Origin of the sequence: Microbacterium sp. zg-Y1090 (genome assembly GCF_030246945.1) — a bacterium.
GTDB classification, from domain to species: domain Bacteria; phylum Actinomycetota; class Actinomycetes; order Actinomycetales; family Microbacteriaceae; genus Microbacterium; species Microbacterium wangruii.
Window position 1 is genome coordinate 787197 of record NZ_CP126742.1, and the last position, 454387, is coordinate 1241583.

Here is a 454387-nt window from a genome sequence, read left to right on the forward strand (position 1 = left end):
GTCGATGACGTCTTGCGGGTGGGCGTGCTCGATCGTGACGACCACGTCGCCGCTTCGGCCTTCTCCCATCAGCGGCGCCGCCTGCAGCAGCAGCCACACCCCATCGCCGCGGCGGATCCGAAGGCGCGGCATCCGTTCAGCGTCGCCCCGGGCCACCCGGCGCACCGCCGTCACCAGCGCCTGCACCGATACGAGCGGGTCGCCCGATGCGCTGTCGGCGGCGACCCGCTGCAGCGCCTCCGCTGCAGCATCGCTGCATTGCACGATGTGGTCGCGCGTGTCGACGACGATGACGGCAGGGCCGACCGCTGCGGCCTCGTCGTGCCGTACGGCACCGGCGAGAAGTCCCGTGCGGATGCCGCGGGCGAGCGCCGGGGCGAGAGTGCCGAGAAAGCCCGCCTCGGCGGGCGAGAAGGGGCGGTCATCGGCGCCGCGGAACAGCGCCAGCCCACCCCAGGGTCCGGTGCGGTCGGCCAGCAGCACGCGTGCCTCGTCGTGGAACCCGAAGAGGGGGACCATCAGCTCGCTCATCCGCGGGGAGCGCTCGATCACCCCGGAGGTGGCCGTATGCGCGGTCGCCACCACCTCCCGCCTGGCCAGCAGTGCCCGGTACGCGGTGGGGTCGTCGCGGCCGTACTCGATCTGCGCCCAGTCCCTGTCGCCGTCGTCGCGACCGGCCAGTGCTCCCGTCTTCAGCGCGCCGGCGACCATCGCGGTGGTGGGGTCGATGGTCGACAGGCACGATGCCGCGAACCCCAGCACCCTGCCGAGCGCGTCGATGGCATGCTCTGCGAAAGCAGGCAGGGCGAACCCCGCGCGGGACATCAGATCGATCTCGTCGCGGGCACGACGGTATGCAGGCGCATGGGCCATGCACGACAGTGTCCCGCTGGCGCAGGGCCGGCGCCAGACCCCCACCCTTCTGGGAGTGACAGCGCGGGTGGGCTCTGCGAGGGTGGCCTGGTTCGCACCGGGCGCGTCGTCGCCCTCCTGATCGATCCGGATGCACCCGAGATGACTCTTCCCGCCCCGCTCCTCGACGGACCCGCTGCCCTGCGCAGCGCGCTGGCCGAGCGTGTCGTGCTCGCCGACGATGTCGAGTACGACACTGCTCGGCTCTCGTGGAACCGTTCCGTCGACCGGCATCCACTCGCCGTCGCGCGTCCGGAGAGCGCCGAGGACGTCGTGGCCGTCGTGCGCGCCGCCGGGTCGGCAGGGTTGCGCCTGATGCCGCAGTCCACCGGGCACGCCGCCGCCGCTCTGCGGGGGGCGGACCTGTCGGACACCGTCATCGTCGACCTCTCCCGGCTGCGCGGCGTGAGCGTCGACCCCGAGGCCCGGTCGGCACGCGTACTCGGCGGCTCGACCTGGAACGACGTGCTGGCCGCCGTCGCCCCGCACGGGCTGACGGCGCTTCACGGCAGCGCGGGCGACGTCTCGGTGGTCGGCTACGCGCTCAGCGGCGGGGTGTCCTTCTACGCCCGCGCCCACGGCCTGGCCGTCGGGAGTGTGACGGAGGCCCAGGTGGTCACCGCGGACGGGGCGCTCGTGCGGGCCGCGGCCGACGAGAACCCCGAGTTGTTCTGGGCGTTGCGCGGCGGTGCCGGGGCGATCGGCGTCGTCGTCTCGGTGCGTCTGGAGCTGCTGCCCTATGCCGACGTGTTCGCCGGGATGCTGCTGTGGGATGCCGTCCACGCCGCCGAGGTCACCCATGCGTGGGCGCGGTGGACGGCCACGGCGCCGGAGTCGGCGACGACGGCGCTGCGGGTGCTGCACCTGCCGCCGCTGCCGGGACTGCCGCCTTTCCTGAGCGGCCGCTCGGTGGTCGTGGTCGACGGGGCGATCCTCGAGACGGATGCCGTGGCATCCGCGCTGCTCGAGCCGCTGCGTGCGCTGTCGCCGGAAGTCGACACGTTCGCCCGCATCCCCGCGCCGGCGCTCGTCGGGGTGCACATGGACCCGCCCGATCCGACACCGTCGGTGTCGGCCGCGTCGATGCTGGCGGCGCTCCCGCCGGAGGCCGCCGACGCGTTCGTGGCAGCGAGCGGGATGCCGGGGATGTTCATCACCGAGCTGCGCCATCTGGGGGGAGCTGCGGCGCGGCCGGTGGAGGGCGGCGGGGCGGTCTCGGCGGTGACGGGGGAGTACGTCGCCCACGCCGTCGCTGTGGCCCCGGTTGCCGACGCGGTGCCGGGTGCGGAGGCGGCGGTGCGCGCCGGCCTGGCGCAGCTCGCGCCGTGGCGGTCGACGGGGGTGGCGCTCACCTTCGTCGATGAGCCGGACAGTGACCGGGCACCGGCCTTCGGTGATGGACTCGTCCGACTGCGGGAACTCAAGCGGGCGATCGACCCGAACGGAATGCTTCGGGGGGCGCATCCGATCTGATCGCAGCGCGGGTCTCGTGGGGACGGGCTGGGGGACGGGCGGAGGTGCGGGCCGGAGGGCGGCCCCGCCTCCGTCCGGCGTCGGGGGACAATGGACCCATGTCCCCTGCGCTGAGCGAGATCGCCGATTCCGAGTACGTGCTGCTCACCACCTTCCGCAAGACCGGTGTCGCCGTCTCGACGCCGGTGTGGGCGGCACCCGACGGCGACGAGCTGCTCGTGACGACGGGCGGCGCTTCGGGCAAGGTCAAGCGGCTGCGTCACACCGAACGGGTGACGCTGACCCCGTGCGACGTGCGCGGCAACGTCGTCGACGGGGCAGTCGCGGTCGAGGCCACCGCCACCGTGCACGACGACGATGCGACGATGGCGCGCCTGGACAAGGCTCTGAACGCCAAGTACGGCATCAAGTACAAGATGATCCGCGCCGGCCAGAAGCTGCGTCGCGGTCAGAGCGATTCGGTCGCGCTCGTCATTCGCTGACGGCTCCACCGGCAGGGATGCTCGGACGGCGATGTCGGCCGTCACCCCCGCGAACTAACATCGAATCACCGCCCGCCATCTGAGGAGTCCCGCCGTGCCTGCAGCCGCTGACGCACTCGCCCACGCCGACGATCTCGCCGCTTTCGTCGCGGCGTCCCCGTCGAGCTTCCACGCCGCGACAGAAGTGGCGGAACGGCTCGTCGATGCCGGTTTCACCCGGCTCGATGAAACCGCGGCCTGGCCGGCGGTCGCGGGCGGGCGCTTTCTGGTCGTGCGTGACGGCGCGGTGATCGCGTGGGTCGTCCCGGCCGGAGCGACCGGCGCGACCCCCGTGCGGGTGTTCGGGGCGCACAGCGATTCGCCGGCGTTCAAGCTCAAGCCGCAGCCGACCACGGGGTCGCTGGGCTGGCTGCAGGCGGGCGTGGAGGTCTACGGCGGCCCGCTGCTGAACTCGTGGCTCGACCGCGAGCTGCGCCTGGCGGGACGGCTCGTGCTCGACGACGGGTCGTCGGTGCTGACGGCGACCGGCCCCCTGCTGCGGCTGCCGCAGCTGGCGATCCACCTCGACCGTGAGGCGAACGACCACCTGGCGCTGGACAAGCAGACCCAGACCCAGCCGGTGTGGGGCCTCGGCGAGGCGGACTCGGCGGACCTGCTGGGTGAGCTCGCGCGCGCGGCAGGGGTGGATGCCGCTCGCATCCGCGGCTACGACATCGTCACCGCCGACGCCGCCCGGGGCGAGGTCTTCGGGCGCGACGACGTGTTCTTCGCCTCCGGGCGGCTCGACGACCTCGCATCCGTGCACGCCGGGGTCGTCGCGCTGGAGCGCGCGGCCGACGGGTTCGACGCCGACCACATCGCGATGCTCGCGGTGTTCGACCACGAGGAGGTCGGGTCGGGCACGCGTTCGGGTGCGGCAGGACCCTTCCTCTCCGACGTGCTGGAGCGGGTATGGCTCGGGCTCGGCGCCGATCGTGACGCGCAGCTGCGTGCGATGGCCGCCAGCTGGTGCGTCTCGAGCGACGTCGGCCACGCCGTGCACCCGAACTACCCGCAGAAGCACGACCCGGTGGTGCGTCCCACGTTGGGACAGGGCCCCATCCTCAAGATCAACGCGAACCAGCGGTACGCGACGGATGCCGTGGGCGCGGCGGCCTGGAACGGCTGGTGCGCCGATGCCGGGGTCGCGTCGCAGGAGTTCGTCTCCAACAATGCGGTGCCGTGCGGGTCGACGATCGGCCCCATCACGGCGACGCGGCTCGGCATGCGCACGGTGGACGTCGGCATCCCGATCCTGTCGATGCACTCCGCACGCGAGCTCGCCGGCGTCAGCGATCTGTGGGACCTGCAGCGCGTCGCCGAGGTCTTCTTCCGCGGCTGAGTCGTTTCGCGACGGCGCGCGGGGCGACCGTCAGTCGGTGAGCGCCGCGGCGTAGCCGCGCACCGAGCGGTTGTAGATCGGGAGCGTCGGTTCGACCGCTTCGATCGCCACGCGCAGCGCCTCATCGTGCCGCCCCGCGCTGTGCAGGGCCAGGGCGAGGAACACCGCCGGCGCGGCCCCCACCGACGGATGCGACGGCGCGGCGCGCAGCAGGGCGATGGCCTCGTCGACCCGGCCGAGGTTGCGCAGCGTCGAGGCGTGCTGCACCGCGAGGCGGGCAGCGCGCGCCGGGTCTATGTCGCAGAGGCCCGCCGCCGTGGCCGCGGAGTACTGCGTGTCGGCATCCGCTTCGTCACCGGCGGAATCCATGGCGCCGCCGAGCTCGAAGGCGCCGAGCGCCGGATGCGGCGCCGCGGCCGCCAGTGAGCGCATGAGGTCGATACGCTCCCGGTCGTCGATGGTGTCGTCGGCCCAGAGGGCGGCGACCTGCTGCTCCCACTGATGTGCGGTCATCCGGCCAGCGTATGTCGGGCGAGCGCCGTGTTCGGAATGCGCAGGTCAGGCGTCGGCGTAGAACCGCCAGGCCAGACCCGGGTAGTCCACGACCATGCCGTCGTGGTCGACGGACAGGTCGGCCGAGAAGCTGCGGTCCTCGTTGGCATAGGTGACGGTGCGCTTGCCGGTGCGATCGTGGGAGCCGTAGTGCTGGCGTTCGCGGCGCACCTGCAGTGACGGCACGTCGACCCAGGCCGCCGTCAGCTGCTCCTCATCCCGGTCGCGGCGGTGCAGGTCGAGCCGGCGGATCGGCATGACGTTCGTCACGGGGCACAGGCCCAGATCGCAGTCGAGGGCGTCGCTGAGGTCGGTGTCGTCATCGAGACCGGGGTCGGCCCAGCGCTGGATCGCGCCGGTCTGCGTGACGGTCGCCCGCCAGGCGGCATCGCCGCCGCGGCGCAGGTCGAGCGAGCGGGACCAGCCCTTGCCGAGGGAACGCACGCGCAGGTGGTTGGTGACCCACCCGTCGCCGACATCGAGCGTCCACGACAGGGTGTACTGCTGCGTCACTGAGGATCCGTGGGCCCGCAGTCCGCTATTGCGGAACCGCACATACGCGGTGTCGACACGGGAGGGATCGTCCTCCCCGCGCCACTGATATCGCTCGCTGTCCATCCTTCCGGTCTACTCCCGGGCATCGGGCGGGGCAATGCCCTTGTGCCTGAGCGCCGTCTCGGTCAGCGCGGTGCACCGGCGGCGCCGGTGCCCGTGGGCATCCGCCGCGTGCAGCCGGCGCTCCCGCATCGCCAGGAACAGCGGGAAGGTGAACGCGAACGCCGTCACCGCCGACAGCACGATGTACAGCCACGCCCGCCGCATGCCCAGCCGACGGGCTTCGGTCACGATCAGCACGCACCCGGCGATCGCGACGACGAGCAGGTCGACGCCGAGGGAGCCGACGGCCGGACCACCGTCGAAGATGTCGCCGAGGAAGTCGCGCCCCATCACGACGGTCGACGCGTTGAGCGCGAAGGTGACGACGAGCCCGATGAGGGCGAGGGCCAGGTATACGAGCGACAGGGGCGTCCAGTGCGGCTTCTGTGAAGGCGTCATGAGGCATTGTCGCCTGGGAATGCCGTGGGAGCGCCGTCGCACCCCTGTTGACCTCGACGTCAGCGATATATCGTCGAGTATCGGTGAGACACGCCGATCAGACGAGGGGGACCACAATGAACGGTTCATTCGACAGCGGTTTCGGCTCCGGTTCCGGGGGGCGCGGCGGCGGTTTCGGCGCGGGCGGCGGCTTCGGCGGCAGCGGGGGCGGTGGCTCGCACGGGTTCGGCATCGGCGATATCGGACAGGGCATGTGGGATGCCGTGGACCAGCTGCGTCGCGCCTTCGAACCGCGCCCGAGCGGCACGAGCCGGATGGGGCGCGGCGACGTGCGCGTGGCGGTGCTCAGCCTGCTGGCCGAGCGGCCGATGCACGGCTACCAGATCATCCAGGAGATCGAGGATCGCAGCGGCGGATCGTGGAAGCCCAGCGCCGGCAGCGTCTACCCGACGCTGCAGCTGCTGGCCGATGAAGGCCTGATCACCGCGGAAGAGGCCAACGGTCGCAAGACCTACGCGCTCACCGAGGCAGGCCGCATCGAGGCGGACGCCGTCGCGGGCAAGTCGGCGCCGTGGGAGGGCGCCTCGAAGGAGAACGCGCGCATGACCGCGCTGCCCAAGGCGGGCATGGAGCTCGCTCAGGCCGCCGCGCAGGTGGGCCGGTCGGGCTCGCCCGAGCAGGTGCACGAGGCGGTCGAGATCCTCAACGACGCGCGCCGCCGGCTCTACGCGCTTCTCGCCCAGGACTGAGCAGCGTGACGGAGGAGCGCCGGGGGCGGCAGATGTCCGTTCCCGGCGTGGGGGACACGCGCGCTCGTTCCCGCCGCATCCTGCGCTTCGCTGCGCGTTACCTCGTGCAGTCGTGGTGGTACGAGTTGTTCCTTCCGCGCTTCGGCCTCGGGCGCTTCGTCGCCCGGGGCCGTGCGGCGCGGATGACGCGCATCGCGCAGCGCTTCCACGTGCTGGCCGTCGATCTCGGCGGGCTCATGATCAAGGTCGGGCAGTTCATGTCGTCGCGGCTCGACGTGCTGCCGCCCGAGATCACGAAGGAACTCGAAGGGCTGCAGGACGAGGTGCCGCCTGTGCCGTTCCCCGCGATCCGCGCGGCTGCCGAGGCCGAGCTGGGCATCGCGCTCGACGTCGCCTACGCCGCGTTCGACGAGGTGCCGGTGGCTGCGGCATCCCTCGGCCAGGCCCACCGAGCCCGCCTCGCGGCGCTCGACGAGGAACTCACCGGGTTCGCCGATGTGATCGTGAAGGTGCAGCGTCCCGGCATCCAGGAGATCGTCGACGTCGACCTTGCTGCGCTGCGCCGAGTGGGGCGGTGGCTCAGCCGCGTGCAGGTGGTCGCCCGTCGGGTGGACATGCCGGCCCTCGTGGAGGAGTTCGCCGCGACGAGCAGGGCCGAGATCGACTACCTGCTCGAAGCGGGCAACGCGGAGCGGTTCGCCGAGAACGCCGCCGACGACCGGCGGGTGAGCGTGCCCGAGGTGGTGTGGGAGCGCACCACGCGGCGGGTGCTGACCCTGTCGGATGTCACGGCGATCAAGGTCACCGACGTCGACGCGCTGCGGGCGGCGGGCATCGACCCGGCCGAGGTCGCGCACACGTTCGCATCCGTCATGTTCGGGCAGCTGTTCGGCGACGGGTTCTTCCATGCCGACCCGCACCCCGGGAACATCTTCGTCACCCCGCTCGCGACGCCCGACGGCGGGCGCGGTGCGGATGCCGGGGGATCGCCCCCCTGGGTGCTGACGTTCATCGACTTCGGGATGATGGGCGAGGTCACCCCGACGCTGCGCCGAGGGTTGCGCAGGCTCGTGATCGCTGTTGCCGCACGCGATGGGAAAGGCCTCGTCGACGGCATCCGGGATGTGGGGGTGCTGCTGCCCTCGGCCGACACCCGTGAGCTGGAGCGGGCGATGACGCAGCTGTTCGCGCGCTTCGGCGGGATGGGCTTCGCTGAGCTGCAGCAGGTCGATCCCCAGGAGTTCCGGGACTTCGCGGTGGAGTTCGGTGACGTGGTGCGGGCGATGCCGTTCCAGTTGCCCGAGAACTTCTTGCTGATCATCCGGTCGATGTCGCTGGTGTCCGGCGTATGCAGCTCGCTGCAGGCGGACTTCAACCTGTGGGACGCGGTCGAGCCGTACGCCGGCCAGCTGCTGCGCGACGAGCGGGGCAATGTGCTGCAGGACGCTGTCACGCAGGCGGCGTCGACGGCGTCGATCGCGGCAGGGCTGCCGCGGCGGATCAACGACGTCATCGAGCGGATCGACGAGGGCGCGATCGCCGTCGAGACGCCGCGGCTCGACCGGCGGCTGGCGCGGCTCGAGCGGGCGGCGCGGCGGGTCGTGTCGGCCATCCTCTTCGGCGGTCTGCTGGTGGGAGGGGTGCTGCTGCGTCCCGCCGAGGAGGCGTTCGGCACTGTGCTCATGGTCGCCTCGGTGCCGCCCCTGCTGCACGCCCTGTTCGCAGGGATGGTGGGCCCGCGCGGTCCCGCCTGAGGCGCCGCGGGGCGGTGGAACGGCGGAGCCGCGGGGAACGGTGGAGCGGCCGGCTCAGGTGGTACCCGGCTCGGCACGCTCCCGGCACCACTCGACGAACTTCTTCGCGCGACCATCGGGAGCGAAGTGCACCTCCCAGAGGTTCACCCAGTTGGTGTCGCCCGGGTAGTCGATCGTGCCGCGGATGATGCCGAGATCATCGTTCTCGATCAGTACGTCGAGATCGTGCTGCGGGTCGGCGCCCTCGGATTCCGGCCATGCAGCGAGGATCGCGTCGATCCCCCGCGCGGGATCGGGGTCGTCGGGCCGGAACCAGTATTCGGCATCGTCGGCGAAGATGGCGCGGACGTCGTCGGGGTTCTCGGTCTGCCAGGCGGTGATGTAGCCGTCCAGCCAGGTGCGTGTTCTGCTCATGGCGATGGTCTACTCCGGGGTGCGGACACTGCGCAGTGGGATTGACAGGCGGTCGGGCGGTTCGGTCGGGCGGTTCGGTCGGGCGGTTCGGTCGGGCGGTTCGGTCGGGCGGTTCGCCTCAGAAAGGCGCCGGATCGAACTCGGGTTCGGTGGCGAAGGCGACCTCGCTGACCGGGCGGTCGATGTACACCCGACCGGTCGGGGAGGTCCACCTCAGCACGCCACCGGCGTCTTGCTGGACGCGCCAGGGAGAGTGGTGCTTGCCGCTGTGATGTCGTCTGCAGAAGTGGGCGAGATTCGCGATCGCGGTCGGTCCGCCGTGCGCGTGATCGATGGTGTGATCGATGTCGCACAGACGCGCCGGTATCCGGCAGGCGGGGAACCGGCAGTGCTGATCGCGCGTGCGCAGATGCCGGCGCATCTCTTCGGAGGGACGGTAGCGGTCGACGGCGAGAACGGCGCCCGAGACCGGGTGGGTGAGGATGCGGTCCCATCCGGGTGCCCCGGCCGCCAGGGTGCGCGCTGTCACAGCGTCGATCGGCCCGTGCCCGACGAGGGTGGTCGGCTCGAATGGGTCGGCGACATGATCGCCGATGAGCGTGAGTACCGGCACCGTGACCTGGATGTTCGCGCGGATCGCCTCACGTCCGCCCGGGATCGATACCGAGGAGGGCATGCCGGTGAGCAGCAGATCGCTCAAGGCGTCGGCCCGCAGCTCATTCAGGGTGCGGGTGTCGGGGGTGGCATCCGACGGGACGTCGTCGACCGGGAGGAGCGCGTCGTCATCGTCCGAGGCGCTGCGTGCGGTCTGGGCGATGCGGGCGATCTGCGAGATACGGTCGTACGCGCCGTGGGCGAGTGCGGCGGGGAGGATGGCGACGAGTTCGGCCATGCCGTCGTCGAGGTCGGTGAGGGAGACGCTGCGCCGCAGCCGTGCCTGCCGGTGGCGCTCGTCGAAGGTGGTCTCGGCGAACCACTGGGCGCGCAGCCGCGCGATCGGCGCCACCCGCGTGGCCGCTTCGGATTCGGCGTAGGGCAGGATGGCGGCTTCGTACTTGGCACGCAGTTCAGGACGCGCGATGATCGCGCCGTTGCCGACGATGACCCGCACGTGGGCGCTGGAGATGCGGCCCGCCTCGAGCGACGCGAGGGTGGCCGGGTAGTCGTTGACGAGGGTGGCGGCATCAGCCATCTGGCGCTGCACGGTGCGGTCGCTGACCCGCCAGGCGGCGGCGATCTCGGATGCCGCGATGCGGTGCGGCATCTCGGCTTCGGAGCGGTGCTGCAAGCCGGCATCCATCACCCAGTCGTCGACGATGGCACCGCTCGCGGCGAGCAGCCGGGCCTCGTGCGCCTGCAGGCGTGCCATCTGCTGCCGCACCCCGACGAGGTCGGGAAGCACCTCGCCGAGCCGGTCGACAGCACGCGCAGCGGCTTCGTCGGCGGGGAGGTACCTGGTTCTCGGCATGCATCCATTGTCGCGCAACCCTAGGACATTTGTTCGAGTAACAGCAGTGCCTGTGGATAACGTGCAACGACGAGCGGGGCGCCCAGCCAGCGGTGCGGCCGCTCGGGGGGAGTCAGGCGCGAATCTCACGGGGGCGGCGCAGGAGCGCACGGAGCCCCAGTCCGATCGCCGCCACGACGATCGCCGTCAGGATCGGTCGCATCGCCAGTGCCGGCTCGAACAGCGCCATGCGGAAGACCCCGAGCCCGTAGTCGAGCATGTCGGCGGGGCTTTCCGCCAGCACGCGTGAGCCGACTGCATTGGTCAGGCCGGTGACGACGGCCGGGGTCACCCACACGATGACGATGGCGGCGATGGCCGCGATGACCCTTCCCGCCGTCGACACTCCCGTCCACGTGATCGCCGCGCCCACCAGCACGGCGGGCACCCACTGCACAAGCCACAGGGCAGCGGGGAACTCCGGGGGAAAGGAGCCGAAGGGCACGATGATCGCAGACAGCCACCCGCCCGCGGCGGCCGAGCCCACCGCGAGACCGATCAGCGCGCCGGCCTGCGGCGCGGTCGCGATGAGTGTGGTCGCTGCCAGGCCGATGGCGATCGTGAGCACGCTGCCGAGGGTCAGCCCCGTCACATAGATCGCCGATTCTGTGCGCTCCTGCAGCGTTGCGGCCACCGTGGCGGCGGTCTGCGCGACGGCACCCAGCTGGACGAGGCCCACACCCGCAAGCAGAAAGCCGGTTGCCCGCCGTCTCGAGCGGGCGCCGAGCGCGCGGCCGCCGATGCCGGCGAGGGCAGCACCCACGACGATCACGGAGAGGATCAGCCCCACGGCGTATTGACTGAACGGCAACAGGATGATCGGCGGGACGCCGGGCGTGAACGCCCACAGGTTCTGCGTCGGCATCCGCGCTCCGGTGAGGAGCCAGGGGAGGAGCCCGACCAGCGCGGCCGTCGCCCCGGTGAGCGGAAAGAGCCAGAGCGGACGGGTGCGCTGCGGGACCCTCTTCACCGACCCGGACGTGATGGGCTCGGGATTCATGGCTTCTTCGATGGGCTCGACGCGGACCGGCGGCGCCAGCCTACGTGCGGGTGAGCGGTGTCAGGGAGCATCACCACGGAGCCGCCCCGCCGGATCTTCCGCTGGGCTCCCCGTCGAGCGGGCAGGTGACGCAAGACGAAGGCGCCGGTGGCGGGCTGAACCCGCGCACCGGCGCCTTTCGTCGAAGCTCAGTACCAGCCGACGGACTGCGAGTGGCCCCAAGCGCCGCACGGAGATCCGTAGCGCCCGGAGATGTATCCCAGGCCCCACGCGATCTGCGTCGCGGGGTTGGTCTGCCAGTCGGCGCCGGCGCTGGCCATCTTGCTGCCGGGGAGCGCCTGCGGAATGCCGAAGGCACCGCTGCCGGCGTTGTACGCCTGGTAGTTCCAGCCCGATTCCTTGTTCCACAGCGACACGAGGCATCCGAACTGGTCGTCGCCCCAGCCGTACCCGGCGAGCATCGAGTGCGCGGTGGCCTGGGCATCGGCCGGGCTTGTGCCGCCCACGGCGCCGCCGGAGGCATAGACGGGGCTCGGGCTCGCGGGAGCGGACGAGCCGCCGGAGCTGCTCGGGCGCGCAGCGGCCTCGGCCGCCTCTGCCTCCGCGGCAGCGGCGGCCGCAGCGGCCTCCGCCTCGAGTCGGGCCTGCTCGGCAGCAACGCGCTCGGCTTCGGCGGCGACGGCGGCATCCAGTCGGCCGCGCAGGCCGGCGGTCGCCTCGTTCACCGTGCCGGTCTCGGCGGCGACCTCGTCGGTCGTCTCATCCAGGTCCGCGAAGGGAAGTGCCTGTGCCCTCTCGAGCTGCTGCACAGCCGTCGAGAGCCCTGCGGTGTCGACGGTGGTGTCGGGCGCGCCGATGTCGAGGCCCGACGCGGCGATGTCGGCGGCGACGGCCGTGGCCGCGGCGACAGCGGCCTGCGCCGCGGCGAGCGCCTGGTCGGCCTCCGAGGCGGGGTCGTCGGCCGTCTTCACCTGCGCGGCGGCCTCGGCGTGCAGGGGCGTCGTGGACGACGCCAGCTCGAAGACGGGCGGCTGTGCAGCCCACGCGAGCGAGGCGGCGGGGGTGCTCGCGGTGGAGCACGCTGCCGCCACGATCCCGACCGCGAGCGTCGCGACGGCCAGCAGCGGGCGGCGGCGCAGACGGCGTTCGGTGTGACGCGTGCTGCGGCGGGTGGGGTTCGTGGTGGTGTCAGAAAGCAAGAGTCAGGACCGGTTCCGTAGTCGAGGGCGCACCGAATGCCGGCGCGTCGAATCCGTTCGGGCGGATCAGGTGGCCCACTCTTGGGGAGGTTTCTGGACGCTTCCGGTGCGTTACCTGACCGTTACCTGGGCGCGACTGAAGGAAAAGGCGTGGTCAGACCGCTGTTTTTCCGGTGGGTCACTGGGATCTAGGCGAACCGCACCCAGTTCGCGCCTGCGCCGGTTTCTGCGCGTTCCAACAGGTGCAATCCCTCATCCTCGACGGCGTAGAGCGACACTGTGGTCGATCGCTCGCCTGCCGCGACGAGGTATGCGCCGTCGGGGCTGACGGCGAATCCGCGCGGCTGCGGCTCGGTCACAGTGAAGCGCTCGGGAGCCGAGACCGTGCCGTCGGCGGCGACTGCCACGGCGCCCAGGGTGCTCTCAGTGCGCTCCGAGCACCACAGTCGCCGGCCGCCGTCGGAGAAGTGCAGGTCGGCGCCCCAGATGTAGTGATTCGCCATGGGGTCGGCGCCGAATTCGCTGTGGCCGAGACCCTTCGTCGTGTCGTACGCCGTCGTGGTGTCCTGCAGCGTCAGCACCCCTGTTTCGGTGTCCCTGGCGTAGTGCAGCACCTCACCGGAGAACTCGGTGAGGACGTAGACGGCATCCTCGGCATCGTTCAGCACGAGATGGCGCGGGCCGCTGCCGGCGGGGGCGGCGACCGTCTCGGGGCCCAACGGGGTGAGGGACAGTTCGTCCTCGAGGGCGTACTGCGCGACGAGGTCGGCGCCCAGCGACACGAAGTAGGCGAAGCGCCCGTCAGTGCTGGGGAGCACCGAGTGCAGGTTCGGGAAGTCGATGCGCGAGATCGGCGCGCTCACCACACCGTCAGCGATCCCGCAGGTGATGCCGAGGCCGCCGCTGTAGGAAGCGCCCAGCAGTCCGGTGCCGCCTCGGGTGAGGGCGAGGTAGTTCATGCTCCCCGGCACATCACGGCGCGACTGCGGGGTGAGCCGCCCGCTTTCCCGGTCGAGGGACAGAGTCAGGATGCCGGCGGCGTCACCCTCGGCATCGCCCTTGACTCCGGCGTAGACGAGGTTGCGTTCGGTGTCGACGGCGAAGGTCGAGCACCCCTTCACGCCGTCGGTGACGGCCAGTCGCTCCAGCTCACCGTCGGCGAGGCGGAACGTGCTGAGGGAGCCGTCGCCGGCGTTGGCGACGAGGACGAGGCGCGAGTCGGTCATGTCTCGATCGTAGGAGGCCACGCGGATCGACGCGGAGGGGTTGCGCTGGCGTTTCATTCGGCTCCCCGTGTGGGCCGGTCGTTGAGCGAGGGAGCGCAGCGACCGGTGAGACGTGGTCGTTGAGCGAGGGAGCGCAGCGACCGAGACGAAGCGCGGTTCGGCCGGTGGGCGGGGCGTTTCGTCTCGCTGCGCTCGCTCAACGACCACGGGGCGGGGGCGTTTCGTCTCGCTGCGCTCGCTCAACGACCGGAGGGTGCGCGCTCGCTCGACGACCGGGGCGGCGTAGCCTGAACGGATGCCAGCTTCGGATGCCCCTCGGACCGCGCGGGCGCAGCTGGCCGCGCTGGCCGACGCCGTGGAACGCCGCCGGCGCAGCGAGCCGGGCGTGACACCCTCGTTCGGACCGCTGATCGACCTGCCCGTCGCACCCGGCTCGCGTCCCGCGGCGGTGCTCATCCTCTTCGGCGTGCTGGATGCCACGCCCAGCGGGCGCCCCGCCGCCGACACAGCCGTCTCGCGCGACCTCGACGTGCTGCTTCTCGCGCGGGCGGCGACCCTGCGCTCGCACCCCGGACAGGTGGCGTTCCCCGGCGGGCGGGTGGATCCCGGCGACGACGGACCCATCGCCGCGGCGCTGCGCGAGGCGCAGGAGGAGACGGGTCTCGACCCCTCCGGTGTGGAGGTGCTCGGGGCCCTCGAAACAATCCCGCTGGCGTTCTCGCGGCACCTCGTCACTCCGGTGCTCGGGTGGTGGCGGCATCCGTCGCGCGTGCGCGTCGTGGACGAAGGCGAGTCCGCGGCGGTCTTCCGTGCGCCCGTGGCCGACTTGCTGAATCCGGCCAACCGCGGCGTCACCGTGCTTCGCGACGGCGCACGCGAGATGCGCGGACCGGCCTTCTCCGTCGGAGAGGGGCCGGGGGCCCACCTCGTGTGGGGATTCACCGCGATGGTGCTCGACGTGCTGTTCGATCGGCTCGGCTGGACCGAGCCGTGGGATGCCACCCGCGAGATGCCGCTGGAGCTGCCGCCCGATCGGTGACCGACGGCCGGCGTGGCGGATCAGCCGATGTCGTCGGAGGGAGGGCGCGTCAGCAGCGGCAGGCCGGTGCATCCTCTTGCGTCTGGGCTGCGCGGTGTTCCGCTGTGCCGTGCGAGGGCACCCCGTCGGTCGCGCAACATCCGGCGCTGTCTCCGGTCACGTCCGCGTGCGCGCGCATCGGGGCCGGAACGTCCAGTGTCGGGTTTCGGTCGAAGAAGCCGTGCGGCACCAGGCTGAAGCCGGCGCTGTCCACGGGCATGATCGGCCAGTCTTCCGTTCGCGGGAAGTGCGTCAGCCCGAACGTGTGCCACAGCACGAGGTCCTGACCGTCGATGTCGGCATCCCGCTCGATCCACCGATCGATCGTGCCGAAGCCATCGTTCTGGTTCACCAGTTCGCCGGACGGGAAGCGCTCGTCGGGGGAGTACCGCGTCACCCACAGATCGTGCGTCGTGAAGGCCGCGCGCCGGGCGATGGACGATGAGGGATCGGCGAGGAGGCTCGGCTGCCCCTCGGCCCGCAGAATGTAGCCCACCGGCTTGCCGACGATGTTGGTGACCTCCGGGTTCACCACGTGCCACACGCGGCCGCGCTTGCCGTCGGCATCCCGCACGCCCACCCGTTCGGTGCGGAGCCGCGTGGTCGAGAGGGTGAAGGCGTTGCCGTAGGGGTTCGCCTCGCCCACCGGCACGCGCTGCGCCTCCAGCTCGTCGACGGCGTTGTTCACGCCATCGACCATCATGTCGAGTCGGGCGGAGAAGAGGTGCTGGTGATACGGCGCTCCGATTCCCGGCGCGATCTGGGACGCCCACGGGTAGTCACTGCCATCCGGCTGGGTACCGGGGTAGGCCGAGGCGAACACCACGCCGGTCGCCTTGCATTCCAGCTCGATGCGGCCGTCGAGGTAGAGGTGCCAGTAGAACCCGTAGTCGTAGTTCCCGACGGTGATGAAGGACGAGATGACCAAGCGCCGGTTTCGGCGGACATCGCCCGAACGGTAGTACTCGTCGGTGTGCTTCCAGAGGATGGAGGCGTCCTCCTCGTGCATGCAGATGGCGTTGCGGATCGTGCGCGGCATGCCGTCGGTCGCGGCGATCGTCGCGTCGAAGTAATGGATCTCGCCGAGGCAGTCGCAGCCGAGCTCCAGCGAGTTCGCGCACTTGCCCAGCGAATACTCCCCGGCATCGAAGTAGTTCTGCCAGAACCGCACGGGGCTCGGGTCGCCGTAGGGCACGACCATCTCCGCGATCGACGCGCGATAGAGGATCGGCCGCAGTCGCTCGCCGTCGGTGAAGGACAGCTCGTGCAGCGTCAGCCCTTCCACCTGGTTGAATCCGATGCGGAAACGCCACTTCTCCCACTCCACGATGTCCCCGTCGACAGTGAAGCTGGGGCCCTCCGGCTGGGTGATCACGATCGGTTTCTGCGTCGTCCGCGGCGCCGGCAATTCAGCCGGCAGATGGAAGTTGTGGCGCTCCTGCGGCACGTCGAAGTGCCGATCTTCGATCAGCCGCATCATCTCGCCGGTGATCAGATCGACGTACGCCACCACCCCGTCGATCGGGTGGGCCCAGGCGTTGTCGTCCTCGTCGAGCTGCAGGAACGACAGGCACCGCACGATGCGCCGGCCGTCCTCGTCGGGCAGCCCGAAGCGACCAGCCGACAGGGCGGAGATGCGCACCAGAGAGACATCCTCGATGCCCCGTCGGGCCATCGCCGCGACCCACTGAGGCTCCGCGCGCAGCAGGTGCTCGACGCGCTCGAACTCGTCCTCGACGATCGGCGGCTGACCCTCCGCGATCACGTCGACCTCCCGCTGCCCGACCACTGCGCGCGCGACGAGATCGACCGTCACCTCGTGCACCGCTCCGGTGACGCGATCCATTACGACGTTCCCGACACGACGGTCGTGCGCGCTGCCCTCGAGCACGGCGGCCTTGTCCGGCTCGATGAGGTTCACGAGCATGAACGCGGTCGTGGCGTCGTCGAAGCCGGCGCCGAGGACGATGTCGCGGTTGGCCTGGATCTCGGAAGAGGTGAGTCGGTCGAGCGGGTGGGACATGGGGGCTCCGAGGGGTGAGGGGCGGCAGGGGGTCAGCGGCCGGCGAACCAGGTCGTCTTGAGGGAGGTGAACTTGTCGAGGGCGTGCAGGGAGAGATCGCGGCCGAACCCGGATTGCTTGACGCCCCCGAACGGGGTGGTCACATCCAGGGCGTCCACGGTGTTGACCGAGACGGTGCCCACGCGCAGCGCCCGGGATACCCGGAGGGCGCGATGGATGTCGTCGGTGAACACGGATGCCGCGAGTCCATATTCGCTGTCGTTGGCCAGTCGCACGGCCTCGTCCTCGTCGTCGAACACGGAGACGGCCAGGACAGGGCCGAAAATCTCCTCGCGCCACAGCGCGCTGTCCACGGGCGTGTCGGCGAACACGGTCGGCGCCAGGAAGAACCCGCCGGAGTCGGCGTGCAGCTGCTCTCCGCCGGTGACCAGGCGTGCGTCCTCCTTCGCGGCGGCCACGTGGGCGAGCACCCTCGACAGCTGACCGGCGCTGACGAGCGGGCCCATCGCGCTCGCGGGATCCATCGGATCCCCCACGGCGAGGGCCTGTGCGCGGGCGGCGATGCGCTCGATGAGCGCGTCGGCGATCGATCGGTGCACCAGCAGTCGGGAGTTGGCCGAGCACACCTGTCCGCTGCACGAGAAGATCCCCGCCACGGCGCGATCCGCGACCAGGTCGAGGTCGGCGGCATCGGGGAAGACGATGTTGGCGCTCTTGCCGCCGCACTCCAGCCAGACCGCCTTCATGTTCGAGCGGCCGGCGTACTCGAGGAAGAGCTTCCCGACCGTCGTCGAGCCGGTGAAGGCGATCACGTCGACATCGGGGTGCAGCCCCAAGGCCTGCCCGGCTTCCGTGCCGTGCCCGGGCACCACGTTGAGGACGCCCGCGGGCAGCCCGGCCGCGACGGCGAGTTCCGCAAGGCGCAGGGCTGACAGAGGCGATTCCTCGGCCGGCTTCAGGATGACGCTGTTCCCCGCAGCCAGCGCAGGTGCCAGCTTCCAGATCGCCATCTCGAGCGGGTAGTTCCACGGCACGACTGCGCCCACGACGCCCACCGGCTCCCGGGTCACGATCGCCAGGTCGGGAGCCGCCACCGGTGCGACCTCGCCGTACAGCTTGTCGATCGCCTCCGCGTACCACTGCAGGATGGCGGCGCTGCCCGGCACGTCGATCGTGGAGGTGTCGGAGATCAGCTTGCCGCCGTCGAGGGTGTCGAGTACGGCGAGGTCATCGCCCGCCGCGCGGATCGCGTCGGCCAGGGCCAGCAGAACCGTCTTGCGCTCTGCGGGGGACGCCTGCGACCATGCCCCGTCGTCGAATGCCCGTCGAGCGGAGACCACGGCGCGATCGACATCGGCCGCGCGACACCGGGCCACCCTGGCCAGAACCTGTCCGGTGGCGGGATTCACCGTGTCGAAGGTGCCGCCGTCGGCGGCGTCGACGAAGACGCCGTCGATGAACGCCTGCGTGCGGAAGGGGACGGTCTCGGCCAGCGCGGACCACTCAGCGTGTGTGGGCATGGGTGTGCTCCTTTTCGGGACAGGGCAGGGGGGAGTCGTGGTGCCGGGCGGCGTCGATGACGGTCTGTGCCATCAGGATCGCACCCTCGACGGCGGCCTCCTCCGCGGCGGGGGTGCCGGCGGCGTCGGCGAACGCCTCCTGGTGATTGACGGCGGGGAGGGACCCGATGGAGAGGTAGGGGTGGATGGCCCGGACCACCCGCGACACGTTGCCCATGTCGGTCGACGCGGTGTTCATCCCGCCCGGCCGCACCTCGTCGAGATCCATGTCGCGGCCGCGGGCGGCGGCGTTGCGGGCGAAGGCCGCGACGAGGTCCTCGTCGTTGTGGAACTCCGAGTACCGATGGCTCGTCTCCTGGAGGTCCACCGTGCACCCCGTCGCGAGGGCGCCGGCCTCGAAGCACGCCATCACGCGGGGGTAGACCTCCTCGAGCTCCTCGAGCGTCGCGGCCCGCACGTACCAGCTGCCCAGCGCCGACCCCGGGATCGCGTTGGGGGCGCTGCCGGCCTCCCGCACGATGCCGTGGACGCGGACGCTCGGCGGAAGCTGCTGACGCAGAAGGCCGATGGCGACCTGGGCGACAGTGAAGGCATCGGCGGCGTTGATGCCCAGCGTCGGGTAGGCGGCGGCGTGCGTCTCGCGGCCGCGGTACGCGACGTCGAGGTGCGCCACGGCCAGCGGGCGGGCATAGACCGAGTCCGCCGGCCCGGGGTGCACCATCATGGCGATGTCCACGCCGTCGAACACGCCGGCCTCGAGCAGCATCACCTTGCCGCCGCCGCCCTCCTCCGCCGGGGCGCCGACCACGGTGAGCGTGAGCCCGAGCTCGTCCGCGAGCGGCGCCAGCGCGGATGCCGCGCCGACGGCGGCCGCGGCGATCACGTTGTGACCGCATGCGTGACCGAGTCCGGCGAGCGCGTCGTACTCGGCCACGATCGCCACGTGCAGCGAACCCGTCCCGGTCGTCGCGGTGAAGGCCGTCGGCAGGCCGCCCGCACCGCGGCTCACGGTCATGCCGAGCTCCGCCAGCGCGTCCGTCAGCAGGGCGGCAGCCCGGTGCTCGTCGAACGCGGTCTCGGGGTCGGCATGGAGCGCGCGGCTGATGCCGACGACGAGTCCGCGACGGTCCTCCACCGCGTCGGCCGCCCACCGTTTGAGCTCCACCGCTGACGTGCTCATTCGTCGCCCGGCACGCCGTACGACGGTGCCGCCGAGGGATCGATCGCGCGGATGAGGTAGTCGCTCTTCTGGGGGAGCCAGAGGCCGACGAGGCGGCGCAGCTCCGCCACCGGCTCGGCGTGGTCGTCCACCCGCAGGTCGGTCACCCGCCACGAGGCCGCATCCGACACGACGGCCAGTCCGGCCGAACGCAGCGGTCCGGCCTCGCCGCCGGCGGCCTGCGCCGCTTCGAGCCCGGCCAGCAGCCGCTCCTCGAACGACCCGGCCGCGGCGGTGAACCCGGCCACCATCTGCTCGAGCACGTCGTCGCCCGCGAGCATGTTGCCGGCGGCGACGCATCCCTCGCCCAGCCGGTGCCCGTGGATGCCGAGCGCACGCGACCCCGAGTGCACGGCGACGCGCCCAGCGGCATCCACCACGGTCAGCTGCCGGTAGTCGCCGTGGGTGTCGGACGCGAGGGCCGCAGTGAGCGCATCGGAGGCGGGCGCACCGTCGGCGAGCGCACGCAGCGCCGCCGGGCCGAGGGCCGGGTTCGTGACGTTCTGCGACGCGACAGCGCCCACCCCCGAAGCCAGGTGCAGGCAGCGTGAAGCGACGGCGGGGCTCGAGGAGGCGATCACCATGCCGAACGCGCCGTCGGCGTCGCGGGCTGCGAGCGAGAGCGTCACAGCGTCACCGTGTGGTCGTCGGCCGGGTCGCTGATCACGGCGGTCGCGTCGATCTCGACGAGCCACTCCGGACGGGCGAGGGCTTCGACGACCAGGCCCGTCGAGACGGGGTGGACGCCCTTGAGCCAGCGGCCCATCGTGCGGTACACCGTCTCCCGGTAGCGGATGTCCGTGAGGTACACGACGACCTTCACGATGTCCTCCAGCCGGGACCCGGCCTCGCGCAGCAGCAGGTCGATATTGGCCATCGCCTTCTCGGTCTGAGCTTCGACGTCGCCGATGCCCACGCTCTCGCGAGTGTCGAGGTCCTGTCCGATCTGACCGCGCAGGTAAACGACGCCCCCGGCCACAACGGCCTGGCACAGGTCGTTGTCGAGGTCCTGCTCGGGGTAGGTGACCTTCGTGTTGAACGGGCGGATGCGGGTGTGAGCGGTCATCGCGTGATCTCCATCTCTGCGGCGGCGGATTCCAGGGGCACGGCAGCCGCCGTGGCGGGGGCGGCGTCGTGGCCGGCGTCGGGTCCGGGGTACGCGAGGTAGCTGCGCTGGATCTGGATGTGATCGCACACGTGCTTGGCGTCGTGCCAGACGCCCCAGATGAAGCTGGAGCCGCGGCGCGACTGCCACGGCAGCCCGAGGAAGTAGACGCCGGCCTCGCGGGAGACGCCGCGACGGTGAGCGGGCCTGCCGTCGGCATCCAGCGCGCCCTCCGGCAGCCAGCTGTAGTCGGCCGCGAAGCCGGTCGCCCACACCACGGCCGAGATCCCGGCGCACTCGAGATCCAGGTCCTCGAGGGGATGGGTGACGCAGGACGGATCGGAGCCGATGACGCGGGCCTCGGGCTCCTCCGGCAGGTCCAGCCCGTTGCGTGCGATGTACGCATCGGCCTCGTCGAGCAGGGCGAGGTACGACGCGTCGCCGGCGGCGATGTTGGCGGCCAGATCCGGCGCGAAGGTCACCAGCCCGTCCTGGTGGGCGATGGTGCGCCCCACGAGGGTGACGCCGTCGTCGGCCAGGCGACGGAAGTCGACGGTGTGCCCGCCGTCGGCGCCGGAGACGGCGATCGTGACGTGCTTGGCGCCCTGCGGCGGGGTCGCCGCGTCCCACTTGTCCAGGACGCCGAGCCACCACACGAAGTCGCGGCCGCGGTAGCTGCGGGGCGGCCGGTCGTGAGGGCCCACCGACAGATACGTGGGCCGACCGGATCGCTGCAGCTCTGCGGCGATCTGCACACCCGACGAGCCGGCGCCGACCACCAGGACCGCTCCGGGGGGAAGCTGCGCGGGGTTGCGGTAGGCGCTCGAGTGCAACTGCACGACAGCGGGATTCTCGGGGATGAGGGCGGGGATGACCGGCTGCTGGAACGCGCCGGTCGCCGCCACGACGTAGCGTGCCTCGACGGTCCCCGCCGAGGTCTCGACCCGGAAGCCCGGCTGTCCGGTGAGCCTGCGCACCGCCCGCACCTCCACCCCGCACTGGATGGGGGCGTCGAACCGGGCCGCGTACTCGGTGAAGTAGTCGGCGACCTGGTCCTTGGTCGCGAACGCGTCGGGGGCGAGCCCGGCGAAGCTCAGGCCCGGGAAGCGGTCGTGCCACACTGGCCCGTTGGTCACCAGGGAGTCCCAGCGCTCCGAGCGCCACCGCTCCGCGATGCGGCCGCGCTCGAGGACGATGTGGGTCACTCCGGCGCGAGTGAGGTGCTCGCTCATCGCCACGCCGGCCTGCCCGGCCCCGACGACGACGACCTCCACGTTCTCGATCACCGCGCGCACCCCCGTTCGCGAGTGGGGAGCAGCGGGAGAGGACGGGTTGCGACGGGGCCGCGATCCGGGACGAGCGCCATGGTGGGGAGCCTTCGGTGGGAGCAACGGGGGACGGTATGAGTTTGGGAACAGCGGTTCCGGCAAAGCAAATAGCCCGGCGCGCGCTTTTGCATCTAGTATTCGTATGCAAAGGCTTGGCAATATCGCTGAAACCTATCGGAAATACGAGGTCCCCATGCGACAGCCCGCTCGAGCAGACGTCTCCCTGACCCAGCTCCGCTACTTCGTCGCCGCCGCTGAGCTCGGCAGCATGACGTGGGCGGCAGACGAGCTGTTCGTCGCCCAGTCCGCGGTGTCGACATCGATCGCGAACCTCGAGGCCGCGGTCGGGGTGCAGCTGCTGATCCGTCGCAGGGCGAAAGGGCTGCAGCTGACGCCGCAGGGCGCGCAGTTCCTGCAGCGGGCGCGCGGCATCCTCGCCGCCGTCGACGACGCCGTGATGGCGCTCAAACCGGAGAACACCGCCGGGCGCATCGTCATCGGCTGCTTCCAGACCCTCGCGCCGTTCTACCTGCCGCCGATCATCAGCGGCCTCGAGGACGCCTACCCCGAGTTGCAGGTGGACGTGTCGGAGCTCACCGCAGACCGCATCGAGGAGGCGCTGCTGGACCAGTCCATCGAGATCGCGCTCACGTACGACCTCGGCCTCGGACCCGACATCGACCGTGAGGTGCTCTCGCAGGTCCCGCTGTACGCCGCCGTGAGCAGCGACCATCCGCTCGCCGGGCAGGAGACGGTCAGCCTCTCGCAGCTCGTCGACGAGCCCATGGTGCTGCTGGACCTTCCGGCCAGCCGCGACTACTTCCTGCAGGCCTTCGCCGATCAGGGCCTGCGACCGTCGGTGCGCTACCGGTTCACCAATTTCGAGGCGGTGCGAGCCATGGTCGCCAGCGGCCACGGCTTCACGCTGCTCAACCAGCAGCCCAAGCTCGGGCACACGTACGCCGGCACGGAGCTGCACCGGCTCGGCATCCGCGAGTCCACGCGTCCGCTGGACCTCGTGCTGGCGCGCCGCAGCGCCGGGACCCGTGTGACCCGCAAGGCCGAGATCTTCGCCGAGGAATGCAGGCGGGCGGTGGCGGCGCTTGCGGGCCCGCCCGTCGACGTGGCCGCTCAGTCGGCGCGGTAGACGAGCTTCCCGCCCACGACGGTGCGCATGACGGCCGCCGAGCCGAGCTCGTCGACGTGGCGCAGGTCGCGGTCGACCCAGACGAGATCGGCCGCCGCGCCCACACGCAGCGTGCCGGTCTCGCCGTCGAGCCGATTGATGAACGCCGCCTCGGCGAGGTAGGCGTCGAGCGCGACGCCCAGCGGGATCGCCTCGTCCGGCAGCAGCGGCACCGTGAGCACCTCGTTTCCGATCGCGTGGGGGTCCTCCGCGACGCCCGTGCGGGTCACGGCGGTCTTGACCGCCCACAGCGGATCGGGCGCGGTGACCGGCCAGTCGCTGCCGCCGACGATGCGGGCGCCGTGGCGCCGCAGCGTGCCGAAGGGGAAGTGGTGCCCCGCCCGGTCGTCGCCCAGCAGCGGGAGCTTGCGGGTGATGATCTCCTTGTCCCTGCGCGCCCACAGTGCGGTGACGTTCGCCGTGGCGTCGAGCTCGCGGAAGCGCGGTGCATCCGACGGGTGCACCAGGTCGAGGTGTGCGATGTGGTGGCGGTTGCCGGACCGCCCGTTGTGCAGCCGCGCCGCCTCCAGCGCGTCCAGCGCGTCGCGCACAGCGGCGTCGCCGACGGCGTGGAAGTGGATCTGGAACCCGGCTGCGTCGAGGGCGACCGTCAGCGCGGCCAGCGCGGCCGGCTCGATGAAGCGGATGCCGCGGTCGTCGGGGTGCCCGGTGAAGGGCTCGAGCATGGCGGCGGTGTGGTTCTCGACCATCCCGTCGATCATGACCTTGACGGTGCCGGCGTCCAGCCGTGCGCTCGCGCGCAGGCGTTCGCGGGTCGTGATCAGCTCGGCGATCTGCTCCACGCCGCGCTCGCGATCCCACCACAGCGCGAGGACGACGCGGCCGGTGAGCAAGCCCTCGCGGTCGAGATGCTCGTACACCGGCAGCGCGTCGGGGCCGAGGTCGGAGGGCCCGACGGCGGCATCCTGCCATGCCGTGATCCCGGCGGCGTGGAGCCGCTGCTGCGCGGCGCGGAGGGCGAGGGCGAGCATCGGCAGGTCGGGTTCGGCCAGGAGCGCCGTCACCGGCGCGGTGGCCGCCTCGAGCAGCATGCCCGTCGGCGCCCCGTCGGCGTCGCGGAGAATGCGTCCGCCGACCGGGTCGGGGGTGCCTGCATCGATCCCCGCCGCCCGCAGCGCGGCGGTGTTCACCCACGCGCCGTGCGCGTCATGGCTGTGCAGGACCACCGGGCGGTCCGGCACCACCGCGTCCAGCTCGGCGGCCGTGGGGAAGCCGCCGGGAAAGACGTCGCCGAACCAGCCCCCGCCGCTGAGCACGGGGAGCTCAGGGTGCGCTGCGGCGTAGTCGCCGATGAGACGGAGGTACCCGCCGCGGTCGTGGACGGTGTGCAGATCGATCGAGAGCAGCTGGAGCCCGGCGAGCAGGGGGTGCACATGCGCATCCTGGAACCCCGGCAACAGCGTCCCGCCGGCGAGGTCCACGGTCTCGTCGGCGGCGGGAAGCGGATCGCCCGCTGCGAGCACGGCCGCGATCCGGTCACCGCGGGTGAGGACGGCGCCCTCGCTGAAGCGGCCCTCGCCGAGGTAGAGCAGGCCGTTGGTGTAGAGCGTCGTGTGCATGGGACTCCGATCGGTCGCGGCCGCCGTCGGCGACGGCCCCACCTTCCGGCGCTCATATTTCGCATTTGTTACGTCGATATTGCGCAGGAATTGCATCACAAAAGATGATTTAAACTCTCGCCCACGGCTATTTGCTTGGGCGCTCACGGGGTCACGATGCTGGTCCCACTTCACCCGACGAGCGCCACCCACCGGAAGGACCCCCCATGTCCCGCAGAACCCCCGCCCTCCGTGCAGCAGCAGCCTTGGTGATCGGCGCCGGCCTGTTCGCCACCACCGCCTGCTCCGCCGGCGCCGACGCAGCGTCGGACACCCCCACCGTCGGCATGGGCATCCAGCCGTGGCTGGGCTACGGACCCTGGTACATCGCGCAGGAGAAGGGGTACTTCGAGGAGGCGGGGGTCGACGTCAAGATCACCAACTTCATGAACGACGCCGATATGAGCGCCGCCTTGGCCTCCGACCGCATCCAGGTCGCCAACATGGCGAGCCACTCCGCCCTGCAGCTGGTCGAGCAGGGTCTGGACATCACGATCGTGCTGCTGCTGGACGCCTCGCTGGCCGCGGACGCCATCCTCACCGACGGCTCCGTCACCGAGGTGTCGGAGCTCGCGGGCAAGAGCATCGCGTTCGAGGAGGGATCGGTCAGCAACCTGCTGCTCGGCTACGCGCTCCAGGAGAGCGGACTCAGCCTCGACGACATCTCGCCGGTTCCGATGGACCCGTCCGAGGCGGCGACGGCACTCATCGGCGGCAGCGTGCCCGTGGCCGTGACGTACGAGCCGTACATCTCGGAGGCGCAGAAGGCGAGCGAGGGCTTCGAGACCATCTTCACCGCGGCCGAGAAGGAGGGCCTCATCAGCGACGTGCTCGCGGTGGACAACGACTTCCTCGCCGAGAACCCCGAGGCGGTCCAGCGGATCGTCGACGCGTGGGCGCCGGCGATCTCGTTCTACGAGTCCGACACCGACGAGGCGCGCGCCATCATCGCCGGGAGCGTCGGCAGCGACGTGGACGCCCTCGCCACCGCGTTCGACGGCGTGAAGTTCTTCACCCTCGCGCAGAACAAGACGATGCTCTCCGGTGAATACCTCACCTCCGTGCTGCCCGCCGTGCAGGACGTCGCCGCAGCGATCGGCTTGGTGCAAGGGGGCCTCGACCTGGCATCCCTCATCGACCCGACGTTCGTCGAAGACGCGCCGTGAGCCGCATCGACACCACACGGAGTGCCACGATGACCATCACCCCTGACGCCCCCGCCGCGCGCCGACCACGCGCGGCGGGGCGCGCCCGCCCCGCCACCGGGCCGCTGACCCGCCGGCAGTACCTGACCACGGCGATCGTCGCCTTCATCGTGCTGCTCGCGGCGTGGGCTGCGGTGAGTCTGTCCGGGATCGTCAACCCGCTGTTCCTGCCGTCGCCGTTCGCGGTCGTGGCGAAGCTCGGCGAGCAGGCCGGCAACGGCGAGCTGTGGTCCGACATGGGCATCAGCACCTACCGGGTGATGGTGGGCTTCCTGGCCTCGAGCCTGCTCGCCATCCCGATCGGCGTGCTGTGCGGCGCACTGGTGCGCGTCGAGGCGGCGGTCGAGCCGATCATGGACTTCATCCGCTACATGCCGGTAGTGGCCTTCGTGCCTCTGACGATCCTCTGGGTCGGCACCGACGACATGCAGAAGTTCCTCATCATCTTCCTCGGCACGTTCTTCCAGCAGGTGCTCATGTTCGCCGACGCGGTGCGGCGGGTGCCGGTGTCCTACCGCAATCTCGGGGCGACCCTCGGGCTGTCGTCACGGCAGATCCTCACACGCATCGTCTTCCCTTCCGCGCTGCCGCGCATCTGGGACGCGCTGCGGATCAGCCTGGGGTGGGCATGGACCTGGCTGGTCGTCGCCGAGCTGGTCGCGGCCACGTCGGGCATGGGCTACCGCATCACCCAGGCCCAGCGGTTCCTCGAGACCGATCTCATCATCGGCTACGTCATCGTGCTCGGCCTGCTCGGGCTCGTCTTCGACCAGATCATGCGCGCGCTCGGTCGCCGCTTCTTCCGCTACCTGAAGGGACGGTCGTGATGACCACTCCGGTTCTGCTGCGCACGCCCAAGGTTCAGGTGGAGGGCGTCACCAAGACGTTCGGAGAGGTGCAGGCACTCAGCGACGTCACCCTCACCCTCGGCGACCGCGAGTTCGTCTCCGTCGTCGGCGCATCCGGGTGCGGAAAGAGCACCCTGCTGTCGATCATCGCCGGGCTGGAAGCCCCGACCGCCGGGTCCGCTTCGCTCGGTGGCGAGCTCATCACGGGTCCCGGCCGCGATCGCGGCGTCGTCTTCCAGTCCGCGACTCTGCTGCCCTGGCTCAGCGCGCTGGACAACGTCGTGTTCGCGCTCAAGGGCGAACAGGGGATGAGCCGCCGACAGCGTGTCGACCGCGCCCGTGAGGTGCTGTCGCAGGTGGGACTGACCGGGTTCGAGGACTCCTACCCCGCGCAGCTCTCCGGAGGGATGCAGCAGCGCGTGGCACTGGCGCGCTCGCTGGCCTACGGCCCGGAGGTTCTGCTGATGGACGAGCCGTTCGGGGCGCTCGACGCCCTCACCCGTCGCACGATGCAGGAGCTGCTCACCGAGGTGTGGGAGCTGAACCGCATGACGGTCATGCTCATCACGCACGACATCGAGGAAGCGGTCTTCCTTTCGGATCGCGTCATCGCGATGACGCCGCGCCCGGGGAAGGTCAGCGCGGAGTACGTGATCGATCTGCCGCGTCCGCGCGATGCCGAGGTGATCGGGAGCCCGGAGTTCCACGGGTACTACTCCGAGATCCTCCATCTCATCCACCACGGCTGAGAGCCGGGCGTGGCGACCATGGACGAGCAGCTCTGGGACTACGTCGTCGTCGGCGGCGGCACCGCCGGGTGCATCGTGGCGGCGCGGCTGAGCGAGGACCCCGCCGCGACGGTGTGCCTCGTGGAGGCGGGCCCGAACGACGAGTCCGAGGAGCGAGCTGGCCAGATCCGTCGGTGGGCGGAGATGCTCGAGGGCGAGTACGACCTCGACTATCGCAGCGTGCCGCAGGCGCGCGGGAACTCCTTCATACGACAGGCGCGGCTGCGCATCCTGGGCGGGTGCTCCACGGCGAACACCATGATCAGCTGGCGGCCATTGCGCGGCGACCTGGACGAGTGGGCCGCGGCGGGGGTGGACGGCTGGGGTTACGACCTGATCGCCCCGTACTTCGACCGGCTGGAGGCAGGCATCGTGCCGGTGGACCCGGCCGACCGCAACCCTTACGTCGCAGACGCCGTGCAAGCGGCATCGACCGCACTCGGGCTGACCGCGCGCGAGACCTGGAACGACACCGAGTTCGTCGAGGGCGCCGGTTTCTTCGAGATCGGCTACGAACCGCGCACGAACCTGCGTTCGTCTGCTTCGCGGGCATATCTGCACGGCGTGCAGCGGGCGAACCTCCACCTGCAGCTGGAGTCGGTGGCCGAGACGCTGCTGATCGAGGAAGGCCGCGCGGTGGGGGTGCGCGTGCGCACGCCGCAGGGGACGCGTGAGCTGCGGGCACGGCGGGAGGTCATCGTCTGCTGCGGTGCCATCGATAGCCCGGCGCTGCTGATGCGTTCGGGAATCGGGCCGGCCGCGGTCCTGAAAGAGGCGGGTGTGCCGGTCGTCGTCGATCTCCCCGGCGTCGGCGAGAACCTGCAGGATCATGCCGAGGGGCTGATCGTGTGGGAAGGGCGCACACCGCGCGACGATGTCTCCGCCACGGGCTGGGACGCCGGCTATGTCGTGCGCATCGATCCCGACAGCGCGGTGCCCGATATTTCCACGCATATCCCCCTGCACTCGTGGACGGTGCATGCCGAACGATTCGGCGTGCACATCCCCGCGGACAACGTCTCCTTCGCCCCGAACGTCGCCAAGCCCCGCAGCCGTGGGCGCGTGTGGATCACCAGCGGCGACGTCGATGAGGCACCGAGCATCGACTATCGCTACTTCACCGACCACGAGGGACGCGATGAGCGGATGCTGGTGGAGGGCGTCAAGCTCGCCCGCCGGGTCGCCGCCGAGGCGCCTTTCGCGCAGCACATCGGGCGCGAAGTCTTCCCCGGCGCCCACATCAGCACGGATGAGGAGCTGTCGGCCGTGCTGCGGGCGACGCATCAGACCGTCTACCACGTGTCCTGCACCTGCCCGATGGGCGCGGACGACGACCCCGCCGCCGTACTCGATCATCGACTGCGGGTGCGCGGAGTCGCGGGACTTCGCGTCGTGGACGCGTCGGTGTTCCCCACCATTCCCGCATTGAACCCGGTGGGATCGATCATGGTCGTCGCCGAGCGGGCAGCGGATCTCATCCGTGAGGCGGCATCGGAGAACGCGACGGCCGGCGTGGCGGATCAGCCGATGTCGTCGGCGGGAGGGCGGGTCAGCAGCGGCTCGATGTCGAGGGTCAGGTCGATGATCTGACGCAGCAGGCCCCCCAGCGTCGTGGCCTGCAGCAGGGTGAAGCGGTCCAGCTCACCCAGCGGAGCGATGGCCGCCAGCTGCCATGAGGACTCGACGGGATCGGGGGAGAGCTCCGTCTCGGCATCCCACCGCACGTTCTCGTCGTCGGCTGCGCGGGCGAGCACCCGCCGCACGATGTGCTCGGCTTCGTCGCGCAGCGGCGTGAGCGCGTCGGACCATTCCAGCGGAGGCACCTCTGACACGTCGGCGACGGGATACGGGTCATCCGGCAGCCACCGCTCGACGCGGATGCGCTCCGCGCCGATCGCCACCACCTGCAGGTCGGTGGCGGTGGGGGCGACACGCACCAGGCGCGCGAGGGTGCCGATGTCGCTGCGCTGATCGCCGCCGCCGGCTTCGGGGCCGCGCTCGATGAGCACGACGCCGAACTGCGGGTCCTCCTCGTCGAGGAGCCGGCCGATCAGGGTGAGATAGCGCGGTTCGAAGATGCGCAGCGGCAGCGGGGTGTACGGGAGCAGCACGCTGCCCAGCGGGAACATGGGCATGCCGGTCATGGCGACAGTCAACCACCCGTGCGGGTCACGCAACCCCTCGCGCCGCATCTCACCGCATTCCTACAGTGAGGCCATGACCCACCCGCGTCCCGACCCCATCGGCCCCGGCCAGGAATCCGTCTGGGACTACCCGCGCCCGCCCCGCATCGAGCGTGTCGACACCCCCGTGACGATCGACCTCGGCGGCGTCCGCATCGTCGACACGGCCGACGTCGTGCGGGTGCTCGAGACCAGTCACCCGCCGGTGTACTACCTGCCGATCGCGGCGTTCGCGCCGGGCTCGCTCGTCCCGGCGGAGGGCAGCTCGTACTGCGAGTTCAAGGGTGCGGCTCGCTATCTCGACGTGCGCGGCGGCGACCGCGTCGCGCCGCGCGCCGCCTGGAACTATCCGCATCCCTCGCCCGGCTACGAACTGCTGGCCGACCGCGTCGCGGTGTACGTCGACCCGATGGACCAGTGCGCGGTCGACGGCGAGACGGTGACGCCGCAGCCCGGCCTCTTCTACGGCGGCTGGGTGACGTCGTGGGTACGGGGCCCGTTCAAGGGCGGGCCGGGCTCGATGGGGTGGTGAACCGGGGTGTGGGTGCCGGCCCCCCAGCCGGCACCCGTCGCCGATCCCCCCGAACCGGCATCGCACACGCTAGGGCACCCCTCCGACATCGGCCCCGTGGCCAGCGATGACACCCGGTGGCATCATCGGGCCATGACCCGCTACGCCATCGACGCGCCGACGGCGCTGCGGCTGATCGAGGAGGACGCGGTGCTCGGCCCCGGGCACTCCCTGGTCGCGCCGAGCGTGCTGCGCACGCACGCGCTCTCGCTGCTCTACCAGCAGGTGCGTGCCGGCGCGCTCGAGGAACGCGTCGCCCTCGCGCGGCTCGAACGCCTCGCCGAGCTGAAGATCCGCCTTCTCGGTGACCGCGTCTCCCGCGCCACGGCGTGGAAGCTGGCCCTGCGGCTCGGCTGGCCCGACACACCCCCGGCGGAGTACCTCGCCGTCGCCATGCTGCAGGCGGACCTGCTGGTCACGGACGATCCGCACCTGCGCAGCGGTGCCGAAGACCACGTGGCTCTGGCTCCCTACGAGGCGCTCCTGCGCTGACCCCGGCTGCCCGTCGTGCTCAGTCGGGGGCACCGAAGCGGGCGAGCAGGCGCACGAGCGTCGGCAGCCCGCGGGAGGTCGCGGGCTCGCCGGTCACATCCTCGATCGTGGGGGTGGCATTGCCCTCACCCGCCCGCTCGTTGACGGAGACGACCCAGCCTTCACCGGCATCCACCACCCGGCACCGGCGGTGCGCGGCGACGCGCGCCAACTCTGCATCGTCGGGGTCGATGCGGCCATCGGCGTGGAACGACACCTCTCGCCGCGCGGCATCCGGCTGCTCGGCGTGCGCATCCACGATGCGCGAGATCTCCGACAGCGGCAGCGCGCAGGCATCGCGACGCAGGCCGGTGCGGGCTTCCAACGCACGCACCGCGTCGGCCACCGCGCCGGCGGGATCGTCCGCCCGGAAGACCACGGTGCCGTTGCTCTGGAACGTCACCGCGTCGGGCACGCCCGCATCGGCGAACGCGGCGAGGATGTCCGCCGTGGACGGATGCCCGCGCTGGCCCTGATTGACGTTGCGCAGAAACCCGACCCACTCGTCCACGGTCGCGATGCTACGACGACTCCGCCTCGCTTGTCATGAAACGCTCGCCGAGAGGCGTCGCCGGTGACAGGGGAGGCGAAGGGGGAGTGACGGTCAGCGCGCGACGGCGGCCGCGACGGCATCGGCGACCTGCGCGTAGGTGGCCGGGTCGAACGCCACGATGCGCACCTCTGCCACCGCCGTGTCGGCGGCGGCGAGCGTCTCGACGGCGGCGCCGATGGCATCCGCCTTCGGCCAGGCATACACGCCGGCGCTGATGAGGGGGAACGCCACCGACCGGACGCCCAGCTCGTCTGCCACCTGCAGCGACCCGCGGTAGCACGACACCAGCAGCGAGCGGTCGCGCTCGCCGGCGGCGAAGTTCGGGCCGACGGTGTGGATGACCCACCGCGCCGGCAGGTCGCCGGCGGTCGTCCAGCCGGCATCCCCCGTCGCCAGCCCGTCGGGGAACCGTGCGATGCACTCGCGCAGGATCTCGGGGCCCCCGGCGCGGTGGATCGCGCCGTCGACGCCTCCGCCCCCGCGCATGGCGTTGTTCGCCGCGTTCACGATCGCGTCCACCTGCTGCTCGGTGATGTCCCCGCGCACCGCGATGATCCTCGTCATGACGCCAGTGTCGCCCACCGCGTCGCCGCTTGGCGAGCACCCGTCTGCGGGATCGGCGCACAGCATGCGCGGCGCGGCCGGAAGTGGTATCCGTTGAGAGACGGAAGGGACGCCATGCCCGCGACGACCAGCGCCGACCTTCCCGGCCTCGCCGGTCGCACCGCTCTCGTCACCGGTGCGAGCGACGGAGTCGGTCTCGAGGTGGCTCGCGCGCTCGCCGCTGCCGGTGCCCACGTCATCATGCCGGTGCGCAACCGCGACAAGGGCACCCGTGCGATCGAGAGCATCCGGGGCGGCGTCCCCGACGCGAGCCTCGAGCTGCGCGACCTCGACCTCGCCCGCCTCGACTCGGTGCGGGCGCTCGTCGCGGGACTCGCCGCCGAGCACACCCCGATACACCTCCTGCTGGCCAACGCCGGTGTCGTGCTCCTCGGCGACCGCAGACGCCACCTCACCGCAGACGGCTTCGAGCTGCACTTCCAGACCAACTTCCTCGGCCACTTCGCCCTGATCATCGGCCTGCTTCCCGCGCTGCGAACGGAGCGATCCCGCATCGTCATGCAGACCAGCGTCGCCGTGGCGTTCAGTCGCCTCGACTGGTCGGACCTGCAGCTGGAGCGTCGCTACGCGGCCCTGCGCGCCTATGCCAGGTCGAAGCTCGCTCTCGCACTCTTCTGTGCCGAGCTTGCACGGCGCAGCGCGGTGACGGGCGGCGCAGCCGTCACCGTCGCCCAGTCCCACCCCGGCGTCGTCCCCGCGACGGCGATCGCGCCGGACATACGCCGCCGGACACCGCCACCCGTGGCTCGACTGACCGCCCGCCTCGGCAATCCGCTGCCGCTCGCGGCGCTCCCCGCCCTGCAGGCCCTGACGGCGGATGCCGACGAGGGCGCCTTCTTCGCCCCCTCCGGGATGCTGCAGCTCGCGGGTGCGCCGCGGGCGCGGCATCCGTTTCACCGCGCCATGAACAAGCAGGATGCCGAGCGCCTGTGGCGGGTCGCCGAGGACCTGCTGCAACAGTCCGGCCGCGGTGGGGTGCGCCTGCAGTAGCGTCGAGCCCGTGACCACCCGGCTCACGCTCGACCAGGCTTACCGCCCCAGATCCCCGACACCGCCCAGGCGGCACGGGCACCCGACGGGTGGTCCGGAGCCAACGGAGCGAGGGAGACGAAACGGGGGTTCGGGTGGGGGCGTTTCGTCTCGCTGCGCTCGCTCAACGACCGGCCCGCGGGTCGTTGAGCGAGGGAGCGGAGCGAGCGAGACGAAACGGGGTGCGGCGCGGGGGCGTTTCGTCTCGCTGCGCTCGCTCAACGACCGGGTCGGGGGTCGTTGAGCGAGGGAGCGGAGCGACCGAGACGAAACGGGGTGCGGCGCGGGGGCGTTTCGTCTCGCTGCGCTCGCTCAACGACCGGGGAGTGCGCTCGCTCAACGACCGGGGAGTGCGCTCGCTCAACGACCGGGGAGTGGGCTCGCTCAACGACCGGGGGCCCACGGGTCGTAGTCGACCTCGAGGGGCTCCTGGGGCGGGCGCTCGTCCTCGGGCACGTGCTGCAGATTCACCCGGATGCGGTACCACAGCGAACTCGACCCGCGCATGCCGTCGACGAGCACGTCAGCGGGGGAGAGGTGCGCCACGACAGCCGGATGCCGCGCCTTCCAGTCATCCAGCCCCGCCAGGGCCTCGTCCTTCGTCGCGGCGCGCGCGATCTCGATGAGCGGCATCGCCGAGACGCGCCGGCCCGCTCCGCCGCCCGCGCCCCGCGGCGCGCGCTCCGCCGGACCGAGCCGGTCGGCGAGCGCCAGCAGCGCGTCGAGTGACCCCGCGGCGGCATCGATCCCGGCATGGGGGTCGCCGATCTCGGCGAACCGGCGGCGCACCGTCGGCACGGTGAACTCCTCGGGACGACGCACCCGCAGCTCGTCCCACCCCAGCGGCGTCGAAACGCGGGCATCGGGAAGGGCGCGCACCGAATAGGCCGACGCGACCGTGCGGTCCTTGGCGTTCTGGTTGAAGTCGACGAAGACGCTCTCGCCGCGCTCCTCCTTCCACCACTGCGCGCTGGCGAGCCCCGGCGCCCGGTCGGCGACCTCCCGTGCCAGCGCCTGCGCCGCCAGGCGCACCGCCGCGAAGTCCCACGCCGGCTCGATGCGCACCAGGATGTGGATGCCGCGCGACCCGGAGGTCTTCGGCCAGCCGACGAGGCCGTGGTCCTCGAGCACGTCGCGCACGACGAACGCGACGTCGACGATCTGCTGCCAGTCGACGCCCGGCATGGGGTCGAGATCGATGCGCAGTTCGTCGGGGTGATCGAGGTTCCCGGCGCGCACCGCGTGCGGATTGAGGTCGAGGCACCCGAGGTTCACGACCCACGCCAGCCCCGCGGCATCCCGGATCACCGCTTCTTCGGCGCTCGTTCCCGAGGCGTACCGCAGCGTCGCCGTCCCGACCCACTCGGGGTGGTTCTCGGGCACGCGCTTCTGGAAGAACGGCTCCTTGTCGATGCCCTTCACGAAGCGCTTCAGCACCATCGGGCGGTCGCCGGCGCCGCGCAGGGCCCCCTCGGCGACGGAGAGGTAGTACTGCACGAGGTCGAGCTTCGTCAGGCCCGGCTGCGGGAAGACCACCTTGCCGGGGTGACTCACCCGCACCTCGTGCCCGTCGGCGTCGACGGTGACGGCGTCGTCTTTCGCGGATGCCATGGCGGTCACGATACGCCCGTCGCGCCGCCGCGGCGTCGGCGATCACGCGGACGGGTGGCGCCGCGCCGACGGATGCCTACGATGGGGCGTGAACAGCGTCCGATCGGATGCCGGGAGGAGGGCAGCACCATGGTCCAGGTGCGCGTGGCCGGCGTCGCTCTCGATCCCGAGGGACAGCGGGTCGTGCTGCTCAAGCCCATCGACGCACTTCCGGGCGAAGGTGCGATCCTGCCGATCTGGATCGGGGCGCAGGAGGCGACGTCGATACTCATCGCGGTCGAGGGGGCCGTCACTCCGCGTCCGCTCGCGCACGACCTGATGCGCTCGATGATCGCGGCGCTCGACGCCGAGGTCGACCGGGTGGAGGTCGCCCGCATCGACGACGGCACGTTCTACGCCGAGGTCACCCTGTCGTCGACGCGGGGGACGCAGGTCGTCGACGCCCGCCCGTCGGATGCCATCGCGCTGGCGTCGCGCACGTCGGCGCCGGTGTTCGTCGCCGATGACGTGCTGCTCGAAGCGGGGATTCCCGACGTGCTGGCGACCGCAGACGCGGAGGAGAACATCGAGGAGTTCAAGCACTTCATCGACGATGTCGAGCCGGAGGACTTCCGGGAGTGAGCAGAGGGCGCCCCCGGTCACGGCTGCTGACGGGCAGCCGCTTCCAGCAGCTGCCGCAATCCCGCCTCGGGGAGTGCGGACCCGAAGGCGGGCGAGCCTGGCTCGATCAGCCGCCCCGCCGCCAGGGGGCCGATGACGACGGGTGCGAAGCCCAGACGTCGCACCAGCGCGGCCACGGCATCCGTCGCCGGCCCGTCGTCGCCGGCGATCGCGATCGCCGTGCGATGCGGGTCGTCTTCGGGCAGCCGGCGCGGGGCGAGGTCGCGGTAGGCGATGTGGTTGAAGGCCTTCACCACGCGAGAGTCCGCCAGCACGGACTGCACCATCTCGCTGGTGGAGCGTGCGGGTTCGACCCAGTCGTCGCGATCGCCGTCGACCTCCCGCCAGTGGTTCATCGCGTCGATCACGGTCTTCCCCGCCAGCGCCGCCACCGGAAGGTCGTGGACGGCGCTCAGCGGGAGGGCGAGGATCACGAGGTCCGAGGTGGCGGCCACCTCGTCCGCCCAGCCCAGCTGCACGGCCGGCAGCAGCGCGTCGCGCATCATCCGCAGCCGCACGGGCTGCGCCGAACCCGCCGCCTTCACCGTCAGCCCGGCCCGATCGGCGAGACCGGCGAGGGTGCGGCCGAGCTTGCCGAAACCCAGGATCCCGAGCGTCGGGGGCGAGGTGTCGGAGATCATCGGTCCATCCTCGCGCGCATACGGGCAGTCGGGGGGATGCCGCAGCCGGGGAGCGCCCGGCGCGGGGGGATGAAGAAGTGGCGGAGGATAGGGGATTCGAACCCCTGAGAGCTTTCACTCAACACGCTTTCCAAGCGTGCGCCATAGGCCACTAGGCGAATCCTCCATGGCCCCGGAGGGCCGCGGGACAGTCTACCGGGTGCGAGGGGGTGCTGTTGTCGCAGGCCAGCGGGGGCGGCGCGGGCGGGGCGTCCGCAGCGCCGCGGTCAGGTTGTCACGCGGTCTGTGGCGTACGTGCTGCCGGGTCGCACGATGAGCGAGCGCGGCGCGACCACGGCCAGCGCCCGCCGCCGGCGCGCGGCCGAACGCGCCAGCGCAGAGTGGACGGATGCCGCGGCCGCCGCAAGCCCGCGGCCATCGGCACCGCCCGCCGCGTCGCCCCGCCCACCGCTCACGACGGCGGAGGCGGCCGGCGCGTACGCCTGACGTTCGATCGCCGCCACGAGCACGTCCATCGCGTCTTCCGGCGCGTCGTGCTCGGCGACGAGACGGGCGCCGAAAGCGCGCGGGGACTCCGACGCGGGCACCGCGATCCCGAGGTCCACCGCGGCTTCCCGCACGCTCAGCCAGGCGGCCGCGGCATCCCCGCCCGCCGCTGCGGCGAGGCGGCGGCGGCGCCTGACCTCACGGGCGACCGCCGGGATGGACAGCAGCACGAGCAGCCCGAGCAGCGTCAGCACCACGATCAGCGAGAGGCCCTGCGGGGTCGCCGCGCCGGAGGCGCCCGGATCGGCGGCGTCGGGCGCAAGGTCGGGATTGATCGGCTCGACAGGGCGGGCCGGCGCGGCAGTCGGTTCCAGCCCTTCGGTGATGTCCTCGCCGCCGTCCTCGGGTGTCCCCACCCGCTCGGGCAGGAAGGACGTGGGCGTGCCCAGGCTCTTGGTCGGCTCGAACGGCACCCAGCCGATGCCGTCGAAGTGGACTTCCGGCCACGCGTGCAACTGGTCGCTGTTGACCTGATACTCCGTCTGGCCTTCGACGATCCTGCCGTTGCCGGTGCCGGGGAGGTAGCCGACGACGATGCGCGACGGCATGCCCAGGGTGCGGGCCATGACCGCGAACGCCGACGCGAAATGCACGCAGTACCCGCCGCGTTCGGCCAGGAACCCCTCGATCGCGTCGATGCCCGACCCGTCGAAGCCGTACCTCACCGGTGCGCGCAGCGAGTAGGTGAAGTCCGGTCCCCGGAACCAGCTCTGCAGCGCGATCAGCCGGTCGTAGTCGTTCTCGGCGCCTGCGGTGACCTCCTGGGCGGTGCGGGTGATGACGTCCAGCGGCTGGTCGTCGGGGAGGACGGACGTCGCATCGCGCAGCGCGGTGCCGCCCGCCTCGGTCGCGCGGATCTGCTCCCTCGTCGGGCGGGGCAGGTGGGTCACCACCTCGTAGGACTGACCCTGCGAGCTGGTCGTCTGGCTGACCACGGTGCGGTTGTACGGCATCCACTGCCACTCGCCTTCCAGCCCGGCCACCTCCACAGCCGGGAACGAGACCGGCAGCCAGGCCGACGCGAGGTTCGTGACCTCGATCGTCGTACGGTAGGCGGTCACCCGCAGCGCGGGATCCACCTCGATCTCATCGATCTCGGTGCCGTCCTCGAAGGGCAGTGCGCCGATGCGGTCGGGCTGCCACTGCTCGCCGTCGAAACTCGACAGCGTCGTCACGCGCAGATACGGCGGGACCGGTGCGTTGGTGCGCACGTTGAGGACGGGCTCGCTCGCCGGCTGCCGCAGGTCCGATCCCAGGTTGAGCGACGGGTCGATGGTGTTCGCCGGTCCGATGCCGGCGGCGGTGGATCGGGGGGCGGGCGTCGGCAGCAGCGGGGTGACCGTCAGCGCGACGACCACCGCGATGGCCCCGATCCCCAGCGCCGTCGCGCCCACGCCCGCCGGCTGCGGGGGCGTCTGCATCCTGCCCGGTGCCGCCCGGGCCGCCGGCACCTCGCGGGTGCGGGTCTCAGCGCGCAGCAGGAAGAGCAGCGTCACCGCCAGCAGCGCGAACGCCGCCAGGTCCACGCCCCGGGGAACGGCGATCGCCGGCACCAGCCACACCGCCACCACCCCGACGGCGGCCAGCAGCGGAAGCCGCGCCGTGACCACGACATGGTCGAGCACGACCGTGAGCAGCCCCGCTGCGGCGATCAGCAGGAAGGTCAGCGCCCGCCCGGCATCCAGCGGGGCGGCGCCGACGAAGATCTCGTTCATGCCCGCCGAGACGACCACCGGAACCTCTCGCACGGTCTCCGGGGTGGGGATGACCCCCAGCAGGGCGGTGTCGCTGAAGAACACCGCTGTCAGCGCGAGCGCCCAGAGCCCCGCCTGCAGGCCGGTGACCGCCACCGCCGGCACGCGTCGCGTGCGGGCGAGGTAGCCGGCGGCGAGCAGCGCCGTCGCCAGCAGCACGGCCCCCAGCAGCCAAGGGCCGGGCTCGATCACCCGCACGAGCGGCGCGATGGCCGCCACCACCACTCCCAGAACCGCGACCGTGAGCCGCAGGTCGGCGCGGCGATGCACGCGGCGGGTGACGTCAGGAGAGGACACGGCCCACCCCCCGGTCCACGGCGTCCTGCCAGGCGGCCGCGAGGTCGTCGTCCGGGCCGATGGCGGCGGGATGCCAGCCGTGCTCCGCCGCGTGCGCGAGCGCCTCTCCCACGGGAGCGACCGACAGCAGCACCGGCAGGGAGGAGTGGTGGGCGACGGGGGCGAGCGTCGCCGCATCCGCCGCGTCGAAGCGCCCGACGATGACCACCAGCGGGCCGCCGATCGCGCCGACGAACCGGGAGACCAGGTCGCCGAGATGGTCGTCGCGGCGGGTGATGAGCGTGGCGAACCCGGTGCCGAGGGTCTCGACGGCGGTGAGGTCGCCGCCCTCGATCGGGTCGGCGAGCGGGTGACCGTCGGCATCGGTCACAGAGACGGTGTACCCCTCGCGCACCAGGCGCGACACCACCGAGACGCAGGCGCTGAGGGCGCGCTCGAATCCCGGATCCAGTCCCGCACCCCGCATCGCGTCGGTGCTGAATCGCCCGGTCGACAGATCGAGCACGACGGTCGCGGCGGGCGTCGACTCCTGCTCCTCCTGGCGCACCATCAGCTCGTCGCGGTGCGCGCTGGCACGCCAGTGGATGCGGCGCATCGAGTCGCCGGCGACGTAGACGCGGGGGATGAGGTTGTCGGCGCCCTGACCGAGCTCGTTCGACGCCGTGTGCCGAGTGCCGCCCGCCTCGCCGGGCAGGTCCGAAAGGGCAGGGAGATCGACGACCTCGGGAGCGACCACGACCTGGGTGACCAGCGGCAGCGTGTGGCTGCGCAGCACCAGGCCGAACGGGTCGGTCGACGACACCGCGAGGGGGCCGAGGGTGTGCACGCCTCGCCGCGTCCCCTCGATGCGGTAGTCCACGTCCACGGTGTGCGGCTCGCCGCGCAGGCTCGATCCGAGTGCCGGGAACACCCCGCGCGCCCCGCCGGCGACGACCGTCGTCCCGCCGCGTCCGCCGGCATCCGGTGCGGCGTCCCCGGCGGGCGGGCGCACCCACCCGAGCCCGGGAGAGAGCGTGTCGTGCCACGTGCCCGGACTCGACGCCATCGCCGAGCGCAGCGACACCCGCGCCGTCACGCGGGCCTGCCCGCCGACGGTGAGCACCTCGGGCGTCACGGTCCGCGTCATTCCATCCGCCCGGCGTACCGCATACAGACTCAGCAGGGCCGCCGCCACGACGGCCAGCAGCAGCACCGCGACGTACAGCAGCTCGGGCACCCCCTGGTCGGAGGCGAGGAGCAGGCATCCCAGCCCCAGCAGCACGGCACCGGTGCCCCGGATCGTCAACGGCCACGGGCGCTGCATGATCGCCTCAGGCGCGGGCGGTCAGCGGCACGCGCACGGATGCCGCGATCTGAGCCAGCGCGGCCACCACGGCGTCGCCGGTCGAGCGGGCCCGTGCTGTGCCGGCGTTGCGGCTCGGGATCAGCCGGTGGGCGAACACCGGCTCGAGCAGCGCGGCGATGTCGTCGGGGATGACGAAGTCGCGCCCGTCCAGCGCTGCGCGCACCTTCGCCGCACGCACCAGCTGCAGCGTTGCGCGTGGGCTGGCGCCCAGGCGCAGATCGGCGTGGACGCGGGTCGCCTGCGCGAGGGCGACGGCGTACTCCTCGACCGCGGGGGACAGATGCACCGAGCGCGCCCAGCCGATGAGCCTGCGCACCCCGTCCGCGTCGACGACGGGCGAAATGGCCGACAGGGGATTGGTCGCGTCGCGCTGGCGCAGCATCAGCCGCTCGCTGGCGGCGTCGGGGTACCCCATGGAGATGCGCATCATGAAGCGGTCCCGCTGCGCTTCCGGGAGCGCGTAAGTGCCCTCCATCTCCAACGGGTTCTGCGTCGCCACGACCAGGAACGGCTCGGGCAGCGCGTGCGACTCGCCGTCGACGGTGACCTGGTGCTCCTCCATCGCCTCCAGCAGCGCCGACTGCGTCTTGGGGGAGGAGCGGTTGATCTCGTCGGCGATGACGATGTGCGCGAAGATCGCGCCCCGCTTGAACTCGAACTCGCGGTCGACCGGGTTGAACACCGACACGCCCGTGACGTCGCCGGGCAGCAGATCGGGCGTGAACTGGATGCGGCGCACGGTGGCGTGCACGGATGCCGCGAGCGCGCGGGCCAGCATGGTCTTGCCGACGCCCGGCACGTCCTCGATGAGGAGATGCCCCTCGGCCAGCAGGCAGGTGAGCGCGGAGCGCACCGCTTCGGGCTTTCCATCGATGACGCGGGTGACCGAATCGATGATCTCACCGGTCCTGCGGGCGAACTCCTCCGCGGTGACGGGTTCCCCGGACTGCTCGCTCATGCGTTCCCCTCGACCGCTGGCAGAAGCGCGCAGCGTCGTCGCCGCGCCCGTCGATCGTAACCCGCGCGAACGAGGGGCGGGTCGAGTCGGGCTACACTGGTGTCAGCTCTCCGCGAGGCGGCATCCAGGCCAACTCCCCCAGGACGGAAACGTAGCAAGGGTAACCAGGCTCTGCCGGGTTCGCGGAGAGTCTTACTTTTTCCGCCGGGCGATGCGGCCACGGCGATTAGTCACGGACCGGCGGTCTGTCGGGCATCCCAGCCCCCGCCTAGGCTGAGCGGGTGGCTCAGAGCATCTACATCACCTCGGTCGAAGGTCATTCCGGCAAGTCCACGATCGCGCTCGGCGTGCTCGACGCGCTGAGTCGAGCGACGCCGCGGGTGGGGGTGTTCCGCACCATCGCCCGCTCCACCGCGGAGCGCGACTACGTGCTCGAGATGCTGCTGGACCACGACGGCGTCGACCTCGCCTACGAGGAGTGCGTCGGTGTCACCTACGACGACGTGCGCGCCGACCCCGAGGCATCCCTCGCCCGCATCGTGGAGCGCTACAAGGCGGTCGAGCGTCAGTGCGACGCGGTCGTCGTCGTCGGCAGCGACTTCACCGATGTGGGAAGCCCCGCCGAACTGGCCTACAACGCCCGCATCGCGGCCAACCTCGGCACACCGGTGCTGCTGGTCGTCGGCGGCCGTGCGATGCAGGGGCAGAGCGAGCAGTTGGGCACCGCCCCGGCACGCACGGCCGAGCAGATGGGCCAGATCGCGGCGCTCGCCGTGCCCGAGCTGATCTCCGGTCGCGCCGACCTGTTCGCCGTCGTCGCCAACCGCGCCGACCCCGAGCGTCTCGACGAGATCGTCGAGGCCGTCTCGGCTGCCGTGGCGGCGGTGCTGCCGGGGCGCGACATCCCCGTGCGGGCCCTGCCGGAGGACCGCTACCTCGTCGCCCCGTCGGTGCGCGGCATCCTGCGCGCTGTGGAAGGCACCCTGGTCAAGGGCGACCCGGAACTGATGACCCGCGAGGTGCTGAGCATCGTCGTCGCCGGCATGTCGATGGTCAATGTGCTGCCGCGGCTGACCGAATCCGCCGTCGTGGTGATCCCGGCCGATCGCACCGAGGTGCTGCTGGCGACCCTGCTCGCCCACGCGTCGGGCACGTTCCCGTCACTGGCCGCGGTGGTGCTCAACGGCCCGTTCCCGCTGCCCGACACGATCGACAGCCTCATCGACGGCCTCGGCTCGACGCTGCCGATCATCGCGACCGACCTCGGCACCTACGACACCGCGGTGCGGGTCATGACCGCGCGCGGGCGCCTGGCCGCCGACTCGCAGCGCCGGTACGACACGGCGCTGGCGCTGTTCGAGAAGCACGTCGACACCGAGGCGCTCACCCAGGCGCTGGGCGTCGCCCACACGACGGTGGTGACACCGCTCATGTTCGAGTACGCACTGATGGAGCGGGCCCGCAACGACCGCCGCCGCATCGTGCTGCCCGAGGGTGACGACGACCGCGTGCTGCGCGCCGCCGCCACGGTGCTCGCCCGCGGCATCGCCGACGTCACGATCCTCGGCGAGGAGATCGAGGTGCGCAGTCGCGCGCTGGAGCTGGGCATCGACCTGTCCGGGGCGCAGGTCATCAGCCCCTTCGACGCCGTGCTGGTGGACAGGTTCGCCCAGGAGTACACCCGCCTGCGCTCCCACAAGGGCATGACGCTGGAGCGCGCAGCCGACACGGTCACCGACGCGTCCTACTTCGGCACGCTCATGGTGCACCTGGGGCTGGCGGACGGCATGGTGTCGGGTGCGATGCACACGACCGCGCACACGATCCGTCCCGCCTTCGAGATCATCAAGACCCGTCCCGGGGTCTCCGTCGTGTCGAGCGTGTTCCTGATGGCGCTCGCCGACCGGGTGCTCGTCTACGGCGACTGCGCCGTCATCCCCGACCCCACCAGCGAGCAGCTCGCCGACATCGCGGTGTCGTCGGCAGCGACGGCGGCTCAGTTCGGCATCGAGCCGCGCGTGGCGATGCTGTCGTACTCGACGGGGGAGTCGGGCAAGGGCGCCGACGTCGAGAAGGTGCGCGCGGCCACGGCGCTCGTGCGCGAGCGCTCGCCGCAGCTGCCCGTGGAGGGGCCCATCCAGTACGACGCGGCCGCCGACGCCGCCGTGGCATCCCAGAAGATGCCGGGCTCCGACGTGGCCGGCCGGGCGACGGTGTTCGTCTTCCCCGACCTCAACACCGGCAACAACACATACAAGGCCGTGCAGCGCTCGGCCGGCGCCGTGGCCATCGGCCCGGTGCTGCAGGGACTGAACAAGCCGATCAACGACCTCTCGCGCGGCGCGCTGGTGGACGACATCGTCAACACGATCGCCATCACGGCGATCCAGGCACAGGGTGAGGTGGGCGCATGAGCGTCGTACTGGTCGTCAACAGCGGATCGTCGTCGTTCAAGTACCAGCTGGTCGAACCCGAGGACGGCCACGTCCTGGCCTCGGGTGTCGTCGAGCGCATCGGCCAGGCCATGGGCGCCACCAAGCACACAGTGAACTTCCCGTCGTCGTCGGCGGGCGGGGAGGCGGTGACCGCGACGGATGCCACCTATCGCCGGGAGCTCCCCATCCCCGACCACACCGCCGGGTTCGCCGTCATGCTCGAGGCGTTTCGCGAGTGGGGGCCGTCGCTGGAGACGTCGCCGCCGGTGGCGGTGGGTCACCGGGTGGTCCATGGCGGGGCGCGCTTCTTCGAGCCGACCCTCATCACCTCGCTGGTGGAGATCAACATCGACGACCTGTCGGTGCTCGCGCCGCTGCACAACCCCGGCGCGCTCCAGGGCATCCGGGCGGCGAAGTCGGCCTTCCCCGACCTCGCCCACGTCGCGGTGTTCGACACCGCCTTCCACCAGACGCTGCCGCCGGCGGCGTACACCTACGCCATCGACCGGGACCTCGCCGCGGCTCACCGCATCCGCCGCTACGGGTTCCACGGCACGTCGCACAAGTTCGTCAGCCGCGCGGCGGCGGAGTTCCTCGGCCGCCCGCTGGGCGAGCTGCGCCAGATCGTCTTCCACCTCGGCAACGGCGCATCCGTCACCGCGGTCGACCGCGGCCGCTCGGTGGAGACATCGATGGGGCTCACCCCGCTCGAGGGCCTGGTCATGGGCACCCGCTCGGGCGACCTCGACCCGGCCGTGCTGTTCCAGCTCGCCCGGCGCGCGTCGATGTCGATCGACGACCTTGACGACCTGCTGAACAAGCGCAGCGGCGTGCTCGGGCTCGCCGGCGTCGCCGACATGCGCGACCTCGAGGAGCGCGTGGACGCCGGCGACGAGGACGCCATCCTGGCGTTCGAGGTGTACCTGCACCGGCTGCGCGCGTACGCGGGGGCGTACCTCGCTCAGCTCGGCGGCGTCGACGTGATCACGTTCACCGCCGGGGTGGGGGAGAACTCCCCGAGCGTGCGCGAGGGGGCGCTGGCCACCCTCGGATTCGCGGGTGTGAAGGTGGATCGCGAGCGCAACGAGACCCGCGCGCGCGGCATCCGCGTGATCTCCACCGACGACTCCCCGGTGACGGTGCTGGTGGTGCCCACGAACGAGGAACTGGAGATCGCGCGCCAGGCCCTCGACGTCGCATCGTCCCTCTGACGGCACCCCGGACCCCGAGCATGCCGCAACCTCCGGCGTCGACGTGACCGTGCACAGTTCGCGCGACTACGCTGGCGACGTGGCTTCCCGAAATCTGCCCGACCTGACGGCGTACGACGCCGTGCTCTTCGACCTGGACGGCGTCCTCACGCCGACCGCCGAGGTGCACATGCACGCGTGGCAGACCATGTTCACCGAGCTGTTCGCGGCCTGGGGGATCACCCCGCCGTACACCGAGCAGGACTACTTCCTGCACCTCGACGGCAAGAAGCGGTACGACGGCGTGGCGGCGCTGCTGCGCAGCCGCGACGTCGAGGTGCCGTGGGGCGAGCCGAGCGATCCGCCGAGCGCCGACACGGTGTGCGGCATCGGCAACCGCAAGAACCTCGTGTTCGAGCGGGTGCTGCGCCAAGACGGCATCGCCGCCTACCCGGGGTCGCTGCGGCTGCTGGACAAGCTGCAGGCGGCGGGCACGCCCATCGCGGTGGTCTCCAGCTCGAAGAACGCCCGCGAGGTGCTCACCGTGGCGGGGCTGATCGATCGCTTCCCCGTCATCATGGACGGCCTCGTCGCCGAGCGCGACCACCTGCCCAGCAAGCCCGCCCCCGACGTCTTCGTCGTCGCCGCGCGCATGCTCGGGGTGGACCCCGCGCGCAGCGTCGCCATCGAAGACGCGCACAGCGGGGTGCAGTCCGCCGCCGCCGGCGGCTTCGGCCTCGTCATCGGCGTCGACCGCGGTGTGGGCGCGCAGGTGCTGCGCGATGCCGGCGCAGACGTCGTCGTCGACGACCTCGACGCTTTCCTCCCCTGACCGGTGCCCGACCGGCAGCAACCCTCGAAAAAACCTGGAAGGCCCGCATGATCGACCGTGATCGCTTCCCCGTCGACCCCTGGCGGCTCGTGGAGAAGAGCTTCTCGCTGGAGGATCTCGGCGTCACCGAGACCTTGTTCGCGCTCGGCAACGGCTACCTCGGCATGCGCGGAAACCCGCCCGAGGGACTGCAGGGTCACGAGCACGGCACCTTCATCAACGGCTTCCACGAGACCTTCGCGATCCGTCACGCCGAGCAGGCCTACGGCTTCGCCGAGGTGGGCCAGACGATCATCAACGCTCCGGATGCCAAGGTCATGCGGGTCTACGTCGAGGACGAGCCGCTGTCGCTGGACATCGCCGACGTGCGCGAGTACGAGCGCGTGCTCGACATGCGTGACGGCGTGCTGCGCCGTCACGTGCTGTGGGTGACGCCCAGCGGCAAGGAGGTGCAGATCGACTTCGAGCGCATGGTGTCGTTCGAGGAGAAGCACCTCGCGGTGATGAAGATCACGGTGACCGTGCTCAACGCCGACGCGCCGGTGACGATCAACTGCCAGCTGGTGAACCGCCAGGACGGCGAAGACGTCTACGGCGGCAGCTCGGCGGTGCGTGCGCCCCGCGCCGGGTTCGACCCGCGCAAGACCGACCGCATCCACGAGCGGGTGCTGCAGCCGCAGGACTACTGGCAGGACGGCTCGCGCACCGCGCTGTCGTACCGCGTCAACCAGTCGGGCATGACACTCGCCGTCGCCGCCGATCACATCATCGAGACCGAGAACGAGTACGACGTGCGCGGGCTCATCGAGCCCGACATCGCCAAGAACCTTTACCGCGTGCAGGCCAAGGCGGGGGTGCCGATCACGGTCACGAAGCTGGTGACCTACCACACGTCCCGTGGCGTGCCCGCCCGCGAGCTCGTCGACCGGTGCCGCCGCACGCTCGACCGCGCCTACACCACCGGCGTCCCCGCGCTGTTCGCGCAGCAGCGCAAGTGGCTGGACGAATTCTGGGACCGCTCCGACGTGCGCATCGGCGGACACGACGATCTGCAGCAGGCCACCCGCTGGTGTCTGTACCAGCTCGCGCAGGCCGCCGCGCGTGCCGACGGCCGCGGTGTGCCGGCCAAGGGCGTCACCGGCTCGGGGTACAGCGGACATTACTTCTGGGACACCGAGATCTACGTGCTGCCGTTCCTGGCGTACACGACGCCGCTGTGGGCACGCAACGCCCTGCGCATGCGGTACCTGATGCTGCCGGCGGCCCGCAAGCGTGCCGCGCAGCTCAACGAGGCGGGCGCCCTCTTCCCCTGGCGCACGATCAACGGCGAGGAGGCCTCGGCCTACTACGCCGCGGGCACCGCGCAGTACCACATCAACGCCGACGTCTGCTTCGCCCTGGCGAAGTACGTGCGGGCGACCGGCGACGTGGACTTCCTCTACACCGAGGGCATCGACATCGCCGTGGAGACCGCGCGCCTGTGGGCGACGCTCGGTTTCTGGCGCACGAGCGACGGCATCCACGACGATGACGACGACGCCGACGGCGACATGTTCCATATCCACGGTGTGACCGGTCCCGACGAGTACACGACCGTCGTCAACGACAACCTGTTCACGAATGTGATGGCGCGCTTCAACCTGCGCTTCGCCGCGCGCACCGTGCGGGAGATGGAGCAGGACGCGCCGGAGGAGTACCGGCGCGCGATGGACCGGCTGGGCATCGAGCCCGGCGAGGCGGAGTCGTGGGACCGTGCCGCGGATGCGATGCACATCCCCTTCAGCGAAGCACTCGGCATCCACCCCCAGGATCACGTCTTCCTGGAGAAGGAGGTGTGGGACCTCGAGAACACGCCGCCCGAGAGTCGTCCGCTGCTGCTGCACTTCCACCCGCTGGTCATCTACCGGTATCAGGTGCTCAAGCAGGCAGACGTGGTGCTCGCGCTGTTCCTGCAGGGGAACCACTTCAGCGATGCCGAGAAGCTCGCCGACTTCAACTACTACGACCCGCTCACGACGGGCGACTCGACCCTGTCGGCGGTCGTGCAGGCGATCCTCGCCGCTGAGGTCGGCTACCAGGAGCTGGCACTGGAGTACTTCCTCGAGTCGATCTACGTCGACCTCGGCGATCTGCACCACAACGCCGCCGATGGGGTGCACGTCGCGTCGGCGGGAGGGGTGTGGACGGCGCTCGTGTCCGGCTTCGGCGGCATGCGCGACCACTTCGGCGACCTGTCGTTCGACCCGCGGCTGCCCGAGGGCTGGCCGTCGCTGGAGTACGCGCTGCACTGGCACGGCACACGCATCGATGTGCGGGTGACCCCCGACGCGATCTCCTTCGACGTCGGCCCCGGCGGGCCCGTCGTGCTGTCGGTGCGCGGAGCGGGCTACGTCATCGCTGGCGACGAGACCCTCGTGGTGCCGCTCGACGGCCAGGGCACGCGTCGGCCCGGACGTCCGTCGCTGCGCCACATCGAGGATGCCCGTCGCGACGACGGCACCTTCCTGTCGGCGTCGATCCCCACGCTCACGAGCTCCATCCCGGTCATCTCCGACGACGAGCTGCTCGGCGACGACGCGAACGTCGGGGCGGACAGCTGAGCCGGGCGCTCAGCCCGCGGGGGCGACGGTGACGACCGCGACGGCGACGACGGCCTGACCCGGCTCGACCCCGAGCCGTCGCAGGTCGCGCGCGGCGGACCACGCCTGCACGACCGCCTGGTCGGCCACGGTGCTGCCGTCGCCGCTCAGCAGGCGCACGGCGGCGTCGGTGCGGCCCTGCCCTCCGGCGGGGACGTACCCGGCGGCCTCCAGTGCGCGCAGCAGGGCGTCGACGTGCGGATCGGCCGCCGCCTCGCCGGGCAGCACCCAGACGCGCACGTCGGAGGTCGCCTCGAGCTCCTCGATGTCGGTGAAGGAACGCTGCGTCCCGGTGAACGCGCACCCCGGCTCGCCCAGTCCGGCGAGGTCGACCTGCGGATCCGCGGAGACGGGAGCGGCGACGCGCTCGTCGGCGAGGAGTCGGGAGCCGCCCACGATCCACCAGGCGACGCCCGCCGGGCACGGCAGCGAGGCGTCGGCATCCGCATCCGCGCCGGCATCCGCACCCGCGCCGGCTCCCGCACCCGCACCCGCGCCGTCGCCGCGCTCGGGCGTCTCGGGGATCGTGGCGTCGGGCAGCGGGTGCAGGGGCGAGGGACCGGGCGTCGTCGACGCCGTGGGACTCGGGCTCGGAGTGGGGGTGGGCGTCTCGGAGGGGAGGCGAGGCGCGCACCCCGCCACCAGGAGGACGCCGACGACGATTCCGGCGGCGGCGCCGCACAGCGCCCCTCGCCGCGATCGACCGCTCCTGATGCCCATACCGGCAGTCTCGCGCAGGCGGTGCGGAGGCGACACCCCGCAGCCGGATCGCCGGCTGGATACCCGCCGGACGTGATGTCGCGGGCACGCCGTAGGCTAGGAACGTGACCACCGCCCTCTACCGCCGTTACCGTCCCGAGGCGTTCGGCGAGATGATCGGCCAGTCCCAGGTCACCGACCCGCTGATGACAGCGCTGCGCGGAGACCGGGTCGGGCATGCCTACCTCTTCTCCGGACCGCGCGGATGCGGCAAGACCACGTCGGCCCGCATCCTCGCCCGCTGTCTCAACTGCGCCGAGGGGCCGACCGACACCCCGTGCGGCACGTGCCCCAGCTGCGTGGAACTGGGCCGCAACGGCGGCGGCTCTCTCGACGTGGTCGAGATCGACGCGGCATCCCACAACGGCGTCGACGACGCCCGCGATCTGCGTGAGCGCGCCATCTTCGCGCCGGCCCGAGACCGGTTCAAGATCTTCATCCTCGACGAGGCGCACATGGTCACCCCGCAGGGCTTCAACGCCCTGCTGAAGCTCGTCGAAGAGCCGCCCGACCACGTCAAGTTCATCTTCGCCACAACCGAGCCCGACAAGGTCATCGGCACCATCCGCTCGCGCACGCACCACTACCCGTTCCGGCTGGTGGCACCCGCGGCCATGCTCGAGTACGTGCAGGAGCTGTGCACGCAGGAGGGCGTCGAGGTCGAGACCGGCGTGCTGCCCCTCGTCGTGCGCGCCGGGGGCGGGTCACCGCGTGACACGCTGTCGCTGCTCGACCAGCTGATCGCCGGCTCCGATGTCGCCGAGGGCGGCGCGGTGCGTGTGAAGTACGAGCGCGCCGTCGCGCTGCTCGGCTACACCCACGCCGAGCTGCTCGACGAGGTCGTCGAGGCGTTCGGCTCGGGGGACGCCGCAGGCGCCTTCGCCGCGGTCGACCGGGTGGTGCAGACCGGGCAGGACCCGCGCCGGTTCGTCGACGACCTGCTGGAGCGGCTGCGCGACCTCATCATCGTGGCGGCCACCGGCGACGGCGCCGCCGCGGTGCTGCGCGGCGTGCCCGAGGACGAGCTCGAGCGCATGGGTCGCCAGGCGGTGATCTTCGGCACCGAGCGTCTCTCGCGCACCGCCGACCTCGTCGTGACGGCTCTCGACGACATGACCGGTGCGACCTCCCCGCGCCTGCAGCTGGAGCTGATGGTCGCGCGGGTGCTCGCCCAGACCTCGCCCGCCGCGTCGGCCCCGGTCGCGCCTCCCGTGCAGGCCGAGCCCGTGCGCACACCGGCCCCGGCAGCCGTCGCGCCGCCGGTTCCGGCCCCTGCGCCCCGTGCGCCGGAGCCCCAGGCACCCGCGTCGCCCCCCGCGTCCGCGCCCGCCGCATCGGCGCCCGTCGCGCAGCCCGCCTCGGCGCCCGTCGCCTCGGCGCCCGTCGCGCAGCCGGCCTCGACACCTGTCACGGAGCCGGCAGCAGCGCCCGCGGAGCCCGTCCAGGAGCCGCAGGCCGCACCGGCCGAGCCGGTCGTGCCCGCCGGGCCGATCACGTTCGCGCACGTCCGCGACGCGTGGCCGGAGATCCTCAAGCGTCTCGAGGCCGTCAGCCGCACCTCGTGGCTGCTCGCGACCGTCGCACGGGTCGCGGCGTTCGACGACGACGTGCTGACCCTGGCGTTCCAGAGCCAGGCCGACGTCGCCGCGTTCAAGAAGCTGCAGGGCGGTCAGGGCCCGAGCGAAGACCTGCGCGGCGTGATCCAGCAGGTGCTCGGCATCCGCGTGAAGTACATCGCCCGTCACGACACCGATCCGACGCCGCCGCCGCCCGGTGCGGCACCGGCAGGCCCGGCCCCGGCCGGCCCCACTCCGAGCGACCCGGCACCCGGCGGTGCGCCCTCAGGCTCCGGCGACGGACGTCCGGCGCCCGGCGGCTCCCGCACTCCCTCGCCGGTCGGCGGCCCGTCGTCATCGCCGGCCGCCGCCGCGCCGGTGACGCAGTGGGCGGTCGCGCCGATCCCGGCCGACGACCCCACCGTGCCGGCCGCGCAGGCGCAGTTCGCCGTCGACGACGAGCCAGAAGACGCAGCGGCGTCCCGCGCCCGCGTCGCGACCCTCGCGCGCTCGCAGGAGGGCGAGGTGCTGCCCGCCGACGCGGTCGCGCCGTCGATGCCGGACGACGAGCCCGATCTCGACGATGTCCCGCCGCCGCCCGACGACCTGCCGGTGCCGCCGGTCGTGGTCACCAGCCGCCCGATCGCCACGCGTCCCGGGGTCGAGCGTTACGGCGAGCCGGTCATCCGTCAGATGCTCGGCGCCACCTTCGTGCGCGAAGAGCCCTACTCCCCGCCGACGAGGTTCAACTAAGCCATGTACGACGGCATCGTCCAGGACCTGATCGACGAGTTCGGCCGGCTGCCCGGCATCGGACCGAAGTCGGCGCAGCGCATCACGTTCCACATCCTGCAGACCCCCAACTTCGACGTGCAGCGCCTCTCGGTGCTGCTCAGCGACATCCGCGACAAGGTGCGCTTCTGCGAGATCTGCGGCAACGTGTCGGAGCAGGACCGCTGCGGCATCTGCCGTGACCCCCGCCGCGATCCCAGCGTCATCTGCGTCGTCGAGGATGCCAAGGACGTCGCCGCCATCGAGCGCACGCGCGAGTTCAAGGGGCTCTACCACGTGCTCGGCGGGTCGATCAGCCCGATCGCCGGCATCGGGCCCGACGACCTGCGCATCACGCAGCTCATGCAGCGCCTCGCCGACGGCACGGTGCAGGAGGTCATCCTCGCCACGAACCCCAACCTCGAGGGCGAGGCGACGGCCACCTACCTCAGCCGACTGCTGCACTCCCTCGAGATCCGCGTCACCCGGCTGGCCTCGGGCCTGCCCGTCGGCGGCGACCTCGAGTACGCCGACGAAGTGACCCTGGGACGCGCGTTCGAGGGCCGCCGCTCGGTCTGACCGAGGTCAGCGGCGCAGGCGAGCCCGCGCGCGCGCCACGCCCGTCAGCGATGCCCGCAGCGGCTGCCCGAGGTAGATGCCCAGAGATGCTCCCACCGCGAGGCTGATGCCCACGGTCGCCGCCGCGGCGAGGGTGCCGAACCCGGTGAGCAGCATCGCCGGCTCCGGGCCGGACTCGACGATCGACAGCAGGCCGCGGAACACTGCCGCTCCAGGGACGAGCGGCAGGATCGCGGCGGTCGTGATGGCCACCGACGGCACGTGCAGCCGGTAGGCGATGACGATGCCGAGAAGGCTGCCGCCGAAGGCGCCCATCCCCGCCGCAGCGGCGGCGTCGAAGCCGACGGCGGATGCGGCGACGAACCCGAGCCACGCGACCGTGCTCAACAGCGTGCTGATCACGACGATGCGCGCGCCGGCGCCGTTGAAGACCGCGACAGCCACGGCGATGAGGGCCGCGCCGAGGAACTGCAGCGGCAGGGGGCCGAAGGGCACCGCCTCGCTCGGGGGCTCCATGCCCAGGCCGATGACGCGCGCCGTCTCGAGGCCCGCGAGGATCCCGAGAACGACGCCGAGGGTCTGCGTCATGAGCTCCAGGATGCGTCCGGTGGCCGTCAGCGCGAACCCGTCGATGGCATCCTGCGCCGCCCCCACGACGGTCAGCCCCGCGAGCATCAGCACGATGCCGGAGGCGACGATCACCGACGGGCGCACCGTCGCCGCCGCCTCCCAGCCGGTGGCGGCGAGGAGAGGACTCAGCGCCGCGACCATCGTCAGCACGAACGCACCGGCGATCTGGCTGAAGAAGTAGGGCACGCGCGCCTTGGCGAGGGCGAACTGGGTGAGGGCGGCGAGGGCGGCCGCGATGAAGGCCAGCGCGATGACGAGCCAGTTGCCGCCGAACATCACCGCCACTCCCACCGCCAGCAGCGCCTGCGCCGCGATGACGATCGCCGGACGGTAGCGGAACGGGGCGCGCCGGATGGCGCGGAACCGCGCGGTTGCGGCATCCAGCGGGAGCCCGCCGACGACGTCGGTGACGAGACTCTGCAGCTTCTGCAGCCGGTCGTGGTCGGGCGCGGGTCCCCGCACGACCCGCAGCAGCGTGATCGGGCGGGCATCGTCGCCGCGGTGATGGGCGACGGTGATGGCGTTGTACGTGATGTCCACGTGCACCGGTTTCAGCCCGTAGGCTCCCGACACCCGCACGATCGTGAGTGCCACGTCGCTGGCGCTGGCGCCGGCGACGAGCATCGTCTCGCCGATGCGCACCGACAGGTCGAGCATCCGCGCCGCAAGGGTGTCGTCGATGATCGGAAGGGCCTCGGTCAGTGCGGGGGCCGTGTCGCTGCCCCGCAGAAGAGTGCCGAGGGATCGGGCCATCCGCTCTCTTCGATGCATCGTCCGCCCGTCTCCACCCGTACCGCTGCATCGATCGTACCGAGCCGGCCGGAGGCCACCGTCACATGGCTGACCCGGAACGTGGCGATCCCTAGAATGGGGCGTTGGGCGGCATCGGCCCATAATCCCCAGGAGTTCCCCCATGGCGTTGATCGTGCAGAAGTACGGCGGGTCGTCCGTCGCCGACGCGGAGAGCATCAAGCGGGTCGCGAAGCGCATCGTGGATGCCCGCCGCGCAGGCAACGAAGTGGTCGTCGCCGTCAGCGCGATGGGCGACACCACCGATGAGCTGCTCGACCTCGCCCACGAGGTGGCCCCCATCCCCGCGCCGCGCGAACTGGACATGCTGCTGTCCAGCGGCGAGCGCATCTCGATGGCGCTGCTGGCGATGGCGATCCACTCGATGGGCTTCGAGGCGCGCTCGTTCACCGGCAGCCAGGCCGGCATGATCACCGATGCCACGCACGGCGCGGCCCGCATCGTCGACGTCACGCCGGTGCGGCTGCGCGAAGCGCTCGACGAGGGCGCCATCGTCATCGTCGCCGGCTTCCAGGGCTTCAACCGCGACACGCGCGACATCACCACGCTCGGCCGCGGCGGCTCCGACACCACCGCCGTCGCCCTGGCCGCCGCCCTCGACGCCGACGTCTGCGAGATCTACAGCGACGTCGACGGCATCTTCACCGCCGACCCGCGGGTCGTGCCGAGGGCGCGCAAGCTCTCCGTCGTCAGCAGCGAGGAGATGCTGGAGATGGCGGCCAACGGCGCCAAGGTCCTCTACATCCGTGCGGTGGAATACGCCCGCCGTCATGGGGTCACGATCCACGCCCGGTCGACGTTCTCCTCCGCGGTGGGCACCTACGTGCTCGCCCCGGGGATGACCGCGCCCGACAGCGAAGAAGGAGCAGAGATGGAAGAGCCGATCGTCGCGGGAGTCGCGACCGACCTGAGCCAGGCCAAGGTCACCGTCACGGGCGTTCCCGACGTGCCGGGCAAGGCCGCGGAGATCTTCACCGTCGTGGCGCAGTCCGGCGCCAACGTCGACATGATCGTGCAGAACGTCTCGGCGGCGACCACCGGCCGCACCGACATCTCTTTCACGCTGCCCAAGAGCGACGCCGGCACGGCCCTGCGCGCGCTGTCGGTGCGTCAGGGTGACATCGGGTACGAGGGACTCGTGCACGACGACCAGATCGGCAAGCTCTCGGTCGTGGGGGCCGGCATGCGCACCCACTCCGGGGTCTCGGCGACGCTCTTCGAGGCGCTGAGCACCGCGGGGATCAACATCGAGATGATCTCGACCTCCGAGATCCGCATCTCGGTCGTGGTCCGCGGCGACGACCTCGCCGCCGCCGCCCGCGTCGTGCACACCGCGTACGGCCTCGACGGCGATGCGGAAGCCGTCGTGCACGCCGGCACCGGGCGCTGACCCACGCCACGCGCCGGCAGCCGCTGCGCCGGCAGCCGCTGCGCCGCCAGCCGCTGCGCCGGCGGCCTCGCCGCTAGACTCGCGGCATCCGCCCGCTCGGACCCCCACCCGCATCGCCGCAAGGAACTTCAATGACTCGCATCTCCGATTCCGGACTCTCCGTCGCCGTCGTGGGCGCCACCGGCCAGGTCGGCACGGTCATGCTCGAGATCCTGGCGGAACGTGCGTTCCCGATCCGCGAGCTGCGTCTGCTGGCCACGTCGCGCTCGGCCGGCACCGCCGTCGACTTCGGTGGGCACACCGTCATCGTCGAGGACGTCGCGACGGCGGACCCCGCCGGCATCGACATCGCGCTGTTCTCCGCCGGCGCCACCGGCTCGCGCGCGCACGCGCCGCGGTTCGCCGAAGCCGGCGCCGTGGTCATCGACAACTCCAGCGCCTGGCGCATGGACCCCGAGGTGCCGCTGGTGGTGAGCGAGGTCAACCCGCATGCCACCGTCGATCCGCCCAAGGGCATCATCGCCAACCCCAACTGCACCACGATGGCCGCCATGCCCGTGCTGAAGGTGCTCCATGAGGATGCCGGGCTCGAGCGTCTCATCGTCAGCACCTACCAGGCCGTGTCCGGCTCCGGCCTCGCCGGCGCCGAAGAGCTGCTGGGCCAGGTCGAGGGCGTGCTCGCTCAGGGCGACACGCTGCGCCTCGTGCACGACGGCTCGGCGGTGGACTTCCCGACGCCGGAGAAGTACGTCGCCCCGATCGCGTTCGACGTGATCCCGCTGGCCGGCTCGATCGTCGACGACGGCGAGGGGGAGACCGACGAGGAGAAGAAGCTCCGCAACGAGAGCCGCAAGATCCTCGAGCTGCCCGACCTGCGGGTGGCGGGGACCTGCGTGCGCGTCCCGGTGTTCACCGGTCACTCGCTGTCGATCCACGCCGAGTTCGCCCGCGACATCACGCCCGAGCGGGCGCGCGAGTTGCTGGCATCCGCCCCGGGCGTCGAGTTCGACGAGGTGCCGACCCCGCTGCAGGCCGCAGGCAAGGATGCCGCCTTCGTCGGGCGCATCCGCGCGGATCAGTCCGCCCCCGAGGGCAAGGGCCTCGTGCTGTTCATCAGCAACGACAACCTGCGCAAGGGTGCGGCGCTGAACGCCGTGCAGATCGCCGAGATCGTGGCCGGCCGCCTCGGGGCCGCCTGACCCCGGCAGGGCCCGGCCCACCTGGATGCCGGCGGTCGGGGCGCCCAGCCGCGCCCAGTAGGATGGACCATCGTGATCAAGACGTACGATGCCGTTCTCATCGGTGGCGGTATCATGAGCGCCACCCTCGGTACGCTGCTGAAGGAACTTCAGCCTGACTGGGACATCCTCGTCTGCGAGCGACTGGGCGACGTCGCGCTGGAAAGCTCCAACGCCTGGAACAACGCCGGCACCGGCCACGCCGCCCTCTGCGAGCTGAACTACATGCCCGAGGGCAAGGACGGCTCCGTCGATCCCGCGAAGGCCGTCGCCATCAACGAGCAGTTCCAGCAGAGCCGACAGCTGTGGTCGTCTCTGGTCGAGCGTGGCATCCTCGACGAGCCGTCGACCTTCATCAACGCCACCCCGCACATGACCTTCGTGCGCGGCGAGAAGGACGTCGCCTACCTCAAGCGCCGCTACGAGACGCTCAGGGAGCAGCCGCTGTTCGAGGGCATCGAGTACAGCGAGGACTCCCGCGTCATCAACCAGTGGGCGCCGCTGCTGATGCAGCGTCGTCTCAAGGGCGAGCCGTTCGCGGCCACCCGCGTGCCGGCCGGCACCGACATCGAGTTCGGCGCGCTGACGCGCCAGCTGTTCGCCCACCTGACCGAGCAGGGAACCGACGTCGTCGTCAACTGCGAGGTGCGCAAGCTCAAGAAGCAGAAGGACGGGACGTGGAAGGTCTCGTTCCGCAACACCGTCGGTCGCACCCCGGGCGCCGTCAACGCGCGCTTCGTCTTCGTCGGCGCGGGCGGCTGGGCGCTGAAGCTGCTGCAGCGCTCGGGCATCCCCGAGATCAAGGGGTACGGCGTCTTCCCGATCGGCGGCCAGTTCCTCAAGACCACGACGCCCGAGGTCGTCGCCCAGCACAAGGCCAAGGTCTACTCGCAGGCCTCGGTGGGCGCGCCTCCCATGTCGGTGCCCCACCTCGACACCCGCGTCGTCGACGGCGAGACCTCGCTGCTGTTCGGCCCGTTCGCGACCTTCAGCCCGAAGTTCCTCAAGAACGGCTCGGTGCTCGACCTCGTCACCCAGGTGCGCCCGCACAATCTGCTCCCGATGCTGAAGGTGGCCATCGACAACCCGTCGCTGATCTCCTACCTCGTCGGCGAGCTGCTCAAGAACAAGGCGAAGAAAGTCGACAGCCTGCGGGAGTTCGTCCCGACCGCCAAGGATGACGACTGGGAGCTCATCCAGGCCGGCCAGCGTGCCCAGGTCATGAAGAAGGACCCCGAGAAGGGCGGCATCCTGCAGTTCGGCACGGAGGTCGTCGCGGCGGAGGACGGCACCATCGCCGGACTCCTCGGTGCATCGCCGGGCGCGTCCACGGGTGCGTCGATCATGCTCGGCCTGCTCAAGCGCTGCTTCCCCGAGCGCCACGACGAGTGGGAGCCGCGCCTGCGCGAGCTCATCCCGAGCTACGGCGAGACGCTGAACCCGCGTCCGGAAGCGGCACGGGAATCGATGGATGCCACGGCCGCCGTCCTCGGCATCCAGCCGTAGGCGCCCGCGTGCGCCTGTGGTCGCTGCACCCTGCGGTGCTCGACCGCGCGGCGCTGGTCGCCTGCTGGCGTGAGGGCCTGCTGGCGCAGGCGGTGCTCGCGGGCGCGACCCGCGGGTACACGCGGCATCCGCAGCTCGAACGGTTCCGCGCCTGCGCCGACCCCCAGGACGCCATCGGGCACTTCCTCGCGGCGGTGCAGGCGGAGGCCACCGCACGCGGATACCGCTTCGATGCGACGCGCATCCGGCGAGCGGGCGCCGCGAACCCCGCCATCCCCGTGACCGACGGGCAGCTCGCCTTCGAACTCGAGCACCTTCGGCGCAAGGTCGCCGAGCGGTCGCCGGAGTGGCTGCTGCGCCTGCCCATCGCGGGCGCCGCGGTGCCTGCCGGGCCGTCGTTCGTCGCGGTGCCCGGGCCCGTCGCCACGTGGGAGCGGCCCTAGCCCGGCGGCGGAGCCGCGGCCGGCCTGCGGGGGCGCGCGGCGCGGCGCGCGCGGCGCGGGCCGCGCGGCGCGGGTTTGGGTCGCGTATCGGTTCCCGAGCCGGGTGTTGCGGGGGTTTGGGTCGTGTATCGGTTCCCGAACGTGGGGTGGCCGTGGCGGCGGGGGTTCGGGTCGCGTATCGGTTCCCGACCCGGGTGTTGCGGGGGTTTGGGTCGCGTGTCGGTTCCCGAGCCGGGTGTTGCGGGGGTTCGGGGCGCGTATCGGTTCCCGACCCGGGTGTTGCGCGGGTTTGGGTCGCGTATCGGGTTCCCGAACGTGGGGTGGCCGTGGCCGCAGGGGTTCGGGGCGCGTATCGGTTCCCGAGCCGGGTGTTGCGGGGGTTTGGGTCGCGTATCGGTTCCCGAACGTGGGGTGGCCGTGGCCGCGGGGGTTCGGGTCGCGTGTCGGTTCCCGAGCCGGGTGTTGCGGGGGTTTGGGTCGTGTATCGGTTCCCGAACGTGGGGTGGCCGTGGCGGCGGGGGTTTGGGGCGCGTATCGGTTCCCGAACCGCCTGGTCGGTGGTCGCGGTACTCGTTCTCGCGCTCACGGTCGCGGTCACGGCGCTGATCTGGCTGGCGTGGGCGGCGAAGCGGATGCCGGCGGGGCAGGTCCTGGGCCGGACGCTGCTCGTGATCTTCGTGCCGGCCGTCGGCGCGATCGCCTGGCTCGTGGGCGACCTGCGCGCAGGGGCAGCGGCCCGCAGACGAAGCGAGCTTGCCGTCGCTCCGCCTGACCGGGGTCAGAGCGCAGCGGCCTTGCCGCGCAGCACTGCAGCCTCGCGCTCATTCGCAGTGAGCTTCGCCGCTGCCAGCAGCTCGGTTCGCGCTTCGTCGGCGCGACCCAGTCGTGCCAGCAGCTCGCCGCGCACGCTCGGCAGCAGGTGCGAACCGCGCAGGGCGCCCTCGGACCGCAGCTCGTCGACGATCCGCAGTGCCGTCGCCGGCCCGGTGGCCATCGACACCGCCACCGCGCGGTTGAGCGCGACGACCGGACTCGGGGCGACCCGCCCGAGGGCTTCGTAGAGCAGCACGATCCGCTCCCAGTCGGTCTCAGCGACGCTCGGCGCGACGGCGTGACACAGGGCGATCGCCGCCTGCAGCGCGTACGGGCCGCGGCCGCGGCCGGCGGCATCCGCCCGAGCCAGCGCCGCCGCGCCGCGGATGATCTGCGCGCGGTCCCACCGTGAGCGGTCCTGATCGGTGAGCAGCACCGGTGAGCCGTCACGGGCGGTGCGCGCGGCGAACCGCGACGACTGCAGCTCCATCAGCGCGACGAGGGCGTGGGCCTCCGGCTCGCGGGGGACCAGGCCCGCCAGCACCCGGCCGAGCCGCAGCGCCTCTGCCGCGAGCTCCTCACGCACCCACCGGTCGCCGCCGGTGGCCGCGTAGCCCTCGGTGTAGACGAGGTACACGACGCCGAGCACGCCGCGCAGGCGCTCGCGCCACTCGGAGGGTTCGGGTGTCTCGAACGGCACCCGTGCCGCAGCGAGCGTCTTCTTCGCCCTCGTGATGCGCGCCTGCACCGTCGGCACCGGCACCAGCAGCATCCGCGCGATCTCCTGCGTCGACAGCCCGCCCACGACGCGCAGAGTGAGCGCGATCTGCGAAGTGGGGGAGAGCACCGGGTGGCACGCGGTGAACACCAGTCGCAGCACGTCGTCGTCGATCGGCTCATCGGCCTCCGCGGGGGGTACGGCGAGAGCGGCTGTCGGGTCCGCGGCGATCGCACGGTAGCGCTCGTCGCGGGCGCTCCGCCGCCGCCAGGCGTCGATCACACGCCGACGGGCGACGGCGGTCAGCCACGCGCCGGGACGGCGCGGGATGCCGGCATCCGGCCATGTCTGCAGCGCCTCGACGAGCGCCTCCTGAGCGGCATCCTCCGCCAGTCCGATGTCGCCGGTGGTCTTGGCGAGCACCGCGATGATACGCGGTCCCTCGATGCGCCAGACGGCGTCGATCTCGCGCGCCGTGCGGTCCGTCATCATCTCACTCCCGGCCGCTCACGGCCCGTCGGCACCGGAGGGGATGCCCTCGCCGGCGGCGGTGTCCAGTTCACGGCGCCACTGCTTCTCCTTCTGGATGTACTCGTTGTCCTCGTAGGCGGCGAAGTCGGAGTCGTCGGTCATCCGCCGCACCTCGATCTTGTTGCCAGGGCCGAGCGGTGCGCGGCTGGCCCACTCCACGGCCTCCTCCTGCGTGCCGACCTGGATCGTCCAGAACCCGTTGAACAGCTCGTGGGTCTCTCCGTACGGGCCATCGGTGATGATCGGCTCGTCGGCGGTGAACTCCACGACGGCACCCTGCGCGGCATCCGTCAGACCATCGCCTCCGAGCAGCACACCGGCCTTCATCATGGACTCGTTGTAGGCGCCCATCGCGTTGATGACGGCCTCGAAGTCCATGTCCTCGTAACTCTGCTCAGAGCCGCTGTTGCGCATGATGAGCATGTACTTCGCCATGATGTTCCCCTTTTGTCTCGGCGGGAGCCCGAGCGGCCCCTCCACTATCGCGTCGAACGGGCGCGGGCGGAATCGACATCCTGCGTAGACTTCCGTGGTGGCCAAACTGTACTTCCGCTACGGGGCGATGAACTCCGGCAAGTCGACGGCTCTGCTGCAGGCGGCGTACAACTACGAGGAGCGCGGTCAGCACGTCCTGCTCGCGAAGCCCGCCATCGACACGAAGGGCGCGGGGGAGATCTCGAGCCGGCTGGGCATGACCCGGCCCGTGGACTTCCTCATCTCCCCGGATGCCGACCTGCGTGCGCTCTTCTCCGAGCACCGGGCGCGCGTGCGGGCGGAGGCGGCCGCGGCGCTCGTGCCGGACGGCCCCACCGACGTGGCGTGCCTGCTGGTGGACGAAGCGCAGTTCCTCACCCGCGAGCAGGTCGACGACCTGCTGCGGATCACGGTGGAGGAGGGGGTGCCGGTGCTGGCATATGGCATCCGCACCGACTTCCAGACGCGCGCGTTCCCCGGTTCGGCGAGACTCATGGAGCTGTCCCACTCGCTGGAGGAGCTCAAGACCATCTGCCGCTGCGGTCGCAAGGCGCTGTTCAACGCGCGCCTGGTGGGTGGGCGCTTCGTCTTCGACGGCGACCAGGTCGCCATCGACGAGCTCTCAGCCGACCGGGTCACCTACGAGTCGATGTGCGCGGAGTGCTATCTGCGTGCCTCCGGCGGTCGGCTCGACGGCTGACCTCGCGCAGTGCGTGGGGTTGCATGGTCTGACCACTGCGACTATCGTGGTCGGGCCACGAAGGGGAGGACCTGCGCCGATGACGGACACCACGACGCCGCCCGCGCGCGCCTGGAAGACCGTGCTCGACAAGATCGAGACGGATCTGCTGGAGGGCCGGCTCGGCCCCGGCGATCGCCTTCCCTCGGAGCGCGACCTCGTCGCCCAGCTGGGCGTGGGGCGCTCCAGCGTCCGCGAGGCCTTGCGGGTCCTCGAGGTCATGGGGCTCATCCGCACGGGCACCGGCTCCGGACCGTCCGCCGGGGCGATCGTGATCTCCTCGCCCACCGGCGGCATGTCTGCCTTCCTGCGGCTGCAGGTGGCTGCGCAGGGCTTCCCCATCGATGACGTCGTCGCCACGCGCCTGTTCGTCGAGGAATGGGTGGTGGGGACCCTCGCCCACGCTGCCTCACCGGATCTCGCCACGGCACGTGCCACCGTCGAAGCGATGGATGCCGCACCCCTGCCGCCGACGGAGTTCCTGGCGCTCGACGCCCAGTTCCACTACGCCCTGGCCGCAGCATCGGGCAACACGGTGGTGGCGGCCACCATGGCAGGGCTGCGCTCGGCCATCGAGGGCTACACCGCAGAGGTCGCCGGCCGCGTAGCCGACTGGGATGCCGCCTCGGAGCGCCTGCGACACGAGCACCATGAGATCCTCGCCGCCATCGACGCCGGCGACGCCGAACGCGCACGCGCCCTCATCCCCCAGCACATCTCCGGGTACTACGTACCCTGATCGGAAGGACTCCCATGGTCCAGCGCCAGTTGCCCAAGCCCGCCGAACTGCTCGAGCTGATGCAGTTCAAGAAGCCCGAGTTCAACGCCACCAAGCGCCGCCTTGACAGTGCCCTGACCATCGGTGACCTGCGCAAGATCGCCAAGCGTCGCACGCCGAAGGCGGCGTTCGACTACACCGATGGCGCGGCCGAGGGTGAGCTGTCCCTGGCCCGAGCCCGTCAGGCCTTCGAGGACATCGAGTTCCACCCGGATGTGCTGCGTCCCGCCGAGCACGTCGACACGTCCGTCGAGATCCTGGGCGGACGCTCGGCGCTGCCCTTCGGTATCGCGCCCACCGGATTCACTCGACTGATGCAGACCGAGGGGGAGACCGCCGGCGCGGGTGCGGCGGCTGCCGCCGGCATCCCGTTCACGCTCTCCACGCTCGGGACGACGTCTATCGAGGACGTCAAGTCCACCAACCCGCACGGGCGCAACTGGTTCCAGCTCTACGTGATGCGCGACCGCGACATCTCGTACGGGCTGGCGAAGCGCGCGGCCGAAGCCGGATTCGACACGCTGATGTTCACCGTCGACACACCCATCGCCGGGGCGCGCCTGCGCGACAAGCGCAACGGGTTCTCGATCCCGCCGCAGCTGACGCTGGGTACGATCCTCAACGCGATTCCGCGGCCGTGGTGGTGGATCGACTTCCTCACCACCCCGAAGCTCGAGTTCGCGTCGCTGTCGACCACCGGCGGCACGGTCGGCGAGCTGCTGAACGCGGCGATGGACCCCACCATCAGCTACGACGATCTCGAGATCATCCGCGGCATCTGGCCCGGCAAGATCGTCATCAAGGGCGTGCAGAACGTCGCGGACAGCAAGCGGCTGATCGACCTCGGCGTCGACGGCATCATCCTCTCCAACCACGGCGGCCGTCAGCTGGACCGTGCCCCGATCCCGTTCCACCTGCTGCCGCAGGTCGTGCGCGAGGTCGGCAAGGATGCCACCGTGATGGTCGACACGGGCATCATGAACGGTGCCGACATCGTGGCGTCGATGGCGCTCGGGGCGAAGTTCACCCTTATCGGCCGCGCCTACCTGTACGGCCTGATGGCGGGCGGCCGGGCGGGTGTCGACCGGACTATCGAGATCCTCCGCACCGAGATCGAGCGGACGATGGCGCTGCTGGGCGTCTCGAGCATCGAGGAACTCGAGCCGCGTCACGTCACGCAGCTGCAGCGGCTCACGCCGGTGGGCCAGCCGACGCGTGCGGTGCGCCCGCAGCAGGTGCCCGCGCGGGGCTGACGCGCCGTTCGTCGCCCGCGCCGGGGCTTCCGCGCGTGCGCGGCCGCCGCGCGCGCCGCGCGCGCACCTCGTCGCGCGCTTCGACGCGCGCTTCGACGCGCGCTTCGAGTGTCGCGAACGGTGGGTTGCGGTGCGGGGTACCCGCCCTTTGCGACACCGGAGCGGCGCGGGCGAGCGTGGCGTGGGCGCGCGGCGGGGAGCGCGCGGGGTCGTCGCGCGCTTCGAGTGTCGCGAACGGTGGGTTTGCGGTGCGGGATACCCGCCCTTTGCGACACCGGAGCGGCGCGGGGGAGCGTGGCGTGGGCGCGCGGGGCATCGCGCGCTTCGAGTGTCGCGAACGGTGGGTCGAGGCGCGGGGAACCCGCCCTTCGTGACACCGGAGCGGCGCGGGGGGCCGCGAGGCGGCGCGGGGGAGCGGCGCGGGAGGCCGCGAGGCGGGCGCGGCGCCCGCGGCGGGGGAACTAAACCCGGACGGGAAGGGTGGGGATGAGGCCCTCGAGGTACGTGGCGGTGTCCTCCCAGCCCTCGACGGCGTGGCAGGCGACGCCCATGGCCAGCACGGGGTAGTCGTTGCCGTCCGGGTCGAGGCGGTCGCCCACGAAGAGCATGTCGTCCAGGTCGATGCCGGTCTGCTCCGACAGCTGTCGCATGCCGTACGCCTTGTCGATGCCGCGGTGGGTGATGTCCACGGAGGTGGACCCGCCCGAGCGCACCTCGAGGTCGGGAACGCGGGCAGCGACCGCCTCGCGCAGGGCGTTCTTCTTCTCGCCGGTGGGGTCCCACGCGACCTTGGCATCCAGGGGCGCGGTCTGACCGAGGGCGGAGAAGGTGATCTGCGAGCCGCGGTCCTCGAGGATGTCTCCCCAGGTCTCGGTCTCCCACAGGCCCAGACGCCGCGCCTCTTCCTCCACCGCAGCCATCGCGCGAGTCTTCTCGTCGTCGGTGAGGCTGTGCGCATAGACGGTCTCGATGCCGGCCGCGGACAGGCGGTAGTACTGCGTGCCGCAGGTGGGCATGAGGTGCAGAGACCCCAGCACCTCGGCAGATGCCGGCGGGAGGTTCTCCACGACCTGCGAGCGGAACTGCTGCAGCTGACCGCCGGAGATGATGGCCACCTCGACGCGGCGCGCGAGCTCGACGAGCAGTTCGCCGATGCGGGGGTCGATCGCGCTCTTGGAGGGCGCCAGGGTGTCGTCGAGATCGAACGCGACGAGGCGGGGGATCGGCATGATGGCTCCTCGGTGTTGCGTGGCCGTTCTACACGAAGGGCCCCACCTCGCGGTGGAGCCCTTCTGCTGTCGGGGTGACAGGATTTGAACCTGCGGCCTCGTCGTCCCGAACGACGCGCGCTACCAAGCTGCGCCACACCCCGTGGCAACCCTCCTAGCCTACCCGATCAGAGGCGATGCTCCGAACCGGTGTGCATCGCGGGCGCGCCGCGCACACGGCATTCCGGCGGTCATGCCCGCGGGACGAGCGTGAGCAGCGACGCCTCCGGCCGGCATCCGAAGCGCACGGGGGCGTAGATCGAGTGGCCGATGCCCGCGCTCACGTTCAGCGGCACGGTGCGCGCGGCAGCGGTCCAGGAGCTGAGCCCGCGTGCCTGTCGCAGCGGGATGTCGCAGTTGGCCACCAGCGCGGCGGGCGAGCCGGGGATGCGCACCTGCCCGCCGTGGGTGTGCCCGGCGATGAGCAGGTCCGCCCCGTGGGCGGTGAAATCGTCGAGGACGCGCCGGTAGGGGGCGTGGGTGACCCCGAGGTCGAGGTCGGCCCGCGGCATCCCCACGAGCGCGGCATCGACCGCGTCGAGGTCGTCCCAGTCGCGGTGTGCGTCGCTCACGCCGAAGGCGCGGATGCCGATGCCCCCGGCATCCAGCGTCGTCGCGGTGTTGTTGAGGTCCGCCCAGCCGAGCTCGTCGGTGAAGAACGCGTCGAGCGCGTCGGTGTCGAGGCGCTCGGGGCTGCGCGGCTTGTCGGACGGCCCCATGAAATAGCGCAGCGGGTTGCGTGGGCTCGGGGCGGCCAGGTCGTTGGAGCCGTGCACGAAGACACCCGGGATGCCGGCGAAGGGAGCAAAGGCTTCGCGGACGCCGCGCAGCCCGTCGATGTGACCCAGGTTGTCACCGGTGTTGACCACGAGGTCCGGCTGCAGGTCGATCAGCGACGCGATCCAGCGCTGCTTGCGCCGCTGCCAGGGCGCCATGTGCGCGTCGGAGACGTGCAGCACGCGCAGTGGGCGGGTTCCCGGGGGGAGCACAGCGAGCTCGTGCCGCCGCACCGTGTACAGGTGCCGTTCGATGCCGATGCCCCACACGGCTGCGGCGGCGCCCAGCGCCCCCACCGCCGCGAAGGCGGTGAGGGCGCTGCGCGGGGCGCTGCCCCGGTCAGCCACAGATCAGAGTGATCTGCGCGGAGCGACCGGTGACCGTTCCCGCCGCCGGGTCGGTGCCGGTGACCTTGGGCTGGCTGGGCGGACGCGCGTCTTCGTCGTCGTCATCGTCGCCGGGCGGAGTCGGCGCGGGACAGGGCGTGATGGCCGTGAACCCGGCGCTGCGCAGGGCGTCGCGGGCCTTGTCCGCGCTCATCCCCGCCACGGTCGGCACGGCGATCCCCTGACCATTGCTGGGGCGGATCGTCACGGTCGTGCCACCGGGAACCCGGCCGGGGCCGGGATCCTGCACGGTGACGGTGCCGGCGGGCTCGACGCCGTCGACAGGGTCGCCGACGATGACGCTGAACCCGGCATCCTGGATGACGTCGGTGGCCTGCTCAACCGTGAGACCGACGACATTCGGCAGGTCGGCGTACACGCGCCGGGACAGGTTCGCGTCGGGACCGGGGAACTGGTCGCCGCCGTACTTGGCGTTCGCTGCGCGCTGCAGCTCCGGCCAGATCGCGTGACGCATGCGCCACAGCGGGTACCCGTTGGCCCACAGCCTGTTCAGCTCGGACTCGCCGATGACGTTGCCGACCCACACGGCGCTGGCGACCTTCGTCGAGCTGCCGATCATCCACGTCTGGAACTGCTGGTGGATACCGGTCTTGCCGATGAGGGGCACGCCGTCGAAGGTGCGCGACGGTGTCGCGGAGCCGTTCGCCAGCACGTTCTGCAGGACGTAGGCGGCGGTGTTCGCCACCGACTCATCGAGCACGCGCGAGCAGGTGGTTTCCGGCAGCGGAAGCTCCTCGCCCTTGGAGTTGGTGATCCTGTCGATGACCTTCGGCTGGCAGTAGATGCCGCCCGAGGCGATGGTCGCGTACACGCCGGCCATGTCGATCGGGGCGATGTTCATCGAGCCGAGGATCGAGTACGGCGCGTTGAGGTCAGGGTAGGAGGCGTCGGCCTCATACGTCTTGTGGCCGTCGGCGAGCGTCACTCCGAGGCGGTCCGCCACCTTGTTCACGTCGCAGACCGTCAGCTTCTCGGCCATGGCGAAGAATCCGCTGTTGAGGGAGTCCGCGGTGAACTGGAAGGGGGTAGCGGTGTAGCCGCGCGAGTCTTCGAAGTTGCCGATCCGCACGCCGTCGACCGGCTGCACGCCCTGGCCGCACCCGCGGTCGATGTTGAACGTGCGCACACGGCCGTTGAGGACCTCGTTGATCGAGTGGCCCTTCTCGAGCCAGTCCAGCAGCGTGAACACCTTGTAGGTGGATCCGACGTTGAAGCCGTTGGATCCACCGTTGGCCTTGCGGGTGTTGAAGTTGATCGACGAGAACGACCGGTCGGCCTCCAGCTGCGCGGCCGACTGCGAATAGCGCGTGTTCTGCACCATCGAGAGCACGCGCCCGGTGCCCACCTCGATCTGCACACCGGTCGAGCCGAGCTCGATGCCCTCCATCGTGGCGGGGACGATCGAGATCGCCTCCTCGGCGGGAATCTGCAGCCCGAGGTCCAGAGTCGTATAGATGCGGTAGCCGCCGCGCCGCAGGTTCTGCTTGCGCTCGTCGGGCGTCTCACCGAAGACGGGGTCGTTCTCGACCGTGGTGCGCACCAGGTCGCAGAAGTAGGCCGAGCCGCCGGCCATCTGGCAACCCTGGTCGGTGGGGGTGATGTTCGGCGTGATCGGCTCCGCGGAGGCAGCCGCGTGCTCTTCCTTGGTGATCTTGCCGTCGGCCAGCATGCGGTCGAGGACGTAATCGCGACGATTCAGCGTCTTGGCGTAGCCGTTCGCCTCACCGTTCGTCTCGCTGTCCGGACGATCGATGCGGTAGCCGTTGGGTTCCTGCACCATCCCGGCGAGGGTCGCAGCCTGGCTCAGCGAGAGGTTCGCGGCATCCACGCCGAAGTAGTACTTCGCCGCGGCGCCGATGCCGTAGTTCTGGCCGCCGAAGTTGACGATGTTGAGGTAGCCGAGAAGGATCTCGTCCTTCGTGTAGCTCTTCTCGAGCTGGATCGCGTAGCGCATCTCCTGGAGCTTGCGCTGCAGGCCGCCCTCGGAGACGTCGGAGTTGGTCGCCTCCCAGTAGCAGGCGTCACGTTCCTCGTCGGATGCCGCATCCTCTTCGCAACGCTGCACGAGGATGTTCTTGACGTACTGCTGGCTGATCGACGAGCCACCGCGGCTCGAGGTGCCGCGGACGTTGGCGAGCACCGCGCTCATCGTGCCGGCGAGGTCGACCCCGCCGTGGCGGTAGAAGTTCTTGTCCTCACTGGACAGCACCGCGTCATAGACGAGGGGGCTGATCTGGTCGAACTCGAGCGGCACGCGGTTCTGGTCGTAGAAACGCGCGAGCAGCTGCGGCTGGTCGTTCACCGTGGCGTAGATCTCCGTGGCCTCCATGAGGTCGTCGATCTCGAGATAGCTCGGCATGTTGTCGAACATCGAGATCGCGTTGCTCGCGGCGTAACCGGAGACGGCGATCGCGGGGGTGACCGTGGCGGTGACGAGGATGCCTGCGACGGTGCTGAGTCCGACCAGTCCCAGGAGTCCGCCGAGCACGCCGCTGGCTGTCCGTTTCTTGTGGGGCATAGGCTTGATGCTAGGCCAGAACCCTGGGGAAAGTCCCGACAGGACACCCGTGCGTCGTGACGCCCGGACGAGTGAGGGACCGCCCCACGACCGAGACACGGAGCCCCGATGACCACGTGGGAATACCTCACCACCCCCCTGCTGATCCACAACACCGCCGCCATCCTCAACAACTGGGGCAAGCAGGGGTGGGAGCTGGTGCAGGTGGTGACCGGGCCCGAAGGCGGGCTCGTCGCCTATCTGAAGCGGCCCGTCGGCGGCGGGTCCGACAACGCCGGGCTGGGCGCCGCAGCGCAGGCAGCCCGACAGTTCGAAGGAGAGGGCGCATGAGCGTCTCCGCGCGTCTGAGTGAACTCGGCATCGAGCTTCCCTCGGTGGTGCCCCCGGTCGCGGCATACGTCCCCGCGAAGGTTCACGGAGACCTGGTGTACACGGCAGGGCAGCTCCCGATGGTGTCGGGCGCTCTGCCGGCGACCGGAAAGGTCGGCGACGGCCACGGCCTGGTGCCGGCAGCGGATGCCGCCGCCTACGCGCGGCAGTGCGCGCTCAACGCGGTGGCGGCCGCCGCGGCCGCCGCGGGCGGTGTGGACCGGCTCACGGGAGTGCTGAAGGTCACCGCGTTCGTGGCATCCGTGCCGGAGTTCACCGGTCAGCCCGGCGTCGTCAACGGCGCCAGCGAGGTGCTCGGCGAGATCTTCGGCGACGCCGGACGGCACGCCCGCTCCGCTGTCGGGGTTCCGGTGCTGCCGCTGGACAGCCCGGTCGAGGTCGAGGTCGTCTTCACCCTCGCCTGAGGGGCGCCGGGTGGCCCTGCTGCGGGCGGGTGGGTACGCCGCCCCCGGGCGCAGGCAGAATCCCCGGGACAGGACGTTTCGGCATGAATTGTCCTGTCCCGGGGATTTCTCCTGTGTGCGGAAGGTCGTCGCTCAGACCGCCATGGGGGTGCGACGGCGCAGCACGGATGCCACGGTGAAGAGGACCGCGCCGCCGACCAGCAGGCCGAGGCCGGCTGCCGCCGGCGGGGTGACCGCACCGCCGGTCACCGCGAGCTGGTCGCGCTGCGCGGTCACCGCGAGCTCGTCGCGCTGCACGGTGACGTCCGAGATCAGCACGATGCCCAGGTCGCGGTAGTCGAGGATGAGGTGGTGCGCGCCGCTGGGCACAGCACCCAGGTCGAACGAGCCGGTGACGGTGCCGCGGTCCCACTGCACTGTTCCGATCGCCACCGGTGTGGAGCGCATGTTGCCGATGATGTTCGAGCGGGAATCCTGCATCTTCTTGACGAAGTTCGTCATGACGTCGAAGGCCTCGTTGCGCCTGTTGCTGAGGCTCTGCAGGCGGAGCATGTCCATCTGCTGGCTGTTGGCGGCGGAGTCCATCTCGGTCATCAGCACCACGCGGAGGGCCTCCGCGTGCGGCCGTGCGTTCGCGGCGGTCGCATCGATGAACGGATGCACGGCGCCGCTGGCTTTCGCGGCGGCGACGGCGGCGGCGAAGGCGCGGTCGGTCGGTGAGGCCAGATATGCGTTCAGGGCGTTCAGGGCCTCGTTCATCAGGCCGATCCTCTGGTTGCGTGCCTGCACGTCCGTGATCTGTGCGGCCAGCTGCTGTTCGAGTTGCGTGGCGCGCTGCGACTGCACCATCATCAGTGCCGTCTCGAGATCGATCGACGCGATGTTGATCCCGGCGAGCGAGACCGAACCGGCGCCCGACCCCATCGCGGCGAGCACGGGGGCCTGTGCCTGGCGGAGCGCGGGCGCCTGCGCCGCCGCCACCTGCCAGGCGAGGCCGAGGACCTGGCCCACATCGTTGACCAGCGGCACGGTGTCGTTGGGTGTTGCGGTCTGGGCGAGCAGTTGGTCCAGGCCGCCTTCGGAGATGTCGCTGAGCGCCGGCCCGAGCGCAGAGGCGCCGCCCAGAGCCAGTGGCGCGGGGGACGACGGCGGATCAGGCGTGGGGGCGGGAGCAGGGGCGGGCGCGGGCGCCGGAGCCGGGGCGGGCGCGGGCGCCGGAGCCGGAGCCGGGGCGGGCGTCGGATCCGGCGTCGGAGCCGGGGTGGGCGTCGGACTCGGGTCGGGCGTCGGTGTGGGCACCGGCGTCGGGGTCGGGGTCGGGGCCGGGCCCTGTGCTGCCAGCGCGAAGGTGCGATCGACGGTCAGCGCAGCGGGGCCGGAGTCGCCGCGCGGCAGTGCGAACGGCGGGTTCGCGGCGGGCTGGTCCGGCGCGAGGGCGTAACCGTGCGGGGGGATCAGCGAGACGCTGTAGTCGTCGGCCGAGGACGTCGGCAGGGTGCCGCCGGTGAACGAGCCGTCAGCGGCGAGCGGGATCCGCTGCACCGTGATGCCGCCGCTGGAGACGACCAGCACTGCGCCGCTGAGATCGCTCATCGGCTCGCCGTCCGCCGTGGCGGCGGCGGTCCCGGCGATCGTCCCGTAGTCGCCGCGGAAGGTGACGGCGACCGGATCCGGTGCGGCCAGCGCGAACTCTGTGCGCATCTTCGTCTGCTCGAGGTCGCCGGCGGCGCCGGGCCAGACGGCATCCACCACAGCCTGCGACGCGTCGCTCTCGACCTCGAGCAGCACCGCGCCGTCGGGGCCGGTCGTACCCTCGGCGAGGCCGGGGCCGTCGCCGTACGGGTCCCGCACGGTGACCTGCACGCCTGCGAGCGGAGCGGGGGAGGCTCCGTCGTCGATGCTGACGACGACGGTGACCGGATACGTGGTGCCGACGTCGGCGTGGGCCGCCGTCGGCACGGTCATCAGGACCAGCCCTGCGACGCTGATGATCGCCCCGGTGACTCGGGCTCGGGTGGCGAGGGGATGGGGGCGCGTCCGCGGTGACATGCACGGCCTTTCTGTGGTTTTAGGCCAAGTATGGACTCCGTACAAAGTTGAGCACAAATCAGCCCGGCGTACAGTGGATGCTCGAACCGAGGAGGCCGGATGCCCGAGGGATTGCGGGAGCGCAAGAGGCGCGCGTCGAGGCGCGCGATGGAACGCGCAGCAGTGGACATCGCCTACGCGGAGGGGGTGGCCGCGGTCACCGTGGAACGCGTCTGCGAAGCGGCGATGGTCTCGCGCAGCACGTTCTTCAACTACTTCTCCTCGCTGGAGCAGGCCATCTTCGGGTCGGCGCTCGATTACGATCCCGAACTCACGGAGCGCATCCTCGACCGGTACCCGGATGATCTCGTCCGTGCGGCGAGCCTCATCGTCATGGAGTCGGTACTCGGCCAGGCCGACGACGAGGTGACCAGTCGCCGATTCGCACTCTTCGCACGCGAACCGGGCACGACGAGCAGGGTCTCGTGGTCCAGCCATGAGAGCCGCGAGCGCCTCATCGCCGTCGTCGCGGACTGGCTCGACCGGCATCCGGAGCGTGCACGGCTCGCCGACGCCGACCATCAGACCGAGGCGCGTCTCACCGTGTCGTTCTCCATCATGCTCGGCGACGAGGTGCAGCGCTTCGCTCGGGAGGTCGACGGGGTCGTGCAGATCGACCCCGAGGCGTTCCGTACGGCACGGCACCGGATGGCGGCGATCAGCGCTCCGATCGACTGAGCGCCGCCGTCCGGCTCACTTCACCTGTGCGGAGATGACGCTCATGACCATGGTGTCGGCGAGCGTCGTGGTGTCGCCCACCTCGCGTCCTTCGGCGACGTCACGCAGCAGGCGACGCATGATCTTGCCGGAGCGGGTCTTCGGCAGTTCGCCCACGATGTAGACGTCGCGGGGGCGGGCGATCGGGCCGATCTGCTCACCCACCCAGGCACGCAGGCTTCCGGCGAGGCCCTCGGGCGAATGCGCGGAGAGGTAGCTCTGCTTGATGATGACGAACGCGACCACCGCCTGGCCCGTGGTCTCGTCGGAGGCCCCGACGACGGCGGATTCGGCGACCGCCTCGTTGGCGACCAGCGCCGATTCGATCTCCGTCGTCGACAGGCGGTGCCCTGAGATGTTCATGACGTCGTCGACGCGGCCCATCAGCCACACGTCGCCGTCGTCGTCCAGGCGCGCGCCATCGCCGGCGAAGTAGTAGCCCTGCTTGCGGAACTTGTCCCAGTAGGTCTCCACGAACCGGTCCGGGTCGCCCCAGATGCCGCGCAGCATGCTCGGCCAGGGCTCGGTCACGACGAGCAGCCCCCCGTTGCCGTTGCCGACGTGGGCGCCGTCCTCGTCCACGACGTCGATGGAGATGCCCGGGAGGGCCACCTGCGCCGACCCCGGCTTGGTCTCGGTGACGCCCGGGAGGGCGGAGATCATGATCGCGCCGGTCTCGGTCTGCCACCAGGTGTCGACGATGGGGGCGGTCTTCCCACCGATCACCTTGCGGTACCACATCCACGCCTCGGGGTTGATGGGTTCGCCGACCGATCCCAGCAGCCGCAAAGACGAGAGATCGAACTGCTGGGGCACCGCACGCCCGATCTTCATGAACGACCGGATCGCCGTCGGCGCGGTGTAGAGGATGCTGACCTTGTACTTCTCCACCAGCTCCCACCACCGGCCGGGGTGCGGTGTGTCGGGGGTGCCTTCATAGAGCACCTGGGTCGTGCCATTGGCCAGCGGGCCGTATGCCACGTACGAGTGGCCGGTGACCCAGCCGATGTCGGCGGTGCACCAGAAGACGTCCTTCTCGGGGTGGATGTCGTGTACGACCCGGTGCGTGAAGGTGGCCTGCGTCAGGTAGCCGGCCGAGGTGTGGAGGATCCCCTTCGGCTTTCCGGTCGTGCCGGAGGTGTAGAGGATGAACAGCGGGTTCTCGGCGGGGAAGGGCTGCGCCTCGTGCTCGGCGGAGGCGCCGGCGACGACGTCGTGCCACCACAGGTCGCGTCCTTCGGTCCACTCCACGTCGTTGCCGCCGCGACGCACCACGAGCACGTGCTCGACGGTCTCCTGACGGCCCGAGCCGTTGCGGTCGGCCAGCGCCATGTCGACGGCGGGCTTGAGGGGCGAGACCTTGCCCTTGCGGTAGCCGCCGTCGGCGGTGATGACGAGCTTCGCACCCGCGTCGTCGATGCGGGCGCGAAGGCTGTCGGCGGAGAAACCGCCGAACACGACGGAGTGGATCGCGCCGACACGGGCGACGGCGAGCATGGCGGCGATGGCCTCGGGGATCATCGGCATGTAGATGGCGACACGGTCGCCGGCCTCGATGCCCAGCCCGGTCAGCACGTTGGCGAGGCGCTTGACCTCGTCGGTCAGTTCGCCGTAGGTCACACGGCGCTCGTCGCCGGGCTCACCCTCCCACAGCAGGGCGACGCGGTCGCCGTTGCCGGCCTCGACGTGCCGGTCGAGGCAGTTGTAGGCGACGTTCAGCTCGCCGTCGCCGAACCACCGTGCGAAGGGCGGATTGGTCCAGTCCAGCACCTCGGTGAAGGGGGTGTGCCAGTGCAGCAGCTCGCGGGCCTGGTCGGCCCAGAACCCCTCGCGGTCGGCGGCGGCCTGCCGGTACAGCTCGGCGGTCGCCACCGCGTCGGCGGCGAAGTCCGCCGGCGGGGCGAACCGCCGCGTCTCGTTCAGCAGGTGGTCGATCTGGCTGCTCATCTCGGCGCGCTCCTTTGCGGGTCGGCGTGACGGTTCGACCGTCATCCCGCGTCACTCTATTGACCGTCTCCGACAGGCGACTACCGCCGATAGTGGGTGCCGGTGCACGGAGGCGACAAACCGCCGCGCCCGGGTACGTGCCCTTTTGGTGACGCTCGATCGGCCGCGTAGAGTCGGGAACGGCCGAATTTCTGATTCTGGCGAATGCAACGCCCGTCCATTCCCCCCCCCCGGACGGGTTCGTTGTCCGGCGGCATCCCATCCCCCCCATGGGATGCCGCCACCTCTTTCACCCGGCCTCTCCCCAACCGCGGGGGATCGGCGTGTCTTCCACCGATCGCCCGATGAGACGATGCGGAGCGCGTGACGCGACTTAGCGTCGGGCCATGACCAGCGCGTTCGTCGTCCGATCCCGCCGCCCCGAGGCGGCAGTGGTCGAGGAGCGCGCCCCGCTGCCACTGCGAGCGCTGCCGGACGCCGCACGTCCCGTCCTCGCGGCGCCGATCGTGCCGAGCGTGCCGATCGCGCCGTTGTCGGCGTCCCCGGTCGGGGGAGGCGCCGGTGCGAATGCCGTCGTCCCGCCACCGCCGCCGGTCGCCGGCGTTCCCCGGCCGCGCCGGTCGACAGCGTCGCAGCCGCAGGTGACCCGAGCCGTGGCATCGCCGGCCCGTCGCCGGCTCCCCGCCGATGCCGCGCTGGCACCGCTCGTGCCCCACCTGGCAGACCCGGCCGTCACCGACCTGTTCGTCAACGGTGCGCACGGGCTGTTCGTCGACCGCGGTCGGGGCGCGGAGCGGGTGGCGGACTGGAGCGCCGAGGAACCCGAGGTGCGGGCGCTGGCGGTCGACCTCATCGCGCTCGGCGGACGTCATCTCGACGATGCGACGCCCTGCGTCGACGTCCGGCTCGACGGCGGGCTGCGGGTGCACGCCGTCCTCCCCCCGGTGTCGCGCGGCGGCACGATCATCTCGGTGCGCGCGCCCGCGGCCACGGTTCCCGACCTCGACGCGCTGCAGCAGCGGGGCATGTTCGATGCGCGCATGCGCGAACTGCTCGACGCGGTGGTCGACGAGCGGGTGAACGTGCTCATCACCGGCGCGACCGGCGCAGGCAAGACCACCCTGCTGGCAGCGATGCTCGACCGGGTGCCGCACGCGGAGCGCATCGTGACGATCGAGGACGTCGCGGAGCTCCGGTTGCGCCACCCGCACCACGTTCGGCTGGAAGCGCGCCAGCCCAACCTCGAAGGCGCCGGCGGGGTATCGCTGGCGCGCCTCGTGCGCGAAGCGCTGCGCATGCGGCCGGACCGGCTGGTGGTGGGGGAGTGCCGTGGCCAGGAGGTGCGTGAGTTGCTGACCGCGCTGAACACCGGCCATCACGGGGGAGCGGGAACGCTCCACGCCGGCAGCATGGGCGACGTCCCCGCCCGCCTCGAGGCCCTGGGCGCCCTGGCGGGGATGGACGAGCGCGCGATCGCGCGGCAGGCGGTCAGCGCACTCGGCTGCATCGTGCACGTCGGTCGCGGGCGCGACGGGGTGCGCAAGGTCACCGCGATAGCGCGTCCGGTGCTGGCCGGCAACGGGCTGTCGCTCGAGGCGGTGCCGCGATGATCTGGCGTCGTCGTCGTCGACCGACCATCGCCGATGAGGATGCCGCCGCGGCGACCGTGCTCCAGCTGGCGGTGCTGCTGCAGGCGGGCATCACCCCGCAACGCGCGTGGCAGCACCTCGCGGCAGCCGGCGACCGGGTCGCGGCCGATGTCTGCGCACGGGTGGACGACGGTGCCGCACTTCCTGCGGCGATCGCTTCGGCGGGTGCGACCTGGCGGCATGTGGCCGATGCGTGGTCGGTGGCGACCACCGTCGGTGCGCCGCTGGCAGTGAGCCTGCGGGCGGTCGCCGAGGCGCTGCGCGACGCGCAATCGGCTGCGGACGACGTGCGCGTCGCGCTCGCGGAGCCTGTCGCCACTGCGCGTCTCATCGCCTGGCTGCCTCTGGTCGCCGTCGCCCTCGGCGCCGCCCTCGGCTTCGACGCCGTCGGGGTCGTCTTCACGCAGCCGCTCGGGGCGGCCGCCGTCGTGGCGGGCTTGCTGCTCATGCTCGCGGCGCATCGGTGGACCGCACGGCTGGTCTCCCGTGCACAGGCGCCGCCCGGTGTCCCCGGCCTCGATGCGGAGCTGTTCGCCGTCGCACTCGCCGGCGGGGCATCGATCCCGCGCGCCCGGGAGCTGGTCACCGCCACCGGGATCGCCGCAGAGCCGGGGACCCACGCCGTGCTGGCCCTGTCGCGCACCGCGGGCGCTCCGGCGGTGGAACTGCTGCGCGCGGCCGCCGCGCATGCCCGCCACCGGTCCCGCGTCGACGGACGACTGCGGGCCGCGCGACTGTCGGCCCGGCTGCTGCTGCCGCTCGGCATCTGCACCCTGCCGGCCTTCCTGCTGCTCGGGGTCGCCCCGATGATCCTCGGCGTGCTGGCCGCCACGCCGCTCTCGCTCTGACCCGTGCCCGACCGACACCACATGACAAGGAGCATCATGACCCGAAGAACATCCGCCCCGATCCCCGTCCTCACACGCGGCCGCGCGGCGCGGCTGCTCGCCGACGAGACCGGCGCCGCGACAGCGGAGTACGCCGTCGCCACCATGGCCGCTGTCGCTTTCGCGGGCCTGCTGGTGGTGATCATGCGCTCCGACGAGGTGCGCGGCATCCTCACCGATCTCGTGCGCCGCGCACTCACGGTGGCCTGATGAACCGCCGCCGGTGGGACGACCGAGGCTCGGCCTCCGCCGAGCTCGCGGTCGCCCTGCCTGCGGTGGTCGTCGTCTGCGCTCTTCTGCTCGGAGCGCTCACGGCCGCGTCGCGTCAGGTTCGCCTCGAGCAGGGCGCGGCGCAGGGCGCACGGCTGGCGGCGCGGGGTGAGGGTGACGCACGCGTGCAGGATGCCGTGTCCCGCGCGGTCACCGGTGCCGCCGCGGCCATCGGCTCCGATGGCGACCTCGTATGCGTTACCGCCACCGCGCCGGCGGGCCTGCCCCTGCCGCTCGGTGAGCTGCGTGCGACCGCGTGCGCCGTGGGCGAGGCCCGCTGATGCCCGGGACGGTCGCCGTCGTCGGCGTGCTCGCATCCAGCATGCTGCTGGGCGCCTCGCTGCTGGCCGTCGGATCGGCCGCGGTGTGGAGTCAGCGACTGTCGGGCGCCGCCGACGCCGCCGCGCTCGCGGCCGCCGACGCGGCATCCGGTGCCGTCGCAGGCGTGCCGTGCGAGCGCGCCGCGCAGGTCGCCGCGACCGTGGGGGCACAGGTGCTCGCGTGCGAGCTCGACGGCCTCGTGGCCACCGTCACCCTGGGGGCGACGTACGGGGCCATGCCCGTTGCGGTGGCCGCTCGTGCAGGTCCGCCGCCGGCTCCGCCTCCCGTCGCGCCCTGACGCGCCGCGACCCCGCGGAGCAGGCGCGAGCGGAAGCGGTGGACCCGGCGGATCGACGTGACAGAGGGGTCGACGGGTGCTCTCGGCTTTCTCCAAGGGAGTGAAAAGCAGCGGTGCTTATCCTTTCGCACCGTTGAGTGAAGGCGCCGACCGTCCGCTGCGTCCGGTCGGCCTCGGGCGGTGCGGCGTGGGATGTCCGCCGCACTGCCACGCACGTTGGAAGGCAGTGATGAACCCGAACTTCTCTTTCCTTCGCGGCTTCCGCCGCCGCAAGCATGCCCTTCGCGCGTCCCTCGGCACGCTCGTCGCGGCCGCACTGGTCGTTGCGCCCGTGATCGCCGACCCCGCGCACGCGAAGGTGGATGACGCGGCCCCGGTGGGCGAGGCGCTGGCCGGCCCGAACACCGAGGTCACCTACATCGGCCACGGGGCGGGTCTGGACCTCAAGGGGTACCTGCCTCCGACGGACATCGTGCCCGACCCGCTGGCCGCGTATCCCGCTGGTCGGCCGGCAGGGTATGTCGACGAGTCGGCGTTCGCCGGTGTCCGCAAGGTCGCGTCCATCGACGACGAGTCGCTCATCGGCGAGACGTTCTGCATCAACCTGCGCATCATGACCGCGGTGGGCACCGGCTACGCGTCGGGGGCCTGGACGGAATCCAACGTCCCGAATCTCGGCTACGTCACCTACGTGCTCAACAACTATTACCCGTCGGTCGATGCGCCGGCCGGACTGACCCGCGACCAGCAGGCTGCGGCCGTGCAGTCGGCGATCTGGTACTTCACCGACGGCTTCGTGATGGGCACCAGCCCGTCCAAGGTGCGCGCGGCCACCGCGGCGATCGTCGAGGCCGCTCAGGCCAACGGCCCGGTGGTCGAGCCGCCGGCGCCCGACGTGGAGATCACTCCGGCGTCCGCATCGGCGGCTGAAGGGGCCTCGGCGGGTCCCTACGTGGTCACCGCCGAGGGCGTCGAGGCGGTCGACGCCGAGGGTGCCGCGATGGTCACCGTCAGCGTGCCGACCGGCTACACGATGTACGCCGACCCCGACGCCACCCTGTCGTTGGGGAGCTCGAACGAGGTTCCCTCTGGCACCTCCGTGTGGATCACGGGACCCGGTGTCACCGCCGCCGAAACCGTGCTGACCGCCCGGGCCGCCGTCGACGTGCAGTCGGGGGTCGCCTATCTCTACGACGGCAACAGCCCCAATCGCGACGACGCCCAGCCTCTGATCCTCGGCAAGACGACCGAGCTCGAGGCCATCGCGACCGCGACCGCGGAGTACTTCGCTGCAGGCGACCTCACGGTCAACAAGCAGTACGCCGGCACCGCGGTGGGTCAGCAGGGCGCGGCCGAGCTGGTGATCGACTGCGGCGAGGGGTACGTCTTCACCCAGCAGATCCCCGCGGGCACCAGCACCAGGCAGACCTACACCTTCACCGGCATCCCGGTCGGCAACACCTGCACGGTGACCGAGCCCATCACCGGGGCGACCACCGAGGTGGGCGTCACCTCCGACGCTCCGCAGACGGGCACGATGCTGCCCGAGGGCCTGGCGCTGACGGTCACCAACACGGTCGACCTCAACCCGGGCTCGCTCGACCTCGTGAAGGTCATCGCGGGCGGCGCAGCCGGCTCGCAGGACGAGGTGTCGGTGAGCATCATGTGCACCAGCGGCCTGCAGGACACCTTTGCGATTCCCGCGGGATCGGCGGCGGGTGAGTACGTGCGGTCGTACACGGACCTTCCCGCCGGGGACGAGTGCACCGTGACCGAGCCGGCGACGGGGTCGAACACCGTCGTGGAGGTGACCACGGACGCCCCGGTGACCGTGGGCATCGCGCCCGGTGCCGCCGTCGAGGCGCGCGTGACCAACACGGTCGAGTTCCGCCCCGGGGCTCTCACGCTGACCAAGACCGTGGCCGGTGACGCGGCCGGCTCGCAGTCGGAGATCCAGGTCGGCGTCATGTGCGACAGCGGGCTGGATGAGACCTTCACCATCCCCGCCGGCGCGGCGGCCGGTGACTACACGCAGAGGTACGAGCCGATCCCGGCCGGGTCGGAGTGCGTCATCACCGAGCTGGCATCGGGCTCCACCACCGAGGTGGAGGTCGTGCCCGGCGACCCGGTCACCGTGACGATCGAGCCGGGAGTGACTGCTGACGTCGAGCTCACCAACACGGTGACCTTCCGGCCGGGCTCGCTCCGCGTGGTCAAGGTCATCGACGGCACGGGAGCCGGCCTGCAGTCCGCCATCTCCCTGTCGGTGATGTGCGACAACGGGTGGGCGGAGACCTTCGACATCCCCGCCGGCTCGGCCGCCGGGGAGTACAAGAAGACGTTCAGCGGACTGCCTGCCGGCACGGAGTGCACCGTTGCCGAGCGGGAGACGGGCGTCAACGACGCGGTGCGCATCGCCGCCGACGACCCCGTCACGGTGACGATCGCGCCGGGTGCCGAGACGGATGCCACGCTGACCAACACCGTGATGCGGCTGCAGAGCATCGCCGGCGGCGGGCTCGCCATGTCGGGTGCCGACGCTCCGATGCCGCTGCTGGCGGCAGCGGCCGGTGTGATCGGCCTGGGAGTGCTGCTGATCGTGGCTGTGCGGGCGAACCGTCGCCAGGCATCCGGCGAGGAGTGATGCGACCGGATCGGGTGGGGGTGTGCACCGCGCGCCTCCACCCGACGGCGGGTCAGGGCTGACCGGGGAGCGCGGAGAGGAGAGAGTCCTCACCGCTGAGCGTACTCAGGTTCTGCTCTGCTCGCCGGTGTGTATGGTGTGCACGGATAGAAAGGCGGCCACCGTGGCACAGGGCAAGAAGCTCGTCATCGTCGAGTCCCCGACGAAGATGAAGTCGATCCAGGGATACCTGGGCGATGGCTACGAGGTGCTGAGCTCGGTGGGACACATCCGCGACCTCGCGGACAAAAAGGACATCCCGGCCGAGAAGAAGAAGGCCTACGGCAAGTACTCGATCGACGTCGAGAACGACTTCGACCCGCTCTATGTCGTCAACGACCGCAAGACGAAGACGGTCGCGGAACTGAAGCGCGCGCTGAAGGGCGCCGACGAGGTCCTGCTCGCCACCGATGAAGACCGCGAAGGCGAGGCCATCGCGTGGCACCTGCTCGAGGTGCTCAAGCCCAAGGTGCCCGTCAAGCGCATGGTGTTCCACGAGATCACCAAGGACGCGATCCAGGCTGCCGCACAGAACACCCGCGAACTCGACCACGCCCTCGTCGACGCGCAGGAGACCCGCCGCGTGCTCGACCGCCTCTACGGCTGGGACGTCTCGCCGGTGCTGTGGCGCAAGATCGGCAGCGGCCGCGAAGGGCAGGCCCTCAGCGCCGGCCGCGTGCAGTCCGCCGCCACCCGCATGGTCGTCGAGCGCGAGCGCGAGCGCATGGCGTTCGTCTCGGCGTCGTACTGGGACGTGGATGCCACGGCCGCCAAAGACGGTGAGAGCTTCGGCACGCGCCTGGCACGCGTCGACGGTCTGCCGCTGGCCCGCGGCACCGACTTCGACGACAAGGGCGAGCTGAAGAAGGCCGTCATCGTCTTCGACGAGCAGCAGGCGCGGGAACTGGCCGAAGCCATCGCGGCGAAGGCCACGGCATCCGTCACGTCCGTCGAGGCCAAGCCCGGCACCCGCAGCCCCAAGGCCCCGTTCACGACGTCGACGATGCAGCAGGAAGCGGGCCGCAAGCTCTCGATGAGCGCCAAGCACGCCATGAGCGTCGCCCAGCGTCTCTACGAGAAGGGCTACATCACCTATATGCGCACCGACTCGACGGCCCTGAGCACTCAGGCCGTCGAAGCCGCCCGCGCGCAGGCGGTGTCGCTGTACGGCGCGGCCGCCGTGCCCGACAAGCCCCGCGTCTACCGCAGCAAGAGCCGCAACGCCCAGGAGGCGCACGAGGCCATCCGCCCGTCGGGCGAGCAGTTCCGCACGCCGTCGTCGGTGGCATCCGACCTCGACCGCGACGAGGCGCGCCTGTACGACCTCATCTGGAAGCGCACCGTCGCCAGCCAGATGTCCGATGCCAAGTACGAGACCACGACGGTCATCCTCACCGCCACCGCGGCCGGACGCAGCGCCGAGTTCACCGCGTCGGGCACGGTCTACACCTTCAAGGGCTTCCTCGAGGCCTACGAAGAGGGTCGTGACGAGAAGCGCGGTGACGCCGACAAGGATGCCGACCAGTCGCTGCCCGCGCTCACCGTCGGCGACACGCTCAGCCTGCGCGACGTCGAGCCCAAGGGCCACGCCACGAGCCCCAAGCCCCGCTACACCGAGGCGAGCCTGGTCAAGGCGCTCGAGGAGAGGGGCATCGGACGCCCGTCGACCTTCGCCAGCATCATCGACGTCATCCTCGACCGCGGCTATGTCACCAAGCGCGGCCAGGCGCTCGTGCCCAGCTGGCTGTCCTTCAGCGTCGTGCGCCTGCTCGAAGAGCACTTCGCTGATCTGGTCGACTACGACTTCACCGCCGCTCTCGAAGACGACCTCGATGCCATCGCCCGCGGCGAGCAGCAGCGTGTGGCGTGGCTGAAGGACTTCTACTACGGCTCGAAGGACCACGTGGGCCTGCGCCACATCGTCGACAACCTCGGCGATATCGACGCGCGCGAGCTCAACTCCACCCGCATCGGCGACGTGGCGACGCTGCGCTTCGGCAAGTACGGCCCCTACCTCGAGGTCCCCGACGCCAGCGGTGACCCCGAGGCCAAGCCCCGCATCGTCAACGTGCCCGACGACCTGGCGCCCGACGAGCTCACTCCGCAGAAGGCCCAGGAGCTGATCGACGCTCCCGTCGCCGGCGACCGGGTGCTCGGGGAGAACCCCGACAACGGCAAGCTGATCGTCGTCAAGGACGGCCGCTTCGGCCCGTACGTGCAGGAAGTCGAGCCGGTCGACCCGGATGCCGTCGACACCGAGACCGGTGAGGTGGCGGAGGAGCCGAAGAAGAAGACCACGCGCAAGAAGGCGGAGGCCGCACCCAAGCCCCGCACCGCGTCGCTGTTCAAGAGCATGTCGGTGGAGACCATCGATCTCGACACCGCGCTGAAGCTGCTGTCGCTGCCGCGCGTCGTGGGTGTCGACCCCGAGAGCGGCGTCGAGATCACCGCCCAGAACGGCCGGTACGGTCCCTACCTGAAAAAGGGCACGGACTCTCGCACGCTGCAGAGCGAGGACCAGCTGTTCGACATCACCCTCGACGAGGCGCTCGCCGTCTATGCGCAGCCGAAGTACGGTGCGCGCAGCGCATCCAGCGCGCTCAAGGAGTTCGAGGCCGACCCCGTCAGCGGCAAGCCGATCAAGCTGAAGGACGGCCGCTTCGGGCCCTACGTGACCGACGGCGAGACAAACGCGACGATCCCGCGCGGCGAGAACGTCGAAGAGGTCACGTTCGAGCGCGCCGTGCAGCTGCTGGCCGACAAGCGTGCCAAGGGGCCTGCGCCCAAGAAGCGCGCCGCGGCCCGCAAGACGACCACGACCCGCAAGCCCGCGGCCAAGAAGAAGTGACCACGCCCGAGTCCCGCACCGGCCTCTGGGTCACCTTCGAAGGCGGCGACGGAGCGGGCAAGACGACGCAGGCCGCGCTGCTCGAGCAGTGGCTGCAGCAGCAGGGGCGCACCGTGCTGCGCACCCGCGAGCCCGGCGGGAGCGACGTCGGGGTGCTGATCCGCGACATCGTGCTGCATCACCGTGGCGACATCGCTCCGCGTGCCGAGGCGCTGCTGTACGCCGCCGACCGCGCGCACCACGTGGCGACGATCGTGCGCCCCGCCCTCGCCCGCGGCGAGGTCGTGATCCAGGACCGCTACCTCGACTCGTCGGTCGCCTACCAGGGTGCCGGCCGGGTGCTCGACGCCGACGAGGTGCGGCAGCTGTCGCTGTGGGCAACCGAAGGTGCCCTTCCCGATGTCACCGTGCTGCTCGACCTCGACCCGGCGGACGCCCGCCGGCGGCTGGATGCCGACGACAAGCCGTTCGACCGGCTCGAGGCCGAGCGGTCCGACTTCCACCAGCGCGTGCGCGATGCGTTCCTCGCGCTGGCGTCGGCGGAGCCCGGCCGGTTCCTCGTCGTCGACGCGGGTCTGCCGGTCGACGAGATCGCCGCCCGGGTGCAGCGGCGCGTCGCTGCTGCGCTCTCGGCCGACGCCGCCGGCTAGCGGCACGCGCCCGGTGCCCGCGCCGGGCGGGCGCCCCTCCGCCGCTGTCAGTGTCAGCGCCCCCGGATAGGCTGGAGTCCATGGATACCGCCCCGATCGTGCATGAGCTGCCGTGGGGCGAGGTCTGGGGGCAGGACGACGCGGTCGCGCAGCTGCGGGCCGCGGCGACCGACCCGGCATCCATGACCCACGCGTGGCTGCTCACCGGGCCGCCCGGTTCGGGTCGGTCGGTGCTCGCACGCGCGTTCGCCGCCCAGCTCATCGCGGGCGAGGGCGAGGAGCACGTGATGCGGCAGGTGCTCGCCGGCACCCACCCCGACCTGACCACGCTGCGCACCGAGGGCGTCATCATCTCGATCAGGGAGGCGCGCGCCCTCGTCGAGCGCTCCTACTTCTCGCCGTCGCTGGGGCGCTATCGCGTGATCGTCGTCGAAGACGCCGACCGCATGACCGAGCGCACCTCGAACGTGCTGCTGAAGGCCCTTGAAGAGCCGCCCGAGCGCACCGTGTGGGTGCTGTGCGCACCGAGCGACGCCGACCTGCTGCCGACGATCCGCTCGCGGGTGCGCACCCTGCGCCTGCGCGACCCCGAGGTCGCCGACGTCGCCCGCCTGATCGTGCAGCGCACCGGCGTCGACCCGGCCGTCGCCGAGCAGTCGGCCCGCCTCGCGCAGCGGCACATCGGCATGGCGCAGCGGTTGGCGACGGATGCCGCCTCCCGCGCCCGCCGCGAGCAGACGCTGCGTGCGGTGCTGGGCGTGCGCGGCGTGGGTGACGCCGTCGAAGTCGCCGGGCGCATCGTGCAGGCCGCGACAGAAGACGCCAAGGCGCTCACCGCCGAACGCGATGCCGGCGAACGCGCTGCGCTGCTGCGCACGCTCGGTGTCGCGGAGGGCGCCGCCGTGCCGCCGTCCGTCCGCGGTCAGGTCAACGCGCTCGAAGACGAGCAGAAGCGCCGTGCCACCCGCAGTCTGCGCGATGGCATCGACCGGGTGCTCACCGACCTGCAGTCGCTGTACCGCGACACCCTCATGCTGCAGTTCGGGCGCGAGACCGACCTCATCAACCTCGAGCTCGCCGACGACCTGCGCGCCTTGGCGTCGGCGTGGACGATGCAGCGCACCCTGACCGTGCTCGATCAGATCTCCGTCACCCGCAGCAATCTCGAGCTCAACGCCGCCCCGGCACTGGCGCTGGAGAGCATGCTCGTGACCGTCGCCAGCGGAAGGACCCCGTGAGCATTCGCCGCCGTCTCCTCCTCGTCGTCTCCGGCCTCGCCGCGATGACGCTCGCCCTCACCGGCTGCGTCGCCGCGATGATCCCCGATGACACCCGGCCCACGCCCGGCCCGAGCAAGGCGCCCGTCACCGATGGCGTGCCCGCCGATCTCCTGCCGTTCTACGAGCAGACCGTCGACTGGCAGGAGTGCGACGGTGCCGACAGCGGGCTCTACGACTGTGCGACCGTCGTCGCGCCGCTGGACTGGGACGACCCCGACGCCGGTGAGATCGAGCTGGCCGTCATCCGCCGGCACGCCGACTCGGGCGAGCCGATCGGCTCGCTGCTGACCAACCCGGGCGGCCCCGGCTCCAGTGGTGTGGAACTCATCCGCGACTCCGCGGCCTACGCGACCGGCGCCGCGCTGCGCGACGCCTACGACGTCATCGGGTTCGACCCGCGCGGGGTGGGGGAGTCCACGCCGGTGCGGTGCCTGGACGCCGAGGAGATGGACGCCTACCTCTACGACCTGCCGCAGAATCCGCGCGGCAGCGCCGAGTGGGAGGCCGAGCTCGACGAGCGCAACGCGGCGTTCGCCGAGGCGTGCGAGGCCAACAGCGACGGCATCCTGCCTTACATCACCACCGATCAGGCCGCCCGTGATCTCGACCTGCTGCGCGCGGTGCTGGGAGACGAGAAGCTCAACTACCTCGGCTACTCGTACGGCACGTTCCTCGGCGCCACGTACGCCAAGCTCTTCCCCGAGCGCGTCGGTCGACTGGTGCTCGACGGCGCGATCGACCCGGCGGTGTCGGGGCTCGAGGTGGGCACGACGCAGGGCGTCGGTTTCGAGTCGGCTCTCCGCGCGTTCATGGCCGAGTGCCTCGCCGGCAGCGACTGCCCGTTCCGCGGCACCGTCGACGACGCCATGGCCGACCTCGGCACGCTGCTGGCCAGCGTCGACGCGCGCCCGCTGCAGGCTTCCGACGGTCGCCAGGTGGGCGCCGACACCCTGATGACCGGCATCATCGCCGCGCTCTACTCCGAGGACAGCTGGCCGTACCTCACCGCGGCGCTCGCCGACGCGCTGCAGGGCGACCCCGAGCTCGCGCTGCAGCTGGCCGACTTCTACAACGGCCGCGAGGGCGGGGTCTACCTCGACAACTCCACGGAGGCCTTCCGCGCGTACAACTGCATGGATTACCCGGTGGCCGACCCCGCCGAGGACGCGGCATCCGAGGCGCTGCTCGCGGAGCAGGCACCGACCGTCGCCCCGTACTGGAGCGGTCCCGATTCGTGCGCCGTGTGGCCGTACGAGCCCACCGGCGTGCGTGAGCCGATCACGGCCGAGGGCGCCGCCCCGATCGTCGTGGTGGGCACCACCAATGACCCCGCCACGCCGTACGAGTGGTCGGTGTCGCTGGCCGATCAGCTCGCGTCGGGGGTGCTCGTCACGCGCGTGGGCGAGGGGCACACGGGCTATAACAAGGGAGACGCCTGCGTCGACGACGCGGTGGAGCAGTATCTCATCGACGGGGTCGTGCCCGACGACGGACTGACCTGCGGCTGAGCGGGCGCCGGTTCGCGGCGGCTCTTTCCGCCATGTAAGATCGATGATCGTGCACCGCGCAAGCGGAGTACGCCACCTTAGCTCAGACGGCAGAGCGATTCACTCGTAATGAATAGGTCAAGGGTTCGATTCCCTTAGGTGGCTCCAAGAAAAACCCCCGGTAAATCAAGGATCTCCGGGGGTTTTTGCTTTGTCTCCTTCCGACTGAGACCCTCACGTGTAGCAAACCGTGTAGCAGGGCAGCTCGTCCCATGGGTGGCCTCGACCGCTGACCGCATGCGTGGGTTCGTGGCAGTATCGCAGCGATCGCACACAAAAACCGCTGATGAACCGGCAGTTCGTGATCATCGGTGGGTTTGCTGGGTGGGCAGATCGGCGAATCATCGGGGGAATGGCAACCGACGAAGTTTAGGCGCGGCTAGGGCATGCTAGACCCCTACCGAGCCATCTTCGGCGTGTGTTGAGCCTGTCCCGTCATGTGCTGTCTGACGAGATATGGGCGGTCATCGGTCTGCTGTATCCGACGGCAACAGTAACGAGGGGCGACCTCTGCTGGATGGGGCGTAGTGGTCGAAGCGACGGCGTGGCTCTAGGTGGTGCTAGTTGGATGCTTCGGTTGAAGGCTGGCGGTGAGGGTGATCACGTTGGCTCTCCCTGACGCGGGCCCGACGATCCGGTTCAGGGCGCATTCCCTCGCCTCTGGCGGGCGGAGATCCTGGGCAAGAGTGTCATCTTGGTCAGCCTGGTCGTGTTGGTTTTCGCGATGCTGGGCGCGGCGTGGCGGGCCGATGGGTACACGGGTGTCGAGTTCGCGCCGGTGATCCTGATGGCGGTTCTCAGGGCTTTGGAGGCGGAGTGTGTATCCGTTGGGGTGTTCATGTGGATCACGATGGGCCGGGTGCCTCTAGATCACAAACCCTTGAAACAGAACCGCGAGGGTACGTTGCTCTGCATGGAAACAACTCGGTGGTCCGCCGAGGACGCCGCCTACGCCAAAGCGCTAGGGGCCGTACTCGCAGGACACAAGGACGCCAGCGGGCTCAGCTTCAGCGACCTCGCGCAGATGACCGGTTTGTCACGCGCCCACTTAACGCGTGTGGTCTACGGGACCATCGATGCCCGCATTCAGGATCTTGAGCGCCTGTGCAAGGTGCTTGAGGTGGATTTGGTGCATGTGATCTCTGACCCGAGGCTTCGCCTGAAGCGCACGTGACGGGAAAGCGCGCCGGGGTCCAGGCCTCACACGCTGGCTGCCGAGGGGGCGTCTACGACTGCCCTTGCTGGACCCATTCAGTGTGCTTCTTCATGGCGTGAGTGACGGCGAGCCGAATGACCCAATACGCGATGAGCAAACTGATGATGATGGCGAGGGTCCCGCCGGCTACGTACATGATGAGGTAGAGGCGGGCGCTGTCCATTCGCCGAGGGTATCGTGCGCTCGCCGAGCGTCCGTGTCGTAAGCGCACGGAGACGCGCGGTGAGCTGCGCCCGGCGCGGCGTCCGCGAAGGTCGCGTCCCATGGCTCCGGTAGACTCGGGACGCCACGTGCCGCCCGCCGGGGTCTGAATCCCGAGGGCGATCCATGCCGTGGTGGTGCTCATCGCAGCCCCGCCGTATTAGCCGCTCGAGCGCTGGGAGACCCATGAACGTCGCGCTCGACGCCATCCTCGAGATCTTCACCTGGGTCGGTCTCGGCGCGGGCGCGCTGGTGGGCCTGATCGCTCTGGGCCTCTGGGCCGCCGACGGATCATGGCTGCCCGCCCAGGCGGTCGTCGACCACGAGGACGGCCGCACCGTCGTGCGCTGGTTCGACGATGCCGGCGGCGTGGGCGCGGCCGACGCCGGCCACGCCGAGGCGGAGACGCTGGCGGGAGTCTCGACGGCCGACATCTGGTACCGACTGGGCGCCCGCGACCGGTTCCGGCTCACGCGCCGATCGCCTGCCGTGCGGGCCGCGGCCTGGCTGGCCGCAGGGCTCGCCGCCGTGGGGATCGCCGCGTTCGCGGCATCCTGGATCGTCCTCTTCGCCGCCTGAGCGGTACTCCGGCGGGCCGACTCCGCCTCCTCGCCTGTCGCCGACTGGCGTTTCCGGAGATTGCTAGATAAGCTAGCAATATGGCAAATGAGCGAAAAGTGCCGCGCTGGCTCCGCGTCTTCATCCCCGTCGTGCTGGTGCTGGTGTGGTTGGGTGCCGGCGCCATCGGCGGCCCTTACTTCGGCAAGGTCGACGAGGTCGCCGTCAACGACCGGTCGGCGTTCCTCCCGTCGAGCGCCGACGCCACCCAGGTCAACGAATTGCTGCCCGGGTTCCTCGGCGATGACAGCGTCCCGGCACTGGTGGTCATGTCGACCGACGACGGCGAGCTCAGTGAGGAGCAGCTCACCGAGGTCAACGACCTGGCCGCCGGCATCGTCGATCTCGAGGGCGTCGTGGGCGATGTGTCGCCTGCGGTGCCGTCGGAAGACGGCGAAGCCGTGCAGGTCTTCGTGCCGCTGGACGCCTCGGCCGACATCGCCGAGGTCGTCACCGAACTGCGCGACTATCTCGCCGACGGCGCACCGCCGGGGGTCGAGACCTTCGTCACCGGGCCCGCCGGATTCTCCGCCGACCTCGTCGAGGGGTTCCTGGGCATCGACGGGCTGCTGCTCGGCGTCGCGCTCATCGCCGTCTTCATCATCCTCGTCGTGGTCTACCGCTCGCCGCTCTTGCCGATCCTCGTGCTCATGACCTCGGTGCTGGCGCTCTGCGTGGCCGTACTGACGGTCTGGTGGCTCGCCAAGGCCGACATCGTCGTGCTGAACGGCCAAGTGCAGGGCATCCTGTTCATCCTCGTCATCGGCGCCGCAACCGACTATGCACTGCTGTACGTCGCGCGCTTCCGTGAGGCCATCGCGATGGGCAAGAAGCGGTGGGATGCCACCATCTCGGCATGGCGGGGAGCGTTCGAGCCCATCCTCGCCTCCGGCGGCACGGTCATCGCGGGTCTGCTCTGCCTGCTGCTGAGCGATCTGGCCACCAACCGCGCGCTCGGCCCGATCGCCTCCATCGGCATCGCGTTCGCCATGCTGTCGGCACTGACGTTCCTCCCCGCCCTGCTGGGCCTTGCCGGGCGGGCCGCCTTCTGGCCCTTCGCCCCGAAGCCCGATGCCCTCGGCATCCCCGAAGACTTCTCCCGTCCGCTCAAGGGCATCTGGCCGCGTCAGGCACGCCTGGTCGGGCGGCACCCGCGTGCCGTGTGGATCGTGTCGACCGTCGTGCTGCTGGCCGCCTGCGTCGGCGTGACCCAGCTGAAGGCCGACGGCGTGCCCTCCAGCGAATTGGTGCTCGGCACCTCGCAGGCGCGTGACGGCCAGGTGGAGCTCGCCGAGCACTTCCCGGCCGGCTCCGGCAGCCCCGTGTACGTCGTGGCCCCCGAGGGCGACCTGACCGCGGCGGTCGAGGTGCTCACCGACGCCGACGGCATCGACTCGCTCGCCGTCGCGACCGAGGATTCGCCCAACGGTCAGGCCGGCGTCGAGCTGGAAGGCGGGGAGGCCGTGTTCACGACCTTCGGCCCTCCCGGAACCCCGGCGCCCGAGCCCACCGTCGTCGATGGCGACGTGCTGCTCTTCGCAACGCTGACCGACGCGGCCGACTCGCTCGCCGCCGAGGATGTGGTGCGCGATCTCCGCCAGGCGATGAACGACGAGATCGGTTCGTCCGTGCTGGTCGGCGGCGAGACGGCCACCGACATCGACACCAACGACACCTCGATCCGCGACCGCACGCTGATCATCCCGATCATCCTCGTGGTGATCCTGCTGATCCTCATCGTGCTGCTGCGGTCGGTGCTGGCACCGGTGCTGCTGATCATCACCACGATCATCTCGTTCGGGTCGGCGCTGGGCGTCAGCGCGTGGGTGTTCAACGGGATCTTCGACTTCCCGGGTGCCGACCCCTCGGTGCCGCTGTACGGGTTCGTGTTCCTGGTGGCCCTGGGCATCGACTACAACATCTTCTTGATGACCCGCGTGCGGGAGGAGTCTCTCAAGCACGGCACGCGCCTCGGCATCCTGCGGGGACTCGTGGCCACCGGTGGGGTGATCACGTCGGCCGGCCTCGTGCTGGCGGCCACGTTCGCCGCGCTGGGTGTGATCCCGATTCTGTTCCTGGCGCAGCTGGCGTTCATCGTGGCGTTCGGTGTGCTGCTGGACACCTTCGTGGTGCGCTCGCTGCTGGTGCCCGCGCTGGCGTTCGATATCGGCCGCGCCATCTGGTGGCCGTCGAAGCTGTGGCGCAACTACCCGGGCGGCTCGCGCTACCTCGCGCGGACGTCGGCCGAGGGCGGCCCCGTGGTGGCGGTCCGTGCGGATCAGGTCGGTGACGGCCAGCGCCGTGGGGACGGCGACACGGTCGCAGCCGTTGCGGCTACCGGCACCGGCGCGCAGAACGTCGCCGAATCGACGCGGCGACCGGTGACACGGCGGTCGCTGCGCCGGCGCTGAGCCGGAAGAGCGACGTTGTGCACGAGGGCCGCGGCTGATGCCGCGGCCCCTCGTGCGTCTGGCCGGCGCGCGCCGCGGCCCCTCGCGCGTCCCGCCGCCGTGCACAACGTCGTCGAAACGTTCCGAGGCGGCGCCGGCGCGGGCACACACCCCCGTCGGTGACCGGGTTGGCGACGCTGTGCACACCCGGGCGGCGTAGGCTCGCCACATGGGCAAGGCGCTGTTCATCGTCGACGTGCAGAACGACTTCACCGAGGGTGGGGCCCTCGGGGTGCCCGGGGGGGACGCCGTCGCGGCCGCGATCAGTCGTCACCTGGCCGATCACGCCGGCGAGTACGCCCTGATCGTGGCCTCCCGCGACTGGCACGCACCCGACGGTGACAACGGCGGCCACTTCGCCGCCGGCGAGCCCGACTTCGTCGACACCTGGCCGGTGCACTGCGTCGCGGGAACGCCGGGCGCCGAGTACGACCCGGCGCTCGTCACCGAGGCGGTGACCCACCACGTGAAGAAGGGCCAGGGCGCCCCGGCCTACTCACTGTTCGAGGGGACCACCGACGACGGCGGCACGGTGGCCGAGCTGCTCACCGCGCACGGCATCGTCGAGGCGGACGTGGCCGGCATCGCGACCGACTACTGCGTGCGGGCCTCGGCTCTGGATGCCATCGAGCACGGCGTGCGCGTGCGGGTGCTGACCGACCTGATCGCGGGTGTCGCTCCCGCCAGCAGCGATGCGGCCCTGGCCGAGCTCGCGCACGCCGGGGCCGAGCTCGCGACGTCGGGAGTCTGACGACCGCGCCCCGAGCTGCCCGCGCTAGCGGGTGCCGCCGCCCTCGCGGCGGAGGTGGTGACGGGAGACGCTGTTCACCCAGCCGACGAACTGCCGCGCCTGAAGCCCGAACGCGGGGTCGACGGGCGCGACCCAGACCTGCTCCGGGCCGTCGATCGAGATGTAGAACTCCCTCCGGTCGACCTTCTTCCTGAGCATGGCGCCGGTGATCATGCCGGCGGGCCCGAACAGCAGTCCGCCCGCCGCCGCGCGTGTCAGGGTGGAGCGTTCGCTGATCTCGCCGGCCGTCTCGAACGACGCGATGGCGCCGGCGACGGGCTGGCTGAGATCACCGCAGAAGATCCACTCACCCGACACGGTGAGACCGGCGAACGTATGCGGTTCCGCCAGAAACTGGGTCAGCGGCGTCCATGCCTCGCCGTCCCACCAGCGCAGACGGCCGCGCCCGTCGTCGTACCAGCCCATCGACTGCGTGCGGGAGAGCGGCGTGGGGGCGTGCAGCTCGACGGTGGTTCCGCTCATATCGGCGAAGTACTCGGTCCACGCCTCGCCGTCCCACCAGCGCTGGTAGCCCGCCCCGTCGTCGTACCATCCCGCTTCCGCGTTCCCCATGCGCAGATCGTAGCCAGTGCGCAGGCGTGCGGCAGGGGGTGCGCTGAAAGAGCGGCGGATGCCGGTGGCCCCGGCCGTCGCGGCATCCGCGCCCGCAGATACAGCAGCGCCGCGAGAGCCGGTAGATCGGCCCTCGCGGCGCCGTGCTGAACGAGCGGTCAGCGTCCGGTCGGAGGCAGCTTGTCGACGCCGTGCCGATCGGGCTTGCCCGGCTCGGCTGCGGTCGCCGGTGACACGTCGTCCGTCGGGGCGGACCCGGTGTCGGGGTACTGCGGTTCGTCGATCTCGATCGCCGTGTCCCGCTCATCGGTCGGCGGAAGATGGTCAAGGGGCTGCTTGATGTCATCTCGGTCGCTCATGGTCCCATCCTGCGTCGGCGGATGCCGTCTGCGCACGGGGTTGCGATCGGCACCCCATCCGTGGCACGGGGCGGGGATTCCGCTGCCGGCACGCACCCTGCGCCGGGCCCCGGGGCGATGCGCCGGCCGATGCCGGTGTGAGGGAACCGTAAGGATCCGCGGCTGCCCCGCATGGGTTGTGTGAGGACGGTCATCGCGCAGTCGCCGCGGGCGTTGGATCGGAATGCGCCCGCGAGTGAGGGCGTGCGATCAGCGCCCGCGCTGTCGCCGTCTCTGAGATGGAGCCCGCTGTGCTTGACCTCGTCTACGTGCTGGGCACGGTCGCCGTGTTCGTCGTCGTCGGACTGCTGGGGAAGGCGGTGGAGAAGCTGTGATCGTGTTCCAGCTGCTCGCCGGCATCCTCGGTGTCGCGGCGATCGTGTACCTCGTGTTCGCCCTCGTGAAACCGGAGCGGTTCTGATGGCGTGGGTGTCGGCGCTGCTGTCGCTCGCCACCGTCGCGGTCATCCTCGGTGTGCTGTACCGGCCCTTCGGCGACTACATGGCCTGGGTGTACACCTCACCGAAGGACACCAGGGTCGAAGCCGGCGTCTACCGGGTGATCGGCATCGACGCGAAAGCCGCGCAGACGTGGCCGGCGTACCTGCGAGCGGTGCTGGCCTTCTCGGCCGTCGGGCTGCTCCTCGTCTACGGGCTGCAGCGGCTGCAGCAGTGGCTCCCGTACTCGCTGGGCCTTGACGCCCCCAGCGAGCACCTGTCGTTCAACACCGCGGCGTCGTTCGTCGGCAACACGAACTGGCAGTCGTACTCGCCCGAGCTCACCCTCGGCTACACCGTGCAGGCGCTGGGCCTGGTGGTGCAGAACTTCGTGTCGGCGGGCGTGGGCATGGCGGTCGCCATCGCCCTGGTGCGCGGCTTCGCGGCACGCCGGTCGGGCACGCTCGGCAACTTCTGGGTGGACCTCACCCGCGGCACCCTGCGCATCCTGCTGCCGATCGCCGCGCTCGCCGCGGTCGTGCTGCTGATCGGCGGGGTGGTGCAGAACATCAACGGTTTCACCGACGTCACCACGCTCACCGGCGCGACGCAGTCGATCCCCGGCGGCCCGGTGGCCTCGCAGGAGGCCATCAAGCTGCTCGGCACCAACGGCGGCGGATTCTTCAACGCCAACTCGTCGCATCCGTTCGAGAACCCGAACGCGTGGACCAACGTCTTCGAGGTGCTCCTCATGCTCGTCATCCCGTTCGCGCTGCCGCGCACGTTCGGCCGCATGGTCGGCGACAACCGCCAGGGGTACGCGATCCTCGGCGTCATGGCGACGCTGTATCTGGCATCGTTCGCGCTGCTGACCGCGTTCGAGACCGCCGGCAACGGCACCGCGCCGCAGCTGGCGGGGGCCGCGATGGAGGGCAAGGAGCAGCGCTTCGGCATCATCGGCTCGACGCTCTTCGCCACCACGAGCACCGGCACCTCCACCGGCGCGGTCAACTCCATGCACGACTCGTACACGGCGCTGGGCGGCATGATGCCGATGCTCAACATGATGCTCGGCGAGGTCTCGCCCGGCGGAGTGGGGTCGGGGCTCTACGCGATCCTCGTGCTCGCGATCATCGGCGTCTTCATCGCCGGTCTGCTGATCGGCCGCACCCCGGAGTACCTCGGCAAGAAGATCGGGCCGCGCGAGATCAAGCTCGCCGCCCTGACGATCCTCGTCATGCCGACCCTCGTGCTCACCGGCACCGCGCTGAGCTTCGCCCTCCCCGGCATCCGCGAAGAGGTGGCATCCACGTCGATCTGGAATCCCGGCATCCACGGCATGAGCGAGGTGCTCTACGCCTTCACCTCGGCAGCCAACAACAACGGCTCGGCGTTCGCCGGGCTCACCGCGAACACCCCGTGGCTGAACACGGCGCTGGGCGTCGTCATCCTGCTCGGTCGTTTCGTGCCGATCGTCTTCGTGCTCGCCCTCGCCGGCTCGCTCGCGGCGCAGGACTCCGTGCCGACGACCGCGGGCACGCTCCCCACCCACCGCCCGCTGTTCGTCGGGCTCCTCAGCACCGTCACGGTGCTGGTCACCGCGTTGACCTTCTTTCCCGTACTCGCGCTGGGTCCCCTGGCGGAAGGGCTGATGTGATGTCCACACTGACCACCGCGCGTCCCGAGGCCGCGCCGAAGGCTGCTCCGCAGGGCGGGTTCTCGCCGGCACAGGTGCGCGCCGCCGTGCCCGGTGCGGTGCGCAAGCTCGACCCGCGCCTGCAGTGGCACAACCCCGTCATGTTCCTGGTGTGGGTGGGCGCCGCGCTCACCACCGTGCTGGCCGTGGCGGAGCCGTTCATCGGGGGACCGGCGCCCTCGGGCGGCACCCCCGTGCCGTGGTCGTTCACCGGCGCGATCGCGATCTGGCTGTGGCTCACGGTGCTCTTCGCCAACCTCGCCGAGTCCGTCGCCGAAGGCCGAGGCAAGGCGCAGGCCGAGACGCTGCGCAAGACCCGCACCAGCACGACGGCGCGGCGGGTGGATGCCTACGATCCGCTCACCGATCCCGCGGCCGAGCGAGCCGGCACGACCGATGTGGCATCGGCCGACCTGCGCCTCGGCGACATCGTCGTGGTGTCGCCGCCAGAGCTCATCCCCGGCGACGGCGACGTCATCTGGGGCATCGCCTCGGTCGACGAGTCCGCGATCACGGGAGAGTCGGCTCCCGTCGTGCGGGAGTCCGGCGGGGACCGTTCGGCCGTCACCGGAGGCACCCGTGTGCTGTCGGACCGCATCGTGGTGAAGATCACCTCGAAGCCCGGAGAGACCTTCGTCGACCGCATGATCGCGCTCGTCGAGGGCGCCGCGCGGCAGAAGACGCCGAACGAGATCGCGCTGAACATCCTGCTGGCGAGCCTGTCGATCATCTTCGTCGTCGTCGCGCTGACGCTGAACCCCATCGCCTCGTACGCCGCCGCCCCGGTGAGCGTGCCGGTGCTGGTGGCTCTGCTGGTGTGCCTCATCCCGACGACCATCGGGGCGCTCCTCAGCGCGATCGGCATCGCGGGCATGGACCGGCTGGTGCAGCGGAACGTGCTCGCCATGTCGGGCCGCGCGGTCGAGGCCGCGGGGGATGTGACCACCCTGCTGCTCGACAAGACCGGCACCATCACCTACGGCAACCGCCGCGCCAGCGCCTTCGTGCCGGTCGGCGATGTGCCGGCGCCCGATCTCATCCGCACCGCCGCCCTGTCGTCGCTGGCCGACCCGACGCCCGAGGGCGCGTCGATCGTCGAGCTCGCCCGGGCGGAGGGCATCGACGTCGGACGGGCGGCGCCGGGAGACATCGTGCCGTTCACGGCGCAGACCCGCATGTCGGGCCTGGACACCCCCGACGGCACGAGCATCCGCAAGGGCGCCGCCTCGGCGGTCATCGCCTGGCTCGAGCAGCAGGGGCAGCCGCCGACGGCGCCGGTGCTGGCGGAGGTGACCGCCGCCGTCGAGAGGATCTCGCAGACCGGCGGCACCCCGCTGGTGGTCGCCACGAGCACCCCGGATGCCGGTTCGCGCCTGCTCGGCGTCGTGCACCTGAAAGACGTGGTCAAGGAGGGACTGCCGGCGAAGTTCGCAGAACTCCGCTCGATGGGGATCCGCACCGTGATGATCACCGGCGACAACCCGCTGACCGCCGCGGCGATCGCGGCAGAGGCGGGGGTCGACGACTTTCTCGCGGAGGCGACCCCCGAGGACAAGCTGGCCTACATCCGTGCCGAGCAGCAGGGCGGCAACCTCGTCGCGATGACCGGCGACGGCACCAATGACGCCCCTGCGCTCGCGCAGGCTGACGTGGGCGTGGCGATGAACTCCGGCACGTCGGCGGCGAAGGAGGCCGGCAACATGGTCGACCTCGACTCCGACCCGTCGAAGCTCATCGACATCGTGCGCATCGGCAAGCAGCTGCTCATCACCCGTGGCGCGCTGACGACGTTCTCCATCGCCAACGACATCGCCAAGTACTTCGCGATCATCCCGGCGATGTTCCTCGGGGTGTTCCCGCAGCTGGCGGCGCTGAACATCATGGGCCTGCACTCACCGGCATCCGCCGTGCTCTCGGCGATCATCTTCAACGCGATCGTCATCGTGGTGCTCATTCCGCTCGCCCTGCGCGGCGTCTCCTACCACCCCGGCGGTGCATCGCAGACCCTCGGACGCAACCTCGCGATCTACGGCCTCGGCGGCATCGTCGCACCCTTCATCGGCATCTGGCTCATCGACCTCGTCGTGCGCCTCATCCCTGGCTTCTGATTGCAGAGGAAGAACCCACATGAACACCTCCACCCGCAGCACCGCCCGCACCGTCGGGGTCGCCGTGCGCGCCATGGCGCTCTTCACGGTGCTGTTCGGCCTCGGCTACACCGCCGTGCTCACCGTCGTCGGCCAGCTGGCCCTGCCCGCCCAGGCGAACGGCTCGCTGCTGACCGACAGCGAAGGCGCGCCAGTCGGGTCGTCGCTCATCGGCCAGGGCTTCACCGATGCCGATGGGGTGCCGCTGCCGCACTACTTCCAGTCCCGGCCCTCCGCCGCCGGTGACGGCTATGACGCGGGGGCGTCGTCGGGGTCGAACCTCGGCCCCGAGAACGACGACCTCATCGCGGCGATCGCGGAGCGCCGGGACCAGGTGGCGGCGTTCAATGGCGTGGCCCCCGACGACGTCCCGGCCGACGCGGTGACCGCGTCGTCGTCGGGCCTGGATCCCCACATCAGCCCGGCGTACGCCGAGATCCAGATCGAACGGGTGGCCGCGGAGCGCGGCATCCCCGTCGCCGAACTCAGGGCGCTGGTGGGGGAGCACACAGACGGGCCGCAACTCGGGTACCTCGGTGACGCCACGGTGAACGTGCTGGAGCTTAACGTTGCCCTTGACCAACGATGACGACGAGCGAGAAGGACGACCATGACCAGACGGGGGCGGCTGCGGGTGCTGCTGGGCGCCGCCCCGGGCGTGGGCAAGACGGTCACGATGCTCGAGGAGGGCCGGCGCCTCCGGGACGAGGGGCGCGACGTCGTCATCGGCATCGTCGAGACCCACGGGCGCGCCGCGACGGCGGCGATGACCGAGGGGATGCCGGCGGTGCCCCGCGCCCGCGTCATTCACCGCGGCGTCGCCCTCGAGGAGATGGATCTGGATGCGGTGCTGCAGCGGATGCCGCAGGTCGCCCTTGTCGATGAGCTCGCCCACACCAACGCCCCCGGCTCCCGCAACGCCAAGCGCTGGCAGGACGTCGAAGAGCTGCTGGCTCGGGGGATCGACGTCATCTCCACGCTGAACATCCAGCACATCGAGTCGCTCAACGACGTGGTCGAGCAGATCACGGGCGTGCCGCAGCGCGAGACGATCCCCGACAGCTTTCTGCGCAGCGCCGACCAGATCGAGGTCGTCGACCTCGCCCCGCAGGCGCTGCGCGATCGGCTCGCCGTCGGCGCGGTGTACCCCGCCGAGCGCATCGACGCCGCGCTGTCGAACTACTTCCGCCTCGGCAACCTCACCGCGCTCCGGGAACTCGCCCTGCTCTGGCTGGCCGACGAGGTCGACCAGGCGCTGCAGGGCTACCGGCAGGCGCACGGCATCGACAGCCGGTGGGAGGCCCGGGAGCGGGTGGTCGTCGCGCTCACCGGCGGGCCGGAGGGCGAGACGCTGCTGCGGCGGGGTGCCCGCATCGCAGCCCGCTCGGCAGGTGGCGAACTGCTCGCCGTGCACGTGACCAGCCAGGACGGTCTGCGTTCAGGCAGCCCTGCCGCGCTCGCCGCCCAGCGCGCCCTCGTCGAGAAGCTCAACGGCACGTATCACCAGGTGGTGGGGGAGGATGTCCCGACCGCGCTGGTCGAGTTCGCCCGCTCGGTCAACGCCACCCAGCTGGTGCTCGGCGCGAGCAGGCGCGGTCGGCTCGCCGCTCTGCTCACCGGTCCCGGCATCGGCGCGACGGTGGTGCGGGAATCCGGCGACATCGACGTGCACATGGTCAACCACGCCGCCGCGGGTCGCAGTCCCGCGCTGCCGCCGCTGACCGGCGCGCTCACCGCGAAGCGTCGCCTCCTCGGCTTCGTGGTGGCGCTCGTGGCCGGGCCGCTGCTCAGCGCCCTGCTGTCGCTCTTCCGCAGCGTCGACTCGATCACCACCGACGTGCTGAGCTTCCAGCTGCTGGTGGTGGTCGTCGCACTGGTGGGCGGACTGTGGCCTGCCCTGTTCGCGGCGGTGCTCTCGGGAATCACCCTCGACTTCCTCTTCATCGAGCCGCTGTACACGGTGCACATCCACGAGCCGCACCATCTGCTCGCCCTCGTGCTCTACGTCGTCATCGCGAGCCTTGTGAGCTTCATCGTCGACCGGGCCGCCCGGTACACCCGGGCCGCGCGACGCTCGGCCGCCGAATCCGAGCTCATCCAGACCATTGCCGGCAGCGTGCTACGCGGCGAGAACGCGATCCAGGCGCTCGTCGACCGCATCCGCGAGGCGTTCCAGCTGCCCGGTGTGCGTCTCGTCGTCGACGGCGAGGTCGTGGCGCGGGCGGGGGAGCCGCTGCCCGACGGGCGGTTCACCGGCATCCCCCTCTCCGACGACGCGATGCTCGAATTGCACGGCGCCGACCTCGCGGCATCCGAGCGGCGTCTGCTCGCCGTCGTCACCGCGCAGCTGAGCGCAGCGCTGCAGACCGAGCGCCTGGAGAAGACCGCGCAGCAGATCGAGCCGATCGCGGCATCCGATCGGGTGCGCGGGGCCCTGTTGTCGGCGCTCAGCCACGATCTGCGCCGTCCGCTCGCGGCGGCGTCGGCTGCCGTCGGAGGCCTGCGGGCGGCGGGTCCGGAGCTCGCCGCCGACGACCGGCAGGAGCTGCTCGACACGGCCGACGAGAGCCTCACCGCCCTCGGCACGCTGCTGACCGACCTGCTCGACGTCAGCCGACTGCAGACCGGCGTGCTCACCATCGCCGACCTCGCCACCGACCCGGCCGAGGCGATCGCGCCCGCGCTCGACGAGCTGCAACTCGGCCCCGCCGACGTCACGCTGGCGCTGCAGCACGGCGACGCCGTCGCCCACGCCGACCCGGTGCTGCTGCAGCGGGTGCTCGTGAACCTGCTGGCCAACGCGCACCGCTACGCGCCCGCGGGCGTGCCGGTGCACGTCAGCACCAGTACCTTCGGTGACAGGCTCGAGATCCGCATCGTCGATCGCGGGCCCGGCGTGCCGGCCGAGAAGAAGGACGACATCTTCGTGCCGTTCCAGCGTCTGGGTGACACCGACAACTCCAGCGGGCTGGGGCTCGGTCTTGCGCTCTCGCGCGGGTTCGTCGAGGCGATGCGCGGCACGCTGACCTCGGAGGACACCCCCGGCGGCGGACTGACGATGGTGATCTCGCTGCGCGCGGCGAGCGAAGCGAATGCCGCGGCGAACGTCGCCGCCCACGAGAGGGAGCGCACGTGAGGATCCTCATCGCCGACGACGACCCGCAGATCCTGCGGGCGCTGCGCATCACGCTCACCGCGAAGGGGTACGACGTCACGACCGCCCTCGACGGCAGGCAGGCCATCGCCGCCGCCGTCGACCACCGGCCGGACATCCTGATCCTCGATCTCGGGATGCCGCAGCTCGACGGCATCGAGGTGATCCACGCCGTGCGGGGGTGGTCGGCCGCGCCGATCCTCGTCGTCTCGGGGCGCGCGGGCGCCGCCGACAAGGTCGAAGCGCTGGATGCCGGTGCCGACGACTACATCACCAAGCCCTTCGCCGTGGAGGAGTTGCTCGCCCGCATCCGCGCGCTCACGCGCCGGGTGCCGCACGACGACGCGTCACCCGTGGTGCGCCTGGGCGACGTGACGATCGACCTCGCCGCGCACAGCGTGGTGCGCACCACGCCCGACGGAGACCGGCAGATCCGGCTGACGCCCACGGAGTGGCAGTTCATCGAGATCCTCATCCGCAACGCCGGCAAGCTCGTGACGCGGCAGACGGTGCTGCGCACGATCTGGGGCACCGACCACGCCGAAGACACCGGCTACCTGCGGTTGTACGTCTCGCAGCTGCGCAAGAAGCTGGAGCCCGACCCGAGCGCGCCGCGGTACCTGCTCACCGAGCCGGGCATGGGGTACCGCCTCGACGGGGTGGGGTAGCGCCGCAGCCCGGCTCAGGCCGCGGGATCCTGCAGCCCCGCGTCGCGCCCGTGCGCGTCTTCGAACGCGCCGAGCTCTCGCCGGTAGGTGACGATGTTGAAGATGCCCAGCGGCACCAGAAGGAGGGGAGTCACTGCCGACAGCCAGCCGCCGATGCTCTGCGGGTCGCCGATCAGAACGGCAAGGCTCACCGCGGCCATGATGCCGCCGAGCACGCAGAACAAGACACCGGTCCTGCGTTTGGCGTCGATCTGAAGGCGCTGCTCGTGGAGGCTCACCCCACGAGTCTGGCACGAGACGGCGCTGGGCCATCCGGTTCGTACGGCGCCCACGCCGGCTCCCGCAGGGCGGGGCAGTGCTCCGGCGTCGGGTCGTTCGCGATCGTGATGAGGCGATCGAGAGCGTCGCGGGCCGCGGCGAGTTCCACCATGGCGGTGGTGATGCGCTCGCGCTCCTGCGCCATCAGCTCGAACACGTCGGGCGACGCCTGTCCTGCCTCGATGCAGGGCATGAGCCGCAGGATGGTGCGGCTCGGCAGCCCCGCGGTGAACAGCTGCTGGATCAGCCGGACGCGCTCGACGGCTGACGCAGGGTAGATCCGCTGGCCGCTGTCGGTGCGCTCGGAGGAGAGCAGCCCCTGCTCCTCGTAGTACCGCAGTGCCCGCGCGCTGACCCCGGCCTGACGCGCGACTTCTCCGATGCGCACCGGCATCCTCCGCTCCTGTTGCACCCGCGTGAACGCGGACTTGACGTTGACGTTGACGTCAGGTCTTAGCGTAGCCGTCGGCGAGCCGAACCCGGCCGTCACCGCAGAAGCAGACGGAAGAAAACACGCAATGAACGTCACACAGCAGATCGCCCTCGTCTCCGGAGCGAACCGCGGCATCGGTCGGCAGTTCGTCCTCGAACTTCTGGAGCGCGGCGTCGGCAAGGTCTATGCCACGGCCCGCCGACCCGAGACCCTCGACTTCGACGACGCGCGAGTGGTGCCCCTGCACCTCGATCTCCTGGACCACGCGTCCGTCATCGCCGCCGCGGAAGCCGCGCCGGACGTGACGCTGCTGATCAACAGCGCCGGAATCTCCAGCGGCGCACAGCTCGTCACGAGTGATCTCGCCGAGATCCGCCGCGAGATGGACACCCACTTCTGGGGCACGCTCGACGTGATCCGCGCGTTCAGTCCTGTGCTCGCTACCAACGGCGGGGGAGCGATCGTGAACGTGCTGTCGGCACTGTCGTGGTTCGCAAGCCCCGGTGCTGGCGCATACGCGGCGGCGAAGGCCGCGGAGTGGAACATGACCAACGGCGTGCGTCTCGAGCTCGCCTCGCAGGGCACCCTCGTGCAGGGCGTGCTGCTCGGCGCGGCGGACACCGACATGATGGACGGCTACGACGGCCCCAAGATCGATGCGCGTGAGGTGCCGCGCGCCGCGTTCGACGGCCTGGCCCGTGGGGAGATCGAGGTGATCGTCGATGACTGGACCGCGATGGTGAAGGCATCGGCGTCGGGCGACCCGGCCCCGTTCTACGAGAAGATCACCGCGCTGCTCGGCTGATAGGGCTGCTGCGGCGATCGGGACCGGTGGCTCCGCGCGAGCGGAGGTTGCCGGTCCCGGCCGCCGCGACCAGTCCGGCCGCCGCGACCAGTCCGGCCGCCGCGACCAGTCCGGCCGCCGCGACCAGTCCGGCCGCCGCGACCAGTCCGGCCGCGACGAGGGATGCCACGATGCCGGGCTGCGGAATCGTGCCGACGACGATCAGCCCCAGCGCGGCCCACAGCGCTATGGGCGACCAGCCGCTCTGCGTCGTGGCGTCGACAGCGCCGAGCACCAGCCCGAGTGCGCACGGACGATCCTCATCGTGTGGCGACAGTAGTGCGGCACGACGCTGGGCCTATGGATGGAATACAGATTGGATACGCCAGGGTCTCGACCACGGATCAGGACCTCACCGCTCAACGCGACGCACTGCTGCGTTTGGGCGTCCACGACACGCACATCTACGTCGACCACGGCATGACCGGCGCGAATCGCGCCCGACCGGGATTACGGGAGGCGCTTGCCGCGGTGCGAAGCGGTGACACTCTCGTCGTGACGAAACTCGACCGGCTCGCCCGGTCGCTGAGAGATGCGCGCGAGATCGCGGATGAGCTGACGTCGAAAGACGTCGCACTCAGCCTCGGCGGGAACCGGTACGATCCCACCGATCCCGTTGGTCGACTGCTGTTCAACGTGCTCGCCATGGTGGCGGAGTTCGAGCGCGACCTGATCAGCATGCGCACCCGGGAGGGGATGGCGGTGGCGCGCGCGAAAGGGAGGCTGAAGGGAAAACAGCCGAAGCTGTCGAAGACGCAGCGGGCCCTGCTGTTCGAGGTGCACGATCGAGGCGACTACACCCAGAGCGAGATCGCGGAACTGTTCAGCGTCTCGCGCGCCACCGTTTACCGCGAGCTTCAACATCGCCGTGAGAAGTTCCTCGCATCCTGCGAAGCACACATCTTCTAGCGCCCTTGGAGCCGCGTCGCTCAATTCGGGCGTCCGACCCGACACGGCCGCGGCCCGCTGGGATCGCTTTCCGGGCTACGCCCGGGGCACCGCTGCAGACATCCGCTAGCTCGCTGGGCCCGCCAACGGCCGCGCTACAGCAGCGGGAAGCCGGCGGGGACGGCTTGCATGTGCATGCCCTGTCGGCGCGAAGCGGGTCGGCTTGAAGTGGTGCAAGGATCGTGCCATGAAAGGATTTCGTAGCGGTGAGCAGCGCATTCGGATCGCTAGCGAGGCTTTTGACGTCATCGAGTCCGAAGTTCGGCCGCTCCTTGCCGGAGGAAGTCGGTTGTGGTCGAAGGGATCCGGAGGCTACCCGACTCGCCTCCGACAGATGCTCAGCGGGCTTGACGATGCCCACGATGTGACGTTCGCCACGAATGCTGCGATGCAGTCGCCGCGGCGCCAGCGCGTTGTGGAGCATGTCATCCCGATGAAGCGGATCGTCATCGAGATTGTCGACCCAAGGCAAGCGGATCCTCGTTCGAACACCCGCAATGACCCGATCGCAGGTGGCCCGGCGACGTCGCCGGAACACTTGATCTTGATCTACGACCGGCTTCTGCAGAAGTGTTGGGTTACTCGTGAGGAGCACGATCGTCTGAATCGTGCCGGTGCCAGTCTTCAGTGGGACGCACCAGATGGTGACGGGTGGGCCCGCTATCGACGCGCGGAGGTTGTCGCCTATCGCCTCCCGCAGGGCGATCACGCCGTCCGCGATTGACCACCGTCATGCCGGATCCCTATCCGTGCGAAGCACGTTGATGGGGCGGTACCGTGCAGTCGAAACCCGTCGGAGACGTCGAACTCCCGCGACTGCAGAGCATCGCTGGGCTTTCCTGAGATGGTGATGGCTGCGAGGCCGATCTGCTGGCGCGGTCAGCCCTCGATGCCCGGGGGCGGCTCGCCGGTTACGCCGTCGATCACATGGCGATTGCCGAGGTCCCGGTCCAGCGCGATCTGAAGGCTGTCCTGGCACGCGTCGCCGGGTGAGCGCAGCGTGGAAGTGACGGTGATGATCGCCGTTTCGTCGTCCTCTTCAACCGTCGCGACGGGATTTCCGTGACACGTGCCGATCACGACAGACTGCACATCGCCGCCGTTCGACCATCCGATGATCGGCTGTGGTCCACGCTTTTCGCTCGGCTCGGCAGATTCGCATCCGGTCACGAGCGCGAGCAGAGCAACGTTCGCCAGGACTATCCCGGCTCGACTCAAGGAGTTCGCCCGCAGCGCCACGCGAAACACAATGCCACATCAGCGCCACAGGGAGAGCGACTGATGACCGCGCTTGCTGGCGCCACCGGTGCCGCATCGATCCACAATCGGGCACTGCGCGAAGCAGGAACGAGGCGTACAGGCCAGGAGTAGCGCGATTGACGCTACCTTGCGTGCGACGACTGGGCGGCTAACTGCTAATTGGGGATGCCGTTGATCGTGATGCGGCGGACGGGCTCGGTCGACATGGTCTGGGCGTAGGGGCTGGCCGCGCTCGACTCGAGGCGGCACGGGCTCAACCGGAACTGACCCCGCGCCGCCGCTGCCTGACCCTACGCGACGGCGGGAACTGCGCGCTCGAACCTATCGAGGATCTTCTCGAGCCGCTTGAGAGCATGCTCGCCCTTTCGCTGCGCAGCGAACTCGATGACGATCGCACGGTCGTACTCACCGAGTTCGGCGAGGTCCTTGAGGTGCTTCGTGGTCATCATCTCTGCGATGGAGTCGTGCCAGCCGTTGTAGCCCTCCCAAACCACACCGTCGAGCGCCTTCGTACCGGCCTCGGAGAGTCTTGCGGACATCACCTTCCGCGTCAGCACGTTGTAGGCGCCGACCAATCGGGCCCAGGCCTCGAACCGCTCGGACGGATCCTCGACCATGATGACGATGCTCTTCGAGAGCCGGTGCACTTTGGCCATGACCTTCTGCGTCGGCACGAAGGCCAAGACCACGCCACCGTCCGCGACGGTGCCGGTACGTTCCGTGACGATCGGCAGCTTGGCGAGCTCCGCGTGATACTCCGCGTTCGACTTCTGAGGACAGACGACGGTGAGCCGTGCGCGGAAGTGATCCTTCACGTAGCGCGCGAGGGCCTTGCCGAGGGCGAAGCTGTCGAACTGGTCTGTCCACGGGACGTAGAGGTACTGGTGCTTGACGTACTCGGGATCGCTCTCGCTCATCGCCGACGTCACCGAATCCTTCCGGGCTTCATCTCGATGCGGGTGCCGTCGCTAATGAGCTGCGCCCATTCGCTCAGCTCGGGATCGGTGACCTTGCCGTCGTAGCGCGCGAACAGGCGCTGCAGTGCGGGCTTGATCTCCGCGACCGGATGCCCGGTGTACTGCTGGCGCAGGCGGTCGAGGTCACGCGTCTGCTCACGCGCGACGCGGTCGACTCCCGCCTGGATTTCACGCCGCAGTGCGGCCTGGTCGATCTTCACGTTGATCTTCATTGTGCTGGAACTGCCTTCTCGCCCGTTCGGGTCTATACCTGCGGAGCAGGAGCACTCTGGCGGATGCCGTCAGGCTGGCGAGGAGGGAAGGCCGGCCGATTTCGGGTCGATCGGCCTCCCCCGCTCACTAGCCCTTGCCGAGCGTCGAGCCAGCCTTCGACTTGGCCGGCTTGCTCGACGAGTTGGACGCGAGCGTCCGTCCCGCCTTGCTCAGCGAGGCCTTCGAGGGCTTTCCAGACGACCGCGACGACGACTTCGCCATGGTGCGCTCCTTCCGCAGTGGAGGACGCAGATACACCCGAGCGGACAACGTGTCCAACTCGCGTAGAGGCCATTGAGCCTCTAGAGTCGAGAGGTCCTACCAAGACACCTCGAGCCCTGATCTGCTGCAGGAGAGCCCTTCGCTCCCTCTCGGCAGATCGGGGCTCGCTTGCATTCGGAGTCTAGACGACACCACCGACATCGCGCACGCTATACGCCCGCCTGAGCGCTCGAAAGCTGAGTTATACACAAAGGGCCCCCCTGATTGCGTTTAAACGCGTCACAGGCGCGTACAGGCGCGATTCCGGGCCATTTCCTGCGTGAGATAGACAACCCGAACTACAACCGTGTCATTATCCACAGGCGAAGGCGTTGTCAAGATTTAGTTATCCACAGGCAGATTCCTGTGGTCGGTGATGTCCTCGAAGTAGCCCTCGAGGTCGTCGGTGACAATCTCGGCTCCGATGCGCGTGATTAGTTGCTACGAGAAGCTCGCAACGTACCGCCGACGGCGCTCTTTCCTCTCGGCGCCGCCAGCCAATGCTCGCTATGCCCTCGTGCGATGCAAATGCAGGCGAGGTTTTTCCGAGAGATGTCGGCGGGCGAGTCCAGAATGGGTTCGATGACATCGAAGGGATCCGGATGCACCTCCATCTGCGCGCAGAGAACGTCAACCTGAGCGAGAGCCACGCCAAGGCCCTCGACGACGAGTTCTTTCTCTCGCAGCCCGCCGCCTACTTTTCCTCGCGGATCGCATCGCTCCTAGCCGCAGAGCGCAGCTCCGCGGCTCCGACACCTGCCGATGCACCGGAGTTCTTTGCCGCACTCGGACTGACGAAGACCGACACGCTGCTGTCATTCGAGGACCAAGACAGGAAGCTGCAGGTAGCGGTCGAGGCGCTTAGCCTGCGCCACCACGCCGCCGAGGCACTGCTGCGGTTCATGTACGCCGTAGCGGCGGCGAAGCCGAAGGCCGGCGATGCCCCGAGCACCTGGCTTGGTATCGCGGATAGCCCTACCGCCCTCATCGACTTGGTGCAGAAGACCATGGCCGCAGTGAACAGCGACGAGGAGCTGTTCCTGCGCTGCCTGTTCACCCCCGGCACACGCGTTGACGAGAATGCAGCCGCGGCAGCAGAAACCGCCGTGGCCTGGGTGAACCACGCAAGCTCCCTGCTCACCGGCGACGAGCTGTCGGTCAACGCTGCGCATAACAAGGTCAAGCACGGGCTTGCGGTGAGCGCTCGAGGAGACGTGCGCGTGGAGTTCATCACGACGCCGCCGGATGACCTCGGCCAGATTCCACTCAGCGCGTTCGGCGAAGGCAAGTCGCTACCCATCTTCGATCGGCCCATGCTCACCTACCTCAGCCGCCCTCACGTGAAGCCGAAGCAAGGTGTGGAGGCGGTCTCGCTGCGGGTGGATGTGCCGGTCGTGCTCGCCGAAGCCTGGATGATCGCGAACGTGTATGCCGCGATGTTCCACGCCCGCGCCCGCCGCCACTTCGGCGAGGTAATGCCGGACGGAGTGGCTCAATACCCCACACTCGTCATTGGGCGGCTCCCCGAGCACGTGATTGGTGGGCGCCCGCTTGGCTACCGGTCGGCCGTGACGCTCCCGCCCGATGGCACCACGGCGCCCCGCGAGTCCGGCCTGTTCTTCCACGGCAGCTTCATCCCGATGGACGTCGACTACGGCAGCAAGATCGAAGGCGTGGTCGTCGACGGATAGACACCAATCCGTGTTCAGCCTGGGGCCTCCGTTCGCGTAGAGCTTGGGCTGCGCGAATGCCGGTCCTTCGGCGGGCGTCAGGCTCAATGCGCCTGACATCCGCGCCCATGTGCGGACAGGGGTGCGAATGGCCGGCACGATGACATGCGCGCGAGCGGGTCCCCGATCGCGCGATCTGATGCCGTGGGCGGTCGTCGGCCACTTCGTATTTGTCCCGTTCAGAAAGTGACTGGCGAGTTGCCGGTTCGCCCTCAACTGCGCGTCGCACGGTCAACTGGGCAATTGTCCATGGCGCCCGTCGCGCGGGGCCTCCTGGTCGGGTCGAACGGGAGAGGTGCTAGTGCTAGCTCGCAGCCGCCACCGTGCACCCGCCGGTCAGACCGCGGGATACCAGCTCAGCCGCGGTGTCGAGAAGGCGGTTGTTCGCCTGGGTTTCGGCGATTGTGGCGCGCAGACCCTCGCCGGCGAAGCCCCGTACCGACAGTCCGTGAGCCTCGAAGACCTCAAGAGCGGCGGTCGTGTCGTCGCCGAGGGGGAACCACAGGAAGTTTGTCTCGGTCTCCGGCAGCTGCCAGCCCTGAGCCGAGAGTGCAGCGACGATGCGCTCCCGCTCGCCGATGAGCGCATCGACACGCACCTGCAGCTCGTCCTCCGCCTCGAGCGAGGCAAGCGCGGCGATCTGCGCGGGGGTTGTCACACCGAAGGGGATTGCCATCTTGCGCATCGCTGCGACGAGTAGGGCGGGCGCGATGGCGTAGCCGACGCGCATGCCGGCGAGGCCGTAGGCCTTGGAGAAGGTGTGGGCGACCACGACGTTCGGGTGCGCGCGGAACGCGGCGATGCCGACTGCCGTGTCCGGGCGGCGGTTGAAGTGCACGTAGGCCTCGTCGAGGAGCACCGTAACGTGCGCGGGGACGGCGTCGAGGAACGCGGTCAGCTCTTCGGCGCCGACGGTCGTGCCGGTCGGGTTGTTCGGGTTACACACCATGATCAGGCTCGTGCGCTCGGTGACGGCGGTGAGCATGGCGTCCAGGTCGTGTCCGTGGTCCGCGTTCAGGGGCACTTCCACAGGTACGGCGCCGGCGGTGCGGACGAGCATGGGGTACGCCTCGAATGACCGCCATGCGAACACGACCTCATTGCCGGGCGCCGAGGTTGCGCGGATGAGCTGCGAGACCACCTCGACCGATCCGGCACCGAAGACGATGTTCTCGGGGGCGACGTCGAACCGCGCCGCGACGCGGGCTGTGAGGGCCGTTGCTGCGAACTCGGGGTAGCGGTTCATTCCGGTCAGCGTGGCAGCGACCGCGTCGACGACCGCGGGCAGCGGCGGGTACGGGTTCTCGTTGGAGGAGATCTTGAAGCTCTCCTCCCCCTCCAGAACGGACGCCGGTCGGCCCTGCTTGTAGGCGGGAACGTCATCCAGTCCCTTGCGCATGCGTAGTGCTCCGCTCATCCGGGGCTCTCTCCTCTTCTGCGCATTTGACGCGCGGTAACGACCAATTGATAATAACCATTGTTGCGAATTGCGGGAACGCATGCTGCATAGGAGGAGAAGCGATGGGGCCTGCAAGCACCGACGAGAGCATCGATCTGATCGTGCGCGACATGCGCTGGGAGGCGGATGACGTCCTCCGCCTGGGACTGGAGCGCCTCGACGGATCGTCCCTCCCGTCATGGGAGGCGGGCGCCCACATCGACCTCGTCCTCCCCGTGGGCGTCGAGCGTCAGTACTCACTCTCCTCTGACCCGTCGGACTCCTCGCGGTGGGAGGTTGCTGTTCTCCGGGAGGCTGTCAGCCGCGGCGGATCCCGCTTTATCCACTCAGAGCTGCGACCTGGCGCACGCGTCCAGGCCCGCGGGCCCGTAAACACGTTCCCGCTGACGGATGCCCAGGAGTACCTCTTCGTCGCCGGCGGGATCGGCATCACTGCCCTGCTGCCGATGATCGAGGCGGTCGCCCGGGCCGGCAAGCCCTTCCGCGTCGCCTACCTCGGGCGGCAGCGCGCGCGGATGGCCTACCTCGCGGACCCGCTTCTGCAGGGGCCACGTGTGACCGTCGTCGCCGCCGACGAGCACGAGCGCCTCGACCTGGACGCGTGGCTCGCGGCCCCCGCATCCGGTACCACCGTGTACGCCTGCGGCCCGGCGCGCCTGCTCGACACGCTCGAAGCGGCCAGCGCCAAGTGGCCCGGCGGGCTGCTGCGCGTGGAGCGGTTCCAGCCGAAGGTGTTCGCGGATGTCGCCGACGACTCGTTGTTCGAGGTGGAGGCCCGCCGCTCCGGCCTGCGGGTCACGGTCGAATCCACGTGCACGATCCTCGAGATGCTCGAGCAGGCTGGTGTTCCCGTGCCGAGCTCGTGCCTCGAAGGCGTCTGTGGCACATGCGAGACGACGATCCTCGACGGCGAGGCCGAGCACCGCGACAGCATCCTCGCCCCCGACGAACGCGCCGCTAACGAGACCATGATGATCTGCGTCTCCCGGTCGAAGCTTCCCACCCTCGTCCTCGACATCTGATACCGGAGGCACAACCATGGACACTGGAACCGCGTACGGGCTTCGTCCCGGCTCGCCACTCAACGACCTCGCCCAGGTGGGCCCCGGAACGCCCTACGGCGAGGTGCTACGCCGCTACTGGCAGCCCATCGCGAAGGCCGAGGATGCGACGACCCGGCCCATCAATGTGAAGGTGCTGGGCGAGGAGCTCGTCCTGTTCCGCACACGCAGAGGCGTGCCGGGGCTCCTGCACCCCCGCTGCATCCACCGCGGAGCCTCGCTGTTCTACGGCGGCGTCGAAGACGAGGGCATCCGCTGCTGCTACCACGGCTGGGTGTTCGACACCGAGGGGCACTGCCTGGAGCAGCCGTGCGAGCCGGAACTCGGTCTCCACCGCGACCGCGTGCGCCAGCCCTGGCACCCCGTGCAGGAGCAGTACGGCCTCATCTGGGCATACATGGGCCCGCCCGAGAAGAAGCCGATGCTGCCGCGCTACGACACGTTCGAGCACCTCGCCGACGACGAGGTGCTCATCGTCAACGACAAGGGCGTGGGCGGAGGCGGTCCTGAGATCCTCGATTTCAACTGGCTGCAGCACTGGGAGAACGTGATGGACCCGTTCCACGTGCCGATCCTGCATGCCCGCTTCAGCGGCAACCAGTTCACCCCCGAGATGGCCCTCATCCCCGAGGTGAGCTACGAGTACACGCCCACCGGCGTCCGCTCAATCCAGATGCGCGAGCTCGGCGACGGCCGGCAGTTGCGCCGCGTGACGGAGGTCATGTTCCCGAACCTGCGCGTCGTCGCGTCGCCGAAGCTGGCATCGGGGCAGACGAACATGATCGGATGGGTCGTGCCGATGGATGACACGAACTTCCGCATCTTCACGGTGGCGCGCGACACCGACCCCGAGTTCCTTCAGAAGCTGCGCTCGACCCACGAGGGTAAGCCCTGGAAGGACCTCGCCGACCTCGAGCACCAGCGTCTCCCCGGCGACTACGAGGCCCAGAAGTCGCAGGGCGACATCTCGCTGCACACCGAGGACCACTTGACGACCACCGACCAGGGCATCGCGATGATCCGCCGCATGATGGCCAAGCAGATCCGCGCCGTCGCGGGCGGGGGAGACCCGGTGGGCGTCGTGTTCGACGAGGCCGACCGCGTCGTGCGCATCGAGGGCGGCAACTACTTCGAGGGTGCCGCCGAGGCGCCGCTGCTGGCCGACGCCGTCGAGGACTGACCCATGCTGCCCAACTACCTGCCGCGCCCTCCCCGAGGAGACCGACCCCTCGTCGTCCTCGGCATCAGCGACGTCGTCGTGATCGAAGGTTCCGCCTCGGTGCCGGTGACGACGCACCGTGTGAGCGCGTGGGGCCGGTGGGTGCGCGATGTCGCGATCCCCGACGACGCGGCGGCGCGCATCGCCCGCCTCGCCGACCGCTACGAGGTCGTGTGGGCGTCGGAATGGGGTCACAACGCGCACACGGCGTTCGCCGCGGCGCTGCAGCTCCCCGACGAGCCCTGGCCGTTCCTGCCGGTGCAGTTCGACAAGATCGACCGCATCCGCGCCTACGCGAAGGGCCTCCCGTGGGCGTGGATCGACGGCCCCGTCGTGGACCTGCACGCGACGGACGGCGTGGACGACGGCATCGTCATCCGCGTCGACCCGGCGTCGGGCATCAGCGGCGTCGACCTCGAAGCCCTTGACGCGCAGCTCGCGGAGCTCGCCCGATGAGCGCCGACTACGCCGGCCACGCCGGCCTCGGCGGACTCCGTGCCGACGCGGCGGGCATGCTGTCCGAGCTCGTGGCGCTGCGCCGCGATCTGCACCGGCATCCGGAGGTCGGCTTCGACCTGCCCCGCACGCAGGCCGCCGTGCTCCACGCCCTCGACGGGCTCGGGCTCGACATCACGACCGGGATGTCGCTCGGATCGGTGACGGCGGTGCTGCGCGGTGGCCGCCCGGGACCGTCGGTGCTGCTGCGCGCCGACATGGACGCCCTCCCCGTCGTGGAGGAGACCGGCCTCGACTTCGCGTCCCACAAGGACGCGATGCACGCCTGCGGACACGATCTGCATGTGGCGGGCCTCGTCGGTGCGGCGCGGCTGCTCAGCGCGCGCCGTGACCGCATCGACGGGTCGGTCGTGTTTATGTTCCAGCCGGGCGAGGAGGCCGGCGGAGGTGCGCCGCGCATGATCGCCGAGGGCGTGCTGGATGCCGCGGGCGACCGTGTCGAGGCCGCCTACGGCATCCACGTGCTGCCGGGCCGGGCGGGGGAGTTCTTCACGAAGTCCGGTCCGCTCATGGGCGGCGCGAACATGCTGCGCGTGCGGGTCGTCGGTCGCGGCGGCCACGGATCGCGCCCGCACCAGGCCGTCGATCCGGTGCCCGTGCTGGCGCAGATCATCCTCGCGCTGCAGACCTACGTCACCCGCCGCGTATCGGTCGAGGATCCCGTCGTCGTGTCGGTCACGAAGCTGCGCGCGAGCGACGCCGTCAATGTCATCCCGGATACCGCCGAGTGCGCCGCGACCGTCCGCACCCTGTCGCCGGCGACCCTCGCGCAGCTGCGGGTGGAGCTACCGAAGCTGGCCGAAGACATCGCCGCCGCCCACGGTTGCGTCGCCGAGGCCGAGTTCGAGGTCGCCTACCCCGTGACGGTCAACGACGCGGATGCCACCGCCGCCGCCCTCGGCGTGCTACGCGACGCGTTCGGCGCGGAGCGGGTGCGGGTGCTCGATGCGCCGATCATGGCATCAGAGGACTTCTCGTTCGTGCTGCAGGAGGTGCCGGGAGCGTTCGTGTTCCTCGGGGCGACTCCCGCGACGATCGCGCCCGAGGACGCTGAAATGAACCATTCGCCGCGCGCCGTGTTCGACGACGGCATCCTGGGAGATCAGGCCGCCGCGCTCGCGGCGCTCGCCTTGCGCCACGTCGCGCGCCGCTGAGCCCGGTCACGCGGTCTGCCCACGCGTCGCGCAGGGTGCGCCACCTGAGCGGACCTCGCACGCGCGCCGCCGGCGGTCAGCGGCCGAGGGTGCGGTGCCGGACGATCGCGTCGCGCTGGATGTCGATGTTGCGGCTGCGGATTGCTTCGACGAGGTCGCGGTGGATCTGCAGGCGCTCGTCGGTATCCGGGTGGAAGCCGAGCACATCGAAGGTGCGCGATTCGCCGACGCTCTCGGACTCGATGTAGTCGACGAGATTGAGGTAGAACGTGCGCAGCACGGCGTTGGGCGTGATCTGCGCGATGCGGCGGTGAAGGCGCCAGTTGCCGTGGAGCCCCGCGATTGGGTCGTGCCAGGTCTCGACCACCTCGACGAGCAGCGCGTCGAGTTCGGCGAGGTCGGCGTCGGTGCGGTGCTCGGCGGCATCCCGCAGCACGGCCTCGTCGAGCGCGTCGAGCACTTCGACGATGTCGTTCACGGTCGCGCCCTGCTGGCGCAGCGACAGCACGTCGTGAGCGAGGCGCAGTAACGGCGACTGCTCGGCGACGAAGATGCCGCCGCCGGGGCCAGGGCGCACCTCTATGACCCCACGGGCACGCAGCACGCGGAGCGCCTCGCCGAGGGTCGCGGAGGCCACGCCGTAGCGTTCGCACAGTTCGTGCTTCGTTCCGATGCGGTAACCCGGTTGCCGGTTTTCGCGCGCAATGAGGTCCTCGATCTCGCGAACGACGCCATCGGCAACCGATTGGCTGATCCGCGCTCTTCCGCCATGGAATGCGTGCTGCTCCGACGCGATCTCGCGGGAGAGGGATGACATTTTCGCCTCCGGATCAGGCGCCTGTGACAGGCGCAGGGTGAGACACATCCTAGGGATTCTCGGGGGAGGGGCGTAGGGGAACGCGCCGCATCGAGACCTATTTGCGTAATTGATTGTAACCAATAGGATGATCTCGATTGACCCCGAAAGGACCTCATGACAGCCACCACGGGAGGCGACCTCCTCGCCGACGCGCTCATCGCCCAGGGAATCGACACCGTCTTCGGCATCCCCGGGGTCCAGCTCGACGGCGCGGCCGACGCGCTCTACCATCGGGCCGACAGAATCGACTTCGTCTGCGCGCGGAACGAACAGGCCACCACGTACATGGCCGACGGATACGCGCGTTCGACAGGCAAGGTCGGCGTCGCGATGGTCGTCCCGGGCCCAGGTGTGCTGAACGCCCTCGCGGGCGTCGCGACGGGCTACTCGGCCAACTCGCAGACCCTCCTCATCGCGGGGCAGATTGACTCGCACGCGATCGGCAAAGGGCTCGGTGCCCTGCACGAGATCCCTGACCAGACCGGCATCCTCGAACGCCTTACGAAGTGGACCGGCACCGCCCGGTCGGCCGCCGAGGTTCCCGGCCTCGTCGCCGAGGCCTTCCGCCAGCTGAAGAGCGGCCGTCCGCGCCCCGTCGCGCTGGAGGTCCCGCCGGACGTGCTTACCGCGACGGCGGAAGCCGCAATCGCGGGCCTCGTCACACCGGCGCCCATCGTGCCCGACCAGCGCGACGTGGCCCGTGCCGCCGAACTGCTGCGCGCCTCGCGTCGCCCCATGATTGTCGTCGGTGGCGGTGTCATCGCGGCAGGCGCTTCGGCGGTGCTTCGCGAACTCGCCGAGTTGCTCGAAGCCCCGGTGCTCATGACCGAGAACGGCCGCGGCGCGCTCGACGCGCGTCACCGCCTTTCGTTCGACAGCCTCGCGTTGCGCACGCTCCGTGAGGACGCCGACCTCGTGCTCGCCGTCGGCACGCGCTTTGTGTCGACATTCGGCACGCAGGTCGATACCAACGGCGCCCCCGTGATTCTCATGAACGCCGAGTGCGCTGATCTGGAAGGCCCGCGCGCCTCGGCCCTCGCGATCCTCTCCGACGCGCGTGTCGGTCTCGAAGCGCTCGTCGCCGAGATTGGCGCAGTGAGCCGCGAAGACCGCAGTGCGGAGTTCGCGGCGGTTCGGGCCTGGCTGGAGGAGCAGCTCGCCGACATCGCGCCGCAGCGCGAGTATCTTGGCGCGATCCGCCTGGCGCTGCCCGAAGACGGCGTCTTCGTGAGCGAGTTCACGCAGGTGGGCTACGCCGCGAGCATGTGCTACCCCGCCTACCAACCGCGCACGTACGTCGGCCCCGGCTACCAGGGCACGCTTGGCTACGGGTTTGCCACGGCGCTCGGGGTCAAGGCCGCCGACCCGTCGCGCGCGGTCGTGTCGGTCAACGGTGACGGCGGGTTCTCCTGGACCCTGCAGGAACTCTCGACGATGAAGCGCTACGGCCTCGGGCTCACGACCATCGTGTTCCACGACGGGTTCTACGGCAATGTCCGCCGCATCCAGAAGAACCGCTATGGCGCCCGCTTCTTCGCGAGTGACCTCACGAACCCCGACTACCCGGCCCTCGCTGGTGCGTTCGGCATCGCCTCGGTGACCGCGCACGACCCGGCGTCTCTCGCGGGCGTACTGGCGGATGCCGTGACCGCCAACGAGCCGATCCTCATCGACGTGCCCGTCGGTGAGTTCCCCTCGCCGTGGCACCTCATCCACGAGGGCGTGCCGCGCCCCGCGCCACTTCCGGCGGGCTCTCACCTCGCCCCGGCCCTGCAGGGACAGGGGGTCACCTCCGCATGACCGGCGTACGCGGGCACTATATCGACGGCGCATGGACCGATCCTGTCGGCCGCGAGGTCATTGCCGTCGACAACCCGGCCGACGGGTCGATGGTCGGGGCGGTCGTCGCCGGGGACGCCGGCGACGTCGAGCGCGCCGTGACCGCCGCCCGTCGTGCGTTCAACCCGTGGGCTGCGCGCCCGATGGCGGAGCGCATCACATTTGTCGAGGCGCTAGCCGGGGGGCTCGAACGGCACCGCGACCGTCTCGCCGAGACGCTGACCGCCGAGATGGGAGCGCCGATCGCCTTCGCCCGCACGGCGCAGGTGGGGGTCGCGATCGGCGACCTCCTGCACCTCATCGCCGCAGCGAAGGCGCACATCGACCGTGAATCGGTGTCGAACAGCCTCGTCGTGACGGAGCCGGTGGGTGTCGTGGCGGCGATTACCCCGTGGAATTTCCCTCTGCATCAGATCATGCTCAAGATCGGTGCGGCGATGCTCGCCGGGTGTACGACCGTGCTGAAGCCCAGTGAGATGGCCCCGCTCAACGCCGCGATCGTCGGCGAGATCCTCGATGAGATCGCCCTTCCCGCCGGTGTCGTGTCGATCGTTTTCGGCGACGGCCCGCGGGTCGGATCGTCTCTCGTGGAGCATCCCGACGTCGACATGGTGACCTTCACCGGCTCGCGCGGGGTCGGGGAGTACATCGCGCGCGCCGCCGCGGCGACAATCAAGAAGGTTGCTCTGGAGCTCGGTGGCAAGTCGGCTGCGGTCATCCTCGACGACGCGCCCGTCCACGACTCGGTCGCCGGAGTGCTGCGCTCGTGCTTCGCGAACACCGGGCAAACGTGCGCGGCGCTCACGCGCGTGCTCGTCCCTGAGTCGCTGCGCGACGAGTGGGAGCGGGCGGCGGTCACCGAGGCGGCGCGCTGGCAGCCGGGCGATCCCAGTGCGTCCGGCACCGCGATGGGTCCGCTCGCGTCGTCGTTGCAGCGCGCCCGCGTGCTGACGCACATGGCCGCAGCGCAGGAGGACGGCGCGCGCCTGCTTGTCGGCGGTCCAGAGCCGCTCAATCTGCCGGGCGCGTACGTGCGCCCGACCATCTACTCGGACGTTACGCCGGAAATGCGGATCTTCCACGAGGAGGTCTTCGGCCCGGTGCTCACGATCACGGGCTACGACGTGCTGGAGGATGCGATCACCCTCGCGAACAACAGCATCTACGGTCTCTCCGGCGGGGTGTGGTCGGCTGACCGTCGCCGCGCCCTCGACGTGGCGCTCCGTCTGCGCACGGGGACCGTGGGAATCAACGGCGCCGGTCTCGACGTCGGCGCCCCGTTCGGCGGCTACAAGCAGTCCGGATTGGGCCGAGAAGCAGGAAGCCGCGGGTTCGAGGAGTTCCTCGAAGTGAAGGCCGTCATGGGAGCAGCGGAGCTTCTCGACGACGGACGGGCTGAGAAGACTCGGTCCGTCAGATGACGTCAATACGTAATACCCGCGAAACATCCATATCCACATAATTGATACCAATCAATTAGCCCGTAGGGTGTGCCTCGACGCACCCAGAGAAAGGACCCTCCATGCGAAGAGGACCTATCGCGCTGGCCGGGATGCTGGGCGTCAGCGCTCTCGCGCTTTCCGCCTGCAGCACCGCCGGCGAGCCCGCCGCGAACGACGACACGCCAAAGGTGATCACCGTCGCTCTCGCGGCTGACCCGGGCGAACTGAACCCAATTACCAACGCCACCGAGGCCGGCCAGATCGTCAGCGCGTACGCTTACGAGACGCTCGTCGACTTCACCTCCGGCAAGGATGCCGCTGGGGCTCTCGCCGAAAGCTGGACCGAATCGACCACCGAGGTGTCCTTCACGCTGAAGGACGGCATCCTCTGCGCCGACGGCACCCCTCTCACCGCCTCCGACGTCAAGGCGAGCTTCGAGTACGCCGCCGCCGAAGAGACCGGCTCCCCGTTCAAGGGCGTCTACTTCCCGGCCTCCGGTCTCACGATCGAGGCCGACGACGACGCCCGCACCGTGACCTTCACGAGCGAGCAGGCCCAGTCTTTCCTCCTCGGCACGATCGGCCTCATGCCCGTCGTCTGCGCCGCCGCGGTCGAAGACCCGTCGGCGCTCGCGACCACGTCGCTCGGCACCGGGCCTTACGCCCTCGCCGACTCGGCGCCGGGCCAGAGCTACACGTTCGAGCTGCGCGACGACTACACGTGGGGCCCCCGCGGCGTCACGAGCGAGACCGAGGGCCTTCCCGCCACGGTCACGATCGAGATCGTCGAGAACGAGACCACGATCGCGAACATGCTGCAGTCGGGTGACGTGCAGGTGGGCACCGTCGCCGGCGCCGACCGCGACCGCCTCGACGCGCTCGACCTGAACGCGCTGCAGGTGCCCGACCGTCCGGGTCTGGTGTTCTTCAACCAGAACGACGGCCGTCCCACGGGCGACCCGGCCGTGCGCCAGGCGCTCGCGTCGGCGATCGACCGCGACGCCGTCGGCAAGGTCTCCACGGGCGGCCGTGGCACCGAGCTGAAGACGCTCGTCAGCTCGTTCTCGTCGGTGTGCACCACGGCCGACGCGACCGCCGTCATCCCGGCGTTCGACGCCGCTGCCGCCGGCGCCGCGCTCGACGCCGCGGGCTGGACCCTCTCGGGCGACGTCCGCCGCAAGGACGGCAAGAACCTCGAGCTCGTCCTCCTCTACCCGGGCAACGTCGACGAGTCGGTCGTCTCGGGCATCGAGCTCATCCAGCAGCAGCTCGCCGAGGTCGGCGTCACGGCGACCCCGACCCCGTCGCCCGCCTACACCGACGTCATCTTCGGCGGCGGCGACTGGGACCTGATCTGGGCCCCGATCGCCACGACCCTCCCCAACACCTGGGCGGGCATCATGTCGGGTGAGTTCCCGCCCAACGGCGGCAACTGGACCTTCAACACGAACGAGGAGTTCTTCGCGCTGACCGCCCAGGCCCAGGCCCTGGCCGGCGAGGAGAGCTGCGACGCGTGGACCGCCGCTCAGGAGTCGCTCATCGCGGATGCCGCGGTGCTGCCCTTCTACGAGTCGACCGGCACCTTCTACGGCGACGGGGTCACCTTCGACCTCTCGTCGACGGGTCTGATCGTCCCGACGAGCCTGCGAGGCTGAGTAGTTCCGCATGACAACCGACACGACCGTGTCCTCGGCGCCCGCCGTGGCGGCTCCTTCGCGGAGCCGCCACGGCGGCCCTTGGGTCGTCTTCCTCGTCCGACGGCTGATCCGGTCGCTCGTGGCGATGTGGGTCATCGTCACGGCGGCGTTCCTCGTGCTGCGTGCCGCCGGGGGCGACCCCGTGCGCGCCGCGCTGGGCGCCACGGCCGACGAATCCGTCGTGCAGGCCCGTCGTGAGCAGCTGGGGCTCGACCAGCCCCTCATTGTCCAGTACGTCGACTACCTCCTCGGCCTCCTGCGCGGCGACCTCGGCGCGTCGCTGATCACGGGCCGCGAAGTGACCGACCTGGTCGCCCAGCGCATGCCCGCCACCCTCGAGCTCGCCGCGCTGTCGTTCGTCGTCATCCTCCTCGTGGCCGTGCCGCTCGGCCTGTTCGTCGCGATCCTCACGCAGGGCGGACGCCGCCGCGGCGCCGAAGTCGCCTTCACCGGCGTCACCGCGTTCATCGCCGCAATCCCCGAATACCTCCTCGGCGTCGTGCTCATCATCGTGTTCGGCATCACGGCGCACCTGCTGCCGGTGGCCGGCCGCGGCGGCCCCGAGTCGTACATCCTCCCCGTCGCGGCGATGTCGATCGCGGCCTCGGCATCCATCGCCCGCATCGCCCGCATCGAGGCGCTCGCGACCCTGGGGGACGACTACGTGCGCACGGCGCGCTCCAAGCGCCTGCCGGCCGCGCTGGTCTACTTCAGGCATGCGCTCCCGAACATGCTGACCGCGACGCTCACGATCGGCGGCACCATGCTCGGCACGATGGTCGCCAGCGGCGTGCTCGTCGAGCAGGTCTTCAACTGGCCGGGCCTCGGCACCGCGTTCGTCGGGGCCATCACGGCCAAGGACTACGGCATCGTGCAGGGTCTCGCCCTCGTCTACGCCGCGATCATCCTGACGATCAACCTCATCGTCGACATCGTCCTGTCGCTCCTCGACCGACGCACCACCCTCATGGAGACGTCATGACCCCTCGTCGACGCCGCCTCGCCGTCCAGCCGATGGCCGTCATCACCGCCCTCATGCTGGCTTTCATCGTCTTCTTCGCCGTCTTCGCCCCCATCTGGTGGGGCGAAGAGGCCGTGCTGGCCAACCCCGACGCCATCGCGCTGCCGCCCTCGGATTCGCATCCGCTCGGCACCGACAACCTGGGCCGCGACATCCTCGTTCGCACGCTCGTCGCGACGCGCCTGTCGCTCCTGATGGCCCTCGCCGCCACCGCCCTCGGCGCCGTCGCCGGACTCCTGGTGGGCGCGCTGCCGGCCGTCATGGGGCCTCGGGCGCAGCGCGCCTTCTCGAACATCATCGCGACGTGGCTCGCGTTCCCCGTGCTGCTGGTCGCGATGCTCACCGTGATCCTGCTCGGCCCGGGCTCGGCGACCGCCGTGCTCGCCCTCGCGCTCACGATGACGCCGTCGTTCGCGCGTCTCGCGCAGACGCTGTCGGCGCGGGTCGCGGGCTCCGAGTACCTCGCGGCGGCGCGGATGCTGGGGGTCTCGCGTGGCCGCCAGTTCACGCACTACATCCTCCCGAACATCGCCGAGCCCGTCATCGTCAACGTGACGACGTCGATCGGCGGCGGCCTGCTCGCGCTGTCGAGCCTCAGCTTCCTCGGGATCGGCGTGCAGCCGCCCGAGTTCGACTGGGGTCGCATGTTGTCGGAGGGCTTCGCGCAGGTGTACGTGTCGCCTGTCGCGGCGATCGGACCGGGTGTCGCGGTCGTGTTCTCGGGCCTCGCATTCAGCATGCTCGGCGAGTCGCTCGCGGCGCACATGCGTCACCGCAGCGGCCGCACGGTGCGCTCGCCCCGTCGCCTGGGGGCCGCACCCCGTACGCTCGTGCCGGCCGCGCCGGCGCCCGCCGAGCAGCCGCTCCTGGACGTGCAGGGCCTGTGCATCTCGTTCCCCGGCGAAGACGGCTGGATCCGCACGGTGCAGGACGTGTCGTTCCGCGTGGGTCGCGGCGAGCTCGTCGGCGTCGTCGGCGAGTCGGGCAGCGGCAAGAGCGTCACGATGATGTCGATCGCGCAGCTTCCTCCCGCCGGTGCCATCGTCACAGCCGAGCGCATCACGTTCGAGGGCGACGAGCTGGCAGGGCTCTCGCCCGAGCGGGCGGGCAGAGCGCTGGGCACCCGCATCGGCGTCGTCTTCCAGGACTCGCTCACCGCGCTCAACCCCGCCCTCCGGGTCGGCACGCAGCTCGGCGAAGTGCCGCGCGTGCACGGCGGCGCGAGCCGCGCCGAGGCGCGCGCCGCCGCCGTCGCCGCGCTCGACGCGGTCGACATCCCGGATGCCGAGCACCGTGCGGGCCAGTTCCCGCACGAGTTCTCCGGCGGGATGCGCCAGCGCGCGCTCATCGCGATGTCGCAGATTGGCGCACCCGCCCTCGTGATCGCCGACGAGCCGACGACCGCTCTCGACGTGACGGTGCAGCGCCGCGTGCTGCAGCTGTTGCGGCGCCAGTGCGAAGACAACGGCTCGGCGGCGCTCGTCGTCTCGCACGACATCGCGGTGCTCGGCGAACTGTGCCGCCGCATCCTCGTGATGTACGCCGGACGCATCGTCGAAGACGTTGATGCCACTCTGCTGGCATCCCCCGAGAAGCTCGCGCACCCGTACACGCGGGCACTCGCGGCGTCGCTGCCCGACCTTGACACCGACCGCACGAAGCCGCTCGCGACGATCGCCGGCGAGCCGCCGGACCTGTCCAGGCCGATCGCGGGCTGCGCCTTCGCAGCGCGCTGCCTGTTCGCGACCGAACGCTGCCGCACGGAGGCGCCCGTCCTGCGCGAGCATCCGCACGGCGGCCGCGTGGCCTGCTGGCACCCGCAAGACGGCGTCTCGGTGCCGCTCACGACCCGCGCGGAGGTGGCTTCCTGATGGCAGAGCTCGTCATCGATGACCTGACGGTCACGTTCGGGCACGGCGCCAAGGCGATCAACGCCGTCGACGGCGTGTCACTCACCGTGCCCAGCGGCACCATCGTGGGCCTCGTCGGCGAGTCGGGGTCGGGTAAGTCGACCGTCGCGCGCACCGTCGCCGGCCTCCAGAAGGCCACTGCCGGACGCATCTCGCTCGACGGCAGTGACCTGCTCGACGCCAAGGCGTCGCGCCGCGAGCGCGCCCGTGACGTGCAGATGATCTTCCAAGACCCGTACTCGTCGCTCAACCCCCGCATGACCGTGGGCGAGACGATCGGCGAAGCGCTCGCCATCCACTCGGGCCGTTCGGCGGCAGGACGCAAGGCCTCGGTGCGCGAACTGCTGGAGCTCGTGCGCCTGAAAGCGTCGGCGGCCGACCAGTACCCCTCGCAGCTGTCGGGCGGCATGCGCCAGCGTGTCGCGATCGCGCGGTGCCTGGCCGTCAAGCCCCGCCTGATCGTCGCCGACGAGATTACGTCGGCACTCGACGCCTCCGTGCAGGGGGCGGTGCTGAACCTCATCCGCGACCTGCAGCGCGACCTCGGCCTATCGATGCTCTTCATCACCCACAACCTCGCTGCCGTCCGCTACATCGCCGACACCACTGCCGTCATGCGGACGGGAAGGATCGTCGAGGTCGCGGGAGCCGAAATGATCGTGTCGGCGCCCACCCACCCGTACACCCGGAGCCTCGTCGCGGCCATCCCCCGCATCGAGCACGCCGGCACCGACCACCTGCTCACCTCTGGAGAGGACTGATCCATGACCCTCGTCGACGACGCGCGCGCGCTGCTCCCCGACCTCGTGCGGCTGCGCCGCGAGATCCACGCCGACCCCGAGCTCGGACTCACGTTGCCACGCACGCAGGCCCGCGTCGTCGCGGCCCTCGAAGGTCTCGGCCTGGAGATCACGCTCGGCACGGGCCTCGACTCGGTCGTCGCGGTGCTGCGCGGTGCGCACCCCGGGCCGTCGGTGCTGCTGCGGGGCGACATGGACGCCCTCCCCATCGTCGAGCAGACCGACCTCGACTTCCGTTCGGAGAACGGCGCGATGCACGCGTGCGGCCATGACTTGCACGCCGCGGGCCTCGTGGGCGCTGCGCGCCTGCTCGCCGCGCGACGCGACGAGCTGCATGGCGATGTCGTGTTCATGTTCCAGCCCGGCGAGGAGCTGGGAAACGGCGCCGAGATCATGGTCGACGAAGGGGTGCTCGATGCCACGGGCACCCGGGTGAGCGCCGCGTACGGCCTGCACGTCGTTCCCGGTATCAAGGGCGTCTTCTCGACGCGGCCCGGTCCCATCATGGCGGGCGCTCTCGAACTCGAGGCGACGATCATCGGCAAGCCCGGCCACGCGTCGCAGCCGCACTTCGCGGTCGACCCGGTGCCTGCCGCCGCCGAGATCGTCACGGCCCTCCAGAGCTACGTCACGCGCCGTCACTCGGTGAGCGACCCCGCCGTCGTCACCGTCACGAAGCTCGCCGCCGGGGGCGATGCCTTCAACGTCATCGAGGGCACCGCGTACCTCGGCGGGTCGGTGCGCGTCGTGTCGGAAGACGCCCTCGCGCGCGTGAAGACGGAGATCCCCGCCCTGATCGCCGCGATCGCCCAGGCGCACGGGTGCACGGCGGAGGTCAGGCTCGATCTGCTGTGCCCTCCGACGACGAACGACGTCGCCCTCGGCGAAGCGGCGCTCGGAGAACTCGCCCGCGTCTTCGGGCAGGAACGCGTCTGGACCACTCCCGCTCCCGTCATGGGCTCAGAGGACTTCAGCTACGTGTCGCGCGAAGTGCCGGCCGTGTACTTCTACCTGCGGTCGACGCCCGACCACCTCGATCCCGAGACGTCGGCGCCCAACCACACGCCCTTCGCGCTGTTCGACGACAGTGTGCTCGGCGACCAGGCGGCCGCGCTCGCCGCGCTCGCGCTCAGCCACCTGCAGCGGTGAGTACTCTCACGCGGCACCGCCTGGGCGACCGGGAGTACGCGTGCCACGTCGAGTCGTGGAACCTCGAGATCGATGACCGTGTCGTCGCCGACGCGTGGACCTTCGGCTACGTCACGGAGCCCATCGACCGCGCACGGCCGGTGCTGTTCCTGTTCAATGGCGGCCCGGGCGTCGCATCGATGTGGCTGCACCTGAGCGGGCTCGGCCCGTTCAAGGCCGACACCCCGGTCGATCTTGACGCCCCGGCGTCCGCCACGTCGCCCCTCGTGCCGAGTGCGCACACGCTGCTCGATGAGGTCGACCTCGTGTTCGTCGACCCTGCGAACACCGGATTCTCGCGCTTGGCCGACGGCGCCGAGCCGTCGGAGGCCACCGGCGTCGACCGCGACGCCGCGCTCACCGCCCAGGTGATCCGCCGCTGGCTGCGCCGCCACGGGCGCTTCGCCTCTCCCGTAGCACTGCTCGGCGAGAGCTACGGCACCGTGCGCGCGCCGCTCACGGCCACCGCCCTGCGGCAAGACGGCATCATCGTCACCCGCATCGCCCTGCTCGGACAGTGCCTCAACACCCAGGAGGTCAACCAGCGGGCGGGGAACGCCGCCGGCTACGTCGCCGCCCTCCCGTTCCTGGCCGCCACCGCCTGGTTCCACGGGCGGAGCGCCCACGCCGACCTGACGCTCGACGAGGTGACCCGCACCGCTCACGCCTTCGCCGTGCGCGACTACGCGCTCGCGCTGGGCGAGGCCGAGCCCGCAGGCGCCGTCGTCGACACGCTCGCCGGGTTCACGGGGCTCACGCCCGCGCAGCTGCGCTGCCGGCGCCTGCGCGTCGACAAGGAGGAGTTCCGCCGCATCCTCCTCGCTGACGCCGGCCGCACGGTCGGCCTCACCGACACCCGGTACACGATCGCCGCCGGCGACGAGCGCGAGCCGTACCTGGATGCCGCCGACGTGCGACTCGCCCCCGTGTTCACCGCCGCGCTGCACGAGCTGTTCACGGGGCCGCTCGGGCTGTCGGTCGAGCGGGATTACCGCCCCGCCGTCTCGTCGCACCGGTACTGGAACTACCTCGAGGCGTCGGCCCTCCACCGATTCGACGCGAGCCCCACGCCGTCGCCGTTCGCCGTGTTCGACTATCCCGCGCACCTGAGCGCCCTCTTCCGCGCCGACCCGCGCACCCGCGTGTTCATCGGCACGGGGCACTTCGACGCCCTGACGACCGTCGGCGCCGTCGAGCACCTGAAGGCCCAGTACGGCCTCCCCGCCGACCGCATCAGCGAAGGCCGCTACCCCGCGGGTCACATGATGTACTCCGACCCGGCGAGCCTCGCCGCGCTGTCGGCCGATCTGCGCGCGTTCCTGCGCGACTGACGCCCTCCCCGCCGGTCTCGTGCGCCACCGCACGAGGAAGGGCCCGGACGCCGCGGCGTCCGGGCCCCCGTGGCCGAGGTCTGTTCGGGTTAGACCTCGACGGGGGTGTGGTCGGTCGCGTCCGCGTAGAATGCGTGCAGGTCGGTCACCATCTGGGCGATGACGACCTCGTCGACGAACGTCATGTGCCCCGACTCGTAGAAGCGGAAGCGGATGTTCTCGCGCAGGTCGGGCGCCAGGTACAGGCGCGAGATGTCGACCTCCGACGAGAAGAACGGGGTCGCGAGGTCGTACACGCCGCCCATGACCGCGACCTTCAGGTTCGGGTTGCGACGGATCGCGGCCGACAGGTCGAGGCTCACATCGGGCACGAACTGGGGAGCGTCGATGCCGGGGGCCTTGTGCTTCCAGTCCCACGCGCGAGAGATGGGCATGTTGTAGAGGTGGCGGTAGTGCAGCTCGCTCGTGTAGCCGAGGTCGCCGGCGACGTGCTCACGGAACGTCGACAGGTGCGCGCTGTTCACGCCGGCGGTGGCGGCGTCGTCGGTCGCCGGGTCGTGCGAGCCGTTGCCCACGACGTACTGGTGCTCGGCGACGAAGCGGGTGTCGAAGCGGCCGACGACACGGCCCTGATCCTTCAGCAGCGCGTAGCGGAACGGCTCCATGCCGATTCGGAAGTGCGCCGCCAGCACGGCGTCGACCTCGAGGCCCGTGAACGCGGCGTACCGCTCGGCGACGGTGCGCTCGAAGTCTGTGTCGATGCGGTCGCCCAGCTGCAGTGCGCGGGCGTAGTCGCCCTGCGCGAAGTCGCGCGCGTCGGCCAGTAGCGTCTCGAGCGACGCTGCCTCCACGCGGCAGCGGCCGTGATGCCAGGCGGTCGCCGCGAACGAAGGCACCAGGTTGATGTACTCCTGATCGAAGCCCAGGTTGTTGAGGCCCCAGTTGAGCACGGTCGACAGCAGCACGACGCCGTTGAAGTCGAGTCCCTGGTTCTGGAGCTTGTGCACGAGCGCCGCCGAGCGGGTCGTGCCGTACGATTCGCCGAACAGGAACCGCGGGGTGTTCCAGTTGTTCGTGATCGTCAGGTAGCGCGTGATGGCGCGCGCGAACGCATCAACATCCTGGTCGACGCCGTACAGCTGCGCCGCCGTCGTGTCACCGAGCAGACGCGAGTACCCGGTGCCCGGCGCATCGAGGAACACCATGTCGGTCTCGGCGAGCAGCGTATGCGGGTTCGGTCCGACCGTGTACGGAGCGGGAGGCGTGGCCGTGGGGGTCGCGGTGGGCGCGCGCATCGGGCCAAACCCTCCGATGTTGAGCCACAGGCTCGCAGAGCCGGGACCGCCGTTGAAGAAGAAGGTCAGCGGGCGCCGTGGTGCGCCGGCAAGGCGGTCGGCAGCGTACGCAAGGTAGAACATGCTCGCGAGCGGCGTGCCCTCGTCGTCGCGAACGATTATGGTGCCCGCCGTTGCGGTGTAATCGATACTTCCGGCCGCCAGGGTTATCGAGTGCCGGCTCGAGACGGCTTCCTCTGTGTGCGTGGCGGGCTCATAGTCGGTCATGCGCGCTCCAATGATCCAAACGATTACTATGAATAGGCTAGCGGGTCAACCTAGTTGGGTTGGACGTCGAAAGCCCGTAGAGAGCCCCGAGCTCGGCTCACCTCGGCGCACTCGCTGCGAGCGCACCCCATACAAATCGCCCGCCAAAGAGCTCGTACGCGAGTTTCATCGGCCGGCGACCGAAACGACGATGCACGCAGGCACCAATCGGTGGCCCACAACCCCTCTTGCGGAAAAACAATGATCGCGTGTAAACCCGGTTACGTGGGCAAGAACGCCACCGACCGACGGAAGGCTCGTCGCAGAGAAGCTGCGGCGAAGGCTGCCGCGGCCGTTAAGGAACAGGTGCTCGTCGATCGATGGGGGAGTCGGCTCGGTGCTCTCGACCGCGTGAGTGCGATCTCGCGCAGACTCGACGAGATGAGGGCGGAGGAGCTGCGCCTGCTGCTCGAGCGCGACGATCTCGTCGTCGCGCTCCGCGATGTCGACGTCCCCTGGACGCACCTCGCCGCGCGCACGGGCCTCAGTCGCCAGGCGCTCATTAAGCGCCTCGTCGTCTCAGCGGACCGGGTCTGAGTCATGGGCAGCATCCACTCGTATACGACCGCCGCCGGACGGCGATACCGGATCAGCTACCGCAAGCCGAACGGGCAGCAAGCGACGTTGCGCGGGTTCCGGACGAAGCACGAGGCGGAGATCCGACTCGCCGAGGTGGAGATCTCGAAGAACCGCGGTGAGTTCGTCGATCCCTCGGACTCGAGAACCCCGCTCGGATTGCTGGGGACCGAGTGGCTCGCGTCGCGACAGGCGGATCTCAAGCCGTCGACGTTCCGCAGCGTCGACTCAGCCTGGCGCATCCATGTGCGTCCGAAATGGGAGCGGCGCGCGGTCGGCGGCATCCGCCACTCGGAGGTCCAGGCGTGGGCCTCGGAGCTCGCCAAGACGCACAGCCCGACGACGGTGCGCCGCGCGCACGAAGTGCTCGCCGGCATCCTCGACGTCGCCCTCCGCGACCGGCGCATCGCTTCGAACCCCGCCCGCGGCATCAAGCTGCCACGGAAGGTCGCGAAGTCGCGCGCGTACCTCACTCATCAGCAGGTCGCCGACCTTGCGCGCGAGTCGTCGCAACCCGAGCTGGTCGTGTTCCTCGCCTACACGGGCCTTCGCTGGGGTGAGGCGACCGGGCTGCGCGTCAAGCACGTCGACCTTCGGCGGCGGCGGGTGAGCGTCGAAGAGAACGCGGTGGAGGTGGGAAGCGCCATCCAGGTCGGCACGCCGAAGACCCACGAGAAGCGCCAGGTGCCCTACCCGCCGTTCCTGGCCGGCACGATGGAGCGGCTCGTCACCGGCCGCGGACGCGACGAGCTGGTGTTCGGGGACGGAAAGAGTCACCTCCGGCGGCCGAAGTCCACGAGTGGCTGGTTCCACGGCGCGGTGACGCGCGCGCAAGCCTCCGCCGACCAGGCGATCGCGGACGCGCTCGTAGCCGGCCGACAGCCGCCATCATCGTTCCCGCGTGTGACTCCGCATGACCTCCGCCACACTGCCGCATCGCTCGCCATCTCGGCGGGTGCGCACGTGAAGGCGGTGCAGCGGATGCTGGGTCACGCATCGGCGGTGATGACACTCGACACCTACGCCGACCTTTTCGACGACGACCTCGATACCGTGTCGGAAGCGCTGGGGTCAGCGGCCGCTGCATCCGACGTGCCCGCGATCCTGTCCGAGGCGATGGCGCGTGACAACGCCCTGACAAGGGCGTCTGACAACGCCCCTGACAACGCCTCTGACAACGGCGCGTGACAACAAGCGACAGCCTTCCGCGCCGAGAAACCGCGTACGGATGTTGTCAAATTGTTGTCACGGGGTGATTTCCGAGACCTTCGACGGGCCGCGATCCCAGTGTTTACAAGGGATCGGAGGGTATGATATGCAGTGGGCCCCGTGGGGCTCGAACCCACGACCCGCGGATTAAAAGTCCGATGCTCTACCGACTGAGCTAGAGGCCCTCGACTCCCAGCCTAGTAGGCCGTCAGCGGTTGCCGTGCCCGTTGCCGCTGTTGTTGCCGGGGCCCCGGTTGGGGTTGGCGTTGCCGCTGTTATTGCCGGGGCCCGCGTTCGGGTTCGCCTGCGCGGGGCCACTCGGCCGCTCGGCGGGTGCGTCCACAGGCGTCACGACGACGGGCTCGGAATCGACGGCCGAGACGGGAGCAGGCGCCTCCACCTCTTCGGCGACGATGGCGGGGTCGATCGGTGCGGGCTCAACAGGTGCCGGGTCCTGCTGCACGATGGGCGCCGGGTCGGGCGAGACATTGGCGGCGCCGAACACGGCGGAGATCAGAGAGACCGACATCACCGCGAGCACGGCGACCGCGGCGGCAGCCGCATAGACGCGGCGCGGGTAGCGGGCGGCCGGCCGCGCGATCGGCACGAGGCCGGGCACGGAGAGGACCGCGTCGTCGGCGCGCCGTGCCGACACGGCCCACGACGCCCGCCGGGGCGCGGGGGTGGTCGGCAGCTGCAGGGCAGCGGTCGTGACGTTCGCGGCCGCCGCGCGGGCGCGGTCGCGACGTGTCGCCGCGGGAGTCGCGGACGCGGCGGCTTGCATCGGCATGGTGATGGCCGGCGGGGTCAGGACGCCCGTTCCGGGCGCGTCGGGCACCGTCAGGCGGGCGGCCGCGCAGGCCACCTCCAGGGCGCTCGGGCGGTCCTCGGGACGCATCGCCGTCATCGCCTGCAGCAGGTCACGCCACGGCGCCGGGAGCGATGCCGGAATCGCGGGCGGGTCGATGAGGCGAGCCGTGAGCGCACCGATCCCGGAGGCGTCGGAGTAAGGGCGCCGGCCCGTGAGTGCCTCGATGAGAAGGATGCCGAGGGCGTAGATGTCGGCCGCCGGGGTGGGCGTCTCGCCGCGGGCCTGCTCCGGCGCGAGATATGCGGCCGTGCCGATCACCAGTCCCGGGTCGGTCGCCCGCGTCGTCTGCTCGAGATAGGCGATGCCGAAGTCGGCGACCTTGGCGCGCCACCGTCCGTTCGACAGCGGCGAGCGCCACAGCAGCACGTTGGAGGGCTTCACATCGCGGTGGACGACGCCCGAGGCGTGGGCGACGTGCAGGCCCTCCGCGATGTCGAGCGCGATGCCCGCGAGCTCCCGGGCATCCAGGTCGCCCTGGTCGAGCCTCCCGCGCAGGGTGAGACCGGGCACGTACTCCATGACCAGGTAGGCGACATCGTCTTCGGTGTGGCCGATGCGCGCGTCGAACAGGGTGACGAGGCACGGGTGGTTGAGCGAGGCCAGCAGCAGCATCTCGGCGCGGGCGCGCTCCACCGAGCCCAGCCCGTCGACCTGACGGTGCATCACCTTGACGGCGACGGTGCGCTGCAGGTGCACGTCGTCGGCACGGAAGACGCGCCCCGCCCCGCCGGCGCCGATCTCCTCGCGCAGCCGGTAGCGGCGCTCCAGCACCGTGCCCTCGGCGATCTCGGTCGCGCTTGCGTGGATCATGGCCCTCCAGCCCATCGTCGGCGGCCTATCCCGCGGTTCGATCTTTACGACGCTAACGAAGTCGATTCCGGCGCATCGATGCTTGACGAATCCGCCGAAACATGAGATAGCCCCCGGTGACATCGCTGCACCGGGGGCCTCACCGTTCCTCACAGGCCGCGGATTCCCCGCCGCGACCCGTTCGACTCACTGTGCCGGAGGCATCAGGACCGTGTCGATGAGATAAACGGTGGCATTGGAGGTCTGCACGCCGCCGCAGATGACCATCGCGTCGTTGACCATCCACTCGTCGCCCGACCCGGTCACTTCCAGCTCCTCGCCCTGCAGCGTGGTGTGGGTGCCGGCGATGTCCGCCGGGTCCACCTGGCCCTCGACCACGTGGTAGGTCAGGATCGACGTCAGCGTGTCGGAGTCGGTCTTGAGGGAGTCGAGCGTCGCCTGGTCGATCTTCGCGAACGCGTCGTCGACGGGGGCGAACACGGTGTACTCGCCGTTGTTGAGCGTCTCGACGAGGTCGACATCGGGGTTGAGCTCACCGCTGACCGCGGCGGTCAGCGTGGTCAGCAGCGGGTTGTTGGATGCCGCGACAGCCACCGGCTCCTGCGACATGCCCTCGATCGAGCCGGCGCCGTCCGGAACGGTCTCGGCGTAGTCCTCGCAGCCGGCGCCGACGAGCATGGCACCGGCATCCATCGCCTCGGGCGTGGTGGTCTCCGACGACTCCGGTGCCATCGACGCCGTGTCGTCGCTCTCGGTGTCGCTGCCCATCGAGCATGCCGACAGTGCGAAAGCGCCGGCGACCATGAGAGTCAGAGCTGCGGTGGTCTTCTTCTTGGTGCTGAGCATGATGTCCTCCGGTTTTGGGGAGCCGCCAGGACTGCGGCCATGACTGCTGTTCGGAGCGGTGCGCCGATCGGATGGAAAAAAATCCGATCCCTCTGTCGAGCCGAAGAACCCCCCGACGGAAACGGGGACACATGGAGCTCATCATCATCGGCCTGCTGGGAGGGCTGATCACCGGGATCTCGCCGTGCATCCTCCCGGTGCTGCCGGTCATCTTCCTCACCGGCGGCGCGCAGTCCGCGCGGTTCGAGGGGGACCCCACGACCATCCCCGCGCGGCGCAGCCGTCCGTACCTCGTCATCGCGGGCCTGGTGACCAGCTTCACCCTGGTCACCCTCGCCGGATCGCTGATCCTCGGGGCGCTCAACCTGCCGCAGGACGTCATCCGGTGGGTGGGGATCGCGGTGCTCGTGCTCATCGGCGTCGGCCTGCTCGTGCCACGGTTCGAGCAGGTGCTCGAGAAGCCGTTCCAGAGGCTGCCCCGCCGCGAAGTCGCCAACAGGGGGAGCGGCTTCGCGGTGGGGCTCGCGCTGGGCGCGGTGTTCGTGCCCTGCGCCGGTCCCGTGCTGGCGGCCATCATCGTCGCCGGGGCGACCGGGCAGATCGGCGTGGACACCGTCGCCCTCACGGCATCCTTCGCCATCGGCGTCGCCCTGCCCCTGCTGGTGTTCGCCCTCGCCGGGCGCGGCCTCATCGAGCGCATCAAGGCGTTCCGCACCCGCGAGCGCGGCCTGCGCATCGCCGCCGGGGTCGCCATGCTCGCCCTCGCCGTCGGCCTCGTCTTCAACGTGCCGCAGCTGCTGCAGCGCCTCGTGCCCGACTACACCGCCGACCTGCAGCGAGACCTCACCGAGAACGAGGATGCCGCGCGCGCCCTGAACCTGGGAGGCATCGTCACCGACGAGAACCGTGAGCTCGACAACTGCACCAACGGCGCCACCGAGCTCGAGTCGTGCGGCACCGCCCCCGGCATCCGGGGGATCGAGTCGTGGCTGAACACCCCTGACGGCGGTGGCATCGACCTGGCAGACCTGCGCGGGCAGGTCGTGCTCATCGACTTCTGGGCGTACTCGTGCATCAACTGTCAGCGCTCGATCCCGCACGTCGTGGCCTGGGACGACGCCTACCGCGACGCGGGCCTGCAGGTCATCGGCATCCATTCGCCCGAGTACGCCTTCGAGAAGGATGCCGGCAACGTCGCCGCCGGTGCGGCCGACTTCGGCATCGAGTACCCGGTCGCGCTCGACAACGCCCTGTCGACCTGGACCAACTATCGCAACCGGTACTGGCCGGCCCACTACCTGATCGACGCCGAGGGCACCGTGCGGCACATCTCGTTCGGCGAGGGCAACTACACCGCGACCGAGGCGATGATCCGCGAGCTGCTGAAGGACGCCGATGCGGATGCCGCTCTGCCGGCGCCCACCGACGTCGCCGACCTCACCCCCGAGGCGGGGTCGACGACGCCCGAGACGTTCCTCGGGTCGGCGAAGGACGTCAACTACGGCGGGGACGAGCGCTACCGAGCCGGCACGCGCCCGTTCGCCTACCCCGGCGACCAGCCGGCCGACTCGTTCGCCCTGTCGGGGGAGTGGGACGTGCAGACGCAGTTCGCCACCCCGGCCGGCGACGAGGGCGGCATCCGTCTGCGCTTCACCGCCGAGGAGGTGCGGGTGGTGCTCGCCGGCGAGGGGCGGGTGCAGGTGCGCGTCGACGGTGAGGCGGCAGACGCCATCGAGGTCGGCGGCACGCCCCGGTCGTATGCGCTGATCGAGGCGGCGCCGACCCGTGACGGCGTCATCGAGATCACCGTGCCGGCGGGGGTGCAGGCGTATTCGTTCACATTCGGGTGATCAATGCAAGCCAGGCGCGGACGAGGGGATGTGGTGCATGCTGGACGAGATGGTCATCGACGGCGTGGATGTGCCGGAGGACGGGCCGGCGCGGGACCACGCCGCCGAACTCCTCGTTCGTGTTGCCGCCGGCGACCAATCCGCCTTCGCGCGGCTCTACGACATGCTGGCGCCGCGGGTGTTCGGTCTGATCGTGCGGGTGCTGGTCGACCGGTCGCAGAGCGAAGAGGTGCTGCAGGAGGTCTTTCTCGAAGTGTGGCAATCCGCTGCGCGCTTCGCTCCGAACAAGGGGCAGGGGAGGGCATGGGTCCTCACCATGGCCCACCGCCGAGCGGTGGACCGGGTGCGGGCATCCCAGTCCAGCGCAGACCGCGACCTGAAAGCGGGCCTGCGTGATCTCGACGTCGCACACGACGACGTCGCCGAGCAGGTCGAGCTGAAGGTGGAGGGGCAGAAGGTGGCAGGTGCGCTGTCGGCTCTTCCCGCACCTCAGCGCGAAGCGATCGAGCTGGCGTACTACGGCGGTTACAGTCAGAGCGAAATCGCCGTGCTGGTGGGCGCGCCGCTCGGAACGATCAAGACCCGGATGCGTGACGGACTGTCGCGACTGCGCGCCGCGATGGGGGTGACCGCATGACCGAGCAGGACTTCGCCGAACTCGCCGCCGGTCACGCCCTCCATGCCCTCTCGCACGACGACGAGGCCGCCTACTGGGAAGCGCTCGCCGCCAACCCGGCGTGGGAGCAGATCGCGCAGGCGGATGCCGCTGCCGCCGCCGCCCTCGCCGACGCCGTGCGCCCGGTCGCGCCGCCGCTGACCGCGCGCTCGGTGCTGCTCGCTCGGGTCACCGCACTGGCACGGGAGCAGGCCCACCCCGCGCCGGCGGCGGCCGCGTTCGACGCCGCGGATGACGACGTCGACGACAGCGGGCCCGTCACCCACGTGGTCGGGGTCGTGCCGCCGCCCCCCGCGGCACTGCGACCGCCGGCCGACCCGGTGGCGGCTGCGCCGCCGGTGCCGCCGGTACCGCCGCTTCCGCCGGTGCCGCCCGTGCCGCCCCTGCCGCCTGCCGCGGCAGCGTCGGGGGACGACGTCCCCGCCGCGCCGTCTCGGCGCCGCGATCGTGCCGCGGGCGAGACGACGGATGCCGCCGGTGCCGAACCCGAGACGCAGTTGCTGCCCGCGGCTGACCCGGCAGCGGCTGCCGTCGACGACGAGCCCGCGGCGGAGCCGGCATCCGGTGCCGTCGACGACGAGCCCGTGACCGACCCGGCATCCGGTGCCGTCGACGATGTGCCCGTGACCGACCCGGCATCCGGTGCCGTCGACGACGAGCCCGTGACCGACCCGGCATCCGGTGCCGTCGACGATCTGCCCGCGCCCGACCACGCCTCCGAGGATGGGCAGGCCGAGGCGACCGGCCCATCGCCGATCACCGGACCGAATCCGATGACGGGCCTCACGCGGCTGTTCGGGTTGCAGGCGGCCGCCACGTCACCGATATCCGTGCCGCCGGCATCCGGCGATGGCGCCGAGCCGCCGACGACGACCACGGCGATGCAGGCCGTCGTGCGGCAACGCTGGACGCGCGGGCTCATCGCGCTCGCCGCCTGCCTGACGCTGCTCGTGGGCGTGGGGTTCGGTGCGGGCGCCGTGCACAACTGGCTCAACCGCCCGGCATCCGTCGTGGCGCTCGACGAGGTCAGGGACGCCCCCGACGCGCAGTCGGCCACCGTCGTCATGGAGGGCGGCCTGACGATGACGGCGTACTGGTCGGCCGAGCAGGGCAAGGCGGTGCTGGTGACCGACGGGCTGCCGCCGATCCCCACCGACGAGACGTTCGAGATGTGGCTGATCCGCGACGACGAGCCCACCTCGGCGGGAACCTTCACCCCGCAGTCTGGCAGCCGTGCCACCTCGGTGATCGACAGCGAGGTGCAGCCGGGCGACGTCTTCGCCATCACCGTCGAACCGGCCGGTGGGTCTCCGAACGGCGCGCCCACGAGTGATCCGATCGTCGCCGTCCCCACCGCCTGACCGGCTCCGGCGCGGTGGTCGCGGCGCCCTCACGGGGAGCCGCGGGTAGCCTGGATTGATGACCGACGACGCCGGCAACCCGTTCCACAAGCCCGTCCGGCGGCCCTCCGACACGTTCGACCGGTTCTTCGCCGCCCAGGATCCGGCCGAGGTGTCGCGCGTCGCGCACGCCACCGCACAGGCGCTGCTCACCCGCGTGCGCGCGGAGCAGGACGACGAGGTGGTGGAGCGCCTGGTGGGGTTCACCGATCGTCACGGCATCCACGACATCGCCGAGCTGTGGTCGCAGGCTCCCGCCCGGTCGCTGCCGGGCGCGCTGTGGCGGCTGTACCTGCTGCAGCTGATGATCCACGACGACCCTCAGACCGCGGCGCTGCTGTACGACCGGGGGCGGGTCGCCACCGCCACCGTCGACCCCGTGGTGGCCGGGGCGCCCACGCCCGCCGGGCCGGAGGAGCTCGTGACCCTGGTCGACACCATCATGCGCGGGCTCTTCACCGGCGACTTCGCGGTGGCGCTGGAGCGCGCGGCGGCATTCTGCCGTGTGGAGGCGACGGGCGCCACGCACCTCGCCGACGACTACGAGACGACCGAGTCCGACCGGGCGAGCGCGCTGACCACCCGCGCCCTGCGGCTGTCGACCTATGCCGGCGACCTGGCGTCGTGCGCCGCGCTCTGGCGCCGCGACACCCTGACGTAGGCCGCGGGGCGGCTCCCCCGTCGCTGAGACGAATTCTGGCGGACGAGACCGTGGGTAATGCCCGTCGTCTCGTCCGCCAGAATTCGTCTCACGGAGTCTCGCGGATCGGACGCCGCCGCCGGGGCATGAAAGTGCCGGGCCGCAGAACGCCTCTCGGCGCGAGGCCGCTCGCAGCGGCAGAAGATGGAGCCCGGGGTTACTGCGGCCCGGCTGCTCCAGTGTAACGGAGGCCCGCCGCCGGGCATTCCCGAATCGGGCGGATTGCACCGGATGCCAGGTCTGCGTACCCTGGCGCCCCGCGCGGCCTAGGCTCGCGTCATGGCCTGGATCTTCGCCCTCACGATCGACCCCGTCGCTGCGGATTCCGCCGACGCCGACTTCGCCGACACGTTCGCCGTCATCGATCCCGCAGCGCCCGCACTGAGTGTCGGCGAGCTGAGCACGCAGCGCGGCGACGGCATCTTCGAATCGATCGGCGTCGTCGACGGACATGCCCAGGAGGTCACCGCGCACCTCGAGCGGCTCGCCCACTCCGCACGCATCTGCGACCTCCCCGCGCCGCACCTGGGCCAATGGCGCCAGGCCGTCGAGATGGCCGCCGCCGCCAGCGGGCCGGGGGAGTCGGTCATCAAGCTCATCCTCAGCCGCGGCGTCGAGCACGGCCCCGCCCCGACGGCGTGGGTCACGGTGGCCACGGCGTCCGATTTCACCGCGGTACGGCGCGACGGCATCCGCGTGGTCACCCTCGACCGCGGCTACGCCCTCGACGTGCCGGCCCGCGCGCCCTGGCTGCTGCTGGGCGCGAAGACGCTGTCGTACGCGGTGAACATGGCCGCCATCCGCGAGGCCAAGCGTCGCGGCGCCGACGACGCGATCTTCACCACGTCCGACGGGTTCGTGCTCGAAGCCCCCACGGCGTCGCTGATCCTGCGCCGCGGCGACACGTTCGTCACGCCCGCGCCGAACGGCGGCATCCTGCACGGCACCACGCAGCTGAGCCTGTTCGCCCACCTCGAGCAGCAGGGATTCGCCACCGCCTACGAGACGGTGCCGGTGGCCGACCTGTCGACGGCGGATGCCGCCTGGCTCGTCTCGAGCGTGCGGCTCGCCGCGCCGATCACCGCGGTCGACGGGGCGGCGCTGCCGACGGATGCCGAGTTCACGGCATCCGTCAACGAGTACCTGCTGAGCCCTCGGGACTGAGCGCCGCTCCGCCCCGCGCCGCGCGCCGGCCCGCCGAGCGGGCGCTGAGACCTCATCTGACGGATGAGACGTCGGTAATCACCCGCTGTCTCGGCCCTCAGATGAGGTCTCACGGCGGCGGCGGGAGCTCACGGCGGCGGCGGAGGCCACGGCAGCGGAGGTCACGGAGACGACAGCCACGCCGCCTCCGGCCGCGCTCACCCGAAGCGGCCGGAGACGTAGTCCTCGGTGGCCTTGACGGCGGGCGTCGTGAAGATGGTGTTCGTGTCGTCGTACTCGATGAGCTTGCCCGGCTTGCCGGTGCCGGCGATGTTGAAGAACGCGGTCTTGTCCGACACGCGCGATGCCTGCTGCATGTTGTGCGTGACGATGACCACCGTGTAGTCGTTCTTCAGCTCGGCGATGAGCTCCTCGATCGCGTAGGTCGAGATCGGGTCCAGGGCCGAGCAGGGCTCGTCCATGAGGATCACCTGCGGCGACACGGCGATCGCGCGCGCGATGCACAGACGCTGCTGCTGGCCGCCGGACAGACCCGAACCGGGCTTGTCGAGGCGGTCCTTGACCTCGTTCCACAGGTTCGCGCCGCGCAGCGACCGCTCGACGAGGTCGTCGGCGTCGGACTTGGAGATGCGCTTGTTGTTGAGCTTGACCCCCGCCAGCACGTTCTCCTTGATCGACATCGTGGGGAACGGGTTGGGCCGCTGGAACACCATGCCCACCTGGCGGCGCACCAGCACCGGGTCGACGCTCGGCCCGTAGAGGTCGTCGCCGTCCAGCAGCACCTTGCCCTCGACGCGCGCGCCCGGGATGACCTCGTGCATGCGGTTGAGCGTGCGCAGGAACGTGGACTTGCCGCAGCCCGACGGGCCGATGAAGGCCGTCACGCTGCGCGGTTCGATCTCGAGGGAGACGCCCTCGACGGCGAGGAAGTCGCCGTAGTAGACGTTCAGATCGCTGACTTCGATGCTCTTGGACAACTGGTTTCCTTCGGGTGGGAGCGTTCGGGGATGCCGCGTCAGCGGCCCATCTTGGGGGCGAAGATCCGCGCGATGAGGCGCGCGAAGAGGTTCAGCGCCATGACGATGACGATGAGCACCAGCGCACCCGCCCAGGCGCGGTCGACATATGCCCAGCCGGGGATGCCCTGGTTCATGTACTGGGTGTAGACGAAGACCGGCAGCGACGCCATGCGGCCGTCGAAGAGGTTGTAGTTCATCGACGTCGCCATGCCGGCGGTGATCAGCAGCGGAGCCGTCTCGCCGATGACGCGCGAGATCGACAGCATGATGCCGGTGGTGATGCCCGCCAGCGACGTCGGCAGCACGACCTTGACGATCGTGAGCCACTTCGGCACGCCCAGGGCGTACGACGCCTCGCGCAGCTCGTTCGGCACGAGTCGCAGCATCTCCTCGGTGGAGCGCACGACCACGGGGATCATCAGCACCGACAGTGCGACGGCGCCCATGATGCCCATGCGGATGCCGGGACCGAAGAACAGCGCGAACAGCGCGAAGGCGAACAGGCCCGCGACGATCGAGGGGATGCCGGTCATGACGTCGACGAGGAACGTGATGCCGCGGGCGAGGCGCCGCCCGGCGCCGTACTCGATGAGGTAGATCGCGGTGAACAGGCCGATCGGGATCGAGATGACCGCAGCGGCCAGCGTGATCTGCAGCGTGCCCATGATGGCGTGCAGGGCGCCGCCGCCTTCGCCGACGACGTTGCGCATCGAGTGGGTGAAGAACTCCGCCGACAGACCCGCGATGCCGTTGGTGATGACCGTGATGGCCACCGAGATCAGCGGCACCATGGCGATGAGGAACGCGGCGGTCACGACACCGGTGACGAACCGGTCCATGCCCTTGCGGCGGCCCTCGATGAGCGAGGAGATCGTGGTGATGAGCGCCAGGTAGACCAGCGCCGAGACGATGGCCCACCCGGCGACGTTGAATGGGGAGCCGCCGGCGAGGGCGATCACGCCGAACAGCAGCGCCATGAGGGCGGCGGCACCGACCAGGATCGCCCACGGCGCCCAGCGGGGCAGGCGTCCACTGGTCAGGCGCAGCGGGGCGCCGGCCGATACGGGGCGCGCCGACGGGGCGGGGGGAGCGGTGGTCACGGTCATCAGTTCGCTCCCGAGAATTCCTTGCGGCGGCTGACGACCCAGCGCGCCACCGCGTTGACGGCGAACGTGACCACGAACAGGATCAGGCCTGTCGCGATCAGCACGTTGATGTTGGTGCCGTAGGCCTCGGGGAAGGTCAGGGCGATGTTGGCGGGGATCGTGCTCGGGTTGGACGGCGTGAACAGTCGGAGCGTGACGACGCCGGTGGCCGAGAGCACCATGGCGACGGCCATGGTCTCGCCCAGCGCGCGGCCGAGACCCAGCATGGATGCCGAGACGATGCCGGAGCGGCCGAAGGGGAACACCGCCATGCGGATCATCTCCCAGCGGGTGGCGCCGAGGGCGAGCGCGGCCTCTTCGTGCAGACGCGGCGTCTGCAGGAAGATCTCGCGGCAGATCGCCGTGATGATCGGGACGACCATGACCGCCAGCACGATCGCCGCCGTGAAGATGGTGCGGCCCGTCTGCGAGACGGGGCCGGCGAAGAGCGGGAACCACCCCGCGTTGACCACCAGCCAGCTGTAGACCGGCTGCACGGCGGGGGCGAGGACGAGGATGCCCCACAGGCCGAAGACCACCGACGGCACCGCCGCGAGCAGGTCGACCACGTAGCCGAGCGCCTGCGACAGCCGGCGAGGGGCGTAGTGCGAGATGAACAGCGCCACCGACACCGACAGCGGAACGGCCATCAGCAGCGCCAGGAACGAGGCCCACACGGTGCCGAACGCGAGCGGCCAGACGTAGTCCCAGAAGTCGGACTTCAGCAGCGACGCGGTCTCGCTCGTCGCCGTCAGACCGGGGAGGGACTGGACGATGAGGAAGATCGCGACCGCGGCGAGGGTCGCGAGGATCATTGTTCCGGCGAACAGCGCGGTTCCCGAGAACCAGCGATCGCCCACGCGCTGCGGGGGACGGCCGGTGCGGGTCTTCGCGACCGCGGCGGGGGTGGTGGTCATGGGTTCCTGTTCTCGGGTATGGGGAACGCGGTGCTGCCCGGCCCGACCGGAGTCGGGCCGGGCAGCCGGTGTCACTCGGTGACGATCAGGTCGATCGCGGCGTTGACCTTCTCGCGCAGCGAGTCGGAGATGGGGGCGTTGCCGGCGGCGGCGGCCGCGGCATCCTGGCCCTCGGGGCTCGCGACGTACTCGAGGTAGCCCTTGACGACCGGGGCGAGGGCGGGGTCGACGTAGTCCTGGCAGGCGATCATGTAGCTGATCAGCACGATCGGGTAGACGCCGGCGGCGTCGGTGGTGCGGTCCAGTGCGATGGCGAGGTCGCCGTCGGCGCGGCCCTCCTCGAACGGCGACGCGTCGACGACGGCCGCCGCGGCCTCGGGGGAGTACTCCACGAACTCGTCGCCCACCTTGATGGCGACCGTCGACAGCCCCTCCTCGGCGGCCCGGGAGGCGTCGGCGTAGCCGATGGTGCCGTTGCCGCCGGAGATGGCCGACACGACACCGGAGGTGCCCTGGGCGGCCTCGTTGGTGCCGGGGGTCGACGGCCACACGCCGTCGGGCTCCCACGTCCACGTGTCGGGGGCGGCCTGGAAGAGGTAGTCGGTGAAGTTCTCGGTGGTGCCGGAGTCATCGGCGCGGTGCACGACCGTCACCTGCAGGTCGGGGAGCGTGACGCCGGGGTTCAGGGCGGCGATCGCCGGGTCGTTCCAGTTCTCGATCGCGCCGGAGAACAGGCCGGCGAGCGTGGCGGCATCCAGGTTGAGCGTGTCGACGCCCTCGAGGTTGAAGATGACCGCGATGGGGGAGATGTAGGTGGGCAGTTCGATGATGCCGCTGCCGTCGACGCAGCCGTCGAAGGAGCCGGTGAGCTCGTCGGTCTTGAAGGGGCGGTCCGAGCCGGCGAAGGCGACGGCGCCGGCCTGGAACGACTCGCGGCCCGCGCCGGAGCCCGAGGCGTCGTAGGTGACCTCGACGTCGGGGTTGGCGGTCTGGAAGCCGGCGGTCCAGGCCTGGACCGCGACCTCCTGCGAGGAGGCGCCGGCGCCGGCGATGGTGCCCGAGAGCGTGGCGTCCTCGCCGCTGGCGGCAGGGGTCTGCTCGTTGACGGCGCAAGCGGTGAGGGTCAGTGCGGCGACGGCGGTGACGGCGCCGAACTGGGCGAAACGGGAGAGCTTCACTGTGTGTCCTTCGGGTTCGGAGTGGGCGCCCGGTGCAGGGCCCGCCCCGACGGTAGAGAGCAACTCTTACGAGAGTGCGCTTCCCGGGTGAACGAAAGGTGAACGGCTCCCGACCGCGAGCGGGTGCCCGCTCCCCACTCAGCGCGGCAGCTTGGGGGAGTGCGTCTCGATCGCCACGATCCCCGACCCCGGATTCGTCGCCGACAGGTGCACGACCGAGAACGCCGCGACCTCCAGGGCCGACGCACTGCCGAGGTACGACCCGCGCATCGTGCCGGTGGCCAGCGCGATCTCGGTGAGGATGTCCGGCAGCACCGGCCCGTGGCTGCACAGCACCGTCGGTTTGCGCGCCCGCACCCGCTCTCCCACCACGGCCCGCGCGTCGGAACGGCCCTCCTCCCAGGCATCCTGGCTGATCAGGGCGGTGCGCTCGATGCGCCGGTCGAGGGCTGCCGCCAGGGGCGTGACCGTCGCGACGCACCGCTCCGCCGGGCTCGTCACGATGCGACGCACTCCGAACGCCGACAGCGGCCCCACCAGCGCCGCCGCCTGCCGCGCGCCCTTGGGCGACAGCGGGCGCTTGGCGTCGGCCTTGTGCCAGTCCTCCCGCGCCACAGCCTTGGCGTGGCGCAGCACGATGAGCGGAAACGTCTCGAGCACGCCGTCGTCGACCAGCCGCGCGAACCCGTCGAGGATCTCGATGTCGACCGGGTAGCTCAGCATCGACCGTGCCTTCTTGACGCTCACCCACTCCAGTGCCGCGATCTCCTTGTTCGGCACGAACTCCGACGCGCGGATCGCCGGCTCGGTCGCCTGCGCCGACCAGTAGTGCACGATCTTCTGCTTCTTGCTGGGCAGCACGTAGCGGGACACGCCCAGCGCGACGCCGAGGGACACCCGGATGCCGGTCTCCTCGTGGATCTCGCGCACCGCCGTCTCGGCAAGCGCCTCGCCGGGATCGACCTTGCCCTTGGGCAGGGTGACGTCGCGGTACCGCGTGCGGTGGATCAGCAGGACGCGCAGCTTGCCGTCGACGACACGCCACACGACACCTCCGGCGGCGTAGACCGCGGTGTCGGTCATCGCACCGCCCGCACGCGCCGGCGGCGCTGCACCAACGCCATCGTCTTGTCCTGCAGGTCGGCCAGCGGCCGCCCCTCGGCATCGAGATGGTGGCGCACCCACTCGCCGTCGGCCCTCAGATGCCACGAACTGGTGCGGTCGCTCATCGCGACGTCGAAGAGCGAGATGAGCTCCTTCGCGTGCGCCGGCTCCGTGACGCGCACGAGCGCCTCGACCCGGCGGTCGAGGTTGCGGTGCATCATGTCGGCGCTGCCGATGTACACCTGCGGCTCGCCGCCGGCTTCGAACGCGAAGATGCGGGAGTGCTCGAGGTAGCGGCCGAGGATGCTGCGCACCGTGATGTTGTCGCTGACCCCGTCGAGCCCGACCTTGAGCGAGCAGATGCCGCGCACCCAGACGTCGACCTTCACCCCCGCCTGGCTGGCGCGGTACAGCGCATCGATGATCTGCTCGTCGACCATCGAGTTGACCTTGATGCGCACCGACGCCGGCTTGCCGTCGAGGGCGTTGCGGCGCTCCGCGTCGATCAGTCGCAGCAGCCCCTTGCGCAGGTGCAGCGGCGCGACCAGCAGCCGCTTGAACTTCTTCTCGATCGCGTAGCCCGACAGCTCGTTGAACAGACGTGTGAGGTCGCGCCCGACCTGCTCGTCGGTGGTGAAGAGCCCGAAATCCTCGTACAGGCGGCTGGTCTTGGGGTTGTAGTTGCCGGTGCCGATGTGGCTGTAGCTGCGCAGCGACCCGTCTTCCTCGCGGATGACGTGCAGCAGCTTGCAGTGGGTCTTGAGCCCCACGAGGCCGTAGACCACGTGCACGCCGGCCTTCTCGAGCTTGCGCGCCCAGACGATGTTGGCGGCCTCGTCGAAACGGGCCTTAACCTCGACCAGCACGAGCACCTGCTTGCCGGCCTCGGCGGCGTCGATGAGCGCCTTCACGATGGGACTGTCCCCCGACGTGCGGTACAGCGTCTGCTTGATCGCGAGGACGTGCGGGTCTTTCGCGGCCTGCTCGAGGAACGCCTGCACGCTCGTGGTGAACGACTCGTACGGATGGTGCACCAGCACGTCGCCCTTGCGGATGGCGGCGAACAGGTCGGCACGGCCGTTCTGCTCGGCCGGCTGGAACGGCAGCGCAGTCACCGGCACGTGCGGCGGGAAGTGCAGGTCGGGCCGGTCGATGCGGGCGAGGTCGAACAATCCGCGCAGATCGAGCGGGCCGGGGAGGCGGTAGACCTCCTGCTGCGTGATGTCGAGCTCGTTGATCAGCAGGTCGAGGGTGAGGTCGTCCATGTCGTCGCCGACCTCGAGTCGGATCGGCGGCCCGAAACGGCGGCGCAGCAGCTCGGCCTCGAGCGCCTGGATGAGGTTCTCCGTCTCGTCCTCTTCGATCACGACGTCTTCGTTGCGGGTGAGGCGGAAGGCGTGGTGGTCGAGGATCTCCATTCCGGGGAAGAGGTCCTTGAGATTGTGCGCGATGAGGTCTTCCAAGGGCAGATAGCGCACGGTGCGCCCGTCGGCGCGCACCTGCACGAACCGCGGCAGCATCGGCGGCACCTTCAGTCGCGCGAACTCCTGGCGCCCGGTGCGGGCGTTGCGGATGCGGATGGCCAGGTTCAGCGACAGCCCCGAGATGTAGGGGAAGGGGTGGGCCGGGTCCACCGCCAGCGGCATGAGAACGGGGAACACCTGTCCCTGGAAATAGTCGTAGAGCTGCGTGCGCTCCCCGTCGCTGAGCTCGTGCCACGACACGATGTCGATGCCGGCGTCGGCGAGGGCGGGGCGCACCAGCGTCGTCCACGCGTCGGCGTGCCGCAGCTGCAGCGCATGGGCCTCGGCGGAGATGTCGGCGAGCACGTCCTGCGGGGCGCGGCCGACGTTGGTCGGCACGGCGAGGCCGGTGATGATGCGGCGTTTGAGGCCGGCGACGCGCACCATGAAGAACTCGTCGAGGTTGCTGGCGAAGATCGCGAGGAAGTTGGCGCGCTCCAGCACGGGCAGCGACGGATCCTCCGCGAGCTCGAGGACCCGCCGGTTGAACGCGAGCCAGCTGATCTCGCGGTCCTGGTAGCGGTTCTCGGGCAGTTGCGCGTCGTGCGTCTCGACGACCTGGTCGAAGTCGTCGTCGTCGGCGTCGCCCAGACCGGTGTCGAGTGCCTCGGTGTGGATCATCTGCCCATCATTGCAGGGCTGACGCAGCAGGGGAGAGCGGATGCCGCGGCGGGTCAGGCCTGCGAGCGCTCGCGCGGTGCGGGCACCTGGTCGTCCTCGTACACGTTGAAGCGGTAGCCCACGTTGCGCACGGTGCCGATGAGCTGCTCGAGGTCGCCGAGCTTGGCGCGCAGGCGTCGCACGTGCACGTCGACCGTGCGCGTGCCGCCGAAGTAGTCGTAGCCCCAGACCTCGCTCAACAGCTGCTCTCGCGTGAACACCCGAGAGGGGTGCGTGGCGAAGAAGTGCAGCAGCTGGAACTCCTTGTAGGTGAGGTCGAGCGGCTTGCCGTGCACCTTCGCCGAATACGACGACTCGTCGATCGTGATGCCGGAGGTCTGGATGCGGGTGGACGTCTGCTCCGCCGACTGGCGGCCGACGGCCAGTCGCACGCGGGCGTCGACCTCGGCGGGGCCCGCGTTGACGAGGATGACGTCGTCGATGCCCCAGTCGGTCGAGACCGCGGTAAGGCCGCCCTCGGTGACGACCAGCACCAGCGGCGCGTCGAGGCCGGTGGTCGTGAGGATCTTGCACAGCGACTTCGCGCCCACCAGGTCGGTGCGCGCATCGATGAAGATCACGTCGGCGCTGGGAGCGTTGACGAGCTGGGCGGGTTCGGCCGGGATCTGTCGCACACGATGGCTCAGCAGTTCGAGCGCGGGCAGTACCGGAACGCCGCCTGGCGCGGAGCTCAGAACGAGAAGCTGGGCCACGTGAGGATCCTCCCCGAGCGCGGCGGGCCGCGTCGTGTCCCCCATCCTAGAGCGCACGCGGAGCGGTCTTGGCACCGCTCCCGCCGTTGTTGCGACAGTGCGTCACAATAGAGACATGACCATTCCCGAGCTCGCACCCCGGCGCACGTTCGGCGGCATCATCGCCGTGTGGGTCGTCGCGGCCCTCGCCGCGGTGGCCATCGGGATCTTCGCCCCGGCGGAGTGGCGGGCACCCTGGGTGACGGTGGCGCTGGGGGGATGCCTCGTCCTCTCGTTCGCCGTGCAGCTGGCATCCGGACGCTCGCAGCGGTTCACCGAGCGCATGGCGGCGAGCATCCTGGGGTCGCTCCTGGTGATGGGTGTCATCGGGTTCGGATTCGGGCTGGCGAGCCTCGTTCCGGCGTAGAGTGAGGGTCATGGATCTTTTCGCCCTCGAGATGTTCTTCATCGGCCTGCTGGGGCTGGCCGGACTCTCCATCGCGTTCATCTCCGCCGTCGTGGTCAAGAACCTCTACCGCGGCCAGCGCTGACGGCACTGACGTGATCGAGCTGCCGACCGATCTGCCCGCCGACCTGGTGCCGCTGTCGTGGCTGCTGGGGGTCTGGGAGGGCACCGGCGTCATCGATTACGAAGACGGCGAGGGGCGCCGCTTCGAGGGTGAGTTCGCGCACCGCGTGAGCTTCAGCCACGACGGGGGCGACTACCTCAACTACACCGGGCACGCGCACATGCTGGCCGATCCGCAGACCCCACTCGTCGCCGAGACCGGATTCTGGCGGCTGGCCCGTGCCGCCACCGATGTCGACGCCGGTCCGGGGCTGCTCCCCGCCGTCGCCGAGCCGGTGAACCGCACCGCCGACGACGTCGAGGCGCTGCGCACCGCCGAGGGCGGCTTCGAGATCGAGGTCGCACTCGTGCACTCCGACGGGGTCAGCGAGATCTACGTGGGTCAGGTGCGGGGGCCGCGCATCGACATCGCGACCGACGCCGTGATGCGCTCCGCATCCGCCAAGCCGTACGCCGCCGCGACCCGCATGTACGGTCTCGTCGACAACCACCTGCTGTGGGCCTGGGACATCGCCGCCCTCGGGGCACCGCTCGCCTCGCACGCGTCGGCGCGACTGGCGCGGGTGCAGTGATGACCGACCGCACCCCGATCGACTCCGGCACGACCGACGCCACGGCGACCACCACGTCCGCCGCCGACCCCTTCGCCGCCGTGCCCGCCGCGGTCGTCGACGACGGGATGCTGCTGCACCTCGGCGCCCCGTCGGCCGAGCAGCGCGCCCTCGCCACCGGCACCGCCGTCGCCCCGCTCGGCGACCGCACCGTGCTCGCCGTCACCGGCGAGGACCGCCTGTCGTGGCTGGACTCGCTGTCGTCGCAGGCGCTGAAGGGCCTGGCCGCCGGCGCGAGCACCGAGCTGCTGATCCTCGACCCTCGGGGGCATGTCGAGCACGCCGCGGCCGTCGTCGATGACGGTGAGACGACGTGGCTGATCGTCGACCGCACCGGAGCGGAGTCGCTGCTGACCTGGCTCACCCGCATGCGCTTCCGCCTGCGGGTCGCGCCGCGCGACGCCTCGGACGAGGTCGCCGTGGTCGGCGGAACCGCCGAGGCCATCGCACGCGAGGTCCCCGAGGCCACCGCGGTGTGGACGGACCCGTGGCCCGCCGTCGCCGTCGGCGGCTGGGGCTACGCCCCCGCCGACCCGCACCCCGGCTTCGACCGCGACTGGAGCGAGGCGATCGTGCCGCGCGCCAGCCTCGACCGGCTCGCCACCGCTGCCCGCGACGGCTCGCTGTCGCTGGCCGGCACGCTCGCCGCCGATGCGCTGCGCATCGCCGCCTGGCGCCCGCGCGCCTCCGCCGAGGGCGGGGAGCGCACCCTGCCGCACGAGGCCGACTGGCTGCGCACGGCGGTGCACCTCGACAAGGGCTGCTACCGCGGTCAGGAGACCGTCGCCAAGGTGCACAACCTCGGCCACCCGCCGCGACGCCTCGTGGCGCTGCAGCTCGACGGCAGCGACGCGCTGCTGCCGTCGCCGGGTGCGGTCGTACGCCGCGACGGCGACGCGGTCGGCGAAGTGACCTCGGTCGCGCGCCACTTCGAGGAGGGGCCCATCGCCTTGGCGTTCCTCAAGCGGTCGGTTCCGCTCGACGCCGCCCTCACCGTCGACACCGATGAGGGGGCGGTCGCCGCCGCGCAGGAGACGATCGTGCCGCCGGATGCCGGAGCCACCGCCGCCATCCCGCGTCTGCCGCGCCTGTCGCGTCGGCGCTGAGGGAGCCGAGCGACCGTCAGCGCGGGGCGACCGCGGCCCACGGCACGGTGAGCTCGCCCAGGCGCCAGCGTGCCGAGGGGCCGAGCGACCAGCCGGCATCCGTCATCGCCGCCATCGTCGTGCGCCAGCGGTGCACGGCGCCGAACGGTGACACGACCGCGGCCTGGTGCCACCGCGCGTCGAGCTCGCTCAGCAGGGCGTGCACGCCCTCACCGGGGACGTTGCGGTGGATGAGGGCCTTCGGCAGTCGCTCCGCCGCGATCGACGGCTGCTGCAGCGAGGCCAGGTGCAGCGACACCGTGAGCGAGCGGGGCGCGGCATCCGCCCCCACCTCGACCCACGTCGAGACGCGGCCGATCTCGTCGCACGTGCCCTCGACGAGGATGCCGCCGGGGGCGAGCCTGCTCGCCATGCGGTCCCATGCCGCCGGGACGTCGGACTCGCCGTACTGCCGCAGCACGTTGAACGCCCGCACCACGGTCGGCCGGCGCGGGGCGGGCACCTCGAAGCCGCCGCGGGCGAAAGAGACGCGGGCATCCGGGGAGAAACCGGTGCGGCCCTCGCGCACGTCGGCCAGCTGCGCGGTCGCGCGGGCCACGCGGGCCGGGTCGATCTCGAGGCCGAGCACCGTCACGTCGGGGCGCAGGCGGGCGAGGCGGGCGTGCAGCTCGAGGGCGGTCACGCCGCTCGCGCCGTAGCCCAGGTCGACCACGAGCGGGTCGACGGGGGCGGTGCGCAGCGCGCGATGCCGGGCGATCCAGCGGTCGACGCGGCGCAGCCGATTGGTGTTGGTCGTGCCGCGGGTGATCTGCCCGACCGGGGAGGTCGCCATACGAACCATGATGCCAGGAGTGGGGTGGGAGCCCGCCGAGTAGGATCGGAGCATGACCGAGCCGCACACGCTGATCCTCCTCCGCCACGGGCAGAGCGAGTGGAACGAGTTGAATCTCTTCACCGGGTGGGTCGATGTCCGCCTGACCGACCAGGGCAAGGCCGAGGCCGAGCGCGGCGGTCGGCTGATGGCCGAGGCGAACCTGCTTCCCGACGTGCTGCACACCTCCGTGCTCAGCCGCGCCATTCAGACCGCGAACATCGCCCTCGACGCCGCCGACCGCCTCTGGATTCCGGTGAAGCGCTCCTGGCGCCTCAACGAGCGCCACTACGGCGCGCTGCAGGGCAAGGACAAGGCGCAGACGCTCGCCGAGTTCGGCCAGGAGCAGTTCATGCTGTGGCGCCGCTCGTTCGACGTGCCGCCGCCGCCCCTGCCCGCCGATGACGAGTTCAGCCAGGCCGGCGACCCGCGCTACGTCGGCATCGACGGCGAGGTCCCCGCGACCGAGTCGCTCAAGCTCGTGATCGACCGCATGCTGCCGTACTGGCACAGCGACATCATCCCCGACCTGCAGCAGGGCAAGACGGTGCTGGTGACCGCCCACGGCAACTCGCTGCGCGGCCTGGTGAAGCACCTCGAGGGCATCAGCGACGACGACATCGCGCAGCTGAACATCCCCACCGGCATCCCGCTGGTGTACCGCCTCAACGCCGACATGACGCCGGTCGGCCCGGGTGAGTACCTCGACCCCGAGGCCGCCGCCGCCGGCGCCGCCGCCGTGGCCGCACAGGGCAAGAAGTAACCGACAGCAGCAACGACGAGGGGTGGATGCCATGTGGCATCCACCCCTCGTGTCGTTGCGGGATCAGCTGTTCGGCTGCGTGCGCAGGAGGCCCAGCATCTCGGGGTCGGCGGTCCAGTCGCCGGTCGCGAGGTAGAGCACCTTCTTCGCCACCGACTCGGCGTGGTCGGCGAAGCGCTCGTGGTAGCGGCTGGCGAGCGTGGCATCCACGGTCGCTGCGGCCTCACCCTGCCAGTTGTCGCTGAGCACCTTCTCGAACACCGAGATGTGCAGGTCGTCGAGCTTGTCCTCGGCGACGCGGATCTTCTCCGTCAGAGCCAGGTCCTCGGTGCGCAGCAGCTCGGTGAGCAGGCGCGCGACCTCGACGTCGAGCTCACCCATCTTGGTGAACGTGTTCTTCAGTCCGCGGGGGATGGCGCGCTCGGGGAAACGCATGCGGGTGAGCTGGGCGATGTGCTCGGCGATGTCGCCCATGCGCTCGAGCGACGCCGACACGCGCAGCGCGGCGACCACGATGCGCAGGTCGCGGGCCACCGGCTGCTGGCGGGCGAGGATCTGGATGGCGAGCTCGTCGAGCTCGATGGCCTTGTCATCGATGACCTGGTCGGCTTCGATGACCTCTTCGGCCAGAGCGACGTCGCTGGTGCCGAAGGCACGGGTGGCCTTGTCGATGGCGATCGTGACGAGCTCGGCGATCTCGACGAGCCGCCCCTGCACGTCTTCGAGGGACTGGTGGAACACTTCGCGCATGGGGGTACCTTCCTTCCGCGGGCACAGCACCGCTTCGACCTCGCGGCGGGGCGTGCGTTCGCGAGCTTGGCGATTCTCGTCGGCGAAGGTTAACGAACGGTGCCGCCGGAGTGAATAGTATCCCGCGGGGCGCCGTGGCGGCCGGATTCCGAGCATGTGCGCGGCTGCGCCCCGTCTACGCTGGACACATGGATTCGCTGCAGCTGGCGCTGCTGTCCTTGCTGGTCGGGATGTTCGTCGGCGTCTCCGTGGCGCTGCTGATCACCCTCGCACTGCGCGCCCGCGACCGTGCCCTCGCCGCGGATTCCTCGCACCTGCCCGACGGCCTGCACGCGGTGCTCGGCGGCATGGACGATGCGGCCGTCGTCGTCGATGCGTCGTCGACCGTGGTGGCGTCGTCGTCGGCGGCGGAGCTGTTCGGCATGCACGAGGGAGAGGTGCTCCCGAGCGTCGAGCTGCGCACGCTGGCGCGCACGGCGCGCACGAACGGCCGGCCCGCGACCGACACGCTGCGGCTGGGACGCACCACCACCCTCGCCCCCACCCGTCTGGTCACCGCCCGCGCGAGCGCCGTCACGCCGCGCCTGGTGCTGCTGGTGGTGCGCGACATCACCGAGCGCGAGCGGGTCGAGGAGATGCGCCGCGACTTCGTCACCAACACCAGCCATGAGCTGAAGACCCCTGTGGGCGCGGTCATGTTGCTGTCGGAGGCGATCGAGTCCGCCGCCGACGACCCCGCCCAGGTGCGCTCCTTCGCCGGCAGACTGCATGCCGAGGCGGCGCGGCTCGGCCAGCTGACCGGTCGCATCATGAGCCTGTCGCGCCTGCAGGCCGCCGACGAGCTGAGCGAGGTGCGCGACCTCTCCGTCGACCAGATCGTCGCGGCCGCCATCGAGGCGCACCTGACGCAGGCGGATGCCGCGGCGGTCGAGGTCGTGCGCGGCGGCGACCGCGGGCTGCACGTGCGCGGCGACATGCAGATCCTCAGCGAGGCGGTCGGCAACCTGGTCTCGAACGCCATCGCCTACTCCCCGTCGGGGTCGCGGGTGGGGGTGGGGGTCAAGCGCGTCGGCGACGTGGTGGAGATCGCCGTCACCGACCGTGGCATCGGCATTCCCGAGGGGGAGCAGCAGCGCGTGTTCGAGCGGTTCTACCGTGCCGACCAGGCGCGGTCACGCAGCACCGGCGGCACGGGGCTGGGGCTGGCGATCGTGAAGCACGCCGTGCAGCGCCACGGCGGCGAGGTGCGGCTGTGGTCCCAGCCGGGGCGCGGATCGACGTTCACCGTGCGGCTGCCGCTGGCCGCCACTCCCGCCGCCGAGGGGCAGCCGCGCAAGAAGAAGGCCCGCACCCAGAGCGGACGCCCCGCCACCGCCCTCTCGAACGGAGACCCCCGATGACCCGCGTGCTGATCGTCGAGGACGAGCCCGATCTCGCAGACCCGCTGGCCTACCTGCTGCGCCGGGAGGGGTTCGAGGTGCAGATCGCCGAGGACGGCCCCACGGCGCTGCGGATGTTCGATTCGGCCGGCGCCGACATCATCCTGCTCGACCTCATGCTGCCGGGGATGCAGGGCACCGAGGTGTGCCGCCAGATCCGGATGACGTCATCGGTGCCGATCATCATGCTGACCGCGAAGGACTCCGAGGTCGACATCGTCGTGGGGCTCGAGCTCGGGGCGGACGACTACGTCACCAAGCCCTATTCATCCCGCCAGCTGCTCGCCCGCATGCGCGCGGTGCTGCGTCGCAGCGCGCCCGCGGGGGACGACCTCGAGGAGCGCGTGCTCACCGGTGGCCGGGTGACCCTCGACATCGATCGGCACGCCGTGGCGGTCGACGGCACCGAGATCAACATGCCGCTGAAGGAGTTCGAGCTGCTCGAGCTGCTGATGCGCAACGCCGGGCGCGTGCTCACCCGCGGGCAGCTCATCGACCGCGTGTGGGGCAGCGACTATTTCGGCGACACGAAGACCCTCGACGTGCACATCAAGCGCATCCGCTCCCGCATCGAGGAGAACCCGAGCGAGCCGGTCATGCTGGTGACGGTACGCGGCCTCGGCTACCGCTTCGAAGGCTGAACGCGCCGCACACGCCGAAGCCCGGCCGAGGGACGATCCTCGGCCGGGCTTCGGCGTGTCTCGGGGAGTGCGTCAGTCGAGGATGAACTCGTCCTCGACGGGCACGAACTCGGAGTAGTAGGGCAGTGCGCCGTCGAGCACGGGCACGTCCACCAGAGCGCCGGTGGCGTCGCCGGACTGGAAGGCCATCGGCACGGTCGCGCCCGCGGGCACGCCCAGGTCGGTGAAGAGGATGGGGTCCACGTCCACGCCGAGGCTCACGGCCTCACCGGCGGGGAGGACGAAGGTCTCCGCCTCGCCGTTCTCGATGGCGATGGTGATCTCCTGCGCCTCGAGCGAGGTGTTCACCAGCGCGCCGATGAAGTTGCCCAGCGTGCCGTCCTCGTTGGCGATGACCATCGCGTTGCGCACCTCGACGGGGCCCGACGGCGGAATGTTCACCCCGTCAGAGGGGGAGTAGGAGATGGTGGTCGCCTGAGGGGCGATCATGTTGCAACCGGTCGCCCCCACGACGACGGCGGCACCCAGAGCGAGCGACGCGAGCAGGCGCGATTTCACGGTTCCTCCCGGAGAAGCAGACAGCATTCTGAGCATTCTATGCGGAAGGCCCCGAACTGCCGGGACCACCGCCCCCGGCCCGAGCCGGCAAACCTTACCCTATGACCGCTGTGGTATCCTTAAGGTTGCCGAAAGGACATTGCTGCATGCTTTTTGAGGTTGGCGAAACGGTTGTCTACCCGCACCACGGGGCCGCTACGATCATCGAGGTCAAAGAACGGGTCATCAAGGGCGAGACCAAGAAGTATCTCAAACTCAACGTCACTCAGGGAGACCTCATCATCGAGGTCCCGGCGGACAACGTCGATCTCGTGGGCGTTCGCGATGTGATCGGTCAGGAAGGTCTCGACCGCGTGTTCGAGGTGCTGCGCGCGCCGTTCACCGAGGAGCCGACCAACTGGTCGCGCCGGTACAAGGCCAACCTCGAGAAGCTCGCTTCGGGCGACGTGATCAAGGTCAGCGAGGTCGTCCGCGACCTGTGGCGCCGCGATCAGGACCGCGGCCTGTCGGCCGGTGAGAAGCGCATGCTCGCCAAGGCGCGTCAGATCCTCATCTCCGAGCTGGCGCTGGCTGAGAAGACCGACGAGGAGCGCGCAGGCGTCGTCCTCGACGAGGTGCTCGCCAGCTGACTCGCCCGTCCGGGTAGGTTCGAGGCGTGAACATCACGCCTGTGCCGCGCATCGCGGTGATCGTCGTCGCCGCCGGATCCGGCACCCGTCTGGGAGCGGACGCACCCAAGGCCTTCGTGGGGCTCGATCGTCATACGATCCTGCGCCACTGCCTGCAGGGGGTGTTCGTCGCGCCCGAGGCGCAGGTGATCGTGGTCGCCCCGTCGGGGCGTGAGGGCGACGCCCTCACCGACGCGCTGGAGGCCGCCGGCGACCGCCGTGACCTCGTGCAGGTCGTGGTCGGCGGGCAGACGCGTCAGGCCTCGGTCGCCGCCGGACTGCACGCGGTGTGGCCCGACGTGCAGGTCGTGCTCGTGCACGACGCCGCACGCGCGCTCACTCCGCCCGAGGTGTTCGAGCGCGTCATCGCGGCGGTCGACGCGGGGGCCGCGGGCGCGATCCCCGTGCTGCCGGTGGTCGACACTCTGAAGCGGGTGGAGGGCGAACGCATCGCCGCCGCGGTGGACCGTGCCGAGCTGGCCGCCGCGCAGACCCCGCAGGGGTTCCGCCGCGACGTGATCGATGCCGCGTACCGCGCGGCGGCGGAGGAGTTCACCGACGACGCCGCGCTCGTGGCATCCGCCGGTCATGACGTCGCCACGGTCGCCGGATCGGAACGAAGCTTCAAGATCACCACGCCGGCCGACCTCGAGCGTGCCCGCGCGCTCGTCGCGCCCGTGCCTCCCGCCGCCGCGCCGATCGACGCGGCGCCCCGCGCACCGCGGGTGGGCGTGGGCACCGACGTGCACGCCGTCGGCGGCACCGGCACGCTGTGGCTGGCCGGACTGGAATGGCCGGGGGAGCAGCCGCTGTCGGGACACTCCGACGGGGATGCCGTCGCCCACGCCATCGTCGATGCGCTGCTGGCCGCTGCCGGTCTGGGCGATATCGGCACGCACTTCGGCACCGACCGGCCCGAGTACGCCGGCGCCCACGCCGATGCGTTCCTCGCCCGCACGCGCGCGCTGCTGGGTGAGGCGGGCTGGGCGGTGGGCAACGTCTCGGTGCAGGTGCAGGCCAGACGTCCCCGGTTCGCCGACCGCCGCGTCGAGGCCGAGCAGGTGCTGTCCGCGGCCCTCGGCGGGGCGGCGGTGTCGGTGTCGGCCACCACGACCGACGGACTGGGTTTCACCGGCACCGGTGAGGGCGTGGCGGCGTTCGCCGTAGCGATGATCGTCCCCGCCTGACCGCCGGCGATCGCGCCGTCGGCGCCGTCAGCCGCTGAGCTCGCGGACGAAGAACATCGACAGCGGGTCGTCGGTGTAGTCGGCGAACGGTCCGCAGGGCGTGAACCCCTCGCTGAGGTAGAGCGTGCGCGCGGCCGTGAACTCCGGCCCGGAGCCGGTCTCCAGCTGCAGCCGCTCCAGGCCCCTGCCCGTCGCCTCGGCCGTGATGTGGCGCAGCAGGGCGCGGCCGACGCCGCGGCGCAGGTGACCCGGCGCCACGCGCATCGACTTCACCTCGCCGTGCGCGGCATCCCGCTGCAGGAGGGCGCCGACCCCGGCGATGTCGTCCCCGTCCCAGGCCGACCACACCGTGATGAGCGGATGCCGCAGCTGCGCGACGCCCAGCGCGTGAACGCTCTCAGCGGGACACTGCGCATGCATGGCGTCGAGGTGCGCGGCGATGAGCGCGCACGTCGCCGTGCCGGTGAGGTCGTCGACGATGATCTGCAGGGTCATGGCGGCCTCCTCAGCCTTCCAGTGCGTAGGGAGCGGGATCCCGGGGTGTGCGGGAGCCGGCGGCGAGCAGCACGAGACCCGCCACGAGCACGGCCAGCCCGATCAGCGCCGCGACGCTGAGTCGTTCGCCGAGCACGCCGATGCCGAGCAGCGTCGCCGTGAGCGGCTCGGCGAGAGTGAGGGTCGCCGCCGTCGCGGCCGTCAGCCGCAGCAGCCCCACGGTGAACAGCGTGTAGGCGATGCCGACGGTTGCGAGGCCGAGCCACAGCGTCATCGCGATGCCGTCGGGCGAGGCCAGCCACGCCAGGTCGGCGAAGAACAGCATCACGACGCCCCACGCCGCCCCGCCGAGCCCCATCGCGCCGCCGATGGTGAAGGGATCCCAGCCGGCATCCATCAGCCGCCGCTGCACGTTGGCCTGCACGGCGAACGCGGTGCCCGCTGCGAGCGAGGCCAGCAGGCCCAGCGGGTCGCTGCCGCCGCCGCCGCCCGCGGCCGTCGTGCCTCCCACGCCCAGCAGCACCACGCCCGCCGTCGCGAGCGTCGTCGCCGTCAGCCACGTGCGCGAAGGGACGCGCCGGGTCAGCGCCCACTCCACCAGGCCGGCGATGACCGGCGCCGATCCCAGCGCGATCACCGTGCCGACGGCCACGCCGTTGCGCTCGGCACCCAGGAAGAACAGCGGCTGGTACAGCGCCAGGCACGTGCCGGTGGTCGCCATCAGCAGCACGGCGCGACGGTCGAGCACCGGCCGGGGAGCGGGGGCGGCGCCGGACGCCGCAGCGGCCCGACGTCGCTGACGCGCCCCCAGGGTGAACGCCAGGGCAGCCAGCGCCGCGCCGCCGAGGGTCAGGCGCACCGCGCCGACCGCCCAGGGCGTGCTGTCGGCCGGACCGAGCGCCTGCGCGGTGCCCGTCGTGCCGAACAGCACCGCGGCGGCGAGGACGGCGAGCACGGGGAACATGCTTCCGTTGTAGCGGACCCGTGTGTCCGGCTCGTGACGCGCGCCCAGGAACCGGGCGCCGCCGCCGGTAGGCTGGTGCAGTGAACACCGGCGGTACGGGCGTGAAGCTCTATGACACGAAGGCGCAGCAGCTGCGCGACTTCGTCCCCGCCGACCCCCGCAACGTCACCGTCTACGTCTGCGGTCCGACCGTGCAGTCGGGGCCGCACATCGGCCACCTGCGCGGCGCGCTGAGCTTCGACATCCTGCGCCGCTGGCTCGCCCACCGGTTCGGACGCGTCACCTTCGTGCGCAACGTCACCGACATCGACGACAAGGTGCTCGCCAACGCGACCGCCGACGAGCCCTGGTGGGCGCTGGCCTACCGCATGGAGCAGGCGTTCTCGCGCGCCTACGCGACCATCGGCATCCTGCCGCCGACCTACGAGCCCCGGGCCACCGCGTCGATCCCGCAGATGCTCGAGCTCATCGACCGGCTCATCGACGCCGGTCACGCCTACCCCGCGGGCGAGGGCGACGTGTACTTCGATGTGCGCTCCTGGCCGTCGTACGGCGAGCTGACGCGCCAGTCGCTCGACGCCATGGAGCCGGCCGCCGACGCCGACCCGCGCGGCAAGCGCGACCCCCGCGACTTCGCGCTGTGGAAGGGCGCGAAGGCCGACGAACCGGCGGATGCCGTGTGGGAGTCGCCGTGGGGCCGTGGCCGCCCCGGCTGGCACATCGAGTGCTCCGCCATGTCGCGGCGCTACCTCGGGCCGTCGTTCGACATCCACGGCGGCGGGCTCGACCTGCGCTTCCCGCACCACGAGAACGAGCTCGCCCAGTCCACCGCCGCCGGCGACGCGTTCGCGGCGTACTGGGTGCACAACGGACTGGTCACCGTCGGCGACCAGAAGATGTCGAAGTCGCTCGGCAACTTCCTGCTCGCCGACGAGGTGCTCGCGCAGTACGACCCGCTGGTCGTGCGGTACGCGCTCGCGGCGGCGCACTACCGCTCGAACCTCGACATCACGGCGGCGTCGTTCGACGAGGCTGCGGCGGCGCTCGATCGCATCCGCACCTTCCAGGTGCGTGCGGCGCGGGTGCTGGGCGCGGGCAGCTGGCTCACCGTCGCCGACCTGCCCGCCGCCTTCGCTGCCGCGATGGACGACGACCTCGGCGTGCCGCAGGCCCTCGCCGTCGTGCACGAGACCGTCCGGGCGGGTAACGCCGCTCTGGACGGCGACGACCGGGATGCCGCGGCGCGCGCGGCCGTGCAGGTGGGCCGGATGACCGGCCTGCTGGGCCTGAACCCCGAGGACCCGCAGTGGCGCACCAGCGATGGGGGAGCTGCGGCATCCGCGCTCGACGCGCTCGTGCAGACGATGATCACCCAGCGCGCGCAGGCGCGCATCGACAAGGACTGGCCGGCGGCCGACCGCATCAGAGATGCGATCGCGGCCGCCGGCATCACTCTGGAGGACACTCCGGACGGAACACATTGGAGTCTGAACAATGGCTAAGCCAGGGCGCCCCGGCGCAAGCAAGAGCAGCAAGAAGGGCCCGACCAAGGGCACCGGCGGCAAGAACAAGCGGTCCCTCGAGGGGCGCGGTCCGACACCGAAGGCGGAGGAGCGCGCCTGGCACCCGGCCGGCAAGCGCAAGGCTGCGGCCGAGCGCTACGCCGCCGCCGGCGGCAAGGGCGCGCCCGGGCAGAAGCCCGCGCCGCAGCGCCGCGCGAAGAAGGACGACGACACCGAGATCGTCACCGGCCGCAACTCCGTGCTCGAGGCGCTGCGGGCGAAGATCCCCGCCACCGCGTTCTACATCGCGCAGCGCGTGGAGATGGACGACCGTGTCAAGGAGATGCTGTCGATCGCGACCCACCGCGGCATCCCGGTGCTCGAGGTGACCCGCCCGGAGCTCGACCGCATGGCCGGCTTCGACGGTGTGCACCAGGGCGTCGCGATCAAGGTGCCGCCGTACGAGTACGCCCACCCGCAGGATCTGCTGGAGCAGATCATCGACCGCGACCAGGTGCCGCTGCTGGTCGCCCTCGACGGCGTGACCGACCCCCGCAACCTGGGTGCCATCATCCGCTCCACGGCAGCGTTCGGCGGGCACGGCGTGATCCTCCCGCAGCGTCGCAGCGCGAGCGTCAACGCCGCCGCCTGGAAGACCAGCGCCGGAGCGGCCGCCCGCATCCCCGTGGCCATTGCGCCGAACCTCACCACGACGCTCAAGGAGTTCAAGAAGCAGGGCGTGTTCGTGCTGGGTCTGGATGGCGGGGGCGACGTGTCGCTGCCCGAGCTCCAGCTCGCCGATCGGCCCGTGGTGATCGTCGTCGGCTCGGAGGGCAAGGGCCTGTCGCGTCTGGTCACCGAGACGTGCGACCAGATCGTGTCCATCCCGATCTCGGCGGCGACGGAGTCGCTGAACGCCGGCATCGCGGCATCCGTCGCGCTGTACCAGGTGTCGACGATGCGCTCCACGGAGGTCTGAGACCCATGACCCGCATCGCCGTCATCGGGGGGACCGGATACGCCGGCCGCCACATCGTCACCGAGGCTCTGGACCGCGGCCACACCGTGATCTCGGTCGCACGCACCCTCCCCGGCGACCGCATCGAGGGCGCGACCTACCTCGTCGGCACGATTCTGGACGTGCCCACCCTCATCGCCCAGCTCGACGGTGTCGAAGCCGTCGTCGTCGCCACGTCGCCGCGCGGCGACATGGAGGGCAAGATGCGCGGCGCCATCGCCGAACTGGTCGCGGCGCTCCCCGAAGAGGTGCGCGTCGGCGTCATCGGCGGCGCGGGCGGCAGCCTCGTGGCCCCGGGCGGTCCGCGGCTGATCGACACCGACTTCCCCGAGGAGTTCAAGCCCGAGGCGTTCGAGGCGATCGGCGTGCTCGAGGATCTTCAGGCGACGGATGCCGCGCGCGACTGGTTCTTCGTGCACCCGGCCGCCGCCTTCGGCGCGTTCAACCCGGGGGAGCGCACCGGGCGCTACCGCGACGGCGGCGACGTGATGGTCACCGACGAGGCGGGGGAGTCGCACCTTTCGGGGGCGGACCTCGCCGTCGCGGTGCTCGACGAGATCGAGTCGCCGCGGCACCACCGGGAGCGCTTCACCGTCGGCTACTGACGCCGACGCAACGCGCCGGCCGGTCAGACCAGGTCGCGCCAGTCGACGTCGTCGTCCTCGTCCTCTGACACGGGGACCGCTCCGGTGGGCAGCGACATCGCCAGCGACAGCGTCTCGGTCTGCGGGCCGACGACCGTCGCCTCATCCCGGCGGTGGCGCAGCACGTTCTCGATGTACGAGGTCAGGGTCTCCGCGAGCGGCACGGAACGGCCGCGGGCCTGAGACATGTACCAGCGGTGCTCCAGCACCTGGTGGAACACCTCGGCGGGTTCGAGCTTGGCCCGCAGGTCCCAGGGAATGGCCTTCACCACCGGCTCGAACACGCGCGTCAGCCACTCGTGGGCGACCATCTCCTCGTCGGTCCCCAGGCGCGAGACGCGGGCGGCGAATTCGTCGAGGTCGTTGAGCAGCCGGCGCGCCTGGTTCTCCTCGACATCGAGGCCCGTCAGGCGCAGCAGCCGTCGCTGGTGGTGCCCGGCATCCACCACCTTCGGCTGGATGGACACCCGGGTGCCGTCCGCCGTGGAGTCGATCGACATCTCGTCGATGTCGAAGCCCAGGTCGTTGAGGCGCTTGACCCGCTCGGTGATGCGCCACGACTCGTTGGCAGCGAACGTCTCCTGGTCGGTCAGCGCGCCCCACAGTGAGTGGTACGACGACACGATGCCGTCGGCGATCGCCACGGCATCCACCCCGCCCTCGAGCCGGCCGCCCGCCTCGAGGTCCATGATCTCGCCCGCGATGTTGGTGCGGGCCACGTCGAGGTCGTGCAGGCGCTGGCCGCGGGTGAGGCCGGATTCGTGCAGCTCGCCGGTCTCTGCGTCGACGAGGTACGCGGCGTACGCGCCGGCATCCCGTCGGAAGAGGGTGTTCGACAGCGACACGTCGCCCCAGAAGAATCCCACGTTGTGCAGCCGCACGAGCAGCACCGCGAGTGCATCGACGAGCCGGGCTGCCGTGTCGGGCCGCAGCACCTGGGTGAACAGCGCCCGGTAGGGGAGGGAGAACTTCAGGTGCGCGGTGACCAGAGCAGCCGGCAGCGGCTCTCCGTCGTCATCGGTGCGGCCGGCGATGACCGCCACCCTGCTGACGCAGGGGATGTCCAGGCGCGACAGATTGCCGAGCATGTCGTACTCGCGCCGGGCCATCTGCTCGGTCGTCTCCTTGATGGCGACGACCTTGTCGGACAGGTTGGCGAAGCGCACCAGGTGGCGGGACAGGCCCTTGGGCAGGAAGACGATGTGCTGCGACGGCCACTCGGCCAGCGACGTGGACCACGGCAGCGACAGCAGTGCGGGGTCGATCGTGCTGGCGGTGATGCGGAGGGCTGAAGACACGGGTACTCCTCGCAAAACGACACGGCGCGGGCAGCCTCAAGGCTACCCGCGCCGCGCGGTGACTTCGTTCGATCAGGCCGAGACGACGGGCTTGTCGTTCAGACGCTCGCCCGACTCGATGTCGAAGGCGTGCACGTGACCGGCGGATGCCGCCAGGGTGACCGTCTCGCCCGCGTTCGGGTGGTTGCGGCCGTCGACGCGAGCGACGAGGTCGGCGCGCTTGCCGTTGATCTCGGTGTGGCCGTAGAGGTAGCCGTCGGCGCCGAGCTCCTCGACGAGGTCCACCATGACCGAGAGGCCGCGACCGTCGGCGGGGCCGACGACGATGTCCTCGGGGCGGACGCCCACCGTGACCTGGCTGCCGTTGGCACGGCCGACGGTGTCGCGGTCCAGCGGAACGACCTCGTCGCCGAAGCGCACGCCGCCCTCGGCGAGGTCCGCGGCGAAGAGGTTCATCGCGGGCGAGCCGATGAAGCCGGCGACGAACACGTTGTTCGGCTTCTCGTAGAGGTCGCGCGGGGTGCCGACCTGCTGCAGCAGACCGTCCTTGAGCACCGCGATGCGGTCACCCATGGTGAGGGCCTCGGTCTGGTCGTGCGTGACGTAGACCGTGGTGACGCCCAGGCGGCGCTGGAGCGAGGCGATCTGGGTGCGGGTCTGCACGCGCAGCTTGGCGTCGAGGTTCGACAGCGGCTCGTCCATGAGGAACACCTGGGGCTGACGCACGATGGCGCGGCCCATGGCGACACGCTGACGCTGACCACCCGAGAGGGCCTTCGGCTTGCGGGTCAGGTACTCCTCGAGGTCGAGCAGCTTGGCGGCCTCGAGCACGCGGGCGGCGCGCTCTTCCTTGCCGACGCCGGCGATCTTCAGTGCGAAGCCCATGTTCTCGGCGACGGTCATGTGCGGGTACAGCGCGTAGTTCTGGAACACCATCGCGATGTCGCGGTCCTTCGGCGGGACGTCGGTGACGTCGCGGTCGCCGATGAGGATGCGGCCGGAGTTGACCTCTTCGAGGCCGGCCAGCATGCGCAGCGACGTGGACTTGCCACAGCCGGAGGGGCCGACCAGCACCAGGAACTCGCCGTCGGCGACCTCGAGGTTGAGCTTGTCGACCGCAGGGCGCGTGCCCCCGGGGTACAGACGCGTTGCGTTGTCGAATGTGACGGACGCCATGGTCTCTTCTCCTTCACCGGCAGGTACGTGCCGGACGATCCGTAGTGAATGAGCGGGGGGTTGCCCGCGCGCCCGTCATCGGGCGTGCGTTCAGTATGCCATGCCCGGACACCGTGTCTGGGCATTTCCCAGCGACCCTGACTAGCATCGAGAAGGCCGCCACACCCGAGCGGCAACAGTCGGGAAACCGGCCGCACGACTTCCAGAAGGTTCAATGTCCAGCCACGACCCCTCGAACGCACCGGTCAAGCGCGACGCCCGCGAGGCGCTGCGTGCGAAGGCCCAGCAGGTGCAGGCCCAGCAGTCGCGCCGGCGTCTGGTTCAGCGATCCCTGATGGCGGTCGCGGGCCTTGCGGTCATCGCCGTGATCGCGGGGTCGCTGGTGTGGGTGTTCTCGAACAACGCCTCCCAGCCGCAGCTCGCGCCCACCAACGTGACCGACAACGGCTTCGCGATCTCGTCGGTTTCTGGTGTGGCCGGCGCGGGCGCCGCAGCCACCTTGGATGCCACGGCGACGCCGGAGGTCGCGGCGACGGAGCCGGATGCCGAGGCTGATGCAACCGCTGCCGCGGGCGAGTCCGCGGCCGTCGACATCCGGGTGTACGTGGACTACCTTTCCGAGGGCTCCCGCACGTTCCAGATGGCGAACATGTCGCAGCTGGCCAGCTGGGTCGAGGATGGCTCGGCGACGCTGACCTACCACCCGGTCGCGATGCTCAGCGCGAAGTCCAACGGGACCAAGTACTCGCTGCGCGCGGCCAGTGCCGCAGCGTGCGTGGCGACCCACTCGAGCGACGCGTTCTTCGCGTACACGAACGAGCTGCTCACCCGCCAGCCCGCGGTCGACGCCGACGGCATGTCCGACAAGGAGCTCGCCGACCTGGCGCAGGCATCCGGTGTGGAAGCGCCGAAGGAGGTGCGCGCGTGCATCGAAGAGGGGCGCTTCGCCGCCTGGGCGCGCACCGCGACCGACAACGCGCTCGAGGGCATTCCGGGCACCGATGACCTCGCATTGACGGGCACGCCGACCGTGCTCGTGAACGGTGAGCCCTACGTGGGAGCCCTGGACGACCCGGCCGAGTTCGCGCAGTTCGTGATGACGCTCGCCAGCGACGCGTACTTCAGGGAATCGTCCACCCCGAGTCCCACGCCGACGCCCGCGTCGTGACGCGCGATCGCCCCGATAGACTGGGCGATCTGCCGGCTTGGCGCAATTGGTAGCGCACCGTACTTGTAATACGGGGGTTGCAGGTTCAAGTCCTGTAGCCGGCACCAGACTCTGTCGCCGCGCACCTACGCGCCTGGCTATCGTTGTGCAGCGAGGGAATCGTCGAGCAGGATCGCCGCCTGCTCGAACCCGGCCGGATCGGGTCCCGCGAAGTTGAGTCGCAGGTACCGTCCGGCGGGTTCGGCGGGGAACCACTCATCACCGCCCGCGATCGCGAGCCCTCTCGCTTCGGCGTCTTGCACGAGTCGATCGAGGTCGACGGTGTCGGGCAAGCGAACCCAGAGGTTGAGTCCTCCTGGCGGCACGGATGCGATGGTCGCGTCGGAGACTCGTGAGGTGAGCGCGTCGACGAGGAGGTCTCGACGATGGCGCAGCTGCTTTCGCAGGGCGCGTCGGTGCGTCTGCCAGCCTGGCTGGGAGACGACATCCAATGCGGCGGCCTGAAGGAGGCCGCTGACGTACATCGACTGCGCCTGCAACTCGGAGAGGAGCCGCGTGCGGATCGGGCCGCGGGCGATCACCGCAGCGACGCGGATCGCCGGCGAGATGCTCTTGGTCAGGGAACGCAGGTAGACGACGTGCCCGCTGTCATCTCGAGCGGCCAACGGGACCGCGTCCGTGGTGATCCCGAAATCGTGCGCCCAGTCGTCCTCGATGAGGAACGCACGATGAGACCGCACGATCTTCAGGACCGTGTCGCCCGTCAATCGGCTCCACTGTGCGCCAGTCGGATTCGCGTAGTTCGGCTGCGCGTAGAAACCCCGCGCCCCGGTCTCGCTGAACGCCCTGTCCAGCGCATCCAGGTCGGGCCCGTCTGTGCCCGTCGGGATGGGAATGAGTGTGACGCCGACCTGCCGAGCGGCGAGGATCGCGCCCCAATACGTGGGGGACTCGATGAGCATTGTGTTGCGGGAACCCGCGATGCTGCGGAAAAGCGCCCCGAGGCCGAGCTGGCTGCCGGGAAGCACGATCACGTCCTGCGCACTCGGCGGCGTGATCTGCGCCGGCGTCTGCGCGGCCAACTCCGACGCGAACCACACGCGCAATCCTGTCGATCCGGCTGAGTCACTCCGTTGCAACGCTGCATCGCTTCTGGTGGCGCGGGTCACCGCGGCGCGCACCAGACGCTCGGGGAGGAGTTCTCGATCGGGATACCCCGAGTGCAGGGCAATCGCGTCAGGACGTGTTGCGCGCAGCGCCGCAGACGTTGTCGGCAGCGCCTGCCCGGCAGCCCCCAGCGAGCCGGTCTGCCAGGAGTAGTCCTGCGGTCGCGCTCTGCGTGCCGCAGCGACGAAGGTGCCGACCCCGGGTCGTGTCTCGATGAGGCCGCGAGCGGTCAGCGATCTCAAGGCCGACTGCACCGTGACAGGACTCGCTGCGTGTCGCGCAGCGAGTTCCCGCGTCGACGGCAACCGAGCACCGGGTGGCGCGGAAGCCAACCACGCTGCGAGGTCAGCCGCGATGCGCGCACTGCTACTGTCATTCATGAACGCACATAGTAGCGCTACTGAATTGATGGCTCGCCCGCTACCGGTTCCCCGAAACGGAATCGCCTGGGGCTTCGCCGGCGTCGTGGCTTTCTCCCTCACCGTCCCGATGACTCGTCTCGCTGTCGAGTCGGGCCACATGTCCGCCCTTTTCGTCGGCAGCGCGCGCGGTGTCGTCGCGGCATCCATCGCGGCCATCGCCCTGATGATCACTCGGTCGCTCCGCCCACGCGGACGTCAGTGGGTCAGCGTCGGCATCGTGGCGATGGGAGCTGTGCTCGGCTTCCCGTTGTTGACCTCGCTGGCCCTGACGCAGACGCAAGCGAGCCACGGAGCCGTCGTCATCGCATTGCTGCCCGCGACGACCGCGGTGGTCTCGGTGCTCCGCACCGGAGAGCGCCCAACCGCGATGTTCTGGGTGGCTGCAGGCGCCGGTGCCGTCGCGGCTGTGACCTTCGCGGCCGTTCATGCCGGCGGCCTCGGTCAGATGGGTCCCGCTGACGGCCTGCTCTTCGCGGCCGTCATCGTCTGTGCCATCGCGTACGCCGAGGGGGGTGTGCTCTCGCGCGAACTCGGCGCGTGGCAGACGATCTCTTGGGCACTCGTCGTCGCTGCACCTGTGATGGCGGTCTTGACGGTGGTGGCGGTGGTCTCTCATGCACCGACGGGAACCCCGGTCGAGTGGCTCGGGTTCGTGTACCTCTGCGTCGTCAGCATGTTCCTCGGATTCGTCGCCTGGTACCGCGGACTCGCGATCGGCCCGCTCGCCCAGGTCAGCCAGGTTCAGCTGGCCCAGCCTGTGATGAGCATCGGGTGGGCGGCGCTCCTCCTCCACGAACACCTCACCGCGCCGACGCTGATCGGCGGAGCTGTCGTCATCGCCTGCGCACTCGTCGCCGTTCGCACTCGACGCCGGGTCCGACAGTCAGCCCGCGTCAACTCGCGGTTGCCAGCGCATGTTCGGCTGCGACGTGGACGACCCGCGAGACGACGTCGGCCTGGGTCATGAAGACGGCGTGGCTGGCGGAGACGTAGGTGATCTCTGCGCCCGCCCGCTCCGCCATGTGCCTCAGCATCGCCTGGTCGAACGACTGGTCTTCGGTGGCGATGACCGCCCACGCCGGCTTGTCGTGCCACGCAGCGTGCGCCACGGGTGTCGCGAAGGCCGACATGTTGATCGGCACCTGTGAGTCACGCAGGAACGCGGCATCCTCATCGCTGGCGTCCGCCGCGAACCCGATCTTGAAGGTGTCGTGGTTGAGGAAACCGAACCCGTCGTCCCCCACGTCGATGGTGAAGTTCGGGGTGGGCGCGAAGCCCTCGTACTGTCCCGCAGTGTTCTCGCCGCTGTCCGGGGCCAGCGCCGAAACATACACCAAGCCCGCGACCGCGGGGTGGTTGCCAGCCTCGGTGATCACGGTGCCACCCCAGGAGTGGCCGACGAGAATGGTCGGACCATCCTGCATATCGAGCACCCTCAGGGTGGCAGCGATATCGTCCTGCAACGAGGTGAGCGGGTTCTGCACGATCGTGACGCGGTGCCCCTCCGCTGTGAGCTTCTCGTAGACCTTCCGCCAGCCGGAACCGTCCGCGAATGCGCCGTGCACCAGCACCACGTTCTTGATGGACTTCTCCGAAGCCGGGGGCGTCGCATGTGGGGTGGCCCGTCCGACGTTCTCGAGCGTGTGCTCGCTCATGGCATCTCCTGTCGATGATCCGCGTACGGGCACGGTTGCGCCCGTACGTCGATGTTCCGCCGCCGACGGCGCGCGGGTAAGCGTCGACCGACTGGCTCAGGTCGTCGGCGGGTCGTGGCAGGTCACGCGAGTCGCGAGCGGACACGGAGCTGGCGGCGTTGATAGCGCCATAAAGGGTGCAGGTCAGAGTCTGTTTCCATACAATGAACCATGGTGACCCGACCACCGCCTGCAACGGATGCACCTGGTCCCTCCGCGCTCGTCCTTCGCCACATCGAGGAGGTTTTCGGTCCGAGGGGGGCGCCTCAAGCGGTGGTTGCGCGACTATCGCGCCAAGATCGTTGGCCGGAAGCGCTTCCCCGACTCAGCGATCTGGCAGCAGACGGAATGGATGCCGTCGCCGACTTCCGAGCGCTTTCCTCCGAGCTTCGCGGTCATCTTCTTGCGCTGGCTCTCCACGGGGAGGCGGGCGTCGTGCCGCTGGACCTCGCCGCAGCCTCGGCCACCGGGTTCGTCGACGTGGAGCGCGGAGGGCTCATAACCTGGAAATCCGACGTGCACCGCGTAGCCGTCCTCGCCGGCGGTGACCAGGACGATCATCGACTTTCCGGTCACCTCTGCTTCTCCGGGCCCTCCGCCCTGCATGGCGGCGCGCTCCACCTGCTGCTCGCCGGAGAGCCGGTCGAGAGCGCCGACCTCGTCGTTGCCGCCGGGTTCTTCGAGCGAGCGGATCGACCGTCATGGGCGATGTTCTGCCTGGTCAGCGCTGCCTTCGCAGCGGCCACCCCCGCGGCCGCTGCATCCTGCGCGGCGGCTGCAGCGAACCTCGCCGCGTTCGAGGGCGACTTCTCCGAGGCGGAGCGCGTGGTGAAGCACTTCACCCCCAGCGACAGCGGGGTGCTCCTCCGCGAAAGCGCGCCGGCCAGAGCGCTGAGACAAGCGGTCTGCGACAGCAACACCGTCGCCGCGCGGGCCACGGTGCTGGCCCGCCTGCAAGAGCCCGGGCTCACAGCGGACGCAGCCGGACAAGCCCTCGCCGTCTACGCGCTGGCCAGCATCATCGACGGCGAGCCGACCGCCTGGGAAGGGTTCGTCCGCGCGTTCTCCGAGGCGCCTGGCCCCGCGCACCCGGCGATCGCGGCCATCGTGCACACGATCGGCGCACCGGACACGGCATTCGAGCCGCACCTGGATCCGCCTGTGGCCGACGGGCGGGGATGGTCGCAGCTGGTCGGGTGCATCTCCTCGCTCCTTGACGCATTCCGCGATATGCGCCTGGGATTCTCTTCCCTTCCCGCCCTGGGGACGCGTGCGGCGAACCGGCTCGTCCGGGCAGTCGCTGCGACGTGGGGTTCGGTGATGCTCGCACACGACCACCACTGGGCCGTGCTCGAGTCGGAAGTGGAGATCGCTTTGGACACGACGCGAATCGTGCCCGCACCGCTGATGCGGCTCAACGCCGAGACGCTAGCGGCATTGTTCGAGGCCTTCCGCGGAGAACGCGCTGCGGCGCGCGAGCGCCTGGATCGTATCCGCTCCGAGCCGGTGCTGCGTCGCGCATATCGGCTTCGGCTGGTGCTGGACTCGGTCAACGTCATGATCGAGGGGCCGCAGGGGAACTATGAGCACGCCCTGGCTTTGCTGTCCACCCGGGAACCAGACATCCTCGATCTCATCGTCGGCCCGTGCGGCCCTGTGGAGCTTTTCGACTTCGTCGACTACGCGCTCTTGCTCCACCAATACGAGGAGGCGGTCGCCCGTGTCGAGTGGGCCCGGGGGAGCTTGCGCCCACATCAATCGGAGCGGGCGGCCTTCGTGCTGGCGGCCTGCGACGCCGCGATCGCTGCGCGCACCACGTTGACACCCGCGGAAGACCTCCTCGCCCGCGCCCAGACGCTTCCGTATGTGTACGAATCTGCTCGGCTGCGCCTCGTCTACGCCGAAAGGCTGAGGAAGCGGAACCGAATCGCCGACGCTCGCCGCCAGCTGCTTCGTGTCGAGGTGGAATTCAAGGCGGTGCAGTCCGGCGCCTGGATGGGCCGGGTGCAGAGTGAACTCCGCGCATGTCGGCGCGGAGCGGCGATGGGCATCGCCGACCTCACCGAGCAGGAATGGCGAATCGCGGAGCTCGCCGCAGGCGGGCTGTCCAACAAGGAGATCGGTCTCCGACTGCATCTTTCCCCGCGCACGATCGGCGGCCACCTCTACAGGGTCTTCCCGAAACTCGGGGTCACCAGCCGGGCTCAGCTGCGCGACGCCCTGGCCATCGCCCAGCGCGACAAAGTCTCGGGAGCGTAGTGCGGCGTCGCCCGGCCGAACCGCAGCCGTGATGACGCCGATCACAGCCTGCGGGGATTCTTCGCGTGCGGAATGTCGATGCCCCTGCTCATGATTCGACGTACAAGGGGTACGCCACGTCTTGGAGGTCAATCGATGAGCGGCGAAAGAGCACCCACGATCGAGGATGTCGCGACGGCAGCCCACGTGTCGCGATCGACCGTTTCGCGTGTGATCAATCACGATCCGCGCGTGAGCTTCGCGGTGTGGGAGGCGGTGACCCGCGCCATCCAGGAGCTCGCCTACATTCCCGACCCGTCGGCCCAGGCGCTTGCGCGCAGGCGGGGCGCGGCGCCGGGTGCGGAGCCGGACGCGGGTCCCGTGTGACCCGCCGATGACTCCCGGTGCGGCGCCATGCCGGGGAAGCGGGGGCGATGGAAGGTGGCCGGTGCGGGCATCCGGGCCTGCGTCGAGGTGGTCATGGCACGCCCTGGCTGCGGGCGTCGTGGCGGCGCCACGCTCGGCATCCTCTCCGACGACTACAGGTACTCGGTGCGCGCCGCGTAGGCGATCGAGCGTTCCCGGATGTCGGCCCAGTCGAGCACGACGACCCCGTGCAGTCCGGCGGGGTCATCGCAGCGGTCGAGGAGGCGCTCGGTCAGGCCCGGCACGTCGGTGCAGTCGCTCACGTCGAGGAACGTGACTTCGACGTCCCGCCCTCTGTCCCGTTCGAGGTCGGAGTGCAGGCGTGCCCCGAGCGCGGATGCGATGCGGTCGAATCGACCCGCATGGCGCGGCGCGAGCATCACGGCGAAGATGAGATGCCGCACCGAGGGCTGTCGGGCCGCTGCCGTGAGGGAGAGCGCCGCCAATGTGCGGAGACGCTCGGGTCCGGACCGTCGCGTATCGTCGCGTAGATCCGCGAACGCGAGCACGGCACGGGGCGCTGAGAGGGCGGCGGCGCCGGACGAGCGCCGGGCGGTGTCGAGCGCTGTCATGCCGCGGGCGAGCGGCGTCTCGGTGTCTCCGAGGAGCAGGGTGTGGTGGCTCATGGGTGCGCCTTCTATCAAAGAAACGGTCGAGGACCGTTGCCGACCAGACTTCCCGGCTCACCCTGCGTTGCTCGGAGACCTTACTCCCTTTCGGCGTCCGGGGTCGGAGGCGCGTCCTGGTACACGTCGGGGATGCCGTCGCCGTCGGCGTCGACTTGCTCTGCGGCCGCGATCTGACGATAGCGGCGGTTACGGACCAGCAGGATGGCGGCGGCGATCAGCGATGCCAGGACCGACGCGATCATGATGGCGATCTTCGCGTCGTCGCCCGCCGTGGAGCCGACGGGAAAGCTGAGCTCTGCGATCAGGAGGGAGACCGTGAACCCGATGCCGGCGAGGAGGGCGACGCCGAGCATGTCCACCCAGCGCAGGGCCGGGTCGAGTCGCACCCGCGTCACGAGGGTGAGCAGCCGCACGGAGAGCAGGATGCCGATGGGCTTGCCGAGCACCAGGCCCGCCACGATGCCGATCGCGACGGGGTCCGTGGCGGCGCGGACGATCCCCTCGGTGCCGCCGACGGCGACACCGGCGGCGAAGAACGCGAACACGGGGACCGCGAAGCCCGCGGACAGCGGCCGGAAGCGATGCTCGAACTCGCCCGCGAGATCCTGGGGCTGACCCTGGATAGGCAGGGTGCGCGCCGCCTTGACCGGGACGGTGAAGGCGAGCGCGACGCCGGCGATGGTGGCGTGCACGCCGGATGCGTGGAGGAACGCCCAGGCGGCGAAGCCGATCGGGAGGAGCACCGCCCAGGCCGCGAAGGGGCGACCGAGGAACAGGGTGCGGTAGCGCTGCGCGATCACGCCGTAGACGGCGATGATGGCGACCGCGATGAGCAGCGGAACGACCTGGATCTGCTCGGTGTAGAAGACGGCGATGATGCCGATGGCGATCAGGTCGTCGACGACGGCGAGGGTGAGGAGGAAGATGCGCAGCGGGCTCGGCAGGTGCGAGCCGACCAGCGCCAGCACGGCGACGGCGAAAGCGATATCGGTCGCCGTGGGAATGGCCCAGCCTTGCGCCAGGCCCTCCTGCCCCCGCGTGATCAGCACGTAGATCAGCGCGGGGACGGCCACTCCGCCCAGCGCCGCCGTGACCGGGACGATCGCCGTGCGGAACCGGCGCAGGTCTCCGCTGACGATCTCCCGCTTCAGCTCCAGGCCGACGAGGAAGAAGAAGATGGCGAGCAGTCCGTCGGCGGCCCACGCGCCCAGGCTCAGCTCGAGGTGCCACGGCTCGTATCCGATGCGGAAGTCACGCAGTGCGAAGTACACGTCGGCAGCGGGCGAGTTGGCCCAGACGATCGCGACGACGGCCGCCACCACGAGGAGCGCGCCGCCGACGGCTTCTTTCCGCAGGATGGCGGAGACGCGCTGTGCTTCCGCGTAGCCGGGCCAGCGGGGTGCACGCAGCGTCGAGGGGGTCTTGGCGGGTGCGGCCACGGGGGAGTCCTCCGGAAGGGTCGACGATGGTGTGTGTCGACCAGGCTTCCCGACTCCCCGCATCCATCCTACCGGCAGTGCGGTGGGACGGTGCAGGTCACGCGCGCAGCGCGGCGTCCAGCCGGTCCAGCCCATAGTCGAAGGCGGCGTCGATGTCGCCGCCGAGCCGGAAGGCTCCGGCGAGCTCCATGCTGACGAAGCCGGTGGCCCACGCCGTCAGCAGCCGCGCGGCGTCGAGCGCCCGCTCGTCGCCGACGGCCGCGTGCGCCGCCCGCAGCACAGGCTCGCTGGCCCGCTCGAGCGAGAGCTGATCCGGCGACGACGCGTACATGAGGCGGAACGCCTCGGGGCGCGCGTGCCCGAAGGCGCGATACGCGCGCGCCAAGCCGGCGAGCGTGCCATCGGATGCCGCGAGGTGCGAGCCCAGGTCCGCCACGGTCGCCTCGACGACGAGGCGCATCAGCGCGTCGCGGTCCCGCACCCGCTTGTAGAGCGACGGCGCCCGCACGCCCACCCGCTCGGCGACCGCCTGCATGCTGACCCGGGCCGTGCCGCCCTCTTCCAACAGGTCGCGCGCGGCCGCGACGATGGCGGGGAGGGTCGTACGTTCAGGAGCGGGCATGCGGCGTCCTCCGGCGATGGCTACGGGTCTAAGTTATGATGGCTACGAAGAATAGCCTACCTCTCAAAGAAGGAGTCCTCGTGCGACTCGCCCCCAACCTCCACCGCATCGGCAACGACATCGTCGCCGCCTACCTGATCACCGCGCCGGACGGGATCACGCTCGTCGACGCGGGGCTGCCCGGGCACTGGAACGACCTGCGCGCCGAGCTCGCCGCCCTCGGCCGTCCGATGTCGGACATCAAGGGCATCGTGCTCACGCATGGTGACAGCGACCACATCGGTTTCGCCGAGCGCTTGCGCCGTGAGCTCGGCATCCCCGTCTACGTGCACGCCGACGACGCCGATCGCGCCCGCGGCGGTGACAAGCCGAAGACGCCGATGGGGCCGCTGCGGCTCGGGGCGCTGGCCGGGTTCTTCGCCTACGCGCTGCGGAAGAACGGCATGCGCACCCGCTATCTCACCGAGGTCGTCCCGGTGTCCGACGGCGCTGTCCTCGACCTGCCGGGCTCACCGCGCGTCATCGGGATGCCAGGGCACTCGCCGGGAAGCATCGTCGTGCACGTCCCCGAGGTCGGTGCGGTGTTCGTCGGCGACGCGCTGACGACGAGGCACGTGCTCACCGGCCGGACCGGCGCTCAGCCGGCGCCCTTCACAGACGAGCCCGAGCGCGCGCTGGCATCGCTCGACCGGCTCGCCGCGCTGGATGCCGACTGGGTGCTGCCCGGCCACGGCACCCCGTGGCGTGGCTCGCCGGCCGACATCGTCGCCCAGGTGCGGCAAGCCGCGGCACGCTGACGCTGCGCCGTTCGCGCAGCTCCGGTGTCGCGAAAGGCGGGTTGCAGTGGCGGGCATCGACCATTCGTGACACTCGAGCGGCGCGGGCGGCGGCAGCGCGGGCGAGCGGCGCGCCGCTCCGGTGTCGCGAAAGGCGTGTTCCCGCCGCGCGCATCCACGATTCGTGACACTCGAGCGGCGCGGGTGCGGCAGCGCGCATCTCCGGTGTCGCGAACGGCGGGTTGCAGTGGCGGGCATCCACCATTCGTGACACTCGAGCGGCGCGGGCGAGCGGCGCCGGCGAGCGGCCCCGGCGCGGGGGCGGGTCCGGCGCGGCGCCGGCCCGGCGCGGGGCCACGCCCGGCCCTCAGTCGGCCGTGGCGACGCCGTCGGCGTGGGCGACGAGCGCGTCGAAGGCGGCATCCAGCTTCTCGTCGACACGCTGACGGTCGGGGTGCGCGTCGTAGAACGCGAGGATGCGGCGTGCTCCCTCGTCGAACGTCACGGTCGTGCGGAAGTCGGGGGCGAGTCGGGTGACCTTGGCATTGTCGAAGACCATCGAGTGCGCCTTGTCTCCGACGAGGGACGGCCCGACGTCGGGGAGGGCGGCGGCGATCGTGTCGCTGGCGACGTGCACGAAGCGCGGGTCGGTGACGCCGGCGGCATCCGCCAGCCAGCCGTAGATCTGGTTCCAGGTCGGGGCGTGGGTGCCGGTGATGGTGAAGGCGTCGCCCACGGCGGCCGGGTTGCCGAGCAGCCCGGTGAAGGCGACGGCGAAGTCGTCGGAGTGGGTGATCGTCCACAGGCTCGTGCCGTCGCCGTGGATGACGACCGGCTTGCCGGCGCGCAGGCGCGCGATGTCGGTCCAGCCGCCCGTCGTCGGGATCATGGTCTCGTCGTAGGTGTGCGACGGGCGCACGATCGTCACCGGCAGCGCCCGCTCGCGATGGGCCGCGACCAGCAGGTCCTCGCAGGCGATCTTGTCGCGGGAGTACTGCCAGAACGGGTTGCGCAGCGGCGTCGACTCCGTCACCGGCAGGTAGCGCGGGGGCTTCTCGTAAGCGGATGCCGAGCTGATGTAGATGTACTGCCGGGTGCGGCCCTCGGCGGCGGCGAGCACCGTTTCGACGTGCTCGGGGACGAAGGAGAGGAAGTCGGCGACGACGTCGACGCCGTCGCCGACCGCAGCGCGGATGTCGTCGGCGTTGCGCACATCGCCGGTGACGTGCTGCACCTGCTCGGGCAGGTCGCGATCGCGGTTGCCGCGGTTGAACACGGTGACGTGGTGACCGGCCGCGACGGCCGCCCGCACGCACGCGGTGCTGATGGTGCCGGTGCCGCCGAGAAAGAGGACGCGCAGAGAAGTCATGCCCCGACGATAGTCACGCGCGAGGGGTAGCCGGGTCACCGGCGCATGATCGCGGCGCACGTTCTTGATCCGGCACCCCAACGGTGGTTGTCTGCTGGCACGACCCGAGCGGAGGTCTGGTGAGCGGACATTCCACCATCCCTGTGAGTTCTGAGGAGCGGCGCACGCGTTCCCCGCGCCCTCGCACGGACTCCATCGCAGACAAGGTGCGCGCCATGCGTCGAGACCGGGGAGCTCGAGATCGTGCGCGACGCGCTGGCGTGGGTCGACGAGGCGGTGATCACCGTCGTCGGGCCGCGCTCCTTCGCGGGTGAACTGGGCCTGCTCAACGGCCAGCGCGCGTTCCTCTCGGCGCGCGCCACCGGCCCGGCCGCATGCGCCGGCTGTCGCGCGGCAATCTGCGCCGGCTGCTGACCGAGGACGACGACCTGGGCGACGTGATCCTGCACGCCCTGTGGGCGCGGCGGGAATCGCTGCGGCGGGGGCCCGCGGCCATGACGCTGAAGTTCGTCGGCACCGAGAGCTCGGCGGACTTCCTGGCGCTGCGGCGGTTCGCCGAACGGCTGGATCTCGTGCACGCCGCCGTCGCCCTGCCGCCGGGGGAGGCGGTCACCCATCCCGCGCACACCTACTCCGCCGACGACCTGCCGATCGCGTTCATCCAGGGCGAGCCGCTCGTGCGGGCGACGCCCGGCCTCGTCGCCGACCAGCTCGGCCTCAGCTACGAGCCCACGCAGGAGGGCGACGCCGACGTGGTGGTGATCGGGGGAGGGCCGGCAGGCCTCGCCGCCGCGATCTACGCCGCCTCCGAGGGGCTCAGCACCGTGCTGCTGGAATCCGTCGCCCCGGCGGGCAGGCCGCGTCCACCGCCCGCATCGAGAACTTCCTGGGGTTCCCGTTCTGTGTGAGCGGCGGCGACCTCATCGGACAGGCATCGTTGCAGGCGATCAAGTTCGGCGTCCGCGTGTGCGCGCCCTGCGAGGCGGTCGGGCTCACCCCCACCGCGACCGGTGTGCGGGTGGAGCTGGCCGACGGCCGCGCGATCGACGGGCGGGCGGCCATCGTGACCTCCGGCGCGGCGTACCGGCGGCTGCACCTGGACCGGTGGGAGGACTTCGAGCGCAGCGCCATCCACTACGCGGCCACGCCGCTCGAGCTCAAACAGGTCGCCGGGTCGCCGGTGGTCGTGGTGGGTGGCGCGAACTCGGCGGGACAGGCGGCGCTGTATCTGGCATCCAGCGGGTCGCCGGTGCACCTCGTGGTGCGGGGCGACGACCTCGGCGCGCGGATGTCGTCGTACCTCGTCGAGCGCATCGCCGAGGACCCCCGCATCCAGGTGCACACCCGCTCGCACCTGGTCGGGCTCGAGGGGGAGGAATCGCTGGAGGCCGTGCAGATCGACACCGTCGGCGACGTCGTCGCGCGCGGGGTCTTCTGCTTCATCGGAGCCGACCCGGCCACGGCGTGGCTGCCGCGCATCGCCCGCGACGAGGCGGGGTTCATCCGCACGGGGACGGACGTCACGTCGCCGGCGCGCCGGATCTGGGGCCCGCTCGGGCGGGAGCCGCTGCCGTTCGAGACATCGATTCCACGGGTCTTCGCCGCCGGCGACGTGCGCCGCGGGTCGATGAAGCGGGTCGCCGCTGCCGTGGGAGAGGGCTCCAGCGCCGTCGCGTCCGTGCACCGCGTGCTCGCCGGGTGAAGGAAGGGCGCCGGATGAGGGGAGTGCGGCGAGGGCTCACGCCCCCGCCGCACCCGCTATCAGTCCCCGAAGCGGGCGACGAGGCGCCCGGTGACCTGGTTGTTCTTGAGCCGCTCGAGGCCCGCGCCGATCTCGTCGAACGCGATCTCGCTGTAGACCGGCTCGATCTCCTTCGACAGCAGGAGCGCGAAGACCTCCTCGATGTCGGTCACGCTGCCGCCCAGCGACCCGAGCAGGTTCTTGCCGAGGATCGCGTTGGTGGGCACGGTGAAGGTCGGCTTGCCCAGCCCCACCTGCACGGCCGTGCCGCCACGGCGCACGGCTGCGAGTGCCTTGGCGGTGGTGTCGAACCCGGCGTAGTCCACGACGAGGTCGAAGCCCTGTCGCGCCCACTCGTCGGCATCCTTCACGACGGCGGTGACACCGGCGGCCAGCGCGAGCGGCCACACGTCTTCCTTCACCTCGGCGACGTGCACTTCGGCGCCGGCGAGCACCGCGGCGCGCGTGCCGATCTGCCCGAGTCCGCCGTAGCCGATGACGCCCACCTTCATGCCGGCCTTCGCCCCGCCGGTCTTCATCATCGCGTGATACGAGGTCATGCCGGCGTCGGTGGCGAGTGCGGCGAGCGACAGGTCGAGGCCTTCGGGCACGCGAGCGAGGTCGGCGGCGGTCGCGACGAGCTGGTCGGCGAAGCCCCCGTGGGCGAACATGCCCAGCGGCGGACGCACACCGGACGAGCACACGCCGACGACGTCGCCGACGCTCCAGCCGGTGACGCCTTCGCCGATGGCGCTGATGACGCCGGCGTTCTCATGGCCCTGCGTCATCGGCAGGAACGGCATGACGGCCTCGCCCATCTCCATGTACATGATGTCGCTGTGGCACAGCCCCGCCGCCTTGACGTCGATGACGACTTCGCCGGGTCCTGCCGTCGCCTCGGGAACCTCGTTGAGCGCGATCGGCTTGCGGCCGCCCTCGTACTGCCATGCCTTCATCTGATGCTCCTTCTGTCTTGGCGGCGCGCCGGAGGCGCACCCGATTTCAGGCTAGGCACTTAATCGGTTAAGTGATAACTTCTGCGCATGCGGGATGAGCGCCGGCCGACCATCCGTGACGTCGCGCGCGAGGCGGGCGTCTCCACGGCGACGGTGAGCTACGTGCTCAACGAGACGCCGGGCCAGACCATCCGCGAGACCACCCGCGAGCGGGTGCGCGAGGCCGCGACGACGCTCGGATACCTGCCGCACGCCGTGGCGCGCACCCTGCGGGAGGGGACGGCGCGGGTCGTCATCTTCAACACCGGCCCCGTCGTCATCGGGGAGAGCCTCAACGGATTCATCCGGGGGATGGCCGATGAGCTCCGCTCGCTCGGTCATGCGCTCATCGTCACCACCCCGACCGAGTCGGCCGGGGGTGCCGTGCCGCGCGAGGTGCTCGACGCGGTCGCTCCCCGGGCGGTCCTCGATCTCGCCTCGCTCATGTCGGACAGCATCGAGGACGACCGCGTCTCGGGTGAGCGGGGTGGCGCCCATGTGGGGTTCGCCTTCCAGTCCAGCCAGCAGCTGCGCTATCTGGCCGACCGTGGGCACCGCCGCATCGCCTTCGCCTCGCTCACTCCGGCCACCGAACTCACCCGCGTGCGCGAGGCGCAGGCGAGGCGCGCGGCCCGCACCCTGGGCCTCGACCTGTCGGTCGTGCGCCTCGACGTCGACGACGACCACGACGCGTGGTGTCGCGAGGTCGACCGGCTCGCCCGGCATACGGCGGTGACGGCGGTCGCCGCCTACGACGACGACGTCGCGATCGCGGTGCTCGCCGCGATGGCCGCGACCGGTCTGCAGGCGCCGACAGACCTCGCGGTCATCGGATTCGACGAGGGAAAGCTCGCGCGGCTGTGGCGGCCCGCCCTGACCACCTTCCGCATCGACGCGGAGAGTTACGGCAGGCGCGCGGCGCGCGTCGCGCTGGGGCTGGATCCCGGGCAGTGGCACCACAACCCGTCGCGGGTCGTCGTGCGGGAGACGGCGTGACGAGCCGGCATCCCCCCGCCAGTAGACTGCCGCGAGTGCCCACTGAGTCCCGTCGCCTGCCCGTCTGGGTGGCGTTGGGCGGCGCCGCACTCATCGGTGTGATGACGGCGGTGCAGGCGCGGGTGAACGGCCAGCTGGGCGTGCGGCTGCAAGACGGACTCGTCGCCGCCTTCATCTCCTTCGGCTCCGGCCTGCTGATCCTCACCGTCGCGTCGCTGGCGCTTCCGGCCGGCCGCCGCGGATTCGGCCGACTGGCATCCGGCGTGCGCGAGCGGCGCATCCCCTTCTGGATGCTGTGCGGCGGTGCGGCCGGCGCCCTGACGGTCGCGACACAGGGCCTCGCCGTCGGACTGATCGGCGTGGCCCTGTTCACCGTCGGCATCGTCGCGGGCCAGACCGTCTGCGGTCTCGTGCTCGACCGCCTCGGCTACGGGCCTTCCGGAGTCGTCGCCGTCACCACCGGGCGGGTGCTCGGCGGCGTGCTCGCGCTGGCTGCGGTCGCGATCGCGCTCACGGGCGGTCGGGTCGACGCCCCGATGTGGATGCTGCTGCTGCCGTTCGCCGCCGGCGTCGGCATCGCGTGGCAGCAGGCCACCAACGGGCGGCTGCGCCAGCGCGTCGGGACTCCCTTGACCGCCACGCTCGTGAACTTCATCGGCGGATCGCTGTGCCTGCTCGTCGCCGCCGGCGTGGGCGTCGCCGTGACCGGTCCGCCCGCGGCGCTGCCGACCGAGCTCTGGCTCTATGTCGGCGGAGCGCTCGGAGTCGTCTACATCTTCCTGTCGGCCGCGCTGGTGGTCCACACCGGCGTGCTGCTGCTGGGCCTCGCCTCGGTGGCCGGGCAGCTGGCGGCATCCGTCGCGCTCGACCTCGTGTGGCCGGCTCCGGCGGGCCCGAGCGTCGGCACGGCACTGACCATGGCGACCGTCGCCCTCGCGTCGGTCGTGGTCGCGGCGGTGCCGTGGCGCCGACGCCGCGCCCGCTGAAGGCTACGAGAGCGGCTTCTTCGGAGCCGGCATCCTGCTCACGAACCGCTCGGCGTCGATGACCTTCTCGCGGGCGTCGCGGGAGCGTTCGGGCCTGCCACCGACGTAGAGCCAGCCGAGAAGCCGCTCGTGCTTCTTCAGCCCGTGCGCCTTCGCCACGGCCTTGGCGCGGGTGTAGTGACCGGTGCGCCAGATGACGCCCCACCCGGCCTCGTCCAGCAGCAGGCTCAGCGCATGGGCGACACCGGATGCCACCGCCTCCTGCTCCCAGTACGGCACCTTCTCGCTCTTGCGCGGGCTGGCGACCACCGCGATCAGCAGCGGTGCACGCAGCGGCTTCGACGACGCACCCTTCTCGCCCTCGGCCTTGTTGATGGCGCGGCCGAGGGTGAGGCGATCGTCGCCGCGCAGCTCGATGAGCCGCCACGGCTTCAGCTCGGAATGGTCGGCCACCCGCCCCGCCGCCGCCACCAGCTCGAGCAGCTGCTCGTGCGTGGGGGCGTCGTCGGTCACCTTCGACAGCGAGCGGCGCCGCCGCATCGCGTCGAGGGCGCTCACTCGGGCTGTTCCGGCGTGAACTGCAGGGCGACGGAGTTCATGCAGTAGCGGTCGCCGGTGGGCGTGCCGAATCCGTCGGGGAACACGTGCCCCAGGTGCGAGCCGCAGTTCGCGCAGCGCACCTCGGTGCGCACCATGCCGTGGCTGGTGTCGTCGATCAGCTGCACCGCTTCGGGGCGCACCGACTCGTAGAAGCTCGGCCACCCGCAGTGCGAGTCGAACTTGGTCCCGCTCTGGAACAGCTCCGCGCCGCACGCGGCACACGCGTACAGGCCGGCCCGGCTCTCATCCAGCAGTTCGCCGGTCCACGGGCGCTCGGTGGCCGCCTGGCGCAGCACCGCGTACTGCTCGGCTCCCAGCTCCTGGCGCCACTCGTCTTCGCTCTTGTTCACCGCGTAAGTCATGTCTCTCCTTCGTCACTCCATTCAACCCGACGGCAGGGCAGCGTGTTCCGTCTGCGCACAATGAGAGGGTGACGATTCCCGAGGATGCCGCCGGAGCGGTGCGCGAACGCTACGCCCGCTTCGCCCGCGACGAGGCGCCCGGCCGCTCCGAGCTCTACCGCGCCTGGGCGCAGGGCGTGGCCACGGACGGATCCGTGCAGCAGCTGCTCGCGCGCATCCCTCCCGAGCGGCGCCAGCCGCCCCTCGTCTTCGCCGTCACCCGGCTGCTCGGCGCGCCCGAGACCGATTACCCCTCGTGGGCGTCGTGGCTGGCCCAGCACGCCGATGCCGTCGTGACCGAATGCGGTCGGCGCAGCGTGCAGACCAATGAGCCGCTGCGCTGTGCGGCGCTTCTGCCGGCCCTCGCGCTCGTGCCCGGCCCGATCGCGCTGCTCGAGGTCGGCGCCAGCGCCGGACTGTGCCTCTACCCCGACCGCTACTCGTACCGGTACCGCCGCCCCGACGGCGAGGTCATCGCGCTCGATCCGCCCGACGGTCCGTCTGCGGTCACCCTCGAGAGCGACCTGCGGGGCGAGGCCGTGCCGCCGCTGCGTCTGCCCGAGGTGGTGTGGCGGGCGGGTATCGACCTCGCGCCACTGGACCCCGCCCTGCCCGACACCGAGGCGTGGCTCACCGGTCTGGTGTGGCCGGGGGAGACCGGGCGGGCCGAGCGCGTGCGCCAGGCCCTGCGCATCGCGGCATCCGACCCGCCCCTGCTCGTCGCCGGCGACGGGGCCGCGCTCATCGCCGAGGTGGCGCGGCAGGCGCCGGCGGATGCCACGCTCGTCGTCACCACGCCCGGCGTGCTCGCCTTCGTGCCGTGGGCCGGGCGGCGGGCGATGATCGACGCCGCGCGTGCCGCCGGCCGCTGGATCACCCTCGACGCCCCGACCCTGCACGACGGGTGGACGCAGCCGGTCGACCCGCAGACCTGGCCAGGCGGCTTCGCCCTCGCCCTCGACGGCGAGGTGCTCGCCGCCGTCGATCCGCTCGGCTCGTACGTGGAGTGGCGCGCAGAGGATGCCGCCCGGCCGCGTTAGCGTGGAAGGGTGCCGCTGACCCCCCGCGATCGCGCGATCCTCGACTTCGAATCGGGCTGGTCGCGTCACGGTCCGCGCAAGGAAGAGGCGATCCACGCCCACCTGGGATTGTCGCCGGCGCGGTACTACCAGCTGCTGGGCCGGCTGATCGACACCCCCGAAGCGCTGGAGTACGACCCGATGATGGTGTCGCGGCTGCGGCGCATCCGGGACGCGCGGGAGCAGGCCCGCCGAGCCCGCGTCGCGATGAGCCCGCGCGTGGCCAGGTAGCATTTCACAGTGCCGAGAACGACCTACCCGAAGGATCGCTTCGATCAGCTGCCCCCTGGCAGCGGTCGTGTGGGCGCGCACCGCGCGGAGAATCCGCGCATGCGAGGCTGGGTCGTGCTGCTGTGGGCCGCCGTCGCAACAGTCGTGCTGGTCGCCGTCGGCATCTTCGGCACGCTGGTGCTCACGGGCCGCGTGAGCCTCGATCCCGAGGTCGCGCCGACGGCCGTCCCGGCGCCCGTGGTGACCCCGGAGCTCGACACCGAGTACAACGTGCTCGTGCTCAACGCCACGCCCGAAGCCGGACTGGCCACGCGCGCCCGCGACCAGATCGTCGCTGCCGGCTGGTCGCCGGATCTCGTGCTGGCCGGCGATGCCGGGTCGCGGGACTTCGCCACCACCACGGTGTACTACCCCTTCGCCACCGATGAGGCCGCGGCCCTCGCCCTCGCCGAGGTCATCGGCGGCGCCGAGGTCGTGCAGAGCGACGTGTATCAGCCGGTCGACGACCCTGAATCGCGGCAGCTGGCGGTCGTGCTCGGCGTGGACCGCATCGGGTCCGGCATGGACACGCCTGCTCCCTGAGCCGCACCGAGCGCCACCTCCGGCGTGCTGTGTTTCGCCGATGTGAAGACTTCGGGGCGCCCGCGTCAACAGTGCCCGCTGCGGCCGTGACGCGAGGCGGCCGCTGGCTACGCTGGCGTCGTCACATCCAGCAACAGGAGATTCACATGGCCCAGGGCACCGTCAAATGGTTCAACGCTGAGAAGGGCTTCGGGTTCATCACCGTCGCCGACGGCCAGGACGTCTTCGTTCACTACTCGAGCATCGAGATGAGCGGCTTCCGCGTGCTCGAAGAGGGCCAGCAGGTCGAGTTCACCCTCGGCACCGGCGCGAAGGGCCCGCAGGCGGAGGCTGTTCGGCCGCTCTGAGGCGTCCGCGGATGCCGGCGCCTCGCGTGGCCGCGGCATCCGACCCTCTCGACGTGTGTCGACGTGTGTCCCGACGCGCCCGGCGTGGCTTGCACTCCCCAGGGGCGAGTGCCAGAATGGCTTAGCACTCACTCCTGTTGAGTGCTAAAGACATTCCGACGTCCGGGAGGGACGAACACACACATGGCAAAGATCATCGCTTTCGACGAAGAGGCCCGTCGTGGTCTCGAGCGCGGCCTGAACATCCTCGCCGACGCCGTCAAGGTGACGCTCGGCCCGCGCGGTCGCAACGTCGTGCTCGAAAAGAAGTGGGGCGCCCCCACGATCACGAACGACGGCGTCTCGATCGCCAAGGAGATCGAGCTCGACGACCCGTTCGAGAAGATCGGTGCGGAGCTGGTGAAGGAGGTCGCCAAGAAGACCGACGACGTCGCCGGTGACGGCACCACCACCGCCACTGTCCTCGCCCAGGCGCTCGTCCGCGAGGGCCTGCGCAACGTCGCAGCCGGCGCCGACCCGATCTCGCTCAAGCGCGGCATCGAGAAGGCCGTCGAGGCCATCACCGCCGAGCTGCTGTCGTCGGCCAAGGAGGTCGAGTCGAAGGAGCAGATCGCTGCCACCGCGTCGATCTCGGCCGCTGACGCCTCCATCGGCGAGCTCATCGCCGAGGCGATCGACAAGGTCGGCAAGGAGGGTGTGGTCACCGTCGAGGAGTCCAACACCTTCGGCACCGAGCTCGAGCTCACCGAGGGCATGCGCTTCGACAAGGGCTACATCAACCCCTACTTCGTCACGGACCCGGAGCGCCAGGAGGCTGTCTTCGAGGACCCGTACATCCTCATCGCGAACCAGAAGATCTCGAACATCAAGGACCTTCTGCCCATCGTCGACAAGGTGATCCAGGAGGGCAAGGAGCTCCTCATCATCGCCGAGGACGTCGAGGGCGAGGCTCTCGCGACGCTGGTGCTCAACAAGATCCGCGGCATCTTCAAGTCGGTCGCCGTCAAGGCCCCCGGCTTCGGCGACCGTCGCAAGGCGCAGCTGCAGGACATCGCGATCCTCACCGGCGGCCAGGTCATCACCGAAGAGGTCGGCCTCAAGCTCGAGAACGCCACGGTCGACCTGCTCGGCCGCGCGCGCAAGGTCATCATCACCAAGGACGAGACGACCATCGTCGAAGGTGCGGGCGACTCGGCTCAGATCGAGGGTCGCGTGACCCAGATCCGCCGCGAGATCGAGAACACCGACAGCGACTACGACCGCGAGAAGCTCCAGGAGCGTCTCGCCAAGCTCGCCGGCGGCGTGGCCGTCATCAAGGCGGGTGCGGCCACCGAGGTCGAGCTGAAGGAGCGCAAGCACCGCATCGAGGACGCCGTTCGCAACGCGAAGGCCGCCGTCGAAGAGGGTGTCGTCGCCGGTGGCGGCGTCGCGCTCATCCAGGCCGGCAAGAAGGCGCTCGACGCCCTCGAGCTGACCGGTGACGAGGCGACCGGTGCGAACATCGTTCGCGTCGCGATCCAGGCGCCGCTGAAGCAGATCGCCCTCAACGCGGGCATGGAGCCCGGCGTCGTCGCCAACAAGGTCGCCGAGCTGCCGCTCGGCCACGGCCTCAACGCCGCGACCGGCGAGTACGGTGACCTGTTCGCACAGGGCATCATCGACCCGGCCAAGGTGACGCGCTCGGCTCTGCAGAACGCGGCATCCATCGCCGGTCTGTTCCTCACGACCGAGGCCGTCGTCGCCGACAAGCCCGAGAAGGCCGCGGCTCCGGCCGGCGACCCGACGGGTGGCATGGACTTCTGATCTGATCAGAACCCGATGAACGAAGGGCCCCTCCCCACGGAGGGGCCCTTCGCCGTTCCGGCGGGGGTCACCGGAACAGTCCGGCCGTCGTCGCCTCGGTCTGCGCGTACTGCTGCCCGGCGGTGCCGAGTGCCGCGCTGATGTCGGCGAGCGAGGCCTCCACCTCCCGCTGTGTCGCCCGCCACCGGTCGATGACCGACTGGAAGCCGAGCGCCGCGGTGCCGGTCCACGAGGACTGCAGCGCGGTGAGCTGCGCGAGCATGGCGGAGGTCTCGCCGGCCAAGCGGTCGGCGGTGCCGCGGACGGCGGCGGTGGCGGACAGGACGGCGTCGCTGTCGACGGAGAAGACGGCCATGGTGTGCTCCCTTCGAGCGTTTCCGCCACGGTAGGGCGCGGCGGCAGGGCCGTGGATGCCGCATCAGCCCGATCGGGGAGGGATCGGCCCTCTTCGTGCCTGGGGAGAAGTCGCAGCGACCCGGGGGTCAGCCGTCGGACGTGCTCAGGGCCGGTGACGTCGCCTCGGACGGAGCCGTGTCTGAGGGGCCGCCGGTGCCGACGAGGGGGAAGGCGACGGTGAAGGTCGCTCCGCCGCCGGGGGTGTCGGTGACCTTGATCGACCCGTGCAGGGTCTCCACGATCGCCGCCACGATCGACAGCCCCAGGCCGGAGCCGCCGGTCTCGCGGGTGCGCGAGGTGTCTGCGCGCCAGAACCGCTGGAAGATCTTGTCGCGGATCTGCGGCGGAACGCCCTCGCCGTGGTCGCTGACGGCGATCCAGCCTGTGCCGGCGGCGGCGTCCACACCCACGCTGATCTCGATGGGGGAGTCCTCGGGGCTGTACCGGCGCGCGTTGCCCAGCAGGTTCGTCACCACCTGGCGGATGCGGTCCTCATCGCCGGTCACGATCGGGGCCGCGGGCGGGCGGGCGGGCGGCTGCGCCGCCGGGGGCGGAGTCGGGCGCGGCCGCGCCGGTTCGGCCGGCGGCTGCTGCTTCGGGCGGCGTCGAAACCGCGACAGCGTCGCGCCGGCCAGGCCGATCGCCGTCGTGGGGCTGGGGCGCTTGCGGGCGGGTTCGCTCGGCGGGTGCTCTGGGGCGTCGGCCTCGGGCGCGGGTGCGGGCTGCGGGAGCGGCACGGGTGCGCTGATGGTGGTGGTGTCTCGCACGATGACGGTGCGCAGCGGCGCGGCCGCGCGGGCGTCGAGCGCGGCATCACGGGCGATCGGGCGCAGATCCACCGGGGCGAGGGTGATCCCGCGGCGCTCGTCGAGGCGCGCCAGGGCGAGCAGATCCTCCACCAGCACGCCCATGCGGATCGCCTCCTTCTCGATGCGCTCCATCGACTGGTCGATCTGCTCCTCGCCGGAGATGGCGCCCATGCGGTACAGCTCGGCGTACCCGCGCACGGTCACCAGAGGGGTGCGCAGCTCATGGCTGGCATCTCCGATGAAGCGGCGCATCTGCCGCACCGTGGCATCCCGCTCGGACAGCGCCGCGTCGATGCGGCCGAGCATCGCGTTGATCGCCGCCTTGAGCCTGCCGACCTCGGTGGTCGCCGGCTCGATGTCGGTCATGCGCAGGCTGAAGTCGCCCGCGGCGATGGCATCGGCGGTCGCCTCCACCTGCCCGAGGCTGCGGAAGGTGAGGGTGACGATCCAGCGCACCAGGAACGCGCTCGCGATGACGGTGATGATGGCCAGGAAGCTGTAGATGCCGAGGAACGCGGCGAGGAACCGTTCGTTCGGCGCCGTGGGGAGGGCCACCAGCTGCGTGTAGAAGACGCCCGACGGGGTGTCCTCGACTCCGACCGCCGCCCGGTAGCCGGCCCCGCCGTCGCGGGCATTGAGGTCGAAGACGGTGGACGTGCCGAAGATCGTCGCCTGGGCGAGGGTGAACGTCTGGGGGAACTCCGGCTCGGGAGCGGAGTTGCCGCCGCCGCTGGTGAGGAAGCGCCCGTCGGGCCCGTACACGGCCACGAAGTACGCCGTGGCATCCGATCGCACCTCGAAGTCGTCACCGGACTCGGTGACCCAGCCGGTGAAGACGCTGCTGACGGCATCCGTCTCGGCCAACTGCTGCACCTGGGCGTCGAGGTTCATGGCCAAGGTGTTGCGCAGGAAGGCGAGGGTGCCGACGCCCGCGGAGACGAGACCGATCGCGAGCACGGCGACGGTGACGCCGGTGACCTTGGCGCGCAGGCTGACGCCGCGCCACCACGAGGTCAGCGCGTCGTTCTTGCCCGCGTGGGCGGCTAGAGCCACCGGTTCACGCGGACTTGCCGGCCTTCAGCATGTAGCCGAAACCGCGCTTGGTCTGGATGAGGGGCTCGGAGGAGTGCGGGTCGATCTTGCGCCGCAGATACGAGATGTAGCTCTCGACGATGCCGGCATCCCCGTTGAAGTCGTACTCCCACACGTGATCGAGGATCTGCGCCTTGCTGAGCACCCGGTTCGGGTTGAGCATGAGGTAGCGCAGCAGCTTGAACTCGGTGGGGGAGAGATCGATCGACACGTCGCCGACGAGCACGTCGTGGGTGTCCTGGTCCATCGTCAGCTCTCCCGCGCGGATGATCGAGTCTTCGTCGGCCTGCATCGTGCGGCGCAGGATCGCCTGGATGCGCGCGACGATCTCGTCGAGGCTGAAGGGCTTGGTGACGTAGTCGTCGCCGCCGGCGTTGAGGCCCGTGATCTTGTCCTCGGTCTCGTCCTTGGCGGTGAGGAAGAGGATCGGGGCGGTGTAGCCCGCGCCGCGGAGGCGCTTGGTGACGCTGAAGCCGTTCATGTCCGGCAGCATCACGTCGAGGACGATCAGGTCGGGCTCCTCCTCGAGGACGGCGGAGATCGTCTGCGCGCCGTTGGACACGGCACGCACCTGGAAACCTGCGAAGCGCAGGCTCGTGATGAGCAGGTCGCGGATGTTCGGCTCATCGTCGACGACAAGGATGCGAGGCGCGGTCATGGCCCCATTATGGCCACGGAACCCATGCGCTGTCTGGACATCGGTCGGAGCGGCTGTCATGCGGTATAGGGGCCGGGCGCGTCCGGAGCAAGCGGATGCCGTCATCGCGCCGGCCCGGAGCCGCGCGGGCGCCGCGCGGGGGCCGCGCGGGGGGCGTCGTCGCACGCCTGCCGGATGCCGGGCCGCAGACCGTCGACCGAGATGCGGAGATCTGCCGGAATGCGGATGCCTGCGGCTCAGGGGTCCGCATCCGGGCGGATCCCCTCGTTTCGGCGACGGTGGTGGTCGGTGACTGGAGGCCGCGCGACGCCGTCGGCGGGTTCGCACCCAGCGCGGGGTGTCGGAATTCCGGCTGAGGGGCGGAACCGGCCACGCCGGCCGGTACCCGTGCTGAGGCCGAATTCCGAGAGGTATCTCGCGGCCGGACGGCCGGACGGCCGGGCGGCCTACGCCCCCAGCGCGGCGTTCACGGCGCTGGCGGAGTACTCCCTCTCGACCACGAGGGTCGCGAGTCCCACCATCGCCGCGCGCTCGCCGAGGGTGGATTGGCTGATGGCCAGGTGCCGGGTCGCACGGGGGAGCGACCGAGGGTAGAGGGTCTCCCGCACGCCGGCCAGCAGCGGCGCCGACGCGAGCATCCCGCCCAGCACGACCTCGGCCGGGTTCAGCAGGGTGACCACCGTCGCGACCACCTCGCCGATCACCCGGCCGGCAGCCTGGGTGAGTCGCGCGGCGTCGGGATCGCCGGCGGCGAGGTACGCGCCGACATCCGAGCCCGAGGTCGCCGACTTACCGAGTGCGCTGAGCTTGCGGGCGACGGCGCGACCGGATGCCACGGCTGCGAGGCAGCCGTGCGATCCGCACTGGCACACGTCATCGTCGTGGCCGGCAAGCTTCACATGCCCGATGTCGCCCGCCCCGCCGTCGGCGCCGCGATACACCCGGCCGTCGAGGATGATGCCGGTGCCGATACCGGACGAGACCTTGATGAAGCACAGCGAGCGGGAATCGGGGTGAGCGCTGCGCTGCTCGCCGAGGCCCGCGGCATCCGCGTCGTTCGCGACGAGCACCGGCGCGCCCAGTGCGTCACTCAGGTGCTCGCTGACCGGGTAGGCATCCCATCCCGGCATGATGGGGGGTTGGCTGGGTCGTCCGCTGTCGGGATCGACCGGTCCCGGGATGCAGATGCCCACACCACCGAGGGGCGGTGCGGCCGGGTTCGCGGCGAGGCTGCGTCGGGCGCTGTCGACGATGGCGTTGAGTGTGCGATCGGGGCCGTCGACGACGGCGACCTCCACGCGTTCCTCGGCGGCCACGCGACCGGCGAGATCGGTGAGGGCGACGGTGGTGTGGGTCGTGTCGACCGTCGCGATCATGAGCGACGCGCGCGACGTGTTGAACTCCAGTCGTCGCGAGGGGCGGCCGCCGGTGACGCGGTCGGTGCCGTTCTCGATGACGAGGTCGGCGTCCCGCAGAGCGTCGATGCGCGCCGACACCGTCATCCGCGACAGCCCTGTCACGTCGAGGATCTCACCGCGGGTGACGGCGCGGCCGCTGCGCACCAACTCGAGGATGTCACCGGGTCCCGGCATCGCGCCTCCTACTTATGCTTGACAGCTAGACATTACACCCCTAGCTTCTAGGCATTACGGCGCCCTGGCGCCACCGGCAGCATTGAGCGCAAGGAGGCGCGCGATGAAGAATCGTGCCACAGCAGTCACGATTTCGGCGGCCTGCGCCGTGCTCATCCTCAGTGGGTGCACCACGGGCGGTGATGACGGCGGCGGGGGTGACGACGGCACGCTGACGTTCTGGGTGCAGGAGGATCTGCCCGACCGGGTCGCCGCCACCCAGGAGATCGTCGACGCGTTCACGGCGGACAGCGGCACCGAGGTGGAAGTGGTGTCGGTCGGCGAAGACCAGTTCAGCCAGCTCATCACCTCTGCGGCGGCGGCGGGCGACCTGCCCGATGTCATCGGCGGCATCTCGCTGCCGCAGGTGCGGACGCTCTCGGCCAACGAGCTGATCGACACCGACGCCGTCGCGGCCGTCATCGACGCCCTCGACCCGTCGACCTTCTCCGAGAAGGCCCTCGAGTTGACGTCCGACGGCGACACGGCGCTCGCCGTGCCGAGCGAGTCCTGGACGCAGATGCTCTACTACCGCACCGACCTCTTCGATGCGGCGGGACTCGACGCGCCCGATTCCTACGACGCGATCCTGGAGGCGGCGGCGGCTCTGGACAGCGACGAGATGGCGGGCTTCGTCGGCGCGACGGCCCCCGGCGACGCGTTCACAGAACAGACGTTCGAGCACATCGCACTCGGCAACGGATGCGAGCTCGTCGATGACGAGGGCGAGACCCGGCTCGACTCGGATGCCTGCGTGGCGGCGTTGGACTTCTACGGCGATCTGGTCACGAACTACTCGGTGCCGGGTGCGCAGGACGTCGACACCACTCGCGCGACCTACTTCGCCGGAGATGCCGCCATGTTCATCTGGTCGAGCTTCGTGCTGGACGAACTCGCCGGGCTGCGTGAGGATGCCAAGCCGTCGTGCCCGGAGTGCGTCGACGATCCGTCGTTCCTCGCCGCCAACACCGGCGTCGTCACGGCGATCACCGGCCCCGATGCCGATTCCCCCGCGCAGTTCGGAGAGATCACGTCGTGGACCGTCACCGAGGGTGCGGACACCGAAGGGGCGCAGGCGTTCATCGAGTACATGATGAGCGACGGCTACGAACCGTGGATCGCGATCGCGCCGGAGGGAAAGGTGCCGGTGCGCACCGGGACGTCCGACGAGACGATGCTGTACGCAGAGCTCTGGGGCACGCTGCCGGCGGGGGTCGACACGAAGGCGCCGCTGTCTGATTTCTACGCGCCGGAGGTGCTCGAAGCCGTGGCCGCCGGTCCGGAGGACCTCGCGCGCTGGGGCATCACTCAAGGTCAGGGCACGCTGTTGGGCGCCCTGCAGGGCGAACTGCCCGTCGCCGAGGCTGTCAGCCAGGTAGCGCAGGGCGACGACCCCGCCGCAGTCGCAGCGAACGCCGCAGAGGCGGTGCGCGCCGTCGCGGAGTCGATCCGATGACGCAGGTGGCCGGGGGGCCGGGGCTCACCGGCGCGGCCCCCCGCCCACCGGCGCCGACGACGCCGGGTGGAGCCTCCCGCACGCGGCGGGGACGTCGGTCGCGGCGGAGCGCGGAGGAGAACCGCGCCGGTCTGCTGCTGATGTCGCCGACGCTCATCATCGTGACCGTCGCGGTGGTGCTGCCCATCCTGTGGGCCGTCGCCCTGGCCTTCCAGAACGTGCGACTGATCAACATCCGTGGCACGGGGTTCTTCGGCGAATACACCCTGGAGAACTTCGCGAACGTCCTGACGTCGCCAGGATTCCTCGGCGCGTTGTGGACGACCCTGGTGTATTCGGTGTGCGGCACGGCCCTGGCGGTCGGCATCGGGCTCGTCGCGGCGCTCGCGCTGCGCTCGCCGTTCCGGGGGCGCGGACTGATCCGAGCTTCGCTGCTGCTGCCCTATGTCGCGCCGGTCGTTGCGGCCACCTTCGTGTGGTCGACCGCGCTGAATCCGCAGTACGGCATCGTCAACTGGTTCGGAACGACCGTGCTCGGCTGGAGTGAACCGGTCGCGTTCCTCTCCGACCGCGCCCTCCCGGTGTCGATCTTCGGCTGGCAGGTGGACCTGCCCGTCGCGCTGATCACCGTGATCTGCTTCGAGGCATGGCGGTCGTTCCCCTTCGCCTTCCTCTTCCTCACCGCCAGGCTTCAAGCCGTTCCCGACGTCCTCGACGAGGCCGCCCGCATCGACGGCGCCACCCCCACGCAGCGCTTCCGCCACATCCTGCTGCCGCAGCTGCTGCCGACGATCGCCGTCTTGTGCGTGCTGCGGTTCATCTGGACCTTCAACAACTTCGATGACATCTACCTGCTCACCGGTGGCGGTGCCGGCACCGAAGTGGTGTCGGTGCGTGTCTTCGACTACCTGACGGCGCGAGGTGACATCGGCGCCGCCGCCGCACAGGCGCTGCTTCTCGCGGCCATCCTCGCGGTGCTGGTGGGGCTGTACCTGAAGCTCTTCGGCCGGCAGGAGGAGCAAGCATGACCACGGCGGTCGGCAAACACCGCACATCGAGCGGGTTCAACCGCGACAGCTTCGAGATCGCGCTGTTCGGCATCCTGCGCCCGATCGTCATCGTGGCGCTCCTGCTCGCTGCCGTGGTGCCGTTCTACTACATGGTGCTGCTGAGCTTCCGGTCGCTGGATTCGCTGCTTCAGAGCCCTGGTGCTCTATGGATCTCGATCGAGGAGTTCGACCTCGGCACCTACTTGGAGGTGCTCGCCCCTGTCTCTGACGGCGGACAGGGGTTCGTCGTCTTCATGCGCAACTCGCTCCTCGTGGCGCTCGGGACGGTGGCCCTGACACTGCTGGTGGCCATCCCGGGGGCCTATGCCATCAGCCGCCTGGAGTTCTTCGGGCGCCGGCAGGTGTCGGCATTGTTCCTCGCGGTGTACTTCTTCCCCAGCATCCTGCTCGCCGTCCCGCTGTTCGTGTTCTTCACGCAGATCGGTCTGCGCGGCTCGCTGGTGGGGCTGCTCATCGTGTATGTGTCCCAGGTGGTCGCCGTGTCGATCTACACCCTGCGCAATTACTTCTCCACGATCCCGGTCTCACTGGAAGAGGCCGCGGCGATCGACGGCTGCAGCCGGCTGCAGATCATGCGCCGCGTCAGCCTGCCCCTCGCCATGCCGGCGATCGTCTCGAACGGGCTGTTCATCTTCATGATCGCCTGGAACGAGTTCCTCTTCGCGCTGCTGTTCCTCGTCGAACGGCGTGACTCCTGGACGGTGTCGCTCGGGCTCTCGCAGTTGTCGGGCAGCATCGAGGTACCCACGACCGTGCTGATGGCGGGGTCGGTGATTCTGACGCTGCCCATCATCGTGCTGTTCTTCGCCTCGGAGCGGCTGCTCGTCGGTGGTCTCACCGCCGGCGCGGAGAAGGGGTAGCGCTTCGGCGCGGATGCGGCTGTGCCCCAGATCGTGCAGTTCACCGCCCCGGGCTTGGTGGAGCTCGTCGAAACGGATGCCATGCCTCTCGGGCCCGGCGACGTGCGGGTGCAGACGCTGTACTCCGGCATCTCGGCCGGGACCGAGCTCACCGCGTATCGCGGGACGAACCCGTATCTCACGTCGACGTGGGATGCGCGGCGGCGGCTGTTCGTCCCCGGCGAACCGAGCTTCAGATATCCGGTGCAGGGCTGGGGATACTCCGAGGTGGGCCGGGTCTGTGAGGTCGCGCCGGATGTGACGTCGCTGCGCGAGGGCGATGTCGTCCACGGCATCTGGGGACACCGCAGCGACGCGGTGCTGCCGGCATCCGTCCTCGACGGGCGGGTGATGCCGACGGATGCCGATCCGATCCTCGGCACGTTCGCGCGGGTCGCGGCCATCGCGCTGAACGCGGTGCTCGCCGCCGACGTGCGCCTCGGGGAGCAGGTCGCGATCTTCGGACAGGGTGTGATCGGCTTGCTGGCGACGCGCCTGGCGGTGCTGTCGGGCGCGCGCGTGCTGGCCGTGGACACGCTGCCGGAGCGGCTGGCGGTCGCCAGGGATTTCGGTGCCGACGTGACCGTCGATGCGACGGGGCGAGGCGGTGCGGGAGCAGCTGTCAGAGTGGCATCCGATGGGGGCGTCGACAGTGCGATCGAGCTGTCGGGGTCGGATCGGGCGCTGCATGAGGCGGTTCGGTCGGTCGTGCCCGACGGCCTCGTGGCGGCTGCCGGGTTCTACCAGGGCGGTGCGCCGGAGCTGCGTCTCGGGGAGGAGTTCCACCACAACCGCGTGCGCATCGTCGCAAGCCAGATCTCCGGCGTGCCCGCGGGCCTGGTCGGACGCTGGAGTCCGGCGCGCCTCGTGCAGACGGTCATGCGGCTGATCTGCGCGGGGACCATCGACGCCGGTGTGCTCGTGACCGATGTCGTGGATGCCGAGGACGTCGCGGCGACGTTCCGGCGACTGGACAGCGGAGACCGGGGCATGCTGCAGGCGGTGCTGCGGTTCGGGCAGGCGGGACGGAGATGACCGTCATCGACGAGGTTCCGGTGTCGTCGCGGGCGCAGGTGTACGCGGAGGGCTGGCAGAGCTGGAGTCCCACCGGTTGGTATCGGCGGGACGACGTCGCGCCGCGGCCCGCGCAGACGTGGGAGCACCTCATGCGTTTCCGCCCCGGTGCTTCCGTCGCCGCGCACGGCGCGCAGGGTGAGGGGCTGTTGCTGGTCGATCCAGGGGACGGTTCCGCCGCACGCGTGTACTGCGCGGTGGATGCCACCGTGGCGGTGCCGTCGATCCGCGCGACGTGGCGCGACGAGCACGTCGTCGTCGACGCGACGGGGGCGGTGCGGTGCTGGGAGGTGGGGGGCGACGCCGGACCCGGTCCGGGGGACGGGGCCGGGGCCGGAGCCGGAGCCGGCACGAACGCCGGCGCGGCGGCGCTGGCGGCCGTGGGTGCGCGAATCGGGGCGGCAGCGGGCGCGCGGACGACCGCGGTGGTGCCTCGGGTCTGGTGCACCTGGTACCGGTACTTCGAAGCGGTGACCGCCGCCGACGTCCGAGAGAACCTCCGGGCGATCGACGCGCTGCGGCTGCCGGTCGACGTCATCCAGATCGATGACGGCTGGAGTCTGGGCACGGGGGAGTGGACGGCACCCAAGCCGGCGTTCGGTTCGCTCGGCGCCACCGTCGACGCGATCCGTCACAGCGGCCGACGTGCGGGTCTGTGGCTGGCGCCGTTCACGGTGGGCGCTTCGTCGGGTCTCGCCCGCCGGCATCCGGATTGGCTCACCGGCCCCGCCGGTCGCAACTGGGGTGACGACCTCGTCGGGCTCGACCTGACCCACCCGGGGGTCAGCGAATACCTCACCGAGGTGTTCACCTGCGTGCGGGACACGGGGGTCGACTACCTCAAGCTCGATTTCCTCTACGGCGGCGCGGTGCCGGGGGTCAGGCGCGACCGCGACGCCTCCGCGATCTCGGCCTACCGCCGCGGCCTGCAGCTCATCCGCGAGGTGATGGGGGAAGGGGCGTACCTGCTCGGCTGCGGCGCGCCGCTGCTGCCGAGCGTGGGGCTCGTCGACGCGATGCGCATCTCGCCCGACACCTTCCACGAGGGCGGTGAGGACGGGTCCCAGGGGCTTCGCGGACGCACGTCGCTGCGGGCGAGAGCGTGGCAGCACGGGCGGCTGTGGACGACCGACCCCGACTGCCTGGTGGCGCGCCCGCAGTTCGCCCTCAGGGAGGAATGGGCTCGAGAGGTGTTCGCCGCCCCCGGCGTGCGCGGGTTCTCCGATCGCATCGACGAGCTCGACGAGCGTGGCATCCGACTCGTGCGGCAGCTGCTGCAGGGGGCACCGGAGTGATCGACGAGGACGCTCTGCGGGCGAAGCTCACACCACTGGTGACGCGGCTCTACCCCGAACAGGCATCCGCGGTGCTGACCGGACTGCTCGCGCTCGCCGAGCGCTGGGCGCCCGTGCTGCCTACGGCGCCGCGCGCTCGTCCCGACGAGGGAACCGCGTACCTGATCACCTACGGGGACGCCTTCCGCAGGTCGGGCGAGCCGCCGCTGCGCACGCTCGCCGGCGTGCTGCGTGAGCAGGTCGGCGACGCGATCACCGATGTGCACCTGCTTCCGATCTATCCCTGGACGTCGGACGACGGGTTCGGCGTCGTCGACCACCGTGAGGTGAACCCTGACCTGGGGTCGTGGGAGGACGTCGCGGACCTGCGGGCCGACCATGCGCTCGCGCTGGACTTCGTCGCCAACCACGTCTCCAGCGCGAGCCCCTGGTTCCGGGGCTGGCTCGCGCGGGATCCGCGGTTCGCGGGGTACTTCCTCGAGCCGGGTCCCGAGTTCGACACCTCCCGCGTGGTGCGTCCGCGGACGACGCCGCTGGTGCACGAGTACGACCGGCCCGACGGGACCGTGGCGCGTGCCTGGACGACGTTCGGACCCGACCAGATCGACGTGGACCCCCGGACGCCCGCGGTGCTCCTGGACCTGACCGACGTGCTGCTCGGGTACCTCGCGCGGGGGGCATCCACGGTGCGGCTGGATGCGATCGGGTTCCTCTGGAAGGAATCGGGATCCACCGGCATCCACCTTCCCCAGACACACACCGTCATTCGGATCTGGCGGGTGCTCGTGGATGCCCTGGCGCCGGGCACCCTGCTGCTCACCGAGACGAACGTGCCGCACTCCGACAACATCCGCTACTTCGGCGACGGGTCGGACGAGGCGCACATGGTGTATCAGTTCGCCCTTCCCCCGCTCGTGCTGCATGCGTTCGTCACGGGGCGGGCGACGGCGCTGGCTCGGTGGGCGGCGGGCATCGAGCCGGTCAGCCCGACCGCGACCTGGTTCAACTTCCTCGCCAGCCACGACGGCATCGGGCTGCGGCCCACCGAGGGGCTGCTCAGCGACGAGGACCGGGAGCTGCTGGTGGAGCGCACTCTGGCCCGCGGCGGGCGGGTGTCGATGGCGCAGCGCCCCGACGGCAGCAGCGGCGTGTATGAGCTGAACACCAACTTCCTCGACGCGCTGGTCGCACCCGACAGCGCGGACCCCGACGGTGACGCCGTCGCACGCGGCCTGGCGGCGCACGCCATCCTCCTGTCGCTGGTGGGAGTGCCGGCCATCTACTACCACTCGCTGTTCGGCTCGGGCCAGGATGCAGCAGGCATGGCGCAGTCCGACATCGCGCGCCGCATCAATCGGGAGGTGCTGGATGCCGACCTGCTGCGGGACGAGTTGCGCTCCTCCCCGCGCCGCGCGGGCATGCTCGACGGTCTGCGGAAGCTTCTCGCCGCGCGGAGGGGACTGCCGGGGCTGTCCCCCTTCGCATCGCAGGTCGTGGAGCGACTCGATGACCGGGTCGTGGTGATCCGCCGGGCGGCGGGGACCGGCGACGAACTGGTTGCCGTGATCAACGTCAGCGGCGACCACCTGCAGGTGCCGTCGCTGTCGGGGACGGACGTGCTCACCGGCATCCGGCACGAGGGCCTGCGGCTGGGCCCGCATGGGTACGCGTGGATCGTTACCGCGGGGCCGGGAGGTGGCGCCGCGGCCGGCCGCTGAGGAACCGGGCGCCGCGGGCATCGGCGTGGGCCCGGATGCGGGGATCTGCCGGAATGCGGATGCCTGCGGCTCAGGGGTCCGCATCTGGGCGGATTCCCTCGTTTCGGCAACGGTGGTAGCCGGTGCCGGGCGCCGCGCGCGGCCGTGGCGGCCGCGCGCCGGTACCCGCCGGCGCGGACGCGCGGCCCGGCCCGCGCTCAGGCCGCCGCGACCTGCTCGGCGTCGAGGATCGTGTACGAGTACCCCTGCTCGGCGAGGAACCGCTGCCGGTTCTGCGCGAAGTCCTGGTCGACGGTGTCGCGGGCGATGAGCGTGTAGAAGCTCGCCGTGTGCCCGTTGGTCTTGGGCCGCAGCAGACGCCCCAGGCGCTGGGCCTCCTCCTGGCGGGAGCCGAACGACCCCGACACCTGGATGGCGACGGATGCCTCGGGCAGGTCGATCGAGAAGTTCGCGACCTTCGACACCACCAGCACCGGCACCTCGCCGACCCGGAACGCCTGGTACAGCTGCTCGCGCTCGTCCACGGGCACCGCGCCGGTGATCTTCGGCGCGTCGAGCGCCTCGGCGAGCTCGTCGATCTGGTCGAGGTACTGGCCGATCACCAGGATCTGCTCGCCCTCGTGGCGGGCCACCAGGTCGCGGACGACCTCGATCTTCACCGGCGCCGTGGCGGCGAGACGGTAGCGGTCCTCGTCGGCGGATGCCGCGTACTCCAGTCGCTCGTCGACGGGCAGGTCCACGCGCACTTCGTAGCAGACGGCGGGGGAGATGAAGCCCTGGGCCTCGATCTCCTTCCAGGGGGCGTCGAAGCGCTTGGGGCCGATGAGGCTGAACACGTCGCCCTCGCGGCCGTCCTCGCGCACGAGCGTGGCGGTGAGACCGAGCCGGCGGCGGGCCTGCAGGTCGGCGGTGAGCTTGAACACCGGCGCCGGCAGCAGGTGCACCTCGTCGTACACGATGAGGCCCCAGTCGAGGGCGTCCAGCAGCGACAGGTGGGCGTACTGGCCGCCGCGCTTGGCGGTGAGGATCTGGTAGGTCGCGATCGTGACCGGCTTGATCTCCTTGACCTGGCCGGAGTACTCGCCGATCTCCTCGGGCGTGAGGCTCGTGCGCTTGAGCAGCTCGTCGCGCCACTGCCGGGCGCTGACGGTGTTGGTCACGAGGATCAGCGTCGTGGTCTTCGTCTGCGCCATCGCGCCGGCGCCGACCAGGGTCTTGCCCGCGCCGCAGGGGAGCACCACGACGCCCGAGCCGCCCTCGTGGAAGACGTCCACGGCGGTGCGCTGGTAGGGGCGCAGCGTCCAGCCGTCCTCAGCCAGTTCGATCGGGTGCGGGGTGCCCGGGGTGTAGCCGGCGTGGTCCTCGGCGGGCCAGCCGATCTTCAGCAGCTCCTGCTTGATCTGCCCGCGCGCCCACGCGTCGACGACGAAGGTGTCGGGGGTCGGGTGGCCGATCAGCAGCGGGCTGATGCGCTTGTTGCGCGACACCTCAGACAGCACGGCGCCGTCGGTGGAGCGCAGCACCAGCACGCCCTCGCCGAAGCCGGGGACGTCGGCGCGCTCGATGATCAGGCGGCCGTAGCGATTGACGGTCTCGCGCAGGTCCATCGACACCGATGCCGGCACCGGGAACCGCGACCAGCGGTCGAGGGTCGCGAGCATGTCGTCGGCGTCGTGGCCCGCCGCACGGGCATTCCACAGTCCCAGCCGGGTGATGCGGTAGGTGTGGATGTGTTCGGGGGCGCGCTCGAGCTCCGCGAAGATCGCGAGCTCGTGGCGCGCGGTCTCGGCATCCGGATGGGCTACTTCAAGCAGCACCGTCCGGTCGCTCTGCACGATGAGGGGGCCGTCAGCCATAACGTGCAAGTCTAGACCGCACCGGACGGGGTGAGGTCGTCCGGGCGCCCCCTGGCCGCGGTTCGCTCGCGTGCGGCCGCGGCGCACGGCGCGGCGCGAGCGCGGCGCGAGCGTGGCGCGAGCACGGCGCGAGCAGCAGCGCGGCCGACTCAGACCGACTCAGACGGGGTGCACCGACTCGATGCTCGCCACCGGCAGGGTGCGCTCGACGTCGGCCGCCTTGTCGCGTCCGCGCAGGCGTCCCCCGCCCAGGCCGCTGGCCTCGAGGGTGAACGCACGCGTGCTGCCGTCCGGCAGGCGCACCGTGACGGTGATGAGCGCCTTCGCGCGCACGGCGTGCTCGAGCTCGCGGCCCAGCCACGCGGCATCCGAGTCGGACTCGTGCGCGGCCCGCAGCCGTTCCAGCAACGGGGCGTAGGGGTCGGATGCCGGCTCCCCCGGCTGCGCGAGGCGGTGCCGCTGCACGGTGCGCGCGGTGCCCGAGGCATCGTGCATGCTCACCGGGTAGCGCGCGTCGGCGAGCATCCAGAAAACGGCGTCGGGGTTCGAGCGCGAGGCGAGACCCTCGGCGTGGCGCATGAGCCCGAGGGAGCGCAGCGCCTGGTCGACCGCCAGGGTGTCGAGCACGGCCGGGTCCTCGCTGCGTACGAGGGTGAGGCCGGAGGGGTCGTCGACGACCTTCACGAGGCCGTGCCGCGCTGCGGTGCGCTCGATCTCGTAGGCCAGCGGCTGAGGCAGGCCGGTCAGCGACAGCTCGGTGAGGAACGCGCGCATCGACTCGGCCGTCTCGCCCAGGGTGATGGCGGCGCCGATCGACTCCGGGGTGAACCGGTAGCTCGACGCCTGGGCGCGGGACTCCCGCAGCGCCATGGTGCGCAGACGCAGATCCAGGTGCGGGGCCAGCGGCCCCGGGGCGATGGCGGTGAGGTCGTTCTGCAGGAAGACCTTGTCCACCTCCGGCGGCAGCAGGGCGCGGAGGGCCTCGAGGTCGGCGTCGCCGCCGGCGGCCAGCCCCGCCGCCCAGGGCGCGCTGTGCCCGTCGGCGCCGACCATCGCCCACCGGTGCAGCAGGCTGCGCCACTGCTCGGCGCGCTCGGGCCACGACGGATCGAAGGGGTATGCCCGCGGCCAGTCGCCCACCGCGATCCAGCCGGCACCGTCTGCGCGCAGACCTGCAGGCAGAGCGTCTCGCAGCCGCCGGGCGACCTCGTCCCAGCGGGCGACGGAGCCGGCCTGCAGCCACTGCAGACCGTCGGCGGTGACGAGCCACTCCTTGCCCGTGGGCGCGGCGAGCCCGGTGGTGGCCGCAACGGCGACCAGTTCGTCGGCGGTGGCGGGGTCGTCCACGATGCCCGCTTCGAGCAGTCGCCGGCGCTCGCTGGCGCCCAGGGCGCCCGAGCCGATGCGCGCCAGCGGCGAGGTCAGCGCCAGCTGCAGGATCTCGGCGAGCGTCGCCGCGGCGGTGAACGCGCGTTCGGCTGCGGCTGCATCCGACTCGGTGGCGCCCGCGGCCGGTTCGGGCGCGGCCGGCGCGACCGGCGCCATCGTGGCCACGGCGGCGGCGACGGCCGGGTACGCCGACCCGTCAGGGGCGACCAGCGCTCGGGTGGTCAGCGCGCTGCGGGCCGGTTCGGGCGCGGTGCCGCCGTCGGCCACGGCGGCCAGGGCTTCGGCGAGCGGGCGGGGAAGGGAAGCGAGCGCCCGGGTGAGCGCAGGGGCATCCTGCAGGGCTTCAGCGGCGTCGAAGAAGTCCGCCCACGATGCGTTCGGAGAGGCGCCGCGTTCGGCGAGTACGGCGCTCAGCACGGCGTCGTTCTGCGTGGCCAGCCAGGTGGCCAGTGCGCGGGAGTCTGCCGAGGAGGCCATGGTCAGTGTGCCTTGTTGGCACGAGCCCTTCGGACGAAGCTCATGATGACGAGGGTCATCAGCAGGACGAAGGCCACGGGCGGGGCGAACCAGACGATCGCTCCCACGGTGGGCCAGATGCCCGACCGCATGTCGCCTCCGGTGGACGATCCGACGATGATCGCCACGAAGCACACGATCGACAGCAGCAGCAGGCCGAAGGACATGTAGGCGAGGATGCGGTCGATCCGGCGGACCGGCACGTCTTCGCGCGGTGAAGGTGTGCTCATTCGCTCCAGACTAGTGGGTGGTCGGTGCCGTAGGCTTGAGTCGGGGTTCCATCGGCCCTATTTTTCCCTGCCCGCGCGCAGGCCCGATTCAGCGAGGTTCGCATGCCCACCGGCAAGGTCAGGTTCTACGACGACGAGAAGGGGTTCGGCTTCATCTCCGCCGATGACGGCCAGGACGTCTTCCTGCACGCCTCCGCCCTCCCCGCCGGCACGACCGGCCTCAAGCCGGGCACCCGGCTGGAGTTCGGGGTGGCAGACGGCAAGCGCGGACTGCAGGCGCTCTCGGTGCGCGTGCTGGAGGCGCCGGTCAGTCTCGCCAAGCGGTCCCGCAAGCCCGCCGACGACATGGCGATCATCGTCGAGGACCTCGTGAAGCTGCTCGACGACATCGGCGGCGACCTGCGCCGTGGCCGCTACCCCAGCGGTTCCCACGCCAAGAAGGTCGCGGCCGTGCTGCGCAAGGTCGCCGATGACTTCGAAGCCTGAGCCCGCCGACGAGCGGCTGCTGCACGCTCACGACCTGGCCCGCGCCGCGCTGCGCGAGGTGACCCCCGACGCGACCATCGGCGATGCCGCCGGCTACACGGTGGAAGAGGGCGGCGTCGTCTCGCTGCGCTTCAACAACCGGATGCCGGGATACCCGGGCTGGTTCTGGACGGTCAGCGTCGCCGCCGTCGAGGATGCCGACCCGACCGTGCTCGAGGTCGAGCTGCTGCCCGGTGACGGCGCGCTGCTCGCTCCCGAATGGGTGCCGTGGGCCGTGCGGCTCGCGGACTACCAGGCAGCCCAGGCAGCCCAGGCGGCCGCCGCAGCCGAAGCCGGGGAGCCCGTCGAGGACGGCGACGAGTCCTACGACGTCGAAGACCTCGACGACCTGGATGCCGCCGACTTCGACGACGACGGCTCCGCCATCCTGCACGGCGGCGACCTGGACGGCGTGGACATCGACGAGCTCGATGACAGCGGCATCGAAGACGCGCTCGCCCAGGACGGCGACGACGACGTCGATGACGACGCGGACGACGATGACTCGGACGACGATGACTCGGACAACGACGCCGACGATGACGTGGACGACGACTCGGACGACGACGACTCCGATGACGACGAAGCCGACGATGACGTGGACGACGACTCGGACGACGACGACTCCGACGAGGACGACGACCGCTAGAACGAACGCGAAGGGGGCCGACGTCGTGTGACGCCGGCCCCCTTTCGTGTTCGCGGGTGTCAGCCCCGCACGGTGAACGGTGCGCTCAGCAGCGCGCCCTCGCGCGACGACGGGCCGACCAGCAGCTCGAAGGCGCCGGGCTCGACGACGCGGCGACCCGCGGCATCCACGATGGTGCAGTCGGCCTGAGGGCCGCCGACTCAGAGGTGGTCGACGACCTGCTCGATGCAGCGGATGAGCTGGCGCACATCGGACGGCTCGATGGAGACGAACGTCGCCACACGCAGCTGGTTGCGACCGAGCTTGCGGTACGGCTCGGTGTCGACGATGCCGTTGGCGCGCAGCACCTTGGCGACCTCGGCGGCATCCACCGCGTCATCGAAGTCGATCGTGGCGACGACCTGTGAGCGGTCGGCCGGGTCCGCGACGAAGGGCGTGGCGTACGGCGTCGCCTCGGCCCACTCGTACAGTGCCGACGACGACTGGCGGGTGCGGGCGTCGGCCCACTGCAGGCCGCCGCTCTGGATCATCCAGTCGAGCTGGTTGTCGAGCAGGTACAGGGTCGTCAGCGCCGGGGTGTTGAGTGTCTGGTTCAGGCGCGAGTTGTCCAGCGCGTTCTTCAGGCTCAGGAACTCGGGGATGTACCTGCCCGATGCCGCGATGCGCTCGATCCGCTCGACCGCGGCGGGGGAGACGAACGCGAGCCACAGGCCCCCGTCGGAGCCGAGGTTCTTCTGCGGCGCGAAGTAGTAGACATCGGCCTGGCGCAGCGAGAAGTCGATGCCGCCGGCGGCGCTGGTCGCGTCGATCACGGTGAGCGCGCCGGGGTCGCCGTGCACGCGCTCGACGGGGGCCATGACGCCGGTGGAGGTCTCGTTGTGCGGCCAGGCGTAGACGTCGACGCCCTCGACCGGCTCGGCGACCGCGCGGGTGCCGGGGGCGGCCTTGCGCACGTCGGGCGCCTGCAGCCACGGGGCGGCCGCGGCGGCGGCGAACTTGCCGCCGAACTCGCCGAAGACGAGGTTCTGGCTGCGGTTCTCGATGAGTCCGAACGCGGCGGCGTCCCAGAAGGCCGTCGAGCCGCCGTTGCCGAGGATCACCTCGTAGCCGTCCGGCAGGCGGAACAGCTCGCCGAGGTTCGCCCGCACGCTGGCGACGAGGCTCTTCACCGGCGCCTGGCGGTGCGACGTGCCCAGCAGCGCCAGCCCGGGGCCGACGAGAGACGCGATCTGCTCGGCGCGCACCTTGGAGGGTCCGCAGCCGAAGCGTCCGTCGGTGGGCAGGATGTCGCGGGGCAGCGTCACATGGGCCATGTGCTGATTGTAGGGCCGCGCCCGAGGGCATCCCGGCGCCTCAGGAGCCGTATGACGGCCAGACGATAGGCTGGAAGAGCTGCCACCACTCCTGACATCGAGGCTTTGATGACCGATCTGATCGACACCACCGAGATGTATCTCCGCACCATCCTGGAGCTGGAGGAAGAGGACATCATCCCCCTGCGTGCGCGCATCTCCGAGCGTCTCGGGCACTCCGGCCCGACCGTCTCGCAGACCGTCGGCCGCATGGAGCGCGACGGACTGGTCGTGGTGTCGGAGGACCGCCGGCTCGAACTCACCGACGAGGGTCGGCAGAAGGCCGTCGACGTGATGCGCAAGCACCGCCTCGCCGAACGGCTGCTCAGTGACGTCATCGGGCTGGACTGGTCGTACGTGCACGAAGAGGCGTGCCGGTGGGAGCACGTGATGAGCGAGCAGGTCGAACGGCGGCTGATCGAACTGCTCGGCCACCCCACCGAGTCGCCGTACGGCAACCCCATCCCGGGGCTCGACCAGCTGGGCGACATCCCCGCCCACACGTTCGACCAGGGAGTGGTGGGACTCGTGCGCCGCCTGAACGCCGCCGGCGGCCCGATCCGCGCCACGGTGCGCCGCCTGGCCGAGCCCGTGCAGGTCGACCCCGAGCTGCTCACGCAGCTGCGCGCGGCGGGCGTGGTGCCCGGCGCGACCGGCGACTTCCAGTTCAACGAGGGCTACGTGCTCGTGCAGATGGACGACAACGACGAGGCGCTCGAACTGCCGGTCGAAGTGGCGTCGCACATCTTCCTCATCGACGATCGCGGCTGACCCCGCGGGAAGGCCGGATGAACGGCTGCTCACGCGCTGTGCAACCGGGCGTGACATGTTCGTTATCTTCGGGTAGCCTCAGGGAAGTCCCACGGCGAGAAGCACGCCAACGGATGCCACGAGGATTGCCTCCCCGGCTCGTCTTCCACGTGGGATCGCATATCTGTGCCCCGACACCGAATGCCGACGAGCCGGCGTCACTCGGCGCGGAGGCGCGCGGAGGGTTGACTTGACCGAAGCACAAGATTCGTCTCGCGGTGACGCTGAGATCGCTCCCACGCGCGGGACTCGTCGATCTGCGCGGAGCCTCGCAGCCGCCGCGTCCACGCGGCTCGTGCGGCGTCGTCCGGCCGTTCCCGCCGCGGCATCCGCGTCATCGCTGCCTCGGGCCGAGAAGAACAGGCCCGCCCGCAACATCACGATCGTCGCGATGGTCGTGGGCCTCGTGGCCTCCGTCGCGCTGCCGGCCTACGCCGCCTCCTCGCGTCCGGTGGCCGATGAGGTCGCCGTGACCCAGCACCAGGTCGCCGCCGACAACGCGCAGTCGCTCGTCGTGGCATCCGAGGCCACCCCCGAAGCGCTCGAGCGCTACAGCTACTCGGCCACCACGCCCGAGGAGATCGAGAAGAAGAAGGCCGAAGAAGCCGCCGCCGCGCGCGCCGCCGCCGCGGCCGTCGCCCGGGCGAGCGCCGTCACGCGCACCGCCGAGGTCGCCTCGGTCGACCTGTCGATGACCGCTCCCGGCTCGGGCGAGGTGCGCTGGCCGGTCACCGCCTTCACCTACCAGAGCTACAACCTCTTCGGCGGATATCCCGGACACAAGGGCTTCGACCTCATGTCGGGCTCAGGCACCCCCATCTTCGCCGCGGCATCCGGCGTCGTGCGCACCTCGACCGACGGCGGCGGCAGCTACGGCGCCGTCGTGATGATCGACTCGGTCGTCGGCGGCCAGCAGGTCAGCACCACGTACGCGCACATGAGCTACGGCACCCGCGTCGTCTCGGCCGGCCAGAGCGTGCAGGCCGGGCAGCTGATCGGCCAGGTCGGCCAGAGCGGCAACGCCACCGCGCCGCACCTGCACTTCGAGGTGCAGGTCAACGGGTCGTTCGTCGATCCGCTGGCGTGGCTGCAGAGCAACGCGGGCTGAGTCCGCTTCGTCGCCCGGCTGTGCCGGGGACGTGGGCGTGTGCGACACGCGCAACCCGCCGTTCTTCCGCTCTCCGGCGCCCATGGGTGGAGGGTGGGTTACCCTGATCCCGACGCTGAGAGAAGCGGAGGGAAGCCGATGGACGGCACGCGACGCACCCGAACCACGGGTGCGCTCGGGCTGCTCGTCCTTCGGCATCGTGAGATCGGATGCCGCGGTGCTGCCGCGGCGCCCAGGCGCTGTCTGTGAGGACGGCGCCTTTTTTCATACCCTGACGCGGATCGATCGTCACCGCAGTTCGAATTTCCGGGAATCCGTTCCGGCCATTCGAGAGGACATCGATTGTGCGCACACTGGTGCTGAACGCCGGCTACGAGCCGCTGGCCGTCATCTCCTTCAAGCGAGCCCTGGTGCTCGTGATGAATGAGAAGGCCACCATCGTCGAACGCGTCGAGGGCGACCCCGTCTGGGGTGCGCGCGGCGCCTACGACCGACCGGCGGTGATCCTGCTCACCCGCTATGTGCGGGTGCCGGGCGCGCGGCGGGTGCCGGTGACGCGCCGCGGCGTGCTGCGCCGTGATGGGCACCACTGCGCCTACTGCGGCAAGGCGGCGGCGACCATCGACCACGTGATGCCGCGCTCGCGCGGCGGCGCCGACTCGTGGGAGAACCTCGTGGCCGCGTGCGTGCGCTGCAACAACACCAAGGGCGACCGCACGCCGCAGGAGATCGGGTGGCACCTGCGGGTCACCCCGCGTGCTCCCCGCGGCGCGCAGTGGACCGTGCGCGGCACCGAGCGCAGCGACCCGCGCTGGGAGCCGTACCTGGTGCTCGCCGCGTAGCGCGGGGCGCGAGGCGGTTGCGGGACTCGGGGTTTGTGGCGCCCGGGGGCGTGTGTGGTGCCCGGGTGCCGAGGGCAGTGTCGCGCTCCGGCATCCCACGCGGCATTCGCCCCGCGGGCGATGTCGGAACCCGAGCGTATCTTCGACCCTGACGTTGATGATCTAGAACATCCGTTCTAGTCTGGGTTGGTGAGGTCGATCGTGCGCAACCGGGCTGCGGCAGAAGACGTGCAGCGTCTGCGCGCGCAGCTCGAGCGCGTGCAGGGGCGTCGCATGGACGCCCCGGTGCTGCCCGCCGACCCGGCGCTCGCGGGACTGCTGCCGAGGCGCGGGCTGCGGCCGGGGTCGGCGTACGCGCTCGGCTCGTCGCTCACGCTGCTGTCGGCGCTGCTGGCGCCGCCCTCGCAGGCCGGCTCCTGGTGCGGGGTGGTCGGCATGCCGGAGTTCGGTGCCGAGGCGGCCGAGCGGGTGGGGGTCGCCCTCGACAAGCTGGTGCTGATCCCCGAGCCCGGCACCCGGTGGCTGGCGGTGACGGCGGCCATCGCCGAGGTGCTGCCGGTGGTGGCGGTGCGCCCGCCCTCGCGGGCGAGGGATGCCGACGTCTCGCGGCTGGCCGCCCGGCTGCGTGAGCGCGGCGCGGTGCTGCTGGTGCAGGGCACCTGGCCGCAGACCGAGGCGATGATCGACGTGAGCGACCCGGTGTGGTCGGGGGTCGGCGACGGCTATGGCTACCTCGCCGCGCGCGAGCTCACCGTCACCGTCACGAGCCGCCGCACCCCGGTGCCGCGCCGCGCGCGCGTGCAGCTGCCGGCATCGTCGGGGCAGGTGGCCGCGGCATCCACCCCGGTGCCGCGCTCGGTGCCGCTGCCGATTCCCATCCGGGCGGCGGGATGAGCACCGCACCCGACACCCCCGTGCCCCGCACCCTCGTGCTGTGGCTGCCGGACTGGCCCGTCGTCGCCCTCGCCCGCGAGGCGGGGGTGGATGCCGCCGCGCCCGTCGCCGTGCTCGCCAAGGGGGCGGTGGTCGCCTGTTCCGCGGCCGCCCGCGCCGAGGGGGTGCGGCGAGGGCAGCGCCGCCGTGATGCGCAGGCCCGGTGCCCGCAGCTGACGGTCGCCGACGCCGACCCCACCCGCGACCAGCGGGTGTTCGCGCCGCTCATCGCCCGCATCGAGGAGCTCGCCCCCGGGGTGCAGCTGCTGCGGGCGGGCCTCTGCGCACTGCGCGCCCGGGGTCCGGCCCGCTATTACGGCGGCGAGGAGCGTGCCGCCCACACCCTGCGCGATGCGATGGGCGAGACCGACACCCGCATCGCGATCGCCGACGGCCCCTTCACCGCAGAGCAGGCAGCCCGCCGCACCCTCGCCGACGCGCCGGTGCGGATCGTGCCGGCGGGGGAGTCCGCCGCTTTCCTCGCGCCGCTGCCGATCACCGCGCTCGACGAGCCCGACATCGTCGACCTGCTGGGACGGCTCGGCGTGCAGAGCCTCGGGCAGTTCGCGGCCCTCCCCGCCGAGCGCGTCGGCGAGCGGCTGGGGGAGCGCGGCATCCGCCTGCACGCGCTCGCGGCCGGGCGCGACTCCCGTCCCGTGCAGCCGCGCACGCCGCCGCCGGATCTCGACCGCGAGGTGGCGTTCGAGCCGCCGCTCCAGATCGCCGACCAGGTGGCCTTCGCGATGCGCGTCGCCGCCGAGGAGTTCATCGGCGCGCTCGGCGCCCTCGACCTCGTGTGCACCGAGCTGCGGGTGCAGATCACCGGCGACCGCGCCGAGAATAGCGAGCGGGTGTGGCTGCACCCCGGCGCGTTCACCGCCGGCGAGGTGGTCGACCGGGTGCGCTGGCAGCTGGGCGAGGCGGGGCTGCGCAGCGCCGTCACACGGGTGCGCATCGCTCCCGAGACGGTGGATGCCGCCGCCCACCACGTGCGCTCGCTGTTCGGCGGCGGGCCGGACGAGCGCGTGCACCATGCGCTGTCGCGGGTGCAGGCGATGCTGGGGCATCGCGGCGTGGTGACGCCCGTCGTCGGGGGCGGCCGCTGGCTGAGCGAGCGGCAGGTGCTCGTGCCGTGGGGCGACCGCCCGGTGGTGCCGCGGCCCCGCGAGCGGCCGTGGCCCGGGAGCCTTCCCGACCCGCTGCCGTCGACGGTGTTCGACCCGCCGCTGCCGGTGGCGGTGGTCGATGCCGACGGCGACACAGTGGCCGTCGGCGACCGCGACGCGCTGACCGCGCCGCCGGCGGTGCTGGTCGAGAGCGGGCGGCGCCGGCGCATCGACGCGTGGGCGGGGCCGTGGCCGGTGCGCGAGCGCGGGTGGGATGCCGCGCGCGCCCGGCAGGCGCACCGGTTCCAGGTGGTGGATGCCGAGCAGTCCGCGTGGCTGCTCGTGTGCGAGGCCGGCGACTGGTCCGCCGAGGGTCGTTATGACTGACCGGTCGTTGAGCGAGCCCCACCGGTCGTTGAGCGAGCGGAGCGAGACGAAACGCAGCAACCCACAGTCGGGACCGCGTTTCGTCTCGGTCGCTGCGCTCCCTCGCTCAACGACCCGCCCCCGAACGGGCCCCCGCTGATGGGCTTCAACAACCCCTCGGTGTCGTGGTCCGAGATGGAGCGGCTGCTCAGCGGCCGCAAGCCCGCCGGCGCCGACGGCGGCGACAGCCCCGCCTGGTCCCGCAAGCGCGGCGCCTACACGCCGCCGCCCATCGCCCGCCCCGACGACGTCGTGCCGTACGCCGAGCTGCACGTGCACACGTCGTTCTCGTTCCTCGACGGCGCCTCCTCCCCGGAGGAACTCGTCGAAGAGGCCGAGCGCCTGGGCCTTCACGCCCTCGCCGTCACCGACCACGACGGCTTCTACGGCATCGTGCGCTTCGCCGAGGCCGCCGAGGCCCGCAGCGTCAAGACCGTCTTCGGTGCCGAGCTGTCCCTCGGCCTCCCCGGCCCGCAGAACGGCGAACCCGACCCGCACGGCCGGCACCTGCTCGTGCTCGCCCGCGGCGAGGAGGGCTACCACCGCCTCGCCGCCGCCCTCACCCACGCGCAGCTGGCGGGCGGGCAGAAGGGCCGCCCCGTCTACGACCTGCATGACCTCGCCGCCCGCGCCGACGGCCACTGGGCGGTGCTGACCGGATGCCGCAAGGGCGCCGTCCGCGCCGCGCTCGCCGCCGAGGGTGCCGCCGGTGCCGCCCGCGAACTCGACCTTCTGATCGACGTCTTCGGCCCCGACGTGGTCAACGTCGAGCTGATCGACCACGGCAGCCCGCTCGACTCCCGCGACAACGACGTGCTGGCATCCCTCGCCGCCGACCGCGGACTCCCGGTGCTCGCCAGCAACAACGTGCACTACGCCGCCCCCGAGCGGGCCGACCTCGCCGCCGCCGTCGCCGCGGTGCGCGCCAACCGCAGCCTCGACGAGCTCGACGGATGGCTCCCTCCTAACGCCGGCGCGCACCTGCGCTCGGGCCGCGAGATGGCGCAGCGCTTCGCCCGGTACCCCGGCGCCGTCGCTCGCACCGTCGAGCTCGCCGACGAGCTGGCCTTTCCGCTGCGGCGCGCGAAGCCCGCGCTGCCGAAACTCCCCGTGCCCGAGGGGCACACCACCATGTCGTGGCTGCGGCACCTCGTCTGGCAGGCGGTGCCCCGCAAGTACCCCGACGCGACCGACGCCGCCCGCGCCCGCATCGAGAAGGAACTCGGGGTCATCGAGCAGAAGGACTTTCCCGGGTACTTCCTCATCGTCCACGGCATCGTGCAAGAGGCGCGCCGCCGCGGCATCCTGTGTCAGGGCCGGGGCTCCGCCGCCAACAGCGCCGTCTGCTATCTGCTGGACATCACCGCCGTCGACTCCATCGCCTACGACCTGCCGTTCGAGCGGTTCCTCTCGGCCCTGCGCGATGAGGAGCCCGACATCGACGTCGACTTCGACAGTGATCGCCGCGAGGAGATCATCCAGTGGGTCTATGCGACCTACGGGCGCGAGCGCGCGGCGCAGGTGGCCAACGTCATCCAGTACCGGCCGAAGAACGCCGTGCGCGACATGGCGAAGGCGCTCGGGCACTCGCCGGGGCAACAGGATGCCTGGTCGAAGCAGGTGGAGCACTGGGGGCCGCTCCCCGAAGCCGATGCCGCCGCCGAGATGCACGACATCCCCGAGCGGGTGCTGCAGTACGCGACCGAGCTGCTGAAGGCCCCGCGACACCTCGGCATCCACTCCGGCGGCATGGTGCTGACCGACCGGCCCGTGGGTGAAGTGGTGCCGATCGAGCACGCGCGCATGGAGAACCGCACGGTCATCCAGTGGGACAAGGACGACGCGGCGTGGATGGGGCTGGTGAAGTTCGACCTGCTGGGGCTCGGCATCCTCGCCGCGCTGCAGTACAGCTTCGATCTCATCGCGGATGCCACGGGGGAGCGGTGGGAGCTGTCGACCCTGCCCAAAGAGGAGCAGGGCGTCTACGACATGCTGTGCCGGGCCGATTCGATCGGGGTGTTCCAGGTGGAATCCCGCGCGCAGATGGGCCTGCTGCCCCGCCTGCAGCCGCGCAGGTTCTACGACCTCGTGATCGAGATCGCGCTGATCAGGCCGGGGCCCATCCAGGGCGGGGCGGTGCACCCGTACGTGCGGCGCAAGCTCGGGCACGAGCCCGTGACCTACCCGCACCCCAAGCTCAAGCCGGTGCTGGAGCGGACCCTCGGCATTCCCGTCTTCCAGGAGCAGCTCATGCAGATGGGCATGGCCGTCGGCGGGCTGAGCGGGGCGGATGCCGACGTCCTCCGCCGCGCGATGGGCTCCAAGCGCGGCATCGAGCGGATCGATTCGCTGAAGAAGAAGCTGTACGCCGGCATGGCCGAGAACGGCATCACCGGGGACCTCGCCGATGACATCTACGCGAAGATCCAGGCGTTCGCGAACTTCGGGTTCGCCGAGAGCCATTCGCTGTCGTTCGCGCTGCTGGTGTACGCCAGCTCGTGGCTGAAGCTGCACTACCCGGCGGCGTTCCTCGCCGGGCTGCTGCGCGCGCAGCCGATGGGGTTCTACTCGCCGGCGACCCTCACCGCCGATGCCCGTCGCCACGGCGTCGAGGTCCTGCGCCCCGACCTGCACCGCTCCGGCGTCGAGGCCGTGTTGGAGCCCGCCGACCGGTCGCCGAGCGAGCGAAGCGAGACGAAACGCCCCGCCTTCCGGTCGTTGAGCGAGGAGCGTAGCTCCGAGACGAAACGTCCCGCCTTCCGGTCGTTGAGCGAGGAGCGCAGCGACGAGACGAAACGCCCCCCAACAGGGCGGGATGCCTGCACCCACCGCAAGCAACCCCCCGTCCCCGAGTTCGACCCCACCGCCCCCGACGAATCCGCCGCGCACCGCCGCGACGGCGCATTCGCGGTGCGACTGGGCCTCGCGGCCGTCAAAGGCATCGGCCAACCGCTCGCCCAGCGCATCGTCGCAGAGCGCGAGGCGTCGGGGGAGTACCGCGACCTGCGCGACCTGGTGCGGCGCACCGGGGCAACCGCCGCCCAGCTCGAGGCCCTCGCCACCGCCGGAGTGTTCGGCTGCTTCGGTCTCAGTCGCCGCGAGGCGATCTGGCTCGCGGGCTCCGCGGCGCAGGACCGCGCCGAATTCCTCCCCGGCACCCTCGTGGCGGTGCAGCCGCCGCTGTTCTCCGACCCCACGAGCTACGAGGTGCTCGCCGCGGACCTGTGGGCAACCGGCATCTCCACCGATGACCATCCGCTGGCCCACTACCGGGCGAAGCTCGATGCCCGCGGAGTGCTCACCTCGGGGGAGCTGCGCACGCACGAGACCGGCCGCCGGGTGGAGGTGGCGGGCCTGGTGACGCACCGGCAGCGGCCGGCGACGGCATCCGGGGTGACGTTCCTCAACCTCGAGGACGAGCACGGGATGGTGAACATCGTCTGCTCGATAGGGGTCTGGAACCGCTATCGCCGGGTGCTGCGCGACTCTCCCGCGCTCATCGCGCGCGGGCTGCTGGAGCGCTCGCCGGAGGGTGTGACGAACCTGGTCGCGGATGCCTTCGAGGACCTCCGGGTGGGGGTGATGCACCGGTCGCGGGACTTCCGGTGACCCGGCGCCGGCGCGGGCCGTGGCTCCCGCCCGGCACGACGAAGGCCCCGGGTCGCAACCCGGGGCCTTCGTCGTGTCTCGTGGTGCGCGTCAGGCGCGCACGCCGAGGGCGAAGCTCAGTGAGCCGTCGTCGCCGATCTGGGCGTCGAGCACGCGGTCGTCCAGCGGCAGCGCAGCTGCCTGTTCGACGAAGACGCGGGCGCCGTCGGATTCGATGACGGCATCCTCGGGCTCGGGCGACGACACGAGCGCGAGCTCGAAGCCGGCCTCGGCCTGGTCCGCACCGCGGATGCGCAGTCCGCCCTCTTCCGTCGGGATCTGCGACGTGAGCGTCTTGACGGCACTGGTGGCGTTCTCGGTGAGTGTGAGCATGATGCTCCCTTCCGTGGATTGCGGCGAGACGGCCACGATTCCGAGAACCGGCCGCGGACGCAACCCACGACGCACCTTCGAGCGGGACTCTCACCGGATACGGAGGTTCGGCGCTGGCGAGCGCTGCTGGCCCGGGGCGTCGGCTGGTCGCGGCTAGAATCGATCAGCCAGCCTCTGTAGCTCAATGGAAGAGCAGTTGCGTCCTAAGCAAACGGTTGGGGGTTCGAGTCCCTCCAGGGGCACTCTGTGATGAGTCGCGACATAGGAGACATCTGAGTCGCGTCTGGTGGAGGCGGAGGCCGAGGCAGGTATTCACTCGCCCGAGGCTCGCAGCGCGTCACCGACCACTGAACTGGGCGAATCGCTCCGCAAGCAGATCGCGCGCTGGCCACGCCTTTCGGTTAGAAGGTGCGCGAATCGTGCGACCGTGCATGTCTTGCAGGCCGTGGCGGAGCATTGGCCCGTCGACCTCGTCGAGGAGGCGGCGATCAATGCGTACCTCATAGTCGGCCGTGATGCCGAGGAGGAAGCGGTCGTACGCCGCGTGGTGCATCTTGCACATCGCGAGCCCGTTTGTCACGTGGGGGACGCCATGTGACTCGGTATCCCCGATGATATGTGCAGCATCGAGGAGCTCGGGGTGTTTGAGATCACAGACTGTGCAGGCATTCTCGTATGCGCGGAGAACGCGTGCTCGAAACAACGGCTGGTGCAGACGAGTTCGTACAACCGATTCTGCGTATCGACGCTGGTCGCTTGAGTACTGAAGCGGATCGCCGAGGAACCCGAGCCCTTGATCGAGCGGGAAGCGCACTTTCCGCTCCACGACGTCGTTCTCTGCGATCACGATGGGGTAGTAGGGGAAGTAGTATCCCTCGCGAACCGCGCGAAAGTACACCATGGGCGAGCGAAGCTCGAAGGCCCGGATAAGTTTCAGATTGTCGCCCGCTTCTTCGTCGCGGTACGAGTACTCGATCCAGCCGTTTTCGTCCTCGAAGTCGCGGTACCTGTTCTTTTTCCAACCGGACATGATCGACAACGTCGACCGGAATGTCGCGGGGTTTCGAATACCTCGTCCGGTGTCGAGGAGTGGGATCCGTTCGCCGCGGAATGAATAGTTCAGGAGTTCCGCACGGCTGATTTCATACCCACCCCCGCCGATGAAGGCGGCGTCCAACCAACGGAAGACGTCGTTCCGGATGGCGAGCTCCTCTTCAGCGCTTCTCATCGGTGCCTTTCCGCGCGAGCAGTTCTACTGTGTCTGCGATCTCCCGCGCAGACTCATGTTCCCAGAATCTCGCGACGATCCATCCGGCCGCCGACAACCGTCGATCAGTGTCCCGGTCACGTGCGACGTTCGCCGCGAGCTTCGGGCCCCAATAGTCAGCATTCCGTCTAGGTGCTGTCCCGTGAATAGGGCAGCCGTGCCAGAAGCAGCCATCGATGAATACCGCGATACGTGCGCGGGTGAAGACGACGTCTGCGCGCCGTCGCAGGCCTGGGACGGGTGCGAAATCGACGCGATACCGCAGACCGCGCGACTGCAGCTCCCGGCGCGCGGCGATCTCCGTCGACGTGTCGCGACGCTTGTTCGCGAGCATCGACTTTCTCGTGCCCTCAGATGAGGCCCAGGAATCGGCCATCAGCCCCTCAACCCAGATCGGTGATAGCTCCGTGCTCCCAGAGCTTGGCGAATCGCTGTCTCATGCCCGACGCGAACGCAACGTCGTGGACGACGACACCCGCCTCGAGATTCCGTTCAGCGCCCGCGGTTGAGAGGTTCGCGCTGGTGACGAATGCGCTGCGCGAGTCCACGATCAGGACCTTCGAGTGTTGCAGAGCATATTGCCCGTCGGGTGCCCTGTACGTCCAGAACCGTGCACCGGTCAGTTTGGTGCGAAGCATCGATGCAGTCTGGCCGTTATTGACAGTCGAGTCGACGAGGAGGGTGGTGCGAACTCCGCGCGCGACCGCCTTCCACAACGCCTTCACGAACTCCGAGTCCGGTGTGGCTGAATACGTCGAAGCGAAGACGTCCTCTTTGGCGCCGTCGATCAGGTGTGCGATCGCCGACGTCGTGTGGTCGCCATCGCCATCGAAGGTGGGGCCGCTCCAGACCGCCCGTATGTCCCTCGCGCTCGTCTGGGCGGCGACCGCGAAGCCGCGCAGGACGGCGGCGAGCGCCGCGCCACCAACCACCTTGTACGCAGCCTCAAGCGGTGCAGCCGCCGCGGAACTGGGTGGCACCTTTTCGAGCGCCCTCGACAGCCGGCCGTCGATATCCAAGCTCGACGCGACTCTCAGTGCCATCGCAGGCGACAGTGTGGAAGCGAGCGCGACGAACGGGTCAGCCATCAGCCGAAGCTCGCCGAGATGCCCGCCAGCAGCGGCTTCACATCGAGCGATCCGGCGTGGAGATCGAGAACGAACCGCCGATCGAGGAAACGATTCGCGCGCTCGCACGACGTCTCCGACAGGAAGGCGCAGAAGTGGCACGCGGCACCGTGGAGGAAATCTTCCTGATTCTTCGGTACGCGGTGAGCGCAGATCGGATCGGATGAGCACCGCTGCGCACGATGCAGAGCCTCTTGCAACACCGGTTCGAGACGGTCGGTGCGAGCCAGATCCACGAGACCGCCGAGCGTACCCTCGCTGTCGGGCGACGTCGTCGTGATGAGAATGCCGGCAGCAGGATCTCGACCCTCCGATGCCCGCCACGCGTAGATGCGCTCCGATAGCGACGCCGACCCGTATCCGCTCGACATCGCCATCTCGCGGATCAAAAGGTGCGACAGGGTGTGAAGCGCCCAGTAGCGCGGCGGTGGCATCCGATCGTCGGCGCTGACGGCGGCAGCTGTGGTGCTCTGGCGGCGGGCGAGATTCCGCTCGTGCGCCGCGCAATGCGCGGCCCACACGGCGCTTTCGAGGACGCCCGCCTCCCACGTCTCGACGACGGCTTCTTTGAAACGGAGGAAGACGCCCTCGCCGCGGTCCTCGGTGGCGGGTACCCACTTCGGCTTACCGGAGAGCGAGATGGGCGCGATACGCGTTGCGTCGTCGCCAACGCGGTCGAGCGCGTCGATCCGGGTGAATCCGATGAAGGCATTCGCCTTCCGGATGCGGTCGACCGCCACCACGTCGCTGATCGTGGTGTCCAGCGTCGCCGCAACAGGAACCGGGTGCACCTTGAACCCGTTGCGCCGATCCTCCGCGAGAAACTCCGTCGGATGGGTCAGCGTCTCCCATTCGGGTGCGAGCAAGTAGTTCGGGTCGTATCCGATCGGGCCGGCTGCAGCCGCCGCGAGTGGCGGAAGGTCCCCTCGTGCGATCTGGATTGCCGTCCAGAGTTCCTCATCCGAGATCCCGGCGAAGCGCTCGGTGATGTTTTCGGGAGCGAAGGTGCGCCAGCCCGCCACCGCAGCGAGCGAGGTCATCTTCGCCACCTGAGCGGGCGGTATACCGAGAACCTCGGTGACCGTATCGGCGGGCTGCGGCACCTTGCGTGAGGGGAGAACAAGCACGCTAATCGTGGCGGGGAACCACTGGTTCGCAGCCCCGAGCAGCATGAGCCGAACTTCGCCCTGGCAAGGTTCGTCCGCGGATGCGTACGACGGAAGATGCGGATGCCGCCCGCGGCAGTTCGGGAGGGAGTCCTCGCCTCCCGCACGGGTCAGCTCAGCGATATTGCGGGAGGAGCCGCACACGACGCACTTGATTGATACCTGCGGACCGAGGTTCGAGCGCCACTCGAGCATGCGCATCTTCGGCTGTGCGACGCATTCGGTGCGGTGGCCGTCGGCACCGTGCACCCAGTCGACATATGGGAACTCGTCGAGGTGCCCGTTGGTGCATGCGATGAGATAGCGTGCGGGCACCGCAGCGCGGGGCCGCGCCTTCCCCCCGAAACGACCCTTGCAGGCCTTGTGAACGAAACGAGCCAGATCGGGTCGATGCTTGCGCGTGTTCTCGAACTCGAAGGTGCTCGCAGCCGACACCGGAGCGAGAAGGTCGCACCCCGTGCACCGTAGCCACTGCGGGAAGATGCGGGTAGGGATGCCGATCGGGGTCGTGTTACCGCCGAGGTCGTCCGGCAGCCACGGCGGTTGGCGGAGCTCCCCGACCTGCTGGCCCAGCTGGCGGCGCACCGCCTCGATGAGGCGAGGGACCAGCACGAGAGGAGGATCGCCACCCATCCTCGCGTACGCCTTGTCCCAGGCGTCGATGCCTTGCGGCATCACCGCGATCTGCGGCAGATCGACCGTTGCGCCGATGCCCGAGGTGTAGAGCATGCCGTTCGGCCGGATCGAGCCGATGCGGGCGCGATTCTTCGGTTCTCCCGAGCCTGCGTAGGGGTCCGCGACGTCGCCGGGGACCTCTACGACTGTCTGCTCATCGCCGGCGGTCGCCCGCTCCGTGGTCACGCGCTCTTCGGTCACTTGGCATCCTTCTTCGCCTTGACGGTAAAGGTCCACTTCGGCGTCGTCGCAGTGACGGGCTCAGCGAGCTTGCCGGGGAAGGGCGAAACGAGGAGGTCGATCTCGGGCTGCACCTCGCGCATCGAGTTCGCGACCTGGAAAAGCCGGTCGCCCTCCTCGCCGATCGAGTCCTCCGGGCTGATCAGCAGCGGTTCCACGATTTGGTTCGGGAGGGACTTTCTCGAATAGGTGAGCGCTCCGGAAGTCGCGGTTGCACGATCCGTCCACTTGTCGAGCCTCAACACGATCTTGCTCTTCATGCTTGACGCCGCCCCGGCGTCGGCGGCGAGGTCGACACGCGCAACCAGCTTGTCTACGAGAGCGTCAATGGTCGCGCGACGGATAGCGATCCGGCCCGCTCCGGCGTTGGACTCCGCCGAGAGAGACTCGGCGGGCGTCACTGTGGCATCGATCACGCGCGCCGCCGAGACGATGAGCCCGGTCAGCCCGCGTTCGAGCGCTGCCTCCGAGAACGGGGTGACGGAGAGCGCCTCGACATTCGCGTAGAAGGTGTCGTGATAGTGCTCGAATTGCTCGTAATGAGCCATGTCGCGCGGCCGGGCGCGGTTCGCGAGCGTCACCACGAGCCCGGGTTTCGCCCCCTCGCGTCCGACGCGGGAGGACGCCTGGATGTACTCCGCTGTGTTCTTCGGCTGTCCCACGATCATCATGAGCCCGAGACGAGGGACGTCGACACCGACCTGGAGCATCGACGTGGCAAGGACGACGTCGTACGGCAGTTCCCGCGGGGCGAGTTCCTCGCCGGCCTTCCGCTTGGCCGCGATAACCGCCCGCCCTGTCGTCGTGTCAATGTCGGGGTCGAAGGGCGAAGCAAGGTGAGTCAGAGTCTTCCCGATCTCGGAGGACGAGATGCGGGATGTCAGTTCGCCGAGCTTGAGAGGCGTGCGCCTTCTGGGGTAACCCGTCGACTTATCCGGGCTGCTCACGCGCGTCGTCACATCGTCCTCGAGGTACCGGCGCATGCCGGCAAGCTCCCGTGTGGCGGAGAAGTAGTCCACGAGCGTCAGATAGGGCTCTGCAGCAGCGCCGTGCTCGTCGAAGAGCTTCTGACCAGCGAGCAGGAGGATCTCGCTGAGGCGGATCTCGGCGAGCGTCAGACGTGCGCCGTGGAGGCAGACGCCGAGGTACCGGCGACCGGGAGCCTCTTTCGGAGGGTTCTCTCCATCGGCCCGGGCAGCACTCAAGTCCGCCGTTCCGGGTAGCGGCACCTCCTTCGAGAAGAAGGTGTCGCTCACGCTCAGTACTTGCGGTGGGAAGACCTCGACGTCGCGGGCATACAGCCGCTGAACCTGCTCGGCAGCTTTTCGAACGGTCGCGGTCGACGCGATCACGAGCGGCTTCACCGGCTTCGCGGTCCCCGAAGCTCCGAGCTCCCAGCTCGAGAGGACGTCGATCGCCCCCTCGAAAAGACCCACGGCGGTGCCGAGAGCCCCGGTGATGAGGTGGAGCTCGTCCTGGATGATCAGGTCCGGCGGGCGCAGTCGGCCGACTGCCGTGACCTGGGTGGAGGGGTAGGCGCGTCCGTTCGCGGTCTTCGCGTTGTGGGTGTCGGCACCGCAGACGCTGGCGTCGGTGTCCAGGTGCTTGTAGCCGTGTCGCGGACACTTCTTGGCCACATAGCCGAACAGGCTGGCGGCTTCACCTTCGCGGGCTAGACGAGCGAACTTGTCGACGGTCGCCAGGAGGAAGGTGGGCGGATGCCGGTAGATCTCGTCGTCGACGGTGAGCACGGGAAGCCCGACCTCCGCGGACCCGCCGGCCGCGAAAGGGCATCGAGCCCGACGGTCGCCGCAGTAGATGCGGATGCGCTTTTCAACATCGTCGGCTTCGACGTTCGACTTCGGGTTGATCGCCGTCCCGCACCAGGGGCAATGGTCGAACTGGAGCACCGTCAGCCCGTACGCGGAGTTGCCGTCTCTCTCGCGCACGTCTTTCACCTGCTCGGCCGCTTCGGAGTAGCGCTTCGGGCTGACGCTCGATCCGACCCAGAGTCCGATGGTGAAGGGAGCTGAGCCCCAGCTCGCCGGGTCTTCTCGGCGGACGACCTCGGCGGCGCACATGAGAGTTGTCGCGCGCAGAAATTGCTGCGACGTGAGCAAGCGCAGCGTGTATCGCATGAGCACAGCGACGCCGTCGCCACCGTCAAGTAGTCCTTCGGGCGTCTCGACCTTGCCCTGCAGACGGCGGATACCGAATGTGAACGCGGCGAGGCCGAGGTAGGCCTCCGTTTTGCCGCCACCGGTCGGGAAGAACAGCAGCTCGGCGCGCGCGTAGTCCGTCGACCGGCGCACGTGGGTGGGGTCGACCACCGACGGTAGCTGCATGAGGATGAACGCGAGCTGGAACGCGCGCCACGATGCCGCTTCCTCGCCACGCGCATCGACGCGGGCGACAGCGTCGGCGATCGACATTTCCCTCTGCTCGATACGAACCGCCGCGACCTGCGACCGCAACCGCTGATCCCGCATCGTGCGGTTCATGAACCAGAAGGCGCGCTGCGCCTGCTTATTGGAGACGAGGAGCTCAAGCCCTGCGCGCAGCCGCTCAAGCGCTGCAGCGCCGTCTTCAAGTCCGATGCGGCCTTGTTCCTGCAGCCACTCCGGAAGCGCGGCGTTCTTTGCTGCGCACTTTTGCAGCCACGCCGAGTACCCATCGAGGAGAGGGTTCAGACCTGCTTCGAGCTCCTCGGGGGACGCGGCCATGAGTGCGCTCATGCTGAGCACAGCACCCGTGACCGTTGGAGCCTGCGTTTGCGGCACCTCCGCCGTCGGTAGCCACGTCGTCCTGACCGCTGTCGCCCGACGAGGGTCGGCTGGCGAGACATCCCATTCCACAGAGGCTGTGCGGCCGACGGCGAATTCGAGGCGATCGCGGTAGAGAAGATCGAGACGGCGCACTTCCGGGTCTCGGGAGCCACGATCGGCGACCATCGCGTCACGTGCGGGCAGGAAGATGCCGTTGCCACTCGGTGTCGTGACCTCAAGCTCGGCTTGGAACATCCAGAGTTTGGGAGGCAACTCCCGCCCTGTGACCGCTGTATTGAGAAGAGCAGCCTCGACGACGCACCGTCCCTCGACGTCGAACACCTCGACACTGATCTCGACGTCGCCGGGCAGCGAGGCGCGCGTTGAGCTGCCGTTCGCGATCGCTGAGATGTCGATATCGGCGATTTCTTCGAAGGGCGTGCGGTCGTAGTAGGTCTGGATTTTGCCCTGCTCATCAGCCTCGCGCCTCGCTGAGTACTTCCCCCAGCGTGCGGTGAAGCGGAGTACAGGCGTGTCCGCCGGCACCTGGAACCGGAGCCCCATCGACGACGGGGCGATGATCTTCGATTCCGGGCCGCGGTCCTCGTCGCGTTCGCTCGGCGAAGCTTCGGTGATCGACGCCTCCTCGTCGGCTGGCACACCCTGTACGTCGTGGGCGCCGCTGAGATCGCCGACGGCGAGGGACTCATCTGCGCGAACATCGGCGAGTGAGGCCCCGTTTGCGTCGGTTGGCGATGCCACCGCATCCGGGGCGCCGTCGAGGAGCGAGATCGGCGCGAGTGCGCCGGCGAGGTAGCGAGCGCGGGGCGTGCCCACGATCGTTTCGTCAGGCCCGTCCCACGGGCCGACGAGGTCACGGGCGATCAGGTCGACGAGTTCATCGCGGACCTGTGCCGCGGAGGTAGGGGATTCGCCGGTCACTAGAACATCGCTCCTTCGGGAACGCATGATTGGTCAAAGTTGTCGCCGCGGTCGGGCGCGGGGGTGCGAGACTTGTCCGCCTGAAGCTCCCCCCTTCGGTTGTTCTCTGCAAGCAGCAGATCGAGGATCTTCACCCGAGAATCGGGATCCACTGTCCATCGCTCAACTTGCCGGTAGCTGTAGAATCCGTGGTTAAGCTGAATACTGTCCCAGCCGAACGCTCGGACTACAGCTGAGTTGATTCGCGCATGGATCGAGCGAAGGTGATCGATGTCGGCATCGCCTCGAACCAAAGGCGAGTTGACTCTCTTGTAGAGCGCCGTCAACCCCAGACCGCGGCTTCGCATAATATCCGCACGATCGCCGTCCAATAGCATGCCGAGTTCGGCCATCTCATCCGTTGGTTCAGGGCGAGGTAGCGTCTCGAATACGTCTGAAGTCGTGTATCTCGCTGCCGCATCGAGACTTGAGCCCCACCGCATTGCCCAGAGCTGATGTATCGACGAACTCAGTAAACAAAGTGATGCGAAATCGTCAAGAAGGAAGACGCCGAGGGAGTTACTGAATACCAATTTCGAATCGAATCGAAGCGGCATCAGAGTGTCGCTTGTGAGGACGATCGCGATCACGGCGTCCAGCTCCTGTAGCCCTGCGGACAACCCGGGAGCGCGTTCAGCGTACTGCCACCACCTCTCCCGATACTGCCTCTTCTTGACTCTGTCTCGCGCAGGCTTCACTAGTTCTCGGACTCGCCTGAGCGCGGCAGGAAATTGTTCTGCCTCGGAGAGTGTCAAATTACCGAAATCAATCACCGTGCTACTTGGCCCCGGTGAGGCGCGTCCGTTTACGTCTACTCCGGTCAAAAATGGCCGAACGACCCGCGCAGAGGATGGATCTTCCTCCAGAAGCTGCTCGCGTTCCGCGTCGCTCATAACGAATCCCTTGCCTGACAGGATCACGCCCATGAAGCTCAGTCCTTTATTCTCGGACAGCACAGTAGGCGGCTTGATATAGGCCGTCGCCGGCTCGAGTGCTGGCGAGATGAGCGATACCCGCTGCCCGTCGCAGACTGAACGGCCACCGGCTTGAGGGCGAGCTGTCAGCCAGATCAGGGAAACGTGCACACTTGCGGTTGTCGGCCATTTATAGCGCTTGACGGTTCGGTGCACCCGCCATGTGGTGAGCAAAAGGGGGTCGAGCGCTACTCGGCGCCCGTCGCCCTCCGATAACGACTCGGAGGCGATCATCCCTACGGTCGCGTCCTGATTGGCGAGTGTCACCAACCGGAGTACGAAGTACGCGACGAGGTCTGCCTCGCCCTTGCGTTCGTTGGCGATTGAGTTGACCAAGAACTCCCGAAAGTTCGAACCCGAAGCGCCAGAGATCTTCTTTCCCCCGAGGAACGGGGGGTTGCCGATGATGGCGTCGAAGCCGCCGCGGGTGTGGATGACGTCCGGAGCCTCGAGTATCCAGTGCAGGGGCTTCCACCGCGCCTCGCCCGTATCAGCGGCCGGTGTGAGGCCCGCATCGATGATGGCATCGAGCTCGGTTCGGTCCGGCTCGGCATCTCCGTCGACGGGGTAGGCGGCGCGGAGGGCGTCGGCGAGGTCGTCGTAGCGGTCGTCGAGCTTCTTGCCGCGCTTGCCACCTTCGAGGAGGCCAGCCGCGATTATGCCCTCGGCGACGTCGCGTAGCTTCGCGGTGACCTGGTCGGCTTGGACCAGGAGTGCGTGTTTCGCTTTCGTGGAGCGCATGCGGTCGGCGTCGTCGACCTGCCCAGAGGAGAGCTCGCGGCGGATACGGGCGGCGTCGTCAAGATCCTTATCGACGTCGAACCAGAGCAGCTGCTCCCGCCCGCGGCGGCGCTCGGGATAGATGTGCTGGGCCTTCAACTGCTCCTCGGTGGTGACGCCGAGCAGCGAGTTGCCGTGGAAGACGCGGTCGTCCACGAAGGAGAACGGCTTGCCCGGGTCCATCGAGATGAGCCAGAGGGAGAGCTTGCACATCTCGACAGCCATGCCGTTGATGTCGGCGCCGTAGAGACAGCGTGCGACGACTTCGCGCACCGCCCACCGTTTCAGATCCGGCTCGCCACTCACGTCAAGCCCTTCTTCGGCGCGTGCCTCGATGAGCCGGTCGGCGAGGTAGTGGGCTGCGGCGACGAGGAACGCGCCCGAGCCGGCGGCGATGTCTGCGACCTTCAGGTCGAGGATCTCCGCCGAGGACTTCAGCTTCCACTCGCTGCGATTCTCGGTATCGAGAGGTCCGGGATTATAGACGAGCGGCTCCAGCGCGTGGAGGACCACTTCCTCTGCGAGGGAGCGGGGGGTGTAGTGGGTCCCAGTGTTCGCCCTCTGCGGGGATTCCGTCATCACAAGCCCGTCAGCCGGAACGACGTAAGGCATCCCGCGCAGGTCATTGCGGATGAGGCCGTAGAAGGGATGCAGCCGGGTTAAAACGTCGTCGTTGCCGAGGAGCGCATATCGAAGTCGCGTGCGAGCAGCGGCGGCGGGCTCAGGGGCATCGGCTCCGTACGCCTTCGCAATCTGCTTCGCGGTGCGGGGCCTGGACTGTTTCTGAGTCGTCTCCAGATGCTTTACGAGCCGTTCCGCGAAATCCGCCGGCGAAGAGGCGGCAGCAGCGACGTCTTCCAGCTCGTCAAGGGCGATCTCGGGCTCGAACCCCGCCGTACCCTGGAGGCCGACCGTGACGTCGGAGACGTAGGTAGCCGAGTAACCGAGCAAACCTTCGTAGACGTAGCCGATTTGCTCGACGTCGAGCTCGCGGAAAGAGAGCCGCAGCGCGCCGTCTTCGATCGTCTGCACGGCGCGGAGGACGGCTAGCATCGCCCGGTCGGTCAGTCGCACCCGCAGCCGGCCCTGACCGTCGGTGGCATGCAGCCATGGGAAACGAGCGGGATCGAACAGGGAGCCACCGTAGGCGGGCATCCGCATGTCCTGGAAGGAGGCCCCTCCGAACACCGCATTGCTCGCTGCGAGCAAACGGTGCCATGCCTCCCACGAGTGGTCGAGTGCCTCTTCCGAAGTCGCAGTCGCGTCCTGCTGGAGGTGCTCGCGGACTCGCGCGATCGCGTACGAGGAACGGTAGAGGTCATGATCGGGAAGCAGCCCGCGTTCCTCCGCGAAGAGGAGGAAGACGATGCGCATGAGCACCGTGACCGCGGCTGCGTAGACAGCTTTCGGGTCCTCCGGCAGCGGGGAGGGCTCGCCCTGCGCGAGTGCACGAAGGTGTGTGTCTGACATCGATTGGAGGACGAGCTCGACGGCGCGGCGAACCTGGTCGCCGAGCGCCTCGGTGATCTCCTCCGCGCTCGCGATGCTCTTGTCGAAGAGCAGCGGAAGCCGCTTCATCTCGTCTCCACCCGCGATCGACGTATAGCTAGCCAGAGCGAAGAACGCATCGCGGCTAGGACGTTCCTCACGCCACAACAACGCATCCCACACGCCGCTGGCCGTCGTGACGTCCTTCGCCGCTGATACCAGCGCCCACCATCGGCCGTCGGTGACGATGCCGGTCGTGACGCCGGTCTCCCGCAGCAGCACCGCCATTCGGTCGATAGCGTTCGCCGACCACCCATCGCTGCCCACCGAACGCAGATCATCGGTGCGGTCCACAACGGTGACGAGGGCGGACGGGACACTCGAGCCGGTCAGCGCGGCCCATGGTGTCACCGTGACAGCGCCATTAGGGGACTGCGCGGAGAGGCCTTCGGGCGACAGCTGCAGGTCGTCGGACCAATCGAGCAGGCGGCGCAACACGACCGCCACCCACCGGTCACGCGCCGTGTCGTAAACGTCCGCCGGCGCGGTCCACGCTGCGGACCATCGGACGAACTCTTCGGCGAAGACGTCTGCTGTCTCGTCCGCTGCGGGGCGGGGTAGCCCCGAGGGGTAGAACGACTTCAACGCCGCTTTCGACAGGAAGGGACCGTCGTGGTCGATCAGCGACAACCACTCCCACACATCAACGGGCACCGGCGGACTCCAGCTTCTCGGCGTCTTCGGGGGTCAGAGCGAACACGAGCGCGGCAACGAAGGTGTGCGCTTGCACGTCGCGGTAACGGCGTTCGACGGCGTCGCGTTCCGTGTGCAGCTCGTCATCGAGGTGAGAGAGGCGCGTCCGGATGCGAGTCCGGTCACGGTCGTGCTGCTGCTTCTCCTCGGGCAGCTGGAAGAGCATCTCCTCGCCGGATCTGCGTGCCTCCTCGGCCGCGGCGAGGGTGCTCTCCAGTGTGCTGCGGAACCGGGCGAAGATCTCCTCGACGGTGGCGAGCTCCGCATCACGTCGTTCCAGCAGGTCGGATTCGACAGCGCCTCGGAGGCGTTCCGCGCGGCGCTGGACGGCGGCGTTGACGCGGCTTCGGATGCCGTCGACCGTATCCGAGTCGGTACTCCAGTCGGAGGCCAGCTTCGCAAGTACCTGCTCGCTCGGGCGGGTGAGACGCGTGCCATCCAGCGCGGACGCCAGCAGGTCCTCGGCTTTCTCCATGCCGAGTTCCTGGCGACGCGAGAGGCGTGTGCCGGCGAGGAAGACCTCTTCGTGCAAGCGCGTGCCGCCCTCGCCGACGAGCACGAGGCGGGCGACCCCCGCCGCGAAGGACTGATCCAGCCCGTCGACGATGACTGCGCTCACGCCCCGGACGTGATCGGTGCGTGTCCACACCTGGCCCCGTAATTCGCGAGCTGCGCGCTGGATGAGGGGGTGGCCGAGATGCGCGTACACAACGTCGGTCCGGTGCCGTGCGCGCTGCTCGTCGAATGTAATCGGGCGCTGCACATCTGGGGCGAGGCGCGTGTTGAGGCCCGCAAGCGCGGAAACCCACGTTCGGGACACCCCGGGTGGGACTTGGAAGAGGCGCGCTTCCTCACGGGGATCGTCGACCTCGATGAGGCGGGGCTGGCCCGAGATTCGCAGTCCCTCTTCGAGAACACGAAGAAGGTTGCCCTCGTGCAGGTGCATGCGATCGCGGGAGCCTTCGAGGCGCTCGGCGAGGCGGGTCAGGTTGGCGCCGAGAGTGTGCTCCGCCTGCAGCACGCGATTGATCACCTGGCCACCGGCATCCGTCTGGCTCTTTCGCGCCGGGGCGTCTCCGAAGCCGAGTTCGCGCTGCAGGTCGGGCGCGATGATCTCATTGGCTGAGATACCGTCGTGTTCCGAGTTCGTGATCTTGCTCGCGAGCCGAGCGAGCAAGTCGTTGTCCTTCGCGTAGTCCGACGTGTTCTGTTTGTCGGCGCGAGGGTGCCAGACGAGGGGAGTCTCGTTCTGTCCGTAACGGTCGATGCGGCCGATCCGCTGCTCGAGACGGTTCGGATTGAACGGGATGTCGAAGCTGACCAGACGATGACAGTAGGTCTGCAGGTCGATGCCTTCGCCGGCCGCATCCGTTGCCAGCAGGATCCGAATCGGTTCGTCACGAGGAGGCGCGTTGAATCGGGCGCGGATCTCCTCGCGCGTCTCGGCGTCGGTCGATCCGTCGATGATCGCTAGCCGCTCGCCGCCGAGCCCTCGCGATTCGAGCACGTCACGCAGCCATTCCAGGGTGGTGACGTACTCCGTGAAGATGACGATGCGTTCCTCGCCCCAGCCGTGCCCTTGAACGATCAACTCGCCCTCGATGAGCCGCAGCAGGGCTTCCAGCTTCGAATCGGGACGGCCGTCATAGCGGCGCCCCCAAGCGATCAGGTCGCGGAGGTCCGAGACGTCCTCATCGCCGAGCGGCACCTGGGCACGCTTGGCGGTTCGAAGTGCTTCGAGCTCGGGCTGCTCGGCGCGACCTTCCTCCTCGTCGGATGCCTCGTCGCCCAGAATGTCGTCGTAGTCGGGAAGCTGCACGTCCTCGTCGCCACGCGCCTCCAGATATGTCTCAGCGGTCCCAGCGAAGGCGACCGGCGAGGAGAAGAACCGCTTCTTGAGGATCACCGTGGCGAGGTCGGACGCACGCTTTCCCCGACCCTGCTGCACAGCGGCGTTGCGACGACGCGTGAAGGCGATGAGCTTTTCGTATGCCTCGGCCTCGTCGCCCGAGGGGTCAAACCACAGTGGGCGTACCTCGCGAAGGCGGAATCCCTCATCCGGCAGGTCCCGCTTCAGGCGGCGCACCGCGACTTGTCGCAGAGCCTTCTCGTCGAGATCCGCGCCGCGCGCGAACCGCTGCGGGTCGATCATCTCCAGGAGTGCCGTGAAAGATTCGGTGTAGCCGTTATGCGGCGTGGCGCTGAGGAAGAGTCTGTGCTCGCAGAGCTCTGCGAGGCGTCGCACCGCGATCGTCCGCTGGCTGTCGACTGCATAGCGGGCCTTGTCTGCATTGGCGCGGCTCGGAGTAGCCGGGGCGACGTGGTGCGCCTCGTCGACGATGAGAATGTCGAAGGCACGGCGCTCGGCCGTGCGTTTGTCCTTGACGCTGGCATACACCTCTTCGAGCATTCGCTCCGCGCGGGGCGAGGGCAGCCACGACATCGAGACGATTACGCGCGGATAGACCCGGAAAGGATTGGCGTGCACACCGAAGCTCCGGCGGAACGTTTTCATCGTCTCGGTGTTGACGATCTCGAAGTCCAGGCCGAACTTGTCGCGCAGCTCTTCCTTCCACTTGATCACCAGTCCGGCGGGGCAGACCACGATCACCGAGCGGGCGCGGTGACGCAGCAGAAGCTCCTGGATGACGAGACCGGCCTCGATCGTCTTTCCAAGACCGACGTCGTCTGCAAGGAGCATGTTGGCGCGGGGAGAGTCGATCGCGCGGCGAAGCGGTTCGAGCTGGTACGCCTCAACGGATGCGCTGCTTCGGAACGGCGCCTGCAGCGTCTTGGGGTCGGCGCTGGTGAGCGCACCCCAGCGGAGCGCATCGACGTAGGCGGCGAATGTCGTAGGGTCGTCGAACTGGTCGGGACGCAGGGTTGTAGGCAACCCCTGTTCGTGGATGACGCCCCGGCCTGGCTCGAGTTCCCAGATGACGGTGAGCTCGCGGCCGTAGAAATCCTCCTCGACGGACTGCATCGTGACAGCGTGCTGCAGCTCGGCACGGCCGTCGTCCGCGCTGCTGCGCGGCAGCGACTGCGCGGTCACGTCGGTGACCGACCAGCGAGCGCCGCGCACGTTCACCAGGCTGCCGATCTCCGGCACCTCGGTTGTACGGGTCCTGGTCTCGATCAATCGCGACGACATTTCGCGCCCCCTAGTTTCCCCATGATGCCCAGTCCATTGTCCGTGCGCTGGCCGCTAGGCCATCGCCGCAAGTTGCTCTGATGAATCGCTTCGCGCCTGAGCGAGGGTCAAGTATGCGTTGACAACCCCAGCCGACAAGGCAGGTGGCACAGCATTCCCGATCATCGTCGCGAGCGCGTGCCGCGTCGGGCAGGAAAAGAAGTCGAAGTAGTCCGGAAACCCTTGAATGCGGGACGCCTCGTGAGCGGTAAGTGCGCGTGCTCGCTCAGGGTGCATGAAGCGGCCCTGGCCGATGCTTCCGAATCCGCTGGTGATGGTCTGCGCGGGCTCGTCCCAGCGGAGCCGGCCGTACATCGACTTGTAGGAGTGGTCACCCTGATGGCACTTCGGGCGCAACCTGTTCGGAAGGTCGAACTCGTCATTGTCGAGCAAGTACCGCATTCGCTCGAGGTTTTCTCTCTTCGCCTGCGGCTCGCGATCCCAGGGAGCATCCCCTCCAATATCGAGCAGGTCGCCGATCGCCCAGCGGAGAGTGCGGCGCTCTCCCGTCGGCATCGCTTCGAAGAGCGACTCCGGTGAGATGGCCTCGCCCTCCGCAACGGCGAGCAGAACGTGGCGCCTGCGCCGCTGCGCGACGCCGAGAGCCTCGAGTTCGATGATCCGCTCCGCGACGCGATACCCGATCTCTGTCAGCCGACGCTCCGCGCGGGTGACTACTCCCTCGCCGTTGTGGCGGTCGTTGCGCACAGCCGGCACATTTTCGATGAGTACGACCCGGGGCTTGACGATTTCCGCTGCGCGCACCATGCGTAAGTAAAGCGCGTTCTTCTCGTCCACCTGGCGGGTGTGGTTGTTCAGACTGCTGTGTCCCTGACACGGGGGTCCGCCGAGGAGGATGTCGACCTCGCCGACACGCGCCGCGACTCGCTTCTCAGCGAACGTCGGACGGGTCCCCGCGTCTCCGTCGAAGAGCATCTCCACGGGTCCCGTCTCTATGTTCGAGGCAAACGGGAAGTTGCGGCGATACACCTCTGTCGCGAGCGGTTCGAAGTCCACGGCGAGCGCGATCTCCACGGCGCGATCGTGGAGCGACGCGGCCTGGGCAGCGCCCAAGGTGAGACCGCCGCAGCCGGCGAAAAGATCGACGATGCGAATCGGCGCGCCATTGCCATCGTCGAACCGCGGGGCGGTGCGCTGGCGCAGCGGATGAGATCGGAGAGCATCGGGCATGTCGACTTCACTCTAGTAAGTAGGGCTGACATTCGAGCGTGTGGAGCTGACCTCCGCAGGCTAGGCGCCATTCAACGAAGCCGGAGGCGCGAGACGCGCTCGGGTGATTCGCGACGACTAACCCAACGTTGTGCCGGCGCGCGGGGCGTGGCCCTGTTGTGAGGAAAGGGGATTGGCTTTGGGATCCTCACGCCCGGGCGGCCAACCATCGCTCGGCCTGCGCCGAAGTCAGTCGGTAGTGTCCCTCGGCCCGGTACTCGCGACCGAGGTGTGTACCCCACGCAAAGCTCAGCATCCATCCCTGCTCGTCGAAATGCGTGTTCAGTTGTCGCGTCAGGGAGGCGAAAGCGCCCTTGAGCTTGCGACGCTCGACTTCCGTGAGCATCTCGAGCTCGGTCGTCGATGCCCATGAGTTCGGTCGCTCCGCGAGGGCATCCATCACCTTCCCGATCGTCACGCTCGTCGCCGAATCCATGGCGGCGAAGCGGCGCAGATCATCCGTGCTCCACAGATCGGGGCTCGCACCCGGATCACGATCGGGCGCATCAGTCCCGACTGCGAACCCGAGTGCACGGAAGTGACGGCGCGCCTCTGACGAATTGAACTGCGACGGCTCGACATCGAGTGCGACCGAGAACGCCTGTTTGACGGGCCATCGCGTGCCCTCGATGTCCACCCAGTAGGTCACGACGCGTGCTGGCTCATTCCCGTGCATCGCTTCGACCACGCGGTCGCGCGACAGCTCCCTGCTCACCCCATCGACGGTGAAATGGATGCTCGAAGCGAACGCGCCTGATTGTGCAATTCGGTCGTATTCGCCGACGACGCCCATGAACCACTCCAGAGCGTCGGTAACCCTGGCGCGCGCTGTGATGTCGGCGAGTACTTCGATCGAGAAAGAGGGTCGACTCTCGAGCTTTGAGTCGGGTAGCTCGACATCTCGTGCGACATTCAGCCGGGCGCGGAACTCGTCCCGCAGCTTGCGGTCATCGAACGGCGCCCGGTTTGCAAGCCATTGGAAGACGACTTCCACGGTGCCCGAGCTGTACACGACGATCGGCCAGATGTGGCTGCCGGCGCTGGGCTCGCGCACGTGCAGAAAGGCGCCGACATCGGTGGATGTGCCGAATGTCACGAATCCGCCCATCGCGCGCCACGCGGTGAACAGCTCGATCACCCCATGAATGATGGACGGTGCGAACCGGGACGCGAGCTGTGCGAGATATGCGCTCTCGCTTTGCTCGGACTCGTCCGTCCCGCCGGCGTCATCATCGTCACCCTCGAGGGCAACTCCCACGAGCGCGGCGAGGTCGCGCGCCGATAGCCGCTGCGCTGCGTCGGCGCGTCCGTCGGTGCTGAAGAGCACCCCTTCGGCCTCCAGCACATCGTGGGGATCACGGCCGGTGTGTTCGCTGCCGGCGGTCCAACGGAATCCGGGCGAAACGGTTCCCGCCGCTTGAAGCACGCGCCATGCGTTCGGTATTTCGGTCTTGCCGAGGTATACCCCCAGCGGCACGGGGTGCGTGCCGGCGATGGTGGCCACATCGCCGTAGGTCGTCCACTTGCCGGGCGGTATCGCCTCGATGGCAGCGGTGGCCACCTTCCAGGCGATGCCCGATTCGACCGTGTCGGTGTCGGGGAGAGGTGCGATCCAGTTCTGGGTGATCCTGGTTGCGAGCAACGCGCCGCGTTGCGTGATCTGCTCCCGGCCCCAGCGCGAGTGTCCAGCGATGGAGCGGTTCAGAGCGATGTTGCTCTCGGCGAGGAGTTTGCGCTTCGTCTCGAATGGAGAGTTGCTGAGCTCTGAGTTGTAGCCCGACAAGGTCAGGTTGGCCAGCGTATGGAGGTAGGCCTCATGGAGATCCTCGACCGACGCGAACTCCCCGAGATCGCTCGACAGGCTGTCGTGCCAGGCCGGGGTGAGTGTCTGCGGCATGACATGCTCAATCGTGGATTTTTCGAGCGACGCCGGCTCCTTGCCTGCCCAGAGCTCCTCGAGCCACGCCAGCAGCGTTTTGCGTTGATTGGGGCGTCCGGAGTAGTAGAACGGCCTGCTGACGACTGCTTCCATGATCTGTCGATCGGTGGCGTAGAACTTTCGCCCCTTCGACAGGTAGCGGTGAAGCGAGGCTGACAGCTCGTCGGGCTCCAACTCGTCCGCGGCGCGGAGAAGTATGCGCGACAGCCCGCTCGGGGGAGCGTTGATGAGGAGTCGGCGTACGAGGTACGACTCGAGGATTTCCAACGCCTGGGAAACCTCCTCGGCGGGTGCGCCCCGATCGCCTTCGTCGAGGATCCTCAGCACCAGGGGCTCCGCAGCTACGCTGACCCACTGATTGAGTCTTTCGAGGCGCCCGCGCACCGACGAATCCGGCACGCGTGATGGATCCCGCATCTGGGCGAGAAGCTGCGCGAGACGGGCGTAGCGCCGCACTTCGTCCTCGACGTCTGCATCGCTGAGCTTCGACATCCGTGCCTCTTGCAACGCATAGATGTCACCCTGCTTCGCCTCAGGATGCGACCAGGTCATATCCATCCAGAAGAGCGCCTCGAGGTCGGCTGAGCTCAGCATCGTCTGCATCGGCAGCCACACTGACGTATAGACCTCTTCGCCGCGGAGACCGAGGCGCATGAAGATGTAATTCCGCAGCAGATCGCCCTGCGTCAGCTTCATTCCCGTGTTGTTGAGTGACTCGAAGATTCGATAGACGTTGTCGTCGTGGCTCGCGGTGATCGCGACGAAGACCAGGCCGTCGAGTACCGCGGACGCGATCCGATCGATGTCGTGCGGGTCCTCCCGGTCGTCGGCTTCGATCAGGCGAGCGCGAAAGAACCGATAGGCGTCGATGACGCCTGATCGGAGTTCGTCATTGATCGTGCGGTCGACGACCGAGCGGAACGCGTCACGGTCGGCCTGCGTAGGCAGCAGCTTCAAACGGTCGTCGCCACTCTTAAAACGGTCTGAGAGATAGGTCTCGTGGAGGCGCGCCACCTTCTCGGGAGAATCGAGGTCGGTCTTGGCGATGTGATCGCGGATCGCGGCGATCAGTACAGAGAGGGTTGTGAGGCGCTGTTGGCCATCAACGACGAGGAACTCCGCACCGCCCGGACCGATGCCGCCCGTCGAGAGTACGAGCGAACCCGTGAAGTGCTTGGCGTGGGGATCGTCGATGCGCGCATCGGACAGGTCGACGACGTCGCTCCACAGCCGGGACAACTGCTTAGGGGTCCACGAGTACGTGCGTTGATAAAGCGGGACTCGGTACTGCTTGGTGCCTTCGAGGACCTGCTGAAGTCGAATCTCCTGCACGTGCATGTTTAGTCGCTCCCCAGAACTACGGCGCGTCAGTGCGCCGTTTCACACTATGGCCGGAAGGGATGATGGGGCGAATGCGGGGTCGGGGCGGCGGGTTAGCCCACGCTGCTTCCGCGACCTAGAACCCCTGGACGCCGGTGTCGAGGCCACGCAGAACGACCGCGCCTGCTGCGCCTCTGCCACACTCTTCGGCGGCATCTGACCAGGTCGTGCGAGGGATCCGGCTTCGTGCCGGTGCAAGTGCGCCCTCACATGCCGTTCCACCACGCCCACGGTCGAAAGCCCGTGTAGGGGTCACGTCGGTCACAGGCGAACTGCCTCACGAACTGCAGTTCGTCAGGTCTCTCGTCGATGAGTTCACGTGATACCGGCGTAGAGATGCCGGAATAGATGGCGTCCGACCAGACCCGCCAGGTGCGGTTTGTCACGAGCCCCAACTTGCGAATCTCCAGTTCGTCCTCGCATAAACGCAAGTAGTCGAGGGCGAGCGCACGGTCCTCCTTGCTCAGCCTGTGGCCCGCCCCCAAACGCACATCAGCGGATTCTCGATCGCGTAGTGTCCAGTAGCGCTGGACGTAGAGGCTCTCGAACTCGCGGTGTCGCTGACTACGATCTCCCACAAAAGAAAGAATGGCGATGACGACGGCTGCGGCCGTGACAATTGCGGCGATGTCCGCCCAGTCGGTCAACGTCAACTCAGTCGCCATCCTTGTCGTGCGGAGACGTTGTCTCGACCGGCTCGTCCGCGAGGCTATTGGCCAGCAGGGGTGCGTCGACGTGGCTGCCCTGGGCTTTACGCGACTCATCCGGCTCGTCGGTGCGCTGCAGCCGCTCCGCCAACCTCCCGGCGAACCTGCCCGCCGACATGCGCGCGTTCTCCAGCGCCTCGTTGCCGAATCGCCCGACCGCCTGCAGCCCGCCTGCGCCGGCTTCAAGCACATCGTCACGCACTTCCTCGGCGGCCTCGGTCCAGCGTCTACCCTCGATGGCGGACCGCTCGGTGGCGATCCCGATGCTGCCGTGGAAGTCATCCACACCCACCGCCACGCGGTTGCTCGCTTGGACCACGACGCGCGACGACATCGGATTCAGGAGAACCTTCGCGTTCGCGCGCTTCGCCGCGGCATCCATCCGTGCGACGAGTCCCGCCGTGGTCCGGCTGATCAGCTCGACGCGGCGCTGTCGTGCCGCCTGGAGCCCGATGCGATGCTCGTCCAACTCGTGCGGTGCCGCGTCGAGTACGCGGTCGAGTTCGATGATGGCCATGCCCTCCTGCAGCTGGAAGCAGCGCGCGAGCACGGCGAGCCATTCGACGGTCGTGGCTTCAGCCGGTTCGGCGAGTTCTGCGAGGTCGCCCACTTTCGCGGTGGCGTCGAGCTTCTCCGCAAGCGCATCGAGCTGCCGCAGGGCGTAGGCCTGAGTCCGCGCGATGGTCCCCGCCGACGACTGCAGCTTGGACCACGTCACCTCCGACACTCGCCCGACCCGCTCGCGTACGACCATGGCCTCGTCGAGAAGGAACTCGACGCCGATCATGTCGGCGAACACCGCATCCTTCTGCGCACGCAGGATGTCATCGACCTTGGCGTCGATCTTCGCCAGGTACTCGGTGATCTCCTCCATGGTCTGCTGCATCGCATACTGCGCCATGAGGCCTCCGACGCCCGCGAGAAGCGCAGGGTTGGTGAGCATGGCACCTGGCTTGGCGACGAACTGCAAGCTCTTCGCGAACTGCCCGTTGGGCGCTCGCGTGGTGGCGTGAACGAAGTTCGTTGTCGAGTTCCGCACCAGGGGCAGGTGCTGCACAGCCCGTGCGGACTCGTCCGTCAGCTTCATCCAGCGCCCGGCGTTCGCGGAGACTCCGGATGCCGCCTGCAGCACCGCACCACCTTGGGCGCTGAGGGACGAGAGCCGACGAAGGTCGAGTTCCCGCGAGGCCACCCCGGTCGAGGCGAAGAATCGATCGACCGCGGCGGGCGGACCGATGACCGCCAGTCCATCGCCGTCGACGATGAGTTCGATGTCGAGGCCGCCGGTGCCGTCGGAAGGTTCGAGGTGTTCCGGGGTGATGGTCATGGTCGTGGCATCCTCAGTTCCTGCGTCGGGTGGTCATGAGGCGAATTCGAAGGTCAGCGTCGCATCGGGGTCGATGCCCTGGATGATGCCCGTGTAGTACGCCTCAGCTTGATCGCGCAGTATCTCGGCGTGGTCTTCGATGTACGTCTGCTGGTTCTCTTCGCTGAGGATGTTGTTGATCATCTCGGTCACCTCGACTTCTTCGGTCAGGAAGCTGAGGGGGCCGTTGCTCTCGATGGCGTCTTCGAAGCGGGGGTCGTCGTACCCGATGAAGATGAATTCCGGGATGGACACCACGTAGGATCCTTCGCCGTCGCCGGCTGCTTCGATCGTCGCGTGTGAGCCGTCGATGCCCACTTGAGCGGTGAAGGCGTACTGGATAATCGTCGTCCGATCGCCCGCCGGCGCCGGAATACCCAGAATGCTGCCGTCGGCTTCCTGTCGGGAAATTCCCTGGATGCTGAGCGCCAGGAGCGCCACCTTCTCCTGGCGTTGCACCGACTGGTAGATCTGCGAATCGCTGGTCTGTGCGGCGGCGAACAGCCCACTGGACACGAAGCCGATGACAGTGGCCAACACGACGAGAAGCAGAACGAGGACGACACCGAGAGCTCTGCGGAGCGGCCCTTTTCTTCTGCGTGATTTTGGCGCGCGCGACGTCGGCGTAGACGTAATGGTCATGCGATGTATTCCCCCCCAGGATGCCTGCAACAGTGCAGACGTTGTCAATCTATACGCTCTCGGGGACACCGCTGTGAAGGGAGCCCTGGCATAAATTCATGGAGCGCTTCGGACTGCGGCCCGATGGCGCCTGCGCGATCGCGGGACACGCGGAAACAAGCTGGTCAAGGTGAGGTTTGGGGGCAATGAGGACACCTGTTACGGTCCATCTCATGTCGAACTTTGAAGATGCAATGGCGGACCTTCGTGGTCGGCGAATCGCGATCACCGACGCGCCTGGAGTTGTTCCGTCCGCGCCGGGGCTCTACGCCATCTACGGCGATAAGGAGGCCTGGAACGAGCTGCGGATGACCCCGCATGTCGACAGCCCGCTGTATATCGGGAAAGCCGAGGACAGTCTGGCTCGCCGCGAATTACAGGGGCACTTCGCTGTCAATAGATCTGTTCGTGCGCAGACCGGCAGCAGCACGGTACGCCGGTCCTTCGCGGCGCTTCTACGAGAAACGTTGGGCCTGCGAGGGATTCCGCGCAATCCCGATAAGCCGGCGCACTTCAGCAACTACGGCCTTTCCCGCGAACATGACGATTTACTGACCGCGTGGATGCACCGCCACCTCGCCATCGCAGTGTGGCCCGCGTCGCGAGTGCTCGACGAACCGCTCGCAGATATCGAGCGCGCCATCATCCGACGATGGACCCCACCACTCAACCTGTCCGGGAACCCGCACCCCGCGCCGGGACTCAGCGCTGCTCGCGCGCGCCTGGCTGCGGAAGCGAGAGCCTGGGGCGCGTCCGACGCCGCGGTGTAGACGCCGGATTCAGCGCTGCGCCCCCGGGGCTTCACGCGCGGGATGGCACGTTCCCCATCTCGACGCGCTCCGAAGAGGTCGAACCGGAAGCGCGAGCACACCGAGTGCAGCGACGCGCCCTTCACTCCTCAGGGCCACCGCTGGATCAGCATGCTCCACGGGAGCAGCATCACGACGGATACCAGGCGTGCGGTGCTGTGCAGTGAAGGTGTGCACGCCGCAACTCCATCGGGCCGAATGGGACCCTGCAGTGTCGCGGCGCCCGCCGTGAAGGGGAGGATCCCACCGATGACGGAGCATGACCGCGAGCCAAATAGGCTGGCGGGATGTCGCGCGCTCGCGGGTTCGGCGTGCTCTGGAGCGCGAACGCTCTGTCGAACCTGGCCGATGGTCTCGCCTTCGTGTCGATGCCGCTGCTCGCGGCATCCATGACCGACGATCCGCGCCTGGTCGCAGGGCTGGCCACGCTCTACGCGCTGGTGCGTCTGCTGGTCGCGCTGCCGATCGGGGTCTGGGTCGACCGGCGGGACCGCCGCACCCTCCTCGTCGCGGCGAACTTGCTGCGAGGCGTTGCGTTGCTCGTTCTGGCGCTCACCGTTCAGTTCGGGGTCTCATCGCTGGTGGTCCTGTACGCGGCGATGGCCGTGGTCGGCGCGTTGGAGAGCGCGGCCGACAGCGCTGCCGTGGCCATGCTGCCTTCCCTCGTCGACCGGAAACGCCTCGACTCCGCGAACGGACGGGTCGCGGCCGCGCAGCTGTTCTGCGACGAGTTCGCCGGTCCTCCGCTCGGAGGCCTCCTGTTCGCGCTGGCAGCGGCCGCGCCCGTCTTCGCGATGGGCGGGCTCTGGGCGGCCGCAGGGCTCGTCGCCCTCGCGCTACCGATCCGGCGCTCGCCGCAGCCGCAGCCTGACGCCGAGCCCGCCCGGCGCTCGGTCTACGCCGAGGCGCGAGAAGGGATCGCCTGGCTCGCGCGGCACCGAGTCGTCGGCATCCTCGCGCTTATCGGAGCACTCGCGAGCGTCGGCTACATGCTGCCCTTCTCGATCCTCGTCCTGTTCGCCGAGGAGCGGCTCGGGCTGAACGGCACCGGCTACGGACTGCTGCTCGCCTTCTCTGCGCTCGGCGGGCTGCTCGGCTCGTTCCTCGCGCCCGGCTGCGCACGTGGCTGGGATACCGGTGGACGATCGCGGCCAGCCTGTTGCTCGGGGCGCTGACTCTCGGCGGTCTCGCCGTCGCGATAGATCCGATCCTCGCCGGCGTGCTGTTGGCGCTGTACATCCTGCACGCGATCGTCTGGAGCATCTGCGCACTCTCGCTGCGGCAGCGGCTCGTGCCCGACGCCCTGCTCGGACGGGTCGGCGGCGCCGCGCGCGTGCTCGGTCTGCTGGGGCTGGCCGCCGGCTCCGCGGTGGGCGGCATGCTCGGGGCGATCGACCTGACGATTCCCGTTGCCGGGGGAGCGGTGGTGTTCGGGGGATGCTGCCTGCTCGCGGTGACCGCGCTGCGCGGCGAGCTCGCGCCCGACGAGCACACTGCCGTCGCGATTGACGAGGTGGATGCCGAGATCCGGTAGGTGCATTGCTTGGCGCCCTACCTTCGGTCGGCTAGCCGTCTCGGTCGTCAGCGCGTCGGCCATACCGTGCGAGCAGGTGCCACACCTTCTTAAGGGATTGCGCGGGGTGGAGTCCTGAACGGGCGGCGGCCCCGATGACGTCGGGCGTCAACTCATCCGCGAGGGATGCCGCGAGAGCTGCGTACTGCGGCCCTCGGTATGCGGGGTCAAGCGCGCCGGTCGTGACGCGGAAGCCGGGATGGAAGTCAACCTCGGAAAGGCGCGCCGCTGCCGCATGAACGGCCGTTCCTCGATAACAGGGGTCGAGAACGATCGCCTCGACATCGTTTGCGAAGGTGACGCCGCCGTGGACGTGCGCCTCGACATAGCGATCCAATGGTTCGAGGTCTTCGGACAGCATCCGCTCGGCGAGCGCCGGCAGTTCATCCACACCAGCGATCCGGTCCGGTTCGAACACCGAATCGGGGTAACAGAAAGTCGCTCGTTCAGACGCCTCGGGCCCAAGGCGGAGGAACGCTGAGCCGAATCGCGGAGCGGCTCCGTGCATGTCTCCGAGGTCGACCGCGCCGTACACCGGGCGAGCGTCAGCGGGTGTCGTGTCGTATCGGCCGTTGAAGAGCCGGCTTTCCCAGCGCCAGCGGTCGCCGCCGGGATGAGCGGTGAGGCCTCCGTTGGACGTGCCGGTCTCGAACTGAGAGAGGTACCGACCGCTCGACGCCATGGCGTCGAGGACTGTTGCGCCGCGATAAGGCCAGTCCGGATGGAAATGGAGGAGCACTCTCGTGGGCACGGGGCGAGAGTAGCAAGAGCCCCGTTGCGCGCGGCGGGTGGGTGCATGGCGGCTATCAGGAGACCGCCGGTGCTCCGCTCGCCGTCGCAAACCGACCTGCCAGCTGTGCGAACGCCTCACCCAGCTCGCGCGGCTCCACCGCCTCGATGTCCGCGTCGAACCGCCCCAGCGACGCCGCGAGCGCCACCCACGACCACGACCCCGCCGTGTACCGGCAACGGTCCGGTCCCAGTGCCTCCACCACGCCGTCCCCGGCGAACGGGAGCACCGCCTCGGCGGGCAGATGGAGTACCACCGTCCCCACGCACGGCCACCCGGAGCCGTCCTCCGACCCCATGAACCGCCCAGCTACGAACGCCGCGGCATCCCCGCCGGGAATCTCGCGCGGTGCGAACGCCAGCCGCGTCAGCGCGCGCGGCGTGATGCGATCGGCGCGGAAGAGGCGCCAGTCCTCGACGTCGAGGTCCCACGCCACGAGGTACCAGCGGCCCTGTGACGCGACGAGGTGGTGCGGCTCCACCCGCCGCGGCCGCGCCACATCGGCATCCGGCCCCAAACCACCGGACGCGCCCGGGGTCGCGTAGTCGAACCGCAGCACCTCATGCGCGCGGACGGCGCTCGACAGCGCGATGAGCACCTCGGGCGACGCGGATGCCGCGGGGCCGTCGCCGGGGCGGGGCACGGTGGTGAAGGCGATGGCATCCAGGCGCTGGCGCACCCGCGACGGCATCACCTGCCGCACGGTGGTGAGTGCCCGCAGCGCGGCCTCTTCGATGCCCGCTCCGGCCACGGTCGCCGCCTGCAGCGCGACGGCCAGCGCCACGACCTGGTCGTCGTCGAACAGCAAGGGCGGCAGCTCACTGCCGGCATCCAGTCGGTATCCGCCGTCGGGGCCCATGGTCGCCTCGATGCGGTAGCCCATCTCGCGCAGCCGGTCGACGTCGCGGCGCACCGTGCGGTGACTGATCTGCAGCCGGTCGGCGAGCACGGCGCCCGGCCAGTCACGCCTGCTCTGCAGCAGCGACAGCAGGTTCAGCAGCCGGGAGGTCGTCGTCATCACGCCTCGACTTTAGGGGGGTGGAGGACCGAAACAGTCCTCTACTGCTGCGACAGTGGGCGCAGCCGGGAGGCACCCGGCATCCGATCGAGGAGCAGACATGAGCATCACCACGACCACCCACCTGAATTTCCGCGGCGACGCCCGCGCGGCCCTGGAGTTCTATCGCTCCGTGTTCGGCGGCGACCTCTCGATCGCCACGTACGGCGATTTCGGGATGCCCGCCGAAGCTCCGGGTGCCTCGAACGTCGTGTTCGGGCAACTCGAGAGCGAGAACGGATTCCGCGTCATGGCCTATGACATCCCGGGCGCGACGGGCGGCTCGGCGGCGACGGCGGGCACGACGCGACGCGAGAACGGCGTCACCCTCACCGACCAGCCGTTCTTCGTCTCGGTGCGCGGCGACGCGCTCGACGAGGTGCAGGGCTACTGGGTGGCCCTCTCGGTCGGCGCCTCGATCGTCGAGCCGCTCGCGGCATCGGCCTGGAGCCCCGGATTCGGCATGCTCACCGACCGCTTCGGCGTGACCTGGATCCTCGACGTCGCCGCCTCAGACAACGGCCACTGACGCTGCGGGAGGCACGCGCGTGCGGTGTGCGTGTCTCCCCGCCGTCAGTCTCCGGAGGCCGCAGCGCGCTGCGACCGCACCCACCCGAGAAACGCCTCGATGGCATTCGCCGCAGCCCGTGCCCGCCCCGACGCGAACAGGCTCGGGTTTCTTGCCGCGCCCACCATACTGAACGCATGAAAGCGGAGCAGGACGGACCCTCCGAACCATCGGACTGGGTTCGTTTGGGACGAGTGGACTGGCGATTCGTCTTCATCGTGGCGGGGCCGTTGTGGTTGCTGGCGTACATCCCCGTTGCCGTTGCTCGCCTCTTCACCGACGTACTCGCATTGCAGCTGCTGCTCGGGTTGGCGGGCTTTCTTGTGTTCGCGGTGGTCACACTGCTTGTGATGTGGGTGAGAACCCCGGGTGTGTGGGCCAACGTTGCCGAACAGAAGCTGCGCTCAGGTCGGAGAACCGTCAACTGGGCAGACCTGTCCACAGCCGAGTTGGTACTCGTCAGCCAGAATCGTCATGGCGGACGCACGCTGCTACTCGTGCTACGCGACGCCGCAGGCACGCGATTCCCGGTCATGCTTCGGCGACGCGAGAAGCTGGCGTTGACGGCTAGTGAGGCCGCTGTGGCCCGCGCGGTCATCGAGGCATCCTCAATCGCCATGCCCCGGGCGAAGGAAGATCCGCGCGGTGACTTCTCCCGTTGGAACTTCCCGTCGAACGTGTCGAAAGCGGATGCAGTGCGCTTGGTCTCCCAGCCGCCGACGAAAGATGAGCTGCTCCCTATCCCGCAGTGAACCGACCGTGCGCGGCTGCGGCGATCGGACGAGGTGGATGCCGCGTAGGCACCTCGGGCTCATTCGGCCGACGCGTCGGCGGCTTCCACCAGCAAGCTGGCGCCGGCGACAGCAACGCCGTCGGACGCACCGACGACATCGACATCGAGGGTGTAGTCACCATCGCCACGGAGGTTGGGGATCCAGATGTCGACGCTGGCGCCGTCATCGGCGGTGGGCTGCAGCCGGGCTCCCAGTCGACTGGCATCCCAATGGGCGCTGACATCCGCACCGCTGAGTGACCAAGTCACCAGCAGCGGCACCCCGGCGATCCCCTCGGCGGCGACATCGACGGTGACGGTGTAACCGAAGGGATCCACGGAGTCGTTCACTTCGACAGCGTCGACCTCCCGCAGGACCGCCGCGAGATGACTTGCCAGCGCGCCGGCGGCTATCGCCCTGTCGTAGGGATCCATGGGGGAGATGTCGTGAGCGGTGGCCGTGGGCATGGGCGACAACGCCATGGCCTCCTCCTTCGTCAGCCGGTACGGTTCCAGACGCTCGTCGTACACCGCCGCGCTCGGCGTCGCCGCCAGGGGATCCGGCAGCGGCACGTCGCTGATCTCTCGGGGACCGTCGAACGCATTTCTCACCGGAAAGTCGAACTCGTGCAGTGTCGATTCGCCGGTGAGGGCGAGGTCGAGGCTGGCGGCATCCTGCGCCTGGCCGGGGCTCGTGCACCCGCTGAGGCCGACGACGGCGATCATTCCGGTGGCGATACCCGCACTGATGACGAGTGTGTTCTTCCGCTGCGGTCCAGTCGGAGTTGTGCTGTTGATGGACACGATCCACCTCCTCTCGAATGAGCGTGACCTGATACGGGCGACGCTAGGCGTGAGGCGCTGACCGCCACATGACATGAAATGCCCATTTCGACGCGTCGTTCGAACCGCTGATGTGGGGATCGACGTGAGCCGGCGGCGGGCATATGTTGGCCGCATGCGGGCCTGGAAACCGCCGCTCTTGCCCCGCGCATGGCGCAGCTCCGATCAGCCGCCGTTCGTCGCGCGGGAAGAGGAACTGGATGCCGTGGTCTCGGTGTGGCCCGACGTGGTGAGCGGGGCGGTGCACTGCGTCTTCGTCACGGGAGAGCCGGGAGTCGGCAAGACCAGGCTCATCGCCGAAGCAGCGACCCGGCTCAGCGCGCACGGTGCCGCCGTCTTCGCAGGCTCGTGCGTCGCCGAGTTCGGTGCGCCGTTCGAGCCGCTCGACGCCCCGTTGCGCAGGCTGCTGGACCTTGTCCGGGGGGCGACGGCGACGGATGCCGCCAGCCGCTTGATACGCCAGGCCATCACGGCGGACCGCGCGGAGCCCGGGCCGGAGGCACGGGACCCGGGCGATCAGCACCGGCTGGCGACGGCGATCGTCGGTCTGCTGAGTGAGGCCGCCGAGAGCCGGCCCATCGTGATCGTCCTGGACGATCTGCACTGGGCCGATGAGGCCGCGCTGCGGCTGCTGCCCAGGATGATCGCCGGACTCGAGGACAGCTCGGTGCTGCTGCTCGGCGGAGTGCGTTCCACGCATCCGGACCGCTCAGCGGTCGTGGACCGGGTCCTGGCGAACCTCTCGTCCTTCGAAGGAGTGCGGCGCATCTCGCTGCAGACGCTGACGCCGGACGAGGTGCTCGCCTATGTGCGCACCCGGTCGACGGCATCCGACGCAGACCTGCTCGAGGTGGCGACGCGACTGCGGTTCTTGACGGGAGGCAACCCCTTTCTGCTGCGCGAGGCGTGGCGCTATGCCGGCGACATCGCCGGCCCCGATGTCGCCGGCATCTCCTTGCCCGAGTCGGTCAACGATCTGCCGTACACGAGGCTGGACACGATCGATCCCGCGCAGCGCCATCTTCTCGAGGCAGCAGCGGTGCTGGGCATGGACGTGGTCTCCGACGAGTTGGCCGCGATCTCCGGGGAACCGGCCGAGACGGTGCTGGATGCGCTCGACCGGGCCCTGGCGGCGGGACTGCTCGAAGCGCCCCATGGTGCAGGCGACGACCTGCGCTTTCCGCACGCGATCGCGCGGCAGGCGGTGCTCGACGGCATTCCCGCGCGAGACCGGCCGGCACTGCACGCACGCGCGGCCGCGATGCTCGAGCAGCGTGCACCCGCCCCCGCCCGGCTGACGCAGCGGCTCGCCTACCACTACGTGCATGCCCTCGACCTGGGCTTTCGGGACGAGGCGGTTTTGTACACGGCTGCGGCGGCGGAGCTCGCGGCATCCAGAATCGCGTACGAAGAGGCGGCGCGACTGTTCGAGCAGGCGGCGGACCTGACCCAGTCGCCGAGCCGGCGCGACGAGCTGCGCCTGGCGGCAGCGCGCAACTGGCTACTGGCGGCCGATTTCGCCCGAGCGCGCGCTCTCGCCGAGCGGGTCTGCGCGCTGGGTACCCGCTCGATCAGCTGCGCGGCGCGATCCAGTACGAAGAAGCGACCTGGCGGCCGGGCATCCACGGTGGGCGGGCGGTGGAGCTGCTGATGGGCGCGCTGGACTTTCCCGCCGAGCCCGGTTCTCGGGGGGAACGGGTGGAGGCGCTCGCGGCGCTCGCGCGGGCGACGTCGTTCTCGGGGCGCCTGGACGAGGCGCGGGTGCGGGCGGCAGAGGCCACTGGGCAAGCTCGCGCGCTCGGTGATGCGCAGCTGCTGTTGCGGGTGCTGCGGACGGCATATCTTCACAGTCTCCGGCCCCAGATCCTCAGAGAGGCGTACGACCATGCCGGCGAGATCTGGACAGTCGGCACCGCGCGTGCGGCCAGCCCGGCGGACATCGGCGAGTGGTTGTATGCCGCCCCCAACTATCGGGCCGCCGCAGCGTACGTCCTCGGCGACAAAGGCGGACTCGAACAGGCCGAGACGGCCCTGATCGCGGCAGCGGCGCGCGGGAAGCTACTGGCAGTACTGGCGCGACTGCGTCGACTACGGCCGCCACTTCATCGCCGGCCGGCTGGAGGCAGCAAGAACCGCATACCGGCGGGCGGCACGAGCCGAAGCGGCGTTCCTGTCGGATGCCGGGTCCAGCGTCGCCGCGCAGCAGCTGTACATGATCAAGCGAGAACTCGGACAGCTCGCGCCCGTGCGAGGGGTCATCACCGGAACCGAATCACCCCACGAGCATTGGGCGCCCGGGCTGCTCGGCCTGTACACGGAGTTCGAGATGAGGCGGCCGGCGGCGAGGATGCTGGCGTGGCTGCTGGATCAGGACGCCGCGGTGCGGCACGAGTCTGCGGAGTGGCCGGCCGTGCTGGCACTGCTCACGGAGGCTGCGGTGTTCCTCGAGGACCGTGACGCGGCGGCGAGGCTGCGACCCCTGATGCTGGAGTACGCCGGTCTGAACCTCATGTCGGGCTACTTCGTCTCGTGCTTCGGTTCGGCGGACCGCTACCTCGGACAGCTCGATGGTCTGCTGGATTCCGGCGACCCGCAGACCTCTTTCGACGCTGCGCTGGCGCTGGACGATCGGCTCGGCGCGGCACTGGATGCCGCCCACACCCGCACGGCCCTGGCCCACTGGCTGATCTCGCGCGATGCCCGTTCGCGGGACGCGCTCGTCCTCGCCGAACGCGTGCGGGCGGATGCCACCGCCGCAGGCTGGGCCCGCGTGCTGCGCGCGGTCGAGCGGGATGCGAGGCTTCGTGGTCGCGCCGACGGGCTGACCCCCCGCGAGATCGAGATCCTCCGTCTGATCGATCAGGGCCTGACCAATCGCGCCATCGCCGCGCAGCTGTTCATCAGCGAGCACACCGTGGCCAACCACATGCGCAGCATCTTCACCAAGACCTCGAGTTCCAACCGATCCCATGCCGTCCGCTACGCCCGGGATGAGGGCCTGATGTGACGGTGCGCACTACTCCGCTTCGATGAGGTGGCCATTGGGCATGACGCGGCCGGCGACTTCGATCACGCTGTCCGCAGGGAGGCCGGCCCGCTCGGCGGCGGCGCGGATCGCCTCTGCCGAGGGCGCCTCGTAGAGACAGTAGGTCTTGGTGCGGTCGAGCGAGAGATAGGAGAACACCCACCGCACATCTTCTTCATCGTTGATGAGGTTGATATCGTCCGCGGCATCCACGGGCAGGGCCACCGGTTCGGCGAAGGTCCGCTCGATGACGAAGTACGGCATGCCATCACCACCTTGGATGTGGGGTCAGGGAGTGCTCGGTGGGGTCAGCCTACTCACGCTGCGGCGGGAGACAAGCAGCACTGTGCCCGGATGGTACCGAGTGGTACCTTCCGTGTTACCGTCGAAGCACGTACTCCAGGAGGGGCTTTCGCATGGCGATGAACCTACGTCTCGACGCTGCGCACGAGGAACTCCTCGACGCGCTCGCTGCTCAGGAGCGGCGCACCAAGACAGAGATCGTGAAGCTTGCGATCGAGGAGCGTGCGGCCAGAGCCGACAAGAGCGCGCGAACTCGCGCCATCTTCCAGCGGATCCTCGACGAGGACGCTGCCCTGCTGGACGCACTGTCGCAGTGACGGATTACCTCGAGCCCACCGACGTTGAAGACCTCATCGAGTTGGTGGATTTCCACCTTCGCGAGAGAAATCTTCTGCTCTCAGCGCTTGCCGCGCCGCTGCCCGTTTTTGGCGAAGAGGTCTATCCAGCGCTCCACGACAAGGCTGCCGCGTTGATGATCGCCATCAATCGCGATCACCCTCTCTCGGACGGGAACAAGCGACTCTCCTGGCTGGTCGCGAAGGCGTTCCTTGCCCTCAACGGGCATCATCTGGCTGCCGACAATATTCGCGACGGTGACGAATTCGTTCGGGCAGTGGCGGACGGTCGGCTGGGGTTCGTAGAAGTGGCCGACTGGATCGACACCCACACAACGAGACTGTAGACGGCTCGCGACGGAGCCCGGCCCGAGCTGGAGCCGGGAGTCGGCACCGGCGGGCACCAGCGGGCACCCCGTCCCTAGACCGCCCCCACCGCCACCCCGCGAGCCTCAGCATTCACCGGCACCCGCACCACCCCAACACCCCGCGTCCGGACCCACACCACCACGACAGCCACAACGATCACGGCCATCGGCACCAACGTCTCCACCGAGGCCACGCCCGCGGAGCGGTCGTAGGCGGTGCCGATGTCCACGCGCAGTGCCACATCGAACACGAAGTTCACCGTGTTGAACATCGCGTGCAGCACGATCGCGATCTCGATACCGCCGGTGCGCCAGGTGATCAGCGACAGCCCCACGGCGAAGACGAGGTACCAGGCGTTCAGCCACACGTCGGTCGAGAGGTGGACGATGGCGAACAGCACGCTCGAGACGACGATGCCGAGCACGAGCCCCGCCCCGGCTCCGCGCGCCCACCCGCCGGCGACGCGGAAGATCAGTCCGCGGAAGCCGTACTCCTCACCTGCGCCCTGCAGCGGCGTGAGCAGGATCGTGGCGAGCAGGAACCACAGCACATCCGTGTGGCTCCAACTGGCCTCGGGCAGCGGTGACCAGTACAGCACGACCGACACGATGCTCCACGCCGGAACCACGAGCAGCAGCGCCTTTGCGAACAGGTCGAACCTGAAGCGTGAGAACACCGAGTGCAGCGACGCGCCCTTCACGCCGTACAGCCACCGCTGGATGAGCATGCTCCACGGGGTCAGCAGCGCCACCGACGCCATCCCCGCCGCGTGCAGCAGCGGCGTATAGGCCGCGCCGCCGTCGTGCTGAACCGAGTTCACCATCACCGCGACAGCGGCGAAGAGGATGTTGAGGAAGAACATCCCGCCGATCAGCAACACGATCGCGAGGATGCCGCGACCGATGCGCCGCTGGTCGCCGGCGAGCACGCGGTGGTATTCGACCCCGGGGGCGAGGGTGTCGGTCTGGGCGGTCATGACGGGGCCTTCTTTCATCGGAATGAGGGTGTGGCATCCACTGGACACCGTGTGCTCACCACAGGGTCAAGCGCGCCCGGCACCGGCCCCGCGTGACGGACCACCGAAGGTGCGCTTCACGAGATCGATGTCGGCCAGCCGGGGCGTGCGGTAGGCGCCGCCCTCGGCGACGTACTCCCCGCCGTGCTTCGTGAGGTGCCGGGCGAACAGCGGGCACACCGGCACGACGGTGACGCCTTGGCGGATGCTGTCGGCGAGCGCCTCGCGCAGCAGCAGCATGCCGAAGCCGCGGCCGCCGTACGCCGGATCGACCTCGGTGTGGAAGAAGATCCGCTCGGCACGTCCCTCCGGCGCGTCGATGAAGTCCGCCCGCCCCGCGACGCGGCCGTCGGCGAACCTCGCGATGTAACTGCTGATCCGATCTCCGATCGCGAGGTGCACCGTCGCGGTTTCGTTCGTTCCCGTCGTTGTGTCCTGACTCATGTCTCTCTCCTTCTCTGTTGTCATGGTCTGAACCCCTGGCCCGGCGCGCTCAGGCATCCCGGCGCTTGAGCAGCACCGCTGCGGCGGTGAACAGCACGACCACCCAGCCGACGAGCACGAGCCCGCCCTGCCATGGTTCGGTGAGCCAGCCGGCGGATGCCGGTGCGAGAAGGTCCACCCAGCTCTGCTCGGTCGGGTATGTGAAGAGGATGCCGCCGGCGGTCGACGGCAGCAGCATCGCGAGGTTCTCCACCCAGCCCGACGATGCGAAGCCGAGCACGAGGGCCAGCACGAGCGGTGCCGCCAGCACCAGGCCGAGCGCAACGGCGATGCCTCCGGCGGTGTTGCGCAGGAGCGCTCCGATGCCGAACGAGATGAGACCCACCAGCACGAGGTAGCCCACACCTCCGAGCAGCGCGAGCCAGTACTGCGGGTCGTCGAGGGCGACGCTGAGTCCGTCGGCCGCGAACAGCGCCGCCGAGACCGGAGCCGTGATCGCGAACGCGACCGCGCTCACGACGAAGGTCGCGACGGCGAAGACGATCGCTTTGGCGACGAGCGCCGGCACGCGCTGCGGCACGGCGGTGAGGGTCGATCGGATCATGCCGGTGCCGTACTCGCCGGCGATGATGAGCACGCCCAGCACGCTCACGATGAGCGCGCCGACGTCGGTGCTGACCATCACGGCGTACACGGCCATGTCCTGGACGGCGTCTTGGGTGGGAACGGCCTCGACGCCCTGAAAGCTGAGCGACGCGGACATCTGCGCCCCGAACCCGACCGTGAGCACCACGAGGATCGCGTAGGCCCACCAGGTGGAGCGGATGCTGCGGAGCTTGATCCACTCCGCGCGCAGCACACCGGTGAAGCGCAGATCGTGGCCGACGGGGGAGAGGGTGGGGTGTGTGGCGGTGGTGGTGCGGGTGGTGCTCATCGGGTGGCCTCCGTGCTGCGGTATTCGACGTCGTCTCGGGTCAGCTTCATGTAGGCCTCTTCGAGCGACTGCGTCACCGGGGTGAGTCCGTGCAACACGATTCCCGCCGCGGCGGCGAGCTCGGCGATGCGCGGCGCGGTGAGCCCGGTGACCGACACCAGGTCGTCCTCCAGGGGTGTCACGGTCGCGCCCTCCGCTTCGAGCAGGCGGGAGAGCCCGACGACCCGCGACGCGCGCACCTGCACAGCATCGCCCTCGGCGCGCGCGAGGATCTCACTCACGGGAGCGTCGGCGACGATGCGGCCCCGGCCGAGGATGATGAGGTGGTCGGCCGTCTGCGCCATCTCGCTCATCAGGTGCGAGGAGAGGAAGACGGTGCGCCCCTCCGCGGCGAGGCTTCGCGCGAGCCGGCGCACCCACACCACGCCCTCGGGGTCGAGCCCGTTCACCGGCTCGTCGAGGATGAGGGTCGCCGGATCTCCCAGCAGCGCCACGGCGAGGCCGAGCCGCTGACCCATGCCCAGCGAGAACCCGCCCACGCGCTTGCGCGCGACGGAGTCGAGCCCCGTGAGCGCGATCACCTCGTCCACGCGCTTGGCCCCGAGGCGATGTGTGGCGGCGGCCGCGAGCAGATGGTTGCGGGCGCTGCGCCCGGGATGCACCGCGTTGGCATCCAGCAGCGCCCCCACCTCACGCAGCGGCGCGCGGTGCCGGGCATAGGGCATGCCGTTCACCGTCACCGAGCCGGATGACGGGTGGTCGAGCCCCATGATCATGCGCATCGTGGTGGACTTGCCGGCGCCGTTCGGGCCGAGGAATCCGGTCACGATCCCGGGGCGCACGGTGAAGTCGATGCCGTCGACGGCGGTCTTCGCGCCGTAGCGCTTGGTCAGGGAGTGAGCTTCGATCACTGAGGGGCTCCAGGTCTTTCTGTGTCGGACGACGCCGTACGGGGCAAGCCGGCCCCGCCGGGTTCACCCAGTGGACACCGTGTCGTCGGCACAGGGTCAAGCGCGGACGCGAGCGCCCATCACCGATTCCGTATCGGCGATCTGGACGTGGTGCCCCTCCGACCTCAGCCGATACACGACCTCGCGCAGCATGCGGCGGGATACGTCATCGATGGACGACACCATGCCGAGGTCGAAGACGAGCCGGTGCTCGGTGGGCGCGGTGTCCACGACTTCGCGGACGATTCGCTCGGCTCCGGCGAATCGGATGCCGCCCTGCAGCTCGAAGACGCGCGTCGCGCCGGGCCCGCTGCCGCTCGTGCGGTTCGCGCGCACGACGGTGCGGGTCGTGGCCGGAACCTCCATCACATGCAGGCCCATATCCGACGAGAACCGTTCGAACAGCGAGATGCCGCGCACGCTGTTGCCGTGCGGGTCCAGCCGCGGGGAGAACGTCGCGATGCCGACCTGGCCGGGCAGCGCGCCGATGAGCCCACCGGCGACGCCGCTCTTGGCCGGAATGCCGACCTGCGTCGCCCAGTCGCCGGCGGTGTCGTACATGCCGCAGGTCGCCATGACGGTGAGCACCTGCCGCACCACTCGCGCGCCGACGACCTGTTCTCCAGTGAGCGGGTTGACGCCCGCGTTGGCCAGCGTCGCCGCCATCATCGCCAGGTCTCGCGTGGTCACACGCACCGAGCACTGCCGGATGTATCCGTCCACGACGACGGTCGGATCCTCGGTGAGGATGCCGTGGCTGCGCAGCATGTGCGCGATCGCGAGGTTGCGGTGCGCGTTCTGCATCTCCGACGCGCACGTCGCCTCGTCGACCTCGAGCCGGCGACCGGCGAAGGCGGACAGGCCGTCGACGACGCGGGCGACGCGCTCGGCGGGCGTCAGCTGCGGCGAGCCGACGAGCGAGTGCACCGTGATCGCGCCGGCGTTGATCATCGGGTTGCGGGGGCGCCCCGTGTCGCGCTCCAGGGAGATCTCGTTGAACGCCTCGCCCGACGGTTCGACGCCGACCTTCGCGAGCACGGCGTCGAACCCGGCGTCGTCGAGGGCCATCGCGTAGGCGAACGGCTTGGAGATCGACTGGATCGTGAACGCGGTATCGACATCGCCCGCGCCGTAGAGACGGCCGTCGGTCGTGGCGAAGACGGCGGCCAGCCGCTCGGGATTCGCTGCGGCGAGCTCGGGGATGTAGTCGGCGAGCTCGCCGGACGCATCGGATGCCACACCCTCCAGCGCCGCGTCGAGGTAGGCGGGATGATCGACTTCATGAGAAGCAGCCCCCTGCAGGCCGTGGCCGAGCCGCCCGGACCGCCTGCGCGATCGGCGTCGCGCCCTGGTTGAGCTCGAGGATCTGCCGCGCGATCCGGGGTTCGTGGAGGAGCGCGGCGAGCGTGGCGGCGACGTCCTCGCGCGGGATCTCGTCGTGCGGCTGGGCGGGACCCAGGGCGACGGTCCCGGTGCCGGGATCGTCGACGAGCATCGACGGCCGCAGGATGAGCCAGTCGAGCTCGCTCACGCTGACGGTCACGTCGACGAGCTTCTTCACCGCGAAGTAGAACTCCTCGTCGGCGCTGAGGTTCTGCCCTCGGCCCGCCTCGGGCAGCACGGACACCAGCACGAATCGCCGAACTCCGGCGATCGATGCGGCATCCAGAGTCGTCACGACCCCTTCGCCGTCGATGGCGAGGGTGACGTCGCGGGCGCCGCCGTTCGATCCGGCGCTGTAGACGATGGCATCCATTCCCCTCAGCAGGGATGCCAGCGCCTCGGGGGAGATGTCGGCGAGCCTGCCCACGCGCGCACCGATGCCCCGGGCTGCCAGCTCGGCGCGCTGCTGCTCGCGGCGCACGAGCCCCGAGACCTCGTCGCCGCGGTCGATGAGCTGCTGCGCGAGCAGCCCTCCGACGGCTCCGGTGACGCCGATGATGAAGACCTTCATTGCACTGTTCCCTTCCGTCGAAGACGACGTGGGGACACTCCACCCCCTGTTCCCGGCACCGGGTCAAGCGGGGGTCTGGATCGCCGTCAGGCCAGCGGCATGTCGCGCAGCTGGCGTCGGGAGGTGATGCCGAGCTTGCGGAAGATATTGCGCAGGTGCGCCTCGATGGTGCGGGGGCTGAGGAACAGCTGCGTACCGACCTCGCGCGACGTCGCTCCCGAGGCCACGAGTCGGGCGATGTGCAGCTCCTGTGCGGTGAGCGCGTCGCTCGGCTGCGCGGTGCGCTTCTGCGGGTGCTCGCCGGTCGCGCGCAGCTCTCGGGCCGCGCGGGCGGCGAACGCCTCGGCGCCCATGGTCGTCAGCATGTCGTGGGCGATGCGCAGCTGCTCACGCGCGTCCTGACGCCGACCTTCGCGACGCAGCCACTCGCCGTAGACGAGGTGCGCGCGGGCCAGGTGTGTCGCCATGCGGCTGCGCGCGAGCTGATCGATCGCCTCCCTGTAGTGGTCCTCGGCGGTCGGACCGGTCGTGGTCAGCGCCCGGGAGCGGGCGGCCAACCCGAGGCCCCACGGGGTGCCGGCGGCATCCGCTCGCGCGGTGAGCTCCTCGAGGGCTTCGGTCGCGCTCTCGGGTCGTCCCGAACGGAACGCCGCCTCGATGAGTTCGGGGTAGATGAGGTTGTTGAATTTCACCGCTTCGGATTCGATGCCGCGTGCCGCAGCGGTCTGTGCCGCCTCGTAATCGCCCGAACCGTTGTGCAGCACCGCCAACGCATACCCCGCAATTGCCATCTCGGCAGGGCGCCCGCGGGCCGGGCCTGCCTGGCCGATCATCACGGTGATCTCCGCGGCCTCGTCGGCACGGCCGCGCCACGCAGCCAGGATGAGGCGCGCGTGCAGCAGAGGCCCCACCTTGGTGGCCGCTCCGGTCTCGGGCTGCTCGGCCGCCCGGATGGACTCGCCGGAGTGCACGTTCATGACGGATTGGATGGCAAGAGCCGCAGGGAGCATGGAGAGGGCGCCGGCTTCACGCGTTGACCGCATGTGCTGCGCGACCAGCGTGAAGAAGAGATCCTCGTCGAAGACCGTCATCGCCGTCCGCGCCGCGAGCCATCCCCAGCGGCGGATCTCTGCGTCGCTCGCCGGCTCGCCGGTCTCGCCGCCGCAGAATGCGGCCAGCGCCAGCCGCAGCTCGGGGACGCCTGCCGCGTGCCCCCGGGTGAACATGGTCACCAGCCCGTCGAGCAGCAGATCCGCTGGTCGCGGTGCCCCAGGCGGGGCAGGTGCGCTGCGGGCGGCCTCAGCCACGTCGCGCACGGTGGAGCCCGTCCCGGGCCCACCGGTGCTGATCGCGGCGTCGAGTGCCTCCAGGTAGGTTTCGCGCGACACTGCCGGATGCAGTCGGGCGAGGCTTTCGGCCGCCTTCAGCAGCATCACCGGGCTCTCGCCGTCGCGCGCGACGTGGAACGCGATTCGAGCGCGCAGCAACTCCAGGCGAGCCTGCTGCAACGCGTCGAGCGGCCCGGCCGCCGCCATCGCCAGCAGGTCGGATGCCGCCTCGGAGGCGCCGGCCTCGTGCTTGGCGTAGGCCGCTTCGAGCGCCCGGCGCGCCCGCGCGCCCGGCTCCGGTGTGAGGGTTGCCGCCTGCGCCATGAACGCCGCCGATGCCGCCACGCCGCCCCGGGCGCGCGCACGGCCGGCCGATCGTTCGAGTTCTGCGGCGGCATCCTCATCCGTCCCGAGCACGGCCTGGGCGCGGTGCCAGGCGCGGCGGTCGGGGTCGGTGTCGGGGTCGGTGGCGGCCGCCAGGGCGTCGTGCGCGCGACGCACGTCGGGCGGCGGCGCATCACGATAGACGGCCGAGCGTACGAGCGGATGCCGGAAGGTGACCCGGTTGTCGACAACCAGCAGCCCGGCGGCCTCGGCAGGCGCGAGGGCGTCTTCAGCGACGCCGAGCTGCGCCGAGACGCGGCACAGCAGCGCCGCGTCTCCGGTGGGGTCCGCTGCTGCGGCCAGCAGCAGCAGCTGGGTGTCGGCGGGGAGGCTCTGGGATCGGCGACGGAAGCTCTCTTCGACGCGGCGCGGCACATCCAGAGCGCTCGGCACCTCGTATCCGCCGGCCAGCTGTGCGGCCGCCGCACTCAGCGGCAATTCGACCAGCGCCAGCGGATTGCCGTACGACTCGGCGATGATCCGCTCGCGCACCCTCTCGTCCAGGGGAGCGGGCAGCGCGGACGCCAGCAGTTCGCGCGCATGTTCCTCGCAGAGACCCGCGAGGCGCAGCTCGGGTAAGTCCGCCAGCGCCGTCGACGCGGCGGCGGCATCCGCTCGGGCGCCATCGCGCACCGCGAACAGGAGGGCGATCCGCTCGGCCGACAGCCGCCGCGCCACGAACGCGAGCACCTGCGCGGAGGCATCATCGAGCCACTGCGCATCGTCGACGAGGCACAGCAGTGGCCCCTCTTCGGCCGCCTCGGCGAGCAGGTTCAGGGTGGCGAGCCCGACGAGAAAGCGGTCGGGCGGGTCGCCTGCCTGCTGACCGAACGCGACGGCCAGCGCACTCTGCTGCGGTTCGGGCAGGGCGGTCGCGTGGTGCATCAGCGCGCCGCACACCTGGTGCAGGCCGGCGAACGCGAACTGAGATTCCGACTCGACTCCGACGGAGACCTCGACGCGGAACCCCGAGGATCGGGCGACGCCGCGGGCGTGATCGAGCAGCGCCGTCTTGCCGATGCCGGCGTCACCGCGCACCACGAGCGCTCCGCTGTGCCCCGCCCGCGCGCGGGCGACAAGCTTCTCCACCGCGTCGCGCTCGGCATGCCGGCCGAGAAGGTGGGTCACGAGTGGCTCCCTTCGGGTGGTCGCCACCGTACTAGGTGATGATCACCGACGCGAACAATCCCGATCGGCCGTGGCCGGCCGCGGAGACCGGAATCATCACCGACGCGACGCGGTGGCACCCGGTGCGAGCCTGACGGGACCGTCCGAGAAGGGACCTCCTGATGAAGACACCATCGCCCACACCGCCCGCCCGCGCAACCGCTGACATGCCGGCCGCGGGTGCTCTGCCGGACACCACTGACACGGGTGCCGTCAGCCTCGCCGCCGCCCTCGCCGGCATTCTGCTGGGCGCGTCGGGCGCGAGCCCTCGCACCTCGTCGGCGTCCGCCGGCCGCCCGGGCGCGGCGCGCGTCACCGGCATCCACCGCTAGGAGCATCCCATGGCCTGGAGCACCCGTGAGCTCGCCGATCTGGCGGGCACCACCGTCAACACCGTGCGGCACTATCACCGCCTCGGCCTGCTCGACGAGCCCACACGTCGCTATAACGGGTACAAGCAGTACGGCGTGCGCCACCTCGTGCGTCTGCTGCGCATCCGCCGGCTGGCGCAGCTGGGCGTGCCGCTCTCGCAGGTCGGCCCGGTCGGCGCGGGCGACGAGAACGCGCCCGACGCGCTGCGCGCGGTGGATGCCGAATTGGCGGCGAACATCGAGCGCCTGCAGCAGGCGCGCGCCGACATCGCGGCGATCCTGCGCGACGATGCCCCGGCCGACGCCCCCGCCGGCTTCGCATCCGTAGCCGCACACCTGTCCGAGGCGGACCGCTCCATCATCCACATCTATTCGCGGTTCTACGACGACGAGGCGCTCGCGGATCTGCGGCGCATGGTCGAAGTCGATGCCGAATCCGGCGCCGTCGGCGACGAGGTCAGCGCGCTGCCGGCCGATGCCGACGAGGCCACCCGGCAGCGGCTCGCCGAGCGTCTTGCCCCCTCACTGGCGCGGAATCTCGTCGACTACCCGTGGCTCGCAGACCCCGCCCGGCACGCCGTGCAGCGAGCGCGCGCGACGCACCAGACCTTCGTCGAGGCGGTGACGGAGCTGTACAACCCCGCCCAGATCGACGTGCTCGCCCGGGCCGGCCTGCTCGCGCAGGAGCGCGTGCGGGCGAGCGCCGAATCCGACGACTTGACCCTGTTCTGAGAACAGGGGATCTCCTTATTTCCGCTCCACACCACAACAGAAAAGGGAAATGCCATGAACTTCGTGCAAGAACTCATCCTGAACCTGCAAGAGCTCGCCACCCAGGTGCCCGCTCTCGTCAAACCCCTCATCGTCGCGCTCGCCGCCGCGATTCCCATGGTCGAGGGCGAGGTGGGGGCTGTGATCGGCATGATCGGCGGAATGCACCCACTCGCCGCGGCAACGGCCGCGGTTGCGGGCAACTTCCTGACCGTGCTGATCATCGTGCTGCTCACCTCGCGGGCGCGCACCGCCGTCGTCTCCCGCAGCAGAGCGCGGGTCGGCGCGAGCGTGGGCGCGTCGTCACTCGCGGGTCTCGAGGACGTAGGGGATGCCGCGGTCATCGAGCCGGCGGCATCCGCCAAACCTGAATCGAAGGGGCGCCAGCGCGTCAAGACGTGGCTCGTGCGCTTCGGCGTGCCGGGTGCGAGCATTCTCGGGCCCCTCGCCATCCCCACCCAGTTCACCTCGGCGATGCTCGTCGCCGCCGGCACCTCGCGGGCGTGGGTGCTGCTCTGGCAGGCCGTCGCGATCGTGCTGTGGACGACGGTGACCACCGTCGGGTTCTGGCTCGCCCTCACCTACGTCGTGGGGGTGTGACGGCCATGGCTCCCCCCGTGCTGCGCAGATTCCGCTGGTGGGAGGCGTTCTCGCGTTCGCTCTTCCACCTGCGTCTCGTGGATGCCACCGGCTTCGCGGAGACATGGTCGGTCGACGTGCGGCACGGGGGAGATGACGACGGCGTGGTGTGGGCGGAGCTCTACCGCGACGGCCGCCCCTACGCCCGTGCGAAGACGCCCGCGACGTTCCCGGTGTCGGGCGGGAGGATCGAGGTCATCACCAGCGGCTACGGGCTGCGGCGCGCGCACTACGTCGCTTTCGACGGGTCGGAGCGGCAGCTGACCCCCGACCCGGCCTCCGCCGAAGGCCGACGCGCACGGCTGGAGCGCACCGCCCCGGCGGTCAGCCACGCGCTCAGCACCGCCTCGCTGATCGTGCTGGTCGTCGCCCTCGTGCTCGCCGTGCCGCAGCTGATCGAGACTGTCACGCAGTTCCCGCCCATCGCGGAGCGGATCGGCGCGTTCGAGAGCCCCATCCGCCTGCCGGCGTGGCTGAACATCTCCCTGGTCGTGGCGGCCCTGGCCGCCAGCACGGAGCGCGCGCTGCGCCTGCGCTACAACCGGGTGCTCGACGGAGGGCTGTTCGATGGTGATGAGTAGGGCGGGCGGCGGCTCGCCGGCGCCGTCGTCACGCGCGGTGGCGCCCGGTCACCGCGCGACCGTCGCCCGGCGGGATGACACGCTCGCGCCCGGGCCGGGTGACATCACCGTGCGGTCGACCTTCTCGGTCGATCTGACCCACCTCGTCACCGCCGGGCTCGAGGGCGCGGGGAACGGTTCGGCACAGCCGGGCTGACCGGGCTCCCTGCGCCGGCCGGGGCTGGTGCAGCATCCTCCGGCGGCGCGCCCCCTGCCCGCCTCCGGCGTATCGCTCACCGACATCCGCGAGTACCGTAATGCCCGCCACGTGCCGTCGACGATGACGGCGCCGGACGCTGCAGAAGAGGGCTTCCCATGGACGAGTCGACGAACGCCCCCGCGGCCATCTCCGCCGCGGAGTTCCACCGCGCCCCCGGCGTCTCGGACTGGCGGGTCACCGAGGTCGGCCCGCACGCCGTCTTCACCGCGACGTCGCTGGCGCAGGCCGCCGAACTCATCGCACCGATCCTCGCCGCATCCGAACGCTTCGGCATCCTGCCCGACGTCGACCTGCGGCCCGAAGGTGTGGTCGTGCGGGTGGCTGATCGCACGCAAGACGGCATCCCGGCGGCCGCGCCCCAATTCGCCGCTGCCGTGTCGCGTGCCGCCGCCGAACGAGGGCTGACCGCCGACCCGTCGCTCGCCCAGTCGGTCGGCATCTATGTGGCGCAGCATTCGCAGGCCGACGTGCGGCCGTTCTTCCTGGCTGCGCTCGGCTACGAGCCGCTCGGCGAGACGGATGCCATCGACCCGTTGCGGTGCGGCCCACAGCTGGCGTTCAACCCGATCACCGGGGACACCCCGGCGCGCGGGCGCACGCACTTCGACGTCTTCGTGCCCGCCGATCAGGCGCAGGCGCGGGTGGATGCCGCGCTCGCCGCGGGCGGCCGCCTGGTCGATGACACCCAGGCGCCGGCGTGGTGGTCGCTGGCCTCGCCGGACAACCACGGCGTCGACATCGCGTCGTGGACCGACACCTCCGGGTGAGGGCCGGTCAGTCGCCCAGTGCCTCCCGCAGCAGCTCGATGGCCTTCGGGCCCACTCCGTGAAGCGTCGCGATGTGATCCAGACCCACGCGTCGCACATCGTCCATCGTGCGGATCTGAGCCTGCGCCAGGGCGCGGCCTGCGGGTGCGCCGATCTTCGGGAGGTCCATGCGGTGGACCCTAGCCCTGACGGCGCCCTGCCGATACCGTGCGTGCGCTTCCCGCCTGTAGACGCTCGTCGCGCTGGGCCTCGGGTCTGTCGCGCCGGTCGCGATCGCCGCGTCAGTCGGCGGCGGTCGCCAGCACCTGCGCCAGTCGTCGGAACGCCTGGTCGGCGGGGTGCGCATGGTCGGGCAGATTCGACTCGTTCGTGAAGACGACGATGGTCGCCCCGGTCGCCGGGTGGTGGAACACAGCCGACGTGAAACCGAAACCCTCGCCGTTGTGCCCCCACCAGCCGTCGGTCTCGCCGATGCCGAGGGCATACCGGCCGTAGGGCGGGCCGGCGTCCAGCGGTGCACCCTGCGTGCGCTCGGTCTGCGTCGCCGCATCGACCAGCGCCCCGGTGGCGAGCGCCTCCGCCCACACGCGGCTGTCGTCGAGGGTAGAGACCATCGCCCCCGCCGGTCCGAAGATCGAGAAGTTCTGCGGCATCGGCGCGCGCGGCGTGGCATCCGGCCCATAGCCCGACGCGTGCGGCTCGGTCCACGTGGCGGCGTCGACGACGTACCGCGTGTCGTCGAGTCCGAGCGGCTCGAGGATGCGCTTCTCGAGAACCTCGGCGTAGGGGCGGCCGGTCACCTGCTCGATGACGGCACCCAGCAGGTTGGTGTTGGCATTCGTGTAGACGTGCCGTGCGCCCGGCGCGAACTGCGCCGGCTTGCCCAGCATGAAGGCGTTCAGATCGTCGAGGGAGTAGAGCCGCGTCGGGTCGGACGTGAATGCCGCGAGGAAGTCGTCGTTGGTGTAGTCGGCGTTGCCGCTGGACATGCCGGCCAGCTGCCGGAGCGTGATGCGATCCCCGTCGGTGACACCGTCGACATACGTGTCGATCGTGTCGTCGAGCGAGATCGTGCCGTCGTCGCACAGCTGCAGCAGCAGGGTCACCGTGTACGACTTGGTGACACTGCGCAGCGGCCACGACATGTCGGTCGTCGTCGGTTCGCCGCTGTCGATGTCGGCGAGCCCGGCGGCCGTCTGCCACGTGCCCTCGCCGGGGAGCCAGACCCCGGCGACGGCTCCCGGTACGTCGTGCGCGGCCATGACCTCATCGAGCGCGGCGGCCAGCTCCGACACCAGCGCCGCAGGCAGTGCGCCTTCGGCCGCCGCTGCCACGGTGGGCGAGGCCGACGGCGGAGCGGGCGGTATCTCGGATGCCGCCGCGCACCCGCCGAGCGCCAGCAGACCCGCCGCGGCGGCAGTGACGAGGGCAACGCGTCGGGATCGGCGGCGATCGCCGGAGGCCTCAGTCCGCATGGGACGGCACCGTCGGCGCGCTGACCGACAGGGCAAGAGGGCAGACCACCGGCTGCGACATGGGCGACTCCTGAGCACGAGTTCGGGGCAGGCGCGGATGAAGGACGCCCCTCACGCTAGCGGGTCATCGCCGTGCGACGGCGGCGTGGCTCCGGTCGGGATGCCGGTTGGGCCACGCCACCGCCTCAACGAGGAATCGTCAGTCGAAGACGACGGTCACCTTGTCCGCCGCGCCGGGCGTGGCTGCGAGCTCGAGGGCTTCGAGCGTCTGCTCGAACGGGAACCGGTGGCTGATGATCTTGGCGTACTTCTCCCAGTTCTCGACGATGTCGTCGGTCACCTCGAAGATCTCGGTCGGGTAGCCCATCGCCCACACGATGTTCAGCTCGGTTTGCAGGATGCCGCCGAAGTCGAGCTCGACCGGCTTCTTGTGCACCGCGACGATGCCGAGCGTCGCGCCGTGCTTGGCGATGCTCGTGACGGTCTGCGGCACGACCGCGACGCCCGCGGCATCCAGGTAGATGTCGGTGGCCGGCCGCACGCCGCGCACCCACGGGGTCGCGCCGTCGCTGTGCAGCTCGACCAGGCGCGCGCCGACGTCCTCCTTCGAGGAGTCGATGACGGCATCCGCGCCGATCTCCAGCGCCTTCTCGAGGCGCGAGGGGATCACGTCGACGACGACAATGTGGCTGGCACCCTTGCGACGGTAGCCGAGCAGGGCTCCCAGGCCGATGGGGCCGGCGCCGAAGATGACGACCTTGTCGCCCTCCTTCACGCCGGTGCGGTTGACGGCGTGCAGGGCCACGGCCATCGGCTCGTTGAGCGCGGCGACATCCCACGGCACGTGGTCGGGGATGACCTTCAGCTGCACGCCCGGGGTGGCGTCGCGCACGACGACGTACGGGGTGAAGCCGCCCTGCGCGCCGCCCGAGCCGAGCAGGCCGTCGGTGAAGCGCATCGTGTCGATGACGACGTGGTCGCCGACGGCGAAGCCCTCGACCTCGGCGCCGACCTCGGCGACCTCGGCGGCAGGCTCGTGACCGAGGGGAGTGGCGCCCTGACGGGGCGGGATGCCGCCGTAGCTGGCATACATCGCGTCGGAGCCGCAGATGCCGCACGCGCGCATGCGCAGCAGCACATCCCGCGGGCCGACCTCGGGCTTGTCGACCTCGACCCAGTCGATCTGGTTCACACCGGTGACGTGGACGGATTTCATGGCGGCCTCCTGATGCCTTCTGGTCTGGTCGGCGGGGTTTCCCGACCGCTTCCACAATATCCGAACCGTGTTCGGAAATGTAGAGTGACGGGGTGAGTGCGAACGGTGCAGTGGCGGCCAAAGGGCCGGGCCGACCGCGGCGCGCGAGCCGGGACGAGGTGCGCGCCGTCGCCCTCGCCCTGTTCGCGAAGCAGGGGTATGCCGCGACGTCGCTCACCGAGATCGCCCGGGCCGTCGGCGTCAGCCGCACGACGCTGTTCTCGTACTTCCCCGCCAAGCGCGACCTGATGTGGGACGAGTTCGATGCGCGTGCCGAACGGATGCGCAAGAGCCTCGCGGATTCCGAGGGTCTGCCGGCGATGGACGTCATCGTCGCCGCGATCCTCGCGCTCGCGCACTACAGCACCGCCGATCGCGCGTCATTCACCGCGCGCTGGCGCATCGTGGATGCCGATGACGAGCTGCGGGCGGCGGCGGCCCTGCGCACCGCGGCGCTCAGCGGGGAGATCCTGGAGCACGTGCACCGGTGCGCGCCCGAACTCGACCGCGACCGCGCGGGGGATGTGGTCCGCGCGCTCATGGCCGTCGGCGAGCGTGTGACCTCAGACTGGGCCGCTGCCCCCGAGGTGAGTGAGCCGCTCGACACGGTCATGGCACGGCGGCTGCATCCGTTCGTGGAGGCGCTGCGACCGTTGCTCGGGTGACGCGCGACCGGCTGCCGCCGGCATCCGCCTCGATAATGGACGGATGGAGTCGTGGGAGCTGCACGAGTGGTTCGCGGACCACGTCGACGCGCTCAATCGCCACGACCTCGAGGCCATCCGGTCGTTCCTCGACCCGGCGGTGCGTCGGGCGCACCTTCCGGGAGGGGCGGACGCGTGGATCGAGGATCTCGCCGATCTCTTCCACGCGTTTCCGGACTGGCGCTGGCGCCGCATCCAGCTCGTCGTCGAAGACGACCGCGTCGCCGCGCACCTGCGCGGCAGCGGCACCCACCAGGGCACCTTCCGGGGAATCGCGCCGACGCGTCGTCACGTCAACGTGGCGGAGTTCGCCTTCTGCCGCGTGGCCAACGGGCGGATCGTCGAGGCCTCGGGAAGCGGCGACACCGAGCTGCTCGCGCAGCTGCGCGGCGAGTGACGGCCCGCACCGCCCGTACCCTGAACGCATGCCCGACGTGCACCTCACCGGCCAGCTCATCTGCCGCAGCGCCGAGGAGGACGCGCTGGTGCGGGAACACCTCCCGCACCACATCGCGCTCACGCGCGCGGAGCCCGGATGTCTGTCCTTCGCCGTCGTCCCATCCGCCGCCCCGTGGGCGTGGGATGTGGCCGAGCGATTCGCGGACGAAGCGTCGTTCCGCGCCCACCAGGCGCGGGTCGCAGCCAGCGAGTGGGGTGTGGCCACGGCGGGCATCGAGCGGCGCTACACCGTGCGCGGGTTGTCACGCGCGGGTCTTGACCCCGCAGAATGAACGCGCCCCGACGTTCAGCGCCCCGGATTGCGAACACCGCTCTCACGCGGCTCCGCCGTCACTCCTGCGCGACCAACGTTCCCTGATGGAACCGCAGTTGTACGCGTCCGTCGGATTGCACCCACAGGGACGCATGCCGGCTCGGCTGCCCGGGTCCCGTGATCGTGTAGGTGACCAGTGCCAGATCCGGCGCGAGCTCCACGGCCTCCCACTCGTCGGTCACGACCGGGAGGGGGTGTTCGTCGGCGAGGGCCGTCACGATATCGTCGCGAGACCAGCGCCGGCCGGACCGGCCCACCTCGACGAAGTCCGGGTGCAGCAGTTCTCGCACCCGCTTCGGATCGCGCCGGAGCTCCGGAGTCAGCATCGCCTCCTCGGCGGCGCGGGCGGATGTCAACAGTGCGTCGGCGCGAGCCATCATGCGCCCACGGTAGCGACGAAGACGACGGGCGTCTCGGGGTGACCCATCGCTCCGCACGCCAGAATGGACCCATGCCCGCCGCCCATCGCCCCGGTCTGCGCGTCACGCCCGCGCTGACGATCGCGGAGTCGGAGCTGACCTGGCGGTTCTCGCGCTCGTCGGGCCCGGGCGGGCAGGGCGTGAACACGACCGACTCACGGGTGGAGCTGGTGTGGGATGCCGCCGGCTCGGCATCCTTGACGCCGCATCAGCGCGAGCGGATCCTCCAGCGGCTGTCGGGTCGCCTGGTGGGTGGAGTACTGACCGTCACGGCATCCGAACATCGCGCCCAGGCGCGCAACCGCGACGCCGCGCGCGAACGGCTGGCGGGCCTCGTCGCCGACGCTGTGCGCCCGCCGGCACCGCCGCGGCGTGCGACGAAGCCGACGCGGGGCGCGAAGGAGCGGCGGCTGACCGCGAAGAAGCAGCGCACCGACGTGAAGCGCCTGCGCCGCCGGCCGGAGGACTGACCGGCGGGGGCGGGGGCGGCGGCGTTTCGTCTCGCTTCGCTCGCTCAACGACCGGTGTGGTGGCGGCGGGGTGGGGGCGTTTCGTCTCGCTTCGCTCGCTCAACGACCGGGGCGGTGGCGGCGGGGTGGGGGCGTTTCGTCTCGCTTCGCTCGCTCAACGACCGGTGTGGTGGTGGCGGGGGGCGGGGGGCGTTTCGTCTCGCTTCGCTCGCTCAACGACCGGTGCGTCAGTCGCCGTCGGCGCCCGCGCCGCCGAGGTCGCCGACGTCGACAGCCGACGGCTCTTCGGGGTGGGCGACGTGGGCGGCTGTCTCCGTGGCGCCACCGGCGCGGAGGTTCGCGGCTTCGAGTGCTCGATCCAGGGCGAGATCCGTCTCGGATCCGGGCAGAATCTGGTCATCGCTGTTCGACACGGGTGCCTCCTTGACCGCACCGTACTGAGGCGCCCGGCATGTCGGCAAGCCTCAACCTCGAAACCGCTCCGCCAGCCGTGCGAACGCCTGCGCCAGCTCGGGCGGCTCGATCACTTCGAGGTCGACGTCGAAACGTGCCAGCGCCGCCGTGATCGAACCGCTGGCCGCCTCGCCGTGGAGCCCCGGGTTCGGCATTCTCACCGATCGGTTCGGAGTGACCTGGGTCGTCGACGTAGCCGGTGCCGGCACCGTCTGACCGCTCAGCGGACGATCGGCAGTCCCGTGGCCTCGGCGGCGTGCGCGACGCCGCCGAGGTCGGTGACGTCGGTCAGCCCGGCATCCGCCATCATCCGCACCGCCTGCGACGAGCGGTTGCCCGATGCGCAGTACACGAGGTACTCGGCGTCGGCGTCGAGCTCGTCCATCGACGCCGCGAGCTGGCCGCCGTTGAGGTCGTACGAGAGGGCACCGTCGAGGTGGCCGTCGGCGTACTCCGACGGAGTGCGCACATCGATGATGATCGTGTCGTCGGCGACGGTGACCGGCTCGGCGGGGGCGGCGCAGCCGACGAGGGTCAGGCTGAGGGCGACAGCGCCGAGGGCGGCGGGGAGGAGGCGGGGCATGGGAATCCTCAGGACAAGGGCGGGGTCAGCAGCTGCAGCGGTCGGCGGGAGCGACCCCGGCGAGGGCTTCTTCGACGTGCTGGCCGCAGCCGTCCCAGGTCGGCTTCTGGCAGCAGGGGCAGGTGACGCGTGCGCACATGGTGGTGTCTTTCTTTCGGGTGGGGGTGGGGGAGTGGGGGGCGTTTCGTCTCGCTGCGCTCGCTCAACGACCGGGCGCTGCGCTCGCTCAACGACCGGGCGCTGCGCTCGCTCAACGACCGAGGCGAGCGGGGATCAGCGGCCGAAGAGGCGGGCGAAGAAGCCGCCGCGCTGCGACTGCGCCGCCGCGATCTGGTCGGGGCTGTGCTTGCCGTTGCACCAGTCGGATGCCGGCACGCTGCGCTTCACGCTCTGCACGTGCTGGCCGCAGCCGGTCCAGGTCGTCTTGCCGCAGACGCGGCAGGTCACTGCTCGACACATGTCGTGTTCCTTCGTTCGATGGGGTTCGGGAATACCCCAGGGGGTATCGCCACCATACCCCGTGGGGTATCATGGGTGTCAAATCGGCTCCCCGGAAGAGGCTCCCCATGACCGACGTCACCGCCGCGGCAGGCGCTGCCTTGCATGATCCCGACGCGCAGCGCAAGATCGTCAACCGACTGCGCCGTGCGCAGGGTCAGCTCGCCGCCGTCATCTCGGCGGTGGAGTCCGACGCCTCGTGCCGCGACGTCGTGCAGCAGCTCTCGGCCGTGTCCAAGGCGCTCGATCGGGCCGGATTCCTCGTGATCTCCACGGCGCTCAAGGAGTGCCTGAACGACCCCGACGCCGAGGGTGGCTCGAACCCCGAGGAGCTGGAGAAGCTCTTCCTCTCGCTGGCCTGACCGCGGCGTCAGGCGGTCGCGGCCGCGTGCGCCGCGAGCCGCCGCAGCCCCTCATCGATGCTCACCGACGGCGCCCACGCGAGCGCCCGGCGGGTCTCGCGCTGGTCGAACCAGTGCGCGGTCGACAGCTGCTCGGCCAGGAACCGCGTCATGGGCGGCTCGTCCGCTCCGGGCCGCAGCGCCCAGGCACGCTCGATGAGCGAGCCGGCGGCGCGCGCGAGGCCCGAGGGCACGCTCCACCGCGGCGGGGTGACGCCCGCCGCGAGGCAGATGCCCGCCAGCAGCTCCCCGACCGGACGCGGCTCGCCGTTCGTGATCACGAACGCGCGGCCGTGCGCCTCGTCGGCGCGGTGCAGCGCCGCGACGATGCCGGTGGCCGCGTTGTCGACGTAGGTGGAGTCGATGAGCGCCCGCCCGCCGTCGAGCAGCGGCAGGCGTCCCCGCCGCGCGCGGTCGACGATGCGGCCGACCAGCTGGGTGTCGCCCGGCCCCCACACGAGGTGGGGGCGCACGGCCACGACGCGCATCGCGGGGGAGTCGCGGTCGAGGGCGATGAGCTCGGCCTCGGCTTTCGTCCGCGCATATTCGCCGCGGGCGTGCTGAGGGGATGCCGGTTCGGCCCCCACGCCTGCGAGCGCCACTCCGGCGTGCGCCACCGAGGGCGACGACACCTGTACGAAGCGGGATGCCCCGGCGCGCTCTGCCGCGTCGAGTAGGGCTCGCGTGCCCTCGACGTTGACCTCATGGAACTCGGCGGGGTCTCCCGCCAGCGACACCTTGGCGGCGAGGTGGACGATGCCCTCGGCGCCGTCGACGACGCGGGCGACGGCCTGCGGATCGGTGACGGACCCGAGAACGTCGGTGACGCCCTCGACGCGGCTGGGCCGTCGCTGCAGCGCGCGCACCTCGTGGCCGGCGGCGACGAGCTCGGCGGCGACCGCACGCCCGAGGTAGCCGGACGCTCCGGTGACGGCGACGATCACGGCCGGCCCATCCGTCCGCCGGCGAGCGTGCGCTCGGCCCACTGCGACAGCCGGGTGCGGTCGATCTTGGAGTTGTGGCGGATGTCGGTGGGCAGCTGCGGCACCGCCAGCACGGCGACGAGCGGAAGATCCGTTCGCCGGCGCAGGTCTGCGGTCAGCTCCGGCGAGGCCAGCCCGGGGCGGGCGACGGCCGGAACCGTCTCGACGACGGCGACCGGCTGGCGCAGCCCGTGCGGGCCGATGGCGACGACCGCGGCGCGGCGCACCCCGTCGGAGCCCTCGATGTCCTGCTCGGCCCCGACCGGGGCGACCGGCCCGTCGGCGGTGGCGAGCACGTGGGGGAGGCGCCCCTCGATCCACAGCCGTCCCTCGGCATCGAGGTGCCCGACGTCGCCGGTGCGGTGCCAGCGCCCCTCGGACGGGGTGTCGACCACGGCACCCCGGTCGGTGAGCCACAGCCGGTCGTACGACGTCTTCAGGTGCGGTGCCGACACGACGACCTCGCCGAGCACACCGGGCTCCGCGCTCGGCGCGCCGGTCGCGTGGCCGTCGGCATCCAGCGCGCTGATCAGCACCTGGTTCACCCCGATCGGCGAGCCGACGCAGACGCCGCGATCGGCGGCATCGGCCACGGCACGGATGCCGTCGAGCGTCACGTCCGTGACGAGCAGGCACTCGGTCATGCCGTAGGGGGTGTGCGGCTCGGCGTTCGGCATGAGCTCGGCCGCGGCCGCCAGCAGCGGCTCCCCGACCGGCGCGCCCGTCGAGAGGAACGTCCGCACGGTCGCGAGAGCGCGGCGGTCCTCGCCGGTCAGCGCACCGGCCGTCGCGACGACGTTGAGGATGGCCGCCGGCGACAGGAACACGATGCGGGCGTCAGAGGCGCGCACCGCCGCGGCGACGGCCCGCGCCGTCAGGGTGCGGGGGGCCGAGACATCCATGTCGGGCGTCGCCGAGCGGGTGCCGAGCGCCGGCCCCAGCAGGGCGAACGGGGCGAAGCCCGTGACGAGCCCGGTGTCGCCTGTCACGTCGAAGTGGGCGGCGAGCACGTCGCGCAGCGCCGAGAGCTGGCGGTGCGTGTAGGCGACGCCCTTGGCCGGGCCGGTGGAGCCGGAGGTGAAGAGGATCGCCGCGGGGTCGTCGGGTGCCGGCTCGTCGGGGAGGGGAGCGCCTGCCCCGAACGCGGCCACCGTGGTGAGGTCGGCCGCGACCCCGAGCAGCTTCGCGGATGCCGCCGGCAGCCGTGGCACCGAGATGCGCAGGCCCGGCCACCCGAGCGCCCGGGCGGCGGCCAGGCCCGGCAACTCGCCGATGACGACGTCGGGCCAAGCGCCCCGCACAGCGCGGGAGAGTCCCCGCACCCCGAGCCCGGCGTCGGCCACCACGACGACGGCGCCGATGCGCAGGCACGCGTAGATCACGGCCGTGAGGGTCGGCCCCGGCGGCACGAGCACCGAGACGCGCTGGCCCTTCTGCACGCCCATCTGCGCCAGTCCCGCCGCCAGGCGCCGCACGCGGTCGTCGAGCTGCCGCCAGCTGACGCGGCGCTCGCCGCCGCGGCGGGTGGCCATGTCGATCACCGCGACGTCGTCGTCGCGGCGGGCGTCGAGGGCCGCCCACAGCGGCGTGAAATCGGCGCCGCGGTCGTCGTCGACGGACGGCGACGCGGCGGCACCGTCGCTCGCCGTGCCCGCGTCGCCGGTCAGGCGGGCGCCGTTGTCGCCCAGCCACGTGAGGATCGCGTCGGCGTACGGGCGGTCCTCGGCGATGAGGTGGCCGGCGCCTTCGAAGCGGTGCACGTCGGCGTGCGGCAGGCGGTCGACGAGATCGTCGAGATAGCGGTCGCCGAAGATCGGATCGGCCGGCCCCCACAGCAGCAGCGCAGGCACATCGAGGGCGGCGACGCCGTCGGCGATGCGCTGCAGCTCGTCGAAACTCTCGTGCGCGGCATCCACCGGGATGTCCGCCACGAACGCGCCGATACCCTCCCGGCGTGCGGCGGTGCGGTACGGCGCCCGGTAGGCATCCTTCACCTCGGGCTCGAGCGCCGGGTGGGCCAGCGCCAGCGTCGTCTCGAGAAAGGCGGGAGTGGCGACGGTGGATGCCGCGAGCACACCCCGGGTGCCGGCGAGGCGCAGCGGCGCCGGGATCGGCTCGCCCGCCGGATGGTGCACCGCGGTGTTGAGGGCGATGACCCCGGCCAGCAGCTGCGGGTGGTCGATCGCCCAGCCGAGGGAGACCACGCCGCCCCAGTCATGACCGAGGGTGACGACCGGTCCTTCGAGGCCGAGCGCATCGGTGACATCACCCAGGTCGCGCACGCGCTGCGCGAGGGTGCGGGGCGCGCCGGTGCGGGCCGAGAACCCCATGTCGAGCTGGTCTACGGCGATCACGCGCCAGGCCGGCTGCCCCTCCTTGGCCGCGCGCAGCGAGGCCGACACGAGGCGCCGCCAGAGGTAGGACCAGGTCGGGTTGCCGTGCACCGCGAGGATCGTGCCGACGGGCGCGATGCCCAGGCGCGCGAGCTCGGCGCCGGTGTCGAGGTAGTGCCACTCGTGCGCGGCATGCGTGCCCCGGCCGACGACCTCACGGGTGCGACTGCAGCGGACATCGAGACCCGGGAGCCCCGCCAGCGTCCCGGTGAGCGCGGCGCTCACCAGGCCAGTTCCATCATCGCCGTGTTCAGGCCGGAGCCCACGCCCATGAGTAGCACGCGGTCGCCGCGCTGCAGGCTCGCCTGCTCTTCGACGAGGGTGATGGGCACGGATGCGGGACCGATGTTGCCCAGCCGGGGGAACGTCGTCGGCACGCGGGAGCGGTCGAGGTTCACCGCCTTCACGATGGCATCGGTGTGCACTGACGACACCTGGTGCGTGATGTAGCGATTCATCGACTTCCAATCCCACTCGGCCGACGCCTCCTTCCACGCCGACACCACCAGGGCGAGACCCCCCTTGAGCAGCGCCTTGGCATCGGTGAACATGCCGTCGACGCTTCCGACGCACAGCTTGTGGAACTGGGTCGCGGCGCGGGTCACGCCGCCGACGATGCGGTGCCCCGCGGGGTGCTCGTCGGCGCGGCCGAGCACGGCGGCGGCGGAGCCGGAACCCAGCGTGAGCGAGGCGAACTCGCTCATGAACCCGTCGCGCCCGCTCTCGGTCTGCAGCAGACGCTCGATCGTGTTGACCTGGATCTCGTCGGCATCCTCACCGGCGACGACGACGGCGTACCGGATCTGGCCGGAGTCGATCATCGTCGCCGCGAGCGACATGCCGTTGATGAAGCCGAGGCAGGCGTTGGCGATGTCGAAGTTGATGGCCGAGCTCGGCAGGTCCAGGCCGTGGTGCAGCGCCACCGCGACGGAGGGCTCGAGGTTGCTGCGGGTGACCGAGGTGTTGATCAGCAGCCCGACATCCGACGGGCTGACCCCGGCCTGCGCGAGCGCCTGCTTTCCGGCGGCGATCGTGGCGGCGTCGACGGTCTCGCCCCTCGCCCAGTTGCGCCGCTCCCGCACGCCCGCGACGCGGGTGAGCATGCCGCTGCGCAGCTTCAGCCGCTTCAGCGACGGCGCGAGGCGCGCTTCGATGTCGTCCGAGGTGGTCACCCGACCGGGCAACACGCTCGCGACGGACAGCAGCGCGACGTTCTCGAAGCGGGCGGTGGCATTGCCGGGCACAGATCCTCCTCGTGGAGGCGCGTCGTCCTCCCTATAGCGTTGTACCCCACCGCGCCCCTGTGTTCCCGGGGTTGCGCTCCGCGCATTCGCCTGCTCACGCTCTGCGTTCCGTGAGTTCCTGCTCACACAGCAGTCGCGTGTGAGCGGCAACTCACATGCGCGAAAGAGAAGACGTCTGCGAGGATGCCGCCGCCGGCCGCGGCGGCATCCTCAGACCGCGGTCACGCGCCGGTGCACCATCCGCACCACAGTTGCACCAATCGGATGCGAGGGCGGCTCGAATGCCGAAGAGCGGGAGAAGCTCGTCCTGTCGCTCGCCCGACCGATCCGGGGGTTGCTACCAGGGCATCGGTCGGTCGGCGTCGCGTGAACTGTCGTTCGGCATGTGCGGCAGGGGTTCCCCGCCGGCCCTGATGCACAGCCAGCGCAGCTCGGTCGGGCTGTCCGGCCACGCGCGCCAGGTACGCCACACGTTCTGCCCGACGCGGACCGCGGTGCCAGGATGCACGTCGATCACGTCGTCGTCGAGGCCCATCTGCCCCTCGCCTTCGAGGAACACGTACAGTTCCTCGACCTGCGTGTGCGTGTGCCAGTAGCCCGCTTCTTCGCCGGGCAGCAGCGCATTGGCGGACAAGCCGATGTACTGCATGGTCAACTCGTGGTCGACGATGCGCCTGCCGTCGCGCGAACGGGCGGGGGCGAAGCCGCCGAAGTGCTGCCGCCACTGGTCGAGCGGGCCGATCTGCGTCACCTCGTAGGGGCTCACGATGGCATCCCTTCTTCCCTGCCGCTGCTGCTGCCGCCGCCGCTGCGGGTGCGGCGCCAGGCTTCTCCGTCGCGCTCGTACACGACGCGGGTGTGATTGCGGTCGAGTGATCCCTGCCAGAACTCGACCCGCTGCGGCGCGATGCGCCACAGCATCCAGTCGTCCGCCGCAACGCCCGCCCGTGCCTCCGCCGACCGGGCGGCAAGGTCGGCCGCGACCTCGGCACCGGTCGCTTCGCGGACGTTTCCGCGCACGCGCACGGCGCGCACGAGCGGCTGCCACCAGAAGTTCAGCGCGGCGGCGGGATGCGCGGCCAGCTGCGTGCCCTTCACCGATGATCGTGGGCCCGCCACCGCCCAGCCGTGATCATCGACGTCCTTGAGGATCAGCGTGCGGGCGTCGGGCAGACCGTCGGCGTCGACGGTCGCCAGCGTGGCTGCATGCGGCTCGGGCACTCCCGAGTCGACAGCCTCGCGCAGCCAGGCGGTGAAGAGCTGCTCCGGGTCATCAGGAAGCGCGGAAAGATCGAACGGGGGAGGCGACCCGGTGAGCGACGGCAGCGAGCGCAGCCACTCCGCGATCGACGAGGACTCCATGCGCCCATCCTGGCGGGCCGCCCGCGCGAGGGGAACCCGCGGCATCATCGTCGCCTCGGCCGATCACGATCAGGCGGTGGATGCCGGGCCTCAAGATCCGCCACCACTCGGCCCGTCGCGCGGCTGTCGCTGAGCGACGGTCTTGCCTGCGGCTCAGCCGGCGGCGAGGGCGGCGGACCAGACGTCTTCGTGCGTCTGCACGTACGGGATGACCGCGTGCCAGTGTTCGCCGTGCCCGGCCGTGAACATCGATGCCCACGGCTCCGCGCCCGTGCGGTGCGACGACTGCAGCAGGTCGTACATCGCGGCGGTGCGTCGGGCCATCTCCGCGGGCAGGTCGCTGCGCAGTCGTGCGTCCGCGCCGTATCCGTCCACGAAGGCGGCCAGATCGCGCGCCGACTCCTCCGGCGTACGGTCCGGGTCGTTCAGGGTGAACGACTGGGCGGCGTAGGCGAGGTCCCACAGCCGGGTGCTGGGCGCGGCGGCATCCCAGTCGATGAACACCCATCGCTCGCCGATGAGCAGATTCCAGGGGGCGAGATCGTTGTGGCACACGAGGTCGTCGCCGGGCGCAGGGATCGCCGTCTGCCAGACCGCACCGGGCTCGGGCGTATAGCCGGCGCTCGCGTCGTGGATGGCGCGGACGAGCGCGCCGACCCGGTGCAGCTCGGCAGGGGAGAGCGGGCCGACCTCGATCGCGAGCCGGCCAGGCACGAACTCCTGCATCTGTCGCCCCTGCTCGTCGCGGCCGAGCGGCGCGGGCGCATCCACGCCGACTGCGCGCAGCGCCTCGACGTACCGGGTGACGCTCGGGGTCGACGCCGTCCACGGCTTGCGAACGGTGTCACCCACCCGCACCACGCCGTTGCCGCTCGCGTTTCCGCCGGCGAGGGTCTGCTCTTCGATCACTCGTGGAGACTATCCGCTACGCGAGGGCTCTCGAGCACACGGCGCTGCACGAGGCGCACCACCGCGATGAGCACGGCGCCGACGCCGACGGTGACGGCCACCGCCGTCACCGTCGTGGGGCTGAGCGCGACGAGTTCGAAGAAGTCGCGCGAGATCGGCACCAGGTACATGAGCGCCAGGCCGCCGATCATGGCGGCGACGATGCCCACCGTGACGAACGTGAGCGGTCGCGCCAGCACGGCGAGGATCCAGAGCCCCAGCATGCCGAGCACGAGCGTCGCGCCGGCGCGCACCTCGACCTCGGGGACGCCTCTGCCGTCGAGCACGCGCGCGTATACGGCGATGCCCGCCGCGACGACCACGCCCGCCGGCACGGCGAACGACAGCGACCGCCGCAGGAACCCGGGGACGTAGCGGCGCGTGTTCGGGATGAGCGCGAGGAAGAACGCCGGGATGCCGATCGTCAGCCCGTCGGTCAGCGACAGCTGCCGGGGGAGGAACGGGAAGGGGAGGAACAGCACCCCGAACGTGATCGCGAGCACCGTGGCGTAGGCGGTCTTGGTGAGGAACAGCATCGACACCCGCTCGATGTTCGCGATGACCTGCCGACCCTCGGCGACCACCGACGGCAGGTGCGAGAACTTCCCGTCCAGCAGCACGAGGCGCGCGACGGCCTTGGTGGCGGCGGAGCCGGAGTTCATCGCGACGCCGATATCGGCCTCTTTGATGGCGAGGGCGTCGTTGACCCCGTCGCCGGTCATCGCGACGGTGTGGCCCGCCGACTTCAGTGCGACCACCATGCGCTGCTTCTGATCCGGGGTGACCCGCCCGAACACCACGTTCTCCTCCAGCACACGGGCGAGCGCCGCGTCGTCGTCGGGGAGTTCGCGGGCATCGAAACCGTGCGGGGCATGGAGCCCTACGTCACGCGCGATGGCGGCGACGGTTTGCGGGTTGTCGCCGGAGATGATGCGCACCGCGACGTCCTGCGCGGCGAAGTAGGCCAGCGTCTGCGCGGCATCCGGCCGGATGCGCTCGCGGAAGGTCAGCAGCGCCACGGGAACCGCGTCGCCGGGCACCGTCTCACCGCCAGTCGGGGTGCCGCGCGCGAGCACGAGGGTGCGGCGCCCCTGCGCGGCCAGCACGGCGGCCCGGCTCGCCATATGGGCGACCGGCGAGGCGGCCGGCGCGGCGCCGGGGAAGACCAGCTCGGGCGCGCCCATCACCCACATGCCGTCGTCGAAGGTGACGGCGCTCCACTTGCGGGCCGACGAGAAGGGCACGGTGGCGATCGGCGGTGTCCGGGGCGGGTCGGGAAAGGCCGGGGCGAGGCTGCGCGCGGTCGCGTTGGCGGCAGGGTCGGCGGCGAACCAGGCGAGCACCTGCTTCCATCCGGCGACGTCGGCGAGTTCGTGCGCCGCGTCGAACACGACGTCGCCCTGGGTGAGCGTGCCGGTCTTGTCGAGGCAAATGACGTCGACGCGGGCAAGCCCCTCCACCGCGGCGAGCTCCTGCACGAGCACCTGGCGCCCGGCCAGCCGCACCGCGCCGACCGCGAAGGCGATGCTCGTCATGAGCACCAGCCCGAGCGGAATCATCGCGATGACCGCCGCGATCGACGAGGTCGCCGCCTCGCGCCACGCGCCGGTTCGCCACGCCTCCGCCCAGCCGCCCTGCACGTCCATCTGCGCGTTGAGCACGAGCAGGGCAACCGGGAAGATGATCCACGTCACCCACCGCAGCACCCGGTCGATCGACGAACGCAACTCGGATGCCACGAGGGAGAATCGCTTCGCCTGCGCGGTCAGCGAGTGGGCGAACGACTCCGCGCCCACCCGGTCGACGCGCGCCAGGCCGGACCCCTCGACCACGACCGAGCCCGACAGCACCCGGTCGCCCGGGCCCTTGTCGACGGGCTCGGACTCGCCGGTCAGCAGCGACTCGTCCACCTGCAGGTCGCGCGCCTCGGACACCTCCGCGTCGGCGGGGATCTCGTCGCCCGCTCGCAGCACCAGCACGTCGTCGAGCACGACGTCGGCGACGGCGATCGTCGTCTCCTCGCCGTCGCGGTGCACGCGCGCGTCGGCGGCGTTGAGCAGCGCGAGCCGGTCAAGCGCCGCCTTCGCACGGAACTCCTGCACGCTGCCGATCACGGTGTTCGCCAGGGCACTCAAGCCGAACAGGGCGTCCTGCCATCGGCCGATCACGAGCAGCAGGGTGAAACAGCCCAGGACGAGTCCGTTGAAGAGGGTGAAGACGTTGGCGCGGATGATGCTCCACGCGCTGCGACTGGCCTGCTGCCGGTAGGCGTTGGTCTGACCAGCGGCGATGCGCTGCTGGACCTCCTGCGCGGTGAGGCCCGGGTCGCCATCATCCATGGAGCCTCCACACGACTGTCGGTACGCGTTCAGAGTAGGCGGGCGGGAGCACGCGCGGGAGGGTGGGACGTTTCGGCTCGGGCGGAGGCCGGGTCGTTGAGCGAGCGCAGCGAGACGAAACGCCCGGTGGGGTGAGGCGTTTCGTCTCGGGCGCGGCGCGCCCTCGCTCAACGACCCGGGGCAGGGGGGGCGCGCTCGCTCAACGACCGGGAAATGGTAGACCTCCGGCGGCGGCTACTCAATCACTGCCGTGCCCGAGAAGGGCTGTGCTTGCATGGCCTCGGCGTCACCACCGCGGGGCGCTCCGCGACGAGGCGGCGGAAGGACGATGGATGTCTGTTTCCACACGATCGGCGAGGCGCCTCGCGCGCGTGATCGGCGCGGGCCTTGCGGTGACGCTCGGAGCCACGCTGGCGGCGTGCGCCGCCGGCGACAGCGGCCCCACCGAGATCCGCTTCCACCTGAGCAAGCCTGAGGCGATCCCGTACTTCCGCGAGCTCATCTCGGAGTACAACGCCTCGCAAGACGACGCGCGCGTCGTCTTCGATACCTCGTCCAACCTGCAGGCCGGGTTCCTGCGGGGCAACCCGCCCGACCTCGGGCTGCTCAACTACAACATGGAGATGGCCCGCTTCATGGAGCGCGGCGCCCTCAGCGACTTGAGCGACATGCCCGAGGCCGACCGCATCCTCCCCGAGGTGCAGGACCTCGTCGACCAGTACGCCACCTACCCCGGACGCACGAGCGTGCTGCCGTATTCGGTGATGGCGGCATCCGTCATCTACAACAAGGAGATCTTCGAGCAGCAGGGGCTCGAGGTGCCGCAGACGTGGGACGAGCTGCGAGCGGTCTGCGACCAGTTGCTGGATGCCGGCATCACGCCCTTCTACGCGACGTTCAAGGATCCGTGGACGGTGGGACAGGGCTGGTTCGACTACACGGTGGGCGGTTCCGTCGACGTCGCGGACTTCTTCGACCAGATGAACGAGCTGGGAACCGAGGTCGGGCCCGACTCCGAGGTGTCGTTCGCGACGACGCTCGCGGAGCCCGTCGAGCGGATGACCGAGCTGACCTCCACGTACGTCAACCCGGATGCCGCCAGTCGCGCGTATGGCGACGGCAACCTCGCCTTCGCGAACGGGGAGGCGGCGATGTACCTGCAGGGGCCGTGGGCGTTCGGGGAGATCGACAAGACCAACGACCAGCTGCAACTGGGCACGTTTCCGCTGCCCATGACCGACGATCCCGACGACCTGCGGGTGCGCGTCAACATCGACCTGGCGGCGTGGATCCCCGAGGCATCCGCCCACAAGGAGGAGGCACGCGACTTCCTGAGCTACCTGTTCCAGAAGGACGTGATGGACGAGTACAACGCGGCGTTCCTCGGGTACGGCACCACCACCGACGCGGCGCCGGTGACCGACGAGCGGATCATCGGGATGAAGGAGTACTACGACTCCGCGCGGTTCTACCAGGGGCCATCGAAGGCGATCCCGCTGACCATCCCGACCGACAACTACATGCAGGGCATCGTGACCGGAGCAGATGCGCAGAACATGCTGCGCACGCTGGACGCCGATTGGGCCCGACTGGCGCTGCGCCAGTAGCCGGGCCGAAAGGGGAGACAGATGGCATCCACGACGGTGACGGCGGGCGCACCGCCCGCGGTCGGCACGCGCGGCCGCAGCGCAGCGGCCGCGAAGCCCCGCACCCGGCGCAAGGTCGAGGGGGTCTACTACCTCTTCCTGCTGCCGAGCCTCATCCTCTTCACGCTGGCCATCACGCTGCCGGCCGTGATCGGCATCTTCTTCAGCTTCACCAACTCGATCGGGTTCGGCGACTGGGAGTTCATCGGGCTCATCAACTACCTCGCCGTCTTCAGCGACCCGGCGATCCTGCAGAGCTACCTGTTCACGTTCTTCTTCGCCATCACGACGGTGATCGTGGTGAATATGCTGGCGTTCCTGCTGGCCGTGGGGCTCACCTCCCGCATCCGGCTGAAGACCGGGCTGCGCGCGGTGTTCGTCATCCCCATGGTGATCTCGGGCATCATCATCGCCTACGTCTTCAACTTCCTCTTCTCCAACTCCCTGCCGGCCCTCGGCGAGGCGTGGGGGATCGGATGGCTGAGCCAGAGCATCCTCGCCAACCCGGATCTCGCGTGGCTGGCGATCGTGATCGTCGCCGCCTGGCAGGCGATCCCCGGCACGCTGCTGATCTACATCGCGGGTCTGCTCGCGATTCCCGGGGAGGTGTACGAGGCGGCATCCATCGACGGGGCAGGCAAGGGCCAGCAGATGCTGCGCATCACGCTGCCGCTCGTGGCCGGGTACGTCGTGATCAACGTGATCCTGGGCTTCAAGAACTTCCTCAACGCCTACGACATCATCGTCGGCCTCACCAACGGCGGACCGGGCACGGCGACCCGCAGCATCGCGATGACGATCTTCACCGGGTTCTCCGGCGGCGATTACGCCTACCAGATGGCCAACGCCACCCTGTTCTTCCTCATCGCCGTCGTGCTCTCGCTGCTGCAGCTGCGGCTCACCCGCGGAAGGAACGTGTTCTGATGTCCTCCACGCAGATCTCCCTCACCGTCGAAGACGTCAACGCCGAGCGGGTGCTCGACGGGGACGCGCCCCGCAAGAAGGCCGCCCGCCGGCGCGGGGAGCGGTGGAACTGGTCGGGCACCGTCATCCTGATCATCTGCGCGCTGACGGTGCTGGTGCCGCTCTACGTCACGGTGTCGATGGCGTTCAAAACGCGGTCGCAGGCCGTCGACGGCAATGCGTTCTCGCTGCCGGCGCCGTTCAGCGTCGACGGGTTCGTCGAGGCGTGGGAGCTGACCGACTTCCCGCGGGCGTTCCTCATCTCGGCGCTCGTGACTGCGTTCACCGTCGCCGGCACGGTGCTGCTGGCCGCCCTGGCGTCGTTCGCAATCTCACGCAACTGGGACCGCAAGCTCTTCCGGTACTCGTTCTACTACCTGCTGGCGGCGATGTTCCTGCCGTTCCCGGTGGTGGCGCTGCCGCAGATCCAGTTGACGGGGCTCACCGGGCTCGACAACCCGGTGGGCGTGACGATCCTTCACATCATGTTCCAGCTGAGCTTCAGCATCCTGCTGTTCACGGCGTTCCTGCGTTCGATCCCGGCGGAGCTCGAGGAGAGCGCCCGCATCGACGGCGCCTCGACGTGGCAGACGTTCTGGCAGCTGATCTTCCCGCTGCTGGCGCCCATGAGCGCCACGGTCGGCATCTTCGCGTTCCTGGCGTCATGGAACGACTTCATGATGCCGTCGCTCATCATCTCCGACCCCGCGTCGCAGACGCTGCCGGTGGTGCAGAACATCTTCCAGACCCAGTTCAGCAACAACTACAACGTCGCGTTCGCCTCCTACCTGATGGCGATGGCGCCCGCGATCATCGTGTACCTGTTCACCCAGCGCTGGGTGATGGAGGGCGTCACGCAGGGGGCGGTGAAGGGGTAGGGCGGGCGCCCGTGCCGCCGCAGCGGCGCTTCCGATCAGGCCCCGCCCGGTCCATAGCGCACCGGCGCGCTGTGGACGCGCGCGCACGCCTCCGTCAGCACGCCCAGGAGGTCTCCGTCCGCAGCGGCGAAGGATCTGCCGTCGATGGCCAAGGGAGCGCCGAAGACCACCACGGGAGCGCCCAGGGCTGGGCACCCCACAGCCTGCTCGATCGAGAGCCCACCCACGGCCTGCACGGGAACACTCGTCGCGGCGACGATCGCGGGCAGATCGGTGAGGGGAGACAGGCCCTCATCGGGGTGGGCGTTGCGATGGTCGTAGCCGATGTGGTGGATGACCATGCCCACCCCCAGCGACTCGAGGCGGGCGCACTCCGCCACCCGATCCGGTGCCCCGAGGTCGTCGCCCATGACGAGCATGCCGAACCTCTCGCCCGCCGCGACGACCGCGTCGATCGTCGCGTCGTGGGCACGGCCCATGACGATGACGGCGTCGGCTCCGGCATCGCCCATCATCTCGGCCTCGAGGTAGCCGCCGTCCATGGTCTTCAGATCGACGATGAGCGGATGGCGGGGGAACTCCTTCCGGAGCGCGCGCACCGCGTGCAGCCCTTCGGCCAGCACGAGGGGAGTGCCGACTTCGATCCAGTCCGCGCCGGCCTCCACGGCCACGGCGGCCGTCTGCAGGGCGTCACGGCTGCTGGTGAGATCGAGTGAGATCTGCACGAGGGGACGGGTGATCGACGCGCGTGTGAGCCCGCGAATGGTCGTGGACACCGCCGTCACACCTCCTTCGCTGCTCGGACGAGATTGCGCAGCTGTTCGCCGCGCCGATAGGCCCGCAGGTTCGCGGCGATCAGCTCCGCCGCCCCGAGCGGGCGGCCTCCCGCAGCGTGCGGAGTGATGATCACGTTGGGCAGGTCCCACAGGGGCGAGGATGCCGGCAGGGGCTCCTCGGTCGTGACGTCCAAGGCGGCGCCGCCGATCCGGTCCGCACGTAGGGCCTGCACAAGAGCCTGCTCATCGATGGTGCTGCCGCGACCGACATTGATGACCCAGGCGTGCGGCGGCAGAGCTGCCAGCAGCGCGGCACTCAGGGCGTGCTCCGTCTCGTCGCCGGCGGGAAGGATCATGATCACGACGTCGGTGGTCGCGAACAGCTGTGGCAGCTGCTCGTCGGTGACGACCTCGATGTCGCCCTCGCGGCGCGGTCGACGTCCGACGCCCGTGACGGAGGCTCCCAGCGCGCGAAGATGCGGGGCGAGGGCCGACCCGATGCTGCCGAATCCCCAGATCACGACGTTCGCGTCCCGCAAGGTGGAGAACACCCCCGGGCTCGGTTCGGCCTGGATGCCGCCCAGCTCACCGGCCCAGCGGTGGCCGATCTGCGCTCGCACGAGCAGGTTGAGCCGCCGCGCCGCGGCGAGAGTGAGTGCCAGGGCGTGCTCGGCGACGGGCGCATCGTGCAGCGAGCGCCCGCTGGTGATCGCCACATGGTCCGGGAAGCCGGCCGCGAGCGCGGCATCGCTGCCGGCGGAGAGCAGCTGCACCCACCGGAGGCGCTGCAATCGGGTCGCCGCGTCGGCGAGGAGGTCGTTCGGCACGCCCCACACGACCAGACCCTCGGCATCGACGTGCAGGTCGGGGATGGGTGACGACGGATCGTAGGCGACCATTTCGACGCCGTCGGGCGCCGAGGGCGCGTCGACGATGTCCGGGATGAGCAGCTTCACGACGACGCCTCCGTACCGGGGTAGGGGACCCCGCCGGCGACACCGAGTTCGATGAGGGACTCGACCGTGGCTGCGGGCAGATCGATCCCCGCAGCTTCGCGCGCCTGCGCCGTGAGTCGTTCCGGTTCGCCGGGGACAAGAACCCGGTCGAACCCGGGGGCCGGCTCGGCGCCGTGTGCAGAGTCGATCAGCGCATCGATGCGGTCGCGGAAGAGCGGGAGGGGGAGGAAGTGCGCGACGTCCATGGCCAGCATCCAGTGCCCGACATCCTGTCGCTTCGAGAAATCGGTGTACATGTTGCCGATGTCTCCGGCCACGGCGGCGCCGCTGAGAACCCCGGCCAGCACTTCGATCAGGAAGGCGAGGCCGTACCCCTTGGGCCCGCCGGCGGGCAGGAGGGACACCACGGCGGCCGCGTCGGTGGTGGGCGCGCCGTCGGCATCGACTCCCCAGTCCGGCGGCACCGGCTGACCCTTCGCGCGCGCCACGAGCACCTTGCCCATGGCCGTCGTGCTGGTCGCCATGTCCAGGCTCAGCGGCTCGCCGCCCGTCGGCGCGGCGAACGCGAGCGGGTTGGTACCGAGAAACGCGCTCTTCCCTCCGAACGGCACCACGTTCGGCTCCGAGTTCGAGACGACGACGGCGACCTTGCCGCGTCCCGCGAGCGCACGGGCGTAGTAGCCGGCAGTGCCGAAATGGGTGCTTCCCCGCACGGTGGCAGCGGCCACGCCGAACTCGCCGCTCAGCTGGGTCAGTTCATCCACCGCGGCGCGCGCGGCCAACTGTCCGGCGGTGCCGCCGGCATCGATGCGCACCACGGCACCGTTGCGGTCGACCGAGGGTCGCGCCGCCGGATCCACCAGACCCGCGTCGATGCGTGCCCGATAAGCGGGAAGGCGGATCACACCGTGCGAGTCGACGCCGCGCAGGTTCGCGTCGACCAGCGTGTCGGAGAGGTACTCCGCGTCTTCTGGTTCGTAACCCCAGGTCTGGAGCAGCGCCGTGGTCCACGTACGCAGTTGCTCAGCATCGATGGTCATGTCGACTCCTTCTCGCTTCATTGCGTGATCGATCACCTTGCCGTGGTGCCGCGTACACATAATAGTCTTACTCGTCATACTTTTGAGTGACCGAGCTTCAATGAAGAAACGAGGAACCGATGAGGATCAGCGTCTTTCCCAAGGGGGAGCTGGACGATCTGGCCGTACGGCGCACCATGACGGTGTTCGAGTGGATCGACAAAGCCGCCGTGCTCCCCGCTGACGGGCTCGAGCTGTACAGCGGAATGCTCTGGCAGAGCGACGACGACTACCTGGATGCCATCGGCGAGGCGCTCGACGACGCAGGCTTCGAGATGCCGATGATGTGCGTGTCACCCGACTTCACCCACCCCGACGCCGATGTGCGGGCAGCGGAATTCGACAAGGAGGTCGAGATGATGCGCGCCACCGCTCGACTCGGTGGCAGAGGCGCCAGCACGCGAGTGCTCTCCGGCCAGCGGTGGCCGGAGGTGCCGCGGGAACAGGGCATCGAGTGGGTGGTGGAGGCCTACACCCGGCTCATCCCCATCGCCCGGGAACTGGGCGTGACCCTGGCGATGGAGAACCACTACAAGGACGGCACCTGGCGTTACCCCGAGTTCGCGCAGCGGTCGGACGTGTTCCTCGAGATCGTGGATGCCATCGAGGACCGAGCCACGTTCGGGGTGCAGTTCGACCCCTCGAACGCCATCGTGGCGGGTGACGATTCCGCAGACTTCCTGGATCGCGTCGTCGATCGCGTCGTCACCATGCAGGCGTCGGATCGATCGCTGGCCCCCGGGGGATCCCTCGACGAGCTGCGCCAGAGCGACGGCACGCTCGGCTATTCCCCACTGCTGCAGCACGGCGTGATCGGCCGAGGCCTCAACGACTACCCGAGGATCTTCCGCACGCTGGTGGACGCCGGCTACGACGGCTGGATCAGCATCGAGGACGGCGTGAACGGCATGGGGGAGATGGCAGAGTCCGTGGACTTCCTCCGCGCCGCCCGCGATGAGTACTGGGCCGGCTCGACCGCCGTCCGGGTGCGCACCCAGGAGGACGCGCTCGCCGCAGCGGGGCTGCCCAGCATCGCACGGGACGACCACCGCCGTGAGGTGGCGCGATGAAGGCGCTGGTGAAGTTCGGCCTGTCCGACGGCGATGTCGAGCTGCGCGACGTACCTGCTCCGGTTCTGGAGCCGGGCACCGTGCTGGTGGCCGCGCGCGCAGTGGGCGTGTGCGGCTCCGACATCCACATGTGGCGCAATGGCCAGAGCTGGGACGTGGCGCTGCCCGTCGTGCTCGGCCACGAGACCGCAGGCGTCATCGCGGCGGTCGCCGACGATGTCACCGGCTGGCAGGTCGGCGACCGCGTGGTGTGCGAGACCGCCGCCCGCATCTGCGGCGTCTGTGCGCTCTGCCGCGTGGGCCGGTACAACCTGTGTCCTCATCGTCAGGGGTATGGAGCGACGCGCGACGGCGCATTCGGTGAGCTGCTTCTGGCCGAACCCCGCGTTCTGCACCGGATTCCCGAGACCGTCTCGTTCGAACAGGCGGCGATGACCGAACCGTTCGCCGTCGCCTACAACGCCCTCGTCGAGCGCGCCAGTGTCACGCCGGGCGATCTGGTGGTGATCCAGGGTGCCGGCGCGATCGGCGCGCTGGCCCTGCAGATCGCTCGGCTGAGAGGTGCGGGAACGACGGTGGTGCTCGGGACGCCGGTGGATGAGCGCCGCCTGAAGACCGCGCTCGAACTCGGTGCCGATCACGCGATCGACATCACCAGGGAGGACCCCGTCGCGCTGATCCGTTCACTCGGCGATGGTCTGGGGGCAGACCTCGTCGTCGACGCGACCGGCGTGAGCGCAGCGCTCGCGCAGGGACTGGAACTGGTGCGCCCGCTCGGGGCCATAGCGAAGATCGGCTGGGGCCCGCAGCCCCTGAACTTCAGTCTGGATCCGCTCGTGGCGAAGGCCGTCACCCTCTTCGGCTCCTTCTCGCACACGTGGACCACCTGGGAGCGGGTGCTGGGTCTCTTCGCCACGGGCGCGCTGGACACCACGCGGGTTCTCGGCGGCGTCTACGACCTGGCCGACTGGCGGGAGGCGTTCGAGCACATGGAATCCGGGCGCAACATCAAGTCGGTCATGGTGATGCCGCACTGAGGGCGCCCGCCGGGGCGTCAGCGGGAGCGCGAGCGGTCGTGCATGTGGTCGAACTCCCGCAGCGTCCGCTCGACCAGGCTGATGGCCAGACTCTGGGCGGCGGCGACGTCACCACGCACGAGGGCCTCCGCCAGTGCCAGGTGGTTCTCGACCGAGTCGGCGGTGATGTCGTGCATGCCCGGGCGGGTGTCCTGCCCGCGCGCGTCCAGCGTTGCTCCGATGGTGTCCGCGAGCTGCGCGATGACCGCGTTCTGTGTGCCTTCCAGGAGCAGCCGGTGGAATGTGGCATCCCGCTCGAAGAATCGACGCGCGTCGCCGGAGAGGAAGGACTCCTTCATCCCCTGGGCGCTCTCGAGGATCGCCTGCGCGCCTTCGGCGTCGATGCGCGTGGCCGCGAGCCCGGCGGCCACGTGCTCGATGCCGAGGCGCAACTCGAGCAGCTGCTTCATCTGCTCCACATAGCCCGGCCCCTGCCCACGCCACTTGACCACGTAGGGATTGAGCAGGTCCCATTGCGATGACGGCAGCACTCGGGTGCCCACCTGCGGTCTGGCTTCCACCAGCCCCATCGAGCTGAGGGTGCGGATTCCCTCCCTGACCACGCTGCGTGACACCCCGAGCCGCTCGCAGAGCTGGTCGGCATAGACGATGCTCCCGGGCGGGATGTCCCCGTTGATGATCTCCTGTCCGATCTCATCGACGACATGGGCATACAGGCCCGTTCCGATGCGTGCTCGGTAGCGCGCGGCGGCGCTGACGCTTCTGCCATCGGTCACAGGGGTACTCCGCTCACTCACTCGCCGCAGCGTCGAAGTCGTAGTCGCCGTCGGCGGCTGCCGCTTCGTACGCGAGGCGTGGCATCTGGGAAGCGAGCTTGCCTCCACTGACATCGATGAGCGTACCTGTGATGTACGACGCATGATCGGAGGCGAGGAAGCAGATCAGGCTGGCGATGTCGGCCTTGTCGCCCCACCGACGCAGGCTCAGGGTATCGAGGAGGCGGGACTGCTCCTCGGGCGGCAGCTGCGCGAACCCGTTCATGGCGGTGGGGATCATGCCGGGCGCGTAGGCGTTCGCGGTGATGTTCCAGGGGCCGACCTCGCCGGCGAGTGCGCGGGTGAAGTGCGCGACGGCGATCTTCGACGAGGCGTAGGCCCCGCTCGCGTAGATCGGGACCAATGCGGCGAAGGAGGCGGCATTGATCACGCGGCCCCACCGCTGCCGCTTCATGATCGGCAGCACTGCGCGGCACATCAGGAACGTGCCCTTCAGGTTGACGTCGTGGACGAGGTCCCACGTCGCCTCGTCCATCACCTCGATGGCGCCGTTGCCCACGACGCCTGCGTTGTTCACGAGGATGTCCAGGCGCCCGTAGGCCTCGTCGACGGCCTGGACGACCTCGCCGATCCGCGCCGAATCGCGGATGTCGCAGACGAACTCCCGGTGGGGGGTGCCGATCGCGTCCAGTTCCGCGGATGTGTCCTGCAGGTCGGTCGCGCTGACGTCGACCGACACCGTCGTGACGCCCTCACGGGCGAGCGTCGTGACGATCTCCCGGCCGATGCCGCGGCCGACCCCCGTGACGAGGGCGACTTTTCCGCGCAGGTCGATGTGCATATGACTCCCTTGTCGTTCGTGCTTGCGCTACAAGTATGATTTATTAGACTAGTCACGGCTAGCGGTGCGGTGCACCCGGCCCCCCTCTTACCGGCGCAATGCTGCGCGATGACAGAGAAGGAGATGCGATGAAGCATCGAACGGTACTCAGGACCTCGACGGTCGCCGCGGTCGCAGCCCTCACAGCGGCGTCGCTGGTGGCCTGCTCGGGCGGCACCGGTGACGGCGGAGGGGAGAGCGATGTGCTGCGCATCACCCTCGCGAACCACGTGTGGACCGACATCATGAAGGAGAAGCTGTCGGAGTTCGAGGAGGAGACCGGCCTCACCGTCGAGCTGACCCAGCTCGGCGAGGACCAGCTCTCCGACCAGTACAACGTCAAGCTCAACGCGGGCACGGACGAGATCGACGTCATGATGTACCGCCCTCTCCAGGAGGGAAAGCTCTTCGCGCAGAACGGCTATCTCGCCGATCTCACCGCGAATGTGGAGGACGCCGGCGACTGGGACTGGAGCGACTTCCAGTCCGGACCCGTGGAGGCCACCACGTACGACGGGACCGTCGTCGGCGTTCCCCTCATCACGGAGTCGGAGGTGCTCTACTACCGCACCGACCTCCTCGAGGCCGCCGGCCTCGAGGTCCCCCAGACCCTCGACGAGCTGGAAGCGGCGGCCAAGGCGATCTCCGAAGCCAACCCCGGCGTCGCGGGCTTCGTCGCCCGCACCGGCCGCTCCGCAGCGGTCACCCAGTTCTCGAGCTACCTGTTCAGCTTCGGCGGAGACTTCCTCGACGGCACCGAGTCGGCCATCGACACGTCGGCGGCGCTGGAGGCCTATGAGTACTACGGCGGACTGCTCAACGCATACGGCCCCGAGAACGTCAGCACCGACATGAGCTGGCCCGAAGCGGCAGCCATCTTCGCGCAGGGTCAGGCAGCCTTCTACACCGACGCCAGCAGCCTCTACCAGAACCTCGCGCTCGAGGAGAACTCCACCGTCTACGACAAGCTCGGGTACGCCCCCTTCCCGGAGGGACCGGCCGGCTCGAAGCCGTACAGCATCCCGTCGTGGGCGCTGGGCATCAACGCGACGTCTCCCAACCAGGAGAACGCCTGGAAGTTCATCGAGTGGGCGACCAGCTTCGACAGCGTCCTGGCGGTCCAGGAGCAGGGTGTGCCGGGGGCGCGTACGTCGGTGTGGGACGACCCGGCGGGCACCGCCAGCTTCCCGCCTGCGCTCGCCGAGGCGATCGCCATCAACGCCGAGAACGGCGTCGGATACGATCGCCCGCTCGTCGTCAACGTCGCCGAGGCGCGAGAAATCGTCGGAGAGCCCATCGTCGTGGGCATCACCGGCGGCGATGTCGAAGACGCCGTCGAACAGGCCCAGGAGAAGTTCACCGCCTTCCTCGAGGACGAGAACCAGTAGGCCCGGCGGAACTGGCCCCCCACACCACGTCGGTGGCGGGATGCGCGAACGATGCATCCCGCCACCGGACGACAGAGAAGGAGGACCGGCGTGAGCGTTGTTGCGCGCCGTGAGAGCGACGTCTGGGCGAGATACTCCCACTGGGTGAACAAGCACCGCAGATGGGTCTTCGCCGCACCGGCGATGATCTTCATCGCCCTGCTGCTGATCTTCCCGCTGGTGTGGACGCTCTATCTCAGCCTCACCAACTCGCGCGGCTCCGTTCGCGCGCCGTTCGACTTCGTCGGTCTGAGCAACTACGCCGACGTACTCACCGACACCGAGCGCTTCTGGCCGGCCGTCGGGCGCACCGCCTACTTCACCGGCGGGGCGCTGCTGTTCGAGGTCGTTCTCGGCATCGCGATCGCGCTGCTGCTGTGGAAGCCGTTCCGCGGCGAGCGGTGGGTGCGGGTCGCGATCCTGCTTCCCCTCGTGGCGACGCCCGTCGCGGTGGGCATGATGTGGCGGCTCATCTTCGAGCCGAACATCGGCTTCGCGAACGAACTGCTCTCGTGGGTCGGCATCCCTGCTCAGCCGTGGCTGAGCAGCCCGGACACGGCGCTGAGCACCCTGATCTTCGTGGACGTCTGGCAGTGGACGCCGATGGTCACCCTCATCGTGCTGGCCGGGCTGACGGCTCTTCCCGAGGAGCCGGACGAGGCCGCACGCGTCGACGGCGCGAACTGGTGGCAGCGGCTCTGGTACGTCACGCTGCCGCTGCTCGCGCCCACCATCGTGGCTGCGGTCATCCTCCGCGGCATCGATGCACTGAAGACCTTCGACATCCTCTACGCCACCAAGGGCAAAGGGGGAGGGTCCTTCCATGAGGTGGAGACGCTCAACATCTACGCGTACGGACTGAGTTTCGACTACAACCGCTACGGCCAGGCATCCACCGTTCTCATCCTGTTCTTCATGATGATCATCGGCCTGATCTGGATCATGTCGCTGCGCAGGAAGGCGCTGAACAAATGAGCACCACGGCTCTCGTCGTCGTCCCGGAGAGGCGTCGCAAGCGGTTCCCCTGGCCTGGTTTCGGGCGCACCGTCGGTCTCGTGGCCGTCGTCGTCACCTTCGTCGCCCCGCTGATGTGGATGCTGCTGGCGAGCTTCAAGACGAACGTGGACATCTACGACCCGTCGAAGTCCTTCGTCTTCACCCCCACGCTGGGCAACTACGCCACCGTGTTCGGTCAGGCGAACTACGCGGCCTACATCTGGAACTCGCTGTTCGTCGCCTTCGTCGCCACGGTGCTGTCGCTGCTTCTGGCGGTTCCGGCCGCATACAGCATGAGCCGGTTCGTCATGGGGAAGTCGGCGATGGTGGTGCTTCTGGCGAGGATCATCCCCGGGGTGAGCCTGCTGGTGCCGTGGTACTTCGTCTTCTCCCAGATGCGGCTCGTGGGCAGCTATACGGTGCTGATCCTGTCCATGATGTTCGTGTCGCTGCCCCTGATCCTCTACATCATGATGTCGTACTTCGATTCCATGCCTGAGGAGCTGGAGGAGGCGGCGCAGGTCGACGGTCTCACTCCCATCGGAGCGTTCCTGCGCATCACCCTGCCGCTGTCGATGCCCGGGGTCGCGACGGCGGCCATCCTGTCGTTCATCTTCGCCTGGAACAACTTCATGTTCGCGCTGGTGCTCTCCGGGTCGAGCACGAAGACGCTTCCTGTGGCGATCTTCGACTTCGTCGGCTACGCGAGCATCGACTGGGGCGGATTGATGGCGGCTGCCGTGATCGTCACCGTGCCGATCATGCTCATCGCCCTGTTCACGCAGAAGTACATCGTGTCGGGGCTCACCGCCGGCGCGACGAAGGGGTGACCGCGGTCGGGCGAACGGAGCTCAGCGTTCCACCGATCCCACCGGAGTGATGACGAGTTCGTCGATGCGCACGTGCGGCGGAGAGGTGACGACGAAGGTCACTGCTCGCGCGACGTCCTCGGCTGCGAGCATTCGCCTGCGCGGCTCGTCCGACGGGGGAGCGGGACGCAGCGAGAGGAACTCCGTGTCGATGTCGCCCGGCAGAATCGCCCCGGCTCGCACGCCGTGCGTGGATTCCTGCTCGTTCAGCGCGTCGGTCAGCGCGCGCAGCGCCATCTTGCTGGCGCGGTAGGCCACGCCGGCTCCCGGGGACGCCGTCCAGGCGGCCACGGAGGAGATGATGCACACCGTGCCCTGGGCGCGGCGCAGACCCGGGAGTGCCGCGGCGATGATCTCGGCCACCGCGATCAGATTGGTGTCGATGACGCTGCGGAAATCGGCCATGTGCTGGTCGCCCCAGGTGCGCTGCGGCGTGTTCAGCCCTGCGGCCAGCACGAGGTCATCCACTGGGCCTGCGGCTTCGAGCAGGGTCTCGGCGTCGCCACGGGTGATGTCCCACGCCAGCGCCGTGGCGGTGCCGCCCGCCGCGCTGATCTGCTCGGCGACACTCTCGAGGCGGTCGAGGCGCCGCCCGACGAGCACCACGTGGTGCGTCGCCGCCAGGGCTCTGGCGGCTGCGGCCCCTGTGCCCGATCCGGCTCCGGTGATCAGCACCGTGCGGCGCTCCTGCTGGGTTCTCGGGGATGCCATGGTGGCAGTATGCCAGGGCCTCGCTTCGCCCTGCGAGCGCGCCGGCAGCGGACGGCGTCTCAGCGTGCCCGGGCGAACGGAGGGCGTCACGCAGGGGGCGGTGAAGGGGTAGTGTCGGCGCCCAGCGAGACGCGGACCGCGGTGCGTGGGTCGCTAGAACGGAGCGGTCTCGAGTGGCTCGGTGCGACCGAGCCTCGCCTCGGGGGTGGGGCCGTGCGGTGACGCAAGAGCGGCGAACTCGAGCACCCGGCGAGGGACGTCGGGGAAGACGCGCCCCGTGGGGCTGGTCCAGCGCAGCACACCCCGATCGACCTGCTCGACCGTCCACGCGGCGGCGTGCTTGAGGGTGTGATGCCGCCGGCAAAGATTCGCGAGATTCGTCAGGGACGTCGGCCCGCCGCGGGCTGCGTCGACGGTGTGATCCTGGTCGCACCTGCGGGAGGGCGTTCGGCATCCCGGAAAACGGCAATGCTCGTCGCGGGCGTCGAGATGTCGGCGCTGCACGCGGGAGGGGCGATAGGTGTCGACGTGCATCACTGCGCCTGTCGTGGGGGAGAGGAAGATGCGCTCCCACACGTCCGCGGTGGCGGCGAGTCGTCGTGCCGCACTGCTGTCTATCGGACCATGGCCGACCAGCTCGGCCGGGGAGTGGTCCAAGCCCGGGAGGATTCCGTGGCCGCCGTCGGCGCCGTGGATGCTGCCTGCGGGCACGGGGGTGGACGGTGCGGTCACTCCCGCCCGGGTGAGCATGTCGCGGGGAACGAGCAGGCCGCGGGGAACGAGCGCGTCGGCGGGGACGACGACCTGCACCTGTGCGGTGATCGCCGCACACCCGGCCAGCGCATCGTTCGACACGGCGCCCGTCGCGTGGCCGGTGAGCAGCAGGTCGGCCAGCACATCGGCGCGGACCTGCGCCATCGTGCGCCGATCGACGTCTTCGGGGACGGCCTCACCCGCCTGCGGCCGGCGGGTGTCGGCGACCTGCCGGGCGAACGTCGTCAGCCGGTCGTGGGCGGCGTGCACCAGGATCGCCGGCAGCACGGCACCCAACTCGGCCATGCCGTCGTCGAGATCCCGCACCCACACGCGACGTTCTTCGGCTGCGTCGGTGTGCCGCTCATCGGCAGGCACGGGGTCGAGCCGCTGCGCGATCACCGCGACGATCGGCCGAGCTCGCCCGGGCGTCTCGCGTTCGCACACCGCGAGGGCCGACTGCTCGAACCGCCGCCGGGCGTCGGGGTCGGCGATGCGGGCGCCGGCATCCTGGATCACCCGCACGTGCGCCGCGTCCACCCGCCCGGCCTGCAGCGCCGCGAGCGTCGCGGCGAAGCCGGTCACGAGCACCGCGGCATCGTGCAGCCGCTGCTGCATGCCGCGGTCGGATCGGCGCAGCACGGCGGCGGCCTCGGCGGCGATGTCGCGCAGCGGAATCTCGCGTTCGCGTGCGGTCGACGATGCGAGTCGCGCCGTCTGCGCCATCGCGAGCGCATCGGCGCGGGCGAGGAGTCGCAACTCCTCCGCCTGCAATGCGGCGATGCGCTGACGGGTGCGTTCGAGTCCCGCCATGACCGCGCCGCGCGAGCGCATATCGCGCGGGGCGGTGAGCGTCGGGGCTGCGGTCATGGGTCTATTCTCGCGACCCCCTCCGACATTGAGAGGGGTAAAGCCCAGGCCAGCAGGTGATTGTGGAGAAGTCGCAACTCTGGCCGGCTGTGGAGAAGGTGCCGGTGCTGCGCGCCCCGCGACGGCCGCGCTCCCGCGCTCCCGCGCCCCGCGGCCGCGCTCCCGCGCCCCACGCACCGCGCTCCCGCGCCCCTTCCGGTCAGTCCGCGCGGGCGAGCAGCGTGAACTCGGCCAGCACCCGCGGGTGCGCGAGGATGCGGAAGTGCCCGCCCGTCTCGAGCTTGACGTTCTTCGCCCCCGGCAGCTTGCTGCCCTCCGGGATGTGCGGGTCGAACCGCCCATAGACCGACACGATGCGTGCGTTCACCTCTGCCTGCGCGGCCAGCGCGAGAATCGTGGCATCCCGCGGGGAGAAGATGCGCAGCGTCGGCGGGAGCAGCAGCCGCGCGTATCGTGACCCGCCGAACGGCGTGGCGACGGCGAGCATGCTGCGCACGCGTGCGCTCTCCGTCCCGATCATCACCTGCTTGCCCACGAGGCCGCCCTTGCTGTGGGCGACGACGATGGCGTCCGCGAGATCGCGCTCGGCAAGGTACGCCGTCACCTGCGCGGCCATCTCGACGACGGGCCGCTCGTTGCGGTGCAGGTCGTCGAGCACATGCACCGGATGACCGCGCTCGTGGATGGCGGCCACCAGGGGCTGCAAGAACTTCCAGGTCTCGTAGATGCCGGGGAGCACCACCACCGGGCGGCCCGTCCCCGTCAGGAACGCATCGGGGTCGGTGCGGTTCAGCAGCGCCCGCGCTTGCCAGATGCCGGCGTACGCGTAGTCGCGCGCCCACCAGGCGGCGGCCTTGACGGCCCCGATCACGTCGCCGCCGTGAGGCCGGCGCGGGCCAGGATCGCCGAGGCCACCGCGCGCGGCGCGGTGTGCTGCACGATGTGGGCGGCCGCCGGGATCTCGACCACCGTGGCATCCGACGCCGCATCTGCGAGCCGGCGGCACCAGTCCGCCCGGGCGACGGGGTCCCGCTGGCCGCGGATCACCTGCAGCGGCACGGCGAGATCGGCCACGCGCTGCTCGATCGGGTAGTCGATCATGTGGCGCACCTGCGCCAGGTAATAGCGGATGCCGCAGCGCAGGTAATCGGTGAATACGATCGCGTTCGCCACCGGCGACTCCCGGAGCGTGTCCAGAGCGAGCGCGCCCGCCTGCGCCGGCAGGGAGCGGTGGCGCTCGTCGGCCACGGGGCCGATCGCCACGACCTGAGCGACGAGGTCGGGTCGGCGGCAGGCGGTCTCGACGACCCACTGGGCGCCCATCGAATGACCCACCAGCACGACCGGGCCGGTATCGAGGGTGGCGAGCACCCCGGCGAGTCCCTCCGCCATCTCGGCGACGTCGACGTCGTGGTCGGGCTTGGGCAGCCCCCCGTAGCCCGGCAGGTCGATCGAGAACACCGTCGCCTCGTGGGCGGCCAGCGCGTCGTGCAGGCGACGCAGGGAGCGGTGCGACATGCCGATGCCGTGCACGAGCACCACGACGGGACGGTTCGACCGCGACGGGCCGCTGCTTTCGACCACACGGAACCGCAGCGTGCCGTGACGCACGTGCCGCCCGGTGCGCGTCGGTGGGACGCCGGGCGTCACGCTGCTCAGCGGGCGGCTTCGTACGCCTCGAGAACGGATGCCGGCACGCGACCCCGTTCCGAGATGGCGTAGCCGTTCGACTTGGCCCACTCGCGCACGGGGCCGTAGTCGTGCTGTCCGGTGCGGCGACGCTTCTGTCCGCCGTTCGAGGCGGCCGCGCGGCCGCCTGAGACACGGCGTGCCGCCGACACGTAAGGCTGCAGAGCGTCACGCAGCGCCCGCGCATTGTCGTCGGTCAGGTCGATTTCGTACGCGATGCCGTCGAGCGAGAACAACACGGTCTCACCTGAGCCGACCTCGAGTTCGGTTCCGTCGAGGTCGTCGACGAGCTGGTGCACAATTCTCCGGGCCATGCGGACACCATAGTGGCGCGCTCCCCGCAATGACAGGGGGCAATGCCGCAAAGCGACAATTCGCGGATCAGGGTAGAATTCCGGCCCGCCTCGCGCGCATTACGGCGGCGTGCCGAGTGGAGGCGTCGAGTTTGGCCATGGCCGAGGCGAGATAGGACTTCACCGTCCCCTCTTTCAGCCCCAGCGAGCCGGCGATCTCGGCATTCGTCGCCCCGAGAGCGCAGCAGGCCAGCACGTCGATTTCACGGCGGGAGAGAGCGGCATCCACTTTCTCGGATGGCGATGAATCGGCCGAAAGCGTGGCCAGGCGCTGCTCGATCCGGGCGAGGCGTTCGCGGATGGCGGGGTCGCCGACGGCGGCGGCGATGCTGCGAAGCTCCGCGTAGCTCTCACGCAGCTCCTCCCGCGCGGCGGTGGGCATCGTGGCGGTGGACTCCGGGGGAGGGATCAGCGCGACCCGGCGGCGCACCTCATCCCGCACGCGCAGCTCGACCGCGAGCGACTGCGCGGCCGCGAAAACCGGCTTGGACACCGCGTCGCCCACCGACGCGCGCTGCCATGACCCGCAGTAGATGACGCCCCGCGCTTTGGCAGCGACCATGATCGGCACGGCCAGCAGGGTGGAAATGCCCTCGCCCAGGATCGCCCGGTCGTAGTCATGGGTGATGCTGCGGCTGGTGCGGTAATCCGGGGCGAGCCGCGGCCGGCCCTCGACCAGCGACGCGCCGCCGAGCCCTCGGCCGGCGAGGACGACGAGACCCTCGATGCTGCGGGTGCGCGCGCCGGCGATGGCGCTGACGTGCACCGCGCCGGCGTGCTCCAGGCCCGCGAACACGACAGGAAACCCGGCGTGCCGGGAGAGGTCTCCCACTGCCCGCGCGACCAGTTGATCGTCTGTATCGAAACCCGTTTGTGCCACCACGCACTACCTACTTCCGGGGGTGACGGCACCGTCGCCGCCTTCGTAGCGTCGACGATATCACGCGGCCGCGGGGCGCTTCCCGGGCTTTTCGGGCGCTGTGACACCCCTCGCGAGGGGTGCCCCGCACTGAGGCGGTGGTGCACCCGAGCGGACAGAACGAGTGGCAAGGAGGCCGCACAGATGACCGCACCACACAACGAGACCGCCCCGCCGGGCGTGATCGATTACATCGCGGTGGAAGAATCACCGCAATTTCGCAACCTCAAGCGCAGCCAGCGGAGTTTCGTCTTTCCGTTGGCCATCGCGTTCCTGCTCTGGTATTTCCTGTACGTGCTGCTGTCGTCGTTCGCGGCGGACTTCATGGCACAGCGCGTCACGGGAGACATCACGGTCGGCCTGCTCCTGGGGCTCGGGCAGTTCGTGACGACCTTCGCGATCACCATGACCTACGTCTGGTACGCGAATCGCAAGCTGGACCCGCAAGCCCAGGCGATCCGTGAGCAGCTGGAGAAGCAGGAGGCGGGAGCATGAACGAGATCTTCGGCGCGATCGATGCCGCGGTGGACACCGTGGAGAACAACCCCATCCTCAACATCTCCATCTTCGGCGCCTTCGTCGCGGTGACGCTCTTCATCGTCATCCGGGCGAGCCGCAACAACAAGACCGCGGCGGACTACTATGCGGCGGGCCGCTCGTTCACGGGACCGCAGAACGGGTTCGCGATCTCGGGCGACTATCTGTCGGCGGCATCCTTCCTCGGTATCTGCGGCGCCATCGCCATCAACGGCTACGACGGCTTCCTCTACTCCATCGGGTTCCTGGTGGCGTGGCTGGTCGCTCTGCTGCTCGTGGCCGAACTCATGCGCAACACCGGCAAGTTCACGATGGCCGATGTTCTGTCGTTCCGTCTGAAGCAGGCTCCGGTGCGCATGGCCGCGGCCATCACGACCCTCGCGGTGTGCTTCTTCTACCTGCTGGCGCAGATGGCCGGCGCCGGCGGTCTCGTGTCGCTGCTGCTGGGCATCGACGACAGGATCGGGCAGTCGATCGTGGTCGCCGTCGTCGGCCTGCTGATGATCCTCTACGTGCTCATCGGCGGCATGAAGGGCACCACGTGGGTGCAGATCGTCAAGGCGTTCCTGCTCATCGGCGGCGCACTGGGCATGACGATCTGGGTGCTCGCGCTCTACGGCTTCAACTTCAACTCGCTGCTCGAGGCGGCCGTGGCGGCCTCGCCGGCGGGTGAGGGCGTACTCGGCCCTGGCCTGCAGTACGGCGCCAACCCGTGGGACTTCATCTCCCTCGCCCTGGCCCTGGTGCTCGGCACGGCGGGTCTGCCGCACGTGCTGATGCGCTTCTACACGGTGCCGACCGCCAAGGAGGCGCGTCGCTCGGTGGTCTGGGCCATTTGGCTGATCGGCCTGTTCTACCTGCTCACGCTCGTGCTGGGCTACGGTGCCGGCGCGCTGGTCACGCCCGAGGTCATCGCGGCCGCTCCCGGTGGCGTGAACTCCGCAGCGCCGCTGCTGGCGCTGGAGCTCGGCGGGCCGATCCTGCTCGGGTTCATCTCGGCCGTGGCGTTCGCGACGATCCTCGCCGTCGTCGCCGGACTCACCATCACCGCGGCAGCGTCGTTCGCCCACGACATCTACGCCAACGTGGTGAAGAAGGGCAAGGTCGCACCCGACGCCGAGGTCAAGGTCGCGCGGCGCACGGTGGTCGTCATCGGTGTGCTGTCGATCCTCGGCGGCATCGGTGTGCAGGGTCAGAACGTGGCGTTCCTCGTGGCGCTGGCCTTCGCGGTCGCCGCCTCGGCGAACCTGCCGACCATCCTGTACTCGCTGTTCTGGCGCAAGTTCACCACGCGCGGCGCGGTGTGGAGCATGTACGGGGGCCTCGCTGCCGCCGTCATCCTCATCTTCCTGTCCCCGGTCTTCTGGGGCACGGAGACGAGCGTGTTCAAGGACACCGGTGCGGCGATCTGGCCCCTGAACAACCCGGGCATCGTGTCGATCCCGCTCGGGTTCTTCCTCGGTTGGCTCGGAACGGTCACCTCCCGCAAGCGGGAGGACCCGAAGCTCGCGGCCGAGATGGATGTGCGTTCGCTGACCGGCTTCGGAGCGGAGAAGGCGACGAACCACTGAGGTGAGTGGGCCGGGCGCTCCGCGTCGGGCCGGCGGCCCCGGGCATCGCGCCCGGGGCCGCTCATCGTGCGGGCGGCCTACACGCCCGCAGCCTTGCGGGGACCGTCGCCTGCGGCTGCGCTCGGGGCGGCGTCGGCTGCGGCACGCTCGCCCGCGTCGCCCGCGACGGCACCCTCCGCCGCGTCGCCCGCGACGGCACCCTCCGCCGCGTCGCCGGCGACGGCGCGGGCCTCGAGGTCGAGCAGAAGCCGCTTGGCGTGAGGATGCCCGCCGTACTCACCGATCGATCCGTCCGCCCGCACGACACGGTGCGCGGGGATCACGATGGAGATCGGCGTGCGTGCGCATGCGCTGCCCACCGCGCGATGTGCGCGGGGGTGGCCCGCTGCAACCGCCACGTCCCCATAGGAGGTGGTCTCGCCGTAGGGGATCTCGCAAACCGTCTGCAGTGTGGTGCGGGTGAAGCCGTGCACCAGGCGCCAGTCGATGGCGAGGTCGAAGGAGCGGCGGATGCCGGCGAAGTACCCCTCGAGCGCCGCCGTCACCGCGGCGGTGGCGGCCGGATCGTGCTCGGGCACGGCGCCGAGCTCGATGGTGAGCGCGGCGAGGTGATCGCCGGCGGGGGTATCGAGGATGTGGAGGGCGACGAGGCCCTCATCGCTCACCACGACGAGGGCCTCGCCGATCGGTGTCGGGTGCACCGAGTACGCGGTCGGGGTCATGCGCCCATCCTGGTCGTCCCGCTGCGTCCACGGGAGCAGGAGAGGAGATCAGTGGAGGGACACGGTCGAATCCGAGCCTGTGGAGGAGGCGATGGGCGCGCCATGGCGGGCAATACCGCGAAACTCGGGCCCGCGTGCGGGCTGACGGGTGGCAGCCGCTTAGTCTGGCTCGTGTGTGGCGAGGAGAGGGCAATGCGACGGTCGATGCCGCGGCAGCGGATCGTGCCGTGTCGGTCGCGCCCGGCGAGCTGGGGGTGGCGGAGCCCGGAGTCGCCGTGACGCACGTCGCAGAAGGTGAGCGTGCCCGCCTGCGCCGCGAAGCGGCGGAACTCGGCGGACGATCGAGCCTGCTGCACTACGTCGACGCGGGCGACGCCGGAATCGAGATCACCAAGGCGCATCCCGGCAGCCTGCCGCAGTTCATCACCGGCCGCTCCACGCTGCTGTCCAACCTCTTCCGCGACGAAGTCGCGCTGCGCGGTGCGCGTCTGGCCGCCGAGCGCATCACCTCCCGCGACGTGGAGCTGCGCACCGCGCGCGGCCTCGACACGGTGAACCTGGCGGTGGGCCTCGCGACCTGGCGACTGGGCGGGCTGGCCTGCTCGGCGCCTGTGCTGCTGCGACCGCTGGCGATCCGCCGCCACCACTCCGACTTCGAACTGAAGCTGCACGGATCGTTCACGATCAACCCCGAGCTGGTGCGCGCGGCCCGCGCCCACTTCGGCATCGAGCTCGACGGGCGGGCGCTGGCTGCGCTGGCCCACGACGGCGGCGTGTTCAAGCCGCAGCCGGTCATCGACCACCTGCGCGCGCTGACCGCGCGCATCCCCACCTTCACGGTGCAGCCGCGTCTGGTCGTGTCGACGTTCGCCGACGTCGGCTCGGCCATGGAAGCCGACCTCATCCACCTCGACCACCCGGTGCTGAACGCGCTCGCCGGTCACGCCGCCGACCGCGAGCAGGTCTCGGCGGTGCGGCCTCTGCCCAAGACCCTCGGCGCCGACGAGCGCTCGCCGGCGGCCGACACCCTGCTGCTGGACGCCGACGCCGAGCAGGAGGGCGTGCTCGCCCGCATCGCCGCCGGCCAGTCGCTCGTCGTGCACACCCTGCCCGGCACCGGCGGCACCCAGACCGTGATCAACGCCGTCGGCGCCCTCGTGCAGGAAGGCAAGCGCGTGCTCGTCGTGAGCGCGCGTCGCTCCACGCTCGAGGGCGTGCGCCACCGCCTCGCGGGGATCGGCCTGCCCGGACTCGCGGTCTCGCCGCGTCAACTGCACCGCGACCTCGTCCGCGCGATCGCTCGCAACGAGAAGGCGGAGCAGCCCAAGGTCGCCGACATCGACGACGCACTGGTGCGGCTGCGCAGCGTGCTGCGCGACTACCGCGGAGCACTCACCACGCGGCATCCCACCATCGGCGTCTCGCCGCTGGAAGCCCTGCGCACGCTCACCACGCTCGCCGCACGCACCCCGCAGCCGTCCACGAGCGCACGACTGGATCTCACGACGCTCGTGCGCCTGTCGACCCGCCGCGCCGAGGCGGCCGTCATGCTCTCGACCGCCGCACGGCTGGGGGAGTTCCGCTTCGGGCCCGACGACTCGCCCTGGTACGGCGTGAGCTTCGCCACGACCGACGAGGCGCGCAAGGCCCACGCGCTCAGCTCGCGGCTCCAGCGCACCGATGTGCCGCAGCTGCTCGAGCGCGGCTACGAGCTCATCGGCCAGACGCGCATGCGTCCGTTCCAGACGGTTGCGGAGCTCGGCGGCTACCTGCGGCTGCTGCAGGGCATCCGGGACTCCCTCGACCGCTTCAGTCTCACCGTGTTCGAACGGCCGCTCGCCGAGCTCATCCAGGCACACGGGCCGCGCCGCGACGCCCCCGAGATGAGCGGGCCGCAGCGCCGACGGCTGAAGGGCCTCTCGCGCGAGTACGTGCGCCCCGGCATGCACGTCACCGACATGCACGCGGGTCTCGTGCGCGTGCAGCAGCAGCGCGCGGAGTGGCAGCGCTACGTGGAGCCGGGCGTGCTGCCGGAGGTGCCTCTGGGCCTCGCCGACGTGCACGCCGCCTGGCAGCGCGTGGATGCCGACCTCACCGCGCTCGACGCGGTGCTCGGCCGCAGCGCGACCGCCTCGCTCACCCACCTGCCCATCCCGCAGCTGCTGCGCACGCTGGCGGGTCTCGCCGCCAAGTCGGACGTCTTCGACAACCTGGTCGAGCGCGCCACCCTGCGCACCCAGCTGGCCGAACTCGGGCTGGAGCCGCTGCTGGCCGAGCTGTCGGTGCGGCACGTCCCCGAGGCGGAGGTGGGCGCCGAGCTCGAGTTCGCCTGGTGGCAGTCGGCGCTGGAGTACCTGCTGCGCACCGACCGTGCCCTGCTGGGAGCCAACACCAACGTCGTCGACCGTCTCGAGCGCGATTTCCGTCTGGTCGACGAGGCCCATGCCGCCGCGTCCGGCCCTCTGCTGGCGGCTCAGCTCGCCACCCGCTGGAAGATCGCGATCGTCGACGAGCCTGTCGAGGCCACCTCCCTCAAGCAGGCGCTGCGCGAGGGCTCGGCATCCGCCGAAGAACTCGTCGGTTATGCGCCCACACTGATGCGCGCGCTCGCCCCGGTGTGGCTGGCCTCGCCGTACGAGGTGCCGCAGATCCCCGACCGTCCCGAATTCGACGTCGTGATCGTGGCGGATGCCGCCGCTCTCAGCCTCGCCGAGGCCGCCCCCGCGCTGCGACGCGCCCGCCAGGTCGTCGTACTGGGCGACCCGGTCACCCAGAAGCCCACCCCGTTCCGCGTGTCGGCGGCCCTGCCCGGCACCGTGCCCGACGATGAGGCGCCGGTCGACACCGACGAGCCGAGCCTGTTCGAGCGCCTGGCCGACCTGCTGCCGGTCGAGACGCTGACCCGCAGCTACCGCGCCGGCGGCGAGGACCTCGCCGAGCTCGTCAACGACGCGTTCTACGGCGGCGAGATCATCTCCCTGCCGTGGGCCGGCTCCTACCTCGGCCGCGGCAGCCTGGGCGTGGACTACGTCGAAGGCGGCGTCGGCGCGCCCGACCCGATCACCGGCGCGGTCGAGAGCCCCGACGCGGAGGTGGCCCGCGTGGTCACACTCGTCGTCGAGCACGCCGTCAACCGCGGCAGCGAATCGCTGATGGTCGTCACCGCCAGCACCCGCCACGCCGAGCGCGTGCGCGCCGCCGTGGAGGCCGCGTTCGCGGGCCGCTCCGACGTCGCCGACTTCCTCTCCCGCGACACCGCCGAACCCTTCGCCGTGCTGACGCTCGAGGAGTCGGTCGCGGAGAGCCGCGACCGTGTCATCTTCTCCCTCGGGTTCGGTCTCACCCGCCATGGACGCGTGCTCAGCGACTTCGGCGACCTGTCCACTCCCGACGGCGAGCGGCTGCTGACGGTGGGCATGACCCGCGCCCGCCGCTCCATGGTGATCGTGTCGTCGATCCGCCCCTCCGCGTTCGACGACGGACGCCTGGAGTACGGGGCCGCGACGCTCATGTCGATCCTCGGCGGCATCGCCGCCCGCTCCCGCGACGCGCGGCTGGAGGACCTCGCCGACCCGCTGACCCTCGCGCTGGCGCGCGAGCTGCGCAGCCTCGGCGTGTCCGTCGACGTGGACTACCGTGGCCTGCTGCCGCTGGTCGCCCAGTACCGTGGCAAGGCCGTGGTCGCGGAGAGCGACCCCGAGGCGATGGGCGAGTCGCTGCGCGAGTCGCTGCGGCTCCGGCCGCTCATCCTGCGCCGCCTGGGGTGGCATTACGTGCGCGTGCACGCGTTCGACCTCTACAGCGACCCCGCCGGGGTCGCGGCGCGCATCGCCGGCATCCTCGGCGTGCAGCCCCATACGCCGACCGCCGACACCCCGACCCAGCCCTTCGATGCCTTCGAATGACCGTCAGCGCGTCGAGCGGGTCCCCGGGGCGCGGCGCGCGAAGCTGACGCCGGCGCCCGGGACCAGTCCCGAGCCGGTGCCCGCAGACGCCGACGACCCGGATGCCGCGCCTCCCGCACCTGGCGGGGCTGCGGCACCCGGGCCGAACGACGAACGCCTCAAGCGCGACGTCCCGCCGCACTGGTGAGTTGAGAGGCTGTTTCTTCGTGCCGCCCTCGACTATGGCCGGTTCGCGCTGTTCTTCTCGAGCAGGTCGCGGATCTGCACCAGGATCTCCTGCTCGGTGGGCAGCTTCTCCTCTTCCTGCTCGCTGATGCCGGCCTTGCGCGCCTGGCGCTCCTTCCAGCGGTTCATCGGCACGACGAACACGAAGTAGACGACGAGCGCGACGGCGAAGAAGCTGATGACCGCGCTGATGAGGTCGCCGATGGGGAACGTCACCGCTTGGCCGTAGAGGCCGTAGACAGTTGGGCCGGCGATGCCGGCCTCGTTCTCCTGGTAGAACAGAGCGACGATCGGCGTGATGATGCTGCTGACGACTGCGTTCACCAGAGCGGTGAACGCGCCGCCGATCACGACCGCGACGGCCAGATCGATGACGTTGCCGCGCAGGATGAAATCTTTGAAGCCCTGGATCACGAGGACTCCCTTCGTCTCGCCGGCAGTGCCGGTCACGAACCCGCCGCGGCGGGGGAGGCGGATGCCCCTGCAGACGATGATGACGAAGAAGAGGTCGTCGCGGTAGATGAGGAGCTGGCGGCGGCATCTTTCTTGCCACCGCTCGTGCCGCCGCCGGCGGCGCCGGCACGCGAATCGGTGCGGTAGAAGCCGGATCCGTTGAAGGTGACGCCGATCTGTCCGTACTCCTTGCGCAGCACGCCGCCGCACTCGGGGCACTCAGTCAGCGACGGCTCTGCGAAGGACTGGACGGCGTCGAAGCGGTGGCTGCACTGCTTGCAGGCATAGGCGTAGGTAGGCATGGTGTTCCTCGGGTGTGGGGGATCAGCGCCGCGCGGGCGACAGGACGATCGTCTGGGTGGGGGTCACGACGCCGGTCACCGGCTGGTCGTGCACATCGCGCGGGACTTCGTCGATGAACTCCGCGTCGAAGACGACCGCGTAGACCGGCGGGCAGCGCTCCATCGAGCCGAGCGTCTTGTCGAAATAGCCTCGGCCCCATCCCAGCCGCATGCCCGACCGGTCCACGGCGGCGGCGGGGATCACGAGCAGGTCGACGTCGCCCACCGCGATCGGGCCGAGCAGCTCGCCGACGGGTTCGGGCAGGCCGAACAGGCCGTCGGTGACGTCGCCGTCGGGGGTGGCCACCGACCAGTCGAGCAGGCCGTCGGTGCGGGTGACCGGCAAGAGCACCCGGATGCCGCGGGCGATGGCCGCGTTGAGGAACGACCGCGTTCCCGGCTCGGTGGGGGTGGAGAGGAAGCAGGACATGGAGCGCGCGCCGGTGGCGTCCACGAGGGCGTCGAGCTGCACGCGGATGCCTTCTTCGGCTTCCTGGCGCGCCTGGTCGCTCAACTGCTGGCGGCGCTCGCGCAACTCTGCGCGCAGGGCCCGTTTGGCGTCGTCGATGCCATCTGACATGAAGTCGATTGTAGGCGTCCGCAGCGTCATCCCTGGCGCATTCCGCCTCCCCACTACACTGTCGGCATGCCCCAGCCCTTCAAAGCTGTCATTCCTGCTGCCGGACTCGGCACCCGTTTCCTCCCCGCCACCAAGGCGATGCCGAAGGAAATGCTGCCCGTCGTCGACAAGCCCGCGATCCAATACGTCGTCGAAGAGGCGACCCACGCCGGCATCCAGGATGTGCTGATCATCATCGGCCGCAACAAGAACAACATCGCCAACCACTTCGACCAGATGCCGGAGCTCGAAGAGCGTCTGCGCGCCAAGGGCGACATGGAGAAGCTGAAGAAGGTGGAGCAGTCCACCGATCTGGCCGACATCCACATGGTGCGCCAGGGTGACCCCAAGGGACTGGGTCACGCGGTGCTGCGCGCCCGCAGCCACGTCGGCGACCACCCGTTCGCGGTGCTGCTGGGCGACGACCTCATCGACGAGCGGGACCCGCTGCTGACGCGCATGATGGAGGAGCACGAGCGCACCGGCGCCGCCATCGTCGCCCTCATGGAGGTGGAGCCCTCGCAGGTGCACCTGTACGGTGTGGCCGCGGTGGAGCCCACCGACGATGACGACGTCGTGCGCGTGACGGGACTCGTCGAGAAGCCCGACGCCGCCGACGCGCCCTCGAACTACGCCGTCATCGGCCGGTACGTCCTGGCGCCGAGCGTGTTCGAGATCCTGGAGCGCACCGAGCCCGGCAAGGGAGGCGAGATCCAGCTCACCGACGCGCTGCAGGAGCTCGCCGCCGACCCCGACGGTCCCGGCGTGCGCGGCGTGGTGTTCCGGGGTCGTCGCTACGACACCGGCGATAGGGTGGACTACATCAAGGCCATCGTGCAGCTGGCCACCGACCGCGATGATCTGGGGCCGGAGCTGCGTCCCTGGCTGAAGGACTTCGCGGCGAAACTCTGACGCCGGCACCGAGGGGGTTGCGTGGAACTGTCGCCCCGCGAACACGGGCCCATCTCCATCAGGTTGGTGCGCTCGCGCGATGCGCGCGTGCTGCAGCAGGAGCTGCTGAGCAACCGTGAGTGGCTGCGGCCCTGGGAGGCGACCAGCCCCGACGGCCCGACCTCGTTCGACATGCGCCTGGGCGTGCGCCGCCTGCTGCAGCAGTACCGCGACGGCGCAGGCGTGCCGCTTGTCATGGAGTACGAGGGCGAGATCGCCGGCCAGCTGAACGTGTGGGGGATCGCGCGCGGGTCGCTCTCGTCGGCGACCATCGGGTACTGGGTCAGCCGGCGGTTCGCCGGCCGGGACATCACGCCGACGTCGGTCGCCCTGGCGACGGACCTGAGCTTCGGCGAACTCGGGCTCCACCGCATGGAGATCTGCATCCGCCCGGAGAACCGGGCGAGCCTGCGGGTCGTGGAGAAGCTCGGATTTCGGTACGAAGGTCTGCGCCGACGGTTCATCCACATCGACGGGGACTGGCGCGACCACTACGCGTTCGCGCTGGTGCGCGAAGAGGTGCCGGAGGGTGTGCTGCGGCGCTGGGTGAACGGCGCAGCCCCGCAGGATGCCGCGGCGATTCCGCCGTCCGACCGCCTTCCCGCCTGAAACTTTCACCTTCTGGTCGAAGGTCAGACTGCGACACGCGCAGAAGAGCGCGTGCGGACGGCCCTGATCGCATACCGTGGTCGGCATGGGTGGGCAGGTATTGGGTGGAGGCGTGATCGTCGCCGTCGCCGTCGCGCTCTGGCTGATCTACCTGCTGCCGTCCTGGTACAGCCGCTACCAGTACGAGGCCGCGGAGCGCAACGCACTGCGGATGAACCGCGCACTGCGCGTGCTCGCCGAGACCAGCGAGGCGCCGGAGGAGATGCGGCTGGAACTCAACGCGCGCACCGCCCTGGCGCAGCAGCGGCTGGCCCGCCAGGCCCTCGCCGAACGGGAGCAGGCGTCGCTGCAGACCGCCCGCGCCGAGCTGGTCGTGGCCAAGGAACGATCCCGCGCCGAGGTGGAGGCCGCCAAGGAGCGCGCCCGCGTCGAGGCGGAGGTCGCCCGCGCCGAAGCCGAGGCCGCCAAGGAGCGAGCCCGCGCCGACGCAGAGTACGCCCGTGCCGAGGCCGTCGTCGCGAGGGAGCGCGCCCGCGCCCACGCCGCAGCAGCCCAGGAACGTGCCCGCGCCGAAGCGGCCGCCGCCCGTGCGCTGCCCGCCGCCCGTCGCGCCCGCGCGCGTCGCCGCGCCCGTCTCGTCACGAGCGTCCTCGCCCTCGCCGGCATCGTCATGGCCGGGTGGGGTGGGCTGGTGCTCGCCGTCACCGGAACGACCACGCTGCTCGCCATCGGTGCCACGACCACCGTTGCCTGCGCGCTGCTGCTCGTGCGCATGGCGCGGGTCGGCGCCCGCGCCGGCATGCGGGCAGGCGTGCGGACCGTCGTCGCGTCCGAGCCGTCCCTCGCCGCCGTCGCCACTTCGCTGCAGGACGTGTCACTCGCGGACGAGCGCGCCTGGATGCCGCGTGAGCTGCCGCGCCCGCTCACGGCATCCGCCGGCTCACGTGCCGCCGCGGCCCTGGACGCGGCAGCGGCCCAGGACGCACTGCGCCAGGCGGCGCTGGAGGAGGCCATGCGCGAGCGCGCCGAACGCGCCGCCCCGCCCTCGATCACCGCGGCACGTGCGGCACGCACGACGCAGGCGCCGTTCGCCGGTCGGGCTGCAGACGACGCCGAGATCGAAGCCCACGTGCGCGACCTGCTGACCCGTCGCGCGTCGGGGCAGTAACGCCCGACTGCTCATCGTCGCGACTCTGCCGGACGGCGGGAACGCTGTCGCTCAGGCCGTTCGCGGTTCCGGACCGGTCTCGTGATCGTGATAGTGTTGCTGAGGTTCATGGGCCTGTGGCGCAGTTGGTAGCGCGCTTCGTTCGCAATGAAGAGGTCAGGGGTTCGAATCCCCTCAGGTCCACCGAAGAAGCCCCGAGATCACAGCGATCTCGGGGCTTCCGCTTTCCGCCGCGGCATGCGCAAGCGGTCGGGCGCGGCGTTTTGGTGGAGGGCACGAGGCCGGGGACACTGGAAGATGCTCCAGAAAGGTCGTCGTACCCGACATGACTCACATCCGCGTCTGCGCCCCCGCTCCCGCTGAGATCACCGATCTCGGCTCCGGCAACGTCACCGTCACCCGTCGCTGGGTCGCGGTCGACGGCGAGCCGGTCTTCCCGCTGACCGGCGAGGTGCACTTCTCCCGCCTGCCCCGCGCGCAGTGGGACGACACGCTGCGCCGCGTGCGCGCCGCAGGCATCACCCACGTCGCCTCGTACGTGCTGTGGAACCACCACGAGCCCACCCGCGGCGAGGTGTCGTTCGACGACGGCCTCGACCTCGGCGCGTTCCTCCGCGCCGCGCGCAGCCACGGCCTCGAGATCGTGCTGCGCATCGGCCCCTACGCCCACGCCGAGACCCGCCACGGCGGCCTGCCCGACTGGATCGCCGAGTCCGGCATGGCGGTGCGCACCGACGACCCGGCCTACCTCGCCGAGGTTGAGCGGTGGTACACCCTCATCGAGGAGCAGGTGCGCGGCATCCCCCTGTTCGCCGTGCAGGTCGACAACGAGCTGTACGACCAGCCGCAGCACCTGAGTACCCTCCGCACCATCGCCGAGCGGGTCGGGTTCGCCGCGCCGCTCTGGGTCGCCACGGGCTGGGGCGCCGCCGACCTGCCCGACGACGTGCTGCCGGTGTTCGGCGGCTATTCCGACTCGTTCTGGATCGAAGCCTCCGATGTGCGGGACCTGCGCAGCGAGAGCAATTTCTACCCATCGGCACGCCGCGACGACGACGGCATCGGCGCCGACCACCGCACCGGCGAGCCCGGCGAGGCGCGCGACTACGACCTGCCGTTCGCGACGTGCGAGATCGGCGCGGGCATGGTGGCCGCCTATCACCGGCGCCCGATCGTGACCGCCGACGACATCGACGCGCTCACCCTCGCCAAGCTCGCCTCGGGCAGCGTCTGGCAGGGCTATTACATGTTCTCCGACGGCCGCAACCCGCGCGCCGGGCTGCAGGAGGCCCACGCCACCGGCGAGCCGAACGACTTCACCGACATCTCGTACGACTTCGGCGCCCCGCTGACCGTCGACGGGATGCCACGCGAGAGCTGGCGCCGCCTGCGCCGCCAGCACCTGCTGCTGCACCGGTGGGGTGCGCAACTGGCCGACATGCCCGCGAGCTTCCCCGACGACGCGCCCGCCGTGCCCGACACCGCGGGCCTGCGCTGGTCGGTGCGCTCCGACGGGACCGCAGGCTTCGTGTTCGTCATCAACCACCAGCCGGGGGTCACCCTGCCCGCGCACGACGACGTCGCGTTCACCGTGACGACGGATGCCGGCGACGTGACCTTCCCGCCCGTGCACATCCCGTCGGACAGCGCCTTCCTGTGGCCGTTCGGCGTGCGCGTCGGCGGCGTCGTGCTCGACTGGGCGACCGGACAGCCGCTCACCGAGGTGATCTGGCGGGACGCGCCGCTGCTCGTCCTGAGCGAGACGGCCGGCATCCCGGTGCGCTGGCAGACGGACGCCGACACGCGCGAGGTGGCGTTCGACGGACCCGGCGCGCTCTTCGAACTCGTGCGCGACGGCGGCATCGGCGCCCGCGTGCTGGTGCTTTCGGAGGCCGACGGATTGCGTTTCGGGCTGAGCGGCGGCGTGCCCGTGCTCGCCGACGGTGTCGTGGCCGACGACCGGGTCGAACTGTTCGCCGCCGGCGACGTGCTGCGCCTCGGCGCGACCGGGTGGGAGAAGGCCGGCGAGGGTGCCCCCGCCGTGAGCGAGGCGACCGTCACGACGGTGCGCGCGGCCGGCACACCGCCCGAGCGGCACGCGGCCCCGAACGGGCGCGCCTCGATCCCGACCGACTGGAGCGGTGCCGCGCAGGTGGCCCTGGACCTCCCCGACGACCCCGACGGCACGCTGGTCATCGAGTGGGAGGGCGACGTCGCGCGTGCCTGGCTGGGCGAGCGGCTGCTGTCCGATGCGATCTACCGTGGCGAGCCGTGGCGGATCGGCCCGCACGAGCGGCGCGGCGCGCAGCGCATCGCGGTGGAGATCCTGCCCCCGCACCCCGAGGCCCACGTGCTCATCGGGCACGGGCGCGTGCCGACCCGCACCGAGGTGCGCGCGGCTCGGCTCGAGACGCCCGCGACGGTGCTGCTGCCGCGCTGACGCGCGCTGCCGATCCGGGCGCCGGGACCGCGCGCGTGCGGACGCGCTGCGTCTGCTGCGCGGCCGGCGCGCACAACGTCGCTGATTCGTGAGTTCCCGACGGTATCGCGCCCTCAACCGGTGGTTCCGGGAGACATCGGCGACGTTGTGCACGCACTCGAACGGTGCCGGTGCGGTGGGGACTGCGACTCCGGCTGGGTGGCGGGTGGCGGGTGGCGCACGGCCGCGCGGCGACACGGCCGGACCGCGCGGCTCCGCGGGGCAGGCGTGCGCAACGTCGCGGAACCGCGTGCGTGTGAACGGATATCGGCCCGGAGCCGGGGGTGGCGACGCGGAACCGCGACGTTGTGCACGCGGCGCGGAGCGGGTCGGCGCTGGCCCGCGGCACGCGCAGCGGTGCCCGTGATCGGCGCTAGACGACGCCGGTGGTGTCCAACAGCAGGCCTACCGCCCACGTGGCGCCGAGCGCCAGCGCACCGCCCAGCACCGTGCGGGTCATCGCCCGCAGCGCCGGCGCCCCACTGATGCGGGCGGCGACGGCACCGGTGATCGCCAGGGCGATCAGCACGGTGACGAAGGTCACCGGCACCCGCCACGCGGCCGGCGGCAGCAGGATCGCCGCCATCGGCAGGATCGACCCCACCACGAACGCGATGCCCGAGGTGAACGCCGCCGCCCACGGGCTCACGACCCCCTCGCGGCTGATCGCGAACTCCGCCTCGAGATGTGAGCCGAGGGCATCGTGCTCGGTGAGCTCGCGGGCGACCTGCCTGGCCGTCGGCTCCGACAGGCCACGGTCGCGGTAGACGGCGGTGAGCTGGTCCAGCTCGTCGTCGGGGGTATCGCGCAGCTCCCGCTTCTCGCGTTCGATCAGCGCCCGCTCGGTGTCGCTCTGACTGCTCACCGAGACGTACTCGCCGACGGCCATCGAGATGGCCCCGCCGATGAGGGCCGCCGCGCCCGCGGTGATGACGTGCGACGACTGGGCGTTCGCACCGGCGACGCCGACGACGACGGCCGCGACCGACACGATGCCGTCGTTCGCCCCGAGCACGCCCGCACGCAGCCGGTTCAGCCGCGAGGCGAGAGCGCTGCCGCCGCTCTGAGCGCCGCCGCTCTGAGCGCCGCCGCCGCTCGGATCCGATGAGCTCATGGGGCACACCCTGGCACGAGCGGCGACGCCGAGGAAGACCCCGCGTCCTCAGCTCAGTGCCGGCTCGTGCCGACCGACGACGCCGAGGAGCGACCCCTGCGCCTTCAGGTCAGTGCGGCCTCGCGCCGACCCGCGGCCAGGCGCTGGGCGGCGAGATCCTCGGCGGCGGCCAGCGGCGTGACGCCGCGGGCGTCGGCATCCTCGAAGATGTGCCGCAGCGTGTCGCCGATCTGCGAGACCCGCTCGAAGATCTCCGCCCGGCTGCCGGTGTGCTTCGCCGCCATGTCGAGGTAGATGACGCCGCCCGCGTTCACGACGAAGTCCGGGGTGTACAGGATGCCGCGCGCGGCGAGCCGCTCAGCACCCTCGTGCGCGGCGAGCGGGTTGTTGGCGGGGCCGCAGACGGCCGCGGCGTCGAGCGCGTCGATGACGTCGTCGGTGAGCAGACCGCCGATGCCGGCAGGCACGAAGACGTCGGCAGGGACGCGGTGCTCGGTGCCGGGCTCGACCCAGGCAGCGCCCAGCTCGGCAGCGAGGTGGCGCTTGGCAGGATTGACGTCGGTGACCGTGAGGCGGGCGCCCTCGGCGGACAGACGCACCGCCAGTCGGCTGCCGACCTGGCCGAGGCCCGAGACGGTGATGCGGCGGCCCGCGACGTCGGGGGAGCCGGTGACCCGCTCGAGCGTGGCCCGCAGCGACTCGTAGACGCCGAGACTCGTGGGGCCGGCCGGCTCGCCTGATCCGCCGACGGCGTCGGGCAGTCCGACGACGTGCTCGGTGCGCTCCGAGACGATGAGCATGTCGGCGGTCGTCGAGCCGACGTCTTCGGCGGTGCGGTAGCCGCCGTCGAGCGACTCCACCGCGTCGCCGAGGTCGAGGAAGGCCGCGCGCCGCTGGTCGGGCGCGAGCACGGTGCCGGGTCGCAGGCCGATCACGGCCTTGCCCCCGCCGGCGTCGAGGCCGGCTGCGGCGTTCTTCAGCGTCATCGCGGCGGACAGCCGCAGCGCGTCGCCGAGGGCGTCGCTCCAGTGCGGGTAGGTCCACAGCCGGGCACCGCCGAGGGCGGGGCCGAGAACGGACGAGTGCAGGGCGACCGCGAGGAACAGGCCACTGCGCCGCCCCGTGATCACCTCCACCCGCTCGTGGGTGACATCGGGCAGGGGCAGGGTGGTGCTCATGGCGTTCCTCTTCCGGCGGGCCTCGTGGGCTGCACTCCGGGAACCGCGGCGTTGCGGCATCCCGCCCCCCATTGTGCCCCACCGCGCCCGGGGGGACGAGGGGCGGCGGCGATCACTTGCCCCAGGCGACCACCCGCGTCGGTGTGAACTCCACCCGCGTGGTGAAGGTCTGCCCGAACTGGTCCAGCGGCATGCCGTACGCCGCGATCGCCGCGCGATACTTCTCCTCGTACGGCTCCCGGTGCTGCTGCAGCCACGCCGAGGCGCCGTTCGGCTCGAGGCGCACGTCGCCGTGCAGCACGACGATGTCATCGCCGAACGCCCCGCCGGAGTCGAGGTGCAGCACGGCCTGCGACCCGCGCTCCAGGTGTCGCACCTTGAGGGTGTCGGGTTCGCTGAGGATCGTGATCACCCCGTCATGCCACAAGAACCACACGGGGGCCGGATGCGGCCGTCCCTCACGGGAGGTCGTCACCAGCCAGGCGATGAGATCGGTGCCCAGACGCGTGCGCGCCATCGCGTGGGCCGGATTGTCGACGTCGAACAGATCAGCCATGGGCCGACTCTAGGCTAGGGCTGTGACAGCGCACCTCCCTCCTCGCAGCAGGCTCGTGCACGACGCGCTCCGCGCCGCGGGAATACCCGGCGAGATCGTCGTGCTTCCCGACTCCGCCGCCACCGCCGCGCAGGCCGCCGCCGCACTCGGAGTCGAGGTCGGCGCGATCGCGAACAGTCTCGTGTTCTGGTCCGACGGCGAACCTCTGCTGGTGATGACCAGCGGCGCCCACCGCGTCGACACGACCGCGCTCGCCGAACGGCTGGGACGGCAGAGCATCGAACGTGCGACGGCGCAGCAGGTGCGCGATGCCACCGGCCAGGCGATCGGCGGCGTCGCCCCCACCGGCCACCCGGCACCGCTTCCCACGGTCGTGGACGAGGCGCTGTCGACCTATCCCGAGATCTGGGCGGCCGCCGGCACCCCGCACACCGTCTTCCCCCTCACCTTCGACCAGCTGGTCGCTCTGACCGGCGGCAGGGTCGCGCGGGTCGACTGACCGCCCGGCCTCACGCCCCTGCTTCGATCTGCAGGCACACGATCGCCGCGGCCGCCGACCAGGCCTGCGGCCGGCACGCGGCCGGAGCTGGTCGCGGAGGCCGTGCTCGACCACCTCGTCTCCGGTGCGACCCCCGGCGGGAGACTCATCCTCCCGGAGCTGGTGGTGCGTACCGCGGTGGTCTGAGCGGCACCCGCAGGGCTCACCGAGGTGAGTCGAAGGTCCACGCGTCGGGGTCCAGCGCAGAGGCGACGTCCCAGTCGTCCTGATCCCACGTGAAGGTCGCCACGGCACAGGTGGGCATGTGCGCGATCTCCGGCGCCAGGCGGCCGGCCAGCGCGCTCATGCCCGGGTCGTGGGCGACGAGGAGGACGGATGCCACGCCCTGCGTCGCCGCGGTGCGCAGCAGCTCGTCGGCCCCGGCGCCGTACAGCTCGTCGCGCAGGAGCGGGGCGAGGCCGAAGCGATCGGCGAAGATCTCTGCCGTGGTGCGCGCGCGCAGCGCGGTGGAGGCGACGATCAGATCCGGGGCGAAACCGCTGTCGGCCAACCGCGCCGCCATGACGGGCGCGTCGCGCAGACCGCGGGGATTCAGCGGCCGATCGTGATCGGGCAGGCCGGGGTCACCCCAGTCGCTCTTGGCGTGGCGCACCAGCGCGAGGCGGATCACGGCTGCGCCGCCAGGTACACCCACGCGAGCCGACCGCTGGCGAGGGTCACCGCCAGGCGGTGGAACAGCGGGGAGACGAGCTCGTCGGCCGCCTCCAGTTCGAGGTCGCTCAGGTGCAGCACCTGTCCGGTCACCTTGTCGCGCGGGTCGCCGGTCATCCGCAGCAGCCGCTGCGGGATGGGACCGAGCCGCTCCACGATCTCGGGGTCGAGTCGCTCGGCCACCTCGGTCGCATAGCCCGGCAGCATGTCCGGCTCACCGTGCAGCACGCGGCCGAAGGTGTCGCGTTGCAGGTCGAGCACGTCGAGCGTGCCATAGCTGAACAGCAGCTCACCGGGGTCGCCCATGCGATCAGGGTAGTCAGCCGGTCAGGGCGTGCGCGAGGGTGTAGATCACCAGACCCGCGAGGGACCCGACGATGGTGCCGTTCAGCCGGATGTACTGCAGGTCGCGGCCGACCATCAGTTCGATCTTCTCCGTGGTCTCGGCGGGATCCCAGCGCTCGACCGTCTCGGTGATGATCGACGCGATGTCGTGCCGGTAGCGGTCGACGAGGAACACCGCGGCCCCGGTGACCCACCCGTCCACGCGGTTCTGAAGATCGGCATCCGTCGACAGGCGCAGGCCGGCATCGGCGAGGGCCTCGGCGAAACGGCGGCGCAGCTCGCTGTCGGGTTCGGAGAGCGAGCGCAGCAGGCCGTTCTTGGTGCTGTCCCACGCCTCGGCGGCCAGCTCCCGCACGCGCGTCGACTCGAAGACGCCCGACTTGGCGTCCTCGAAGCGGCCGATGGTGGCGGGGTCGTGCTGCAGGCTGTCGGCGAGGCGCCCCAGATAGCGGTCGATGGCGTGCCGGGCCGGGTGCTCAGGATCGTCCTGCACCGCGCGCACGAAGGCCACCGCCTCCTTGTAGAGGGTGTCGTCGATGAGACGGTGCGCGAGCGACGGCACCCACGACGGCAGCCGGCGCGAGACGAGGCCGTCGAAGGAGTCGCGGTTGGTGGCGAGCCAGGTGCCGAGGGAGTCGGCGGCAAGGTCGACGGCGCCGTGGTGCGCGCCGGCATCCACCATGCGCTCGAGCCACCCGCCGACCGACGGACCCCAATCCGGCTCGATCAGGTGCTCGCGGGCGATGTCGGCGATGAGGTCCTGCACGTCGCTGTCGCTGAGCGCCCGCAGCACGCCCGCCGCCATGGCCGAGCCCTCCGTCGCCACGCGCTCGGCGTGCGCGGGCTGGGCGAGCCACTCGCCGAGACGCTGCGACACGCTCATCGACTCGAGCTTGGTGCGCACGACGTCGGCGGAGAGGAAGTTGGTCTCGACGAACTCCCCGAGGGTGCGCCCGATCTCGTCCTTGCGGTGCGGGATGATCGCCGTGTGCGGGATCGGGATGCCCAGCGGATGCCGGAAGAGCGCGCTGACGGCGAACCAATCGGCGAGGGCGCCCACCATCCCGCCTTCGGCGGCGGCGCGCACGTACGCCAGCCACGGGACCTCGTCCTGCAGCGGAAACGAGATCGCGAAGACGACCGCCATGAACACCAGCGCGCCGAGGGCGACGCTCTTCATCAGCCGCAGCGCGCGACGGCGCTCCTGGTCGGCGACGCTCAGCAGCGCCGTGGGGGTGCGGGACATGTCGTCATCCTCGCATGCGGGTTCAGCCCTCGGCCGGTCCCAGCCACGCCGTGGCCGCCGTGGCGTGGGCGGATTCCGGGTCGGAGGGATGGAAGAGGCCGGCCAGCACGTCGCGATACAGGCGTCCGAGCTCGGCGCCGGCGAAGTAGGAAGAGCCACCGCCCACCAGCACCGCCTGGTCGACGACCTCCTTCGCCATGGTGACCGCCCGGTGCTTGACGCCGCTGAGCAGTGAGAACCAGCGCGCGCCGTGGTCGGCCTGCCGATCGACGTCGGTGCAGAGCACGTGCAGCTGGGGCGGCAGGGCGTCGTAGGCGATGCCCATCTCGGCCACCCGCCGGCGGATGTCGGGGTCCTGGCTGTAGGCCCGTCCGGTCTTCTTCGAGCGCCGACGGCCGGCCGTGTCGACGGCGACGTCGATCGCGCGGCGGGCGATGCCGGTGTACACCGACGCCAGCAGCAGCTCGAACACGCTGAAGATCGCGAAGACGAGCGGGTCGGGGCTCGGCCCCGGCGCCAGGCGTCGCCCGATGCGGTCGGCGGGCGCGACGGCGCCGTGCAGCTCGGTGGTGCGGGACTGCGTGCCGCGCATGCCCACCGTGTCCCAGTCGTCGCGGGTCACCACGCGCCCTGCGGCCTCTTCGGCGCGGGGGACGAACGCGTAGACCAGGCGTGGGGCGTCGGGGGAGGAGGTGTCGAGGCCGTGCAGGCCCAGCTGCGTCCACACCGGCGCGAGCGACGTGAAGATCTTCGTGCCGGTGAAGGCGTACCCGCCGTCGGGCAGCGGTTCGGCGACGGTGTCGCTGCCGAAGAGCACCAGGTCGTTGCCGGCTTCGCTGATGCCGAACGCGTACACCTCGCCGGCGACCGCGCCCTCGAGCACATGATCGAGGTCGCGGATGCCGCGGTCACGCAGCACCTTCGCCACGCCCGTCCACACCAGGTGCATGTTGACCGCCAGCGCGGTGGCCGGCGCGGCGGTGGCCAGGCGCTGCTGCAGCAGCGACACCTCGGCCAGCTGCAACCCGCCGCCGCCGATCTCGGCGGGAGCGAGCACAGCGAGGTAGCCGGCGGCCCTCAGGTCGGCGAGGTCGTCGTCGGGGAAGGTGTTGTGGCGGTCGTGCGCGGCGGCCCGTGCCCGGATGCGCTCCAGCAGCGCGTCGTCGAGCACGCTCGCGGGGTCGAAATCGGTCATCGCAGGGCCTCCCACAGCAGTCGCAGAGTCTCGTCGGGGCGGTCGCGGTGCGGCGAGTGGCCCGCGCCGGCGACCACCGACATCGTCACGTGCGGATTGGCGACCACGTCGTCGACGACCTCGCCGGTGAAGATCGAGTACACCGCAGGGTCGCTCGCGATGACGTGGGTGGGCACCTGGAGCCGCGCCGCGTCGGCACGGACGTCCCACACCGCGTTCTGCTCGCTGGTCTGCTCCACCGTCCAGCGGCTCGCCTGCCGCACCGACAATGCCTTCAGCTCGATGTCGAGCGGATGCCAGTCGGGGTGCTCGGCGCGCACGGCCGCCTCGGTCGGGTCGGCGAACGAACGTTCCTGGCTGTCGCGCACGATCGCCCGATCGCCCTCGGCGAGGTAGATCCCCGGGTCGATGAGCACCAGGCGGCGCGTCCAGCCGGGGGTCGCGGCGGCGGCGACGGTGGCCGCGGCGCCGCCCAGCGAGTGACCGATGACGAGGTCCCACGCCGCCGGCGGGGCATCGTCGGTGGCGGGAGTCGTCGCGGCGACGTCGGCGGCGTACGCGGCGATCGTGCAGTCCAGCGCGCGTGGCGCCGCGCCGTGGCCGCGCAGGTCGACGGCGGTGGCGTGCCAGCCGGCATCCGCCAGCGCCGTGCCGAAGCGCCACATGAGCGGTCCGTTGGAGCCGAGGCCGTGGATGAGCAGCGCGTGCCGGGGCGACGCGGGATCGCCCCACGCGTACCGGGGGAGGGCGACGGGGGCGGGCATGCCCCCAGCCTAAAGGCGGCCGTCGGCACCGCGCCCGGTGCGCAGAACCGGGGGAAGATAGGCAGGTGATCTCCACCGACCTCGCCCGCGAGCTGCGCGCCGCCGGCCTGCGCTGGCATCCGCGCTCCGGCGACCGCTTCCAGCTGGACGAACCGGAGTTCGAGGCCGACGTCTTCACCGTCAGCGAGATGACCATCGAGGCGCGCAGCTATCCCACGGGGACGCTGCTGGCCTTCAACGGCACCACGGAGTGGGCTCTGGACTCGGTCGCGATCGCCGACGCGCTGTGGCTGCCCTCGGAGGCGCAGCTGCGTGAGATGCTGCGCGGCACGTTCCGCAGTCTGACGCGCCTGCCCGACACGTACCGCGTGGAGATCGAGGTGGATGCCGAGCGGCACGGCTTCGACCATCCGGCCCCGGCCGACGCCTACGCCCAGGCGGTGCTGTTCCTGCTGGCGCGGATCGCCTGAGCCCGAGCGCTCACGTGATCGTCGGCACCGGCTCGGTGTCGGGGATGGGGCTCGCGTCGCGTCCCCGCAGGTCGGGGAAGCCGCGCACGAAGGCGACCGAGACGAGCACCCCGGCCACGGCGAACGCGGCACCGGCGACGAACGCGCCCTGCGGCCCGACGCCGTCGATGAGGAAGCCGGCGGTCGCGGATCCCGCGGCCGAGCCGATCAGCTGACCGGTGCCGACCCAGCCGAACGCCTCTGCGGTGTCGCTGAACTTCACGCTCGCCGTGGTCATGGCGAACATCACCGCCAGAGCCGGGGCCACGCCGGCGCCGGCGATGAGGAGGGACCCGCCCATCCACCAGACGTCGAGGGAGATCATCGCCAGGCACAGTCCCGCAGCGACGATGGCGAACCGCCGCGCCATGGCCCAGCGGCCGATGGGGATGTGTCCGAAGCCGAGCCCGCCGGCGAGGCTGCCGATCGAGAACACCGCCAGCACGAGACCTGCTTCGAGTCCGCCGTGGTCGAACGTGGCCACGACGCCGGCCTCGACCGCGGCGGCCGCGCCGATGAGGAGGAAGCCCGTGGCGGTGGCGAGCACCACGGCGGGGCGCGTGAGCACCTTGCCCAGCCTGCGGCGACTGCGGGGGATGCGCACGCGGCCGACCTCGGGGGAGAGGATGAACCACGCGCAGCCCAGCAGCAGGATGACCACGATGCACACCAGGGCGGGGACGGTGCCCGCCTGCGTGGCGATGAAGGTGATCAGCACCGGGGCGATGATCCAGATGATCTCCTGCAGCGACGCGTCCAGCGAGAACAGCGGGGTCAGCTGCCGAGACGTGACCATCTTGGGGTAGATCGTGCGCACCGCCGGCTGCACGGGCGGCGTGGAGAGACCCGCGATGAGCGCGAGGAGCATGTAGACGGGCACGACGGTCTGCACGAACGCGAGCGTGGTGAGCATCACGGCGCAGATGATCGTGGTGAGGGTCAGCACCTTGCGCATGCCCCAGCGGCCCATCCAGCGGCTCGTGACCGGACCCGCGACCGCCTGGCCCACGGAGGTCGCGGCCAGCACGAGGCCCGCGGCCCCATAGGAGCCGGTGACGTGCTCGATGTGCAGCAGGATCGCCAGGCTCGTCATCCCGTTCGGGAAGCGTGCCGTCAGCTGCGCCGCCATGATGCGCCCCACGCCTGGACTGCGCAGAAGGTCCCGATATCCCGCCACGTTCGTCCACGCTACCCGGACACGCCGCGACACGCCGTACCGACGGTTACCCAGGAATCCCGATGTCGGAGGGGGTCCCTAGCGTCGTACCTGTGGATGGATCCGGCCGGGCGGCTCCGCACCCGCGTGATTCAGCGCTTCGCGGGGCCCGAAACCCGTCGGCATCCTGTGGATGAAACGGTGGACAACCTGTGTTGTACATGGGGAGGGCGGTGGAAAACTACACGGATGTAACTACTATCCCTTGTGGTGCTTCTGAACGTCGGCACCCATATGTAGTATTGGACTCCCCGGCCCCGAAGCCGGAGAACACAGCGAAAAGACTTGAAGGGGACACGTCGACATGGCGATCACGGTTTACACGAAGCCCTCCTGCGTGCAGTGCAACGCGACCTACCGCGCACTGGACTCGAAGGGCATCGAATACGAAGTCCTGGACGTCTCCGAAGACGCCGCAGCGCTCGAGCACGTGAAGTCGCTCGGCTACCTGCAGGCGCCGGTCGTCGTCACCGACGAGGACCACTGGTCGGGCTTCCGTCCCGACAAGATCGACGAGCTCGCCTCGCGCCTGGCCTGAAACCAGACCGTGGCGCGGCGCTCCGGCGCGGCGCCCGATCGGCGGGCGGACGGCGGCAACCTGAGGGGAGATGATGTGCTCACGGCGACGCACGCACCTCTGCTGGTCTATTTCTCCAGCGTCTCGGGCAACACCGCCCGCTTCATCGACAAACTCGGGATGCGGGCTGTGCGCATCCCCCTCCTCCCCTCGGATGAGCCGATCGAGGTGTCCGAGCCCTTCGTCCTGGTCACGCCGACCTACGGCGGCGGGCAAGGGCGGGGCGAGGAGAAGGGCGCTGTTCCCAAGCAGGTGATCCGGTTCCTCAACGACGAGGGCAACCGTCGGCTCCTGCGCGGAGTGATCTCCGCAGGCAATACCAACTTCGGCGAGGCGTACTGCCTCGCCGGTGACATCATCAGCCGCAAGTGCAACGTGCCGCACCTGTATCGGCTGGAACTCTTCGGCACGCCAGATGACGTCGATCGCGTGAGCGAAGGACTGGAGCGATGGTGGAATCAACACTGACGGACATGGAATTCAAGACCGAGGCGCGCTTCGAGGGCATGGACTACCACGCACTCAACGCGATGCTCAATCTGTACGGGCCGGACGGCAAGATCCAGTTCGACGCTGACAAGCGGGCGGCGCGGGAGTTCTTCCTGCAGCACGTCAACCAGAACACGGTCTTCTTCCACTCCCTCAAGGAGAAGCTCGACTACCTCGTCGAGAAGGAGTACTACGAGCCGGCCGTGCTCGAGAAGTACTCGATGGAGTTCATCCAGGAGCTGCACGACTTCGCCTACAGCAAGAAGTTCCGCTTCGCGACGTTCCTCGGAGCGTTCAAGTACTACACCAGCTACACGCTGAAGACCTTCGACGGCAAGCGCTACCTCGAGCGGTTCGAGGACCGTGTCGTCATGACGGCGCTGGGCCTGGCCGACGGCGACGAGAAGCTCGCGACCGAGCTGGTCGACGAGATCATCTCGGGTCGCTTCCAGCCGGCCACCCCGACCTTCCTCAACACCGGCAAGGCGCAGCGCGGCGAACTCGTGTCGTGCTTCCTGCTGCGCATCGAGGACAACATGGAGTCGATCGCCCGCGGCATCAACTCCGCCCTGCAGCTGTCCAAGCGCGGCGGCGGCGTGGCCCTGCTGCTGTCGAACATCCGCGAGGCCGGTGCCCCGATCAAGCAGATCGAGAACCAGTCCAGCGGCATCATCCCCGTGATGAAGCTGCTCGAAGACAGCTTCAGCTACGCCAACCAGCTCGGCGCGCGTCAGGGCGCCGGCGCGGTGTACCTCTCGGCTCACCACCCCGACATCCTGCGGTTCCTCGACACCAAGCGTGAGAACGCCGACGAGAAGATCCGCATCAAGACGCTGTCGCTGGGTGTCGTCATCCCCGACATCACCTTCGAGCTCGCCAAGAACGACGAGGACATGTACCTGTTCTCGCCGTACGACGTCGAGAAGGTCTACGGTGTGCCGTTCGGCGACATCTCGGTCACCGAGAAGTACCGCGAGATGGTCGACGACGAGCGCATCAAGAAGACGAAGATCAACGCGCGCGAGTTCTTCCAGACCCTCGCCGAGATCCAGTTCGAGTCGGGCTACCCGTACATCATGTTCGAGGACACGGTGAACAAGGCCAACCCGATCAAGGGCCGGATCAACATGTCCAACCTCTGCTCGGAGATCCTGCAGGTCAACACCCCGACCACCTACAACGAGGACCTCTCGTACAAGGAGATCGGCAAGGACATCTCCTGCAACCTCGGCTCGATGAACATCGCCCTGGCGATGGACGGCGGCGACCTCGGCAAGACCGTCGAGGCCAGCATCCGTGCTCTCACCGCGGTCAGCGACCAGAGCCACATCCGTTCGGTGCGCTCCATCGAGGACGGCAACGACCGGTCGCACGCGATCGGCCTCGGGCAGATGAACCTGCACGGCTACCTCGCCCGCGAACACGTGCACTACGGCTCCGAAGAGGGCCTGGACTTCACGAACATCTACTTCTACACGGTGCTGTTCCACGCGCTGCGCGCCTCGAACCTCATCGCGATCGAGCGTGGCACGGCGTTCGAGGGCTTCGCCGACTCGACCTATGCGTCGGGGGAGTTCTTCGACAAGTACATCGAACAGGAGTGGGTGCCGCAGACCGAGAAGGTCGCGCAGCTGTTCGCGGGCATCCCGATCCCGACGCAGGACGACTGGCGCGCGCTCAAGGCATCCATCCAGAAGCACGGCATCTACAACCAGAACCTGCAGGCGGTGCCGCCGACCGGCTCGATCTCGTACATCAACAACTCGACGTCGTCGATCCACCCGATCGCGTCGAAGATCGAGATCCGCAAGGAAGGCAAGCTCGGCCGCGTCTACTACCCGGCACCGTTCATGACGAACGAGAACCTGGAGTACTACCAGGACGCGTACGAGATCGGCTACGAGAAGGTCATCGACACGTATGCCGCCGCCACGCAGCACGTGGATCAGGGTCTGTCGCTGACGCTGTTCTTCAAGGACACCGCCACGACGCGTGACATCAACAAGGCCCAGATCTACGCATGGCGCAAGGGCATCAAGACCATCTACTACATCCGTCTGCGTCAGCTCGCGCTCGAGGGCACGGACATGACCGAGTGCGTCTCCTGCATGCTGTGACCTCGGTCGCCGCACACACATACGAGACGCGCTGAAGAAAGACATCGACATGACCGAAAAACTGCCGCTGCTGGACCACGTCCAGGCCATCAACTGGAACCGCATCGAGGACGACAAGGACCTCGAGGTCTGGAACCGCCTGGTGAACAACTTCTGGCTGCCCGAGAAGGTGCCGCTGTCCAACGACATCCAGTCGTGGAACACGCTCACCCCCGAGGAGCAGACGCTCACCATGCGGGTGTTCACGGGCCTCACGCTGCTGGACACCATCCAGGGCACCGTCGGCGCCGTCTCGCTGATCCCGGATGCGCTGACCCCGCACGAGGAGGCCGTCTACACGAACATCGCGTTCATGGAGTCGGTGCACGCGAAGAGCTACTCGTCGATCTTCTCGACGCTGTGCTCGACGAAGGAGATCGACGAGGCGTTCCGCTGGTCGGTCGAGAACCCGAACCTTCAGAAGAAGGCTCACATCGTCATGGACTACTACCGTGGCGACGAGCCGCTCAAGCGCAAGGTGGCATCCACCCTGCTCGAGAGCTTCCTGTTCTACTCGGGCTTCTACCTGCCGATGCACTGGTCGAGCCGCGCGAAGCTCACCAACACCGCCGACCTCATCCGCCTCATCATCCGCGATGAGGCCGTGCACGGGTACTACATCGGGTACAAGTTCCAGAAGGGGCTCGAGACCGTTACGCAGGCCGAGCGCGACGAGATCAAGGACTACACGTTCTCGCTGCTGTACGAGCTGTACGACAACGAGGTGCAGTACACGCAGGATCTCTACGACGGCGTCGGCCTCACCGAGGACGTCAAGAAGTTCCTGCACTACAACGCCAACAAGGCGCTGATGAACCTCGGCTACGAGGCGATGTTCCCGGCGACGACCACGAACGTGAACCCGGCGATCCTGTCGGCCCTGTCGCCGAACGCCGACGAGAACCACGACTTCTTCTCGGGGTCGGGCTCGTCGTACGTCATCGGCAAGGCCGAGGCCACCGCGGACGAGGACTGGGACTTCTAGAAGTTCCTGTGCGGCGTCACGGTAGTTGGCACATCACACCCTTGAAGTTGGCACGCGTCAAACTACTTGGCACAGATTGCGCAGTTGGCACATGAAACGACTGGACTCGCGCCGACCGGTTCCACAGGAGCGATCCTGTGGCTAACCGGCGGCGCGAGTCGCCGTCTGAGCTGACACCGTCGTGGCCGGACGCGCCGTCGTCGGATCCAGCGGGGGAGACGGCCCGGCAGTTCGTGCTTAATCTTCGATGCGGGCTGGGTGAGCGAAGCGTCCGCGCGGTCGCAGAGCAGGCCGGCCTCGATGAGGCGACGGTCCGCCGCGTGCTGTCGGGCGCTGCATGGCCAGACCTACGCACGGTGGCTCGTCTGGAGGATGCGCTCGGGGCCCGGCTCTATCCGAGATGACCGGGGGAGTCGAGCGAGCATTCGAGCCGACGCCGCGGGACCTGGTGCAACGCAGGTTCCCCGCCGACGCTCCTCGCAGGCTCTGGGTCGCGGACGTGACGTATGTCGCAACGTGGTCCGGGTTCGCCTATGTGGCTTTCGTCACCGACGTGTTCTCTCCCGCCGCATCGTCGGTTGGAACGTCGCCTCGACCTTCAAGGCCGACATCCTGCCGCTATAGGCGCGCAGTGGCTGCGTGGGCCGTCGACGGGGACCTCAATGGGGTCGTGCATCACGCCGACCACGGATCGAACTACCTCGCCGTCGTCCACACCGACCGGATCGAAGGACTCGGCGCGACGCCATCGACCGGCACCGTCGCGACAGTTTCGACAAACGGGGCTCAAGGCGTCAGCGTATGCGAACCTCGCGCACCTCTCGTCCGTGAGCACGGGCATCACCGCTCGCCGAGTTCGCCCAGAACCGTTATGTGAGCGCGCGTGCTCACTCGTCGGTCGGTAGGGGCATCGTGCGCCGGTTCGAAGGCTGCGAGGGCCGCGAGGAGTTCGCCGCGTATGGACTCGAAGAACCAGCTCGTTTCCCCCGGCGCCGACCGACTCAGCCCAAGTGTCATGCGAGTCTCTCTGAATCGGCCTGACTTTCGTTCCGTTCTTCAAGTAAGGATGGAACACGATGAACAGGAAGTATTCGCCGGAGATGCGTGAGCGGGCGCTCAGGATGCTCGCGGAGACGCGGCCGTCGCACCCGACGATGATGAGCGCCGTCCGGCATGTCGCCGGGCTGCTCGGGATGAGTCCGGAGACGCTGCGGTTGTGGCAGCGTCGCTACGAGGTCGACGCCGGGGTGAAGCCCGGCGTCACGACTGAGGCCGCGGCGGAGATCAAGCGGCTGCAGAAGGAGGTCTCGGAGTTGCGGAAGGCGAACGAGATCCTCAAGGCTGCGAGCATCTTTTTCGCGAAGGAGCTCGACCACCCCTCGACGAGATGATCCGGTTCATCAACGAACACCGGGATCGTTTCGGGGTCGAGCTCATCTGCCAGGTCCTCCGACCGGCAGTGAGAGGGTTCCTCACCTCACGCGGCTACCGTGCCGCGGTGAATCGGACTCCGTCCGCGAGACGGCTCCAGGATGATCTGCTGGTGCCCGAGGTCGCTCGGCTGCATGCGGAGAACTACGGCGTCTATGGGCGCCGGAAGATGCACGCGCTGATGCGACGGCAAGGGTGGGAGATCGGTCGGGACCAGACCGAACGGCTGATGCGGCTCGCCGGTGTTCGCGGGGTGCGCAAGTCTAAGCGAGTGTTCACGACGAAGTCTGATCCCGCCCTGCAGCGGCCGACCGATCTCGTCAACCGCCGATTCACCGCCGACGGTCCCCGCCGGCTCTGGGTCTGCGACGTGACCTATGTCGCCACCTGGTCCGGTTTCGCATACGTCGCGTTCGTCACCGACGTCTACTCCCGGCGCATCGTCGGCTGGAACGTGGCGGCGACTTTGAAGGCGGAGATCTTGCCGATGCAGGCGCTCGATATGGCGGCGTGGGACGCCGGCGATGACCTCACCGGGCTGACGCACCACTCGGACCACGGATCGAACTACATGGCGATGGTCTACACCGACCGGATCGTCGAGCTCGGCGCCGTTCCCTCGACCGGAACGGTCGGCGACAGCTTCGACAACGCGATGGCCGAAGCAGTCAACAACCTCTACAAGACCGAGCTCATCCGCCAACGCGGACCCTGGCGCACCGTCGAACAGGTCGAACTCGCGACCCTCGAGTGGGTGTGGTGGTGGAACAACCAGCGCCTCCACGGCGAGCTCGACATGCGCACCCCCGCCGAGGTCGAGCAGGCGTACTACGCTGACCTCGAATCAGCCCAGCCGGCCCCTGCCGGACAAAGCTCCCAATAGGAACGAAAGCCAGGCCGATTCAGCTCGGCGTTGCCGTGAGTGCAGTGCTGCTGACACTGGGCGGGCTAGTTCCGGCGGCGGCAACTGAGCCCGCCGAATCCGGTGAGGATGTCTGCGTACAAGAAGCAGTTGATCGAGCCCTGGAGGTGTGGACCTGCCTCGGGGGCACGTTGAGTTACTACGAAGAGTCGGCAGATGGGCAGGATGACCTGGAGGTCGTGAGTGAGATAGTCGCCCCGACTGAGGTCATCGAGACGTCGCCTGGCGCTCAGGTTTCGCCGTTGTCGCTGTCGGACCCCGACAACTATTGGTGCGAACAAGGTACAATCTGTACCTCAAGGCAGAGCAGCTATATCTCCAAGACGAAAGGAAACGTCGCCTGGGGCAATACGCAGGGCGTATCCGGCTCGTTTGACATCGTGATCTACAGCAACCTGAACGGTCGCTCATCGAGAGGACAGGTCAAAATCTTCCGCGATCTTGGCGCATCCTTGAAGTTCACCAATCTCGCAATCGAGTGCGTCCACGCAGGCAATGCTTTCGGGTACGGATCGAAGTTCGCAGATAAGGAAGACGGCATCGTGAGCGTGAGCAGCTCTTGGCTCGGCCCGGTGGTGCAGGGCAACAAGCTGACGCAACAAGGGACGTACAACGACAAGGTGACGGGTCGAGTTACGCCGACTGGGGCTCCGGTTCTGCCGCTTCCCACGCTCTCAGGCCTCGCGTTCAAGTGCCCTTCCGGAACCGGAAACTGCACGTTCCCTTGAGCGGCAGTCGCTGGGAAGAGATGCCGAGCACCCCTCCCCGGAAGGGCGCTTCGGTGGTGCTTGGCCCACACCTGCGACACTCTCTGATCGCGTATCTCGCCGGTCCTAGGCATGTGCAGCGAGTACCCCGCCAGTTCGATGACGTCGTCGAAGCGGTCCACGGCCAACCGCCGGTCTCCCGGCGCCCGAGCGACACCGAGCGGGACGAGATCCAGGAACACCTGACGGAGTTCCTGGCAGACTTCGGTATTCCTGCACCCCCAGCGGCGGACGAATGGCGGCTGTACCTGCCACCCGAGGTGTCCGAGGGGGACCTCTGGTCAGCAGTCAACGGGCCGGAAGTCCGTCATGAGTCAGAAGCGAGCGCCCCAGAAGTCCTCGCGGATCTGCGCACCCAGCTTGAGCGGATCCTCGGGCCGTTGGACTGAGGGCTCTGTGCGCCCAGCTGGACACACAATCCCAGCTGGGCGCACGGCGCTTCAACCGGACCCTCGCCAGAGAGTGGGCCTACGCCCGGACCTGCCGGTCAGACGCCGCTCGCGCGGCGACCTATGACAACTGGCTGCATCACTACAATCACCATCGACCCCACACCGGGCTCGGAGGCTCAACCCCCGCCGAACGCGTTCACAACCTCACGAGGAAGAACACCTAGTCCCGCTCCCCCCGCGGGACGGGCACGGCACCTGTTGTGTCGCCATGCGGTGGGGAAGCGCGGTTACCACTCGACCGTCCAGTTCTGGCGAGCTAGATCGAGAACGAGATCCGGATCTTCGAGGTGGTCGACCGGTCTGCCGCGCGCAGGGTCGAGGAACGTCGTCGGCGTCATCATCCAGAGGGCAACGCTCTCGGATGTCTTGCCGCGCTGGTGGGCGAGTCGAAGAAGCGGCTGCACCCAGGGTTGGGAGCTGAACCCGGTTCGGTGGACACGGGTTGTGTGTTGAATTATGCCGCGAGAGCGGCGTGATGGGTGTTCTCGAACTCCAGTGGTGAGACGTCTCCGATGCCGGAGTGGCGGCGGCGCGGGTTGTACCAGGCCTCGATCCATTCAAAGATCGCCTGCCCGAGCTCATCTCGGCTCTGCCAGACGCGTTGGTCGAGGAGTTCGCGCTGCATGGTGGACCAGAACGATTCCATGAGTCCGTTGTCGACGCTGGACGCGACCCTGCCCATCGATCCGAGGAGCCCAGCTTGTCGGAGCCGGTGCCCGAACACCCAAGACGTGTACTGGGATCCGCGGTCAGAGTGCACCACGGTCCCGGCCTCGGGTTTGCGTCTCCACCTCGCCATGTCGAGGGCGTCGACGACGAGTTCGGCGCGGATGTGGTCGGCAATGGCCCAGCCGACGACGCGGCGGGAGAACACGTCCACGACGGCAGCGCAGTAGACCTTCCCGGTCTTCGTCGGATGTTCCGTGATGTCCGTGACCCAGAGCTTGTCCGGAGCATCCGCGACGAACTTCCGCCGCACGAGATCCTCGTGCGGCGCCGGCAAAGGACGCGACTTTCCGCGTTTGCGACGGTGACTGATCCCCGCCAGGCGCATCAGCCGTGCGACACGTTTCTTCCCGCACCGGATCTGCAACCCGAGCCGCAGCTCGGCATGCACTCGACGCGCGCCATAGCTGGTCCTCGAGTCCTGATGGATTCGGACGATCGTGCCCGTCAGCTCCGCGTCGGCCCGTGATCGATCCGAAGCTGGCCGGTTCTTCCACGCGTAGTAGCCCGAGCGGGAGACTCGCAGCACCCGGCACGCCAGGGCCGCGTCGATCCCGGTGGCGACGAGACGGTCGATCACCGGGAAGACCCTTTTGGGCCGACCACCTCCCGCGCGAAGTATGCAGACGCCTGCCGGAGAATCTCAATCTCCGCAGCCTGAACCCTGTTCTCCCGCCGCAACCGAACCAGTTCCGCCCGCTCGTCGGACGTGACGCCTTCCTGGACGCCCTCGTCGACGTCGGCGATCTTCACCCACCGTCGCAGACACGACTCGCTGATCCCCAGATCGGCCGCGAGCTGCGCGATCGGCTTCTCCTTCGACCGCGCGAGCGCGACCGCCCTCCGACGAAACTCCACCGGGTGAGCTGCAGGCATGACGACTCCTTCACGAACGACTCTCGCCGCTCAGATCAAGTGTCCACAAGACCGGGTTCAGCTCCTCTCCGATTGACGCAGTAGCTCGGCAACGTCGTTACGGCGGCCAGTGTCTCGACAGGATTGAGGCGGACGAGAGCCTCGGAAGCTGATCTCCGTGTATGGGAGCGACGGGCCCCGACCACCCGGGCGCCGAGACTGCTTCCGCACCGTGCCAACTACTGTGACGGATCAGACGACGGGGGCCGGCTGGTGCTTCAGCGGGGCCTTGAGCCAAGTGCGACGCAACCGTGCCAACTACCGTGACGCCGCACAAGAAGTTCCGGATCATGCCCCGCCCATAAAGGGCGGCTGAGAGGCCCGGGCCCGTAGGATTCTGCGGATCCGGGCCTCTTTCGTGCCTTCTCTCGACAGACAGAGGAGGACTCAGATGGACAGGAACTGCCGTTCCGCGAGCGAATGGTGGTGGTGAGATTGTCCGGCCGGGTGGACGTCGTAACGACCGCGCCCGGAGCGTCGAGGATCGCGTTGATGACGATGTGTGCACCCTTACCTGATCGGGGCGGACCGATCACGAGAATCGAATCCTCGACCGAGGCCCAGACCTTCGTTCCTCGCGACACCCCGCGAGCTCGCCGCCGACGGGATCCCCGTCGCGGTGACCTGCCGGTTCCTGAAGGTCTCGACCTCCGGCTACCACGACTGGCGGGACCGGGCGCCGCCGGAGCGGTTCTTCAACCCCCGCCGGCGGCACACCAGCCCCGCCGACGACGAAGCCCTTCACACCGCCGCAGAGATCGCGGCCTGATCAATACACAGGAACCGTCGGGAAACCGGGTCAGGCTCTCTTACCTGGGATGGTCGTTGACACGTCACACCACACATCCCCGAGACGATCGCCTCCTGGGTGGGGCGACTGCTCGTACCTCTTGAGGAACTCGCGTCGCTGATCAGCGGTAGCCGACCGCGCTTCTAGATACTTCGCCACTGAGTCGTACGAGTGGGAGCCGAGTGGCGAATCGTCTTTGAGATCGATTGGCCCGGATGGGTTCAGTTTGGCCCGCTCACCGATCTCATCTGTTCGAGCGGCCAAGTGGCGTAGCACCGTATGTGGCGTCGCCACATTCTGGGTGAGACTTGCTAACACGCCGAGATCGTGAGATTCGGCCAGTGCCCCGTAGACGCTCTCGGGCAGATCTTCCCGCCCAGCCAGGTCCCATCTATCGTCTCGACTTCCGGACGCCACCCGCTCATGAAGCGACCGCTCAGACTCGCGCATGAAGCCTCACTCTAGGGGGGACGGGCACCGACCGGGTGCTCCCCGGCCGCGTCGCTGAGGCCCCCATCAACCCCTGCTCCGCCGGTTTCCCCTGAGCAGTATGACGACCCAGGTGGCCGCGGCCAGACATGTCGCCACGCCCAGCCAGCCACCCGGGGTGCCCCAAGACACGCGGGCGACGCCGAAGCCGCACGCGCCCGTGATCCCTGCCAGAACAGCAAGCGTCTTCCTTCAGTCGTCGATATCTCCTCTACTTCTGGCCAGCGCGGTAACGCAGGAAGACCACAAGAGTGGCCACCCCGATGGCTATGAGCACCGGGCCTGATACGAAGGTAAGAAACCAAGAGTCCCTGCCGGCGAAAAGGGCCCATCCTCCGGCAACGATAAACATCACGGCGATGACCGAGAACACCCAGAACACAAATGTGCGCGCCTTATCTTGAGTCACGCTCGCTCCCTATGAACAGGTGAAGCAATGGCTGCGGCCGCGGTGCCTCTCGAGAGATGTCGTCGCCAACCATCCCCGCGCGTACGTGCCGACACACTGCCCCCAACCGGTCGACGTTCCCCAATGAACGTCCCGTGTCAGCGGTCCAATCTGCATGACGCGTGCCTAAAAGCTAGCGCATAGCAATCGGCAAGGTGAACAATTTCGTGCGGTTGATGTGGTCACCACTCAGTAGTCCATGTTTCGGGGGCCAGAAGATCCCATCGTCCGCGTGATCGACCGACGGGTGCGGGTGGGAGCCGAGGAACGTAGTGGCCGCACCAGCCACGGGGGGATGCTCTCCGGCGTAATTCCTGGGTTGCGAGCAATGCGGAGCGGTGGCCTTACCCGGTCCGCGAGACGACTCGCGTGCGGCCCGCGCGGACGATTGCGGCGAACGGATCATCACCCATGCGCCGCTCACGCCGCAGAAGCTGTCCACAGGCGCTCAGCGTCCGCAACCCCCCGCTGACGCAGAGGGCCGTGACGGCCGACGCCGACGTGGCTAGGCTCGACCCACGCCGCCGAGGGCGTTACCGGAAGGATCGCCGTGCCACGCTTCGACCTGCCCGAATCCGAGCTGCGGACCTACCGGCCCGAGGTCCGCGAACCCGCCGACTTCGACGCCTTCTGGGAGCGCACGCTGACCGAGGCGCGGGCGGTCGGCGACGCCGCCGTGCTCACCCCCGTGGCCACGCCGCTGCGGCACATCGAGGTGCACGACCTCGTCTTCCCCGGCTTCGGCGGCGACCCGATCCGCGCCTGGTACCTCCGCCCGGCGGGCGTCGCGGGACGCCTGCCCACGGTCGTCGAGTTCCTCGGCTACGGCGGCGGACGCGGCCTGCCGCACGAGCGCCTCGCGTGGGCGGCATCCGGTCGTGCGCACATCGTCATGGACACGCGCGGGCAGGGCGCCACATGGGGCGGCGGCGGGGACACGGCCGATCCGCACGGCACCGGTCCCAGCGTGCCGGGACTCATGACGCGGGGCATCGAGGATGCCGAGGACTACTACTACCGCCGGCTCATCACCGACGCCGTGCGTTGCGTGGACGCGGCGCTCGGCCTCGACGGCGTCGACCCGGACCGGGTCGCCATCACGGGCATCAGTCAGGGCGGCGGGCTCACCGTCGCGGTGAGCGGCCTGCACCCGCGGCTGGTCGCCGCGATGCCGGACGTGCCCTTCCTCTGCCACTTTGAGCGGGCGGTGGGGATGACTGACACGGACCCTTACGCCGAGATCGTGCGCTATCTCGCCGTACACCGCGGCACCGGTGATGCCGAGCGCGTGTTCGACACGCTCTCGTACGTCGACGGCGTCAACTTCGCGCGGCGGTCCTCCGTGCCGGCGCTGTACTCCACAGCGATCCTCGACGACACCTGCCCGCCATCGACGGTGTTCGCCGCCTTCAACCACCTCGCCACGGCAGACCGTCGCATCGACGTGTACGGCTTCAACCGGCACGAGGGCGGCGAGGTCTACCGGTTCCCCGAGCAGGCCGCCTTCCTCGCCGCCCTCGGCTGCTGACCGGCGCGGTCTCAGGCGCCGGTCTCAGGCTGAGGTGGCGGAGGACGGCCGGCTCTGCACCTCCGATTGATGCCTCAGGTCGGCGAGCGCCGGTGCGGCGGCGAGGGCGGGAGCCGGCTTTCGTTTCGCGGGCAGAAGAGCGGAGCGGGCGTGGGGCGCGGATCGTGCAGGGTCGCGAATCCCGGTGAGCAGACGCGAACGATGCCAGGCTGCGGGTGGCCACGCCGTAGGTCAGGAAGCCGACGTCGCGCGAGGCCAGGCCGCCCAGCCTTCGGGGAGGTCGCGGAGCACGCGTTTCGCGGCCCTGAGCCGTTCAGCGGGGAGGTCTTGGGTGCGGGATCGCCCGCTGCTCGCGCCGTCGGGATAGGTGAAAGCGAAGTCGACCCAGGGACGAAGTCCTCGTTCGACGGTCTCCCGGTAGTTGCCGCTGACTATGGCGAACACCTGTTGCTCGAGTTGGTCGGCCTCTGCCTGCCAGTTCGAGTCGCAGGCGTCGCAGCCGCAGACCGGGTAGTGGAAGTCGTGCAGCAAGCCCGCATGCATCATGACCCCCGGGTACGACGTGAAGACCAGCGTCAGAGCCGCGCACGCCGGATCGTTCGGCCGTATGCGCGCCGCGCGCACCACGTCGTGAAATGCCGGGCTCAGCAGATCCGCCGCTGTCTCAGCGCCCTCATCGATCTCGACGTCGTAGGTAGCCCGGAGATGCGCGATGAGCGCTTCAGCGACGAGGTGGAGGGGCGCGAAGCGCTCGGGATGCGTGTCCACCGAGTAGGTGTCCTCCGGGGGCGAACCGTCCCACCGATTCCCGTAGTCGATGACGTGCCCATCGGCGTCCCGGAACGTCCGCTCGTCGATGGCGGGGCGCACGTAGGAGCTCACCACGTCATCCTGTCGCACGGCGGGGTCCCGGTCGAGCTCCGCGTCCCACCGGCATCCGACGCCCGCGCCGTCCTGGTCCGTGACGGCGCGGGGCGTCGGATGCCGGTGGCAGACTGACCGCATGCTGCTCGCCGAGCTCGTCGACACCGCCGATGCCCTGACGGCCACGCGATCGCGGCGGACGAAAGTCGAGGCGCTCGCCACGCTGCTACGCCGGCTCGAGGCCGACGAACTCGCCCCGGCACTGGGGCTGCTGCTGGGCAAGCCCCGTCAGGGACGACTCGGCGTCGGGTGGCGCGGTCTCGCGTCGACGGCCGTCGCGCCGGCGGAAGAGCCCGCCCTGACGATCGCCGAGGTCGACACCGCGCTGGACCTGCTGGCGGCGGCATCCGGTCCCGGGTCGGCGGCGCGTCGCTCCGCCGCGCTCACCGGGATGCTCGGCCGCGCCACCGCGGGGGAGCAGGACTTCCTTCGCAGAGCGCTGTTGGGGGAGATGCGCACCGGCGCGCTCGAGGGAGTGGTCACCGATGCGATCGCCGCGGCCGCCGACCGACCGCTCACCGCGGTACGGCGCGCGGCCATGCTCTCGGGCGACCTCGGTGAGACGGCTCGTATCGCGCTGCACGGCACCGAGGTCGACCTGGAGGAGACCGGCCTGGTCGTGGGGCGGGCCGTGCTCCCGATGCTCGCGAGCACAGCGAGCACCGTCGCGGAGGCGATCGCCACGGTGGGGGAGGCCTCCGTCGAGTACAAGCTCGATGGCGCGCGCATCCAGGTGCACCGCAGCGGCGACGACGTGCGCATCTTCACCCGCAACCTCGCCGACATCACTCACCGGCTGCCCGAGATCGCCGACATCGTGCGGGCCATGCCGGTGCACGACGTCGTGCTCGATGGTGAGACACTCGCCCTCGACGAAAACGAGGCGCCGCGCCCCTTCCAGGAGACGATGGCGCGGTTCGGCGCCGAGGCGGCGCGCGAGCTGGTGCTGCATCCCTGGTTCTTCGACGTGCTGCACCTGGACGGCCGGGATCTCATCGACGAGCCGCTGCGCGCCCGCAGGGCAGTGCTCGCGCAGATCGCGCCGGACCATCGCGTCCGCGGCGAGGTCACGTCCGATCCCGAGGTGGCCGAACGGGTGAGCCGTGAGGCGCTCGCCGCCGGCCATGAGGGCGTCGTCGTCAAGGCCATCGACTCGACCTATGCGGCGGGCCGCCGCGGGGCGAGCTGGATCAAGGTCAAGCCCGTTCACACCTTCGATCTCGTGGTGCTGGCCGTGGAGGCGGGATCGGGACGCCGCGCGGGCCTGCTCTCGAACATCCATCTCGGCGCGCTCGACCCCGTCGGCGAGTTCGGCGAACCCGGCGGCTTCGTCATGGTCGGCAAGACCTTCAAAGGGCTGACGGATGCCACGCTGCGCTGGCAGACCGCGCACTTCCCGACGATCGAAACCCATCGCACCCCCGGCACGGTGTGGGTCGAACCCGTCACCGTGGTCGAGATCGCGATCGACGGCGTGCAGCGCTCGCCCCGCTATCCCGGCGGGATCGCGCTGCGCTTCGCGCGCGTCAAGGCATACCGCGATGACAAGCGGCCCGAGGATGCCGACACGATCCAGGCGCTGCGCGGCCTGCTGCGGTAGCCGGGGGCGGGGTCGCGCGCGCCGCGGCGGGTGCTCCCGCAGGTCAGTCGCGGGACGGCAACTGCTGCAAGGTCCAGGTGTTCCCGTCCGGGTCGTCGAACGTCACGAACCGGCCCCACGCCTGCTCGTCGACCCCCTGCGCCGCGACGCCCGCGCGGCGCAGCTGGGCCAGCGCCTCATCGGCATCGGGCACGACGACCTGGATGGAATCCTGGCTGCCCGGCTGCATCCGAGAGCCCAGCCCGGTGCCGAACGCGATCGAGCACGCCGATCCGGGCGGAGTCAGCTGCACGAACCGCGGCCCCTCATACGGGACCTGGTCGTGATCGGCGTGGAAGCCGATCTTCACGTAGAAGTCCTTCGCCCGATCGACGTCCGTGACCGGCACGAAGATGAGCTCGATCCTCCAGTCCATGGCGTGCCCCTCGGCCTGGGATCCCGGCGGGATCGCTGTCCGGCGCACGCTACGCGCATATCCGGACAGATCATGTCCGGGGGAGCGGCCGGGTCTTGGGCCGCGGGCCGGCGTGTGCCACGCTCGGAGCAGCGACGATGCTCTGGAGGGAACGATGGAAGACGTTCTGCAACCGATCCCCGCTCAAGCGCTGCGCATCGGCAGCGGCCGCACGCGCCGGTTCGTCGGCCGCGAGCACGGTGCGGGCCTGTCGTACTTCTTCGTCGACAATGACCCCGGCCAGGGGCCGGAGTTGCACCGGCATCCGTACACCGAGACATGGATCGTGCTGGAGGGCGAGGCCGAGGTGACGATCGGCGATCGCGTCTTTCGGGCGACGGAGGGCGACACGGTGACCGCGCCGCTGTGGACCTGGCATCGCTTCGTCAACTCGGGCTCGTCGCGGCTGCGGATCGTGTGCATGCACGCGTCGCCGGTGATCATCCAGGAATGGTGGGATTCGCGCGGCACCCTCGACATCCCCTCGCTGACAGAGTGAAGGAGAGCACATGTCGTTCCAGGCGTACCTCGACGCTGTCGAGAAGAAGACCGGGCTCACCCCGCGCCAGTTGGTGGAGATCGCCGGGCAGCAGGGGTTCGATTCGTCGACCCCTGCCGGTGCGATCGTGCGGTGGCTCGCCGATGACTATGCACTCGGCCGCGGCCACGCCATGGCCATCGTCCATGTCATCACGAAGGGACCGCAGATCAGCGCGAAGCACGTCGGCAGCGGCGGCACGCACTCAGACCCCACCGACACGCTGTGGCTCGACGGGGCGGCGACGAACCCGCATCCCTGAGGCGGCGGATCAGAACCGCGCCGAGAACCCGCCGTCGGTGTGCAGCAGCTGACCGGTGACCCAGCGTCCCTCCGGCGAGAGCAGAAAGGCCACGACTCCGCCGATGTCGCGGGGCGTACCCATGCGCCCGAGCGGGTGCATACCGGTCAGGGTGGTACGCGTCTCGTCGTCCATCCAGCCGGTGTCGATCGGTCCGGGGTTGACGACGTTCGCTGAGATGCCACGGGGACCCAGCTCGCGTGCGGCGGACATGACGATGCGGTCCAGCGCCCCCTTGGAGACGCCGTAGGGGAGGTTGCCGGTGGTGTGGTCGCTCGTGAACGCGACGATCGCGCCGCCCGTCGGTGGCGCCTGCCGGGCGAATGCGGCGATCAGCAGCAGGCTTGCGCGGGCGTTGACCGCGATGTGGCGGTCGAAGCTCTCCGCGGTGGTGTCGAGGATGCCGGACTCGATGTCGTGCGCGTGGCTGAGGATGAGGGCGTCGATGGGTCCATGGTCGCCACGCACGGCTTCGATCACGGCAGCGGGGGAGGCGGGGTCAGACAGGTCCGCTGGGTAGTCCGCGGCGGTGAGGTCGCTCGTGACGACATGCCAGCCGTCGGCGACGAGGCGCGGTGCGACACCGGCGGCGATGCTGTTCGCGCGCGCGGCGCCGGTGAGGAGGGCGAGGGACATGGCTCGATGCTAGGGCCGCGGGGGCGTGGCCTTCGCGGCGCGCGCCGTTGTCAACGGACGAGGCGCGGCCGTCCTAGTCGCCTAGCCTGCCGGGCGCAAGACCTCCATGGCGCTTCGTCCGGTCACGTAGCATGGGGGCGTGACGGAGATGCAGACGATGGTTCGGACCGAAGTGCGGATCAACGGGGAGGGCTATCTTCTGGCGCAGGGTGCGGATCTCAACGAACTCCGACGTCAAATGGAGAGCGCCTCACGCGAAGGCGGCCGGTTTGTGGACTTCACTGTGGTGGGCAACCGTTCGGTTGCGGTGCTCGTCTCACCCCGCACCGAGGTCGTCATCGCCGAGGAGACGGTGCAGTTCGACGCTCGTGACACGGGGGACGACGAAGACCCGTTCGGTGGGTTCTTCGACTTGTGAGTGCGGGCCGCCTTCGCCGCGGCTCACCAGGACACGGACAGAGCTCGTGCGCCGCCGCGCACAGGACCGGAGGACCCGATGGGCAAGTTCACCTACAACTCGCAGACCAGCGCGACCTTCGATGATCGCCTGCTCGCCCATCTGCAGGTGGTGATCGGCGCGAAGCTCCGTCGCTCCGAAGGGTTCTTCTTCACCTGGCGGGAGGACTCGAGCCTGGGGGGTGGCCGTACCGCCCTGTGGATCCACCCGGGGGCATCGTTGACGTTCAAGTTCAGCGGCAGCCGCGAGCCCCGCATCAACCGGGCCTGGATCGACGCGCTCGCCGCGACGGCGAACTCGCCGCGTGGCCTCTATGCCGTTCCCGAGCCACAGCTGTCAGAGAGCGACGTCGAGCGGGTCCTGCTGGGTTGACCCGGGCCGGCGGGCTGGTGGATCCGTCGCAGCGCGCCGCGCGACAGGGCGCGTCCCCGGGCCTGCTCCGTGTCAAGTCGTTGCATCCGCCGGTCGCCGTGCGCTCTGATGGACCGCATGGATGACGATCGCAGCCTGCCGCCGATCACCCCTGGCCCGGAGCCCGACACGACCGATGCCGCCGAGCCCGACGACGTCGACGCGCGGCTGGATGCCGAAGACGCGCCGCCCATGGTGGACGGCGACGGCGAGGTGGTCACGGACTGAGGGCCGTGGTGCGCGAGAGCCCTCCCTCCGGCTCGATAGCATCGAGTGTCGGTCCGAGCGGAGGAGGAGTCGCGATGAGCGTCGAGCGACCACCGTTCAGCCCCGTCATCGCGCTGCTGACCGTCTCTGCGCTGTGGGATGCCCGGCTGGGGGCTGCGCTGAAGTCCATCGGGCTGACGACCCGGAAGTACGCGCTCCTCGCCCACGTCGGCGCGGAGCCGGGCATCTCGTTCAGCGAACTCGCCCGCCGCAGCCAGATCACCGTGCAGACGGCGCACACCGCCGTGCGCGCCCTCGCCGACGACGGCATGGTGACCGACGCGATGGCGCACGCCGGTTCGGCGTCGGACCTGCGGGTGACGCCCAAGGGCCGACGGGCGCTCGACGCGGCAGTCGCGCTGCTGGCGTCACTGGATGCCACATTCACCGCATCCCTGCCCACGCTCGCGACCGCTCTGGAAGGGCTGCACGAGCGGCCCGACGGTGACGATCCGGAACATTCCTTCAGATAGACTGAAGGAATGTTCCGTACTCCGCGCAGGCTCTTCCGCACGTTCGCGTTCGCCGAGGCCGTCTCGTGGACGCTGCTGATCGCCGGACTCATCCTGCGCGCCACGATGGACCTGGACATCGCCGCCACGATCGGCGGCAGCATCCATGGATTCGTCTTCATCTCGTACGGGGCGACGGCGATTCTGGTGTCCAAGAACAACCGGTGGAAGCCCGGACCGACGGCGGTCGCCGTGATTTCCGCCGTGATCCCGTATGCGACGATCCCGGTCGAGATGTGGCTGGACCGCCGCGGCCGACTGAACGGCGAGTGGCGGCTGGAGGAGACCGGCGACCCCCGCGAACGCGCCTGGCACGATCGGCTGCTGCGCGCCCTGCTGCGCCGGCCACTGCTGTTCGGGTTGGCGCTGCTGGCCGCGGTGATCGTGGTGTTCACCGTGCTGCTCATCATCGGCCCTCCCGGCGGACGCCACTGATCCACGCCGCCGGGCGGATGCCAGGATGGGTGGCGTGTCGACGCCGATCCTCCGCCCCCTCGCCCGCTGGGCGCTGGCGGCGCTCCTCGCCGCAGCGGGCCTGGCCCACCTGTTCTGGCTGCGCCGCGGGTTCCGCATCGCCGTGCCGCCGTGGGCGACCCGGCTGCTGCACACCGACAAGGACATGATCGTGGTGTCGTCGGGGGCCGCCGAGCTGGTGTTGAGCGCCGGGGTGGTGGCGCTGCCGCACGAGCGGCGCCGGGTCGGCATGGCGGTGGCGGCGTTCTTCGTCGCGGTGTTCCCCGGCAACGTGCACCAGTGGCGCACCGGCACTCCGGCGCCGGGCCTGCGCACCGACCGCGTCCGCCTGCTGCGGCTGTTCCTGCAGCCGCTGCTGGTCGCCTGGTCGCTATGGGCCACCGCGCCCGAAAGGAGCCGCTGACATGCTGTCGATCGGCATCGCCGCCGCCGCGGGACCGCAGGTCGCCGCGGCCCTCGCGCCCGTGCTCGAAGAGAACGGCTTCCATGCGCTCTGGGTGAACGACACTCCCGGCGTCGACGCGCTGCCGGTGCTCGCCGCGGCTGCCGCGGCATCCGAGCGACTCGTGCTGTCGACCGGCGTGCTGCCGATCGACAGACGTGACCCCGACGACATCGTCGACGCAATGGAGCGGCTCGGTCTGCCGCAGCACCGGCTCACCCTCGGCATCGGGTCGGGCGGCTTGCGTGCGGGCGCCCTGGCGCGCGTCGGCGACGCGGCGGCGGCCCTGCGTGAGCGCACCACCGCGCGGGTCGTGGTGGGCGCGCTCGGACCTCGCATGCGCCGGCAGGCCGCGGAGCAGGCGGACGGGGTGCTGCTGAGCTGGCTCGACCCCGCGACGGCCGCCGTGCAGGCGGTCGAAGCGCATGCGGCGGCCGGCTCGAGCACGGTCGCCTTGTATGTGCGCACCGCGGTCGATGCAGCCGCCGACCCCGCCCTGCGCGCCGAGACCGCCCGCTACGCCGGCTATCCCGCGTACGCCGCCCACTTCGCGCGGCTGGGACTCGACCCCGCGCGCACCGTCATCCACAGTTCGGCCGACCTGGGCGCGGCGGTTGCCGCCTATGAAGCGGCCGTCGACGAAGTGGTGCTGCGCGCCATCACGGCGGGAGACGCAGCCGCCGACTACGTGTCGTTCGCCACCGTCATCGCCCGCAGGCGCGCCGGTCGTTGAGCGCCCCGGGTCGTTGAGCGAGCGGAGCGCCCCGGGTCGTTGAGCGAGCGGAGCGCCCCGGGCCGTTGAGCGAGCGGAGCGAGACGAAACGGGGTTCCCCGCGCGGTTGCGGCGTTTCGTCTCGGGCGCTGCGCGTCCTCGCTCAACGACCGGGTGGGTGGGTGCGGGCCGTTGAGCGAGCGGAGCGAGACGAAACGGGGTTCCCCGCGCGGTTGCGGCGTTTCGTCTCGGGCGCTGCGCGTCCTCGCTCAACGACCGGTGGGGTGGGTGCGGGCCGTTGAGCGAGCGGAGCGAGACGAAACGGGGTTCCCTGCGCGGTTGCGGCGTTTCGTCTCGGGCGCTGCGCGTCCTCGCTCAACGACCGGGTGGTTGCGGCGTTTCGTCTCGGGCGCTGCGCGTCCTCGCTCAACGACCGGTTGGTTGCGGCGTTTCGTCTCGGGCGCTGCGCGTCCTCGCTCGACGACCGGGTGGTTGGGGCGTTTCGTCTCGGGCGCTGCGCGTCCTCGCTCAACGACCGGGACGGCGAAACATGAGGCAACGGAATTATTGTGCGGCCCCTGCGTTTGGTTACCTGTCATGGTGAGCACCGAAACGATCACAACAGCGTCCGACAGCTACGCAGAATGGGCGCGCGCGCGCCGCGAGACCGTCACGGGTGCGCAGGGCGCGCTCTCGCTCGTGCTCACGCACTGGTCGCCTCCCGGTGAGCCCGCGGTCGATGAGGCCGTCGCCCGCGAGGGCCACCCGGCTACGGCGCTGTTCACCCGGCTGCAGCGCACCGACATCGACACCGGACTGCCGCAGGAGGGCTACCGCATCTGGCGGCAGGACTCGCCGGCGCAGCAGGCCTTCGAAGACATCGACCGGTACCCGTACGACCCGGCCTGGGTCCTCGAGGGACGCTTCGAGCTCGTCGACGAGCAGCGGGTCGTGCCGTTCGAGCACATCAAGGATGCCGGTGCCACGCGCGGCCTTCCCGTCTCGGGCGACCTGGTGTTCACCGTCGACGGCACGGAGTACCGGCTGAACGCGTTCGACACCGTCTACGGCGGCACCGCCAAGCTGCAGCTGGTGTTCGGCGACCGCACCAACGGCGTCGAGACGTACGGCGCCGGCCGCTTCCTCTTCCTCGACCGGCCGGCCGAGTCCCGCGACCTGCGCCCCGGCGACAGCGTCGCCCTGACGGTCGACTTCAACCGCGCCACCGTGCCGCCCTGCGGGTTCTCCAACCAGATGAACTGTCCGCTGCCGCCGGCGCAGAACCGGCTGCCGTTCGCGCTGCGCGCGGGCGAGAGGCGCGTGCGCTTCGCCGACGGCTTCACCCTCTGACGTCCTCCCTTCCCCTTCCCCTTCCCCTTCCGCTCACCGACACCCGGCGCCCGCGCCGACCGCGTTCCCCCCACAGCAAAGGACCCGACGTGACTTCACGCCGTCTCACCCGCCTCCTCACCGCGTCCGCCGCGGCATCCGCCGGTCTGCTCGTCCTCTCGGGCTGCGCCGCGGGCGACACCTCGACGTCGGGCTCGGGCGCGCCCGACCCCGCCGCCGAGATCGTCATCGGCTCGCAGAACGAGCCGACCAACCTGGACCAGATCTTCGGTGGCTCCTCCGGCGTCACCGAGGTGTTCACGGGCAACGTCTACGAGGGCCTGTTCCGCATCACCGACGACGCCGAGGTCGAGCCGCTGCTGGCGACCGAGACCGAGGTCTCCGACGACGGCCTCGTCTACACCTTCACCCTCGCCGACGCCGCGTTCCACTCCGGCGACCCGCTGACGGCCGACGATGTGAAGTACAGCCTCGAGCGCTTCGTGGGGGAGGACTCCATCGCCGCGCGCAAGCGCCAGCTGAGCGTGATCGACAGCGTCGACGTCGTCGACGACAACACCGTCGCCGTCACGCTGACGCAGCCGTCGATCAGTTTCACCTACAACCTCGGCTACGTCTGGATCGTCAACGACGAGGCCGGTGAGCTCACCACCAGCGCCGACGGCACCGGCCCCTACGCCCTCGCCGACTACCGCAAGGGCGACTCCATCACCCTCGAGGTGAACGAGGACTACTGGGGCGACGCCCCGGCCAACGGCGGGGTGGTCTACCAGTACTACGCCGACCCCACCGCGTTGAACAACGCGCTGCTGACCGGCGCCGTCGACCTCGTCACGAGCCAGTCCAACCCCGACAGCCTCACCGAGTTCGAGGCGGCCGGCTTCCAGATCATCGAGGGCACCTCCACCACCAAGGAGCTGCTGGCGTTCAACGACCGCATCGAGCCGTTCAGCAACGTCAACGTGCGCAAGGCGGTGTACTCCGCGATCGACCGCGAGAAGCTGCTCGACGCCATCTGGGACGGCCGCGGCGAACTGATCGGCTCGATGGTGCCCCCGTCGGAGCCCTGGTACCTCGACCTCGCCGACAACAACCCGTACGACCCCGAGCTGTCGGCGCAGCTGCTCGCCGACGCGGGCTACGCCGACGGGTTCGCCTTCACCATCGACACCCCGGACTCGGGCGTGCACTCGACCGTGGCGGAGTTCCTCAAGTCGGAGCTGGCGAAGGTCGGCATCACCGTCGACATCAACATCATCACCGACGACGAGTGGTACCAGAAGGTCTACAACGACAAGAACTTCGAGGCCACGCTGCAGGGTCACGTCAACGACCGCGACATCAACTTCTACGGCAACCCCGACTTCTACTGGGGCTACGACAACGCCGACGTGCAGACCTGGCTGGCCGCGTCCGAGGCGGCATCCAGCGTCGAGGAGCAGACCGAGCTCATCGCGCAGGCGAACCAGCAGATCTCCGATGACGCCGCCAGCATCTGGCTGTACCTGAACCCGCAGCTGCGCATCGCAGCGGAGGGCGTGACGGGCGTGCCGCAGAATGGACTGAACTCCCTCTTCTACGTGTACGACATCACGAAGGCATAGCGCGATCGCCCGGTATCTGCTTCGACGGACAGGATTGCTGCTGCTGGCGTTCGCGCTGGCGGTGACGATCCTGTTCGTCGTGCTCCGGGTGCTGGGCAACCCCGTGTTCGCGTTGATCTCGGTCGGCGCGACGGATGCCGAGATCGCCGCGGCCGCCACCCGGCTCGGGGTGGACCGCCCGATCTGGGAGCAGTTCCTGTCGTACCTCGGCCAGCTGCTGTCCTTCGATCTCGGGCAGTCGTTCACCAACCACCTCGACGTCGGCGACGAGATCGTGCGGCGGCTCAACGTCACCCTGCCGCTGACGCTGCTGTCGTTCCTGCTGTCGGTGCTCATCGCCGTGCCCGTGGGCTTCTTCGCCGCCTGGAAGTCGCGCACCTGGTACGGCACCGCGTTCTCGGCGGTGTCGCAGCTGGGCGGCGCGATCCCGGTGTTCTGGGTGGGGATCCTGCTCGTGGCGGTGCTGTCGCTGGGATGGCGGATGTTCCCCGCCGGCGGCTTCCCCCGCACCGACTGGGAGGACCCCGGCGCCGCGCTGTACGCGCTGACACTTCCGGTGATCACGATCGCGATCGTCGCCGGCAGCGACCTCGCGCGGTACGTGCGCAGCGCCACGCTCGACATCCTCGGGCAGCAGTACCTGCGCGCCGCCCGCGCCACGGGCCAGAGCTTCGCCACGGCGCTCTGGCGCCACGGCGTGCGCAACGGCGTCGTGCCGCTCATCTCGATCCTCGCGATCCAGCTGTCGACGACCTTCGTCGGCGCCGTCATCATCGAGCGCGTCTTCGCGCTGCCGGGCCTGGGTGACATGCTGCTCGTGGGCATCAAGGAGCAGGACTTCCCGAGCGTGCAGGGCGTGCTGCTCTTCTCCACCGCCCTGGTGCTGCTGCTCGGATTCCTCGCCGACGTGCTGCAGCGCCTCATCGACCCGCGGCTGCGCGATTCGCTGTCGGGCAACCGTCGGGTGAAGGCGGCCGCATGACGACCACGATCCTCCCCACCCCGGACGCACCGCCGATCGCGCCGACCGTGCGGCGCCGCACCCGACGCTCGATCAACCTGGCCGTCGGCGGCATCCTGTTCGGGCTCATCGCCGTCATCGGACTGGTGTCGGTGTTCTGGACCCCCTTCGCCTACGACGACACCGGTGGCGGTCGCCTGCAGCCGCCGTCGGCGGAGCACTGGGCCGGCACCGACCGGCTCGGCCGCGACCTGTTCACGCAGCTCATGATCGGCGCGCGCCTGGCCCTCGCCGTCGGCTTCGGGTCGGTGATCATCGCCGCCCTCCTCGGGATCGCCCTGGGGCTGGCCGCCGCCGCCGCCCGCCGCTGGGTCGACGACGCGATCTCGAGCCTGCTCGACATCGCGATCGCCTTCCCGACGCTGCTGCTGGCGATGCTCATCGTCGCGTGGCGCGGTGCCTCGCTGGACTCGGCCATCCTCGCCATCGGACTGGCGGGAGCGGCCGTGATCGCCCGGCTCACCCGCATCACCGCGACCCGCGTGATGGCGATGGACTTCGTCACCGCGGCACGCACCTCCGGCACCGGCACCCTCGGCATCCTGCGCCTGCACGTGCTGCGCAACGTCTGGCCCACGCTCATCGTGCCGCTGGCCCTGCAGTTCGGCGGCGCGGTGGGCGCGGAGGCGTCGCTGTCGTACCTCGGGCTCGGGTCGCCGCCGCCGAACGCGTCGTGGGGCCGCATGCTGCAGGAGGCGCAGAGCACGGTGCTCGTCGCGCCGACCGCCGCGATCCTCCCCGGCATCCTGCTGGTGGCCCTCATCATCGGTGTGAACCTGCTGGCCGACGGCTTGCGCGACATCGCCGATCCGACCTCCCGGAGCATCCGATGACCCCGTTGCTGGCGATCGAGGGCCTCGGTGTGCGCCTCGAGGGACCGGAACTGGTCGACCTCGTGCACGCGGTGGACGTGGCACTGGAACCGGGGGAGCGGCTCGGGATCATCGGCGAATCGGGGTCGGGCAAGTCCCTGACGGCGCTGGCGGCGCTCGGGCTTCTCGCGCACCCGCTGGCCGCCCGCGGATCGGTGCGCGTGGACACCGGCCACGACGTCGTCGAGGTCGTCGGCACCGCATCGCGGCGGCTCGATCGCGTGCGCGGCACGACGATGAGCGCGGTCTTCCAGGAGCCGCTGGCGTCGCTGGACCCCCTCATGCGGGTGGGCAAGCAGATCGCGTGGCCGTTGGCTCATCATCGCGGGCTGCATGGCGAGGCGCTGCGACGAGCGGTCCTCGACGCCCTGGCCGACGTGCAGCTGGCCGAACCGGAGCGCATCGCCCGGTCGTACATCCACGAGATCTCGGGTGGGCAGCGCCAGCGCGTCGCGATCGCCCTGGCGCTGGCCGCGGGCCCCCGGCTGCTCATCGCCGACGAGCCGACGACCGCCCTCGACGTCACGGTGCAAGCCGGCATCCTCGAGCTGCTGCAGCGGGAGGTCACCGACCGCGGGATGACGCTGCTGTTCATCAGCCACGACCTGCCGGTGGTGTCGACCATCGCCGACCGTGTGCTGGTGATGCGCAACGGACGCCAGGTGGAGCTGGGCGACACCGCGCAGATCCTCACCGCGCCCCGTGACCCCTACACGGCCCAGCTCGTCGCGGCATCCCGGCGGCTCGACGAGTTCCTGCCCCGCGTCGGAGGTCGCGCATGACCGGGGTGACGCCGCTGCTGGCGGCTGAGGGGATCGACTTCGCCTACGGGCACGGGCGACCGGTGCTGCGCGACGTGTCGCTGTCGCTCGCGCCGGGCGAGAGCCTGGGGCTCGTCGGCGAGTCCGGGGCGGGCAAGACCTCGCTGCTGCGGCTGCTGCTGGGCCTGCAGTCGCCCACCGGCGGGCGCGTGCTCTTCGACGGCACCCCGCTGGACCGCCGGTCGGGCGCGGAGATGCGGCGGTTCCGCCGCGCGGTGCAGCCGGTGTACCAGGATCCGTTCTCGTCGTTGGATCCCCGCATGACGGTCGGGGAGTCCATCGCCGAGCCGCTGCGGTCGCTGCGCGTCACGACCGACCGTGCGGGCCGCGCGGCGCGGGTGGCGGAGCTGCTCGCGGCGGTCGACCTGCCGGCGGATGCCGCGACGCGCTACCCCGACGCCTTCTCCGGCGGACAGCGGCAGCGCATCGCGATCGCCCGCGCGCTGGCGCCCCGGCCACGGCTGATCCTTGCGGACGAACCGGTGAGCGCCTTGGACACCTCGGTGCGCATGCACGTGATCGAGCTGTTCCAGCGGCTGTCCCGCGAGCAGGGGATCGGCATGCTGCTCGTCTCGCACGACCTCACGATCGTGTCGGCGCTGTGCGCACGCATGGCGGTGCTGGAGTCCGGGCGCATCGTGGAGGAGGGGCCGACCGCCCGCCTGCTCTCGGAGCCCGAGCACCCCTACACGCGCCGCCTGCTGGCCTCGGTGCCGCGCCTGCCGCGACCCGCGGGTCGTTGAGCGAGCGGAGCGGAGTCGAAACGCGGTTGGGGCGTTTCGTCTCGGGCGCTGCGCGCCCTCGCTCAACGACCGGGGTGGGCGCTGCGCGGTCGTTGAGCGAGCGGAGCGAGACGAAACGTCCTACCTTGCGGGGCGTTTCGTCTCGGGCGCTGCGCGCCCTCGCTCGACGACCGGGGTCAGCGGCGGGTGGAGACCGTGACGGTGAATTTCGCGTTGCGGGCCACCTGCCGGGTCGGGCCCACCAGCCGCTCCAGCGCGGGGCGATAGCGCAGCGCCGAGTTCCACACGCACCACAGCTCTCCGCCGGGCTTCAGCACGCGTGCGGCGTCGTCGAACAGCCGGGGCGCCAGCGCATCGGTGACGGCCGCGCCGCTGTGGAACGGGGGGTTCAAGGCGATGAACCCGGCGACGCCATCGGGGAGCGCCGACAGGGCGTCGTCCTGCTCCACCCGCACCCGCCCGCCCACGGCGTTCGCCTCCGCGGTCGCGCGCGCCGAGGCCACCGCGGCGGCCGAGGCGTCGCTGGCGTAGACCCGCAGGTGCGGATGCCGCATCGCGAGGGCGGCGGCGATCACGCCGGTGCCGCAGGCGAGGTCGACGACGAGGTCGCCGGGAGCCCCCGACGGCAGCTCGTCGGGAAGGTGCTCCAGCAGCAGTCGCGTGCCGATGTCGATGCGGGGGCCGGCGAACACCCCGCCGAACGCGCACACGGTCATACCGTCGTGCCGCTCGTGGGCGGGCTGCGGGTCGGCGCCCTCACGCGGTTCGCGGGCGATCAGCACCCGCGCCTTCTGCCGTGCGTGGGTCACGTCCAAGCGCGAGAAATGACGACGCAGCACGTCGTTCATCGCGGGGGTCATGTGCTTTATGCGTCCCCCGGCATATACCTCGACGCGGGGATGCGCGTGCGCGGCGATGAGCCCGGCGATGTCGTCGAGCGCCGCGAGCGACCGCGGCAGTCGCATCAGCACGATCCGCGCGTCGGCGACCAGCGGCGCGGTCAGTGGCAACGATCGCACGCGGTCGCCGAGGGCGAACGTGTGGGCGTTGGCGGCCAGGGCCCGCTCCCCGGTGATCGCATCCTGATGCACGCGGATGTCCCCGGCCCCGGCATCCGCCGCCCCCAGCGCAAGAGCACCGTACGCATCGCCGATCACCACGAGCTCGCCGTCGTGAGCCGCCGCCCGCGCGGAGGCGGACTCGTCCAGCAGCAGACGGTCGGCGGCGTCGACGGCCCGCAGGTCGGCCGCTTCGACGTCCGGCCAGCGTCGCAGCGCGTTCAGATCGATCATGCCGACTCCGCGTAACGCAGGCGTGCGTCGTCGGGGGCGCATTCGTCGCCGATGCGGATGCCCGGTGCGAGCGCGCCCGCCTCCCGCAGCTCTCGCAACCGGGTGACGGCGCGGTCGCGCAGCGCCCACGGGTCGATCGTGTTGACGTAGATCTTCGTGCCGCCTTCGAAGCCGGCCGGGGTGGAGATGCGCCACTTCAGCACGACGCGCCACGGCATGGGCCAGGACGCCCCGGGTGGCCGGTAGTGCCACTCCTCGTTGGTCGGCACCTGGTGCCCCGTCGCGGCGTGCAGGGCGTGGAGCAGGTCCGAGACCGCCCGCACCTCGGACGCGCTGTGCTCGGCGGGCAGGTTCGCCGACGACGTCGAATACACCTCGAACGCGGGGTAGCGGTGGCCGACACCCGCGAACGCCACCGCACCGTCGGTCGCCGCCACCACGAGGCCCTCGCGCACCGACATGTCGGCGATGGCGTGCTGGTACAGCTCGTGATCGGATGCCAGCATGCGCAGCTCCCGGTCGATCTGCGGCCCCGCTTCGTCCACGGCGACGAGCTGCTTGTGCAGGTGGTCGAAGGAGGCTCCCGCAGGGCGCAGCCAGTTCTGGAACACCGAGATGTATGCCGCGTGCGGCTGCGCCGCCGCGATCTCCGCCAGCGAGCGCACCGTGAAGGCGATGTACGCAGCATGCTCGTCGGGGGTCAGCCGCCCGGACGAGCACAGGTCGTCGTCGGTGCGCGCGCCCTCGACGACGTGGCGGCGCGCCACGATCACGTCGTGCGATCCACCGACGAGGTCGAGGGCCGCCTCCTCCAGGCTCTGCGTCTCCCCGGAGGCCTGAGCCCGGATGGCGGCGAGAGCGCGGATGTGCTCGTGCCCCACCGGGTCGGCGAGGTACCGCTCGGCCCACTGCACGACCTCGGACGGCTGGCGGAACCCATGGTTCTCACGCCAGTACTCCGCCGAGACGATCTCGAACAGATTGCCGAACCGCCGGAAGCGCGCGGTCGTATCGGAGAGCTGTGCTGCGGGCACCCGGCGGATCTCGGCGAAGTCCGGCCCGACCAGGCGCGCCTTCTCCGGCGTGGTCTCGAGGTAGCGGCCCTCGCAGAACGCGCACAGCCGGCGTTCCTCTCCCGGGGCGAGCACGGCGACGTCGTGCCGCGGAGTGAACAGCGGTCGCCCGGCGCGGCCGGGCACCGTCCACACCCGGGTCCCGGTGAGGGGGCCCAGCTGTTTCACCGTCCCGTCGGGCATCCGCTGCAGCGGCGGGAGCTGCCTCGCGTCGCTCACCCTTCCACCCTACCCACGGGCGGTGTCAAGACGTCGACGGCCCGCCCGGGGGTCGGCTTGACTGGCGCGATGAAGAACGTCGCGCGCTGGCTGCTGGCCGGCTCCATGCTGTTCGCGGGCCTCAGCCACCTGTTCTGGGGGAGGCGCGAGTTCCAGGCGCAGGTGCCGGACTGGACCACCGAGGTGGTGCCGATCGACAAGGACGGCGTGGTCGTGGCATCCGGGGTCGTGGAGGCCGCGTTCGGCGTGGCACTCGTGGCGCTGCCGAAGGAGCGCCGGCGCATCGGCGCGGCGCTGGCGGCGTTCTTCGTGGCCGTGTTCCCCGGCAACATCGCGCAGTACACCGAGCGCCGCGACGGTTTCGGACTCGACACCGATCAGAAGCGCCTGACGCGCCTGTTCTTCCAGCCGCTGCTGGTGGCGTGGGCGCTGTGGTCGACGTCTCCGTCGCCGCGCCGCGCGCGACGCTGAGCCCGCCCGCTCAGCGCGCGTCGGGGTGGAAGCGCACCTGACGGGTGTTGCCCTCCTCGCGCAGATCGACCACCTTCGGGTGCTCGCGCAGGAAGTCCGTGAACGACTTGTGGCCGAGCTCCTTCTCGCTGAACGAGGGGTCCATGCGCCGCATGAGGTCCTTCACGGCCGAGGCGTTGACCCACTCGTCGTCGGTGCGCACGCCCTCGAGCCGCAGCGCCCGCTCGAGCAGCTCGGTGGCGGGATCGCCGGCCCGCTTGCGCGCCCGCGACCGCGAGGGGGTGGAATCCTTCTTGTCCGACGCGGTCGTGTCGGGGCGCACGACACCGGGGAGGGAGTCGTACGAGTCGAACTGGTCGCATGCGGCGGCGAGCGACTTGGCGGTCGAGCCGGCCACGCCGACACCCACCACGATGCGTCCGAGGCGCTTGCAACGCTGAGCCAGCGGCACGTAATCGCTGTCGCCGCCGACGATGACCACGTGGGTGAGGTCCGGCAGCCGGAACATGTCCTCGACGACGTCGACGGCCAGGCGGATGTCGGCGCCGTTCTTCGCATAGGCGGCGGCGGGGAACAGCTGCACCAGGTCGACCGCGCGCGCGACCAGCTGCGAGCGGTACTCGGCGTTGACGGGAGAGGACCAGTCGGCGTACGCCCGGGTGAGCACGAGCGTGCCGAAGGATGCCGCGTAGTCGATGATCGCGCCCACGTCGATCGTGGCCAGCGCGAGCCGTCCGGCCACCTCGGGGTCGGTGGCGTCCGCGGCGATCTTCTGGCGGTCGCGGGAGTAGGCGTTGCGCCCGTGCACGCGGTCGTACCAGCTCATCACGATGTTGTCGAAGTCGAGATACACGGCCACGCGGGCCGGCTGCTGCTCAGCCATGGATTGTCTCCTGCGGGTAGTGCACGCCGATCTGCGCGCGGATGTCGTCGAGGGTGCCCATGATGGCGACACTCTCGTCCAGGGAAAGCTCTTCGCTGTCGGTGCGGCCCTCCGCGATCAGACGCTCGGCGGCGAGGGCCTGATACTGCATGCCGCGGCCGTCGACGTCCGACACGAACTCCTCGCGGATGGTCCCGTCGGGATCGGTCAGCCGGAAGGTGGTGGGGGCGTACCAGGTGCGGTCGATGTCGATGCGCCCCTCGGTGCCGACGACGTGCGCGGTGTTGGGGCCGGCGGCGCGTGAGGACGAGACCGAGCTGGACACCGCGCCGGAGGCGTGGGTCATGACGGTGGCGACCTCCGCGTCGGCGCCTGTCTCGGCCAGTCGGGCGACAGCACGCACCGAAGTGGGGGCGCCCAGCACATCCCAGATGAAGGAGACCGGGTAGATGCCCAGGTCCAGCAGCGCGCCGCCGCCCAGTTCGAGGGCGTTCAGCCGGTGCGTCGGGTCGGCGGTGATCTTCTGGGTGTGGTCGGCGAACACCGTGCGCACCTCACCCACGGCTCCCTCGGCGATCAGCCGGCGGATGCGCTGCATGTGGGGCAGGTAGCGCGTCCACATCGCCTCCATCGCCAGCAGGCCGTTGCGACGGGCGACGTCGCGCACCCGGGCGGCCTCGGCCGCGGTGAGGGTGAAGGGCTTCTCCACGAGCACGTGCTTGCCGGCGTCGAGCATCATCACGGCGTTGTCGGCGTGCGCGGGGTGCGGCGTGGCGATGTAGACGATGTCGACCTCGGGGTCCGCGGCCAGGTCCTCATAGGAACCGTGGGCGCGCGGGATCGAGAACTCGTCGGCGAAGCGCTGTGCGGATGCCGCACTGCGCGAGCCCACTGCGACGACATCGAGCCCCGCGGTGCGCAGGTCGCTTGTGAAAGCGTGGGCGATGCCGCCCGTGGCGAGGATTCCCCAGCGAAGACCGGTCATCCTTCGAGCGTACCCGTCGCCGGGCGTCGCGCCGGCGGCTGGGGCGGCCGGTCGGAGACGCCCAGGAGGAACGCGGCGATGTCGGCACCGTTGCCGGCCAGCACCGGTCCGCGGCCGAACTCCCACCCGTCGTCGTCGGCGCGCACGGTGTGACCCGCGACCACGGCGCGTCGGTCGAACGGTGCGGAGGTCGCGGCATACAGCGCGACCGCTCCGGTGACCGTCGGGGGCAGGCGCGGCGGCGAACCGATCGCGGCGGCCAGGCGCAGATGGGCCCGCACGCCGTGGGCGAGGGCGCGGATGCCGCGCCGGCGGCCGGCGCGCACCGTCGCCGCCGCCCGCTCCAGCAGGGCCGCCGAGTGTGCCGGGCCACCGATGACGTCGTCGGCGGGCGGCGGATCGATGCGCGCGGTGGTGAGGTACTCGCCCGCCAGGGCGGCGGCCCGGGGCGCGGGCAGAGCGGCGAGCACCCCGGCATCGGCGGCGATGAGATCGGCCAACTGCGCGCGGCGGTCGGCGGTGACCGCGGACTCATCGCCGTGCGGCCGGTTGCTCAGCGGCAGGAAACGTCCCAGATCCGGCATGCGGGCAGTCTAGGCCGACGCGGCATCCAGCCGTCGGCGAACCTCTGACCCGTCCGATGCAGCGGCGCGGAGCAGGGCAGGCATAATGGGCGCAGCAATGTGACCGTGCACACGGGCGTGCAGCGAGGACGGGCGGCGATGACCGACGATGGCAGCGGGCGGCGACCCAGCATCCGCGATGTCGCGCGCCTGTCGGGGGTGTCTCACCAGACGGTGTCGCGCGTGCTGAATCAGCACCCGAGCATCCGGCCCGAGACACGGGAGCGGGTCCTGGCCGTCATGGCCGATCTGAGCTACAGCCCCAACCGCGCCGCGCGGGCGCTGGTGACGAGCAGGTCCCAGACCATCGGCATCCTCGCCGCTTCCAGCACCCAGTACGGCCCGGCATCGAGCATCGCGGCCATCGAGGCCGCCGCCCGCGCTCGTGGCTACTGGGTCTCCACCGCCAACATCGAGGCCTCCGACCCCCAGTCCATCCCCGCGGGCCTGTCGCACCTCATGGCCCAGTCGATCGAGGGGCTCGTGGTCATCGCCCCGCAGGTGAGGGTGTTCCGTGCGCTCGCCGCCCAGCCCCTGGACATCCCGTACGTCACCCTGCAGTCCACCGACCTCGACCCGGGGCACACCCTGTCGGTCGACCAGATCGCCGGGGCGCGGCTGGCCACGCGCCACCTGATCGAGTGCGGTCATCGCGACATCTACCACCTCACGGGCCCCCAGGACTGGATCGAGGCCGAGGCGCGCATGCGCGGCTTCCTCGAGGAGATGAGCGCCGCCGACATCCCCACCACCGCGCCGATCCTGGGGGACTGGACGGCGGAGTTCGGCTTCCATGCCGGGCGGGAGCTGCTGAGGGTGCGCGATTTCACTGCGATCTTCGCCTCCAACGACCAGATGGCTCTGGGGCTCATGCACGCCATCCGCAGCGAGGGCCTCGACGTCCCCCGCGACATCAGCATCGTCGGGTTCGACGACATCCCGGAATCCGCGCACTTCTGGCCCCCGCTGACGACCGTGCGGCAGGACTTCGCCGAGCTGGGACGGCGCTGCGTCGACATCCTGCTGGGCGGCGATCCGGGGGCGGCTCCGCCCATCGGCTCCATCCCACCCGAGCTGGTCGTGCGGGCCTCGACGGCGCAGCCGGCGGGCCGCTGACGGCCGTTACCAAGCCGAGACGCGCGGCGGCTTGACACGTACCGGCGCTGAGTTGCTATGGTTTCCGCGATGTGAACGGTCACATGGGCCGGAATCCGAAGCATCACATCGATCGATCGACGGGCGAAGGAGCCGAACCGTGGGCGCTGGCAGTGACGCCGAGCAGCAGGACCGCTACGTCTCAGGCGTGAAGACCGAGGTCGCTGTGGCGCGGGTGCGCGCGGAGGTCGCGGCGCTGCACGCCGAGCTGGTGCGCTACGGGCTGGTCGTCTGGACCGGCGGCAACGTGTCGGGCCGGGTGCCGGGCGCCGACCTGTTCGTCATCAAGCCCTCGGGGGTGTCGTACGACGACCTGGCCCCCGAGAACATGATCCTCTGCGACCTCGACGGCAATGTCGTCCCGGGCACCCCCGGCAGCGAGCGCGCCCCGTCGAGCGACACCGCCGCCCACGCCTACGTGTACCGCCACATGCCTGAGGTCGGCGGGGTCGTGCACACGCACTCGCCCTACGCCACCGCCTGGGCCACCCGCGGCGAGGCCATCCCCTGTGTCATCACCGCGATGGCCGACGAGTTCGGCGGCGAGGTGCCCGTCGGGCCGTTCGCGATCATCGGCGACGACTCCATCGGCCGCGGCATCGTCGAGACCCTCACCGGCCACCGCTCGCGGGCGGTGCTGATGCAGAACCACGGTCCGTTCACGATCGGATCCAGTGCGAAGGACGCCGTCAAGGCCGCCGTGATGGTGGAGGACGTCGCCCGCACGGTGCACCTCGCGCGGCAGGGCGGCGAACTCATCCCCATCCCGCAGGACGCGATCGACCGTCTCTTCGACCGGTACCAGAACGTCTACGGACAGACCACCGACGACCGCCGGTAAGCCCTGACCCGGGGCAGCGGTCACGACAACACCAAGACAGAGCAGTCAGTTGGAAAGGAAACACAGTGAAGACGAAGAAGTTCTTCCTCGCAGCGGCCACCCTGGCCGCCGGCGCCCTCGTGCTCTCCGGATGCACCGGGAACGACGGCGGCGGCAGCGGTTCCGGGGGCGAGGGTGACGGCGGCCTGATCGGCGTCGCGATGCCCACCAAGAGCTCCGAGCGCTGGATCCAGGACGGCAACGCCGTCAAGGAGGCTCTCGAGGCCGAGGGTTACACGGTCGACCTGCAGTACGCCGAGGACGACATCCCCACCCAGGTGTCGCAGATCGAGAACATGATCACCAAGGGCGCCGAGGCGCTCATCGTGGCCTCGATCGACGGCACGACGCTGTCGGAGGTGCTGCAGGATGCCGCCGACGCCGACATCCCGGTCATCGCCTACGACCGCCTGATCCGCGACACCGAGAACGTGGACTACTACGCCACGTTCGACAACTTCCTCGTGGGCCAGCAGCAGGCCCGATCCGTGCTCAACGGACTGGGGCTCACCGACCTCGAGGGTGAGCCGCTCGCGGACGCCCCCGCCGGCCCGTTCAACATCGAGCTGTTCGCCGGCTCGCCCGACGACAACAACGCGACCTTCTTCTGGAACGGCGCGATGGACGTGCTCGAGCCGCTCATGGAGGACGGCACGCTGGTCGTGCAGTCGGGTCAGACGGACTTCGAGCAGGCAGCCACGCTGCGCTGGGACGGCGAGACCGCCCAGAGCCGTATGGAGAACATCCTGACGGCCGACTACTCCGACGGCACGCAGGTGGACGCGGTGCTCTCGCCCTACGACGGCATCTCGCGCGGCATCATCTCCGCCCTCACCGACGCCGGTTACAGCGTCGGCGACGAGTGGCCGGTCATCTCGGGTCAGGACGCCGAGGTCGACTCGGTCAAGGCGATCCTCTCGGGTGAGCAGTACGCGACCATCTTCAAGGACACCCGCGAGCTCGCCAAGGTGGCGGCTTCGATGGCCGTGGCTCTGCTGCAGGGCGAGGAGCCCGAGGTGAACGACACCGAGACGTACGAGAACGGCAAGAAGGTCGTTCCCTCGTACCTGCTCGGACCGGTGCCCGTCGTCGCGGACAACGTCGAGTCGTCGCTGGTCGACACCGGCTACTGGACCGCCGAGGACCTCGGCCTGTAACACCCCGCGCCGGGGGGGGGGGGGGCCCCCCCCCCCCCCCCCCCCCCCCCCCCCCGGACCCCCACCCACCCCCGAGGAAGCGGGAACAGTGACTGACAACATCCTGGAGATGCGCGACATCACCAAGACCTTTCCCGGCGTGAAGGCGCTCTCGCACGTCACGCTGGCGGTCAAGCGCGGTGAGGTGCATGCCATCTGCGGCGAGAACGGCGCCGGCAAGTCGACGCTCATGAAGGTGCTCTCGGGTGTCTACCCGAGCGGCACGTACGAGGGCGCGATCGTGTTCGAGGGCGAGGAGGTGTCGTTCAAGAGCCTCCGCGACAGCGAGGCGAAGGGCATCGTCATCATCCACCAGGAGCTGGCGCTGAGCCCGCACCTGTCGATCGCCGAGAACATCTTCCTCGGCAACGAGCGCACCTCCGGCGGTCTCATCGACTGGAACAAGACCAACTTCGAAGCCGCCGAGCTGCTCAAGCGGGTGGGGCTGCGCGACAACCCGACGACGAAGATCCGTCAGATCGGGGTCGGCAAGCAGCAGCTCGTCGAGATCGCGAAGGCGCTGTCGAAGAAGGTCAAGCTGCTCATCCTCGACGAGCCGACCGCGGCGCTCAACGACGCCGACTCCGACCACCTGCTCGATCTGATCCTCAGCCTCAAGGACGAGGGGATCACGTCGATCATCATCAGCCACAAGCTCAACGAGATCAAAAAGGTCGCCGACGCCGTCACCGTCATCCGAGACGGAAAGACGATCGAGACGATCGCCAAGGCCGAGGTCACCGAGGACCGCATCATCAAGGACATGGTGGGCCGCGATCTCGAGCACCGCTATCCCGACCACGAGCCGCAGATCGGCGAGGAGCTGCTGCGCGTGGAGGAGTGGACAGCCCACCACCCCCAGGACCCCACCCGGGTCATGGTCGACAAGGTCTCCCTCACCGTGCACGCGGGCGAGATCGTCGGTATCGCCGGCCTGATGGGAGCGGGGCGCACCGAGTTCGCGATGAGCCTGTTCGGCCAGAGCTACGGGACGCGCATCTCCGGACGGGTCTACATGCGCGGCAAGCAGGTGAAGACCCGCAGCGTCGCCGAGGCGATCGCCGCCGGCATCGCGTACGCCACCGAGGACCGCAAGACCTACGGGCTGAACCTCATCGAGGACATCAAGCGCAACGTCTCGATGGCTTCGCTGCACAAGCTCAAGAAGGCCGGACTCGTGAACGACAACGAGGAGTTCAAGGTCGCCAACGACTATCGGCGCAGCATGAACATCAAGACCCCCTCGGTGCTGTCGAAGACCGGCAAGCTCTCCGGCGGCAATCAGCAGAAGGTCGTGCTGTCGAAGTGGATCTACTCCGACCCCGACGTGCTGATCCTCGACGAGCCCACCCGCGGCATCGACGTCGGCGCGAAGTACGAGATCTACACGATCATCAACAAGCTGGCCGCCGCCGGGAAGGGGATCATCGTCATCTCCTCGGAGCTGCCCGAGCTGCTGGGCATCACCGACCGCGTGTACGCGCTGTCCGAAGGCCGCATCACCGGCGAGCTGCCCGTCGAGCAAGCCACCCCCGAATCCGTTCTCAAGCTCATGACCATGGAAAAGCCCCGCTGACGGGCGCCGCAGGAGACACGATCATGTCCAATTCCACGCAGACCCCGTCGGCCCCCAGCGAGTCGCAGGCCGCCGGTGCGCTCGTCCAGCCCGCCGACAACCCCTTCACCCGGTGGCTGTCCACCGTTCTGGCCGACCTCGGCAAGAACGGCATCTTCATCGCGCTCATCGCGGTGGTGGTGCTGTTCACGATCCTGACCGACGGCATCCTGCTGCGCCCGCAGAACCTCTCCAACCTCGTCGTGCAGAACGGGTACATCCTGGTGCTGGCGATCGGCATGGTGATGGTCATCATCGCCGGCCACATCGATCTGTCGGTCGGCTCGGTGGCCGCCTTCATCGGCGCCGTGTCGGGCGTGCTGGCGGTGAAGATGGAGTACCCGTGGTGGCTCGCCATCGTGCTGTCGCTGCTGATCGGCGCGCTGGTGGGTGCCTGGCAGGGGTTCTGGATCGCGTACGTCGGCATCCCGGCGTTCATCGTCACGCTCGCGGGCATGCTCATCTTCCGCGGGCTCGCCCTGGTGGTGCTCGGCAACGCCAACATCGGATCGTTCCCCACCGAGTACCGCGCGATGGGCAACGGGTTCCTCTCCGGCATCTTCGGCGAGAGCGATCCAGACCTGTTCACCCTCATCATCGGCGCGGTCGCGATCGTCGCCCTCGTCGTGCAGCAGCTGCGCACTCGCGCCGGGCGCGCGAAGTACGGCCAGGAGGTGGAGCCGCTGATCTGGGTTGTGGTGAAGCTCGTGGCCTTCGCCGCGGTGATCGGCTTCTTCACCTGGGCGCTGGCGTCGTACAAGGGCGTGCCGGTCACCCTCATCGTGCTGGCGGCACTGGTGATGATCTACGGCATCGTGATGAACCGCACCGTCTTCGGGCGCCACATCTACGCCATCGGCGGCAACCGTCACGCCGCCGAGCTGTCGGGCATCAAGACGCGCCGCGTGGACTTCTGGCTGTTCGTGAACATGGGCTTCCTCGCGGCGCTCGCCGGGCTCATCTTCACCGCGCGGCTGAACCTCGCCGGACCCAAGGCCGGTGACGGCTTCGAGCTCGAGGCCATCTCGGCGGCCTTCATCGGCGGCGCGGCCGTGCAGGGCGGTGTCGGCACCATCGGCGGCGCCATCATCGGTGGCCTCATCATCGGCGTGCTCAACAACGGCATGTCGATCATGGGCATCGGCATCGAGTGGCAGCAGGCCGTCAAGGGTCTGGTGCTGCTGCTGGCCGTGGCCTTCGACGTCTACAACAAGCGGCGCTCGGGCAACTGACCCGGCGCGGTGACGGAGCGCGGTTCCCTCTCTGGGGAGCCGCGCTTCGTCGTTTCGGGTCGTTGAGCGAGGGAGCGACGGAGACGAAACGCTGTTCGGTTGTGGGGTGGGGCGTTTCGTCTCGCTGCGCTCGCTCAACGACCGGTGGGTGCGGCGAGGGGGTCGTTGAGCGAGGGAGCGCAGCGACCGAGACGAAACGGGGTTCGGTTGCGGGGTGGGCGTTTCGTCTCGCTGCGCTCGCTCAACGACCGGTGGGTGGTGCGGCGCAGAGGGGTCGTTGAGCGAGGGAGCGCAGCGACGGAGACGAAACGGGGTTCGGTTGTGGGGTGGGGCGTTTCGTCTCGCTGCGCTCGCTCAACGACCGGTGGGCGTTTCGTCTCGCTGCGCTCGCTCAACGACCGGTGGGTGCGCTCGCTCAACGACCGGTGGGCGTTTCGTCTCGCTGCGCTCGCTCAACGACCGGTGGGTGCGCTCGCTCAACGACCGGGGCTGCGCTCGCTCAGCGACCGGGGCTGCGCTCGCTCAACGGCCGGAAGGGGCGAGGGGGTCGAGTGCGGCGGTGAGGTCGGCGACGATGTCGCCCGGGTCCTCCAGGCCGATCGACAGCCGGACCGTCGCCGACGTGATGCCGCCGGCGGCGAGCTGGTCGGCGCTGAGATGACTGTGCGTCATGGATGCCGGGTGCGCGACGAGGGTGCGGGCATCGCCGATGTTCGCCACCAGGTGGGCGACCTGCAGGCGGTCGATGAGGGCGGCGGCGCGGTCGAAGTCGTCCTCGGCATCCGCGCCGGGGTGCAGTTCGAAGGAGAACACCGACGCCGCACCGCGGGGGAGATAACGCTCGGCGGCGCCGTGCCAGGGACTCGACGGCAGACCCGGGTGGTGCACCCGCGCGACGGCCGGGTGGGCCGCCAGCGCCTCGGCGACGATCTGAGCGGACGCGCTGTGCCGGGCCATGCGCAGGTCGAGGCTCTCGAGCCCCTGCAGCAGCTGGAACGCGTTGAAGGCCGACAGCGACGGCCCGAGGTCCTGCGAGTACTTCGTGCGCAGCAGCGTCAGATACGCCTTCGAGCCGAACTGCGCCGTCAGGGCGGCGCCCGGCACGCGTGCGAGGGGCGTGTTCAGCTGCGGCCAGCGCGCGGCATCCGCCGTGAAGTCGAAAGTGCCGAGGTCGACGACGAGTCCGCCGAGGGCCGCGCCGTGCCCACCGATGAACTTCGTCGCCGAGTGCACGACGATGTCGGCGCCGTGCTCCTTCGGACGCTGCAGGTACGGGGTGGCGACGGTGTTATCGATGACGAGCGGCACGCCCGCATCGTGGGCGATGTCGGCGACGGTGCGCACATCCAGCACCTGGGCGAGCGGGTTGGCGACGGTCTCGGCGAAGAAAGCGCGCGTGGTCGGACGCACCGCAGCACGCCACGCCTCGGGGTCGTCCTGGTCGACGAAGGTGACCTCGATGCCCCAGTCGGCGAACGTGTCGGCGAGGAGATAGATGGTGCCGCCGTAGAGCTGATGCGCTGCGACGATGTGCTCACCCTGGCGGGCCAAGGTCAACAGGGCCAGCGCGACCGCGGCCTGGCCGGACGCGACGGACACCGCGCCCACGCCGCCCTCGAGGGCGGCGACCCGCTGCTCCAGCACCGCGGACGTGGGGTTTCCGGTGCGGCTGTAGACGTTGCCCTCGCGGCGCAGCGCGAACAGGTCACGCGCCTCGGCCAGCGAGGCGAAACCGTAGGCGTTCGACTGGTAGATCGGCGGAACGGAGGCGTGCTGTACGGCACCGGCGTCGTAGCCGGCCTGGACCTGCACAGTCGCGAACGAGGGACACGGAGCAGCGGGCATGGCACCATCCTGTCGGCGGGCGCCGGACCGACCCGGATCGTGTGACGCATTGTTGCGGCATCCGCCGGTCTGTGACGTGGCGGGCGGCGGCGTCGCGCGGCCTCGCGGGTCGTTGAGCGAGCGCAGCGAGACGAAACGTGGGTGCGGGCGTTTCGTCTCGGGCGCTGTGCGCCCTCGCTCAACGACCGGGGGGCTGTGCGGGGGTGCGGGCGTTTCGTCTCGGGCGCGGCGCGCCCTCGCTCAACGACCGGGGTGGTGCGCGCCCTCGCTCAACGACCGGGGTGGTGCGCGCCCTCGCTCAACGACCGGGGATCAGGGGACCAGGGTCACCTTGCCGTCGACGCCGTCCATGACCACCCGGTGCGCCTGTGCCGCCTCGGCGAGCGGGAAGGTCGGGCCGAGCTCCACTTCGAACTGCCCCGCGGCCATGAGCGCCAGCGCCACCGGCACCGCCTCAGCCCGCCATGCCTGCTGCTGATCGGTGAGCGGCCACGGCGCGCCACCCGAGAACGCGCGGATGCCGAGACCTTCGGCATCCGCCCCCCGCACGATCGTCGCGATGCGCGAGCGGTCATCGAGCAGCTCCAGCGACGCCTCAAGCGCTTCGTCGGTGCCGGCGCCGTCGAGCACCGCGGTGACGCCGGACTCGCCGGCGGCCTCCCGCACGCGGCCCACGAGGCCATCTCCGTAGCGCACCGGGATGGCCCCCAGGTCCGCCACGCGCCCGGCGCGGCGCTCGGAGCACGTCGCGATCACGGTGGCGCCGGTGAGCCGGGCGAACTGGATGACCGCCTGCCCGACGCTGCCCGAACCGCCGTGGACGAGCAGCACGTCGTCGGACCCGATCGCCAGCGACCGCACGCACTGGTAGGCGGTGCCGACGGGGATGCCGAGGGCCGCTCCCGCGGCTGCGGACACCGCCGCGGGCCGGGCGAAGACCTTGTCGACGGTCGCGACGATCTCGTCGGCGTAGCATCCGTTCGCGCCGGAGACGACGACCGGGTCGCCGACGCGGAAGCCGTCGACGTCATCGCCGACGTCGGTGACGATCCCGGCGGCATCCATGCCCAGCCGACGCGGTTTGTCGGCGCTGGGCGGTGCGGAGGCGCGCAGCCCCGAGCGGAGCTTCGCATCGATGGGATTCACGCCCGCGGCCTGGATGCGCACGGCGACGGTGCCCGGCCGCAGCTGCGGATCGGCCACCTCCTGCTCATGCAGAACCTCGGGGTCACCGAACTCGGTGTAGACGATCGCGCGGGTCATCGGAGCCTCTTCCGTCGGGGAACAGGCCTATCCTCGCAGAGCCTTCTGGATTCGTTGGGGCGAAACCGGCTCGGCGGTGCCGAGCCGCTGGGCGAACAGGCTGACCCGGTACTCCTCCAGCAGCCAGCGGGTGTGGACGAGGTTCGCCGGGGCGTGCTCGTCGATCGGGATCGTCCCCCCGGCCTCGGCGTAGAGCGCGGCCATCCGCTCGTACTCGGTGAGACGCTGCCGGTCGCGCCCGGGATTGTCGGACAGCTGTGACACCCGCTCGAGGGCCCCGGCAAGGTAGCGCGGCAGATGCGTCAGGCGCGCCAGCCCGGTGCGCGAGACGAAACCGGGGAAGACGAGGCCCGCCACCTGGGTCTTGATGTCGCCCAAGGCGGCGAGCAGCGTCATCGAGTTCTGCCCGCGCACGGCCTTCTCCACCTCGCGGGATGAGGTGAGGATGCGCGCGGTCAGCGACACCGTCTGGAAGAGTTCGTCGACCACGGTGCGCGAGAATTCGTCACGCACGCGCGCGAAATCGGCGGCGGTGCGCACCAGCGCGCCCGACATCACCCGCGCGAGCACGGCATCGGCGACGGCGACGCGCGCGTCTTCGATGAGGGCCTTCGCCGAGGGGTACGGAGAAGCCGCCAGCGCGAGCTTCTCCTGAGCGGTCAGGTGCTCGAGCACATACGGGGCGGGGGAGGGCACCGTGAGCAGCAGCAGACGCCGCGCCCCGGCATGCGTGAGTCGCTGCGCGGCCTCGGGGGTCGCCTGGATGCGCACCGACACCGACGCGCCGTCGTCGACGAGGGAGGGGTAGCCGCGCACGACACCGCCGGCGACACGGGTGTCGACCAGTGCGGGCAGGTCGCCGATGGTCCAGTCGGTGAGCCCGCTCTGCTCGGTGATGCCCGAGGTGCCCGCGTCTGCCGAGCCGCCGGGCGAGCCGGTGACGGCGGCCACCGCGCCGGGCCGTGGCGCAGGGGAACCCGGGCCGGCTCCGCGTGGCGCGGTCAGCGATCGGCTGACCGAGGCGCGGGCACGGTCGGCCAAGCGGTCCTGCAGCGCCCTCAGATCGCGATCGGATGCCACGGTGCGGCCGCGCTCGTCGACGGCGCGGAACGACATCCCCAGGTGCGCGGGCACGCGTTCGAGGTCGAAGTCGGCGGCGGTGACCGGCTGGTTCGCCACACGCTGCACGCGCGCGGCCAGCGCGTCGCGCAGGGCGCGGGGCGGCAGGCCGTCGTGCGACTCCGGACCGTCGCCGGCGAGCTCCTCGGCGAAGCGTGCGGCCCAGTCTGCAGCCGGCACGACGGAGCGCCGGATGGCCTTGGGAAGGGCGCGCAGCAGCCCGGCGATGAGTTCGCCGCGCAGCCCCGGCACCTGCCAGTCGAAGCCGTCGGGCCGCAGCTGCGCGAGCAGCGCCAGCGGCACCACCACGCTCACGCCGTCGTCGGGGGCGCCCGGCTCGAACCGGTAGGCGAGCGACAGCACCTGGTCGCCCTGCTGCCAGCGCATCGGGAAGTCGCGTTCGTCGGCGCGCGAGGCGTCGTCGACGAGGTCCGCCTCGGTGAGGTCGAGCAGGCGCGGCGTGCGGGACGAGGCATCCCGCCACCACGCCTCGAACGAGCGCACATCGAAGACGTCGTGCGGCAGGCGGGAGGCGTAGAAGGCATAGACCGCCTCATCGCCGGCGAGGATGTCGCGGCGGCGCTCGCGCTCCTCGATCTTCTCCAGGCGGCGGCGCAGCTCGAGGTTGCGCCGCTCGAACGCGGTCAGTCGCTTGTCGAGATGGGTGACGTTCCACTCGCCTTCGACGAGGGCGTGGCGGATGAACATCTCCCGCGCGAGCGGGCGGTCGATGCGGGCCAGCTGCACCCGGCGGCGCGGCACGATCTCGAGGCCGAACAGGGTGACCTTCTCGGCGGCGACGGCGGCACCGGCATCCTTTGACCAGTGCGGATCGCTGAGGCTGCGGTGGACCAGGTCGCCGGCGAGCTCCTCTGCCCACTCCGGGTCGATGGCCGCGACGGTGCGCGCATACAGTCGCGATGTCTCGACCAGCTCGGCGGCCATCACCGCGTCGGGGGAGGCCTTGCGCAGCCCCGACCCGGGGAAGATCGCGAAGCGGGCGCCCCGCGCTCCGCGGTACTCCGCGCGCGGCCGTCCGTGAGGAGCCTTCGCGCCCTTGCCCTTCGCGCCGGACGCCGGTGCCGCCGTGGACCGGGTGTCGAGGATGCCGAGGTGCGACAGCAGCCCGGCGAGGATCGCCCGGTGCACCAGCGCCGGGTCGGCGGCGCCGCTGTTCTTCGCCCGCGGGGCGTCGGTCAGCTGCCGCAGCTGCCGGTGCACGTCGAACCACTCGCGCACCCGCACATAGTTGAGGTGCTCGGAGCGGCACATGCGGCGGAATGCGCTCGAGCCGAGCTCGGACTGCTGCTCGCGCAGGTGGTTCCACAGGTTCAGCAGGCTGAGGAAGTCGCTCGTCGGGTCGGTGAAGCGCGCGTGAAGGCGGTCCGCCTCCTCGCGGCGCTCCTCCGGTCGCTCGCGCACGTCCTGGATCGACAGCCCCGCCACGATCGCCAGCACGTCGCCGGCGACGTCGAGTCGCCGCGCCTCGATGAGCATGCGCGCGAACCGGGGGTCGATGGGGAGCCGCGCGATCTCACGCCCGATGTCGGTGAGGCGCCACCCCTTGCCCGCGTCGGCGGAGGCGCGCGCCGCGCGACCCTGGCCGCGACCGCCCCCCGAGCCCGTCGCAGGACGCACCGCGCCGAGCTCGACGAGCAGGTCGAACGCGGCTTTGACCCCGCGGGAGTCGGGCGGCGTGAGGAACGGGAACTCGGTGATGTCGCCGAATCCGAGCGACAGCATCTGCAGGATCACCGAGGCGAGGCTCGTGCGCAGGATCTCGGGCTCGGTGTACTCGGGCCGGGAGGTGAAGTCCTCCTCGGTGTACAGCCGGATCGCGACACCGTCCGAGGTGCGTCCGGCGCGACCGGAGCGCTGCTGCGCCGACGCCTGCGAGACGGCCTCGATCGGCAGGCGCTGGATCTTGGAGCGCGCGCTGTAGCGCGAGATGCGGGCGGTTCCGGCGTCGATGACGTACTTGATGCCGGGGACGGTGAGGCTCGTCTCCGCGACGTTGGTCGCGAGGATCACCCGGCGCCGGACGCCCGCGACCTGAGAGCGCTCGAAGACCCGGTGCTGCTCGGCGGACGACAGTCGGCCGTACAGGGGCAGCACCTCCGTCGGCGAGGTGTCCTTTGCGTACATGCCGCGTACGGCATCCATCGCGTCGCGGATCTCCGCCTCGCCGGGCAGGAACACCAGCACGTCGCCGGCCGGTTCGCGGTCGAGTTCGCGCAGCGCCCCCAGCAGCGCGTCGACATCGTCGGGGCCGTCGTCGTCGGCGTCGGCGACGCGACCGCGGTACCGGATCTCCACGGGGTAGGTGCGACCGGACACCTCGATGATGGGGGCGGGCTCGCCCGCGGCATCCGCGAAGTGCTTCGCGAAGCTCTCGGGGTCGATCGTCGCCGAGGTGACGATGACCTTCAGATCGGGGCGGCGGGGCAGGATGCGGCGCAGGTACCCGATCAGGAAGTCGACGTTCAGAGACCGCTCGTGCGCCTCGTCGATGATGATCGTGTCGTAGCGGCGCAGCAGCTTGTCGCGGTGGATCTCGTTGAGCAGGATGCCGTCGGTGACCAGCGCCACCCGGGTGTCGGCCGAGACGTTGTCGGTGAAGCGCACCTTGTAGCCGACGGTGGTGCCCAGCGGCACCTGCATCTCCTCGGCCACGCGCTCGGCGATGGTGCGGGCGGCGATGCGGCGGGGCTGGGTGTGCGCGATGCGGGTGCGCCCGAGCTCCAGACAGATCTTCGGCAGCTGGGTGGTCTTTCCCGAGCCGGTCGCGCCGGCGACGATGACGACCTGATTCTCGGCGATGGCGCGCGCGATCTCGTCCCGCGCGGCGCTGACGGGCAGCTCGGGCGGGTAGACGATGACGGGCTCTGGTGCGGACACAGCCCTCCATCGTATGCCCGGCGGGCGTCGGGCCGGCGCGCGAGTGCGCGAGTGCGCGAACGCGCGGATGCCGGGCTCAGGCGTCCTGGAACGCCGAGGCCGCCACGATCGCGTCGAAGTACGACAGCAGGGTGTGCGCGATGTCGCCCAGGGGCGTGGTGAACACCGCGGTGAGCAGGCGCTTGCTCCCCGGCACCGGGTACCAGTACTGCGCGATGAGCCGGCGCTGCGTGAAACGCTCGCCGTCCTCGATCTCGACCGTCTCCTCGATCCGGTGCACGCGGACGACGTCCGAGTCCATGCAGCGACGCCGCACCGCGGTGCCCGCGCCATCGGGGTCCATGAGGGGGAGGGACTTCTCGAACACCGTCAGCACCGCGTCGGCCCCGGTGCCGATGGCCGGGCTCATGCGCATGCCCTCGTCCTCGAAGACGGTGAGGGTCGCCGACATCGGCTGTCCCGGACCCAGCTCGGTCTGGATCATCAGCAGCTGCGCATCCGCCTCGACGGCGGCCGTGGCCGCGCGGGTGAACTCCTCGCGCAGCCGCGCGCGCTCCGTCGCGCGCTCATCGGCGCGCCCGAGCACGCCGGTGGCGATCTTCTTGGTGGAGTCGGCGACGGCCTCGGGGGAGGACAGGTCGATCCGCCACCACGTGCCGATCATCCGGAACACGAGCCGCGGCTGGGCGACGGCTGTGGTCATCGCGCGCCGCCGATCACCGCGGGGTCCGTCGTGGTCAGCTGCAGGCTGTCTTTGATGAAGCGGTACTGCACCGCGTCGGGGAGCCCTGCGGCGGCCTGCGTGAGGTCGAGGATGCGGGAGTCGTCGGACGCGGGCCGGGCGATGAGGGTGAGCTGGTCGACCTCGGTCGTCGCGTTCTCCAGCGCGGCCACGGCGATGCGCACGACCGTGTCGGTGCTCACCGGCTCGTCGCCGGACAGTGCGACGGCGATGGTCATGACGCTGGCGAAGCCCGACGGGTTCACCATGACGGTGGGCACGTCCACGACGCGCGGGTCGGATTCAGCCACGGCACTGCGGACGGTGGTGGGGGACATGTCGTCTTCCTGGTCGGTGCCCTGCGGGGCGGGGGAGCCGGGGGCGGTGCCCGGCAGGATGCTGCAGCCGACGAGTGTGGCGGCCAGCAGCGCGGCTGCGGTCGCCGCTCCCGCCCGTGCCCCGTGCCTGCGGTGTGCGCGGGTCACTTCTCCGACCAGCCGTACTGCCGCCGCTGGTAGCCGTAGGCGCCGTCGTGGCCGACGAAGTACCGGTCGAGGTCGGCGACGGTGCCCGGGGGCACCTGGCCGACCCGCTCGGCGAGTGTCTCGTGGTAGGCGCCGGCGTTGTGGATGCCGTGGACGCCCTTGTGCGCCTCCGACGACTCCGCGTGGATGGTCGTCCAGTTCGGGCGCTGCTGCGCGTAGCCGTCTGTCCCGACACTCACGATGGTGTCCAGGCGTGGCACCGGGTCGCCGTTGTGCTGCACGGAGACGACGGAGGTGGAGGACGGAATCGGCATGTGGTCGATCGGCGCGCCGGCGGCGACGACCGCGGACCAGTTGTAGTCCCGGTTGTACGACGCGAGCGTGCCGGCCATGATGCCGCCCTGGCTGAAGCCCACGAGCATCACGGGGTCGTTCGCGCCGACCCCCGCCTGCTGCATGGCGTCGATCACGGCACGCTCGTACTGCGAGCGCAGCGAGGGGGTGAGCATGAGGGCGAGGTTGCTGTCGAGGTCGTGCACGCCACCCTGCTCGCCGAACCGGGACATCCACTCCTGGGTGCTGGGGAGGATGACGCGCCAGCGCACCACCCCATCGGCATTCACGACCCGCGTCACGGAGATGACGGTCTCATCGACGCTGGTCGGCTTGCCGTTGTCGTCCCAGCTCTTGCCCAAGCCGTCCACGAACTCCGTCTCGGACAGCGCCTCCGACAGGTCGGCGGGCTGCCCCTTGTAGGAGTTCGCCTCCTGGTCGGTGAGGGTGTGCTCGCCGACGCTGGGCGTCGGCTTGAGCACGTCGGACAGCACGCTGACCAGCAGGAACCCGGCCAGCACCGCCGTGACGAGGGCGGCGATCAGCGGCGTGATGAACGGCAGCGCCGCGAGCACGGCGAACACCAGCAGCAGGATGACGGCGACGCCGAGCAGCGCGGCGACGGTGGAGATGAGGCGCTGCAGCTCGGCGTAGAGGTCTCCGAGGAAGTCGCCCACCCAGCGGGCGATGGTCGCCAGGAAGTCGCCGACGTCGTCGAGGAAGTTCTTGACCCGGTCCCAGAACCCTTCGTTCGTGCCGTCGATGGCCGCATCGATGCGGTCGATCGCGGTCTGGGCCGCCCGCTCCATGTCTTGGCGGGCCGCCTCGATCTCGGCGCGGGCGGCCTGGGCCGCGGCATCCATCCGGGTGCGCCGCGCGCGCGCTGCCTGCACCTGATCCTCGGCGGAGCGGAGGTTGCCGGCGGGCGCGTCGGCTTCGCCGAGCCGTTCCAGGCGCCGCTCGGACACCAGCAGGTCGTACTCGGCCGTTGCGGCACCGGCCTCGGCACGGGCTTCGGCGACCTCGGCGTCGTCGGCGCGATCGTGTGCCGCCTTCAGCGCGACGGCGTACTCCTGGAGCGCGCGGGCGGTGCCGTCGTAACGCTCGTGGGCACGGTCGAGGTCGCGGGCGACCTCGGTGCTGCGATCGCGGATGGCATCCATCGACCGAGCGGTGCTGTCGTATGCGATGGCACGCAGGTCGTCGGCGGCCCGCTGGATCAGCGAGGCCGACGAGACGTACGACGCCGACCGCTCCGCGAGGGAGGTGGGGTTTCCGGGCAGGACGCTCATCGGGTCGCTCCCTGGGTCATCTCGTCGGCGGTGAGGTCACGTGCCCACACGGGCGGCTCCGCGGCGGGGGTGGAGGCGGGTCCCGGTGACGGGCTGGGGGCGGGTGCGGGTCCCGGTGACGGCGCCCCGGGCGTGGGTCCGCCGGGCGAGGGCTGCGGCGTCGGGTCCGGGACCTCCTGCACCGGCCTGACCGCGGCGGCGAGGTCGGTGTCGAGGTCGCTGAACGTGTCGACCACCGCACCGAGGTAGTCCGCGATGAAGAGCAGGTTCTCCTCGAGCTTGCCGCGGGCGATGTCCCACTTGTCGCCGAATTCGCGCACCTTGCCGCCGAGGCGGTCATGGCCGGTGTCGGCGGCGGCACCGGCGGCGATGCTCTCCGCGCGCGCGAAGCTGCTGGCGACGGTCTCGGCCGTGCGGGCGCTGCGGCGCAGCTCCGCGAAGTCCAGTTTCAGATCGGCCACGGCCGTTCCCTCCCGCTCAGACGACGACGCGGGGCCGGCCGTGAAGGACCGGCCCCGCGTCGAGGGACTGTGATCAGCCGATCGAGCTGGCCAGCTGCTCGTCGGTGGACTGCAGCGCCGATGCTGCCTTCTCGAGGAACTGGGCCATGCCGTCGATGCCCTGCACGGTGCGCTGCGCACCCGAGGTGAACTGCTCGTAGGACGAGTCGAAGGCGCCGGAAGCGCGGGTGGTGGTGAAGCCATCCTGCACGAGCTGGCTGACGAGGGAGCGCAGCTCCTGCAGCTTGCCTTCCAAGTCCGACTGGCCGGCACGCAGACGGTTCGCGGCGCTCTGCATCTGGTCGTAGGTGACGTTGAGGTTCGCCATGGTCACTCCTTGTGTCGTGAAGCGGCAGTTCCTCTGCCGACGTGATTCAACCTATGGGAGGGCGTGCTGACCCGCCAATGGGGAGTAGTCCCCATTCGCGTCGACCGCCTCGCCGTCGACCAGCGGGAAGTGCACGCGCACCGTCTTCGCGCTCGCGGCGAGCATGGCACGTCCCGGCGGGAACTCGCGCTTGAGCAGGCGCGGGAACGCCGTCTTGAGCACCACTTCGCCGTCATGGGTGTCCGGCTGCAGCACGACCCCGCGTCGCGCGGACTTGATGTCGCCCAGCAAGCCGAAGCTCGTGGTCCAGTCGCTCGTCTCGCCCTCGGCCACCAGCAGTCCGTCGCCCCGCTTGACGCGCTTGGCGAAGTCCGACAGCGGCATCTCGGCCAGAGAGGTGGCGTACTCCGACGCGCCCTCGAGGAACACCGCGACGCCCGCGAGCCCTCGCTCGTCCTGCAGGATCGCGTCGATGAGGCGGCTGGCGGATCCGCCGTCGACGGCGGTGTCGTCCCAGGCGACGGCGTCACGCAGCGTGGACCGGGCGTTGCCGATGTAATAGCGGCGCACGCCGGGGTCGGCGCGGCGCACCGCCTCGGCCATCGCACGCAGCGCGTTGCTGCGCCCGCTCTGCGGGGGACCGGCGACGACGAACAGGCCGTGGGGGTCGAACCCGATCGGGTCGAGGGTGTCGCCGGACAGCCCCAGCACCGGGCGGCCGTCGACGTGGCGCGGCAGGTCGCTGAACCCGTACACCTCCGGCAGCGCACGCACCGGCGGCGCGTCGGTGCGGCCCTGGCGTCGCATGGCGTCGGCGAACTCGCCGATCGCCTGCGCCTGCGCCCTCGGATCGGGGGTGCCGGCGATGACGGCGATCTGCGTCTCGAGTCCGTTGACCACAGCGCGGCCGGCGGGCGACTCCGGCGACAGCACGTCGCGCGGGGCGCCGACCATCGCGTAGGCGTCGGAGTCGGACAGACGCAGCACGACCCGCTTCTGGATCGACGACTGCAGCGCCGTCGGAACGGCCTGCCCGCGGTCGGCGGTGAGGGCGACATGGATGCCGACGGAGCGGCCGTCGGTCATGATCTGCTGGAACACCTGGTAGGCCTCGGCGCGTCCGGTGACCGCCTCGTACTCCGAGCGGAACGTGGGGAAGCCGTCGATGAGCACGAGGATGCGCGCCTCGTCGGGGCGGCCGGCAAGCGAGCGGTACTGGGAGATGGTGCCGGCGTTGACAGCCGCGTACGCCTCACCGCGTCGGTCCAGCTCGTGCTTGAGCATGCGGAACAGCCGCGAGACGCGCTCGCCGGAGTCGGCGGGGATGACCGCGCCCACGTGCGGCATCGCCTCGAGCATCCGCAGACCGCCGGAGCCGAAGTCCAGTCCGTACACCTCGACGGGGCCGCCGCGCGGGGTGATGCCGGCCGCGACGGCGAGGGTGCGCAGCGTGGAGCTCTTGCCGGCGCCGCCGGTGCCGTAGATCGCCAGGTGGCCGTCGTCGTCGGGCTCGAAGTACACCGTGTCCTGCGCTTGGCGCTGGGGGACGTCCTGCACGCCCAGCAGGAGCTTCTGGTCGGTGCGCTGGCGCAGCAGCGTCAGGTCGTAGACGGCGGCCAGCTCGTCGAGCCACGGGCGGCGCGGGGCGGCGATCGACGCCGACTGCGCGGCGGCGACCATCGTGGACACCAGACGCTGCTGGTCGGTCGGCCCGAGGTCGCGCTCGGCCGACTCCGCGTCGGCCTTCGGGGCCTCCCAGCGGCGGGGCGGCCCGAAGGCGAACGACTCCAGTTCCACCTCCGGGGCCTCCTCCTCGACGAAGCTCCACCCGCCGGTGTAGGCGGACTGGAACACCGTCAGCCGGCCCGGCCCGGTCTTCGCGGCGCCGCGGCCGGGGATGGCGGGGTCGAAGCCCGCGGCATCCTTCGTGCCGATGACGTCGTCGGAGTCCACCTCGTCCGCCATGCGCAGTGCGACGCGCATGTTGGTGTTGGCGCGCAGGTTGTCCTTGATGACACCGGCGGGCCGCTGGGTGGCCATGATGAGGTGGATGCCGAGGGAGCGGCCCCGCTGGGCCACGTCCACGACGCCGTCGACGAAGTCCGGCACCTCGTTGACCAGCGCGGCGAACTCGTCGATGACGATCACCAGCGCCGGCGGGGTGTCGGGGTCGCCGCGCTTCTCCAGGTCGAGGATGTCCTTGGCCTTCTTGCGGGTGAAGAGCGTCTCGCGGTGGTGCAGCTCCGCCCGCAGGCTCACCAGCGCCCGGCGCACGAGGTGGGGGCTCAGGTCGGTGACCAGCCCCACGCAGTGCGGCAGGGCGGTGCACTCGGCGAACGCCGCGCCGCCCTTGTAGTCGACGAAGAGGAACGTCACACGCTGCGGGCTGTACTCCGCGGCCATGCCGAGCACCCACGCCTGCAGGAACTCGCTCTTGCCGGAGCCCGTGGTGCCGCCGACGAGGGCGTGCGGTCCCTGGGCGCGCAGGTCGAGGTGCATCGCCCCGGCGGCCGCCTGCCCGACGATGGCGCGCAGCTTCGGCGTCGACGGCGCGCGGGTCGCGGAGGCGAGGATCGAGCCGTTCTGCTCCCAGCGGTCCACGACCGCGCCGGGCGCCGTGGCCATCTCCTTGCCGATCAGCTGCAGCATCGGCACCGAACGGGGCACGTCGCTGGTGTCCGCCGCGATGGACCCGGCGTCGACGTACGACGACAGCCGGCGACAGAACTGGGCGAACTGGGGGACCGTCAGCCCCTCCACCTCGACCGGATCGATGGTCAATCCCAGCCGCACATAGCCGACGGAGGCGGAGCCGTCGGCGGCGATGTCGACGAAGGTGCGGCAGGCGGCGGGCAGTGCGGCGGTGTCGGCGGCCATCCAGATCGGGTAGACGCCGCGGCCGGCCGCGCGCTCGAGCACCTGGATCAGTCGTGCCCGGTCGACGGGGGCGTCGTCGGAGATGAGCACGACGATCGCCGGCAGGGGCCCGTCGTAACCGCCGTCGGGACCGGAGCCCGACCCGACGGCGGCGCCGGCGGCCAGCGCCGCCTGCTTGTCGCCGATGGCGCCCAGCTGCAGGGGTGCGTCCTGACCGCGCGGCGAGCGGGCACTGAGGGCCTCTTCGAGCCGGGACAGCAGATTGGCCGCGGCAGAGGCGGTGTCGGCGAAGGGAGCGCCGCCGAAGACGGCCTCCGAGTTCATGGCGTGGGGCAGCCACTTCGCGTCGGCGAACTGGGCGGCCCAGCCGGGACCGAACAGGCCGCCGATCACGACGTCGCCGGGGGCGTGCAGTCCCGCCACCTGAGCGGTGAGCGCCCGGCCGTACGCCGCGACGGCGGCGGGGTGGCCGGCGATGCCGAGGGCTCCGGCATCCGAGAGCTTCTCCACCGCCGGGGTGCGGGGCACGAGCTCGTAGGAGGCGATGAGCTCCTCGAGCTGGGTGACCTGCTCGGGCACCGCGCGGTCGGTGTTGCCGGTCTCCTTCACCGTGTTGCGGGTGGGCACATCGCCCACCCCCAGCCGCACCTGCAGGAACGACCAGTGCTCGGGGCGACGTGTCCACACCAGCGGCGAACGGTGCTGGACCGCGTCGTAGATCTCGTGCAGGGGCACCGCCTCCCGCGCGCGGATGCGGGATTCCTCCTCGCGCTCGCGGGCGAGCCGGGCGGACAGGCGTTCGATCTGGCCGACGAAGCGGGCGTGCTCCATCTTGAGCTTGCGCCGCTGCTGCGACTTGGCCGTCGCCCAGGTGCTGATCATCATCAGCGGGGAGATGGCGACGAAGATGAGCGTGATCGCGCGCCCGGTGGCGGCGAACATGGCGATGCCGGCGATGGCGGGGAGGATCGCCGCGGCCCACGGGAACGGCTGCGGGTCACCGGGGATGGGCGGGTCCGCGCCCTCCAGTTCGCGGCCGACGTAGCGCGGCTCGACGCTGGGCGAGCGGGTGAAGCGCACCTCGCCGATGGGGGAGGACTGCGCGATCTCGGAGGGCAGGTACCCCGCGCGGATGACCGTGCTGCCCAGCTCCGCCTCCTGACCGTGCTGCAGCTCCAGGCGCCCGACGGGCGCCCCTTGCACGATGATGCCGTTGGCGGAGTTGAGGTCGACCAGCTCGATGCGGTCGCGTCCGACGTGCAGGCGCGCGTGGCGGTTGGACACCATCGGGTCGTCGAGCACGATGCCGCAGTCGTCGCTGCGGCCGATGATCGTCGAGCCCAGGGGAACGGCGTAGCGGCGCCCCGCATGCCGGCCGCCGACGATCTCGATGTAAGCCACATCGGGGCGGGGGGCGTCATCGAGACCGACCACGCCGATCTCCACGCCCGACGCGAGCGCGAGGTCGGCGAGGGTGTCGTCCGGGTCGAGCACCTCTGGAACGCCGCCCACCGCGGGGGCGTGCGCTTCGAGCGTGACGGCACCGGGAGCGAAGGCGGGGTCTCGATAGACGCCCGAGGGGTCGCGCGCGACCAGGGAGTCGGCGACCTCGCCGACACGCACGCCGGGTTCAGCGGCCAGGGCGATGTCCTCGGTGGAGCCGTCGGGGCGGCGCAGCGTGGCGCGGATCTTCATCGGGTGCCTTTCTCGCTCGCGGCGGCGGCCACCTCGAGCAGATCCAGATCCTGGGGCGTGACCAGGCGCGAGAGCACCGCATGCTCGACCAGGCGCGCGCGCCGGTTGGTGGCGAGCCTGCCCACACCGCCGCGCAGTCCCTGCACGCCCTCACGGTCGAGCTTGTCGCAGACGTTGTCGAGCTTGCGGTTGAAGGTCGTCAGCGGCCAGCCGAGACGTGCCGCCGCGGCCGCCGACGAGGGCAGCTGGCTGGAGCCGACCATGCCGCCGCGCAGGATCGGCTCGCACAGCGCGACCAGCAGCAGCTTCTGGCTGGGGGTGAGGCTCACCGCCCCGATCGTGGTGGTGCCGTCGCCTTCGGGTTCGTCCGACGCCGCATCGCGTCCGACGACGAAGCTCGCCGCGTCGTTGTGCACGCCGAGTTCGTAGGTGTAGGCGCCGGCGGAGAACATCACCGCGAGCTCGGGGAACACCAGCGGCACGCGTGCGCCGGGACCGAGCACGGCCTGGTAGGCGCCGTCGGGCGTGGCCAGGCTCACCGAGATGCTCTGGCCGATGTTCGTGAGCCACCACAGCCCCGCGTCGGCGTCGAAGGCGAGCAGGCGACGGTGCAGGTAGCGATTGGTGTCCACGGTGAGATCGGCATCGCGCCCCACCGAGAACGTCGTGCCGGGAACCGGCCGGTGCCACTCGCCGCAGAACTCGATCCCGAGTGTGCCCTCCGCTACGGCATGCGCGTCCATCGTCGTCATGACTTCCTCCCCCTCATAGCCCCACCAGCACGGCGATTCCCGCCGCGGCCGCCGCGATCACCGCGATCGTCGCCGCCACCGCGATCACCGGCACGAGCACCTTCCGCCGCGCCGCCCGGGCGGGGCCGCGGGGCGCCGTGCGTTCGATCGGGGGCTCCGCGGGCGCCGGGGCGGTCCGGCGGACCGGCGCCGGCTTCTCGCGGCGGATGCCGTAGCTCACCGGCCCGCTGGAGCTGCCGGGGTCGCGGGCGGTGCGGCCGGCCGGCCGGGCGGCGTCCGCGGGCCCGCCGGGTGAGGCGGGCGCCCGGCTGCCCGCGGTCGGCGCCTCGACGGGCGCGGCGGCGGGGTCGGCGGCAGCGCGGCGGGACAGACGGGTCCCGTCGTCCGCCGCCCGTGGCGGGCCGCCGGCCCCGGGGCCGCCGCGCGACGCGAGCAGTGTCGCATCGTCGGGTGCGGGTGCGGGTGCGGGTGCGGGTGCGGGTGCGGGTGCGGGCGTGATGCCCGGCCCCGTCGGCGTGCGGGAGGCGAGAAGGGTGGCGTCGTCGTGCGCCGTGCGCCGCGCGAGCAGCGTGGGCTCCGCATCAGCGGCATCCGGATCCGAGGCGTTCGGCGCGGCAGGCGAGGTGAGGTCGACGTGGGTCACCGGCAGGTGCAGGCGCTCCTCGATGCGCTGCAGCTCCCGCGCGAAGTCGCCGGCGGTCTGAGGGCGACGGTCGGGGTCCTTCGCCAGCGCACTGCGCAGCACGAGCTCGAGGTCGGCGGGCACGTCGTCACGCCCGACCGCCGGCACCGGATCGGTGAGCACGCGTGTGACCATGCGGGCGAGGTCGTGCGGAGCGCGCGGGTCGGCGAAGGGAGAACGGCCCGCGAGCACGGTGTAGGCGGTGGCGGCCAGGGCGTACAGGTCGCTGCGCGGGTCGAACCCCCCGCCGCTGAGCACCTCCGGGGCGGCCCACGGCACCGACACGCCCGTGCCGCCGACCCCGAGCGCGGACGGCTCGAAGCCCGTGAGCGCCGGCCAGCCGTAGTCGGTGGTGAGCACGTGGGAGGGCCTGATGTCGCCGTGCACGATGCCTGCGCGGTGCGCGGTCTCGAGCGCTCCAGACAGGCGCACCGCGGTCTGCAGCACCTCGGCCACGCCGAGCCGGCGCGCCGCGGCGGTCTCGGCGAGGGACGGGCTCGAGCAGTACTCCATCACCAGATAGGGGCGGCCGTCCCGAGCGACTCCGGCACGGCGGATCGTCACGACCGAAGGATGGGCGGACAGGGCGATCAGCCGCCCGGCCTCGTCATCGAACCGCACTCGGGCGGCTTCGTCGGCGATCGGGGTGCGGTGCACCTTGACCGCGACGGAGTCGCCGGCATGCTCGGGCCGGTAGAGGAAGACGTCGGCATCGTCCCCGGCGGCGAGCAGTCGCTCGAGCGTGAATCCCGCGAGGTCGATGGGCCCGGAACGGGGGATCATCGCACCCCCTCGAAGACGAGACGGGTGCCGCCGAGGTCGGCGACGGCCCCGGGGGTGACGCGCACCGTCTCACCGGGGTGGAGGCGCCGCGGGCCGCTGCCGGCAGCGGTGAACACGGTGCCGTTGGTGGAGCGCAGGTCCTCCAGCAGCACGTGGGCGTCGTCGACGCGAACGCGCAGGTGCGTGCGCGACACATCCGGGTCGTCGATGGTGACGAGGGTCGGCAGGCCGACGGTGTCGGGCCCGTCGGCGCGCGGGCTGCGGCCGATGAGCAGCGTCCCCGTCAGCGGCAGGACACGCCCGTCGGGAAGCACGACCGCTCCCCGCGGTGCGCGGGGTGCGGGGGCGTCCTCGCCGGCGCGGGCACCGCCGGCGGGGGAATCGTCGAGCACGTCCTCCTCAGGAGGGCGCACGGCAGCCGCCTCCACGGCACGGTGCAGCGTCGCGCCGAAAAGCTCGTCGTAGCGTCCGGCCGGCATGCTCTCGGCGGGCATCCGCTCCGGCCCGACGGCGGGCGCCGCGCCGAGGTCGAACAGGGCGTCGGAGAAGTCCAGCGTCAGATCGGGGTCGAGCTGCTCGTGCGGGGCCGGGATCAACCGTGCGTGCAGGCGGGTCGCCGCGAGCGGGCCGGGGTGCGCCGGCCGGGTGGGGGATGCCGCGTCGTCGCCCGCGTCGGCGGCGAAGGCGGCCACATCGGTGAGGTGGAACTCCTGCCAGGTGCGCTGCGCCGCGCCGGTCAGCACGCTCACGCGGCCGTCGACGTGGGTGGCGACGATCCTCGACGATCCGCGCACGACGCCGGTGAGGGAGGTGCCGTCGATCCCGGCGGCCACGAAGTGCGGTGCGGCGGCGAGGCCGGCGCGCACGATGACGTCGACGGCGCTCTCCCAGCCGCCGGCGACCGCGCCGCCGGCGAGCACGGCGCGGGCGGTGGGAGTGGCGCGCGCGCCGGCGAAGAGCACAGCGGTGTCATCGCCGAGGATCGCCGGCAGATCGCCGGGGGAGTAGGACCACTCAGCCACGGCGTGCCCTCGTGCGCAGTGAACGCAACGTCGAGACCTCGATGGTGGCGGAGTCGTCATCTCCCGCGGGCAGACCGCCGGTCGTGTCCTCCTGGGACGGGCTCATGCCGCCGGAGACCACGTCGATCACGATCGCGGAGATGTTGTCCCGCCCGCCGTGCGCCAGCGCCTGCTCGACCAGCGCGGCCGCGGTGCCGGGGGGAGCGCCGCCGAGTGCGAGGCCGGCACGGATGGCCTCGTCGGTCAGCTCGCCCGACAGGCCGTCGGAGCACACCAGCAGACGTTCCCCTGTGACGACGGGAAGCAGCCAGTAGTCGGCGCGGCTGCGCTCCTCGCCGACGGCACGGGTGATGACGTTGCGGCCGCGGTAGCTGGACATCTCGCGCCGAGCGAGTCGACCCTGGTCCACGAGCTCCTGCGCGACGGAGTGGTCCACCGTCAGCTGCTCGAGCCGATCGCTGAGCAGGCGATACACGCGCGAGTCGCCGATGTTCACCACGAGCCACCGCCGCACGCCGTCCTGGCGCACGGCCACGACGCCGGTGAGGGTGGAGCCGGCGCCCCGGGTGCGGGTCGCCGCGATCGCCGAGACCGCCGTATGCGCCTCGTCGACCGCGGCGGCGACGTCGTGGGGGGTGAGATCGGTGCGACCCACCAGACCCCGGAACACCGACACGATCGCTGCGCTGGCGAGGTCGCCCGCGTCATGACCGCCCATGCCGTCCGCGACGATGTACACCGGATGCTCCGCGAGTACGGCGTCCTCGTTGACGCGGCGACGCAGTCCGACATCGGTGCGCACGCCGCAGGTGACCTGCAGCGTGCGGGGAGCGGTCATCGATGGGACGGGCATCAGGCGTCGGAGAGGAGTTCGAGCCGCGCATCGCCGAGGAAGAACGTCCCCGACACCGCGGGCGTGCCGGTCACTTCGCTCTCGTCGGCGAGGAACACGCCGTTGGTGGAGTCCAGGTCGGTGATCGTCCAGCCGTCGGCGTCGTCTCTGCGCAGCAGCGCATGCGTCTTGGACACGGTGCGCGTGGCGTCGTCCACCGGGATGACCTGCGCGCCGGGGTGCTCCGCGGGGGCGACGGGGTTGCGACCGAGAACGGCGGCATCGGAGGTCAGCGCGACGGTCTCGCCGCCGGGGAGGCGCAGCGACCACCCGATGAGGCGGCGGGCGGCCAGCACCGTGCGCTCATCGAGATCGTCCGCGTCGTGCACGCCCACGGCGGCAGGCGCGGACGCCGCCGGGACCGGCGCCGGCGCGGGACGGGGCACCTCGGCCACGATGGACCCGAAGCCCCGGTCTGCGGGCGCGGCGATCATGTCTGACGCCGGTGAGGCAGGCGCGGGTGCGGATGCCGGTGAGGGGCTCGGCGGCGCGGGCGGCGCCCAGGGGTTCGCTCCCGGGCCGGGCGCAGCGGGCGCGACGGATGACGCGGGCCGACCGGCCGCGGGTGTGGCGAACGAGGCGGGCGTGCCGGCCGCCGTGGGGGCGGTGGGTGCCGCCGGCGCGGGCGGAACGAACGCGGGCGCTGCTCCGGCCGGCGGGGCCGGCGCGTGAGCGGCAGCCGGAGCACCGAGGGTGAACGGGCTCGACGGCGGCGGGGGCGGCGGGGCGGTCAGCGACGGCTGCAGGGTTTTGGACGGCAAGCCGACCCAGCGGGCCGAACCCCAGCCCAGCACGCTCGCCCACACCGGGAAGAGGAGGATGCCGAGCACCGCGGACCCGCCGCCGCGATCGAATCCCCGCGTGACGGCGAGCACCATGCGCACCTGGAGGATCAGCACCAGCACCCCGAAGCCGACCATGAGCGCGGCAGGCACGAGGATCGCGCCGATGGCCGCCCCGGCGGCGCCGCCGTCATCGCCATCGGAAGCAGCCGCCAGCGCGGATGCCGCGAACAGTGCGACCGCGGCGAGGCTCCCGACGCCGGCGACGAGGCCGACCGCCGCGATCACCACGGCCCACCAGCCGCGCATTCCCGCCAGCGTGAACAGCTCCCAGGCGTTGACGACCGGCACCCACGCCTTCCATGTCGGGCGCCCGACCTTGCGGAACAGGGCGGACAGCGCGAGGGCGATCCAGGCGTACACGCCGGCGACGAGCGCCAGCTGCAGGACGAGCACGATCAGCGGCGTGCGGCCGGTCCCGCCGGCGTCGTAGAAGGCGAGCGCCTCCCGCGCGGCATCCGCCGTCATCCCCAGGCCCGTCATCGTTCCTCCTCGTCGTCATGCCGCGCGCGCATCGCCTCGGTGCGAGGGGCGATCGCCTTGGAAACCCTAGCGGCGTCCACGCGGCCCTCCCGTCGACCCGCCGCGCTCTCTCCGGCGCGTGCCCTGCGGCAGCAGCGAGCGCAGCGACAGGCGGGCACGCAGGCGCTCCCAGCGTCCGCCGAGCCCGGCGAACCGCTCCCGCTCGGCCTCCACGATCTCCCAGAACCGGTCGCCGTCGGCGGGGTCGGGAGGGGTCTCGGCGAACACCGAGCGGTCGGCCCATTCGGCCAGCACCCGCCCGCTGCCCGCGCCGTCATCCCCGGCATAGCGGGCGGCGAGCTCCGTGCGGGTGTGGGTGCCCGGGGGCGGATAGCCATGATCCACCGCGGTGTCGACGTACTCGTCCCAGCCGCCGGTGACGCGCGCCACCGGGTCCGGTGCGGTGCGCCGCGACCGGCGTCGCAGCAGCTTCAGGACGACCACCAGCGCGAACGGCCCGAACAGGATCAGCAGGCCGAGCACGGCGATGCCCGTGACGCGCAGCACCGTCCACAGCGTGGAGAGGTCGAGGCCGGAGGTCTGCTCGTCGTCGTCGCGGTCTCCGCTGTCGGCGGGATCGGCATCAGCGGGAAGCACCGGCTCCGCCACCTCCTCGCGCACTTCCGTGGGATTGCGGGGGTCGCGTCGCTGCTCGAGGTCGGGTGTCACCCCGACGGCGTGCTGCGGGGTCACATCGACCGGCACCCACACGCCGGAGGCATCCTGCACCTCGATCCAGGCGGACATGTCGCCGCCGGTGCAGGCGCCTCCGACGCAGAACGGCGTATCGGCGGGGTCGGCGGCGTCGTTCAGGCGCGCCCCGACCACGACGCGCGAGGCGAACCCGAGCTGGTCGGCGATGAGCGAAGCCGCGACGGCGAACTGCTCGTCGTCTCCCGGGGCCGCGACCAGTGCGGTGTCGTCGCTGCCCCCGACATCGTTCTGCCGATCCAGCAGGGCGGTGAACAGCTGATCGATGCGGTCGGTGGAGTGGCCGGCGCGGGAAGGCTCGAACGCGTAGTCGCCGAGGGCGGCCGCCCACTGCGGCGGCTCGACCGGGTCGACGGTGAGCGCATGGCTGAGCAGCCCTCGCGCCCGCAGCCGATCGATCAGGAGTTCCAGCCCGGCGCCCGCGGCGGGCGCGTCCTGCGCGGCGATCCACGCGATGAGACTCTCGGGCACGAGGGCGGGGTCCTGCTGCGGCGTGTCCCGCCCCGGAGTGAGCGTGGCGAGGGCCGGGGGGTCGTCGTCGATCGCGGCCTGCTGCCGGTAGCTCACGCCCTCCCGCAGGCCGGGCGCCGGCAGTGCGATGCCCATCCGGGTCTGGGCGTTGTAGAAGAAGCCGTCGGCGCGCCCCCCGCCCGTGCCGCCGTCGAAGGCGATCGCGGTGAGGGAGCCGACGGTGGGCACCCACACGCCCTGGTAAGCGCCGATGCGCACATCGGCGGTGGTCGGCACGGTGTCGGCAGGGGCGGGCAGCTCTGCGGGCACCCGCACGAAGGCGGTGGTCTGATCGGACACGCCGGCGGCAGGGTCGATCACCCTGGCCACCCTGCCGTCGAAGTAGGACAGCGTCGCCAGGCGCACCCGGTCCGCGCCCGACGCACCGTCGACGGTGAACATCACCGTGTCGAAGCTGTCGTCGGAGAAGAACTGCCGGAACTGCGACAGCGGACTGAGCTGCCCCGCGAGCTCGACGCGCGGATCCACGCCCGCCCGCAGCACGTCGCGCGGCTGACCGGCCAGCGCCCACGGTGCCAGCGCCACCCCTGCCGCCATGGCCGCTGCCAGCATTCCCGCGGCGATCGTCGTGCGTCCCGCCAGAGCGGATCCGGTGCGGCCGGTCGCGCGCACGCCGCTCGCGTCCTCCGCGGCGCGCACCGCGCGCCGTCGCTCGTACTGGGTGCGCCACACCGTGTAGACGAGGGCGAGCAGCAGCGCGCTCGCGCCCGCGAACATCTCCACCGCCCCCGTCAGGCGTGTCCCCGCCACGAGCGGCGCGCTCAGCGTGCGCGCGCCGAAGAGCACGCCGAAGACGGTGAGCCCCAGACCCAGCGGCGCGGCGAGCACCCACAGCCGCCGCGCGCGCCACGCCAGCGACAGCGCCGCGACGGGAATGCCCAGGAACAGCAGAAGCGCCGGTGCCAGGGTGGCCTGGTAGCTGCCCAATGGCAGCTCGAGGGTCAGCAGGTCCTTCCAGCCGGTGACGGGCGCGGTGAGCACGCCCAGCAGCGATGGGACGAGCGTGTCGGGACGGCTCAGCGCACCGGGGGCGGCCAGCGGGACCCCGGCCACGACGTACACGCCGATGGCGGCGAGGGCCACCCACCAGCCCGACCAGCGGCGGCGCAGCCCCGCGTACGCGATCAGATGCGCCAGGATCAGCGCTGCGGTGACCAGCACGAGGAACGCGCGGTCACGGTAGAGCGGCCAGACGGCCACGGCGCCGACGAAGAACAGCGCGTCCAGCAAAGCCGCGTTCGCGACCAGGAACATCCCCTGCCTGGCCGGCTGCCGGCCGCGGGATCGCCGGCGCAGCGATGCGTCGACGCTCACGACTGCGCCCCCCGCGCGAGCAGCTGGCGCAGGTCGTCCAGCAGGCCGATCGACAGGACCGAGACGGTGCCCAGGCGGCGGAAGCCCGGCTCGGCCTCGGGGTTGCACACGATCACCACGACGGCGACGTCGGAGGGGAAGGCGAGGGCTGCGGCCTGCAGCTGGCGGGCGGTCTGCGTCGAACCGCACACCAGGAACGCGATCGACGCGTCGGAGTGCGTTTCGCGGGCGAGGGAGGTGACGTCGGCGAGGGGGCCGACCAGCGTGCTGCGCTCCACCCCGGAGAGGTCGTCGAGCAGCGTGCGGCTGCTGACCGTCGCGAGCTCCCGCATCGTGCGCACCGTGCGCCGCGCGAACTCGGGAACCTCGCCGCCGGCCACGACGTCGACCTCGCGGCCGTCGCGGATGCCGCGGATGCCGATGGAGCCGGCCGCGCTGACGGCGAGCTCGAACTCGTCATCGGTGCCGTACTCCGCCTCACCCAGCGCGAGAGCGATCACCATGCGGGAGCGGCGGGTCTCCTCGTACTGACGCACCATGAGGGTGCCGGTCTTGGCGGTGGACTTCCAATGGATCTGACGCTGGGCGTCGCCCGGGACGTACTCGCGGATGGCGTGGAAGGAGATGTCGGCGTCGACCACGGTGCGCGAGGCCTGCCCCTCGAGGTCGCGGATGAACCCGGTGCTGGTGCTGTGCAGCGTCGTGGTCACCGGGTGCACGTACAGGGTGTGGGTGTCCTCCCACGTCGCTTCGCGCTTGAGGATGCCGAGCGGGTCGCCGCGCACCGTGTGCGCGGGACCGACGATGATGACGCCGCGGCGGTGCGTGGGCACGACCACCTGCTGCACGTGCTCGTGTCCGTGGCGCAGCAGCGGCACGTGCACGTCGATGAGTCCGTCCCCCACCGGCACGTCGATGCGGCCGGGGAGGGCGATGCCCCGCCCGATGTTGGCGATGCGCAGCGTCCCCTCGACCTGCTGACCGGCCACCACACGGTCATGACCGAGCGCGAGGTCCACGTCGTAGGACCGGCCGCTGAACAGGAACGGCACCGACAGCAGCAGCAGCACGGCGGCGATCGTGCCCGCCACCGCGAACTCCAGCCAGCCGAACGCGAGACCGAAGCCGAGACCGGCCGCCGCAGCCGTCACCAGCAGCCACCCGGTGGCCGTGACCGTCCCCGACACCGCCCGCAGCGCGGCGACCGTCGCCGCACGGGTGCGCCGCCATGCGCGTTCACCGCGCACCGCCAGCACGGTCGTGGACCGTCCGGTGGAGTAGCGGGTGCGCGCGTGCGCGGCGCCGGTGGAGTCGGCGGTGCGCGCGAGACGGGAGTCGGAGGGAAGGGTCACACGGCATCCCGCTGGCTGGGAGGCATCGTGTCCAGCAGCACCTGGCCGATCACGGCGTTGGCGGTGACGCCGTCGAACTCCGCCTCCGGGTCGAGGATGAGCCGGTGCGCGAGCACGGGTTCGGCGAGGGCTTTGACATCGTCGGGGGTCACGTAGCCCCGACCGTGCGCCACGGCCCACGTCTTCGCGGCCTTCGTCAGCGCGATCGCGCCGCGCACGCTGACACCCAGCCGCACTTCGGCAGCCAGCCGCGTCGCCTCGACGATGCGTGCGATGTAGTCCAGCACCAGCGGGTTGAGGTAGACGCCGCGCGCCACATCGGCGAGGGCCACCACATCCTGCGGAGTGACGACGGGGTCGACCTCGCGCCGCGCCGTGCCACTGCCCTCGAGGATCCGCACGGTCGACGCGTGGTCGGGGTAGCCGAGCGATGTCTTCAGCAGGAAGCGGTCCAGCTGCGCCTCCGGCAGCCGATACGTCCCCGCCTGCTCCACGGGGTTCTGCGTCGCCACGACGAGGAACGGCACGCCCACCGGGCGGGTGATCCCGTCGACGGTGACCTGCCCCTCCTCCATGACCTCCAGCAGCGCGGACTGGGTCTTCGGCGACGCGCGGTTGATCTCGTCGGCCAGCAGGATGTTGGCGAACACCGGACCCTGGTGGAAGTCGAACTCCCCGCGGCGCTGGTCGTACACGGTGATGCCGGTGACGTCGCCCGGCAGCAGGTCGGGGGTGAACTGGATGCGGGTGCTCGTCCCGTTCACGCTCTGCCCCATGGCGCGCGCCAGCGAGGTCTTGCCGGTGCCGGGGAAGTCCTCCAGCAGCAGGTGGCCCTCGGAGATCATGGCCGTGAACGCCAGCTCGATCACGTGCCGCTTGCCGAGCACGACCTGCTCGACGTTGTCGACGAGCTGGGCGAAGGTGTCGCGGAACCTGTCGGTCTGCTCGGCGGTGATGGTCATGGGGTCCTCTCGAGGGGGGTGAGGGCGCGGGTCACGGGGTGGTGTCGCCGGGCGGAGCCGGAGGGGGCTGGGGTGCCGGCGGGGGCTCGGGCGCGGGCGGAGGGTCGCAGGTGACGGTGTGCCCGGTGACGTCGTCGAGGCCGGCGAGAGCGCCCTGCCAGCGCAGCGAGTAGGTGTGGGTGACGACGCCTGCGGCATCCGTCGTCGAGGTCACCGACCACGCGCGATCCGCGGGGTTCGCCAGCACGGTGGGCGCCGGGGCCGGATCCTGGCTGAGGCACCGCTCCGGGAAGGTTGCCCGCGCGGTGTAGGCGGCGCCGGTGGCGACCACCGGCACGGCGGGGGCGCTGCACCCGAAGACCGCATTGCACGCGAAGGCGCCGATCGGTCCGGGCGGGACGCCGAGGCTGAACAGGGCGCCGAAGTCGGTCGTCTCGACGTCGCCCGCGCGGTAGCGCAGCTCGAACGGCGCGGTCACGGACAGGCGCGGCACGGCGGACAGCCGGTCCCACGTGTACTGGCTGCCGGAACGGCTGTACGCGCCGTCGATCGTGTAGAGCGCCGCGCCGCTCGGCAGGTCGATCCCCGCCACGGGAGTGGCCGTGCCGGTGGCCTCGGTCACCCCGAACCGGTCGCCGCCGCGCAGCGTGACCGCGCACGCCACGACGGTGACCGGGCGCCACAGCGGCTGGTCCTCGAAGACACGCGTGACCGTGCCGCCGGCGGGGTCGATGCCCTCGCTCGGCTCGCACCGACCGCTCACGACGAACCCGACCTGCAGCTGGTCGCCGACACCGTTGGGCGTGACGCGCGCGGTGGCGGTGACGGTGCCGGGACGGCCGTTCGTGGACGCGGTCACGCCGAGACCGAGTGTCGGCGCGCCGATGCCGCTGGCCGAGAACTGGTACGAGCCGCCCGACTGCGACCCGCCGGGGATCGTCGGCACCTCGAAGCGCGTGAGCGGGGTCGCCGTGAGCGGGGTGGGGGCGTTGGAGCCGACGTTGTAGTCGCGGAAGACCACGCGACCGCCTTCCACCGGCTGGGTGACCTCGCCGCCGGCGCCGCCGGCCAGCCGGACGAATCCGGTGCTCGAGTCGACGCCGGTGACGGTGATCGTGGCGATGCCACCCGCCGTGCCGTTGGGCGTGGGCGTCACCTCCGCGCCGGTCGGGGCTGCGGGCACCCGGTACGCCGACGCGGTGGTCGCCACCCCGCGGCGGGACTCGCCCACGGCGTTGAAGGCGCGGGCCTCGTAGGAGATGCGCTCGCCGACGGGGGCCTCGATGGCCGGGCACTCTCCCGACGCGGCGCACGTCGCCACGATGCGGCCACCCGTGCTGATGCGGTAGCCCTCCACCGCGGGATAGGACGCCGCATCGGAGATCACGCGCAGGGTGACCGAGGTGCCGGTGAAGCTCGTCCAGTCCAGGCGCGCCGGGTTGGCCGGCAGGCCCTGCAGGTCGAGGATCACCTGTCCGTTGCGGTCGCCGCTGGACTGGCGGCCCTGGGCATCCTGCACCACGAACGACCCGGTGCAGTCCGCCGCACCCGCCGCATCCGCGGCCCAGGTCGCGCGCACGGCGCGGTCGCCGGCGACGGAGAAGGTCACCCCGGGGCAGTTCGCCGGGCCGCTCGCGGAGACGAGCGTCAGCGGCGTGCCGGGGAGCGGGTTCACCTCGCCCGGTGCGCCGATCACCGAGATCGTGCAGGAGGTCGCCCCACCGGACTGCGAGCACGGCGCCACGGCGGAGCCGCCCTTGGGAAGCGCGGACGGGGCCGGGCCGACCGTGAGGATGAGGCTCGCGGCGGCGGCATCGGGGTGGCTGGGCAGCGTGATGACGACCGACTCCTCGCGCCCGGGGCGTGCGGTGTCGCGTGCGGCGATCGTCAGGGCCGACCCGGACTGGGTCACCGTGAACTGGTCGCCGCGGTGCACGGCGGAGTACGACAGCGCATTCCAGTCCTCACGGCCGGCCCAGCCGACCATGTCACGCAGGTCGTACTCGGCCGTCTCGCCCGGGCTGATGCCGAGGGAGGCGCTGCGCAGCACCGGCTGCGGGCTCGCCGCCTCGACCAGCACCCGCACCGTGAGGAAGGTGTATTCGTCCTGGATGCCGAGTTTGACCGGCACCACGCAGCTGTCGGTCCACGGCGTTCCGGCGCCCGCGTCGTAGCGCACGGTCGTCCCCGCCACGAGTGCGCAGCTCGCGTTCACGCGCGCGCCGCTCACCCGCACGGCGGCACCGTCGACCTGGAGCGTCTGGCCCGCAGGCACGGCGACCGCGTCCGCGAGATCGAGTTGCACCGATTCGTTCTCCTGCACGGTCACCGTCGCCATGGTGCTGCGCAGGCTCAGCCGCACGTCGCGGTCGCCGGGGACGCGCAGGAAGCCGTAGGAGGTGACCTCGGTGCCGTCGAAGGAGGTTCCGGAGACCTCGAACGGGATCAGCAGCGTCTCCTCGGGGATCGGACCGGAGATGCGCCGGCCGTCCACCTCGATCCCGTCCGGTGCGCCCCACAGCGACAGGCGCAGGCCGTCGACGTCGCCGGTGCTCCAGGACACCTTGCCGGTGAGCACGTCCACGCCGCGGGGGAACGCCTCGCGCGTCTCCACCGTCAGCGCGGTGTCGCGCACCACGGGGTGGTCCGGCACGGGACTGCGCACGACCTTGAGCACGATCAGCCCGATCGCGGTGTCACCGCTGTCGTTGCGCACCGTGTAGGAATACGAGAACGTCCCGAGCTCTTCGCCTGCCTGCAGAGTCACGCGGCCGTCGTCGACGCCGACCAGCCGTGCCGCGAGCGCGTCGTACTCCGCGGTGCCGGCCGTAGCCACCGGCTCCACAGACACCAGTTCGAGCGCACTGCCGGCGGGATCGATGTCGTTGTCGGCCGGCTGCACCAGTGCCGTGCTGTCCGGACCCGCCTGGACCTGGATGTAGTCGCTGTAGGTCACCGGGCTCGGATCGGACTGGGCGTCCAGCACCCCCACACGCACGTCTGCCGTTCCGGTCGCCCCCTGCGCGTCGCGCACCTGATAGCCGAAGCGCACCTGGCCGCTGAACGCCTCGGGACTGGTGTAGACGATCGCGTCGCCCTCGGCGGAGATGGTCGCCGAGCCCTGATCGGGCTGGGTCGTGATGCGATCCAGTGTGACCGCGTCGCCGTCGGGGTCCACCTCGAAGGAGCTGAAGGGGATGCGCACGGTCTCCCCGCTGAGCACGCGCCCCTCGAGCGTGCGCGGCACCGGCGGCTGGTTGGTCTCCTCGCCGACCACGGTGATGATCACACGCGCGCTGTCGACGACGTCGGGGAAGCCCAGGCGGAAGATCGTGTAGCCCACGCCGTAGACGCCCGGCTCCGTGGGAGCGAGGTAGCGCAGCAGCCGCCCCGTGGCGAAGGCGAGCCCGGCGCCGGACTCGTTGACGACCCGGGAGGGATCCACGGCGATGACCGCGCCCGCCGGCGCGCTGTCGTTGGCGAGCACGGGGATGTCGATCTGCGCCCCGGCGCGCACGGTGACCGCGTCGTCCACGGCGATCGGCGGGTCGGCGGCGGGGGCGGGCAGGAGGATCACCGTCAGTTCGCCTCGAGCGGTCGCCTGCGGGGAGCCGCTCCCGTCCGAGACCGTATAGCGCACCACGCCCAGGCGGCCGGGCCGGCCGTCGTCGGTCGAGCCACTCACCCGCAGCATGCTCTGGCCGACGAGGTCCACGCCGAGGGTGGCCTGCGCGTCGCTCTGGGGCCGCAGATCGCTGACCAGCAGCACCAGGCCCGCGGGGTTCGACACCGCCGGGAAGACGTCGACGGTGGCATCCTCGTTCGGGCGCACGAAGGCGGTGAGCGGCGGGGTGGCGATCGTCGCGGCGTCGGGTGCCGTCATCGTCACGCGCACGGTCGCCGAGACCTCGCCCGCCTCGTCGCGCACCGTGTAGGGCACGACGTACGACCCGGCTTCGGCGGCCGTGAACACCATGCTCAGCCCGGTCGGATTGACCGTGACGCCGGCGCGGGCCTCGTCCAGTGCGACCGCCTTGGCGAGCGTCAGCGTGCCGCGCGAACCCGTGACGTACGGGGCCACGTCGATCGCGACCGGTTCGCCCGCGACCCCCGTCATCGCGAACGACTCCGCGGTGAGGTCTGGGGTGGGGGTCACGGCGATGCTGAGCGGGCGCTCGGCGGTGGCGCCGAACGCGTCGGAGACGGTCACGCCGACGGTGACCGTGAGGGCATCGGCGGCGTTGGGATCGGGATGCTGGTAGGTGAGCGTGCCCGACGGCGCGGTCGTCACACTGCCGCCGACGGAGTCCTGCACCGCGCCGGCGAGATAGATCGGGTCGCCCTCGGGATCGACCCAGCCCTCGAGCGCGTCCACCGAGACGGTGCCCCCCGGGGAGACCGTCGGCGACGGCCAGGTCGACAGGCAGCCCTCCACACCGCACCACACCGGCGCGGTGTTCTGCGACGCCGGGGCGACGGTCATCGTCACCGTCGCCGGCTCCGAGAGCAGGCCGCCGACCGTGGTGCCGTCCGTGGCCCGGTAGCGCAGGGTCGCCGATCCGCTGGCGCCGGGTGCCACGTCGATGACGAGCTGCTGGTGGGCGCCCGCGAGCGACACCGTGCCGAACGCCGGGTCGGGCTGCTCGATCGATGCGGGATCGATGGAGAGCACGTCCTCGTTGGGGTCGTGGTCGTTCAGCAGCGCAGGCAGCACCGCCACGGAGCCCGCCCGCACCCCGAACGCGTCGTCGACGGCCACGGGGGGCTTCGGCTCCAGCACACGCTCGGATTCGACGTCGTCCGCCTGCTCGATCTGGCTCGGCTCGTCCAGGTTCCACGCCTGCGACGAGCTCACCAGGGCGCCGTCGGGCACCGTCCACACCCAGCCGGATCGGCGTTCGTTCAGTGCCAGGCGTGTGCCGTTGCCGACGAACACGGGATCGATGCCCTCGCCGATGTCGCCGCCGGCGTAGTCGAGCACGACTGCCCCGTCGGCTGCGCTGGACCACAGGGTGCCGGCGCTCTCGCCTTCGGCGAGCCAGGCGGCATGGACGACGCCGTCCAGCTCGGTCGGCGCCACCGGGACGCCCAGGCCCGATTCGGCGAAGGCGCGCGTCGGTGACAGCGAGTCCAGAGGCACCCGGATCAGGCCGCTCTGGTCGGCGATGTAGACGGCATCGCCGTCGGCCGCCGGCTGCTGCACCACCGCGCCGGTCGCGGCGTCGGTGGCGACGGTGTCGTCGGCGCCCCGCACGGACAGCTCGCCCGACGCGGCATCCAGCAGCGCCCATCGGCCCGCGACGGCGGTGAGCCGTGCATCGGCGGGGGAGTGGACGGCGTCGTCCTCTCCGAGCACGCGGCCGGTGGCGGCATCGGCGCGCACCACCCGGCGCTCGGTGGGCGAGTAGGCATAGAGGATGCCGGTGGCGTCGACCGCGACGGCCCCCGCGACGAAGCGCGGGCGCTCCTCGCCTTCCGCGACCTCAGCGCCCGCATACGGGTCGACCAGGATGGTCCGACCGTCACCGGAGAGGGTCGCCGCGAAGACCTCGCCGGAGTCGGTGCGGTACGCGAGGAAGTCTCCTGCGGCGGCGATGTCGACCGTTCCCGGCGGGGTGGGCGCGAAGGCGTCGTCCGAGTCGGAGGTGAGGTCGGCAGGGGTCGCCGGGTCGACATCGGCGAACTGGGTGGCGCCGTCGCTGTAGACGAAGAGATGGGCGCCGTCCTGGGCGAGGGTGGTGCCGTTCTCCACCTGCTTGACGGTGTCCAGCTCCGCCAGCTCGAGATTCACGCGGGCGTAGCCGCTGCCCGACCCGTTCTGCATGGCCCACACCGTGGCGTCGTCCAGCGGCGTCTGCTGCGCGTCGTAACCCGGCCAGACAGCGGCGAGCGTCGCGACGAGCGCCACGACGGCCGCGACGCCGGCGGCGCCGATCCAGTTTCCGCTGCGACTGCGGCGGGAGGTCGGGGAGGCCACCTCAGCGGCCCCCCGCCAGCACGAGGAACGCGGTCACGGCGCTGCCGGCGACGAGCAGGGCGACTCCCGATGCGAGCAGGAAGATGCGGGTCGCGCCGTCGCGGCGGCCACCGGATCCGGCGAGCACCGTGCCCTCGTGGCGGGCTCGGCGTGCCGGCGCGTCGCGCCCCGGGCGCCGCGTGGGCCGCTCGACGGTCGGGCGCACCGGCCCGCGCGCCCGATCGTCCTGGAAATCGATGGCGACCCCCGCCATCGCCCACTCGTCCACTGCGACGTCGAGAGGGGTGTGCGCCAGCCCCATCTCGTGCTGGGTGGCCTGGAGCTCGCGGGCGAACTCCGCAACGGACGCATGGCGGGCGGCGGGATCCTTGCTCATGGCACGAGCGAGCGTCGCCTCCAGCGCCGGCGGCACGTCCGGGCGGCTGATCGGCGTGTACGCGGCGCGACGGATGCGCGCCTTCAACTGGTCACGGGAGTTCTGACCCGACCCGGCGCGTTCGAAGGGGCTGCGCCCGGCGAGCAGCGAGTACACCGTCGCGCCCAGGCCCCAGATCTCGGCGGGAATGGAGCCGGACACCTTCTCGTCGACGATCTCGGGAGCGCTCCACGGCACGCTCATCGCGAAGACCTCGTCGACACCGCTGCGCCCGTTGACGGCAGCGGCGATGCCGAAGTCGCTCAGCACGGGCGAGCCGAAGGCGGTGACCAGGATGTTCGACGGCTTGATGTCACGGTGCAGCAGCCCCGACCGGTGCGCGGTCTCGAGGGCGGAGGCGATCTTCACCGACAGCTGCAGCACCTCCTCCACCGGCATGACCTCGCGGCGGTAGCGGTTGGTCAGCGACGTGGGGCAGTACTCCATGACCAGGTACGGCCGCCCGTCGGCCGAGATGCTGGCCTCGAAGATGGTGAGGATCGACGGATGCGAGCTCAGGCGGGCCATGACGTCGGCCTCGGTGTTGAACATGCGCAGCAGGCCCTCATCGACGATGTCCTTCAGCAGCACCTTCACCGCCACCGGACGGCGCGGCAGATTCTGCTCGAACAGGAACACGTCGGCGAATCCGCCGGTGCCCAGCGGTCGCACGTAGGTGAATCCGGCCAGCACGGGAGGCGCGGAAGGAAGCCTGTTAGCCACCGCTCACCTCGCTGCTCTGGATGGACGGGGGCGCGCCACCTCGAAGCCGGTGCCCCCCGGATCGTCGACTTCCTGAGAAGTTTCTCACATGGCCACGGGTGAGCGGGCGATCGATCGGCGTCGTCACGGCGCGGCTCGGAAGCGCGCCACGTTGCCGTCGCCGATGTCCAGCACCGCTCCCTCGGAGAGACGGGCGACCGCTCCGCCGCGCAGCAGCATCGCCGACCCGTCGGCGTGGCGCACCACCGTGCCGTTGGTGGAGTCGAGGTCCCGCACGACCAGCTGATCGCCCTCCAGATAGACCTCCGCGTGCGTGCCGGAGACCTCCCGTCGCGGTGAGGGCAGCGCTGCCAGCCGCGCACCCGGATGGGCGGACGGCCGCGGCGCACGGCCGAGCACCACGGGCAGCTCCAGCGGGAGCTCCCGCCCGTCGTCGAAGGTGAGCACGAACCGGCGGGGCGCCGCCGCGTGCGGCACCCGCGGCGGCTGGTGCACCGGTGCGGCCGCGGCGACGAGCGCGGCGAGCTCGTCGCGATCGAACGCGGTGGTCTGGCCCGCGGCGTCGGCACCGACGTCGCCCACCCACGCGGGCAGGTCCGAGGCGGGTGCCTCCTGCGCGGTCGCCGCCGGGGCGGGCGGCGCGGCCACGGAACCCGCCTGCGGGATCTCGCCCCACTGCACGCGGTCGGTGCGCACCACGCCGCGGCCGAGCGGCAGCGACGCCGCTGACGCGCCGTCGTGCAGCGTGAGCGCCATGCCGCTGACCTGCTGCGCGGCGGCTTCGACCCACGTTCCGACCCCGGGGCCGGAGATCCTCGTGCGCTCCCGGCCGTGCAGCGTCGCCGCGGCAGCACCGCGCACCGCGACACTCACCGAGCTGGTGCGCGCGTCGACGAGTTCGACGAGGGCGAAGTCGGGCAGGTGCTCGATGCCCGGGGCGGCGAGGGCGGCGAGGACGTCTTCGAGGGCGGCATCGGACGCGCTGAGGATCTGGAACAGGTCACGGGCACGGGCCTCGCCCACCGTCGCGTCGGTCATCAGCAGGAACCGGTCGGCGACCATGCCGAAGCCGGCCGCAGCCGACGGCGGGGGCACGCTGTAGCTGAACACGTCTCCCACCCTACGGGGGACGCCTGGGCGGATCAGATCCAGGTCGGCATCCAGTTGTGCAGACGCCAGAAGTCCCATGGCACGCTGATCGCCGCGACGAGCGGATACCAGAACGCCGCCACCAGCAGGGCGACTACCAGGAACACCGCCACCGCGCGCCGCCCGATGCGTCGTCGGCGGGCGTCGGCCCCGGGCGGATGCGCCAGTGCCTGCAGCGCGAGGGCGAGTGCGATCAGCGCGAAGGGCAGGATCACCACCGTGTAGAACTGGAAGACGGTGCGCTGCGGGTACAGCAGCCAGGGCACGTAGGTCGCCGCGATGCCGGTGAGCACGAACGCATCGCGCCAGGTGCGGCGCACCGCGAATCGCCAGACGAGGAACAGCACCGCCGCCATCGACGCCCACCACACCAGCGGGTTCGGCATGCTGTAGACGACCTCCATGCACCCGCCTGCCGCATGGCAGCCCGCGTCGCCGTCGTCGGTGCGGTGGGCGTACATCGACGTCGGGCGCAGCAGCAGCGGCCACTGCCAGGCGGGGCTCGCGTAGCCGTGGGGGGTCTCCATGCCCGCGGCCGACGCATACATCCCCTCGTGATAGCGCCAGAGGCTCTGCAGCGGCAGGGGCACCCACGCCCACGCGCCCGTGGCCGGTGAATCCGTCGCGGCGTCGCGGCCGTATCCGCCGTCGGTGGCCAGCCACCCCGCCCACGAGGCGAGGTAGACCGCCGCCGCCGGGGGGACGAGCAGCAGGAAGGCCGCGGCGCCCTGGCGCACGGCATCCGCCGGCCACTGCCACACGCCCGCCCGCCGCCGGGCGAGCGCGTCGGTGACCACGGCGTAGATCCCGATCGCCGCGAGCACCCACAGCCCCGACCATTTCACCGCCGTCGCGGCGCCGGCAGCCACCCCTGCCGCGACCAGCCACGGCCGGTTCCACAGCACCGGACCCCACACCGGCGGGCCGCCGTCGAGCGTGCGGACGGCGATCGTCTCGGCGAGCCGGTCGAGGTGGCCGAGCCTGTCGCGCAGCGCGAACCAGAACGCCAGCAGCACGAACAGCATCAGCGGCGTGTCCAGCAGCGCGACGCGGCTCATCGAGATCGCCAGCCCGTCCACGGCCATGAGGGTGGAGGCGACGGAGGCGACCACGAGGGAGCGGGTGAGGGTGCGGGCGAGCAGGAAGAGCACCAGCACCGCGGCGGTGCCGGCCAGGGCCACCCCCACCCGCCACCCGAACGACGAGGCCGGGCCGAACAGCGCCATGCCGGCGCCGATGATGGCCTTGCCCAGCGGGGGATGCACGACGAAGCTGCCGATGTCGGTGAAGGTGTCGGTGCGTCCCGCGGCGAAGGCGGCGTCGGCATCCTCCGGCCAGGTCGCCGGGTAGCCGAGATTCCACTGGCTCCAGGCGTCCTTGACGTAGTAGGTCTCGTCGAAGACGATCTCGTGCGGGTGCCCCAGGTTCGTCAGGCGCAGGATGCCGGCGAGCAGCGTGATCGTCAGCGGCAGGATCCAGCCGAGCAGTCTGCGCACGCGAGGGTCGCCGGAGACCCGCGACAGCAGGCGCTCGTCCCACGACGGCACCGAAGTCAGCAGCGTCGGGGCGGTCACGCAGACCACCTTATGCTGGCTCGATGATCATCCTCGCGGCGACTCCGATCGGCAATCTGGGCGACGCCACGCGACGGCTGGTGGAGGCGCTCGAGACGGCGAAGGTGATCGCCGCGGAGGACACCCGCACCACGCAGCGGCTGCTGGCGGCACTGGGGGTGACCAACCGGCCGCGCCTGATCGCCCTGCACGACCACAACGAGAAGGCGCGGGCGGCGGAGCTGGTCGCGCTCGCGCGTGACGAGGACCTGCTCGTGCTCAGCGACGCCGGCATGCCCACCGTCAGCGACCCCGGCTACGGCCTGGTCGCCGAGGCGGCGGCGCAGGGGGTGACGGTCACGGCGCTTCCCGGGCCGAGCGCCGTGCTCACCGCGCTCGCGGTGAGCGGGCTTCCCACCGACCGATTCGCGTTCGAGGGGTTCCCACCGCGCAAGGCGGGGGAGCGCGCGTCGTTCTTCGGCGCTCTGGCCGCCGAGCCCCGCACGCTGGTGTTCTTCGAGGCGCCCTCGCGCCTGGCGACCACGCTCGCCGCGATGGCGACCGCCTTCGGAGATGACCGGCCGGCCGCGGTGTGCCGTGAACTGACGAAGCTGCACGAGGAGGTCGTGCGTGGCCCGCTGGCCGCGCTGACGGCGTGGGCGCAGGAGGGCGTGCGCGGCGAGATCGTCGTGGTGGTGGGCGGAGCCCCCGCCCGTGCCACCGACCCCGCGGCCGCCCTCGCACACGTGCAGGAACTCGTCGCCGACGGGGTGCGTCTCAAGGATGCCGCCGGCCAGGTCGCCGCGGCATCCGGGCTGTCCTCCCGCGACCTGTACCAAGCGGCACTGGCCGCCCGCAGCGCGGGCTGAGCCCGGTGCGAGCGGCCAGTGCCGCGGTGGTGCCGGTCAGCCCTTGACGGCGCCGGCGGTGAGGCCGCCGACGATGTAGCGCTGCAGCGACAGGAACAGCGCCAGCACCGGGATCGAGGCGAGCACCGCACCGGCGGCGAACAGGCCCCAGTTCGATGACAGCTGGTTGGACACCCATTGGTACATGCCCACCGCCAGCGTCCACTGATCCTCGGAGACGAGCACGATCTTGGCGATGATGAAGTCGGCGAACGCGGAGATGAAGGCCAGCAGGGCGACCACGGCGAGGATCGGCGTCACCAGCGGGATGATCAGCTGCCAGAAGATCTGCGCGTGCGTGGCGCCGTCGATCTTCGCCGACTCGTCGATCTCCACCGGGATCGTGTTGAAGAACCCGTACATGAGGAAGGTGTTCGTCCCCAGCGCGCCACCGAGGTACACGCAGATCAGCGCGATCTTGGAGTTGAGTCCGAGGGCGGGGATGACCTCGCCCAGGGTCAGCAGCATGAGGAAGATGGCCACGAACGCCAGGGCCTGCGGGAACATCTGCACGATGAGCAGCGTCGTCAGGCCGACGCGGCGGCCGCTGAAGCGGAAGCGCGAGAACGCGTAGGCGGCGGCGGCGCCCATGACCACCGCACCGACGGACGAGACGCCGGCGACGATCAGGGTGTTGCCCGCCCACGCCCAGTACTTCGTGTCGGCCAGCGCCATGTAGTTGGACAGGTCGAAGGCGCTGAACAGCGCGTTGGCCGCCGAGAGCGTGCCGCGGGGGTTCAGCGAGGCGGACAGCACGTACACCAGCGGGAAGCAGGCGTAGAAGATGATCGCCACGGCGACGATGTACTTCCAGCCGACCTCCGCGAGCCAGCGACGCCGTTGACCGGCGCGCCGCTGGTCGGCCTGGCGCTCGTCGGCGCGGGTGGGGGGAACAGCCTGCTCAGTCGTGGCGGACATCACTGGTACTCCTCGAGCTTGCGGGTCTGTCGGAAGGCGAGGGCGGAGATCGCGCCGACGATGATGAAGATGATGATCGACAGGGCACTGGCCAGGCCGTAATCGGCCGCGCCGCCCGAGATGCCGGCGATGTCGTAGATCGCCGAGATGAGGATGTCCGTCGATCCGAGCGCGTACGGCGCACCCGGTATGGCCGGTCCGCCGTTGTTGAACATGTAGATGATCGTGAAGTTGTTGAAGCTGAACGCGAAGGAAGAGATCAGCAGCGGCGCCGTGGAGACCAGCAGCAGCGGCAGCACGATGGAGCGGAACTGCCGGAACCGGCCGGCGCCGTCCAGCGACGCAGCCTCCAGCGTGTCGGCGGGAAGCGCCTGCAGCGCGCCCGTGCACACCAGGAACCAGTACGGGTAGCTGAGCCACAGGTTCACCCACAGCACCGCCAGTCGCGCCAGCCACGGGTCGCCGAGCCAGTTAATCTCGGCGCCGAAGAAGAACAGGTCGTTGATCACGCCGAACTCGGCGTTGAACATGCCGCGGAACAGCAGCGCCGACATGAATGCCGGGAAGGCGTACGGGAGGATGAACAGCGTCCGCAGCCACTTCCGGCCGCGCACGCGCGGATCGTTGAAGATCAGGGCGAACAGCAACCCGACCCCGAAGCTCAGCACCACGGAGAGGATGGCGAAGGCGAACGTCCAGCCGGCGACCATCAGCAGCGGCTGCACCAGCCTCGGCTCGGTGAACAGGCGCACGAAGTTGTCGAAGCCGACGTTGACGTACCAGCCGGTGGTGAGCGCGGTGCCGTCATCGGCGACGAAACTGCCGCGGTCGTTCGCGGAGTACACCGTGCCGCTGGTGGTGTCGGTGATGGTCTGGGCGTCCTCGTCCCACACGAGGGTCGATTCGTAGACCGCGCCGGTGGTGCCCTCACGGGTGCGGATGGACCCGTCGTTCGGGTCATCCGACACGGGCACGCGCAGGCTCTGCACCGTCTTCTGCAGCGCCTGGTCGGTGAGCAGCTCGGCGCGCGGGACGACGTTCCAGCCCGGCACCTCGGTGGCGTTGCCGGCCGCGCCGATGACGGCGTCGTCGACCTCGCTCAGCGGCTCGTCGGCATCGCCTGCGAAAACGTCACCGTCGTCGACGATCGCGAAGCCGTACTCACCGCCGCGCTCGATGATGGTCAGCGGGAAGGTGGGGGAGCCGTCCACGCGGCGCTCGCCCTGGATCAGGGCGGCGTTCACGGCCTGCTCCTGCGAGCCGATGTGACCGCTGCCGTAGTTGGTGAACGCGATGTAGGCGGTGTACACGAAGATGAACACCTGGAACAGCAGCAGGAAGATCAGGCCGGGCAGCAGGTACTTCAGCGGCAGCGCGCGCTTGGTGAAGTAGACCACGTTCGCGGCGACCAGCAGCAGGATCGACACCGACAGCACCAGCCACGACTCCGCGCGCACGGCGCTGATCGCGGCCATGATGCCGAAGGCGTTGACCACCGCCATCAGCAGGAGCTTGACGACGAATCCCCAGCCGATGCCGCGCCAGTTGCGCGCGTGCGACTCGCCTCGGGGGGTCAGGGAGGGGGAGGACAGCTGCGGCGCTGGTGCGGCGGCTTTTTCCTGCGGGACCGACATGTGCTTCTCCTGCATCGGGGACTCGCGGTGGCGAGAGGGGTGCGGGGCGGGAGACGTGAGCCTCCCGCCCCGCGGGGTGTCAGCCGATGGCTGCTTCGACGTCAGCGACCATCTGGTTCCACGTCGACACGGGGTCGGCGCCACCGATGATCTGAACCTGTGCGGCGTTCCACAGATCCCAGACCGAACCCATCTCGGGGATGGACGGCATGGGGACGCCGTTCTGCGACGAGGCGACGAAACCACCGATGATCGGGTCGCTCGAGACCTCCTCGGCCAGCTCGCTCCACGCCGGGATGCGCGGGTCGGCCTCGTACAGGGCCTTCTGCGCCTCGGGGGTGGCGAGGTAGTTCGTCAGGAACTCCTGGGCCAGCAGCGCGTTCTCGCTCTGCGAGCTGAGGTAGAAGCCCTGCACGCCCACGAACGGAGCGGCGGTCTCGCCACCGGCGGACGGGATCGGGTTGACCGTGACGTTGACGCCATCGGCGGTCAGCGCCTCGATCGCCCACGGGCCCTGAACGGTGTACGCGGCCTGGCCGGACGCGAACAGCTCGTTGTTGGTGTCGTAGTCGATCGTGGTGGAGATGATGCCGGTGCCGTTGGCGCCGTTGGCGCCGAGCCACGTGGCGAACGCCTCACCGGGCGCGCCGCCCATGCCGACCTCGGTGGTGTACGAGCCGGTGTCGTCCTGCAGGAAGACGGGGGCGCCGAACGAGGTCTGGAAGCCGTACATCGTGTAGGCGTCACCGGTCTGGCCGGCGGTGTTGATGACGATCGGGCGCTCCGCGCCGGCCGCCTGCGCGGCGGCGACCATGTCGTCCCACGTGGCCGGAGCCTCTTCGCCGACCAGGTCGGTGTTCTGGATGAGCGCGATCGTCTCGAGCGAGTAGGGCAGGGCGTACAGCTGGCCCTCGTAGGTCATCGCGTCGATGGCGACCTGCTCGAACGAGTCGGCCTTGTCGCCCAGGTCGACGGTGTCCACGACGCCGGCGGCCACGAGGGCGCCCAGCCAGTCGTGTGCGCCGATCGTGATGTCCGGGCCCTCGCCTGTCGGAACCTGCGCGATGAAGTCGGCGCGGATGTCCTCGAAGTTCTTCTGGACCAGTTCGATCTTGGCGCCGGTCTCCTCCTCGAAGGCCGCTGCGGCGGCTTCGATGGCAGGCTCACGGTTCTCGTCGGTCCAGACGGTCAGGACTGCACCCGAACCGTCGGTGGTCTCGTCGGCCTCCTCCGTGGAGCCGCCGCCGGCGCAGCCGGCGAGCAGGACGGCGGTCGACGCGATCGCGACGACTCCGATTCCCAACTTGCGCATGGATTTTCCTTCCGTGGGTGGTCGATCCTGGCTGGCCTCAGCTGAGGTCGCGCCGTTACGACCGGTGGTGGGTGTTGGGCCGGGTGGCCGCAACGGGTACATCTCTCAGTGCGGAGTGTGCTGTGCCTCTGTGCGGATGACGACAACGCCGCCACCCGCTAGTTCCAGCATGCCCCCGATCTCGCGCCGCGTCAGGAGGTCGACCCCATCTGCGGGCAGGGAAACGGGTTCGGCGCCGTGGTTGACGGCAACGGTGTATTCGGCGCTCTCGCTGCGACGCCGAACGATCTCGACACCTGCAGGCAGGTCTGCGGGGGTGACGCCCGCATCGGCGTACACCGCGGTCATGATAGCGGCCAGACCGGCGGCGTCGGGGCGGGTGCTGACGTACCAGCCCACGCCCTGTCCGTGCGGGTGGCGGGTGACGGCGGGGGCGCCGGCGGCGGGACCCTCGAGGTAGGTCGCCCGCACCTCGGCTCCCGACAGTGTCAGGTCTTCCTGCCAGACATCTGCGGCGAGGGTGGCGCCGTCGAATTCGATCGCTGCCGTGGCGCCCTCGCGCAACGGCAGGTGCTCCTCCACGCGCAGGCCGAGCGCCGGCTCGAGGGGGGCGGCGAAGCCGCCGGTGTGGACGGCGTCGTGCTCGTCGACGACGGCGGAGAAGAACGAGACCAGCAGTGTGCCGCCGGCCTCGACGTACCGGTTGAGGTTGTCGGCGTCGGAGCGGCTCAGCATGTACTGCGCCGGGGCGATGACGAGCTTGTACCCGGAGAGGTCCTGGCCGGGGAGGGCGAAGTCGACGGTGATCCCGTCGCGCCACAGCCGCTCGTAATACGCGCGGATGCGCTCATCGTGGCCGACGTCCTCCGAAGGACGCCATTCGAGGTCCTGGGCCCAGAACGACTCGAAGTCCCACAGGATCGCCACGTCGGCGTGCACGCGGGATCCGCGCGCTTCGCCGAGGGCGCTCAGCTTGGCGCCGAGGTCGACGACCTCCCGCCACACACGCGAGTCCGTCCCGGCGTGGGGGAGCATCGCGGAGTGGAACTTCTCGGCGCCCGAGCGCGAGGCGCGCCACTGGAAGAAGAGGATGCCGTCGGCGCCGCGGCCGAAGTGGATGAGGGAGTTGCGTGCCATCTCGCCGGGCCGCTTGGCGATGTTGCGGGGCTGCCAGTTCACGGCGGAGGTGGAGTGCTCCATGAGGATCCAGGGCGCGCCGCCGGCGACCGAGCGGGTCAGGTCGGCGGCGATGGCCAGGCCGATCTCGCCCTCTTCATCGGCGGCCCAGAGGTAATGGTCGTCCGAGACCACGTCGACTTCGCGTGCCCACGCCCACAGGTCGCAGCCGTTGTGCTGGTTAGCCATGAAGTTGGTGGTGACCGGACGGTCGCTGTGCGCGCGGATCGCGTCGCGCTCGGCGGTGAAGCAGGCGCGCAGCTGGTGGTCGGTGAACCGCGCGTAATCCAGGCGCTGTGCGGGGTTGACCACCGAGGGCGCGGCGGCGGGGGCACCGACATGCTCCCAGTCGGTGTAGTGCTGACCCCAGAAGGCCGTGCCCCACGCCGAGTTCAGCGCGTCGAGGGTGCCGTAGCGCTGCTGCAGCCAGAGGCGCCATTCGCGGACGGCGTGCGGCGAGTAGTCCTCGCCCACAGGGACGCCGTACTCGTTGTGCACGTGCCAGAGCACCACAGCGGGGTGGTTCCCGTAGCGCTTGGCCAGCTCGGTGGCGATGCGCACCGCGGCCTCGCGGTAGGCCGGGGCGGAGTGCGAGGCCATGCCACGGGCTCCGAAACCCATCACCACGCCGTCGCGGGTGATGACCCGCGCGTCGGGGTGCTCGGCGAAGAACCAGGCCGGCGGCGAGGCGGTGGGGGTCCCCATGTCGATGCGGATGCCGTTGGCGTGCAGCAGCTCGACGACCTCGTCGAGCCAGGAGAAGTCGAACACGCCCTCGCTGGTCTCCAGGAGGGCCCAGGAGAAGATGCCGATGCTCACGAGGTTCACGCCTGCTTCACGCATCAGCGCGACGTCTTCGCGCCAGGTTTCGCGCGACCACTGCTCGGGCGTGTAGTCACCGCCGTATGCGATGCCGTCGATGTCGGGCCAGCGAGGCGTCGAGGTCATGGAACACATCCTCGGGTCAGGGGACCGCAGTGTCGGGCTGTGACCGGTCCCAGGTGTTGTCGGCAAGCCTACGTGATCCGGGGATTGAAGATCGCTCAGCGTTACCGAACTGTGACCGGTCACAGTTCGGGAGGGGACGGGGGTAAAGTCCTGCACGTGGAGGAGAGCAGCGACATGCGCCGCCGCCCGACGATCCGAGACGTCGCGGCGGCCGCCGGAGTGTCACGCGGCACCGTGTCGCGCGTGATCAACGGCGGTCACTGGGTGTCGCCGGACGCGCGCCAGGCCGTCGAGGATGCCATCCGCCGCACCGGCTACACCGCGAACCATGCCGCGCGGAGCCTGGCGACCGGTCGGTCGAACTCGCTGGCGTTCCTGCTCACCGAGCCGCAGCACCTGCTCTTCTCGGACCCCACCTTCGCGCTGCTGCTGCGCGGTGCGACCGAGGCGCTGGCGCAGCGGTCGATGACGCTGGTGCTGCTGGTGGCCGACACGGCGGACGAGCGGGCGAATGTCGAGCACTATGTCAGCGCCGGTCACGTCGACGGCGTGCTGCTGATCTCCTCGCACGAGTCGGATCCGCTGCTCGCGTCGCTGATCGACGCAGGTGTCCCCACGGTGTGCACCGGAGTGCCGCTCGGGTACCGCGCCCACGTGCCCACCGTGTCGGTGGACGAGGTGGCGTCGGCGCGCGTGATGACGCGTCACCTGATGGATCGCGGCTACCGGAAGATCGCCGTGATCACGGGCCCCGAGGACACCTCCGGGGGCCGGTACCGCCTGGTCGGCTTCCGGGAGGAGATGGGCGACCGGTTCGACCCGGAGCTGGTCGAGCAGGACGTGTACTCGCGGGAGGCGGGGGCTGAGGCGATGACGCGGCTGTTGGAGCGGGCACCGGACATCGACGCGGTGTTCGCGGCCTCGGACGTCATGGCCGTCGGCGCCATCGCGGCGGCACGCCGCGCGGGACTGCGGGTGCCGGAGGACATCGCCGTCGCCGGCTTCGACGATTCCGGCCTCGCCGAGACGCACGACCCGCCGCTGACGACGATGCGCCAGCCCTGGGCGCAGATCAGCAGGGCGATGGTCGAGATCCTCATCGACGTGACCAATGGCATCCCGCGCGACGATGTGGTGCTGCCGACGACGCTGATCGTGCGCGACAGCGCCTGACCGCCGCCGCTCGCGCGTGAGCTCCCTGCCGTCCCGTTCGTGCGACGGCCGCCGCAGGATCGCCTGCCGCCGACGTTCTCTCGATTTCTCATGTGAGTTCCCGGTCGCACGTCAGTCGGGGTCGGCTTCGCCGCGCCGGCGACTCGGCGCCTCGGTGACGCAGCGACTCGGCGACTCCATCCGCCATGTGAGTTCGCGCTCACGCATCTCGAGGTTGCGGGCGACCTCTCCACAGCGCGACGTGAGCCTCTTGTTCCGACAACCGTCCCGCCTTGTTCCGACAACCGTCCCGCCGCCTCAGCCGGCTCCGCGCGGGCGCGCTGTGGCCATGTGAGTTCCCGCTCACGCAGCCGAGTCAGCTGCGGCCCGGGCGCAGACCCGGCGCGGGCGGCTACCCGGGGCGAGCGGGGACCGCGTGTGAGCGGGAACTCACATGGCGAAAAGAGAGAAACTCGGCGCTTTCCGAGGGCGGTCGGCGAGGGAAGCTCGGCCGCGGCGCCGGCGCGCCTCGTGTCGGGGGGGCGCGCGTAGCGTGCGCCCATGGACACGCACGCGCAGAACGTGAACCCGTTCGAGGCCATGGCTGAGCCCGTGCGGCGGCGGCTGGTCGAGGTGCTGGCCAGCGGCGAGCACACCGCGGGCCAGCTCGCCGCCGCAGTAGGCGGGGAGTTCCGCATCTCGCGCACCGCGGTCTCCAGGCACCTGCGCATCCTGCGGGATGCCGGGTTCGTCGACGTGCGCGCCGACGAACGGTGGCGCTGGTACTTCCTCACGAACGACGGCCTGCGCCGGCTCGAAACCGCGGTGAAGCGGCTGCGCCGCATGATGGCGGGCGGTCTCGGCTGGGACTCCGACCTGCGGAACAAGCGTGATCCCCTCGGCGGCGTCTCGTTCGACGGGCGACCCGTGCCGCGCAAGGGGCCGGGGCGCGAGCCGTCGCGCGGCCACCGCGGTCGCCAGACGACGGCGCCGGTCGCCGCCGACCCCGAGGCGGGCCTGTATCCGGTGCCGCCCGTGGTGGGGCCGGTACCGCGGCCGTAACCGTCGGCATCCGCGCCGGCGGCCCGCCTAGAATCGACGGGTGACTTCAGGCCGATCCTTCTACATCACGACGCCGATCTACTACCCGAGCGACGTGCCGCACATCGGTCACGGCTACACGACCGTGGCGGTGGACACCCTCGCCCGCTGGCACCGCCAGGGCGGCGACGACACCTGGATGCTCACCGGCACCGACGAGCACGGCCAGAAGATGCTGCGCGCCGCCGCCGCCAACGGCGTCACCCCGCAGCAGTGGGTCGACAAGCTCGTCACCGAGTCGTGGTTCCCGCTGCTCGAGACGCTCGACGTCGCCAACGACGACTTCATCCGCACCACGCAGGAGCGCCACGAGCGCAACGTGCAGGTCTTCTTCCAGGCGCTGTACGACCGGGGCTACATCTACGCCGGTGAGTACGAGGCGCTGTACTGCGTCGGCTGCGAGGAGTTCAAGCCGGAGTCCGAGATCGTCGACGGCACCGGAGCCTTCGAAGGTCTCAAGGTCTGTGCGATCCACTCCAAGCCGCTGGAGCTGCTGCAGGAGAAGAACTACTTCTTCAAGCTCAGCGAGTTCCAGGACAAGCTGCTCGAGCTCTACAAGACGGTGCCCGACTTCCTGCGCCCCGACTCGGCGCGCAACGAAGTCATCTCCTTCGTCAAGAACGGGCTGAAGGACCTCTCCATCTCGCGCTCCACGTTCGACTGGGGAATCAAGGTGCCGTGGGACGAGTCCCACGTCATCTACGTGTGGGTCGACGCGCTGCTCAACTACGCCACCGCCGTCGGCTACGGCAGCGACCCCGAGCAGTTCGAGCGCCGCTGGCCCGCCTACCACGTCGTCGGCAAGGACATCCTGCGCTTCCACGCCGTCATCTGGCCGGCCATGCTGATGGCCGCCGGCCTCGAGGTGCCCCGAGGCGTCTTCGCCCACGGCTGGCTGCTCGTCGGCGGCGAGAAGATGTCCAAGTCCAAGCTCACCGGCATCGCTCCCACCGAGATCACCGACGTGTTCGGCTCCGACGCCTACCGGTTCTACTTCCTCTCGGCCATCGCCTTCGGCCAGGACGGCTCGTTCTCGTGGGAGGACCTCTCCGCCCGCTACCAGGCCGAGCTCGCCAACGGCTTCGGCAACCTCGCCTCCCGCACCGTCGCGATGATCGAGCGCTACTTCGAAGCGATCATCCCGCCGGCCGGCGAGTACACCGACGCCGACCTGCACATCCAGCGCACCGTCGCCGATGCCGCGACCGCGGCGGATGCCGCCATGGAGCGGTTCCGCCCCGACGAGGCCATCAACGCGATCTGGACCATCGTCGACGCGCTGAACCTCTACATCACCGAGAACGAGCCGTGGGCGCTGGCCAAGGACGACGCGCAGCGCGAGCGCCTCGGCACGGTGCTGTACACCGCAGCAGAGGGCCTGCGCGCCCTCGCCGTGCTGCTGTCGCCGGTCATGCCGCACGCCACCGGCATCCTGTGGGACGCCCTGGGCGCGGCAGCGACCCTCGGCGCGCTCCAGGACCAGCCGATCCGCGCTGCGGGCACCTGGGGCCAGCTGCCCGCGGGCGCCTCGGTCAGCGGGCTCGCGCCGCTGTTCCCCCGCGTCGAACAGAGCGCATGACCGACCCCAGCCAGTACACACGGCAGCGCGAGAAAGGTGCGCGCGACGTCAGCTATCCGCCCGCCCCTGAGCCGCTGGCGGTGCCGGTGTACGACAACCACGCCCACCTCGAGATCGAGGACGGCGAGGTCGGGCTGAGTCTGGACGAGCAGCTCGCGCGGGCCACCGCGGTCGGCGTCATCGGCGTGGTGCAGGCCGGTGGCGACATCGACTCCAGCCGCTGGTCCGCGTGGGCCGCGGCATCCCACCCGCAGGTGCTCGCTGCCGTGGCGATCCACCCCAACGAGGCACCGGCGTATGCCGAGCAGGGCATGCTCGCCGAGGCGATCGCCGCCATCGACGATCTCGCCGCGCAGCCGCGGGTGCGCGCGATCGGCGAGACCGGGCTCGACTTCTTCCGCACCGGTCCCGATGGCCTGCCGGCGCAGTACGAGAGCTTCGAAGCGCACATCGCCATGGCCAAGCGCCACGGCATCGCCATGCAGATCCACGACCGCGACGCCCACGACCAGGTGCTGGCCACCCTCCGCCGGGTCGGCGCCCCCGACCGCACGGTGTTCCACTGCTTCTCGGGGGCCGCCGACATGGCCCGCATCGCCGCCGACGCCGGGTACTACCTCTCGTTCGCCGGGAACGTCACGTTCAAAAACGCCCAGAACCTCCGCGATGCCCTCGCCGTGACACCCCGCGAGAGGATCCTCGTGGAGACCGACGCACCGTTCCTCACTCCGGTGCCGTACCGCGGCCGGCCCAACGCCCCCTATCTCATCCCGGCGACCGTGCGGTTCCTGGCGGCCGAGCTCGAGCTCGGCGTCGACGACCTGTGCGCCCAGCTGGCCGCCAACACCCTCGCCGTCTACGGCCCCTTCGAGGAGACACCATGACCGTCACCCTGCTCGGCGCGGCGGAGATCCGCGCGCTGGCGGCCGAGCTCGACGTGACCCCGACCAAGAAGCTCGGACAGAACTTCGTCGTCGACGCCAACACGGTGCGCAAGATCGTTCAGGTCGCCGGTGTCGCCCCCGGCGACAGCGTGGTCGAGGTCGGCCCCGGGCTCGGGTCGCTCACCCTCGCCATCCTCGAGGCCGGCGCGACCGTGACGGCCGTCGAGATCGACCACCGCCTCGCCGAGCGGCTGGCCGCCACCGCCGCCCACCATGGTGTGCCCGACGGCGCGCTGACGGTCGTCGACGCCGATGCGCTGCGGGTGACCGAGCTTCCGGGCGACCCCGAGGTGCTCGTGGCCAACCTGCCCTACAACGTCAGCGTGCCCGTGCTGCTGCACTTCCTCGAGACCTTCGCCCACCTCGACCGCGGTGTCGTGATGGTGCAGGCCGAGGTGGGGGAGCGTCTCGCCGCGAAGCCCGGCACCAAGGCCTATGGCGGGCCGAGCGTGAAGGCGGCCTGGTACGGGCCGTGGCGCCTGGCGGGCACGGTCTCGCGCCAGGTGTTCTGGCCCGTTCCCAACGTCGACAGCGTGCTGGTGGGCTTCCGTCGCGACGCCGAGCCGCGCGGGACCGAGGAAGAGCGTCGCCGTACGTTCGCGATCGTGGATGCCGCGTTCGGGCAGCGCCGCAAGATGCTGCGTCAGGCGCTGTCGAGCGTGCTGGGCGGCAGCGCCGCCGCGGCATCCGCCGTGCTGGAGGCCGCGGGCGTGGCGCCGACCGCGCGGGGCGAGGAGCTCGTGGTGGACGACTTCCTGAGGATCGCGCGCGCGGACCCCCTCGCGCACTAGCGTGGGTGGGGTGACAGACAACGCCCGCTCCAAGCCCCCCGTCGCCGACCTGCATCGGCCCTACACGGCCGCCGCCGACCGCTACCGCGCCGTCGACTACCGGCGCGTGGGAGCCTCCGGGCTCGTCCTGCCCCCCATCTCGCTCGGGATGTGGTGGAACTTCGGCGACAACGTGCCGTTCGACAACCAGCGCAGCGTGCTGCGCCACGCGTTCGACATCGGCATCACGCACTTCGACCTCGCGAACAACTACGGTCCGCCCTACGGCGCCGCCGAGACCAACTTCGGCCGCATGATGCGCGAGGACTTCGCCCCCTACCGCGACGAGCTGATCATCTCGTCCAAGGCCGGCTACGACATGTGGTCGGGTCCGTACGGTGAGGGCGGCTCCCGCAAGTACGTGCTGGCCAGCGCCGAGCAGTCGCTGCGGCGGATGCAGCTGGACTACGTCGACGTGTTCTACTCCCACCGCGACGACCCCACCGTCCCCCTCGAGGAGACCATCGGGGCGCTGGACACGCTGGTGCGTCAGGGGAAGGCCCTCTACGTCGGCATCTCCTCCTACAGCGCGACCCGCACCGTCGAGGCCGCCGCGATCGCCCGGAGCCTGGGCACCCCGCTGGTGATCCACCAGCCGTCGTACTCCCTCGCCAACCGCTGGATCGAGGACGGCCTCACGGGCGCGCTGGTGCAGGAGGGTCTCGGCGCGATCGCCTTCTCGCCGCTCGCGCAGGGCCTGCTCACCGACAAGTACCTCGGTGACGCCCCGGCGGACCGCTCGGTGACCCGGTGGTCGCTGCCGCGGGACACGGTGTCCGAGCGCGGCCGTGGTCGCCTCCTCGGCTTGGATGCCATCGCGAAGGAGCGCGGTCAGACCCTGGCGCAGATGGCGCTGCAGTGGGTGCTGCGCAACGACGTCGTCGCCTCGGCGCTGGTCGGCGCGTCGCGCCCCGAGCAGCTCGACGAGAACCTGGCGGCCGTGACCGGTCCCGCCTTCGACACCGAGGAGCTCGAGCGCATCGACGCCCTCTCCGACGGGATGAGCGACGGCATGTGGGAGTCGGCGGACTCGTGACCTCCACGGCATCCTCCCGACGCGTGCACGTGCGGGCGCCCGGGAAGATCAACGTCTTCTTCGAGGTCGGGGACGTGCAGGACGACGGCTACCACGACGTGGCATCCGTCTACCAGGCGGTGTCGGCCTACGAGGACGTGTACGCCTCGCACGCCGACGGCTTCACGATCGAGGTCGAGGGCGTCGTGGACGTCAGCGGCGTGCCCGTCGACGACCGCAACCTCGCGGTGCGCGCCGCGAGGCTGCTCGCCGGCGAGATCGGCTACGACGGCGGCGTGCACCTCGAGGTGCGCAAAGCCGTTCCCGTGGCAGGGGGCATGGGCGGCGGGTCCGCCGACGCCGCCGCCGCGCTCGTGGCGTGCGACGCGCTGTGGGGCGCCGGACTGTCGCCGGCGCACCTGCAGCGCCTGGCCACGCGACTCGGAGCGGACGTGCCGTTCGCGCTCATGGGCGGCACCGCGGTCGGCACCGGCCGCGGCGACCAGCTGAGCCCCGCGCTCGCCCGGGGCCGCATGGACTGGGTGATCGTGGCCACGCCGATGGGGATGTCGACGCCCGACGTCTACCGCGAACTCGACCGGCTGCGCGACGGCGCCGGCGCCCCGGACATCGCGCCGCCGCCGAGCGTGCCCGACGTCGACCCGGCGGTGCTGCAGGCGCTGCGCACCGGTGATGCCGCCGCCGTGGCCGCCGTCGTGCACAACGACCTGCAGGAGGCCGCGTTCTCGCTGCGCCCGGAGCTGGCCCAGCTGCGCGAGCTCGGCATGTCCCAGGGCGCGCTGGCGGGGATGGTGTCGGGCTCCGGCCCCACGGTGGCGTTCCTGACCGCCGACCCGACCGCCGCCATGGAGCTGCGGGTGAACCTGGCCGCCGCCGGCCATGACGCGCTCACGGTGCACGGTCCCGTCGCCGGGGCGCGCGTGGTCGGCTGACGAGAGGAAGACCGTATGACGACCGACAACGACTCCGCGCCCGTGGCGCCCGCCGTCGACGCCCGGGTGCGCGACTGGCAGGAGCAGCCCGCCGACCTGCGCTCCACCGCCGCACTGAGCGAGCGGGGGCTCGACTACCGGGTCCTCACCGCCGGCCCGGCCGCACCCGACACCGCGCTGTTCGATGACTGGGTGCAGGCGGTCGCCCGCGGGTTCCAGGACGGCGAGTACGACGAGCCGCGGCTCGCGGCCAGCCGCGAAGGCAGCGCACTCCGGCGCCGCACCGGCGTCTACGACCCGGTGGCGCCGATGGCCGGCACCCCCGTCGGCACCCTGGGCTCGTGGGTCGCCGAGCTGACGCTGCCGGGCGAGCGCGCCGTTGCCGCGTGCGCCATCACGGCCGTCACCGTCGCGCCGACGCACCGCCGCCGGGGCATCGCACGCGCGATGGTCGAAGGGGAGCTGCGCACCGCGGCCGCGGCAGGGCTTCCTGCGGCGATGCTGACGGTGAGCGAGTCGACCATCTACGGCCGCTACGGCTTCGCACCCGCCGGCGCCGCGGCTGATTGGGAGATCGAGACGAAGCGGCTGCGCTGGACCGGCCCGGTGCCGGACGGTCGCGTCGACTTCATCCCGCGCGAGCGCCTGCGCAGCCTCCTGCCCGGCGTCCACGAGCGCGTGCGGCTGCGGTACCCGGGTGAGATCGAGGTGGCGCCCGGCCTCTGGGACCGCTTCGCCGGCACGCGCGCCGACGTCAAGGATGCCGGCGCCATCCGCGCCGTGCAGTACACCGACGCCGACGGCGAGGTGCAGGGACTGGCGTCGTTCAAGATCAGCGAGGACACCGCAGGCGACGGCACCAAGGGCACCGTCGACGTGTCCTACTTCCTCGCCGCGACCGACGATGCGTATGCGGCGCTGTGGCGCTTCCTCCTGGAACTCGACCTCATCGCCACGCTGCGGGCGCACCAGCAGTCGGCCGACGAGCCGCTGCTGTGGATGATCGACGACCAGCGCGCCGTCACGCTCGCGCTGCGCGACCACCAGTACGTGCGGATCCTCGACGTCCCCGCGGTGCTCGGTGCCCGCCGGTACGCCGCGCCCGGCCGCTTCGCGCTCGACGTGGACGATCCGCTCGGCATCGCCGGCGGGCGGTTCCTGCTCGAGGTCGCCCCCGACGGCACCGCCACCCTGCGCGCGCTCGCGGCGGGGGAGCAGGCCGACGCCGTCGCCGTGAGCCTCGGCATCCGCGAACTGGGTGCGATCGTGCTCGGCGGCGTGTCGCCGGAGACCCTGGCGCGCGCCGGCCTCGTGCGCTCCTCGGACGCCGCCGCGCTGGCGCGCACCTTCTGGTGGCACACCGCCCCGCGCCTCAGCCTCTGGTACTAGACCGCGTCGGCTACCCCACTCATCCCGGTCGCGCAACCCCCGATCTCGTCGTACCCTCTTCGCTAGCGTGGGAGGCCCACCGGCACGGAGGAGCGGCCATGGAAGCACGTCTGGGTGACACCGTCATCGCGCAGGCCGACGAGGCCGATCTCATCCGCATCGAGGGCAACTGGTACTTTCCGCCCGCGAGCGTGAACTGGGATCTGCTCACGCCGAGCGACACCCCGTACACCTGCGTGTGGAAGGGGGAGTGCCAGTACTACGACGTCGACGGCCACGCCGACAACGCGTTCGCCTATCCGGAGCCGAAGGCCGGCGCCGTCGAGCGCGTCGGGAAGGACTTCTCGGGCTACGTGGCCTTCTGGCAGGACGTGCAGGTCGGCGACCAGCGGTGATCGAGTTCCGCGGCGTCTCGAAGTCGTTCGGCGACGGCACCCGCGCCGTCGAGGACTTCTCCCTGCAGATCCCGCCGCACGGCACGACGGTGTTCGTCGGGTCGTCGGGGTGCGGCAAGACCACCCTGCTGCGCATGATCAACCGCATGGTCGAGCCGAGTTCGGGGACCATCACGATCGACGGACACGACATCACCTCGCGCCCGGCGGTGCAGCTGCGGCGCAGCATCGGGTACGTGATGCAGAACTCCGGGCTGCTTCCCCACCTCACCGTCGCGGCCAACATCGCCACGGTGCCGCGGCTCAACGGCGTGCCGCGCGACGCCGCGCGCGAGCGGGCGCTGGAACTCATGGGAACGGTGGGTCTGGACACCGGGATGGCCGACCGGTACCCCGGCCAGCTCTCCGGCGGTCAGCAGCAGCGCGTCGGCGTGGCCCGTGCGCTGGCGGCCGAACCGAACATCCTGCTGATGGACGAGCCGTTCGGCGCCGTCGACCCCATCGTGCGCGCCGAGCTGCAGGACGAGCTCCTGCGGCTGCAGCGCGACATCGGCAAGACGATCGTCTTCGTCACCCATGACATCGAGGAGGCCTTCTACCTCGGCGACCAGGTGATCATCCTCGAGCGGGGTGCCCGCATCGCCCAGCGAGGGACGCCCGACGAGATCCGCCGCAGTCCCGCCACGCCGTTCGTCGAGGCCTTCGTGGGGGCGCGGGAGCGCCGCGCGCCGTGAACTGGGTCATCGACAACCTGGGGCTGATCGGGTCGCTGTCGCTCGAGCACATCCGACAGAGCGTGATCCCGATCCTGGCCGGCCTCCTGATCGCGGTGCCCCTCGGGTGGCTCGCGTGGCGCTACCGGCTGCTGCGCGGGGCGCTGCTGACGGTGAGCGGCCTGCTGTACACGATCCCGTCGCTGGCGCTGCTCGCGCTGCTGCCCGGCATCCTCGGGGTCAGCTTCCTGAGCGAGGTGAACCTGCTCGTCGCGCTCACCCTCTACGCCATCGCCCTGCTGACACGGTCGGTCGCCGACGGCTTCGACGCGGTGGACCCCGATGTGCGGCTCGCGGCGGTGGCGATGGGCTACGGCCCGGTGCGCCGGTTCTGGGGAGTGGACCTGCCGCTGGCGGGTCCGGTCATCCTCGCAGGGCTCCGTGTCGCGGCCGTCAGCACGGTCTCGCTGGCGACCGTCGGCGTGCTCATCGGGGTGACCAACCTCGGGTACCTGTTCACGAACGGACTGCAGCGACGCATCATCCCCGAGGTGCTCGCCGGCATCGTGGCCGTCATGCTCATCGCGGTCGTCATCGACCTGCTCCTCGTCGCCGCAGGGCGCATGCTGCTGCCGTGGAGCCGCACCCCGTCGCCTCGCGTGCGCGCACGGCGAGCGGCACGACCGGTGGGGGCGGCGGCATGAACCTCTTCGCCGACGCACTCGCCTGGATCTTCGCCCCCGAGCAGTGGACCGGGCGTGCCGCGATCGGCTCGGCCATCGGGGTGCACCTGCTGTTCACCATCATCTCGGTGCTGCTCGCCGCCGCCGTCGCGGTGCCGCTGGGGTGGCTCATCGGTCACACCGGCCGAGGGCGCGAGATCGCGGTCATCGTGTCGGGCGCCGCGCGCGCCGTGCCGTCCTTCGGGCTGCTCATCCTGCTGGTGCTGCTGTTCGGCGTGCTGCACCGCCCCGAAGCGGCCGTCGTGACCTTCGTGCTGCTGGCGATCCCGTCCATCCTCGCCGGCGCGTACGCCGGTGTGGAAGCCATCGACCCCGCCACACGCGATTCGGGCCGGGCGATGGGAATGACCGAATGGCAGGTGCTGTGGCGCATCGAGGTGCCGCTGGGACTGCCGCTGCTGGTCGCCGGGTTGCGCTCGGCCACCCTGCAGGTCGTGGCGACCGTCACCATCGCCGCCTACGTGAACCTGGGCGGGCTGGGGCAGTACATCATCGCCGGAATCCCGCTGCGCCGTTACGACATGGTGCTCGGCGGAGCGCTGCTGGTGATCGCGCTCGCCCTGCTGCTGGACCTGCTCTTCGCCGTGCTGCAGCGCGTCGCCGTCCCGCGCGGGCTGCGCGCCGGCCGCGCCGCCCGCACGGGCGCCCCCACGGCGGCCCGCGCCACCGCCACCGCCCCCGTTCCTTCCTGACCACGCACCCTGCACCGAGGAGACGACCCATGCCCACCCCACGCACCTCCCGCCGGCTGATCGCCGGCGCCGCCGCCTTCGTCCTGGCGGCCGGCCTCACCGCCTGCGCCTCGTCCGACCCGCTCGAGCCGGGGACCGATGCCGAGACCGGCGACAGCGAGACGATCGTCATCGGCTCGCAGGCGTACTACTCGAACGAGATCATCGCGGAGATCTACGCGCAGGCGCTGGAGAACGCCGGCTACACCGTGGAGCGCTCGTTCAACATCGGCCAGCGCGACGCGTACCTGCCCGAGATCGAGAGCGGCGCGATCGACCTGTTCCCCGAGTACACCGGCAACCTGCTGCAGTCCTACGACCCCGAGACCGAGGCGCGCACGGCGGACGACGTGTACGCCGCGCTCGTCGAGGTGCTGCCGGATTCGCTCGCCGTGCTCGAGCAATCCACCGCCACCGATCAGGACTCGTACACCGTCACGGCGGCGTTCGCCGATGAGAACGGGGTGACGACCATCGCCGATCTCGCCGAGGTCGCCGGACCCCTGTCGCTGGGCGGTCCGCCCGAGCTCGCCGAGCGCCCGTACGGGCCGACGGGTCTCGCCGACACCTACGGCGTCGACGTCACCTTCGAGGCGACCGGCGACACGAGCGTCGACGCCCTCGTGGCGGGCGAGGTCGATATCGCCAACGTCTACACCGCCGACCCGCGCATCCAGACGCAGGACCTCGTCGTGCTCGAGGACCCGGAAGGGCTCTTCCTGGCATCCAACGTGGTGCCGCTGGTGAGCGCGGACCTCGCGGACGAACTGGCCGAGATCATCGACCCGATCAGCGCCGCGCTGACCCCCGACGGCCTCGTGGCCATCAACGTGCAGAGCACCGAGGACCAGATGTCGCCTGCTGACATCGCCTCGGCATGGCTCGAGGAGAACGGTCTGCTCTGACCCCCGTCAGTCCAGAGCTTCGCCGAGCTCGAGCCAGCGTTCCTCGAGCTCGGCGATCTCGGCCGCCTGCGCGTCGCGTCGCCGGTACAGGTCGGCGACGTCGTCGTAGGCGGTCGAGCCCGCCGCGTCGGCGATCTTGACGTCGATCTCGGCGAGACCCTTCTGCAGCTTCTCGATCTTGCGATCCAGGGCCGACAGCTCCTTTTCGGCGGTGCGGCGCTCGGCGCCCGACAGGGCCGAGGCGGATGCCGGAGCTGCGGCGGCCTTGGCCGGTCCACCATCCGCAGCGCGCTGCTGCGCGTGCCGCAGGCGCAGGTACTCGTCGATGCCTCCGGGAAGGTGCCGCAGGTGTCCGCCGAGGATCGCGTACTGCTGATCGGTGACGCGCTCGAGGAAGTAGCGGTCGTGGGAGACGACGAGCAGCGTCCCCGCCCAGGAGTCCAGCAGATCCTCGATCGCGGCGAGCATGTCGGTGTCGAGATCGTTCGTCGGCTCGTCGAGGATGAGCACATTGGGCTGCTCCAGCAGGATCAGCAGCAGCTGCAGACGCCGCTTCTGCCCACCGGAGAGATCCTTCACGGGCGTCGACAGCTGCTCGCTCGAGAAGCCCATGCGCTCCAGCAGCTGGCCGGGCGTGAGGTCCTGCGCCTTGGATCCCGAGCCGAGGGTGTAGCTCGTGCGCAGTCCCGAGATGACGACGCGCACCGGGTCGCTCAGGTGCGGGTCGAGCTCGTCCATGCGCTGGCTGAGGGTGGCGACCTTCACCGTCTTGCCGCGCTTCACCCGCCCGGCAGTCGGCTCCACGGTGCCGGCGATGAGGCCGAGCAGCGTCGACTTGCCGGCGCCGTTGACGCCGAGGATGCCGGTGCGCTCGCCCGGCGCGATGCGCCATTCGACGGTGCGCAGCACCTCGCGCGTCCCGGTCGCCGAGCCGGGCGAGGGGTAGGACACCGAGACGTCCAGCAGGTCCACGACGTCCTTGCCGAGGCGCGAGACCGCCAGCGACTGCAAGGAGACGGGGTCACGGATCTCGGGGACATCGGCGATGAGCTCGTTGGCGGCGTCGATGCGGAACTTCGGCTTGGACGTGCGGGCGGGAGCGCCGCGGCGCAGCCACGCGAGCTCCTTGCGGGCGAGGTTCTGCCGACGCTGCTCGATCACCGCGGATTGACGGTCGCGCTCCACGCGCTGCAGCACGTAGGCGGCATATCCGCCCTCGAACGGCTCGACCATGCGGTCGTGCACCTCCCAGGTGCGCGTGCACACCTCGTCGAGGAACCAGCGGTCGTGGGTGACGACGAGCAGGGCGCCCGACGACGCCGACCAGCGGCGCTTGAGGTGCTCGGCCAGCCACGCGATGCCCTCGACGTCGAGGTGGTTGGTGGGTTCGTCGAGCATGAGCACGTCCCAGTCGCCGGTGAGCAGCCGGGCGATGGCGACTCGGCGACGCTGACCGCCCGAGAGGGTGCCGAGGCGGGCGTCCCAGGGCAGGTCCGAGGCGAGACCGGCCACGACGTCGCGCGTGCGCGCGTCGCCCGCCCACTCGTGCTCGACGCGGTCGCCGACGATCGCCTCGGCGACGGTGATGTCGTCGGGCAGCGTGTCGGCCTGGTCGAGCACGCCGACCGTGACCCCGCCGCGCACGGTGACGCGGCCGGCGTCGGGGGTGACCCGGCCGGCGAGCATCGCCATGAGGCTGGACTTGCCGTCGCCGTTGCGGCCGACGATGCCGATGCGATCGCCCTCGTCGACGCCGATGGAGACGCCGTCGAAGACGACACGGGTGGGATATTCGAGATGCAGGGCTTCGGCCCCGAGAAGATGCGCCATGTTCCCTCCAGCGTAGGCGGCGCGGCTGGGCGCTCCGCCCGGTCTGTCGCCGTGACCCCGACTCAGGCCCGCGGCGGCGCGTCGGCCAGCCGTCGCCGGGTGGTGAACACCCGCGGCCGCCCGGTCAGCGGATCGGTGAAGCGCAGCTCGGCCGCCAGCAGCTGCATCGGGCGCTGCGGGTCGTCCTCGGGCGTCTCGGGGAGCAGCTCGGGATAGTAGCGGTCGCCGAGGATGCCGAGACCGAGCTGCGCCAGGTGCACGCGCAGCTGATGCATGCGTCCGGTGCGCGGACGCAGGCGCGTGTGCACGACCGGGAGACCGGCGTGGCCGCCGCCGCTGGTGCCGGTGCGGATGAGCTCGATGAGCGTCTCGGCGTTGGGGTCGAGGTCCGGCCTGGTCTGCACGCAGAGGCTGTCGCGGAACTTCTGGATGTGGCTGCGGTGGACCAGGGGGAAGGGCGGCAGGCCGTCGGCGGGCAGAGCGGAGACCGCCTCGTAGGTCTTCTGCACCTCGCGGCGCTCGAACAGCGACTGGTAGGCGCCGCGGGTCGCGGGCCGGGCGGAGAACATCAGCACCCCGGCCGTGGCGCGGTCGAGGCGGTGGATGGGCACGAGGTCGGGGTTGTCGAGCCGGCGTCGCAGACGCACCAGCGCGGTGTGGTTCAGGAACCGTCCGCCCGGCGTCGTGGGGAGGTAGTGCGGCTTGTCGATTACGACGAGGTCGTCGTCGAGGTGCAGGATCTCCTCATCGAAGGGCACCGTGCGCTCCGCGGCGGGGGGCTCCCGGTGGTACCAGATGAACTCCGCCGCACCCAGGGGGGTGTCGCGGCGCACCACCGCGCCGGCGGCGTCGACGACGTCGCCGCGGTCGAAGCGGTCGTGCAGCGATGCGGTGTCGAGGTGGTCGAAGCGCTCCACGACGTAGTCCGCGATCGTCGGCCACGGACCGGTGACGGGCACGCGCAGGCGCGTGGCGCCGACACCGTCACGGACCGGACGAGGGGAGACGGGCATGCTCCATCGTCCCAGACGGTCAGGAGTCGAAGCTGAGACTGAGCTTGCGCAGCAGGGCGGCGAGGCGCTCGCGGTCGGGGCGGGACAGCGAGCCCAGCAGGGTCGCCTCGGCGTCGACCAGGCGCGTGATCGCGGCATCCACGCGGGTCTTGCCGTCGCCGGCCAGGGTCACGAGCACGCTGCGGCCGTCGGCGGGGTCGCTCTCGCGGCGCACGAGCCGACGGGCCACGAGGCGGTCGATGCGGTTGGTCATCGTCCCGCTGGAGACCAGCGTCTGCTGCAGCAGCTGCTTGGGGCTGAGCTGGAACGGCTCTCCCGCCCGGCGCAGCGCCGAGAGCACGTCCCACTCCCACGGCTCGAGATCGCTGCGGTGGAACGCCTCGCGTCGGGCGCGGTCGAGATGGCGCGACAGGCGGTCCACCCGGGACAGCACCTCCAGCGGGGAGAAGTCGAGGTCCGGGCGCTGGGTCTGCCACGCACCGACGATGCGGTCGACCTCGTCCGTCTGCTGAGCCATCCCCCCATTATCGGTCCCGCCCAGGTCACGGTTCGGTAACGACGACCGGCTGCCCCCTGGCGGCGGCGGAGGCGCCGTCGGAGACTGTGACCGGTCACAGAAGACCCGGCCGTCGAAGGGGATGGGAGCACCATGCGCGCACGCGGGACGAACAGGTGGATGCGGGGCGCGGCCGCCGTGGCATCCGTCGTGCTGGTGACGACGGGACTGGCCCTTCCGGCGGCCGCAGCGGACGGCCCGGTCGAGGCCGGGATCGTCGTGCCGAAGGTCGAGGGGATGCTGGCGGACTTCATCGCCGGCGCCGACGTCTCGTCGGTGATCGCGCTCGAGCAGTCCGGCGTGGTCTTCCGCGACGCCGCCGGTCAGCCGGCTGACCTCTTCGCCGTGCTCGCCGACGCGGGGCTCACCGACGTGCGGGTGCGGGTGTGGAACGACCCGTTCGACGCCGCCGGCAACGGGTACGGCGGCGGCGACACCGATGTCGCGCGCGCGGTCGAGATCGGTCAGCGGGCCACCGCGGCAGGGCTGGGGGTGCTGGTCGACTTCCACTACTCCGACTTCTGGGCCGATCCGGCCAAGCAGCATGCGCCCAAGGCATGGGAGGGCTACACCGCCCAGCAGACCGCGGATGCCGTGGCGGAATTCACCGGCTCGGCGCTCGCCGACTTCATCGCCGCCGGGGTCGATGTGCGGATGGTGCAGATCGGCAACGAGACCAACGGCGCGGTGGCGGGCCTGACCGGCTGGGACGGCATGGCGCAGGTCTTCGCCGCCGGCTCCGCAGCCGTGCGCTCCGCCCTCCCCGATGCGAAGGTCGTGGTGCACTTCACCAATCCCGAGACCGCCGGGCGCTATGCCGGGTACGCCAGGGAGCTGGCGGACCGCGGGGTCGACTACGACGTGTTCGCCTCGTCGTACTACCCGTTCTGGCACGGTTCGCTGGGCAACCTCACCACGGTGCTGCGGGACGTCGCCGACACCTACGGCACGCAGGTGATGGTGGCCGAGACGTCGTGGGCGCACACGCTGGAGGACGGCGATGGCCACGGCAACGTCATCGACCTCCCCTCGGAGGCCACCGCGTACCCCGTGAGCGTGCAGGGGCAGGCCACCGCGCTGCGCGACGTGATCCAGGCGGTCGTCGACGTCGGCGACGCCGGCATCGGCGTCTTCTACTGGGAACCGGCCTGGCTGCCGGTGGGGCCGCCGTCCGAGGTCGAGCGCAACCGCGAGCTGTGGGAGACCTTCGGCTCGGGGTGGGCCACCAGCGCGGCCGGCGAGTACGACCCGGATGACGCGGGCCAGTGGTACGGCGGCTCCGCGTGGGACAACCAGGCGCTGTTCGCCTTCGACGGCACACCGCTGGAATCACTGCAGACGTTCCGCTACGCCCGCACCGGGGCCACCGCCCCGCGTGCGGTGAGTGCGGTCGAGCAGCCGGTGCTCACCCGCCCCGCCGGTGACCCGATCGCCCTCCCCGCCACTGTGGCGATCACCTACAACGACGGATCGGTGGAACAGGAGGCGGTGACCTGGTCGGATGCCGCGGACTGGATCACCGGGCCCGGTGTCTACCGCGTGAGCGGCGTCACCGCGGGCGGGCACGCCACCGTGGCGACCATCACCGTGCAGGCGGTCAACCATCTCCGCAATCCCGGATTCGAAGACCCCGACCTGTCGATGTGGCAGCGATCGGGGCCGCTGACGCTCCGCGCCGCCGATGACCCCCGCAGCGGCACCGCCTCGGCGCACTTCTACGCGGCCGACGCCTTCGGCTTCACCCTCGCGCAGACCGTCACCGGTCTGCCGGCGGGGGACTACACCGCCTCCGGCGCGCTGCAGGGCGACGGTGAGGGCGACGGCGGGGTGACGCTGTCCCTGTCGTCGTCGGGCGGGGATGCCGCAGAGACGCCTTTCGCCTTGTCGGGCTGGCGGGTCTGGTCCGAGCCTCGGACGGGCGTCGTGACGATCGCCGAGGGCGACACGCTCACCGTCACCGTGCGCGGCGACCTCCCCGGCGGGGCGTGGGGGACGCTCGACGATCTGGTGCTGGCAGCGGCGGCCGAACCCGGTGCGGACACCGCCGCGCTCGACGACGCCGTGGCCAGGGCCGCGGCGGTCGACCGCACCGTCGCCACGCCGGAGTCCCTGGCCGGCCTGGATGCCGCGCTCGCGATCGCGGGGGTCGTGCGCGGCGCCGCGGCGCCGACCGCCGCTCAGGTCGCCGACGCCCTCGCCCTGGTCGAGGCCGCGCTCGCCGCTCTCGAGGCGGGGGGAGAGGTGCCGCCCGCCGTGCTCGCGCCGGTCGAGCTCACGGTGGCCGAGGGTGCCGAGATCGCCCTCCCGGCGACGGTGCGGCGCACCGCGTGGAACGGTGTCGTCGACGAGGTCCCGGTGACCTGGTCCGAGGCGGTGGAGTGGATCACGGGGCCCGGGGCCTACACGGTGCCCGGCACCGCGGACGGCGCCCCGGCGGTCGCCCGCATCACGGTCACCGAGCGGGAGTGGGTCGTCGACGGCGGGTTCGAGGGCGACGGCTCGGCGTGGACCGTCACGGGCGGGGGCGCCGCGATCACCGACACCGCCGACGCGGCGAACGGCCGTCGCGCGGTGGACTTCTGGAACGATGCGGCGTACGGGTTCGAGGTGACCCAGCGGATCGACGGCGTCACCGCCGGAACCTACGGCCTCTCGGCCACCGCGCAGGGCGACGGCGAGGCGCCGGGGGACACCCTCGAGGTCACCGCCGCCACGGCATCCGGCGCGCACGCCGCCGCGCTGCCACTGGAGGGCTGGCAGGCGTTCGCGACGGGGACGACCGCGCCGTTCACCGTGTCCGAAGGCGAGGTGCTCACGGTCGGCATCCGCGCCGCACTGAGTGCGGGTGCGTGGGGCACGGTCGACGACCTGCGCCTGGTGCGCGCGGGGGAGCGCACCGACACGTCTGCGCTCGCCGCGGACATCGCCGCCGCTCGGGCACTCGACCCCGCCGCCTACACCGCAGCCTCCTCGGAGGCGCTCGCCGACGCCCTCGCCGTGGCCGACGTCGTGGTGGCCGCGCACTGGCCGACCCCGGCGTCGGTCTCCGCCGCACGCGCGGGGCTGGCCGAGGCGACGTCGCTGCTGGTGCGCCGCGACGCCGACCCGTCGACGTCCGCCCCCGCCGTCGGCGTGCTGGCGCATGACAACGGCTGGGACACGGGGCTCCGCGATGGCGACTACACCGTGCGGATGAACCTGTGGTGGGGGGTCAACGGCTCGTCGTTCCGGCTCTACGAGAACGGTGTGCTCGTCGCCGTGCAGCCCCTCGTCTACGGCGGCATCGCCCCGCAGACCGCCGCCGTCCCGATCACCGGCCGTCGTGACGGCACGTACGTGTACACCGGTGAGATCGTCAACGCCTCGGGCGTCACCGCCACCCGACCGGTCACCGTCACCGTGACCGACGCGTCCCCCGGCACCCCCGTGCTGCGGCACGACAACGGGGATCGCGATGGGCGCTACACCGTGACCGCCGACATGTGGTGGGGCACCAACGCGACGGCGTACCGGTTCTTCACCGATGGTGTGCTCGTGGCGGAGGGGGTGCTGGAAGCCCGCACCCCCTGGGCGCAGAGCGCGCGGCTGAACGTGGTCGGCGCCGCGCGGGGGACGCACGTGCACCGCGTGGAGTTCTCCAACGCGGCGGGGGTGACCTCGAGCAGGACACTCGCCGTCGCGGTCACCCGCTGACCGCCCCTCTGGCAGACTTGTCACGTCGTTCTGCGGGACGACGGTCCGCCGTGGTGTAACGGCAGCACGACAGCCTTTGGAGCTGTTAGGCCCAGGTTCGAATCCTGGCGGCGGAGCATGACAGACAACGCGCTCGCCGTCATCGTGCTCGCCGCCGGTCAGGGCACCCGCATGAAGTCGAAGCTGCCCAAGGTGCTGCACCGCATCGGCGGGCGACCGCTCATCGGACACGTGCTCGACATCGCGCGCGACCTCGGCCCCGCCCAGGTGCTGGTCGTGGTGCGCCACGAGCGCGACCAGGTCGCCGACGCCGTCGCCGGCATCGGCCCCGACGTGCACATCGTCGACCAGGACGATGTGCCCGGCACCGGCCGTGCCGTGCAGGTGGCGCTGGACGGGCTGCCCGGCTTCACCGGCGATGTGCTCGTGCTGTCGGCGGACGTGCCGCTGATCGAAGCCGAGACGCTGGCGCGCCTGGTCGAGGTGCACCGCGCCTCCCATGCCGCCGCCACCCTGCTGACGGCGGTCCTCGACGACGCGACGGGCTACGGCCGCGTCATCCGCGACTCCACCGGCGCGGTCGCCCGCATCGTGGAGCAGAAGGATGCCAGCGAGGCCGAGGCCGCCGTCACCGAGATCAACGCCGGCGTCTACGTGTTCCGCGCCGATGCGCTGCGCGCGCAGATCGCGCGGGTGGGCGTCGACAACGCGCAGGGCGAGATGTACCTCACCGACGTCATCGGGCTGCTGCGCGCCGACGACGCGCCGGTCGCCGCCCTCACCGCCCCTGACGCCGCGACCGCGCTCGGGGTGAACGACCGGGTGCAGCTGTCGGAGGCGGCGCGTCTGCTCAACGCACGCGTCGTGCGCCGGTGGCAGCTGGAGGGCGCGACGATCCTCGACCCCGCCACCACCTGGATCGACGTCACCGCCTCGCTCGCGCCCGACGTCACCGTGCTCCCGGGTTCGCACATCCTGCGCACCACCACCGTGGCATCCGGCGCCGTCGTCGGCCCCGACACCAGCCTGGTCGACTGCGAGGTGGGGGAGGATGCCACCGTCACCCGCAGCGACGCCACGCTCGCCGTCATCGGCGCCGGCGCCACCGTCGGCCCCTTCGCCTATCTGCGCCCCGGAACGTACCTCGGCGACCGCGGCAAGATCGGCACGTTCGTCGAGACGAAGAACTCCACCATCGGCGAGGGCAGCAAGGTGCCCCACCTCTCGTACATCGGCGACACCACGATCGGCACAGGGGTCAATCTCGGCGCCGGGGCGATCACCGCGAACTATGACGACATCGCCAAGCACCGCACCGAGATCGGCGATGAGGTGCACACCGGTTCGCACAACGTGTTCGTCGCGCCGGTTAGGATCGGAGATGGCGCGAAAACCGGTGCGGGTGCGGTCATCCGCAAGGATGTGCCTGCCGGTGCACTGGCACTCAGCGTCGCCCCCCAGCGCAACGTCGAAGGGTGGGTCGAGACGAATCGACCGGGTACGAAGGCGGCGGATCTCGCCGCCCGAGCCCGGTCTGCACAGAAAGCGGACGATGGCTCGCAAGAACAAGACGGTTGATCTCGACAGGGCGAAGGACATCGCGCCCGGGCTCGTCGCCAAGACGAAGAAGCGCCTGGTCGTGGCCTCCGGGCGATCGCACCTCGCGCTCGCGAACGCGGTCGTCGCTCAGATCGGCACGGAGCTCGTGCCCACCGAGTACCGCACGTTCGCGTCGGGTGAGATCCTCACCCGCTTCGAGGTGTCGATCCGCGGCTGCGACGTGTTCCTCATCCAGTCGTTCGGCCCGCCGGTCAACGAGTGGCTGATGGAGCTGCTGATCATGCTGGATGCCGCCAAGCGCGCGTCGGCCAAGCGCATCACCGTCGTGGCCCCCTACTTCCCCTACTCCCGCCAGGACAAGAAGGGGCGCGGCCGCGAGCCGATCTCGGCCCGCCTGGTGGCGGACCTGCTCAAGACCGCCGGCGCCGACCGCGTGATGAGCGTCGACCTCCACGCTGCGCAGATCCAGGGATTCTTCGACGGCCCGGTCGACCACCTCTTCGCCAAGCCGGTGCTGCTGGAGTACTTCCGCCGCACGCTTTCGCCCGAGGACCGCGATGCGCTCACCGTCGTCTCTCCCGACACCGGGCGCGTGCGCGTGGCCGACACCTGGTCGGACAGCCTCGGGGCGCCGCTGGCCATCATCCACAAGCGCCGCGACCCGAACGTCGCCAACCAGGTGACCGTCAACGAGATCGTCGGCGACGTCTCCGGGCGGGTCTGCCTGCTCGTGGACGACATGATCGACACCGGTGGCACCATCGTGAAGGCTGCGGAGGCGCTGAAGAAGAACGGCGCCCAGCGGGTCATCGTCGCGGCGACGCACGCGATCTTCTCCGACCCCGCGACGGAACGGCTGCAGAGCCCGGCCATCGATGAGGTCGTCGTCACCGATACCGTCCCGATCCCCGACGAGAAGCGCTTCGCCACGCTCACGGTGCTGCCCATCGCACCCCTGCTGGCCCGCGGTATCCAGGAGGTCTTCGAAGACGGATCGGTCACCAGCATGTTCGACGGAGCTGCGTAGGCTCGATGGGCGCGCCGGAGGCGGTTCCGACGGACTTCGAGGTCGACCATCCGTTCGCCCTCGAGGTGGACGAGGTGGAACGCGCCCTCGCCACCCGTCGGGAGGGCCTGAGTTCGGCGCAGGCGGATGAGCGCATCGCCGAGGTCGGCCGAAACGAGCTGCCCGAGCCGCCTCGGCGTCCCGCGATCCTGCGGTTCCTGGCGCATTTCAACGACACCCTGATCTACATCCTGCTCGCCGCCGCGGTCATCAAGGCCGTCATGGGCGACTGGCTGGACTTCTGGGTGATCATGGCCGTCGCGATCATCAACGCCATCATCGGGTTCGTCCAGGAGGGCCGCGCCGAGAAGGCCCTCGCCGGCATCCGCGGCATGCTCTCGAACGACGCCAGCGTGCGCCGCGACGGCCGGTGGACGACGATCGAGGCGGCCGACCTGGTGCCGGGCGACGTCGTGCGACTCGCGCCCGGTGACAAGGTGCCCGCCGACCTGCGGCTCTTCCAGGCGACGCAGCTGCGCATCGACGAGGCGGCGCTGACCGGCGAGTCGGTGCCGGCGTCCAAGGGCATCGAGCCCGTCGCCGCCGGTGCGGGCGTGGGGGACCGCCGATCGATGGCGTTCTCGGGCACCATCGTGTCGGCGGGGCAGGGCCGCGGCATCGTCACCGCCACCGGCGGGCGCACCGAGATCGGCACGATCCAGGCGCTGGTGGGCGAGGCCGGATCGATCACGACACCGCTGACGAAGCAGCTCGACTCGTTCGGGCGCGTGCTGACGATCGTCATCCTCGGCATGGCCGCCGTCATGCTGCTCATCGGCCGGTACCTGCACGGGATGCCACTGGACGAGCTCATCTCTGCGGCGATCGGCTTCGCCGTGGCGGCGATCCCCGAGGGGCTGCCGGCGCTGGTGACCATCACCCTCGCGATCGGCGTGCAGCAGATGGCCCGCCGCTCGGCGATCACCCGCAAGCTCCCCGCCGTCGAGACCCTCGGCGCCGTCACCACCATCTGCAGCGACAAGACCGGCACCCTCACCAAGAACGAGATGACCGTGCGGCGCATGGTCACCGCCCGCGCGGCCTACGCGACGACGGGTCTGGGCTACGACCCCTCCGGCGAGATCGTGCCGGCCGACCCCGAGCGCGGCCTGAGTCCCGCCGAGCAGCGGCGTGACCTCGCACCGCTGCTGGCGGTGGCCACCCTCTGCAACGACGCCCACCTCGCCGAACGCGAGGGCGGCGGTGACGGCCCCCGGTACGCCCTCGTCGGCGAGCCCACCGAGGGCGCGCTGAAGGTCGTGGCGCTGAAGGGCGGCGTGAGCACGCGGGGCACCCGCCGCGTCGCCGTGGTGCCCTTCGACTCGGCCTACAAGTTCATGGGGACCCTGATCGAGTCCGCCGACGGGGCGAGGGCGGTGCTCGTCAAGGGCGCCCCCGACCGACTGCTCGAGCGCTCCCGCACGCAGCGGGGCGCGGACGGTGCCGAACCGCTCGACATCCCCTTCTGGGAGGCGGCGATCGACGACCTCAGCTCTCAGGGGCTGCGGGTGCTGGCGGCCGCGCGTCGGCCCGCGGGCGAGGGCGACGAGCTCTCGGCCGATGACCTCGAGGACCTGGAGTTCCTCGGGCTCTGGGGCATCCTGGACCCGCCTCGCCCCGAGGCGATCGAGGCCATCGCCGACTGCCACGCCGCCGGCATCCGCGTGAAGATGATCACGGGCGATCACGCCGGCACGGCACTGGCCATCAGCCGCGAGATGGGACTGGTCTCGGGCGACGACGTGACGGTGCTCACCGGCGGCGAGCTCGAGGCGATGAGCCAGGATCAGCTCGCCCGCGTCGTGCGTGACGTCGACGTGTACGCCCGCACCAGCCCCGAGCACAAGATCCGCATCGTGCGGGCGCTGCAGTCGCACGGCGAGGTGGTCGCCATGACCGGCGACGGCGTCAACGACGCCCCTGCCCTGACGCGCGCCGACGTCGGCATCGCGATGGGCATCAAGGGCACCGAGGCCACGAAGGAAGCCGCCGAGATCGTCCTGGCCGACGACAACTTCGCCACGATCCGCAGCGCGGTGCGCGAGGGGCGGCGCATCTACGACAACCTCCGCAAGTCGGTGGTCTTCCTCCTGCCCACCAACGGCGCGCAGTCGCTCGTCATCCTGGTGGCCGTGGTCTTCGGCCTCGCGCTGCCGCTGACGCCGGTGCAGGTGCTGTGGGTGAACATGGTCACCGGGATCACCCTGTCGCTCGCCTTGGCGTACGAGCCCGCGGAGCGGGGCATCATGACCCGTCCGCCACGGGCACCGGGCGGATCGCTCATCAATCGTGGCGAGCTGGGCTTCGTGCTGCTGGTCTCGGTGCTCATCGGCGGGGCGACCCTCGGCCTCTTCTACAGCGTCGTCGGCACCGGTGTCGACCTCGGCTACGCGCGCACCGAGGCGGTGCTCATGCTGGTGCTCGGGCAGCTCGCCTACCTGTTCAACTGCCGTTTCCTCACGCGCTCCAGCCTCACCGGCGACGTGCTGCGGGCGAACCCGGTGGTCTGGGGATCGGCGGGGGTGCTGCTGCTGCTCCAGCTCGTCTACACCTACGTCCCGTTCATGAACGACCTGTTCGGCTCCCGCCCGCTGGCGGCATCCTCGTGGGTGCTGCCTGTCGTGCTGTCGCTGGCCGTCTTCCTCGCCGTCGAGGGTCTGAAGACGCTGCGGCGCCGCATCCTCGCCGTCGACGCATAGCCCCCACCCAGCGTCGCTCCCGGTGCCGACGGCTACCGTGGACGACCCACGCCCCCACCGAGAGGACTTCCCGATGCGCCCCTCCTCCCGCACGCCTCGTGCCGCCGCGCTGGCAGGAGCGGCCGGCATCCTGCTGCTGTCCGGCTGCGGCGCCGGTGCCGACACCGCCGCCGCGCCCGACGCGGACTACGCCGACGGCAGGTACGAGGCCACCGGCTCCTACGCCACACCGGAGTCGGTGGAGCAGATCGACGTCACCGTCGAACTCGCCGACGGCATCGTCACCGACGTGCAGGTGGTGGGCGACCCGACCAGGCCCGAATCGGCGCGGTACCAGTCGCAGTTCATCGGCGGCGTCGCCGACGAAGTCGTGGGAAAGCCCCTCGACGAGATCTCCGTCACCCGGGTGGCGGGGTCGTCGCTGACCAGCGGCGGGTTCGCCGAGGCCCTCGAGGCCATCAAGGCCGACGCCGCGAAGTGACCGGCGCACCGGTGTCCTGGCGTTTCGAGGCCATCGGCACGCGCTGGGAGATCGTCACGGAAGCGGCGCTGCCCCCTGCCGCGCGTGCCCTCGTCGCCGAGACGGTCGACCGCTTCGACCGTGCGTGGTCGCGCTTCCGCTCCGACTCCCTCGTGTCGCGCCTGGCTGCAGGGGGATCCGTCCCGCCGCCCGACGACGCCGGCGACATGCTGGGGGTCTTCGCCGAGCTGACGGGGGCGACCGGAGGGGCCGTCTCGCCGCTCGTGGGCGACGCCCTGGCCGCGCGCGGGTACGACGCCGACTACAGCCTGGTCGATCGCGGGGCCCTCCCCTCGCGCGAGGACTGGCGCACCCGGCTGCGATGGGATGCCGAGAGACTGCAGCTCGACGGACCCGCGACGATCGACGTGGGAGCCCTGGGCAAGGGTCGCCTCGTCGACCTCGTCGGCGCGTGCCTGGCACCGTGGACGGGTGATGGCGCGCTCGTCGTCGATGCCGGGGGCGACGTCCTGGTGCGGGGGACCACCGAGCGCATCGGCCTGGAGCATCCGTACGACCCGACGCGCGCGATCGGGGTGTGGGAGATGACGGATGCCGCGCTCTGCGCCTCCGCCGTCACCCGGCGGGCCTGGGGCGAGGGGCTGCACCACGTGCTCGACGCCCGCACCGGCGAGCCGGTGCGGGCGGTGGCGGCGACCTGGGCGGTCGCCGCCACCGCAATGCGCGCGGACGCCGCCGCGACGGCGCTGTTCTTCGCCGGCGGCGCCGAGCTGGCGGCCCGCTGGGGGGTGTCGTGGGTGCGCATGCGCACCGACGGCACCGTCGACTGGTCGCCGGGCTGTACGGCCGAGGTCTTCCGCTCGGCGCGCTAGCGTTGATGTCATGACAGCCGTGCCCTCCCTCCCCGCCGCCGCGACGCCCGGGGCGGCCTGATGGGCGGGCTCACCGCCCTGTGGGGGCGTGTCTTCGCCGTGCTCGGCAAGGCGTCGACCTACCGGCTCGTGCTCGTCGCATTGGGGGCCCTCGCCGTCATCGCGTTCGTGCTGTCGTTCTTCGGCGTCCTCGTTCCGTCGCCCGGAGAGCTGGTCGCCACGCTGCTGGTGCTCGCGGCCGCCTGCAGCATCGTCGACGCCGGCGCGCAGCGGCTGCTGAAGCTGCCGTGGCGTGTGGAATCCTCGCTCATCACGGCCCACATCCTGCTGTTCGTGCTGCGGCCGTCACTCGAGGTCGGCGCGCTCCTCGGCATCGCCGCGGCCGGCGCGATCGCTTCGCTGTCGAAGTACCTGCTGGCCTGGCGCGGGCGCCACATCTTCAACCCCGCCGCCGTCGGCGCGGCCGTCGTCACCATCGCCGGTTTCAGCACCTCGGCGTGGTGGGTCGGCTCGCCCTTCCTCGCCCTGCCGGTGCTGCTGCTGGGGTGCACGGTGCTGCTGCGCGCCGAGAAGCTGCGCGTCGTCGCGGTGTTCTGGGTCATCGCCGTCGGAGTCGCCGTCGTGCGCACCTCGGTGCAGTACCAGCAGGCGGGCGAGCAGGTCGCCGGCGGCGACCTGCTCTGGCAGATCGTCACGGCCTCGCCCTTCCTGTTCCTCGGCGCCTTCATGCTGTCCGAGCCCCTCACCATGCCGCCACGGCGCTGGCAGCAGTTCACCGTCGCCGCCGTCGTCGGCGTGCTGGCCGGCTGGCCGATCGACGTGGGCGTCGTGAGCCTCGGCCAGGAGCGGGCGCTGCTGATCGGCAACCTCGTCGCCTTCTTCTTCACCTGGCGCGCAGCGGTGAGTCTGACGCTCACGGCGCGGACCGACCTCACGCCCACGGCACGGCAGCTGACCTTCCGCACCCGTCGCCGGCTGGCGTTCGTGCCGGGGCAGTTCCTCGAGCTCGAGGTGCCGCACCGTCACCCCGACGCACGCGGCACGCGGCGTGAGTTCAGCATCGTCTCCTCGCCCGAGGAGCTGCCGGAGCTGCGCATCGCCTTCCGCGAGGGCGGCGGCCCGCAGTCGAGCTACAAGAAGGCCCTCGCCGCGGTCACCCCCGGCGACCCGCTCGCCGTCACCGGCGTCTGGGGCGACTTCGTGCTCCCGCGGCGCACCACGAGCCCGGTGCTCATGGTCGCGGCCGGCATCGGCGTCACCCCGTTCGTGTCGCAGCTGACCCACATGCGGCTGGCGGACGAGCAGCGCGACATCGTGCTCGTCTACGTCGCATCGGAGGCAGCGGAGCTGGCCTTCCGCGACGAGATCGCCGCCTCCGGGGTGCCGGTGGTGGTCTTCACCCGCGATCGCCCGGCCGATCTGCCCATGCACTGGCGCTGGGCGCGCGGCGTGCGGCTGGACGCCGACGGGCTGCTGAAGGTGGTGCCCGACATCGCCGCACGGCACGCCTACATCTCCGGCCCCGCGGGACTCATCGCCGACCTGGCGCCGGCGCTCGAACGCGCCCGCTCGATCACGACGGACGCGTTCTCGGGGTACTGACCCTCAGCCCTGCTCCTCGGCGCCGGGCTCGGGGGAGTCCGGGCCGCCGCCGGCCGCCGACGCGGTCCCCGCGACGGGCAGACGCACCTCGAACACCGTGTCACCGGGTCGGCTCCGCACCGTCAGCTCGCCGTGATGGGCCTGCACGATGGCGCGGGCGATCGCGAGCCCCAGGCCGGTGCCGCCGGTGCGGCGGGCGCGCGAGCGGTCGCCGCGGGCGAAGCGCTCGAACAGCTCGTCGGCCACCCGCGGGTCGACGCCGGGACCGTCGTCGTGCACCCGCAGCACCGCGCTGTCGCCTTCGCGCGCCACCGAGGTCGTCACCGTGGTGCCGGCGGGGGTGTGCACGCGGGCGTTGGCGAGCAGATTCGCCGCCACCTGGTGCAGGCGCCCGGCATCGCCGGCGATGACGATCGGCTCGGCATCCACCTCCAGTCGCCAGGAGTGGTCCGGGCCCGCGACGCGCGCGTCGCCGACGGCTTCGACCGCGAGCCGGGTGAGGTCGACGGAGCCGAACACGAGCTCCTGCCCCTCATCGAGTCGGGCCAGCAGCAGCAGATCCTCCACCAGAGCGGTCATGCGCAGCGACTGCGCCTGGATGCGCTCAAGGGCCTGCTCGGTGTTCGCCGCGGTCTCGGGCGCGGTGGGCGCCTGGTGCAGGGCGCGCAGCGACAGCTCGGAGTAGCCCCGGATGGATGCCAGGGGCGTGCGCAGCTCGTGACTGGCGTCGGCGACGAATGCGCGCATGCGCCGCTCGTTGCGCTCGCGCGCCATGAGCGAGGTGCCCACATGGTCCAGCAGCATGTTCAGCGCCGCCCCCACCTGGCCGATCTCGGTGCGCTCGTCGGCCTGGTCCGCCGGCACGCGCTCGGAGATCGACACCTCACCCTCCGACAGCGGCTTCATCGCCACCCGCGTGGCGGTCTCGGCGACGGCGCGCAGCGGCCGCAGCGACGAGCGGATGATGAGCGCGATCGCCGCGGACAGCAGCAGCAGGCCGCCCGCGGTGAGCAGCGTCACCGTCGTCAGGATCTGCGCGATCGTGGCGGTGACGTCGGTGGTGGGAAGCCCGACGACGGCGTACAGGCCCGACCCGTCGCTGCGCATGAGCACGCGGTACTCGCCGAGTCCCGGGAGGGTGACGGTGCCGTCCCGCTGGTCTTCGAAGGCTGTGGCGATGCGGTCGATCTCCGCGTCGTCGAGGGTGACGATGCTCTCGTCGTCGGCCACGTACGCGCCGGTGACGTCGACGAGGGTCTGCAGCACGAGAAGGGTTCCCGGCTGCTGGCGGCCGACGGAGAGCGCCTCGGCGGCGGTGCCGGTGGTGGTGATGCGCACCCGGTCGGCGGCTTCGCGCACCTGACCGTCGAGATTCTGCTGGATGATCGTGCCGAGGATGGTGCCGGTGGCCAGGCCGATGCTGACGAGGATCAGCGCGACCAGCGACACGACCGCGGTGATGAGCCGGGTCTGCAGGCTCCAGCGGCGCACCCGTGGCGCATCCCCGGATGCGGAGGTCTCGGTCACTGCGGGGCTTTGATCATGTAGCCGACCCCGCGCACCGTGTGGATCAGCGGTTCGCGGCCCTGGTCGATCTTCTTGCGCAGGTACGAGATGTACAGTTCCACGACGCTGGAGCGTCCGCCGAAGTCGTAGTTCCACACCCGGTCGAGGATCTGCGCCTTCGACACCACGCGGCGCTGATTGCGCATGAGGTAGCGCAGCAGCTCGAACTCGGTGGCGGTCAGCTCGATCTGCTCGCCGCCGCGTTCGACCTCGTGCGAGTCCTCGTTGAGCGTCAGATCGCCCACGCGCAGGATCGGCTCGCTGCCGGCGACCGCAGCGGTCCCGGCGCGGCGCATCAGGGCGCGCAGGCGTGCGACCACCTCTTCGAGGCTGAAGGGCTTGGTGACGTAGTCGTCGCCGCCGGCGGTGAGGCCGGCGACCCGGTCGCCGACGGCATCCTTGGCCGTGAGGAACAGCACCGGCACGTCATTGCCGGAGTGGCGCAGCCGCTGCAGCACCGACATGCCGTCGAGGTCGGGCATCATGATGTCGAGCACCATCGCGTCGGGCGCGAAGTCGCCTGCCGCCTGCAGGGCCTCGTACCCGGAGGCCGCGGTGCGCACCTGCCACCCCTCCATCCGAAGGGCCATCGACAGCAGGTCGGTGAGCATCTGCTCGTCATCGACCACCAGCACGCGCACAGGGGAGCCATCGGGGCGTCGGAGTTCCGGCTGGGGGGCGCTCGCGGTCATGCCCTCATTGTGTACCTCCCTGGAGAGGATTCCTATGGAGCGCGCTATGCGCCCGCTGTGAGATCACCGGCGCCGGGAGAGCGACGAGCGCGGCGCGACACCCGCGCGATGGCCGCCACGGCGCCGGCGCCCACGGCGGCGCCGAGGGTGTTGGCGATCAGGTCCCGCACGTCGGGGTAGCGGGCGGGCAGCGCGATCGCCTGGGTGAGTTCGATCGCAGCGCTCAGCGCCAGTCCGACGCCGGTGGCCAACCACCACCGGCGGGGGCCGGTCCACAGCACCCACAGCGCCCCGACAGGGGTGAACAGGGCGACGTTCGCCGTGAACTCCAGCACGGGATAGGTCAGCCAGGCCGTCACGGGCAGTGTGGCGAAGGTTTCGGACAGCGCCTTCAGGGTGCCGCCGGCGCCCTCCGGCTGCGGGCCGAGCGTCAGCGATGCCAGCCAGGCGAGGTAGGCCGCCGAAGCCGCCCCGAGCACGATCAGCCCGGGGCGGCTCCGAACGGGGATGAGGGCGGGCGTCAGTGGGTGTCCTCGGCCTCGATCTCCGTGCGGTCGCCCGACCACAGCGTGTGGAAGGTGCCGGGCTTGTCGATGCGCTTGTAGGTGTGGGCGCCGAAGAAGTCGCGCTGGCCCTGGATCAGGGCAGCGGGCAGCCGCTCGGCGCGCAGCCCGTCGTAGTAGGCCAGCGACGAAGAGAACGCCGGGGCGGGGATGCCGGCGGTCGCGGCGGTCGCCACGATGCCGCGCCACGCGTCCTGCGCACGACCGAGCGCCTCGACGAAGTAGGGCGCCGTGAGCAGCACGGGAAGGTCAGGGGCTGCGGCGTACGCGTCGCTGATGCGGTTGAGGAACTGCGCGCGGATGATGCAGCCGCCGCGCCAGATCTTCGCGATCGCGCCGAGATCGATCGCCCAGTCGTACTCTGCGGCCCCGGCCCGGATCTCGTCGAACCCCTGGCTGTAGGCGACGATCTTCGACGCGTACAGCGCCAGGCGCACGTTCTCGATGAACGCGTCGGGGTCATCGACGGTGAGGGTCTCGGAGGCGCCGGGGAGCTCGCGCGACACCTGACGCTGCTCGGGGTGGCTCGACAGCGACCGGGCGAACACCGCCTCGGCGATCCCGGACACGGGGGTGCCGAGATTCAGGGCCGTCTGCACGGTCCAGGCCCCGGTGCCCTTGGCGCCGGCCTGGTCGAGGATGACGTCGACGAGCGGCCGGCCGGTCTCGGCATCCACCTGGCGCAGCACCTCGGCGGTGATCTCGATGAGGTAGGATTCCAGCTCGCCGCGGTTCCACTCGGCGAAGACGTCGGCGATCTCGGCGGGGGACTTGCCGGTGCCCCGGCGGATGAGGTCGTAGGCCTCGGCGATCAGCTGCATGTCGGCGTACTCGATGCCGTTGTGCACCATCTTGACGAAGTGGCCCGCGCCGTCGTGCCCGACGTGCGTCACGCACGGCTCGCCCTCGGCGACGGCGGCGATCGAGCGCAGGATCGGCCCGAGGGTGACCCACGACTCGTCGGAGCCGCCGGGCATGATCGAGGGCCCTGTCAGCGCACCCTCCTCGCCGCCCGAGATGCCGGCGCCGACGAAGTTGATGCCCGTCTCACGCACCGCCTTCTCGCGGCGGATCGTGTCGGTGAACAGGGCGTTTCCGCCGTCGACGATGATGTCGCCGGGCTCGAACACCTTGGTGAGCGCGTCGATGACGGCGTCGGTGGGGCCTCCGGCCTTGACCATGATGATGGCGGTGCGCGGTCGCTGCAGCGACGCGGCGAACTCGTCGTACGAGAAGGTGGGGACGAACCCGGCTTCGGGGTGCTCGGCGACCAGCTCGTCGGTCTTGGACCGCGACCGGTTGTAGACCGCGACGGTGTTCCCCTCGCGCGAGGCGAGGTTGCGGGCGAGGTTCGAGCCCATCACCGCCAGGCCCACGACCCCGATGTTGGCGCGCGGGGCGGCCGCGGAGTCCGGGCCCTCCGGGGTCGCCGCGGGGCGGGGCACGTCCTGCGGCGAGGGCGCGCCCTCGTGCACCTCGGCGGAGCCGGGGGTGTCGTCGCGATCGTCCGAGGTGGTGGTCTGGGCCTTGTCGTTCATGCTTCTCCTCGTGCCTGCCGGCCTGCAGTGCGCCGTGGTGCTGGCCGCACCCGGGGCGGGTTCTAGCGTAGTGCGGCAGCCGCGTCGGATCGGGGTGCCCCCGCAAGTGTGACGAGCCGGCGGGTCCGACGGGTCACCTCGGCCCAATCGCCGGCGCCGACGGCCGCCTCCGGCAGCATCCATGACATCCCCACGGCCGGGACCGCGGGGATGGCGAAGTAGTCCGCGAGGTCGTCGGGCCCGATGCCGCCGGTGGGGACCAGGGTGACCTCCCCGAAGGGCGCCGCCAGCGCGCGCAGGGCCGCAGCACCGCCGGACGCTGCGGCCGGGAAGAACTTCACCGTCGTGATGCCGAGTTCGAGGGCCGCCTGGATCTCGGTGGCCGTCACCGCCCCGGGGAGCACCGGGACCCCCCGCAGACGGCAGCGCTCGACGACGGCGCGGCTCGTGCCGGGGGAGACGATGAAGCGGGCGCCGGCGTCGACGGCGGCATCCACCTGATCGGGTCGCACGACCGTGCCCGCACCGACGAGCACGTCGCCGCGCGCGGCGACGGCCGCGATGGCATCGGCCGCCGCGGCCGTGCGGAAGGTGATCTCGGCGACCGGCACGCCGCCGTCGGCGAGCGCGCCGGCGATCGCGACGGCCTGGCCGCTGGAGTCGGCCGTGACCACGGGGACGATCCGATGCGGGCGCAGCAGTGCGAGGACCTGATTCATCATCCGCTTCCGTCGGGCGCGATCGTCGCGCGAGGACGGAAAGATCATATCATTGGGGGGTGTCCGCGATCCGCGTGCGCCGCCCCGCCCGACGATGGACGTCCCCATGTTGATCCTCGCCCTCGAATGCAGCACCACGTCCGCCAAGACGATGCTGTTCGACGCCGATGCGGGTCTGGTGGAGGTGCAGGAGCGACGGCTGACGGTGCCCGGCGGCGACAGCGCGGTGCGCGACGGCGACGACATCGTCGCGCAGGTGCTCGACCTCGGTCGCGACGCGGCGGCCGGCCGGCCCGTCGACCTCATCGCCCTCAGCGGCACCTGGCACGGGCTCACGCTGCGCACCCCCGAACTCGAGGCCGTGACACCCGTTCTCGAGTGGCCGTACACCGGCGCGCGGGAGCTCACGGCCCGCCTGCGGCGCGACGACGACTTCGCCCGCTGGTTCCACGGGCGCACCGGATGCCTCGTGAACGCGTCCTACCCCGCCTTCAAGCTGCGCCACCTGCGCGACGCGGGTCAGGACCTCAGCGGACTCGTGGCCATGGACCAGCCCACTGTGCTGTTCGCGCGGCTGACCGGCGAGATCTCCACCAACGCGTCGCTGGCATCGGGCACGGGGCTGCTGGGGGTCGCCACCGGCGAGTGGGATGCCGAGGTGGTCGATCGCCTCGGACTCGGCGACGTCGAGCTGCCCGCCGTGCGCGCCGCGACGGCGACGGCGCCGCTGACTCCCCACGCCGCGGCGCGTCTGGGACTGCGCGCCGGCATCCCGGTGCTCACGCCCGGCCCCGACGGCGGCCTCAGCCAGGTGGGGGATCTGGCCACCGAGCCCGGGGACATGACGTTCTCGATGGGAACGAGCGGGGCGCTGCGCATGGCGACGCGGCATCCGGCGCTCTCGCCCACCCTCAGCACGTGGGCATACCGTTCCCCGCTCGGGCCGCTCAGCGGCGCCGCCACGTCCGGCTGCGGCAACTGCGTCGACTGGGCGCGCGACCGTCTGTTCGGCGCGGACGTCCCGTACCGCGAGCTGGAGCCGCTGCTGTCGGCGGAGCGCACCGACCTGCCGGTGTTCCTGCCGTTCCTGTTCGGGGAGCGCAGCCCCGGGTGGCAGGACGGGCGCCGCGGCGGACTGCTCGACCTGCAGCCGCACCACACCCGCGCCGACATGTACCAGGGCGTGCTGGAGGGCATCGTCTACTCGCTGTACCACTGCTACACCGAGCTGACGCCGCTGACGGGCGCGCCCCGGCGCATCGTGCTGTCGGGTGGCGTGCTGTCGTCGCCGATGTGGACGCAGCTGACGGTGGACGTCTTCGGCGTCGCGATGGAGCTCTCGCCGCGCCGGCACAGCTCACTGGTCGGCGCCGTGCGCATGGGGCTGCGGGCGTCGGGCCTGAGCGGGCGCCATGCCGCCTTCGACGACGTCGCGCCGGTGGTGGTGTCCCCGCGCACCGAGCGGCGCGCGCAGTACGACGCCGGCTTCGCGCGGTACCTGGACCGCTACGCCCGCACGGGCGCGGAGGCCTGAGCGGGCGGTCAGGAATCCGCGCCGACTTCGCCCAGCACGGTGTCGACGTAGCGCCGGGTGTGGTGCTCCGCGGCGTCGGCGTCGCCGCGGGCGATGGCCGCGGCGGTCTGCACGTGGTTGTGCAGCGCCTGCGCGTGGGGGACGCCGGGGGTCAGGCCGGCACGCGAGCGGCCCGCGATCACGGCGGCGACGGCCGGTTTGACGGCGGCCAGGAGCGGGTTTCGGCTGCTGTCGAGAAGCAGGTCGTGGAAGGCGATGTCGACGGCGAGGTACTCATCGCCGTCGCCGCGGCCCTGCGCGCCCAGCTCTTGGAGCAGGGCGGCCAGGCGCACCAGCTCCGTCCGCTCGGCGTCGGTGGCGCGGACCGCGCTCAGCCTGGCGGCGATGGGCTCCACCGCCGCGCGCAGCTCGTTGACCACCACCAGCTGCCGGTCGCGGTGCGGGCCGCGCAGCTGCCAGCCGATCAGTCGCGTGTCCAGCGCGCTCCAATCGCCGGTGGGCCGCACCGTCACGCCGATGCGGCGCCGGGACTGCAGCATGCCCATCGCCTCGAGCACGCGCACCGCCTCGCGGATCACGGTGCGCGAGACGCCGTACTCCTCTTCGAGGCCGGCGAGGGTCAGCACCGTGCCGGGGGAGACGCTTCCCGACGCGATCCGGATGCCGAGGTCGTCGACCACGGATCCGTGGGATGCCTGCGCCACGAGGGCTCCGATCGGCGTGTGCGGCCGGGGTCCGCTCAGCCCTGCTTGTAGCCCTGGCGGCCCAACGACCACAGGGCTGCGACAGCGCCCACACCCGCCGCAGCGGTCATGATTCCGATGATCCACAGCAGGACGTGCGAGATGAAGCCGTATTCCATGGGGTGTCCTCCGGGAGTGCGAGCGGGCGTCTTCATGCTACCCGCGTCGCTGGTAGACTCGGAACGAACTTCGGCGAGGGATGGGGCGCACGTGCGCCGGCATCCGTGATCGACGCGGTGATGCAGGCCTTGCGGCTTTCCTCACGCGCATGCGTTCGAGTCGAACCACAGACCCAGATCTGGGCTGAACCAGCCCGCAAGGAGATATCAACATGTCGACTGAGACCGACACCAAGGTCGTCGCCACCAAGCGCGAGAACTTCGGCAAGGGCTTCGCCCGCCGCCTGCGTGCGTCCGGCCAGGTCCCCGCCGTGATCTACGGCCACGGCACCGACCCCGTGCACGTCGCACTGCCCGGCCACCAGATGCTGCTGCTCATCCGCCGCGCCAACGCGGTGCTCGAGCTCGAGCTCGACGGCACCCAGCAGCTGACGCTGGTCAAGGACGTCCAGAAGGACCCCGTGCACCAGATCATCGAGCACATCGACCTGCTCGTGGTGAAGAAGGGCGAGAAGATCGAGGTCGACGTGCCGATCACGGTGCACGGCGAGCCCTACCCCGGCACCATCGCCAACCTCGACGCCGTCAGCATCCTGCTGCAGGTGGAGGCCACGCACATCCCGCAGTCGATCGAGATCGACGTCGAGGGCCTCGAGGAGGGCGCGCACATCACCGCCGCCGACCTGAAGCTGCCCAAGGGCGCGACGCTGGCCGCCGACCCGGAGACCCTCATCGTCGCCATCTCGGTGCCGTCTGCGACCCTCGCGGCCGAGGACGAGATCGCGGCTACCGACGAGGCCGTCGCCACGGAGCAGTCCGAAGAGGCTTCCGAGTAAGACGCTCATGATGAGGGGGTGCGGATTCCGCACCCCCTCATCGCGTTTTCCGGCGCTGGGGCAGGAGGGATGACATGGCACAGACCTGGCTGGTCGTAGGACTGGGAAACCCCGGTCCGCGGTATGAGATGACGCGGCACAACGTCGGCCAGCTCGTCGTGGACGAGCTCGCGGCGCGGCGGTCGGAGAGCTTCCGTGCCCACAAGGCGAACGCCCGTGTGGCGGAGACCTGGCTGCGTCCGGGTGCCGACAAGCTGGTGCTGGCCAAGCCCAACTCGTTCATGAACGTCTCGGGCGGCCCGGCGTCCGGTCTCGCGTCGTTCTACGGGGTTCCCCCCGAGCGCGTGGTGGTCGTCCACGACGAGCTGGACATCCCGTTCGACACGATCAAGCTGAAGATCGGCGGCGGGCACGGCGGACACAACGGCGTGCGCGACGTCGCGAAGGCGCTCGGCACCGTCGACTTCCCCCGCGTGCGGGTGGGCATCGGGCGCCCTCCGGGACGACAGGATGCCGCGGACTGGGTGCTCGACCCGTTCGCCGCGACCGAGCGCAAGACGCTGCCGATCCTGGTCTCCGACGCCGCCGACGCCGTCGAGCAGCTCATCGCCGAGGGGCTGCTCGCCGCCCAGCAGCGGCACCACGCCCCGCGCGACTGAGGTCTCGCGGCCGACGTCAGGGGCCGAGGGAGGCGGCGACGCCGAGGCTGAAGGACAGCGCAGCGGCGACACCGAAGATCACGGGCCCGACCGCGGCGACGACGACGGCGGCGATGCCCGCGCCGCGGCCGCGCCGGCGCGCGATCGCGACGATCCCCTGCACGAACCCCCAGGTGCCGAGCACCGTCCCCGACCAGAAGGCCACCTCGGTCGCCAGCACCTCGCCGCGCACGGGGGCGAGCATCGCCAGGTCGAACCCCGTCGCCATCGGTGTCGCGCCCTGCTGCAGCGCCAGCACCTCGCCGATGGGGGCGCATGACATCACCGCCACGATGCCCGCACCCACGGCCCCGACCAGCGCGAGGACGAGAGCCAGGATCCCGAGCGTGTTCGTGCCGTCGGGCGCAGGCGGCTGCATGCCGGTCCGGGGAGCGCCCGGGGCGGTGTAGGGGGCGACGAAACCCGGTGCCGGGTATGCGCCGTACGGCGCGGGTGCGCCCGGCTGCCACCCGGAGGGGCCGGAGGATGCCGGGGGCACGGGCTGCTGGTTCACGCCCCCATCCTAGGAGTGGTCGCGAGGCGCCCCCACCCGGTCCCGCCGTAGACTGGAAGGGTGACAGTTCCCGGGATCGTGCGCGCCCTCATGCAGGCCGACTCCTTCCGGGAGGCGGTGCAGTCATCGTCGGTCGACACCGACTTCTCGATGGTCGAGGGCCTCGACGCCCCGCTGCTCGCTGCCCTGGTCGAGCGCCGCCGCGAGGCGGGAAAGCCCGCCGCCCTGCTGGCCATCGCCCCCACCGGACGGCGGGCCGAGTCGCTGGGCACGGCGCTGGGCGAAATGCTGCCCCGCGCGCAGGTGCACCATTTCCCGGCGTGGGAGACGCTGCCGCACGAGCGGCTCAGCCCCAGTGCCGAGACCGTGGGGCAGCGCCTGGCCGTGCTGCGGGCGGTCGCCGCCTGGGACGGGTCCGTTCCGCTGATCGTCACGGCGTCCGTCCGCAGTGCGGTGCAGCCCATCGCCGGCGGGCTCACCGCCGTCGAGCCCGTGCACCTCGTCGCCGGAGGGCGTGGCCACGACCTGGGCGACGTCGCCCGGCGCCTGGTCGAACTCGCCTACCACCGTGTGGACATGGTGTCCCGGCGGGGCGAGTTCGCCATGCGCGGCGGCATCCTCGACGTCTTCCCGCCGGTGGCCGATCATCCCTACCGCGTCGAGTTCTTCGGCGACGAGGTCGATGAGATCCGGGCCTTCTCGGTGGCCGATCAGCGGTCGCTGCCGGGCGAGGTGAAGGAGGTCACCCTCATCCCGAGCCGCGAGCTGCTGCTCACCGACGCGGTGCGCGAGCGCGCCCGCGGTCTGGCGGGGCAGTACCCCGGGCTCGCAGGCATGCTGGAGAAGATGGCCGAGGGCATCCCCGCCGAGGGGATGGAGTCGCTGCTGCCGGTGCTCGTGGACGAGATCGTCACGATCGCCGACTACCTGCCGCGCGGCACGGCCGCGGCCCTGGTCGACCCTGAGCGCTCCGTCACCCGCGCGATGACCCTCGGTGACACCAACCGGGAGTTCCTCGAAGCGGCCTGGAGCGCGGCGACGGCCGGTGCCGACAGCCCGGTGGACCTCGGCGCGGGCGACTTCCTCACCCTCCCACAGCTGCAGCAGGCCACCCACGACCGCGACGGCGTGTGGTGGACCTTCAGCGCGTTCGACTCCGGTGCGGCGGATGCCACGGCCGAGGGCCTCATCGACGTCGACGTCGCCCTGGAGCACGCTGCGGCGGTGCGTGTCGACGCGCGCCCGGTGCCGTCCTTCCAGGGAAACGTCGACGGCGCGACCGCCCACATCGGCCGGCTGCTGTCGGAGGGCTGGCGCGTGGTCGTGGCCGCGTCGGGCGCAGGGCTGGTCGAACGCGCCCGTTCGGTGCTCGCCGAGCGTGGGTTCGCCGCGCGGGAGGTCGAGGACGTCCACGGCATTCCGGAGACGGGTGTCGCCCTGACCGTGGTCGCGACGCTCGAGCGCGGCTTCGAGGTGCCCGATGCGAAGCTCGCGGTGCTGACGGAGTCGGAGTTCTACGGGCGCACGATCGGCAGCGACGGCCGCGTCGTGAAGAAGCTCGCCTCACGCCGGCGCAACGTCGTCGACCCGCTGCAGCTGAAGGCGGGGGACTACGTCGTCCACGCCACCCACGGCATCGGCCGCTTCGTGGAGCTCATGCAGCGGGAGGTGTCCAGCGGCGGCCGCAACGCGGTGAAGACGCAGCGCGAGTACCTCGTGCTGGAGTACGCGCCCTCGAAGCGCGGGTACCCGGGCGACAAGCTCTACGTCCCCACCGACCAGCTCGACCTGCTGTCGAAGTACGTCGGGGGTGAGGCGCCCGCGCTGTCGAAGATGGGCGGCAGCGACTGGTCGCAGGCCAAGAGCAAGGCGCGCCGCGCCGTGCGGGACATCGCGGTGGACCTGGTCAAGCTCTACTCGGCGCGCATGGCCGCCAAGGGTCACGCGTTCGGCCCGGACACCCCATGGCAGCGGGAGCTGGAGGAGGCGTTCCCCTTCGCGGAGACCCCCGACCAGCTGCAGACGATCGACGAGATCAAGGCCGACATGGAGAAGCCGATCCCGATGGACAGGCTGCTGTCGGGTGATGTCGGGTTCGGCAAGACCGAGGTCGCGGTGCGCGCGGCGTTCAAGGCGATCCAGGACGGCAAGCAGGTCGCGATGCTGGTGCCGACGACGCTGCTGGTCAAGCAGCACCTCGAGACGTTCACCGAGCGCTTCGCCGGCTTCCCGGTCAAGGTGCGGGCGCTGTCGCGGTTCCAGAGCGACAAGGAGGCACGCGAGGTCGTCGCCGGCCTGCTGGACGGCACCGTCGACATGGTCATCGGCACGCACCGCATCCTGACCGAGAAGGTGATCTTCAAGGACCTGGGTCTGCTGATCATCGACGAGGAGCAGCGCTTCGGCGTCGAGCACAAGGAGCAGCTGAAGAAGCTGAAGACCAACGTCGACCTGCTGGCGATGAGCGCCACGCCCATCCCGCGCACGCTCGAGATGGCGGTCACCGGCATCCGGGAGATGTCGACCCTGCAGACCCCGCCCGAGGACCGGCACCCGATCCTGACGTACGTGGGCGCGCGCAGCGACAAGCAGATCGCCGCCGCCATCCGCCGCGAGCTGCTGCGCGAGGGCCAGGTGTTCTACGTGCACAACCGGGTGTCCTCGATCCAGCGGGTCGCCGCCCACCTCGCCGAGATCGTGCCGGAGGCGCGGGTCGCCGTCGCGCACGGGCAGATGGGCGAGCACGCGCTCGAGCAGGTCGTCGACGACTTCTGGGAGCGCCGCGCCGACGTGCTCGTCTGCACGACGATCATCGAGACGGGCCTGGACATCTCCAACGCCAACACCATCATCATCGACCGGGCCGACAAGTACGGCCTCAGCCAGCTGCATCAGCTGCGGGGTCGCGTGGGACGCGGGCGCGAGCGGGCGTACGCGTACTTCCTGTACGACGACATGAAGCCGCTGAGCGAGACCGCCGCCGACCGGCTGGAGACGATCGCCGTCAACAACGACCTGGGGTCGGGGATGCAGGTGGCGCTGAAGGACCTCGAGCTGCGCGGTGCCGGCAACCTCCTCGGCGCCGAGCAGGCGGGGCACATCGCCGGGGTCGGCTTCGACCTGTACCTGCGGATGATCGGCGAGGCCGTGGCGACGTTCCGCGGCGAGGATGTCGAGGGCCCGGCGGAACTGCGGCTCGAACTGCCCGTGCAGGCGCGCATCCCCGAGTCGTACATCGACAGCGAGCGGCTGCGGCTCGAGGCCTACCAGAAGCTCTCGGCTGCGGCATCGGCCACCGCGAAGGACGACGCGATCGACCTCGTGATCGAGGAGCTGACCGACCGCTACGGCGACCTGCCGCCCGAGACCGAAGGGCTCTTCGCGGTCGCCCGGCTGCGTCGCCGTGCCGCGCAGGCAGGGCTGACCGATGTCGTGGCGATGGGGCCGAACCTGCGGATCGCACCGGCGCATCTGCCGGATTCGCTGCGGGTGCGCCTGCAGCGGCTGTATCCCAAGGGCAAGCTGCTGGCCGGGGGCGACGCGATGGTCGTGCCGCTGCCGACCGCAGGCGGCGAGGCGCTGGCCGACCGCGACCTCATCGCCTGGGTGGGGCAGCTGATGGATCAGTTCTTCCCCGCGCCGGTGCCCGCAGCCGCTGCCGGGTGAGTGCTCCGCGCGTCGGCTGAGCGCTCACCGCGTCGCGAGGACGCGTCACGCGGCCGTGGTCAGATGACGCCCTGGGCGAGCATCGCGTGCGCGACGCGCTCGAAGCCGGCCGAGTTGGCGCCCACGACGTAGTCGCCGGGGTGGCCGTACCGCTCGGCGGCGTGGAAGGCGGCGTCGTGCACGCCCTTCATGATGGTGTGCAGCTTGCGCTCGCTGTCTTCGAAGCTCCAGCGCTGGCGCGAGGCGTTCTGGCTCATCTCCAGCGCGGAGGTCGCCACGCCACCGGCGTTCGCGGCCTTGCCCGGGCCGAAGAGCACGCCGGCCCGCTGGAACGCGGCCACGGCAGCGGGCGTCGACGGCATGTTCGCGCCTTCGGCCACCGCGCGCACGCCCCCCGCGATGAGTGCCTCGGCGTCGGTGTCGTCCAGCTCGTTCTGCGTCGCCGCGGGGATCGCGATGTCCACCGGCACCTCCCACGGCCGCTTGCCCTCGACGAAGCGGGAGCTGGGGCGACGGGCTGCGTAGGTCGAGATGCGCGCGCGGTCGATCTCCTTCACCTGGCGCAGCAGCGCGAGGTCGATGCCGGCGTCGTCGACGATGTAGCCGGAGGAGTCGGATGCCGTCACCGGCGTGGCTCCCAGCTGGTAGGCCTTGTCGATCGCGTAGAGGGCGACGTTGCCGGAGCCGGAGACGGCCACGCGCTTTCCGGTGAGCGAGTCGTGGTGCACGTGCAGCATCTCCTGCGCGAAGAAGACCGCCCCGTAGCCGGTGGCCTCGGTGCGCACTTCTGCGCCGCCCCACTGCACGCCCTTGCCGGTGAACATGCCGGACTCGTGGCGGTTGGTGACCTTGCGGTACTGGCCGAACAGGTAGCCGATCTCGCGGGCGCCCACGCCGATGTCGCCCGCGGGCACGTCGGTGTGCTCGCCCAGGTGGCGGTACAGCTCGTTCATGAACGACTGGCAGAACCGCATGATCTCGGCATCCGACCGGCCGTGCGGGTCGAAGTCACTGCCGCCCTTGGCACCGCCGATGCCCTGACCGGTCAGCGCGTTCTTGAAGATCTGCTCGAACCCGAGGAACTTGATGATCGAGAGGTTCACCGACGGGTGGAACCGCAGCCCGCCCTTGTACGGGCCGAGCACCGACGAGAACTGCACGCGGAAGCCGCGGTTGACATGCAGACGCCCGGCGTCGTCGACCCACGGCACGCGGAACATGATCTGCCGCTCCGGCTCGACGATGCGCTCCAGGATGCCGTTGTCGACGAACTGCGGATGCTGTTCGAGCACCGGGGCGATGGAGGACAGGACCTCGTGGACAGCCTGCTGGAACTCGGGCTCGTGGGGGTCGCGGGTCACGACGGCGTCGTAGACGTCGCGGACGGAGGCAGGCAGGACAGCGAGGGTTTCGGTCACGGTGGAGCTTTCTGGCCGACGGGAGAGGCAGACCGTGCGAAACGGCCCAATCAACACTACCCGCGCTTTCCCGAGGCCTCGACGAATGTGACGCCTCCGCCCTACGCTGGCGGTCGGGCGGCGACGTGGCCGTCCGGAAGGTGGGAGCACGTGCGGTTCGAGCATCTCGGGGCGGCGCCCCGCATCCATTCCGACGCGGTCGTGGCGCCGACGGCGGTCATCAGCGGCGACGTCGAGATCGGTCCGGACTGCCAGGTGCTGCACGGGGCGGTGATCACCTCCGAGGGCGGGCCGGTGCGCCTGGGGGCGCACGTGATCGTGATGGAGAACGCCCTGGTGCGTGCGACGTCGACCAACGCTGTGCGCGTCGGCGACCACACGCTGGTCGGTCCGATGGCGAGCATCTCGGGTGCCACGATCGGCGAGGAGGTGTTCCTCGCCACCGGCACGCGCGTCTTCAACGGCGCCCGAATCGGGGCGCGCAGCGAGGTGCGGATCAACGCCGTCGTGCACCTGCGCACGACGCTCCCCGAGCGCACCGTGGTGCCGATCGGGTGGGTGGCCGTCGGCAACCCGATGCAGATCCTGCCACCGGAGCGCCACGAGGAGATCTGGGCCGCTCAGCAGGAGCTGGACTTCCCCGGCTACGTGTTCGGGCTCGACCGCGACACCCCCGACCTCATGGCGCAGCTCACCGAGCGGTATGCCCGCTCCCTCGCCCGCCACGAGCACGACCGGCGCCTGGACTGAGCGCCCGCGGACTCACCCGGTGTTCTGCAGCCCCGCCGCGACGCCCGAGACCGACAGCAGCAGCAGGTGCCGCGTGTCGGCGGCATCCTCCTCGGTCAAGCCGTTGTCCCGCAGGGCCCGCAGTGCCCGCAGCTGCAGCAGCGACAGCGCATCGACGTAAGGGCTGCGCATCTTCACGGCACGCTGCAGCACGGGCTTGCCCGCCAGCAGCCCGCTTCCGCCCGTGAGCCGCACGACCCACTCGCGGGTGAGGGTCATCTCGTCCATGACCAGCGCGGCCAGGTCGGGGCGGTCGCCGAGGTCGAGGTACTGCCGCGCGATGCGCGGGTCGGCCTTGGCGAGGCTCATCGCGACGTTGTCGACGAGCGTGCGCAGCAGCGGCCAGCGCTCGTACGCGCCGCGGAGCCGCTCCTCGTCGCCCACGGCCTCGAGCGCCGTCCCTAGCCCGAACCAGCCGGCGAGGTTGATGCGCGCCTGCGTCCACGCGAACACCCACGGGATGGCGCGCAGGTCCTCGAGGGACTCCACCGACAGACCGCGACGGGCCGGACGCGAGCCCAGCGCGAGCAGGCCCACCTCCTCCATCGGGGTGACAGTGGCGAACCACGGGGCGAATCCGGGCGCCTTCACCAGCGAGAAGAAGCGCTCCCGCGACGCCGCGTCCATCGTGCGCGCCACGTCGGCGTACTCTTCGGCGGCGGCGCTGTTGCGCTGCTCGTTCGACGGCGCGGATGCCAGCAGGATCGCCGCGGCCACCTGGTCGATGTGACGCATCGCGATGGCGGGATCGCCATAGCGGGCGAAGATCACCTCGCCCTGCTCGGTGAGCTTGAACCGGCCGTCGACGGAGTGGGGCGGCTGGGCGAGGATGGCCGAGTTCGCGGGGCCTCCGCCGCGGCCCAGAGCTCCGCCGCGGCCGTGGAAGAGGGTGAGCTCGATGTCGTTCTCGCGCGCCCAGGCCGCGATCTTCGCCTGCGCCTCGTACAGGGCGAGGTTGGCGGCGACGGGCCCGACGTCCTTCGACGAGTCGGAGTAGCCGAGCATGACCTCCATGCGCCGCCCGGTCGCTTCGAGCCGCTCGCGGAACTGCGGGTGCTCGACGACCTCGGCCAGGATGCCGGGGGCGGCCTGAAGGTCGGCGAACGTCTCGAAGAGGGGGATGACGTCGAGCACCGGCGGGGTGCCGCCCGGGCCGACGGCGAACCGGGCCAGGCGGTGCACGGCGAGGAGGTCCTCGGCCGACCGGGTGAACGAGACGATGTAGCGACCCGCAGCGCGGGCGCCGTAGCGCTGCTGCACGAAGGCCACCGCACGGAAGGTGTCGAGCACCTCCTCGGAAAGGTCGCTGCGCGCCCCGCCGGCCTCGAGCTCGGCGAGCACGCGGGCGTGCACGTCGGAGTGCTGGCGCACCTCGAGCTCGGCCAGATGGAAGCCGTAGGTCTCGACCTGCCAGATGAGCTGCTGCAGGGCCCCATACGCCTGCCGCGCGGCGCGGCCCTGCACGAGGGAATCCTGGATGACCCGCAGATCGGCGAGCAGCTCCTCGGGATCGGCGTAGGCGAGGTCGGCGTTGCGGGCTCCGGTGGCCGCGATCCGCCGGGCGATCAGCAGCAGCACCCGCCGGTGCGGCTCGTTGGGGGAGCGCTTGGCGATCTCAGCCGCCGCGTCTTCGTCGCCCGCGCGCAGCCGGTGCCACAGGGCGATCAGCTCGTCGCTCGGAGGCGTCGTCGTGGCATCCAGGGTGAGCGCGCGGCCGATGCGGCTGGCGGCACGCTCGAGACCGAGCAGCACGTGCTCGCTGGCGATGGCGGCGGCACGGCGGGTGACGGCCGCGGTCACGAACGGGTTGCCGTCGCGGTCGCCGCCGACCCAGGTGCCCAGCCGGACGAAGGGCGCCACGAGCGGGGGCCGGCTGCCGGCGAGGGGGCCCTGCAGCGCGTCGTCGACCCGGCGGTAGACCTGCGGCACGGTGGTGAACAGGGTCTCGTCGAACACCGCCATGACCGAGCGCACCTCGTCGGTGGGCGACGGCTTCTCGGGGCGCAGGGGCGCGGTGCGCCACAGCGTGTCGATCTCCTCGAGCATGCGGCCCTCGACCCGGGTGCGGTCGGCGCCCTCCGGGGCGGTCGTGTCGTGCTCCACCAGCAGATCCGCCAGGCGACGGATTCCCGTGGACACCGCGCGTCGGCGGGCCTCGGTCGGGTGGGCGGTGAACACGGGGTGGAAGCGCAGCGCCTGCAGCCGTGTCAGGGCGACGTCGTCGCCGACCTCCTCCGACAGCCGGGTGAAAGCCGCAGCGACCGTGTCCACCGGTGCGGCGTCGGGGTCGGCGGCGCGCTCGCGCAGCGTGCGCACGCGCTGGTGCTCCTCGGCCAGGTTCACGAGGTGGAAGTAGCAGGTGAAGGCACGCGCGACTTCTTCGGCCCGCGTGAGCGTGAACCCGTCGGCGATGGCCGCGGCGCGGGCGGCTGCGGCATCCGACTCGTCGGTGTAGGCGTGGATCGTCGCGGTGCGCAGCCGCTCGACGTCGTCGAACAGCCCGGGGGAGCCGCTCTCGCGCAGCACATCGCCCAGCAAACCGCCCAGCAGGCGCACGTCGGCGCGCATCTGCTCGGGTAGTTCCTGACCGGCTTCGAAGCGGCCGACCAGATCGATGGCCTCGGTGGGGGTGACATCACGCATGGGTTCAACGCTAACGCGAGCCCGCGGTCGCGTTTCGCTTCGCTACGATGGACGGCGGTGCGCCGGGAAGTCTGGTCGGCTCGTCCTCGGGACTCGAGGGCGGAGCTGCTGACTCCGACCCCTGGAGGTCCTATGTCCCTGTTGCGCTCGGCGCGCTTCCCCGCCGTCATCCTGCTCGCGGCCGCCATCGCCGCCCTGGTCATCGCGAACACGCCCCTCGGCGGTGCCGTCCTCGAACTCAAGGAGACCCACCTCGGCATCCCGGGGGTGTTCGAGCTGTCGGTGGGGCACTGGGTGCAGGACGGACTGCTGGCGGTCTTCTTCTTCGTCGTCGCGGTCGAGCTGCAGTTCGAGCTGACCAACGGCGAGCTCAACTCCGCGCGCAAGGCGCTGCAGCCGGCCATCGCCGCCGCCGGCGGCGTGCTCGTGCCGATCGGCGTGTTCCTGATGTTCGCGGGCGGCTCCGACGTCGCCGCCGGCTGGCCCATCCCCACCGCCACCGACATCGCCTTCGCGCTCGGGGTGCTCGCCGTCTTCGGCAAGGGACTGCCGTCGGGCATCCGCATCTTCCTGCTGGCGCTGGCGATCCTCGACGACATCGTCGGGATCGTCTTCATCGCCGTGCTGTTCACCACCGACGTCAACATCGGGCTGTTGGCCGTCGCGATGCTCGTGGTCATCCTCTTCGGCGTGCTCAGTCGCAGGCTCGACACCCGGGCCCGCGTGCCGATCGCCGTCATCCTGGTGATCCTCGGCATCGCGACGTGGGTGCTGGTCTACCTCTCGGGGGTGCACGCCACCCTCGCCGGGGTCGCACTGGGACTGGCGATGGCCCAGCGCCCGGCGCTGCGTGCCCGGCACGCGCTCGAGCCGTGGGTCAACGGCATCGTGCTGCCGCTGTTCGCCTTCTCGGCCGCCCTGGTGGTCATTCCGCAGGTGTCGCCGGCGGAGCTGTCTCCGGCCTTCTGGGGCGTCGTGGTGGGCCTGCCGGTGGGAAAGCTGATCGGCATCACCGTGTTCGGGTGGCTCTCGCTGCGCATCGGCAACCGGGGGGCCGCGCCCCATCTGTCGCTGCGGGACCTGCTGGCCGCGGGGTCGCTCGGCGGCATCGGGTTCACGGTGTCGCTGCTGCTGTCGGAGCTGGCGTTCGTCGGCGATCCTCTCGTGCGCGACGAGGCCACGCTCGGCGTGCTCGCCGGCTCGGGCATCTCGCTCATCGTCGCCGCGCTGCTGGTCTCGGAGCGCGCGCGCCACTATCGGCGACTCGCCCGGTCGCAGGCGGAGCGCGAGCAGGCGCCGGAACCGCCTTCGCCCACCGGCGGTCAGCTGAACTGAGCGGCACAATGGTGCGGGTGAGCACATCGCAGACCGAGCCTCCCGCCGACGCCCTGCGCGCAGCCGCCGACACCATGCACGCGGTGCGCGAGCGGTGCGTGTGGACCCAGCAGATCGACCACCGCGCGCTCGTGCCCTACCTCGTCGAGGAGGCCGCCGAACTGGTGGATGCCGTCGAGGCGGGGTCCCGAGCCGACCTGCGGGAGGAGCTGGGCGACCTGCTCTGGCAGGTGCTGTTCCACGCCGAGGTCGCCGCCGGCGATCCCGACGACCCGTTCGACATCGACGACGTCGCCGGCGACCTCACCGAGAAGATGGTGCGCCGGCATCCGCACGTCTTCGCCGGGGAGATCGCCACCACTCCCGAGCAGGTGCTCGTGCACTGGAACGCCGCCAAGGCGGCCGAGAAGCACGCCCGCACCAGTGTGCTCGATGGGGTGTCATGGCACATGCCGTCGCTCGCCCTCGCGCAGAAGCTGCTGGGCAAGTCGGCGGCCGTCGGTGTCGCGCCCGCGGCCGCTGCCGCGTCGCCGGGATCCGCCCCGACCGACGAGGCGGCGCTCGGCGACGCCCTGTTGGTGCTGGTGGCGACGGCCCGCGCGAACGGGTGGGACGCCGAGCGGGCGCTGCGCGAGCGCCTGCGGGTTCTCGAGGGCGAGATCCGTGCGGCGGAGCAGACGCCGGGATCCTGAGAGAATCATTCCGTGGCATCCGTCAATCCGCCGCGCGGCATGCGCGACTTCCTCCCCGCAGACAAGACCCGTCGCGAGCGCGTGCTCGCCGTGATCCGCGAGCGCTACCGCGCGCACGGGTTCGACGAGATCGAGACCCCGGTGATGGAGGAGTACTCGCGCCTGCATGCCGGCATCGGCGGCGACAACGAGAAGCTCGCCTTCAACATCCTCAAGCGCGGGCTGGATGCCGACGCGGTGCGCGCCGCGGCCGAGCAGCCGTCGCTCGACGTCGCGGCGCTGGCCGACCTCGGCCTGCGCTACGACCTCACCGTGCCGTTGGCGCGCTTCTACGCCAGCCACCGCGCCGAGCTGCCGAGCGTCTTCCGCTCGATCCAGATCGCCCCGGTGTGGCGCGCGGAACGCCCGCAGAAGGGCCGCTACCGCCAGTTCGTGCAGTGCGACATCGACATCATCGGCGACGCTTCGGCACGCGCCGAGGCGGAGCTCATCGTGGCGAGCCTCGACGCCCTCGACGCGCTCGGTCTCGAGGGCGGCTCCATCCGCATCAACGACCGCCGACTGCTGGACGCCATGCTCGACGTCTTCGGCTTCGCCGCCGACGAGCGCCCCGGCGTGCTCATCACGATCGACAAGCTCGACAAGATCGGCCCGGCGGGCGTCGCCGCGGAGCTGCGCGAGCGCGGCGCGACCGGCGCGGCCGTCGACGCGTTCGAGCAGTTCCTGGCGGGTGTGGCCGGCGGCGGAGACGGGCCCTTCGGCGAGGACCAGATCCGCGCCTCGCTGCCCGAGGGCGTTCCGGACGAGATCATCGCGCACCTCGTCGGCCTGGGGGAGACGGTCGCTGCGGCACGCGGCGCCGGCGGGGAGATCCCGCTCGTGTTCGACCCCTTCCTCGTGCGGGGCATGGGTTACTACACCGGCACCATCTTCGAGCTCGCCCACCCGAGCGTGACCTATTCGCTGGGTGGCGGCGGCCGCTACGACGGGATGATCGGTCGGTTCCTCGGCCAGGAGGTGCCCGCCGTCGGGTTCTCGATCGGATTCGAGCGCATCGTCGACCTGCTGTCGGCATCCGTCGCCGCGGACGCGGCGAGCGTGGTGCTCGTCCATGATCGGGATGTGCCGGTGGCCGAGCTGCTCGCGCACAAGGCGGCCTTCGTGGCATCCGGCACGCGGGTGCGCCTGGAGCAGCGGACCAAGAACCTCAAGGGACTGCTCGAGCGCGCGGCGAACGACGGCTACACCGCCTTCGCGACCGTGTCGGCCGGTGCCGCCCCGGGCGAGGTCGAGGTCAAGCCGCTCGGCTGACGCCATCCCGCCGACGCGGGCCAATGTCAAGAATCGGTTGACAGCTTCACGATGTCAACGATACCTTGACGCTATGAAGCAGATCAGCAATCGAGCGTCCGCCGCCATCGCACGGGTCAAGTGGGTCGCCATCGCAGGCATGCTCGCGGGGGCGGTGCTGCTGCTCGTCGCCATCGCGCTGGAGTGGCGCGGATTCTGGGGTGGGGCGGCGCAGGGCGCCGGCATCGGCCTGATCGCCGTGGGCGCGTACTTCTGGGGCTTGGGTGACGGCATCGGCCGCGCCGTGCCGCAGGCGGCCTGGCTTCCCAGCCGGGACGACCGGGCGTGAGCGAGCTGGCCGACGCCGTCGGCCGGGCGGTGCTCGCAGCCGCGCAGGTCGATGACACGTCCGACATCGGGCTGCCGGAGCACCTCGCCCTCATCGGCGCCGCCGCGCGGGCGGAGGGGGAGGCCCGGGCGATCCTGCAGCGGTCGGTCGCCGCGGCCCGCGCCGGGGGAGCGAGCTGGGCGGCGATCGGTGCTGAGTTGGGGATGTCGCGCCAGGCCGCGCAGCAGCGTTTCGGCGCCGTGGTCGGGGCCAGCGCGGCGGCACCCGCCTCCGACACGGAACGGTGGCTCGGTCCCGTCACCGCGTTCGACGAGATGGCCGAGCTCGACGCCGCCGGGCGGATGGGCTGGCGCACCGTCGAGGTGGGCATGCTCTCGCACCGCATGCGTCGCACCGACACGCAGTGGGAGCACCGCCGCCTCTTCTGGCGTTCCTCGCTCGCGGCCGAGGAGCGCGACGGCTGGGAGATCGGATGCCGGGCCTTCCCCTGGCTCTACCTCGTGCGCGACCGGGGCATCCCGCCGGAGTCGCCGTGATCGGTCAGCCGCTCGCCGACGCGGTCACCCGCCGCTTCTCGCGCACGTAGACCTCGCGGCGCACGCGTGCGACGACATCGCCCGCGGCATCCCTGATCTCGGTCTCGAACCACTCGAGCACCTTCGCCCCGCCCCGGGCGCGCTCGCGCAGCTCTTGCGCCTTCTCCTTCGGAACCTCGAAGTGCGCCGTCAGCACACCGCGCCCGGGCTTGAGGAACTCGATCTCGCCCCGGGTGTCCCAGACGACGTGATCGCGACCGAGCTGGTGCATGACCAGCATGAAGAAGTACGGGTCGGTCATCGCCGAAAGCGACCCGCCGAAGGCCGTCTTCACGTAGTTGCGGGTGAACACGTTCACGTGCAGCTCGACCGTGGCACTGGTCCAGTCCGGCGCGAAGCGGCGCACGCGGATGCCGCTGAACAGGTTCGGCGCCCACAGGCTCATGCCGATGGACAGGCGTCGGGGTGTGATGCGCATGAGTGGGAATTGTGGCCTATGCGCACAGGTTTCGCACATCCTCGGTGGATCCGCACAATCGTTATTGTTCTAGTTCTCCTAGAATAGGGCCATGCTCATCAGGATCGGTCCGCGCGCGGACGCACCGCTTTTCGCGCAGATCGCCGCCTCGGTGCGCGCGGAGATCGCGACGGGTCGGGTGCGCGCCGGAGAGCGGCTGCCGTCGGCGAAGCAGATCGCGCCGTCGCTCGGGGTGAACCTGCACACCGTGCTGCACGCCTACCAGCAGCTGCGCGACGAAGGTCTCATCGAGCTGCGGCGGGGGAGGGGCGCCGTCGTGACGGACGCCGCGACGCGCGTGGTCGAGCTGCGCGCGGAGCTGGCCGCCCTGGTCGCCCGCGCCGCCGACGCCGGCATCGCCCCCGACACGCTCGCCGCGCTGATCGCCGACCTGGCCCCCGCGTCCACCGTCCGCGTCCCGCACACCCAGGAAAGGCCGACACCGTGACACGACGCCCTGTCGACGCCCGCCGACGCTTCATCATCGTCGCCCTCATCGCCCCGATCGCCCTCGCGCTCGTCGCAGCGGTCCTGCAGCTCGTGATGCTGCCGAACCTCGATGCCACCGTCGCGGTCCACTGGGGTTTCCGCGGCACGCCCGACGGGTTCGGGCCGGCGTGGTCGTTCCCGGTGCTGACGGCCGCCCTGGGCGTCGGCCTGCCGGCGCTGCTGTCCGGCACGGCCCTGGCATCCGATCGTGCTGCTGCCCGCCGGGTGGGGCGACCGGCGGCTCCGACTGCGAATAGCCGATTCGTCGCCGCGATGGTGCTCGCCACGGTGGCGTTCCTCAGCGTCCTGTCGACAGTGCTCGTCGCGGCGCAGGCCACGGGCCCCGGTCAGGCGACGGCAGGGGCAGGCCTGCCCCTGCTGGCTGCCGCGGTCGCGGGGCTGGCGTGCGGGCTGGCCGGCTGGTGGGTGCAGCCGCGCGAGACCGCGCCGCCGGTCGAGGGCGAGGCCGCCCATGCACTCGACCTGCGTGACGAGGAGAGCGCCGTCTGGGTGCGTACCGCGATGGTGGCCGGGCTGCCGTTGGCTCTGCTGGTCGGCGCGGCGCTGTTCACCGTCGGGCTCGGCGTGGTGCTGCTGCTGACCGGTGACGGCGCGGCGGGGTGGATCACGCTCGCGTCCGGCGCCGTGGTGACTCTGCTCGTGGCCACGGGCACGGCCTATCGCGTGGTCGTGGACTCTCGTGGGCTGACGGTGCGGGCGTTCGCCGGGGTGCCGCGCTGGCGCCTGGACCCCCGCGGCATCCGTGATGTCGCCGTGGCCTCCGTGAACCCGACCGCGGACTTCGGCGGCTGGGGGTGGCGCTGGCGACCGGGCGCGTTCGGCGTGATCACCCGCGCCGGTGAGGCGATCCAGGTCACGCGACGCGACGGCAGACGGTTCGTGATCACGGTCGACGATGCCGAGACCGGCGCCGCGGTGCTGCAGGCCATCGTCGAGCGGGCGCGCACGGCGCGGCCGCCCCTCTGACGTGCTCCCGGGGTTGACCGGGTGGCGAGCCGTTCGCGAGGGTGGACGGCATGACCGAACCCACCCCGGAGGCCTGGAGCCGCGTCGACCGCTACTTCGCCGAGACCCTCGTCGGCCACGACACCGCACTGGAAGAGACCATCGCCCGCCAGAACAGTGCCGGCCTGCCGGCCATCGAGGTCGCGCCCGTCAACGGCAAGCTCCTGCATCTGCTCGCCCGCATGAGCGGCGCGCGCCGCGTGCTGGAGATCGGCACGCTCGGCGGCTACTCCACCATCTGGCTCGCCCGCGGCATCCCTGCAGATGGTCGGATCATCACGATCGAGGCCGAGCCGGACAATGCCGCCGTCGCGCGGGCCAACCTCAACCGCGCCGGGGTGGCGGACAGGGTCGAGATCCTCATCGGTCGCGCCGCCGACGTGCTCCCCACCCTGGCGGGGCAGGCGCCGTTCGACTTCGTCTTCATCGACGCCGACAAGGAATCCAACACGCTCTATCTCGACTGGGCTGCGCGGCTGGGTCATCCGGGCACCGTCATCGTCGTCGACAACGTGGGCCGTGGCGGCCGCGTGGCCGATCCGGACACCACCGACGAGCAGGTGATCGGCACCCAGCGCGGCCTCGAGCTGCTCGGGAGCGACCCGCGCTTCGACGCGACCGCCATCCAGACACTCGACGCCAAAGGGTGGGACGGCATCGCCGTCGCCCTCGTCCTCTAGCCATTCCCACGGCCGGTGGCCTGTGGCGGTGCCGCGGTCGTCAGTAGAGTGGGGAACAACGGACCGACGACGTTCCCGAGATCCACCCTCCACAACAAAGGAGTCATCCGTGGCACTGATCGAGGCTGTAGGCGCGCGAGAAATTCTGGATTCGCGCGGCAATCCCACCGTCGAAGTGGAGGTGCTGCTCGACGACGGAATCGTCCAGCGTGCGGCCGTCCCCTCCGGCGCATCCACCGGCGCATTCGAGGCGTACGAGCTGCGCGACGGCGACAAGAGCCGCTACGGCGGCAAGGGCGTGCTGAAGGCCGTCAACGCCGTCATCGACGAGCTCGGCCCGGCCGTGGAGGGCATCGACGCGAGCGAGCAGCGCATCGTCGACGAGATCCTCATCGCCACCGACGGCACCGAGAACAAGTCGCGCACCGGCGCCAACGCCATCCTCGGCGTGAGCCTGGCGGTCGCCAAGGCTGCGGCCGACAGCTCGGACCTGCCGCTGTTCCGCTACCTCGGCGGACCCAACGCGCACGTTCTGCCCGTTCCGCTGTTCAACGTCATCAACGGCGGCGAGCACGCAGACAACGGCATCGACATGCAGGAGTTCTTCCTCGCGCCCATCGGCGCCGAGACCTTCGCCGAGTCGCTGCGCTGGGGTGCCGAGGTCTACCAGGTGCTCAAGAGCGAGCTGAAGGCCGCCGGCTACGCCACGGGCCTGGGCGACGAGGGCGGCTTCGCCCCCGACCTGCCGAGCAACCGCGAGGGCCTGGAGTTCCTGGTCCGCGCGATCGAGAAGGCCGGCTTCACGCCCGGCGCCGACATCGCGCTCGGCCTCGACGTGGCCGCCACCGAGTTCTTCAACGACGGGGTGTACCGCCTCGACAACAAGGACTGGACGGCCGCCGAGCTCACCGAGTACTACGTCGGTCTCGTGAACGACTTCCCGATCGTCACGATCGAGGACGCGCTCGCCGAGGACGACTGGGACAACTGGACCGCCCTCACCGAGCAGCTCGGCCGCAAGGTGCAGCTGGTCGGGGACGACCTGTTCGTCACCAACCCGGCGCGCCTGGCCGACGGCATCGCCCGCGGTGCCGCCAACTCGCTGCTGGTGAAGGTCAACCAGATCGGCACGCTGTCGGAGACGCTCGACGCCATCGACCTCGCCCACCGCTCCGGCTACACCACGATGCTCTCCCACCGCTCCGGCGAGACCGAGGACACCACCATCGCCGACCTCGCGGTCGCCGTGGGCTCCGGTCAGATCAAGAGCGGCGCGCCCGCGCGCAGCGAGCGCGTGGCGAAATACAATCAGCTTCTGCGCATCGAAGAGGAGCTCGGCGACGCCGCGACGTTCGCCGGCCGTTCCGCCTTCCCCCGTTTCAAGGGATAAGCGCACGACGCAGACCGAATGAGAGGGGGAGCCGTGGCGAGACTGACGGCTCCCTCTTCTCGTTCCCGCGAGGTCGACGTGCGGCAGTGGCTGGGCGGCATCCGCCTGTCGGGCTTCATGCTCATCATGCTGGGGCTGGTGGTGCTGGCCGCCTTCGTGCTGGTCCCCACGTTCGGCATGTACCTCGAGCAGCGCCAGCAGATCGCGGGCCTCGAGCGCGCGGTGACGCTGGGGGAGCAGGAGGTCGCCGAACTGGAGGCATCCCGCGACCGCTGGGGCGACCCGGCCTACATCACGACGCAGGCGCGCGAACGGCTGTACTACACGCATCCCGGCGAAGTGGTGTTCCTGGTGGACAACGACCTCCCCGCCGTCGAGCTCCCGCAGGAGCAGGCACCCGTGAGCTCCGAGGTCGAGGAGACCGAGAGTGACTGGATGACCCGGCTCATCCGCTCCATCACGACGGCAGGTGTCACCGAGACCGTCACATACGAGATCGGCGTCCCCGACGCTCCGCAGGATCAGCCCGCCCCGTGACGGGCGTTGTCCAGGAGCGCGCGATAACCTGATGAGGTGACCACCCCGCCGTTCGACCCTGCCGACGACGACGATCTCGCGGTGCTCCGCGAGCAGCTGGGACGACCGGCCCGCGGGGTGCTCGGCATCGCCGCGCGCTGCGTGTGCGGCAACCCCACCGTCGTCGCCACGGCGCCGCGCCTGCCCGACGGCACCCCGTTCCCGACGTTCTACTACCTGACGCACCCGGGCGCCACCGCGGCGATGTCGACGCTGGAGGCCACCCAGGTGATGCGCGAGCTCTCCGACGAGCTGGCCGCCGACGCCGACCTCGCCGCCGCGTACGCCCGGGCACACGAGGCGTATCTGCGCGACCGCGCACCCTACGGCGACGTGCCCGAGATCGCCGGCATCTCCGCGGGGGGCATGCCCACGCGCGTGAAGTGCCTGCACGCCCTCGCCGGCCATGCCCTGGCCGCGGGACCGGGGGTCAACCCGATCGGCGACCGGGCGCTGGAGATGTCCGAGTGGTCGCCCGAGCGGTGCTCGTGCGCTCACCCGGGAGGGCCCACGCCATGAACGGCCGCCTCGCCGCGGCCGCAGTGGTGCTGGCGACGTCCGGGATGCTCGGCGCCGTGCCGACGGCCACGCCCACCCCGACGCCGACTCCCGACATCCAGGCCGATCCGGTGCGCACGGCGCAGTACTGGCTCGATGACTACGGCATCCGCGACGCGTGGCAGACGACCCGGGGGGCCGGCACCCGCATCGCGGTGATCGACACCGGCATCGCGCGGGGACCGGTGGAACTGGGCGGCGTGGTGGACGGCGCCGACTTCTCCGGCCTCGGCTCGGCAGACGGGCGCACACCGGTCGGTGCGGTGGATGCCGCGCACGGCAGCCTCGTCGCCTCGCTCGCCGCCGGGCGGGGGACGGGCCCCGACGCCGGCGTCATCGGCGTGGCGCCCGAGGCGCAGCTGCTGTCGCTGTCGCTGTCGTTCGGCGCGGCGGCCGCGACGCCCTTCACCGACCAGGTCGCCGATGCGATGCGGTGGGCGGTGGATCACGATGCCGACGTGATCAACCTGTCGTTCACCACCAACACCCTCGACTGGCCGCAGAGCTGGGACGACGCGTTCCTGTATGCGGCCGAGAACGACGTCGTGGTGATCGTCGCGGCGGGAAACCGGGGGAGCGGCACCGACCGCGTCGGCGCGCCCGCCACCATTCCCGGGGTGCTCTCCGTCGGCGGCGTCGACCGCACCGGCACTGCCAGCATCGAGGCGTCCACCCAGGGCATCACGATCGGCGTCTCCGCCCCCAGCGAGGACCTGCTGGGCGTCTCCCCCGAGGGTGACGTGGTGATGTGGAACGGCACGAGCGGCGCGGCGCCCATCGTCGCCGGCATCGCCGCGCTGGTGCGAGCGGCCCACCCCGACCTCGACGCGGCGAACGTCATCAACCGCATCGTGCGCACGGCGTCGCCGGCGGCGGGCGCGTCGTCGGTGCCCGACCCGCTCTACGGCTACGGGCTCGTCGACGCCGCAGCCGCGGTTTCGGCCCCTGTCGCGGCGGTGCAGGCCAACCCGATGGGGAACCTCAGTGACTGGATCCGCATCTACCGGCGAGCGGATGCCGCGCCCGTTCCCGAGCCGACGGCGCAGCCGGTGGAGGTCCCGTCGCTCCCCGCCGCCGACCCGGTCTCCCGCCCGGCATCCCCGCTGCTGCCGTCGGAGGAATCGCTTATCTACGGCTCGCTTCCGCTGGCCGTGACCACCCTGGCCGGTATACTGGTTGCGCTCGGTGTCACCGCTGCTGCCCGGCGCATCCGATCGGCGCGCACGTACCGCGCGTCGAGCCGCCCAATCTAGGAGTTCTCTTCCCGTGACCAGCATCGTGCCTCGGATCCTCATCGTCGGCGGAGGCTACGCGGGCTTCTACACCGCATGGAAGCTCGAGAAGCATCTGCGCAAGGGCGAAGCGGAGGTCACGATCGTTGACCCGCTGCCGTACATGACGTACCAGCCCTTCCTCCCCGAGGTCGCCGCAGGCGAGATCGAGGCCCGGCACGTCGTGGTCGGCCTGCGTCGCCACCTCAAGCGCACCCGCGTCGTCACCGCCAAGGTGACCGGCATCGACCACGCGAACAAGGTCGCCACCATCACGCCCGCCGTGGGTGAGCCCTGGCAGCAGGAGTACGACCAGATCGTCGTCACCGCCGGCGCCGTCTCGCGCACCTTCCCGATCCCCGGCATCGCCGAGAACGCGATCGGTCTGAAGAGCGTCGAAGAGGCCGTCGCGATCCGCGACCGCATCCTCACCAACTTCGACCTCGCCGCCAACCTGCCCGCCGGTCCCGAGCGCGACCGCCTGCTGACCGTCGTCGTCGTCGGTGGTGGGTTCGCCGGCATCGAGGTGTTCGCGGAGATGCGGGCGCTGGCCTCGTCGCTGCTGAAGAACTACCCGCAGCTGACCTTCGAGGACACGCACTTCCACCTCATCGAGGCGATGGGGCGCATCATGCCCGAGGTGTCGCTGAAGACGAGCGAGTGGGTGCTGAAGGACCTCGCCAAGCGGGGCGCCAACGTGCACCTGGACACGCAGGTCAAGGGTGCCGTCGACGGCAACGTCGAGCTGTCCACGGGCGAGGTGATCCCCACCGACCTGATCGTGTGGACCGCCGGCGTCATGGCCAACCCGACCGTCGTGCGCGGCAGCGACCTGCCCGTCGAGGAGCGCGGCCGCATCCGCACCCGTCCCGACCTGCGGGTCGGCACCGAGGACGAGATCGTCGAGGGGGCCTGGGCCGCCGGTGACATCTCGGCCGTCCCCGACCTCACCGGCAAGGGCGTCGGCGGCTACTGCGTGCCCAACGCCCAGCACGCCGTGCGTCAGGCCAAGCTGCTGGCGAAGAACCTGACCGCCGTGCTGCGTGGCGAGCTCCCCTCGGAGTACATCCACCACAACCTCGGTGCCGTCGCCGGCCTGGGGCTGTACAACGGTGTGTTCCAGTCGGGCAACATCGCCCTCAAGGGACTCATCGCGTGGTTCGCGCACCGCGGCTACCACGGCATGGCCATGCCGTCGTGGGAGCGCAAGTGGCGGGTCATCGGCGACTGGTGGCACAACTTCTGGCTCAACCGCGACAACGTGTCGCTGCAGGCCGTGCAGAACCCGCGCTACGTCTTCGAGGAGTTCGCCGCCCGGCCGCGTCCGGCTCAGCCCGCGGCGGCCCCGGAGTCGCCGGCGATCGACCCGAAGTCGGTCGTCGCCGAGGACGCCGGCAAGTCTCCGGAGTCCGCACCCGCCGCACGCTGACCGGCGTGCCGACGGCGCCACGCTAATGTGGGGCGGCGGTGCTGACCGCGCCGCGCCCCCGTAGCCCAATGGCAGAGGCAGGCGACTTAAAATCGCTTCAGTGTGGGTTCGAGTCCCACCGGGGGTACCCCGACGTCGGCCCTAGGCTGTCCTCGTGCTCGACCTGATCTCCGCCGCCCCCGACCGCGCCACCGCCCGTGGGGGCGCAGCCGGTCATTGGGAGTCGATGACGGCGGCGATCGCCGGTCTGTCCGGTCCCGTCGCCGCGATCAGCATCCCCGCGCTGCGGGCCAACACGCTGGACCTCGTCGTGCGCGCCGGCGGGGTGCCGATCCGGGTGGCCAGCAAGTCGGTGCGCGTTCGCGCGGTGCAGGATGCCGTGCAGCGCGTTCCCGGCTATCGCGGCATCCTCGCGTTCACCCTGCCCGAGGCGCTGTGGCTCGCGGAGACCTGCGACGACGTGGTGATGGGCTACCCGACCGCCGACCGTTCCGCGCTGGCCCGGCTCGCCGGCGATGAGGAGGCGGCCCGCCGCGTGACGCTGATGGTCGACGATCCCGCGCAGCTCGACCTGATCGACGCCGTGGTCGCGCCCGGGCGACGTCCCCCGCTGCGCGTCGCGCTCGACGTGGACGCGTCGTGGCAGGCGACCGGCCTCGGCCACGTGGGCGTGCGGCGTTCGCCGGTGCACCACCCGGGCGAGGCGGCCGCCCTGGCGAGAGAGGTGGCGGGACGGGCCGGTTTCCGCCTCGTGGGGCTGATGATGTACGAGGCCCAGATCGCCGGGCAGCCCGACGCCGCCGGGGCGGGTGACGCGGTGATCCGCTGGATGCAGCGTCGTTCGGGCCGCGAACTGCGCGACCGCCGCGGTGCGGTGGTCGCGGCCGTGCAGGACATGGCCGTGCTGGAATTCGTCAACGGCGGTGGCACGGGCTCGCTGGAGTACACCGCGGCAGACCAGGCCGTCACCGAGGTGACGGCGGGCAGCGGGCTGCTGGCGGGCCATCTCTTCGACAGGTACCGGGCCTTCGCTCCGGCTCCGGCGGCCGCGTTCGCGCTGGAGGTCGTGCGCAAGCCCGCCCCCGACATCGTCACGGTGCTCGGCGGCGGGTGGATCGCCTCGGGCCCCGCGCTCGCGTCGCGCCAGCCCGCCCCGGTGTGGCCGGCCGGGCTGCGCACGCTCGCCCGGGAAGGGGCGGGGGAGGTGCAGACCCCGCTGCAGGGCGAAGCCGCACGCACGATGGCGGTGGGCGACCGGGTCTGGTTCCGTCACGCCAAGAGCGGGGAGCTCGCGGAGCGCGTCGACAGCTACCACCTCGTCGACGGCGACCGGGTGGTCGGCGAGGTGCCGACCTACCGTGGCGAGGGCAGGGCGTTCCTGTGACCCGTCCGGGAGGCACGTGGCAGAACTGGGGCCGTTCGGCGCGGGTGCGCCCGCAGCGCGTGGAGCGGCCGGCCACGGTCGCCGCCGTCCGCCGCGCCGTGCAGTCCGCCGCTCGCCGGGGGCTGCAGGTGAAGGCGGTCGGCTCCGGGCACAGCTTCTCGCCCATCGCGGTGGCCCCCGGCGTGCTGCTCGATCTCGGGGCGCTCACCGGACTGGTGTCGGTGGACGGCGATCGCGCGCGGGCGACGCTGCGGGCGGGAACGCCCCTGCACCGCATCCCGCGCCTGCTGGCATCCGCGGGCCTGGCGATGGCCAATCTCGGTGACATCGACCGGCAGACCATCGCCGGCGCCATCTCCACCGGCACCCACGGCACCGGTGCGCGCTTCGGCGGCCTGGCGACGCAGGTCGTGGGTGCGACCCTCGTCACCGCGGACGGGGAGCTGCTGACGGTCGACCAGACGCACGAGCCCGAGCTGCTGCCGGCCGTCGCGCTGGGGCTGGGGGCACTCGGCATCCTGGTGGAGGTCACCCTGCAGTGCGTGCCGACTTTTCTGCTTCACGCCGTGGAGCGGCCCGAGCCGCTCGAGCTGGTCGCCGCCGACCTGCCGGGGCGGCTGGAGGCGGCGGATCACGTGGAGTTCTACTGGTTCCCCGGCACCGATCGGGCGCTCACGAAGACGAACGTGCGGCTCCCCGGCTCGGCGCCGCGCCGGCCGCTTCCCGGCCTGGGGCGATGGGTGGACGAGTCTCTGCTGGCCAACGGCCTGTACCGGGCCACCTGCGCCGCCGGCGCCGCCGTCCCGGCCCTCGTGCCGCCGGTGAATCGCCTGGCCACCCGGCTCACCGGCGACCGGGAGTACACCGACGTGGCGCCGGACGTGTTCACCCAGCGGCGCACCGTGCGCTTCCGAGAGATGGAGTACGCCGTGCCGGTCGATCGGCTCGGCGCGGCTTTCGCCGACGTGCGCGCCCT

The 454387-nt window shown here is 70.6% G+C and carries 418 protein-coding genes, 9 tRNA genes, 1 other RNA gene and 3 pseudogenes (2 of these 431 only partly in view); 235 read left to right on the top strand and 196 right to left on the bottom strand.

Translation table 11 applies throughout. The features are described 5' to 3' along the window. On the bottom strand, window positions 1–873 hold the 5' portion of the coding sequence (locus tag QNO26_RS03670; RefSeq protein WP_257525954.1) for a helix-turn-helix transcriptional regulator. It extends 261 nt beyond the left edge of the window; the window shows 873 of its 1134 coding nt (coding positions 1–873); its start codon is at window positions 871–873; the stop codon falls past the left edge of the window. Between the two features lie 141 nt (window positions 874–1014). Between QNO26_RS03670 and QNO26_RS03675 the strand changes: the two genes are divergently transcribed. The 3 genes from QNO26_RS03675 to QNO26_RS03685 all read left to right on the top strand — a co-directional run bounded on the left by QNO26_RS03675 (window position 1015) and on the right by QNO26_RS03685 (window position 4248). Next, complete coding sequence (locus tag QNO26_RS03675; protein ID WP_257525953.1) at window positions 1015–2385, top strand: FAD-binding oxidoreductase; 1371 nt, start codon at window positions 1015–1017, stop codon at window positions 2383–2385. Between the two features lie 98 nt (window positions 2386–2483). Then, window positions 2484–2867 (top strand): PPOX class F420-dependent oxidoreductase, encoded by a 384-nt coding sequence (locus tag QNO26_RS03680; protein WP_257525952.1) that lies wholly within the window; start codon window positions 2484–2486, stop codon window positions 2865–2867. A gap of 94 nt (window positions 2868–2961) precedes the next feature. Continuing rightward, window positions 2962–4248 (top strand): M18 family aminopeptidase, encoded by a 1287-nt coding sequence (locus QNO26_RS03685; protein WP_257525951.1) that lies wholly within the window; start codon window positions 2962–2964, stop codon window positions 4246–4248. A 30-nt stretch (window positions 4249–4278) separates the two neighbouring features. Here QNO26_RS03685 and QNO26_RS03690 read toward each other — a convergent pair whose 3' ends face one another. The 3 genes from QNO26_RS03690 to QNO26_RS03700 are packed head-to-tail and all read right to left on the bottom strand — an operon-like array spanning window position 4279 to window position 5856. Continuing rightward, a complete protein-coding gene (locus tag QNO26_RS03690; protein ID WP_257525950.1) occupies window positions 4279–4761 on the bottom strand; it encodes a tetratricopeptide repeat protein in 483 nt (160 codons plus the stop codon). Between the two features lie 45 nt (window positions 4762–4806). Beyond that, complete coding sequence (locus QNO26_RS03695; RefSeq protein ID WP_257525948.1) at window positions 4807–5418, bottom strand: putative glycolipid-binding domain-containing protein; 612 nt, start codon at window positions 5416–5418, stop codon at window positions 4807–4809. A 9-nt stretch (window positions 5419–5427) separates the two neighbouring features. Then, the gene (locus QNO26_RS03700) at window positions 5428–5856 is read right to left on the bottom strand and encodes a DUF2834 domain-containing protein (RefSeq protein ID WP_257525947.1); all 429 of its coding nucleotides are present in this window, start codon (window positions 5854–5856) and stop codon (window positions 5428–5430) included. Between the two features lie 116 nt (window positions 5857–5972). Here QNO26_RS03700 and QNO26_RS03705 point away from each other — a divergent pair, with 116 nt between their 5' ends. Next, on the top strand, window positions 5973–6605 hold the full coding sequence (locus tag QNO26_RS03705; RefSeq protein WP_257525946.1) for a PadR family transcriptional regulator: 633 nt from the start codon (window positions 5973–5975) through the stop codon (window positions 6603–6605). Between the two features lie 32 nt (window positions 6606–6637). Beyond that, window positions 6638–8359, top strand: a complete 1722-nt coding sequence (locus tag QNO26_RS03710; protein WP_257525945.1) for an ABC1 kinase family protein — start codon at window positions 6638–6640, stop codon at window positions 8357–8359. Between the two features lie 54 nt (window positions 8360–8413). Here QNO26_RS03710 and QNO26_RS03715 read toward each other — a convergent pair whose 3' ends face one another. The 5 genes from QNO26_RS03715 to QNO26_RS03735 all read right to left on the bottom strand — a co-directional run bounded on the left by QNO26_RS03715 (window position 8414) and on the right by QNO26_RS03735 (window position 13705). Then, window positions 8414–8773 carry a nuclear transport factor 2 family protein gene (locus QNO26_RS03715; protein WP_257525944.1) on the bottom strand — a complete coding sequence of 120 codons (360 nt, stop codon included), beginning with the start codon at window positions 8771–8773 and terminating at the stop codon, window positions 8414–8416. A 118-nt stretch (window positions 8774–8891) separates the two neighbouring features. Beyond that, window positions 8892–10241: an HNH endonuclease signature motif containing protein gene (locus QNO26_RS03720; protein WP_257525943.1), complete on the bottom strand. Its 1350-nt coding sequence runs from the start codon at window positions 10239–10241 to the stop codon at window positions 8892–8894. A gap of 112 nt (window positions 10242–10353) precedes the next feature. Next, window positions 10354–11280: a hypothetical protein gene (locus tag QNO26_RS03725; RefSeq protein WP_257525942.1), complete on the bottom strand. Its 927-nt coding sequence runs from the start codon at window positions 11278–11280 to the stop codon at window positions 10354–10356. Window positions 11281–11468: 188 nt separating this feature from the next. Continuing rightward, window positions 11469–12479 (bottom strand): aggregation-promoting factor C-terminal-like domain-containing protein, encoded by a 1011-nt coding sequence (locus tag QNO26_RS03730; RefSeq protein WP_257525941.1) that lies wholly within the window; start codon window positions 12477–12479, stop codon window positions 11469–11471. A gap of 188 nt (window positions 12480–12667) precedes the next feature. Beyond that, window positions 12668–13705 (bottom strand): lactonase family protein, encoded by a 1038-nt coding sequence (locus QNO26_RS03735; RefSeq protein WP_257525940.1) that lies wholly within the window; start codon window positions 13703–13705, stop codon window positions 12668–12670. Window positions 13706–14000: 295 nt separating this feature from the next. Here QNO26_RS03735 and QNO26_RS03740 point away from each other — a divergent pair, with 295 nt between their 5' ends. Continuing rightward, window positions 14001–14744 carry an NUDIX hydrolase gene (locus tag QNO26_RS03740; protein WP_257525939.1) on the top strand — a complete coding sequence of 248 codons (744 nt, stop codon included), beginning with the start codon at window positions 14001–14003 and terminating at the stop codon, window positions 14742–14744. Between the two features lie 49 nt (window positions 14745–14793). On the opposite strand, the gene QNO26_RS03745 is transcribed toward QNO26_RS03740, so the two are convergent. Genes QNO26_RS03745 through QNO26_RS03770 form a run of 6 tightly spaced genes read right to left on the bottom strand, consistent with a single transcriptional unit; the run spans window position 14794 to window position 21936 of the window. Further along, window positions 14794–16806, bottom strand: a complete 2013-nt coding sequence (locus QNO26_RS03745) for a primary-amine oxidase (RefSeq protein ID WP_257525938.1) — start codon at window positions 16804–16806, stop codon at window positions 14794–14796. A gap of 32 nt (window positions 16807–16838) precedes the next feature. Beyond that, the gene (locus QNO26_RS03750; RefSeq protein ID WP_257525937.1) at window positions 16839–18326 is read right to left on the bottom strand and encodes an aldehyde dehydrogenase; all 1488 of its coding nucleotides are present in this window, start codon (window positions 18324–18326) and stop codon (window positions 16839–16841) included. After that, a complete protein-coding gene (locus QNO26_RS03755) occupies window positions 18310–19506 on the bottom strand; it encodes an amidohydrolase (protein ID WP_257525936.1) in 1197 nt (398 codons plus the stop codon). Before QNO26_RS03755 ends, QNO26_RS03750 begins: the two co-directional genes overlap by 17 nt. Then, complete coding sequence (locus QNO26_RS03760) at window positions 19503–20174, bottom strand: DUF1028 domain-containing protein (protein WP_257525934.1); 672 nt, start codon at window positions 20172–20174, stop codon at window positions 19503–19505. Before QNO26_RS03760 ends, QNO26_RS03755 begins: the two co-directional genes overlap by 4 nt. After that, window positions 20171–20611: a RidA family protein gene (locus QNO26_RS03765; protein ID WP_257525933.1), complete on the bottom strand. Its 441-nt coding sequence runs from the start codon at window positions 20609–20611 to the stop codon at window positions 20171–20173. The genes QNO26_RS03760 and QNO26_RS03765 overlap by 4 nt, the downstream gene beginning before the upstream one ends. Beyond that, entirely contained in the window at window positions 20608–21936 is a 1329-nt protein-coding gene (locus QNO26_RS03770) for a flavin-containing monooxygenase (protein WP_257525932.1), read from the bottom strand. The genes QNO26_RS03765 and QNO26_RS03770 overlap by 4 nt, the downstream gene beginning before the upstream one ends. A 235-nt stretch (window positions 21937–22171) precedes the next feature. Here QNO26_RS03770 and QNO26_RS03775 point away from each other — a divergent pair, with 235 nt between their 5' ends. Then, complete coding sequence (locus QNO26_RS03775) at window positions 22172–23125, top strand: LysR substrate-binding domain-containing protein (RefSeq protein WP_257525931.1); 954 nt, start codon at window positions 22172–22174, stop codon at window positions 23123–23125. Here QNO26_RS03775 and QNO26_RS03780 read toward each other — a convergent pair. Further along, window positions 23110–24744, bottom strand: coding sequence for an amidohydrolase (locus QNO26_RS03780; protein ID WP_257525930.1), 1635 nt, complete (start codon window positions 24742–24744; stop codon window positions 23110–23112). The genes QNO26_RS03775 and QNO26_RS03780 overlap by 16 nt on opposite strands. 206 nt (window positions 24745–24950) lie before the next feature. Here QNO26_RS03780 and QNO26_RS03785 point away from each other — a divergent pair, with 206 nt between their 5' ends. From QNO26_RS03785 to QNO26_RS03800, 4 genes are read left to right on the top strand one after another with little or no spacing between them, the layout of a single operon-like run. Beyond that, window positions 24951–25949, top strand: coding sequence for an ABC transporter substrate-binding protein (locus tag QNO26_RS03785; RefSeq protein ID WP_257525929.1), 999 nt, complete (start codon window positions 24951–24953; stop codon window positions 25947–25949). Between the two features lie 29 nt (window positions 25950–25978). Continuing rightward, a complete protein-coding gene (locus QNO26_RS03790; protein WP_257525928.1) occupies window positions 25979–26815 on the top strand; it encodes an ABC transporter permease in 837 nt (278 codons plus the stop codon). Beyond that, window positions 26815–27585 carry an ABC transporter ATP-binding protein gene (locus QNO26_RS03795; RefSeq protein WP_257525927.1) on the top strand — a complete coding sequence of 257 codons (771 nt, stop codon included), beginning with the start codon at window positions 26815–26817 and terminating at the stop codon, window positions 27583–27585. The genes QNO26_RS03790 and QNO26_RS03795 overlap by 1 nt, the downstream gene beginning before the upstream one ends. 18 nt (window positions 27586–27603) lie before the next feature. Then, a complete protein-coding gene (locus tag QNO26_RS03800) occupies window positions 27604–29214 on the top strand; it encodes a GMC family oxidoreductase (RefSeq protein ID WP_257525988.1) in 1611 nt (536 codons plus the stop codon). Here the strand turns inward: QNO26_RS03800 and QNO26_RS03805 are convergent. Then, window positions 29145–29768 (bottom strand): LON peptidase substrate-binding domain-containing protein, encoded by a 624-nt coding sequence (locus tag QNO26_RS03805; protein WP_257525926.1) that lies wholly within the window; start codon window positions 29766–29768, stop codon window positions 29145–29147. The genes QNO26_RS03800 and QNO26_RS03805 overlap by 70 nt on opposite strands. 73 nt (window positions 29769–29841) lie before the next feature. Here QNO26_RS03805 and QNO26_RS03810 point away from each other — a divergent pair, with 73 nt between their 5' ends. Both QNO26_RS03810 and QNO26_RS03815 read left to right on the top strand, forming a co-directional pair. Beyond that, a complete protein-coding gene (locus QNO26_RS03810; RefSeq protein ID WP_257525923.1) occupies window positions 29842–30339 on the top strand; it encodes a DUF427 domain-containing protein in 498 nt (165 codons plus the stop codon). A 132-nt stretch (window positions 30340–30471) separates the two neighbouring features. Next, complete coding sequence (locus tag QNO26_RS03815) at window positions 30472–30870, top strand: PIN domain-containing protein (protein WP_257515828.1); 399 nt, start codon at window positions 30472–30474, stop codon at window positions 30868–30870. Window positions 30871–30889: 19 nt separating this feature from the next. Here QNO26_RS03815 and QNO26_RS03820 read toward each other — a convergent pair whose 3' ends face one another. Together QNO26_RS03820 and QNO26_RS03825 are read right to left on the bottom strand one after the other, a co-directional pair. After that, window positions 30890–31420: a DUF1697 domain-containing protein gene (locus QNO26_RS03820; protein ID WP_257525922.1), complete on the bottom strand. Its 531-nt coding sequence runs from the start codon at window positions 31418–31420 to the stop codon at window positions 30890–30892. Between the two features lie 93 nt (window positions 31421–31513). Continuing rightward, window positions 31514–32026: an O-acetyl-ADP-ribose deacetylase gene (locus tag QNO26_RS03825; RefSeq protein WP_257525921.1), complete on the bottom strand. Its 513-nt coding sequence runs from the start codon at window positions 32024–32026 to the stop codon at window positions 31514–31516. 114 nt (window positions 32027–32140) lie between these two features. Between QNO26_RS03825 and QNO26_RS03830 the strand changes: the two genes are divergently transcribed. Continuing rightward, window positions 32141–33076 carry an SDR family oxidoreductase gene (locus tag QNO26_RS03830; protein ID WP_257525920.1) on the top strand — a complete coding sequence of 312 codons (936 nt, stop codon included), beginning with the start codon at window positions 32141–32143 and terminating at the stop codon, window positions 33074–33076. 423 nt (window positions 33077–33499) lie between these two features. Here the strand turns inward: QNO26_RS03830 and ligD are convergent, their stop codons facing one another. Then, window positions 33500–34726, bottom strand: a complete 1227-nt coding sequence (gene ligD / locus QNO26_RS03835) for a non-homologous end-joining DNA ligase (protein ID WP_257525919.1) — start codon at window positions 34724–34726, stop codon at window positions 33500–33502. A gap of 129 nt (window positions 34727–34855) precedes the next feature. On the opposite strand from ligD, the gene QNO26_RS03840 reads away from it, so the two are divergent. Next, window positions 34856–35347 carry a bifunctional nuclease family protein gene (locus QNO26_RS03840; RefSeq protein WP_257525918.1) on the top strand — a complete coding sequence of 164 codons (492 nt, stop codon included), beginning with the start codon at window positions 34856–34858 and terminating at the stop codon, window positions 35345–35347. Between the two features lie 17 nt (window positions 35348–35364). Here the strand turns inward: QNO26_RS03840 and QNO26_RS03845 are convergent, their stop codons facing one another. From QNO26_RS03845 to QNO26_RS03865, 5 genes are all read right to left on the bottom strand, one after another. Further along, on the bottom strand, window positions 35365–36027 hold the full coding sequence (locus QNO26_RS03845) for an NADPH-dependent F420 reductase (RefSeq protein ID WP_257525917.1): 663 nt from the start codon (window positions 36025–36027) through the stop codon (window positions 35365–35367). Between the two features lie 78 nt (window positions 36028–36105). Then, window positions 36106–36193: transfer RNA gene (locus QNO26_RS03850), tRNA-Ser, on the bottom strand. Between the two features lie 100 nt (window positions 36194–36293). Beyond that, entirely contained in the window at window positions 36294–38624 is a 2331-nt protein-coding gene (locus QNO26_RS03855) for a transglutaminase TgpA family protein (protein ID WP_257525914.1), read from the bottom strand. Beyond that, entirely contained in the window at window positions 38611–39927 is a 1317-nt protein-coding gene (locus QNO26_RS03860; RefSeq protein ID WP_257525913.1) for a DUF58 domain-containing protein, read from the bottom strand. Before QNO26_RS03860 ends, QNO26_RS03855 begins: the two co-directional genes overlap by 14 nt. 7 nt (window positions 39928–39934) lie before the next feature. Continuing rightward, window positions 39935–40927, bottom strand: a complete 993-nt coding sequence (locus tag QNO26_RS03865) for an AAA family ATPase (protein WP_257525912.1) — start codon at window positions 40925–40927, stop codon at window positions 39935–39937. A 101-nt stretch (window positions 40928–41028) separates the two neighbouring features. On the opposite strand from QNO26_RS03865, the gene ffs reads away from it, so the two are divergent. The 5 genes from ffs to QNO26_RS03890 all read left to right on the top strand — a co-directional run bounded on the left by ffs (window position 41029) and on the right by QNO26_RS03890 (window position 47984). Beyond that, an RNA gene (ffs, locus tag QNO26_RS03870) (signal recognition particle sRNA small type) lies at window positions 41029–41125 on the top strand. 83 nt (window positions 41126–41208) lie between these two features. Continuing rightward, the gene (gene pta, locus QNO26_RS03875; RefSeq protein ID WP_257525911.1) at window positions 41209–43341 is read left to right on the top strand and encodes a phosphate acetyltransferase; all 2133 of its coding nucleotides are present in this window, start codon (window positions 41209–41211) and stop codon (window positions 43339–43341) included. Next, window positions 43338–44573 carry an acetate/propionate family kinase gene (locus QNO26_RS03880; protein ID WP_257525909.1) on the top strand — a complete coding sequence of 412 codons (1236 nt, stop codon included), beginning with the start codon at window positions 43338–43340 and terminating at the stop codon, window positions 44571–44573. The genes pta and QNO26_RS03880 overlap by 4 nt, the downstream gene beginning before the upstream one ends. A gap of 79 nt (window positions 44574–44652) precedes the next feature. Next, entirely contained in the window at window positions 44653–45384 is a 732-nt protein-coding gene (locus tag QNO26_RS03885) for an HAD family hydrolase (RefSeq protein ID WP_257525908.1), read from the top strand. A gap of 47 nt (window positions 45385–45431) precedes the next feature. Continuing rightward, window positions 45432–47984, top strand: a complete 2553-nt coding sequence (locus QNO26_RS03890; RefSeq protein ID WP_257525906.1) for a glycoside hydrolase family 65 protein — start codon at window positions 45432–45434, stop codon at window positions 47982–47984. A gap of 9 nt (window positions 47985–47993) precedes the next feature. Here the strand turns inward: QNO26_RS03890 and QNO26_RS03895 are convergent, their stop codons facing one another. After that, window positions 47994–48743 carry a hypothetical protein gene (locus tag QNO26_RS03895; RefSeq protein WP_257525905.1) on the bottom strand — a complete coding sequence of 250 codons (750 nt, stop codon included), beginning with the start codon at window positions 48741–48743 and terminating at the stop codon, window positions 47994–47996. Window positions 48744–48847: 104 nt separating this feature from the next. On the opposite strand from QNO26_RS03895, the gene QNO26_RS03900 reads away from it, so the two are divergent. After that, window positions 48848–51091 carry a DNA polymerase III subunit gamma and tau gene (locus tag QNO26_RS03900; RefSeq protein ID WP_257525904.1) on the top strand — a complete coding sequence of 748 codons (2244 nt, stop codon included), beginning with the start codon at window positions 48848–48850 and terminating at the stop codon, window positions 51089–51091. 3 nt (window positions 51092–51094) lie between these two features. Beyond that, a complete protein-coding gene (gene recR / locus QNO26_RS03905) occupies window positions 51095–51688 on the top strand; it encodes a recombination mediator RecR (protein ID WP_257525903.1) in 594 nt (197 codons plus the stop codon). A gap of 6 nt (window positions 51689–51694) precedes the next feature. Here the strand turns inward: recR and QNO26_RS03910 are convergent, their stop codons facing one another. Next, window positions 51695–53071 carry a threonine/serine exporter family protein gene (locus QNO26_RS03910; RefSeq protein ID WP_257525902.1) on the bottom strand — a complete coding sequence of 459 codons (1377 nt, stop codon included), beginning with the start codon at window positions 53069–53071 and terminating at the stop codon, window positions 51695–51697. Window positions 53072–53231: 160 nt separating this feature from the next. Between QNO26_RS03910 and QNO26_RS03915 the strand changes: the two genes are divergently transcribed. The 4 genes from QNO26_RS03915 to QNO26_RS03930 all read left to right on the top strand — a co-directional run bounded on the left by QNO26_RS03915 (window position 53232) and on the right by QNO26_RS03930 (window position 57705). Then, a complete protein-coding gene (locus tag QNO26_RS03915) occupies window positions 53232–54518 on the top strand; it encodes an aspartate kinase (protein WP_257525901.1) in 1287 nt (428 codons plus the stop codon). A 131-nt stretch (window positions 54519–54649) separates the two neighbouring features. Beyond that, window positions 54650–55717, top strand: coding sequence for an aspartate-semialdehyde dehydrogenase (locus QNO26_RS03920; RefSeq protein ID WP_257525900.1), 1068 nt, complete (start codon window positions 54650–54652; stop codon window positions 55715–55717). Between the two features lie 72 nt (window positions 55718–55789). Further along, the gene (locus QNO26_RS03925) at window positions 55790–57262 is read left to right on the top strand and encodes a malate:quinone oxidoreductase (RefSeq protein WP_257525898.1); all 1473 of its coding nucleotides are present in this window, start codon (window positions 55790–55792) and stop codon (window positions 57260–57262) included. 8 nt (window positions 57263–57270) lie between these two features. Further along, on the top strand, window positions 57271–57705 hold the full coding sequence (locus QNO26_RS03930; protein WP_257525897.1) for a pyrimidine dimer DNA glycosylase/endonuclease V: 435 nt from the start codon (window positions 57271–57273) through the stop codon (window positions 57703–57705). 778 nt (window positions 57706–58483) lie between these two features. Here the strand turns inward: QNO26_RS03930 and QNO26_RS03935 are convergent. Both QNO26_RS03935 and QNO26_RS03940 read right to left on the bottom strand, forming a co-directional pair. Continuing rightward, a complete protein-coding gene (locus QNO26_RS03935) occupies window positions 58484–59725 on the bottom strand; it encodes an RNA polymerase sigma factor (RefSeq protein WP_257525896.1) in 1242 nt (413 codons plus the stop codon). 18 nt (window positions 59726–59743) lie between these two features. Next, window positions 59744–60202 carry a YciI family protein gene (locus QNO26_RS03940; RefSeq protein ID WP_257525895.1) on the bottom strand — a complete coding sequence of 153 codons (459 nt, stop codon included), beginning with the start codon at window positions 60200–60202 and terminating at the stop codon, window positions 59744–59746. Between the two features lie 97 nt (window positions 60203–60299). Here QNO26_RS03940 and QNO26_RS03945 point away from each other — a divergent pair, with 97 nt between their 5' ends. From QNO26_RS03945 to QNO26_RS03955, 3 genes are all read left to right on the top strand, one after another. Continuing rightward, complete coding sequence (locus QNO26_RS03945; protein ID WP_257525894.1) at window positions 60300–60941, top strand: thymidine kinase; 642 nt, start codon at window positions 60300–60302, stop codon at window positions 60939–60941. Window positions 60942–61020: 79 nt separating this feature from the next. Then, on the top strand, window positions 61021–61719 hold the full coding sequence (locus tag QNO26_RS03950; RefSeq protein ID WP_257525893.1) for a FadR/GntR family transcriptional regulator: 699 nt from the start codon (window positions 61021–61023) through the stop codon (window positions 61717–61719). Between the two features lie 14 nt (window positions 61720–61733). Then, window positions 61734–63011: an alpha-hydroxy acid oxidase gene (locus QNO26_RS03955; protein ID WP_257525890.1), complete on the top strand. Its 1278-nt coding sequence runs from the start codon at window positions 61734–61736 to the stop codon at window positions 63009–63011. Between the two features lie 461 nt (window positions 63012–63472). Here QNO26_RS03955 and QNO26_RS03960 read toward each other — a convergent pair whose 3' ends face one another. From QNO26_RS03960 to QNO26_RS03975, 4 genes are all read right to left on the bottom strand, one after another. Then, on the bottom strand, window positions 63473–64240 hold the full coding sequence (locus QNO26_RS03960) for an HAD-IIB family hydrolase (protein ID WP_257525889.1): 768 nt from the start codon (window positions 64238–64240) through the stop codon (window positions 63473–63475). Between the two features lie 69 nt (window positions 64241–64309). Next, a tRNA-Pro gene (locus QNO26_RS03965) sits at window positions 64310–64383 on the bottom strand. 87 nt (window positions 64384–64470) lie between these two features. Then, window positions 64471–65403: a metallophosphoesterase gene (locus tag QNO26_RS03970; RefSeq protein ID WP_257525888.1), complete on the bottom strand. Its 933-nt coding sequence runs from the start codon at window positions 65401–65403 to the stop codon at window positions 64471–64473. Continuing rightward, window positions 65396–67981: a transglycosylase domain-containing protein gene (locus QNO26_RS03975; protein WP_257525887.1), complete on the bottom strand. Its 2586-nt coding sequence runs from the start codon at window positions 67979–67981 to the stop codon at window positions 65396–65398. Before QNO26_RS03975 ends, QNO26_RS03970 begins: the two co-directional genes overlap by 8 nt. 108 nt (window positions 67982–68089) lie before the next feature. Between QNO26_RS03975 and sp36 the strand changes: the two genes are divergently transcribed. Then, entirely contained in the window at window positions 68090–68311 is a 222-nt protein-coding gene (sp36, locus tag QNO26_RS03980; protein ID WP_257525886.1) for a Sp36 family protein, read from the top strand. Beyond that, window positions 68308–68775: a RidA family protein gene (locus QNO26_RS03985; protein WP_257525885.1), complete on the top strand. Its 468-nt coding sequence runs from the start codon at window positions 68308–68310 to the stop codon at window positions 68773–68775. Before sp36 ends, QNO26_RS03985 begins: the two co-directional genes overlap by 4 nt. A 132-nt stretch (window positions 68776–68907) precedes the next feature. Here the strand turns inward: QNO26_RS03985 and QNO26_RS03990 are convergent, their stop codons facing one another. Then, the gene (locus QNO26_RS03990; RefSeq protein ID WP_257525990.1) at window positions 68908–70740 is read right to left on the bottom strand and encodes a hypothetical protein; all 1833 of its coding nucleotides are present in this window, start codon (window positions 70738–70740) and stop codon (window positions 68908–68910) included. Window positions 70741–70971: 231 nt separating this feature from the next. On the opposite strand from QNO26_RS03990, the gene QNO26_RS03995 reads away from it, so the two are divergent. Beyond that, on the top strand, window positions 70972–71541 hold the full coding sequence (locus QNO26_RS03995) for a TetR/AcrR family transcriptional regulator (protein ID WP_257525884.1): 570 nt from the start codon (window positions 70972–70974) through the stop codon (window positions 71539–71541). Window positions 71542–71556: 15 nt separating this feature from the next. Here the strand turns inward: QNO26_RS03995 and acs are convergent, their stop codons facing one another. Next, the gene (gene acs / locus QNO26_RS04000; RefSeq protein ID WP_257525883.1) at window positions 71557–73527 is read right to left on the bottom strand and encodes an acetate--CoA ligase; all 1971 of its coding nucleotides are present in this window, start codon (window positions 73525–73527) and stop codon (window positions 71557–71559) included. Between the two features lie 641 nt (window positions 73528–74168). Here acs and QNO26_RS04005 point away from each other — a divergent pair. The 12 genes from QNO26_RS04005 (at window position 74169) to QNO26_RS04060 (ending at window position 87134) form a co-directional block, all read left to right on the top strand. Beyond that, the gene (locus QNO26_RS04005; RefSeq protein WP_374679335.1) at window positions 74169–75137 is read left to right on the top strand and encodes a TadA family conjugal transfer-associated ATPase; all 969 of its coding nucleotides are present in this window, start codon (window positions 74169–74171) and stop codon (window positions 75135–75137) included. Beyond that, window positions 75134–76024: a type II secretion system F family protein gene (locus tag QNO26_RS04010; protein WP_257525882.1), complete on the top strand. Its 891-nt coding sequence runs from the start codon at window positions 75134–75136 to the stop codon at window positions 76022–76024. The genes QNO26_RS04005 and QNO26_RS04010 overlap by 4 nt, the downstream gene beginning before the upstream one ends. Window positions 76025–76060: 36 nt before the next feature. Next, window positions 76061–76273 (top strand): DUF4244 domain-containing protein, encoded by a 213-nt coding sequence (locus QNO26_RS04015; RefSeq protein WP_257525881.1) that lies wholly within the window; start codon window positions 76061–76063, stop codon window positions 76271–76273. After that, window positions 76273–76614 (top strand): TadE family type IV pilus minor pilin, encoded by a 342-nt coding sequence (locus QNO26_RS04020; RefSeq protein ID WP_257525880.1) that lies wholly within the window; start codon window positions 76273–76275, stop codon window positions 76612–76614. The genes QNO26_RS04015 and QNO26_RS04020 overlap by 1 nt, the downstream gene beginning before the upstream one ends. After that, complete coding sequence (locus tag QNO26_RS04025) at window positions 76614–76952, top strand: Rv3654c family TadE-like protein (RefSeq protein ID WP_257525879.1); 339 nt, start codon at window positions 76614–76616, stop codon at window positions 76950–76952. Before QNO26_RS04020 ends, QNO26_RS04025 begins: the two co-directional genes overlap by 1 nt. A 229-nt stretch (window positions 76953–77181) precedes the next feature. Continuing rightward, window positions 77182–79596: a thioester domain-containing protein gene (locus tag QNO26_RS04030; protein WP_257525878.1), complete on the top strand. Its 2415-nt coding sequence runs from the start codon at window positions 77182–77184 to the stop codon at window positions 79594–79596. A 163-nt stretch (window positions 79597–79759) separates the two neighbouring features. After that, entirely contained in the window at window positions 79760–82483 is a 2724-nt protein-coding gene (gene topA, locus QNO26_RS04035; protein ID WP_257525877.1) for a type I DNA topoisomerase, read from the top strand. Then, the gene (gene tmk, locus QNO26_RS04040; RefSeq protein WP_257525876.1) at window positions 82480–83133 is read left to right on the top strand and encodes a dTMP kinase; all 654 of its coding nucleotides are present in this window, start codon (window positions 82480–82482) and stop codon (window positions 83131–83133) included. The genes topA and tmk overlap by 4 nt, the downstream gene beginning before the upstream one ends. 80 nt (window positions 83134–83213) lie before the next feature. After that, window positions 83214–84371 carry a DNA polymerase III subunit delta' gene (locus tag QNO26_RS04045; RefSeq protein ID WP_257525875.1) on the top strand — a complete coding sequence of 386 codons (1158 nt, stop codon included), beginning with the start codon at window positions 83214–83216 and terminating at the stop codon, window positions 84369–84371. Between the two features lie 44 nt (window positions 84372–84415). Continuing rightward, window positions 84416–85921, top strand: coding sequence for an alpha/beta hydrolase (locus QNO26_RS04050; protein WP_257525986.1), 1506 nt, complete (start codon window positions 84416–84418; stop codon window positions 85919–85921). A 71-nt stretch (window positions 85922–85992) separates the two neighbouring features. Next, window positions 85993–86068: transfer RNA gene (locus tag QNO26_RS04055), tRNA-Thr, on the top strand. A 586-nt stretch (window positions 86069–86654) separates the two neighbouring features. Next, on the top strand, window positions 86655–87134 hold the full coding sequence (locus QNO26_RS04060; RefSeq protein ID WP_257525874.1) for a helix-turn-helix domain-containing protein: 480 nt from the start codon (window positions 86655–86657) through the stop codon (window positions 87132–87134). Between the two features lie 52 nt (window positions 87135–87186). Here the strand turns inward: QNO26_RS04060 and QNO26_RS04065 are convergent, their stop codons facing one another. Next, window positions 87187–87339 carry a hypothetical protein gene (locus QNO26_RS04065; RefSeq protein WP_257525873.1) on the bottom strand — a complete coding sequence of 51 codons (153 nt, stop codon included), beginning with the start codon at window positions 87337–87339 and terminating at the stop codon, window positions 87187–87189. A 224-nt stretch (window positions 87340–87563) separates the two neighbouring features. Here QNO26_RS04065 and QNO26_RS04070 point away from each other — a divergent pair, with 224 nt between their 5' ends. The 3 genes from QNO26_RS04070 (at window position 87564) to QNO26_RS04080 (ending at window position 91196) form a co-directional block, all read left to right on the top strand. Then, window positions 87564–87956: a hypothetical protein gene (locus tag QNO26_RS04070; protein WP_257525872.1), complete on the top strand. Its 393-nt coding sequence runs from the start codon at window positions 87564–87566 to the stop codon at window positions 87954–87956. An 80-nt stretch (window positions 87957–88036) separates the two neighbouring features. Further along, entirely contained in the window at window positions 88037–90406 is a 2370-nt protein-coding gene (locus QNO26_RS04075; RefSeq protein ID WP_257525871.1) for an MMPL family transporter, read from the top strand. A 208-nt stretch (window positions 90407–90614) separates the two neighbouring features. Then, window positions 90615–91196 carry an isochorismatase family protein gene (locus tag QNO26_RS04080; protein WP_257525870.1) on the top strand — a complete coding sequence of 194 codons (582 nt, stop codon included), beginning with the start codon at window positions 90615–90617 and terminating at the stop codon, window positions 91194–91196. Between the two features lie 24 nt (window positions 91197–91220). Here QNO26_RS04080 and QNO26_RS04085 read toward each other — a convergent pair whose 3' ends face one another. Continuing rightward, the gene (locus QNO26_RS04085; protein ID WP_257525869.1) at window positions 91221–91808 is read right to left on the bottom strand and encodes a DUF2510 domain-containing protein; all 588 of its coding nucleotides are present in this window, start codon (window positions 91806–91808) and stop codon (window positions 91221–91223) included. A 158-nt stretch (window positions 91809–91966) separates the two neighbouring features. Beyond that, the gene (locus tag QNO26_RS04090) at window positions 91967–92167 is read right to left on the bottom strand and encodes a hypothetical protein (protein ID WP_257525868.1); all 201 of its coding nucleotides are present in this window, start codon (window positions 92165–92167) and stop codon (window positions 91967–91969) included. Between the two features lie 370 nt (window positions 92168–92537). Here QNO26_RS04090 and QNO26_RS04095 point away from each other — a divergent pair, with 370 nt between their 5' ends. Genes QNO26_RS04095 through QNO26_RS04120 form a run of 6 tightly spaced genes read left to right on the top strand, consistent with a single transcriptional unit; the run spans window position 92538 to window position 100308 of the window. Further along, the gene (locus QNO26_RS04095) at window positions 92538–92627 is read left to right on the top strand and encodes a potassium-transporting ATPase subunit F (protein ID WP_257495481.1); all 90 of its coding nucleotides are present in this window, start codon (window positions 92538–92540) and stop codon (window positions 92625–92627) included. Continuing rightward, entirely contained in the window at window positions 92627–94300 is a 1674-nt protein-coding gene (gene kdpA, locus QNO26_RS04100; RefSeq protein WP_257525867.1) for a potassium-transporting ATPase subunit KdpA, read from the top strand. Before QNO26_RS04095 ends, kdpA begins: the two co-directional genes overlap by 1 nt. Then, window positions 94300–96447, top strand: a complete 2148-nt coding sequence (gene kdpB / locus QNO26_RS04105; RefSeq protein WP_257525866.1) for a potassium-transporting ATPase subunit KdpB — start codon at window positions 94300–94302, stop codon at window positions 96445–96447. Before kdpA ends, kdpB begins: the two co-directional genes overlap by 1 nt. A gap of 19 nt (window positions 96448–96466) precedes the next feature. After that, a complete protein-coding gene (gene kdpC, locus QNO26_RS04110; protein WP_257525865.1) occupies window positions 96467–97075 on the top strand; it encodes a K(+)-transporting ATPase subunit C in 609 nt (202 codons plus the stop codon). Window positions 97076–97096: 21 nt separating this feature from the next. Further along, entirely contained in the window at window positions 97097–99622 is a 2526-nt protein-coding gene (locus QNO26_RS04115) for a sensor histidine kinase (RefSeq protein WP_257525864.1), read from the top strand. Further along, on the top strand, window positions 99619–100308 hold the full coding sequence (locus QNO26_RS04120; RefSeq protein ID WP_257525863.1) for a response regulator: 690 nt from the start codon (window positions 99619–99621) through the stop codon (window positions 100306–100308). The genes QNO26_RS04115 and QNO26_RS04120 overlap by 4 nt, the downstream gene beginning before the upstream one ends. A gap of 14 nt (window positions 100309–100322) precedes the next feature. Here the strand turns inward: QNO26_RS04120 and QNO26_RS04125 are convergent, their stop codons facing one another. Both QNO26_RS04125 and QNO26_RS04130 read right to left on the bottom strand, forming a co-directional pair. After that, window positions 100323–100586, bottom strand: coding sequence for a hypothetical protein (locus tag QNO26_RS04125; protein ID WP_257525862.1), 264 nt, complete (start codon window positions 100584–100586; stop codon window positions 100323–100325). Next, window positions 100583–101020 carry a MerR family transcriptional regulator gene (locus QNO26_RS04130; protein WP_257525861.1) on the bottom strand — a complete coding sequence of 146 codons (438 nt, stop codon included), beginning with the start codon at window positions 101018–101020 and terminating at the stop codon, window positions 100583–100585. The genes QNO26_RS04125 and QNO26_RS04130 overlap by 4 nt, the downstream gene beginning before the upstream one ends. A gap of 124 nt (window positions 101021–101144) precedes the next feature. Here QNO26_RS04130 and QNO26_RS04135 point away from each other — a divergent pair, with 124 nt between their 5' ends. Further along, window positions 101145–101864, top strand: coding sequence for an SDR family oxidoreductase (locus tag QNO26_RS04135; protein ID WP_257525860.1), 720 nt, complete (start codon window positions 101145–101147; stop codon window positions 101862–101864). Here QNO26_RS04135 and QNO26_RS04140 read toward each other — a convergent pair. Further along, window positions 101845–102138, bottom strand: a complete 294-nt coding sequence (locus tag QNO26_RS04140) for a hypothetical protein (RefSeq protein WP_257525859.1) — start codon at window positions 102136–102138, stop codon at window positions 101845–101847. The genes QNO26_RS04135 and QNO26_RS04140 overlap by 20 nt on opposite strands. A gap of 65 nt (window positions 102139–102203) precedes the next feature. Here QNO26_RS04140 and QNO26_RS04145 point away from each other — a divergent pair, with 65 nt between their 5' ends. Together QNO26_RS04145 and QNO26_RS04150 are read left to right on the top strand one after the other, a co-directional pair. Next, window positions 102204–102812 (top strand): recombinase family protein, encoded by a 609-nt coding sequence (locus tag QNO26_RS04145; protein WP_257525858.1) that lies wholly within the window; start codon window positions 102204–102206, stop codon window positions 102810–102812. A gap of 226 nt (window positions 102813–103038) precedes the next feature. Beyond that, the gene (locus tag QNO26_RS04150) at window positions 103039–103575 is read left to right on the top strand and encodes a hypothetical protein (RefSeq protein ID WP_257525857.1); all 537 of its coding nucleotides are present in this window, start codon (window positions 103039–103041) and stop codon (window positions 103573–103575) included. Window positions 103576–103730: 155 nt separating this feature from the next. On the opposite strand, the gene QNO26_RS04155 is transcribed toward QNO26_RS04150, so the two are convergent. The 3 genes from QNO26_RS04155 to QNO26_RS04165 form a co-directional block, all read right to left on the bottom strand. Then, window positions 103731–104090: a hypothetical protein gene (locus QNO26_RS04155; RefSeq protein ID WP_257525856.1), complete on the bottom strand. Its 360-nt coding sequence runs from the start codon at window positions 104088–104090 to the stop codon at window positions 103731–103733. Between the two features lie 311 nt (window positions 104091–104401). After that, on the bottom strand, window positions 104402–105028 hold the full coding sequence (locus QNO26_RS04160; protein WP_257525854.1) for a hypothetical protein: 627 nt from the start codon (window positions 105026–105028) through the stop codon (window positions 104402–104404). An 8-nt stretch (window positions 105029–105036) separates the two neighbouring features. Then, the gene (locus QNO26_RS04165) at window positions 105037–105300 is read right to left on the bottom strand and encodes a hypothetical protein (protein WP_257525853.1); all 264 of its coding nucleotides are present in this window, start codon (window positions 105298–105300) and stop codon (window positions 105037–105039) included. A 903-nt stretch (window positions 105301–106203) separates the two neighbouring features. Between QNO26_RS04165 and QNO26_RS04170 the strand changes: the two genes are divergently transcribed. Next, window positions 106204–107292 (top strand): hypothetical protein, encoded by a 1089-nt coding sequence (locus QNO26_RS04170; RefSeq protein WP_257525852.1) that lies wholly within the window; start codon window positions 106204–106206, stop codon window positions 107290–107292. Window positions 107293–107635: 343 nt separating this feature from the next. Here the strand turns inward: QNO26_RS04170 and QNO26_RS04175 are convergent, their stop codons facing one another. Then, a complete protein-coding gene (locus tag QNO26_RS04175) occupies window positions 107636–108748 on the bottom strand; it encodes a histidinol-phosphate transaminase (protein WP_257525851.1) in 1113 nt (370 codons plus the stop codon). 104 nt (window positions 108749–108852) lie between these two features. On the opposite strand from QNO26_RS04175, the gene QNO26_RS04180 reads away from it, so the two are divergent. The 4 genes from QNO26_RS04180 to QNO26_RS04195 are packed head-to-tail and all read left to right on the top strand — an operon-like array spanning window position 108853 to window position 112740. After that, window positions 108853–109812: a PDR/VanB family oxidoreductase gene (locus QNO26_RS04180; protein ID WP_257525850.1), complete on the top strand. Its 960-nt coding sequence runs from the start codon at window positions 108853–108855 to the stop codon at window positions 109810–109812. 16 nt (window positions 109813–109828) lie between these two features. Further along, window positions 109829–111031 carry an aromatic ring-hydroxylating dioxygenase subunit alpha gene (locus QNO26_RS04185; protein ID WP_257525849.1) on the top strand — a complete coding sequence of 401 codons (1203 nt, stop codon included), beginning with the start codon at window positions 109829–109831 and terminating at the stop codon, window positions 111029–111031. Between the two features lie 3 nt (window positions 111032–111034). Continuing rightward, window positions 111035–111526: a hypothetical protein gene (locus tag QNO26_RS04190; RefSeq protein ID WP_257525848.1), complete on the top strand. Its 492-nt coding sequence runs from the start codon at window positions 111035–111037 to the stop codon at window positions 111524–111526. Beyond that, complete coding sequence (locus QNO26_RS04195) at window positions 111523–112740, top strand: M20 metallopeptidase family protein (RefSeq protein WP_257525847.1); 1218 nt, start codon at window positions 111523–111525, stop codon at window positions 112738–112740. The genes QNO26_RS04190 and QNO26_RS04195 overlap by 4 nt, the downstream gene beginning before the upstream one ends. A 76-nt stretch (window positions 112741–112816) precedes the next feature. On the opposite strand, the gene QNO26_RS04200 is transcribed toward QNO26_RS04195, so the two are convergent. Next, the gene (locus tag QNO26_RS04200; RefSeq protein ID WP_257525846.1) at window positions 112817–113605 is read right to left on the bottom strand and encodes a FadR/GntR family transcriptional regulator; all 789 of its coding nucleotides are present in this window, start codon (window positions 113603–113605) and stop codon (window positions 112817–112819) included. Window positions 113606–113713: 108 nt separating this feature from the next. Here QNO26_RS04200 and QNO26_RS04205 point away from each other — a divergent pair, with 108 nt between their 5' ends. The 8 genes from QNO26_RS04205 to QNO26_RS04240 all read left to right on the top strand — a co-directional run bounded on the left by QNO26_RS04205 (window position 113714) and on the right by QNO26_RS04240 (window position 124827). Next, window positions 113714–115399, top strand: coding sequence for a thiamine pyrophosphate-dependent enzyme (locus QNO26_RS04205; RefSeq protein WP_257525845.1), 1686 nt, complete (start codon window positions 113714–113716; stop codon window positions 115397–115399). Further along, window positions 115396–116859 carry an aldehyde dehydrogenase family protein gene (locus QNO26_RS04210; RefSeq protein WP_257525844.1) on the top strand — a complete coding sequence of 488 codons (1464 nt, stop codon included), beginning with the start codon at window positions 115396–115398 and terminating at the stop codon, window positions 116857–116859. Before QNO26_RS04205 ends, QNO26_RS04210 begins: the two co-directional genes overlap by 4 nt. Window positions 116860–116960: 101 nt before the next feature. Beyond that, complete coding sequence (locus QNO26_RS04215; RefSeq protein WP_257525843.1) at window positions 116961–118535, top strand: ABC transporter substrate-binding protein; 1575 nt, start codon at window positions 116961–116963, stop codon at window positions 118533–118535. A 10-nt stretch (window positions 118536–118545) separates the two neighbouring features. After that, complete coding sequence (locus tag QNO26_RS04220) at window positions 118546–119559, top strand: ABC transporter permease (RefSeq protein ID WP_285181739.1); 1014 nt, start codon at window positions 118546–118548, stop codon at window positions 119557–119559. After that, a complete protein-coding gene (locus tag QNO26_RS04225) occupies window positions 119556–121469 on the top strand; it encodes a dipeptide/oligopeptide/nickel ABC transporter permease/ATP-binding protein (protein ID WP_257525834.1) in 1914 nt (637 codons plus the stop codon). The genes QNO26_RS04220 and QNO26_RS04225 overlap by 4 nt, the downstream gene beginning before the upstream one ends. Continuing rightward, the gene (locus tag QNO26_RS04230) at window positions 121469–122269 is read left to right on the top strand and encodes an ABC transporter ATP-binding protein (protein ID WP_257525833.1); all 801 of its coding nucleotides are present in this window, start codon (window positions 121469–121471) and stop codon (window positions 122267–122269) included. The genes QNO26_RS04225 and QNO26_RS04230 overlap by 1 nt, the downstream gene beginning before the upstream one ends. 3 nt (window positions 122270–122272) lie before the next feature. Continuing rightward, window positions 122273–123457: a M20 metallopeptidase family protein gene (locus QNO26_RS04235; RefSeq protein ID WP_257525832.1), complete on the top strand. Its 1185-nt coding sequence runs from the start codon at window positions 122273–122275 to the stop codon at window positions 123455–123457. Beyond that, entirely contained in the window at window positions 123454–124827 is a 1374-nt protein-coding gene (locus tag QNO26_RS04240; protein ID WP_257525831.1) for a S10 family serine carboxypeptidase-like protein, read from the top strand. The genes QNO26_RS04235 and QNO26_RS04240 overlap by 4 nt, the downstream gene beginning before the upstream one ends. Before the next feature lie 89 nt (window positions 124828–124916). Here QNO26_RS04240 and QNO26_RS04245 read toward each other — a convergent pair whose 3' ends face one another. After that, entirely contained in the window at window positions 124917–126389 is a 1473-nt protein-coding gene (locus QNO26_RS04245; protein ID WP_257525830.1) for a S10 family peptidase, read from the bottom strand. Between the two features lie 420 nt (window positions 126390–126809). On the opposite strand from QNO26_RS04245, the gene QNO26_RS04250 reads away from it, so the two are divergent. Together QNO26_RS04250 and QNO26_RS04255 are read left to right on the top strand one after the other, a co-directional pair. Then, on the top strand, window positions 126810–126965 hold the full coding sequence (locus QNO26_RS04250; RefSeq protein ID WP_257525829.1) for a hypothetical protein: 156 nt from the start codon (window positions 126810–126812) through the stop codon (window positions 126963–126965). 3 nt (window positions 126966–126968) lie between these two features. Next, entirely contained in the window at window positions 126969–128192 is a 1224-nt protein-coding gene (locus QNO26_RS04255) for a tyrosine-type recombinase/integrase (protein WP_257525828.1), read from the top strand. 133 nt (window positions 128193–128325) lie between these two features. Here QNO26_RS04255 and QNO26_RS04260 read toward each other — a convergent pair. The 3 genes from QNO26_RS04260 to QNO26_RS04270 all read right to left on the bottom strand — a co-directional run bounded on the left by QNO26_RS04260 (window position 128326) and on the right by QNO26_RS04270 (window position 130740). After that, window positions 128326–128398, bottom strand: a tRNA-Lys gene (locus QNO26_RS04260). A 23-nt stretch (window positions 128399–128421) separates the two neighbouring features. After that, on the bottom strand, window positions 128422–129894 hold the full coding sequence (locus QNO26_RS04265; protein ID WP_257525827.1) for a serine/threonine-protein kinase: 1473 nt from the start codon (window positions 129892–129894) through the stop codon (window positions 128422–128424). 186 nt (window positions 129895–130080) lie between these two features. After that, a complete protein-coding gene (locus tag QNO26_RS04270; RefSeq protein WP_257525826.1) occupies window positions 130081–130740 on the bottom strand; it encodes a fasciclin domain-containing protein in 660 nt (219 codons plus the stop codon). Between the two features lie 131 nt (window positions 130741–130871). On the opposite strand from QNO26_RS04270, the gene QNO26_RS04275 reads away from it, so the two are divergent. The 5 genes from QNO26_RS04275 to QNO26_RS04295 all read left to right on the top strand — a co-directional run bounded on the left by QNO26_RS04275 (window position 130872) and on the right by QNO26_RS04295 (window position 136530). Further along, complete coding sequence (locus tag QNO26_RS04275; protein ID WP_257525825.1) at window positions 130872–132590, top strand: cytochrome c biogenesis protein DipZ; 1719 nt, start codon at window positions 130872–130874, stop codon at window positions 132588–132590. 37 nt (window positions 132591–132627) lie between these two features. Beyond that, window positions 132628–133227: an ECF RNA polymerase sigma factor SigK gene (gene sigK, locus QNO26_RS04280; protein ID WP_257525823.1), complete on the top strand. Its 600-nt coding sequence runs from the start codon at window positions 132628–132630 to the stop codon at window positions 133225–133227. Then, window positions 133224–134627, top strand: a complete 1404-nt coding sequence (locus tag QNO26_RS04285; RefSeq protein WP_257525822.1) for an anti-sigma factor — start codon at window positions 133224–133226, stop codon at window positions 134625–134627. The genes sigK and QNO26_RS04285 overlap by 4 nt, the downstream gene beginning before the upstream one ends. 58 nt (window positions 134628–134685) lie before the next feature. Further along, window positions 134686–135327, top strand: coding sequence for a DNA-directed RNA polymerase subunit beta (locus QNO26_RS04290; RefSeq protein ID WP_257525821.1), 642 nt, complete (start codon window positions 134686–134688; stop codon window positions 135325–135327). Window positions 135328–135645: 318 nt separating this feature from the next. After that, a complete protein-coding gene (locus tag QNO26_RS04295; RefSeq protein ID WP_257525820.1) occupies window positions 135646–136530 on the top strand; it encodes an aminodeoxychorismate lyase in 885 nt (294 codons plus the stop codon). Window positions 136531–136727: 197 nt separating this feature from the next. Here the strand turns inward: QNO26_RS04295 and pstB are convergent, their stop codons facing one another. The 7 genes from pstB to QNO26_RS04330 all read right to left on the bottom strand — a co-directional run bounded on the left by pstB (window position 136728) and on the right by QNO26_RS04330 (window position 144789). Next, window positions 136728–137507 carry a phosphate ABC transporter ATP-binding protein PstB gene (gene pstB / locus QNO26_RS04300; RefSeq protein ID WP_257525819.1) on the bottom strand — a complete coding sequence of 260 codons (780 nt, stop codon included), beginning with the start codon at window positions 137505–137507 and terminating at the stop codon, window positions 136728–136730. A 38-nt stretch (window positions 137508–137545) separates the two neighbouring features. Further along, entirely contained in the window at window positions 137546–138655 is a 1110-nt protein-coding gene (pstA, locus tag QNO26_RS04305; protein WP_257525817.1) for a phosphate ABC transporter permease PstA, read from the bottom strand. Further along, complete coding sequence (gene pstC / locus QNO26_RS04310; RefSeq protein ID WP_257525816.1) at window positions 138655–139611, bottom strand: phosphate ABC transporter permease subunit PstC; 957 nt, start codon at window positions 139609–139611, stop codon at window positions 138655–138657. The genes pstA and pstC overlap by 1 nt, the downstream gene beginning before the upstream one ends. 71 nt (window positions 139612–139682) lie before the next feature. After that, on the bottom strand, window positions 139683–140789 hold the full coding sequence (gene pstS / locus QNO26_RS04315; protein WP_285181741.1) for a phosphate ABC transporter substrate-binding protein PstS: 1107 nt from the start codon (window positions 140787–140789) through the stop codon (window positions 139683–139685). 138 nt (window positions 140790–140927) lie between these two features. Continuing rightward, window positions 140928–141872 (bottom strand): NUDIX hydrolase, encoded by a 945-nt coding sequence (locus QNO26_RS04320; RefSeq protein ID WP_257525813.1) that lies wholly within the window; start codon window positions 141870–141872, stop codon window positions 140928–140930. Next, on the bottom strand, window positions 141869–144037 hold the full coding sequence (locus QNO26_RS04325) for an RNA degradosome polyphosphate kinase (RefSeq protein ID WP_257525812.1): 2169 nt from the start codon (window positions 144035–144037) through the stop codon (window positions 141869–141871). Before QNO26_RS04325 ends, QNO26_RS04320 begins: the two co-directional genes overlap by 4 nt. Window positions 144038–144090: 53 nt before the next feature. Beyond that, a complete protein-coding gene (locus QNO26_RS04330) occupies window positions 144091–144789 on the bottom strand; it encodes a response regulator transcription factor (RefSeq protein WP_257525811.1) in 699 nt (232 codons plus the stop codon). Window positions 144790–144904: 115 nt separating this feature from the next. On the opposite strand from QNO26_RS04330, the gene QNO26_RS04335 reads away from it, so the two are divergent. The 3 genes from QNO26_RS04335 to ygfZ all read left to right on the top strand — a co-directional run bounded on the left by QNO26_RS04335 (window position 144905) and on the right by ygfZ (window position 147074). Then, a complete protein-coding gene (locus tag QNO26_RS04335; protein WP_257525810.1) occupies window positions 144905–145195 on the top strand; it encodes a hypothetical protein in 291 nt (96 codons plus the stop codon). 134 nt (window positions 145196–145329) lie between these two features. Next, window positions 145330–145929, top strand: coding sequence for a nitrobindin family protein (locus QNO26_RS04340; RefSeq protein WP_257525808.1), 600 nt, complete (start codon window positions 145330–145332; stop codon window positions 145927–145929). Window positions 145930–146036: 107 nt separating this feature from the next. Next, window positions 146037–147074 (top strand): CAF17-like 4Fe-4S cluster assembly/insertion protein YgfZ, encoded by a 1038-nt coding sequence (ygfZ, locus tag QNO26_RS04345; RefSeq protein ID WP_257525841.1) that lies wholly within the window; start codon window positions 146037–146039, stop codon window positions 147072–147074. Window positions 147075–147090: 16 nt separating this feature from the next. Here the strand turns inward: ygfZ and QNO26_RS04350 are convergent, their stop codons facing one another. Further along, window positions 147091–147906: a class I SAM-dependent methyltransferase gene (locus QNO26_RS04350; RefSeq protein WP_257525807.1), complete on the bottom strand. Its 816-nt coding sequence runs from the start codon at window positions 147904–147906 to the stop codon at window positions 147091–147093. Window positions 147907–147958: 52 nt separating this feature from the next. On the opposite strand from QNO26_RS04350, the gene QNO26_RS04355 reads away from it, so the two are divergent. Beyond that, window positions 147959–148708: a phosphoglyceromutase gene (locus QNO26_RS04355; RefSeq protein ID WP_257525806.1), complete on the top strand. Its 750-nt coding sequence runs from the start codon at window positions 147959–147961 to the stop codon at window positions 148706–148708. A gap of 63 nt (window positions 148709–148771) precedes the next feature. On the opposite strand, the gene phoU is transcribed toward QNO26_RS04355, so the two are convergent. Beyond that, window positions 148772–149458, bottom strand: coding sequence for a phosphate signaling complex protein PhoU (gene phoU / locus QNO26_RS04360; protein WP_257525805.1), 687 nt, complete (start codon window positions 149456–149458; stop codon window positions 148772–148774). Window positions 149459–149646: 188 nt separating this feature from the next. Between phoU and QNO26_RS04365 the strand changes: the two genes are divergently transcribed. Continuing rightward, a complete protein-coding gene (locus tag QNO26_RS04365; RefSeq protein WP_257525804.1) occupies window positions 149647–150858 on the top strand; it encodes a sensor histidine kinase in 1212 nt (403 codons plus the stop codon). Further along, window positions 150855–151538: a response regulator gene (locus QNO26_RS04370; protein WP_257525803.1), complete on the top strand. Its 684-nt coding sequence runs from the start codon at window positions 150855–150857 to the stop codon at window positions 151536–151538. The genes QNO26_RS04365 and QNO26_RS04370 overlap by 4 nt, the downstream gene beginning before the upstream one ends. 72 nt (window positions 151539–151610) lie before the next feature. Here QNO26_RS04370 and QNO26_RS04375 read toward each other — a convergent pair whose 3' ends face one another. Continuing rightward, complete coding sequence (locus tag QNO26_RS04375) at window positions 151611–152123, bottom strand: DNA modification methylase (protein ID WP_257525802.1); 513 nt, start codon at window positions 152121–152123, stop codon at window positions 151611–151613. Between the two features lie 119 nt (window positions 152124–152242). On the opposite strand from QNO26_RS04375, the gene QNO26_RS04380 reads away from it, so the two are divergent. Together QNO26_RS04380 and ispD are read left to right on the top strand one after the other, a co-directional pair. Then, entirely contained in the window at window positions 152243–152725 is a 483-nt protein-coding gene (locus QNO26_RS04380) for a CarD family transcriptional regulator (protein ID WP_191717359.1), read from the top strand. Window positions 152726–152751: 26 nt separating this feature from the next. Then, window positions 152752–153951, top strand: a complete 1200-nt coding sequence (ispD, locus tag QNO26_RS04385) for a 2-C-methyl-D-erythritol 4-phosphate cytidylyltransferase (protein WP_257525801.1) — start codon at window positions 152752–152754, stop codon at window positions 153949–153951. Between the two features lie 27 nt (window positions 153952–153978). Here ispD and QNO26_RS04390 read toward each other — a convergent pair whose 3' ends face one another. Both QNO26_RS04390 and QNO26_RS04395 read right to left on the bottom strand, forming a co-directional pair. After that, window positions 153979–154446, bottom strand: a complete 468-nt coding sequence (locus tag QNO26_RS04390; protein WP_257525800.1) for a GNAT family N-acetyltransferase — start codon at window positions 154444–154446, stop codon at window positions 153979–153981. A gap of 10 nt (window positions 154447–154456) precedes the next feature. Beyond that, window positions 154457–155410 carry a DMT family transporter gene (locus QNO26_RS04395; protein WP_257525799.1) on the bottom strand — a complete coding sequence of 318 codons (954 nt, stop codon included), beginning with the start codon at window positions 155408–155410 and terminating at the stop codon, window positions 154457–154459. Window positions 155411–155490: 80 nt separating this feature from the next. On the opposite strand from QNO26_RS04395, the gene cysS reads away from it, so the two are divergent. From cysS to QNO26_RS04410, 3 genes are read left to right on the top strand one after another with little or no spacing between them, the layout of a single operon-like run. Next, window positions 155491–156912: a cysteine--tRNA ligase gene (cysS, locus tag QNO26_RS04400; RefSeq protein ID WP_257525798.1), complete on the top strand. Its 1422-nt coding sequence runs from the start codon at window positions 155491–155493 to the stop codon at window positions 156910–156912. After that, a complete protein-coding gene (gene rlmB, locus QNO26_RS04405) occupies window positions 156905–157891 on the top strand; it encodes a 23S rRNA (guanosine(2251)-2'-O)-methyltransferase RlmB (protein ID WP_257525797.1) in 987 nt (328 codons plus the stop codon). The genes cysS and rlmB overlap by 8 nt, the downstream gene beginning before the upstream one ends. Before the next feature lie 5 nt (window positions 157892–157896). Next, complete coding sequence (locus tag QNO26_RS04410) at window positions 157897–158535, top strand: NAD(P)-dependent oxidoreductase (RefSeq protein WP_257525796.1); 639 nt, start codon at window positions 157897–157899, stop codon at window positions 158533–158535. Between the two features lie 23 nt (window positions 158536–158558). Here QNO26_RS04410 and QNO26_RS04415 read toward each other — a convergent pair whose 3' ends face one another. Both QNO26_RS04415 and QNO26_RS04420 read right to left on the bottom strand, forming a co-directional pair. Next, complete coding sequence (locus tag QNO26_RS04415; protein ID WP_257525795.1) at window positions 158559–159872, bottom strand: DUF4032 domain-containing protein; 1314 nt, start codon at window positions 159870–159872, stop codon at window positions 158559–158561. A 72-nt stretch (window positions 159873–159944) separates the two neighbouring features. Next, entirely contained in the window at window positions 159945–161048 is a 1104-nt protein-coding gene (locus tag QNO26_RS04420) for an ABC transporter ATP-binding protein (protein ID WP_257517879.1), read from the bottom strand. Between the two features lie 214 nt (window positions 161049–161262). Between QNO26_RS04420 and QNO26_RS04425 the strand changes: the two genes are divergently transcribed. Then, complete coding sequence (locus QNO26_RS04425; RefSeq protein ID WP_257525794.1) at window positions 161263–162216, top strand: DsbA family protein; 954 nt, start codon at window positions 161263–161265, stop codon at window positions 162214–162216. 31 nt (window positions 162217–162247) lie between these two features. After that, window positions 162248–162323 (top strand) — tRNA-Thr (locus QNO26_RS04430). A 30-nt stretch (window positions 162324–162353) separates the two neighbouring features. Here QNO26_RS04430 and QNO26_RS04435 read toward each other — a convergent pair. Further along, window positions 162354–163763 carry an aminotransferase-like domain-containing protein gene (locus QNO26_RS04435; RefSeq protein ID WP_257525793.1) on the bottom strand — a complete coding sequence of 470 codons (1410 nt, stop codon included), beginning with the start codon at window positions 163761–163763 and terminating at the stop codon, window positions 162354–162356. Between QNO26_RS04435 and QNO26_RS04440 the strand changes: the two genes are divergently transcribed. Then, the gene (locus QNO26_RS04440; RefSeq protein ID WP_257525792.1) at window positions 163762–164772 is read left to right on the top strand and encodes a DMT family transporter; all 1011 of its coding nucleotides are present in this window, start codon (window positions 163762–163764) and stop codon (window positions 164770–164772) included. The two genes, QNO26_RS04435 and QNO26_RS04440, sit on opposite strands and share 2 nt — an antisense overlap. Here the strand turns inward: QNO26_RS04440 and QNO26_RS04445 are convergent. Further along, complete coding sequence (locus QNO26_RS04445) at window positions 164699–165460, bottom strand: alpha/beta fold hydrolase (protein ID WP_257525791.1); 762 nt, start codon at window positions 165458–165460, stop codon at window positions 164699–164701. The two genes, QNO26_RS04440 and QNO26_RS04445, sit on opposite strands and share 74 nt — an antisense overlap. 387 nt (window positions 165461–165847) lie before the next feature. Between QNO26_RS04445 and QNO26_RS04450 the strand changes: the two genes are divergently transcribed. Further along, window positions 165848–167758 (top strand): helix-turn-helix transcriptional regulator, encoded by a 1911-nt coding sequence (locus QNO26_RS04450; protein ID WP_257525790.1) that lies wholly within the window; start codon window positions 165848–165850, stop codon window positions 167756–167758. Between the two features lie 135 nt (window positions 167759–167893). After that, complete coding sequence (locus QNO26_RS04455) at window positions 167894–168124, top strand: LacI family DNA-binding transcriptional regulator (RefSeq protein WP_257525789.1); 231 nt, start codon at window positions 167894–167896, stop codon at window positions 168122–168124. Between the two features lie 152 nt (window positions 168125–168276). Here QNO26_RS04455 and QNO26_RS04460 read toward each other — a convergent pair whose 3' ends face one another. The 3 genes from QNO26_RS04460 to QNO26_RS04470 all read right to left on the bottom strand — a co-directional run bounded on the left by QNO26_RS04460 (window position 168277) and on the right by QNO26_RS04470 (window position 170853). Then, on the bottom strand, window positions 168277–168789 hold the full coding sequence (locus QNO26_RS04460) for a hypothetical protein (RefSeq protein ID WP_257525786.1): 513 nt from the start codon (window positions 168787–168789) through the stop codon (window positions 168277–168279). 80 nt (window positions 168790–168869) lie between these two features. Then, on the bottom strand, window positions 168870–170231 hold the full coding sequence (nhaA, locus tag QNO26_RS04465; RefSeq protein WP_257525785.1) for a Na+/H+ antiporter NhaA: 1362 nt from the start codon (window positions 170229–170231) through the stop codon (window positions 168870–168872). A gap of 97 nt (window positions 170232–170328) precedes the next feature. Then, the gene (locus QNO26_RS04470; RefSeq protein ID WP_257525784.1) at window positions 170329–170853 is read right to left on the bottom strand and encodes a TetR/AcrR family transcriptional regulator; all 525 of its coding nucleotides are present in this window, start codon (window positions 170851–170853) and stop codon (window positions 170329–170331) included. Between the two features lie 80 nt (window positions 170854–170933). Here QNO26_RS04470 and QNO26_RS04475 point away from each other — a divergent pair, with 80 nt between their 5' ends. Continuing rightward, window positions 170934–171650, top strand: a complete 717-nt coding sequence (locus QNO26_RS04475; protein ID WP_257525783.1) for an MBL fold metallo-hydrolase — start codon at window positions 170934–170936, stop codon at window positions 171648–171650. 346 nt (window positions 171651–171996) lie between these two features. On the opposite strand, the gene QNO26_RS04480 is transcribed toward QNO26_RS04475, so the two are convergent. Further along, window positions 171997–172998, bottom strand: coding sequence for an SDR family oxidoreductase (locus QNO26_RS04480; RefSeq protein WP_257525782.1), 1002 nt, complete (start codon window positions 172996–172998; stop codon window positions 171997–171999). A 243-nt stretch (window positions 172999–173241) separates the two neighbouring features. Between QNO26_RS04480 and QNO26_RS04485 the strand changes: the two genes are divergently transcribed. The 3 genes from QNO26_RS04485 to QNO26_RS04495 are packed head-to-tail and all read left to right on the top strand — an operon-like array spanning window position 173242 to window position 174700. Next, window positions 173242–173412: a hypothetical protein gene (locus tag QNO26_RS04485; RefSeq protein ID WP_257525781.1), complete on the top strand. Its 171-nt coding sequence runs from the start codon at window positions 173242–173244 to the stop codon at window positions 173410–173412. Next, window positions 173373–173906, top strand: a complete 534-nt coding sequence (locus tag QNO26_RS04490) for an FAD-binding protein (protein ID WP_257525780.1) — start codon at window positions 173373–173375, stop codon at window positions 173904–173906. The genes QNO26_RS04485 and QNO26_RS04490 overlap by 40 nt, the downstream gene beginning before the upstream one ends. Beyond that, window positions 173903–174700: an NAD(P)/FAD-dependent oxidoreductase gene (locus tag QNO26_RS04495; RefSeq protein ID WP_257525779.1), complete on the top strand. Its 798-nt coding sequence runs from the start codon at window positions 173903–173905 to the stop codon at window positions 174698–174700. The genes QNO26_RS04490 and QNO26_RS04495 overlap by 4 nt, the downstream gene beginning before the upstream one ends. A gap of 59 nt (window positions 174701–174759) precedes the next feature. Here QNO26_RS04495 and QNO26_RS04500 read toward each other — a convergent pair whose 3' ends face one another. After that, on the bottom strand, window positions 174760–175695 hold the full coding sequence (locus tag QNO26_RS04500) for a zinc-binding dehydrogenase (protein WP_257525778.1): 936 nt from the start codon (window positions 175693–175695) through the stop codon (window positions 174760–174762). A gap of 87 nt (window positions 175696–175782) precedes the next feature. Between QNO26_RS04500 and QNO26_RS04505 the strand changes: the two genes are divergently transcribed. Next, entirely contained in the window at window positions 175783–176730 is a 948-nt protein-coding gene (locus QNO26_RS04505; RefSeq protein WP_257525777.1) for a LacI family DNA-binding transcriptional regulator, read from the top strand. 35 nt (window positions 176731–176765) lie between these two features. After that, window positions 176766–177716 carry a DMT family transporter gene (locus QNO26_RS04510; protein WP_257525775.1) on the top strand — a complete coding sequence of 317 codons (951 nt, stop codon included), beginning with the start codon at window positions 176766–176768 and terminating at the stop codon, window positions 177714–177716. A 3-nt stretch (window positions 177717–177719) separates the two neighbouring features. Here the strand turns inward: QNO26_RS04510 and QNO26_RS04515 are convergent, their stop codons facing one another. After that, window positions 177720–178256: a nitroreductase family protein gene (locus tag QNO26_RS04515; RefSeq protein WP_257525840.1), complete on the bottom strand. Its 537-nt coding sequence runs from the start codon at window positions 178254–178256 to the stop codon at window positions 177720–177722. A gap of 14 nt (window positions 178257–178270) precedes the next feature. Beyond that, the gene (msrB, locus tag QNO26_RS04520; RefSeq protein WP_257525774.1) at window positions 178271–178678 is read right to left on the bottom strand and encodes a peptide-methionine (R)-S-oxide reductase MsrB; all 408 of its coding nucleotides are present in this window, start codon (window positions 178676–178678) and stop codon (window positions 178271–178273) included. 68 nt (window positions 178679–178746) lie between these two features. On the opposite strand from msrB, the gene QNO26_RS04525 reads away from it, so the two are divergent. The 5 genes from QNO26_RS04525 (at window position 178747) to groL (ending at window position 182759) form a co-directional block, all read left to right on the top strand. Continuing rightward, on the top strand, window positions 178747–179757 hold the full coding sequence (locus QNO26_RS04525; RefSeq protein WP_257525773.1) for a DUF2332 domain-containing protein: 1011 nt from the start codon (window positions 178747–178749) through the stop codon (window positions 179755–179757). A gap of 9 nt (window positions 179758–179766) precedes the next feature. Further along, on the top strand, window positions 179767–180027 hold the full coding sequence (locus QNO26_RS04530; RefSeq protein ID WP_257525772.1) for a DUF3263 domain-containing protein: 261 nt from the start codon (window positions 179767–179769) through the stop codon (window positions 180025–180027). A gap of 9 nt (window positions 180028–180036) precedes the next feature. After that, window positions 180037–180609, top strand: a complete 573-nt coding sequence (locus tag QNO26_RS04535) for a LytR C-terminal domain-containing protein (RefSeq protein ID WP_257525771.1) — start codon at window positions 180037–180039, stop codon at window positions 180607–180609. A 146-nt stretch (window positions 180610–180755) separates the two neighbouring features. Further along, window positions 180756–180956, top strand: coding sequence for a cold-shock protein (locus QNO26_RS04540; protein WP_257525770.1), 201 nt, complete (start codon window positions 180756–180758; stop codon window positions 180954–180956). Window positions 180957–181139: 183 nt separating this feature from the next. After that, complete coding sequence (gene groL, locus QNO26_RS04545; protein ID WP_257525769.1) at window positions 181140–182759, top strand: chaperonin GroEL; 1620 nt, start codon at window positions 181140–181142, stop codon at window positions 182757–182759. A gap of 67 nt (window positions 182760–182826) precedes the next feature. Here groL and QNO26_RS04550 read toward each other — a convergent pair whose 3' ends face one another. From QNO26_RS04550 to QNO26_RS04565, 4 genes are all read right to left on the bottom strand, one after another. Continuing rightward, window positions 182827–183114, bottom strand: coding sequence for a WXG100 family type VII secretion target (locus tag QNO26_RS04550; protein ID WP_257525768.1), 288 nt, complete (start codon window positions 183112–183114; stop codon window positions 182827–182829). 127 nt (window positions 183115–183241) lie between these two features. Next, window positions 183242–185017, bottom strand: coding sequence for a sensor histidine kinase (locus QNO26_RS04555; protein ID WP_257525767.1), 1776 nt, complete (start codon window positions 185015–185017; stop codon window positions 183242–183244). A 4-nt stretch (window positions 185018–185021) separates the two neighbouring features. Beyond that, window positions 185022–185714 (bottom strand): response regulator transcription factor, encoded by a 693-nt coding sequence (locus tag QNO26_RS04560; RefSeq protein WP_257525766.1) that lies wholly within the window; start codon window positions 185712–185714, stop codon window positions 185022–185024. Between the two features lie 446 nt (window positions 185715–186160). Next, window positions 186161–187306, bottom strand: coding sequence for an ROK family transcriptional regulator (locus tag QNO26_RS04565; RefSeq protein WP_257525765.1), 1146 nt, complete (start codon window positions 187304–187306; stop codon window positions 186161–186163). A 103-nt stretch (window positions 187307–187409) separates the two neighbouring features. On the opposite strand from QNO26_RS04565, the gene QNO26_RS04570 reads away from it, so the two are divergent. The 6 genes from QNO26_RS04570 (at window position 187410) to QNO26_RS04595 (ending at window position 194857) form a co-directional block, all read left to right on the top strand. Next, on the top strand, window positions 187410–188801 hold the full coding sequence (locus QNO26_RS04570) for an ABC transporter substrate-binding protein (protein WP_257525764.1): 1392 nt from the start codon (window positions 187410–187412) through the stop codon (window positions 188799–188801). A 140-nt stretch (window positions 188802–188941) separates the two neighbouring features. Next, entirely contained in the window at window positions 188942–189829 is an 888-nt protein-coding gene (locus tag QNO26_RS04575) for a carbohydrate ABC transporter permease (RefSeq protein WP_257525763.1), read from the top strand. Beyond that, window positions 189826–190731: a carbohydrate ABC transporter permease gene (locus QNO26_RS04580; RefSeq protein ID WP_257525762.1), complete on the top strand. Its 906-nt coding sequence runs from the start codon at window positions 189826–189828 to the stop codon at window positions 190729–190731. Before QNO26_RS04575 ends, QNO26_RS04580 begins: the two co-directional genes overlap by 4 nt. Window positions 190732–190752: 21 nt before the next feature. After that, window positions 190753–191805 (top strand): zinc-dependent alcohol dehydrogenase, encoded by a 1053-nt coding sequence (locus tag QNO26_RS04585; protein WP_257525761.1) that lies wholly within the window; start codon window positions 190753–190755, stop codon window positions 191803–191805. Continuing rightward, complete coding sequence (locus QNO26_RS04590; RefSeq protein ID WP_257525760.1) at window positions 191802–193139, top strand: glycoside hydrolase family 36 protein; 1338 nt, start codon at window positions 191802–191804, stop codon at window positions 193137–193139. The genes QNO26_RS04585 and QNO26_RS04590 overlap by 4 nt, the downstream gene beginning before the upstream one ends. Next, window positions 193136–194857, top strand: a complete 1722-nt coding sequence (locus QNO26_RS04595; protein WP_257525759.1) for an alpha-amylase family glycosyl hydrolase — start codon at window positions 193136–193138, stop codon at window positions 194855–194857. The genes QNO26_RS04590 and QNO26_RS04595 overlap by 4 nt, the downstream gene beginning before the upstream one ends. 197 nt (window positions 194858–195054) lie before the next feature. On the opposite strand, the gene QNO26_RS04600 is transcribed toward QNO26_RS04595, so the two are convergent. The 3 genes from QNO26_RS04600 to QNO26_RS04610 all read right to left on the bottom strand — a co-directional run bounded on the left by QNO26_RS04600 (window position 195055) and on the right by QNO26_RS04610 (window position 198848). Then, window positions 195055–196713: a DNA repair helicase XPB gene (locus tag QNO26_RS04600; protein WP_257525758.1), complete on the bottom strand. Its 1659-nt coding sequence runs from the start codon at window positions 196711–196713 to the stop codon at window positions 195055–195057. Window positions 196714–196872: 159 nt separating this feature from the next. Next, window positions 196873–198579 (bottom strand): helicase-associated domain-containing protein, encoded by a 1707-nt coding sequence (locus QNO26_RS04605; protein ID WP_257525757.1) that lies wholly within the window; start codon window positions 198577–198579, stop codon window positions 196873–196875. 2 nt (window positions 198580–198581) lie between these two features. Next, window positions 198582–198848 carry a multidrug ABC transporter ATPase gene (locus QNO26_RS04610; protein WP_257525756.1) on the bottom strand — a complete coding sequence of 89 codons (267 nt, stop codon included), beginning with the start codon at window positions 198846–198848 and terminating at the stop codon, window positions 198582–198584. Between the two features lie 102 nt (window positions 198849–198950). Between QNO26_RS04610 and QNO26_RS04615 the strand changes: the two genes are divergently transcribed. Next, window positions 198951–199334: a cold-shock protein gene (locus QNO26_RS04615; protein WP_257516884.1), complete on the top strand. Its 384-nt coding sequence runs from the start codon at window positions 198951–198953 to the stop codon at window positions 199332–199334. Continuing rightward, window positions 199318–200022 (top strand): DUF3027 domain-containing protein, encoded by a 705-nt coding sequence (locus tag QNO26_RS04620; RefSeq protein WP_257525755.1) that lies wholly within the window; start codon window positions 199318–199320, stop codon window positions 200020–200022. The genes QNO26_RS04615 and QNO26_RS04620 overlap by 17 nt, the downstream gene beginning before the upstream one ends. 200 nt (window positions 200023–200222) lie before the next feature. Here the strand turns inward: QNO26_RS04620 and serC are convergent, their stop codons facing one another. Further along, the gene (gene serC / locus QNO26_RS04630) at window positions 200223–201335 is read right to left on the bottom strand and encodes a phosphoserine transaminase (RefSeq protein ID WP_257525754.1); all 1113 of its coding nucleotides are present in this window, start codon (window positions 201333–201335) and stop codon (window positions 200223–200225) included. 108 nt (window positions 201336–201443) lie between these two features. On the opposite strand from serC, the gene QNO26_RS04635 reads away from it, so the two are divergent. The 6 genes from QNO26_RS04635 to QNO26_RS04660 all read left to right on the top strand — a co-directional run bounded on the left by QNO26_RS04635 (window position 201444) and on the right by QNO26_RS04660 (window position 210208). Beyond that, on the top strand, window positions 201444–202145 hold the full coding sequence (locus QNO26_RS04635; protein ID WP_257525753.1) for an iron-dependent transcriptional repressor DtxR: 702 nt from the start codon (window positions 201444–201446) through the stop codon (window positions 202143–202145). 334 nt (window positions 202146–202479) lie between these two features. Next, entirely contained in the window at window positions 202480–203292 is an 813-nt protein-coding gene (locus tag QNO26_RS04640; RefSeq protein ID WP_257525752.1) for a M23 family metallopeptidase, read from the top strand. Between the two features lie 344 nt (window positions 203293–203636). Next, complete coding sequence (locus QNO26_RS04645; RefSeq protein WP_257525751.1) at window positions 203637–204134, top strand: HNH endonuclease; 498 nt, start codon at window positions 203637–203639, stop codon at window positions 204132–204134. A 189-nt stretch (window positions 204135–204323) separates the two neighbouring features. Continuing rightward, window positions 204324–205028 (top strand): DnaE2-dependent mutagenesis accessory factor ImuA', encoded by a 705-nt coding sequence (gene imuA' / locus QNO26_RS04650; protein ID WP_257525750.1) that lies wholly within the window; start codon window positions 204324–204326, stop codon window positions 205026–205028. Beyond that, entirely contained in the window at window positions 205025–206560 is a 1536-nt protein-coding gene (locus tag QNO26_RS04655) for a DNA polymerase Y family protein (protein WP_257525749.1), read from the top strand. Before imuA' ends, QNO26_RS04655 begins: the two co-directional genes overlap by 4 nt. Before the next feature lie 138 nt (window positions 206561–206698). After that, a complete protein-coding gene (locus QNO26_RS04660) occupies window positions 206699–210208 on the top strand; it encodes an error-prone DNA polymerase (RefSeq protein WP_257525748.1) in 3510 nt (1169 codons plus the stop codon). Window positions 210209–210298: 90 nt separating this feature from the next. Here QNO26_RS04660 and QNO26_RS04665 read toward each other — a convergent pair whose 3' ends face one another. After that, a complete protein-coding gene (locus tag QNO26_RS04665) occupies window positions 210299–210580 on the bottom strand; it encodes an iron-sulfur cluster biosynthesis family protein (RefSeq protein ID WP_257525747.1) in 282 nt (93 codons plus the stop codon). A 170-nt stretch (window positions 210581–210750) separates the two neighbouring features. Between QNO26_RS04665 and QNO26_RS04670 the strand changes: the two genes are divergently transcribed. Further along, window positions 210751–210822: transfer RNA gene (locus QNO26_RS04670), tRNA-Arg, on the top strand. A gap of 95 nt (window positions 210823–210917) precedes the next feature. On the opposite strand, the gene QNO26_RS04675 is transcribed toward QNO26_RS04670, so the two are convergent. The 12 genes from QNO26_RS04675 to QNO26_RS04730 form a co-directional block, all read right to left on the bottom strand. Continuing rightward, window positions 210918–211808, bottom strand: a complete 891-nt coding sequence (locus tag QNO26_RS04675) for an HNH endonuclease (protein ID WP_257525746.1) — start codon at window positions 211806–211808, stop codon at window positions 210918–210920. Further along, window positions 211795–212223 carry a very short patch repair endonuclease gene (locus tag QNO26_RS04680; RefSeq protein ID WP_257525745.1) on the bottom strand — a complete coding sequence of 143 codons (429 nt, stop codon included), beginning with the start codon at window positions 212221–212223 and terminating at the stop codon, window positions 211795–211797. The genes QNO26_RS04675 and QNO26_RS04680 overlap by 14 nt, the downstream gene beginning before the upstream one ends. Before the next feature lie 7 nt (window positions 212224–212230). Beyond that, window positions 212231–212935 carry a DISARM system phospholipase D-like protein DrmC gene (drmC, locus tag QNO26_RS04685; protein ID WP_257525744.1) on the bottom strand — a complete coding sequence of 235 codons (705 nt, stop codon included), beginning with the start codon at window positions 212933–212935 and terminating at the stop codon, window positions 212231–212233. After that, window positions 212935–215016 (bottom strand): DrmB family protein, encoded by a 2082-nt coding sequence (locus QNO26_RS04690; protein WP_257525743.1) that lies wholly within the window; start codon window positions 215014–215016, stop codon window positions 212935–212937. Before QNO26_RS04690 ends, drmC begins: the two co-directional genes overlap by 1 nt. Next, window positions 215013–218762: a DISARM system helicase DrmA gene (drmA, locus tag QNO26_RS04695; protein WP_257525742.1), complete on the bottom strand. Its 3750-nt coding sequence runs from the start codon at window positions 218760–218762 to the stop codon at window positions 215013–215015. Before drmA ends, QNO26_RS04690 begins: the two co-directional genes overlap by 4 nt. Continuing rightward, window positions 218762–222757, bottom strand: a complete 3996-nt coding sequence (locus QNO26_RS04700) for an Eco57I restriction-modification methylase domain-containing protein (protein ID WP_257525741.1) — start codon at window positions 222755–222757, stop codon at window positions 218762–218764. Before QNO26_RS04700 ends, drmA begins: the two co-directional genes overlap by 1 nt. After that, on the bottom strand, window positions 222747–225947 hold the full coding sequence (gene drmD / locus QNO26_RS04705) for a DISARM system SNF2-like helicase DrmD (RefSeq protein WP_257525740.1): 3201 nt from the start codon (window positions 225945–225947) through the stop codon (window positions 222747–222749). Before drmD ends, QNO26_RS04700 begins: the two co-directional genes overlap by 11 nt. Window positions 225948–226001: 54 nt before the next feature. After that, window positions 226002–227177, bottom strand: a complete 1176-nt coding sequence (locus tag QNO26_RS04710; RefSeq protein WP_257525738.1) for a DNA cytosine methyltransferase — start codon at window positions 227175–227177, stop codon at window positions 226002–226004. Window positions 227178–227364: 187 nt separating this feature from the next. Continuing rightward, a complete protein-coding gene (locus QNO26_RS04715; protein WP_257525737.1) occupies window positions 227365–230493 on the bottom strand; it encodes a GmrSD restriction endonuclease domain-containing protein in 3129 nt (1042 codons plus the stop codon). A 248-nt stretch (window positions 230494–230741) separates the two neighbouring features. Further along, window positions 230742–231188: a hypothetical protein gene (locus QNO26_RS04720; protein WP_257525736.1), complete on the bottom strand. Its 447-nt coding sequence runs from the start codon at window positions 231186–231188 to the stop codon at window positions 230742–230744. 1 nt (window position 231189) lies between these two features. Further along, on the bottom strand, window positions 231190–232569 hold the full coding sequence (locus tag QNO26_RS04725) for a hypothetical protein (protein WP_257525735.1): 1380 nt from the start codon (window positions 232567–232569) through the stop codon (window positions 231190–231192). A gap of 33 nt (window positions 232570–232602) precedes the next feature. Further along, the gene (locus tag QNO26_RS04730) at window positions 232603–233250 is read right to left on the bottom strand and encodes a hypothetical protein (RefSeq protein ID WP_257525734.1); all 648 of its coding nucleotides are present in this window, start codon (window positions 233248–233250) and stop codon (window positions 232603–232605) included. A gap of 212 nt (window positions 233251–233462) precedes the next feature. Between QNO26_RS04730 and QNO26_RS04735 the strand changes: the two genes are divergently transcribed. The 3 genes from QNO26_RS04735 to QNO26_RS04745 all read left to right on the top strand — a co-directional run bounded on the left by QNO26_RS04735 (window position 233463) and on the right by QNO26_RS04745 (window position 235632). Beyond that, window positions 233463–234059 carry a GIY-YIG nuclease family protein gene (locus tag QNO26_RS04735; RefSeq protein ID WP_257525733.1) on the top strand — a complete coding sequence of 199 codons (597 nt, stop codon included), beginning with the start codon at window positions 233463–233465 and terminating at the stop codon, window positions 234057–234059. Window positions 234060–234409: 350 nt separating this feature from the next. Further along, window positions 234410–235273: an MFS transporter gene (locus tag QNO26_RS04740; RefSeq protein ID WP_257525732.1), complete on the top strand. Its 864-nt coding sequence runs from the start codon at window positions 234410–234412 to the stop codon at window positions 235271–235273. A 44-nt stretch (window positions 235274–235317) separates the two neighbouring features. Then, the gene (locus QNO26_RS04745) at window positions 235318–235632 is read left to right on the top strand and encodes a hypothetical protein (protein ID WP_257525731.1); all 315 of its coding nucleotides are present in this window, start codon (window positions 235318–235320) and stop codon (window positions 235630–235632) included. 31 nt (window positions 235633–235663) lie between these two features. Here QNO26_RS04745 and QNO26_RS04750 read toward each other — a convergent pair whose 3' ends face one another. Both QNO26_RS04750 and QNO26_RS04755 read right to left on the bottom strand, forming a co-directional pair. After that, a complete protein-coding gene (locus tag QNO26_RS04750; protein WP_257525730.1) occupies window positions 235664–236422 on the bottom strand; it encodes a DUF3626 domain-containing protein in 759 nt (252 codons plus the stop codon). 55 nt (window positions 236423–236477) lie between these two features. Further along, window positions 236478–237479: a helix-turn-helix transcriptional regulator gene (locus QNO26_RS04755; RefSeq protein ID WP_257525729.1), complete on the bottom strand. Its 1002-nt coding sequence runs from the start codon at window positions 237477–237479 to the stop codon at window positions 236478–236480. 100 nt (window positions 237480–237579) lie between these two features. Here QNO26_RS04755 and QNO26_RS04760 point away from each other — a divergent pair, with 100 nt between their 5' ends. Continuing rightward, complete coding sequence (locus tag QNO26_RS04760) at window positions 237580–238047, top strand: VOC family protein (protein ID WP_257525728.1); 468 nt, start codon at window positions 237580–237582, stop codon at window positions 238045–238047. Between the two features lie 176 nt (window positions 238048–238223). After that, window positions 238224–238838 (top strand): hypothetical protein, encoded by a 615-nt coding sequence (locus tag QNO26_RS04765; protein WP_257525727.1) that lies wholly within the window; start codon window positions 238224–238226, stop codon window positions 238836–238838. Between the two features lie 59 nt (window positions 238839–238897). Here QNO26_RS04765 and QNO26_RS04770 read toward each other — a convergent pair whose 3' ends face one another. Then, window positions 238898–239662: a hypothetical protein gene (locus QNO26_RS04770; RefSeq protein WP_257513568.1), complete on the bottom strand. Its 765-nt coding sequence runs from the start codon at window positions 239660–239662 to the stop codon at window positions 238898–238900. A gap of 154 nt (window positions 239663–239816) precedes the next feature. Between QNO26_RS04770 and QNO26_RS04775 the strand changes: the two genes are divergently transcribed. Further along, window positions 239817–241352, top strand: a complete 1536-nt coding sequence (locus QNO26_RS04775) for an ATP-binding protein (RefSeq protein WP_257525726.1) — start codon at window positions 239817–239819, stop codon at window positions 241350–241352. Window positions 241353–241913: 561 nt separating this feature from the next. Beyond that, complete coding sequence (locus QNO26_RS04780) at window positions 241914–242708, top strand: helix-turn-helix transcriptional regulator (RefSeq protein WP_257525725.1); 795 nt, start codon at window positions 241914–241916, stop codon at window positions 242706–242708. Window positions 242709–242717: 9 nt separating this feature from the next. Here QNO26_RS04780 and QNO26_RS04785 read toward each other — a convergent pair whose 3' ends face one another. Then, a complete protein-coding gene (locus tag QNO26_RS04785) occupies window positions 242718–242990 on the bottom strand; it encodes a DUF4242 domain-containing protein (RefSeq protein WP_257513570.1) in 273 nt (90 codons plus the stop codon). A 152-nt stretch (window positions 242991–243142) separates the two neighbouring features. Between QNO26_RS04785 and QNO26_RS04790 the strand changes: the two genes are divergently transcribed. Together QNO26_RS04790 and QNO26_RS04795 are read left to right on the top strand one after the other, a co-directional pair. Further along, on the top strand, window positions 243143–243346 hold the full coding sequence (locus QNO26_RS04790; protein WP_257525724.1) for a hypothetical protein: 204 nt from the start codon (window positions 243143–243145) through the stop codon (window positions 243344–243346). Next, window positions 243343–243711, top strand: coding sequence for a type II toxin-antitoxin system death-on-curing family toxin (locus QNO26_RS04795; RefSeq protein ID WP_257525723.1), 369 nt, complete (start codon window positions 243343–243345; stop codon window positions 243709–243711). Before QNO26_RS04790 ends, QNO26_RS04795 begins: the two co-directional genes overlap by 4 nt. A 74-nt stretch (window positions 243712–243785) precedes the next feature. Here QNO26_RS04795 and QNO26_RS04800 read toward each other — a convergent pair whose 3' ends face one another. The 7 genes from QNO26_RS04800 to QNO26_RS04830 all read right to left on the bottom strand — a co-directional run bounded on the left by QNO26_RS04800 (window position 243786) and on the right by QNO26_RS04830 (window position 251870). Further along, window positions 243786–244709: a CPBP family intramembrane glutamic endopeptidase gene (locus QNO26_RS04800; RefSeq protein ID WP_257525722.1), complete on the bottom strand. Its 924-nt coding sequence runs from the start codon at window positions 244707–244709 to the stop codon at window positions 243786–243788. A 66-nt stretch (window positions 244710–244775) separates the two neighbouring features. Beyond that, complete coding sequence (locus QNO26_RS04805) at window positions 244776–245192, bottom strand: GNAT family N-acetyltransferase (RefSeq protein WP_257525721.1); 417 nt, start codon at window positions 245190–245192, stop codon at window positions 244776–244778. A 49-nt stretch (window positions 245193–245241) separates the two neighbouring features. Beyond that, window positions 245242–246126 (bottom strand): ABC transporter permease subunit, encoded by an 885-nt coding sequence (locus tag QNO26_RS04810; protein ID WP_257525720.1) that lies wholly within the window; start codon window positions 246124–246126, stop codon window positions 245242–245244. Further along, a complete protein-coding gene (locus QNO26_RS04815) occupies window positions 246123–247037 on the bottom strand; it encodes an ABC transporter ATP-binding protein (RefSeq protein WP_257525719.1) in 915 nt (304 codons plus the stop codon). The genes QNO26_RS04810 and QNO26_RS04815 overlap by 4 nt, the downstream gene beginning before the upstream one ends. A 96-nt stretch (window positions 247038–247133) precedes the next feature. Beyond that, window positions 247134–248378, bottom strand: a complete 1245-nt coding sequence (locus tag QNO26_RS04820) for a glutaminase (protein WP_257525839.1) — start codon at window positions 248376–248378, stop codon at window positions 247134–247136. Next, window positions 248356–249030: an NAD(P)H-binding protein gene (locus tag QNO26_RS04825; RefSeq protein WP_257525718.1), complete on the bottom strand. Its 675-nt coding sequence runs from the start codon at window positions 249028–249030 to the stop codon at window positions 248356–248358. The genes QNO26_RS04820 and QNO26_RS04825 overlap by 23 nt, the downstream gene beginning before the upstream one ends. Window positions 249031–249116: 86 nt before the next feature. After that, entirely contained in the window at window positions 249117–251870 is a 2754-nt protein-coding gene (locus tag QNO26_RS04830) for an ATP-binding protein (RefSeq protein ID WP_257525717.1), read from the bottom strand. Window positions 251871–252031: 161 nt separating this feature from the next. On the opposite strand from QNO26_RS04830, the gene QNO26_RS04835 reads away from it, so the two are divergent. The 6 genes from QNO26_RS04835 to QNO26_RS04860 all read left to right on the top strand — a co-directional run bounded on the left by QNO26_RS04835 (window position 252032) and on the right by QNO26_RS04860 (window position 255297). Further along, window positions 252032–252241: a hypothetical protein gene (locus QNO26_RS04835; protein ID WP_257525716.1), complete on the top strand. Its 210-nt coding sequence runs from the start codon at window positions 252032–252034 to the stop codon at window positions 252239–252241. 9 nt (window positions 252242–252250) lie between these two features. Then, a complete protein-coding gene (locus tag QNO26_RS04840) occupies window positions 252251–253012 on the top strand; it encodes a MerR family transcriptional regulator (protein WP_257525715.1) in 762 nt (253 codons plus the stop codon). Between the two features lie 54 nt (window positions 253013–253066). After that, window positions 253067–253651, top strand: coding sequence for a small multidrug efflux protein (locus tag QNO26_RS04845; protein ID WP_257525714.1), 585 nt, complete (start codon window positions 253067–253069; stop codon window positions 253649–253651). Window positions 253652–253668: 17 nt separating this feature from the next. Beyond that, window positions 253669–254271: a hypothetical protein gene (locus QNO26_RS04850; protein ID WP_257525713.1), complete on the top strand. Its 603-nt coding sequence runs from the start codon at window positions 253669–253671 to the stop codon at window positions 254269–254271. Continuing rightward, complete coding sequence (locus tag QNO26_RS04855; protein ID WP_257525712.1) at window positions 254264–254467, top strand: hypothetical protein; 204 nt, start codon at window positions 254264–254266, stop codon at window positions 254465–254467. Before QNO26_RS04850 ends, QNO26_RS04855 begins: the two co-directional genes overlap by 8 nt. A gap of 158 nt (window positions 254468–254625) precedes the next feature. Continuing rightward, the gene (locus QNO26_RS04860) at window positions 254626–255297 is read left to right on the top strand and encodes a VOC family protein (protein ID WP_257525711.1); all 672 of its coding nucleotides are present in this window, start codon (window positions 254626–254628) and stop codon (window positions 255295–255297) included. Between the two features lie 7 nt (window positions 255298–255304). Here the strand turns inward: QNO26_RS04860 and QNO26_RS04865 are convergent, their stop codons facing one another. From QNO26_RS04865 to QNO26_RS04875, 3 genes are all read right to left on the bottom strand, one after another. Then, entirely contained in the window at window positions 255305–255466 is a 162-nt protein-coding gene (locus QNO26_RS04865; protein ID WP_257525710.1) for a helix-hairpin-helix domain-containing protein, read from the bottom strand. 112 nt (window positions 255467–255578) lie between these two features. Continuing rightward, on the bottom strand, window positions 255579–256772 hold the full coding sequence (locus tag QNO26_RS04870) for a serine hydrolase domain-containing protein (protein ID WP_257525709.1): 1194 nt from the start codon (window positions 256770–256772) through the stop codon (window positions 255579–255581). Between the two features lie 199 nt (window positions 256773–256971). Next, window positions 256972–257988: a zinc-dependent alcohol dehydrogenase gene (locus QNO26_RS04875; protein ID WP_257525708.1), complete on the bottom strand. Its 1017-nt coding sequence runs from the start codon at window positions 257986–257988 to the stop codon at window positions 256972–256974. A gap of 92 nt (window positions 257989–258080) precedes the next feature. On the opposite strand from QNO26_RS04875, the gene QNO26_RS04880 reads away from it, so the two are divergent. Genes QNO26_RS04880 through QNO26_RS04890 form a run of 3 tightly spaced genes read left to right on the top strand, consistent with a single transcriptional unit; the run spans window position 258081 to window position 259462 of the window. Further along, the gene (locus tag QNO26_RS04880) at window positions 258081–258692 is read left to right on the top strand and encodes a TetR/AcrR family transcriptional regulator (RefSeq protein WP_257525707.1); all 612 of its coding nucleotides are present in this window, start codon (window positions 258081–258083) and stop codon (window positions 258690–258692) included. Window positions 258693–258735: 43 nt separating this feature from the next. Then, on the top strand, window positions 258736–259128 hold the full coding sequence (locus QNO26_RS04885; protein WP_257525706.1) for an ester cyclase: 393 nt from the start codon (window positions 258736–258738) through the stop codon (window positions 259126–259128). Window positions 259129–259156: 28 nt separating this feature from the next. Further along, entirely contained in the window at window positions 259157–259462 is a 306-nt protein-coding gene (locus QNO26_RS04890) for a putative quinol monooxygenase (protein ID WP_257525705.1), read from the top strand. 58 nt (window positions 259463–259520) lie between these two features. Here QNO26_RS04890 and QNO26_RS04895 read toward each other — a convergent pair whose 3' ends face one another. After that, on the bottom strand, window positions 259521–259883 hold the full coding sequence (locus QNO26_RS04895) for a nuclear transport factor 2 family protein (protein ID WP_257525704.1): 363 nt from the start codon (window positions 259881–259883) through the stop codon (window positions 259521–259523). A 71-nt stretch (window positions 259884–259954) separates the two neighbouring features. Here QNO26_RS04895 and arfB point away from each other — a divergent pair, with 71 nt between their 5' ends. Continuing rightward, a complete protein-coding gene (gene arfB / locus QNO26_RS04900) occupies window positions 259955–260392 on the top strand; it encodes an alternative ribosome rescue aminoacyl-tRNA hydrolase ArfB (protein WP_257525703.1) in 438 nt (145 codons plus the stop codon). A gap of 227 nt (window positions 260393–260619) precedes the next feature. Here the strand turns inward: arfB and QNO26_RS04905 are convergent, their stop codons facing one another. Beyond that, window positions 260620–260805, bottom strand: coding sequence for a hypothetical protein (locus tag QNO26_RS04905; RefSeq protein ID WP_257525699.1), 186 nt, complete (start codon window positions 260803–260805; stop codon window positions 260620–260622). A 51-nt stretch (window positions 260806–260856) separates the two neighbouring features. Beyond that, window positions 260857–261000 (bottom strand): WYL domain-containing protein, encoded by a 144-nt coding sequence (locus QNO26_RS04910; protein WP_257525698.1) that lies wholly within the window; start codon window positions 260998–261000, stop codon window positions 260857–260859. Here QNO26_RS04910 and QNO26_RS04915 point away from each other — a divergent pair. Next, window positions 260948–261061: pseudogene (locus QNO26_RS04915) on the top strand (VOC family protein); the annotation flags it as partial. The gene QNO26_RS04910 and the pseudogene QNO26_RS04915 overlap by 53 nt on opposite strands. Window positions 261062–261065: 4 nt before the next feature. Here the strand turns inward: QNO26_RS04915 and QNO26_RS04920 are convergent. The 3 genes from QNO26_RS04920 to QNO26_RS04925 all read right to left on the bottom strand — a co-directional run bounded on the left by QNO26_RS04920 (window position 261066) and on the right by QNO26_RS04925 (window position 261887). Continuing rightward, the gene (locus QNO26_RS04920) at window positions 261066–261428 is read right to left on the bottom strand and encodes a rhodanese-like domain-containing protein (protein WP_257525697.1); all 363 of its coding nucleotides are present in this window, start codon (window positions 261426–261428) and stop codon (window positions 261066–261068) included. Between the two features lie 25 nt (window positions 261429–261453). Continuing rightward, window positions 261454–261567, bottom strand: coding sequence for a DUF8730 family Cys-rich protein (locus QNO26_RS14500; RefSeq protein ID WP_491745522.1), 114 nt, complete (start codon window positions 261565–261567; stop codon window positions 261454–261456). Window positions 261568–261701: 134 nt separating this feature from the next. Beyond that, on the bottom strand, window positions 261702–261887 hold the full coding sequence (locus QNO26_RS04925) for a DUF8730 family Cys-rich protein (protein ID WP_257525696.1): 186 nt from the start codon (window positions 261885–261887) through the stop codon (window positions 261702–261704). Window positions 261888–261994: 107 nt separating this feature from the next. On the opposite strand from QNO26_RS04925, the gene QNO26_RS04930 reads away from it, so the two are divergent. Then, the gene (locus QNO26_RS04930) at window positions 261995–262288 is read left to right on the top strand and encodes a metal-sensitive transcriptional regulator (RefSeq protein ID WP_257525694.1); all 294 of its coding nucleotides are present in this window, start codon (window positions 261995–261997) and stop codon (window positions 262286–262288) included. A gap of 8 nt (window positions 262289–262296) precedes the next feature. Here QNO26_RS04930 and QNO26_RS04935 read toward each other — a convergent pair whose 3' ends face one another. The 7 genes from QNO26_RS04935 to QNO26_RS04965 form a co-directional block, all read right to left on the bottom strand. Beyond that, window positions 262297–263271 (bottom strand): NAD-dependent epimerase/dehydratase family protein, encoded by a 975-nt coding sequence (locus QNO26_RS04935; RefSeq protein WP_257525689.1) that lies wholly within the window; start codon window positions 263269–263271, stop codon window positions 262297–262299. Beyond that, the gene (locus tag QNO26_RS04940) at window positions 263268–265928 is read right to left on the bottom strand and encodes an alpha/beta fold hydrolase (protein WP_257525688.1); all 2661 of its coding nucleotides are present in this window, start codon (window positions 265926–265928) and stop codon (window positions 263268–263270) included. Before QNO26_RS04940 ends, QNO26_RS04935 begins: the two co-directional genes overlap by 4 nt. Continuing rightward, on the bottom strand, window positions 265925–266947 hold the full coding sequence (locus QNO26_RS04945) for a 3-oxoacyl-ACP synthase III (RefSeq protein WP_257525687.1): 1023 nt from the start codon (window positions 266945–266947) through the stop codon (window positions 265925–265927). The genes QNO26_RS04940 and QNO26_RS04945 overlap by 4 nt, the downstream gene beginning before the upstream one ends. Window positions 266948–267284: 337 nt before the next feature. Beyond that, a complete protein-coding gene (locus tag QNO26_RS04950; protein WP_257525685.1) occupies window positions 267285–267713 on the bottom strand; it encodes a cupin domain-containing protein in 429 nt (142 codons plus the stop codon). After that, entirely contained in the window at window positions 267710–268309 is a 600-nt protein-coding gene (locus tag QNO26_RS04955; protein ID WP_257525684.1) for a pyridoxine/pyridoxamine 5'-phosphate oxidase, read from the bottom strand. The genes QNO26_RS04950 and QNO26_RS04955 overlap by 4 nt, the downstream gene beginning before the upstream one ends. 153 nt (window positions 268310–268462) lie before the next feature. Continuing rightward, window positions 268463–269215, bottom strand: coding sequence for a phosphotransferase (locus QNO26_RS04960; protein WP_257525837.1), 753 nt, complete (start codon window positions 269213–269215; stop codon window positions 268463–268465). Further along, a complete protein-coding gene (locus tag QNO26_RS04965) occupies window positions 269215–271596 on the bottom strand; it encodes an HAD-IC family P-type ATPase (RefSeq protein ID WP_257525682.1) in 2382 nt (793 codons plus the stop codon). Before QNO26_RS04965 ends, QNO26_RS04960 begins: the two co-directional genes overlap by 1 nt. Window positions 271597–271928: 332 nt before the next feature. On the opposite strand from QNO26_RS04965, the gene QNO26_RS04970 reads away from it, so the two are divergent. The 3 genes from QNO26_RS04970 to QNO26_RS04980 are packed head-to-tail and all read left to right on the top strand — an operon-like array spanning window position 271929 to window position 275083. Beyond that, window positions 271929–273203, top strand: coding sequence for an ABC transporter substrate-binding protein (locus QNO26_RS04970; protein ID WP_257525680.1), 1275 nt, complete (start codon window positions 271929–271931; stop codon window positions 273201–273203). Window positions 273204–273224: 21 nt separating this feature from the next. Then, window positions 273225–274166: a carbohydrate ABC transporter permease gene (locus QNO26_RS04975; protein ID WP_257525678.1), complete on the top strand. Its 942-nt coding sequence runs from the start codon at window positions 273225–273227 to the stop codon at window positions 274164–274166. Then, window positions 274166–275083, top strand: coding sequence for a carbohydrate ABC transporter permease (locus QNO26_RS04980; protein ID WP_257525676.1), 918 nt, complete (start codon window positions 274166–274168; stop codon window positions 275081–275083). Before QNO26_RS04975 ends, QNO26_RS04980 begins: the two co-directional genes overlap by 1 nt. 35 nt (window positions 275084–275118) lie before the next feature. Here QNO26_RS04980 and QNO26_RS04985 read toward each other — a convergent pair whose 3' ends face one another. From QNO26_RS04985 to QNO26_RS04995, 3 genes are read right to left on the bottom strand one after another with little or no spacing between them, the layout of a single operon-like run. Continuing rightward, window positions 275119–275859 (bottom strand): orotidine 5'-phosphate decarboxylase / HUMPS family protein, encoded by a 741-nt coding sequence (locus QNO26_RS04985; RefSeq protein WP_257525674.1) that lies wholly within the window; start codon window positions 275857–275859, stop codon window positions 275119–275121. Between the two features lie 5 nt (window positions 275860–275864). Continuing rightward, complete coding sequence (locus tag QNO26_RS04990; protein WP_257525673.1) at window positions 275865–276815, bottom strand: NAD(P)-dependent oxidoreductase; 951 nt, start codon at window positions 276813–276815, stop codon at window positions 275865–275867. Continuing rightward, window positions 276812–277855: an Ldh family oxidoreductase gene (locus QNO26_RS04995; protein ID WP_257525672.1), complete on the bottom strand. Its 1044-nt coding sequence runs from the start codon at window positions 277853–277855 to the stop codon at window positions 276812–276814. Before QNO26_RS04995 ends, QNO26_RS04990 begins: the two co-directional genes overlap by 4 nt. Window positions 277856–277974: 119 nt before the next feature. On the opposite strand from QNO26_RS04995, the gene QNO26_RS05000 reads away from it, so the two are divergent. Next, a complete protein-coding gene (locus tag QNO26_RS05000; RefSeq protein ID WP_257525669.1) occupies window positions 277975–278964 on the top strand; it encodes a sugar phosphate isomerase/epimerase family protein in 990 nt (329 codons plus the stop codon). Then, the gene (locus QNO26_RS05005) at window positions 278961–280001 is read left to right on the top strand and encodes a zinc-dependent alcohol dehydrogenase (protein WP_257525667.1); all 1041 of its coding nucleotides are present in this window, start codon (window positions 278961–278963) and stop codon (window positions 279999–280001) included. The genes QNO26_RS05000 and QNO26_RS05005 overlap by 4 nt, the downstream gene beginning before the upstream one ends. A 17-nt stretch (window positions 280002–280018) precedes the next feature. Here QNO26_RS05005 and QNO26_RS05010 read toward each other — a convergent pair whose 3' ends face one another. After that, on the bottom strand, window positions 280019–280777 hold the full coding sequence (locus tag QNO26_RS05010) for a FadR/GntR family transcriptional regulator (RefSeq protein ID WP_257525665.1): 759 nt from the start codon (window positions 280775–280777) through the stop codon (window positions 280019–280021). 13 nt (window positions 280778–280790) lie between these two features. Then, entirely contained in the window at window positions 280791–281618 is an 828-nt protein-coding gene (locus QNO26_RS05015) for an SDR family NAD(P)-dependent oxidoreductase (RefSeq protein WP_257525664.1), read from the bottom strand. Between the two features lie 128 nt (window positions 281619–281746). Here QNO26_RS05015 and QNO26_RS05020 point away from each other — a divergent pair, with 128 nt between their 5' ends. The 3 genes from QNO26_RS05020 to QNO26_RS05030 all read left to right on the top strand — a co-directional run bounded on the left by QNO26_RS05020 (window position 281747) and on the right by QNO26_RS05030 (window position 284910). Then, window positions 281747–283045 carry an ABC transporter substrate-binding protein gene (locus QNO26_RS05020; protein ID WP_257525663.1) on the top strand — a complete coding sequence of 433 codons (1299 nt, stop codon included), beginning with the start codon at window positions 281747–281749 and terminating at the stop codon, window positions 283043–283045. A gap of 90 nt (window positions 283046–283135) precedes the next feature. After that, window positions 283136–284059 carry a carbohydrate ABC transporter permease gene (locus QNO26_RS05025; RefSeq protein ID WP_257525662.1) on the top strand — a complete coding sequence of 308 codons (924 nt, stop codon included), beginning with the start codon at window positions 283136–283138 and terminating at the stop codon, window positions 284057–284059. Then, window positions 284056–284910 (top strand): carbohydrate ABC transporter permease, encoded by an 855-nt coding sequence (locus tag QNO26_RS05030; protein WP_257525661.1) that lies wholly within the window; start codon window positions 284056–284058, stop codon window positions 284908–284910. The genes QNO26_RS05025 and QNO26_RS05030 overlap by 4 nt, the downstream gene beginning before the upstream one ends. Window positions 284911–284931: 21 nt before the next feature. Here the strand turns inward: QNO26_RS05030 and QNO26_RS05035 are convergent, their stop codons facing one another. The 6 genes from QNO26_RS05035 to QNO26_RS05060 form a co-directional block, all read right to left on the bottom strand. Next, entirely contained in the window at window positions 284932–285660 is a 729-nt protein-coding gene (locus QNO26_RS05035) for an SDR family oxidoreductase (protein ID WP_257525659.1), read from the bottom strand. 153 nt (window positions 285661–285813) lie between these two features. Then, entirely contained in the window at window positions 285814–287283 is a 1470-nt protein-coding gene (locus QNO26_RS05040) for an HNH endonuclease signature motif containing protein (RefSeq protein ID WP_257525658.1), read from the bottom strand. A 199-nt stretch (window positions 287284–287482) separates the two neighbouring features. Further along, the gene (locus QNO26_RS05045; protein WP_257525657.1) at window positions 287483–288154 is read right to left on the bottom strand and encodes an esterase/lipase family protein; all 672 of its coding nucleotides are present in this window, start codon (window positions 288152–288154) and stop codon (window positions 287483–287485) included. Continuing rightward, window positions 288151–288825, bottom strand: coding sequence for an alpha/beta fold hydrolase (locus QNO26_RS05050; RefSeq protein ID WP_257525656.1), 675 nt, complete (start codon window positions 288823–288825; stop codon window positions 288151–288153). The genes QNO26_RS05045 and QNO26_RS05050 overlap by 4 nt, the downstream gene beginning before the upstream one ends. A 113-nt stretch (window positions 288826–288938) precedes the next feature. Further along, window positions 288939–289286, bottom strand: a complete 348-nt coding sequence (locus QNO26_RS05055) for a histone-like nucleoid-structuring protein Lsr2 (protein WP_257525655.1) — start codon at window positions 289284–289286, stop codon at window positions 288939–288941. A 67-nt stretch (window positions 289287–289353) separates the two neighbouring features. Next, window positions 289354–290208, bottom strand: a complete 855-nt coding sequence (locus QNO26_RS05060) for a helix-turn-helix transcriptional regulator (RefSeq protein ID WP_374679325.1) — start codon at window positions 290206–290208, stop codon at window positions 289354–289356. Window positions 290209–290388: 180 nt separating this feature from the next. Between QNO26_RS05060 and QNO26_RS05065 the strand changes: the two genes are divergently transcribed. Both QNO26_RS05065 and QNO26_RS05070 read left to right on the top strand, forming a co-directional pair. Continuing rightward, window positions 290389–290739, top strand: a complete 351-nt coding sequence (locus tag QNO26_RS05065; protein ID WP_257525653.1) for a DUF485 domain-containing protein — start codon at window positions 290389–290391, stop codon at window positions 290737–290739. Then, window positions 290736–292352 (top strand): monocarboxylic acid transporter, encoded by a 1617-nt coding sequence (locus QNO26_RS05070; protein WP_257525652.1) that lies wholly within the window; start codon window positions 290736–290738, stop codon window positions 292350–292352. Before QNO26_RS05065 ends, QNO26_RS05070 begins: the two co-directional genes overlap by 4 nt. A 77-nt stretch (window positions 292353–292429) precedes the next feature. On the opposite strand, the gene QNO26_RS05075 is transcribed toward QNO26_RS05070, so the two are convergent. Beyond that, complete coding sequence (locus tag QNO26_RS05075) at window positions 292430–293074, bottom strand: methylated-DNA--[protein]-cysteine S-methyltransferase (RefSeq protein ID WP_257525649.1); 645 nt, start codon at window positions 293072–293074, stop codon at window positions 292430–292432. A 227-nt stretch (window positions 293075–293301) separates the two neighbouring features. Between QNO26_RS05075 and QNO26_RS05080 the strand changes: the two genes are divergently transcribed. Together QNO26_RS05080 and QNO26_RS05085 are read left to right on the top strand one after the other, a co-directional pair. Continuing rightward, window positions 293302–296979 carry a DEAD/DEAH box helicase gene (locus QNO26_RS05080; protein ID WP_374679329.1) on the top strand — a complete coding sequence of 1226 codons (3678 nt, stop codon included), beginning with the start codon at window positions 293302–293304 and terminating at the stop codon, window positions 296977–296979. Continuing rightward, complete coding sequence (locus tag QNO26_RS05085) at window positions 296966–297166, top strand: hypothetical protein (RefSeq protein ID WP_257525647.1); 201 nt, start codon at window positions 296966–296968, stop codon at window positions 297164–297166. Before QNO26_RS05080 ends, QNO26_RS05085 begins: the two co-directional genes overlap by 14 nt. A 32-nt stretch (window positions 297167–297198) precedes the next feature. Here QNO26_RS05085 and mscL read toward each other — a convergent pair whose 3' ends face one another. Genes mscL through QNO26_RS05100 form a run of 3 tightly spaced genes read right to left on the bottom strand, consistent with a single transcriptional unit; the run spans window position 297199 to window position 298578 of the window. Continuing rightward, the gene (mscL, locus tag QNO26_RS05090; protein WP_257525836.1) at window positions 297199–297618 is read right to left on the bottom strand and encodes a large conductance mechanosensitive channel protein MscL; all 420 of its coding nucleotides are present in this window, start codon (window positions 297616–297618) and stop codon (window positions 297199–297201) included. 32 nt (window positions 297619–297650) lie between these two features. Beyond that, window positions 297651–297959: an FmdB family zinc ribbon protein gene (locus QNO26_RS05095; RefSeq protein WP_257525646.1), complete on the bottom strand. Its 309-nt coding sequence runs from the start codon at window positions 297957–297959 to the stop codon at window positions 297651–297653. Between the two features lie 22 nt (window positions 297960–297981). After that, window positions 297982–298578, bottom strand: coding sequence for a 5-formyltetrahydrofolate cyclo-ligase (locus QNO26_RS05100; protein ID WP_257525645.1), 597 nt, complete (start codon window positions 298576–298578; stop codon window positions 297982–297984). A 66-nt stretch (window positions 298579–298644) separates the two neighbouring features. On the opposite strand from QNO26_RS05100, the gene galU reads away from it, so the two are divergent. The 5 genes from galU to QNO26_RS05125 all read left to right on the top strand — a co-directional run bounded on the left by galU (window position 298645) and on the right by QNO26_RS05125 (window position 303785). Continuing rightward, on the top strand, window positions 298645–299529 hold the full coding sequence (gene galU, locus QNO26_RS05105; RefSeq protein WP_257525643.1) for a UTP--glucose-1-phosphate uridylyltransferase GalU: 885 nt from the start codon (window positions 298645–298647) through the stop codon (window positions 299527–299529). A 21-nt stretch (window positions 299530–299550) separates the two neighbouring features. Beyond that, complete coding sequence (locus QNO26_RS05110; RefSeq protein WP_257525641.1) at window positions 299551–300177, top strand: GNAT family N-acetyltransferase; 627 nt, start codon at window positions 299551–299553, stop codon at window positions 300175–300177. Between the two features lie 85 nt (window positions 300178–300262). Beyond that, on the top strand, window positions 300263–301345 hold the full coding sequence (locus QNO26_RS05115; RefSeq protein ID WP_257525639.1) for a SepX/GlpR family protein: 1083 nt from the start codon (window positions 300263–300265) through the stop codon (window positions 301343–301345). A gap of 110 nt (window positions 301346–301455) precedes the next feature. Continuing rightward, window positions 301456–301528, top strand: a tRNA-Ala gene (locus QNO26_RS05120). 142 nt (window positions 301529–301670) lie between these two features. After that, window positions 301671–303785 (top strand): beta-galactosidase, encoded by a 2115-nt coding sequence (locus QNO26_RS05125; protein WP_257525637.1) that lies wholly within the window; start codon window positions 301671–301673, stop codon window positions 303783–303785. A gap of 412 nt (window positions 303786–304197) precedes the next feature. On the opposite strand, the gene QNO26_RS05130 is transcribed toward QNO26_RS05125, so the two are convergent. From QNO26_RS05130 to QNO26_RS05140, 3 genes are all read right to left on the bottom strand, one after another. Then, window positions 304198–304938 (bottom strand): VIT1/CCC1 transporter family protein, encoded by a 741-nt coding sequence (locus tag QNO26_RS05130; protein WP_257525636.1) that lies wholly within the window; start codon window positions 304936–304938, stop codon window positions 304198–304200. Window positions 304939–305042: 104 nt separating this feature from the next. Beyond that, window positions 305043–306116 carry a Glu/Leu/Phe/Val dehydrogenase family protein gene (locus tag QNO26_RS05135; protein WP_257525635.1) on the bottom strand — a complete coding sequence of 358 codons (1074 nt, stop codon included), beginning with the start codon at window positions 306114–306116 and terminating at the stop codon, window positions 305043–305045. A gap of 112 nt (window positions 306117–306228) precedes the next feature. Next, window positions 306229–306672, bottom strand: coding sequence for a pyridoxamine 5'-phosphate oxidase family protein (locus QNO26_RS05140; protein ID WP_257525633.1), 444 nt, complete (start codon window positions 306670–306672; stop codon window positions 306229–306231). 22 nt (window positions 306673–306694) lie between these two features. On the opposite strand from QNO26_RS05140, the gene QNO26_RS05145 reads away from it, so the two are divergent. Beyond that, window positions 306695–307171, top strand: a complete 477-nt coding sequence (locus QNO26_RS05145) for a YbaK/EbsC family protein (protein ID WP_257525632.1) — start codon at window positions 306695–306697, stop codon at window positions 307169–307171. Between the two features lie 202 nt (window positions 307172–307373). On the opposite strand, the gene QNO26_RS05150 is transcribed toward QNO26_RS05145, so the two are convergent. Genes QNO26_RS05150 through QNO26_RS05170 form a run of 5 tightly spaced genes read right to left on the bottom strand, consistent with a single transcriptional unit; the run spans window position 307374 to window position 311432 of the window. Continuing rightward, window positions 307374–307841, bottom strand: coding sequence for a SixA phosphatase family protein (locus QNO26_RS05150; protein WP_257525631.1), 468 nt, complete (start codon window positions 307839–307841; stop codon window positions 307374–307376). Next, entirely contained in the window at window positions 307838–308188 is a 351-nt protein-coding gene (locus QNO26_RS05155; protein WP_257525630.1) for a gamma-glutamylcyclotransferase, read from the bottom strand. The genes QNO26_RS05150 and QNO26_RS05155 overlap by 4 nt, the downstream gene beginning before the upstream one ends. Window positions 308189–308201: 13 nt before the next feature. Further along, window positions 308202–309473, bottom strand: coding sequence for a DUF445 domain-containing protein (locus QNO26_RS05160; protein ID WP_257525623.1), 1272 nt, complete (start codon window positions 309471–309473; stop codon window positions 308202–308204). Between the two features lie 22 nt (window positions 309474–309495). Beyond that, a complete protein-coding gene (locus QNO26_RS05165) occupies window positions 309496–310668 on the bottom strand; it encodes an acyl-CoA dehydrogenase family protein (protein WP_257525622.1) in 1173 nt (390 codons plus the stop codon). Continuing rightward, window positions 310665–311432 carry an alpha/beta fold hydrolase gene (locus tag QNO26_RS05170; RefSeq protein ID WP_257525621.1) on the bottom strand — a complete coding sequence of 256 codons (768 nt, stop codon included), beginning with the start codon at window positions 311430–311432 and terminating at the stop codon, window positions 310665–310667. The genes QNO26_RS05165 and QNO26_RS05170 overlap by 4 nt, the downstream gene beginning before the upstream one ends. 65 nt (window positions 311433–311497) lie before the next feature. Between QNO26_RS05170 and QNO26_RS05175 the strand changes: the two genes are divergently transcribed. After that, a complete protein-coding gene (locus tag QNO26_RS05175; RefSeq protein ID WP_257525620.1) occupies window positions 311498–311902 on the top strand; it encodes a pilus assembly protein CpaE in 405 nt (134 codons plus the stop codon). 10 nt (window positions 311903–311912) lie between these two features. Here the strand turns inward: QNO26_RS05175 and QNO26_RS05180 are convergent, their stop codons facing one another. Then, complete coding sequence (locus QNO26_RS05180) at window positions 311913–313118, bottom strand: MFS transporter (RefSeq protein ID WP_257525619.1); 1206 nt, start codon at window positions 313116–313118, stop codon at window positions 311913–311915. A 343-nt stretch (window positions 313119–313461) separates the two neighbouring features. On the opposite strand from QNO26_RS05180, the gene nrdH reads away from it, so the two are divergent. The 10 genes and pseudogenes from nrdH to QNO26_RS05215 all read left to right on the top strand — a co-directional run. After that, complete coding sequence (gene nrdH, locus QNO26_RS05185) at window positions 313462–313695, top strand: glutaredoxin-like protein NrdH (protein WP_257525618.1); 234 nt, start codon at window positions 313462–313464, stop codon at window positions 313693–313695. Window positions 313696–313770: 75 nt separating this feature from the next. Further along, the gene (nrdI, locus tag QNO26_RS05190; RefSeq protein ID WP_257525835.1) at window positions 313771–314202 is read left to right on the top strand and encodes a class Ib ribonucleoside-diphosphate reductase assembly flavoprotein NrdI; all 432 of its coding nucleotides are present in this window, start codon (window positions 313771–313773) and stop codon (window positions 314200–314202) included. Between the two features lie 5 nt (window positions 314203–314207). Next, window positions 314208–316340 carry a class 1b ribonucleoside-diphosphate reductase subunit alpha gene (gene nrdE / locus QNO26_RS05195; protein WP_257525617.1) on the top strand — a complete coding sequence of 711 codons (2133 nt, stop codon included), beginning with the start codon at window positions 314208–314210 and terminating at the stop codon, window positions 316338–316340. Window positions 316341–316389: 49 nt separating this feature from the next. Beyond that, window positions 316390–317364 (top strand): class 1b ribonucleoside-diphosphate reductase subunit beta, encoded by a 975-nt coding sequence (nrdF, locus tag QNO26_RS05200; protein WP_257525616.1) that lies wholly within the window; start codon window positions 316390–316392, stop codon window positions 317362–317364. 233 nt (window positions 317365–317597) lie between these two features. Then, complete coding sequence (locus QNO26_RS14445; protein ID WP_350310498.1) at window positions 317598–317768, top strand: helix-turn-helix domain-containing protein; 171 nt, start codon at window positions 317598–317600, stop codon at window positions 317766–317768. Further along, window positions 317765–318241, top strand: a complete 477-nt coding sequence (locus QNO26_RS14450) for a DDE-type integrase/transposase/recombinase (RefSeq protein ID WP_350310497.1) — start codon at window positions 317765–317767, stop codon at window positions 318239–318241. The genes QNO26_RS14445 and QNO26_RS14450 overlap by 4 nt, the downstream gene beginning before the upstream one ends. Window positions 318242–318440: 199 nt before the next feature. Then, window positions 318441–319678 (top strand): IS3 family transposase gene (locus tag QNO26_RS05205; protein ID WP_257638774.1). Its coding sequence is split into 2 segments (ribosomal slippage): window positions 318441–318726 and window positions 318726–319678, totalling 1239 coding nucleotides; the frame shifts between segments, so codons are not numbered across the junction. Between the two features lie 35 nt (window positions 319679–319713). Continuing rightward, window positions 319714–320445, top strand: coding sequence for a hypothetical protein (locus QNO26_RS05210; RefSeq protein WP_257638759.1), 732 nt, complete (start codon window positions 319714–319716; stop codon window positions 320443–320445). Window positions 320446–320465: 20 nt separating this feature from the next. Further along, window positions 320466–320873, top strand: a complete 408-nt coding sequence (locus tag QNO26_RS14455; RefSeq protein WP_306816491.1) for a DUF5956 family protein — start codon at window positions 320466–320468, stop codon at window positions 320871–320873. Between the two features lie 47 nt (window positions 320874–320920). After that, window positions 320921–321100 (top strand): annotated as a pseudogene (locus tag QNO26_RS05215) (integrase core domain-containing protein); the annotation flags it as partial. Window positions 321101–321390: 290 nt separating this feature from the next. On the opposite strand, the gene QNO26_RS05220 reads toward QNO26_RS05215, so the two are convergent. From QNO26_RS05220 to QNO26_RS05230, 3 genes and pseudogenes are all read right to left on the bottom strand, one after another. Continuing rightward, on the bottom strand, window positions 321391–322242 hold the full coding sequence (locus QNO26_RS05220) for an IS3 family transposase (RefSeq protein WP_257638758.1): 852 nt from the start codon (window positions 322240–322242) through the stop codon (window positions 321391–321393). Beyond that, window positions 322239–322538, bottom strand: coding sequence for a transposase (locus QNO26_RS05225; RefSeq protein ID WP_257638757.1), 300 nt, complete (start codon window positions 322536–322538; stop codon window positions 322239–322241). The genes QNO26_RS05220 and QNO26_RS05225 overlap by 4 nt, the downstream gene beginning before the upstream one ends. 431 nt (window positions 322539–322969) lie before the next feature. Next, window positions 322970–323164 (bottom strand): annotated as a pseudogene (locus tag QNO26_RS05230) (type IV secretory system conjugative DNA transfer family protein); the annotation flags it as partial. Window positions 323165–323196: 32 nt separating this feature from the next. Here QNO26_RS05230 and QNO26_RS05235 point away from each other — a divergent pair. Then, window positions 323197–323346 (top strand): hypothetical protein, encoded by a 150-nt coding sequence (locus QNO26_RS05235; RefSeq protein WP_257638756.1) that lies wholly within the window; start codon window positions 323197–323199, stop codon window positions 323344–323346. A 721-nt stretch (window positions 323347–324067) separates the two neighbouring features. Here the strand turns inward: QNO26_RS05235 and QNO26_RS05240 are convergent. Continuing rightward, a complete protein-coding gene (locus tag QNO26_RS05240) occupies window positions 324068–324265 on the bottom strand; it encodes a hypothetical protein (protein WP_257531689.1) in 198 nt (65 codons plus the stop codon). Between the two features lie 589 nt (window positions 324266–324854). On the opposite strand from QNO26_RS05240, the gene QNO26_RS05245 reads away from it, so the two are divergent. Then, a complete protein-coding gene (locus QNO26_RS05245; RefSeq protein WP_257531687.1) occupies window positions 324855–325832 on the top strand; it encodes an acetylxylan esterase in 978 nt (325 codons plus the stop codon). A 231-nt stretch (window positions 325833–326063) separates the two neighbouring features. On the opposite strand, the gene QNO26_RS05250 is transcribed toward QNO26_RS05245, so the two are convergent. Next, window positions 326064–326714 (bottom strand): DUF6226 family protein, encoded by a 651-nt coding sequence (locus QNO26_RS05250; protein ID WP_257638755.1) that lies wholly within the window; start codon window positions 326712–326714, stop codon window positions 326064–326066. A gap of 121 nt (window positions 326715–326835) precedes the next feature. Here QNO26_RS05250 and QNO26_RS05255 point away from each other — a divergent pair, with 121 nt between their 5' ends. Beyond that, window positions 326836–328356 (top strand): ATP-dependent DNA ligase, encoded by a 1521-nt coding sequence (locus QNO26_RS05255; RefSeq protein ID WP_257531682.1) that lies wholly within the window; start codon window positions 326836–326838, stop codon window positions 328354–328356. Between the two features lie 43 nt (window positions 328357–328399). On the opposite strand, the gene QNO26_RS05260 is transcribed toward QNO26_RS05255, so the two are convergent. Beyond that, on the bottom strand, window positions 328400–328771 hold the full coding sequence (locus QNO26_RS05260; RefSeq protein ID WP_257531680.1) for a VOC family protein: 372 nt from the start codon (window positions 328769–328771) through the stop codon (window positions 328400–328402). A gap of 154 nt (window positions 328772–328925) precedes the next feature. On the opposite strand from QNO26_RS05260, the gene QNO26_RS05265 reads away from it, so the two are divergent. Together QNO26_RS05265 and QNO26_RS05270 are read left to right on the top strand one after the other, a co-directional pair. Further along, window positions 328926–329309: a cupin domain-containing protein gene (locus QNO26_RS05265; RefSeq protein WP_257531678.1), complete on the top strand. Its 384-nt coding sequence runs from the start codon at window positions 328926–328928 to the stop codon at window positions 329307–329309. Between the two features lie 10 nt (window positions 329310–329319). Further along, window positions 329320–329610, top strand: a complete 291-nt coding sequence (locus QNO26_RS05270; RefSeq protein ID WP_257531676.1) for a DUF4287 domain-containing protein — start codon at window positions 329320–329322, stop codon at window positions 329608–329610. A 9-nt stretch (window positions 329611–329619) separates the two neighbouring features. On the opposite strand, the gene QNO26_RS05275 is transcribed toward QNO26_RS05270, so the two are convergent. Continuing rightward, entirely contained in the window at window positions 329620–330285 is a 666-nt protein-coding gene (locus QNO26_RS05275; RefSeq protein WP_257531674.1) for an SDR family oxidoreductase, read from the bottom strand. 148 nt (window positions 330286–330433) lie between these two features. Here QNO26_RS05275 and QNO26_RS05280 point away from each other — a divergent pair, with 148 nt between their 5' ends. The 13 genes from QNO26_RS05280 to QNO26_RS05340 all read left to right on the top strand — a co-directional run bounded on the left by QNO26_RS05280 (window position 330434) and on the right by QNO26_RS05340 (window position 339971). Next, the gene (locus tag QNO26_RS05280) at window positions 330434–330703 is read left to right on the top strand and encodes a hypothetical protein (protein ID WP_257531788.1); all 270 of its coding nucleotides are present in this window, start codon (window positions 330434–330436) and stop codon (window positions 330701–330703) included. 78 nt (window positions 330704–330781) lie between these two features. Next, complete coding sequence (locus tag QNO26_RS05285; protein ID WP_257531672.1) at window positions 330782–331114, top strand: DUF7882 family protein; 333 nt, start codon at window positions 330782–330784, stop codon at window positions 331112–331114. 117 nt (window positions 331115–331231) lie between these two features. Then, complete coding sequence (locus QNO26_RS05290) at window positions 331232–331381, top strand: hypothetical protein (RefSeq protein WP_257531670.1); 150 nt, start codon at window positions 331232–331234, stop codon at window positions 331379–331381. A 74-nt stretch (window positions 331382–331455) separates the two neighbouring features. After that, complete coding sequence (locus QNO26_RS05295) at window positions 331456–331893, top strand: MarR family winged helix-turn-helix transcriptional regulator (RefSeq protein ID WP_257531667.1); 438 nt, start codon at window positions 331456–331458, stop codon at window positions 331891–331893. Between the two features lie 9 nt (window positions 331894–331902). After that, window positions 331903–332367: a DUF3817 domain-containing protein gene (locus QNO26_RS05300; protein WP_257531665.1), complete on the top strand. Its 465-nt coding sequence runs from the start codon at window positions 331903–331905 to the stop codon at window positions 332365–332367. Between the two features lie 34 nt (window positions 332368–332401). Further along, window positions 332402–332809 carry a DoxX-related protein gene (locus QNO26_RS05305; RefSeq protein ID WP_257531663.1) on the top strand — a complete coding sequence of 136 codons (408 nt, stop codon included), beginning with the start codon at window positions 332402–332404 and terminating at the stop codon, window positions 332807–332809. A 1-nt stretch (window position 332810) separates the two neighbouring features. Next, window positions 332811–333581, top strand: a complete 771-nt coding sequence (locus QNO26_RS05310) for an LLM class flavin-dependent oxidoreductase (protein ID WP_257531661.1) — start codon at window positions 332811–332813, stop codon at window positions 333579–333581. Between the two features lie 576 nt (window positions 333582–334157). Beyond that, entirely contained in the window at window positions 334158–334910 is a 753-nt protein-coding gene (locus QNO26_RS05315; protein ID WP_257531659.1) for a DUF1684 domain-containing protein, read from the top strand. A gap of 89 nt (window positions 334911–334999) precedes the next feature. Beyond that, a complete protein-coding gene (locus QNO26_RS05320; protein ID WP_257638754.1) occupies window positions 335000–336514 on the top strand; it encodes an ABC transporter substrate-binding protein in 1515 nt (504 codons plus the stop codon). Between the two features lie 34 nt (window positions 336515–336548). Beyond that, window positions 336549–337496 carry an ABC transporter permease gene (locus QNO26_RS05325; protein WP_306816371.1) on the top strand — a complete coding sequence of 316 codons (948 nt, stop codon included), beginning with the start codon at window positions 336549–336551 and terminating at the stop codon, window positions 337494–337496. Beyond that, the gene (locus QNO26_RS05330) at window positions 337493–338368 is read left to right on the top strand and encodes an ABC transporter permease (protein WP_257531654.1); all 876 of its coding nucleotides are present in this window, start codon (window positions 337493–337495) and stop codon (window positions 338366–338368) included. Before QNO26_RS05325 ends, QNO26_RS05330 begins: the two co-directional genes overlap by 4 nt. Beyond that, window positions 338365–339189 carry an ATP-binding cassette domain-containing protein gene (locus tag QNO26_RS05335; protein ID WP_257638753.1) on the top strand — a complete coding sequence of 275 codons (825 nt, stop codon included), beginning with the start codon at window positions 338365–338367 and terminating at the stop codon, window positions 339187–339189. Before QNO26_RS05330 ends, QNO26_RS05335 begins: the two co-directional genes overlap by 4 nt. Beyond that, entirely contained in the window at window positions 339186–339971 is a 786-nt protein-coding gene (locus tag QNO26_RS05340; protein ID WP_257638752.1) for an ABC transporter ATP-binding protein, read from the top strand. Before QNO26_RS05335 ends, QNO26_RS05340 begins: the two co-directional genes overlap by 4 nt. Window positions 339972–340147: 176 nt before the next feature. On the opposite strand, the gene QNO26_RS05345 is transcribed toward QNO26_RS05340, so the two are convergent. Then, entirely contained in the window at window positions 340148–341263 is a 1116-nt protein-coding gene (locus tag QNO26_RS05345; protein WP_257531647.1) for a class I SAM-dependent methyltransferase, read from the bottom strand. Continuing rightward, a complete protein-coding gene (locus QNO26_RS05350) occupies window positions 341260–342519 on the bottom strand; it encodes a DUF4921 family protein (RefSeq protein ID WP_306824526.1) in 1260 nt (419 codons plus the stop codon). The genes QNO26_RS05345 and QNO26_RS05350 overlap by 4 nt, the downstream gene beginning before the upstream one ends. Window positions 342520–342624: 105 nt before the next feature. Here QNO26_RS05350 and QNO26_RS05355 point away from each other — a divergent pair, with 105 nt between their 5' ends. Further along, a complete protein-coding gene (locus tag QNO26_RS05355; RefSeq protein ID WP_257531643.1) occupies window positions 342625–343026 on the top strand; it encodes a DoxX family protein in 402 nt (133 codons plus the stop codon). A gap of 10 nt (window positions 343027–343036) precedes the next feature. Here QNO26_RS05355 and QNO26_RS05360 read toward each other — a convergent pair whose 3' ends face one another. The 3 genes from QNO26_RS05360 to QNO26_RS05370 are packed head-to-tail and all read right to left on the bottom strand — an operon-like array spanning window position 343037 to window position 345478. Then, complete coding sequence (locus QNO26_RS05360; RefSeq protein ID WP_257531641.1) at window positions 343037–343909, bottom strand: NYN domain-containing protein; 873 nt, start codon at window positions 343907–343909, stop codon at window positions 343037–343039. Beyond that, window positions 343902–344894 (bottom strand): Gfo/Idh/MocA family protein, encoded by a 993-nt coding sequence (locus QNO26_RS05365; protein WP_257531639.1) that lies wholly within the window; start codon window positions 344892–344894, stop codon window positions 343902–343904. The genes QNO26_RS05360 and QNO26_RS05365 overlap by 8 nt, the downstream gene beginning before the upstream one ends. Beyond that, window positions 344891–345478, bottom strand: a complete 588-nt coding sequence (locus QNO26_RS05370) for a hypothetical protein (RefSeq protein WP_257638750.1) — start codon at window positions 345476–345478, stop codon at window positions 344891–344893. The genes QNO26_RS05365 and QNO26_RS05370 overlap by 4 nt, the downstream gene beginning before the upstream one ends. Window positions 345479–345616: 138 nt before the next feature. Here QNO26_RS05370 and QNO26_RS05375 point away from each other — a divergent pair, with 138 nt between their 5' ends. From QNO26_RS05375 to mmsB, 5 genes are all read left to right on the top strand, one after another. Next, complete coding sequence (locus tag QNO26_RS05375) at window positions 345617–346633, top strand: LacI family DNA-binding transcriptional regulator (protein ID WP_257531785.1); 1017 nt, start codon at window positions 345617–345619, stop codon at window positions 346631–346633. A 187-nt stretch (window positions 346634–346820) separates the two neighbouring features. Beyond that, window positions 346821–347513: an L-ribulose-5-phosphate 4-epimerase gene (locus tag QNO26_RS05380; RefSeq protein ID WP_257638760.1), complete on the top strand. Its 693-nt coding sequence runs from the start codon at window positions 346821–346823 to the stop codon at window positions 347511–347513. Window positions 347514–347578: 65 nt separating this feature from the next. Next, window positions 347579–348709: a multiple monosaccharide ABC transporter substrate-binding protein gene (gene chvE / locus QNO26_RS05385; protein WP_285181745.1), complete on the top strand. Its 1131-nt coding sequence runs from the start codon at window positions 347579–347581 to the stop codon at window positions 348707–348709. An 88-nt stretch (window positions 348710–348797) separates the two neighbouring features. Beyond that, window positions 348798–350324, top strand: a complete 1527-nt coding sequence (gene mmsA / locus QNO26_RS05390) for a multiple monosaccharide ABC transporter ATP-binding protein (RefSeq protein ID WP_257531635.1) — start codon at window positions 348798–348800, stop codon at window positions 350322–350324. A gap of 23 nt (window positions 350325–350347) precedes the next feature. After that, window positions 350348–351595, top strand: a complete 1248-nt coding sequence (mmsB, locus tag QNO26_RS05395) for a multiple monosaccharide ABC transporter permease (RefSeq protein WP_257531633.1) — start codon at window positions 350348–350350, stop codon at window positions 351593–351595. 522 nt (window positions 351596–352117) lie between these two features. Here mmsB and QNO26_RS05400 read toward each other — a convergent pair. From QNO26_RS05400 to QNO26_RS05500, 21 genes are all read right to left on the bottom strand, one after another. Next, on the bottom strand, window positions 352118–353440 hold the full coding sequence (locus QNO26_RS05400) for an O-acetylhomoserine aminocarboxypropyltransferase/cysteine synthase family protein (RefSeq protein WP_257531631.1): 1323 nt from the start codon (window positions 353438–353440) through the stop codon (window positions 352118–352120). A gap of 312 nt (window positions 353441–353752) precedes the next feature. After that, window positions 353753–354703, bottom strand: coding sequence for a quinone oxidoreductase family protein (locus QNO26_RS05405; protein WP_257531629.1), 951 nt, complete (start codon window positions 354701–354703; stop codon window positions 353753–353755). Between the two features lie 27 nt (window positions 354704–354730). After that, window positions 354731–358720, bottom strand: a complete 3990-nt coding sequence (hrpA, locus tag QNO26_RS05410) for an ATP-dependent RNA helicase HrpA (protein ID WP_257638749.1) — start codon at window positions 358718–358720, stop codon at window positions 354731–354733. 76 nt (window positions 358721–358796) lie between these two features. Next, window positions 358797–359423 carry a hypothetical protein gene (locus QNO26_RS05415; RefSeq protein WP_257638748.1) on the bottom strand — a complete coding sequence of 209 codons (627 nt, stop codon included), beginning with the start codon at window positions 359421–359423 and terminating at the stop codon, window positions 358797–358799. Next, window positions 359420–359926, bottom strand: coding sequence for a hypothetical protein (locus QNO26_RS05420; protein ID WP_257531626.1), 507 nt, complete (start codon window positions 359924–359926; stop codon window positions 359420–359422). The genes QNO26_RS05415 and QNO26_RS05420 overlap by 4 nt, the downstream gene beginning before the upstream one ends. Next, window positions 359923–361551 (bottom strand): hypothetical protein, encoded by a 1629-nt coding sequence (locus QNO26_RS05425; RefSeq protein ID WP_257638747.1) that lies wholly within the window; start codon window positions 361549–361551, stop codon window positions 359923–359925. Before QNO26_RS05425 ends, QNO26_RS05420 begins: the two co-directional genes overlap by 4 nt. Then, window positions 361548–362012, bottom strand: coding sequence for a hypothetical protein (locus QNO26_RS05430; RefSeq protein ID WP_257531624.1), 465 nt, complete (start codon window positions 362010–362012; stop codon window positions 361548–361550). Before QNO26_RS05430 ends, QNO26_RS05425 begins: the two co-directional genes overlap by 4 nt. Window positions 362013–362085: 73 nt before the next feature. Next, a complete protein-coding gene (locus tag QNO26_RS05435) occupies window positions 362086–362379 on the bottom strand; it encodes a WXG100 family type VII secretion target (protein ID WP_191717944.1) in 294 nt (97 codons plus the stop codon). A gap of 51 nt (window positions 362380–362430) precedes the next feature. After that, window positions 362431–366951, bottom strand: a complete 4521-nt coding sequence (locus tag QNO26_RS05440) for a type VII secretion EssC family protein (RefSeq protein WP_257531623.1) — start codon at window positions 366949–366951, stop codon at window positions 362431–362433. After that, complete coding sequence (locus tag QNO26_RS05445) at window positions 366948–367703, bottom strand: FHA domain-containing protein (RefSeq protein WP_257531622.1); 756 nt, start codon at window positions 367701–367703, stop codon at window positions 366948–366950. The genes QNO26_RS05440 and QNO26_RS05445 overlap by 4 nt, the downstream gene beginning before the upstream one ends. 13 nt (window positions 367704–367716) lie before the next feature. Continuing rightward, on the bottom strand, window positions 367717–369168 hold the full coding sequence (locus tag QNO26_RS05450) for a serine/threonine-protein kinase (RefSeq protein ID WP_285181746.1): 1452 nt from the start codon (window positions 369166–369168) through the stop codon (window positions 367717–367719). Beyond that, entirely contained in the window at window positions 369165–370190 is a 1026-nt protein-coding gene (locus QNO26_RS05455) for an FHA domain-containing protein (protein WP_257638268.1), read from the bottom strand. Before QNO26_RS05455 ends, QNO26_RS05450 begins: the two co-directional genes overlap by 4 nt. Further along, window positions 370183–371028 (bottom strand): PP2C family protein-serine/threonine phosphatase, encoded by an 846-nt coding sequence (locus QNO26_RS05460; protein ID WP_257531619.1) that lies wholly within the window; start codon window positions 371026–371028, stop codon window positions 370183–370185. Before QNO26_RS05460 ends, QNO26_RS05455 begins: the two co-directional genes overlap by 8 nt. A gap of 14 nt (window positions 371029–371042) precedes the next feature. Further along, the gene (locus QNO26_RS05465) at window positions 371043–372407 is read right to left on the bottom strand and encodes an FHA domain-containing protein (protein WP_257638269.1); all 1365 of its coding nucleotides are present in this window, start codon (window positions 372405–372407) and stop codon (window positions 371043–371045) included. Between the two features lie 66 nt (window positions 372408–372473). Continuing rightward, window positions 372474–375002, bottom strand: coding sequence for a transglutaminase domain-containing protein (locus tag QNO26_RS05470; RefSeq protein WP_257638270.1), 2529 nt, complete (start codon window positions 375000–375002; stop codon window positions 372474–372476). After that, entirely contained in the window at window positions 374999–376354 is a 1356-nt protein-coding gene (locus QNO26_RS05475; protein ID WP_257531616.1) for a DUF58 domain-containing protein, read from the bottom strand. Before QNO26_RS05475 ends, QNO26_RS05470 begins: the two co-directional genes overlap by 4 nt. Beyond that, entirely contained in the window at window positions 376351–377316 is a 966-nt protein-coding gene (locus QNO26_RS05480; protein WP_257638271.1) for an AAA family ATPase, read from the bottom strand. The genes QNO26_RS05475 and QNO26_RS05480 overlap by 4 nt, the downstream gene beginning before the upstream one ends. A gap of 31 nt (window positions 377317–377347) precedes the next feature. Continuing rightward, window positions 377348–383293, bottom strand: a complete 5946-nt coding sequence (locus QNO26_RS05485; protein ID WP_257638272.1) for an Ig-like domain-containing protein — start codon at window positions 383291–383293, stop codon at window positions 377348–377350. Window position 383294: 1 nt separating this feature from the next. Further along, window positions 383295–384431 carry a serine/threonine-protein kinase gene (locus QNO26_RS05490; RefSeq protein WP_257638273.1) on the bottom strand — a complete coding sequence of 379 codons (1137 nt, stop codon included), beginning with the start codon at window positions 384429–384431 and terminating at the stop codon, window positions 383295–383297. A 123-nt stretch (window positions 384432–384554) separates the two neighbouring features. After that, a complete protein-coding gene (locus QNO26_RS05495; RefSeq protein WP_257638274.1) occupies window positions 384555–385619 on the bottom strand; it encodes an FHA domain-containing protein in 1065 nt (354 codons plus the stop codon). Continuing rightward, window positions 385574–387154: a dolichyl-phosphate-mannose--protein mannosyltransferase gene (locus QNO26_RS05500; RefSeq protein WP_257531607.1), complete on the bottom strand. Its 1581-nt coding sequence runs from the start codon at window positions 387152–387154 to the stop codon at window positions 385574–385576. Before QNO26_RS05500 ends, QNO26_RS05495 begins: the two co-directional genes overlap by 46 nt. 23 nt (window positions 387155–387177) lie before the next feature. Here QNO26_RS05500 and rsmI point away from each other — a divergent pair, with 23 nt between their 5' ends. Further along, the gene (gene rsmI, locus QNO26_RS05505; protein ID WP_257531605.1) at window positions 387178–388002 is read left to right on the top strand and encodes a 16S rRNA (cytidine(1402)-2'-O)-methyltransferase; all 825 of its coding nucleotides are present in this window, start codon (window positions 387178–387180) and stop codon (window positions 388000–388002) included. Window positions 388003–388038: 36 nt separating this feature from the next. Here the strand turns inward: rsmI and QNO26_RS05510 are convergent, their stop codons facing one another. From QNO26_RS05510 to QNO26_RS05525, 4 genes are all read right to left on the bottom strand, one after another. Further along, the gene (locus QNO26_RS05510; RefSeq protein WP_257531602.1) at window positions 388039–388959 is read right to left on the bottom strand and encodes a sugar ABC transporter permease; all 921 of its coding nucleotides are present in this window, start codon (window positions 388957–388959) and stop codon (window positions 388039–388041) included. Next, window positions 388959–390593, bottom strand: a complete 1635-nt coding sequence (locus tag QNO26_RS05515) for an ABC transporter permease subunit (RefSeq protein WP_257531600.1) — start codon at window positions 390591–390593, stop codon at window positions 388959–388961. Before QNO26_RS05515 ends, QNO26_RS05510 begins: the two co-directional genes overlap by 1 nt. A 79-nt stretch (window positions 390594–390672) precedes the next feature. Then, window positions 390673–391905, bottom strand: a complete 1233-nt coding sequence (locus QNO26_RS05520; RefSeq protein ID WP_257531598.1) for a sugar ABC transporter substrate-binding protein — start codon at window positions 391903–391905, stop codon at window positions 390673–390675. Window positions 391906–392010: 105 nt separating this feature from the next. Further along, window positions 392011–394029: a beta-galactosidase gene (locus QNO26_RS05525; RefSeq protein WP_257638275.1), complete on the bottom strand. Its 2019-nt coding sequence runs from the start codon at window positions 394027–394029 to the stop codon at window positions 392011–392013. Window positions 394030–394203: 174 nt separating this feature from the next. Here QNO26_RS05525 and QNO26_RS05530 point away from each other — a divergent pair, with 174 nt between their 5' ends. The 13 genes from QNO26_RS05530 (at window position 394204) to QNO26_RS05590 (ending at window position 406479) form a co-directional block, all read left to right on the top strand. After that, entirely contained in the window at window positions 394204–395202 is a 999-nt protein-coding gene (locus QNO26_RS05530; RefSeq protein WP_257531778.1) for a LacI family DNA-binding transcriptional regulator, read from the top strand. Between the two features lie 540 nt (window positions 395203–395742). Next, window positions 395743–396243, top strand: coding sequence for an ArsR/SmtB family transcription factor (locus tag QNO26_RS05535; RefSeq protein WP_257531594.1), 501 nt, complete (start codon window positions 395743–395745; stop codon window positions 396241–396243). A 40-nt stretch (window positions 396244–396283) separates the two neighbouring features. Next, complete coding sequence (gene metG / locus QNO26_RS05540; RefSeq protein ID WP_257531592.1) at window positions 396284–397861, top strand: methionine--tRNA ligase; 1578 nt, start codon at window positions 396284–396286, stop codon at window positions 397859–397861. Then, window positions 397858–398745: a TatD family hydrolase gene (locus QNO26_RS05545; RefSeq protein ID WP_257531590.1), complete on the top strand. Its 888-nt coding sequence runs from the start codon at window positions 397858–397860 to the stop codon at window positions 398743–398745. The genes metG and QNO26_RS05545 overlap by 4 nt, the downstream gene beginning before the upstream one ends. Continuing rightward, entirely contained in the window at window positions 398742–399596 is an 855-nt protein-coding gene (rsmA, locus tag QNO26_RS05550) for a 16S rRNA (adenine(1518)-N(6)/adenine(1519)-N(6))-dimethyltransferase RsmA (protein WP_257531588.1), read from the top strand. Before QNO26_RS05545 ends, rsmA begins: the two co-directional genes overlap by 4 nt. Window positions 399597–399606: 10 nt before the next feature. Continuing rightward, complete coding sequence (locus tag QNO26_RS05555) at window positions 399607–400671, top strand: aldo/keto reductase (RefSeq protein ID WP_285181749.1); 1065 nt, start codon at window positions 399607–399609, stop codon at window positions 400669–400671. Beyond that, window positions 400668–401603 (top strand): 4-(cytidine 5'-diphospho)-2-C-methyl-D-erythritol kinase, encoded by a 936-nt coding sequence (locus QNO26_RS05560; RefSeq protein WP_257531586.1) that lies wholly within the window; start codon window positions 400668–400670, stop codon window positions 401601–401603. The genes QNO26_RS05555 and QNO26_RS05560 overlap by 4 nt, the downstream gene beginning before the upstream one ends. 15 nt (window positions 401604–401618) lie before the next feature. Then, window positions 401619–402992: a GNAT family N-acetyltransferase gene (locus tag QNO26_RS05565; protein WP_257531584.1), complete on the top strand. Its 1374-nt coding sequence runs from the start codon at window positions 401619–401621 to the stop codon at window positions 402990–402992. 98 nt (window positions 402993–403090) lie between these two features. Then, complete coding sequence (locus tag QNO26_RS05570; RefSeq protein ID WP_257638276.1) at window positions 403091–403387, top strand: DUF427 domain-containing protein; 297 nt, start codon at window positions 403091–403093, stop codon at window positions 403385–403387. Continuing rightward, the gene (locus QNO26_RS05575) at window positions 403384–404121 is read left to right on the top strand and encodes an ABC transporter ATP-binding protein (RefSeq protein WP_257638277.1); all 738 of its coding nucleotides are present in this window, start codon (window positions 403384–403386) and stop codon (window positions 404119–404121) included. The genes QNO26_RS05570 and QNO26_RS05575 overlap by 4 nt, the downstream gene beginning before the upstream one ends. After that, a complete protein-coding gene (locus tag QNO26_RS05580; RefSeq protein WP_257531577.1) occupies window positions 404118–404804 on the top strand; it encodes an ABC transporter permease in 687 nt (228 codons plus the stop codon). Before QNO26_RS05575 ends, QNO26_RS05580 begins: the two co-directional genes overlap by 4 nt. Beyond that, window positions 404801–405535, top strand: a complete 735-nt coding sequence (locus QNO26_RS05585; protein ID WP_257531775.1) for an ABC transporter permease — start codon at window positions 404801–404803, stop codon at window positions 405533–405535. Before QNO26_RS05580 ends, QNO26_RS05585 begins: the two co-directional genes overlap by 4 nt. A gap of 29 nt (window positions 405536–405564) precedes the next feature. Then, window positions 405565–406479 carry an ABC transporter substrate-binding protein gene (locus tag QNO26_RS05590; RefSeq protein ID WP_257531574.1) on the top strand — a complete coding sequence of 305 codons (915 nt, stop codon included), beginning with the start codon at window positions 405565–405567 and terminating at the stop codon, window positions 406477–406479. Window positions 406480–406485: 6 nt separating this feature from the next. Here the strand turns inward: QNO26_RS05590 and QNO26_RS05595 are convergent, their stop codons facing one another. From QNO26_RS05595 to QNO26_RS05605, 3 genes are all read right to left on the bottom strand, one after another. Next, window positions 406486–408309 carry an ABC-F family ATP-binding cassette domain-containing protein gene (locus tag QNO26_RS05595; protein WP_257638278.1) on the bottom strand — a complete coding sequence of 608 codons (1824 nt, stop codon included), beginning with the start codon at window positions 408307–408309 and terminating at the stop codon, window positions 406486–406488. A gap of 62 nt (window positions 408310–408371) precedes the next feature. Next, window positions 408372–409322: a pseudouridine synthase gene (locus QNO26_RS05600; protein ID WP_257531570.1), complete on the bottom strand. Its 951-nt coding sequence runs from the start codon at window positions 409320–409322 to the stop codon at window positions 408372–408374. A gap of 19 nt (window positions 409323–409341) precedes the next feature. Then, window positions 409342–409839, bottom strand: coding sequence for a MarR family winged helix-turn-helix transcriptional regulator (locus QNO26_RS05605; RefSeq protein ID WP_257531568.1), 498 nt, complete (start codon window positions 409837–409839; stop codon window positions 409342–409344). Window positions 409840–409998: 159 nt separating this feature from the next. Here QNO26_RS05605 and QNO26_RS05610 point away from each other — a divergent pair, with 159 nt between their 5' ends. The 8 genes from QNO26_RS05610 (at window position 409999) to QNO26_RS05645 (ending at window position 421851) form a co-directional block, all read left to right on the top strand. After that, the gene (locus tag QNO26_RS05610; RefSeq protein ID WP_257638279.1) at window positions 409999–413571 is read left to right on the top strand and encodes a glycosyl hydrolase 53 family protein; all 3573 of its coding nucleotides are present in this window, start codon (window positions 409999–410001) and stop codon (window positions 413569–413571) included. 44 nt (window positions 413572–413615) lie between these two features. After that, window positions 413616–413687, top strand: a tRNA-Gln gene (locus QNO26_RS05615). A 1-nt stretch (window position 413688) separates the two neighbouring features. After that, entirely contained in the window at window positions 413689–415149 is a 1461-nt protein-coding gene (gene glmU / locus QNO26_RS05620) for a bifunctional UDP-N-acetylglucosamine diphosphorylase/glucosamine-1-phosphate N-acetyltransferase GlmU (protein ID WP_257531564.1), read from the top strand. Further along, window positions 415124–416158 (top strand): ribose-phosphate diphosphokinase, encoded by a 1035-nt coding sequence (locus QNO26_RS05625; RefSeq protein ID WP_257531561.1) that lies wholly within the window; start codon window positions 415124–415126, stop codon window positions 416156–416158. The genes glmU and QNO26_RS05625 overlap by 26 nt, the downstream gene beginning before the upstream one ends. A gap of 5 nt (window positions 416159–416163) precedes the next feature. Next, window positions 416164–418896 (top strand): cation-translocating P-type ATPase, encoded by a 2733-nt coding sequence (locus QNO26_RS05630; protein WP_257638280.1) that lies wholly within the window; start codon window positions 416164–416166, stop codon window positions 418894–418896. A gap of 73 nt (window positions 418897–418969) precedes the next feature. After that, entirely contained in the window at window positions 418970–419377 is a 408-nt protein-coding gene (locus QNO26_RS05635) for an FMN-binding protein (RefSeq protein ID WP_257638281.1), read from the top strand. Continuing rightward, complete coding sequence (locus QNO26_RS05640) at window positions 419374–420249, top strand: FAD:protein FMN transferase (RefSeq protein WP_257531556.1); 876 nt, start codon at window positions 419374–419376, stop codon at window positions 420247–420249. Before QNO26_RS05635 ends, QNO26_RS05640 begins: the two co-directional genes overlap by 4 nt. Before the next feature lie 60 nt (window positions 420250–420309). Next, a complete protein-coding gene (locus tag QNO26_RS05645) occupies window positions 420310–421851 on the top strand; it encodes an FAD-dependent oxidoreductase (RefSeq protein WP_257638282.1) in 1542 nt (513 codons plus the stop codon). A 3-nt stretch (window positions 421852–421854) separates the two neighbouring features. Here the strand turns inward: QNO26_RS05645 and QNO26_RS05650 are convergent, their stop codons facing one another. The 5 genes from QNO26_RS05650 to QNO26_RS05670 all read right to left on the bottom strand — a co-directional run bounded on the left by QNO26_RS05650 (window position 421855) and on the right by QNO26_RS05670 (window position 426929). Beyond that, window positions 421855–423378: a sensor histidine kinase gene (locus QNO26_RS05650; RefSeq protein ID WP_257531552.1), complete on the bottom strand. Its 1524-nt coding sequence runs from the start codon at window positions 423376–423378 to the stop codon at window positions 421855–421857. Then, on the bottom strand, window positions 423375–424109 hold the full coding sequence (locus QNO26_RS05655; protein WP_257531550.1) for a response regulator transcription factor: 735 nt from the start codon (window positions 424107–424109) through the stop codon (window positions 423375–423377). Before QNO26_RS05655 ends, QNO26_RS05650 begins: the two co-directional genes overlap by 4 nt. Before the next feature lie 44 nt (window positions 424110–424153). Then, the gene (locus QNO26_RS05660) at window positions 424154–424588 is read right to left on the bottom strand and encodes a VanZ family protein (RefSeq protein ID WP_257531548.1); all 435 of its coding nucleotides are present in this window, start codon (window positions 424586–424588) and stop codon (window positions 424154–424156) included. Window positions 424589–424629: 41 nt separating this feature from the next. Then, window positions 424630–426210 carry an NADP-dependent phosphogluconate dehydrogenase gene (gene gnd, locus QNO26_RS05665; RefSeq protein WP_257531545.1) on the bottom strand — a complete coding sequence of 527 codons (1581 nt, stop codon included), beginning with the start codon at window positions 426208–426210 and terminating at the stop codon, window positions 424630–424632. A 62-nt stretch (window positions 426211–426272) separates the two neighbouring features. Beyond that, window positions 426273–426929 carry a bifunctional 4-hydroxy-2-oxoglutarate aldolase/2-dehydro-3-deoxy-phosphogluconate aldolase gene (locus tag QNO26_RS05670; RefSeq protein WP_257531543.1) on the bottom strand — a complete coding sequence of 219 codons (657 nt, stop codon included), beginning with the start codon at window positions 426927–426929 and terminating at the stop codon, window positions 426273–426275. A gap of 106 nt (window positions 426930–427035) precedes the next feature. Here QNO26_RS05670 and QNO26_RS05675 point away from each other — a divergent pair, with 106 nt between their 5' ends. Then, window positions 427036–428463 (top strand): gluconokinase, encoded by a 1428-nt coding sequence (locus tag QNO26_RS05675; protein WP_257531542.1) that lies wholly within the window; start codon window positions 427036–427038, stop codon window positions 428461–428463. 8 nt (window positions 428464–428471) lie between these two features. On the opposite strand, the gene QNO26_RS05680 is transcribed toward QNO26_RS05675, so the two are convergent. Then, window positions 428472–429167 (bottom strand): FadR/GntR family transcriptional regulator, encoded by a 696-nt coding sequence (locus QNO26_RS05680; protein WP_257531540.1) that lies wholly within the window; start codon window positions 429165–429167, stop codon window positions 428472–428474. A gap of 35 nt (window positions 429168–429202) precedes the next feature. Next, window positions 429203–429325, bottom strand: coding sequence for a hypothetical protein (locus QNO26_RS05685; protein WP_257531538.1), 123 nt, complete (start codon window positions 429323–429325; stop codon window positions 429203–429205). Between the two features lie 212 nt (window positions 429326–429537). On the opposite strand from QNO26_RS05685, the gene QNO26_RS05690 reads away from it, so the two are divergent. Both QNO26_RS05690 and pth read left to right on the top strand, forming a co-directional pair. Further along, a complete protein-coding gene (locus QNO26_RS05690; protein ID WP_257531536.1) occupies window positions 429538–430161 on the top strand; it encodes a 50S ribosomal protein L25/general stress protein Ctc in 624 nt (207 codons plus the stop codon). Window positions 430162–430235: 74 nt separating this feature from the next. Continuing rightward, entirely contained in the window at window positions 430236–430820 is a 585-nt protein-coding gene (gene pth, locus QNO26_RS05695; protein ID WP_257531534.1) for an aminoacyl-tRNA hydrolase, read from the top strand. Window positions 430821–430836: 16 nt separating this feature from the next. On the opposite strand, the gene QNO26_RS05700 is transcribed toward pth, so the two are convergent. After that, complete coding sequence (locus tag QNO26_RS05700; protein ID WP_257531532.1) at window positions 430837–431373, bottom strand: hypothetical protein; 537 nt, start codon at window positions 431371–431373, stop codon at window positions 430837–430839. A 90-nt stretch (window positions 431374–431463) separates the two neighbouring features. On the opposite strand from QNO26_RS05700, the gene mfd reads away from it, so the two are divergent. Beyond that, window positions 431464–435039: a transcription-repair coupling factor gene (gene mfd, locus QNO26_RS05705; protein ID WP_306824394.1), complete on the top strand. Its 3576-nt coding sequence runs from the start codon at window positions 431464–431466 to the stop codon at window positions 435037–435039. A 59-nt stretch (window positions 435040–435098) separates the two neighbouring features. Here the strand turns inward: mfd and gdhA are convergent, their stop codons facing one another. Then, window positions 435099–436436 carry an NADP-specific glutamate dehydrogenase gene (gene gdhA / locus QNO26_RS05710; protein ID WP_257638367.1) on the bottom strand — a complete coding sequence of 446 codons (1338 nt, stop codon included), beginning with the start codon at window positions 436434–436436 and terminating at the stop codon, window positions 435099–435101. A 171-nt stretch (window positions 436437–436607) separates the two neighbouring features. Here gdhA and QNO26_RS05715 point away from each other — a divergent pair, with 171 nt between their 5' ends. Next, on the top strand, window positions 436608–437207 hold the full coding sequence (locus QNO26_RS05715) for a gamma carbonic anhydrase family protein (RefSeq protein ID WP_257531528.1): 600 nt from the start codon (window positions 436608–436610) through the stop codon (window positions 437205–437207). Between the two features lie 12 nt (window positions 437208–437219). Here QNO26_RS05715 and QNO26_RS05720 read toward each other — a convergent pair whose 3' ends face one another. Then, window positions 437220–439889, bottom strand: a complete 2670-nt coding sequence (locus QNO26_RS05720) for a phosphoenolpyruvate carboxylase (protein WP_257531525.1) — start codon at window positions 439887–439889, stop codon at window positions 437220–437222. Window positions 439890–440021: 132 nt separating this feature from the next. On the opposite strand from QNO26_RS05720, the gene QNO26_RS05725 reads away from it, so the two are divergent. The 5 genes from QNO26_RS05725 to QNO26_RS05745 all read left to right on the top strand — a co-directional run bounded on the left by QNO26_RS05725 (window position 440022) and on the right by QNO26_RS05745 (window position 444091). Beyond that, window positions 440022–441224, top strand: coding sequence for a Na+/H+ antiporter NhaA (locus tag QNO26_RS05725; protein ID WP_257531523.1), 1203 nt, complete (start codon window positions 440022–440024; stop codon window positions 441222–441224). A gap of 74 nt (window positions 441225–441298) precedes the next feature. Next, window positions 441299–441916, top strand: a complete 618-nt coding sequence (locus QNO26_RS05730; RefSeq protein WP_257638368.1) for a MazG nucleotide pyrophosphohydrolase domain-containing protein — start codon at window positions 441299–441301, stop codon at window positions 441914–441916. A gap of 39 nt (window positions 441917–441955) precedes the next feature. Next, window positions 441956–443227, top strand: coding sequence for a histidine--tRNA ligase (hisS, locus tag QNO26_RS05735; RefSeq protein ID WP_257531769.1), 1272 nt, complete (start codon window positions 441956–441958; stop codon window positions 443225–443227). Window positions 443228–443300: 73 nt separating this feature from the next. Continuing rightward, window positions 443301–443555: a hypothetical protein gene (locus QNO26_RS05740; RefSeq protein WP_257638284.1), complete on the top strand. Its 255-nt coding sequence runs from the start codon at window positions 443301–443303 to the stop codon at window positions 443553–443555. Beyond that, on the top strand, window positions 443552–444091 hold the full coding sequence (locus tag QNO26_RS05745; RefSeq protein WP_257638285.1) for a hypothetical protein: 540 nt from the start codon (window positions 443552–443554) through the stop codon (window positions 444089–444091). Before QNO26_RS05740 ends, QNO26_RS05745 begins: the two co-directional genes overlap by 4 nt. Window positions 444092–444095: 4 nt before the next feature. Here QNO26_RS05745 and QNO26_RS05750 read toward each other — a convergent pair whose 3' ends face one another. Beyond that, window positions 444096–444569 (bottom strand): DUF4442 domain-containing protein, encoded by a 474-nt coding sequence (locus tag QNO26_RS05750; RefSeq protein WP_257531517.1) that lies wholly within the window; start codon window positions 444567–444569, stop codon window positions 444096–444098. A 91-nt stretch (window positions 444570–444660) separates the two neighbouring features. Here QNO26_RS05750 and QNO26_RS05755 point away from each other — a divergent pair, with 91 nt between their 5' ends. From QNO26_RS05755 to QNO26_RS05805, 11 genes are all read left to right on the top strand, one after another. After that, complete coding sequence (locus QNO26_RS05755; protein WP_257531515.1) at window positions 444661–445056, top strand: GntR family transcriptional regulator; 396 nt, start codon at window positions 444661–444663, stop codon at window positions 445054–445056. Further along, complete coding sequence (locus QNO26_RS05760) at window positions 445053–446084, top strand: DUF1648 domain-containing protein (RefSeq protein ID WP_257638286.1); 1032 nt, start codon at window positions 445053–445055, stop codon at window positions 446082–446084. Before QNO26_RS05755 ends, QNO26_RS05760 begins: the two co-directional genes overlap by 4 nt. A gap of 50 nt (window positions 446085–446134) precedes the next feature. After that, window positions 446135–446803: an O-methyltransferase gene (locus QNO26_RS05765; protein ID WP_257638287.1), complete on the top strand. Its 669-nt coding sequence runs from the start codon at window positions 446135–446137 to the stop codon at window positions 446801–446803. Between the two features lie 109 nt (window positions 446804–446912). After that, a complete protein-coding gene (gene eno, locus QNO26_RS05770; protein ID WP_257531508.1) occupies window positions 446913–448193 on the top strand; it encodes a phosphopyruvate hydratase in 1281 nt (426 codons plus the stop codon). Between the two features lie 33 nt (window positions 448194–448226). Further along, complete coding sequence (locus tag QNO26_RS05775; RefSeq protein ID WP_257531506.1) at window positions 448227–448730, top strand: FtsB family cell division protein; 504 nt, start codon at window positions 448227–448229, stop codon at window positions 448728–448730. A gap of 36 nt (window positions 448731–448766) precedes the next feature. Then, the gene (locus QNO26_RS05780) at window positions 448767–449288 is read left to right on the top strand and encodes a DUF501 domain-containing protein (protein WP_257638288.1); all 522 of its coding nucleotides are present in this window, start codon (window positions 448767–448769) and stop codon (window positions 449286–449288) included. Continuing rightward, complete coding sequence (locus QNO26_RS05785) at window positions 449285–450580, top strand: S8 family serine peptidase (protein ID WP_257531501.1); 1296 nt, start codon at window positions 449285–449287, stop codon at window positions 450578–450580. The genes QNO26_RS05780 and QNO26_RS05785 overlap by 4 nt, the downstream gene beginning before the upstream one ends. 25 nt (window positions 450581–450605) lie before the next feature. After that, entirely contained in the window at window positions 450606–452027 is a 1422-nt protein-coding gene (locus QNO26_RS05790; RefSeq protein WP_257531766.1) for an NAD(P)/FAD-dependent oxidoreductase, read from the top strand. Window positions 452028–452081: 54 nt separating this feature from the next. Beyond that, window positions 452082–452154: transfer RNA gene (locus QNO26_RS05795), tRNA-Leu, on the top strand. Window positions 452155–452181: 27 nt separating this feature from the next. Further along, window positions 452182–453411: an alanine racemase gene (locus QNO26_RS05800; protein WP_374679359.1), complete on the top strand. Its 1230-nt coding sequence runs from the start codon at window positions 452182–452184 to the stop codon at window positions 453409–453411. Further along, a protein-coding gene (locus QNO26_RS05805; protein WP_257531499.1) for a D-arabinono-1,4-lactone oxidase crosses the window boundary here: on the top strand, window positions 453408–454387 show its 5' portion. It continues 334 nt past the right edge of the window; the window shows 980 of its 1314 coding nt (coding positions 1–980); the start codon lies at window positions 453408–453410; its stop codon lies beyond the right edge, outside the window. Before QNO26_RS05800 ends, QNO26_RS05805 begins: the two co-directional genes overlap by 4 nt.

What these genes read in the sequence shown, in the direction of transcription:
- QNO26_RS03675 (WP_257525953.1), top strand. Translation starts at nt 1,015, where the DNA reads ATGACTCTTCCCGCCCCGCTCCTCGACGGACCCGCTGCCCTGCGCAGC.
- QNO26_RS03680 (WP_257525952.1), top strand. Translation starts at nt 2,484, where the DNA reads ATGTCCCCTGCGCTGAGCGAGATCGCCGATTCCGAGTACGTGCTGCTC.
- QNO26_RS03690 (WP_257525950.1), bottom strand. Translation starts at nt 4,761, where the DNA reads ATGACCGCACATCAGTGGGAGCAGCAGGTCGCCGCCCTCTGGGCCGAC.
- QNO26_RS03695 (WP_257525948.1), bottom strand. Translation starts at nt 5,418, where the DNA reads ATGGACAGCGAGCGATATCAGTGGCGCGGGGAGGACGATCCCTCCCGT.
- QNO26_RS03700 (WP_257525947.1), bottom strand. Translation starts at nt 5,856, where the DNA reads ATGACGCCTTCACAGAAGCCGCACTGGACGCCCCTGTCGCTCGTATAC.
- QNO26_RS03705 (WP_257525946.1), top strand. Translation starts at nt 5,973, where the DNA reads ATGAACGGTTCATTCGACAGCGGTTTCGGCTCCGGTTCCGGGGGGCGC.
- QNO26_RS03710 (WP_257525945.1), top strand. Translation starts at nt 6,638, where the DNA reads ATGTCCGTTCCCGGCGTGGGGGACACGCGCGCTCGTTCCCGCCGCATC.
- QNO26_RS03715 (WP_257525944.1), bottom strand. Translation starts at nt 8,773, where the DNA reads ATGAGCAGAACACGCACCTGGCTGGACGGCTACATCACCGCCTGGCAG.
- QNO26_RS03720 (WP_257525943.1), bottom strand. Translation starts at nt 10,241, where the DNA reads ATGCCGAGAACCAGGTACCTCCCCGCCGACGAAGCCGCTGCGCGTGCT.
- QNO26_RS03725 (WP_257525942.1), bottom strand. Translation starts at nt 11,280, where the DNA reads ATGAATCCCGAGCCCATCACGTCCGGGTCGGTGAAGAGGGTCCCGCAG.
- QNO26_RS03735 (WP_257525940.1), bottom strand. Translation starts at nt 13,705, where the DNA reads ATGACCGACTCGCGCCTCGTCCTCGTCGCCAACGCCGGCGACGGCTCC.
- QNO26_RS03740 (WP_257525939.1), top strand. Translation starts at nt 14,001, where the DNA reads ATGCCAGCTTCGGATGCCCCTCGGACCGCGCGGGCGCAGCTGGCCGCG.
- QNO26_RS03745 (WP_257525938.1), bottom strand. Translation starts at nt 16,806, where the DNA reads ATGTCCCACCCGCTCGACCGACTCACCTCTTCCGAGATCCAGGCCAAC.
- QNO26_RS03750 (WP_257525937.1), bottom strand. Translation starts at nt 18,326, where the DNA reads ATGCCCACACACGCTGAGTGGTCCGCGCTGGCCGAGACCGTCCCCTTC.
- QNO26_RS03755 (WP_257525936.1), bottom strand. Translation starts at nt 19,506, where the DNA reads ATGAGCACGTCAGCGGTGGAGCTCAAACGGTGGGCGGCCGACGCGGTG.
- QNO26_RS03765 (WP_257525933.1), bottom strand. Translation starts at nt 20,611, where the DNA reads ATGACCGCTCACACCCGCATCCGCCCGTTCAACACGAAGGTCACCTAC.
- QNO26_RS03775 (WP_257525931.1), top strand. Translation starts at nt 22,172, where the DNA reads ATGCGACAGCCCGCTCGAGCAGACGTCTCCCTGACCCAGCTCCGCTAC.
- QNO26_RS03780 (WP_257525930.1), bottom strand. Translation starts at nt 24,744, where the DNA reads ATGCACACGACGCTCTACACCAACGGCCTGCTCTACCTCGGCGAGGGC.
- QNO26_RS03785 (WP_257525929.1), top strand. Translation starts at nt 24,951, where the DNA reads ATGTCCCGCAGAACCCCCGCCCTCCGTGCAGCAGCAGCCTTGGTGATC.
- QNO26_RS03790 (WP_257525928.1), top strand. Translation starts at nt 25,979, where the DNA reads ATGACCATCACCCCTGACGCCCCCGCCGCGCGCCGACCACGCGCGGCG.
- QNO26_RS03795 (WP_257525927.1), top strand. Translation starts at nt 26,815, where the DNA reads ATGACCACTCCGGTTCTGCTGCGCACGCCCAAGGTTCAGGTGGAGGGC.
- QNO26_RS03800 (WP_257525988.1), top strand. Translation starts at nt 27,604, where the DNA reads ATGGACGAGCAGCTCTGGGACTACGTCGTCGTCGGCGGCGGCACCGCC.
- QNO26_RS03805 (WP_257525926.1), bottom strand. Translation starts at nt 29,768, where the DNA reads ATGACCGGCATGCCCATGTTCCCGCTGGGCAGCGTGCTGCTCCCGTAC.
- QNO26_RS03810 (WP_257525923.1), top strand. Translation starts at nt 29,842, where the DNA reads ATGACCCACCCGCGTCCCGACCCCATCGGCCCCGGCCAGGAATCCGTC.
- QNO26_RS03815 (WP_257515828.1), top strand. Translation starts at nt 30,472, where the DNA reads ATGACCCGCTACGCCATCGACGCGCCGACGGCGCTGCGGCTGATCGAG.
- QNO26_RS03825 (WP_257525921.1), bottom strand. Translation starts at nt 32,026, where the DNA reads ATGACGAGGATCATCGCGGTGCGCGGGGACATCACCGAGCAGCAGGTG.
- QNO26_RS03830 (WP_257525920.1), top strand. Translation starts at nt 32,141, where the DNA reads ATGCCCGCGACGACCAGCGCCGACCTTCCCGGCCTCGCCGGTCGCACC.
- ligD (WP_257525919.1), bottom strand. Translation starts at nt 34,726, where the DNA reads ATGGCATCCGCGAAAGACGACGCCGTCACCGTCGACGCCGACGGGCAC.
- QNO26_RS03840 (WP_257525918.1), top strand. Translation starts at nt 34,856, where the DNA reads ATGGTCCAGGTGCGCGTGGCCGGCGTCGCTCTCGATCCCGAGGGACAG.
- QNO26_RS03845 (WP_257525917.1), bottom strand. Translation starts at nt 36,027, where the DNA reads ATGATCTCCGACACCTCGCCCCCGACGCTCGGGATCCTGGGTTTCGGC.
- QNO26_RS03860 (WP_257525913.1), bottom strand. Translation starts at nt 39,927, where the DNA reads ATGCAGCGCCCGTGGCCGTTGACGATCCGGGGCACCGGTGCCGTGCTG.
- QNO26_RS03865 (WP_257525912.1), bottom strand. Translation starts at nt 40,927, where the DNA reads ATGAGCGAGCAGTCCGGGGAACCCGTCACCGCGGAGGAGTTCGCCCGC.
- QNO26_RS03880 (WP_257525909.1), top strand. Translation starts at nt 43,338, where the DNA reads ATGAGCGTCGTACTGGTCGTCAACAGCGGATCGTCGTCGTTCAAGTAC.
- QNO26_RS03890 (WP_257525906.1), top strand. Translation starts at nt 45,432, where the DNA reads ATGATCGACCGTGATCGCTTCCCCGTCGACCCCTGGCGGCTCGTGGAG.
- QNO26_RS03895 (WP_257525905.1), bottom strand. Translation starts at nt 48,743, where the DNA reads ATGGGCATCAGGAGCGGTCGATCGCGGCGAGGGGCGCTGTGCGGCGCC.
- recR (WP_257525903.1), top strand. Translation starts at nt 51,095, where the DNA reads ATGTACGACGGCATCGTCCAGGACCTGATCGACGAGTTCGGCCGGCTG.
- QNO26_RS03910 (WP_257525902.1), bottom strand. Translation starts at nt 53,071, where the DNA reads ATGGCCCGATCCCTCGGCACTCTTCTGCGGGGCAGCGACACGGCCCCC.
- QNO26_RS03915 (WP_257525901.1), top strand. Translation starts at nt 53,232, where the DNA reads ATGGCGTTGATCGTGCAGAAGTACGGCGGGTCGTCCGTCGCCGACGCG.
- QNO26_RS03920 (WP_257525900.1), top strand. Translation starts at nt 54,650, where the DNA reads ATGACTCGCATCTCCGATTCCGGACTCTCCGTCGCCGTCGTGGGCGCC.
- QNO26_RS03935 (WP_257525896.1), bottom strand. Translation starts at nt 59,725, where the DNA reads ATGACGGACCGCACGGCGCGCGAGATCGACGCCGTCTGGCGCATCGAG.
- QNO26_RS03940 (WP_257525895.1), bottom strand. Translation starts at nt 60,202, where the DNA reads ATGGCGAAGTACATGCTCATCATGCGCAACAGCGGCTCTGAGCAGAGT.
- QNO26_RS03950 (WP_257525893.1), top strand. Translation starts at nt 61,021, where the DNA reads ATGACGGACACCACGACGCCGCCCGCGCGCGCCTGGAAGACCGTGCTC.
- QNO26_RS03955 (WP_257525890.1), top strand. Translation starts at nt 61,734, where the DNA reads ATGGTCCAGCGCCAGTTGCCCAAGCCCGCCGAACTGCTCGAGCTGATG.
- QNO26_RS03960 (WP_257525889.1), bottom strand. Translation starts at nt 64,240, where the DNA reads ATGCCGATCCCCCGCCTCGTCGCGTTCGATCTCGACGACACCCTGGCG.
- QNO26_RS03975 (WP_257525887.1), bottom strand. Translation starts at nt 67,981, where the DNA reads ATGCCCCACAAGAAACGGACAGCCAGCGGCGTGCTCGGCGGACTCCTG.
- sp36 (WP_257525886.1), top strand. Translation starts at nt 68,090, where the DNA reads ATGACCACGTGGGAATACCTCACCACCCCCCTGCTGATCCACAACACC.
- QNO26_RS03985 (WP_257525885.1), top strand. Translation starts at nt 68,308, where the DNA reads ATGAGCGTCTCCGCGCGTCTGAGTGAACTCGGCATCGAGCTTCCCTCG.
- QNO26_RS03990 (WP_257525990.1), bottom strand. Translation starts at nt 70,740, where the DNA reads ATGACCGTGCCGACGGCGGCCCACGCCGACGTCGGCACCACGTATCCG.
- QNO26_RS03995 (WP_257525884.1), top strand. Translation starts at nt 70,972, where the DNA reads ATGGAACGCGCAGCAGTGGACATCGCCTACGCGGAGGGGGTGGCCGCG.
- acs (WP_257525883.1), bottom strand. Translation starts at nt 73,527, where the DNA reads ATGAGCAGCCAGATCGACCACCTGCTGAACGAGACGCGGCGGTTCGCC.
- QNO26_RS04010 (WP_257525882.1), top strand. Translation starts at nt 75,134, where the DNA reads ATGATCTGGCGTCGTCGTCGTCGACCGACCATCGCCGATGAGGATGCC.
- QNO26_RS04015 (WP_257525881.1), top strand. Translation starts at nt 76,061, where the DNA reads ATGACCCGAAGAACATCCGCCCCGATCCCCGTCCTCACACGCGGCCGC.
- QNO26_RS04020 (WP_257525880.1), top strand. Translation starts at nt 76,273, where the DNA reads ATGAACCGCCGCCGGTGGGACGACCGAGGCTCGGCCTCCGCCGAGCTC.
- QNO26_RS04025 (WP_257525879.1), top strand. Translation starts at nt 76,614, where the DNA reads ATGCCCGGGACGGTCGCCGTCGTCGGCGTGCTCGCATCCAGCATGCTG.
- QNO26_RS04030 (WP_257525878.1), top strand. Translation starts at nt 77,182, where the DNA reads ATGAACCCGAACTTCTCTTTCCTTCGCGGCTTCCGCCGCCGCAAGCAT.
- QNO26_RS04045 (WP_257525875.1), top strand. Translation starts at nt 83,214, where the DNA reads ATGGATACCGCCCCGATCGTGCATGAGCTGCCGTGGGGCGAGGTCTGG.
- QNO26_RS04050 (WP_257525986.1), top strand. Translation starts at nt 84,416, where the DNA reads ATGACGCTCGCCCTCACCGGCTGCGTCGCCGCGATGATCCCCGATGAC.
- QNO26_RS04065 (WP_257525873.1), bottom strand. Translation starts at nt 87,339, where the DNA reads ATGGACAGCGCCCGCCTCTACCTCATCATGTACGTAGCCGGCGGGACC.
- QNO26_RS04070 (WP_257525872.1), top strand. Translation starts at nt 87,564, where the DNA reads ATGAACGTCGCGCTCGACGCCATCCTCGAGATCTTCACCTGGGTCGGT.
- QNO26_RS04075 (WP_257525871.1), top strand. Translation starts at nt 88,037, where the DNA reads ATGGCAAATGAGCGAAAAGTGCCGCGCTGGCTCCGCGTCTTCATCCCC.
- QNO26_RS04080 (WP_257525870.1), top strand. Translation starts at nt 90,615, where the DNA reads ATGGGCAAGGCGCTGTTCATCGTCGACGTGCAGAACGACTTCACCGAG.
- QNO26_RS04085 (WP_257525869.1), bottom strand. Translation starts at nt 91,808, where the DNA reads ATGGGGAACGCGGAAGCGGGATGGTACGACGACGGGGCGGGCTACCAG.
- QNO26_RS04090 (WP_257525868.1), bottom strand. Translation starts at nt 92,167, where the DNA reads ATGAGCGACCGAGATGACATCAAGCAGCCCCTTGACCATCTTCCGCCG.
- kdpA (WP_257525867.1), top strand. Translation starts at nt 92,627, where the DNA reads ATGGCGTGGGTGTCGGCGCTGCTGTCGCTCGCCACCGTCGCGGTCATC.
- kdpB (WP_257525866.1), top strand. Translation starts at nt 94,300, where the DNA reads ATGTCCACACTGACCACCGCGCGTCCCGAGGCCGCGCCGAAGGCTGCT.
- kdpC (WP_257525865.1), top strand. Translation starts at nt 96,467, where the DNA reads ATGAACACCTCCACCCGCAGCACCGCCCGCACCGTCGGGGTCGCCGTG.
- QNO26_RS04115 (WP_257525864.1), top strand. Translation starts at nt 97,097, where the DNA reads ATGACCAGACGGGGGCGGCTGCGGGTGCTGCTGGGCGCCGCCCCGGGC.
- QNO26_RS04130 (WP_257525861.1), bottom strand. Translation starts at nt 101,020, where the DNA reads ATGCCGGTGCGCATCGGAGAAGTCGCGCGTCAGGCCGGGGTCAGCGCG.
- QNO26_RS04135 (WP_257525860.1), top strand. Translation starts at nt 101,145, where the DNA reads ATGAACGTCACACAGCAGATCGCCCTCGTCTCCGGAGCGAACCGCGGC.
- QNO26_RS04145 (WP_257525858.1), top strand. Translation starts at nt 102,204, where the DNA reads ATGGATGGAATACAGATTGGATACGCCAGGGTCTCGACCACGGATCAG.
- QNO26_RS04150 (WP_257525857.1), top strand. Translation starts at nt 103,039, where the DNA reads ATGAAAGGATTTCGTAGCGGTGAGCAGCGCATTCGGATCGCTAGCGAG.
- QNO26_RS04160 (WP_257525854.1), bottom strand. Translation starts at nt 105,028, where the DNA reads ATGAGCGAGAGCGATCCCGAGTACGTCAAGCACCAGTACCTCTACGTC.
- QNO26_RS04165 (WP_257525853.1), bottom strand. Translation starts at nt 105,300, where the DNA reads ATGAAGATCAACGTGAAGATCGACCAGGCCGCACTGCGGCGTGAAATC.
- QNO26_RS04170 (WP_257525852.1), top strand. Translation starts at nt 106,204, where the DNA reads ATGCACCTCCATCTGCGCGCAGAGAACGTCAACCTGAGCGAGAGCCAC.
- QNO26_RS04175 (WP_257525851.1), bottom strand. Translation starts at nt 108,748, where the DNA reads ATGAGCGGAGCACTACGCATGCGCAAGGGACTGGATGACGTTCCCGCC.
- QNO26_RS04180 (WP_257525850.1), top strand. Translation starts at nt 108,853, where the DNA reads ATGGGGCCTGCAAGCACCGACGAGAGCATCGATCTGATCGTGCGCGAC.
- QNO26_RS04185 (WP_257525849.1), top strand. Translation starts at nt 109,829, where the DNA reads ATGGACACTGGAACCGCGTACGGGCTTCGTCCCGGCTCGCCACTCAAC.
- QNO26_RS04190 (WP_257525848.1), top strand. Translation starts at nt 111,035, where the DNA reads ATGCTGCCCAACTACCTGCCGCGCCCTCCCCGAGGAGACCGACCCCTC.
- QNO26_RS04195 (WP_257525847.1), top strand. Translation starts at nt 111,523, where the DNA reads ATGAGCGCCGACTACGCCGGCCACGCCGGCCTCGGCGGACTCCGTGCC.
- QNO26_RS04200 (WP_257525846.1), bottom strand. Translation starts at nt 113,605, where the DNA reads ATGTGTCTCACCCTGCGCCTGTCACAGGCGCCTGATCCGGAGGCGAAA.
- QNO26_RS04205 (WP_257525845.1), top strand. Translation starts at nt 113,714, where the DNA reads ATGACAGCCACCACGGGAGGCGACCTCCTCGCCGACGCGCTCATCGCC.
- QNO26_RS04210 (WP_257525844.1), top strand. Translation starts at nt 115,396, where the DNA reads ATGACCGGCGTACGCGGGCACTATATCGACGGCGCATGGACCGATCCT.
- QNO26_RS04215 (WP_257525843.1), top strand. Translation starts at nt 116,961, where the DNA reads ATGCGAAGAGGACCTATCGCGCTGGCCGGGATGCTGGGCGTCAGCGCT.
- QNO26_RS04220 (WP_285181739.1), top strand. Translation starts at nt 118,546, where the DNA reads ATGACAACCGACACGACCGTGTCCTCGGCGCCCGCCGTGGCGGCTCCT.
- QNO26_RS04225 (WP_257525834.1), top strand. Translation starts at nt 119,556, where the DNA reads ATGACCCCTCGTCGACGCCGCCTCGCCGTCCAGCCGATGGCCGTCATC.
- QNO26_RS04230 (WP_257525833.1), top strand. Translation starts at nt 121,469, where the DNA reads ATGGCAGAGCTCGTCATCGATGACCTGACGGTCACGTTCGGGCACGGC.
- QNO26_RS04235 (WP_257525832.1), top strand. Translation starts at nt 122,273, where the DNA reads ATGACCCTCGTCGACGACGCGCGCGCGCTGCTCCCCGACCTCGTGCGG.
- QNO26_RS04245 (WP_257525830.1), bottom strand. Translation starts at nt 126,389, where the DNA reads ATGACCGACTATGAGCCCGCCACGCACACAGAGGAAGCCGTCTCGAGC.
- QNO26_RS04250 (WP_257525829.1), top strand. Translation starts at nt 126,810, where the DNA reads ATGAGGGCGGAGGAGCTGCGCCTGCTGCTCGAGCGCGACGATCTCGTC.
- QNO26_RS04255 (WP_257525828.1), top strand. Translation starts at nt 126,969, where the DNA reads ATGGGCAGCATCCACTCGTATACGACCGCCGCCGGACGGCGATACCGG.
- QNO26_RS04265 (WP_257525827.1), bottom strand. Translation starts at nt 129,894, where the DNA reads ATGATCCACGCAAGCGCGACCGAGATCGCCGAGGGCACGGTGCTGGAG.
- QNO26_RS04270 (WP_257525826.1), bottom strand. Translation starts at nt 130,740, where the DNA reads ATGCTCAGCACCAAGAAGAAGACCACCGCAGCTCTGACTCTCATGGTC.
- QNO26_RS04275 (WP_257525825.1), top strand. Translation starts at nt 130,872, where the DNA reads ATGGAGCTCATCATCATCGGCCTGCTGGGAGGGCTGATCACCGGGATC.
- sigK (WP_257525823.1), top strand. Translation starts at nt 132,628, where the DNA reads ATGCTGGACGAGATGGTCATCGACGGCGTGGATGTGCCGGAGGACGGG.
- QNO26_RS04285 (WP_257525822.1), top strand. Translation starts at nt 133,224, where the DNA reads ATGACCGAGCAGGACTTCGCCGAACTCGCCGCCGGTCACGCCCTCCAT.
- QNO26_RS04290 (WP_257525821.1), top strand. Translation starts at nt 134,686, where the DNA reads ATGACCGACGACGCCGGCAACCCGTTCCACAAGCCCGTCCGGCGGCCC.
- QNO26_RS04295 (WP_257525820.1), top strand. Translation starts at nt 135,646, where the DNA reads ATGGCCTGGATCTTCGCCCTCACGATCGACCCCGTCGCTGCGGATTCC.
- pstA (WP_257525817.1), bottom strand. Translation starts at nt 138,655, where the DNA reads ATGACCGTGACCACCGCTCCCCCCGCCCCGTCGGCGCGCCCCGTATCG.
- pstC (WP_257525816.1), bottom strand. Translation starts at nt 139,611, where the DNA reads ATGACCACCACCCCCGCCGCGGTCGCGAAGACCCGCACCGGCCGTCCC.
- QNO26_RS04320 (WP_257525813.1), bottom strand. Translation starts at nt 141,872, where the DNA reads ATGACCGACACCGCGGTCTACGCCGCCGGAGGTGTCGTGTGGCGTGTC.
- QNO26_RS04325 (WP_257525812.1), bottom strand. Translation starts at nt 144,037, where the DNA reads ATGATCCACACCGAGGCACTCGACACCGGTCTGGGCGACGCCGACGAC.
- QNO26_RS04335 (WP_257525810.1), top strand. Translation starts at nt 144,905, where the DNA reads ATGACCATTCCCGAGCTCGCACCCCGGCGCACGTTCGGCGGCATCATC.
- ygfZ (WP_257525841.1), top strand. Translation starts at nt 146,037, where the DNA reads ATGCTGCTGCACCTCGGCGCCCCGTCGGCCGAGCAGCGCGCCCTCGCC.
- QNO26_RS04350 (WP_257525807.1), bottom strand. Translation starts at nt 147,906, where the DNA reads ATGGCGACCTCCCCGGTCGGGCAGATCACCCGCGGCACGACCAACACC.
- QNO26_RS04355 (WP_257525806.1), top strand. Translation starts at nt 147,959, where the DNA reads ATGACCGAGCCGCACACGCTGATCCTCCTCCGCCACGGGCAGAGCGAG.
- phoU (WP_257525805.1), bottom strand. Translation starts at nt 149,458, where the DNA reads ATGCGCGAAGTGTTCCACCAGTCCCTCGAAGACGTGCAGGGGCGGCTC.
- QNO26_RS04365 (WP_257525804.1), top strand. Translation starts at nt 149,647, where the DNA reads ATGGATTCGCTGCAGCTGGCGCTGCTGTCCTTGCTGGTCGGGATGTTC.
- QNO26_RS04370 (WP_257525803.1), top strand. Translation starts at nt 150,855, where the DNA reads ATGACCCGCGTGCTGATCGTCGAGGACGAGCCCGATCTCGCAGACCCG.
- QNO26_RS04375 (WP_257525802.1), bottom strand. Translation starts at nt 152,123, where the DNA reads ATGCTGTCTGCTTCTCCGGGAGGAACCGTGAAATCGCGCCTGCTCGCG.
- QNO26_RS04380 (WP_191717359.1), top strand. Translation starts at nt 152,243, where the DNA reads ATGCTTTTTGAGGTTGGCGAAACGGTTGTCTACCCGCACCACGGGGCC.
- QNO26_RS04390 (WP_257525800.1), bottom strand. Translation starts at nt 154,446, where the DNA reads ATGACCCTGCAGATCATCGTCGACGACCTCACCGGCACGGCGACGTGC.
- QNO26_RS04395 (WP_257525799.1), bottom strand. Translation starts at nt 155,410, where the DNA reads ATGTTCCCCGTGCTCGCCGTCCTCGCCGCCGCGGTGCTGTTCGGCACG.
- rlmB (WP_257525797.1), top strand. Translation starts at nt 156,905, where the DNA reads ATGGCTAAGCCAGGGCGCCCCGGCGCAAGCAAGAGCAGCAAGAAGGGC.
- QNO26_RS04410 (WP_257525796.1), top strand. Translation starts at nt 157,897, where the DNA reads ATGACCCGCATCGCCGTCATCGGGGGGACCGGATACGCCGGCCGCCAC.
- QNO26_RS04420 (WP_257517879.1), bottom strand. Translation starts at nt 161,048, where the DNA reads ATGGCGTCCGTCACATTCGACAACGCAACGCGTCTGTACCCCGGGGGC.
- QNO26_RS04425 (WP_257525794.1), top strand. Translation starts at nt 161,263, where the DNA reads ATGTCCAGCCACGACCCCTCGAACGCACCGGTCAAGCGCGACGCCCGC.
- QNO26_RS04440 (WP_257525792.1), top strand. Translation starts at nt 163,762, where the DNA reads ATGAACGCACATAGTAGCGCTACTGAATTGATGGCTCGCCCGCTACCG.
- QNO26_RS04435 (WP_257525793.1), bottom strand. Translation starts at nt 163,763, where the DNA reads ATGAATGACAGTAGCAGTGCGCGCATCGCGGCTGACCTCGCAGCGTGG.
- QNO26_RS04445 (WP_257525791.1), bottom strand. Translation starts at nt 165,460, where the DNA reads ATGAGCGAGCACACGCTCGAGAACGTCGGACGGGCCACCCCACATGCG.
- QNO26_RS04450 (WP_257525790.1), top strand. Translation starts at nt 165,848, where the DNA reads ATGGATGCCGTCGCCGACTTCCGAGCGCTTTCCTCCGAGCTTCGCGGT.
- QNO26_RS04455 (WP_257525789.1), top strand. Translation starts at nt 167,894, where the DNA reads ATGAGCGGCGAAAGAGCACCCACGATCGAGGATGTCGCGACGGCAGCC.
- QNO26_RS04460 (WP_257525786.1), bottom strand. Translation starts at nt 168,789, where the DNA reads ATGAGCCACCACACCCTGCTCCTCGGAGACACCGAGACGCCGCTCGCC.
- QNO26_RS04470 (WP_257525784.1), bottom strand. Translation starts at nt 170,853, where the DNA reads ATGCCCGCTCCTGAACGTACGACCCTCCCCGCCATCGTCGCGGCCGCG.
- QNO26_RS04480 (WP_257525782.1), bottom strand. Translation starts at nt 172,998, where the DNA reads ATGACTTCTCTGCGCGTCCTCTTTCTCGGCGGCACCGGCACCATCAGC.
- QNO26_RS04490 (WP_257525780.1), top strand. Translation starts at nt 173,373, where the DNA reads ATGCGCCGGCTGTCGCGCGGCAATCTGCGCCGGCTGCTGACCGAGGAC.
- QNO26_RS04500 (WP_257525778.1), bottom strand. Translation starts at nt 175,695, where the DNA reads ATGAAGGCATGGCAGTACGAGGGCGGCCGCAAGCCGATCGCGCTCAAC.
- QNO26_RS04505 (WP_257525777.1), top strand. Translation starts at nt 175,783, where the DNA reads ATGCGGGATGAGCGCCGGCCGACCATCCGTGACGTCGCGCGCGAGGCG.
- QNO26_RS04515 (WP_257525840.1), bottom strand. Translation starts at nt 178,256, where the DNA reads ATGCGGCGGCGCCGCTCGCTGTCGAAGGTGACCGACGACGCCCCCACG.
- msrB (WP_257525774.1), bottom strand. Translation starts at nt 178,678, where the DNA reads ATGACTTACGCGGTGAACAAGAGCGAAGACGAGTGGCGCCAGGAGCTG.
- QNO26_RS04540 (WP_257525770.1), top strand. Translation starts at nt 180,756, where the DNA reads ATGGCCCAGGGCACCGTCAAATGGTTCAACGCTGAGAAGGGCTTCGGG.
- groL (WP_257525769.1), top strand. Translation starts at nt 181,140, where the DNA reads ATGGCAAAGATCATCGCTTTCGACGAAGAGGCCCGTCGTGGTCTCGAG.
- QNO26_RS04550 (WP_257525768.1), bottom strand. Translation starts at nt 183,114, where the DNA reads ATGGCCGTCTTCTCCGTCGACAGCGACGCCGTCCTGTCCGCCACCGCC.
- QNO26_RS04560 (WP_257525766.1), bottom strand. Translation starts at nt 185,714, where the DNA reads ATGACCGCGCCTCGCATCCTTGTCGTCGACGATGAGCCGAACATCCGC.
- QNO26_RS04565 (WP_257525765.1), bottom strand. Translation starts at nt 187,306, where the DNA reads ATGCCGGGACCCGGTGACATCCTCGAGTTGGTGCGCAGCGGCCGCGCC.
- QNO26_RS04570 (WP_257525764.1), top strand. Translation starts at nt 187,410, where the DNA reads ATGAAGAATCGTGCCACAGCAGTCACGATTTCGGCGGCCTGCGCCGTG.
- QNO26_RS04575 (WP_257525763.1), top strand. Translation starts at nt 188,942, where the DNA reads ATGTCGCCGACGCTCATCATCGTGACCGTCGCGGTGGTGCTGCCCATC.
- QNO26_RS04580 (WP_257525762.1), top strand. Translation starts at nt 189,826, where the DNA reads ATGACCACGGCGGTCGGCAAACACCGCACATCGAGCGGGTTCAACCGC.
- QNO26_RS04590 (WP_257525760.1), top strand. Translation starts at nt 191,802, where the DNA reads ATGACCGTCATCGACGAGGTTCCGGTGTCGTCGCGGGCGCAGGTGTAC.
- QNO26_RS04600 (WP_257525758.1), bottom strand. Translation starts at nt 196,713, where the DNA reads ATGGCTGACGGCCCCCTCATCGTGCAGAGCGACCGGACGGTGCTGCTT.
- QNO26_RS04605 (WP_257525757.1), bottom strand. Translation starts at nt 198,579, where the DNA reads ATGGCCTCCTCGGCAGACTCCCGCGCACTGGCCACCTGGCTGGCCACG.
- QNO26_RS04610 (WP_257525756.1), bottom strand. Translation starts at nt 198,848, where the DNA reads ATGAGCACACCTTCACCGCGCGAAGACGTGCCGGTCCGCCGGATCGAC.
- QNO26_RS04615 (WP_257516884.1), top strand. Translation starts at nt 198,951, where the DNA reads ATGCCCACCGGCAAGGTCAGGTTCTACGACGACGAGAAGGGGTTCGGC.
- QNO26_RS04620 (WP_257525755.1), top strand. Translation starts at nt 199,318, where the DNA reads ATGACTTCGAAGCCTGAGCCCGCCGACGAGCGGCTGCTGCACGCTCAC.
- serC (WP_257525754.1), bottom strand. Translation starts at nt 201,335, where the DNA reads ATGGCCCATGTGACGCTGCCCCGCGACATCCTGCCCACCGACGGACGC.
- QNO26_RS04635 (WP_257525753.1), top strand. Translation starts at nt 201,444, where the DNA reads ATGACCGATCTGATCGACACCACCGAGATGTATCTCCGCACCATCCTG.
- QNO26_RS04655 (WP_257525749.1), top strand. Translation starts at nt 205,025, where the DNA reads ATGAGCACCGCACCCGACACCCCCGTGCCCCGCACCCTCGTGCTGTGG.
- QNO26_RS04660 (WP_257525748.1), top strand. Translation starts at nt 206,699, where the DNA reads ATGGGCTTCAACAACCCCTCGGTGTCGTGGTCCGAGATGGAGCGGCTG.
- QNO26_RS04665 (WP_257525747.1), bottom strand. Translation starts at nt 210,580, where the DNA reads ATGCTCACACTCACCGAGAACGCCACCAGTGCCGTCAAGACGCTCACG.
- QNO26_RS04675 (WP_257525746.1), bottom strand. Translation starts at nt 211,808, where the DNA reads ATGAGAAGCGCTGAAGAGGAGCTCGCCATCCGGAACGACGTCTTCCGT.
- QNO26_RS04680 (WP_257525745.1), bottom strand. Translation starts at nt 212,223, where the DNA reads ATGGCCGATTCCTGGGCCTCATCTGAGGGCACGAGAAAGTCGATGCTC.
- drmC (WP_257525744.1), bottom strand. Translation starts at nt 212,935, where the DNA reads ATGGCTGACCCGTTCGTCGCGCTCGCTTCCACACTGTCGCCTGCGATG.
- drmD (WP_257525740.1), bottom strand. Translation starts at nt 225,947, where the DNA reads ATGTCGTCGCGATTGATCGAGACCAGGACCCGTACAACCGAGGTGCCG.
- QNO26_RS04710 (WP_257525738.1), bottom strand. Translation starts at nt 227,177, where the DNA reads ATGCCCGATGCTCTCCGATCTCATCCGCTGCGCCAGCGCACCGCCCCG.
- QNO26_RS04715 (WP_257525737.1), bottom strand. Translation starts at nt 230,493, where the DNA reads ATGCACGTGCAGGAGATTCGACTTCAGCAGGTCCTCGAAGGCACCAAG.
- QNO26_RS04725 (WP_257525735.1), bottom strand. Translation starts at nt 232,569, where the DNA reads ATGACCATCACCCCGGAACACCTCGAACCTTCCGACGGCACCGGCGGC.
- QNO26_RS04730 (WP_257525734.1), bottom strand. Translation starts at nt 233,250, where the DNA reads ATGACCATTACGTCTACGCCGACGTCGCGCGCGCCAAAATCACGCAGA.
- QNO26_RS04735 (WP_257525733.1), top strand. Translation starts at nt 233,463, where the DNA reads ATGTCGAACTTTGAAGATGCAATGGCGGACCTTCGTGGTCGGCGAATC.
- QNO26_RS04755 (WP_257525729.1), bottom strand. Translation starts at nt 237,479, where the DNA reads ATGACGACGACCTCCCGGCTGCTGAACCTGCTGTCGCTGCTGCAGAGC.
- QNO26_RS04760 (WP_257525728.1), top strand. Translation starts at nt 237,580, where the DNA reads ATGAGCATCACCACGACCACCCACCTGAATTTCCGCGGCGACGCCCGC.
- QNO26_RS04765 (WP_257525727.1), top strand. Translation starts at nt 238,224, where the DNA reads ATGAAAGCGGAGCAGGACGGACCCTCCGAACCATCGGACTGGGTTCGT.
- QNO26_RS04775 (WP_257525726.1), top strand. Translation starts at nt 239,817, where the DNA reads ATGCGGGCCTGGAAACCGCCGCTCTTGCCCCGCGCATGGCGCAGCTCC.
- QNO26_RS04780 (WP_257525725.1), top strand. Translation starts at nt 241,914, where the DNA reads ATGATCAAGCGAGAACTCGGACAGCTCGCGCCCGTGCGAGGGGTCATC.
- QNO26_RS04785 (WP_257513570.1), bottom strand. Translation starts at nt 242,990, where the DNA reads ATGCCGTACTTCGTCATCGAGCGGACCTTCGCCGAACCGGTGGCCCTG.
- QNO26_RS04790 (WP_257525724.1), top strand. Translation starts at nt 243,143, where the DNA reads ATGGCGATGAACCTACGTCTCGACGCTGCGCACGAGGAACTCCTCGAC.
- QNO26_RS04800 (WP_257525722.1), bottom strand. Translation starts at nt 244,709, where the DNA reads ATGACCGCCCAGACCGACACCCTCGCCCCCGGGGTCGAATACCACCGC.
- QNO26_RS04805 (WP_257525721.1), bottom strand. Translation starts at nt 245,192, where the DNA reads ATGAGTCAGGACACAACGACGGGAACGAACGAAACCGCGACGGTGCAC.
- QNO26_RS04810 (WP_257525720.1), bottom strand. Translation starts at nt 246,126, where the DNA reads ATGAGCACCACCCGCACCACCACCGCCACACACCCCACCCTCTCCCCC.
- QNO26_RS04825 (WP_257525718.1), bottom strand. Translation starts at nt 249,030, where the DNA reads ATGAAGGTCTTCATCATCGGCGTCACCGGAGCCGTCGGAGGGCTGCTC.
- QNO26_RS04835 (WP_257525716.1), top strand. Translation starts at nt 252,032, where the DNA reads ATGAAGACACCATCGCCCACACCGCCCGCCCGCGCAACCGCTGACATG.
- QNO26_RS04840 (WP_257525715.1), top strand. Translation starts at nt 252,251, where the DNA reads ATGGCCTGGAGCACCCGTGAGCTCGCCGATCTGGCGGGCACCACCGTC.
- QNO26_RS04845 (WP_257525714.1), top strand. Translation starts at nt 253,067, where the DNA reads ATGAACTTCGTGCAAGAACTCATCCTGAACCTGCAAGAGCTCGCCACC.
- QNO26_RS04855 (WP_257525712.1), top strand. Translation starts at nt 254,264, where the DNA reads ATGAGTAGGGCGGGCGGCGGCTCGCCGGCGCCGTCGTCACGCGCGGTG.
- QNO26_RS04860 (WP_257525711.1), top strand. Translation starts at nt 254,626, where the DNA reads ATGGACGAGTCGACGAACGCCCCCGCGGCCATCTCCGCCGCGGAGTTC.
- QNO26_RS04865 (WP_257525710.1), bottom strand. Translation starts at nt 255,466, where the DNA reads ATGGACCTCCCGAAGATCGGCGCACCCGCAGGCCGCGCCCTGGCGCAG.
- QNO26_RS04870 (WP_257525709.1), bottom strand. Translation starts at nt 256,772, where the DNA reads ATGCGGACTGAGGCCTCCGGCGATCGCCGCCGATCCCGACGCGTTGCC.
- QNO26_RS04875 (WP_257525708.1), bottom strand. Translation starts at nt 257,988, where the DNA reads ATGAAATCCGTCCACGTCACCGGTGTGAACCAGATCGACTGGGTCGAG.
- QNO26_RS04885 (WP_257525706.1), top strand. Translation starts at nt 258,736, where the DNA reads ATGGAGTCGTGGGAGCTGCACGAGTGGTTCGCGGACCACGTCGACGCG.
- QNO26_RS04890 (WP_257525705.1), top strand. Translation starts at nt 259,157, where the DNA reads ATGCCCGACGTGCACCTCACCGGCCAGCTCATCTGCCGCAGCGCCGAG.
- QNO26_RS04895 (WP_257525704.1), bottom strand. Translation starts at nt 259,883, where the DNA reads ATGATGGCTCGCGCCGACGCACTGTTGACATCCGCCCGCGCCGCCGAG.
- arfB (WP_257525703.1), top strand. Translation starts at nt 259,955, where the DNA reads ATGCCCGCCGCCCATCGCCCCGGTCTGCGCGTCACGCCCGCGCTGACG.
- QNO26_RS04910 (WP_257525698.1), bottom strand. Translation starts at nt 261,000, where the DNA reads ATGCCGAACCCGGGGCTCCACGGCGAGGCGGCCAGCGGTTCGATCACG.
- QNO26_RS04920 (WP_257525697.1), bottom strand. Translation starts at nt 261,428, where the DNA reads ATGCCCCGCCTCCTCCCCGCCGCCCTCGGCGCTGTCGCCCTCAGCCTG.
- QNO26_RS14500 (WP_491745522.1), bottom strand. Translation starts at nt 261,567, where the DNA reads ATGTGCGCACGCGTCACCTGCCCCTGCTGCCAGAAGCCGACCTGGGAC.
- QNO26_RS04925 (WP_257525696.1), bottom strand. Translation starts at nt 261,887, where the DNA reads ATGTGTCGAGCAGTGACCTGCCGCGTCTGCGGCAAGACGACCTGGACC.
- QNO26_RS04930 (WP_257525694.1), top strand. Translation starts at nt 261,995, where the DNA reads ATGACCGACGTCACCGCCGCGGCAGGCGCTGCCTTGCATGATCCCGAC.
- QNO26_RS04955 (WP_257525684.1), bottom strand. Translation starts at nt 268,309, where the DNA reads ATGGAGTCCTCGTCGATCGCGGAGTGGCTGCGCTCGCTGCCGTCGCTC.
- QNO26_RS04965 (WP_257525682.1), bottom strand. Translation starts at nt 271,596, where the DNA reads ATGGATGATGGCGACCCGGGCCTCACCGCGCAGGAGGTCCAGCAGCGC.
- QNO26_RS04970 (WP_257525680.1), top strand. Translation starts at nt 271,929, where the DNA reads ATGTCTGTTTCCACACGATCGGCGAGGCGCCTCGCGCGCGTGATCGGC.
- QNO26_RS04975 (WP_257525678.1), top strand. Translation starts at nt 273,225, where the DNA reads ATGGCATCCACGACGGTGACGGCGGGCGCACCGCCCGCGGTCGGCACG.
- QNO26_RS04980 (WP_257525676.1), top strand. Translation starts at nt 274,166, where the DNA reads ATGTCCTCCACGCAGATCTCCCTCACCGTCGAAGACGTCAACGCCGAG.
- QNO26_RS04995 (WP_257525672.1), bottom strand. Translation starts at nt 277,855, where the DNA reads ATGACCATCGATGCTGAGCAACTGCGTACGTGGACCACGGCGCTGCTC.
- QNO26_RS05000 (WP_257525669.1), top strand. Translation starts at nt 277,975, where the DNA reads ATGAGGATCAGCGTCTTTCCCAAGGGGGAGCTGGACGATCTGGCCGTA.
- QNO26_RS05005 (WP_257525667.1), top strand. Translation starts at nt 278,961, where the DNA reads ATGAAGGCGCTGGTGAAGTTCGGCCTGTCCGACGGCGATGTCGAGCTG.
- QNO26_RS05015 (WP_257525664.1), bottom strand. Translation starts at nt 281,618, where the DNA reads ATGCACATCGACCTGCGCGGAAAAGTCGCCCTCGTCACGGGGGTCGGC.
- QNO26_RS05020 (WP_257525663.1), top strand. Translation starts at nt 281,747, where the DNA reads ATGAAGCATCGAACGGTACTCAGGACCTCGACGGTCGCCGCGGTCGCA.
- QNO26_RS05030 (WP_257525661.1), top strand. Translation starts at nt 284,056, where the DNA reads ATGAGCACCACGGCTCTCGTCGTCGTCCCGGAGAGGCGTCGCAAGCGG.
- QNO26_RS05035 (WP_257525659.1), bottom strand. Translation starts at nt 285,660, where the DNA reads ATGGCATCCCCGAGAACCCAGCAGGAGCGCCGCACGGTGCTGATCACC.
- QNO26_RS05040 (WP_257525658.1), bottom strand. Translation starts at nt 287,283, where the DNA reads ATGACCGCAGCCCCGACGCTCACCGCCCCGCGCGATATGCGCTCGCGC.
- QNO26_RS05055 (WP_257525655.1), bottom strand. Translation starts at nt 289,286, where the DNA reads ATGGCCCGGAGAATTGTGCACCAGCTCGTCGACGACCTCGACGGAACC.
- QNO26_RS05065 (WP_257525653.1), top strand. Translation starts at nt 290,389, where the DNA reads ATGACCGCACCACACAACGAGACCGCCCCGCCGGGCGTGATCGATTAC.
- QNO26_RS05070 (WP_257525652.1), top strand. Translation starts at nt 290,736, where the DNA reads ATGAACGAGATCTTCGGCGCGATCGATGCCGCGGTGGACACCGTGGAG.
- QNO26_RS05075 (WP_257525649.1), bottom strand. Translation starts at nt 293,074, where the DNA reads ATGACCCCGACCGCGTACTCGGTGCACCCGACACCGATCGGCGAGGCC.
- QNO26_RS05085 (WP_257525647.1), top strand. Translation starts at nt 296,966, where the DNA reads ATGCCTTCGAATGACCGTCAGCGCGTCGAGCGGGTCCCCGGGGCGCGG.
- QNO26_RS05095 (WP_257525646.1), bottom strand. Translation starts at nt 297,959, where the DNA reads ATGCCTACCTACGCCTATGCCTGCAAGCAGTGCAGCCACCGCTTCGAC.
- QNO26_RS05100 (WP_257525645.1), bottom strand. Translation starts at nt 298,578, where the DNA reads ATGTCAGATGGCATCGACGACGCCAAACGGGCCCTGCGCGCAGAGTTG.
- galU (WP_257525643.1), top strand. Translation starts at nt 298,645, where the DNA reads ATGCCCCAGCCCTTCAAAGCTGTCATTCCTGCTGCCGGACTCGGCACC.
- QNO26_RS05115 (WP_257525639.1), top strand. Translation starts at nt 300,263, where the DNA reads ATGGGTGGGCAGGTATTGGGTGGAGGCGTGATCGTCGCCGTCGCCGTC.
- QNO26_RS05125 (WP_257525637.1), top strand. Translation starts at nt 301,671, where the DNA reads ATGACTCACATCCGCGTCTGCGCCCCCGCTCCCGCTGAGATCACCGAT.
- QNO26_RS05130 (WP_257525636.1), bottom strand. Translation starts at nt 304,938, where the DNA reads ATGAGCTCATCGGATCCGAGCGGCGGCGGCGCTCAGAGCGGCGGCGCT.
- QNO26_RS05135 (WP_257525635.1), bottom strand. Translation starts at nt 306,116, where the DNA reads ATGAGCACCACCCTGCCCCTGCCCGATGTCACCCACGAGCGGGTGGAG.
- QNO26_RS05140 (WP_257525633.1), bottom strand. Translation starts at nt 306,672, where the DNA reads ATGGCTGATCTGTTCGACGTCGACAATCCGGCCCACGCGATGGCGCGC.
- QNO26_RS05155 (WP_257525630.1), bottom strand. Translation starts at nt 308,188, where the DNA reads ATGGGCGACCCCGGTGAGCTGCTGTTCAGCTATGGCACGCTCGACGTG.
- QNO26_RS05160 (WP_257525623.1), bottom strand. Translation starts at nt 309,473, where the DNA reads ATGTCCCGCACCCCCACGGCGCTGCTGAGCGTCGCCGACCAGGAGCGC.
- QNO26_RS05165 (WP_257525622.1), bottom strand. Translation starts at nt 310,668, where the DNA reads ATGACCGATTTCGACCCCGCGAGCGTGCTCGACGACGCGCTGCTGGAG.
- QNO26_RS05170 (WP_257525621.1), bottom strand. Translation starts at nt 311,432, where the DNA reads ATGCCCGCCCCCGTCGCCCTCCCCCGGTACGCGTGGGGCGATCCCGCG.
- nrdH (WP_257525618.1), top strand. Translation starts at nt 313,462, where the DNA reads ATGGCGATCACGGTTTACACGAAGCCCTCCTGCGTGCAGTGCAACGCG.
- nrdE (WP_257525617.1), top strand. Translation starts at nt 314,208, where the DNA reads ATGGAATTCAAGACCGAGGCGCGCTTCGAGGGCATGGACTACCACGCA.
- nrdF (WP_257525616.1), top strand. Translation starts at nt 316,390, where the DNA reads ATGACCGAAAAACTGCCGCTGCTGGACCACGTCCAGGCCATCAACTGG.
- QNO26_RS14450 (WP_350310497.1), top strand. Translation starts at nt 317,765, where the DNA reads ATGACCGGGGGAGTCGAGCGAGCATTCGAGCCGACGCCGCGGGACCTG.
- QNO26_RS14455 (WP_306816491.1), top strand. Translation starts at nt 320,466, where the DNA reads ATGCCGAGCACCCCTCCCCGGAAGGGCGCTTCGGTGGTGCTTGGCCCA.
- QNO26_RS05225 (WP_257638757.1), bottom strand. Translation starts at nt 322,538, where the DNA reads ATGCCTGCAGCTCACCCGGTGGAGTTTCGTCGGAGGGCGGTCGCGCTC.
- QNO26_RS05255 (WP_257531682.1), top strand. Translation starts at nt 326,836, where the DNA reads ATGCTGCTCGCCGAGCTCGTCGACACCGCCGATGCCCTGACGGCCACG.
- QNO26_RS05260 (WP_257531680.1), bottom strand. Translation starts at nt 328,771, where the DNA reads ATGGACTGGAGGATCGAGCTCATCTTCGTGCCGGTCACGGACGTCGAT.
- QNO26_RS05265 (WP_257531678.1), top strand. Translation starts at nt 328,926, where the DNA reads ATGGAAGACGTTCTGCAACCGATCCCCGCTCAAGCGCTGCGCATCGGC.
- QNO26_RS05270 (WP_257531676.1), top strand. Translation starts at nt 329,320, where the DNA reads ATGTCGTTCCAGGCGTACCTCGACGCTGTCGAGAAGAAGACCGGGCTC.
- QNO26_RS05275 (WP_257531674.1), bottom strand. Translation starts at nt 330,285, where the DNA reads ATGTCCCTCGCCCTCCTCACCGGCGCCGCGCGCGCGAACAGCATCGCC.
- QNO26_RS05280 (WP_257531788.1), top strand. Translation starts at nt 330,434, where the DNA reads ATGCAGACGATGGTTCGGACCGAAGTGCGGATCAACGGGGAGGGCTAT.
- QNO26_RS05285 (WP_257531672.1), top strand. Translation starts at nt 330,782, where the DNA reads ATGGGCAAGTTCACCTACAACTCGCAGACCAGCGCGACCTTCGATGAT.
- QNO26_RS05290 (WP_257531670.1), top strand. Translation starts at nt 331,232, where the DNA reads ATGGATGACGATCGCAGCCTGCCGCCGATCACCCCTGGCCCGGAGCCC.
- QNO26_RS05295 (WP_257531667.1), top strand. Translation starts at nt 331,456, where the DNA reads ATGAGCGTCGAGCGACCACCGTTCAGCCCCGTCATCGCGCTGCTGACC.
- QNO26_RS05300 (WP_257531665.1), top strand. Translation starts at nt 331,903, where the DNA reads ATGTTCCGTACTCCGCGCAGGCTCTTCCGCACGTTCGCGTTCGCCGAG.
- QNO26_RS05310 (WP_257531661.1), top strand. Translation starts at nt 332,811, where the DNA reads ATGCTGTCGATCGGCATCGCCGCCGCCGCGGGACCGCAGGTCGCCGCG.
- QNO26_RS05315 (WP_257531659.1), top strand. Translation starts at nt 334,158, where the DNA reads ATGGTGAGCACCGAAACGATCACAACAGCGTCCGACAGCTACGCAGAA.
- QNO26_RS05330 (WP_257531654.1), top strand. Translation starts at nt 337,493, where the DNA reads ATGACGACCACGATCCTCCCCACCCCGGACGCACCGCCGATCGCGCCG.
- QNO26_RS05335 (WP_257638753.1), top strand. Translation starts at nt 338,365, where the DNA reads ATGACCCCGTTGCTGGCGATCGAGGGCCTCGGTGTGCGCCTCGAGGGA.
- QNO26_RS05340 (WP_257638752.1), top strand. Translation starts at nt 339,186, where the DNA reads ATGACCGGGGTGACGCCGCTGCTGGCGGCTGAGGGGATCGACTTCGCC.
- QNO26_RS05345 (WP_257531647.1), bottom strand. Translation starts at nt 341,263, where the DNA reads ATGATCGATCTGAACGCGCTGCGACGCTGGCCGGACGTCGAAGCGGCC.
- QNO26_RS05350 (WP_306824526.1), bottom strand. Translation starts at nt 342,519, where the DNA reads ATGCCCGACGGGACGGTGAAACAGCTGGGCCCCCTCACCGGGACCCGG.
- QNO26_RS05355 (WP_257531643.1), top strand. Translation starts at nt 342,625, where the DNA reads ATGAAGAACGTCGCGCGCTGGCTGCTGGCCGGCTCCATGCTGTTCGCG.
- QNO26_RS05360 (WP_257531641.1), bottom strand. Translation starts at nt 343,909, where the DNA reads ATGGCTGAGCAGCAGCCGGCCCGCGTGGCCGTGTATCTCGACTTCGAC.
- QNO26_RS05365 (WP_257531639.1), bottom strand. Translation starts at nt 344,894, where the DNA reads ATGACCGGTCTTCGCTGGGGAATCCTCGCCACGGGCGGCATCGCCCAC.
- QNO26_RS05370 (WP_257638750.1), bottom strand. Translation starts at nt 345,478, where the DNA reads ATGCCGGATCTGGGACGTTTCCTGCCGCTGAGCAACCGGCCGCACGGC.
- QNO26_RS05375 (WP_257531785.1), top strand. Translation starts at nt 345,617, where the DNA reads ATGACCGACGATGGCAGCGGGCGGCGACCCAGCATCCGCGATGTCGCG.
- mmsB (WP_257531633.1), top strand. Translation starts at nt 350,348, where the DNA reads ATGTCCAATTCCACGCAGACCCCGTCGGCCCCCAGCGAGTCGCAGGCC.
- QNO26_RS05400 (WP_257531631.1), bottom strand. Translation starts at nt 353,440, where the DNA reads ATGCCCGCTGCTCCGTGTCCCTCGTTCGCGACTGTGCAGGTCCAGGCC.
- QNO26_RS05405 (WP_257531629.1), bottom strand. Translation starts at nt 354,703, where the DNA reads ATGACCCGCGCGATCGTCTACACCGAGTTCGGTGACCCCGAGGTTCTG.
- QNO26_RS05415 (WP_257638748.1), bottom strand. Translation starts at nt 359,423, where the DNA reads ATGACCACAGCCGTCGCCCAGCCGCGGCTCGTGTTCCGGATGATCGGC.
- QNO26_RS05425 (WP_257638747.1), bottom strand. Translation starts at nt 361,551, where the DNA reads ATGAGCGTCCTGCCCGGAAACCCCACCTCCCTCGCGGAGCGGTCGGCG.
- QNO26_RS05435 (WP_191717944.1), bottom strand. Translation starts at nt 362,379, where the DNA reads ATGGCGAACCTCAACGTCACCTACGACCAGATGCAGAGCGCCGCGAAC.
- QNO26_RS05440 (WP_257531623.1), bottom strand. Translation starts at nt 366,951, where the DNA reads ATGAAGATCCGCGCCACGCTGCGCCGCCCCGACGGCTCCACCGAGGAC.
- QNO26_RS05445 (WP_257531622.1), bottom strand. Translation starts at nt 367,703, where the DNA reads ATGACGACGATGGACGCGCATGCCGTAGCGGAGGGCACACTCGGGATC.
- QNO26_RS05450 (WP_285181746.1), bottom strand. Translation starts at nt 369,168, where the DNA reads ATGATCCCCCGTTCCGGGCCCATCGACCTCGCGGGATTCACGCTCGAG.
- QNO26_RS05460 (WP_257531619.1), bottom strand. Translation starts at nt 371,028, where the DNA reads ATGACCGCTCCCCGCACGCTGCAGGTCACCTGCGGCGTGCGCACCGAT.
- QNO26_RS05465 (WP_257638269.1), bottom strand. Translation starts at nt 372,407, where the DNA reads ATGACGGGCCTGGGGATGACGGCGGATGCCGCGCGGGAGGCGCTCGCC.
- QNO26_RS05480 (WP_257638271.1), bottom strand. Translation starts at nt 377,316, where the DNA reads ATGACCATCACCGCCGAGCAGACCGACAGGTTCCGCGACACCTTCGCC.
- QNO26_RS05495 (WP_257638274.1), bottom strand. Translation starts at nt 385,619, where the DNA reads ATGGGACTTCTGGCGTCTGCACAACTGGATGCCGACCTGGATCTGATC.
- rsmI (WP_257531605.1), top strand. Translation starts at nt 387,178, where the DNA reads ATGATCATCCTCGCGGCGACTCCGATCGGCAATCTGGGCGACGCCACG.
- QNO26_RS05510 (WP_257531602.1), bottom strand. Translation starts at nt 388,959, where the DNA reads ATGTCCGCCACGACTGAGCAGGCTGTTCCCCCCACCCGCGCCGACGAG.
- QNO26_RS05515 (WP_257531600.1), bottom strand. Translation starts at nt 390,593, where the DNA reads ATGTCGGTCCCGCAGGAAAAAGCCGCCGCACCAGCGCCGCAGCTGTCC.
- QNO26_RS05520 (WP_257531598.1), bottom strand. Translation starts at nt 391,905, where the DNA reads ATGCGCAAGTTGGGAATCGGAGTCGTCGCGATCGCGTCGACCGCCGTC.
- QNO26_RS05525 (WP_257638275.1), bottom strand. Translation starts at nt 394,029, where the DNA reads ATGACCTCGACGCCTCGCTGGCCCGACATCGACGGCATCGCATACGGC.
- QNO26_RS05530 (WP_257531778.1), top strand. Translation starts at nt 394,204, where the DNA reads ATGCGCCGCCGCCCGACGATCCGAGACGTCGCGGCGGCCGCCGGAGTG.
- QNO26_RS05535 (WP_257531594.1), top strand. Translation starts at nt 395,743, where the DNA reads ATGGACACGCACGCGCAGAACGTGAACCCGTTCGAGGCCATGGCTGAG.
- QNO26_RS05545 (WP_257531590.1), top strand. Translation starts at nt 397,858, where the DNA reads ATGACCGACCCCAGCCAGTACACACGGCAGCGCGAGAAAGGTGCGCGC.
- rsmA (WP_257531588.1), top strand. Translation starts at nt 398,742, where the DNA reads ATGACCGTCACCCTGCTCGGCGCGGCGGAGATCCGCGCGCTGGCGGCC.
- QNO26_RS05565 (WP_257531584.1), top strand. Translation starts at nt 401,619, where the DNA reads ATGACGACCGACAACGACTCCGCGCCCGTGGCGCCCGCCGTCGACGCC.
- QNO26_RS05570 (WP_257638276.1), top strand. Translation starts at nt 403,091, where the DNA reads ATGGAAGCACGTCTGGGTGACACCGTCATCGCGCAGGCCGACGAGGCC.
- QNO26_RS05585 (WP_257531775.1), top strand. Translation starts at nt 404,801, where the DNA reads ATGAACCTCTTCGCCGACGCACTCGCCTGGATCTTCGCCCCCGAGCAG.
- QNO26_RS05590 (WP_257531574.1), top strand. Translation starts at nt 405,565, where the DNA reads ATGCCCACCCCACGCACCTCCCGCCGGCTGATCGCCGGCGCCGCCGCC.
- QNO26_RS05595 (WP_257638278.1), bottom strand. Translation starts at nt 408,309, where the DNA reads ATGGCGCATCTTCTCGGGGCCGAAGCCCTGCATCTCGAATATCCCACC.
- QNO26_RS05600 (WP_257531570.1), bottom strand. Translation starts at nt 409,322, where the DNA reads ATGCCCGTCTCCCCTCGTCCGGTCCGTGACGGTGTCGGCGCCACGCGC.
- QNO26_RS05605 (WP_257531568.1), bottom strand. Translation starts at nt 409,839, where the DNA reads ATGGCTCAGCAGACGGACGAGGTCGACCGCATCGTCGGTGCGTGGCAG.
- QNO26_RS05610 (WP_257638279.1), top strand. Translation starts at nt 409,999, where the DNA reads ATGCGGGGCGCGGCCGCCGTGGCATCCGTCGTGCTGGTGACGACGGGA.
- glmU (WP_257531564.1), top strand. Translation starts at nt 413,689, where the DNA reads ATGACAGACAACGCGCTCGCCGTCATCGTGCTCGCCGCCGGTCAGGGC.
- QNO26_RS05625 (WP_257531561.1), top strand. Translation starts at nt 415,124, where the DNA reads ATGGCTCGCAAGAACAAGACGGTTGATCTCGACAGGGCGAAGGACATC.
- QNO26_RS05630 (WP_257638280.1), top strand. Translation starts at nt 416,164, where the DNA reads ATGGGCGCGCCGGAGGCGGTTCCGACGGACTTCGAGGTCGACCATCCG.
- QNO26_RS05635 (WP_257638281.1), top strand. Translation starts at nt 418,970, where the DNA reads ATGCGCCCCTCCTCCCGCACGCCTCGTGCCGCCGCGCTGGCAGGAGCG.
- QNO26_RS05645 (WP_257638282.1), top strand. Translation starts at nt 420,310, where the DNA reads ATGGGCGGGCTCACCGCCCTGTGGGGGCGTGTCTTCGCCGTGCTCGGC.
- QNO26_RS05655 (WP_257531550.1), bottom strand. Translation starts at nt 424,109, where the DNA reads ATGACCGCGAGCGCCCCCCAGCCGGAACTCCGACGCCCCGATGGCTCC.
- gnd (WP_257531545.1), bottom strand. Translation starts at nt 426,210, where the DNA reads ATGAACGACAAGGCCCAGACCACCACCTCGGACGATCGCGACGACACC.
- QNO26_RS05670 (WP_257531543.1), bottom strand. Translation starts at nt 426,929, where the DNA reads ATGAATCAGGTCCTCGCACTGCTGCGCCCGCATCGGATCGTCCCCGTG.
- QNO26_RS05675 (WP_257531542.1), top strand. Translation starts at nt 427,036, where the DNA reads ATGTTGATCCTCGCCCTCGAATGCAGCACCACGTCCGCCAAGACGATG.
- QNO26_RS05685 (WP_257531538.1), bottom strand. Translation starts at nt 429,325, where the DNA reads ATGGAATACGGCTTCATCTCGCACGTCCTGCTGTGGATCATCGGAATC.
- QNO26_RS05690 (WP_257531536.1), top strand. Translation starts at nt 429,538, where the DNA reads ATGTCGACTGAGACCGACACCAAGGTCGTCGCCACCAAGCGCGAGAAC.
- pth (WP_257531534.1), top strand. Translation starts at nt 430,236, where the DNA reads ATGGCACAGACCTGGCTGGTCGTAGGACTGGGAAACCCCGGTCCGCGG.
- mfd (WP_306824394.1), top strand. Translation starts at nt 431,464, where the DNA reads ATGCAGGCCGACTCCTTCCGGGAGGCGGTGCAGTCATCGTCGGTCGAC.
- QNO26_RS05720 (WP_257531525.1), bottom strand. Translation starts at nt 439,889, where the DNA reads ATGCGTGATGTCACCCCCACCGAGGCCATCGATCTGGTCGGCCGCTTC.
- QNO26_RS05725 (WP_257531523.1), top strand. Translation starts at nt 440,022, where the DNA reads ATGTCCCTGTTGCGCTCGGCGCGCTTCCCCGCCGTCATCCTGCTCGCG.
- QNO26_RS05730 (WP_257638368.1), top strand. Translation starts at nt 441,299, where the DNA reads ATGCACGCGGTGCGCGAGCGGTGCGTGTGGACCCAGCAGATCGACCAC.
- hisS (WP_257531769.1), top strand. Translation starts at nt 441,956, where the DNA reads ATGCGCGACTTCCTCCCCGCAGACAAGACCCGTCGCGAGCGCGTGCTC.
- QNO26_RS05740 (WP_257638284.1), top strand. Translation starts at nt 443,301, where the DNA reads ATGAAGCAGATCAGCAATCGAGCGTCCGCCGCCATCGCACGGGTCAAG.
- QNO26_RS05750 (WP_257531517.1), bottom strand. Translation starts at nt 444,569, where the DNA reads ATGCGCATCACACCCCGACGCCTGTCCATCGGCATGAGCCTGTGGGCG.
- QNO26_RS05755 (WP_257531515.1), top strand. Translation starts at nt 444,661, where the DNA reads ATGCTCATCAGGATCGGTCCGCGCGCGGACGCACCGCTTTTCGCGCAG.
- QNO26_RS05765 (WP_257638287.1), top strand. Translation starts at nt 446,135, where the DNA reads ATGACCGAACCCACCCCGGAGGCCTGGAGCCGCGTCGACCGCTACTTC.
- QNO26_RS05785 (WP_257531501.1), top strand. Translation starts at nt 449,285, where the DNA reads ATGAACGGCCGCCTCGCCGCGGCCGCAGTGGTGCTGGCGACGTCCGGG.